The sequence below is a fragment of the Marinomonas sp. AWM4_232 genome (assembly GCF_056158325.1).
On record NZ_JBSWTA010000001.1, the window covers coordinates 462,501 to 923,873 of the forward strand.

Here is a 461,373-nt window from a genome sequence, read left to right on the forward strand (position 1 = left end):
AATCTGTTTACTTATCAACCAGAAACACACACCAATCGATCAATAATCAACCAAAACCTTTGTAAAATAAGCCTTCTCCCCATAAAACCAAGGCCCTGAAAGCAAAAAGCCCGCTACTTAGTTAAGTAGAGGGCTTTTGAATCTCAAACCGTTTGTTATCGAAGCTGCTTAATGAAAATCCCTAGCAACCCCCATAAACCATAAGCACAGAATACGCCAGCGAGAACAAGCGCAGGCTCAAGTGCAATAAGAACTAATACAAGCACAGCTATTAGTAGAACAACAAAAGGAACACGCCCTTTAATGTTCAAATCCTTGAAGCTTCGGTATTTCACATTGCTCACCATTAATAGACCTGTTACAGGTACTAGCAACGTCATCAGTGTCGCCATATCAGCGCCTGAGATGCCTGCACTTTCAGAGGCCCAAATAACACCAGCAACTATCGCCGCAGCAGAAGGGCTAGGCATTCCAGTGAAATAACGTTTGTCTTGACTACCAATCATGGTATTAAAACGAGCCAAACGTAATGCAGCACCTACCGCATATATAAATGCTGCAATCCAACCCACTTTACCCAAAGGCGCAAGCGCCCAAGTAAACGCAATTAATGCAGGAGCAATACCAAACGAAACCATATCGGCTAGCGAATCATATTCGGCACCAAAAGCACTTTGAGTACGAGTTAAACGAGCAATTCGACCATCCAAACCATCAAGCACCATAGAAATAAAGATCGCGACAGATGCTTGAATAAAATTACCATTCATGGCTGCAATAATGGCATAGAAGCCAGAAAATAAAGCCGCGGTGGTAAATAAATTTGGCAACAAGTAAACGCCTCTACGCGGTCGTTTCTCTGTTGCGGTTGCGCTGCCTTCGTCCACTCCATCCTTAGGAAGGTCTTTTTCAGTTTCTTCGACAGGCATATCATCCACCTTCATTAAGGTTCTCCAATGATTAAACTAATTTCGCTAGCGCGCGCTTTGCCGCAGCAACAGTGTAGGCAATGTCTTCATCGTTGTGAGCCTGTGATGTAAAACCAGCCTCAAATGCAGACGGAGCAAGATACACCCCCTCTTCTAGAAGGTGATGGAAGAATACCTTAAATTTCTCCGTGTCACACTTTTGCACATCTGCAAATGTAGTTACGCGCTCTTGCTCTGTGAAGAATAGACCAAACATACCGCCCCCTGCACAAACCGTAACAAGCGGCACGTTTAACTCATCTGCAGCGGCTTGAATACCTTCCATCAGCGCTACGGTTTTCGCTTCCAATGTCTTATGAAACTCTGGCTCACTGATCTTATTCAAAACAGCAAGGCCTGCCACCATCGCAACAGGGTTACCTGACAACGTACCGGCTTGATAAACAGGGCCAAGCGGCGCAATGTATTCCATAATCTCACGCTTACCGCCAAAGGCACCTACTGGCATACCAGCACCAATGACTTTACCCAATGTCGTTAGGTCAGGCTTGATGTTGAACTTCTCTTGTGCACCACCCAAGGCAACGCGAAAACCTGTCATCACCTCATCAAAAATAAGCACTGCGCCAGATTGATCACAAACTTCTCGCAACGTTTCTAAGAAGCCTGCAACGGGAGGAATACAGTTCATATTGCCGGCAACAGGTTCAACGATGATACAAGCAATCTGATCACCAATGTCTGCAAAGCAGGCTTTTACTTCTTCAATGTCGTTAAACTGCAACGTGATTGTATGCTGCGCAAGATCCGCTGGTACGCCTGGAGAGTTCGGTACGCCAAGAGTCAAAGCACCAGAGCCTGCTTTCACTAATAAAGAATCTGAGTGACCGTGGTAACAGCCTTCAAATTTAACGATCTTATCTCGGCCAGTATAGCCCCGAGCTAGACGAATCGCGCTCATCGTTGCTTCGGTGCCAGAATTCACCATGCGCACCATGTCCATTGATGGCACAAGCTCGCATACTTTATCAGCCATAGTGATTTCTACTTCCGTAGGGGCACCAAAACTCAAACCATAATCCAATTGTTTACGCACAGCACTCATAACATCTGGGTGCGAGTGCCCCAAAATCATTGGTCCCCATGAACCAACATAATCGATGTAGCGCTTGCCATCTTCATCGTATACATAAGCACCCTCTCCTTTTTGAAAGAAAACAGGCGATCCCCCCACACCATTAAATGCTCGAACTGGTGAGTTAACGCCACCAGGAATGTGTTTTTGGGCACGAGAATATAATTCTTCTGAACGACTCATAATGTGATCCATAAATTCGGTAAATTAAAATGGTCTAACTACGACGAGAATACAAACGCCGATGAGAATTAGAACGGGAAATTCGTTAAACCAACGGTAAAACTTGTGACTGCGTGTATTTTGATCATTCGCAAACTTTTTCAGCATACGACCGCAGGCATGGTGATAGCCTAGCAGCAAAGCAACGAGCAGCATTTTTGCATGAAACCAACCGGAACTAAAATAGTACTCAGTATTGTAAGAAACCACCCAAAAGCCTAATACAACGGTCGCGATCGCCGATGGTGTCATGATGCCACGATAGAGCTTACGCTCCATAATTTTAAAACGCTCTATGCTCTCATGATCTTTTGCATCAGCATGGTAAACAAACAATCGTGGCAAATAAAACAGTGCTGCAAACCAACAAACTACTGAAATAATATGAAATGCTTTAACCCAAAGCATGCTTACCCCTTTAATAACATTTGATCGAGTTGTTGTGATGTTACCAACCAAAGCTCTTCTTGCTGCGAGAAATTGACCAACACTTGATGCTGCTCATTCTGATGCAGCCAACTTAACAACTCAGCCAAAGAGAGTGATGAGTCCAATGCGTGAAGTTGTGTGCTGTTAACAGCCTGCAGTACAGACATAGCAATACGATTTTGATCTTCAATTAACCAAGGCTGAGGGCCAAAATCTAACGTCTGTACAGCTTCTACTAACGAAGTCACTGACACAACAAAGTAATGCCCACCTTTTTCGATGGCCACATAGTCTATCATACCTGACGCTAAGTCTCGGACTCGTTCAAAATGCAGCAATTCAGGAAAGATATCAACTTTGGTCGCGACACTACGCACATCATGTTGTCTAAGTAAACGTTGCACAGGACTCCATTCAGAAACCATACCCAGTGAATGCATCCTCTCAACGAAAATAGAATCCTGCTTAAACACCAAACGGACGGTGATACAAGATAAGACAATAACAAAGATAGCGGGAGGGATGGCAACAGAAGTATGAGTCATTTCAACCATGGCAACAATGGCCGTCAGTGGTGCTTGGAACACTGTGCCCATCATAGCCGCCATTCCGAGTAACACAAATAACCCCAGTTCCTCTGATATTGGAATAGGCGTATCAAACCAAAAGGCAATTTGAGCTCCCAACAACCCGCCAATAACAAACGTTGGCCCAATCATACCGCCAGGAATACCTAAGCCAATCGACATAGATGTTAATAATACTTTAGCCAAGATCAGACCAAATAAAGAGACTGCGAGCACTTCACCCGTGAGAAGAAGGTCTAGCGTGTCATAACCACTGCCTAGGACTTGAGGGTAGAACAGACCAACCACCCCAGTTAACACACCTACTGCAAGAAAACGTGCCCATACTGGAATGTAGGCAACACTCCATAAAATACGCTGAACTTGATAGAAGAGCCCAGCGGCTAAAATGACACCAATAGACAGCACAGCATAAGCCGCGAGCATCTCTAAATCGTACAGAGGCATGAAAACTGCCTGCAATTCAAAGATTTCAATACGTCCCAATATCCATTGACTAATAGCCGTTGCCACGATGGCTGACAATAAAACAGGCAATACAAGTCGCAACCGGTATTCGTGAAAGATTACTTCGTAAGCAAACAAGACACCTGCTAGAGGAGTCTGAAAAGCGGCTGCAATAGCACCTGCCACACCACAAGCAACTAACGTATCCACACCAATGTAAGACAGTCGAAAGCGCTGAGCAAGACGACTACCAAAAGTCGCACCAATGTGGACAGCTGGCCCCTCCTTGCCAATTGAGAGACCACCAAAGAGACCAATAAATGCGCCGAAGAATTGCACAATAGCATTTAACCAGCGCAAATTTCCTTGATGATAATTCAATCGTTCTACGACGTAAGGAATCCCAACCTTCAAACCTCTTTCTGGCACCAAATACCAAAACACCGTCAAAATAAGACATGCGGCAACCGGTAGGATGAAACGAAAATTGGGCGATAAGTCTTCATAGTTTTCACTATGGGATGGCAATACAGCAGATGACAACCAATACAGGAGCTCGATCATACCGGTCATTGTTAAGCTACTTAAGACTCCACATCCAATAGCCAGCAAAGATAACAACAGTAAATCGTCCGCTGCGATATCTCGATTACGCCAACGTGTGATGAAGTCTAAGCCTTTCAGAACAGCACTCTCCCTGACATATAGATGATTGTGTTTACATAAATACTAAAACAAGTAGACACAAGCCAATTAAGCTAAGCGCAACCAGTGTACTACAAACGATCCAGTCGTGTAGCCAAACACATATGCGTCATGACCTTATCGATATTTGGCCAACTGTCCATTTCCAATCGTATTTCATGCAAACGCTTCATAGACGGTACTTGCACGAGAATCATCAGATCAATATCACCGCTAATAGAATGTGCCAGCTTTACTTCTGGAATTTTGTCGATATATGGCTGCACTTGTTCGCAAGATAAGGGCCTAAAGGTTAACGCCAAATAAGCCGAAATAAGATCTTGGTCCATTTTTGACACATGGGCATGATAGCCTGTAATCACCCCCCCTTCCTCTAACCGCTTTATACGTTCAGAAACAGCAGAGCGAGAAAGATTCACCTGGCGGCTAATATCGGATACAGACAAACGAGCATCTTGCACCAGTAATGCAAGCACCTTTTCGTCATAGCGATCTAGAGTCATCTAACAACCTTATTGTTATCACCGTCACTTTGCTGGCAAAACCGACACATTGTCATCAAATGGGCGCAAAGTGACTCAAGCATTCTTATCGCACTCATTTTATCCTGTACAAGATAAATTCAAAGCACTTTCATTAGGAATGAAGCATGCAATACCAACGTACTCTAGGCCCAATACAAGGCATCGCAATGACCGTGACCACATTCGTCGGTACCGGGTTGATGATTTTACCTGCTATGTCTGTTGCACAAGCAGGAAGCTTTGCATTTTATGCTTGGCTTGTAACGGCGTTAGTCATTGTCCCCGTGGCATTTGTTTTTTCCTTATTAGGGAGCCGTTTTCCTTCCGCTGGCGGTGCTTCTCACTATATTGGCAAGGTACTTGGGCAAAAAGCAGAAAGAGCCGTTGGTTGGCTATTCTTAAGCATCTTGCTAGTTGGCCCAGCTGTTGCGATTAAAGTGGCTGCCGCATACCTTGCAATCGTACTAGATGTTTCCGAAAGTAGCCTTTTCCTATTAAGTAGTATCACTTTGGTAGGAATGTTGTTGTTCTCCATAGCTGGCATGAAAAACTCGGCTAACTTTCAAACGGGCGTGGTCGTCTGTCTCATTGGTACAGTGTTAGGACTTTTTATTCTAAGCGATGTATCCATCAGTCACCTGACAGTCCAGCAACCTACGAATTGGGGAGAATGGGAAAGCACCTTGCTCGCAACTGGGACGATCTTTTGGTGCTTCCTCGGTATCGAGGTCATGGCCCACATGGGTTCAGAGTTTAAAAACCCGAGCCGAGACTTTCCAATTGCGCTACTGGGCGGAATTGCATTAGTTGTACTGCTCTACTTAGCCACCGTGTTAATGATTGCTCACTATCAAGTCTACGGTGATGAACTGACCAACAGCCAATCCCTTGCTCTGTTAGTCGGTGCTTTACTGGGTGAAGAGGCTCGCAGATGGTTTGCCTTAGGCGCCTATGTTATTGCGTTTTCTAATGTTGGTGCTTACATCTTGGGTTTTGCAAGGATGGTTCAATCTATGGCCAGTCAACAAGCACTGCCAAGCTACTTTGCTTCCCTATCAAAGCAAGGTACACCAATACGAGCCGTTACCTTTGTTGGAGTGATGTGTTTACTATCCTTGCTATACATTGAGTTTTTCAGTGCTCAAATGGAATGGCTCATAGAAATGACCAACGGCGCATTTTTACTGATCTACTTACTAACCTGCGCAACTGCGTTGAAATCACTTGGTCAAAAGCGCCGATGGCTCTCTGCCCTGGCGACGATTAGTTGCCTGATCATGGCATTATTTGTAGGTCAAAATATGTGGTTTGCTGGTTTTGTCTTCGCTCTTGCACTGGCATGGGAACATGTAAAAACTCGCAATCCCCCCATGATGGAAGACAAAATTCATGTACAATAGCGGACATAAACAATCACCTCGCCCGCTGCTTGGCGAGAGCATAGGAGAGAATTCAAATGCCACTATTAGACAGCTTTCGGGTAGATCACACTCGTATGTATGCGCCTGCCGTGCGCGTTGCAAAAACTATGGAAACCCCAAAGGGCGACACCATCACGGTATTTGATTTGCGCTTTTGCATCCCGAATGAAGAAATCCTTTCTGAGAAAGGCATTCATACTCTAGAGCATCTGTTTGCAGGCTTTATGCGTGACCACTTAAACGGTGACAGCGTTGAAATTATTGACATCTCGCCAATGGGTTGCCGAACTGGCTTCTACATGAGCCTTATCGGCACGCCAAGTGAAGAAACCGTTGCTCAAAGCTGGAAAGATGCCATGGAAGACGTGCTGAACGTTGCTGCGAAAGAAGATATCCCTGAGCTAAACGAATACCAGTGTGGCACTTACACTATGCATTCTTTAGAAGAAGCTAAGCAAATCGCGAAAAACATTCTAAGTCGTGACGTAAAAGTAAACAGCAATCAAGAGCTGTACTTGTCTGAAGAGTTTCTTGCAGAACACTCTTAATGAATCGGCCTTGATAGCAAAGAGGGAGCCATTGGCTCCCTCTTTTCATTTTAACTGCTTTAACTTTGCTTCTACACTCTGGAAGCCGTTGCTAAAAAGGCGCTGGCCAGAACAAATATCCCTCCCATCCCTCGATTTAGATTGGTCATGCCTTTAGGGCTACGAATCAGTCGACGCAACTGACGTCCACCTAACGCATAGAAAAACGCCGCAATAAACTCTGTCGCCATAAACGTTACGCCCATCACCAAAAACTGCTGTGTAACAGGCTCCGAAAGATCCAGCATCTGAGGGAAAATGGCAGTAAAAATCAAGATGGCTTTTGGGTTACTGATCGCAATCATAAACTCTTGGCGTATACGGCTCATGTGAGAGCTAGGTACGACTACGCCCCCCTCTTCCATGTCTGACAAGCTATTGGAAGCATTTACCCAAGCTTTAACACCAATATAAAACAAATAGATCACACCTAGCCATTTCACGACATTAAACCAAAATGCCGACGAAACAATGACCGCGCCTAGCCCTAATGCTGAAACCAGCATCAACAGACCAAAGGCAATATTTCTGCCTACAACAGCTACCACAGCAGAACCCGCACCAACACGAATACCGTTATACATTGCTGTAAAGTTATTGGGACCAGGCCCAAAAGAAAGTAGTAATAAAATAGGCGCTACCGCTAGCCAAAGTTCAAGTGCCATCTATTGTTTCTTTTACCTCTTAAATTGACGCTTTCGTTTTCAAAGCAAACACTGTTAAAAAACTTGAAAAGGCAGGGAATGAGCTTTGTTTTCGAAGGTTTCACACTGTTTCGAATGCCTCCCACCACCTTAAAATGGACGGCAACTCTACTCATAAAAGACGAGGTTGTCATGTCTATTTCGCACTTATTTTTATGGCTTACCGCCTGCATTTGGGGATTTGCATTTGTTGCACAAAGTACCGCTATGGATGTCATTGGTCCGCATACATTTAATGCCGTTCGGTTCCTACTCGCCACCCTCTCTTTAATCCCACTCCTATTTGTTTTTAAGGTAAAAACACCTTACTCCAAATCAGCTCTATTTAAAGGAGGCGCGGCAGCAGGAACCTTGTTGTTCTTTGGCTTTACATTTCAACAAACCGGACTGCTCTACACCACTGCGGGTAACGCTGGTTTCATTACTAGTATGTATATTGTGATGGTGCCATTGGTGGGACTGCTGTTTAAGTATACGGTAGACCGTTTGACCTGGGCTGGTCTCGCTGTGGCACTGGTTGGTTTTTACATTCTCACTATCGGACCAAACCTTAGTATCAACAAAGGCGATGCACTTGAGTTTGCTGGTACATTATTTTGGACCGGACACGTACTCTTAATAAGTTACTTATCTCGTTTTCTTCCGGCATTACCATTGTCAATTATGCAATTCGCTGTCGCCACAGTCTGGGCAACGCTAACGGCTTTTACCTTAGAAAACCCAACTCTTAGCTCTATCGAACTGGCTTGGTGGCCACTGGTTTATGCAGGAGTGGCGTCATCAGGTATCGCATTCACACTGCAGACACTTGGACAACGTAACGTCAGCCCCAGCAGTACTGCTTTGATTCTATCTATGGAAGCAGTCTTTGCCGTACTGGGCGGTTGGCTACTAATGGGAGAGGTATTAAGTGATCGAGCGCTGTTCGGCTGTGCCTTAATATTCGCTGGAATGATTGCGAGTCAGTGGCCACGCAGGACCGTTAAACTGGAACCCACTAAGGAAGTGAGCTTGTAACACTTTCAATATTGAACGGCATCTCACGATCAACAGGCTGTGACATAATCATCATGGTCTTGGTGTCGCTCAAATCAATCAACCGCTCTAGCAAAACATCCAAACGAGACATGGAAGATACCGCAACACGTAGGATAAAGGCCGATGGTCCAGTGATGTTATAGCAATCCACCACTTCATCAAGGCTGAGAACTAGCTCCTTAAAGGCTCGTTCTCGCGTACGGTAAACCTCGCACTCAACCAATGCAGTGATGGGAATACCCGCTTTTTCAAGGTTAATGGTTGCTCGATAGCCTGTAATAACTCCATGCTCTTCCAGTTTTTTAATGCGCTCAGCAACAGCGGGAGCAGATAAATGAACTAACTTAGCAAGCTCTGAATAACTCAAGCGAGCATTCTCTTCTAAAGCCTTCAACAACTTCCAATTAATCTTATCCACTTGTGAACCTTACATTTTGAAACTCACAGCACGATAGCATGGAAAAGTCTTTTTATAAAAGCACTACTATTCAATGCAAAATGGCCACCTAAAAGGTGGCCATTCAAAACACAAACACTTTCTAGGTTATGACTCGTTTAGTCCTAACTTATCTTTCAATGCCGCGACTGAGTCTTGGTAAGTGTCGGTAATTTCTTCCATCGTCTCGTCGTACGTTTCTTCAGCCTCAGCTAGTGCTTTATCTGTTTCAGCCTTATCTTTAGCATCTTCATAGACATCTTTAGCATTGTCTACTTGTTCCTCGAACTCATCATGAAGGTCTGCCATACCTTCTTGGAAGTCATCCTTAATTTCTTCCCAGTTTTCATCTGTGTCGTTAGAGGTTATGTGTTTATCAATAAAGCACTCGGTTTTGGCAGCAGCTAGCTCGGCTTCAGTCGTAAAAATTTCGCTCCAATCCTCTTGCGCTTTCGCGATCTCAACAGCGGCTTCGTTCCCCGCAACCCGAGCACAGGCAAGATCATCTGCATAGGCAGAATTCCCAACTAAAGTGGTTGCCGCAATCGCCGTTGCAAGAGCGCCTTTTTTAACCATTGATGCTGTGTTTTTAAATGCTGTTGAAGTGTTCATAGTATCGTCCTGTTTCAATGAATGTGTATTTCATTGTGGCTACTTATCGAAAAAAATAAACCAAGGAACAGACGGTTACGCTTTTACTCCTAGTAAGCACTGAATATTGTCAGGCCTGACAATTCATTGAACAATTGTCAGCGCTATGCCAAGAGATATCAGTAATATGTTGAAACTCTGGGCAAAATTGGACGCATAAAAAACGCGCCATGGGCGCGTTTCAGACTGCTGATAAAGTCCTCGCCTTCGTGCGGGGACTTTTTATAATAACCTCATGCTAAAAGAACGCCCCCAAACCCAATCGACTCTAGAGTTTGTCTCCATTGATGAACTCGTTCCAAGTGATCATCTTCTTCGTAAGATTGATCGAACTATCGACTTTACCTTCCTACATGACTTAGTGAAGGAATTTTACTGTGCAGACAACGGTCGTCCTGCCCTTGATCCCACACTTATGTTCAAGTTGTTGTTCATCGGCTACCTCTTTGGAATACGTAGTGAGCGTCAGCTCATTCGTGACGTTCAAGTCAATGTAGCTTATCGTTGGTTCCTTGGTTTAGGTCTAACGGACAAAGTACCCGATGCTTCAACCCTGAGTGCCAATCGAACTCGGCGTTTTAAAGAGTCTGATATCTACCAAAAGATCTTTGATGAGATCGTTCTTCAAGCCATGAAAGAAAAACTCGTCAGTGGTCATACCTTCTACACCGACTCCACACACCTAAAAGCTAATGCCAACAAAAAACATTTTCAAAAAGTGTTGGTTGAGCAATCTCGTCAGGCGTATATGGATGAATTGGATCAAGCGGTTGAGGAGGACCGAATTGCTCATGGAAAAAAGCCTTTACCCCCAGAAAAGGCAAAAGATAAAACACGAGAGATAAAGCAGAGTACGACCGATCCTGAAAGTGGCTACATGGTACGTGATACTAAGCCGAAAGGGTTCTTCTATCTTGATCATCGAACCGTTGATGCGCGTTGCAACATCATTACCGATGTCCATGTCACAGCAGGCAATGTGCATGATGCCGTACCATATTTAGAACGGCTGGATCGAATGAAAGATCGCTTTAAGTTCTTCATCACATCGGTTGGTCTAGATGCAGGCTACTTTACTGCGGCAGTTTGCCATGGGCTCGAAGAGAGACACATTTATGCGGTGATGGGCTATCGACGGCCCACTCATAAAAAGGGCTTCTTCTATAAGCGAGAGTATCAATACGATGCTACGAATGATGTATATATCTGTCCACAAAGCCAGTCACTGATTTACAAAACCACATCGCGAGAAGGCTATCGTCATTACGGCTCAGACAGCAAAATCTGTCAGGGCTGCCCAGAGAAGAAGCGCTGCACAACCAATAAAGACTCCGTGAAAACCGTCACCCGGCATGTCTGGGAAGACAGCAAAGAGCGAGTGAATGCACACCGTTTAACACCTGCAGGAAAGATTATTTATGCAAGGCGAAAGGAAACAGTAGAACGAAGTTTTGCGGACGCGAAAGAACTACACGGGTATCGCTATGCGAGATTTAGAGGAATAGACAAGGTCTCTTCGCAGTGTCTACTGACAGCGGCTGCTCAGAATATGAAAAAGATCGCCCTAATGCTTAGTTAAGGGTCTATCTTGCTTAAAAAGCCGTTTGAAATGGACTTTAAGTGCTCCGACACCTCTCAGAGATGGATTAGAAGAGACACAGACTAAATCCAGCGATCAAGTGCTCGCTTTTAAAATTCAATGCCATAAAAACAAAACCCCAGCAAAAAACTGGGGTTTATCGATACTCTGAAACGCGCCATGGGCGCGTTTTTAAAAAGGTAATTACAGGTAAACCTTATAGAGACAAGGTTTTCTCACCACGAGCGATACCAGAAACCCCCGTACGAACCACTTCAAGAATGTGCATACCACCAAGAGCCTGCAAAAAGCCATCAAGCTTATCTGATTCACCCACAATCTGTACTGTGTAGATCGAAGGTGTCATATCGATGATGTTGCCGCGGAAAATATCCACTGTACGCTTCACTTCCGCACGCTGAGCACCAGATGCACGAATTTTTACTAGCATCATTTCACGCTCGATGTGTTGACCTTCGGTCAAGTCCACCAACTTAACTACGTCAATCAGCTTATTAAGCTGTTTAGTAATTTGCTCAACCACTTGATCAGAACCAAATGTTGTTAGCGTTAGTCGAGACAATGTTGGATCATCTGTCGGCGCTACGTTCAATGATTCGATGTTGAAGTTACGCTGAGAGAACAGGCCAACAACACGCGACAAAGCACCCGGTTCGTTTTCCATTAAAACTGAGATAATGTGTCGCATATTAAGTTCGCTCCGTTTTGCTTAGGAACATATCACGCATAGAACCGCGTGGTACTTGCATTGGGTATACGTGTTCCTCAGGGTCTACATAACAGTTGATGAATACAAGCTGATCTTTCATCGCGAACGCTTCTTCCATCTTCGCATCAAGCTCGTCTTTCGTACGAATTTCTACGTACTTGTGACGATAAGCGTCCATCAGTGTCTTAAATTCAGGCAATGAATCTAGGTACGAGTTTGAGTGACGGCCTTCGTAGTTCATGTCTTGCCATTGGCGAACCATTCCTAGGTAACCGTTGTTCAAACAAAGAATTTTCACTGGTAAACCGTATTGCAGACACGTTGATAGCTCCTGGATGTTCATCTGGATACTACCTTCACCTGTTACACACACTACAGTCTCTTCAGGGAAGTTCATCTTGACACCCATTGCTGCTGGCAGACCGAAGCCCATCGTGCCTAGACCTCCAGAATTAATCCAACGGTACGGCTTAGCGAACTTATAATACTGTGCTGTGAACATCTGATGCTGACCAACGTCAGACGCAACAAACGCATCACCATTGGTTGCTCTCCAGCAAGCTTCAACGGCTGCTTGAGGCTTAATCTTATCACTGGACGTATCGTAGCGACCGCCATGAACTTGGCGCCATTCATTGATCTGCTTCCACCAGTTATTGATCGCTTCTTTATTGGAACGTGCTGGCGCGTCATCAATTAACGACAACATCTCTTCAAGTACCTGAATAACAGGACCAACAATCGGTACATCCGCACGGATCGTTTTTGAAATAGATGCTGGATCAATATCAATATGAATGATTTTCGCACTTGGACAGAACTTGTCAGGATCGTTGGTTACACGGTCATCAAAACGTGCACCGATCGCAAGAATCAAATCACTGTGATGCATTGCTTGGTTGGCTTCATAGGAGCCGTGCATTCCAAGCATACCGACAAATTGATCGTCCGTTGCAGGGTAACCACCTAACCCCATCAGGGTATTGGTAACTGGGTACTCAAGCTGTTGCGCCAATTTGGTCAATAATTCAGAGCCTCCACCCATGATCACACCACCACCGGCATAAATCATTGGTCGCTTTGCGGCTAGTAACAAGTCAACGGCTTTTTTAATTTGCCCACTATGACCTTTTGCTGGCGGAGTGTAAGAGCGAAGCGATACAGACTCTGGGTAGTTGTATTCAAACTTCTCATTCGGCATGGTCATATCTTTTGGAATATCAACAACCACTGGGCCAGGACGACCGGAACTCGCAATGTAGAAAGCTTTCTTCAATACACCTGGAATTTCAGACGGGTGCTTAACACTGAAGCTATGCTTTACGATTGGACGAGAAACACCAATCATGTCTGTTTCTTGGAACGCATCTTCACCAATCAAGTAGCTCATTACCTGACCACAGATGACCACCATAGGGATGGAGTCCATGAATGCTGTCGCAATACCTGTCACAGTATTGGTCGCGCCAGGACCAGAGGTGACGAGGACGACCCCAGGTTTACCAGTCGCACGTGCGTAACCGTCAGCCATGTGTGTCGCAGCTTGCTCGTGACGAACGAGGACATGCTTGACATCAGATTGGCGATGCAATGCATCATAAATGTGCAGGGCTGCACCACCTGGATAACCATATATGTATTCTACTCCCTCATCTTTGAGAAAGCGGGCGATCATTTCACCACCGGATAATAACTCCACCTTGTTAACCTCTATAGTGTTCATCAATCTGCTATTTTGGTGCAGCTATTGTAACCGCATACCAAGCTCAGATAAAAGTTGATAAAACGAAGTTTGCAAAACAAATGAGATGCCTGAAATCAAGGAACACTCAAACGCAAGAAATCGCAGTTTTGACACTGCCCGCGTCTTTTCGCGAGGGAAGCGCTGCTTGTAAAAATTCTACTCACAACACTTTGTGTAACGACTATACTCTAGTCGTATAGAAAGGGGCTGTTGGCCACCATCAGAAGAGATGTCAGCGGGGTATTGCTGACGTATTACTCCATTTTGTCAGGCGTACCATAATGTGTCAATGAAAAAGCACCACAAAACGCCATTCTTCTTGCTCTACAGCGGCTTTCATGGTGTCATACTTACATTGTAAATTAAGGAGTTACCACTATGGCTTCACAACTGAATCAACAACGTATTATTGATGAGTTTCTACGTTGCTTCCGTAAAATTCTTATGGAACCGGAATTGGCAGGAGAATTGGTTCGTATTGCCAAAGAGCATATCAATGAACCTAATGCTTACCAAGTCATCGCAGAAGCAGTTTCAAGTCAGACGACACTGAAAATCCCTGAAGAGCATTCAGACGCTGATCGTTTATTCATTAAATTACTGATGGATACGGTTAAGAGCGATAGCAACCTTTACTAAGTACTCCAGCTTGCAGGGGCGCGCCCCTGCCCAGCTTCACACCACCGCACTATTTTTGTGCAAAATCGACATTCAATAAATCGTGCCTTCTCTCTCAGAACTTGAATTACAGCAACTCGCTCAAGACATTAAATCATGGGCTTTGGAATTCGGCTTTAGCGAATGCCGTATCGTCGACCCCGAACTTGAGCAATATCGAGAAGGTTTTCAAGCTTGGCTCGATGAAGGTTATCACGGAGAGATGGAATATCTCGCCAACCACACTGATTTACGCTTCTCACCAGCCAGCTTGCATAGTGGCACACAACGTGTCATCAGCTTAAACATGGCTTACTTGCCTGAGTCTGTTGAAACGGTAAAACGCCTACAAACCAAAGACAAAGGTTATGTTGCACGCTACGCACTAGGCCGCGATTATCATAAATTAATTCGTAAACGCCTAACCCAATTGGCTAAGAAAATTGAGCTAGCAGTAGGGGAACATGGATACAGAGCATTTGTTGACAGTGCGCCTATTTTAGAGCGCCAAATAGCAGAGCAGGCAGGCATGGGCTGGATCGGTAAAAACACCTTATTACTGTCACCCAAAGCTGGTAGCTGGTTCTTACTGGGAGAGGTGTTCACCAACCTCCCACTTCCAGTTGATAAACCGACTGCAAAACGTCACTGCGGTAGTTGTAGCGCTTGCCTTGATAAATGCCCTACCAACGCATTTGTTGAACCTTGGGTTCTGGATGCAAGCAAATGCATTTCATACCTAACCATTGAATACGATGGGATCATTCCCGAAGAATTGCGTTCAAAGATGGGCAACCGCATTTTTGGCTGCGATGACTGTCAGCTGGTGTGTCCGTGGACAAAGTTTGCTAAACACAGTCAAGAGCAAGATTTCCAACCTCGACACAACTTAGATAACGAAGATCTACTCACATTGTTCAAATGGGATGAGGATACCTTTCTTAAAAACACGGAAGGCTCGCCCATCAGACGAACTGGTTATGAAAACTGGCGTAGGAATATTGCAGTCGCGCTAGGAAACGCTCCCACACGGATCGATATTATTGAAGCATTAGAAGATGCTAAGTTGACAGCTTCTGAGAAGCTTCGAATTCATCTGGATTGGGCTCTGTCTCAACATCAAACACCTCAACAAACTCCCCCTCTTTGAGCGCAATGATTTCAAGTTGGGTGTGACTGTTTTCTAAATAAGCAATGATAACTCGATTACGACCACTGCCTTTCGCATCATATAACGCATCATCAGCACGTTTAAGCAACTGTGCGGCGGTTTCTTGTTGGCTCAATTGTGCAACCCCAATGCTCGCTGTGACTTGAATAGATTGCGCCTCAAAGTGGGTGGCAGCCATCACTGAACGGAGTTGTTCAGCTTTCTTTTCAGCCATCATGATATCGAAGTAAGGTAGCAACACCGCGAACTCCTCCCCTCCCCAGCGAGCCACGACACCTTCTTCAGAAACAACCTCTTGAATGATCCGAGCGGCATGCTTTAGCACATGATCCCCCACTTGGTGGCCATAGTGATCATTCACTTTCTTAAAATCATCTAAATCGACTAATAGAAGTGCCAAAGGTGTGTTGCGCCTACTGGCAACTGCAACATGCTCACTGAATAATGTATCAAAGCGAGTTCGATTGTAGACCTGAGTGAGTGCATCCGTGTTAGCAATAACAGACAACTGCTTATTGAGTTCAACCAGCTCTAGGTTTCTCTCTTCAAGTGCAGCCGTTTTGGAATGAATACGAGACTCCAACACTTGGTTAATATCCGACAGTTCTTCACGAGACTTTGCCAACGATAGAATCACGCGATTTACTCCAGCAAGCATCTGACGGTATTCAGCAAACTGGCCTAAAAATGCATCCGCTTGTAGTGGTTCTGGATGGCGTAAATTAATCAGACTTAACTCCCTCATAAAGCCACTAAAGACGCCGTCTAAACTTCGGTTTATAAGGATCTTTAAGGTCAGTAACAAAAGCGCTAGCTGAAAGAATAGAAGCCCAATGATAGGGAAGAAGTGATGGATAACAAATCCAGAAAAAGAGGCATCAGAGAACCTTACGAATAGCTGGTAAATTTCGCCTGAAGCAGATTGGAAAGTATAGGAAGGCTGATTCGACTCTTCTAAGGTGACGTGACTAGGCCAATGAATCAGCTCCTTGCCCCCTGCATCAAATAACGAAACAGATTCAATCGGAACACCATTTTCCTTCGAAAACCGCAAGCCCAACGCAAGACTTTTCGTGACCTCACTGAAATCCTTATTGGATTGCTCGATGATGTCTATAAAACCGCTCTGAAGTTGCTCAATAACCGTTTGATGTCGCTGCTCTAGCTGTTGGTGTGACCATAAAAAAAAACCAGCCAAGGCTATGCCTGCCACAAAAAGGTAACAGGCAAATAGCTTGCTTAGAACAAAATGCGAGACATTTCTCCGAGGTACCACGCTAAACCCTTTTATATCCTTATGAGAGCGAGAAGCCTTACCGATTTATAGACTTGTCGAAATATTTATTTTAGTTAAATAAACAATCGATCAAAGTTAACACAACCACAACACTCCAAATAGAATTGTTACACTTTGTTACAATTTATTTTTGCATCAATCGAATTAAGCCTTCTTGTGCCGTTGAAGCAACGAGGTTACCTTCTCTGTCAAAGATTTTCCCACGTACAAAGCCCCGAGCTCCGGATGCAGATGGACTGTCGGCCACATACAACAACCAGTCATCTAGTCGAAATGGTCGATGGAACCAAATGGAGTGGTCCAAACTTGCAATTTGAAGACCTGGGTTGCCGATGGAAATACCATGGGGCTGAAGTGCGGTCTCCAAAAAGCCATAATCCGTGGTATAGGCCAGCATTGACTGATGCACTAGCTCGTTATCAGGTAATGGCGACACACTTCGAATCCACATATGTCGCGCAGGTAAGCCTGGGCGCGGGCGAAATGGGTTTTGATTTTCGACAATACGGTATTCGATTGGTCTTTCCGCCGTTAATAGACTTCGAATACGTTCAGGGATTTCCTCAGCATGCCTTTGGAAAAGGCTCAACTCTGATTTGAAGTTTTCAGGCCCCGGCACATTCGGCATAGCTTCTTGATGTGATAGACCATCTTCAAACTTTTGAAAGGATGCAGTCATAACTAGGATCGTGTCACCATTCTGACGTGCAATCACACGTCGAACACTGAAACTGCCCCCATCACGAACGGTTTCTACGTCATAATCAATTGTTTGCTTTGCGTCGCCTGGACGAATAAAGTAACTATGTAATGAGTGAGGGAAGCGATCTTCAGGAACAGTTTGTGCTGCGGCACTTAGCGACTGCCCCACAACCTGACCTCCAAACACCTTGGGAAAGCCTAAATCTTGACTCTTACCGACAAATTGTGTGTCAGACACACGATTCAAAGTGAGTAACTCAATTAAATTATGTATAACACTATGCACTGCGATTCCCCTATTTCAGTAATTGGCGTTAATGAGCGATGCATGGCACGCTATGCGCATCACGTCAGCCGCAGTTAGAACAGAGAACTTTGCCTCTGTGAACAAATTTTGCTTCTATTAGAAAGTTGTAGCGAGGCTAATTCAAGTGTCAGATTCCATGCTCATAGATCCATTCGGTCGAAATATCGACTATTTGCGCATATCGGTTACCGATCGATGTGACTTTCGTTGCACCTATTGCATGGATGAGAATGCAACATTCCTACCTCGCAAGGACATATTATCGCTTGAGGAAATTGTTCAAGTCGCTAAAGCTTTTGTTGCATTAGGCGCACGAAAAATTCGCATTACAGGCGGCGAGCCTTTGGTGAGAAAAGATATCTTATGGGCCTTAGAGCAGATTGCCGTGCTACCAGGTTTAGAGGAGCTGACAATCACCACCAATGGCTCTCAACTTAAAAAAATGGGCCAGCAGTTATTCGACTTAGGCGTATCGCGCATTAATATCAGTTTAGATACGCTTAAGCGTGATCGCTTTGAAAAACTCACGCGAAGAGACAAATTAGAGCAAGTCTTACGCGGCATAGATACTGTAACAGCCTTTCCCTTTAAGCAGCTAAAACTCAACGCAGTGATTCTTGGTGGTCATAACGATGACGAAGTAGAGACATTGGTTGATTACGCCCTGCAACGCAATATGGACATCAGCTTTATCGAAGAGATGCCTCTTGGCGCTATATCAGATCATGATCGTGCTGAAGTTTATGTCTCTAGTGACACCATACTCAAGCGACTACAGACTCGCTGGCAGCTCACTCCTAGCCCGCATAAAACTGGCGGTCCATCGCGTTATTTTCAAATCGCAGGAGAGCGTTCTAAAGTTGGCTTTATTTCTCCACATAGTCATAACTTTTGCAGCACCTGCAACCGTGTACGTATGACGGTTGAAGGTCGTTTACTGTTATGTCTTGGTAATGAGCATTCCAAAGATTTAAAAAGTGTTCTCAGAACACACCCCAATGACCTAAAGCCATTGCAGGATCAAATCGTGAAAGCGTTGGCTCTAAAACCTGAAAAACACCATTTTAACTTAGATGAAGAGCCGCAGATCCTTCGCTTTATGAGTGCAACTGGCGGCTAAATATAAGGATGTCACCATGGCTAAAGTGCCTTCTCCATTTCGTCCCTTAAATATAAATGTACTAACCGTATCCGATACACGCTCTTTAGCAGAAGATACTTCAGGCAATGCGTTAATCCATGCATTAACCGAAGCAGGCCACACCCTTGGCGAGCGGTCCATTGTCAAAGATGATATTTATGCGATGCGTGCCGTCGTATCACAGTGGATCGCAGATAACTCAGTGAACGTTGTATTAATTACAGGCGGTACAGGGTTTTACTCTCGCGACAGCACCCCTGAGGCCATCACACCGCTTCTCGATAAGCAGGTAGATGGTTTTGGCGAACTGTTTAGACAAATCTCCTACGATGAAATCGGCACATCTACGATTCAATCTCGTGCTCTAGCGGGGCTTGCCAATAACACCCTTATCTTTTGTTTACCTGGTTCAACAGGGGCCTGTAAAACGGCTTGGCATGGCATTATCAAAGAGCAGCTTGATGCTCGCCACAAGCCATGTAACTTTGTCACTATGCTGCTAGGCCCTTACCAGCCACCAGTGCATGAGGTATAACAATGTCATCTCTTATGCCTCTGCAAGAAGCACTCGAACACATCACACATACGTTAGATGTGATCACGTCTACTGAAAGCATTCCATTACTGGAAGCACTAGGACGTGTTCTTGCTTGCGACATAGAATCACCAATAAATGTTCCTCCAGCGGCCAACAGCGCCATGGACGGTTATGCCGTTCGCTGTAGCGATCTAGCATCCCAAGCAGATCTAATCGTTTCTCAGCGCATTGCTGCTGGACAACCCCCTTCCCCTTTAGCAGAAAACTCCTGTGCACGCATTTTTACTGGAGCTGAAATACCAGCCGGTGCGGATGCCGTTGTGATGCAAGAAAATACAGAGATTCAGGGAGATAGAATCCACTTTCTTGAGACGGTCGAGACGCACCAAAACATTCGTCCCGCAGGACAAGATATCGCCAAAGGCATGAAAGTTCTGAGCCAAGGCAAACGTCTGAATGCCATTGATATTGGCGTTTTAGCCAGTATTGGTGTAGCTGATGTTAGGGTTTATTGTCCCTTGAAGGTAGGTATTTTAACCACCGGTGACGAACTTCAATCGCCTGGTGCAGCACTGCAACCGGGGCAGATTTATAACTCCAATGGCCCGCTCATGACATCTCTTGTGCAAAGCGCTGGCCACCAAGCTGTCAAAGTTATGCATGCCAATGATTCAGTAGCCGATACAGAACAAGCTTTGCAAACACTAAGCGAACAATGTGACATTATTTTATCCTCCGGTGGTGTGTCGGTTGGCGAAGAAGATCACGTCAAACATACCATTGAGCGCAATGGCACCCTGCACCTTTGGAAAATCGCCATTAAACCCGGTAAACCACTTGTGTTTGCAAACGTGTTTAATACACCGTTTATTGGCCTTCCTGGCAACCCAAGCTCTACTCTTGTCACGTTTCATCTATTCGCTCGTCTAGCGCTTGCTAAAGCGGCAGGAGAACAGTTGACTCTTCCTCCCCCCTATCCAGTGAAGTGTCATTTTTCTCGCAAAGGTAATCAATCACGAGATGAGTTTTTAAGAGTGCACGTACAAAATGGTATTGCCACTCCTCATGTACAACAAAGCTCGGGGGCCTTGTTGGCAGCCAGCCAAACGGATGGCTATCTGCATGTGCCAGCAAAACATGACGTAACACCGGATAGTGAGTTCAACTTTTACCCATTTGCCTGCTTCTAAACTACACTAAAGAAAAATTCTTGTTGTAACTAGGAGTTAGGCAGTGAGAGATAAAGCTTGGGAACAATCGTTGTACGAACATCAGCATGCCATGATCAAGCGCTTAGATGTTCACCGAAAGAAAGAGCGCAGTGCTCCATTAACCACTGACGAAGTAATGGCTGTCGAGCATACCTTCCAATTGCTGGTTGCCTCAATGCTCGACTTAGCTATCTATCTTTTGCGCCATCACTATGAAGTGGACGTCGATAGCCGTGATCAAGTATTGGATGCCCTTCTAGAACACAAGGATGTTACTTACGAACAGGGGGAGCAAATACGAGTATTGATTGAGCTAAGGCAAAAGATTTTATTTGATTATCTAGATGAAAACTTTGAAGAGCTGTCATCTGCTCTATCACTTAGACGATATGGGCTGGTAGAAATTCTTACCAAAGAATGGACCGCTCGACTGGACAGTACTACGTAAAATTCATAAAAATTATGGCATCGGAATTCGCTAACCTCGATGCCATATATTTCATTAACCTACAATCGTGGTTATTTCATCCGAACTTAGGCCAAGCAAGTACAAAATGCCATTTAGCCCAGTATGGCTCAGCGGACAGGGTGCTTGTTGACGAACAATGGGTTTCGCGTGCAATGCTACACCTAGTGCCGCATCATTCAACATAAGAAGATCGTTTGCGCCATCACCACAAGCAATGGTTTGCGCAAACGGAACCTCGTACTTCTCACTCAACTCTTTCAGCAAGAGCTGCTTACGTTTAGCGTCAACAATAGGACCAAGATGTTTACCAGTTAACGTGCCACTTTCGATTTCTAGGACATTCGCATGGACTTCAGTGAAGTCATAATCCTGCTGCACACGTTCCGCAAAATACGTAAAACCACCTGACAGAATGGCTGTTTTCCAACCAAAATGATTCAGCACCTTCATGAGTACAGCGATACCATCCATCGGCTGAATTCGCTGATATACGGAATCCATCACATCGCTACTCAAACCATTAAGCAAAGATAGTCGCTGAACAAAGCTCTGTGTAAAATCAATTTCGCCACGCATGGCGCTGGCTGTAACGGCAGATATTTGTTCGCCTATCCCCATTTCAACAGCCAACTCATCCATTACTTCAGCCTTGATAAGAGTCGAGTCCATATCAAATACTGCCAAACCAGGCTGAGACAAAAGCGGTTGAGAGGTTTGCAGAATATGATCAATCTTAGTGTCATCAGCCAATGCCAAAAGCGCCAAACGCAAGCTGTCATATTTACCATCTTCTATGGGAGTGCTAAGGTCATAGCGCCACACATCGAAGGTATCTTGCTGGTTTGAAAGAACAGTATGTGTAGCATCCAATGCTTGTGTTGTTAGCCAAGCTTGGAAATTCGGTTGATATTGAGCAAGATTGTCGCCAATAAGTGTGATCGAAGCAGTCATGTTAACTCCTGATAATGGGGACGCTAACTATATCAAATCCCTGACCTGACGCTAACTGTCAAGCAGAACTAAAGAATACGTTATTTGAACCGAAAACACTGGTAGGCCATATCGAATTTTCGGTTAAATCAATAAGATACCCGTTTCTCAAATATACTAGGACGTCGATGGACATCGTGAAAAAACTCTCATCTGGGTACCATAGTTTATTAAAAAAGTGTTCATCAGCGAGCCTTTTACTCACAACATACCTAGGACTTATCCTAGTCACACTCTTTGTGATTTGGTTTTCCGTAACCTCTGCCGTCGATAGGCACCTCGACCAGCAGACGGACATTTTAGGCAGCAGCCTAGCAACACAAGCCGCTTTTAACGCAACGCAGTCTATTTTGACCAATGACTTACTAAGCTTAAACGTACTACTCAATCGTCTCGTCGCAAGCGATAGCATCTTAGGCGCTAGAGTCTACAACAAAAAGGACGAGCTACTCGCAGAAGCCAACCGCAATGGCAGCCAAGGTAATAGTGAGCGAGAAATACGCCCAACGGATACACACCTAGTGTTTAGCTCCCCTATCCGTTTTCGTGATGACGTTGTTGGCCATGTCATGATTGCTTTAGATAAAAGCTCAGCGCAGAGTACTCTTACCCATATCAGCAACTTAATGATTGGCTTAGGAATTTTTCTTGCAGCGGTCACTAGTGTGTTTTTGCTCCTGATTGTCAGACGCATGTTTATGCCCATCGCAAGGGTGACAGATGCCATTGAAGCATTTACTAATGGAACCAATAATGCCCCAATGCCTGAGCACTCATATAAAGAAGCCCTTGAGCTGATCGATCATGTTCGTCAATTGCAACAGCTTGAATTAGTTGAACCTGTTAAGCCCGAAATTGAAACGCAAGACAGTAAAGCAGAACCTATCGACGAGGAAGGGCAGTTTGAAATTAACTTCGAGCAAATTATCAAGGAAAGCGAACGTGAGTCCTGTGCGCTAGTCATTCAGTTTAAACACCTCGCCGAGTGGCGAGATGAGCTTCCCCCATTACAAGTCGCTAACTTACTGACCCCTCTTTACCGCACCATCTTCCTAGCTAGCGAGTACTACAACGGGCAAGTTCATCAATATGATAAAGACTGTGTGTTGATGTTGTTTCAGGCAAAGAAATGCGATGAGAACCTATACATGAATGCTGCATGCTGTGCGGAACTCATTCAACAGCTCTTACAGCAACTTATGGAAACCAGCCTTTATACAGATGTCCCAAATGTTCAGTACCATATGGGTTTACATAAAGGCACTGAAGCCCTATCTAGTATGTTTGAAGCGAATCATATTGAAACAGAACAGTTAGAGGAACTAATAAAAGCCGCTGATTCTCTTTCTCTATCTGAGTCACAGAATACGCTTATCTTAAGTGAAGAGGTTATCACTGTTCCTGAAATTCAAAATCGAATTATTCTAAGCTTACCCGAAATCATTGAACGAGGTAATGAGGAGGTGCTTGCTTACACCGTAAAAGGGTTGTCTGACAAATATCGAAATAGGGTTCAAGAACAACTTGAATCCATAGAACTCCCCTCTATAAATGCTTAACCATAGTGGCTGTCAGGAGCCTAAACGTAAGCGTCCGGCCATTCACACCTTAATCTAGCACCTTAGATCCGACATAGTCATGACTTTTGGAGTAATGACTGTGTTCAATACAAGCGATTCCCTCCCTGTTATTCTGATTTGTGGTCCAACCGATATGCGTAAGTCCATTGATGGCTTAACCGCTATCGTTGCGTACGACTTAGAACAAGAGCCATGCTCTGATCGTTTATTCGTCTTTTGCGGTCGAACCCGTAATCGTCTCAAAATCCTGCAATGGTCTAGGAATGGTTTTTGGCTGCATTACAAACGCTTGGAAAAAGGTGTGTTTCAATGGCCGGGCATCGAAGATGAGCAATTGTCTTTGCAAGTATCACCAAGGCAGCTCAATTGGCTACTGGATGGTTTACCGCTTAGTCTTGATCAGGCCCACCCAAAAATTACCTACCGTTATCATGAAAATTAGCGCTCTAATCTGTAGATGGCTGGTATAATCCATGCCATGAAAAAGACTCTGAATGACCTACCTGACGATATTGATTTGCTTAAGAAACTCTTGCTTGAGCAGGCGGAGCAGTTGTCAGAAAAAGATGAACAAATTGATCATTGGAAGGCGGGCTATGAACGCCTGCTACAGCAATGGCGTTTGGCCCAACATCGCCAGTTTGGCAAAAGCTCTGAGAAGAGTCCAGGTCAAGGTGAACTGTTTGATGAGGCTGAAGCAGTGGTCGCAGAAGAAGAGACTTCAAACGAAGCCGATTCGTCGTCAGAAAAGAACGATGCATCAATGCGTCATCGCCCTAAGCGTAAAGTCTTGCCCAAAGACCTTCCTCGCACTGTCATTGAGCTGGATGTCGCCAATGTAGAAAAAGTCTGTGCGTGTTGCCAAGGTGCATTACATCGTATTGGCGAAGATCGTTCGGAGCGCTTAGAGTTTATTCCTGCTAAAATCACGGTGATTGAAACGGTTCGTCCTAAGTATGGCTGTCGCCATTGTGAGCAGAATGAAACGCATGTCACGATCAAACAAGCACCACCAGCACCCAGTCTTATCCCAAAAGGCATCGCAACACCAAGTTTGCTAAGCCAGATCATCACCAGTAAATACCAATTTGCTTTACCTCTGTATCGACAAGAGGCGCTGTTCAAGCAATTAGGCATTGAGCTGAGCCGCAGAACCATGTCGGACTGGGTGCTCAAAAGTGCCGATGCATTAAGACCGCTTTACCAGAGACTGAAAGACATTTTAGTCCAGCAGCCTGCGCTTCATGCGGACGAAACACCGCTCAATGTGGTGAAAGAAGATCGAGATAAATGCTACATGTGGGTCTATTGCAGTGGTACAGATGGTCCAGACACGCCTCATCCTATGTATAAAACGCCATTAATCCCCATTGTTTTATACGAGTTCCAAAAAACGCGCCAAGCGACCCACCCCAAGACCTTTTTGAATGATTACTCAGGGTATCTACACGCCGATGGGTATGCTGGATACGAACAAACCGACACACAGCTCGTTGGATGCTGGGCCCACGCACGCCGTAAATTTATGGACATTGCCAAAAGTTTAGGAAAGAACAAGACGGGCACACATACCGTGGCACTGAACTGGATACAAAAGCTCTATGCCATTGAAAGTAGAGCTGCACAGTGCGAGACAACGGAAAAGGCCTTCGCTTATCGCCGTGAACAGGCGATACCGGTGCTAAACGACTTTAAGAAGTGGCTAGAAAAAACAGTGAAAAACAAGCCGCCAAAAGACAAGCTCACCAGTGCTTTAAATTACTGTCTCAACCAATGGGATAAGCTTATTCGCTATGTTGACGATCCACACCTCAACATCGACAACAACCGTGCCGAGCGAGCCATCAAGCCGTTCGTGATTGGGCGAAAGAACTGGCTCTTCTCAAATACGGAAAATGGTGCCGAGGCCAGTGCGATGCTCTACAGCATGATCGAAACTGCTAAAGCCAATGGCTTGATCACTTACGACTACCTTGTGAAAGTGTTTGAAGAACTACCAAAACGCAAAACAGGTGCAGACATCGATGACTTGCTGCCTTGGAATGTGACGTTAACGTCTTAGAAGAAACTGTTCTCTGCTGCATCCGTGCAGCTTCATGGTCATCCTGAAGAAAGGCAGAGCTCCCATCCTAGGAGCTTAAACTATCCATAGCTCTCTGCCTCAAACGTACATTAAAGAGATCACAGCCTGTTTGCACCTTTTAAATGTCTCAAAAGTGTTATAGATCAAAAAACATCCTCAAGGTGTGAATGGCCGGACGCTTACGCCTAAACAAAAAAGCTCTAGTATCAACTAGAGCTTCATTTATTCAAACTCAATTTATTTTAATTATCTAGGTCGATTACATCGGTTAAAGATAATCCCCTATTTTGCAACATAATCCGAAGCTTCCTTAAAGCCTCTACTTGTATTTGGCGAACTCGTTCTCGAGTGAGTCCAATTTCAGCTCCCACATCCTCTAACGTGCTCGGTTCATAACCACGAAGTCCAAAGCGCCGCGCAATTACTTCTCGCTGCTTATCATTTAACTCATCTAAAAGCTGTTCAATATTGTGCTGAACATCCCCTTCTTGACGATCACCCTCAGGGCCAGAATGCTGAGTATCGGCCAACACTTCAACCAAGCTTTTATCGCTATCTGAGCCACCCAAAGGAGAATCAATAGAGCTAACACGCTCATTTAAACTGAGCATCTTCTGCACATCTTCTACTGGTCGATCTAACATTTGTGCAATTTCTTCAGGGGTCGGCTCATGATCTAACTTCTGGGTCAGCTCGCGCGCCGCCCGAAGATAGATATTAAGTTCTTTAACTACATGTATAGGCAGGCGAATAGTTCGGGTTTGGTTCATAATGGCACGCTCAATCGTCTGACGTATCCACCACGTTGCGTAGGTGGAAAAACGAAAGCCTCGCTCTGGATCAAACTTTTCCACTGCACGAATGAGCCCCAAATTACCTTCTTCAATCAAATCTAGTAATGTCAGTCCTCGGTTTAAATATCTGCGTGATATCTTCACCACTAAGCGTAAATTACTCTCAATCATACGCTTTCGAGCTGCTTCATCTCCTTTCAGTGCAAGACGAGAGAAATAAACCTCTTCCTCAGCCGTTAGCAAAGGAGAATAACCAATCTCACTCAAATAAAGCTGAGTGACATCGAGGGATTTTGTGTCACTATCGGCATAACGCGCATTGACAGCTGACTCAAACTCATCATTTGATTCCTCTTGCAACTCAACCATTGCCTCGAAATCCAAATCTTCCGTATTTTGAATTAGTTCTTCAGCTGTTTTATCCATCTCTACTGGTTTCATATAGCCCTCCTCAATTCCCAAATTATAATTATTATTGTTTGGGTAAAACTTTTAGTGGATCAATTGGCTGGCCATCCCGCCTTACTTCAAAATGCAGTAAAGGTCTTTCAGAACCTTTACCACCAATGATGGCAAGGGAGTCACCCGCTCGAACACTTTGTTTTTCCTTGACTAGGATACGATCATTGTATGCATATGCACTTAGATAGACATCGTTGTGTTTCACAATAACCAAATTGCCATAACCAATTAAGCCATTGCCTGCGTACACTACAACACCATCTGCCGCTGCTTTAACATGTTCAGAATCCTTCCCTCTTATGTCTATACCTTTACTACTTACGCCTGCATTTGAAAAGCTTTTTGTGACAGATCCAGCAATTGGCCAGCGCCAAGCAGATACTTTTTGATCAGGTATATTTACAGTCGACACAGATCTTGAAGAAGAGTTCACTTTTTCTGTGGAGTTTTTTGTTACAGGCTTAACAGGAGTTGATGCAGATGCGCTGGCCCTGGTAGAGGAGACAATTTTAGTACTCTTAGGAGTCCCCCTTAGACGTATTTTCTGATTTGGGTAAATAACGTATGGGGAATCAATACCATTAATATTTGCTACATTTCGATAATCTAAACCATAAGAAAACGCTATAGAAAACAATGTGTCTCCTGATCGTACTCGATGAATTCCTGAGCTTGGAATGGATTTCGTTTTAGGAGAAGGTGATGTGCTTCGGGTATTTCCTGTGCTGCCATAATGGAAACTGTCAGACGCACAGCCAGTGACAAGCAGGCAAACCAAAATGACACCACTGAATTGCTGCGTCACCGTAAAAAACGTGTTGATAAAAATTCTCAGCACTTTGGTTTCCTGCATAAAACGTATCACTTTTTACACAACTACGACGATTTTGCGTAAGTGTTAATTTTTTGTAAGGAGATGTAATGTACCCCGTAAACCAACGCGGCGCCCAGAATCATTAGAGCGATTGGAATTATCATAGTATCCACTACATTGAATGCTGACATGTGCCAAGGTAATAGTAACTGTTCTTCACTTGGTAAACGCTTACTACCTACCTCAATGAATGCTGTTACTTGCTTCCACGGCCAAACCTTCACCAAGGCCCCTAACATGATGCCTGTAAGCAGAGCTAAAGTCATAGATTTTGCATTCTCTAACAACCAATTTAGCACTTTTGAAAAACTCAACAGCCCTAATAAAGCACCGACCGCAAAAATGCCAATTACCATCAGATCCAATTGCTTAATGGCAGTCATCACAAAACCATACATACCCAGCATTAATAGAATAAAACTACCTGAAATGCCTGGTAGAATCATCGCACATATTGCAATCATGCCAGACAAGAAAATCATTAGAGGGCCAATGTCTACTTGAGTTGGGGCCAACAATGAAAGAGAAGCTCCTACAGCAATGCCAACCACCATGACCAAAAAATGTCGTTTTGAAAAGCTAGGTATCTCATGCAATAGCACATACGCAGAGGCAAGAATCAAACCAAAGAAAAAGCTCCACAGCCATACTGGATAAGAGGCCAACAACGAAGTAATCACACTGGCAATGCCAAAAATACTGGTTGCTACTCCGAACAAAAGCACCACTAGAAAACTACCATCAAAATGACGCCATAACCCTTTAAAGTCACCTTTGAATAACAGCGCAATACTGGCCTTATTTACACCACTTAAGGCATGAATTAAGCGATCATAGATCCCTACAATAAAAGCTATGGTGCCACCTGATACACCAGGAACCACATCAGCGGCCCCCATTAACACACCACTTAAATACGTTTTAAGCCACTTAGGCATCCACTTTCCCTTCGAGTAATGGAACAAATTGTGCTGGGGTAGATTCTAAACGTTTCCACTTATTCCCCATACGCTGCCAGCAACCAATGCTGGGTACTTCATCTGCGATGGGCATAATTAAAATGCCATCTTCTTTTAACATATCAGTCAAGGCTACCGGCACCTTACTTGCCATAGCTGTAACAATGATGGCATCCATCTGAACTTTCTGAGGCCACCCTAAGTGACCATCCCCATGTAAAAATTCAACGTTATTGAAGCCCATGCTGCGGATACGAGCTTGAGCTTGGAGGTAAAGACTTTTTTGTCTTTCAATGGTGTGCACTTTGTTAAAAAAGTGCGCTAATAAACATGTTTGATAACCAGAGCCCGTTCCCACTTCTAAAACACGACCTAAACGTGCGTAAGTCAACAGCCACAAGGTCATTTTAGCAACAGTCAATGGCTGGCTAATCGTCTGACTACGACCAATTGGAAGCGGAGTTGGGCTGTATGCTAAATGAGAAAAAGCCGGCTCAACAAATTCATGACGCGGTAAGCGTCCCATAAGTTCCAGCAATTCTGTGTGCTCAACCCCTTCACACATTAAGTGCTCTAGCATCTGACTAGATCGAGGTTGAGACCGTTTTAACAACTCATCCAATGCTATGCTCATGGTGCTAAATCGTTCACCCATTGGTGCAATTGATTGATCGAAGAATGACAAGTCATGTCTGTATGAATAGGAGTAATCGAGACATAGCCATTCGAAACAGCATAGAAATCCGTGTCATCCGCTGCATCATTGGGTTCTGCCAACATACCAATCCAATAGCACTCAATCCCCTTAGGGTGATTCGCTGGAATAGCTGGGTGCGCTTGATGACGATAACCTAAGCGTGTCACTCTAATCCCTTTCAATTCTTCATAAGGAACGTCTGGCACGTTTACATTGAGCAGAACCTTTGGAGGTAATGCCAATGCGTGTGTGTCCTGCAAAAGCATATCAATGACTTTGGCAGCGGTATCAAAATGATGTTTCCCTACCAACGAAACGGCAATCGCTGGCCGCCCGAGGTGACGGGCTTCCATCGCAGCGGCGACGGTTCCGGAATAAAGCACATCATCCCCTAGGTTTGGTCCGTGGTTTATGCCTGAAATCACAGCATCAAAACGGCCATCAATCACTTCAGAGATCGCTAAATTAACACAATCCGTTGGTGTGCCATCGACTTTGTATTGGTTCTCACGAACGTTAGTCGGACGCAATGGACGAGTTAACGTTAATGAATTGCTAGCACCACTTCGGTCTCGATCAGGTGCGACTAAAGTGATGTCATATCGACTTTTTAGCTGTTTTGCTAAGGTTTGAATACCCAGAGCATCCAACCCATCATCATTCGAAAGAAGTAGTCTCATTATGCTTGTCTTGAGATCGGTCGTTAATAGTAAAAAGCTCTCTTAGAACACTCGTTGCAAAAGCGCCTTTCGGAAGCTCAAATTGCAACACCAGTTGGTCTGCTTCCTTTGCATTAGATAGCAATTCCCAGGCCATATTCGTTGGGACGATTCGTGTCGCGCGGCTATCTCTAGAAAAGTCGAAGCTGATCAACCCCTCTAACAAATCACTCTGCTCAGCATATAGTTCAGTCATCGCCTTAGCTCGCTCTGGGTTAGTGCCCATCGGCCAACCATCACTGATCAAAGGCAGAACTGGCGAAATGTCGCCATTACGATGGCGCACTAGGTTTTCTAACGAATGCTCTTTTATACGAAAGGATTGTGAACCATCTCTCGGTTGGGCAATATCACCAACACTTAACGTATCCCAACTGCCCTGCTCTACAAATTGCGATAACGCTTCATTGAAGAACCATGAGCGGATTGCTGATAACCAAAACGACTGCGTTTTGTTCAGCTTGTGAGTACCTTTTCGTCCTGGCAGAACGAACTTGTAACCATTGACTAGGTTATTACCTTGAATACCAAAACGCTGTTCACCGTAATAGTTCGGGACACCAAAACGCTCAATTAGACTTAAACGCTGCTCAATCTCTGAACGCTCTCCCTGTATATTGCGTAGGCGTAATACAAAGCGATTCCCTTGAAGACCACCTGTTTTTAGCTTCTTCGAGTGACGTGTCTGCAATAGTACACGAACCATTTCGGGCTCACGAAACACTTGCTCGATTACGCTAAGATCCGGCGCTTGCCCAGTCATGTGCAAACAAAACCACTGGCGCGTACAAGCGTGTCGATCTTTAACCCCCGCATACGTCACTCTATTAGGAGAAATATCGGCAGCTTGGGCTAAACGTTTGGCTAAGTAATCAGTGTTAACACCCTGCTTCTCAACCCATAAATAAACGAACTCGCCTTTGCCTTCTGGTTCAAACCCTAGGATTTCTTCAACAAGAAAATCGCTGGCAAAGGTTTTTAAATCTGCGCGCGCATGGGGCGCTGTCCACGCGTAATGCCAATCTGTGTTCATGCATTCTCTCGGTACAATAGAGCCACGGCTTCGACAGCAATGCCTTCTTTACGCCCAGTGAATCCCAACTTCTCCGTTGTCGTTGCTTTGACGTTCGAAGCTGACATATCGATTTGAAGATCCGCGGCTATGTTGGCGCGCATATCATCAATATGCGGACGCATTTTAGGTGCTTGCGCGATAATGGTTACATCAACGTTAGCAACAGACCAGCCGAGCTTTTGAATCTCTGAATAAGCCTGACGCAACAACACTCTGCTATCAGCACCTTCAAATTCAGCTTCCGTATCAGGAAAGTGTTTACCTATATCCCCTAATGCTGCCGCGCCAAGCAAAGCATCCGTCAAAGCATGCAGCGCAACATCACCGTCGGAGTGCGCTATCAACCCCTTATCATAGGGAATGGAGACACCACCGATAATAATATGGTCACCTTCTCCAAATTTATGGACATCAAAGCCGTGACCAATACGAAATGGAAACATGTTGTTCTCCTATTATTTAGCGGTTTGCTGGATGCTAAGCAAAGCTTGGGCAATCACAAGATCTTCCGGCACAGTAATTTTAAGATTACTGGATTCACCTTCTACCAAATCAGGCTGCCAGCCGATCAACTCCATGGCCGAGCTTTCGTCAGTAATCGCAATGCCCTCTTCCAGCGCAGATACAAGGCCCTGATACAAAGCCATTAGCGGGAATTTTTGTGGGGTTTGTGCTTGCCAGATCACACTACGGTCTACCGTCGCAGTAGAACGCTGTTCTTCAGCTAATTTCAACGTGTCTTTGCACGGTATCGCTAACAGCGCACCTTGATCACCTGTATGTGCCATGATGCGAGTTAAGGCCGCTTCGGTTACTAACGGGCGCGCGGCATCATGCACTAAGACGGATTCGTCATCCGACACACCGATTGCCATTAATACTTGTAAACCATTCAGTACGGTTTCAGACCGTTCTTGACCACCATCGAAGCGAACCACTTGCGGATTACCGGCCCACTCTGATTGTTGCCAATATTCGTCATCGGGACTGACACCGACAGCAATACCTGTGATCTGTGGATGCTCTAAAAACTTTTCTATTGTGGTATCCAGAATGGTTTTGCCATTCAGCATTAAATATTGCTTAGGCTGTTCGCTGGCCATACGTTTACCAACACCAGCCGCTGGAATAATCACCCAAAACTGTGTCATTACTTTTCTACTATTCGATAAAAGACTTCACCGTCTTTAATGTATTGAAGTTCGGTACGAACATGCTCTTCGATCGCATCTTCTCCGCGTTTGAGATCGCCAATCTGAGCCCGCAGAGCATCGTTCCTGACTTTTAAACGTTTATTAATCTGTTCTTGGTATTCGATCTGCTTAGCAAGTTCTTCATCGCGTTTAACCCCTTGCTCTCCCCAATAAATTTGAAAAGCAAAGTATGAAGAAGCTGATAGAAAGATGGCTAAAAAAATGCGCAACATCATGTTGAATGATTCAGGCCCTGGACAAATGAATGCCCATTATTTCGCGAATTGAGTGAAAAAAAAATAAAAAAGGGAGAACGAATGTTCTCCCTTTGATAAAAAGACCGTAAATTATGCTTGGCCTTTGATCTCAGAGCGACCCTTGTAAGGTGCTTTACCGCCCAATTGCTCTTCAATACGTAGCAATTGGTTGTACTTAGACACACGGTCAGAACGACATAGAGAGCCAGTTTTGATTTGGCCAGCGGCTGTACCCACTGCAAGGTCAGCGATCGTCGCATCTTCTGTTTCACCTGAACGGTGAGAGATCACAGCAGTATAGCCAGCGTCTTTCGCCATCTTGATTGCTTCAAGTGTTTCAGTTAGAGAACCGATTTGGTTGAACTTGATCAAGATAGAGTTAGCGATACCTTCATCGATACCACGCTTCAGGATCTTAGTATTGGTTACGAACAAGTCATCACCAACAAGCTGGATCTTGTCGCCAAGGATCTTAGTTTGGTAAGCAAAACCTTCCCAGTCAGATTCGTCTTGGCCATCTTCGATCGAAACGATTGGATACTCTTCACATAGCTCAGCTAGGTAATCAGAGAACTCTTCTGACGTGAAGACTTTACCTTCACCTTTCATGTTGTACTTGCCATCTTCGTAGAATTCTGAAGAAGCACAGTCCATCGCGAGTGTGATGTCTTTGCCTAGCTCGTAACCCGCCGCGGCAACCGCTTCTTTGATTACCGCAAGTGCTTCAGCATTAGAAGCAAGGTCAGGTGCGAAACCACCCTCATCACCTACCGCAGTATTCAAACCACGCGCACTAAGAACTTTCTTCAATGCGTGGAAAATTTCGGCACCGTAACGTAGCGCTTCACGGAAGTTAGGCGCGCCAACTGGCTGAATCATGAACTCTTGGATATCCACATTGTTATCCGCGTGCTCACCACCGTTGATAATGTTCATCATCGGAACTGGCATTGAGTAAACGCCTGGCGTGCCGTTGATGTCAGCGATGTGTGCGTACAGAGGCACCTTCTTAGAAACAGCCGCAGCTTTCGCTGCAGCCAAAGAAACCGCTAGGATAGCGTTCGCACCAAATTGAGATTTGTTCTCTGTACCATCAAGATCGATCATGATCTTATCTAGCTCAGCTTGCGCTGTTGCGTCTTTACCTAGTAGCGCTTCACGGATTGGACCGTTTACCGCTGCGACAGCTTTCAATACGCCTTTACCTAGGTAACGGCTCTTGTCACCATCACGTAGTTCCAAAGCTTCACGAGAACCGGTAGAGGCACCAGAAGGTGCACACGCTGTACCAAACGAGCCATCCGTTAGGATTACGTCAGCTTCCACAGTTGGGTTACCACGTGAATCCAGAACTTCTCTGGCTTTGATATCAACGATTTGACTCATAACAAACCCCTTTTAGTAGATGAAAAATTCACAAACATCTGTCTGCTAAAATTATTTTTCTTTTCCTGCATTTTTCAGTGCCGCATGAACGAATGCACTGAACAGGCCGTGACCATATCGAGGTGTTGAAGTAAATTCAGGGTGGAATTGACACGCAACAAACCAAGGATGGTCAGCGATTTCCACCATTTCTACTAAAGAGTTATCAGCTGACAAACCAGAGATCGTTAGGCCTGCTTCTTTAAGCGCTGGTACATAGTAGTTGTTTACTTCGTAACGGTGACGATGACGTTCACTGATCACATCTTGACCGTACGCAGCATGGGCTTTCGTACCTTCAATCAGGTTACAGTTCTGAGCGCCAAGGCGCATCGTTCCACCAAGATCGGATTCCTCTGACCGGATTTCTTTGGAACCTTCAGAGTTGACCCATTCAGTGATGAGGCCAACCACAGGGTTCTCTGTTTTTAAGTTAAACTCAGTGCTGTGCGCACCGGTTAGATTTGCTACGTTACGAGCAAATTCGATGACCGCTACTTGCATACCTAGACAGATACCCAAGTAAGGGATTTTGTTTTCACGAGCGTATTGCGCTGTACGGATCTTGCCTTCTACACCACGCTCGCCGAAGCCGCCAGGTACTAGGATTGCATCCATACCTTCCAGAACTGACGTGCCTTCTTCTTCCACTTTTTCAGAGTCAATGTAATGCAGTTTGACTTTGGTACGGGCGTGAATACCAGCGTGATCCATCGCTTCGATCAAAGACTTGTAGGCGTCCAACAACTCCATGTATTTACCAACCATAGCGATGTTCACTTGTTTCTCTGGGTTTAGTTTCGCTTGCGCTACTTTGTTCCAGATTTCCAAGTCAGCAATGTTGCAGTCTAAGTTAAAGCGTTGCACGATCAAGCTATCAAGACCTTGATCCGCTAGCATCTGTGGAATTTTGTAGATCGTGTCAGCGTCTGGTAGAGAGATAACCGCACGTTCATCAACGTTTGTGAACAAGGCAATTTTCTTACGCTCTGGTGCTTCGATGGATACTTCAGAACGACATACAAGGATATCAGGTTGAATACCGATAGAACGAAGCTCTTTCACAGAGTGTTGTGTCGGTTTTGTTTTCGTTTCACCTGCCGTACGGATGTAAGGAACCAGTGTCAAATGCATGAACAATGCACGGTGTGAGCCAAGCTCAACTTTTAACTGACGCACCGCCTCTAGGAATGGCTGCGATTCGATATCACCAACCGTGCCACCGATCTCAACTAAGGCAACGTCTGCGCCTTCAGCACCTTTAAGAACACGGCGTTTAATTTCATCAGTGATGTGTGGGATTACCTGAACTGTGCCACCTAGGTAGTCACCACGACGCTCTTTTTGTAGAACGTGCTGGTAAACGCGACCAGAAGTGAAGTTGTTAAGCTTTGTCATCTTAGTATCGATGAAACGCTCATAGTGACCTAAGTCTAGGTCAGTCTCAGCACCGTCTTCGGTGACATACACTTCGCCGTGCTGAAATGGGCTCATTGTGCCTGGATCAACGTTAATGTATGGATCCAGTTTAAGCATGGTGACTTTTAGACCACGGGATTCTAGGATCGCCGCAAGAGATGCTGAAGCCAATCCTTTACCAAGTGATGAAACCACGCCGCCTGTGACGAAAATATATCGTGTCGCCATGAGTGTTAAGCCCGCCTTAAATTTGTATGATCGAAATGAGAAAAGGCACTTAAAAAAGCACCTTTAGGACGGGAGCAAATAATAGCATCAGAGCGGGATTCACTCAACGTAAAAGCTTAGAAGTTTTGCGTCTTTTATGAACAAACAACACTAGGAAGTGCTTAGATCGAAACAGTTCCTAGATATCGAGAACGAGGACATCACTGCGAGAACGAGAACAACACGGCATTATCAAGCTATTTTGAGTGTGCTCCTGTGGGGATAAAAACGTATCTCTGTGGTCAGGTACCCCATCAATCACTCGAGTCATACATGTGCCGCACCAACCTTCTTCACAGGAGATTGGAATATCAATACCATTCATCTCTAGTGCTTCCGTAATACTCACACCAGGAGGCACATCAATCATTTGCCCTGAGCTGGCAATTTTGACCTGAAACATCTCGCGCGGAGCCTGATCCATCAAAGGGGATTTTGCCCCTGTAAAGAACTCTTTATGTAATCTCTCTTCTGGCCAGCCAAACACTTTCGCGCAGTTCATTACTTCTTCTATATACTGACTAGGTCCACATATATACAAGTCCGGATGGCTAGTAAAACCCCTTAAAAGCGATTCAATATCTAACCGTGAATTTGAATTACTAAAATGCCAGTGCACTTTATCGGCAAAAACAGACGTACTAAGTTGATCATAAAATGCCGCAGAAGATGGCGACTTAGCTGAATAATGTAGAGCAAAATCAACGCCTGTTTTAGAGAGCATCTGCGCCATGGGAATCAGCGGTGTAATGCCAATACCAGCACCCAGTAAAATAGCCGCCTTGCGCGGATTTTTTAGCAAAAAGTGATTTTGAGGATAGCTGACCTGAAGACGATCTCCAACCTTCATTTGATGCAAAAATACAGACCCACCTCGGGAATTAGGGTCTTTTAACACCGCTATTTCATAAGACATTCCTGTTGTAGGCAAGCGACATAACGAATATTGCCGCATTAACCCATTCGGTAGTTTTAACTCAATATGAGCACCGGCTTGGTACAGCGGCAAGGCGCTGCCATCTTGTGAAACCAACTCAATTCGAATAACACGACTGGTTTCTTTTACGATACGACTAATTTCTAGATCCAGTACTGCTTTCACAATCCTACCCTACTGCTTGTTCGTCATAACTGAATATAGACAACAGTTCGTAAATATGTAGCCAAATGTAGATGTAATTATTTAAGTGGGTCACCAATTGGTACTTCTAACATATTCCCTTGACCTATAGGCTGGCCGACCATCTCATCGTAAGCACTTTGATGACACAGTACCATCGCACCAACGTGTTTATCGCTAAATAGAGACTGTAGATCCAATTTATTATTGCTCTTTAGAAAGCCCCCCTTTGAATCATGTATGTAGTACTCTTCACCGGAAATCACTACTGACAATTGATATAAGTTTGACTCTAGGGAGTGTATACATACTTTGTCAATCAAAGCGATTTTAGCTAGCTCTGTCACGGTCATTTCGATACCCTCTTTTTTTGCTCAATTCTCTATATACGACGTAATCATTAACTTGGATGAACTCAATGAACTCTGACCTGTACCGCAAGCTTGACCAATCACAGATTTATCAGGACGCCTTATTGAGAGTGCAACATTGCCTAGACACAGGTCATTCTCGTTACATTATTGGTATTGCAGGCCTCCCAGGCTCGGGAAAATCAACTCTCGGGGACTACATCGCCTTTAAATTCGATCAAACTCACCCAAATCAAGTGGTCAGCGTGAGTATGGACGGCTTTCATCTGAGCAAAGCACAACTTAATACTTTCCCCGATGTTGAAGCAGCCTATGCTCGACGAGGGGCGCCTTGGACATTTGACAGCCAGCGTTTTTATCAACATTTAGTCGCTTACAAACAACCTGATCCAAAGCCTTTAACATGGCCAAGCTTTGATCACATACAAGGGGACCCGGTCGAAGACAGCATCAGCATAGCCAGTGAAGCTCGAATTCTGATTGTCGAAGGCCTATACGTACTTCATAACCAGCATGGGTTTGAGCATGTTCAGACACTTCTCGATGAAAAATGGTTTATAGACCTGCCTATCGAGGCTGCTATGAAGCAGCTTGCAAAGAGGCACCAACAGGCTTGGGGTATTAGCTCAGACGAAGCACAGCAAAGAATTGCATCAAACGATGCCTTAAATGCACAAATAGTGGAACAAACAAAACACTGTGCAGACTACTTTTTGTCAGTAAAATGAACGAAAATGACACAAATAACGCAACAAAATTACATGGAAACTCTTACTAGATGGGACTATGTTCTATTTAGCAATATAAACTGTGGCGTGGGGCGCCAAAGTTCATAGTCTGTCCAATAATAAAAAAAGGAAACCTATTTTATGAACGTGTCTTTCCCGTACAAACGAACGCTGATCGCATCAGCTCTTGCTCTTTCTGCTGTGCACATCCACGCTGCAGGATTTCAGTTAAATGCCCAGTCTGCAACAGGCCTTGGTCGAGCTTTCGCCGGTGACGCAGTCATTGGCGATAACGCATCTGTCATTGCCCGTAACCCTGCGGCAATGTCTCTTTTTGACCGCCCAGCTCTTTCTGTTGGTTTCGAAACTATATCAACGGATATCAAAGTAAAAAATGGATCTTATACCAATAATTTAACTGCAAGCAGTGCTGATGCTAACTCTGACAGTATCGGGGACACATCCATTGCCCCAAACTTTTATTACATCCGCCCAGTTAATGAGAAATTTGCTTGGGGTGTGAATGCTTACTCTAACTTTGGCACTAAAACTGAATTCGAAGATGGCTACGCAGGTTACGAATACGGTGGTAAAACCGACGTTGTAAGTGCCAATTTCGGTCTCGTTGGCTCTTACAAAGCCACTGAACAACTTACTTTGGGTGCAGGAATTGACGCTGTATACGGCAAAGGTACGTTCGTTCGCCCAGCGAACCCCGTTGTCGCTGCAAATTTCAGCACAGAGAATCTACTTGAGATAGAAGCCGATGGTTGGGGATTTGGGTACAACTTAGGCCTAATGTTTGAGGTTGATGAAAACAACCGTTTTGGTTTTGACTATCATTTCAGCCCAGATATCGAAGCTGACGGCGATGTTTATCGTTTTGGAGCAACAGCTGCTAAACAATCGGACACTGTTACTATGCCACTGCCTGATATGGCAGAATTTTCTGGTTACCACCGTATTGCTCCAGAGTACGCCGTTCATTACAGCATTCAATTTATCCGCTGGTCTGAGTTTAAAACATTGGAAGCTAAAAATGCTGGAACAGTTAACACCTATAACTGGCAAGACGCTATGCATTACTCAATTGGTGGCACCTACTACATGAATGATGCTTGGGAGTTCCGCGCGGGCTACATGTATGATACCAGCGCTCAGGATCAAATACGCTCAATATCCGTACCTGATTCAGATCGCCAATGGTTCTCTGCAGGGGTTACCTACAAGCCTGATGACGTGAGCAGCATTGATTTTGGCGCTACCTACCTTTTAGGCGAAGATGTTGATGTTGCAGAAAATAATGCTCTTTCAAGCATTACAGGCACAACCCATGCTAATGCTATCTTGCTAGGTTTGCAGTACAGCCGCTCGTTCTAATATCACTTTAAGAACGTTAGATAACCAAATGCCCAGCAAATTGCTGGGCATTTTTTATGATTGGCTAGGCCACAACAACTGCCCATTAGGCTCCCATTTCACATTCCCTTGCCAGTAAGGCGCTTGCCATAAGTCTGCGATCGCGACGAGTTCATCATCAACATAAATATAGGGGATCTGCTCGCGCCACCAATTTGGTATATTTTTATCTTGTAACCATTTCTTTAGTGGTCGTGTCTTACCATTTTTTAAATGCAGCAACACATTATCAGGGCGAGGTTTGATCACAACCTCTTGATCGCAGTAGACTCGATCAAATGCTCGAATTAGCCACTGCCCTGCAGCTATGTTTTGCTCAACAACAGGCAAAGCTTTTGGCAGCACATGCAGTACATTTTTATAACGAACAATACGATGCCTGCGGTGCAGAAATTCAGGCTGGCTCTGATGATGACTATAAAACATTTCCACCAGAGCATCTTGTTGTTGCTGAGTAATCGCGATGCCTCGATCACTCAAATACGACGACAACCAAAAGCCTCTTTCCTGCTCTGGTAGCATGTTTAATTGCAAACCGTCATTTTGATCAACAAAACGCTCTAGCGCTTCCCCTAAAAGCCGCTTAATCACACGCCCTTCTGCTTGAATTCGATCCACACTTTGGGCGATATGTTTGGCAATATTTGGTTGCCCCTCTTGCCAAGGTGCTAGCACTTTGTGACGTAAAAAGTTGCGGCGATAACGCGTATCTTTATTAGACTCATCTTCTACCCAGGTTAGTTGATGCTGACAAGCATACGCTTCAATTTCAACGCGAGGTGTTTTTAGTAATGGTCGGTATATGTTAGCCACTCCAAGGGAACGCGCCTCGGGAATTCCTTGTATGCCACGCCAACCACAACCACGCTCTAGACGAAATAAAATCGTCTCAGCTTGATCATTTGCATGATGACCCTGAAGTAAGATATCGCCTTCTCGTAAAACCTTATCAAACGCACGATATCTTTCTTTACGCGCTTGCTCTTCAATAGAACCCCTACCATCTAAAGCGACTCTTTCAAAACAAAAATCCACTTTGAGGTTAGAACACAGCGTCTGACAGAACCCCAGCCAAGTGTCAGCGTTTTCGCTCAAACCATGATGGACATGAATCGCCGCCACACGGTCGCGAAGCTCGGATGGAGCATCCCTGACCAAGAGATGCAATAAAACAACAGAGTCCACACCGCCACTCAGAGCAAGCCAAATCTTGCCTTGCTCACCCAGCAATAATTGGAGTCTCAGCCAGTCAATAGTGATCATTCTTTCCATCTCTTAAATCATGCCATGACAAAAACAGAAAAGGCGCCGAAGCGCCTTTAGAAGAATAAACCGAATGGTTTACAGAGCAAACAAGTGGTGTTTTTTCTTACCTAGCTTCACTAGGAAATACTTATCGTAGTAACCATTCTCTGCTTTAAAGATATCCGCTGCCGCCATGTTATCTTCCATGCCTTTTGCAACACCGTTCACAAAGACAGAGTTACGCTGAAGTGCATCTTTTACTTGCTTACCACTTGCAGCAAGACCCGCGTCTGCTAACAGTGAAGTCAGTGGTGTTTCAGCAAGGTTGATACCTTCTAGAGAGCTGCTTGGTAATCCATCTAATTGAATTTGCTCAAGGTCTTGCTCACTTAGTTTGTCTGTTTCACCGCTGAACAACGCTTGCGTGATACGTTCTGCAGCCGCTAGACCTTCTTCACCGTGCACTAGGCGCGTTGCTTCACGAGCAAGAATGGCTTGCGCTTGTGGCTTGCCACCGTTTTCTTGGTCCGCTTTCTCAATCGCTTCAATTTCTTCGATAGACAAGAACGTGAAGTACTTAAGGAACTTGTACACGTCCGCGTCTGCAGTACCCAACCAGAATTGGTAGAAAGAGTACTGGCTGGTTTTCTTAGGATCCAACCATACCGCACCGGATTCTGTTTTACCGAATTTAGTACCGTCAGATTTCGTAACTAGAGGAACGGTTAGACCAAATACTTGCGCTTGGTTCTGGCGACGAGAAAGATCAATACCACCAACGATGTTACCCCATTGGTCACTACCACCTACTTGAAGCGTACAGTCGTACAGGCGGTTAAGTTCCGCGAAGTCCATACCTTGTAGTAAAGCGTATGAGAACTCAGTGAATGAGATACCAGAGCCTTCACGGTTTAGACGCTGCTGCACAGACTCTTTATTGATCATAGCATTAACAGAGAAGTGCTTACCGATTTCACGCAAGAAATCGATCACATTCATGTTGCCTGTCCAATCTAGGTTGTTTACCACGCGTGCAGGGTTATCAACACCTTCGAAAGAAATAAATTGGCTCACTTGGCCTTTGATCTTGTCTGCCCAGCTTGCGACCACATCAGATGTGTTCAACGAGCGTTCTGCTGCTTTGAAGCTTGGATCGCCGATCATACCTGTAGCGCCACCCACTAGGGCAATTGGATTGTGACCCGCATCTTGGCAACGCTTAAGCACGAGCAGAGGTACAAGGTGACCTAGGTGTAGGCTGTCCGCGGTTGGATCGAAGCCACAATACAAAGTACGGCGACCAGATGACAAGTGAGCACGAAGCTCCTCTTCTGCTGTCATTTGAGCGATAAGCCCACGAGCTTGTAAGTCCGCTAATAGGTCGGTGTGTTGCTGTGTCATTTTACGATCCAAATCCTAATTGAGTGATATTTAATTGGCGTTCAATTATAGCCACTTAGTTGGTAGGATGACATGGCTTTCTACGGAAAAATGGAACACAAACTTGGACAAATCATTGCTTACCAAAAGCCTTATCGGCGTTTCTTCAATTCTTTTGATTGCGGGCGCAGCGACGCTTTATTGGGCTCTCAACAGCTCCACCCACCAAGCGACACAAAGTAATGAGTCGCAATCACGACACTCAGCAGGCCCAGTGCCTGAAAAAGCAATGATCGCCTCCCCTCTCGATCAGGTGAAAACAGAGCAAACTCTTGAGACAACAAAGGTGATTTTAAAAGCAGGCGACTCCCTTTCTCGTACCCTCAATCGACTTGGTATTACAGATAGGCAAATCGCACAGCTACTTCAAGCCGATTCATCGAAGGTACTCACTTCTCTACAGCCTGGGCAAAAGTTAACAATCCAACGATGGCTTCCCAAACAACAGTTAGAAAGCTTAACGCTTTCCTCCACCCCAGAGAAAGCCTATGTATTCCAGCATAACCCAGAGCAAAACCTTTTTTCGTTTACGGAACAAGTAGCACCTATAGAAACGCGCTTGCGCTACCAAGAAGTCATGATTGATAACTCTCTTTTTCTAGATGGATCCCGTGCTGGGCTGAATGACAAACTATTGCTGTCACTAACAGACATCTTTCGTTGGGATATAGATTTTGCTTTGGACATCCGTCCAGGTGATCGCTTTGCGGTGTTATTTGAGGAGCGCTTCATCAATGGAGACCGACTAGACTCAGGCAATATCATTGCCGCGCAATTTATTAACAATGGGCGAATTTATGAGGCAATTCGCTATCAAATAAACAATGGCGCGAACTACTTTACTCGCGACGGCTTATCACTAAGAAAAGCCTTCATCCGATCTCCAGTGAACTTTACCCATGTCTCATCACAATTTAACCCCAATCGTTTACATCCCATTTTTAAGACGACGCGACCTCATCAAGGGGTTGATTATGCGGCACCGGAAGGCACACCAGTCTATAGCTCAGGACATGGCACGATTTCATTTGTAGGAGAAATGAAAGGGTATGGCAACACCGTCATCATTGACCACGGCAAGGGCTACAGCACGCTTTATGCGCACTTAAGCGAGTTTCAAGAGGGCCTTTATACAGGGCAAGAGATACAGCAAGGTAACGAAATTGCCAAGGTTGGTCAGACAGGATGGGCGACAGGGCCACACCTTCATTACGAATTTCGCATTCAAGGGCAGCACAAAAACCCTGAAACCGTCGACATTCCTTATGACAGTCCAATGAGTAAAGATGAATTAGTGAATTTCTTACCTTATGCTCAGCAGGTCATTACACGCTTACAACAATCACAGTCCAGTGATTATTCACAATATCTCAGCCAACTTTCTAGAAGATAAAACGAAAAAAGGCTGCGCAAGCAGCCTTTTAGAAAACGTGTTAGCGAGCGATTATAGCGCGCCTTCAACGAACTCAATTAGTTGAGATTTTGAAACAGCGCCCACTTTCGTTGCCGCCACTTCACCACCTTTGATAACTAGCAGTGTTGGGATACCACGAACGTTGTACTTAGGTGCAGTTTCTGTGTTGTCATCAACGTTGATTTTGACAACTTTAACGCGACCTGCGTATTCGTTAGCAACATCTTCTAAAACTGGCGCAATCATTTTACAAGGACCACACCATGGCGCCCAGAAGTCAACAATAACAGGAAGATCCGCTTTTAAAACTTCTTCTTCGAATTGAGCATCCGTTACGTTAAAAATATTTTCGCTCATTGCAAATTCCTTAAATCGGTTAGTGATTAATGAGGCTAGTGTACCACTATTAAAGCTCAGGCAAAATCAGATTACTTAACTGAGATGATAGCAAATCGCTATAAGTTCATATTCTCAATTAAGGTCACCAGTTCAGACAACGAGTGAACCTCAAACTCAGGCGTTACACGCCACTCATCTCGCCAACGCCTTGCTCCGTGACGATTAAACCAGACCGCTCGAACGCCAGCATTAATGGCGCCTTGCACATCGTCAATCGGGTGATCACCAACATGGATAATTCGTTCCATAGGCGTGTTTGAACGCTCCGCCAATCGCTCAAAAATCTCAACGTCAGGCTTTGCGATCCCCTCTTTGTCCGCGCGAATCACAGTGCCAAAGTATTGAGCTAAATCGATGTGTGGATGAAAGACATCAGCATTACCATTGGTCAGAGCAGCTAATGAAAAACGATTGGATAGAGACGTTAAAGCATTTAACGCATCAGGGTATAAATCTACCCGCTGACGCCAGTCATAAAAGACATTAAACGCCTGAGTTGCTCGCTGTTCGGCTTCTTCTCGGGGTAACCCATAACGCTGTAAAGCAGTGCGATATTGCGCTAAACGAACTTTGGTAACATCGTGCTTAATTTCTGGATACAGCTCATAGATTTCATGCTTAAGCGGATCCATATTCGGCACAAAAAACTGATCTGCAAAGCCAGGAAAGTTGTCTTCAAACCATTTTTCCATGGCATGTTCCGCCCGCACCAAAGTCGGATCCACATCCCATAAGGTGTTATCTAGATCGAAAGAAACGAGAATACTCATGGCAACAGCCTCAATAGCAGTGCACTCAACAAGTCAGAAAGGTAATCTAAAAACAGAGCCCCTTTCTCTTTGTCAAAATGATTTAGCCTGCTTGACCCAAGAGCGAGCACACCGTGGTACACCACCTTCCCACCCTCTAAGGACACCAGCGGCAAAATCGCAGACGACATCACAGCGTCACTTTGACCTTCAAATAGAAACTCAGACTCTGCGACCGACAACACACCGCAATAGCAGCCAGATTGAACCAGCATTTCTTTTAAGATCGGTTCAGCAGCTTCCCAAGAAGCAGTGCGTATCGAGGTATCGAGTGCTTGATCAGCAAACAACACCATCGATTGATACTGAATAGAAAAGTCTTCACGCATGACCTCTTCTACAATGCCAGCAAAGTCATCGAGGGATTCACAGCTTAGACATTTCAATATTAAACGTCGGCTCTTTTTCATGATGGCTTCGTTTTCACGAGCGATTGCAACCAAACGCTCAAACTCGCCACGATAATCCGACGTCGATTTGCGTAATAAAGCGACTTGTCGCTCTAATAGAGAAATTGCCCCTCCATGAACCGGATGAGGGATTGTTAATGTTTCTAATAACGCTGGGTGGCGTTCAAAAAAACCCGGCGTCTCTTGCAGATACTGAACAACGTCCTCTTCCGTCATGGATACTTCACCTATAGATAAATTTGACCTTCAAAGACCTTTTCCGCAGGACCAGTCATTTGAATAGAATGCCCTGGACCTTGCCAAGCAATACGTAAATCGCCACCAGGCAAGTGCACTAATACTTCTGGCGCTAACCAGCCTTGCTTGATGCCAGCTACCACCGCCGCGCAAGCTCCCGTACCGCAAGCTTGTGTTTCGCCCACACCACGTTCATACACTCGCAAATTCACTTCATCTGATGACAGCACTTGCATAAAGCCGACATTGACGTTGTTGGGGAAACGTTCGTGATCCTCAACCAATGGTCCAACATGCTCAACCATGGCGTCGCTTAATTCTTCTACACGAATCACAGCATGAGGGTTACCAACTGATACTGGGGTCAACTCAAAAATGTCGCCCGCAACGTCAATGGGGTAAAGATCCGCAAGTCCGTCCGCGACAAACGGCAGATCCGCTGGCACAAAACTTGGCTCCCCCATATCCACACACACTTGGCCATCGTCTTGCACTCTTAGCTGGATTTGGCCACGCTTGGTTTCTACGTCAATCACACGTTTATGGGTCAATTCACGGTCGAGAACAAACTTCGCAAAACAGCGCGCACCATTGCCACAATGCTCCACTTCTGAACCATCACAGTTATAGATGCGGTAGCGAAAATCCATATCAGGGTTGGATGGTGGTTCAACCACTAATAACTGGTCGAAGCCAATACCACGGTTACGATCACCAAGGCGCTCAATCTGAGCCTTGTTAAAGTACACTTTACGTGACACCGCATCGACAACGACAAAGTCGTTGCCAAGGCCATGCATCTTAGTAAATTTTAACAGCATGACTTTCTCCTTAAGCGGGTAGTAATTGCTCACCAGCTAGCTGATGATCAATGTCTTCACGCTCACGGATCAAATAGGCTTTATCGCCATCCACCATCACTTCTGCGGCACGACCACGGCTGTTGTAGTTCGACGCCATAGTAAAGCCATAAGCGCCAGCTGAACGAAGTGCCAACAAATCGCCGGGCTGAATATCCAGCTCACGCTCTTTACCTAGGAAATCACCTGTTTCACAGATTGGTCCAACTAGGTCATATACACGCTTGCCTTCTGGCGTCGGCTCTAAATTAACAGGCACGATATCCATCCAAGCACCGTATAGAGATGGACGAATCATATCGTTCATGGCACCGTCAATGATGGCAAAGTTCTTATGCGCAGTGCATTTTAGGAACTCAACTTTGGTCATTAATACACCGGCGTTAGCGGCAATTGAACGACCTGGCTCAAATGCTAAAGACAAGTTACGGCCTTTGACTTTCTCTAAAACAAGTGCAGCGTAATCTTTTGGCTCAGGCGGTACTTCATCACGGTAACGAACCCCTAGACCACCACCTAAATCAAGGTGTTTAATCTCAATGCCTTGTTCAGCCAGCTTATCAATGAGGTCTGTTAGGCGGTCAAATGTGTCCAAGAAAGGTTGCAGCTCGGTTAATTGCGAACCGATATGGCAATCAACTCCCATTACATTCAGGTTCTCAAGAGAGTGCGCAACACCATAGATACGTACCGCATCCTTGATATCAATACCAAACTTGTTGTCTTTTAGACCCGTGGAAATGTATGGGTGTGTTTTAGCGTCCACGTCTGGATTAACACGTAGAGAAACAGGAGCGACTTTACCCATCTCGCCAGCTACTTTGTTTAAACGGTGAAGTTCCGACTCTGATTCCACGTTGAAGCAATGAATACCAACTTCAAGTGCACGGCGCATCTCATGCTCTTGTTTCGCCACACCAGAGAACATGACTTTACTTGGATCGCCACCTGCGCGAAGAACACGCTCTAGTTCACCAATCGAAACGATATCAAAACCAGAGCCAAGACGTGCAAGCACGTTCAGAATAGCAATGTTTGAACACGCCTTAACGGCATAACAAATCAAGGTAGGGTGAGAAGCAAACGCATCTGCATACGCTTTGTAATGACGCTCAAATGTCGCACGCGAGTAGACATACGTTGGCGTGCCATGCTGTGCAGCAATATCTGCTAGCGCCACATTTTCAGCGTGCAGCTGATGATTTGAGTAATTAAAAAAGTCCAAGGGGTATTCCTCAATCTTTGACAGTTGCGGTGACCATATCGTTCGGCAAAGCTTGTTGAGGCAAGTACAAGGCACCTTTGTTGCCACACCCAGTTAAAATCAGTGTGGTAATCAACAACAAAATAGGCTTAGACACAGTTACAACCATCCATTAATACAATTTGTTGACAGTATACTGATCCCCTATTTTATTCACACCCCCACTGACTATTTTGCTGGAAAATCTTTACTTTTCAGATGTGTTCAAAACCAAGCGATTTGCTATAGTTACGCCTTTGAAAACACATTGTTTTCAAAGGTTAATGTTGATCAAAGCTTTGGACCTAATAATGAAACGCCTGCTCAAACCATGGGTACTTGCATTGCTTGCAGCATTAGGCTTGCATGCAGTTGTGTTTGTATGGTTAGAAGATGAACCTTGGCATCAAGCTCTACCGAAGCTAACACCAGCTCATTACCTAGAAGTTTCTTTGTTGCCATCGGATGAATCCGCCCCTCCGCCTTCTGAGACAGACTCAGACGAGCAAGTGGCTACGTCTCAAGAAGCAACACAAACCCAAACTAACGCTCCCATTACCCTCGCTGAAGAGACACAAGCTGCAACCGATAAGATAGAGCAACCAAACACGGCAATATCACCTACCGAGGTGGGCATCGATAACACTCAGGAAATCTCTAGTGCAGAGCAAGAAAGCCCAATCGCAGCACAGCCGATTACGCTTAAAGATATCTATGATGTCACTGAATCGGAACGTTACTCTGAACAAAACTGGAAAAACAAAAGTCTTCTTGATATCGGCCCTTTAGAAGCCAGTCGCCCCAAAGTCGACCCAAGTAAAGACGCTTTTTCGCCAAAGTTTCGACAAGCCGTTCGCCAAGCTAAACGCGTACAAGAGGAATACTCAAAAGGTATCGTCGAAGAAACAGAATATCCGATCACAGAAGATGCAGACGGTACTAAATACGTCAATATAAAGGGGCTATGCTGGAAAATGCCTGAACCTGGCAGCATGGACGCATGGCAGATTGTGCTATCGGGGTGTTCGGGACAGAAAGAGGTCTTTCGATTTGAGCTCAACATCACGACAGACATTCTGCGCAGTGATGTGTTTCAAGGCCTACCCTTTGGCCCTGCTGAATAAACTCTCACTTATATTAAGAGCTAATAAAAAAGCCCCTGAGAATGCTAGGGGCTTTCGAAGCATTACAAACGGCTGATTATTATTTCAATCTCTCAGCCAGTTCTGCTTTAGCACGTTCAATCGCTGCTTTTACTTGTGCTGGCGCTGTACCGCCAATGTGATCACGGGCTGCTACCGAACCTTCCAGTGTTAGCACTTCAAACACATCTTGTTCGATCATATCACCGAAGCCCTGTAACTCTTCTAAAGTCATTTCAGACAAGTCACGGCCTTCCTTCACACCAAAACCAACGGCTTTACCCACGATTTCATGAGCATCACGGAAGGCAACACCTTTACGCACAAGGTAATCCGCTAAGTCAGTCGCAGTACTGAAACCACGACGCGCCGCTTCGTACATGTATTCGCCTCGAGCTTCAATCGCAGGAATCATGTCTGCAAAAGAGCGCAGAGAACCACGTAGCGTATCTACCGTGTCAAACAGTGGTTCTTTGTCTTCTTGGTTGTCTTTGTTGTAAGCCAAACATTGAGACTTCATCAGGGTCAGAAGGCCTATTAGGTGACCGTATACACGACCTGTTTTACCACGCACTAGTTCTGGTACGTCTGGGTTTTTCTTCTGCGGCATAATCGAAGAGCCAGTACAGAAGCGATCAGGTAGGAAAATGAAGTTAAATTGCGCCGAAGCCCACATTACTAGCTCTTCTGCCCAACGTGACAGGTGCATCATGGTGATCGATGCCGCTGATGTGAATTCAATCGCGAAGTCACGGTCACTAACAGAGTCTAAAGAGTTGTAAGTTGGACGCTCAAAACCTAGTAGATCCGCGGTCATGTTACGATCAATTGGGTAAGTCGTACCGGCTAGCGCCGCAGCACCTAGCGGTAAGATGTTGACACGCTTACGACAGTCAGCAAGGCGCTCGTAATCACGTTGCGCCATTTCGTACCACGCCATCAGATGATGACCAAAGGTCACTGGCTGCGCTGTTTGCAAGTGCGTGAAGCCCGGCATGATAGTGTCTGTGTTACGTTCCGCTAGAGACAAGATGCCTTGTTGTAGGCGTGTCACTTCTTCTAACAGGAAGTCGATTTCGTCACGCATGTAAAGACGGATATCAGTTGCTACTTGGTCGTTACGTGAACGGCCGGTGTGCAGTTTCTTACCTGTGATACCGATTTTCTGTGTTAGACGAGCTTCGATGTTCATGTGCACATCTTCTAGCTCAACTGACCATTCAAACTCACCACGAGCGATCTCTTGCTCGATTTCCGTTAAGCCTTGGATGATCTGGTCGCGTTCTTCGTCTGTCAATACGCCCACTTTCGCAAGCATCGTTGCGTGTGCGATCGAACCTTGAATGTCCTGTTTCGCCATACGCTGGTCAAATTCAACCGATGCGGTAAAACGTGCGACAAACGCATCAACAGGCTCAGAAAAACGGCCACCCCATTGCTGGTTAGTGGTTTTGTTGGTATCAGTCATTTCTTCATTTCCCAGTGTGAGATCAATGTTGCGGCAAGATTACCTGATGACGCGTCCTTTATAAAGGGCTCTGGGATGACGCTTAACAAGCAAGGGAGTATGATATAGCGAAATTTTATCGTTATTTTTGTGCTTGATGTCACTCTAGGAGAGAATGTGAGAAACAAAATCGTCATTGCAACCCGTGAAAGCCAACTGGCCCTTTGGCAAGCCAACAATGTAAAAGCCTCACTGGAATCGCTCTACCCTGAGATCAACGTTGAGCTGCTTGGAATGACCACAAAAGGCGATCAAATTCTCGACTCCCCCCTTTCTAAAATTGGCGGCAAAGGCCTGTTCGTTAAAGAGCTTGAAAAAGCACTGCTAGACGGTGACGCAGACATTGCAGTTCACTCAATGAAAGACGTGCCAATGGAGTTCCCTGAGGGTCTAGGATTAAGCGTTATCTGTGAACGAGAAGACCCAACTGATGCTTTTGTGTGCAACACCTACAACAGCATCGAAGAACTGCCACAGGGCGCGGTAGTTGGCACATCAAGCCTACGCCGTTCTTGTCAGCTGCAAATGCATCGTCCAGACATCGTTATTAAGAACCTGCGCGGCAACGTCAACACTAGACTACGTAAGTTAGATGATGGCGAATACGATGCCATCATTCTTGCAACAGCTGGATTGGTTCGATTAGAAATGGAAGACCGAATCAAAGCCCGTATCAGCGATACCTTCTCACTACCAGCAGGTGGTCAAGGTGCCATGGGCATCGAATGCCGTAGCGATGATGCAGAGTTAATTAAACTACTTGCACCATTACAACACCAAGAAACGGCTTACAGAGTGATCGCGGAGCGTGCGGTAAACAAGCGCCTAAACGGCGGCTGCCAAGCACCGATCGCTTGTTTCGCCCTACTGGAAGGCGATGAGCTCTTTATTCGAGGCTTAGTTGGTAGTACGGATGGTAAACGTATGGTACGTGGCGAGATTCGTGGCAATAAAGCCAACGCGGAAGCATTAGGCATTCAATTAGCTGAGCAACTGCTCGCGGATGGTGCTCAAGTTTTATTGGACGAAGTATACCAACCTAACTCTTAAGCTAATTGGGTGACTCCATCATGCAAGGCGTAAAAGTATTGGTCACACGACCAGAACCTGAAAATGCTTTGACCTGCCAAGCGCTCACAGCGCTTGGCGCCATACCAATCTCTTTGCCTATGCTAGAGATTCGACCTCTTTCTAGCGATGCAGAACTGTCCGCATTGCGCTCTCAGCTTTATAACCTCGATCTATATCAGTTCGTTATATTCGTTAGCAAAAATGCAGCAAGATTGGCAGCAGAGTTGATTGATGAATGCTGGCCAATGCTACCGGTTGGTATGCACTGGTTAGGTATTGGTCAAGGCACCACACAGACACTCAAAGAGCTGAACATTCCAGCTTTGAGTAACCCCGGTAATAATACCGAGGCAATGCTCGAATGGCTTAAACCTGCCAAAATGCGTGATCAACGGGTTTTAATAGTAAGAGGCGCTGGCGGGAGGCCAGATTTGGCAAAAGGGTTAGTGGAACGTGGCGCCATAGTCGACCATCTAGAGCTCTATAAGCGACATACACCAGAATATACCGCACAAACTTTTTTATTCTTAGATCATCCTGACGTAATATGGACAACAAGCGGTGAAAGCTTGGCAAACCTGAACAGTTATGCTGAAAGGTTTGCACCAGAATTCAAAGAGATAGCGTTATTTGTGCCAAGTGAACGCGTTTTAGAACAAGCAAGAGCGTTAGGTTGGCAACAAGCGATTTATGCAACAGGTGCGGACGATCATAGTTTAATGGCCGCCACGATACGGCATTTAGGACGATAATATGACTGATAAAAACGAGAAGGCGTTAACGGAAAATACGGAGAACAGTGCAGATAAATCTTCTTTGAACTCACACAAAGAGGACACGTCAAACGCTATCCAATCCGCACCTCAAGATGAGAACAAAGCCTCTAACACCCTGCCGGCTGCTGCATTGTTCGTCGGCATCGTCGCGATTGGTCTAAGTGGCTGGCAGTATTATCAAAGTCACATTGTAAATAATCATCAAAACACCATTACAGCAACAGAAAACAAAGTTGCTGCCCTAGAACAGCAACTAAGCCGCATTGATCGTAATGTGGAAAGCAACACTCAACTTACCCGTCGAATCTCAGACATTAACCACAGCGTCACAGAGACTCAAGAAGAAGCTAAAGCACTTCAATCCTACACAGAACAAGCTTTGACTGACATCTCTAGTAAGATCAACAAACTTGGCAATGCAGATAAAAACGACTGGTTACTCGCAGAAGCCGAATACTTAATTCGTCTAGCCAATCAGCGTCTTTTACTTGATAAAGACACCCGCAGCGCAATTTCTTTACTCAGTAACGCCGACACTATCTTAGCTAGCCTTGAAGACCCTCTTATGTTCGCTACTCGTAAAGCGGTCGCGCAAGATATTCAAGCCTTAAAATCAGTGACTTCATTTGATTTAGAAGGCCGCTACCTGCAACTGTCTGCACTATATGATCAAGTCGCTAAACTACCACAGCGTGAACCATCAAAAGACTGGTTAGCACAACAAAGCGCTGAAGTAGAATTAACCCAAGAAAATGACGCTGCTTTAAAACAGCTGCTACAAGAAGTATGGCAGGGTATCAAATCCCTTGTGGTCATCAACTACGATCAAAAGCCAATTAAGCCATTACTTCCACCAGCAGAGTATCAAGAACTGGTGACTGGCATTCAGTTGCAACTAGACGTTGCTCAAGTTGCGCTGCTAAAAGGTGAACCCGTGATCTATGAAAAGTCTTTGGAGCGCATCGCTAAAGCCGTTAACCAACACTTTGACACCTCGGCTCAGTCTACCATTGCTTTCATGACCACATTAACGTCGCTGCAACAAGTGAACCCTAATCCAGATATACCAATGCCGCGCGCGTCGCTACAAGCCATGAAATCCTTAATGCAAAACTGGCAGCGCTCAGATAATGAGCCCACAGTACCTGCCAAGCAAGATCAAGAAGATAAAACATCAGATGCGGCAGCAACTAGTGCAACAGAGGATGCTTCATTATGAGAAAAGCACTGATTTCAATCATCATTGTTCTACTCATTGGTGGCACGCTAGGACTGATTATGAAACAAGATCCTGGCTACGTCATGATTTCCTTTAAAAGCGTCACCATCGAAATGAGCCTATGGGTCATGTTATTGCTAATAGTGCTTGGTTATTTAGTCATAATCATGACAGTAAAATTTGTCTGGATTTTGCTGCATCCTAATTCCTCCATGTCGAAATTAACAGGCTCTTTGTCTCATAAAAGGGCACTAAAATCGACGATAAAAGGGATGCTAGAGCTTGCCGGTGGTAACTGGGGAAAAGCCGAAAAACTACTAACGACTTCCGCCAACAAAGTGTCATACCCACTTTTAAACTACATTGGTGCAGCCTATGCAGCCAGTGAACAAGAGGAACATGAACGCTCAAAAGAGCTCTTGCGTAAAGCGCATCTAACATCTCCCGATGCAGAATTCGCTATTAGTTTTGTACAGAGCCAATTACTGCTGAAACAAGGTCACTACGAGGGCGCATTAGCCTCACTTAAACGCCTACACAACATGAAACCAAAACATCGCCAAACGCTTAAGATGCTGGTATCCGTGTACACCAAGCTTAAAGATTGGGAGGCCCTGCAGGAGCTAACGCCTATTCTTAAGAAACAAGGCATTTTTGATGAATCCAATTTAAGAGAACTTGAGGTGAACGCCTTTTTAGCGCAACTTGAGAAACTGCGCTTTCGCCAAAAAATGGGGCAAGACCCTCACTCTCTGCTGGATGAGTTGCAAAAAATTTGGAAAAAGCTCGATAGTGTTGCCAAGGATGACCCTATGCAAGTTTTATACGCCACAACCTTAATTGAGTTTGGCGATGAAACGAAAGCCGAGAGTTTTATCAGAACTTCCCTAAACAATCACTGGTCTGATGCATTAGCTGCCGTTTATGGCCAGCTGACTAATGTATCAATGCAGAAGTCTCTCGCTAATGCTGAAACTTGGATACGACGTCATCCAGAAAGCGCGCCACTCTACCTGGCTAGTGGTCGTATTTGTCAGCGCCTGCAACTATGGGGAAAAGCCCGCGATTACTACGAAAAAGCCTTACAATATGATGCTTCCTCAGAAGCTCTCATTGAGCTAAGCGCGCTACTAGAGGCCATGGGAGACGTGGACATTGCTCAGTCACTCATTATAAAACGCATTCAAAATGATAGTTTATCGGTGAAAGCTTTGCCTTTACCAAAGTAAGGAGCGATTGCTTTAAAAATGAAAAGAGGGCTTAATCCATGCCCTCTTTTCATTTGTATCAATTCTTACTTAAACCGCACAACCAGCTCGTGCATGTCCGAAGCGACGCCTCGAAGTGTTACCATACTTTGCATTGCTTCTTCAGCTTCATCCTTACTCGACGAAGCTAAATTAGAGATTCGGACAAGCTGTTGATTTATATCTTCTGAGACATGAGCCTGCTCTTCCACCGCTGCCGCCATTTGCGTAGCCATATCTGATATATTCGCCACCGATGACACAATCGTTGTTAACGATTGCTGCGCCTCAGACATTTTCAGAAGCCCTTGGTTAGCACTTTCACGACCATCACTTGCTACACTCACAGCATCTTGAGCCCCGCTTCGTAAGCGCTCAATGATGGCATGTATTTCTTTTGTAGAACCCTGCGTCCGCTGCGCCAGTTGACGAACCTCATCAGCCACAACCGCAAAGCCTCGACCATGTTCACCAGCTCGGGCCGCCTCAATTGCAGCATTTAGAGCCAATAAGTTCGTTTGCTCAGCAATCTGATCAATCATTACCGCGACATCTGCAATGCTCTCAGATTGCTTAGATAAATGGCTCACCGACGAACTAATTTGCTCAACCAAATCCGCCAATGATTGAATAGCTTGCGTCGTTTCTCCAAGGGTTTGATTTCCTTGCGCTGCCAACTCTTTCGTCGATTCGGCGCTGTTAGCGGTTTCTTGGACATGCTGTGACACATCAGACACCGTGGTCGTCATTTCCTGCATGGCCGCAGCGACCTCTTGAGTTTCATGCTGTTGACGCTCTATCTTCTCGGTCGCACTTTGCGTTTGCTTCAAACCATATTCTGACTTATTAAAGACAGACTTAGACTCTGTTTCGATACGCGTTAAAACGGTATCCAAGTGCATCCTCTGACTCTTCACCGCGACCTCTAGCTTAGCAAGGTCAGCATTGTGATCAGAGTAAGTTTGCGCCGCAAGTGGATGGGAAAATGCATTACTGAGAGATTTCTCAAGACTTCTGCGCATATGGCGTTGTTGACCGATACTGTAGACCACCATAACGACTGATGAAAGCAAAGCCGGAAATTCTGCGTATGGATTACTCATAAAAAACATGGCAATGGAGACAACCCACGCCATGATAACTGTAGCAGCAACAACGCCCCCAGTTGGTACTGATATCGATTTACGGCCAGCGCGTATGTTCGCATAAAGCTTTTCAGTCCTAGCAACCGCTTTTCTATCAGGCGTTGAACGAACAGATTCGTAGCCAATAACCTGACCATTTTCAGTGATCGGTGTCACGTAAGCATCCACCCAATAGTAGTCACCGTTCTTACTTCGGTTTTTAACCAATCCCATCCATGGCTTACCAGCCTTCAAATGTGACCACATCACCTCAAAGGCTTGAGGGGGCATATCCGGATGACGGACTAGATTATGCGGTGAACCAAGTAACTCTGAATATTCAAAACCACTGATTTCCACAAAGGCATCATTACAGTAAGTAATTTTCCCCTTTAAATCTGTCGTCGATATAAGGCGAGCGCCATCAGGCACCAGTCTTTCTACATCGGTAACAGGTAAATTTTTTCTCATAATTCCCTCATGCACATCCAAAGGTTTAATTATCTTAGTTTATGAAACTAACTTTCATGGCTCTTTTACTGCACATTTTCTAATAAAAGCGTAGCCAAAGGTAAGATGTTTTGCATATAGACACTGAAATTAACGGGAATTTAGATACTTCGCTAAGTGCCTAGTGATAACAGGCAAGAGATAGGTTGGCACTTGCATTGCCCCTGCTAGAGGTAGAAAAGCGGGCCCCAATAACATTCCAGCAATGGAGTAGGTCAACAATACATTTCGATTGCCCGATGTAATGGCCGCGGTTAGAGATATATCGACCCCTAGATGTCGATAGCAGAAAAAAGTAACAACAAAGAAGAAGGAGACAAGCCCTACCGCTACCCCCAAAAACATCAATGCTTCACTAATGTTCTGGTCCCATAGCAGGCGGTAACTTCCGACCAGACCAAACGGAAAGGCGAAGACCAATAGAATGGTATACGGTGATATTTTAAGTAACAGCCGCTGTAATTTCTCTTGCGGCAGGCAACGATGTAACAGATAAGAAATCAGGATAGGCCCTGCGATAAATACCAACAACCTAATTCCGTAGGTCACAAAGTCCAAACTTCCTGAAGCGTATGGAAAGAAATGTATCGGAATAAACAGAGCCAGTGGCAGCAGCAATGTTGTAGCAATTGTCATCGCCATGGCTTCAAGGGCATCAAAGCCCAACGCGCGAACAATAGCTGGGGTGGCAAACAAAGAGCCTGTCGCCCCCACACCAAGTACTGCCAGCGTCAGCTCCTTTGAAGCACCAAGCAACCAACATAGAGCGAAAAATACCGCCATATAAAAAGCACTGTGGAGCAGCGCATACAGCCATATCCCTGTTTGGCATAAACGTTGAATCAGTCGAGACATTGGCATACCCGCCAGCGTCAACAACATCAAAGTGAACAATACATAGGGAAGGAATGGAAACAAGCCATTAGATAAATCGGGAAGAAGAAAACCCAACAGTGCGCAGGCAAACATGCCCACTAAAGAATGCCTTACCAGAAAAGCCAACACAGCTTCGTCCTTGATCTATTATTATTTTTACTTACGAGCGAGCGCGCACTTACGATTTTGTTCAGGTAACTCGGAAAGCTCAAGAGGCCACTGTTTCCTTGCTTCATCAAATGCATTTCGCAGAGCATCTAATTGCTGTTCTGACGTGTTTCGAACATCTGTCTCCTTAGTGCATTCTTCAGAATTCACTAACTTAGGAAACGGAATAATATTGTTCTTCATACACTGTCTCTATCAAGTCGATTAGTGGATATGTCCCTACACTCTATGGATAATCTTATGAAAACGCAATGACATGCCAAGGTAAGATTATGAAATATTTAATATCACCAGCCAAAACACTGGACCTAGATAGCGCTCTACCTACGACTAATAAATCAGAACCAACATTTTTAGATCAAGCACAAACGCTTATTGAAACCATTCGCCCATATTCACCAGCGGACATTGCTTCTTTGATGAAACTTAGCGACAAGCTTGCCACACTCAACGTTGAACGCTACCAAGCTTGGCAGAAGAGCCATAATTCAGAAAATAGCAGACCGGCCATGTTTACCTTTATGGGAGATGTTTATACGGGGCTAGACGCATACTCTTTGAGCTCTGAGCAAATTGACTATGCACAATCCCACTTGCGTATTCTGAGTGGGCTGTATGGACTACTTAAACCACTCGACTTAATGCAACCTTATCGTTTAGAAATGGGCACCAAATTATCAAACCCTGAAGGCGATAACTTGTACCACTTTTGGAAAGACACGATCGCACCAGCCCTCAATGCGGAACTTGAAGAAGGTGAGCTACTGGTGAACTTAGCTTCCACAGAATATTTCAAAGCGGTGGATAAAAAAGCGATCAAGAATACGATTGTCACTCCGAACTTCTTAGATGAGAAAAACGGTCAGTATAAAGTGATCAGTTTCTACGCGAAGAAAGCGCGTGGCTTGATGGTACGCTACTTAATTGAAAGCGGTGCTGAATCCATTGATGATATCAAAGGATTTAACTTGGCTGGCTACCGCTACGACGCGGATCGCTCTAAGCCTCTAGAGCCTGTTTTCATCCGCCCCGAGAGTGCTCAGTAACGCTCTACTCAGCCAAGCGACCTATTGTCACGCGATCGTTGCCACCTAAGTCTTGATAGGTGGCAATCTCTACGAAACCATGCTCATTAAACAACTTTCTGACCGACTCACCCTGGTCGTAGCCATGCTCAAACATCAGCCAACCTAAGGCGGAAAGACGGGCAACAGCCTGCTTAATGATATGTCGGATATCGGCTAAACCATGATCCTCTGCAATCAAAGCGGTTAATGGCTCAAACCGCACATCCCCTTGGGAAAGATGCTCATCCTCAGGATCGATGTATGGAGGGTTTGAAACAATCAGATCAAATGGCGCTTCATCAATTAATGCAGAGAACCAATCACTTTGTCGAAACTCCGCATTGCTAATCGAATTTCGCTGAGCATTGCGTTCAGCCAATTGTACGGCTTCCACTTGATAATCCACACCAATGACTTGAGACGCAGGCCACTCTTTCGCAAGCGCTAAAGCAATCGCGCCGGTCCCGGTTCCTAAGTCGACGACTCTACTTGCGCCAGAGGGCAACAGCTCCAGTGCCACCTCAACCAAGCGCTCTGTATCAGCACGCGGAATCAAAGTACTCGGCGAGGTTTCAAGTGACAAACTCCAGAAATCTTGTTCACCCAGAATGTAGGCAATTGGTTCACCTTTTTCACGACGCTTTAACAGGCCTTCAAACGCCTGACGAGACGCTTCACTGACCTCTTTTTCAGGCCAAGTAAAAAAGTAAGTGGGAGACACATCCAATGTATGCGCCAACAGCAGCTGGGCATCTAGCTGTGCGGTTTCAGATAGGCCAGACAACCGTCCATAAGCCTGTGTTAATAGCGTTTCGATGGTCATGAACGGTGTCTATTATGCAGAAAACAAGAAAAGCTTAGTTATCGCCACTTAGTGCTGCAAGCTGCTCAGCTTGGTACTCGTTAACAAGTGGGTTGATCAATACATCAAGATCGCCCTGTACAATCTCATCTAGCTTGTACAAAGTTAGGTTGATACGGTGATCTGTCACACGCCCTTGCGGGTAGTTATAAGTACGAATACGCTCAGAGCGGTCACCACTACCCACCAAAGAGCGGCGTGCTTCAGATTGCTCAGAAGCTGCTTTTTCTTCTTCTGCTGCTTGCAGTCGAGAGGCCAATAGCGCCATCGCTTTAGCACGGTTCTTATGTTGCGAACGCTCGTCCTGACACTCAACAACTACACCAGTTGGAATGTGCAGAATACGTATTGCTGAGTCGGTTTTGTTGACGTGCTGACCACCTGCACCCGATGCACGGAACGTATCGATACGAAGATCCGCTTTATTGATATTCACCGCCTCAACTTCGTCCATTTCTGGAAGAATCGCTACGGTACAAGCAGACGTGTGGATACGGCCTTGAGATTCTGTCGCTGGCACACGCTGAACACGATGCGCACCAGATTCGAATTTCAATTTAGAGTAAGCACCATCGCCGACGATACGAGCGATAACCTCTTTGTAGCCCCCATGTTCACCTTCACTGGCGCTGACGATTTCAACTTTCCAACGCTGGGTTTCAGCGTAACGAGAGTACATACGGAATAAATCACCAGAGAAAATAGAAGCTTCATCGCCACCTGTACCTGCACGCACTTCTAAGAATACGTTCTTAGAGTCATTTGGGTCTTTTGGTAGCAATAGCTTTTGCAGATCAAGCAGCAGCTCTTCTTTCTGTTCGTTACCTGCTTTCAGTTCTTCTTGACCCATTTCTTTAATATCTGGGTCTGAGTCACTTAGCATCAACTCTGCTTCTTCAATGTTCTCAAGTACTTGCTGGTATTCTTCGAAACACTTCACGACTGGCTCTAGCTCAGCGTATTCTTTGCTGTAATTACGGAACAAATCTTGATCCATAATGACATCCGCATCACTTAATAGTGCCGCAAGCTCTTCATAGCGTTCAGCTAAGCTTTCTAACTTAAATTTAATCGATTCTTTCATTCTACTGTTCTTTCGTATCGGTTATTCCCAACACTTCAGCCGCCTGCTGTAGCGCTGCTTGGTCTGCTTCTGAACCCGCTTGGCGCAAATACTGTGTTGGGGAATGGATTAACTTATTCATTAACCCATGTGCTAATTTTGCCACCACCTGCTCGGGCGATTGACCGGATTCGAGACTTTTGAGCGCTCGCTCTAGCTCGGACTGCTTAACTTCTTCAGCTTGGGCGCGGTAGCTTACAATTAGATCAGCAACTTTGCGAGACTCTTGTTTACGTTTGAACTCTTCAATGCCCAGTTCGATGATCTTTTCAGCCGCTTCAGCCGCTTCTTGGCGAGCTCGCACATTCTCCTCAATAACAGAGTGAAGATCATCCACTGTGTAGAGGTAAGCATCCTCCACTTCTTGCACTTCTGGCTCAATATCTCGTGGAACAGCAATGTCTACCAATAGCATTGGCTTGTGACGTCGTTTGTTCGTTGCGCGCTCAACCATTCCTTTACCGATAATCGGTAATTGACTGGCGGTAGATGAAATAACGATATCTGCCTCGTGCAAATAATCCGTTATATCACCCAATAAGATTGCCTCTGCGCCCAGCTCGTTTGCCAGTATCTGGGCGCGCTCTAACGTTCGGTTCGCGACAATAATGCGCTTAATGCCTGCTTCTTTTAGATGTCTTGCCACCAGTTCAATAGTTTGGCCGGCACCGATCAACAATGCCGTACTACGTTTGACGTCAGCAAAGATTCGCTGTGCCAAGCTAACGGCTGCAAAAGCAATCGAAACAGGGTTCTCACCAATAGCCGTGTCTGTGCGAACTTTTTTGGCAACCGAGAAAGTCTGTTGAAACAAGCTTTGTAGCTCAGAGCCAATGCACTTTCCTTCTTGAGACACAGCATAAGCCGACTTAACTTGCCCCAAAATCTGTGGCTCGCCAAGGATGAGAGAGTCTAATCCTGCCGCAACACGCATCACATGTCGTACGCTGTCGTCGCCTTTATGGGCGTAGCAAAAGCGCTCAAGCTCTTCTGCTGATACCTGATGGTATTCACCAAGCCATTGAATAATATGCTTTTCGCCAACTTCCTCAGCGACAGCACAGTACAACTCGGTGCGGTTACAAGTCGAGACGATAACGGCTTCTGACGCCTGAGCGCCAGACACAAGGGAATTAAGCGCCTCAACCATTTTCTCAGGAGCGAACGAAATTTTTTCTCGAATAGATACTGGTGCAGTTTTGTGGTTTACGCCCACAGCAATTAGCGGCATTCAGGAACTCTTCTCACGACTTGAGATCGAACAGTTGGTTTTAGAAACACATCTGCTTGGCAGATACAGCATTAAATACCCCTATTATAAGTGGAATTTTTAGCTCTTCGCACCCCACTAAATCAATAAATGTACTGTTTCCTTACAGTCACCCACGGTTTATAAGGCTGACAAGACAGTAAACTCAAGGCTAACATAATAGGTGGGACATACATTTGGTCACCCTAGGCAGGTCTTTATGCAATCTATGCACTACCGAGTTTCGCTAAAAAATACATTAATCATTTTGGCTCTTGCATCCATTACCAGTGCTTGTTCGACCCGACAACCTTCTAAGCCGTTGAATATTGATCCAACATGGGCTCCCATTGCGAACTCTTCCCACAGTGCCCAACTCACGCAACTGTTAACAGCAGAGTTCACTTTGCAACGTCAGGGCAGCGAGTTTGCCAGCCCCTTGTATCTAGAGGCTGCACAACAAAGCGACCAAGCAGCTGTTGCAAAGCGTGCCACGTCCTCAGCCATTATGAGTGATGACAACGATGCAGTACTCAAAGCGAGTGCTCGATGGCTAGAGCTTGATCCTAATGATGCCAATATTTACCCGATACGATTGCAAGCACTTTTAGTTGAAGGAGATACCAAGAGTGCCGCAGAGCTACTTCAGCAAGCACTCGACAGCCAAGTATCACTCGCTTTTCTACCCAACTTCGTAGATCAAAATATTAGACAGACTGACATTACCGAACAGCTGGAAGCTGTTCTTAGTCAAGAAGCCTTGCGCCAGAGCATCTACGTTGAAATCGCTCAATACCATTTGCTGTTTATCAAAGGTGGTTATCCATTCATTGTCGAAAACATTGATGACCTAATGTCTCGATCCCCCAAGACAGAACTAGAAGGCTTAATCATCATCAAGGCCTTTAGTGAGGAGCAGCTAGGCTTTTCGAAAAAAGCACTGCGAACCCTAGAAAAGGGGTTAGTACAATTTCCAGACAGTCAGCGCATCACCGCGAACCTGTTGGAAACGTTGATAAAGACCGATCAATACAAACGCGCTTTAGAAGCCTTCTACACAGCCGATTTTTCGCCCTTTACTGCTCAACAAGTGGGCCTTGCCATGGGGCAACTGCTGCTGCAAAAAGGGCAGACTCTTTCAGCCATCGAGCTGTTAAGCTCGCTACCTAAGCAAGGAGCATTGAAAGACCAGCTACTCTTCATTCTGGCCAATGCGCAATATCAAGCAGGTCAGACAGACAGCGCCATCAGCAACCTATTACATGTTTATGGTCAGCTTAGCTGGAATGCATCAGAACTGTTAGTCACTTGGCTATACGATGAAAAGCAAGAGCAGCTAATCAACCCACTGATTTTACAACGCGCACAGCAAGATCAAGAAGCAGGGTATGTATCAGGCGTGGCGGACCTCCACCTTGAGCGCAACCAACCAGAACTTGCTATTGATTTACTCTCTCGCTCCATAAAAGTATTTCCTGAGATTGATGGCTTACGCTACAAACGCGCCATCACCTACGACACTCTTGAACAGTGGCCTCAAGCCTTAGCGGACTTACAATGGTTGCTAGACAAACACCCAGATGACTCTGCTTACATGAACGCCTTGGGTTATACTATGTTGGTTCGATCACCAAAAGATTTTAATCAAGCCTTCACATTAATTAAGCAAGCTTACCAGTTAGACAGCGATGACCCCGCTATCCTTGACAGCATGGGGTGGGCCTATTTTAAAAAAGGGGACCTAGATGAAGCTGTCGATTTTTTACAGCAGGCGTGGACACAAATGCAGGACGCCGAAATTGGTGCTCATTATGGTGAAGTACTTTGGCAATTAGCCAACTCAGACAAAGCAATAGAAATCTGGCAAGAAGCCCTGCAAGACAACCCCAATTTGCCCATATTACGCAAGACTATTAAGCAATATGCTCCAGAGCTACTTACTGAGCATAAGGAAAATACATGAACATTAAACACATCATTGCTGGTGTCGTCACATCAGCAATCTTGGCTGGTTGTAGCATGAGCCCCAAAATGCCTACAGCCCCAACTCCAGACTCCGTTGAAGACATTCAAGCATGGCAAACCGAAGGTCGTGTTGGCATTCGCACAGACTCAGATGCAATCTCAGGCAATTTTAATTGGTCGCATACTAAAGAATTTTATGAGCTCAATATTTATGGTCCTTTTGGACAAGGTGCCACACGCTTGGAGGGTACACCTGGCAGCGAGGCAACACTTAGCTACGAGGATAAAGTTCAAGTTGGCCCCAGTGCCGAAGCACTTCTATACCATGAACTTGGTTGGCACTTTCCAGTCACTAACGTTCAATATTGGATACGCGGCCTAGCTGCCCCAAACACTGCAGCTGAAATCGAATATCGAGAAGACGGTACGCCAGAGCAAATCATTCAAGATGGTTGGACGATCAGCTATAAAGAGTTCACCAGTGTGGATACGTTAAAACTGCCACAACGGATGCAAGTCACGCATACGCCATACCGTGTTAACCTAATTATCACAGATTGGACAGTACAATGACGTCGCTAGCCTTACCCTCCCCTGCAAAACTGAACTTATTTTTGCACATCACAGGGCAAAGAGAGGATGGTTACCACGAATTGCAGACGGTGTTTCAGTTCATTGACGTTGCTGATCACATGCACTTTTCTGCGACAGACAGCGATAACTTGATCAGTTTATACCCTGAAATTCCTGGCGTACCTTTTGAAAACAATCTAATTGTTAAGGCAGCTCGTCTACTCGAACCTTATCGCTCGAGTAACACCGGCATTAACATCGAAATCGACAAATGCCTTCCTATGGGAGGTGGTATTGGCGGTGGTAGTAGCAACGCTGCCACAACACTACTCGCCTTGAACCAGCTGTGGCAATGCCACTTATCTTTAGAGACACTCGCCGCATTGGGTAAGCAACTTGGCGCGGACGTTCCTATCTTTGTTTTTGGGCATTCAGCATTCGCAGAAGGAATTGGTGAGAAACTCTCTAAAGTTGAGCCTGAGACCCCGTTTTACCTGCTTTTAAAGCCAAATTGCGAAGTACCAACTGGTCAAATTTTTACCGATAAATATTTGACAAGAGACACCCCTGCCATCAGAATATCGCACGCCTTGAAACTGGAGGGGCATAACGATTGCCTCGAAGTCGTTAGAAGACTTTATTCTGAAGTGGATGAAGCGTTTCTTTGGCTACAACAATTTGGTGACGCAAAGCTAACTGGCACAGGTGCCTGTTTGTTTTTAGCGTTCGACTCAATTGATGAAGCGAACCGAGTGAAAGCCGCTGTACCAGATAAATGGCAGGCTTGGGTTTGTCGAGGTTGTAACACCTCGCCCACTCACAACGCACTGAACCAGTGGATTGCATCTCAGCATACAGCGTGCTGATTAAAACGCCAGTCTCTTTTTCATCGCTATAAATACAAAGGGTATACACAGTGTCCAAGTTGATGGTTTTTACCGGTAATGCCAACCCGGAACTTGCTCGTCGAGTTGTTCGTCGCCTAGGGCTTCCTATCGGTAACGCAACGGTTGGGAAATTCAGTGACGGTGAGATCACAGTTGAAATCAACGAAAACGTTCGTGGTAAAGACGTTTTCATCATCCAATCAACCTGTGCTCCAAGCAACGACAACCTAATGGAACTGATTGTAATGGCTGATGCGCTGCGTCGTGCGTCGGCCACCCGAGTTACAGCGGTGATTCCGTACTTTGGTTATGCACGCCAAGACCGTCGCGTACGTTCGGCTCGTGTACCGATTACTGCAAAAGTAGTGGCGGATATGATTTCTGCTGTAGGCATCAACCGTGTACTCACCGTTGACCTGCATGCTGACCAGATCCAAGGTTTCTTTGATATTCCAGTAGACAACGTTTACGCGACACCATTGTTGCTAGACGATCTACAACGCCAGGGTCATGAGAACATTACCGTTGTATCACCTGATGTAGGTGGTGTGGTTCGTGCTCGTGCCTTTGCAAAGTTATTAGATGACGCTGACCTCGCGATCATCGATAAGCGTCGTCCACGCGCTAACGAAGCACAAATCATGCACCTAATCGGTGATGTTGAAGGTAAAACTTGTGTGCTGGTAGATGATATGTGTGACACAGGCGGTACCTTATGTGCTGCCGCGAAAGCACTAAAAGAACACGGTGCATCGAAAGTTTTGGCTTACTGTACTCACCCGGTACTGTCTGGCAAAGCGATTGAGAATATTAGCAATTCTGTACTGGATGAATTGGTTGTGACGGATACGATTCCGTTATCACAAGCCGCACAGAATTGCCCACAAATCCGCCAACTGTCAATGTCTGACATTATGGCTGAGGCTGTTCGTCGCGTATGCAACGAAGAGTCAATTAGTGCCATGTTTGGGGCCTAAGCCAAACATTAACGCTCGGAACGGGTCGCAGTTCTGGGCAAAATTTAATTTATTTTAGGATATTCAAAATGTCTTTAGTACTAAACGCTTCTGTACGTAACGAAGAAGGTAAAGGTGCGAGCCGCCGCCTTCGTCACGCAGGTCTTGTTCCAGCTGTAGTATACGGTGGCAACACTGACGCGGCTTCTGTAACGTTCAAAGGCAACGAAGTAGCGAAAGCAGTTCAAGACACTGCTTTTCTAACTAGCGTAGTTAAAGTTTCAATCGATGGCGCAGAGCAAGAAGTAATTGTTAAGTCTCTACAACGTCACCCAGCGTCTGGCGATGTAATGCACATCGACCTATTGCGCGTTGACTCTGAAACTAAACTAGTTACTCGCGTTCCTCTAAACTTCGTAAACGCTGCGAAGTCTGAGGGTGTTAAGTCTCAAGGTGGTCGTCTACAAGTTGAAGCGAAACTTGCTGAAGTTCGTTGTCTTCCAAAAGACCTACCAGCAGCACTAGAAGTTGACGTTATCAAAGGTCAACTAGGTGACATCTTCCACCTTTCTGACGCTCAACTACCAGAAGGCGTTGAATTGGTTGCTCTTCTTAAAGGCGAAGACCACAACCAACCTATCGCTCGTATCGGTAAAGCTAAGCGTTAATCATTGAGGCAAGTCTGTGGCAGGTTTTAGATTACTCGTTGGCTTGGGTAACCCAGGTTCTGAATATGAAAACACCCGCCACAATGCTGGCGCACAATGGATAGAAGCACTGGCTCGCATGAGCCAGTGTTCTCTTCGCACCGAAAAGAAATTTTTCGGTGAATTCGGTAAAGTTTTTATAGGTGGGCAGGAATGTTACCTCCTGATTCCTACGACCTATATGAATTTAAGTGGCAAAGCCGTTCAGGCTGTTTGCCAATTCTATAAGATCTCTCCCCAAGAAGTTCTAGTCGTCCACGATGAGCTGGATATCGTACCTGGCACAGTAAAACTTAAGAAAAGCGGTGGCCACGGCGGCCATAATGGCCTAAAAGATATCATCAGCAAACTCGGTAATAACCGAGATTTCGGTCGTGTACGCATTGGTATTGGTCACCCAGGGCATGCAAGCCAAGTAGCAAGCTATGTACTAAAAAAAGCTCCAAGCGATGAATACCAAAAAATCGAACAAACCATTGATGAGTCATTGCGCTATCACGAAGACATTGTCACGGACAATTGGAATAGTGTCATGAACCATCTTCATAGTTTCAAAGCATAAAACTACCAGCTTTAGGAAATCTTTATGGGCTTTAATTGCGGTATCGTCGGCTTACCAAACGTCGGCAAATCAACTCTGTTCAATGCGCTAACCAAAGCCGGTATCGGCGCTGAAAACTTCCCTTTCTGTACTATTGAGCCAAACGCTGGTGTAGTGGCCATGCCTGACCCACGTCTAGACGCTCTAGCAGAAATCGTAAAACCAGAACGCGTATTAGCGACGACAATGGAATTCGTTGATATCGCAGGTCTTGTTGAAGGCGCGTCGAAAGGTGAAGGGCTAGGAAACAAATTCCTTGCCAATATCCGCGAAACAGATGCGATTGCACACGTTGTACGTTGTTTCGAAGATGACAACGTTATCCACGTTGCCAATCAAGTAAACCCAAAAGCGGACATCGAGGTCATCAACCTTGAGCTGATCTTTGCAGACATCGAATCCATTGATAAGCAGATTCTGCGTACTGCCAAGAACGCTAAGAGCGGCAATAAAGAAGCCATTGCGCATAAAGAGTTTCTAGAAAGCATCAAAGCACATCTAGAAGATGGCCTACCAGTTCGCTCGATGGATCTCACAGACGATCAAAAGAAAGCGGTTAAGCAACTTCACCTGCTAACCACTAAGCCAACCATGTACATTGCCAACGTTTCCGAAGACGGCTTTGAAAACAACCCTCACCTAGACGTTGTGCGCGAGATCGCCGAAGCAGAAGGCGCTATGGTGGTACCGATCTGTAACCAGCTTGAAGCTGAAATTTCTGAGCTTGATGCCGAAGAAATGCAAGAGTTCCTAGACGAAATGGGCATGGAAGAACCAGGCCTTGATCGCGTCATCCGTGCAGGCTACGAGCTACTAGGCCTTCAGACTTACTTCACAGCAGGCGTTAAAGAAGTCCGCGCATGGACAGTTAAACAAGGCGCTACAGGCCCTCAGGCCGCTGGCGTGATCCATACAGACTTTGAGAAAGGTTTTATCCGTGCCGAAGTCGTTGCCTACAACGATTTTATTCAATACAAAGGCGAGAACGGTGCGAAAGAAGCAGGCAAATGGCGTCTAGAAGGTAAGGACTACATCGTGAAAGATGGCGATGTTATGCACTTCCGTTTTAATGTTTAACTTTTTTCAAAAAAAACCTTGACCCATGAATGGGTTATATGAATAATATCGCGCCACAGACACAGCGAAGCATTGTTTCAAAACTGTCTGTGTTGCGAGATTGTTGGGGTATAGCCAAGCGGTAAGGCAACGGGTTTTGATCCCGTCATGCGTTGGTTCGAATCCAGCTACCCCAGCCACTCTCTTGCAAAGGCTATGTAGCTCAGTTGGTTAGAGCACATCACTCATAATGATGGGGTCACTAGTTCGAATCTAGTCATAGCCACCAATTTTGATGAATTGGGGTATAGCCAAGCGGTAAGGCAACGGGTTTTGATCCCGTCATGCGTTGGTTCGAATCCAGCTACCCCAGCCATCAAAATACATTTCAGCACAAGGCTATGTAGCTCAGTTGGTTAGAGCACATCACTCATAATGATGGGGTCACTAGTTCGAATCTAGTCATAGCCACCAGCTTTTTGATAAGTTGGGGTATAGCCAAGCGGTAAGGCAACGGGTTTTGATCCCGTCATGCGTTGGTTCGAATCCAGCTACCCCAGCCATCAAAAATATTCTGACTTTCTTCCCTCTTCCCTTAGTTTTTAATTCACACTTAGTTATAATCCGTGAAAATCAAACTCACTATAGGGACTACTTTCATGAAGAAAGCTTTGATTGCCTCTACTCTACTTTTTGCAGGCGCTGCCCAAGCAGATATTCTCGGTCTTACTGCAGAGGTAGGACAATTTTCTCCTGATGCCTCGTTTGATGGCCGCATCGACAACACCACGCGTAATGTTGATTTCGACGGCGAAGACAACACTTACTACGGTATTGCTTTCGAACACCCTGTACCAGTGATCCCTAACGTTCGCCTTCAAGGCTCGACACTGGAAGGTTATAGCGCTGACGCTGATATCAAAATCGACAGTACTGACTACACCCTTTACTACGAGATCCTTGATGGCCTTGCATGGCTTGATCTTGATGTAGGTATCTCTCTACGCGACCTAGATATTGATGCTCGTGTAGGCAACTCTGCAGCATCTGAAAGTGCTGTACTACCGACTGGATACCTATCCGCTTACTTTACGATTCCTACTCTGCCTCTCCAAATTGGCGGTGAAATCAAAACCTTAGCAGTGGGAGACTCAAGCATTAACGACACCACGTTCAAGATTAAATATCAGTCTCCATTTATCGTGGGTGTAGAAGGCGGTTACCGCACAGCTAACTTCGACATTGATGAAGGCAGTATCGACTCTGAGATCGAGTTTGACGGTTTCTTCGTAGGTGTTTTTGCTGACTTCTAAACTAGACAGCTATTAGATACAAAAAAGCCTGCTTACTTAAGCAGGCTTTTTTGCAGTTGTACTTTCAGGTCAATCGCTTACGATGCTTGCAAAGTTTCCTGTAACGCTTCGAAGGTCATTCCTTCCTCGTTAACATCCACTTTAATCAAGTCGCCTGCAACAAACCTACCACCTAAAAGCTCGTTCGCCAATGGGTTTTCAATCCATTGCTGGATAGCACGCTTCAAAGGACGCGCACCATAGATTGGGTCATAGCCCACTTCAGCCAAGCGCTCCATAGCCGCATCACTTAAATTCATCGTCATTCCCATTTCAGCCAAACGATCATTAAGATGCGCCAACTGAATCTTAGCAATGCCTTTGATCTGCGATTGCATCAATGGGTGGAACACCACCGTTTCGTCGATACGGTTAATAAACTCTGGACGGAAATGCGTGCCTACCACTTCCATCACCTTGCTCTTAATGGCTTCGTATTCGTCGTTACTACGATATTCTTGAATCATGTCAGAGCCTAGGTTAGAGGTCATCACCACAACCGTGTTGCGGAAGTCGACCGTACGCCCCTGACCATCCGTTAAACGACCATCATCCAACACCTGCAAAAGAATGTTAAACACATCCGGATGCGCTTTCTCCACTTCATCCAGTAGTAACACTGAATATGGACGACGACGCACCGCTTCTGTTAAGTAACCACCTTCTTCGTAACCAACATAACCTGGAGGCGCACCAATCAAACGTGCAACAGAGTGCTTCTCCATAAACTCAGACATATCGACACGCACCATTGCCTGCTCGGTATCAAACAAGAACTTCGCCAACGATTTACACAACTCAGTCTTACCCACACCAGTCGGGCCTAAGAATAAGAAAGAACCATTGGGACGATTTGGATCTGCCAAACCTGAGCGCGAGCGACGCACCGCATTGGAAACCGCATTCACCGCTTCATCCTGCCCAATCACCGATTCATGTAACGCGTCTTCCATACGTAGCAGTTTATCGCGCTCACCTTCAAGCATTTTATCCACTGGAATACCTGTCCAGCGAGAGACTACTGTGGCGATCTCTTCTTCTGTCACGCGGTTTTTCAGCAGCTGAGTTTCTGCCTCATGCTCTTCGTCTTGCGTTGCCTTTTCGATTTCTGCCTCTAACATCGGAATGACACCGTATTGCAACTCAGACATTTTTGCCAAGTTACCTTGTCGACGTGCCTCTTCCATTTCTTGGCGCACACCTTCCAACTCTTCTTTAAGCTTTTGTGCACCTTGAACGGCTGCCTTCTCAGCATTCCAAATTTCTTCCAGATCTGAGAATTGCTTTTCCAAACCATCGATATCATCTTCAAGCTCAGCTAAACGCTGTTTTGAGGCTTTATCTTTTTCTTTCTTAAGAGCTTCTTGTTCAATCTTAAGCTGAATCAAACGACGCTCTAGACGATCCATTTCCTCTGGTTTAGAGTCCATCTCCATGCGAATGCGGCTGGCCGCTTCATCAATCAGGTCAATCGCCTTATCTGGCAGTTGGCGATCCGTGATATAACGCTGAGACAGCTTCGCAGCAGCAATGATTGCCGAGTCGGTAATATCAACACCGTGGTGCACTTCATAGCGCTCTTTTAAGCCACGCAAAATAGCGATGGAATCCAACACATTTGGCTCTTCAACCAACACCTTCTGGAAACGACGCTCAAGCGCTGCATCTTTCTCAATAAACTGGCGATACTCATCCAATGTGGTTGCACCCACACAATGAAGCTCACCACGAGCTAGAGCAGGCTTTAACATGTTGCCTGCATCCATAGAGCCTTCTGATTTACCAGCTCCTACCATGGTATGGATTTCATCAATAAACAGAATGATCTGGCCCTCTTGCTTCGCCAATTCATTCAAAACGCCTTTCAAACGCTCTTCAAATTCACCACGGTATTTTGCCCCCGCGATCAAGGCCCCCATGTCTAGGGACAAGACACGCTTATTCTTGAGACCTTCGGGCACCTCTCCATTAATGATGCGCTGCGCCAAACCTTCAACAATGGCAGTTTTACCCACCCCGGGCTCACCAATCAGTACAGGGTTGTTTTTGCGACGACGCTGCAATACTTGGATCGTACGACGGATCTCATCGTCACGACCAATCACAGGATCTAAACGACCTTCTGAAGCGCGAGCAGTTAAGTCCACAGTAAACTTGTCTAACGACTGACGGTTCTCCTCAGCATTAGGGTCGTTGACTGCATCACCGCCACGAATGGAATCGATGACCGAAGCGATATCGGCTTTGGTAACGCCCGTTGCTTTGAGCGCCTTAGCCACATCATCTTTACCATCAAACATTGCCAGCAGGATCAGCTCTGATGAAATATATTGGTCCTTACGCTTTTGCGCTTCTTTATCGGCTAAGTTAAGCAACCGCCCCAACTCTGGTGACATTTGTACGTTGCCATCATGGTTAGAGACTTTCGGCATACGCTCTAGAATCTTATTTAACTCTTCACGAAACTTCGTTATCTGCACGCCAGACTGTTGCAGAATAGGTCGTACGCCACCACCCTGCTGATCAAGCAACGCTATCAACAAATGCACGGCTTCAATGTAATTGTGATCCTGCCCTAGCGCCACAGACTGAGCATCTGATAGAGCAATTTGCAACTTACTGGTTAATCGATCAATTCGCATAATGACCTCCGAAATCGATAACAAAACTGTCTTCTACTAGCTTTATAAGATCACTATTTTGCTTTTCAATGGATGAGTGTCATTTTTTTGACAGTCATCATTTTTCTATCCAAATAAGTGTCGCCATTCGACCGGTTACTCCATCACGACGGTAGGAGTAAAAGCGTTCTTTGTCTGTCACAGTACACAAGTCACCACCAAACACTTGCTGACAACCTAATTTGGCCAAGCGCTGTTTAGCGATTAGATACAAATCACCAAGCCACTTACCTTGATTCGGTGAAGACTTAAAAGCGCTTTCAGCCTCAGGGTCCACATCCATAAATGCTTGACGCACTTCTGCTCCCACTTCAAAGCAATCTGGACCGATAGCTGGCCCGAGCCAAACCAACACGTCACTAGGCTCATCAAATTGCTTCAGAGTCGATTCCAACACTCCATCACACAACCCACGCCACCCAGCGTGCGCTGCTGCCACTTGGGTACCTTCTTTATTGGTGAAGATTGCCGGCAAACAATCTGCCGTTAAGACTGCGCAAACCGTATTATCCTGCTTAGTAAAAGACGCATCGGCAGTTCGCTCATCAGCCTCTGTTGGCAACTCGATGGCGATATTTGAGTGCACTTGGTTGAGCCATTGAATCGTATTAGGGTAATTCGTAAGGCGCTTCAACTCAGCTCGGTTTGCTTCAACTTGGTCTGGAGCATCACCAACATGACCCCCTAAGTTCATCCCCTGATAGACGCCCTTACTCATTCCACCTAATCGAGTTGAAACACAGGCCTTTACCATACGAGGAGCAGGCCACTCAGGCACAACTAGCTCTTTCATTTTATCCATTTCAATCACCATCAAATTCACAGGCAAATAAAAAGGCAGCCGCAGCTGCCTTTTTGAAACATATCACATTACATATATTGGTTTTGTCCGCCGTTATCCAAATCTGTCTCAAGAATTTGAATCAACCCCAACATATCTTCTGGTAAATCCACTTCCCACTCCATCCACTCACCTGTAGCAGGGTGAGAAAGCTCTAACTTCTTCGCATGCAACGCTTGGCGACGGAAGCCACGCAAACCTTCTTGAAGCTCCGGAGAGCATCCCTTCGGCATTTTTAAACGACCTGCGTATTGCGGATCACCAACCAGTGGGTACTGGATATGCGCCATGTGCACACGAATCTGGTGCGTACGACCCGTTTCCAGCTTTAGGCGAATATGGGTATGGTTATTGTAACGCTTAATCAATCGGTAATGAGTGATCGCTTCTTTTCCGTGTATAGGCTCAACAGCCATTTTCTGACGGCTGTGTGGGTGACGACCAATGGGCTCATCCACTACGCCGCCACCGGTCATTGCACCGATGGCAATAGCCTCATATTCACGCCCCATACTGCGATCTTGAAGTTGAGCAACCAGATCCGTCTGCGCTTGCAGCGTCTTAGCCACCACCATTAAGCCTGTCGTTTCTTTATCCAAACGATGCACAATGCCAGCTCGTGGCACCATGGCTGTTTCAGGGGCATGATGCAAAATAGCATTAAGCAAAGTCCCATCGCTGTGTCCAGCTGCTGGATGAACGACTAGGCCCGCAGGCTTGTTGATAACTAAAATGTCTTCATCTTCGTAGACAATCTCAAGCGGTATCTCTTGAGCGTCATGAACGGCCTGCTCTTCTAACTCAACATCTAAGGTGATCGTCTCACCACCAAACAACTTTTCTTTAGGTTTGGTTTGCTTACCATCAACAAGCAAGACACCTTCTTTGATCCAGCTTTGGATTCTTGAACGTGAATAATCTGAAAATAATTCGGTAGCAATTTGATCAAATCGCTGACCGGAGAAATCCAACGTAACTTGGGCTTCTTTTACTATGCGCTCTGCCATACAATAAACTTTCTATGCTCGATGCTGCGTCCTCTCGACGCGAAATATGCTAACCGCATAGCCATGATTGCAGGCTATGCCTCGTTTACTAGGGTTGTATTATACATGGGATTTAATAAGACATTGTCACGATTTCTGACAATTGCGAGCTTTTACGCTGTTTTAACAGCCTGTTCAAGCAACCAACCGAACGTAAAACCTGACTTGCCCGAAAAAGAGTATTTTCGTCTTGCTCAAGAAGCGCTGGACAATAACCTTCCCACGACCGCAGCGGAACATCTTAAAGAACTTGAAACACGCTATCCATTTGGCGAATACTCCATTCCAGCTCGCTTAGATCTAATCTACGCTCAATTTGAAGCAGGCAACTATGCTGCAGCACATGCAACAGCTGAACGCTTCATTAAAAATTATCCAGATAACAACGCTCTGGATTACGCATACTACATGCGCGGCCTGTCTACTTACAAAGGTGCGGAAACCTTTTTGGGACGTTATTTAGATCTTAATCCAGCGGAAAGAGACACCAGTGAATTTGATAAAGCATTTAGTGAATTTGCTGACTTCCTACGTCGCTTCCCAAGCAGTGAGTATGCGCCGGATGCAAAATCGAGAATGGTGTACTTGCGTAACTTGATTGCAGAACAAGAGCTGGCCATTGCCCATTATTACTTCAAGCGTAAAGCACCACTGTCTGCTCTGCGTAGAGGTCAAGAAGTCATCCAACACTACCCTTCAACCCCTTCTGTTGAAGAAGCACTAGCTGTCACAATTCAAGCATATATGGACTTAGGGTTATACGAAGAAGCGAAACAGAACTTGAGCATCTTAGTAGACAGCTTCCCGAAAAGCCGATACTTAAATGAAGACCAGAAGTTCATTCCATTCGAATTACCACGTGAAGCGGATCCAGATCTGCTTTACTGGGTAAGCCTAGGAATGATCGAGTAATGAGATAAACAGGCACAAAAAAGCCAAGCAAATTGCTTGGCTTTTTACTTTCTATGTCAGATCAAACAATCGTGACATTCTCAGCTTGAGGACCTTTTTGACCTTGAGTTACCTCAAACGTGACTTTTTGACCTTCCTGCAAGGTACGGCGACCAGTACCATTAATAGCGCGGAAATGAACAAAAACATCCGAACCGCCATCACGTTCAATAAAACCAAATCCTTTCTCGTCGTTAAACCATTTAACGATACCGGATACCAATTGATCTGACATAACAACCTCTTTTACGCTTACTACCCTCATCGGTAGCTTGTTAAACTGTTCATCCCGCCAATCCAGCGAGATAGTGTTCCTTTGTGCTGCCTAAATCCCTTTTACATTTGAGTTATTTTTAAACAGCTACCAATCGATAATATGTCGACTACAAAAAAATAGAAACCCCAAAATTACACAAAGGGTGCACAGTACATTCTATTTATTGTCAGACACCATATCCTCTTCAAGTATAAGCCTCCAAAGTGACACTTTATTGACAACCTAAACCAAAAGCACCAAGACAAATCACTCGATAGCACTAAAAACAAACATTGGCACCAAAAAAGAACAATAAAGGCGCATTTATTGCTTATTCAGACTCACGCCGAGGAATGGACACCTCAATTACGCAATTTATGAATCAAAAAAAAGCATAAAGACAACAAAAACACCAAAACGGTGCAAAAATACATTAACAGGAGAAGACGTGGATCACATTAATAGTGCAGTTGAGACATTAGTCTCAAGTTCAAATACCTTATTTATTCTACTCGGCGCGATAATGGTCTTCGCTATGCATGCAGGCTTTGCATTCTTGGAAGTCGGCACCGTTCGACACAAGAATCAAGTCAACGCTCTAGTAAAAATCATGACAGACTTCGCAGTCTCGGCGCTCGTATACTTTTTCGTCGGTTATCAAATCGCCTACGGCGTTACTTTCTTTGATAGCGCTGAGGTGCTATCTGCGAATAACGGCTATGAGCTGGTGAAGTTTTTCTTCCTGATGACTTTTGCCGCAGCGATCCCTGCCATTATTTCTGGTGGTGTTGCAGAACGTGCGAAATTTTATCCTATGCTCATCTCAGCTGCTGTTATCGTTGGCTTAGTTTACCCATTTTTTGAAGGTATTATTTGGAATGGTAATTATGGTTTCCAAGACTGGCTAGAAGCGAACTACGGCGCAAGCTTCCACGACTTTGCTGGATCAGTTGTAGTACATGGTGTTGGCGGCTGGGTTGCCTTAGCAGCCATTCTTTTGCTTGGCACTCGTAACGGCCGCTTTCGTCAAGGCAAACTGGTTGCTTTTGCTCCCTCTAACATTCCATTCCTAGCACTGGGAGCGTGGATCCTTTGTATTGGCTGGTTTGGCTTTAACGTTATGTCAGCGCAAACACTTGATGGTGTCAGCGGCCTTGTTGCTGTCAACTCTTTGATGGCCATGGTGGGCGGCGTATTGACCGCCATGCTGATTGGTAAAAACGACCCAGGCTTTATTCATAATGGTCCCTTAGCAGGTTTAGTCGCGGTCTGTGCAGGGTCTGATGTCATGCATCCAATCGGCGCATTAATCACTGGTGGCATTGCAGGCATCTTATTCACCGTACTATTCACATGGATCCAACAAAAATTGCACTCTGTTGATGACGTGCTAGGCGTTTGGCCACTTCACGGCATTTGTGGTGCTTGGGGTGGCATTGCTGCAGGCATTTTTGGCAGCTCAACTCTAGGTGGACTTGGTGGCGTAAGCTTCACCGCCCAGCTAATTGGCACACTTGCAGGGGTTGGCGTTGCATTATTAGGTGGCTTTGTCGTTTATGGAGCTGTCAAAGCAATTTCTGGACTACGCCTAACAGAAGAAGAAGAGTTTAACGGTGCGGATTTAAGCATCCACAAAATCGGTTCTATCGGTAAAGAATAGCCTTTTAGAAAAGTGGAGAGGACACTAAACCCTCCCCTCCACTTTTTGCTATGATGAACTGATACTCATCACCGCACTGCGTTATAGAACTTCCTCATGCATATCTGGCTACTGACTCACTCCGAAGAGCTTAAAAAACCTAACGGCACAGGCCAAATCGTTAAGGCTCAATTCCCTCAAGCATGCACTGTCGTTGTATGGAAAAGAACAGAGCCCGATGAGCAACTCGCAAGCTTACCGTTAGACAAAACATTACTCATTTACCCAACAGCAGAGCCTAAGCATTTTGATTCACTCTCAGAACCTTTAACGGTTAGCCAAGCCGAGCATGTCATCCTTCTAGATGGTACTTGGCAGCAAGCGCGTAAAATATATAACAGGACAGAGTATCTAAAAAGGTTCCAGCACTACGCAATCCCTAACCAACAATCGAGCTTTCAAAGACGTCGCAACCAACTCGATGGTGGCTTGTGTACTGCTGAAACTGCAGCTTATCTACTCCATGAAAAAGGACTCACTAAACAGGCAGAGTCACTTAATACTGCATTTCTAGCCTTCAACAACTTACAAAGCTAATTTTAGCGTACTTGAACCACAATCTTGCCAACACCTTCCACGGAGGCTTCCATTATATCTCCCGCTTGAACTGCCCCTACGTTCTCAGGGGTACCTGTCATAATCAGATCTCCCGGGCGTAATTCAAATTGCTCAGATAGCTTCACAACCACCTCAGCCAAATCCCAGGTTAAATGAGAGAGATTGCTGTGCTGCATAAGCTTTCCGTTCACACTTAGCGCAATATCACCTTGATTAAGTATTGCTTCGCCATTTCTAGGAACAATCGATGACATAGGAGCACTGTGATCGAAAGCTTTACCAGACTCCCAAGGTCGCCCTTTCTGCTTAGCTTGAGACTGTAAGTCTCGACGAGTCATATCAAGACCAACACTATAGCCCCAAATCGCCCCATCAGCCTCAGCTAACGTTAGATTCTTCCCCCCTTTTGTCAACGCAACAACTAGTTCAACTTCATATTCAAGCTGCTTTGTTGCCTGAGGATAGGGTATAAAATTATCCTCACCAGGAGCTACCCACTGTACACAGGTCTTATCTTTACAAAAGAAAAATGGCAAATCTCTAGAAGGGTCATCGCCCATCTCACGAGCATGAGCAGCGTAGTTTCGCCCCACACAATAAACGCGACGCACAGGGAACCTTTCTGGCATCCCTTCGATAGGTAAAGAGACTTCTGCTTCAGGGGAGATAATATACTGGCTCATAATGTTCCTTGGTTAAAAATGACCTTGCTTTACCCACAAGATGCTTTGTTCTGAGATAGAGAATATATGCCAGTCTAGCACGGGTAAACGCAACCAACTTAGCGACGGATATGAATGTTCGCCATAACGGATAGAGCCACTTACCACCAGCAATTCAACAGCACCATCATCAATCGGCAGCAAGGATTTAAGTGCCCGCTCATCCCCTACATCCAGCCGAATAAAACCGACCCTTTCCGTTTCATATTCATGTAGAGCAACATAGTGACGGAGCGGCAGTTCATGAAACGCCTGAGCCTTAGAAACCACTTGTTGAGTATCTAAAGGCTGAAATTGATGTAGCTTGACGAATAATATACACCCCTTTGAGCTGAAAGGAGCATGACTTGATCCTGGAGGGTTTCGAAAATAGGTTCCCTGTGGAAAGCACCCCGTCTCATCACAAAATTCCCCCGACAGCACCAAAATCTCTTCTCCAAGAGGATGAGGGTGAGGACGAAAGATAGAACCGGGTGCATAGCGAACAATACTGGTTGCATGACCACGCTCCATGTCTTCTCTAGCTAGAGGTTTTCTGTCCACTCCAGGCATTGGGCTAGGCACCCATTCCAACTGCTCTGCATTCAAGAGTACAGGTACTGAGAAATTCATATTTAACATGAACGACAACCTGATCAAATAATAGACGACTAAGTCTATTAATATTTGAAAGCAATAGGCAACAATTCATATAAAAAAAGGCACTAGGTCAACGACCTAATGCCTAAATGTTCCAGTCAGTCTATCTCCGAACGAAAAAGGACGTATGGAACCTTGAATGATCACATTTAACATAAGGCTCCCAATTGGGAGCCTTAGAGTAAACATAATCCACTTAGAGGTAAGGGATTAGAATAGGTATGTAGCACCAATTGCAGTTGTTTTGTCGTCATCTGCTGTCATTACGTCATCATCGTTAAAAGATGCATTCTGACCGTATTCAGCGTATACATACATGTTAGAAGCTAAGTCGTAAGTTACACCTACACCGTAAACATCGTAATCATCAACTCCGAAGCTGTTTACATCATCAAGATCAACTTTCTGAAGTGTTGCGTATACATCACCAGAACCGTAGTTAAAGCGAGCCGCTAGACCAAATGCTTTAGAGTAGTCTTCTACTTCTTCGTACTGAGCACCTAGAGAAAACGCTGGAGTTACTTGGTAAGTTAAATTTAGACCTGTTGTGCTTGACTCGCCGTCACCTGTGTTTTCACCATCATCATAACCAACAGCAACCGTTAGAGCATCTAAAGAGTACTTAAGAACTAAGTTCATAGCAGTACCGTCTTCAGACTCAGCAGCATTGTCTTCAGCAGAATCTTTAAGCGCTGCAGATGCTTGAACCTCAAAGCCACCAAAAGATGGAGAGTAGTATGCAATTGTATCTCCTTCTTTAACTGTTTGAGCAGTGTGAACTCCTAGGGCCTCAAACTGATCATAAACATCTTGAATTGCATTGTTGTAAATAGTGTCAAAAGAACCGACTTGGACTTTACCGAAAGAGCCCTGCAAACCAACGTATGCTTGGTCTAGGTTTACATCAATATCACTAGTTTTTTCATCTGCATCCGCTTCAAGTTCATACTTGAAGAAACCTGTCATGTCATCACTGATCGCTGTGCTACCTTGGAAGCCAAATGTAGAGCCGTTATCTTTAATTTCACCAGTATCAGACTTATCTGAATCGATGTAAGCAAGCTGAATGTTACCATATACATCGAAGTTAACTGTGTCGTCAGCTGCGAATGTAGACATTGAAGTCAATGCGGCACTTGAAACTGCGATAGCAACAAGAGTCTTTTTCATAAAACGGTTTCCTTTCTGTTGATTCACTTATTATGTACAGCGCTCGAACTGTGCAAGCCACTTACAGACAATGTAATATTCGTTCACATTTAATCAATACTACGCATCTTATTTGCACTCTGAATTCACCCTATCTACATTTTTTATACTTATTTAATCAATTCTCATATCACACTTTTTACAAACAAAAGAAAATACTTATAAATCAGATAGTTATATAAAAACTAAGGAGGCATCGATTTTTTAACATTACAATTAGCACGCTTAACGCAAATAAGTTGGTAAAAAAACGCAAGACCTACCATAAAAATCATATACACATAAACGAAAACAAAAATATGCGAATTCATTACACACTTATTTTCAATATCATTATTTTTCTGTATTTGGCTCGTTTTACTTTTGCATGCCTTGTGAGCCAATTGCGATACACTCTTAAAACCAAGAAACTTAATAAAAATATGGAGAAAGGGTTTTGGAGCTAGACTCAACGTATATTGTACTTTTGATAATTACCGGCTTTTTTGCCGGAATTATTAATACCCTAGCTGGGGGTGGTTCAAACCTAACGCTTCCAGCTTTAATGGTTATGGGCATGCCAGCAGACATTGCTAACGCAACCAATCGAGTAGCTGTATTCATGCAAGGACTCGTAGGAGTAAAAGGCTTTCATAAAGCAGGGAAAGTAAAACGCTCAGACATTATTCCAGTACTTGCTCCCACCCTTCTTGGAGGGCTGATCGGTGGCATTATGGCTTCTTATTCTCCTGAAGCCTATCTTAAGCCATTGTTGTTAATTGCCATGATCAGTATGACTCTCGTTATGCTAATTAAGCCAAGCGTAGTGATTGTTCCAGAGGGTACTCAACCTTATACCGTCTCAGAGAAACCAAGTGCTTGGTATGCATTATTTCTGGCTGGAGTTTATGGTGGCTTCGTACAAGCTGGTGTCGGCTTCGTGCTAATTGCGGCGCTTGCTGGAACATTGCGATATGACCTTGTCACAACGAATGCTTTAAAAATGGTATGCACCCTATCTTTCACGCTTCTAGCACTGATCGTATTTATCTGGAACGACCAGGTGTGGTGGCAGCAAGGGCTTATTCTTGCGATAGGCACGATGACAGGTTCAATGGTTGCTGTTCGCTTTGCCATTAATGCCAATCCAGCCCACTTAAAATGGTTTTTATTCGTTATGACGCTTGTCGGCAGTGCCGCAGCGATATTTTCGTAGCCCTAAGCAAGGCAGAAAACACAAAAAGAGGAAGTAAAGGAGAGCGAGGAAACAAAAAAGGCAGCTGAATCAGCTGCCTTTCGAGAAACGATACCGTCTAAAATTATAGAGGTTTAACGTTTTGAGCTTCTGGGCCTTTTTTACCTTGAGCTACTTGAAACTCAACTTTTTGACCTTCTGCAAGAGTTTTGAAGCCAGCTACGTCGATCGCAGAGAAGTGAACGAATACGTCTGGACCAGACTCTTGAGTGATGAAACCAAAACCTTTAGTTTCGTTGAAAAATTTAACTGTACCAGTAACTACGTCTGACATAATGATATTCCTGTTTGAAATAAGTTTTATTAATGTTGTATTGCTACAACGGGCATTGCTTAAAGAACTCGGTATTACTTATGACAAAACAGGACAATCCGTATTTGGCCGCAAGGGACACTGTACATAAATAGCGCCAATTATTTAAACATCTCGATTGTAAGGTTGTTTAGAGGACTAGGTCAATGGCTTAATCGTTTTTTTTGTAACTTTATAAAACTAGAATTTTCATAGGCATGAGCTTGAATTTGAGATAGATCAAAGAGCTGGTCATTGCAGCTCACTATGCGCCGCTTTGCACTCTATATTACACATAATACTTGCTCTTTGGAGGACCCCATGAAAGTTGCTGTTTTCTCTTGTAAACCTTATGACAGACGCACCCTAGAGGCCGCATCGAAAGATGCGACAAATCTAGAGCTTGTGTTTTTTGAAAGCCGCCTCAGTATCGAAACAGTGTCCCTCGTACAGAGCTATGATGCCGTATCCTGCTTTGTAAATGATGACTTAAGTCGAGAAGTTTTAGAGCAGTTATCGGCTAGAGGTATCAAGGCCATCGCTTTACGCTGCGCAGGCTACAATAACGTTGATTTGTATTGTGCTAAAGCGTTATCGATTCCAGTATTCCACGTCCCAGACTATAGCCCAACCTCTGTTGCGGAACATGCCGTCGCACTAATTTTGACGCTAAACCGTAAAATACATCGCGCTTACCATAGAGTAAAAGAAGGCAATTTTGCTCTTGAGGGGCTAATGGGCTTCAACCTAGAAGGGAAAACCGTCGGCTGCATTGGAACTGGCCGCATTGGCGAGGCCTTCTGCCGAATTATGATGGGATTTGGCTGTCGCGTAATTTGCTACGATTTAGCACAAAACCAACGACTCATAGAGCTTGGCGCCGAATACTTAGATCTTGAATCTCTCTATGCGCAAAGCGATGTCATCAGCCTTCATTGCCCTTTAAACGCCTCAACACACCACTTAATTAGCAAAAACAGCCTTGAGAAAATGAAAGATGGCGTGATGATCATCAATACCAGTCGTGGTGCTTTAGTAAATGCACAAGAAGCCATTGATGGGCTCTACAGTGGAAAAATAGGATATTTAGGGCTTGATGTGTATGAACAAGAAGGTAAATTCTTCTTCGAAGACATGTCCGATCACATTATTTATGACAGCGTCTTCCAACTCCTTCTTACTTTCCCAAATGTCGTTGTAACTGGTCATCAAGGCTATTTTACTGATATTGCACTAAGGCACATCGCAGACACCACACTGGAAAACTTGAAGCAATTACAATCCCCTAACCATACGTTCCAACGAGAACTAACAATTAAACAGTAATTCACAAGCCTCGCTTTCTTTCTTCTCCTAATAAGCGGGGCTGATTTTGCATTCTTAGTTTACACACGCAAAAAACTTGTACTTTCTTTTGTGAGCAATACAATTATTCTCATCTAGTTATTACACTTATAGCGCACATAAGAAGCATGAATATAAATAAGATCGACCTCAATTTGCTCATTTACTTGGATGTTTTACTTCGAGAGTGCAATGTCACGCGTTCTGCAAACAAATTAAATATTACTCAACCCGCCATGAGTAATGGCTTAAAAAGACTAAGAGATCTTCTGAATGATCCATTGCTAGTGCGCACGAGCGAAGGCATGAAGCCAACAGAAAAGGCTATACGCTTACAACCAATTGTCAGAAAGGTACTATTGGAGCTCGAAGAAGCACTCCAGCCTGAAGCCGACTTCAATGAGAAAACATCTACCAGAGTTTTCCGAATCATGGCGAGTGACTATGCCGCCTCCACGGTCATACCAAGGCTACTTAACCGATTACGTGAGAACGCTCCCGGTATTACCATCGATATCATGACGCCAAGTGATGTCACTTTCCATGACGTGGAAGCAGGAAAGATTGATATGGCGATTAACCGCTTCGAAGAGTTACCACAATCCTTTCACGAGAAAAGTGTTTGGCTAGACACATTTGTCTGCATGATGGCCGCCGATAACCCCATTGCTCAAAACTTTACTTTAGAAACATACCTTGAAGCGCAACATATTTGGGTAAGTAAAACAGGTTTTGGTGTAGGGGTTGGCATGGACCCAACAGATGTCCAGAAACTTGGATGGGTTGACGAGGCTCTGCAAAGGCAAGGACGCAAGCGAAGCATTCGTGTGTTTACCCGTAGTTACCACACGGCCATGCACTTAGCTCTTGAACAAGATCTGATTGCAACGTTGCCGAGAAAGGTTGCCTTGATCAACCGTAACAACCCAGATTTCGTTATCTTGGACCCTCCATTTGCCATTCCACCTATTGAGCTGAAAATGATTTGGAGCCCTTTATTGCATCATGATGCCAGTCACATCTGGTTCAGAAAGCAAGTCATTGAACTTGCCAATGAACTAAAAACCCAAAGTTATGGGCAATAGAAATGATGAGCTTTTCGGTTAGTGGTGTGCACCATATTGCAATTATTTGCTCAGATTATCAGCGTTCGAAAACCTTCTACCATCAGCTGCTGGGTTTTAAAGTGCTTCGCGAGACATATCGAAAGGAGCGTGATTCGTACAAATTAGACTTGGGGGTCGATGACCATACACAAATTGAGCTGTTTTCGTTTCCAGGCGCTCCTGAAAGACCTTCTTTCCCTGAAGCCCAAGGGCTAAGGCACCTTGCTTTTAAAACAACGAAACTAGATGAGACTGTCGATTATTTAATGGAACAGAACATCCCTGTAGAAGACATCCGCCTAGATGAAATAACGGGCAAGCGCTTCACATTTTTCCAAGACCCCGACGGTCTGCCCTTAGAACTTTATGAAGAATGAAAACAAAAACACCTCATAAAGAAGACTTCATGAGGTATTTTTTAAACACTTAGAGCGCTCGGTATAAACCAAGCAAGAATACTTACTCGCCTTCTTGCTCTTCAGCAGCTTCAGTAATCAGTGTTTGTAACTCGCCATTTTGAGCCATCTCAACAACAATATCACATCCGCCAATCAACTCGCCTTTCACCCAAAGTTGTGGGAAGGTTGGCCAGTTAGCGTATTTAGGCAATTCAGCACGAATATCTGGGTTTTCTAAAATATTTACGAAAGCAAAGCGTTCGCCACAAGCCATCAGTGCTTGAACAGTTTGTGCAGAAAATCCACACTGAGGCATGCGCGGTGTGCCTTTCATGTAAAGCAAAATAGGGTTGTTATTAATCTGCTCTTTGATTGTATCAATAGTGTTGCTCACGATCGGTAAACCTCATAATTCGGTCGCTCGTCAACGAACGACGTGAAGGGTGTATTTTTAGAGAAGTATGGGGATGTTAATTTTTTTTACAACCCTCCCCTTATCAAAACACGTGATGAATGCCCGTATTTCACCTAAAGCTTCTTTAATACAGACGACCTCCTCTTTACTACAGGCGACCTGTGTATTAAATTGGCTGATTCTTTATATTATTGGTTGAATTTTGACAGGAGCAATATCGTGTCGCCGAGACATTTTTTGACTCTGAAAGACCTATCGTCTGACGAGCTAAAGCAACTACTTTCACGTGCCACTGAACTTAAAAAAATGCACCGTGAAGGCACGCTATACGAACCAATGAAGAACAAAGTTCTTGCGATGATTTTCGAGAAGTCATCCACACGAACCCGAGTATCTTTTGAAGCAGGTATGGCGCAATTTGGTGGACACGCTCTATTCCTATCACCTCGTGACACACAACTAGGCCGCGGTGAACCTGTTGAAGACAGCGCTCGTGTCATTTCAAGTATGGTGGATGCTGTCATGATTCGTACCTTTGATCATGGCATGGTAGAAACGTTTGCAGCCAACTCTAGTGTTCCGGTCATTAACGCATTAACGGATGATTATCATCCATGCCAATTGCTTGCGGATATGCAAACTTACCTTGAGCACCGCGGATCGATTGAAGGCCAAAAAGTCGTTTGGGTGGGTGATGGTAACAACATGTGCCACTCATACATGAATGCAGCAGATATGCTTGGCTTCAACCTTGTGGTTGCTTGCCCGAAAGGCTATGAGCCAAATGGGCAAATTCTTTCAGAGAACCAACACTGCGTGACAGTAACGCACAACGTCCAGGAAGCCGTCACAGGGGCAAACCTTGTAGTAACGGATGTATTCGCCTCTATGGGGCAAGAAGACGAGCAAGAGCAGCGTCTACGTGACTTCGACGGTTTCCAAGTAAACCAAGAGTTGATGGCGCTTGCGGCAGCTGACGCATTATTTATGCACTGCTTACCAGCACACCGCGGCGAAGAAGTGACCAGTGAAGTCATCGACCATCCTGACTCTGTTGTCTGGGACGAAGCAGAAAACCGCTTGCACGCTCAGAAAGCTTTACTTGAATTTTTGATCTGTAACTAAGACAATCTCGTAAGGCTCGTAGTTAGAGGTATCTGGCACGAGCCTTTTTTATACGTTATGAGCTGAATAAAACTCAAAAACTCGAGATTATTATGAGCATTATTGAAGTTAGGCATCTTAAGACCCTTACCGCACTGAGAGACACAGGAAGCCTAGTTGAGGCGGCTGAGCGAGTACATCTAACCCAGTCTGCACTGTCACACCAACTTAAAGACCTAGAAGAAAAGCTAGGTTGCCCTCTTTTTATTCGAAAAACGAAACCCGTTCGCTTCACCAGCGCAGGTCTGCGCTTACTGCAGCTCGCTGATGATGTTTTAATGGCGTTTCGTTCAGCACAGCGAGATATTCAGCGCTATGCAGAAGGTGAAAGTGGCCGCCTACACATTGCGATAGAGTGCCACAGTTGCTTTGAGTGGCTCATGCCAACTATTGATCATTTCCGAGAGCATTGGCCTGATGTCGAACTCGATCTATCTACCGCATTTAGCTTTATGCCACTACCCGCATTGGCGCGCGGAGATTTGGATCTAGTGGTCACTTCTGACCCTCAAGATTTACCAAATATCGAGTACATACCGCTATTTCAATACGAATCTCAGGTGGCCTTATCGCGACACCATCCGCTCGCTAAAAAAGACTATCTCGTTCCTGAAGACTTCAAGAATGAGACCCTTATCACCTATCCGGTTGAATCAGAGCGCTTAGACATTTTTAAACACTTCTTAAGTCCTGCTGGTATCGCTCCTGCAAAAATTCGCCACAGCGAGCTGACGCTAATGATGATGCAACTAGTTGCCAGTGGTCGAGGAATTTGTTGTCTGCCGAATTGGGCTTTAACAGAGTACACCAATCGCCAATACGCGATCACAAAATCACTGGGCGAAGAAGGCGTATGGTGTAAATTGTATTTGGCAATTCGCAAGGATCAGCGTGAAAACGCCTACATGGATGATCTGATCAGCACAGCTTCAAAAACATGCTTTAAGAACCTACGTGGCATACTGTCTCCAGACCTCTAGCACCGTTTTATGCCAGCACCACACATGGGGGCAAAGAATTAAAACGTTAACTTTGTCCCCCTACAGACCGCATCATTAGGCGGTCATTTTTTGATCAAAAATCAATTCGACTGTTAATTTTCTCTAGCAAGCTCATTGCACCGTAGATAATTTTTACTTGCACTGAATTTAAATTAAACCGTTAACTATTTAAAGTTAAATAGTGAGAATTTAAATCAATCAATTCTACACACATATCTCAACTATTCGATTCTCTCCAGTAGTTAACGTTTCTAGCTTAACATAGCCTTTTTCAGACATTGAATTTATAAATTTCATGAAAGTTTTAAATTCAGTTTTATTCACTTTAAAGCTTGGATCTAATGCAGTCATCTTATCATTAGCTACTGAAACGTTAGTTGGCAACTTGGCTTGATTCATATTTCTAACTGCACGAATGAACAATCTATCTAAATCTGAAACTTCTTGCACATCTTGTTTAGATTGAAAATCTTCAAAGAATAATAAATTATCAAATGACTTAGCTATTATTGCTCTTCCTTTATCCTCTTTTTTGCATACTAGCCACACCTCTCTTCCGAACTTCCTTAACTTGTCAGCTATAACAGTAAAATCAGAATCTGTTGTCATAAAGCAATATCTATCAACTCTTGGATTATCTAAATATAGACTTTCAAAAGCATCTAAGCTCAAGAGCAAATCAGCTCTATTTTTCTCCTTTCCTATTTTTGGAGTATCAATAATATTGAAATTGTGTTCCAATATTTGACTTTTTAAAGTTTTCTTAGCTGTCGCTTGATTTCCGTATGCGGCCTTTATTGTAAAAACACAATTATACTCATCATCTGCGCTTAAAAATGAGTTCATTACTTCTTCAAGGTTAAATTCTGCCGAAGCAATATTTTCCATATCTACATAAACAGCTATATTAAAATTCTTCTTTCTCATTTTCTTATTCCTTTAAATATAAAGTGCAGTGACTAAAGCCACCACAATAATATTGTGCATTAAGCTAATTCATAACAAAGCCTAAAACCTGTTTTAACTCCCTTGTATTTTCCTGTTGAGTCTTTGGGCCCACAGGAACGCATGATATTTTTATCCTTATAGAAAGAAGAAAGACTTACTGATCTAATCTGAACACCTTCCATTAGCCATTCACAGAAACAGTCAGAATCAATAAAATTAAAACCTTCCACATTAAAATACTGGATTGAATTCTTAAACCTTAAGTGAAGTTTATCAAATTCAGCCTCTTCCATGTAAGGTGGGTGACCTTCAAACATACCTCCCTTACTATCGAAGAAGTTCATATCACTACCAGTAACTTTATTACGAGTAGAGTAACCACTTTTTCTCAAAGAATGGTATTCTGAAACCGATAAGGGACGAATTGGAATACCTTTTTTCTCTTCAAACCATTTTATATAAGCTAGAACATCATAGTATGTACATGATGCAGGAAGACTAGAATCTCTTTCACTATTAACCGGCAAAAGAGACTCTCCCTTACGGTAACTATAGTAGTCAGGATTCTCATTTATAAATTCGATCAACTCATCAATTGATACTAACTGAGAAACCATTAGTTGTTTCCCATCAATGAGTCTAGGATAAAACCCTTCTATCTTTGTACTTGAAGACCTTTTATCTAACTTATACTGACCAGTGGCTTGAAAGTAATCTTGCAATATATCATTAGTAATTGGATAGTTAGAAAGACTTCCCTCCCCTTCGTAGTAATACTTTTCAGCCTTGTGCCTTTCTAACTCTCTATTACCCTCATACTCGAAGTAAAACCAACGTTTATACTGGTAATCGTGATTAAATTTAGGAATATCAGATCTTTTTAGATTCTCGCCATAAATCTGATGATCGAAAATTTTATTACGCTGATTTCGTATCAGAAAATCATAATTACCAAACCCATCTTTAAGGAAAATGATATTTTCATTATAGGGGAGCACATTAACCCACCCTTCATTACTTACCCTTACTCTCATACTAATTAATTTCTGCAAGAATGTATAAAGATTTAGCTCATCTATAGCTTCATCACTATCCATATCTTTAGGAAAGTAAATCTTCATTACTGGTTCTTCATTAGTGTCTGTAAGAAGCCCACCCAATAAATTATAAAGAGGTCGCATATGATATCTATAGTTAAGAATAAGCAAGTCTATAATCTTAATTGAGATATCTTTATATTTTTTTTCGACTTTTTGATTTGGATTCTTCAAATAATCAAAAAAGCTTGGAAGATTTGACTTATCTTGTATAGAAAAAACTATTTCCGATAGAACATCTAATTCTAGAAGATGCTTTTGCTTTTCATTCAAATCAGATGTATCAGTTAAAAGTTCTGTCTCTTTCTTCAAATGAAGAGAATCAAATATTACTTTCTCTAAATCTTTATTTTGTTTGAGCAAATCATAAAGATCTTGGCTATGCCAACTTATTGGTCCAGAAAAATCGAAATCATAACCCGTAAAAATTTTAGTTGGTGTTTCACCCTCAGAATAAAACAGTCTTTCTGACACTTCTTGTCGATCAAATGGAAAAAATAAGTTGTATTCGCCATCTTTAGAGTGAGATAAAAGATTTTTTCGTTTTACAAGACCATGAGTTGCCATGAAAGGAAGAATTTTTTCATTATACTCTTCTTCATAGCTAGCAAATCCACCATATATGCCAAGCTTTTTAGCTATAGCATTAAGTTTGGTGTTATGAGAGATTTTCTCACGATCGTGACTAGTTTTTTTGGCAGCTTTCTTTAAATTTTCTGGAGAAAGATCAACCATAGGTACAATATGGAAGTTCTTTAAAGGAAGGTATGTTATTGGTGATGTATTTTGATTCATCCTAAAACCTATTAATTTATAGTCCTACCCTTTTATAGATAGCGTACTTCTGACTAAATAAGGTCAAAGAATGATGTTTGGATCGGAAATAGAAAAATACTTTTACGATTTGAGTGCTTTGTTTTGTAAGAAGTACATTACAAACCGCAGGTAAGCCTCAGCCCTTATTTGGTGATATTAATTTTTTAATTCCAAATAGTCAATAGATTAACTCTACATCGATAATGCAATCTAAAAAGATCGACACTTCTTAGTGACTAACTCACTCAATAGCTAACTTGCATAGCACTCCCTCTTGGAGAGTGAAGTGAATCGACCAGACTTCGCCAGACAATGTGGCTAGCTAGAATACGCTGCTTGCATCCGTAAATGATGTGAATAGCATCATTATTCGCATCACGACTTGATTTGAATAGATGATATGAGCTGCCGAAGCATTACCAAAAAGTGTGAAGACGTATTGATCTGGCATATCAATACTTAGGTAGCACTTAAACTCTTACTGTTCTTTAAAGTTACGCATAATTGTAATGATACTTCATGAAAAAATCTAAATGACAAGCTCGCCCAGCCGCTATTTCTTCGATCTGCTTCCACAAAGTCGGCAAATAGACCTTGATAGCTTCTGCATCAGATTGATGATTTTCATCGACACAGTCACCATCCGCTGCTTTGACCCAATCTGATGGACTTAAAAGACTCAGGTCTTGAAGAAAGAATGCTGGGATAGCTTCTCGAATCGATTCTTCACTACCAGAAGCCACGTAAATAGTGACACCTTCTCCCGTAGCAAAATAGCGGCAGACACCTACGTAAAACATATTTACTCCTCCAACTATAGATTCATTTAGAGCATTCAACTCAGTTGACACTGTAGACAGGCTCTTAGTTTTGCACCAAATTCGTCAAGAATTGGATCTATCCGCTCTTTAGGACAACCTGAGATGAGCTGTGTTTGTGGAACTGATGTCGCGGGATCAAGCTCAATGTGAAGTATTTCGAGTATATGAGGCTGTTCGCAAAGCTTGTGTAGCATAGCAAGGTAGGTAAAAGAGAACTGATCTGGGATATCAATGCACGGATAAAACTTAAAATCATCTCGTGTTGCTATCAGTGCTGTCACTACAGAATGATCTAGCCACATCGTCACTCACCCTCTTTTAAAACCCCTAGCTTTAAAAGTAGCAGCTTTGTTTTTGGCAGTTTATCCATAGAGCGCTTCAATACTCCATTGTCATTGATCAAATATCCGATTCTTGAAATTGCCATCTTCTCAGCGCCATCTATACCCATGATTGCATCATGCAGTCTGACATCATCTTCCTCCCATTTTTTATTGACGTAACCACCGACTCTTTTCTGCTTCTCTGGAAGTAGCTCTTCTAAGCGCTCACGATCATGCACATATAGATAGTAGTACTCTTTACTGTTGGATTCTTGAATAAGCTTTCTAGACCAATCTGGGTGCTCTGCAACAGCAAATTTGATCCTAGCAGTGGCAAGCTCAACCCTACGCATCCTTTCCAAGTTTTTGCGCCATAGTACTAACCCCGACACATTACTGATTTCAGCTTCGACTTTGTGAAGTCTTAGGTTTAGCTTATTCGCGATTTCTTGACGGTGTCTGCCAAGCAGAGCCAACACTAAAAAATACTGATACCAACTCGGTCTAGGTTCTGTTAAACACCCAATTTTCAGGTCATTAATACTCGCAACACGTTCTATCACAGAGGTAGCGCAATTAAGCTCCTGTCTAATTTCTCGAATCGAACACCCTTCTTTGATTTTTAAGAGAATCTGATCATCTATATTTCGTTTAGATAGAGACTCAGAGGCATGGTTGATCAAACGAGCATCTGTGTTAGATGCCATATGATCGAGCCATGTTTGAAAGAGAACGTGATGTAAAGGATGCTGATTTACACGAGATTTTAGCCGAAGCATTGGCCCTAGGAATCGAAACTGTAGCAGGTATTCCAAGCCTGAAATGGGCTGGTAGTCTTGATAAAAGCTTTCGATGGATTCCTTCAAGCTTTTACTTCTTATGCGGCCATTTGAAGTAATAAACCCTAATGCTTCTAAAGCTGAGCGATAGTCAGGTGCACAATCATGTGTGATAGAAAATGAGATCGTTGAAGTATGTTCTATTAACCTTAGTGCAGTTGAAGCAACCACAATGTTTTTTGGTGCGGCTTTCACAATGTCAGATAGGTTGCGGGCAGGCATAACCAAGTGCCGATCTACTCCAAAATCGGTGTTATCAGTGTAAAGCAACTTAATGCCATGTTTTGGGCAACTATCAATGCCTGGCAATTGGCTTTGAATATTGTAAATTCTTAGCCCTGTCTGTAACTCCTCTTCCTGTACACACCTTATGCAATAAAAGTGACCGGAGGCGCAAGGTAGCCCAAATGTCGTAATCAAGTTCTGAATAGAAACTGTTTTTCCGTGCTTCAGTCGATCAAGATACCGAGCATTTTGATCTGCTCCGAAGTAACGAAAGAGTGGATATAACGTGTGGTGTTGGACCAAATCATTAAGAAGTTCATCTGATGCGATATGCTCCAAATAACTGGGTAGAAATGGGTGGATTCTAATTCTAGGTGAGCCAAACAAAAGCTCTTTAGTCTCTCGGACCCTGTAGTTACCGAAACGAAGATGGTAACGAGTCGCCCAACTAAAAATGGTTTCAGTTGGGCGAAGAGGTAATCGATTAATGTACTTGGAGTTCCCAATCATAATTGATTACCTTTTTAAGGCTAGGAATCTCATGACGAAGCCAAAAGATAGTCACAAGCCAATAGATGGGGGATTTGACCCCGAAAGGAGAGGCGAAGTCTGAGATCGCGAGCCATAAAGCATTTGCACCATATTTATGTTTTTGCGCACAACGGCCTATCATACTGACAAAAAAGCTTTCACCTAAATCCTGATACATCTGCTTAAAAAGCTCATTAAAACGTTTCTTATCAAAGCTATAAGTCAGTTGACGCTCTACTTGTAAGAGATTTAAAACATCATTCTTAACTTTGTTGGCTAGGGTTGAGTCAGATTTGAGAGCATCAGAAAACTGATATATGAATGGCTGCCATTGACACTGCCAGTCATACTCTAGAACCATGGACTTTGATGATCTCAACCACTGATGAGGCAAACTGTAATCATGTATTTTCAAGCCGTCATGAGTACATAGAGGCACTTTATGGATAGAGCAAGTCATTGCGCCGAAGAAGTGGTGCGAGGCATGCCAATACGAATAACCGTAAACTTCACGTTCTTCTTTCAAACATTTAGGGCAGAATCGCCAGCCTCGATGTCCGGCAAAGGACTTTAACTCACTCGTTTTTCTCCCTTTTGATTGAATCTTCAAAAGGTCCTCAAGAGAGTCATTAACTAACAGCCAAGAAGGTACAGTTGTATGATCAAGAAACAACTCTGTTTCCGTTTTATCACCATCGTAGTTTTTATAGCGGCTGATAATCTCAAAGCTCTGCTCGCTAAGAGGCGTTTGAGAGAAGAGTTTTTGCTTTGATAATCCCGTATATTCTTGCCAGCGCCTCTCACTCATAACTCGTTTTGCATTCATGAGTCGAGACCGAGTCCAGCCACTGAAAATATGTTCATCTTGATTAAGGGTTTCAAGATTCATTCTCAAACTCCCCATCTAATGTCTGAGAGCCGATTTGCTTGCCTTGCGCAACAAGTAGTTGGCTCTTAATCTCATTTAGAACATGCTTTTCTTCTTCGCTGAATACAAATCTAGTTTCCAAATCAAGAACTCGATCCAGCGTCCTTTTAGCAGCTTGCCCATGCGGCACCTGCTTACGCATAAAGGTCTCAAGCTGAACCAATTCTTCATGCTTTTCAGACTGATAAATTTCATCAACAGTCATAAAATCTACTGAGCGAGCAATATTTTTTTCTCGAAGCTCCTTCAGAGCAGGTATCTGATTTGCAAAGCCTTTCTTCATAGTTTCGCAAATCAACTCTGGAGTAAGCATTTTGTTGCGAGGAATAACGGCTCTCATACAAGAGCGAAATAAATCCATGAAAATTGCAGGTATTCCTGCACTCTGAACCCAAAACTCGTTGATTACTGCATCAAGAGAAGAAACTGATACAGCTTTCTCAAGACCCGTAAAGAACTCTTCGTTAAATGCCCTAATTTCTTCTTGATCAGTTATGCGGGTCAGCTCAATTATTTCTCCAAGCCTTCGTTGATGACGCATGCGATCAGCGAATAACAAAACTGCGTTAGGCGTGCCGATTTTAATATGGGGGATTTTCAAGCTGTTGCTTAAATCATCAAATAACTGAATCATAAGTTTACGATCCGAATCTCTAACCGAATCGAGGTTCTGGACTTCATCGATGATAAACAAACCAACATGATGTCTTGTGAGAACAGTTCTCAAAGCCTCAACCATTTCAGCAATCGGAATGCGCTTGCCTTTTTGCGTTAGTACTGACTGCGCATAACCGGTATCTGGATACCCTGCTTTCTTCAGAACAATGTCAACTTGCTGAAGTAAACGATAAATCAGCTCAGGTCGTGCTGCGTTATGAGGCATATCAACTTTGATATAAGTAATCTGATAGTCGTCAAAATCATCGGTCTTATGTCTTACCACCTGCGGAAAACATGTACTCATGATCCAATCGATAGAAAGTGTTTTGCCGTTGCCTGTAGTGCTAATCAGTGCGGCAGTATCAGCTGTTGTTTTACCAATAGGGACTTCTATTTTCTCACCTGAAGCAATGGCATATTGATAGCTTATATATTGAGGAGAGGCTGGGTTAATCCCTTTGTAGCCTCGTCGGATCATTTGATAAACTTTCTCATACAATTCATAGTGCTCACTTCTGATAAAACGAAACTGATCAACTCGGTCAAGAAGTTCATCTAGTAATTCATAACGCTCATCAAAACTTTCTGCACATGGATATTCCATCAAATTCGAGGTTCGTTGATAAAAGGCCTTACCTTTCATTTTGAGAGGCATTGCATTGTACAAATAGTTTTTGTTGTCAGCATGTGTGTGCTGATATTCAGCATCGATGATTGCATATTTCATTACGCTTACTCCTCATCCCTAAAGGATGTTTTAGCAGTAGGTTTTTTATTATTGTTATGTCCACTATCCAAAACGGATTGAGGAAGATCTGGTTGCGGAGCCTGCGCTAAAGGAGCCACTGTCTTTTCTTGTTCTAACTTTCTGTTTTCACGTATTTTCTGAGCACCAGCATTAGGGCTATCTATATTTTTCGCATTTTCTTTGGCTTCTTTTACAATGCGCTTCGTTTTATGGTACTGCGTTGCTCTTGCATTCAGCTCTTGTTGACGGACATTAGCTTTATTTAATCGTTCTAGCTTATCTAGAGCTTCGCGCTCTTGCGCAACGAGCCCTTCGTAGCGACTTAATTTCTGATCCAATATAGCTTCGTATTCTTGACCATCGATATATATCCAAATCTTGCTGACATCATGTGAGTTATAACGACACTCAAAGCGATGAGACTGCTTTTCCCCTTTAAAAGGTAGATCTTGTAGTCCAAGTTGAAGAATTTTCGAACAAGTGTAGAAAAGCTTCCCAGACTGCCCCAAAAGCTGAATTGAATTCTGCTGTACAGAGACAGTTCCTTGAGAAAGTAACGCACAGCGCAACTCCTTATCATCAAGTGTTGGCTGCATGAATGAATTACCATTTTCAATGGACCAACGAACTAGATCTCGTGCTCTAGGTGCTATACCGTCTTCAATTGCTTCTTTGGGTAACTCTTTTTTAGCTCTGACTTTATAGTTGTTATGGTATACACAAATCTCCATAAGAATTCGATTAAGATCATTAACAGTTAAACTAGCGTGTTTCCTTGCTGAGTTGGTTCTTTGACCATTATGACTAATCGGCATATGCGCTTTTGATAAACTAGGAAGATCTCCTTTAGTTCGACTAAAAAGACTTTCAATGAAAGGTTTGTCATTACCACAGCCAGGTTTTCCGAACTCAATTTTCATATTGAGCCCTTTGACTACAGACTCAGAAAGAGTGTTGTTAAATTCTGCATTATCAACAACTAAAGTCTGCGGAGGGCCGAGCACTTCCCACTCGTTTAAGTAATCTAAACATCCGATAGACTCTAACCAATCATGCCGATTCCTAAGGCACTGATATAAAGCATTACTGACCTCCACAACTGATGGGGCCCCAAAGGTGAAATAGAAGCCTACGATATAGTCTGTATATGTATCTACCAACATATACAAAGTCGCTTTGCCTAGCTTTTGACCAGGGAAGAGCTTCGATACTAACTCTTCATCATAAGGCGTTTCATCTAGCTCATAGCGCTGACCGAGGCCAATGATGTTTGCATAAGCATCGCCTCTACGCCCCGCGAAATCTTTAAGAATTTCGGCAGAAGGTAATACAGCGTTTCTAAATGCTACATGCTTGAAGCCATTTCTCTTTCTTAACCATCTATAAAATTGACCAAATGAAGGGCACTCTACATCACCTTTTATTATCACTTCATCAGAGCTTTTTTTATCATTTGCTGTTTTATTATCATGAAGTATTACGCTTTCTGCATAGCGCTCGTAAAGCATTATGCGGTAGCACTCCTTAATATTTTTAGCTGAAATATCACCGCTCGAACCATATAGGTTTGCAGACCATTCAAAATTCAAATAATCAATTTCATTCAGAATCTTGCGAGTCTCTTCACCTGTATCAAGAGTATGTTGACTTGGTCTTCCGAGGGGCTTTGTGACAACTCTTTCCTTAGGTGTGTGGTTCACATACTGTCCGACGCCAAATGCTAACGCCGATACTTTTCTGTTAGCATATAAGTAAGACCAGAGATATTTGTATATCGTGACAGAAGTAACCCCATGCTTTTCGGCAGTACTTTTTACAAGATTTTGTCCATAACAACCGTAAAACAGAGCTTCTAAGTCGTTAGCAATTTCTTCGATCATTGCAAACCGTTTAGATGCAGTACTCTTTTGCTTCTCAGTTAGCAGTGAATAAGGGAAAGCCGCCTGATGTGGTATGAACCTGTCTGTCAACTTCACTCGATATTCTTGTATTGCAGCTTGTAATTGATCGAGCTCGTACCGCTTAGGCCGTTTGATTGTACCTCTTATATTCATTAAGAATACGTGATTTCTTTCAGTGTTGAGATAAACAACAACCGAGTCTTCTTTCAAGTCAAGATCACCGATAGCAACACACCTTCCATCAGGCACTTTTATGCCATCAAATAGAGATATCTGACTTGAGGCCAATGTTGTTGATTGAACAGAGGCTTGTGTTGCTGGATTTGAAGATATACCGTTCATAGAACAATCACCCCCAAACGCTTAGGTGTTAGTTCCATGCGTAAGCGCACCTCCCAATCCATTGCAATATCTTTCACCCAAAGTGCGTGTCGAAAAAAATACTGGGAGAGCTCTGGAGTGATACCTACTGAATTTGCAACATTTTTTATGACCTTATGCATGCGTTCATCTGAGCTGAACAACAGCTCTCCACTCAGAATATTCAGCCAGTCCTTATAGAAAGTCTCTGTAAATGGAGTGAGTGCTCGGTTGTGATATATCAGTCCAAGTGTTTCACTTTTGACTCCTCGTAATTGATCACTATCCATCACAAGAAACTCAATATCATTCAACATTGCATAGCTCTCTTGTAGCTTTAATCGCTCTTGTACACGGCGATCAAATAGCTGATCTGTAGGCTTTACAGCAATCGCCATCCACTCTTTGTCGCGGTCCTCTGAAGGGCTAAGCTTGATAAGGAAATCAAACGATTCATAGCCAAGACGACTTCGATTTTTTCCTCGCGGATGATTTATACCAAGCTCTTCACAAATAGGTAATGTATCTTCAATCGGAAGCGCAAATTGCTCATAAACTTCTTCCACGGAGTGGTTATGAAGAACAAATAAGTAAGCACACAGCTCATTATGAGACATGAAATGTAGTAAGCGATTGAGATCACGAAAATGTACTAATTTTGATCGTGTTCCAGAAGAACGTGTGAAATTCATTGTTTTAAGAAAAGGTACATAAGGGACATTAGCATCTTCAAATGACTCTCGATGCTTATCGAATCGTCTTTTTTGTTCTTCATCAATGATCAGTGTTTTTTTGTTTTTCATGGGATTCACTTTTAGGATTTCAATAAAGTGAAACATATCCGAAAATCTTTTTTATTCAAGAAGAAACAATATTATCAAATGCCAATATATAGAACCTGTAATTATTGATTAAAAACCTATTTATTATATAATAAGTATATTTTTTCAGGAAAGATAAAATCCTTTAGAATCAACATATTAAAAATTCATTTAAATAAAAAACTCAAGAAATCTAAAAAAATATACATTATATGAAATAAAGATTTCGATTCGAAAAATAGAAATTCACACTTCAAAATTAGCTTTATTGAAAACATAAAATTACACATTTAATGCACATTTAAAGTCATAAAATAGCACTTCCCTCATCTTTTAATAGAAGAAATCCAACCAAATTTTGTTCGATCAAAAGCTGTCTGAGGGCATGCATAGCATCCAAAACCGGCAGTTTTAAGGGGTGAAGTGGTGGCTGAATGACTGAAAAGAGAGGAAGGGCATAGCTCTTGTAAATAAAGCCTAAAACAAGAGTCTAAGATGCAGTTTGGGTCATCGCATTTGGAGGTCTAACGACGTATTAATGCGACATTGCAAGTTATGTTATCAGCACAACCGGCAGCGACATTCGATACCTGACCCACATGATAGTGAATAGACCTGAAATCAAAGTGCCTACTCCTGGAAGAATCCCAGCCAAATTGAAGTAGCGACTTCCCATGTTTGACAGCAACATAATGATGGCAATGATTCCAGCAACCACAACAAGCCATCCAATAAACTCTATGCCGTTTGCTACAAGGCGTGCTGTACCATATCGAGTTCGACTCGTTTCGAAGTATAAACTATTTGGATGCACTGATTGCTTTGAGGCACTACCTATAGATACAAGCGATTCAACAAGCTTATTGAATTGACTATGTTTTATAGCGCAGCTTTAGTTTCTTCGGTAATCCCCCCGAAAAATAACAGCAGCCAAAAGTAGAATTTTCTCGTACTCTAAACGCAGGAGGTTCTGCATGAAAAAATCACGTTATACCGATAGCCAAATCATGGCCATACTAAAGCAAGCAGAGGCAGGCACACCCATTCCTGAGCTATGTCGAGAGCATGGTATGAGCTCGGCAACATTTTACAAATGGCGGTCCAAATATGGTGATATGGATGCCTCTTTAATGGCTCGTATGAAAGAACTTGAGGAAGAAAACCGTCGTCTTAAAAAGATGTATGCAGAAGAACGGTTAAAGGCGGAGATCATACAGGAAGCCATGGCAAAGAAGTGGTGAAGCCATCCCTTCGACGAGAGATGGCACTTCATGCTGTAGCGAATAAGGCGGTGAGCATTCGTTTGGCCTGCTCTGCTTTTATGATCAGTGAAACCTGTTATCGTTACAAGAGCCTTTTGAATGATGACAATGCTTTGATCGCTAAACTTTTAGTTGACCTAGCAGAGACTCAAACGGATTGGGGGTTTGGGCAATGCTTCTTTTATCTAAGAAACGTAAAAGGCCACACTTGGAATCATAAACGTGTCTATCGAATCTATTGCGAGTTGGCGTTGAATCTACGAATCCGCCCAAGAAGACGCTTAAAGCGGAACGTACCTGAACCCTTGAAGGAGCCAACCAAACGAGATCAGGTTTGGTCTATGGACTTTATGCATGACCAACTTATCGATGGTCGCCACTATCGTCTATTTAACGTAATCGATGACTTCAAGCGCGAAGGACTAGCGATGGAAGCAGGCTTTTCCTTACCGACCTTGAGGGTGATACGCACGCTTGAGCAATTGCTTGAATGGCGAGATAAACCACAGATACTGCGTTGTGATAACGGGCCGGAATTTGTGAGTCATGAGTTTACTCGTTGGGCTAAAAAGAAAGGCATTAGAGTTGAATACATCCAACCTGGCAATCCACAACAAAATGCTTATATTGAACGATATAATCGAACAGCTAGATATGGATGGGTAAGCAAGCATCTTTTTGAAACACTTGAGGAAGTGCAAGACTATGCAACGAAATGGTTGTGGTTTTACAATCACGAAAGACCACATACAGCTAACGGAGGCAAGCCACCTCTAATGGCTGCTTAACCTCTACTTTTGAGCTAAGTTAAAAAAGGGAGGATTACCCTTCTAGGTTTGTACCGCATGAACCACATTGGTACGCCCCTTAGACATTGATCATTCCACAACTTGGGCACTGCTTTCCTTTCTTCATAAAATGCCCTATTAAGAGTGGCAACAGAGATACCATTATCTTATATAGACAGCTAACGCCCGTTTAAGTGGTGAGCAACGCTACCACAACACTTAGTTATTACACAGTAAACACGTAAGCCGATTCAAACCAAAACTGTCACACGTTGCAAATCCGTCTTAAAACGTTTGTTATGTGCGTACTAAAGTTGTGCTTACAATCTCAGCATGTCTTTGTGCTGGATAGCACTTTCATAGATTGGCTCTGGATAATTCAGCAAAAAGTAATCTTTGACGATTGAGTCAACCCTAAAGCCAAGACGTTGATAATAAGTCAGTTTATAGCCAAAGGTGCCTGTACCCAGTTCAACACGTAAGATTCCCTTACTTGATAACTGAGACAGAACCTACTTAAGCAATTTAGAGCCAACACCTTGACCTTGTAACTTTGGATATACAGAGACGTTGAATATCTCAGCAAGGCTATTGGTTTGTGGCTTCACTATACAAGATACTAAAACACGCCCATTATCTAGTGTAGCAAAACACCATGAATCAGAGAAATATGAAGAAATACTCGCTTCAGAAGCGATCGGCTTCAAGCAGCAAATCTAGCGGAATCTGGCTACTTTTGACTTCGATATATTGCATTTTCCACAAGCACATAATGCTGCCTGCTAGTGACAAAAAACATAGCGAAGAGGCGTTTTTTGTTCCCTCTAGCTAGCCTTGTTAAAAGTTGCTACCAAGTTGCGACCAGTTTTTTGAAAAGTATGTTTCAATGCCTTTACCTGGGTTATATCTTGGGTAGAGTTTTTCAAACTCTGACCTAGCCACTTCATATGATGTATCAGGAATAGCGGAAATACTTTTTGCCAAAAATAGCATTGCTAGCGAAGGTGCTCTCGACTCTCCTTGGTTGCAGTGAATTAGCAGTTTTCTGCCTTCAGCCCAGTGTTTATTAGCAAATGCTAAAAATTCTGTAAATAGTGGAGGCATAAACAACGGAACAGGTGGATCAATGATATTGAGAAATAAGTCATTATCCTGCTCTAACACCAAGTAGTTGGGGTGTGTACTTGGTAGCTTTCCTCGGTAACCTAGTGCACTTTGGTGGCAGGGACTCTTACAGGCGTGAACAACAGCCATTTCTTCATTACCTCTAGTGCACGATAGATCATTTGTTACGATTACCCTTTCATGGATTTCTTGCACAACAGCTCCTTGTGACTTTTAACGCCCAAAAACAGGCTAAGTAATGTGTGTAGCGAAGCGAAACGTAGCCAACTGTTACGTGTCCTTGTTAATTTGCTTATTAGAACTCTTTTCCTCTCTCCAATCTTTGATGTATAAAACACTTTGATTAGACAGTTTAACTACTTTTTTATTTTCAAGCTTTTCTTTAGTTTCTTCTCCGTATTTTCCTATTTCATCAATTGCTATAAAAGATTGCTTATCGTGCTTCAAGTATAAATCAATAAAATTAGAGACAGCATCATTCTCTATATTTTTATATAGCAACGAATCGTGGATTAATATAGGTAATTTTGTTGTTTCAAATATCGCAATATCTAGAAGCAATAAGTTTGAGTAAGCAGTGCCTGTTCCTGTGTTATCAATTATCTTGTATTGATAGCTCTTTTCATTTAAAACTAGTTCTGGGCTTTTATGATTTTCACTATATGTCAAATTAACTAAACTTTTAATCTTTTCGTTAATTAAATCCTCAATAAATTTTAATATATTTTCTTTTTCATTTTTCAGGTCGGATTTAAACCCTTTTACAGACTCTTTTAAAACCTCTTCAGTTTCAAAATAACCATTTTGAGATTTTTTTTCTTTATGTTGATTAGAAAGGTTATAAACTCGATCAACTATTATTTCTGGATCATCAAATTTTAATATGTTTTTGCCAATTCTTTCATCGATCTTTGATATTTCGTTTGTAATTGAATCAAGCTCTTTTTGAAGGTCGCGTTCACTTGCTCTTAATTCTAACTTAAGTATCCTAGTAATATCGCAGTGAAATTCTTCAATCTCAGAAATTTTCCTTTCATTTACATCAGGAAAAAAATCTTTAAGACTAGAAAAGTGCTTGCTTTTTATATATTTACTTTGGCTTAAGTTGCTTCTAACTCTCGACAACCTGCTAGTAATAGAGGCCTTCCCATTTACTAAAAGGTCTTTCTGTTCTTTAAGCTCTAATACCTCTTTGCTTGCAATTTCACTTAGGTTAATTGCATACTTTGCAAGATTTGATTTTATATCCTCAATTTCAGCTTTAATCCCATCAATTTCTTTTAGATTCTTCTTATATTGAGTCTTTGATATTTTGGGTATGATTTTTTTATTAAAAGCAACAAAAAGAGCTTGTTTCTCAGCATTCTTTTCTTTTAGCTTTTCTGATAGATCTTTAATAGTTGAATACCTTTCAAAAAGCTTAATTAACTTTTCTATACATTCACCTCCATTATTAGATGGATGGTCGTGTAAAGGCTTCTTAACCTCTAAATTCTCTCTTCCCCATATTCTTGAAAATAAAGAAATAATTGCCCTAAAAGATAAATCAAAGGAGTCCAAATTATATTGAGATTTAAGAAATGATTTATAATTTTCTATTGGGATAGGTTCTTGATCTTTATAATCACTCGAGCAGACATATACCAAATCAGGCTTAAAAGTCCCTCTTCTAAATATGAATTTTTCGCCACAAAATTCATGTGTTATAAAATATGAGTGATGCCCCAATTTCTCAACAGCTCCGCCATCATTTGATATAAATGACTCACCGCCAAATGAAAAATCCACTAACATCAAAAGTGTAGATTTACCAATTGAATTGGTTGCTACAGAGTCACCCAATACGACATTTAAGCCTTCATGGAATTTTATAGCTTTTTCTCTAAATACATCTGATCGAATTTCAACTAACATTGATTATTTCCCCATTGTCTTTATTTACCTCAATTCGACCAAGAACATAGAGAACATCAATACATGCAATAAACTCACTTACATCTTCAAAGTGTTTTTCTACTTCTTTATATAGTTCAGATAGCCCGTTAACAACGGCTAAGGCTTCCAGAATCTTAGGTAGTTTTCTTAAAGATGACTGATCAAATGACGTAAACTTATTCGGTGTGATCATTCGAATATCTCACAATTTTGGATAAAAAATGAAGCCAATATTTCTGATGCATCATTGGAGTTTGGTTTTGTCTTAGAGTTTATCCAAGCCACTATATTCTCGAATATAACCTGTTGATCATAGCCAAATCTTTTTTGCTTTAAGTAGAATACCTTAATCTGATTGGATATCATGTCAGATAAGTCAGGATTATTTTTATCAAGCAAGGTTAGTTTAGATTTAATAAAAACATAGTAATCTCTTACATTATTTTTGATCTTTCTTTTTGTAGGCTTTGTTATTGTGTCGTTTAATTTATCATCAATCTTTTTAGGGGAATATGAAATCTCACAATTGTCATCAAAATTATCTTCATCATACAAGGAATCAATGATTTCACTTATTTCATCTTCTATGGCGTAAGTCTTCCACAAAGACTCTTGCCCAGACCTTTGGATTAGCTTTTTCTTGATATCTACAATCTTTCGATATTCTTCTACAGTCCTAGGCTTATCAAACTTACCATGACAAACTTCACATAAAGGGATTACATTATCTTCATGATTAATATCTTCGCTTAAACGTACTTCACCTTTTAGTAATTCAACTTCATCACTAGTGGGGTTTAGCGGATAGATATGGGCAATTTCATAGTTTTTATAGCTCTTACCACTTTTCTGATAGAAAAGTGGCTCATCACATAATGGGCAAACACTGCCTACCTGAGTAACAAGAGCAATATTCTGTGCTGGTGAATACTGATGTCGTTTATTTCCCATTAATCAAATTACCCTTATTTTAGCACATATGTTAAACGAGAGTTCTAACGCCCGCATTTGCGGCTGGTTTGTAGCGCAACGGAAAACCAGTCAGACAACATTCGCTTATCAAGCACTTATGATGCCCGCTATTGTTCCATTTTGATTAGATAACGATTCTTAAACTCGTTAAGTGTTATCCCGTCAATGTGATTTTGAATTACTTCCAAAGCAGACTCTTCTTCGCAATCTGCAAGATAATCCATAACTTTTTCCTTAAGCGAAGTATATGGTGTAAATTTCGCTTCGACTACTTCACTTGATCTCCAGGCGCCATGCCTAGCTGCACTGATAATTTCAACAATAAGAGCCAAACACTGCCTTCCTGATAAGATATCTACCGCAGCAACTTCAACGTCGTAAAATCTATCTACGAAATTATTTGCCACGTCAAAAGTGTATGAACCGGCTTGATTGCACAAAATACTGAAATAGTGTGTTTTCAGATCTTCTGACTGAGAGGTAACTAAGTTAACAAGCCCCTCACGAAATGGTATCTTCTCAATCAAGCTCTTAATATGGTCACGAAACTCGTGATCTACATATTCGAAGCCAAGCTTATCCAGAATTCGTTTCATTATTACGCTTGGAAAGACAAGTTTGGTAGATACCGAGTTAGTATCCATCTCTTCTATCTTATCGGATAAAAGGGATTTAAATCGTGTCTTTGGAACATCATCAATAAGGTCAATCAATTTTGGGTTAGCAGAGATGATAGAAAGACATTTTTGAGATAACTCAACATCTCCCAATGTTGGGTTTAGCACTCGCTTAGCCAATTCTGAATTGATAAGGCTATCATCAAGACATGCGAGCCCATCCAAGAAAAATGAAGCATTGTGTTTAATTATATCTGAGTTTTCTTTGTAGGCTTTAAATAATTGAACTACAAGGTAAGGGTGTGCTTCTGGATGAATTTTTTCTATTTCATACCTTACCGTATCTTCTATATCCGATAGCGAAGTAGAGATGAAGAATTTTGTGTTATGAAATTTTGAGATTATCTCATCAACGACATGCTTAGTTCCTAGTGTTTCCTTTGACAAAAACTTGTCAATCACTTCAGAAAATATGTATCTTGCTTCTTCTGCTGAAGGGTGATGACCTGATGGATGCGCGGCTTTATTTCGTCGATCTCTTATAAGATCAACGGTAGAACTATCTAAGTCAGAAATCAGCTGTTTAGATGCTATCTGTGTTAGCAAGTAGCTCTCGAAGACATCCTGACTATTTCTCCTTTTTTCTACCTCTAAATATATTGATCTCGCGTCGGAATTTACTTCTTTTATCGCTTTAAGTTTATCCACTAGGTCATCGAAAAGAGCGATATAGCTCATCACAATGCAACCACGGTATGCCCCAGTGTGATAGCAGCTCATTGCTTCTTTCATATAATCTTTCATTAAAGGATTATGTATAAGAGCAATTAGTTCTTCAAAATCGGTAAGACTGGCCATAAATGTATGTTATTTCCTTGCTTATCTGCTTAACATTTTAATAGTGCGCATGCGCGTTATATCTTTTGTCCACTACACGTTATTCTAGCTGTGGCGTTTTTTAGTTATTGATCTTAGAACACTTTTGTAGTCGCTTCTATGACAATGCGAGAAACTGAATAACATTCAGATCATAAAAACAGGCATCCAGTTTGCGAACATAAAAATAGGCTAAATATTTGCACAGATAACAGAAATATACCCAAAAGGAATGTGTGATATATCCCAGCCCTTTTATGAATCACCTTCGAAGTGAGTTGCATATACGTAGCTACAGTATGAAAACGAATAAATCCTACTTATACTAAATTCATTATTTCATCCGTTTTCATAATTCGACCAGCGCACCGCATTAGTGCAAATCTCAAAAACTAACACTCCAAATCCATTTTTGGCGGAATTTTGCTCGAAAACACTGAAAGCCCCAGTGCATCTTGCATTAAGGCTATTTAAGGAGAATTTTGGTTGAAAGTTAACGGTACTATTAAAACCAGAACAATCAAAAGTTAACGGACAATTAAATTGTTAACAGTTTAATTTCTTGCTCCCACACACCTAACTTAGGCTGTTTTGGTGCTGGCTTCGAGACCAAATGAAGCTAAACTTAGCTCCCCCAAGCTCACTCCCCTCGATCAATACCGCACCACCGTGCCAAAAAGCGATACGTTGAACAATGGCCAAGCCTAAACCGTAACCACCTGAGGCTCGAGTGCGGGAATTATCCAATCTCTGAAACGGTATAAACACCTTATCTCGATCTTCTTCAGGGATACCACGACCATCGTCTTCTATGTCAACCTGCCAACGCTCTTCATCTTCGGTGAAAGTAATCGCTATAGTTGAATTTGCATACTTCGAAGCATTCAAAATAAGATTCTGCAGCGCTCTATGCAGATGATGGGCATCAGCGTTCACCCACTCATCGCCATTTACGGTGACTTGTACATCGTATTTCTGCAGTAAGGCGTGATTGTGCTCGACAATCCCTTCTAGGATTTGCCGAATACTCGCTCGCTCGAAGTTCAACGCTAAGGAGCCTTCTTCTAGCTTGCCATATGTGAGAACTTCGTCGACCAGTGTATTCAGCTCTTCCACATCATATTCAAGCGCAGTAATAGAAGGCTCAAGCTCTTCTGTGACATCATCCTTTAATACTTCTAGTCCAAATCGCAAACGTGCAATGGGAGTTCTTAGTTCGTGAGAGATGGCGTTAATCATTTCACGCTGCACTTTCAGCAAACGCTGGATATGAGTGGACATAGAATCAAAAGAATAAGCCAGTTCTTTCAACGTATCAGAACTGTCTACCACACCTTGCGGCAAAGTCCCTCTACCACGAGCAATCTGACGTGTGACCGTTTCAAAATGAAGCCGTTTGCGGTCGAGTCTCATAAACTCAATCCAAACTAGAACTAGTAACGCTGAAATGGATAACACGATGAATAATAAGACCGTCACCCCGATAGAGAGGGAAGGCTTTTGCAGCACTTCTATTCGCCAAGCTTTGTCCGAAGCATCAGGCTGCCAGATAAACGCGGCATCTTGATCTGGTGCTTGAGAATAACTAACTTCTCCTGCCCGCCACTCAGACGCTTGAATTTGTGTAACAACGATATTTGAGAGCCCATTCAATAGCTCTAACTTTTCATCAAATGATAAGTCAGATAACAAAAGCCGCTGTAGTAACGGCTGGACACTTTGCAGCCTCTGCCATTGAAGCTCACCAGCTAAAATTAAAGAGTCGCCATCATAAACCGAAGCATAACCAACCCCTTCCTCTAATGTTTGCTCAAATCTAAGGTTAGGGCTATCAGAGACAGAACCGAGTGGCTTCCAAGTGTAAAATGATGCAGTGCTTAGGGCAGGCAAAATCGAGTTGTTCATCCGATACAACTGGGTCGTAAGTTCGACATCAGCAAGTAGTTGCTGAGAAAGATGACGTTGATGGTAGTTTTTCTGCAGCCATTCTATGACGGCAAAGCACACAAGCGATATGAGCACGCCCCCAATCAAAACATGCCGATAGAGGCGCCACATATCACTTCGCATGGAGACTATACCTCTTTTACAAACAGGTAGCCTTTACTACGAATCGTCTTGATTCGGCGAGGATGAATCGGATCATCGCCAATTTTTGAACGAATTCTAGAAATACGTACGTCAACCGAGCGGTCTTGACCATCGTATTCAATACCACGCAGTTCACTGAAAATCTCTTCTCGGCTAAGGATACGGCCAGAGTTGCTAGCAAGTAACCACAATAGATCAAACTCAGCACTGGTTAGCTCGATTTCTTCTCCTTCACGCCATGCTTCACGGCGAGAGTTGTCGATCACTAAACTACCAAACTCAAGGGTTTGATCTGCTTCTGCTGGCGCAGCCGCCAAATCAACATCTTGCGTACTGCGGCGCAACAATGACTGGACCCTCGCTAGTAAGACGCGCGGCTTAGCGGGTTTGGATACATAATCATCTGCACCAATTTCTAAACCAAGGATCTGATCTACATCATCACTGCGAGCAGTTAGCATTAGAATTGGTCCACGATAGTCATTTCGCACACTACGACATACCGTAAAGCCATCTGCACCTGGCAGCATCAAATCAAGAATAACCAATGACGGCTGCTCATCTACTATTCGAGAAATCGCATTACGCCCGTCTGGCTCAATATCAACATTGAAACCATTTTTTTGTAAGTATTCTTGGGTCAACGTGGCGAGGCGCTCATCGTCTTCGACAATCAGGATTGATTGGTTTTCATTCGCGCTCATATTGTATCCTCGTCCATTTGATAATTAAGAAAGCCTTCAGGATCAATCTACTAGAAGATCTCGAATTTGTCTAACGCGCTCCCGATTCACATTGAGATCATCATAACCAACTCTAGAAGCAGATCGCACATGCATCACACTGTCTGCTTCAGGGAAGTAAATCTCTAAATCATCTTTAAAGCCAAAGAAATCACTAGAAATCTCGAAGTGTGTGTAGCCTAAGCGACTACTTATAATCCGAGCATTTCCAGCATTAAGCAGTGCCTGTTCAACATTTAACTGCGCTTGCTTGACACTTCTTCGGTAAATGATCGGTTCTACGTAATGCTGTTCATCTTCGAGTGAAGCCTGAGAAGATACACAATTAGGCATATCAGGGCATGGCGCCAACAGTCCATCATTCACACCTAGGTGTTCTGGTACCCCATTGTTCATGTCTACATAGACAAAAAATCCAATTAGCATTGCAATGACAACTACTAATATCCATCGCACCATGCTCATAGCCTAAAATCCTCTTCTATCTAAATGAACGACGTCCTGGACGGCGTGGTTTGAATTCTTGCTGCTTTTCAGAAGCCTGCCAATCAAACCCTTTGTCGCGTCGTTTTGTTTTTGCCACACTGCCAGATACTCGGGCACCACTTTGGCGACGTCGATCGTGTTTCTCTTGCTGACTCTTTGGACCCGATACTTTATGTTCCAATCCGACAACTTCACACAAGGACTGCACATCCGTATCGTCCATTTCTACCCAACGGCCAACCTTTGCTTTCGAAGGTAAGAACACCGGTCCAAAACGAACACGTTTCAAGCGGTTTACTTTAACCCCTTGAGATTCCCACAGTCGACGCACCTCACGGTTACGGCCTTCCATCAGGCACACGTAGAACCAATGGTTGATACCCTCACCACCACCATCAACGATGTCGGTGAACTGAGCCATGCCATCTTCTAACAGCACGCCTTTTTTTAAGTTCTCAACATGCTCTTCCGTTACATTACCCATTACACGCACCAGATACTCTCGATCTATCTCTGTAGATGGGTGCATTAAACGGTTTGCTAGCTCACCATCAGTGGTAAACAACAACAGACCGGAAGTATTAATATCCAAACGGCCTACGGCAATCCAACGACTGCCTCTAAGTTTTGGTAAACGATCAAAAACTGTTGGTCGACCCTCTGGGTCTTTACGAGTACAAACTTCACCCTCAGGCTTGTTGTAGATAATCACTCGACGCTCAACTTCACTAGAAGCTGTGGTTTTTACTTCAATGCCATCAAGTTCGATCAGATCATCAGGGCGCACTCGATCGCCAAGCGTAGCAACGTTACCATTGACTACAACACGACCTTCACGAATACGGTTTTCCATCTCACGACGAGATCCCACACCTGCTCTCGCCAACACTTTCTGTAATTTTTCGTCCATTACGACCTCTTTCGGGAATGCTTCGCAGCAACCCAGTTATGTTAAATATCTAAATTAAAACCAGATACACTAACCTGGTTAACTGTGCCGCATTATAGTCGGATCATAAACCAGTTGATAGCATACCTTACGCAGTTTTTACTCGAAGGGGCTTGGGTCACCTGCTCCAACGCGAAGTACTTCAATGGAGTCTGAATCCATCGCAATGACGGTCGTTGGCTGCATACCACAAAAACCACCATCAATGACTAAATCTAATTGATGCTGCAACGTATCACGAATATCGTAAGGGTCCATCATGGGGTCGGTTTCACCTGGCAAGATCAATGAAGAACTCATGATTGGTTCACCCAACTCTTCGAGTAAGGCCTGCACGATTTTATTATCTGGAATACGAATTCCAATAGTTTTACGTTTTGGGTGCATCAATCGACGCGGCACCTCTGATGTACCATTAAAAATGAAGGTATAAGGCCCAGGTGTATGATGTTTCAGCAAACGATAAATCGCATTATCATAACGCGCGTAAGTTGAAATCTCAGACAGATCTCGACATACCAACGTAAAATTATGCTTATCATCTAAGCGGCGAATAGCACGTATTTTTTCCAATGCCGCTTTATCACCGATATGACACCCTAGCGAATAACCACAATCCGTAGGGTAAGCAATCACCGCCCCTTCGCGGATCATTTGTGCTGCCTGCTTAATTAAGCGTACTTGGGGGTTTTCTGGATGTATCTGAAAAAACTGGCTCAATTTTTTTCTCCATAGCGCCTCAAAAAGAGGTAAATTCATCAAACTTACGGCGGCTCTGGCTAAACCTGCCATTGATACCAAATAGGGGAAATCTCTTGTTCATGCACTTGAGTAAAACGTCCAACTTGCGTCCACGGACCAAAGGGCCCATGAAAATCACTGCCAGCAGAGGCTTTGAATTCGAAGTCCCGAGATAATCGCTCTAAAAAGCGAACATAATCAGGCCTTTCGTTTCCTGAAGCCACCTCTATAGCATCGCCGCCTAGCGCTTTGAAATCTTGCATAATCGCTTTAAGTTTAGTCACTGTTAGCGGATATCGCTTCGGATGCGCTAAAACAAGCTCACAATTCGCGGCCGCCAGCTCTGGCATAATCTCTTCTAGCTGGGGCCAAACATCACGAATTTGCCCAAGTTTTTTATTGCCAAGGTAATGATCGAAAGCTTTGTTCATATCTTTTACGATCCCTTCACCTATCATGACTTTTGCAAAGTGAGGCCTACCTAGCTGACTTGCACCAGCCTCTTCCACGGCTTTATCAAACAAATCAGGCAACCCTTTCTTTTTTAGCAAGTCTGCTATCTGACGGCCTCTTTCAAGCCTAACGGTTTGATTATGCTGGGTCCATTTCGCCATAACCGAGCAGTCGTCATCAAAACCTAACGCCACCATGTGTAAGGGAATTTTCTTCCATGCGACCGATAACTCACATCCATTCACCAGTGCCATACCTAAAGACGTCGCGACACCTTTAGCCTCATTTAGACCTGCTGTCGTATCATGATCAGTTAGAGCAAGCATTTGTACTTCTTGTTGATGTGCCAACTGGACAAGTTCTGTGGGAGATAACTTACCATCAGAGGCAGTTGAATGGGTGTGTAAATCGATTCGCTGGTATCGGGTATCAGACATCAAAGGGGTATTTTTTCCGGCTATTGCTAGGTATGATCTTTCGAGCATACATAAACTGGCTTAACTATGAAATTACTATTCGACTTTTTACCCATTCTTGTATTTTTCTTGGTCTACAAAACAACTGGCGACATCATTATCGCGACGGCAGTTCTGATACCTGCCACCCTTCTACAAGTAGGCTACACATGGCTTAAATTCCGAGCTATTGAAAAGATGCATATTGTATCGCTCGTACTGGTTGTATTACTGGGTGGTGCCACGGTTCTAATGGGCGACGGCGACTTTATCAAATGGAAGCCAACCATTGTTAACTGGTTATTTGCCGTGGCGTTCTTTGGCAGTCAGTTCATTGGCCATAAAAACATCATCGAGCGCATGATGGGGGATAAGATTGAGCTGCCCCATAATACATGGCGTACCCTTAACCTTGCATGGGTTGGCTTTTTTATTTTATCGGGGGCGGTCAACTTATACGTAGCGTTTAACTTCAGTGAAGATGTATGGGTAGACTTCAAACTGTTCGGCCTATTGGGCATGACCATTGTATTTATTATTCTGCAAGGCATTTACTTGTCTTCGCAAATGCAAAACAAGGACTAAACGATGCTTTATTCAATTGTTGGACAAGACGTAGAAAATAGCTTGGCAAATCGATTAGCTGCTCGACCTGCTCATCTTGAACGCCTGCAAGCCTTACGTGATCAGGGACGCCTTGTCTTAGCCGGCCCTAACCCAGCTATCGACTCCAATGATCCTGGCGAAGCTGGATTTACTGGCAGCGTAGTCATTGCAGAGTTCAACTCCCTTGAAGATGCTAAAGCTTGGGCAGAGGCCGATCCGTATGTGGCAGCGGGTGTATATGCCAAAGTTGACGTCAAACCATTCAAACAAGTCTTTTAAATCGTCCTACTGAGCACGAAAAATTCGACACATACAAATAAGCGGCTACCTTAAGCCGCTTATTTGTTTAGCAGAAGCAAATACTATTCAGAAGTCTTAACATCTGAGTGGCCTAAATCTCGTTCAGGATCGATGACATCACGCATGCGTTGTTTTAGAACTTTCGCTTCAGGGAAGCCTCCTTCCGACTTACGGCACCAAATCTCTTCGCCATTGACTCGGACTTTAAAGATCCCACCTTGGGTTGGGATCAAGGTCACACTTTTAATATCATCATCAAATGTCATCAGCAGTTCTTGAGACAACCAAGCCGCTCGCAGCATCCAACGACATAATGTGCAATATTCAATTTCAACCACTGCGGTTCTCATGTTTAGACCTCTTAAATCAATTTCATCTTGGCGTTCTTTAATGAACCCCCTAATATTATGTGCGCATAGCTTATAAGGAAAATCTTAATGAAAAAAAGTTTACTCACTTGTCTAGTACTGTCAGCGCTGAGCTTGCCAAGCTTCGCAACAGAGGTCGATATTCAAACAAGTTTAGGTAACATTCGTGTCAACCTAAATGAGCAAGCAGCTCCAAACACAGTTAAGAACTTCCTTCAATATGTTGACGAGGGGTTCTATGAAGGGGTTATTTTCCATCGTGTTATCAAAGGCTTCATGGTGCAAGGCGGTGGTTTTACAAAAGATCTAGGTCGCAAACAGACCCACAAAGCGATTGCGTACGAGGGCAACAATGGCCTCTACAATCTACGCGGCACTCTAGCTATGGCTCGCACTAGTGACCCTAACAGTGCCACCTCGCAGTTCTTTATCAACCAAGTGGATAACGGATTTTTGAACCATGGTGCACGTGGTGGTGCGGGTTACACCGTTTTCGGACGCGTAGTATCAGGCATGAATGTAGTCGACCAAATTGCTAATGTCCCAACACGCACAATGGGCCCTTATCAAAATGTTCCAAGCACACCGATTACCATCGAGAAAATCACCCGTGTTAACTAGTTATCAACTTGAGTTACCCGCTCTGGATTTTGGTGACGATGGTGTGCCAAGGTCCAGTGCATTCGATGATGTCTATTTTGATAAAGATGCTGGTTTAGATGAAACACGCTATGTGTTTTTAGAACATAACCAGCTCGCTGATCGCTTTTCAAGTCTACGCCCGAACGAGCGCTTCACCATTGCGGAAACAGGCTTTGGTACAGGATTGAATTTCTTGTGCGCCTGGCAACTGTTCTTAGACAAGGCCCCTTCTAACAGTTGGCTGCATTTTATCTCAGTGGAAAAGTTTCCCCTTAATAAGGAAAAGCTCACCCAGTCACTCGCGATGTGGCCTTCTCTTGAGGGGCTCGCTAAGCCTCTTATTGAGAGCTACCCTACTTTATGTCATGGCTTGCACACGCTTTTCTTCCCTCAGCATAGAACCACATTAACCCTGTGGTTTGGCGAAGCCAGCGACGGCTTTAAGGCACTCGATGGAAGCGTAAATGCATGGTTTTTAGATGGCTTTGCCCCAAGCAAAAACCCTGAAATGTGGAGTGAAGAACTGTTTCAGAACATTCAACGCTTGAGCGATCACACCACAACCTTTGCAACGTTCACCGCAGCAGGCATCGTTCGTAGGGGCTTGCAGGCCCATGGATTTGATGTGCAGAAGGTCAAAGGGTTTGGCCACAAGCGTGAAATGATGGTTGGCACATTCTCAAGTCACCAAGAAAGCGAACAGCACCCTGCCTCAATCCCAACATCTAGGCTGCCATGGTTCCAAGCGAAACAGCCCAAAGCAGTCACCAAAGTACTGGTTATTGGCAGTGGCATTGCCGGCGCAACAACCGCCCAAGCGCTGGCTAATAAAGGTGTTGAGGTTGAAGTATGGGAACAAGGAAAGCAAATTGCAGGCGGCGCCTCGGGTAACGCACAAGGTATGCTCTATCCCAAACTTGGCGCGTCAGATACACCGATAAACCGCTTCTATTTGAGTGCTTATCTATTCGCAAACCGCTTTTACCAGTCCCTACCTTTAGATCAAAAGCTGTGGCAACAATGTGGTTTGTTGCAATTCCCTAAAGATAATAATGAGCAAGCAAAGTTTGCGAAAACTCTCGCCAGCCAGCTCTACCCAGATAGCATTGTTAAAGCCCACCCCAAAGGGCTGGAATTACCACTCTCGGGCTGGATCAAACCGCAAGCGGTGTGTGAGCACTTACTGCAACACCAAAACATACAGGTTTCACTAAACACTTCGCTTACTCGCCTAGAACAACAAGGCGACGATTGGTTGGCGTTCAATCAGAACGAAAGCCACTCGTACTCACATATTGTACTTTGTACCGCTAATGAACAATCATTCCTTAAAGAGTGGCAAGATTGGCCAACCAAGCCCATACGAGGTCAGGTGACACAGATCGCTACTAGACACCTAACAGCGGCTGACCAGCAACAAATTAGCGAGGTGAAAAGTGTCTTGTGTGCCGAAGGCTATCTGTCCCCTGAACTGGAGGGGCATATTAACTTCGGCGCCACTTACGACTTAGGCAATAATAGCCTAGCCGTTTCAGAGCAAAGTCATATCGATAACTTAGAAAAGCTACAAGGCTTATTAACGATTGATAAAGAGGCCATTTCTTTAGCTGACTGCAAAGGGCGAGTCGCTATGCGCTGTACCGTTGCAGATTACGCTCCCATTGTCGGTCCTCTAAGTGATCAGGACACGCTCATTAATCGATACGCGCCGCTTAGACAAAATGCAAAATGGCAAACTTTGGATGACTGCGAGCTGATCCCTGGACTGTATGTCAATCTAGGTCATGGTTCTCGCGGACTAGTCAGCGCCCCATTAAGTGGGTTCTATTTGAGCAGCTTGATTCTAGATGAGCTAGCACCATTTGAACAAAGCGTTATCGAGGCCTTGCACCCTAACCGCTTTACTATTCGACAACTAAAGAGAGGGGAGGTTTAACCTCACCTCTCTAGCCTGCAACTTAGATTTCAAATAAGTCGCAAGCGCTCGGAATCAAATCATCAAGCCGTTTGAATGTTTTAGGTCGATATACAATACTGGCCATCTGCGGGTGCATAGCTCGGAGCTTATCACTTAATTGAGCGACTCCCAGATTTATCGGCTCGTAAGGATATATATGATCTTGCATGCTAAGTTTATGCAATTCATCTAATTCATCCTGTAACATCGACTTCATTGAGAAAAATAAATCTTTGTTGTTAATGTCATTTGTTTCCCAATATGCATCAGACAAAGCGCTATTAAGTTCGTAAAATATATGTAACGCATCAGATACGGTTTTTTGACTCATAGTGTCTCCATAAAGCGAGCATTCTGTTTACATTCAACCTTGTATTGGTAGATGCTACCCCCATAACCACACTCTAGCCACGAAAACATGTAGGTAAATTGATTTTGAGTAACACAATCCAATCTGACGTGACCTTTGACAACTTGTGGCCATCGTTGCAAGCTGAAGCTGAAAAACTAGCACAAGATGAACCCATTTTGGCAAGTTATTTCAACACAACCATTCTTCGACATGACTCACTAAGCTCTGCCCTAAGCTTCCTATTAGCCAGTAAACTGGACAGCATTTCCATTCCAGCTATGGTACTACGAGAAGTCTTTCAAGAAGCTATGGCGGATCCTAAATCAAAGATTGTCGAATGCATGGCGCAGGACATTTTATCCATCAAAGAGCGTGACGCAGCCTGCGATTGCCTGACAACACCGTTACTATTCTTCAAAGGATTCCATGCCTTACAAACCTACCGTGTGGCGAACTGGTTGTGGAAAGAAGGACGTGAAAGTTTAGCCCTTTATTTGCAGGGCCAAATGTCGATGACCTTTGGTGTCGATATTCATCCAGCGGCAAAGATTGGCTGCGGCGTGATGCTGGACCATGCGTCAGGGCTCGTTGTCGGTGAGACCTGCGTGATTGAAGACAATGTTTCTATCCTTCAATCCGTGACCTTAGGGGGTACCGGTAAAGAAACCGGCGATCGCCATCCAAAAATTCGCTCAGGTGTGCTAATCGGTGCTGGGGCCAAAATTCTTGGCAATATTGAAGTTGGCGAAGGAGCTAAAGTCGGCGCAAACAGTGTTGTACTAGAGCCTGTCGCGCCGCATACCACTGTCGCTGGTGTGCCAGCCAAAGTGGTTGGTCGCAACAAAGAAATGGAGCCATCACGAGAAATGGATCACACTATCCGAAGCTGCATTCGAGAGTGATTACTTACTACGCTGGTTATTAAAACAGAAATGGGCTTCCTAGAAGCCCATTTTTATTAGCTGTCTAACATGACTCTTAATCGTAACGTTGCTGCAGCGCACTTTTAGACACCAACTGTATGGTTTCACTTTCCGTATCAAACAATAGCACGGCATCGCCAGACTTTAAGGCTCGTAGCGCCTGCTCTCGTTTCTGATCAAGGGACAGATCGTAATCGCCATAATCAGTACCATCCCGTGAAACAATGTCACTTAACACATTGTCTAGGGTTTCTGGTGCTAACGACTCAAAAGGAATAAGAGTGTCCAACTTAAACTGCTCCCAAATCTAGCAACATTTGATGCAGCGCTTCTTCATCCATAACAGGCACATCAAGAGACCGTGCTTTTGCCAGCTTAGATCCAGCTTTCTCACCGGCGACAAGGCAATCCGTTTTCCCTGAAACAGAGCCGCTCACTTTAGCACCCAGTTTGATCAGTGTATCTTTCACCTCATCCCGTGAATATCGGCTGAGAGTGCCGGTTACAACATAGGTTTTTCCTGCAAGCGGTTGCTCGTCTGCATCGGCATCGGCTTTTTGCGCCACTTGCCAAGTAATACCCTGTGCCAGTAAACCTTTGACGGTGGCAACGTTATCTTCTTGATCGAAGAACATACGAATATGCTGGGCTACAATCGGCCCAACATCCTCCACTTCAATCAAATCCGCTTCCGTAGCGACCATCAATTTGTCTAATTCACCGAAGTATTGTGTCAAAGTACGTGCCGTCGCTTCCCCGACTTCACGAATACCCAGCGCGTATACGAAACGGTTAAACAAGGTTTGCTTAGACTGCTCAATGGCATTCAGCAATTTCTCAACAGACTTGTCGCCCATTCGTTCCATCGCAAGCAAACGCGCTGGTTTGTCTTTCAATAGGTAGATATCGACTGGCGTCGTGACCAGCTTGGCATCCACCAATTGTTCAATCAACTTATCCCCAAGACCATCGATATCCATCGCTTTACGCGACACGAAGTGCTTCAGACGTTCTTTTAATTGAGCACCACAGACCAAGCCTCCCGTACAGCGCTGCACAGCTTCCCCCTCAACACGCTCAACATCAGAGTCACAAACAGGACATTGGGTTGGGAAGGATACTTCCTGAGCATCGTCTGGACGACGCTCTTCAAGGACTTGTACTACCTGTGGGATAACATCTCCGGCACGACGAATCACGACCCAGTCATTAATTTTGACTCCTAGACGCTCGATTTCATCCTGATTATGGAGCGTTGCATTAGAGACGGTAACACCGCCTACGAAGGTAGGCTGCAAACGTGCGACCGGTGTTATAGCCCCCGTTCGACCAACTTGAAAATCTACTCCCAAGATTTGCGTTACTTCTTCTTGTGCTGGAAATTTACGAGCAATGGCCCAGCGAGGCGCTCGCGCCACGAAACCAAGCTGTTTCTGCTGTGCAATACTGTCGACTTTATACACAATGCCATCAATATCGTAACTTAGCTCGTCTCTCTGCGAGGCCAACTTAGTGTAGTAATCAAGGCAACCTTGCACGCCCTCCACTCGAGCCATCAGACTGTTAGTCTTAAAGCCCCATTCGGCCAGTTGCAACAAACCTTCATAATGGCTTTCAGGTTGCTGCCAACCTTCCGCATAACCAATACTGTAGGCACATAACACCAATGGTCGAGAAGCGGTAACTTTAGGGTCTAGCTGACGCAAGCTGCCTGCCGCCGCATTACGTGGGTTTACAAAGGTCTTCTCGCCTTTTTCCGCGGCATTCTGGTTAAGCTTTTCAAAACCTGCTTTGGGCATGTAGATTTCGCCACGCACTTCAAGTACTGGCGGGGGATTATCGGTACGCAGCTTAAGCGGCACAGAGTAAATGGTTTTTATGTTTGAAGTAATGTCTTCTCCGGTCAAACCATCGCCTCGCGTCACACCTCTGACCAGTTGTCCATCTTCGTATCGAATACTAATCGCTAGACCGTCCAATTTAGGTTCGCAACAGTAAGTGATCTGAGCAGCGTTAGCCAACTTACGCACTCGCTCATCGAAGTCCACCATACTGTCGTCATCAAAGGCATTATCAAGTGACAACATTGGTACAGTGTGCTCCACGGAGGCAAAGCCATTGTCAGGCTTTTCACCGACACGTTGGGTTGGCGAATCCTGTTGTACCCATTCAGGATGAAGCGCTTCCATTTTTTGCAATTCCTGATAACAACGATCGTACTCAGCATCAGGCACCATGGGTGCATCTTGAACATGGTAGGCGTAACTGTAGTCGTTTAGTGTTTTGGTTAACGCTTGAATGTCTTCCAAGGAGAAGGCTTGCTTGTCGCTCATAGTGCTCTCGAACAAATACAGATAAAAGAATCAAGGCTCCGAAAGGAGCCTTGTCTAGCAGATAGGTTAGGATTGACGTGCTTTTTTAGTGAGCTGCCTACGCTCGAAATCTTTGATACGCTGACGACAATGAGCAATGGTTTGCTCAGTCATCGGAGCTCGGCGTTCATCACGAAGCTCGCCACCTAAGTTACGAACCAACGCTTGGGCTGTTTCCAACATGAAATCAAACGCCTTCATGCTGTTCTTAGGTCCCGGTAAACCCATGAAGAAGCTGACTCCAGGACAATCTGTTTCACCCATAGTATCCAGATCAAAAGTGCCTGGTTCGATCGCATTCGCCATGGAGAATTGTATTTTTCCTTTATCAAAACCTTCTTCATGACGATGGAAGATATCCATCTCACCGTAGCGCATACCACAGTTAAGCACTAACTGCAGTAACTCCATGCCAGCAAATGAGTGATCTTGGGGTGAAAACACATTGATAACTATCACCTCTTCAATTTCTGCCTCTTCATCTTCAGCAATAGGTTCATCTGAAACAGGGGACATCTGAGAGGCCTGGTCTAAGTCGACACTTGAATAACTACGCTCTAAATCAACTTCTTCTAATTCTTGCTCAGAAGAATTTCCTTGAGCATCGTAGCCAACGTCTAGCTCATCGTAACCGCTGTAAAGCACATCATCGTAATCTTTATCTGCCTTGATAGATGAAGCTTCTTCAGGGCTATCAAAACGCTCAGGTACAAGAGACACTAATTCATCTAACTCAAACTGATCATTACGGTCTAACTCTGGACCCGAATCAACTTTATGAGGTAAATCTGTTAGTGGCGCACGCGCAGTTTTTCTAGCATTTTCAAAGGCATTCTTAACTGGATCTACTGACTCAACTGGTCTAGCACCACCATTTGGCAACTCTCTTTTGAGCAATGCTTCTCGACGGCGCTGTTCAGGGTCATCATAATTTTCATCATCAGGTATCGCCACTGATTGAGATTTTCGATAACGGCGATAGCCATCAATTAATATGCCAATAATAATGATAATACCAATTAAAATTAGCCACTCACGCAAGCTAAAATCCATTATAAAAAGTCCGCTTTAGATCAATAAATTACCCGTATTATCAGTCGAAGCGAGATTGGTTTCAATTATAAGGACACTTTGACCTTAAAAATCTTATCGCTACGGCTAGGAACGGACAGCAATTGACCAACTATTTCACCTTGGCTTAAGTCTTGAACTGACTTAGAAGCACGCTTAACAACGATATCCACGCTAGAAACATCCGCAAGCGTTTTACCTGGCATTAAATTATCAATATTGGTTAACACTAGCGGTGCATCAAACTCTTGGGCTGAGATGCGTTGAATAGCAACAGGCATCGCTTGATCTTGAGCTCTAGCGTAAACCAGATAGACATCTTCAGGGCTTACTACACCTTGGACAACATCTAATTTCAACTGTAACCGATGAGTGATCAGAACAGGAACCTGCTCCTCAGTAATTCCACCTTGTTTACGGGCTGCCGCTATTCCTGACAATAAGTCGAAACGTTCCTGTCGATCCGTGCCAAGCCGTATCGCTTTTTGCCAAGTCAGGATAGCATCACGATAATGCCCTCCATCGAAATCAATAATGCCCTGTAAACCCAAGGCTTTCACATTATTAGGAGCGCTGACTAACACCTCCGCCACCACTTCTCGCATCGGTTGAGAGACCGTATTATGATTGGCATAGAACATAGCCTGAGCCAGTTCCACCTGAACATTAATACGATCGGCTGAAGCCTCATCCAACTTTTGCAGTACCATTCGGTAAGAAGCTATCGCGGCGGGATAATCTTGAGCCAACACTTGCTCACTGGCTAGATAATACCAATCCTCAGCTCGGTCATAACGCGCTACTCGATAGTTTAGAAATGTAGAGATATCCTCATCGTTAGCACTTTGATTCAGCATTTTTTGAGTAAAGCGTACATCAGGAGCAAATCCCAAACGCTCGTACAGGGTAAAAGCACCCACGATAATAATCGCAACCATGGCAGCCAGCAGTACACGCGCCCAACGCACTTTTCTATTCAAAGCTAGCGCGCCATGTTCTTGGATGTATTCCGCCTCACTTATTACATCTTGCTGAAGCTGAGCTGCTTCATGGGCGGTCAAGCGTCCAGAAGCTAGCTCTTCGTCGACCTCTTGTTGACGAATTTTTAAGAAACTCTGCCCTGCATCGTCTTTTGGATCATCTTGACGCTGACGCAAAATTGTACGAAAAACATAGAGCAAGCACAGTACAGTGACTGCGATCATTATGATCCAAGCAGGCGTCATAATTAAGAATCCTTATTAATTCGACGTTGGTTTTTCACCATCACTAACACAAAAATAACCGCTCCTATCAACAGCAACGCAAATGGGCCATACCATAAAATCGCAGTACTTTGATCATGTACTGGGCGATAGAGAACAAATTCACCGTACCGGGCCACCATGTACTCAACGATCTCTTCGCTGGTTTGACCCTCATTGATCATGGTGTAAATCTGATTTCTCAGGTCAATAGCAATACCAGCATTAGAGTCTTCCAAGTTTTGGTTTTGACACTTAGGACAACGAAGCTCTTCGGTTAACAGACGAAACCGCTGCTGATCTTCTGTGGATTTAAATTCCAATACTTCCGTCGCATAGGATGTGCTGACACACAGCCCTATCAAGGTTATGAGTCCCAGCCAAAAACATCGTGTCATTGCATATACTCTTTTAAGGTCTGCCAAACTTCAGGATCAACAACACCTTGGTGTCGATATAAAACAGTGCCTTCTGCACTGACGACAAATGTTTCAGGAGCACCAGTGATCCCCATATCCACACCAAAATGCCCCATTTCATCCAGCAATACTAAGGAGTATGGGTTTCCTTTTTCAGCCAACCATTTCTTGGCCGCAGGAGTCTCGTCTTTGTAATCCACCCCAACAATATTGACTCCTTGCTGGGCAAGTTCCCCTAGATAAGCGTGCTCAGCACTGCATGAAGGACACCATGTTGCCCAGAAATTCAATAAATAAGGTTCACTTGGCATTGCTGTATTATCCACAACAGCGTCCGTGTCCATATTGATCAGCTTAAATTCCGGCATTGGCTTACCAATCAAAGCAGAAGGCATGTACTGCGTGTCTTTTCCCAACTGTTGATAAAACACGACACCTAAGGCGACAAAGGCAATAAATGGAATAAAAAAAAGTAGTTTCTTCACGTTAATCTCCTGTCTTGCGGCGGTAACGTTTGTCCCAAGCGGCTAACAAGCCGCCGGCCATCATCAGTAGACCACCTAGCCAAATCCAGCGAACAAAGGATTTGACGTAAATTCGAACTCCCCAAGCACCGTCTTCTAATCGCTCACCGAGAGAAATATAGAGATCACGAGTAAAGCCTGGGTTCAGTGCTGCTTCTGTCATCATCTGCTGACGAGCTTGGTATAAGCGTTTCTGCGGCAGCATTTGTGCTATGTTTTTTCCATCCTTAAAGACGTTGATCACTCCCGTATCAGCCGTATAGTTGGGACCTTCGACATGGCGAGTCCCTAAAAATTCAAAATCGTAGTCAGCGACGGTCACCCGATCACCAGGCACCATACGGACAATCGTTTCAGTGCTATTCATGCTAACAAAGATGACACCAATAAGACTGACAGCCACACCAATATGGGCAAGCTGCATACCATAATAGTGTCGCGGCAATTTACATGCCCGTTGCCATAATGATTGGCGAGCAGTGATCACTTTGTCTAACCAATCTCTTACACACATCAAAACTAGCCACAATGCAATGGCAAAGCTGAGCCACAAAAAGGCATCAAACTCATGGAACGTAAACACCAAAGCGGATAAAGCAATCGCTAATAATGCAGGCAGCCAAGCCATACGCCATAACAAAGCACCCTTTGTGTTATGCCATTTCGATAGTGGTGCAATCCCCATAAACACAATCAACAACAACGCAATCGGACTAAACACGGCATTGAAATAAGGTGCGCCGACAGAAATTTTCCCAAGATTAAAAGCATCGAAGATAAGTGGGTATAGCGTTCCTAATAGAACCGTTAGCGTTAAAATAGTGAGCAATATGTTATTGATCAAAAGCCATGATTCACGGCCAGTCACGCCAAAGCTCACTTTTGACTTCACCTGAGAGGCTCTTAAGGCGTACAGGAGTAAACTACTCCCGATAATGACCACCAACAGAGCAAGGATAAAAACACCGCGAGTTGGATCTGAGGCAAACGCATGCACCGATGTTAGAACACCAGAACGAACAAGGAATGTACCCAGCAGCGATAGACTAAAGGTGAAAATAGCCAAAAGCACGGTCCAGCTTTTGAACACGCCGCGCTTTTCAGTCACCGCTAAAGAGTGGATCAATGCGGTGCCAGCCAGCCATGGCATCAACGAAGCGTTTTCTACTGGATCCCAGAACCACCAACCTCCCCAACCAAGCTCGTAATACGCCCACCAACTGCCCAGAGCAATCCCGAGGGTTAAGAAAGCCCATGATACATTCGTCCAAGGACGTGCCCAACGAGCCCAAGAAGCATTCAAATTGCCTGTAATCAGCGCGGCAATTGCAAACGCAAACGCAACAGAAAAACCAACGTAGCCCATGTAAAGCATCGGTGGATGGATAATCAGACCGATATCTTGCAGTAAAGGATTTAGATCGACACCATCCATTGGCTGATCAGGCAACAATCGGATGAAAGGTGAGGAGGTAAACAAAATAAAGGCCAAGAACCCTGTTGCTACAACCCCCAGGACACTCAGCACCACAGGCCCTGTGCTATTTGGCAGGGAGTCACTTTTTACGGCTAGCCACGACGCCCACAAAGTCAGAATGGTTATCCAAAGTAATAGAGAGCCTTCGTGCCCCCCCCATACTGCGCTAATTTTGTACCAAACTGGTAATAGACTGTTTGAGTGCTGGCTGACGTATAAAACTGAAAAATCATCTTGGGCAAAGGCGATCGCCAAGATCACAAAGCTGGCACAGGTCAGAGCGGTCATCACATATGTCAGAGGCTTGGCGCTCGCAAGTAAAATCGCATTGCGCATAGCGTAGCCCGACATTGGTAAAACAGCTAAGCCCAACGCAAACATCATGGCAAGAATCAAAAAGTAATGCCCAATTTCAGGAAGCATGATCATAATGAATCCTTACTCTGCTTTGGCTTTTTCTAGGGCATCGGTCACTTCGGGAGGCATGTATTCCTCATCGTGTTTTGCCAAGACTTCACTTGCAATTAAAACGCCACGCTCATCTAATTTACCTTGCGCAACGATTCCCTGCCCTTCACGGAATAAGTCAGGCAGAATGCCCGTGTATTCAATCAGCACACTGTGCTTGTAATCCGTCACCATAAAGGCAACGTCTAAGCTTGAGCTATCGCGCTTCACACTGCCGTCGACCACCATACCGCCAGCTCGGATCGTGACATTGAGAGGTGCTTCCCCTGCTGCAATCTGCGAAGGGGAATAAAATAAATTGATATTCTGAGACAAAGCGTACATGACTAAGCCAATTGCAGCAGACAATACAACTAAGATGACAGATATAGTAATCACGCGCTTTTTTCGAACTGGATGCATTTAACGGCTCTGCTCCCTTTGAATTCGTTTCTTTAATTGCTTACGTAGCTGCTTCCTATGGAGGCGAGTTGTCACCAGCAACCCGACTAACAAAAGCATACTGATGCCATACGTAGACCAGACATAAAGTCCATGCTTGCCCATTTCCCAAAAGTCAGACCAAGACTCAAACGCCATGATTCAACACCTCTTTCTTCACCCAGTTCGCTTTTCGCTCTCGAAGCAACACTTCGTTTTGCATGCGCCACATAGCCACGCCCGCAGCAAAAAAATAGAGGCCTAATGCCGAGAACAAGAGTGGTAGCCACATTTCCATTGGCATAGAAGGTTTTTCCGTCAACTTAAAGGTGGCTGGCTGATGCAATGTATTCCACCACTCTACTGAATACTTGATGATCGGGAGGTTGATGACCCCCACTAAGCTCACTACGGCAACCGCTTTATCTGCAAAAGCTGGGTCATCTAATGCGTTCTGAATGGCGATGACGCCCATATACAACAAGAACAAAACCAGAACAGAGGTCAAGCGCGCGTCCCACACCCACCAAGTCCCCCACGTAGGTTTGCCCCAAATAGCACCAGATAATAAAGCGATAAACGCCATCACTGCCCCAACGGGTGCGACAGCCTTAATGAACACTGGAGCCAGCTTCATTTGCCACACCAATGCCACAAATCCCGCTATACCCATTCCCAGGTAGCAACTTTGCGCCAAAACTGCGACCGGGACATGAATGTAAATAATTCTAAAACTGTTGCCTTGCTGGTAATCAGCCGGAGCAAACATTAGCCCCCAAATGATACCTATGGCCATAAGGGCAAGCCCAAGGTATACACAGCGCCCTCCCCAGTTCGATGCCCATTGGTAAAACCATTTAGGTGAGCCAAGCTTATGAAACCATGTCCAATTCATTAATTAACACTCGCTCTAATTGAAATCGCTGCCATTATGGGTGACAGTGCCAACGCAACCAGTGATATGGCCGCAAGAATGGCTAATTGACCGCTGTAATTCATATCTAATTGAGCAGCACGCACCGCTCCTGTTGCAAAAATAATGACCGGAATATAAAGCGGCAATATCAGCAACAACATCAACACAGCACCGCGGCGTAAAGAAACGGTTAAGGCTGCGCCAATAGAACCAATAAAAAATAACGCTGGCGTACCTAATAGTATTGACGCCATCACCACCCACAACGCGCTGAAAGGCAAGAACAGCATTTGCGCCAGCAAGGGTAAAACAATCAATAAAGGCACAATGACCATTAACCATTGCACTAACACTTTTAAGAACACTAAATAGGTAATAGAAAGACCACTGGTTAACCATTGCTCTAGTGAGCCATCGTTAAAGTCCTCTTTGTACATACCTTCTACTGCCATCAACACAGATAATGCCGTTGCGCACCAAATAATGCCGCCAGCGGCTGGCGCTAAAAACTCGGAGCTTGGATCAACGCCCAAAGGAAACAAAATAATCACCATGACAAAAAACAGTAAGGCATTTAGCGTATCCTGCTTCCGTCGTAATAATGACAGCCACTCGGCTTTAAAAAACGATCGGTAATTCATAGTGTTAACTCAACCGTCTTCGGTGATAGATGCAACAATGGCTGATGAGTGGTAATGACAATTGCACCACCATTTTTTAAATGTGTTCCCATACACAGCTCTAATGCTTCCACCCCTTTCACATCTAAGGCGGTAAAAGGTTCATCGAGAAACCACAACGCTTTATCGGTTAGCCAAAGTCTGGCTAAGGCAATCCGTCGTTTCTGCCCAGCAGAGAGCTGCGCGGCGGGCGTATCTGCAAACGCCTGCAACTGAACATGAGCAAGTGCTTGCTCTAATGCCACCTCACTCGCCTCAGGGCAGTACAGCTTTAAATTCTCTAATGCTGTAAACACTGACTTAATGCCCGGAGTATGACCTAGGTAAAGCTGGTTCTGTAACAATACATCTCTATGCAAAGTTACATCTTCACCATTAAACTCTAACTCCCCCTCTTCGAGCCTAACCCAACCAAGAATCGCTTTAATCAAAGAACTTTTGCCAGCGCCATTCTCTCCAGCAATACGCACTAACTCGCCGCTTCGGACTGAAAAAGACAAATCACGACATAGGTCTCGCTCACCACGCTCGATCCAGAGATTAGTCACTTGCAAATTCACTGATTTCTGCAAAAGAAATACTCGCATTGGCCGTTAAAAGAGTTAGAGCAAGGCTCTAAATTGGCGCCTATTATAAAATATATTTCTAGCTTTTCAGAAAGAAAGGGTGGTGAAAGCATGATCACGGACATAAATTCGCTTGTTTCTGGTCAAGGAAAAGCCTCAACGGAACAATCTTCCTCGACGGCAAGCCTTGGCAACTTGGCAAAACTGAGTAGCGAATTAAAGTTGATTAATGGTTTAAACTCCATTCAGATCACATCCGTACGTAATGCACAAACGCCAAATGGTACACAGCAACTTATTGGGGTTTCTAGTCCAAACAGCCAACAACAGTTCACCCTTGTTAACAACCAACCAAGCCCTGCGTTTCAAGCGGGTGACAAAGGCACATTGTCGGTATCAGCCAACCAAGCCACTCTCACCGTACCAACACCGCAATCATCTACTTCAACGTCAGCACAAACAGTTAGCAATAACCGTGTCGGCTATAACACTGGTCAACAAGCGACACTAAGCTTGAATCAAAGCTCAGCCCAAACTGCACAGACCTCCTCTGCTAACGTTCATTCGAGTAACACAACACTGATAAGTTCCAGTAGCACTCAAGCAACAACCAACAACGCTTCTTCAGCCAGCCAAGGAGCTGTGAGTCAAAATACATCAGTACAGCAAGCTCAAACCATTGCACAAGTGGCTATAGCAAGTCGTCCGATTACACTAACGGTGATTAGTAGTGACGCCATCACTCTGCCACAACAGGGAACTTCCAATAACAATACGGCTTCGGCTAAAACGATTAATGCTCCATCTTCAATTAGTCAACCAGTCGCTACCGCAAACACTACTGTGACACCATCTCGACAAGATGGGGCTAGTAACACTCAACAAAGCAATGTACAGCCAACGCCTTCCGTCGCCGCTACAAAACCAAATACACCAAACAATTTACCCAACGCATCAGTCATACCAGCCACACCGTCAAATACGACTAATAACGCTATCACAGCGCCAACGGCACAACCCGCAGCGGCAAACTTTAGTGCCATTGTTTCTGATGGAAATGAACAATTTAAGTTAACAACTCAACACCCCTTAACGCCGGGGGAAAAGCTGACGGTTGTGGTTGATAAGCAAGGGCAAATGCAATTTCTTCCTCCTGAGAAAACAAACGCTCCCCCTGTTACGCTTAGCGATGGTTTGAGGCAAAGCATGCCGAAACAAATTACGGCACAGGAGTTGGTTTCGATGGTGCGACAACTGCACACACTTTCCCAGAGCGGTGCCGCGCTACCTGAGAAAGTGGCGACAGCCCTTGATCAACTCGTAAAGCAGCTGCCGAATTTACAAACACTGACGCAGACAAGTGAAGGCGTTAAGCAAGCTATTCTAAGCTCTGGTCTATTTAGTGAGAGCAACCTAGCGAAAAGCACGAATCTCACAACGGACTTCAAGTTAAATTTATCTCGCTTAGAAGGTGCGTCGGTAGAGGCCTCCAAGCAAGCTGCTCCCTCAGTCGGAACAACAACCAGTTCACAACAAGCCATGCAACTGGTAACAGGAGCTATTGAGAGAATCACGACAAGTCAGGTCCGCCATCTAATTGAGAACGCCCAACAAGATGGCTCAGTACTTCCATTAAGTGTTGAAATACCAATTAAAGACGGGCGCACTACCTCTATTGTGAATTTAAAAATCGATCAAGATAAATCAGATAAAGACAACAATATTGAGCCACACAAAAGACGCTGGCTTGTGCAATTAAAGTTTGATTTTGAAGAAACAGGGCGCTTCGAGGCAAGAGCCAGTGTGCAAGATAAAAAAGTAGGTGTTATTTTCGCAGTAGAAGACCCAAGTACTGAAAAAATCATTCGTGAGCGGCTTGACGAATTGCGCACTAACCTTAGAAATAAACATGTCGAAATCGAAACCCTCGACTGCTTCCGCGCAACATTACAGGATAAACCAAACCAGTATAAAGAAGACAAGCCTCAGCGCTTAATTGATGTGAGAACTTAAATGACCAAACCTTCAACACAAAAGGCTGTTGCCTTGAAATACGACTTTCAGAGCGCGCCAAAAGTAACGGCCAAAGGTACTGGGTATTTGGCCGAACAAATCATGCGTGTTGCCGAAGAAAACGATGTTTTATTACACAAGAGCCCAGAATTGGTTGAAGTACTCTCTACCTTAGAACTCGGAGATGAAATTCCAGAAACCTTGTATTTGGCGGTTGCTGAGATTATTGCCTTTTCACATTCGCTAAAAGGCAATAATGACCTGACACAACCTTAATAAGGCTGACTGGAATTAGGGTTTCGACGGGACTCTTTTTTCAGCAAGCTGATTAATTCTGCCTCGGCACGAATCAGACCACACTTTGACACCAAGTCATCGACGGTCGCACCCATCTCAAGCAACTCCATTGCTCGATTATAGGAAACACTACTCCCATCTTTAGAGATCAGCTCAGACTGTCGTTCAACGGCAATATTCAATCGCTTCTCGATCGCAACAAGACGACGCCCCATGCCAATCGAGCCTGAAGCCAAGACTTGAACCTGTTTTTTTTGAGCTTGCTCTGCTTCATGAACTGAGCGTTCAAACTTTTTCAATTTTCTTGATAGACGAAATGCCCAAAACGCTAATGCTAAAAGCAATATAAACTGTAGCACTAACAATAAATTAAAAATCCATTGAGATTCCATCAATCGCCTTCTGACACATTATCAAATTTATAAGGAACCAATTTCGCTCCACTCGTCTTCTGATAACATTTTATCTAAATCCACTAAAATCAACAAAGTATCATTCTTATGACAAACACCTTGAATAAACTTAGAAGACTCATCGTTACCAACACTTGGTGACACTTCAATTTCAGACTGTCTTAAGTACACGACTTCTGATACGGCATCCACCAAAATACCTATCACATGTCCTTCAACTTCAACAATCATAATGCGTGTTGAATCAGTTATCTCACCTGACATCAGACCAAAGCGCTGACAGGTATCGATTACGGTTACAACGGTCCCACGCAAATGGATAATGCCTAATACAAAGGTAGGAGCTCCTGGTACCGGCGCAATTTCAGAATAACGTAGAACCTCTTTCACTTGCATAACATTGATGCCGTAAATTTCATTCTCAAGGCGGAATGTTACCCACTGCAGCATTGGATCATCGTTTTCTTTTACTTCTTTTTTCAAAGCAACACTTGTCGACATCGCAACCTCCGCAAGTCTAATCTTTTAAATGTTTACGAAAACCATTCTCAGGATCTTCGAGTAATTCAATAAATCCCTGTACATCTAATATAGCGCACATATGATCAATTACTGTACCTGCCAACCATGGACGTCGACTTCTATCTGAGCGCCACTTTACTTGAGAAGGTTCTAAAGAAATCGCTTCCGCCACTTTTTCACAGGCAAGACCCCAGTCAGAGCGATCTAACTGGATAACAAATTTGAAATGGTCTTTAAGCTCACCTTCATAGTGGTCTGGCATAACCCATCTAGCTGTATCCACAGTACGAAGATTACCCTCTCCGACGTTAGCCATCCCCATAAACCATTTTGGTTGGCCAAATATTTCAGTCAACTTATCTTCGTGTGATTGATAGATCCCACCTAACTCAACTAACGGAACCGCCATTTTTAAGCCCCCCACATAAAATAGAAGACATTCAAAACGACTTTTGGCCCATGGCAATGGCTCTGTCTTAGAAACATATTTCGAGGGCTGAGGCTCCTCTGCAGCCGTCACAAGAGCACTATCTGTTAGTTCTGGTTCTGGTTCTGGTTCTGGTTCTGGTTCTGCTAAGGCTGCCTCCTCTAAATCAATTAAAGAAGCCTCATTCACCTTAATATCCTGTTCTGCCTGAGCTTCATGTTCTGCTACTTCAGCAAAGGCCTTTTCAAGGTCAAACTCTTCCTCAGTCTCAGTCTCAGTCTCAGTCTCAGTCTCAGTCTCAGTCTCAGTCTCAGTCTCAGTCTCAGTCTCAGTCTCAGTCTCAGTCTCAGTCTCAGTCTCAGTCTCAGTCTCAGTCTCAGTCTCAGTCTCAGAGGATTCTGGCTGTTCTTCTATCGACGCAAGATTTGCTTCAATGTCCCAGGTATTTAAAGTCGGTGAAGACGCTACAGTTGGCTCATACTCAGCCTGAAGTGTTTGAATGGCTGTTTCAAAATCAGCGAAGGAAGCATCCAACGCAGAATAGTCCAACTCATCATTAGTCGTTGCCTCGATGTTGTAGGACGTCTCATCAAAAGCCTCACTAGAAGTTAATGGTTGTTCTACCAACTCTTCTTGGTCACTTTCATCAACAGCATCAATATTGAGAATTTCAGCCTCAATTTCCAGCTCAACATCTGCTACTTCAGTCTTTTCTAAACTTGCAGCTTCAAGCTCAGCACTCTCCTGTTCAGCACCTACAGCCGAGGAAGACTCTGTGGGAAATGTAGTCTCCTGAAGGAGCTCATTCAGATAACTTTGAAGAGCCTGCTGAGGTCCATTCAATGTCTGGTCTTTGGTTTTCGTATCTTTCATCATGATTAACCGGATGGATTTAGCAATGTATCCATCAAACTGGAGTACGCCTTAACACCACGTGCATTAGCATCGAGAGCAGAAGGAGCCACTCCGGCAGTACTTGCATCGCGAAGTTTGGTGTCCACAGGAATCACTGAGTGCCACACAGCTTCTTCATACAGTTCCTTCAAATTCCGCAAACTTTTGTTAGACGCTTGAGTTCGACGATCATATAACGTCGGTACAATCGTGTAAGGAACAGGTCGCTTACGAGCTCTGTTAATCATAGTCAGAGTTCTAATCATTCGCTCCAAACCTTTGATAGCAAGAAACTCCGTTTGCACGGGTATAACAAGCTGCTGACAAGCTGCCAGCGCATTAATCATTAACACCCCTAATACTGGCGGGCTATCGATCAGAACATAATCGTAGTCATCCCAAAGAATAGCCAAGGTTTTCGAGATGACTAATCCCATACCACCTTGGGCCTGTGCATGCCTCTCAAGCGTAGCGAGTGCTGTCGATGCAGGCATAAGTGAAAGGTTTGGATGGCCGGTCTCTAGGATTAAAGAGCGCGGCAACTCTTCGGGGATTTTTCCCGCAACTTGGAATAGATCGTAAGCACTGTGTTCAATCGAGTCAGGATCAAAGCGAAAATAGCTAGTTAAGGAGCCATGTGGATCCAAATCTATCATCAGTACACGATGGCCAGCATCTGCTAATAACCCAGATAAACTCACCACGGTTGTGGTTTTACCCACGCCCCCTTTTTGATTCGCCACCGCCCAAATGTGCACACCGACCCCTTAGTTGCCATGCAAGAAATTTACTTATTTATCTACGCTTTAATCATATACATTTACGGACTAGTTAAACAAGTAATCGTAAAGGTTATCACCTCTGCGTTTACTGATTTTTAACGTTACGCGACGGTTTTGTTCTCGTGCAAAATCATTCGTATTTCTGACTTGAGGATTTTCACTGGAAAACCCTACGGGTGCTAACAACTTAGGATCAATGCCTCGATAAACCAATTCATCCACTACCGAAGCGGCTCGCAAACTAGACAAATGCCAGTTAGAGGGGATTCGAGATGAGTTAATTGGCATGTCATCAGTATTACCCAGTACCATAATTGGAGCAGGATAAGAACGTAAAATATTAGACACTACGATTAATAAAGCAACCGCTTCATTGGTTAGCTCAAAATCACCTTTGCCAAACACTAAGGCTGCTTTCATATCTAAGGTAATCCAATTGACATCTTCAGTAATAGACACCTGCCCATCAGATTGCAAGGTAGGAAACTGCGTATTGATAGACTGACTCAACGCATCATATAGTGGGCTCCTGCCCTCTACTTCCCCAGGCTGATTATCTGCTTCCGACTCGTCTTGAGGAACCACTTCTAGTAAACGCTCACTTTCAGGTTGCCCAAGCACAGGCTCCCCTACATTTATCGGTTTAATGGATTTTTGTACTGCATCAAAAACACCGTTCAGCGTTTCACTAAGCACTTTCTCATCCCCCGCATCCTTTAAAGTGATAGAGTATAACGCTACAAAGAAAGCAAATAAGAGAGTAATGAAATCCGCATAAGATAGAACCCAACGGTCATGATGAGGTGCTTCCTGGTCTCTACCTCTTCGCTTCGAACGACGTCTACGAGACCTTTCACTCATAGCCGCTTAGCTCCAAATCTAAACGTTGTGGGTGCTTTCCTGTAGCTATTCCGTGAATACCATCAATAAACATCTGGTTATTTAAAAGTTCTTGGTCTGCATAGCGGTATAACTTCCTAGAAATCGGGAACACAACTAAGTTCGCAAAACCTTGTCCGTACAATGTCGAAACAAACGCTACAGCAATACCATGACCTAATGCCTCTGGGCTGTCTAGATTCGCCATTGCTTGTATCAACCCTAGAACGGACCCCATAATACCAAGAGTAGGGGCATAGCCTCCAATCGATTCTAGGAAGGCAATACAATGACCACGCTTCTCACGAATCCTTTCAGCTTCATCATGAAGTCGTTCATAAAGAAGCTCAGGATCAGCACCGTCCACAGCCATTTGCAAAGCACGTATAGCGAAGTCATTATTTAACGCTTTAACATCATTTTCGAGAGCAATGACTGAAAATCTCCTGGCTTTATGAGCAAGAAGATTGATGGTTTGACGATTACCGGATAAATCAAATATGGGAGGAAGAATAGACCATTTTAATAGCCTTAGCGCAGCTATCGACTCAGTTAGAGTACTCTGAGCCAGTGTAGCTCCGAGACTTCCAACAATGACAATAATTGCCGAAGGAAGGTTAATGAGCAGGACTATCTCCCCTCCGCCAAGCCAATTAGCAAGAAAAACTGAAGCAAAAGCAACCACCAAACCTGCCAGCGTCAGCAAATCCACTAACCCACCTCTTTAACGATACGCTCACCAATATGATCAAGATGAATCACATCATCAGCCAAGTCTGCTTTTTCTACTGCTTGCGGCATACCATAAATAACACAGGAATCTTCACTCTGAATCCATACTCTTGAACCAGAATTTTTTAACATGCGAGCACCTTCTCGACCGTCAGCTCCCATTCCTGTCATAACAATCGATAATACTTTTCCAGGGTAGCACTTAGACGCAGAACCAAAGGTGACATCAACAGATGGTTTATAGTTTAAACGCTCATCACCTTCCAGGATTCGAACGCAACCCCCATTACGAGGATCAACCATCATTTGCTTTCCACCAGGAGCCAGTAAAGCCACACCAGGAATAAGCTTATCGCCATCCTCAGCTTCTTTAACCTTTATATGACAAATATTATTCAGTCGATCAGCAAAAGCATGAGTAAAAGCAGCAGGCATATGCTGCACCAGCACGAGGGGGACAGGGAAATTTTTAGGCAGTTTTGATAACACTGCTTGCAATGCCATTGGACCTCCAGTTGAGGTACCTATTGCAACGAGGCTCACTTTCTTACGAGCTCTAGGAATAATGACACCACGATCATTGTCCACTACTATAGGGCGCGGAGCGACCTTTGTTGCAGCCCGAGCGACAGGTTTAGCATTCCCCCCTAATCGAGTACGTGCAACCGTAAGCACTCGATCAACTAATGCATGCTTTACCACCGCAGAATCTCGAGAGATGTCCTCAAAGTTCTTCGGCATAAAGTCGACAGCACCCGCCTCTAGCGCATCTAACGTTACCCTCGCCCCTTCATGGGTCAGAGAAGAGAACATCAAAACAGGCGTGGGTTTGCGCTTCATGATCTCTGATACAGCAGAAATGCCATCTAGAACAGGCATTTCATAGTCCATCGTCACCACATCAGGAGATAATGCAGCCACTTTATCAACTGCTTCTTTACCATTGTTAGCCGTACCAACCACTTGTAGTCTTGGGTCGGCACTGAAAATCTCAACCAATCGACGGCGGAAGAACCCCGAATCATCAACGACCAGCACCTTCACTGGCATAATAAAACTCCTGTAACCAGACTAGCGCGAAGCATACGATTTAAGCATGCTTGGTACATCAAGGATGATGGCAATTCGTCCATCGCCGGTAATTGTGGCGCCCGCCATACCCGGGGTACCTTGCAGCATCCGACCAAGCGGCTTGATCACCACCTCTTCTTGACCCACAAGCTGATCAACGACAAAACCAACCTCATTCATGCCAACCTGTACGACAACAACATGGGCTTCAGCTGGCTTCTCATCAAATGCTGCACCTTTGATCAACCAGTTCTTAAGATGGAATATCGGTAAAGTCTTACCGCGTATTACGACCACTTGCTGCCCATCAACGACATTTGTTTTCTTAAGGTTTAAGTGGAAAATTTCATTCACACTCACTAAGGGGAAAGCAAATGCTTGGTCGTTAAGCATGACCATAAGCGTCGGCATAATAGCTAGGGTTAGCGGAACTTTGATACTAAAACGCGAGCCTTGCCCTAACACTGACTTAATATCGAGGGTACCATTGAGTTGTGAAATTTTAGTTTTCACAACATCCATACCTACACCACGTCCTGACACATCAGTAATCTCTACTTTTGTAGAGAAACCCGGTGCAAAGATTAAATTAAACGCTTCTTCATCAGATAAACGCTCGGCAGTATCCGTATCCATCAAGCCTTTTTCAACGGCCTTACGACGCAAGACATCAGCATCCATACCGGCACCATCGTCATCAATAGACAATAGAATATGATCGCCTTCTTGCTCGGCTGATAGGATGACGTGACCTACACGAGGTTTGCCTTTTGCTTCACGCACATCGGGTGCTTCGATACCATGGTCAACTGAGTTTCGCACTAAGTGAACCAATGGATCGGCAAGGGCTTCAACCAAGTTTTTATCCAAGTCGGTATCTTCACCGCGGAGCTCAAGGTTCACTTCTTTTTTCAAGTTACGAGCAAGGTCTCGTACAACACGAGGGAAACGACCAAATACTTTTTTGATCGGTTGCATGCGTGTCTTCATTACAGCATTTTGCAAATCCCCCGTCACAACATCCAAGTTTGCAACAGCTTTCCCCATTGACTCATCATCACTTTGTAAGCCAAGTCGAACTAAACGGTTTCTCACTAGAACCAACTCACCCACCATGTTCATGATGTCATCAAGTCGTTTAGTGTCTACACGAACTGTAGTTTCTTGTACTACGGGGGCATTCTGAGACTTTTCTTTGCTTTCCGGTTCTGAATCCGGTTTAGGTTTAGGCGCAGCTGGTTTTTTGGGCGCTGGCTTAGCTTTCGGCTTCGGCTTAGAAGCTTTCTTCTCCGGCTGCTCAGCTTTCGCAGCAGGTTCTGGCTTAGCTTGCTCTTTTACAGGCTCTTGCTCCTCATTTGCGTTGTTAGGCCCTTGGCCTTTACCATGCAAACTATCAAGCAGTTGCTCAAACTCATCTTCCGTAATTAAGTCAGACTCTGCTGAACTAGGCTCTTGAGGCGTTTCAGCTTTGTCATCAGCTTTGACTGATTCATCTTTTGAAGGTTCTTCATCGCTAACACCAGGTGCAGCACTACCATGAAGCTGATCAAGCAATGCCTCGAATTCATCTTCTGTGATATCATCTGATTCAGGTTCACTTGAAGACACAGGAGCAGGCTCTTTATCGGCAGATGAGCCCTTTTCCATTCCTGGAGCGCTACTGCCATGCAACTGATCTAACAGGGCGTCAAACTCATCTTCGGTAATATCATCCGAATCAGGCTCTGAACTATTAGCTTCAGCTTCTTTGTCTGCTCCATCAGAGGAACCTAATGCGCTTAGGAGAGATTCAAACTCATCATCTGAAATGTCATCATGTGATTCTGAAGCATTTTCTGGAGATGCCTGAGATTCTATCTCAGGGCCGCTTGCTGCAACAGTTTCCTCTTCGATAGACTCTTGCTCAGTCTCATCTTCTTCATCATACTCTTCTTCACCTTCTTCATCATCGGAAGGTGGCTTAGCATAATAACTAAGAGATTCAATAATTTGAGGATCTGCAGGCTCTGGTTCACCACCAGCTCTGACGGTTTCGAACATTTCATTCACAGCATCTAGCGCTTGCAGCACTACATCCATTAACTCAGAGTCAACTTTTCGCTGGTGATTGCGCAGAATATCGAATACGTTTTCTGCATAGTGACAGCAATCAACTAGGGCTGTCAGTTGAAGGAAGCCCGCTCCACCTTTAACTGTGTGGAAGCCACGAAAGATAGCGTTAAGTAATGCCGTATCTTCTGGGTTCTGCTCCAAATCTACCAATTGCTCTGAGAGCTGTTCCAGGATTTCTCCAGCTTCTACTAAAAAATCCTGTAGAATTTCTTCATCGACTTCGAAACTCATCCGCCGCAGCTCCTCTTAAAAACCAAGACTCGATAGAAGGTCATCAACTTCATCTTGGTTATTCAGTACTTCAGGGTTATCATTTTTATTGATTGCTGGCCCGTGACCACGGTCGTCATCACGCTCTTTAGTTTCTGACTCGTGTTCCATACCAGAAATACTGTCTACGCGACCCGCTACCGATACAAGATGAACTAATCGCTCCTCTACGTCACGTATCAGTTCGTTAACTCGTGTAATAACTTGTCCAGTTAGGTCTTGATAACCCTGTTCAAGTAAAATTGTGTTTAGATTAGTATGTAAGGTTGTTGCACTTTCATCCGTATACTTCAAAAACACATCAATCCGCTTATATAAATCACGGAACTCTTGAGGTGTTAAATCTCGTTTTATTAAACGATTCCAATCTTTATGTAATTCTCTTGCTTGCATTTGCAGCTCGCTGGCTACAGGAACACTACTATCGACCATATCCATAGTTTTGTTAGCGGCCGAACTGGTCATTTCGATAACATAGTTCAATCTATCAGAAGCATCAGTTATTCGCGAACTAGCATCTTCCTCGGAGACTCCACCCTGGATCATCATATCCATTGAGTCGATCTGAAAATCTCGAATCGCATCATGCAAACTGCGGGTCAAATAACCCACCTCGTTATAAAAGCTTTTGTGGCGAGCCTCACTTAATTCTTGGATGATCTTTATTGCACCACTAAAGTCTCCAACTTCGAGCTTATTTAGCAGATCAACAGCGCCGTCTTTCACAACCGTCTCGAACTCACCCATTTTTGACTCGTTTTCAATAGACATTTACAACCTCTACTTTGCAGAATCAATTCGTTCGAATATCTTCTCGATTTTTTCCTTTAGAGCAACCGCAGTAAATGGTTTAACCACATAACCATTTACACCTGCTTGCGCTGCGGCAATAATCTGATCGCGTTTCGCCTCAGCTGTTACCATCAACACAGGAATCGTTTTAAGCTTTTCATCTGCCCGAACAGCACGAAGTAACTCAATACCAGTCATACCAGGCATATTCCAATCAGTCACAAGAAAGTCAATTGTGCCAGTTTGCAGAATAGGTAGCGCAGTCGTTCCATCATCTGCTTCGACTGTATTGGTAAACCCTAAATCCCTGAGAAGATTTTTGATGATTCGTCTCATCGTCGAGAAATCATCAACAATCAGGATTTTCATATTTTTATCCAATGCAACCTCCACAACCCTTAGGTAAAGTCATTTCTATTATTCAAAATTAATTCTGCCAGTCACTTAATCGAGAACGAAGCCGAATAGCCGCTTGACTGTGTATCTGACTGACTCTTGATTCACTCACGCCTAGTACAGCGCCTATCTCTTTTAAGTTTAGCTCGTCATTATAGTAAAGAGAAAGCACCAGCTTTTCTCTCTCTGGAAGCTTATCAATTTCTTGAGCTAAATGAGCTTGGAAACCAACTTCTTCAACCATCTGATCTGGCTGACCAGTCTCTCCTTCTACTTTAATATCAAGCTCGTGGCTGCCATGCTCACTTTCTAACATCTCTTCGTAGCTAAACAACTGGGTAGACATCGACGAATGTAGGATTTCATGATACTCGTCAATACTTATACCCATATGAGCCGCAACTTCTATATCTGTTGCTTCACGGCCACTTTCTGCTTCCACTTCTCTGATAGCAGTGGTAACAGCTCTACTGTTTCTTCTCACAGATCGGGGAGCCCAGTCGCTCTTTCGGACTTCATCCATCATAGCACCACGAATTCGGATACCAGCGTAAGTCTCGAATGATGCTCCCTTAGTTGATTCAAATCTTTTGTACGCTTCTATCAGCCCCATCATGCCAGCTTGAATCAAATCATCTATATCAACGCTGCTTGGTAAACGGGCTAATAAATGATAGGCAATTTTTTTCACTAAAAAGTCATATTTCAGCACAATCGCATCTATCGATAACGTCGCCTTTTTTGTGTACATGCTACATCCATCTATGCGTTGCTATACGCTAAAAGAGTTTTATCGTAGGCGGTATATAAGCACCTTGATCCTAAATGTACTATATAGTTAATCTCAACGCTCTGCCAAATAACATAATTTTACTAACTCCCATATTTCAGTGCCCCGTACAACTGGCCAAACTGCTCCGCTGTATACACAGCTCGACTGATTAAGTTATGCGCTCGAGCAGGTTCAATATCATCCGGTATTCTCTGTCCATCAGCAACATACATAACTGGCAAGCCTTCTTCAATAACGACACTAATCGCCTCACCTAATGAAGCAGACTCATCAAGCTTACTTAATACACAACCATCTAGTTGAATTTTTGAATAGACATCTACAACAGTTTTCAGTACTTGTCTTTGGCTAGTGCAAGGCAAAACTAGTAATTTCTTGAGGTAGCCTCGAGCACGCCTCATCATAGCCAGTTGTCTGTCTAAATTACGGTCTCTAGGATTCATTCCTGCCGTATCAACCAATACCAAAGAGTAATCAGCATATTTGTCCAATACTTCATTCAAGTCGGTGAACTCGTTTACAACTTCGACAGGGACGTTAAGAATTCTCCCAAATGTTCTAAGCTGTTCATGGGCCGCAATTCGATACGTGTCTGTGGTAACTAAAACGACACGATCAGAGCCATATTTAAGAACATATTGAGCGGCGATTTTGCCTATTGTCGTCGTCTTACCTACACCGGTCGGCCCCATAAAAGCAATGCAACCTTGAAAAGCGTCTCCACTTGAACGAATCGGAATACTGTCCGCCAGATGTGATAATGCTCTCTTCCAATCCTCTTCTCGTCCTGTCAACGACAGGTCTGAAATTATTTTTTCAATAACGTTGTCAGACAGCCCCAAGGTAGCAAGTTGACGTTGCAACCTATGATCCGGTGACACTCTATTAGGCTCTGAAGAAGCCTTAATTTCTTGAGATTGTTCAAGTAGCCGTCTTACTTGCTCGAGTTCTTTTTCCATCGAGCGAAGCTTCTCTTCATCTGGAGAGGGCCTATCATCCATGCGGCTTTTTATAGATAAATTTTCTTGAATGGGTTGTTCTACGTCTTCACGCGCATATCCATCTTCCATATCTATATATGGGTTTTTCGATACCTGCGTTTTAGGCTCCTCAATGACCTCGTAGGCTTCTCCTTTTTTTGGAGAAGTTCCCATGTTACGAGCCTGCTCTATTCGTTCTTGATAAGAAGCACTCGGTTCTCCGGGGGGGGCATATTTAGCGGAATCTGAAGAATGCTTTGACTTTTGGGGTTGCGTCGGAGTCAAGGAGCCATCGTAGTCAATTGCAATAACTATCTCGACTTCTCCGCTAGGAAGTCTTTTGTTAGACATAATGACAGCATCAGGCCCTACAGCGTCACGAATCTTACGTATCGCCTTTTGCATATCAGGAGCTCGAAACCGCCTATACTGCATTGAATACCAGTCCTTTAAGTCTATTTATGCATACAAATCCATAGCTTACCCGAAAGGTTTTGATAAATATAGCTCGAAAATCAACGACTTTCCTTTTTTACTGACCAATCACAGCTACCACTGTCACGCGCTTATTGTCAGGCACTTCTTGGTAGGATAGAACAGACATACCCACACCACCATAACGCATAAACCGAGCTAACATTGGGCGAATCGGAGCTGAAACAATAAGAATCGGCGCATTCCCCATAGCTTCCTGTTGCTCTGCATGATCACGAAACGATTTTTGCAATTGCTCAGCCATTTGCGGCTCTAGAATTAAAGCTTCTTCATTCTTAATCCCTGACTGCTGACTTTGCTGAACGGTCTGCATCAACATCTTTTCTAACTGAGGATCCAAGGTCATCACAGGCACTTCATCCACTCCTTCAGCTAAAGACTGCATGATCATACGCGCTAATGACGTCCTGACAGCCGTCGTCAATATCATCGGATCTTGAGTTTTAGGTTGAACCCCCATAATCGCTTCAGCAATAGTTCGCATGTCGCGCAGAGGCACATTCTCCTGCAATAAGTTTTGCAGCACTTTCAGAAGAACATTTAGAGGAACCGTATTTGGTACAAGCTCTTCAGCCAACTTCGGATTGTATTGTTTTAATAAGCCAAGTAATTGCTGCACCTCATCATGACCAATGAGTTCATAAGCATGCTTTTGCATCACTTGATTAATATGCGTAGCCACAACAGTACTAACATCCACTACCGTGTAGCCATAAGTCTGCGCTTGATCTCGCTTTTTCTTGTCTATCCAAACTGCATCAAGACCAAATGAAGGGTCTTTACCTGGAATGCCATCAATTTTGCCAAACACCTGTCCAGGATCGATTGCCAGCTCTTTATCTGGGTGTACTTCAGCTTCAGCAAGACTCACTCCCATCAACGTAATCCGATACGCATTTGGCATGAGATCCAAGTTATCCCTTATGTGCACACTTGGCACGAGAAAGCCTAGCTCTTGAGAAAGCTTACGACGCACTCCTTTAATACGCGCCAGCAACTCTCCTCCTTGGCTTTTATCCACCAGTGGAATTAAGCGATAACCAACTTCTAACCCCAACATATCAACTGGGGCCACATCATCCCAACTAAGATCCTTGCTTTCCGCTGGCGGTTGAGCAGCACCCTGCTCACCCTTTTTAGCCCCTTTTGCGGCAGTTTTAGCCTTGGCCTGATTCTTCTTACGATATTCAAGGAAGTATGCCAAACCTGCAATCGCTGCTGCTAAAGAAAGGAACGAGAAGTGCGGCATACCAGGGACGATACCCATAACCGTAAGAATGGCTGCAGCAATATACAAAGCCTTACTAGAGCCAAACATTTGACCGTAAATCTGCTGCCCCATGTCGCCTGACTCATTTACTCGAGTCACCATGATAGCAGCGGCGGTCGACAGCATAAGTGATGGGATTTGAGCAACCAAGCCATCACCAATGGTTAACAATGAGTAAACTTGTACAGCCTCAACAAATGACAAACCATGCTGAGCCATACCAATGGCAAGACCACCAATGATGTTAATACCAAGAATCATAAGCCCGGCAATGGCATCACCTTTCACAAATTTGGATGCACCATCCATAGAGCCGTAGAACTCGGCCTCGGCAGCAATCTCTTCACGTCGTTGCTTAGCTTGGTCCGCATCAATCATCCCAGCATTCAAGTCTGCGTCGATGGCCATTTGTTTACCTGGCATAGCATCCAAAGTAAATCGAGCACTCACTTCAGAGATACGACCCGCACCTTTCGTTACAACGGCGAAGTTGATGATCATTAAGATGGCAAAGACAACAAAACCTACAACATAATCACCACCGATCACCACTTCACCGAAGGCTTGAATCACCTTACCAGCGGCATCACCACCTTCATGGCCATTGAGCAATACAACACGGGTTGAAGCAACGTTGAGCGCCAAACGCATTAAGGTTGAGATCAATAGAATGGTCGGGAATACGGCGAAATCCAACGGGCGCATGGAGTAAACCGCCACCAAAAGAACCACGATGGCCAAGGCAATGTTGAACGTAAACAGGACATCCAGCAAAAAAGCAGGGAGCGGCAACACCATCATGGCCAATAGAGCCAATAAGATAAATGGCACACCTAAATTGCCACTTAGTATTCCTCTGGTTTGACCTAGTATTCTCTGACGATCAAATTCCACTTATACCTCGACACATTCGAGAATCATTCTCCGTTCCATTGAAACTCTTCAGGCACATCAAAAACAGGCATTTGCTCTGGAGGTTTCTGCCCTGTTCGAGCTGAGCGCAACTGATATACATAAGCGAGCAATTGCGCAATTACTTTAAACAAACCTTCAGGGACTTCTTCGCCAATCTCCGTATGTTTGTAAACCGCCCTTGTTAGCGACGGGGATTGTATCACAGGGATATCATAGTAATTGCCAATCTCTCGTATCTTTAGAGCAATGAAGTCACTGCCTTTCGCTACCATAATTGGCGCTTTACCTTTTTCTTGATCGTATTTTAAGGCTACAGAGAAGTGAGTCGGGTTAGTGATAATAACGTCCGCTTGTGGCACATCAGACATCATTCGCCGCATGGCCGCCTGACGTTGTAACTGACGAATACGCCCCTTTACCTGAGGATCACCTTCAGATTGCTTGTATTCATCTTTTACTTCTTGCTTAGTCATCTTTAATTTATCTTTGTGCTGCCATGCTTGAAAAGGCACATCAATCGCAGCAATAATAATCAAAGAAGAGGAAACCAATATAAACGCCCATATAAGGATTTCTAACGTGTGTTTAAGCGCTGTGCCAGTAGTTTCAAACGTTAACCCTGTCAAACTCGGCAAGTAATTCATCAATACAGCGGTTGCAGCAGCTCCGACTAATGCCACCTTCAGAATAGACTTTACCAACTCCACCAAAGACTGCACTGAAAACATTCGCTTCAACCCTGCAATGGGATTCATTTTTGAAAGTTTTGGAGCAACCGCTTGCCAAGAAAAGTTAAAACCGCCTAAAGCGACACTTCCGACAATGCCAGCAATTGAGACAATCGTCATAAATACCGTCAACGAGTCAACCATTGCCATCACCGAGACATATAAATGATGAATCATTAGGGCAACATCAAAAAGGTCTTCACGTGCGATTGAAAAGTTAAATGCATACAGACGCATCAAATCTTCAACGATAAGCATGCCGACCATGTACATCGCAACGGCAGCAACAACAAGTAAAACTGCGCTACTCAAGTCACGGGATCTGGGAACATTACCTTTCTCACGCGCCTCTTGTAGCTTTTTGGAACTGGCGTCTTCGGTTTTTTCTGTGCCGTCTTCGTTCTCAGCCATCCACCCGAATCCCCCATGTATCCTGAAGCCAAGTGGTCATTTCTTGGAAAAATAAGCGATAAATATCCAGAAAGTCTTGTAGCATAATCCAGATAAAAAGGAGCGAAAACATCATTATAATTGGGAAACCTAGAGCAAAAACGTTTAATTGAGCAGAAGCCTTAGCGACCACGCCAAACGATAGGTTCATGATCAAAGTCGCAACCGCCAGCGGCAATACCACCAACAATGCCTTCTCAAATAGCCAACCACCTAACTGCAATATATCCCAATAGCGCTGACTATCAAACCCACTTCCTATTGGCCAATATTCAAAGCTTTCTGCAAGGTACTCAATCATAACCAAATGCCCATTTGTACCAAGAAAGGCAATCCCAGCCATGGTCATATAGTATTGACCGATAGTTGCCACTGAAACTCCATTAGCAGGGTCATTCGACATCGCAAAACCAAGACCCGCTTTCATCGCCGCAAGCTGTCCAGCCAGAGAAAAGATTTGAAACAGCACTGTCACCACAAACCCTAGCACAATACCGATGATCAACTGCTCTGCGATCAGTAGCACAAAAGCCGGCGAAAACGGATCATACTGTGGCATAGGCACTAAAGGAGTGATGATAATGGCAAGCACAAATGCAAACAGCAGTCGCACTCTGGTACTGACCAACTGACTACCAAAAAGCGGTAGGGCCATCAGAAAAGCACCGATTCTAAAGAAAGGAAGTAGGAAGCTTATCGTCAGAGCCATCAGCTCGTCCGTATTAAAAGCCAACATTAACCAATCAACATCGGGATATCGACGAACAGTTGATTAAAGAAGTCCGTCAGAGTTGTAAGAAGCCAAGGACCTAAGTGCATTATGGCAAAGATAGTAACGATTAAACGCGGTAGAAAAGACAGCGTCTGCTCGTTAATTTGCGTGGCGGCTTGAAAGATACTGACAATCAAACCAACCACAAGACTTGGGACCATAACAGCGGACACCATCACAACGATCAAGTAAAAGCCTTGCCCATATAAACCAAGAACTACTTGAGGGTCCATTATTAAATCCCGAAACTAGCAGCTAATGTCCCCATGATCATAGACCAACCGTCCACCATCACAAACAACATTATTTTGAAAGGTAATGAAATGATAATAGGAGAAAGCATCATCATACCCATTGCCATTAAGACACTGGCCACCACCATATCCACAATCAAGAAAGGTATAAACAGCATAAAACCGATTTGAAATGCGGTTTTCAATTCACTGGTAACAAATGCAGGCATTAAAATTGTGAATGGCAACGTTTCCAGTGAATCAATTTGACCTTCTTTTCCAGCCAGCTTTACATATAAAGCCACATCGTCTTCACGAGTCTGAGCCAACATAAACTCTCTAACCGGTTGTGCCGCCGCTTCAACAGCCTGCAGAGAGGTCATTTCATTATTAAGATAAGGCTGTAACGCCAGTTCATTTACCTTATCAAGAGTTGGCGTCATGATAAAAAGTGTTAGAAACAAAGCCATACCAAGCAGAATCTGATTGGAAGGGGATTGCTGCAAACCAATTGCTTGGCGCAGTATCGACAACACGATAATAATACGTGTGAACGATGTCATCATGATGAGTGCCGCTGGAAGCAGCGTCAGCGCCGTCATCATGAAAAGGATCTGTAACGTCACCGTGTATTCCTGACTGCCATCAGGATTTGTTGTCACAGTCACTGCTGGCAAACCTGGCTCAGCACTTACAATGGCTGGCAAGCAACTGAATATCAGAAAAAAGAAAGAAAAAACTAGACGCTTATTTATCATCGGATAACTGTTCACTCATCAATTCTGCGAATTGATCGCCTCGATTATCAAACTCCCTTAAACAAGTAATCGAGTTCGATGTTGCGCCTATCAATAAACGCTTTCCTTGCACTTCAATTAACAACAATCGTTCTTTAGTTCCGATGGATTGAGAAGCAATAACTTGAATTTCGGACTTAGAAAATTTGTGCTGTAGCCCTTGCAGCCTTTTAAGACCAAATATAACCAAGGGAATCAGCACAATCAGAAATGCCAAAGCAAAGAACAAACGCCAGATTGATGAAGCATCTGCCATTTGCAAGCCGCCCTCATAGGGAGATGCGGCACTGTGCAATGAAATAATACTGCCGCTGATCAGGAGAAATAATTGAAGCATCGCTCTCTCTATTTCAAGCGCTTTATACGTTCACTAGGGCTAACCACATCGGTTAAACGGATGCCGTATTTATCGTTTACGACAACCACCTCACCATGAGCGATCAAGGTGCCATTTACAAGCACATCAAGCGGTTCACCAGCAAAACGGTCCAGTTCAACTACGGAGCCCTGTGTCAGCTGCAAAAGGTTACGAATAGCGATTTCTGTATTACCAAGCTCCATGGATAAGGTCACAGGTATATCCATAATCAAGTCCATATCTGAACTCAAAACACCACCTGTAGAGGAGCCCAACTGGTCTAATTCAACAGGCTTAACGTCCTGCTCAGACATAGCAGCCGCCCACTCATCATCCAATCCTTCACCGGACTCTCCAGACTCGCTTTCCCCTGCTTCGGACATAGCCGCAGCCCACTCGTCCGCTAAATCTTCATCCATGCCTTCTGCATCTGGATTTGTTTCTTCTGCCATACTTCTGACCTAACTCTTTGTAGTTTTACAACTTTCTATCATTTCAACTGCATACCGGCCATTGCTGACCCCCAACTTGCCTTTGAATGTTGGCACATTGTTGGCTCTTACTGTTACCAGCTCAGGCATTTCAATAGGTAAAATATCACCAGCCTTGAACTTCATAACATCACCAAGGCGCACTTTCTTGTTCAACACATTGACTTGCAGCTTTACGTCTAGTTCACGAACATCTTGCTCTAGAGATTTCCCCCAACGCTCGTCCTTCTCGTCCACATCACTTTGCACCCCCGCATCGAGCAACTCTCGCACAGGCTCGATCATGGAATATGGCAAGGTAATATGAAGCTCTCCACCACCACCATCTAGTTCAATGTGGAATGTCGACACTACTACAACTTCGCTAGGGCTTACGATATTAGCCATTGCGGGGTTTACTTCAGAGCTGATGTACTCCAGATCGACTTTAAGCACAGGCGCCCAAGCTTCTGTTAAGTCGACGAAAACTTGCTCAAGCATCAACTGCACTATACGAATTTCTGTAGGTGTAAATTCACGTCCCTCAATCTTGGCGTGACGACCGTCACCACCAAAGAAGTTATCCACCAACTTAAATACTAATTTCGCATCCAAAATGAACAAAGCAGTGCTTCGCAAAGGACGAAATTTGACTAAGTTAAGGCTGGTTGGAACATATAGGGTATGAACGTACTCCCCGAATTTCATTATCTGAAGTCCGCCGGAGGAAACATCTGCGGTACGTCGCAGCAAATTAAAGAGACTAATTCGCGTATAACGAGCAAAACGCTCATTAATCATTTCCAACGTGGGCATTCGCCCACGCACAATCCTTTCTTGGCTGGTAATATCATACGAAGAAATGCCACCTGCGTCGGCATTATCGTCCGCATCTGGCTTATCATCGGCCCCATGCAAGAGTGCATCAATTTCGTCCTGAGATAAGAGATCTTGTGCAGCCATATGAACAACCTTTTACTGCATCACAAAGTTAGTAAACAACACATCTTCAATGCCACCTAATCCGGTTTCTTGAGTCAATATATTATTCACCGTCTCAACTGCTGCAAGCTTCAGGGCCTGTTTACCTTCAATCGTCTGCAATTCATCAAAAGATTGGCTTGAGAACAGAAGAACTAGACTATTACGAATCAAAGGCATATGAATTTTCACTGCGTCAATTTGCCCTTGATCACGAGACTTTAGTGTCATATTTAATTGCAAATAACGCTGCTTACCAGACACCATAAAATCAACAACAAATGCTTGGTCTAAATCTAGATAAATGGCAGGACCTTCCGTTTGCACCATTTCTTCAACAGCAACATCTTCACCCTCTGCAGCTTCAGAGTCATCACCGCCCATTAAAAAGAAGAAAGCCGCTGCACCACCACCGCCCAACACCAACAATGCAAGCACAATGATGATGATAAGTTTTTTCTTGCCGCCTTTTTTCCCTTCTTCTGCGCCAACTTCTAATTCATCGTCTGCCATATACAACCCTTGTAAAAACTCACTCAATCATTATATCTACTTCACTATTCTACAAAGATTATAAGGAATCACCATGGTTTTCTATGCGTAATAATCAATACCTTGCTCTGCTGGTGTCACATAAGCCAAATTTTCTAACTCGTCATCCACTCCATCAGCTTCACCAATATTACCCATAGAGTCTCCCCCTCCCTCTTGAGTATTGGAATTATTAGAACCTAAGGACTGATCATTCCCCTGAGACACCTCAACATCAACTGAGTCCAGTTCCAGACCTTGCTGCTGTAACATATCCCTTAGCCTCTGCATCTGCCCTTCTAAAGCATCCTTAGCCTGGGCTGAGCTAGCAACAAAACTGACGTGGGTATTTGAATCTTGATCTACACTTACTTTGACCGTTAAACTACCTAACTCTGGCGGATCCAATTGAATATGAGCAGTTTTAAAACCCTCTTTTGCAACCCAAGAAACCTTAGTAGCCATTTCATTAGGGAAAAACTGGCTATTAGGGAGCGACTGCATGGTAAGCTGTGCCGGCATGGAGTCACTACGAACAGTTCCGTTTGACGCTTGCCCACTTGCCACTGCAGATGTGGCTACACTCTGTTGAGAAGCCCCTAGATTAGTAAAAAGTTGTTCGACAGCCTTCTTATTAGCAACCAACTCTTCACCATTCTTAGAAAACAACTGATCTTGGCTTTTTATCTCGACTAACTCGCCGTCCAACTGTAACGACGCTCCCTCTTCTAATACAAAATCTGATGATACGGATTTTTGGTCAACAGTATTACTTGCTGTGTTTTGACTGGATACGGACATTTGCTCCAAGACCCAGCGTAGGTTGTCTACTTTGGATTTGCTGCCCTCCTGCCCGTCTGAAATAGTGGCTTTGGCAAGCTGAACACTATCAGCAGATTGTTCAGTCAACAATTCTTTATCAACCGCAGCTTGCCCAGATTGACTTGAAAGTGTGACCGCAACATTGGCAACTAACGGCTCGGCCTCTACTTGTCCATCACCTGACGACAACTCAAGAGCTCCCTCTTTCTCTGGCTGAGCTGTCAATATAATTTCATCCGAGGAAACGTCTTGAGAAGGAGAATTGCTCGCTACATTTGCACTTTGAACAACGTTACTCGCTATTACTTCATCTTGAACAACGCTACTCGATATTACTTCATCTTGAACAACGCTACTCGATATTACTTCATCTTGAACAACGCTACTCGATATTACTTCATCTTGAGCCATTATGACTTGTTCGGTCACATCACCAGCAGCTGAAGAGGCATCACTTGTTGACCCTAATACTGATTTATCTTGCCCAGCGTCTTCAGTCTTTACTCCTTTGAGCAAAGAACTTTCTATGCCAGGCTCAACTTCATTGTCAGCACTTTGCTCTGTGACAGCTTGGTTTGAATCAGCTAAGACTTGGTTTTCGTTTAATAAAACATCATCAACCAACAGAGCATTTTGCTCTTCGCTAGAAACTGACTCCTCAGCACTAGAGCTTTCGCTCTTAACTGCAAGCTCTTGCCACTCACTGGGATAGTCCTTGCCATCTAGTAACAAGTGCTGATCACTCTCTGCAATTACCTCTTCCCCTGATTCTTCTATAGGAGGTACTGTTAATTCCCCCTCATCAGAGCTCGCTGTTACCTGCGTTTCTTTTTCAGTCGAAAGGTTATGCGAAGCATTCTTTGGAGAAATGCTTGTCTGATCGGTACTCGCCCCAGAAGAGATAGGCTCCTCATTGGTTGAGGAAGCCTTTTCATTAGTAACACTATTTACTTTTTCCATTACTGAGGTGAAGTGCGTGTCGGTTTGACTATTAAGAGAGGCCGACTTAGCACTCTTTGCTGGCATTGATAAAGTTGTTACTGAAGAATTGGTAATCATAGATAGCCTCCACTAATCAAATTAATGACTGCAAAGAAGAGGCCAAATCTACCAAGAATATTTTACGGATATTTGAGTGCCATTTTCAGACAGAGTCATTTCATCACACATTTGGTGGATTAGACTCAGCCCTCGGTTAAAAGGCCTTGAATGATCAAAGTCAGCAAGGTTCATATTAGAGACATCAAAACCATTACCACTATCCGTCATAGTTAGCATTAAGCAACCATGCTGATCTGATGCTGAAACATTGATATCAATTTTTAACCGCCCTTCTGTTAACTGAAGCAATCTAGACTCTCGGGAGGCATAGTACTCAGCAAATCCTTCAACCGTATTTTTTAAACTTGAGTCTAACTTTAAAATACCGTGCTCCAAAGCATTCGAGTACATCTCGGACAGGATCATAAAGACTTCGCTTGAACGTTTATTTAGCTCAGGGACCGTAGTTAGAATCTGTAGAAGATAGGGCAATGGATCCGTGTTTTTTAAAGAGTCTGCGTTCAATTCATAATTAAGAGCAAAATTAGCAGGGGCCTTTAAACTCACAACCTCAGAAGCAGTTTTGGACTTCACTACACTTTCTTGAGCAAGAGAAAGGTCAATCCCTAAAACAGATATATCATCATGAGGATTATCGATAATCCCTTCGCTCTTCAACATGGATTCTAGCCATATATAAGGATTACCTTGAACCTTCCCAGCATATAACGGGTCTAGAGCGCTGTTATATTGGATTTTTCCATCTGGTGTTCTCGCTTCATAAACACCATCCGTAAATGCTAAGAGGTAATCCCCAGCTTCGTAGGTCAGCAGTTCAATGTTAGCGTCAAATTCTTGCTCATTCAGAATTCCAAGTGGAAGTGAATCTGATTGTATTCTTCTAGGTGACGCGTCAGTACCAGAAAAGTAAAGCAGATCGGGAAGACCCGCATTCCACACAGCAATCGTGCCATTATGAGAATTAATGTCGATAAAAGTCGCAGCACAAAACATATTCGGAGGAAGGACGTTGTGAAGTCTTTTGTTAATTTCGGGAAGAATTTGCCGCATCACAAATCCTTTTTGGGTCCATTCAAAGAAAATATCCGCAAGTGGTAATGCTCCAATTGCAGCAGACAGACCATGCCCAGTAAAATCTCCTAATAAAAGGTGCATCCCCCCGTTAGGCTTGTAAGCAGCCAAAATAACATCACCATTAAAAATATGGCTACCGTGATGAAGCGTACATAATGCAGGGTCAGAGAGACAATTTGAGTGCGTAATTCGCTCATATACGAGCTTCGCAACTTCTTGGTCATGAACCATTTGCTGGTTTAAAAAAGAGAGTTTATCTCGTTGCTCTGACAACATATTTTGCATAACTAAGAGTCGTGCAATGGCATTTAATTTTGCTGATACGAGGGCTGGGCTGTACGGTTTTGAAATAAAATCTGTCGCTCCAACATCAAGGCATTTTTGCAATACCTCAGGATCCGAAACTCCTGAAAGAAATACAATAGGAATAAATTTTTCTTTAGCAATGCATAAAATTTCTAGAGCCGCTTCCCAGCCATCTTTTCGCGGCATCTTAATGTCTAAACATACTAGCTGTATAGTTTCAGGATCAAACTTATCAACTGCATCTTGACCATCTACAGCAGTTTCAACTTCGTGATTCAATTGATTCAACATAGTTTCTAGAAGCATTCGATCCGAAGGGTTATCGTCCGCTACAAGAATTTTAAGGTTCGAATCCTTCATAGTTCTAGCCAAGTCTCATGTGAATGTGAATAACCTTTCAAAACGAGCCATTTTTAAAGCACTACTAACAAAGTCGGAAGCCCCCTTGATTACAACTTTACCGCCATCGCCACCCGCATGATCCCTCAGAAGCAAAAGCATGCCTAATGCCGAACTATCAATATAGCTGACCTCACTCAGATCAATGACAAAAGCAATACCTTTGGGGTGCTGCCCAAAGCAGTCTCTAAATTCCTGTTGGCAAGAGTAGTCAAACCGCCCTTTTATAGTTAAGGTAGCGGTGGCCTTGTTGTCGTCAAACTGACTTATAATCATATAAATTGCCTCACTAATCTTTAAAACTACTTATCAACATTAAGCGGGTCTGATTTTTCCAGTAGCTCCCGGTTAACTGTTTTAGACAGGACATCTAATCGAGTTTGGACATTATTTAAGTGACGCATTAAATCCGATTCGCTACTTTTGATATGCTCTAAACGTAGCTCTTTAGGTAAAGGCTTTGAGTCCACAATCGAAGCTAAAACCGTATCGATATCATGTGTTAGATCTATAACACTGTGTTCAATGACACTAGTACTAGTCGGCTCAGTGTGCGAAATGCTCAGTAAGTTTAATATCGCTTCTTTAGCATCCATTAATCCATGATTAACTGTGGCTACCCATGTGCTCTGAGATGCCTGCCACTCTAGTAACTGCTGCAAATAAGCCTCATACAGCTCAAAACGATACTCGATTTGCTCTCTAACCTTGAGAAATTCAACTTTGCTATGTTTAACTTCTTGGTGGAGTTGATCTCGATAACTTAATGATGCTGTAACCTCAAACTCAACATGTTTTAGCTTATCATCCATCCAATCAGACAACTGTTGCAGTTTAGTAATCTTGCTATATTCTTTGTCACTAACTTTTACGAACTGATTGCTATGGTTAATAAATTCTAAGATTTGTTGGCGTATAGACTCTAGTTTATTAGAAAAGCTAAAATAGGGTGATCGATTATCCAAAATGCGGATAGGAGCATCCCAAACGTCTTGGAGCATTAAGTTCAATGAGGCTTCTAGTACTCTAAGCTCAGCATTGGATGTAAAAGGAGAGAACTCAATTAGATGCCCATTATCATGGTCAAGACTAATTTCAACAGTCCGAACTTGAAATGCTTGTCCAGCCAGCATCAGTGGCGCATCATAGCACTTACTAAGCACCTCCTTTGACAATACCTCCCCATCCAATTTTGAAATGAGAAGGTCTAGGCCAAGTAGTTCTGATATAGACTCTGTCTCTATATCCCACAACTTACGAAAGCCTTCACTTACCATTAGAATCTCTCGATCAGAATTTATGACTAACTTTGGGGTAAGCGATAGAGAAGAAGCCTCTTTATGCAAACGCACAAGATCATTTAAATTCTGTACTTGTGCTTCATAAACGTGAAGGTGACTATTGAGGTAGCGAGAAAACTCCCCAAATTCATCGTTTCGCACTGTTGAGAGGGTAAGAAAACCACCTGCTTGAGCACGATCAACTTGGGCGTGAAAAAACTGAATTGCTGTTTTTCGATCTAAATAGACTCTTCTCCACCCCCAAATCAAATAGAAAAGAATTAATGACCATGCCGATAAAAGGCCAATCATCTGCAGGTCAGAGAGTAAGCCACCGCGAGTAAGACCAGCCTTTGTTGCCAACGCAATTTGCGTTATTTGTTTTAAGCGATTTTCAGCCAAATCAATCTGCTCTTCCAAAGAAAACTTTGACATAGTGATCGGCGCAGAAGGTAGACCAACAACATCAGGTAATTGCTCAATAAACTGCTGTGCTATGGCAGATTCTTGATTAAGTAAGTTTACAACTTCACTAACCGAATCATTTGGCTTTACTTTTAACCTTTGCCAATCAACTCTTAATTGAGAACTTGAAAGAACAATTTCATTGAGCTCATTTATCTTAACTAGCACCTTTTCATGCTGTTGATTAAAAAAATAATACGAGCCAAACAAAAGGCTAAAAAATAGTAATGTAAATACTATGGCATACTGAACAATCCAATCAGAAAACCGAATTCTTCGCCGATCAAATGCATTAAAAACTGAGTGATTTGTTTGCATCCTATTCCATCACCTTTAATAACTGCTCTTGAAGCAAATAAGTATGTTTTTGATCCAGCAAAAACCATCCACTGCTGGATATCCTTATCTGTTTATCGCGACCATCTTGCCGCAATGAAAACCTAGTATCATCTGCGTAATCATTCGACTTAACCTTATCAATACGGTAGCGCCCTCGAAATGCCAAATACACTCCTCTTGAGCAGACAATGATGACCATATCATCAAGGTGACAAAAACAGCTTTCAGGTTCAATTAAAGGCACAACATTTCCAGCGTAATACATCAAACAAGACATTAATCTTGTGATGGATTGATAAGGCACAATACCAATAACCATATCCGAATAGAGATCAATGCCTCCTTCTGGTTTTAATTCGAAAGAAATGGCTTTTCGAACCTGAGAGTAAAGTCGACGCGGTTCGTACAAGTGTCGCTGCAAGATACTAGGGGCAACCTCATTATTTGGTAAAGTGGGCTCTAAAATAAACCCCTCTCTTATCCGCCAAACATTCTGAATTTTAGTAGGTAGACAAGTACACCTTTGGGCGACACCGTAATCACGCTCAACCGTATCAAACAGTATTCGTAAACACTCCCCTCCCTGCTTTACTTGAACAGACTGTTTGTCGCCACCATCATCAACAAACTGCCATTCTCCCTTATCATAGACCCAACCTGAATTATCACTTGAAGCTAAATCACTCAAACCATGAATCACCCTGAAAGCAGGAAGAACAAATGCCTCTCCACCAGAAACAAAACAATAAATAGCGATAACCGATTCTGATAAAGGCATCGCCTTTTTTTCATGTTGATGCTCTTGTGCATATAGAATATGTCCACAGTAGAGATCGAAGCTCGAGATTCGCATATCATTTTCACAAGGAAGTAAAACACGGAGACCCGTTTTTGACGTCTGCTCTAATACTCCATCCAGTGAACAAGAGAATTGTGAATTTACTTGCTCTTGTAAAGATTGATAGAAACGCAAGAAAGATGAGCTAGAACGCCAAACCTCCCTCTCTGAAGCCAACAAATGCAACCAATCGACCCAGTAATTTTCAGCAGTGGTAGGTAAAACAAGAGATGTGCCATTGGTAGGCTCTACCTTATCCCAGAGCCAATTTTCTGCCCTGGAGCGCAATACTGCTAGGGACATATCTGTCGTTAAGGTGATACGTAAATATAGCTTACCTTGATAAAAATTTGGGGGAAGGTTATTGCCTGCTTGATCAATTGACCAATAGCCTAAATCAGAAAGTTGACTAAGAGCATGCATCCCCTCCTCCAGATCCCCCTCATATGAGCCGATGAACGCTTGCAGCGACTGCTTTGGCGATTGCTCTAATTCAAATATGTTATCGTGCAGGCTTGTCAGTAAAGCAATATCTATTTCTTCTTGAAACTTATCATGTTTTACCCACTGAGAACGCAATTCTGTCAACCAAGCCATGAGTAATTGGCATTGCAAATCATTCAAAAAACGCCCTTGCTCTAATTTGCTGTGAACAAGGGCCTTTATCTCAGCAAAGAATCGAGCAAGATCAGCAGGAATTGAGAAGTCGATTAGATATGTAAAGAGCTTCTCTAGCTCATGATGAGACTTTAATGGATGCAGATATACATCCATTAAAATCATCTCTAAATCAAAGATAATTTTACTCGCTGAAGATGCTTTACTTTGAACAATTGATGACATCAAGAGCGCATCCGTTCAAAAAAAGCTCGATTAGCGAATTCATCAATTTGCTTCTGCTCTTGTTTACTTTCGATATTAAGCTCTTCACGAACACTTTTATCTTTCAGCCAATCCATCCCTTTAGTTTTGGCTCGAGCATTATGCCAACGCTTCATAGACATAGAGACTTGCTGCTGGGAACGCTTGACTTGTTGATCCTGTTGCTGAATAGCTTGCTGTAACCGGCTAACAAAATGCTGGTAGTTGGTCGTTAGATAAGGGGAGAGACCGAGCAAATTACGCTCTTGATCATATTGGGCTGCATAATCCTTAAGTTCCTGAAGCTTTTGTTGGTCATGCTGTAAACGAGCTTGATCCTTCGCCAATGCCTTGGCAACTTCATCTTCTTTGCGTTGGGAAAGATTAACCAATACTTGCATGCGCTCAGATTTTTTCATGCGAATCCCTCAGAGTTCACTTGATATTAGCGGCTTAACAATAGGCCGTCTACTTTGCCGGCACTGAAGTCATTGCCTTTACTAGCGCCTCAAGACTTTGATCAAGGGTAAAACTTTCTGTTAAGGACTGACGCAAAAAATCATTGATTGCAGGAATCAGCGCAATGGCTTGATCTAATTCTGGATCAGTGCCTTTTGTATAGGCTCCCACCGCAATCAAATCTCTATTCTGCTGGTAACGAGAATAAAGCTGCTTAACACGCATCGCCCCCTGTAAATGCGGCTCCGTTACTATGTGTGGCATAGCCCTAGAAATAGAGGCTTCCACATCAATCGCAGGATAATGCCCCTCTTCGGCTAATCGTCTCGAGAGAACAATATGGCCATCAAGGATGGCACGAGAAGCGTCCGCAATAGGGTCTTGCTGATCATCGCCTTCCGTCAACACTGTATAAAACGCTGTCACAGAGCCGCCTCCTTCCTTGCCATTCCCAGCTCGCTCTACAAGCCAAGGTAACTTAGAAAACACTGAAGGCGGATAACCTTTGGTTGCAGGCGGCTCTCCCACTGACAACGCTATCTCACGTTGTGCTTGAGCATATCGCGTTAGAGAATCCATTAGCAGCAACACGTTCTTACCTTGATCGCGATAGTATTCCGCAATTCGCGACGTTAATACCGCGGCACGCAGACGCATTAACGCTGAGTCATCAGCCGGTGACGCAATAACTACCGAGCGAGCTAGACCTTCTTCGCCTAAAATTTGCTCAATAAACTCTTTTACCTCTCGTCCCCGCTCACCGATCAGGCCGACAATAGTAATGTCTGCTTCAGTAAAGCGGGTCATCATCCCCAGCAGCATACTCTTACCGACACCACTACCAGCAAACAAGCCTAGTCGCTGTCCTTTACCGACGGTTAATAAAGCATTAATAGCCTTAATACCAACGTCCAATGTTTCACTGATTGGTTTGCGCTGCAGAGGGTTAATAATATCCCCCTGAAGGCTGACGGATTCCTCTGCTTTAATTGGCCCTTTACCATCAAGCGGTCTGCCCAAGCCATTTACAACACGACCTAGTAAACCTGGACCAACTGGCATTTGACTGTCTTCTTTGAGTGGGCGGACTCGTGCGCCAGGTGAAATACCATCAATGGCTTCGGTTGGCATTAGATAAGTTAAATCGCCTGTAAAACCAACTACTTCGGACTCTACCCAACGGTTTTTGCCCACCTGCACCGCACAACGGTCTCCTAGCGCTGCCACACAACCTACAGCCTCCATCGTTAGACCCACCATACGCGTCACCTTACCCTCAATATTTATAGAGTATTGCGGCAAAGGCTGACTTTGAAGGCGGCTCAGACGATCTAAAAGAGTTGACATAACAGCACTTTATTAGGAAGGATCTAGTGATTTAAGCACATCACTCAAGCGTGACTCAATGGTGCCATCAACATAAAATGCGTGGGAATCTAAGATAAAGCCACCCTCTATAAGAGAAGGGTCGGGCTTTATTTTTAAGGTTAATCTCTGATCTAGCGCAAGCGCTTGTGCTGCTTCAACGCTGTCGGGATGCACTTTCAATACTGCTCTACCCTCTTGTTCACCAAGGGTATTTAATACTTTCTCAAGCTCACTTGTCAGCAAAGCATCACTGGATTCGCTAAGCTCTCGCTTAATAACATGTTCAACAATGCGTTTCGTGGCGGACTGTAGCAAATGCTCAAGTTGATCTCTTGAACTCTCTAGGGGATGCTCAAATTCATTTAGAGCACTGGTAAGGAGTTGTTCTATATCACCCAATCGAGACTCAGCTAACGCGATGCCTTCTTGTAAGGCCTTCTCTGTTCCTTCTACAACACCCTGTTCTAGTCCTTGTTGAAAACCTTCTTCATGGCCTTTAAGAGAACCCTCTTCGTGCCCGGCTTTTAGGCCTTCTTCATGCCCTTGAGCAAAGCCCTCTTCATAGGCGGCTGAGCGTATCTCTTCTAGCTGCTGCGCAGTTAAAGGCTCATAGACCAATGAGTCTTCATCGATTTCCTCACTGACTTCAACCGCATCTTCTGTTTTAACCGCAAGCGCCTGAGAACTTCGCTTTGCATTTGTAGCAGATTCTAAATGGGGCAACTCCCAACGCTCATAAGCGGTAAGCTTTTTCTCATTATCAGACATTTACTAAACCATTGCCTCACCGCCACCGCCAAGCACAATTTCACCGTTGTCAGCTAAACGTCGAGCAATAGATAAAATTTCTTTCTGTGCGACTTCCACTTCACTCACCCTAACAGGGCCTTTTGCTTCTAAGTCGTCTTTAAGCATATCAGCCGCACGAGAAGACATATTTTTATAAACTTTTTCCTGCATATCAGGATCAGCACCCTTGAGAGCCAAAATAAGCGTCTCTGATTCAACTTCACGAAGAATCGCTTGGATACCACGGTCGTCCACTTCCATAAGATTGTCAAACACAAACATTAGATCTTGGATGCTACCAGCCAAATCTTCGTCTACATCGCGGATAGATTCCATTAGTTCCGCTTCCACGGAACTATCAATAAAGTTCATAATGTTCGCAGCTGTGCGAACCCCGCCAATAGAGGTGGATTTAGTAGAATTATTACCGGAGAACTGACGCTCAAGAATATTGTTAAGCTCTTGCAACGCCGCAGGCTGAACTGTTTCAAGGGAAGCCACTCGCAAAACGATGTCTAAGCGAACCCGCTCGTCAAAGTTAGATAAGATATCTGCAGCCTGGTCTGGATCAAGATAAGAAATAACAATAGCTTGAATCTGAGGGTGCTCATAGCGGATAACATCGGCAACGGCTCTTGGTTCCATCCACTTTAGCGTATCCAAGCCTGTCGTGTTACCGCCTAACAAGATGCGGTCAATCAGGCTTCCTGCTTTCTCTTCACCTAACGCTTCCTTCAGCATATTGCGAATGTAGCCATCGGCTCCAAGTCCAAGACCTGTCTGGTCCCCCACTAGAATCAAAAATTCATCGAGTACTTTCTCAACTTGGTGACGCTGTACATTAGCCAGTTGTGCCATTGCTTGGCCGATGCGCTGCACCTCTTTAGGCCCCATATGCTTAAGAATTTGAGCGGCATCGGACTCACCTAAAGACATAAGCAAAACCGCTGCTTTTTGTATGGAGCTCATGTCCCCAGCTGCTGCTTCACTCATCTTAACCTTCCATTACCCATTGTTTAACAACCTGAGCCACACGTTCTGGCTCTTCAGCAATCAGACCTCGAATCGCGTTTAATTGACGCTCAATTTTCTCTGGAGATCCTGGTACCGACACATCCTCAGCACTCACCAAAGAAACTTGGTCATCTGAAATCTCATCGGTTTCATCGGCAAAAATAGCGGCTTCGGTGTCCTCGGCCACAGCAATTTTGTTCTGCTCACCCAACGTTTTAAGAATAGGCCTTACAACCATTAATAGCAGCAGTAGAATAAACATACCCACCAACACTGGCTGCAAAAGATCTAAGAACCAACTTTGTTGGTAGAACGGTACAGGTTCTATTTCTTCCGGTGGCTCCGGTGCTGCGAAAGGCGAGTTTATAACGCTAACACTGTCTCCTCGAGATGGATCATAACCCACCGCATCACGAACCAATAATGTTAAACGGCTGAGCTCTTCATCACTCCAAGGGGTTCTTACGATGGCTGCAGACTCAGGATCAATAGAAGCGATATCATCCACCACGACCGCTACCGATAAGCGGCGAACCGTTCCTTGTTGACGTTTGGTATAACTAATACTTCTATCTAGTTCAAAGTTTCGAGTGGTCTCTTCTCTTGATTGGCCATTATTCCCATTGGCATTGTTGCTGCCAATGGGTGCACCATTCTCATCAACCGCTTCGGGAATTGTCACCGCACCAGGAGGTTGATTGGTTAAAGAGCCAGGAACGCCACTATTGGCTGCGTTCGCTGAACGGCGCTCACGAAGAGTCTGTTCACTTCTTAGAGCAAGCAAATCCGGATTATATTGTTCATCAGTTTGCTCTACTGCGGTGAAATCAATATCCGCAGAAACCTCTGCTTTGAATCGCCCACCACCAACCACAGGAGACAATATATTATTAACGCGACTTAGTAGCACATCTTCTACACGTCTTGTGTATTCAAACTGCTTACCAGCAATTGATAACTCAGAGTTCGTATCTTTCTCTGTTAATAGAGTACCACGCTGGTCGACAACGGTTACTTCTTTATCACTTAACTGGGAAATGCTGGATGCGACAAGATTCACGATTGCATCGACTTGGCTTCGATCTAGCCTACGGCCAGGATATAGCTCCAAGAAAACCGATGCACTCGGCTTTCGAGTATCCCTGACAAATACGGATTCTTTAGGAATGGCTAAATGTACTCGAGCAGATTTCACACTCTGCAAACTGGTGATGGTGCGACTTAACTCGCCTTCTAAACCACGACGGTATCGGGTCGTTTCGACAAATTGAGAAGTACCTAGGGACTGCTCCTGATCCATGATTTCAAGGCCAACAATATTGTCGGAAACAATACCAGAACCTGCTAGTTTGAGCCTTGCTTGGTGATAAAACTCTCCTTCGACCAGCAACGCACCAGTATTTTCATCGAGCTTGAAAGGAATGTTGTTAACATTAAGAATTTCAACAATCTGATCGGCATTGTAATCTGTAATGCTACTTAATACAGGTTTGTAGTCTGGTCCAGAACTCCATAAGACAGCAGCCAAAGCAATAGCAATAGACGCAGCCAGACCGACCATCAGAGCAAGCTGACGAATCACCGTCAACTTATTGAAGCCAGTCAATAAATCTAAATAGAGCTTTTGCTCTGATCGTTCTGCTGGGACATTATCCATTCAGTACTGCCGCGTCTAACCCAATTATATGGGCATATTCATAATTTTCTCGTAAGCGTCCACCAGCTTGTTACGCACTTGGGTCATCGCTTCAAAAGACACACTGGACTTTTGTAATCCAATCATCACTTGTGGCAAATCTACTCCTTCTTCTCCACGCTCATAGGCTTGAGCAAGAGAAGTGGCTTCTTTTTGCACGGAATTGACGTTATCGACAGCAGTTTTCAGCATATCGGCAAAATCAGGTCGTTCTACTTCTTGGGTGGATTGCACAGAAGATCGATCAAGCCCAGCCGAGGTATTGGCACTAGGAGATTGAACTTGACTTCGCAAGTCTCGCATTTGAGAAAGTACCTGATTAATATCCGGTCTATCGGTCACCATCTTAATTGCACCCAAAAAAATCATTAATTTGTAGTAGCTTAGCACACTGACATTAAAAACTAGACTTAAAAATCAATCAACTTCTATGCCACTCTCTCGCATTTTTGCGATTTTGTAACGTAAGGTTCGTGGACTGATACCTAGTTTTTCAGCAACTTCTTTACGTTTACCTTTGGCATCAATCAAAGCTTGCGCAATAATTCTAAATTCATGCTGCTGAACACCTCGTCCTAATATAGATGCCGCCTCAACTGCGTCATCCTCTGATGGTTCATCCACTTTGGGAGCAGAGATCATATCAAAAACAATATGATCTTCACTGATCCTGCCCTGTCCACACAATATTAACGCACGCTGTATGACATTCTCTAATTCCCGTACGTTTCCAGGCCAGCCATGGGCTTCCAATTTACTGAGAGCAGAAGGCGATAAGCTTGCTGAGTCGATACGCATTTTCTGAGCATGCCTTAACAATAATGCTTCCGCCAAAGGTTGTATATCGCCTTTACGCTCACGGATTGGCGTCCAACGCAGAGGAAAAACATTTAAGCGATAATACAAGTCCTCTCGGAAACCACCTTCTCGCACATATTCAGACAACTCTCGGTTCGTGGTTGCAATGATCCTAACATCTAGCTTGATGGCCTTTTTACCACCTAAGCGCTCCACTTCTTGCTCTTGCAGAACACGCAGCAACTTAGCCTGCAAGCCCACATCCATCTCGGTGACTTCATCTAACAACAGAGTGCCGCCATTCGCCTGCTCAAACTTACCTGCCTGCGATGCCACAGCGCCAGTGTAGGCCCCTTTCTCATAACCAAACAACATGGCTTCCAGCATGTTTTCAGGAATCGCAGCGCAGTTAATCGCCACAAACGGCTGACTAGACCGGTTAGATACTGAGTGAATGTATTGTGCCAATACTTCCTTACCAGTACCGCTCTCACCACAAATTAAAACAGTTGAATCCGTGACAGCCACCCGTTTTGCCAATTCAAGCAAAGCAACACTTGAAGGGTCCTTGGCGATCGGTGCATTACTCTTTACTTTTGCCACTCGTGAGGTGTGTTTTGCAATGACATCTAATAGTTCATCTTCTTTAAACGGCTTTAACAAATAATCCACAGCACCGTTTCGCATCGCTTCAACAGCATGGCTGATATCACCATAGGCAGTCATCAACATGATGGGCAGTTCAGGAAACTGCTCAACAACATGCTGCAGTAAGCCATAGCCATCCATGCCAGGTAGGTTCACATCTGAGACAACCATATCAAAGTTCTGACGCTTTAACGCTAAAATTGCCTCTTCAGAACTCTCAACCATGGCACACTGATAACCAGCCAACAGCAAAGTATCTTCCAGCGCCTCCGCCAGCCCTCGATCGTCTTCAACGACTAACAAACTCACATCAGACATGTTAACTCCCTAAAATTGGCAATTTGATCGTCGCCTTTGTACCAACACCTGGCTGGCTTTCAATATTAAACGTTCCATGGTGGGCTCTCATAATGGCTTTTACCACCATCAATCCAAGACCTGTGCCATGTTGCTTAGTGGTCACAAAGCCTTCTTGTACTTTGCGTAGCTGTTCTTCATCCATCCCTCGACCACTGTCTTTGATTGTAATACTCAAAAGAGCATCTTGAGACAACGCGACAATTTCTACTGAAGCACCTCGCTCTGAGGCTTCAATAGCATTATTAATTAAATTTAACACCGCACCGATCAGCACTTCTTGATGACATTGAATCAAGCCATCATTCGAAACACATAGATCTTTTTTTAACAACGCATGATTTTGATCTGCCTGCTCTTGGGCACGCTCTGCTATTTTATTGAGCAGCTCGCTCACTGACACTTTTTCATCCAATTTAATATCAGACTTTGAAAAAATCAGCATGTCACGAATCTGCCGCTCAATATTATTTAATCGATCCGATAACTTACCCGAAAATCGCTGCCTCATATCCTCAGACAATGATTCCTTCCGCAAGTGCCCAGCATATAACATCGCAGATGATAGCGGGGTTCGTATCTGATGGGCTAACGCTGCCACCATTTTCCCCATGGTAGACAACCGCTCATGGTGCGCCAATTGTCGCTGCAGGGAGTGAGTCTCAGTCAAATCTACCAAAATGATAAGTTGCCCCGGAACATCACCCAGAGATGAGGTTTCGACCCGAACCCGCCTCCCCGTTACCATGGTAATTTCATGGCCATCATCTTTTTGTGGTCGAAAGCTTTTAGGAACAATATCGGCCCATTGACCACCTAAAATGGATTCACCAAACAGGCGATCGACGATCGGGTTTGTCATCACAACTCGACCTTCTGGATTAAGCAACATCACGCCAACTGGCATGGACTGAAACAACTGCTGGAACTGCTTCAGAAGCACTTTATTCTTTGATTCCTCTTCCCGCTTCGCCTGCTCAGCCCGCTCAAGCTTGGCAGTTAGCTGTCGAACCTGCATTTGCAAATCGTCATAAGAAGCCTGTAATGAGCGGGAAGTTTCTTCAAAAAGCACGAACGCTTCTTTTAAGCGGGCGATTTCCTGATCCTTATCCACTTAAAACTCCGACTTATCAATGCGATAACGGCGCATTTTTTCAATCAATGTTGTACGTTGAATCTGCAATAAGCTCGCAGCCTTTGATACCACGCCATTTGTAGACGTTAATGCATGGCGTATTAGCAGAGACTCTAAGTGCCTTACGTAAACATTTAAATTGACAGCTTGGGTACGTGGCATATTTGCTGAGTCAGCAAGACGACTGAGAAACGGCGTTATGTGCTCTTGGCGCCATGGTATTGGGCTACTGATAACGCCCTGATCAAGGTCCTCCTCAGAGCGTCGCAACCAAATAGCAGGTAGGGGAAGAGAGAGCTTAGTAATTTCGAGCAGACTGCCCACCACAAAAAAGTCCACCAACTCTCCCTGCTCTAGATCCTGTACGATATCGATATCTAGGAAGTGCAAAACAGGAGCAACTGCTTGCAACTCCTCTTGGCTAACACCAATTAAACAGGCTTTCATCATCTTCAATCACCAACCTAATTGATTCTAAACTTTAGCACAGAGTCAACCAAGACACAGGCTACCAGAGCAAGAAAATGAGAATAATTTCTTTATAGGGCAATAAGTTAACTATTTAGATTAGAAAATAGTTGATCAAATTCCTGTTCCGCAGTGAGGTCATCCTGATGCCAAGACAAACTGCCTAACAGCGGTGCAGAAATCATATTGTTTAGTGTGGCTAAATTTTCCTCATAAAACGGCATGTCGTGCTGCCCACCATTTGCGATCCATCCCGCAATAGGTAAGCCATCACGTCGAATCGCCTCCATCGTTAAAAACGCATGATTCAGACACCCTAAGCGCATATTCACCACAACGATAACCGGTAATTCTAGACGCTTCGCCAAATCTGATAGCAACTCTCGATCATTCAAAGGAACACGCCAGCCCCCCGCTCCCTCTACGATAGAAAAATCATGGGGAGTAAGTAAAGTGCCGCGCACAAATCCCTCTAATCGAGAAACCGTAACCAGTTTGTTTTCTTTCGCGGCTGCGATATGAGGTGCGATTGCTGGCTCAAACACAATGGGATTCACCTGCTCATATCGAAGCGCCACAGAGCCTGCCGCTTGAATTTGCAGAGCATCATCGTTACAGAGTTTGTCATTTACCATCTCAGCACCTGCTGAGATCGGCTTTACCCCCATTGTGCGCAACCCTTGTCGCGCTGCTGCCTTGAGCATTCCTACACTGACGTAGGTTTTACCTGCATCGGTATCCGTTCCAGTAATAAAAAACTGCTGTTTAGCCATGATCAACCTTTGTTAATTGAATAAATGCCACTTCATAGGAAAGGGGAATACCACGATCAGTTGTCTGCTGCTGGTAAGCAGACTCAAACGCTTTCCATCTTGAGGGAGACACCACATCTGTGCTTTCTGTTACTAAGGAGGCACCCACTTTTTTCAAGGAGTACACCGCCTCCTTTACACTGTCAAAATACACAGTGAGCGCTTTTTGCTCCGCACCAGCCACTTTAAAGCCAGCGTCACAGCAATGATTGAGAAGGGTTTCTAACTCTGGATATTGGTTGTGGTGTAAGCGACCATCGACCTGCTGCCAAGCTTCACCAAGTTCCGGCATTGAACCTTCCACTAGGGTAGCTACTAGCACCTGACCTTGTTCATTTAGTACCCTATACCACTCCTTAAATAGATGGTCAGGGTGTAGACACCATTGAATCGCTAGACTGGAAAAAATGCCGTCAAATGCGACATCTTTAAAAGGCAGCGATTCTGCATCGGCGCACACCAAACTTACGCCGGCCGCACGTTGCTGTGCTTGACGCAACATATCAAAAGACAGATCCAGAGCAACACAGGAAAGTTGCGGCTGCACAGAATGCATCGCCTCTAAAGCTCGCCCCGTCCCTGTGCCAATGTCCACCCAGAAATCATTAGGATTAGGCGCAAACCGAGTCATTAGCTCAGATAAAACCAACTCTTGAAACACAGCATATTGATCGTAGCTTTCAGCGGCACGGGAGAAGCGCATAGCGACTTTCTGTTTGTAACTGGTAATCGCTTCAGTGGAACGTATTGTCATGAATGTATTGGGTCATTAACGCCACAAATTGGGACGGATCTTCTAGAAATGGCTGATGAGCTAGCTCCGGCAGAGTCAACACGGTTTGCAAAGGGTTACTCGGAAATGCTTGTACAACATTTGGCGTTTCGACAAGCGCATCTTGAGCACCAAACACATGCAAGTTTGGTCGGTCTAGTAAGGCAATCTCACGGCGCACATCCAAGGTTTCTAGTAATGCCAAACCTCGCACTAATGCCTCAGGGTCAATGAGCTCTTTCGGCTGCAATTCAAGCAAATGCTTCGCTAAACCTTTGGGGTCTTTGGCACCTTGAGCTTGCAACGATAGAAAACGACGAAAACCTTTCTCTGGAAATGCCTTCACTAAGCCAAAAAACTGACTATACGCGTCTTCGGACATTCCCATTGGCCAATCGTCTGAGGCAACAAACTTTGGCGCACTCGCCACACTAATCACACCATTAGCGCAACTTGAGCGGCGGGCTGCGATGTAATTTGCCACCATTCCACCAAGTGACCAGCCAAGCCACCAACAAGGTTTAGGCGCCGCTCTAATCAACTGTTCTGCCAAGGCATCAATATCGTAATTAGGCCCAAAACGGTTGCGTTTATGCCAATTCGGATCAACCGAGACACCCGGCAAATTCGCCAGTACAACGTAAAAGTTTTCACTAAGCAAACGTGCCACGCCATGAAAGACTTCTTTCGGCATGGCCCAACCAGGGACCATAAAAATCGCAGGAGATGTTGGATCACCGAAGGCTTCTGTTTCAATAGGAGTACGCATAATTCATCACTTAGAGTCATCGTTAAAGATGCTATCTAGAGTATCACACAAATACTCAACATCCTTATGACTATGGTCGGCACTCAAGGTCAATCGCAAACGAGCCGTATTAGGAGGAACGGTTGGCGGTCGAATCGCCTTACAAAGAATGCCCCGCTGCATCAACTTATCACTGATGGCTAGAGCTGTTTCACTTGAGCCAATCAATAAAGGCTGAATAGCACTGTCAGAATCCATTATTTCACAAGGCCAAGACTCAGCTCGCTGACTCAAGTACTGCACATGACTGGATAGCATTTGACGCCTTTGCTGACCTTCCGCTGAGCGAATCAAACCAAGGCTTGCCAACACGGTTGCGGCAACCGCTGGTGGCATCGCAGTGGTATAAATATAAGGGCGAGCAAACTGGGTTAAGTAGTCGGCCATATCATTGGAGCAAGCAACAAAGGCTCCTGCCACACCAAATGCCTTACCAAAGGTCCCCATTAGAAAAGGCACCTGCTCTGCAGTTAAGCCATCTAACTCTAGACAACCTTTACCATGCTGACCTAAGCAACCTAGACCATGGGCATCGTCCACCACCAGTAACCAATCTTGCTGTTGAGCCAAATCTGCCAGTTCTACAAGTGGGGCTTTATCGCCATCCATACTAAAGATGCCATCGGTGGCTAACACACCCGGCATCTCAAGACGTTGCATATGCTTTTTCGCACTATCAGTGTCGTTATGCAGATAGCGCTTAAAAACAGCCTCGCTAAGGCGCGCACCATCTATTAGGGAAGCATGATTGAGCTTATCCATCAGGACAGGCCGTTGCTTACTAGCCAACGCCGAGATCACAGCCAAGTTGGCCATGTAGCCGGCACTAAATAGCAATACGCGTTCATAACCTAACCACTCACACAGCTCATGTTCAAGGGCATCGTGAATATCCAAGTGACCACAAACCAAATGCGAAGCACCACTGCCGACGCCATATTCTAGCGCCGCATCAGACATGGCTTGCTTAAGCACAGGGTGATTCGCTAGCCCTAAATAATCATTGGAGCAAAATGCCAAATATTCTTGACTATTTTGCGTTAGACGGGTTGTTTGCGGGCTGGCAACCACATGTGTAGAGCGAAACAAATGCTGCTCACGGCGCTCAGCTAGCGCAGTGAGCATCCACTCAGGCGTTTTAAACCGTGGCATCGTAGAAGAACTTAGCTTCTTCTTGGGCCTGCGCTTGCGCGGCAATCGCTTCCTCGACCGCCTCATCTGACACATCGTGACGCTGCTCTGGCATGATGCCCAGCTTATTAAATAGCATACGATCTTTATCGGCCTCTGGGTTACCGGTTGTCAGCAGCTTTTCACCATAGAAAATAGAATTAGCACCCGCCATAAAGCACAATGCTTGCGTTTGCTCACTCATACCTTGACGACCAGCAGACAAACGCACATGAGAGGTTGGCATGAGGATACGTGCTACTGCGATGGTACGGATAAATTCGAATTCGTCTAAATCGTCGACATTCTCAAGAGGTGTGCCTTCTACTTTCACTAGCATATTAATTGGCACACTTTCTGGGTGTGGAGTCATTTGAGACAGCTGACGCAATAAACCAACACGATCTTTCTGCTCTTCGCCCAAGCCCATAATGCCGCCACAGCAAAGTTTCACACCGTTATCGCGCACACGTGACAACGTGTCCAAGCGCTCTTGGTAAGAACGGGTTGTAATGATGCTGTCGTAAAACTCAGGAGACGTATCTAGGTTGTGGTTGTAGTAATCCAAACCGACTTCAGCAAGCTGCTTCGCTTGATCGTCGTTCAACGTTCCGAGCGTTACACAGGATTCAAGGCCAAGTTGCTTAACGCCTTTAATCATTTCCAACACATAGGGGAAATCTTTTTGCGAAGGATGTTTCCAGGCCGCACCCATGCAAAAGCGAGTCGCACCTTTTTCCTTCGCCAGTTGCGCTTCTTGCAACACTTTTTGGACTTCCATCAGTTTTTCTTTTTCCAGCTCTGTATTGTAGTGCCCACTTTGCGGACAATACTTACAGTCTTCTGGACAGGCACCTGTTTTGATCGACAGCAGTGTACTGACTTGAACTTGATTTGGTGCGAAATTAGCACGGTGAATGGTTTGCGCATGGAAGAGCAAATCCATAAAAGGCATATCGAACAGTGCTTGAACTTCCTGGCTAGTCCAATCGTATCGAGGTTGAGTCGCAATATTCACCGTAAGGCTCCATTATTTTATTGTTGCAAGGAACGCAATACTAATGACACTCAAAAATCTGTCAACTAGATTAACCACACTGGTTTACAAGCGAATACTAAAGAATCAATGCTGTGTTTGTGAAATCACAAACGAAGGCTCTCTGTGCGAGACCTGCCGCCAACTATTAGCCTACAATCAATGCCACTGCCAGCGCTGCGCAAGACCAGCGCAAACAATGCTAACCCTCTGTGGTGAATGCCAAACGTCTACAATCCACCTAGATCGTATAATTGCCCCACTAAGATATGAAGGCTTATGCCGTGGCCTTATTCGAAAAGCTAAATTTGAGCAGCAACCTCACCTTCTCTATCCATTGATTGAACTGCTTGTCGAACACATTTTACAACAAGACATTGAGCTGCCCACACATTGGTGCCTCATTCCCACCAGCGATGAATCCTTGAAAACACGGGGATTTTGTCAAACCACTCTCATTTATCGACAGCTGAAACGACAACTCGCCGAACATATCACCTCACCGATTAAACTATTCCCACTGGTTCGAACCAGCTCGATTTCAGCACAACATACGCGCTCAAAACAGGAGCGTCACAAGTTATCACACCGCCATTTCAGTACAAATAACACTGCTGCACCAAAACACATCGTGTTAATCGACGACATCGTAACCACAGGCAGCACTCTTAATGCCTGTGCTGAGACGCTACTGCGCTCGGGCGCAGAACGAGTGACGGCACTCACTTTGGCTCGAACACCAGAATAATCATCGGCCAATTTGGACACGTGACATCCTACTTGTTTATTCGTTAGTATCTCGGCTCTTTAGCCAATTGACCGTCAGGGCATAGCGACATGAACCAAGAAGAACGCGACGTTCTCATCGAACTCGATAAACAACTTTTATGGCATCCATACACGTCCATGAGCCATCCAACACCTCACTTTTTGGTGGAGAAAGCATCAGGCTGTCAAATACAGCTCGCCGATGGACGCAGCCTTATTGATGGCATGTCCTCTTGGTGGAGTGTGATCCATGGCTATAATCACCCAGCTATCAATCAAGCCCTACACACCCAGATCGATCAATTTTCTCATGTGATGTTTGGCGGCTTAACTCACCAGCCGGCGATTAGCTTGGGGCAGAAACTGGTCGACATGAGTCCGCCAACGCTGACTAGAGTTTTCTTTTCTGACTCGGGCTCGGTTTCTGTTGAAGTTGCACTTAAGATGGCGATCCAATATTGGAATACTCAAGAGCACCCCGAAAAGCAGCACTTTATCACCCCGCGCTCTGGCTATCATGGCGACACTTTCGCAGCCATGTCAGTATGTGATCCGGTTAATGGAATGCACGGGGTATTTCAGAAAGCACTGACATCACAGTTCTTTGTACCGCCGCCTCCAATAGGACTTACGCAACCCATTGACGCTGACTACCTAGCGGATGTTCGCGCTACCTTTGAGCAACACCACGAACAACTCGCAGGCTTTATCATTGAACCAGTTGTACAGAATGCTGGTGGCATGCGCTTTTACAATCCGGCTTACCTTGATGCTTTCAAAGCTCTTTGTGAGGAATTTAAGGTACTACTGATTTTTGATGAGATTGCCACGGGGTTTGGCCGAACAGGTAAGCTGTTTGCCGCAGAACATTGCACAATCGAACCTGACATTATGTGTGTCGGCAAGGCTCTAACAGGTGGCTACATAACACTTGCCGCCACGCTTACCAGCGACAAGGTTGCACTGGGCATTAGCCAAGAAGATGGCGTCTTTATGCATGGCCCAACATTTATGGGCAACGCGCTAGCGTGTAGTGCAGCCAATGCCAGTTTAGAACTCATCCAACAGAGCAATATAGAAGAAACAGTAACCAATATAGAGCAATGGCTTAAAGCTGCCCTTGCTCCCTGTGAATCTCTTGATATGGTTCAAAATGTTCGCTGCTTAGGTGCTATTGGCGTAGTCGAGCTTAAGCAAGCGGTGGACCTTCATCAGATTCAACCACTGTTTGTTGAGCAAGGGGTTTGGATTCGCCCATTTGGCAAATTAATTTACCTCATGCCGCCGTACATCATCCAAGAGGATGAAGTTAAAAAACTTGGACAAGCAATCTATACCGTTATCAATCAGCATTTCCAGTAAACTTTCCAGTCGACTGGCCCAACCAAAAAGACCGAGCTTAGCTCGGTCTTTTTTTAAATTACTTCCAATCCTACTGCTTCATCCGCTCAGCAAGGTTGCCTTGTTCGTACGCTTCTTCTTCGATGTGGGCAATGTTTGTCACAATATGCTCAGCCCGCTCGATACTCTCAATACTCAACTGATCTACATCCATCATTTGCTGATTCAACGAGTTCGCAACATCCGCCTGCTCCGCCGTCGCAAGGTTGATTTGCGCAGTCATATCAACAATGTGTCGGATCGCTTCTTCAATCGCATTCATACTATCGGCAACTTCCGTTACCCCCTGAACACCTTCATTTGCAACCGAAGCCCCTTTATCAATGGCTTCTAACACAGCTTGAGTATTTCGCTTCAACTCTTCTGTTGTTTCATGGATGCTTTGCGTTGCATCTTGAGTCCTGATGGCAAGCGCACGCACTTCATCTGCTACGACCGCAAAACCACGTCCTGCTTCACCTGCTCGGGCTGACTCAATGGCCGCATTCAAGGCAAGCAAGTTCGTCTGCTCGGCGATATCACTGATGGAGTTAACGAGATGGTTAATTTGATCACTCTGTTTCGCCAGATCAACCACCACATCTTTCGCTGCGTTCACTTCCGCATACACCCTCTGCATGGTGTCACCAGTGTGCTTAGCCATGTCACGGCTTGCTTTCGCCTTCTCTTCAACCGATGCCGTATCTTCTGCAGCAACACGCACATTGTCCGCTATTTGGTTAACGCTGGCCTGAAGTTGGGTGCTGGCTGACACAACTGTTCTGAAGCTATCTCGCTGCTTATTGAAATTCGCCAAGTTCGAAGTAACGCTTTCTTTGGCTAATTCTGCTCGCTGCTGCAATTGTTTTGAGCCGACCATCAAGCGATATCTAAACGTAAATGCCGCCGCCGTTTTGTGCAGTTGAGAAAAACTTAAAGCGACATTGGGACCGACTGCTTTAAAATATAAATACTGACCTATAGCGTTGTGTGCTTCTTGAGGAAGCTTGGCAATGGTCGAGCGTAAAGCATGACGCTGCGTCAGATTAAACGTCGCCCCTAAAATCGCTAAAATTGGGGATAAGATTTGCCACCATAACCAAGGGGAAAATAACCCCATGATTCCAAACACAACAAAAAAGATGGCATTTAGCCATGTCTGTCGCCACATCCAGCCTTTTAGGCGCGGAATATTTGGCACGGGATGCTTGCCACTGTTAACACGCTCATACACCATTTGCGCATGAGCTTTTTGCTCATTAGTCACCTTCTGGCGCACCGACTCGTAACCAATGACTTTACCATTATCAATCAATGGGCTTACATGAGCGCTGACCCAGTAATGATCACCACTTTTACATCGGTTTTTAACAATCCCCATCCAGCTACGACCCGCTTTTAAGTTTTCCCACATATCGGCAAACACTGCTGGTGGAACATCTGGATGACGAATTAGATTATGAGGCTGACCTATTAGCTCTTCACGCTCATAGCCTGCCACCTTACAAAAGTCATCGTTTACAAACGTTATACGTCCCTTTACGTCGGTACTGGAAACAAGGGTATAGTGCGCAGGGAAGTCATTCTCCCTGTTTGTAACAGACATCTTACGCATAGGTTCTCTCGATAAATCTAATTAATTATTAATCCTAACCTTAAGATTTACGTAGACTTTTCGCAACCAAAAGGCCGAAAAAATACTACTCGTCGTCAAAGTCACGGTAGGCATCAGGCGCCAAATCTTCAAAGCGGGTGAACTTACCAATAAAGGCTAAACGGCAAGTACCAATGGGGCCATTACGTTGCTTACCTATGATAATTTCGGCAATACCTTTATGTGGGGTATCTTCATGGTATACCTCATCGCGGTATACAAAGGAAATGACATCAGCATCCTGCTCAATCGCCCCTGATTCACGCAAATCCGAGTTTACCGGACGCTTATTGGGACGTTGCTCCAAGCTTCGGTTAAGCTGGGAAAGCGCAATAACAGGACAATTCATCTCTTTTGCAATGGCTTTCAAGGATCGAGAAATTTCCGAGATTTCGTTTGTTCGCCCTTCGCTGTAGCCTGGGATTTGCATCAACTGCAAATAGTCGACCATGATGAGGGCAACACCACCGTGCTCTCGGGCAATCTTACGGGTACGGGAGCGCATCTCTGTCGGACTAATCCCCGCCGTATCATCAATAAAAAGCTTACGGTCTTTCAGCATTTTGACCGCAGACATCAGTTTATCCCAATCTTCTTGGATAAGCTGACCTGAACGCATGCGTGTCTGGTCAATTCGACCCAAAGACGACAACATACGCATCATCAACTGCTCAGAGGGCATCTCTAAACTGAAAACGATGACGGGTAATTCGCTGATCATGGTGGCATTCTCCACCAAGTTCATCGCAAACGTCGTTTTACCCATGGATGGACGACCCGCCACAATGATTAAATCTGACGGCTGAAGACCTGATGTCATGCCATCTAGATCGGTAAAACCGGTACTAAGGCCAGTAATGGATCCTTCCTGATGATACAACTCATCAATTTTATCCACGGTCTTACTCAGAATGTCTGCAACCGCTCGTGGGCCACCTTTCTTTTCACCATCGCCGTTTAACTGAAAGATACGACGCTCAGCCTCTTCTAAAATATCTGAAGCTGACATTCCTTCTGGGTGGTAAGCACGATGATTAATATCATTGGCCGTGCTAATCAGGCGGCGCAATATGGCACGCTCACGTACAATCTCAGCGTACGAAGCAATGTTCGAGGCACTCGGTGTGGCTTCCACTACCTCGATAAGATAAGCAATACCACCAATCTCCTCTAACTCACCACGCTTATCTAAACGTTCACTGATGGTGACAACATCTGCTGGCTCCGTGTCATCTGCTAGTCGAGCGATTACAGCAAAGATTGCTCTGTGTTCAGGGCGATAAAAATCATCAGCGACCACCAACTCAGAAATTTTTTCCCAAGCCTCAGGATCTAGCATCAAACCACCGATGACAGAACGTTCTGCTTCGATGGAATATGGGGGCAATTTAATGGAGGATACTTCTGAATCTTCTACTTGCACGTAACACTCTCACGTAGATGGGGATTGAAAAAGGCTTTAAAGCTTATCACTCTGCTTTAAAAACACCAGACTGATTCACTAAAAATCTAGACACAAAAAAAGGCACTCCGCCAAAAGCGGAATGCCTCTCTTTGAAGCAATAATTTCGTTAGAAATTACTGAGCTACAACGTCTAGAGTAACTGCAACAGTCACTTCAGAGTGTAGTTGAACGTCAACTTCGTAAGTACCTACGTTACGTAGAGCACCTTCTGGAAGACGTACTTCAGATTTAGCAACTTCAACGCCACCTGCAACGATCGCATCAGCGATGTCACGAGTACCGATAGAGCCGAATAGCTTACCTTCATCACCAGCGTTAGCTGTGATAGTGAACGTTTTGCCTTCTAGAGTTGCTGCACGAGCTTGTGCTGCTGCAACGCGCTCAGCTGCTTGAGCTTCTAGCTCAGCACGGCGCTCTTCGAAAGAAGCCAAGTTCGCTTTGTTAGCCATTACAGCTTTTTTGTTTGGAATCAAAAAGTTACGCGCAAAACCTGGTTTAACAGTAACTACGTCACCGATACCGCCTAGTTTGCCTACTTTGTCGAGTAGAATCACATTCATCTCGATCACCTCTAAAATAAATTAACTAGCTTTTAATTGATGTCGGAAGGGGTTGATTGCAAGCGCCCTCGAATGTCTACAAAGCTATCGACCACCGCAAGGAAGATCAGAATATTCGCAAAATACACACTCAGAACTAACAAACCAATCAGATAAAAAAGTACCAATCCGACCATCCCAATTTTTTTCAATGCCAGAATACCATGCACCAAGGCCAAACCCGGGATCACAAGGGCAGGGATAGCAGCTCGAGACAACACCTCAAAACCACCACCTAGGCTTTCACCAACCAGCACCATTGCGCCGAGAATCAATGCCACGACAAGCGGCAATCTAAATTGGTGAAATTCTTTCTTTAAACCGCCTGGGTTGTATAACTTCGCTTGCCAACGACGCGCTAAAAATAGCACCGCCACAGCAATGTAAGCTTGTACAACTGACATAGCGATCACCGCCTGCTGAATGATCACTTCCTTGGAAGGAAGGTCGCCATCCACCTCATTGCTTAATATGTGCTGGATCAGTTCTGCAACCATATCCAACAAACTTGCCATGAGTAGCGGCTGAATCAGGGATGATAGAACAGCCAGTATACTGGCTCCTAACATCACCCAAGCCCACGACACTTTCTCTCTTAACACATAGGCTAAAATGAATGTGTCAATCAGCACCATCAGTGCTGTTGCATCTCCTTGGATCGTCCACAGCACAATGGCTGGTAGTCCGCCCCAAGCGATGACAGGTATTCCGTCTTTTACACCTTTTCGAAGTACCACCAGTCCGAGGACTGCTGCGCCCAGCCAAAACATCATTGGAATGATACTAGACAATGCAACCACAAGGATGGCATTGTTGCGTTTAATCATTACCCAGTTAGCTAAACCGCCCATAGTAATACTTCTTACGTCACTTATTAGTTGAAGTGACCGTCAGTGTAAGGAAGCAAAGCAATGTAGCGAGCGCGTTTGATAGCAGTCGCTAGCTGACGCTGGTAACGTGCACGTGTGCCAGTGATACGGCTTGGTACAATTTTACCAGTTTCAGTGATGTAACCTTTTAGAGTGTCTAGATCTTTGTAATCGATCTCTTTAACGCCTTCTGCAGTGAAGCGGCAGAATTTACGACGACGGAAAAAACGAGCCATAATGTATCTCCTAATTAATCAATTATTCAGCAGAGTCATCTGCAGCTTTATCAGCAGCAGCTTCTGTTGGTTTTTGCTCTTCACGCTGTGGAGCAGAACGGCGCTCTTCACGGCTTTCAGAAGCTTTGATCGGAGACACTTCAGTCACCGCTTCTTTACGACGGATAACTAGGTTACGGATGATCGCATCGTTGTAACGGAAAGTGTCATTTAGCTCAGCCATCACACCTTCAGACGCTTCAATGTTCATAAGAACATAGTGCGCTTTGTGGATTTTGTTGATTGGGTAAGCTAGTTGACGACGGCCCCAGTCTTCAAGACGGTGTACTTGACCGCCATCTTCAGTGATCAAGTTAGTGTAACGCTCGATCATTGCTGGAACTTGTTCGCTTTGATCTGGGTGTACCAGAAACACGATTTCATAATGACGCATGATTGCTCCTTATGGGTTCTTAGTCTCCACGCTTCCCCCGTTAAAAAGCTGTGAGACAAGGAGTAGTGATTTACGGGGATGCGAATTATATACCGACTAAGCAAATTTAAAAAGACTTTATGAGTATTATTTAACCGCCACAGAGCATACTTTCGGCGCAAGCAATCAAAGTAACTTCATCATTGAGATCTCGACATCGAAACGGTAACTCGTTATGTTGAGCATCGACTGTCTTTCGTAACACAGACACGCACCTTTAAAATTGATGTTTGAAAGGATTCATGATGCCTGCTTTTGTCTATTTATTACTGCCAATCCTATTTTGGTCTGGAAATTATGTTCTAGGGCGACTAACTGTATCTGGCGGCATTGACCCTTACACCATTTCGTTCTTTCGTTGGAGCTTTGCTTGTTTACTTATTCTGCCGTTCGCTTACGGAAAAATCCGCCAAGATTGGCCTCTTGTAAAACAGCATTGGGCAATGCTGGTTTTCTTTGCATGGCTGGGTATCTGTAACTACAACCTGTTTCTCTATATCGGCTTAACATCGACCACTGTCACCAACGCTGTACTGCTGAATTCCATCATGCCAGTCATGATCTTAATTACAGCAAGAATATTGCTTGGCAATAAAACTAACTTCTTACAAAATGCGGGGATTTTAATTTCCACTCTGGGAGCGATTGTCATCGTCAGTCGAGGCAGCCTCGATACATTTCTCCATCTGACCATATCAAAAGGTGATCTGTGGATAGTTACTGCGGCGGTGAGCTGGGCCATTTACTCGGTACTGCTCGTTAAACGCCCTCCAATGCATCTACTGAGCTTTTTTGCGGTGACGGCCATCATTGGGACCGCCATACAGTTCCCCATTTATTTATTCTTCTCAAGCACCAACATTGCTACGCTCACAACAGCCCATTGGGGGGCCATTGTTTACATGGCGATTTTTGCCTCCATTGGTGCATTTATTTGCTGGAATACCGGCATCCAAAAACTCGGAGCCGCGACTGCAGGTCACTTCATCCACCTACTCCCAGTGTTTAGCATTTTCTTATCCGTATTGTTTTTGAATGAGGCCATTCAAGGCTTCCACGGCATCGGCATCTGTTTGATCTTTTCAGGCATAGCCATCGCTACCATTGTTAGTCAACGCCTTCAGCGTCAGGCGATTAACACTTAAGCTTTCTTTTTACTTAAGCGAGCACTGAGCAAAATACTCACGAAGATCAACATTGTCCCAGAAATGGCCAGCCAATCTGGGACATGCCCCCAGATGGCCCATCCCCAAAACCCAGCAAAGACAATACCAATATAACTCACTGGAGAAACCACACTTGCAGGGGCGTAAGTATAAGCTTTCGTATAAAGGAACATTCCCACATACAAAGTGACCGACACCAACAACACCCACAGCCAGGTATCAGCAGGTAGCGCTAGGCTCTCCCCTTGCACCAATGCTAACGGCAATGACAAGAGTGCAGAAAAGCCAAAGTAGACAATCATGTTTTCCTGACCAGAAACATGACTACTGAGCAATCGCGTGGTCACCATCGAGAAAGCCAAGCCAACGGCGGATAAAAAGCCAATAATATGCCATGGATTGAAATGATCAGGTGTGGGGTTAATCACCAAGGCCACACCAATAAAACCAATAAACAAAGGCAACCATCGCGCTTTAGGAATCATAACTCGATGCATCGCCAACACTACAAATGGCACACATAGAGGAGCACAAGAACGTAACAAAGACGCTTCCACCAGTGGGATATGATTTAGCGCCCAATAATAGAAAAGGAAACCAGATAAGCCACCGAGACTTCGTAAGAAATGCGCCTTCACCACATGCAGCGGACGGCGCTCCCACTTCCCCCACATCTGTGGCAAGAGTACCAGCACACAAAACAAGCTCTGCCAAAACACCAACACCGGAACCGCGATCTGTGTTTGCACTTGCTTCGCGGCCACAGCAGTGATGGACATAATAAATGCATAAGCAACCGTTGCATAAATGCCTTTCTTAACTAAGTAGACATCACTCAATTTAGCGTCCTTAACTGGATTTAAGCTGGATGAAGGGAGAGCATCTATGATGAACGGATTAAGGCGCTGATGAAATACTTAAATAGTCGCAAAATGGTGATTCTGGAGCAGAGTCGTACAATTTTTTCGCATCAGTTTGTGCAACAATTTGACCATTCTCGATGAGCAATATTTGCCCACCTAACAACACAGCATCCGCAGGGCTGTGTGTCACCATCACAGTGGTCCACTGATACGTTTGCGTTAATCGACCAATTAACGCCAGCATATCCGAGCGCAACTTGGGATCCAGCGCACTAAAGGGCTCATCCAGAAGCAAAATAGGCTTATCTCTCACCAACACACGAGCAATGGCCACTCGCTGCGCCTGCCCCCCTGACAACTGATCTGGGTATTTGGCATGACAGTCAGAGAGCTGGACTTGCTCTAGAGCCCAGATGACTGTCTCTTTCTGTGCGCTGGATAGCGAGCGAGAAGCACAAATACCAATCGCAACATTATCCCAGACAGAAAGTTGCGGAAATAAGTTATCACTCTGAAAAAGAGTGGTAATAGGACGCTCAAACGGAGGTTTCAGAGACAGATCTTGACCAGCAAAGCCAATACTTCCTTGTCCCACAACGTAACCACCTAAAAGAGACAACAGTGTGCTTTTCCCACATCCACTTGCCCCCAAAATAGAGGTCGCACCAACGGCCAGCTGCCCCTGATAATGCGCCTCAAAGCTTTGCCACTGATATTGCACATCAAACGACAGCACGACGACCTCCTAGCAGACGCGTAATTCCATAAAAAAGCACTAAGCACAAACCAATCAATACGACCGCCACACATGCCCCTTGTTCAACTCGATATGAACCGATCAGCTGATACAGATACATAGGCAGAGTTTCCAACCCTTTCGAGCCAAACAGCGCAACTACGCCCAGATCACCCAAACTCAGTAACACCGCATAAGCCAAGCCTTGAGCCAAAGCCGAACGAATCGTCTGCCATTCAAGACGCAATCGAGACCAGCCAACGATATTCATTTGCCAGTACAACTGACGAAAGCGCTTCTCCTGCTGGTACATCATCGGCATGATCGACCTCAACACAAAAGGGAGAGCCATCACCGCATTGACCCAGACAACAATCCAATAAGCATGTTTAATACTCACCCCTAAATGGCGAAACAGCAAAAACAACCCCGTTGCTAACACAAGGCTTGGCACCATCAAAACAAGATTACCTGACTGCTCCAGTCGTACCGCCCAACGATTTCGACGCGGGTGCCAGCGCCACGCTCGTGCAATGGCCGCAATACTCAACCCCATTAACAGCGCCAGCACGCCAGAAGGCAAAGCAATGCGTACTGAGTGCCAAAGCCCCCACCATAACTGAGAGTCCAATAAACTCAGCCAAAATAACTCACTAAAAATGGGTGACAGAATGGCAACAAACGGCGGCAGCACCCAAAGCAACACCAGCGCGAGGACGCCATAGTCTAGGCAACTCGCCCATTTACTGGACCGCAAAGGTAAACGTCCCCCTTGATACAAACTCACATCTTGACGAACTGGCGGTGCAAATCGGTACACTGCCACAGCCACTACGGAGCAAATCACCACCTGAAGCAAAGACAAATAGCTGGCTTTGTTTAAGTCAAACTCAAAACGCAACGCCTGATAAATCGCCACTTCTAAGGTGCTTGAGCGAGGCCCTCCGCCAAGACTCAACACGACGGCAAAGCCAGAAAAGCACAGCATAAAAATCAGCAAAAACACCCCAGGAAGGTTTTTCTTCAGGTAATGCCATTCCACTAGCTGAAACACTCGCCAGCGCGATAACCCCAACTGACTGGCGAGACGCCATTGAGCATCAGGAATCAGGTCATAGGCCTGTAAAATAACTCGAACCGCCAACGGCATATTAAAGAAAACATGCGCAATTAAAATGCCACCCAGTCCATACAAAGGAAAAGGCTGACCAAACAAAGCGGTAAACCAGCCATTACGGCCATAAACAACCACAATACCGAGGATGGCCACAATCGTCGGCACAACCATTGAAATAGCAAACAGAGAAAGTAGCGTTTGTCGTCCCCAAAAGCGTCGATGAAATAAGCAAGACGCCATCGGGATGGCCAACAATATGCTCAGTAAGGCACTGAGGCTGGCCTGCATAAAAGAAAAGCGCACCACACGCCAAGTGTAAGGATCAGAAAAGAAACTCCCCCAAGAACTTGGCGAAGCATAACTGAGCAGCGCCACCAGCGCTGCCAGAGCAATCACAGAATATAATGAAACGCCCAGCCAAGCTGGGCGTAAATGCGCATTAGAAAACAATGTTTAACGAGTCGTCGCCTCCAACCACTCATTCACCCAAGCCTGACGGTTTTGCGCCACTTTCTCAGCGTCTAACGTCAGCACCTTGGTTGGCTGTGGTTGTGATGTAAATGCTTCTGGCAGAGGGTCAACATTCTCCATCACTGGATACATCCAGTTACCAGTCGCCACAACATTTTGGAAGCCTGGCTCAAGGATAAACTGCATGAACTGCTCAGCTAGCCCTTTGTTTGGAGCGTTTTCTAACATCGCTGCCACTTCGATCTGAGGGTAAAATCCTTCGCTTGCTTCGGCCGCTTTGTACTTATGCTCCCCTTCAGCAACAATGTGGTAAGCAGGAGAAGTGGTATAACTTAGCACCACATCCGCTTCACCTTTTAAGAATAAGCTATAACCGTCGTACCAGCCCTTAGTAACCGTCACAGTGTGATCTGCAAGTTTCGCCCAAGCATCCGCCGCTTGATCACCGTAGACCGACTTCATCCAAAGCAGCAAACCTAATCCCGGTGTTGACGTACGTGGGTCTTGGTAAATCACTGTTAGGTCTTGGTTCTCAACTACGTCTTTTAAGGACGCTGGTGGGGTTTCCAGTTTTTCACTGTCATAAATAAAAGCAAAATAGCCTTGGTCGAATGGTACAAAGTATGAATCATCCCAGCCGCCAGGCGTGGTCACAGCAGAAGTGTCAACGCTGTGCTTAGCCAATAAACCTGACTTCTTAGCCGCCTCCATTACATTGAGATCAAGCCCCAGTAAAACATCGGCTTCAGACGCGTCACCTTCAAGCTGTACACGGGACAAAATGCCGACCGATGAGTCCAACGTAACAAAGTTCAGCTCACAGCCACACTCTGCTTCAAAGTTGGCTTTGATCCTCGGACCTGGGCCCCACTCAGAGGCAAAAGAATCGTAGGTGTAAACATTCAGCGTTTGGGCCGATACCAAGCTACAAGACAACAAAGCTGTCGCAGAAAGCGCAAAAGATTTAAAGGACATAGTCGCTCCATAAATGAGCGGCGTATAACTGGATTGGCAAGATGTGAAGGGCTTGCTATCTCAATTCCTACGCCAGCATGATCTGGTTCAGGTTCAATGGGTTAGCCATCAATGGCTTCTCAGCGGCAAACGCCACACCCCATGAGATACAGGTGTTTTAAAACGGGGTTATTCTAGCAGATACACAGTAAGTTTAGACATAGCAACCTAGATCTAAAAAAACCAGTGTTAAATTTTCCTAGCAACCCTAATCGCACGCTGATACCGAATGTAACGATTGATTGACGCAATCGATATTCGATCAACAAAAACCAAATGCCATAAAGAAGGTAGCCATGGATTACAGATGCGCTCTACTTCACGCAATGTGGAACGAAGCAATTCACCACGTAATGAGCGAATCTCTCTGGCTAGCTGGCAAAGTGTACGAATTTTCAATTCAAGATAAGCTGAGCGTTGTTGTTTCGTCTTAACAAAGGAACCAATCTCTATGATGCATTTTAACCAGCTTTTATAGGCGCCCGTTTTATACTTACCGCCTGTCGCGCCAGCAGTGTGTATACGATAGTGATAGACAACATCTGGAATTATTAACAAAGACTTGGCTTTGCTAAACACTTCTGCGCAATACAGTAGATCTTGAGCCATGTTGAAACCTGGAGTAAAACGCTCATCCTTAAAAGAAGACGCGCGAAAGATCTTACCCCAAGGGTGCCCACGTAACTTATCATGTTGTAAAAGCGTCGTTAAACAGTCCTCGCCATAAATTGTCTCTTCACGAGAGATGTTCTCTTTAACTTTATTATTTCCAAAAGAAATATTAGACCCTTTTACAATGTCCGCACCACTACGCTCAATTGCTTGATACAAGGTTTCAATTGCAGTAGTAGGCAAAATGTCATCAGGGTCGACATACATCAAATACTTACCCCGAGCTTTTTCTAAACCAGAATTTCGAGCAACTGCACTACCACCATTCTGCTGATGTTCGATCAGATCAATATTGGTATATTCAGCCGCATACTGACGACAAATTGCGGCGCAATTATCAGGAGACTGATCTTCTATTAAAATGATTTGCAAACGACCAGCAAAAGTCTGTTTGAGTAAGGAGTCAATACAAGTGGCAATATATTGCTCAACGTTATAAACCGGTACAATTACAGATACATCAAACATTAGCTAATATCAATCCCATAATGCCCAGCAATTGCCAGCCACTGCTTACAATTATCGTTATCCCCAATATTACTTTTCATCAACGAGTATTTTTGCGTCAACAAGATAGGTAGCGGCTCAGGGTTAGGACAACTGGATTTATAAACTTTCGTCCCTTGTAAATGAGCCATCGCCTTAAACCAAAAATCATCTGCTTTAGGGGCAAGCTTCATATATAATTCTTCATTAAGTACATCTTTATAAAGGCAACCTGGGGGATATAGAACGCCTCCCCACCCCACAGCTAAGGTTCGATCAGAACTATGCCCCAGCTGTTCCGAAGACCATTTTTTATAAGGCATCAAGCCTTGTTCGTTAAACCCAAACGCTCGGCACATATGCGCTACCACAGCATCAGGGTGCTTAGCATGTTCCTGCAACAAACGTTCCAACCAGTCTCGTGGATACATTAAGTCGTCATCGCACGTCACTATGTATTCATCTGGGTGAATTTTTAGCGTTTCAATCAATTTACGATGGGAAGAAGTGCTGTCACTAAAACGTATTTCGAAGCGCTCTGACTCCAAGTCTAGAAGGGATGCAGGCAACTTAGGCTGTAGATCATGATGTACCCAAAGCACTATTTTTTTAAACGAGACGCTCTGACACAAGAGGCTACGAATCACATAATGCAGCCTTGGTAAGCGATACTCGATTGTTGTCAGGGAGATCAGTACCTGAGGCTTACCAACACTTACCGCCCTAGGCTCAGTTGAGTCCATGTATCTCAACTTAATCATTCCCATAATTGACTTAAAAAAAACGATCGCTTTCATTGCACAACACTCAACCTAGAATTACTCAACTTATCACAAAAACTTTAGTACAATCATTCACCTAGACAGGTTGAGTTAATGACCTACCCTCGTTCTCAAACAATCAAAAATAGTACACCTAATGGCAATTATATTACCAGCGCTTTCCAAAGTGTTACGCCGCCAGACCATCGAACATCAACCTAAGCTCGTTTCTGTAATAGGCTTTATCACACTGCTGGTATTTGCATTCAGCCGCTCTAGCTCATACGACATTGGCAAAACAGCATTAGAAATCACTGGCTGTTTAGGACTACTATGCCTTTATAAGTATGGAAAAGCCGTTAAGAGCGCTCCTCTTTTTATTCTTGTCCTATTGTCGGTTTTCGTTCAATCGATACCTTGGGCCTTGTCACATGTGACTCACCCTGAATGGGCTGTAAAGAATTTAGAAGTAGACTATCTCACTCGTTGGCTTATTTTTATTCCACTCACTTGGTGGGTCGCACAGTATAAGCATGGCATCTGGTTACTCTATCTCACTGCCGCGGCCGCCATTCTGTTATCACCTTGGCTCGCAGGCTATGGCACACAGGAAATTATCGATGGGCTACAAGGCAAAAGGGTCGACTTCAATCTCGAAAATGCGCAACACACTTCGCTCTTTTTTGGTATTGTCGCTTTAGGACTGATTTGTTTCACCCCGCGAATATATCGTACAAAAAAATACCTAGTACTTTTCAGCACCAGCGCCATTGCGTTGAGTTTGTGTGCCGTATTAATTAGCGCATCTAGACAATCCTGGCTAGCACTGCTGGTAACATTTGCAGTATTCGCCGTATTCTTCATTATCAAAGTATACAAGTCCTCCCAGCGCTCAAACACTGCCAGAATAATCGTATTACTTCTTACCTTAAGTGCCGGTCTCGTGTACACAGTTGCGACAAGTGACTATGTGCTAAACAGGGTAATGACTGAGAAAACAGCCATATCCAAGATACTGTCTGCAGACTTTGAAAATGTTCCATACTCAAGCTTTGGCATACGACTACACAGTTGGGTTGCGGCAAAGGATTTTATTGAGGAAAAGCCAACATTTGGCTGGGGCAGCAACGGCATGACCTTAGTGATTAAGAAGACTGAATGGCTGCCTGATTTTGTCAGAAAACAATTTGGTCACTTGCATAATTCCTATATTGAAATACTGGTTAACTTTGGGATTATAGGGTTGATATTTTATCTATCTGCTTGGGTTTATTTGACCAAAAAGGTACTGCAACATATACGAAATAAAGAACTGCCAGCGGATATTGGCTATTTCTATTTTAGCTTTATATGTTTTTGGAGCGTGATGATTTGTTTTGAGGCTTATCAAAACTATTGGACGGGGACGCTCTGCCTTCAGATCATCCTAGCAGGAGTGTTTGGCAAAATATGGCATGAAAAGCTGAATATCTCCTCCAACAACTACCCTAAGTAACAGAGAACCCGCTTAAGCGCTCCTTGATTAGCTTGCGCGTTGCGTAGCGCTTTTTGCCCCATAACTTGTCGCTGATCGGCGTTTTGCAATAAGAGAAGCTGTTCCGCCAACTCCCCCGCTGATGATACGCGGACAGCACCACCATCGTGTATCAGTGATTCTGTAATGTCAGCAAAATTAAAGGTGTGCGCACCCACAATAACAGGTTTGGATAAGATCGCGGGCTCAATCGGGTTGTGCCCTCCTCGCTCGATCATACTGCCGGCAACAAAGGCCACATCAGAAATGGCAAAATAGCGCATCATTTCACCCATGCTATCACCGAGCAGCACTTCTGCATGCGCCCAAGTATCCAGCTGATCAGCCGAGCGCCGTACAGTATGAAAGCCTTGCTGTTGGCTGAGTTCATAGACAGCCTCAAAGCGCTCAGGATGGCGAGGGACTAAGATCAATTTTGCTTGTGGTATTTGTTTTCTAAGAGTTTGGTGCGCCTCTAAAAACTGCACATCTTCGCCCTCATGGGTACTGGCAGCAATCCAAACAAACTCATGATTGGGCGCGAGCGCTTCACGCCAAATAGGCACTTCACTGTCATCCGGAGCAGTAATATCAAATTTGATATTACCCACCACTGAAACGTCTTTTGCGCCCAAAGATTGAAAGCGTTTTGCATCGGCTACAGCGTGGGCCAAGAAACGATCCGGCAGAGCCATCAGAGGTTTTGAAAAACAGCCAAACTTTTCATATCGCTTGGCTGAGCGCTCACTCAAACGGGCATTAATAATCTGTATGATCATGCCCTTTGCTTTCGCCGTTTGAAGCAAATTGGGCCAAAGCTCGGTTTCAATAATAGCGAGTTGAGGGCAGTTGAGATCACCTAAAGCACGCTGCACACAAACCTTATGATCTAAAGGCAAATAACGATGCTGAACACGGTCTGCGAACCACTTTTGCACTTGTTCTTCACCAGTCGGTGTCACTGTGGTGATCAGCAGTTGCTTGCCTGGGTTTGCTTCAAACCATCGAGCAATCAATGGTTTGGCAGCTAGCACTTCGCCAACAGACGCGCAGTGTAACCAAAGATCGGCTTGCACAGCCCCCCAATTACCGAACGTTTCTTGCACTCGATAATTGGCGTAGCGTTTATGAAAGCGCCAAATACGTCGCGCAATAAATGGCGACACTAAGGCCAGCAGCACACGATAGAGCCACATAAATCTGAGTTACTCTTCGTTAAATTGTTTTTGGTGAAGTTGAGCGTAGGCGCCATTTTGCGCCAATAACTCATTATGGGAACCAACTTCAATGATCGAGCCATGATCCACCACCGCAATGATGTCTGCATTTTCAATAGTCGAAAGTCGATGAGCAATGGCAATCGTAGTGCGGTTTTTCATTAGACTGTCCAACGCCTGTTGAATCGCTCGTTCCGACTCAGTATCCAAGGCAGACGTCGCTTCGTCCAAAATCAAAATAGGCGCATTCTTTAAAATAGCGCGAGCGATGGCAATACGTTGACGCTGACCGCCAGAGAGCAGCACACCATTCTCACCTACCATGGTGTCTAGCCCTTGGTCCAAGCCTTGGATGAATTCCCAAGCGTTCGCTGCTTTGGCAGCAGCAATCACATCTTCTTCGGAAGCACCACGCAAATAGCCGTAAGCAATATTTTCGCGAATGGAGCCATTGAATAACACCACATTCTGATTCACCAAGGCAATCTGGCTACGTAGACTTTTCAGGCTATATTCACGACTGTCAGCACCATCAATTAACAGCTCACCACTGGTCACATCATATAAACGCGGCACAAGGTTCGCCAAAGTAGACTTACCACCACCCGAGCGACCAACTAGTGCCAACGTCTTGCCTGCGGGCAGCTTTAGATTAATTTTATTTAAGATAAGACGATCGCTACTCGGATATTGAAAACACAAATTGCGCCATTCAATATCCCCTTTGGCATTCGCTAGGTGCTTGGAACCATTGTCCTCTTCTTCTGCCATATCGATGAAATCAAAGATACTTTGGGCCGCGGCAATGCCTTTTTGCAAGGTACTGTTTACATCTGTCAACTGGCGAGCAGGTTTACTGAGCATCCCCGCAGCCGAAATAAACGATACAAAGTCTCCGGCAGACATGTGCTGACTAAGATTTGGATCTAAAGCCAGCCAAATCAGAATCGCTAATGAAATCGCCACTAGAAATTGCACGACCGGAATATTAAGAGCTTTAGTCAGCTCCATTTTTAGCTGAGAGCGTCGGTTATCACCAGCCGCTTGGCGAAAGCGATCACGCTCGTATTCAAAGCCACCAAAGATCTTAACCACTTCATGACCTTTAATAGATTCAGATGCGACATCAGAGACGCCCCCCATAGCATTTTGAATCCGTTTACTTAGCTTACGAAAGCGCTTTGACGCATAAGATACAACAAAACCAATGATAGGGATGATTAACAAAAATAGAATCGAAAGCTTCCAGTTTACATACAACATATAACCCAATAAACCGACGACGGTTAAACCCTCGCGAAGCAAGGTTTTAACGGCCGATGTCACGGCACCGATCACTTGCTCCGTATCATAGGTCAGCTTGGATAGCAGGCGGCCTGAAGGCATTTCACTATAATAACTGGTAGGCAGTAGTACTAATTTATCGAACATAGTTGTCCGCAAATCGTAAACAACCTTATTGGCTATCTTTGCCATAAAGTAGCTACCGAAAAACGTACCAATACCACGTAAAAAGATAATCGATAAAATGATGACAGGGATCATCAAGCGATTTTCTTCAATAGCGCCATTTGAGACAACGTCGACGATATACTTCAACTGATATGCTAGGGCAGGCTCCATGGCACCATAGAGCATATAGCCCATCACACTAATCAGGAAAATCAGCCATTGAGATTTGATATATCCAAGCAGGCGAAGGTAAATCTTAACCCCTGACTTTTTAGCCGAGGTTTGTGGGTCAGAAGCTGCCATTAACTGTTCGCCTTTTCAATAATTTTGGTCGTAGAGTAACCGTCTACAAAGGTCAGCACTTTCACTTCACCGCCATGCTCCAAAACATGTCCGGCCCCGACTATTGATTCAATCGTGTAGTCTCCGCCTTTAACCAGGATATCTGGAGTCAACTGTTGAATAATGTCCAAAGGGGTATCTTCATCAAACCACGTCACCCAATCAATCGCACCGACCCCCTCTAAGACAGCCATGCGATGAGTTAGATCATTAATAGGACGTGACTCTCCTTTTAGACGCCTAACTGATGCGTCGGTATTAACTGCCACTACCAGGCGATCGCCTAGCGCCTTGGCTTGCTTAATATAGGTTACATGACCTGGGTGAAGGATATCGAAACAGCCATTGGTAAACACAATTTTCTCACCATTTAACTGTGCTAATTTAATTTGTTCCTTGAGCGCTTCAGGTGATAACACACCAAAATTAGTCGAATGCGAACGAGCAAACATGATGGCCTCAAGCGTTTCTGCCGAAATGGATGCGGTTCCCAGTTTCCCTACCACATAACCTGCCGCCAGGTTGGCATAATCCACTGCATCCGCAAAGCGCTTACTTGTGGTGTAAACAGCAGTCAAAACAGCAATGACAGTATCGCCAGCTCCTGTTACATCGAACACTTCTTTCGCTGCGGTTGCCAAAAGCAAAGGAGACTTGCTCTTTTCAAACAGCACCAGACCATGCTCTCCACGTGTCACAAGTAAAGCTTGGCAATTCAGTTCATGCCTAAGCTTTTCACCTTTAGCAAAAAAATCAGCCTCGTTAACACAGGCGCCAACTATGACCTCAAACTCAGCCAAATTTGGTTTCACCAAGGTCGCGTTCTTATAAATTGAAAAATCATTGCCTTTGGGATCGACTAAGGAAGCCACTTGGGATTCATTGGCCAAGTCGATTAACTTGGATACCTCAGTTAATGCCCCTTTTGCGTAGTCTGAAAAAATGACTGCATCGGCATTTGGTATACTCTGCTTACATAAATTCTCTAAAGCATGTAAGTCGTCTAAATTGACATGAACATCTTCAAAATCTAATCGAATAAGCTGTTGGTGACGGCTCAGAATACGAAGTTTGGTGATGGTGGCATAATTGGGTGAAACGCAGAACTTACACTCAACCCCCGCCGACTCTAACAAATGCGTCAATATACGGCCATTTTCGTCATCGCCCACAATACCAATTAAGGTCACAGCGACACCAAGTTTAGCCAACCCAATAGCAACATTGGCTGCCCCACCTGGTTTATCCTCAATTTCCGAAACTTTTACTACAGGCACTGGCGCTTCAGGAGAAATTCGAGAGGTCCCACCCTGCCAATATCTATCCACCATCAAATCACCAATAACAACGACTTTTTTGTTGGCGAGATTTAAATACGAAGAGGTCATAAACACTTATCAATCGATTTTTGAGGGCAATCATCTTATCATAGACAGGCTATAAGTTGGATACACCAACGTTCTATTCGCCAAAAGTGACCAAGACCTAATGCAAGATCCAATCATTCGCCAATCCAAAGCGTATCTCTATGATCAACTGCTTCCCAAGTGGCTTAACTTTGGGATTGAATCGACGAATCATTTAAGCTATGAAAGACTTCAACTTGATTGGCAGCCTCTCCGTACTGGTCAAAGAAGGTTACTATCACAGTGCCGTCAACTTTATACATTTAGCCATGCCTACCAACAGACTTCTCGTCAAGATTTCTTAGAGCCGTTAGCCCCGCTATTTGACTCCATTTTGGAACACTACTTCGTTGATGATCATTGGTGCTTCGCAGTCAATGACAAACTAGTCATTTCAGACCATCGCACAGACACCTATACCCTAGCTTTCGTTATACTATCGTTCAGCCACTACTTTACTGTCACGCATGACGTTAGAGCAGAACAACATGTTGAAACAGTACATCGATTACTATCCGAAACGTTACGCGCTGACAGCGGTGGTTTTCATGAAAGCTACCCCATTGAAACGCATGAAATCCGTCGCCAAAATCCGCATATGCATCTGTTAGAGGGCTATCTGGCAGCTTATGAGGTCTTTAAGCGTGCCGACTATAGAGCAATGATCGAAGAATTAGCCGACCTTGCTCTGCAGAAGTTTTACCACCCTGAATCCAATACCTTAAGAGAGTTCTTCGACTACGATTGGCAACTTGATACGACAAAAGGACATATTGTCGAGCCTGGTCATTTCTTTGAGTGGGTTTGGCTATTACATGAAACCTATGACGTAACTAAGCAACAGCCCCTAATCCATTTGGCAGATCAGCTCTGGGAAAGCGCCCAGCGTATTGGCTTATCCTCAAATGGAGGGATTTTCAACCAAGTAGATGGCAATACAGGTCGAGCACTTGATAGAAATAAACGTATTTGGCCTATCACAGAATACTTGAAGGCTATCACTAAAGCCCCAATTTCTGAGTTAGATAAGCGATTTTACCTTCAAGATACCCTTGAGTTTATGCATAGATACTATTTCCACAGTAACGGGGGGTGGAACGAATATCTTGATGAGCAAAACCAAGCAGTAAAAGACGCGAACTTACCAGCGACCACTACTTATCATATTTTTTTAGGTTTAAGTGAAGCCTTTAAACACCTAGAAACAAGCAAACTTGAACCCAACCAATCATTCAACAAGATCGAACAACAGCCATGAAAACCAGTGTCATTTTCACTACCTATAACTCTCCAAAATGGCTTGAAAAAGTGCTTTGGGGTTTTTTTCAACAAACAGTCAAAGATTTTGAAATCGTTATCGCCGATGATGGTTCAAAAGATGAAACTCGACAGTTAATAGAGCGTATTCGCCAAGAAACAAACATTCCTATTCAACATGTTTGGCAAGAGGATGACGGCTTTCAGAAATGCCGCATCATGAACAAAGCCGTTTTGGCTGCCAAAGGTGAATATATTATTTTCACTGATGGGGATTGCATCCCAAGAAAAGACTTTATCGAGCAGCACCTTAGCCTTTCAGAGCCAAACACATACTTGTCTGGCGGGTACTTTAAACTCCCCATGGATATCAGCGAAGCCATTACAAAACAAGATATCGAACAACAAAAGCCATTTGATATCGACTGGCTGATCAGTATGGGGATGAAGAAGACTCATAAAATGATGAAGCTTACGGCCGAAGGGAACTGGGCAAAATTCCTAAATAAAGTCAGCCCAGCACGCGCCACGTGGAATGGTCACAGCGCTTCATGCTACAAGAAGCATATTCTGGCAGTTGATGGCTTTGAAGAAGAAATGCAATACGGCGGACAGGACTGTGAGTTTGGCGATCGCCTAGTCAATCACGGCCTTAAAGCAAAACGCATCCGCTATTCTGCGGTGTGTGTACACCTTGACCATAAACGAGGCTATGTTACGCCGGAAATGCTTGCCCATAGTAAAAAAATTCGCACTCAAACTAAGCAAGAAAGACTCATTAAAGCTCGTAAAGGCATAAGCACTCATTTACAAAGCAATGGATCAGAACATGAAGCTTAAAGAGTTTTTTAAATCGGTAAAGCAGAGCTTCCTTTTAAAAAGAATACCAACAGAGCAGATTAAAAAGCCGAGAAATGTAGCGCCGGATATTGTGGTCAGCCTGACCTCAATCCCTTCACGAATTAACAGTATCGATCTTACTATTCGTAGTATTCTGGCCCAGTCTGTACAGCCAAGCAAGATCACGCTTTGGCTGCACTCAGACCTCGAACAACAGATTCCAGATAAGCTAAATGAACTACAAGGTGTAATTTTCTCGATACACTTTACGAATGATTTAACCTGCTCCCACCGAAAGCTTATCTATAGTCTTGAGCAATTCCCAAACAAAAACATTGTTACTTGTGATGATGACTTGCTATACGCTAACGACTGGCTAAATGCTTTACTCACAGAACACCAAAAACACCCAAATAATGTAATCGCCAATGAGTGTCGAATGATCACCTACCAAAACGGTGAACCATTACCTTACAAACAATGGCAAACCCTTACTGAGCACGGAAGAACGGGCTTTGATTTATTGCCAATTGGGTACGGCGGCGTTCTCTATCCAGTCAATGCGCTTTACCATGAAGTCACAGACAGTGAATTATTCCTAAGTCTAGCCCCAAAGGCCGATGACCTTTGGTTTAAAGTCATGTCTTTATTGAATGGAACGGAAGTCACTAGACCGTCTTCCCCTCCTAAGAAACCAACCCCTATCATTGGCTCACAAAAGGTTTCTTTGAAGAAAACAAACGTTAATGCGGACGGCAATCGCCAGCAATGGATACAAATTTGTAAGCATTACAAATTAACAGAGCAGCACTTATACCGATGAAGACGCATAAATAGATTTTAAGGCACTTTAGACAGTCTCAAGTGCCTTAAAAAATTGCCAGAATCACTAATCTGCTACCAACTCAATAACAGCTAGCCTAACGACTGATCTGCAGATCAAAATATTTCTTGGCCACCATTAGAGAAAGTAACTTCTCTTGCTTAGCGTCAAAAAATGCTTGTACATAATTCTGCGCATTAGCAATGATTGATTGGGCCTCTTCTAAATGTTCAGGTTGATTAAAATATGTGATTTTTTCCTCTAAGTCAGAAAAGTCATCTTTTAACTCAATATAGTGAACCCCAGCCTCCAAACGCCCCTCCATAAACCAAGTTTCATAGCGAGGTTTACGCATCATAACCAGAGAATTTGAAGCCATCGCCCACTTCAAGTTCGTGGCCACATCATAGCCTTCTACGCTTAATATGTAGCGATATTTAAGCTGCTCTTCTACCGGCATAAAGCCTTTAAAGCCTTTGACGCTGTTCGCACGCTTTAGATCATTATGACCGATATCAGCAAAGTCACTGTTGTGAAAGCGCTCAACCAGCTCTCTTCTATGGGCTTGATGAACAACGCCACGCCAAACAGCAGATTTAATCTTTTCATTAAAAGATAAATTATCTTCAAAGAACTGGTAGTGGCGAATAGCATTTAGCTTTAGCAAAACAGAGTTTCGGTTATCACCAGAAATCGGCCGACTTTTGACGAAAGCAGGCGTATTGGGGACTTCTGTCACATCACCGAACACGAAATCAAATCGTTTTTCTTTAGAAAAATGGCGCACCACTTTTTTGGTATCTGCAAAATAGACGAAGCTCTTGCTACGCTTAAAAGAGCCAACAGTCACCGCATCATTGGATACCGAATAAGGCTGATCAAGCTTACAATAATAATCTACTCGATCTTTTAAATGCTTCGATGCGTTTCTCTCAGGAAGAAACGTACCGACAGGTTTGCAAGGTAAAGATAAAACTATCGTTTCTTTCAAATAGTAAGCCAGCCGCGCCAGCCTTTTCTTAAAATATGCGAGATCTCTTTTCGCCACTTACGAGTCTCCACCGAACAAGTCTCGTGTGTACACTTTATCAATACAGTCTTGAATTTCGTCGGTGATACGATTTGCGATGATGACATCTGCTTGCTCTTTGAAAGCGCCTAGATCAGAGAATACTTTTGAGTTAAAAAAAGTATCCTCTTCCAGGACAGGCTCGTAAACAATAACCTCTATGCCTTTCGCCTTAATTCTTTTCATCACCCCTTGAATAGCAGAAGCGCGGAAATTATCGGAGCCCGCTTTCATCACTAATCGATAAATACCAACCACTTTAGGCGAACGCTTGATCACTTCATCGGCAATAAAGTCTTTTCGTGTCACATTAGCATCAACGATGGCACGAATTAAGTTGTTAGGGACTTGATCGTAATTTGCCAGTAACTGCTTGGTATCTTTGGGCAGGCAGTAGCCACCATAGCCAAAAGATGGATTATTGTAGTGACTACCAATACGCGGGTCCAAAGACACCCCTTGAATAATTTGCTTAGTATCTAAGCCATGGGTCGCTGCGTAAGTATCCAATTCATTAAAATAGGCAACTCGCATAGCAAGGTAGGTATTAGCAAACAGCTTAATGGCCTCAGCTTCTGTCGAATCTGTTAACAGAATATTTATGTCTTTCTTTTGTGCTCCTTGAGCCAATAACTCAGCAAACACCTGTGCACGCGCTGAACGTTCCCCAACGATAATACGAGAAGGATATAAATTGTCGTATAAGGCTTTACCTTCCCTTAAGAATTCGGGAGAAAAAATCAGATTGCTCGTACTAAAACGCTTGGAAGCACTTTCAGTAAAGCCAACAGGGACAGTCGACTTAACAACCATCGTCGCTTTAGGGTTCAGTGCTACAACATCTTTTATTACAGACTCAACATGTTGAGTATTAAAATAGTTACTATCTGGATCGTAGTCAGTTGGCGTTGCAATGATCACAAACTCAGCATCAAGATAAGCTTCCTTAGGGTCTAGTGTAGCCCGGAAATTGAGCTTCTCACTGGCTAGGCAGTCTTCCACTTCCTTATCTAGGATAGGCGAACGTCCTGCATTCAGCATTTCTACTTTTTCGGGAATCACATCTAAGGCAATCACTTCGTTATTCTTTGCCAGCAATAAGGCATTTGAGATACCTACATAGCCTGTACCAACAACCGCAATCTTCATCGAGCATCCTTAAATAATAACAACTGTAATTTTGGCGGGCATTTTAACTCGCATTGATCTACAATCCTATGACTTAAACGCGCGCTTCCTTCATTTGACGTAACATGCGCTTTGCCCATTGACTCCAGGAGCCAATAAAGACGTGCTTTGCTTCTAATCCAGCATAATTCATCGCTAGAACATTGTGACATGCCGTCACACCGGAGCCGCAATAGTAAACAATTGGCTTTTCAATATGCTGCAACAACTCCTCCCACTCGCTCTGCAACTGCTCTGGCGATTTCATCAATCCTTCAGCATTAAGATTGTCCATAAACGGTCGGTTTATCGCACCAGGTATATGACCTGCAACTGGATCCATGGTTTCATTTATACCATTAAAACGATCTTCGGCCCGTGCATCTAGCAACTGAAAACGATCGGCTTCAAAATTAGCCACTACATCCTCTTCAGTGACTAACCATGGATAGCTTACCTTGATACAACACTCAGTAGGCGCTGACTGGTTGGCGCCCGCTTCAACAGGCAGCCCTTGCTTTTGCCAAGCACCAAAACCACCATTTAAGACATACACTTCAATACCTTGCTGAACTAACATCCACCAGGCCCTTGCGGCCATCGCGCCACCCATATCATCGTACACCACGACCTGCGAATTATTATTGATGCCTAAGCTTGCTAACGTCTGCGCTAACACATCTGGCTCTGGTAATGGATGACGCCCCGTGAGTGCCGTTTCCGTTCCCGCTAATTGATGGTGAAGATCGACAAAAAGCGCTCTAGGAATATGGCCTTGCTGATAGACATTGCGACTTTTCTCCAAGTCGTTCAGATAAAAGCGACTATCAAGCACCACTAGATCATCTTGTTCTAATAAAGTATGCAATTGTGCGGTAGAAACCATCGTTGGCAAAGCCATTGAAGCGCCTCCTAAAACGGCAAAATGACGAATAATGGACAATAGCCTACTGCGATTCATTTGCTTTTGCTATGATGCGCCCGCACTGAATTAAGAAATCAAGATCATGAAACGTATCGACCAATTACTCACCGAAAAGCAACTTTGTAAATCCCGCTCTCAAGCGCAAACCTTTATTAGCCAAGGCAAAGTATTTATCTTTGATAAAGGGATCTGGGTAGCGGTTGCAAAGCCAAGTCTTAAAGTTAGTGAGGACGTTGAAATCAAACTGGAGTTGGATGATGACGACCGCTACGTCTCACGTGGCGCCCTAAAGTTAGCTGGAGCCTTGTCAGCCTCTAACCTAAACATTCAAGGTTACACAGTACTTGATGTGGGGCAGTCTACAGGCGGCTTCACCGACTGTGCTCTGCAACATGGCGCTGCCAAAGTAGTGGGGGTTGAAGTTGGGCATGATCAACTCGACCGCCGTTTGCGTGAACGAGACGACGTAGTGTGTTTAGAGGGGCTAAATGCTCGTCACCTAAATAAACAGGATCTAGGTGAGCACTACCCAGAAAAGGGTTTTGATGCGGCCGTAATGGACGTTTCCTTTATTTCTCAAACTAAAATACTGCCACAGCTGCCTAGCTTAATTCGTTCAGGCGGCTATTTAATCACTCTCGTCAAACCACAATTTGAGTTAGGTAAAGAAGCCATTGGCAAGGGCGGCATTGTCAAAGACCAGCATAAAGTCCAGCAGCTTGAAGAGGACATGAAGCAGTTAATTGAGCAGCTAGGCTTTAGCGTCATCAGCTATGAAAAAAGTGTGATCAAAGGCGGTGATGGCAACCAAGAGTTCGTCTTGTTTGCCCAGCGAACATAACTAGCTATTAGGGCAGATATCCTGCTGTACCGACGCATCAGATTGAAAAGTCATCACTTCTCGTCGTTCTAACTCATGCAAGTAACGGCGAGCCATCACAAAACCAATACAGCCAAAAATGACCGACCCAATTGCTTGTCCAAAGATAATACCCTCGGCCCCCATCAGCCAACCAAAGAAAGCGATCAGCGGCAAAGTACCTAATGTCGCTCGCCCAAAGTTTAACAAAGTGCTGTTTAGTGGTTTTCCTAAATTGTTAAACACCGCTATAGCAATGAACAGTAAACTCTGAAAAAAGAAACTAAAGGAACCGTATGTTGCGAAGAATTGAATCAAACGAGCCGTTTCGTCGGACGCATTGAAAATAGACACTAAAAAGTCTTGGGCCAAATACAGAGCAGAACATAGCACTAGGCAGTACCCTAACGCATATACCACGGCGCTGGTGATTGCGTTATGCATTCTATGGAAATGCCGAGCACCATAATTCTGAGCCAGAATCGGCCCAACAGCCCCTGATAAAGCAAACAGCCCACCGAATACAACCGGTATGACTCGCCCAACAATGGCAATCCCCGCAACAGCATGATCACCAAACCCAGCCGCGAACTCCATGACAATAGCATTTGCAAGCGGTGATGACATATTCGTTAGCATGGCTGGTATGGCAATGACAGCGATGGGCTTCAAGTCTTTAAAACTTTCAACCAAATCAAATTCTCCGAGCATTCGGTGAATCGACACCACGCCATAATAGCTCACGGCCACCATGGATAGCCGTGCCAACAATGAAGCAATCGCAGCTCCTTCAATCCCTAGACCAAATAGGAAAATAAGAATCGGGTCGAGTACGGCATTGACGATACTACAGGCTAGCGTCGCATACATTGCTCGTCGAGCATCCCCCAACGCACGCATAATACCTGATGCAATCATCCCAATCATGACCGCAGGCATGCCCAGCATAAGAATCTGCAGGTAACTGGTCGCCATGTCTAAGGTTTTGAAATTAGCACCTAAAAACACCAGCATATCGGGAATACGCGGCCATAAGAACCAGACCACCATACTCGAAAAAATAACACCCATGCCTAATACATTGGTAGCACGGCGCTTAGCTAGCTCAAAGTTGCCTTCACCGATCGCCCTTGCGACAAGGGCTGTCGCAGAAATAGAGACAGCAATACTAATCGATACGGTAAAGAACATGATGGTGCTGGCGAATCCTACCGCCGCGACGGCTTCTCGTTCATCGAGCATCGATAGGAAAAGCATATCGACCAAATCCACCAAAAACATCGCCATCAAACCTAATGCACCGGTAAATGACATAATGGAGACGTGTTTAAAGGTTGAACCTTTTGTCAATGTTGCCTGTTTCGGCATGCCTATCCTCGAAAAAGTACATCGCGCTCTGCGCAGATAAGAAAAAGCCGAACCCAAATAGGATTCGGCAAAGTCATTATCTCACCTTTTAATAGGCGATAGAACGAAGGAATGTGGAGTTTTTAGTGAATACCGCGGTCCGATTTCGCAAAAACCACCTTTTCCACATCAGCAAAGCGCTCAGCAAAATGCACGGTCATGTCCGCTTTGACCGACTCAGGCAACTCTTCAAAGTCTCGTCGATTGGCTTCTGGTAAGATAACTTCATTCACTTTGCTGCGTTTAGCAGCAATGATCTTTTCTCGAATTCCTCCCACAGGAAGCACCTGCCCTGTCAGAGTTAGCTCCCCTGTCATGGCCAGTGGACGTTGGACAGGTTCACCTTTAGCCAACGACATCAATGCTGTCGCCATGGTAATGCCTGCACTAGGTCCATCTTTTGGCGTAGCACCTTCTGGCACATGTAAATGAATCATGCACTTATCGAAGAATTCCGCATTCTTCTGATAACTCTTGGTATGAGATAAGACGTATGAATAAGCGATCTCAGCCGACTCTTTCATGACTTCGCCCAGCTTACCTGTCAGCTTCAAACCACGGCTAAGCTCATGAACCTTATTCGCTTCCACAGGAAGTGTCGCACCGCCCATTGAGGTCCAAGCAAGACCCGTCACAACGCCGACACCACGTAAGGTTTTCTCACTGCGGAAATATGGCATGCCAAGGAAGGTTTCCACGTCCTTCACACCGACATTGATGCTGTCTTTCTCTCCAGTCATCAGTTGCACAACACATTTACGTAAAATCTTCTGCAGCAGTTTATCCAGTCCACGAACACCTGCTTCACGAGCATAGGATTCGATAATGTACTTCAACGCCGCATCTGTAATGTTTAACTGTTTTTTCAAAAGCTTGTTTTTCTTCAGCAACTTAGGCCATAGATGCTGTTTTGCAATCGCCAATTTTTCTTCCGCGATGTAACCCGATAATCGAATCACATCCATACGGTCAAGTAATGGCGCTGGAATGGTATCCAACTGATTAGCAGTACAAACAAATAAGGCTTTTGATAGATCCACTCGCATGTCTAAGTAGTGGTCCAGAAATTCTACATTTTGCTCAGGGTCCAACGCTTCAAGCAACGCTGAGGCTGGATCCCCTTGGAAAGAAGAGCCAATCTTGTCGATTTCATCCAGCATGATGACAGGGTTTTCAACTTCTACATCTTTTAAAGCTTGAACAAATTTACCTGGCAAGGCGCCAATGTAAGTACGACGATGACCTTTAATCTCAGACTCGTCGCGCATCCCGCCCAAACTAAAACGGTAAAATTGGCGATTCAATGCTTCAGCAATGGATTTACCAATAGATGTTTTACCTACCCCAGGTGGGCCAACCAATAGCATAATGGAGCCGCCCATTTCTTGGCGGTGAGCACCTAACGCCAAAAACTCAACAATGCGGTCTTTTACATCCCCAAGGCCAGCGTGATGCTGCTCTAGCACCTCTCGAGCTTTATTAATATCAAGGTTATCTTTTGAATGAACACCCCATGGAATAGATGTTGCCCAATCAAGATAATTACGTGTTACGCCGTATTCAGGTGAGCCCGATTCAAGAATGCTTAATTTATGCAGCTCTTCTTCAATCTTTTTCATGGCCGCTTCGGGCACCGTTTTATTTAACAGGCGCTCTTCAAACATCTCTACATCAGATGTTCGATCATCTTTAGAGATGCCCAGCTCTTTTTGAATGACTTTTAGCTGCTCTTTTAAGAAGAACTCGCGCTGATGCTTGCTAATCTTTTGATTTACTTCTTCGCTGATTTCATTTTGCAATCGCGCAATCTCTAGCTCTTTACGAAGTAAGGTCAGAGACGCATGCAAACGAGCAGTAATCGGCAGCGTGGCAAGAATGTCGTATAACTCTTGAGGCTCTGCAGAAGTAATGGAAGCCGCAAAATCTGCCAGCAAACCAGGTTCATTAAATGAGAATCGTCCTAAGTACTGACGTAGATCTTCACTGAAAAGCGGGTTTAATCGAATCAGTTCTTTGATCGCGTCAAGAATCGCGATGGAGTACGCTTTTGACTCATCATCACGTACTTTAGAGTCGCTGATGTAGCGTACTCGCGCTAGATATGGCGCTTCGGTACTGAGCCACTCAACCACTTCTATACGCTTAATGCCTTGCGCTAGGAAGGTAATCTTGTCGTCTGTTTTTTCTGCTCTGTGGGTTCGAGCTACACAGCCGATTTCAGAAAAGGTATCTACTTTGGGGGCACCTGCACCCGTCCTTTCTGCATACACAAGCCCAACCACCGATTGCGGCTGCTCAGCAATGTGCTCAAGGGTGTCTTCCCAAGGTTCGGCATCCACCATAACGGGCTGCACTTGAGCTGGGAAAAAAGGTCTGCTGGAGACCGGCAGGATGTACAGCGTGTCAGGTAACACATCATCCGGTAAAGCGAGTGAGCGTGGGTCACTAATGGACACTTCATCCGTTTCAACAACATCGCCTTCAGATGGATCTAAATACTTTTCGTCGTCACTCATAAGTCTCTTTCTCTATCAACGCTGATTCTAAAAATCAGTTTAGGAACAATAAAACTTATGTAGTGACGTTTGTGAAAAATACAATCCGATATAAGTGTCTGCGCAATTCATCCATAAATATTGCAGCCTTAAAATTTAGCCTCGTAACGCTAAAAACGCGCCGGCTCCCGCCATAATACCGCCCGCACCTTGATTCACACGCTTCATCGCTCGTTCGGATTTCATTAGGCGACGCGCTTGGGCGGCCGAGTACGAGATAAGGGTGAGGCCTAACATGAGCGCGAAAAATGCTAAGACAGAGGCTAAGACGATATCTCCACCATCAAGCACCGTCACATCCATAAACGTCGGTAAAAATGCAATATAAAACAGCACAACTTTAGGGTTTGAAGAAGAAATAAGGAACCCTTGCAATGCCGCAGACCAGCCATTTTTTCTAGCGCCAATACTTGAATTATCAACGTCTAAATCAATCGGCGACGTCCACATTTTCCAACCTAAATAGAGAAGGTATGCCGCTCCCACGTAACGGATCACTAGAAATAGCACTTCCCACTGCTGAGCAATGGCTGCTAAACCAAAACATGCCATGACCAGGTAAAGAATATCACCGCACACCATCCCAGCAGATAGAGGCAATGTCTTGATGACACCTTGCGTTAGGCTTTTTGCTAAAATCGCGAAGACACCAGGCCCTGGCGTGATACTAAAAATAAAAATGGCGACAAAAAACGTCATTGCACTTTCTAAACTCATCTTAAACTTCCTCTATGCCGCAACTGAGTAATATCATTCGCGTAATAAACTGTTTAGCGTCGTCAAAATCCGACTCTTCAAGCTGCTCTTTCTGCAACAAAATCTTCACCTGCCCATCAAAATCCGCATACGTCTGGGTCATAGCCCAAATCGTGATGAACAAGTGCTCAACTGGAACCGGCTTCATTAACCCTTGTTCCACCCAACGATCTAATGTTTGCTTCTCCTTTTGCAATTCGTCCACAAAGAATCGGCGTAAGAACTCCAATACAAATGGCTCTTCACCAATGAGCGCCATGGCGAATACTTTAGAAGCACTTGGATTAAGACGTGATTGGTCGAGCTTCTCACTGATATAACGCGTCAAGTTATGACGAGGCCCAAGCTCCTCTGAAAACTGACTCACAGAGTCTAGCCATAACTGCAGAATACGCTCAAGCACGGCTTCTAACAGATCTTTTTTAGAGCGGTAGTAATAATGAATATTCGCCTTGGGTAAGCCAGCTTCGTCTGCAATCATCTGTGTCGTGGTTTTGGCTAGCCCTTGACGCGCAAAAATACGCTCAGCCGTTTCGAGAATGAGTGCTTGATTCTGGGCACGGATATGAGTTTTCAGCTGGTTTTTCGAACGTTTGGGAGATTCAGACACAGTTGCCTCAGTCATTTGGCTAATTACAGACAGGTGTGTGAATTATAAAGGGAATCAGGCGAGATAACATTAAAAATGGGGAGCAAAGCTCCCCGTTCCCCTCACAACAGTTCGGTGTTAGGCGTACACCTTTAGTGCTGTTGTACCACGTTGGCTCAGTTTACAACTCACCAATATTGGCGCGTTTGTAATCTGGACTTGCTACAAGAGATGCAGCAAAAACTTGAACATCCGGTCAGAATACAGACACAAAAAAAGAAGTGCAAGAAAAATCTGACCATTTGTTTAAGTTTTTAATCCGCGGCAACCATCAAGCGATTTCTTCCTTTGCGCTTAGCTTGATAAAGGGCCTGATCCGCACGCTTAATCACATCACTTGGCGCCTCTTCAGCGGTCGAATAAGCTAAGCCTAAGCTAGCAGTCACCGATATTTCTTTTGTTTTTGTGTCCGTAGAGACATCCAGACGTTGCGCTTGGATCTCTTCCCTGACCTGTTCGAGTACTTCTTCAGCTTGCTCTACATTTCGCCCCTTAAATAGAAGCGTGAACTCTTCACCGCCGTAGCGAAAAACGGATGCAGAGCTGCCATAACGCAGCATGACCCGCCCTACGATGCGCAACACATCATCCCCTTTATCGTGTCCATAGGAATCGTTAAACTTTTTAAAATGATCCACATCCAACATGGCGATTGCATAATGTCTCGGTAACGCCAGCATCGCCTCATTCAAAGCCCTACGACTTGGCAGTTGAGTTAATTCATCTCGGTACGCCATGCGGTGGCTTTCCGCAATAACAAACCAAACCCAAACCAGAATTTGCGCACTGCGAATCGCCGCATCTTGATTTGCAGAAAAATTCTGACATTCGATCAACAATAAAGTTGCTAGGCTTACTAGCACGGCGGTAGAGAAACCATCAGCTTTTCGCCACCAGTACAACAAACTTAATAAACTAGTAATCGAAATCGCCATCCAGCACAACAAACTAGAAAACGTAACGCCTAATAGCGGGACATTAATCGCGAGAAAGTCGAAATTAATCGTGCCTTTTTCATAGGCCACACTCCATGCCAGTAACATGACAAGAAATAAAATACGATTAAAAACGAAACGATTGAAGAAACCTCGCTCTCGTAATACTAGCAACAACCCTAAACCAATTGCCGCTACAGTTGTTGAGCTGCTTGGAAAACTCTCCATGGCAATGTATGGATAAAAAGCAGGCAAAAGAATCAGCCCACCCGCCAGTAACACTTTACCTCGGTTAAAGTGCCAAGCTAAAAAAACCATCACACTTGCCAGCACATAGGGCAACCAAGGCAGCAACTCAAGCGCCAGCGTAGGCAAGACTTGAATATAGATACTAGCTATTAAACCAGCTAAAAGAATAAAAAGAGGCACTAACAGAGAGCCCGTTCTTTGCGGCATGAAGCAACCTATCGAATCTATCGATCAAAACAAATCAATATCTTGCCCCGAAAACGTAACGATTTCATTAATAATTAGATAAAACAATGCGCAAGAGAATATTATGGGATTACTTATAGACGGCAAATGGCACGACCAGTGGTATGACACAAAAGCGACTCAAGGCAAGTTTGTACGCTCTCAGTCACAGTTTCGAAACTGGCTGGTTTCTCCTAACGACTTCGATGCTAACGATGCAACACACTTTTTAGCCGAATCGGGTCGGTATCACCTATATGTTTCCTTGGCCTGCCCATGGGCTCATCGCACGCTAATCTTTCGGCATCTAAAACAATTGGAGGAACACATTAGTGTCAGCTGTGTTCATCCTCATATGCTTGAGCATGGTTGGACCTTTGCAGAAGATGCAAACTTTAACGATCAACATATTCCTTTAGGGGACCCTCTCCATGAGTTTCAATTTGCCCATCAGTTGTACACTCATGCTCAACCAGATTACTCGGGACGAGTCACCGTCCCCATTCTTTGGGACAAACACACGCACACCATTGTCTCGAATGAATCTGCTGACATTATTAGAATGTTTAACTTCGCATTCAATTATCTTACCAATAATCATGACGACTATTACCCTGATGAACTTCAGCACGACATAGATCAGATCAACTCAAAAATCTATGACACGGTCAACAATGGAGTTTATAAGACAGGCTTCGCAACCACTCAGGCAGCCTATGAAGACGCGTTATTCCCACTGTTTGACACCTTGCAACAACTAGAAGAAACGTTAAGCCATCAGCCTTATTTATGCGGCACTCAAGTCACTGAAGCGGATTGGCGCTTATTTACGACATTGATTCGTTTCGACGCGGTTTACTATGGTCACTTCAAGTGCAACCTCCAACGTATTATCGATTTACCAAATCTAAACCGATATTTAGAAGGCTTGTACCGTACTCAAAACGTCGCAGATACCGTGAACTTTGAGCACATCAAACAGCATTATTACTATAGCCACGACACCATCAATCCAACCCGTGTCGTCCCCAAGGGACCTAAAAAGATTTTCATCTCAGCACTTTAAGGACAAATTTAGAGAAAGTTGAGTACTTTTTGACAATATTCAAACTATCAACTATCAAATTATTTGTTTTTTTCGGATAATGTTGTTCATATATTGAACTTCCAAAACGAGCATCAGGCGATCCTGCTGCTCGTTTTGTATATAAACGCTCTTAATAATGATGGTTAGATATGGAACGTAAGTTACTTTGGGTAATCTCGAGTATCGTGATTTTAATTTTGTGGTTGAAAATTGAACCGCAAGGTACTCTCCAAGATGGAGCGGAAAAGGTTTTCGATGAACCTGCGCCAAAAAGTGAGCAAGTAACGCCTAAGCTTGAGAACTCACGAGAGGCTTCCGTAACAGTAGAAGAACAAGAGTATTTTAAAAGTCACCCAATAGATAATAGCAAACCAGACTTTTCAGCTATCGAAGACGTACAGCAACGCAAAGCTGCATTCTTTGATTTTTTACTGCCTTTTGTACAAGAAAAAAATGCCTTATTGCTTGAAGACAGAGCTCGAATACAAGAGATTTTAGACAGCCCTGAACCACCATCAAGAGAAGATAAAACATGGATTGCTGCGCTTCGCAACATTCATAAACTCCGAAAACTAGGTGTATATACCCATGAAGACATTGCCGTACTATTAAAATATGTCGACATCATTCCTGCTTCACTGGTATTGGCTCAAGCAGCGAATGAATCCGCATGGGGAACATCGCGTTTTGCAGTAGAAGGCAACAACTACTTTGGACAATGGTGCTTTACCCGTGGTTGCGGACTCATCCCCAATGCCCGTGGTGAAGATCAGGACCATGAAGTGCGTAAATTTGCCGATGCGCGAGAGTCTGTCTTTGCATATATAGATAATTTAAATAGTAACTCGGCTTACAAAGAGTTACGCAATATTCGCGCTGAGCTTCGTGATAACAAACAGACTATTACAGGTTTGGCTCTAGTACATGGTCTGGAACACTACTCCGAACGAGGCCAAGACTATATTGACGAGATTGGCAGTTTAATCGACTACAACGAACTCTGGCGTTTTAATGTGCACACGGATGAAGCAACTTTCAACAGTGAATAAGTGTCATATTTAGAGCTTTTACCTATAACCTGTAGGTATTCCTCTGTTTTTGCAATAAAATTCGCTGCTTCTAGGGTGGCGGCGAATCACCCCCATCCTTTACAATATCGCTAATTAATACTGAAAATTATAAATCGAGGACATTCCTTTGGCCCGTTTACCTGTTATTGTTGGCTTTGGCGGAATCAATTCGGCTGGACGTACATCCTTCCATCAAGCGTATCGTCGAATCATTCTTGACTTACTTCCCCAAGCCATTCAGCAGGAAGTCCTGCTCGATCTTGCGACAATCACAAATATTGCAGAATACCAAAATGGTGCTTGGCTCACTCATGATGGTGAAGCCCTTGACACAGAAACGCTCATCGATACATTTGGTGAAGAGATTTTAGCGCGCACCCTGATTCGCCGCATTCATCCAAGTCTCTTTGACGTTGATAACGTTGTTATTCACAAAAGCTCGGCTCTAACACCTGTTGCAGAAGGTGAGAAACTTAGTTTTAGCGTTAAAACACGCTCTCTTCCGGATAACATCCCGGCCAATTGGCAAGTGAAAGAGCTGTCCAAAACCCATAGCGAAATCACCGTAGACGGCACATTAGAAACCTTTATTAAAGACTCTAAGTCGCTCAGTGTAAAAGCAGCTGGCCAGCTTCCTACAGGATTCGACCCTTCAAAATTGTATCAGAGCCGCAACCACCCCCGCGGTCTCCAGATGACCGTTTATGGGGCTTCAGATGCGATCCTTAGTAGCGGCTTAGATTGGGATAAAGTTCGAAATGTTGTCGCGCCAGATCAAGTAGCGGTTTATGCAGCCAACTCGATCGGTCAAATGGACGATCTTGGCTTTGGCGGCATGCTGAAATCAGCCTTAATGGGCAAGCGTACAACATCTAAGCACCTACCTCTTGGCTACGCGCAAATGCCAGCGGATTTCGTTAACGCCTATATTTTAGGGTCTGTTGGTAACGTTGGCACCTCAATCGGTGCCTGTGCTACCTACTTCTTTAATCTAGAGCGTGCTATTGAGCAAATCAAAGCCGGTAAAGTTCGTGTGGCAATGGTTGGTGGCAGCGATGCTCCCATCACCCCGGAGATCATCGAAGGCTTCAGAACCATGGGTGCACTCGCAGAAGACACCGCACTGCTTGCCTTAGACCAACTGGAAAATCAGAAAGAGCCAGATCACACTCGCAGCTGCCGCCCATTCGCCCAGAACTGTGGCTTTACCATTGGCGAGTCAAGCCAGTGGACTCTGTTGATGGATGATGAGTTAGCGATTGAATTGGGGGCTACCATTCATGCTGCAATTCCTGCGGTATACGCTTATGCCGATGGTTACAAGAAGTCGATTTCCGCACCAGGCGTTGGTAACTATTTAACCCTTAGTAAAGCCATGGCTTACTTGAAGAATATCATTGGCTCCGAAGGCCTAACGGATAGAACATTTATCCAAGCTCATGGAACAAGTACTCCGCAAAACCGTGTCACAGAGTCCCATGTACTTAGCCAAGCAGCGACCAGCTTCGGCGCCACAGACATGCCCGTGACAGCCATGAAAGCCTACCTTGGTCACTCTCAAGGTACTGCAGGCGGTGACCAACTACACCTATCATTAGGTGTTTGGGAACATGGCATTCTTCCAGGTATTATCACATCAAATGCTGTCGCGGATGATGTTTATACCGACGGCCTTAAATTCCAATTGAAGCACGAAGAATACGGCAAAGATCATTTTGAAGCGGCTTTGCTTAACTCCAAAGGCTTCGGTGGCAACAATGCTACAGCCGTTCTTTTATCACCAAATAAAGCTATGTCCATGCTCCGAAAGCGCTACAGTGATGAGCAGCTGGCTGCTTACCAAGATAAAAACAAGGCTATACAAGAAGCTGCCGAAGCATACAACCAAGCCATGATTCGAGGTGAAATTGAACCTATCTACCGCTTTGGTTTTAATGTGCTCGGTGGTGAGGAATTAGATATAACAGATAAGAAAATCCAATTACCTGGCTACCAAATGCCAGTCGATCTAAACGTAGAGAATGAGTTCGACGATCTCGTTTAATAGGATCATACTGTGCAGGTACTAAAGTGCCTGCACAGTATCCAGCCAACACTTTATTACTGCAGCTTTTCCATTAAGAAATCTATCAAAAGCCGAACCTTTTTAGGTTGCAGCTTTCTCTCTGCATACACAGCGTAAAACTGCCCTGTAAATGTCTCATATTCATCAAATAGTGAAACCAGCTTGCCACTTGCAATGTAATCGTCGACCAAGAAATCAGGCTGCATGATGACACCAGCTCCAGCAACCGCTAAACGAGTCAATGCACCGCCATTATTGCCCATTAAATTGCCATTAACCTGCACATAAAAAGTGTCCTTTGACTCTTTCTTGAAGGACCAGCGCCCAGCATACGGCGCATTAGTGTAAACCAAGCAATTGTGATTCATTAATTCATTCGGATGACTTGGCTTACCAAACTTCTCCAAATAGTCAGGCGACGCGCACACATACCCTCTCATAGAGCACAAAGGCCTCGCGATAAATTGATCGCCGCCTAAATCACCACCACGCACAGCCAGATCAATACCCGACTCTGTTAAATCGACACGCTTATCACTGAAATCTATTTCAAGAGTAATATCTGGATACAGAGCCGAAAACTCACTCAAGATAGGCACCATATGTGATAAACCAAAATCCATTGGCACGCTGACACGGATACGGCCTTTAGGCTGGTGGGTTAAGTCCGTAAGCTCTCCTTCCGCTTCATCTATGGCCTCTAGAATCGTCACACAATGTTGATAGTATTGGTGTCCTGCATGGGTCACACTAATATTGCGCGTATTACGGTGCAGCAGCTTGGCTCCTAGTGACTCTTCAAGGGCATTAATATAGCGTGTCACCATCGGTCGTGAGATATCCAATGACTCGCTCGCCACTTTAAAGCTCTCTGCCTCATAGACACGACAGAACACTTTCATAGCCTGTAATTTATCCATCTGGATTCTCCCTTAGAGAAAAAGTTCCATCAAAATTATTTCATTTAAAGAAACAGTGAATTGTATTGTCGTGTAATTATGTATTCTTAGAACATGATTATACTAGCACTATATTCATTAAACACTCTTGGAGAGAGCCATGAAAACCCTATTAGCAGCAACCGCAGCACTACTAACCACATCAGCTTTTGCAGCAGACTACCAAGTCGATGCTGCGCACTCGTTCGTGACATTTGAAGTAGGTCATTTAGGTGTAAGCACAACGGTTGGTCGATTCAACGAGCTTGAAGGCTCTTTCACTCTTGATGACAGTGGTAAATCAGGTAGTGCCGAACTGACTATTCAATCTGCAAGTGTCGATACCAACCACGAAGCGCGCGACAAGCACTTACGCAGCCCGGATTTCTTAGACGTTAAACAATTCCCAACCATCACATTCAAGAGCACCTCTTTCGATGGTGAAACACTGACTGGTGACCTAACCATCCACGGTGTTACTAAAGCAGTCAGCTTTGACGTTGAAAAAGTAGGCGAAGGCAAAGATCCATGGGGCGGTTACCGTGCAGGCTTTGAAGCAAGCACAACCATTCAGCGTAGTGACTTCGGTGTCTCTTACTTCATCCCTGGCGTAACCGATGAAACGGAACTTGAAGTATTCATCGAAGGCATTCGCCAGTAATTAGGAGCCATCATGTACGAGGAAGCAGGTAACTCAAACCTTCTTATGTTACTCAATACTGCTGTCTACCCTTTTCTAGCGGCCGCTATTATTACTCTTTTAGGAAAAGTTAAGCCAAACCTAAGCCTATTTGGTTTAGGTGCAGGCTTCCTCGTTGCTTTAAGCCTGATCCACTCAGGCTTAAATTTCCCTCCGAGCAAAGCCCTAGACTTCTTAGTGACAGCAGTAATTTTGGGGTGGCTGGCGACTTTAATCAGTCAGTTGAAAATCAGCAAAAATGCTCAACTAGCGGTTCAATTAGCCCTATTTGGACTTGGCTTTTATTGGCTACTCAATCCTGTACTGCAGCATCAATCCCAGGCTACCAGTCTGATCTGGGCAATAGTGAGCGCTGCCGCAGTAGTATTGAGCACGCAACTACAATTGCTTACGTCTTCAAAGGAGCACTCTCATGCTCCTATGGCCTCACTGGCTATTGCGGCAGGCGCCACAGCTCCAGTTGTCGCTATCGGCGGCAGTCTTTTGATTGGACAATTGTTAGGTGGGTTTGCAGCCAGCGTCGTTGGTTTCATACTGATTCAGCGCTTTGTCATCAAATCCAGTAGCATTAATGGGTTACTACTCGGCAACATGATATTGGCAGGCTTGCTTGCGCAAGCTCACGTATTAGCAGATTTGCCTATATGGACAATGCTTATTGCCTTCCTAGCCGTTCAAGCGACCAGCTTTAGTCAAAAAGCTTTCGCAGAAGATGGAACAGTGATGCGCACAATTATTACTCTAACCCCTCAAGTGGTGATCAGCGCTCTCATCGCAGGCATATCACTATGGAGCGTATGGCCAGAAAGCAGCCTATACTAGCCCCATCAAACCACCGATATTCAAGGGCTGAATTCAGCCTTTGAATATTGATCTGCTCGCTCTCCAAAACGGTAATATTAACGCCGAAATCAAACAGCTTATAAAGCCAAATGACAGCAAGTACCCAACGCTCATATGGCTGAAATCAACAAACAAAGCCATAAAGAAGATGTTTGGTAGCACTGTGAATAACCAGATACTGAGAGTCAGTACCAAACGCTCAAAGCTTGAACGCAGATTGGTTTTCGCCAATAGCCAGCTACTAAAATAAGTGTACAAAAATAAAGCGATACCAAAACCAATTAAACTTGCAGTTGAAGCACCTCCTAAGGAGCCTCTCCCTATCTGCTGCGTGACATTTGCCGGCGCCGCAGAATACCAAATCACTCCAGCAAGCAACTGTAAAACATACACTAATGCGATTGCTTTATAATTCACCTTTTAACCGCCTTGTTTATTCTCTCCCACATTAAGTGGCTGGAACTAAATAAATATCTTTGATAAGCATTCTTAGTACAGGCCGCCATGAGCGCTGCTTAATACCGTAATGGCCAAAAATCTTTCGGCAAGACAAGGATTGACGCTTAATATCCGTCGCCATTTCAAGGGCACTTGCCGTATCCCCCATATTCTCCAAGACCGACTGAGCTTTTTGATCAAACTGGCTCGCTGTCGTTAAGACAGCTTCCACCAACCCCATCCAGCTGATTTCTTCAGAACAACAGTAATGATAAATACCCGTATTTGTTGCGCCATAATGTCTTTGCTTCACAACTGAGAGCAAAACTCGCGCTACATCAGAAACAGGTGTTGGGCAACCTATTGCTGTATCATGAAATTCAAGCGAAGCTCCAGCTTTGACAAGATTAATTGTATTGGCAATAAAATCATCTTGAGCGCCACTGAACAACCAGCCCGTCCTCAATACAATGTTGCGTTCAGAAGCCAATACTTTGGACTCAGCCATCATTAAGCGTTTAGCAAAGCGACTACGCGCATCGGGTTCATCGGTTTCCAAGTAGGAAGCTTCCTTTTCTCCAAGGAATACTTGAACACCACTTAACATATAAAACAGTGGGCAATTTGGTTTACTTAATAGTTGCCCCAGTGCTTCCAGGTAGCGTTCATAATCATTTTGCAGCGCACTACGTAAAGAAAAAGCATCGATAACCGCGTCGCAATATTGCTGGTCTAGAACTGACGAAGACACTTTATCTAGCACGTTCTGACAAGGGACTTCCAACCAGTCAAAGTCAAACTCGTTATCATAATATTGTCGAATGGCACGTCCCAGTTCCGTATCACTGCCAAGTAAAACAACACGCATGGGAGCGTTTATATTCATTTGAACTGTCAATTCTTTATACCTTATGCCAATTTGGTAACACTCTTTTTAAGTTCGCACCTGTATACTGCGCGACAAGGCTAACAGGCTGCTCTCTTAATATTGAAACCTGTTGAGCAACATCTAGCACTCTTAAGGGCGAGTTTGGTTGCCCTTGATGACCGCATAAAGGCATATCCGGCGCATCCGTCTCTAAAACAAAATCCTGGTCCGTTAATGACTTAAGCACACGCCTCGCTTTCTGTGCTCTAGGATACGTAATCGTCCCCCCTATCCCCAAAACAAAACCTTGATCTATAAAACGCTTTGCCTGCTCATAGCTGCCATTAAACGCATGAACCACACCTCCATACTCAAAGTTCACTATCCGAAGTGCTTTAAGCAAATCATCCTCACTCTTTCGAGCATGAAAAATAACAGGAAGCTTCCATTTCTTAGCCAGCTTTAGCTGCTCAACCAATACTTCATACTGTAGTGAGTAGTCTGGCATGCCTGGCCACTTATCCAACCCAATCTCACCCACAGCAACAACGGAAACCTCCATCAGATGACATTCAAGCTGCTCAAGACATAAATCGAGCGATAATTTGTCATCCAAAAAATAAGGATGCAGCCCTAACGCAATCCGAATCTGTGGGTACAGTTTCGCCAACTGAATAATTCGATACCAGCTTTCTTCAGTCGTACCAGGCACCAAGAAACCTGTCACGCCAGCCTCTAGACACGAGTCTAACAAGTTAGGCAGATGCTCAAACTGAGGAAAATCAAGGTGGCAATGACTATCGATAAACATGTGTAAAGATTACATTAAGAAGCCATAAGTCTCTAGCGGGTAAAAAGGTAAGAATGTAAAAAAGCCGCACATATAGCGCGGCCTTTTTGTAAAGCTTGATCGAAGCGATATTAAAGCTTTGGACCCGCCTTAATAATGTCTTCTGAGACTGTTTCAAACTTCTTAAAGTTTTCAACAAATTGAGCGATCAGGCCTTTCGCTTGCTCGTCGTAAGCAGCCTTATCTTCCCAAGTATCGCGAGGATTTAGCAATACTGAGTCAACACCTTCCACTTGAGTAGGAACATCAACGTTCAGTTGATCAAGATGAACCGTCTCAGCATCAACCAATGCACCAGATTGAATCGCTGCAATCACAGCACGAGTTGTTGGGATGCTGAAGCGCTTACCGCCTTTACCGTGTGCTCCGCCAGTCCAGCCAGTGTTAACAAGGTAAACTTTGCTACCAAACTCTTCAATACGCTTCATAAGCAGGTCAGCGTAAACGTCCGCAGAACGAGGGAAGAACGGAGCACCGAAACAAGTCGAGAAAGTAGACTTGATACCGCTACCTGCACCCATTTCAGTAGAACCTACCAATGCAGTGTAGCCACTTAGGAAGTGGTAAGCGGCAGCTTCTTTGCTAAGGATTGATACTGGAGGCAATACACCCGTCAAGTCACAAGTCAAAAAGATAACCGCTTTCGGTTCACCGGCACGGTTTTCTTCAGCGCGCTTATCGATATGAAGACGAGGGTAACCAGCACGACCATTCTGAGTAAGAGATGTATCTGTGTAGTCTGCTGTACGAGCATCATCTAATACAACGTTCTCAAGAATGGTTCCGAATTTGATCGCTTTCCAAATAACGGGCTCGTTTTTCTCAGAAAGATCGATTGTTTTCGCGTAACAACCACCTTCAATATTGAATACAGTGCCTGTTCCCCAACCGTGCTCATCATCGCCGATCAGGAAACGAGACTCGTCCGCAGACAGTGTCGTTTTACCAGTACCAGATAGACCGAAGAACAGGGTTACATCACCTTCAGAGCCTACATTAGCTGCACAGTGCATTGGCAGCACGTCATATGCTGGCAATAGGTAGTTTTGTACAGAGAACATAGCTTTCTTCATTTCGCCAGCGTAACGCATACCAGCAATCAATACTTTACGCTCTTTGAAGTTAAGAATAACGCAACCGTCAGAGTTGGTGCCATCACGCTCAGGCTGACACTCAAACGTTGGCACATTCAAGATCTTCCACTCATCTTTTGAAGATGGGTTGTACTGCTCAGGGTTAATGAACAGATTGCGGCCAAACAAGTGTTGCCAAGCTGTTTCCGTACGCATCTGAACAGGGATGTAATAATCGTCGCCAGCACCAACATGAACATCTGATAGATACGATTTTTTTGCATCCAAGTAGGCTTCTACACGATCCCACAATGGCGCAAATTTTTCCTCAGGGAAAGGACGGTTAACCGGTCCCCAGTGGATTGTGTCTTTTGTTGTATCTTCTTCTACGATAAAACGATCCATCGGAGAACGACCTGTACGGGCACCAGTCTCTACGACTAGAGCGCCGGAATCTGCCAGAACACCTTCACCATCAATCAGCGCATTTTCAACTAACTGGGCGGTATTCAAGTTTCGCAGAATGATTTGGTCATCAGTTCTGTTGCTCATGTTGCTTTAGTCCTCTGAACAAAACGGTTACAAAAATGTTTTGATATTTTTATTTGGGGGAAACCTATAGTAACAAATCAATCTAAAAAAAAATATTGATATAACAAAGTGTTATTTTATTTCATTAAGGTAAGTTGTCTAAAAACCTTAAACAATTGACTTATTTAACTTTTTTATAAAAATCTCAGCCCATCTCGATACTTCATGCATTGAAAGCCGCTTAAATTTATGTAAAAAAACTACATATCAGTATTTATATTACAGTTAAATATGTGAATACGTTACTTTGGCAGAGCCATATATTTTTTTGGGATCTAGCTACAATTTCAGGAAAATCACTCGAAATTGCTCTAACTCTCGACTAAAATCCGCGCTGACTCTAGGAACTTCCACAATAATTCAACTTTTAGCCCCCCCTTAACTCAGGCTTGAGATGCGAATTTCATGGTAGGATTCTTTCTAACCTCCCCCCGTTCGAAACAAAGGTAGACCTAACGCTATGCAAAATCTGAATCAGAGCTGCAACATTGGATTTGTAGGACTAGGAGTCATGGGTAAAAACCTTGCCCTTAACCTAGCCGATCACGGTTATCGTGTTGCAGGTTTTGATCTCGACAAAGAAAAAGTACAGGATGTTTTAGATACAGAAGCAAAAGAGCGCCCTGATACAGTCGATCAAGCGAGAATCATTGGTTGCGATAACATGAAGCAAATGCTGGACATGTTAGTAAGCCCACGCGTTATCGTCGTGTTGGTGCCAGCAGGCAACCCAGTAGATGCCGTTTGCCAAAGCTTAATTGAAGCAGGGTTAGACTCCCAAGACATCGTTGTTGATTGTGGTAACAGCCAATGGACGGACACTATTCGCCGAGAAAGCGAATACAAAGAGAAGTTTAAATTCTTTGGAACCGCTGTATCGGGCGGGGAAGTAGGTGCTCGCTTTGGTCCTTCCCTGATGCCAGGCGGCGACGCAGATTCTTGGAAATACCTACAACCAATGTGGGAAGCCGTTGCAGCGAAAGTAGATGCGGACGGAAAACCAATCGAAACGCGCACACCTGGTCAACCAGTTAAAGAAGGTGAACCTTGTACCGCTTATCTTGGCCCTAACGGCGCTGGCCACTACGTTAAGATGGTACATAATGGTATCGAATACGCAGACATGCAGCTTATTTGTGAAGCCTACCACCTACTACGCTCACTACTTGGCTACGAGCCAGCTGAAATTGGCAAGCTGTTTGAAAAATGGAACCAAGGCATTCTGAACAGCTACTTAGTAGAAATCTCCGCCGATATTCTCCAGCAATACGATGAAAAGACAGGCGCTCCTCTAGTAGACATGATCTTAGACAGTGCTGGCCAAAAAGGCACAGGCCGCTGGACATCCATCAGCGCAACGCAAATGGGCGTTCCTGCTGGCATTATTAGTGAATCCGTTTACGCTCGTGCTTTGTCTACACTGACAGCAGAGCGAGAGAAAGCGTCTAGCTTCTTAACAGCTGATATTGATATTTCTGAAATCGATGCGGAAGCCGTTGAGCAAGCTATCGAAAACGCACTTTACTGCGCGAAGATCTGTGCTTACGCACAGGGCTTCCAATTGATGCGCGCAGCACAAGCTGAGTACGACTGGCAACTAAACTTCATTGGTATCGCAAAGATCTGGCGTGGCGGCTGTATCATCCGAGCATCGTTCCTACAGAAAATTGCTGACGCGTTTGAAAACAATCACGATCTAGAGAACCTACTGCTAGATGAGTACTTCGCGAATGCAATGGCAGAAAAACAGAAAGGTCTTCGTGATGCCGTGGTACTGGCTGCTCAGTCAGGTATCCCAACACCGTCTTTCTACTCTGCTCTTGCGTACTTCGACGGCTACCGTTCAGAAGTTCTGCCAGCAAACCTACTGCAAGCTCAACGTGATTACTTCGGTGCACACACTTACGAGCGTGTTGATGCAGAACCTGGTGAGAAATTCCACACGCATTGGCAAGAAGCTGGCCGTCCAGAAACAAAAGTAAAATAAACTTTTTTACCGTGATGCTTATACAAAAAAGCCCGTTTAGAGCGATCTAAACGGGCTTTTTGTTAGCAGAAAAATAATCGTTAGATCATTAGCCTTTCGGTTGCTGCTTTTCAATAGCGGTTAACATACCACGCAGCATTCCGACTTCTTGCTGATCCAACTGCGAGCGCTGGAACAATCGGCGGAAGCGGGTCATGACTTGGCGCGGTGCTTTCGGGTCCAGGAACTCGATATCACCCAACACTTTCTCTAAATGGCCTAGCATGTAATCTAATTGCTCAGATGTCGCGGCAGGAACATCCCACTTACTTTTCACAATTGGGCCATCTTGCAAGCTTAGCTCTTGCATGCGCAGCTCGTAAGCAATCACCTGAACAGCCGCGGCAAGGTTCAAAGAACTAAAACCTTCCACTGACGGGATATGAACATGGTAATGACAACGCTGCAGTTCTTCATTTGTCAAACCACGGTCTTCACGACCAAATACAAACGCCGTTTTTAACTGCTCTTTGAAAACCAAATCCGCCGCTTGGCGAGGGTCAACCAATGGCCATGGAATATGGCGCTCGCGAGCACTGGTGCCGATCGCCAATTGGCAGTCCGCTATCGCTTCTTCAAGGGTCGCGACAATTTTCGCATTATCCAGAATATCCGTCGCTCCAGACGCTCGGCTGACAGCTTCATCATGGGGAAAGAGCTTTGGATCAACCAATACTAATTCACTTAATCCCATGTTTTTCATCGCGCGTGCTGCGCCACCAATATTGCCGGGATGAGAGGTATTCACCAGCACGATTTTAATGTTTTGTTGCATATAGAAACTCATACCAAATGTCTGTGAAGCATTACAAGAACCATGGTATCAGAGAATTGAGAATAACCTAGCTTTTGAACATAATTTAACCAACTTTAAGCTAGATTAGTTTAGGGTTTTGGGCTAGAATTCGCGCCCACTATATTGACACATAGAAGGTCGATGCCCTGACTGCTTTATCGCGTCGACAACGCTCTTTAACACTTTAACCGCAACGTACTGTCCAAAAGACAGTAGCTGCCCTATTGATTCAAAAATGGTATCCCATGCAACCACGAATTAATGTCGCTATGAAAGCGGCTCGCGCTGCCGCAGACTTCATCATCCACGCGCAAGAGAAAATGCTGTTTGATAAAGAAGCAGGTCAAAATGCCGCTGAAGTTTATCAAAACGTATGCACTGGCGCTGAACGCAGTATCGTTTACAGCCTAGAAAAAGCTTACCCTGCAGATAAAATCACAACACGCCTACAAGGTACTGTTCAAGAAGGTTCTGAAGGCGAATGGATCATCGATGCCATCCAAGGTCAGCATTTGTTTACACGTGGTCTATCTGGTTTCGCGATCACAATTAGCTACCTCGTTGCGGGTAAAGTAGAGCACGCCCTATTGGTAAACCCATCCACTCGCGATGAGTTTTACGCAAGCAAAGGTCGTGGCGCATACCTAAACAACTCTCGCATCCGCACTGGCGGCGCTCGTTCTCTAGAGAACACAACCCTTGCTACACAATTTCCTGGTACAGAAGACACCATCGCTTACGCATCTGGCCAATTCAAAGTATTAGAAGAAGTTGCTAACAAAGGCGCACGCGTTGTCATGCAAGATGCACCAGCTGTAATGCTTGCAAACGTTGCTGCGGGCCGTCTAGACGCTGCATGGGGTCTAGAGCTTCGTGAATGGGAAGTGCAAGCTCCTCTATTTATCGCAAAAGAAGCAGGCTGCCTATTTGCTGGTTTTGACGGTGCACCGAACTACCAAACAGGTAACGTTCTATGTGCCAACCCTCGCCTATTCAAATACCTACTGCCAACATTAAACAAGCAGCTTGGTGTATAAGCGAATCTTAAAATGCTTGTAATAAAAAATCCCAGCACAGGTAACTGAGCTGGGATTTTTTCTAGAACCTAGAAAGCAAAATCTAAAAAGCAATTAGCTTTTGTAGATGTTCTCGTAGCAGTAATTGGTTGCTTCGACGAAGCCATCCACACTACCACAGTCAAAGCGACGGCCTTTAAATTTGTATGCAATAACGCAACCTTCTTGGGCCTGACGCAAGATGGCATCGGTAATCTGAACTTCACCGTTTGCCCCTGGTGGCGTCTCACGAATCTTTTCAAAAATATCCGGCGTCAAAATGTAACGACCGATGATGGCCAAGTTCGACGGCGCATCTTCTTTCTTAGGCTTCTCCACCATGTTCGTGACACGGAAGATGTCATCACTGATCGACTCTCCTGCAATCACACCATATTTATGTACTTCGTCTTCAGGAACTTCTTGAATGGCAACAATGGTACAGCGGAATTGCTTAAACAGCTTAACCATCTGCGCCATAACACCATCGTATTCACCACCGATACAAAGGTCGTCGGCCAATACCACGCCGAACGCTTCATCACCAATCAAAGGCTCGCCCGTCAAAATTGCATGACCAAGACCCTTCATCTCATGTTGACGCGTAAACGAAAAGTTCACTTTATCGATAATACTGCGAATACCTGTAAGATATTCTTCTTTAGCTGTGCCAGCAATCTGGTGTTCCAGCTCATAGCTAATATCAAAATGATCCGCAATCGCACGCTTACCACGCCCTGTTACGAAGGTAATGTTATTAAGGCCTGCTTCTACGGCTTCTTCTACGCCGTATTGAACGAGCGGCTTATTCACAACTGGCAACATTTCTTTTGGCATCGACTTAGTCGCAGGCAAGAAACGTGTACCATAGCCGGCAACGGGAAATAAACATTTACGTATCATAATCATTCCTTATTAAAAACGAAGGCAGCCAATACATCTCCGGCATCCCCTATCAACACACCTAATTTGAAAAACAGTCGCACAAATCCTAACTCTTCGGAACCTTCGTTCCTCGTATTCATCTTCATGGATTCTATGCACCTCAAATTAAGGCGAACTAAACTTCTCTTTTAAAATATTTGTACACTAAGTATCAAGCATAGAGTATGCCAATTACAGCGCTATTAACTCCACTGGTGGCCATTCTAGCAAACATTCGTGACAACTATATTCTATTTCGACATTCATCATCTTATACAAACCGTCGCTCAAGAACAGTGCTCTCTAACAAGCTTCCTTGAGCTTTACAACAGATTGACCTAAGTGACCTATAGAGCCTTATAGCTTGATTTCCACTTCATTGATGTCACTGGCACTCGGAGTATTAGGATCCGCTTCTGCTAACATCTCAGCAGCAACAACTGGGGTGACCGTCAAACCAACGTGTACGTGATCCCCTTGCTCTTCCACCACCATTGGCGCTTTCACACGCATACGATGAATAGCGAACACCGCAACAGATAGGTTCATTAGAGCAATAAAGATAAATAGAGCATTGATATGCACCAAGTCCATAATCACAGATGCCACAAGCGGGCCGATGACGCCACCAGCACCGTTCAAAAGGATCAGCCCACTACTGGCAGACAAAACTTGCTCAGGTCGTAACTGATCATTCATATGTGAAGAAGACAAAGCGTACATCGGGAAGGTAAATGCTCCTAGGAGGAACATACCAAACATCATGATAGAGATATTCGACACGCTATGACCAAATGGCACCACTAATGCCGTCACAGCCCCCACTAAACCAACCAATAAAATGGTTAAACGTCGATCCTGACGATCTGATAATTTGCCAATAGGCCACTGCAACACCATGCCACCTAAGTAGCTGGCACCGATAAATAATGAGATATCAACAACGTCTAAGCCAATGGCTTTAGCGTACAGTGCTCCAAGACCTAAGATCGCCCCTGACGTGATGCCTGCGACAAACGCACCGGTAGCGCCAAGCGGGGCCGTCTTAATAAGCCCCAAAATATTAAGCTTTTCAGGGACCTCGATAGTTGGCGAAGGTGTTCTAACAAGCAGTAAAGGCACCACTGCCATCGAAATCAACACGGACGTTAAAATGAACAAGTCATAACCACTTGGAGACGCCGCGTTCAACAAGAACTGCCCCAATGTTTGGCTTGCCCAAATCTCGATAATGTAAATCGAAAACAATCGACCTCGAGTATTATTGGTAGCAATTGCATTTAACCAACTTTCGGTAACAATAAACAAGCCGGCATAACACAACCCTGTACCCATACGCATCAACATCCAGAACCATTGATCTACGATCACCGACTGCATCAAAATGGTAACTGATGCCAATGAGGCAACGGCAGCAAACACTCGAATATGGCCAACATTCTTAACCCATACTGGCACTAAAAGTGAGCCTAGGATGAAGCCAATGTAGTAGGACGACATGATTAAACCCGTCGCCGTCGTATTGAACGACTCAATCGATGCACGAATACCGATCAAAGAACTTTGCAAAGCGCTGGCCATCGTAATAATTGCCACGCCAAATAAAAGGCTCCAAATGGGTAATAAGGTCTGCTTAAACATGAATCACTACTCCACGGATTCAGGAAAGGTTCTTGACGCTCATCTTTCTATGCTTGAGCGTGCCGTCAGCAATAAACACAGCACAGTCATGCTTAAATAGATGAGCAAAATCAAAAGTAGTATGGGAGCGTGTAATCTTGATTACACAGTGATCAAAACAGGAAGTTTTTCAGGGCGAATAATGAAGCAAAAGAGCTTAAATTGCATCAAAAAAATGGCTTCATTGAAGCCATTTTTTGTGGAAATAATGATCAAGTTTAAATAATTAAACAGGATTACTTTTGATCTACTTTTTCGTGATGACGGCGCTTACCATCTTTGTCTTTCTTTTTCGCTTTGCAATCATCGCCTGCAGTTTTCTGAAGCTCTAAGAACTGCTCTTTTTGAGCGGCAGTCAAAACACTGAACATCTCATGTTCCGCTTCCATTTTCATAACAATACGCTCAGCACGTTTACTTGCCATGTTCCCTGCAAACTGTTTTGCTGCAGCAGTATCAAACTTATCCGCCATTACAATTTTCTGCATAGTCGCGTGAGCTTGTTCGCGATCTGCTCGTTTTTGTTCAATATCTTTTTCGGCATTAGCCTTGGCTTGTGCATGGCGTACAGAGCGCAACTCTTTCAACTGTTCTTTTTGTGCGCCACTTAGATCAAGCTTGTAAATCAGCCCTGCAGTACCTGAGCACACTTGATGTTCACCGTGTCCACGACCGCCTTTTCCGCCACGCTCATGCTGATCCCCTGCGGCAAATGACGATGCTGTGCCAAATACTAGTGGAAGAGCCAACGTTACCATCATTAGTTTTTTGCTTAGATTCATAATCTCAACCTCATCGTTGATAGAAAAACATGTTCGAAAGCTGTGTCACAGCACTTGGAGATAGAATATAAGCTGCAAGGTAAAGTGGCGTTTGGAGTGAGTAAAGTATCGTAAAGACATGACGATGACGATCATTTGTCAGTAAACTACCTACATATAAAGCAACACAACTTAATGAAAGAGTCTGTCCATGGCCCACATTCTTCTTATTGATGACGATACTGAATTAACTGAATTACTGTGCGAACTACTAAAGTTTGAGAACTTTACCGTGTCAGTGGCTCATGATGGAGAGGCTGGACTCAATATGATGAGCCCTGATGTAGACATGATCCTACTCGATGTCATGATGCCCAAGCTCAATGGCATCGAGACCCTAAGACGTTTACGTGAAAACTCTAATACCCCTGTCCTGATGCTCACCGCCAAAGGGGAAGAAATTGACAGAGTGGTTGGCCTAGAACTGGGAGCTGATGACTACTTAGCGAAACCATTTAGCGAGCGCGAATTGCTGGCCCGCATTCGAGCAATCCTACGACGCGCTCAAACCCACCAACAAGAGCCTCAAAGCGACTGTCTTGAGTATTTTGATATCAAACTCTATCCTGGCAAATTAGAAGCCTACTGCAGTAGTGCGTTACTGGAGCTGACCAGCACCGAGTTTGCTCTGTTACAACATTTCCTATCTCACCCGGGACAAGTCGTCACAAAAGAGACTCTAAGCTTAGATGTACTGGGTAAACGCTTAGCACCTTTCGACCGAGCCATAGACATGCATGTTTCTAACTTGCGTAAGAAACTGCCTGACTGGGAGAACGGTAAACCAAGAATTAAGACTCTTCGTGGCCGTGGATACCTGCTCACTCAAGGAGATGAGTAAACGTGCGCTTTCCCAAAATCACCAGTCTCTATGGTCGTATTTTTGCGATCTTCTGGTTCACCATGTTTTTGGTCTTGATGGCCGTTCTGTCATTACAACACTTTGATCCGCGCAAAGTGACCGATATCCCTGAACCTCATTATGATCGCTTACTATCAGCGCGAAATAAGATTCAAAGTCACTTTGCAGGACATAAGGACATTCAATCTATCATTGCCGATTTATATCGTAGTGCCAGCAGCCAAGAGCGTAGGGGCGATCATCGAGGTGGAGACAATGATGTTGAGATCTTTATCACAGACCAAGATGGCAACCTGATTACGGCACACGACAAGCGCTATTCAAACGTTAGGGCTTTGAGGAACTTCGTTACTAATATCGATAACACCGACACCCCGAAACAGCGTCTATACGGCAAGTTCATGTTTGCTGGGCCAGTGCCTATCCGCCTTGCTGGCAATGACTATCTATTTTACTTGAGTGTTAAATGGAACCGACCACCCAGCTTTTTGATACAACTATTCGATCACCCTTTTCAGTTACTGCTGGCCACTATGTTGATCAGTACACCATTACTGTTATGGCTAGCTTGGGCTCTCAGTCAACCCGCTCGACGTCTTGAAAAAGCAGCACAACGGGTAGCTCGTGGTGAGTTCTCGATTGATCCGGAACTGGAAAAAGGAACCAGTGAATTTAGCCAAGCCGGTGCAAGCTTTAACCAGATGGTAGAGGCTGTAAACCAAATGATTCTGCGCCAGCAGCGTTTACTGTCCGATATCTCTCACGAACTGCGCTCACCATTGACACGTTTAGGTATGGCAAACTCACTAGCGCAACGTAAACAAGGCAAAAGTCCGGAGCTCATTCGTATAGAAACCGAAACTCAGCGCCTAGAAGCAATGATTAGCAACTTGTTAGATTTGTCTCGCATGCAGGTAGACAGCCACAACAAGCGTGAAATACAGCCTTTGCAAAGCCTCTGGGAAACCTTATTACAAGACACACAATACGAAGCAGAACAAGTAGGCAAACAACTGTCTTTTTCGGATATTCCTAATCGTTCACTGTCTTGCTACCCGCCACTGCTAATGAGCGCATTGGAAAATATTGTTCGCAATGCCATCTATTACGGGCACTCATGCATCGAAGTGTCTATGAAAGAGGAAGCAAACCAAATCAGTATTCGAGTAGAAGATGATGGTGAAGGAGTACCGGAAGACGAACTGGAAGCCATTTTCCGCCCGTTTTATCGTGTTTCCACAGCACGTGATTCTCACAGTGGCGGCACCGGACTAGGATTATCCATCACCGAAAGCGCAATTCGCCAACACAGCGGCTCTATTCGCGCTGGCAAAAGCTCTCTTGGAGGGCTAATGATTGAAATTCACCTACCACTTCAAGCAAAGCACTAAAAGTGGGCAAAACCAGGTAAAATATGATGCGTCGACGCTCTATTATCGGGCGTTGGCGAGGACTTTAATCAAAACAGCTTGCCCTGTTAGCCAGCTAAGATCGAAATTCTCAGAGCTATCCAACTTAAGCATGACGCCCGCCTCAAGAGTTTGTTCGGTATTAGTCATCAAGCAGCGGAACGAACATTGACTCACCGCATAAATGCCAACATAGGTAATGTTCTCTGAAGTCTGCCAGTGATGTTCGCTAAAAGGCAACAGGGCACTGACTTCCGCGAGGAAGTCATCTTCACGAACCATGATATTTAAGTCTTCAATGGCACCGTGATGAAGCTTGGCTTGGGTCACCTCACCACCAGCAAACTTGGTCATATCTAATAGGCGAACAAGTTCATGTTGCTCGCTATCAGAGTGCGTCAATGTCATCCCCGCACCCGATATCAATACCAGAGTTCGATGTAAACCGGAGAAATCCGAGAACTCGCCGTCCTCGACAACGGCCGCTTGGCTGATGCGAAAGGCTAAACCTTTAGCATCGTCAAAGCGCTCAATCTCTAATGTTTCTCCTAAGCCATTTTTCCATGGCATGCGTTTGAAAGTATCGGATGACTTAATCTGCGTAAATCGATTCATAGGGTCCCTACTTAATTAAGTGTATAAGTGATTAAACACTTTAAACTCATAGTTGTATATACAAGAAAGGAATTGAGCATTAAAAAGCCCCTAGCAAATCTATGCTAGAGGCTTTAATAGAAGAAATGCTATTTTCTTATGAAGCGCGACTGAAGTGCTTACCAAGCAATGCATGATAAAAATCGTGGTCCGATAACACGCCAACACACTTGCCGTTTTCTTCTAACAGAATCGACAACTTCGTCTGGTAGCGGATTTCCACTGCATCACGCATGGAAATGTCCACTGGCGCCACAACGACAGAGTTTTCCGGTAGATCAGCGATGTCCATACCATGCTCCCAACGGGCAATGGCTACTGGCTCGCCATGTAACTTGGCACTTTCTAATTTACCATCTTGTAGGTCCGCCCAAAGATGATCTGTCAGCTTGTACAGGTTATCCATTTTGCCCAATTGAGCCACAGGGGTCATCAAAGCGTTACCACGTAATACGTTAAGCGGATTCGTATGTGCAACAAACTTTTCCACGTATTCTGTGGCTGGGTTCAAAACGATTTGCTCTGGCACGTCTTCTTGGATAATGCGTGCAGACTCCATGATGGCAATTTTAGAGCCGATCTTGAGTGCTTCATCCAAGTCATGACTTACGAACACAATTGTTTTCTTCAAAGATTTTTGCAACTCAATTAACTCATCCTGTAGCTGAGAACGAATCAACGGGTCCAGTGCGGAGAACGGCTCATCCATCAGCAGAATATCTGAATCCATCACGAATGCACGAGCAAGACCCACACGTTGGCGCATACCACCAGACAGCTCGTCTGGTTTTTTGTCACGCCAATCATAAAGACCTACCATTTTAAGTTGCTTAATTGCGCGCTCTTCACGCTCTTTCTTACCTACGCCTTGCATTTCAAGACCAAAGGCAACGTTCTCAAGCACCGTCATCCATGGCATTAAAGCAAAACTTTGGAATACCATTGAAACTCGGTTTGTTCTCATATGGCGTAGCGTATCTTCGTCACACTTCGCCATGTCCACCATGCGATCGCCATCTTTTACCAAGCAGCGACCTCGGGCAACTTTGTTGAGTCCATTGATAGCACGTAGCAGTGTTGACTTACCTGAGCCTGACAATCCCATCAGAACACAGATTTCGCCTTCTTCAATGGAGATGGTGGCATCTTGGACACCCACAACATCACCGGTACGGGCCAGAATCTCTGGACGGCTCATGCCTTTATCCAATAAACGTAATGACTCCAGCTTTTGGTTACCAAAGACAATGTCTAGATTTTCAATTTGAACCATTGGCATGGATTAACCCTCCGCTTTTGAGTTTGGCGTTTTACAAATACGATCTAGCATGATGGCTACCAAGACAATGGCAACACCCGCTTCGAAGCCTTGGGAAATGTTTACCGTATTCAGTGCACGCACTACTGGTTTACCAAGACCGTCCGCACCTACCAGTGCGGCGATTACCACCATAGACAAAGACAGCATGATACATTGTGTCACACCCGCCATGATACTTGGCATGGCGGCAGGCAGCTCAACTTTGTAAAGCAGTTTCGATTTCGTACAGCCAAAAGCCAGACCCGCTTCACGAAGCTCATTCGGAACTTTGCTGATACCTAGATAAGTTAGACGAATCGGTGCAGCAATGGCAAAGATAATGGTCGAGATCAATCCAGGTACATAACCTAGACCAAATAGAATCAATGTTGGGATAAGGTACACAAACGTAGGGATCGTTTGCATTAAGTCTAAAATCGGGCGCAATACGGTGTACAACCATGGACGATGGGCTGCAGCAATACCGATTGGCACACCGATCAAGACACTGATCATGGTCGCCGTCACAACCAAAACTAGCGTTTGGACCGTTTCTTGCCAGTAACCAAGGTTCATGATCAATAGAAAAGAAGCTGCCACAAACAGCATCATACCGACACTTCGATGCAACCACCAAACAAAGGCTAACACCAGTGCCACGACCGCGAATGGGTTCATCCATTCTAGGCCATCCACCATGGCAAAAATTAGGGTTTCAAGAGTGATAGAAATAAAATCAAAGAAAAAAGCTGCGACGTCAATTAACCAATTGACAAAGGTTTCCATGGTGTCGCCAAGTGGAATTTTGTGCTCTGTTAGCCAGTTCATATAAGGGTCTCCAAATAACTCATATCGTCATAAACACGCTGCTTAGTAGCAGCGTGTTTTTGTTTCATCATCATGACAATTGATTACAGACCCAAAGAGCCTTTTACTGCGCTCAAGCCTTCTGCTCCAGAAGTACTTTTCACGCCGTCAAGCCATTTTGTTAGCACGGCTGGGTTGGCTTTCAGCCATTTTTGAGCCGCGACTTCTGGCTTCTCACCATCATCTAGAATTGCGCCCATTACTTCGTTCTCCATCTGTAGAGAGAACGTTAAGTTAGTCAACAGTTTACCTACGTTAGGACATTCTTGGATGTAGCCTTTGCGAACGTTAGTGTGAACGTTAGCGCCACCGTAATTTGGACCAAAGAAGTCATCGCCGCCTTCTAGGTAGGCCATATCAAAGTTCGCGTTCATTGGGTGTGGTTCCCACCCCAAGAAAACAATCCACTTATCACGACGAGCATTACGGCTTACTTGTGACAACATGCCCGCTTCACTTGACTCAACTAACTGGAAATCACCTAGGCCAAATGCGTTTTGGTCAATCATGTCTTGAATTAGTCGGTTGCCGTCGTTGCCAGGCTCGATACCGTAAATACGACCATTGAACTCACGGGCATACTTGGCTATATCAGCAAAACTCTTCACTCCGCCATCAAAAGCAGCTTGGCTCACAGCTAAAGTATACTTAGCTCCAGTTAGGTTTGGACCAAGATCTTCTACCGTACCAGCTTGTAGGTAAGGTGCGATATCCGCTTCCATAGTTGGCATCCAGTTGCCTAAGAATACATCGATATCGTTGTTCGCTAGTGAAGTGTATGTCACTGGTACAGAAAGCAATTGAGTTTTTGTGCTGTAACCCAGACCTTCTAATACAGTTGAGGTAATAGCAGTTGTTGCGGTGATATCCGTCCAACCTACATCTGAAAAGCGAACCGTCGAACAGTCAGCCGCCGCCATCGATGAGGCGCCAGCGATGCACATAGCAAGTGTAGCGTGTTTCAATTTCAACATGGTCTATTTCTCCTGTGGATACAATGGTCAGAATTAATGGTAACTCATCTCAAAAATTAATCTTTTGTCACATTAAAATTACATTTAATAAGTTACATTCAGTAAGTGATTATTGAGTCAGCACCAATGAAATATAATCATTAATACGATCCGCAGCATGATGGTTATCAATACCTCCTGCCAAGGATCCTCTTAGCCACATACCATCAATCATAGCAGCGACGGTATAAGCTATCTCGCGCGCACGCTCTTTTTCAAAGCGTTCGCGGAACACCACAACCAAGCAACTCTGTAATCGGCGTGAGTAAACGTTCTGTAATCTAAATAGCGCTGGCTTGTGCATGGCCGAAGCCCAAAACCCCATCCACGCCTTAACCACTTGGGGACGTGTTTGAGATTGGCTAATACTGGCCTTCACAATCGCCATTGCTCTATCAAAAGTGTCACCGGAGCGTGCCAACTGCAGCTCGACGTGTAACACTTCAAAAAATTCCTTTATCAGGCTGCGCATCGTTTCTTCGAGTAGCCCATCCTTGCCACCAAAATAGTGGTTAATGATGGCGGGTGAGACACCTGCTCGTTTGCTGATAACGCTGACCGTTGCCCCCGGAAAACCGAGTTCATCTATTGCTGAAATGGTTGCATCAATAAGTTGCGGCTTTCTAATTTCCGGCATTCCAACTTTCGGCATTTGGATTCCTTTTTAATTAAACAACCATTTAATAAAAACTATAGTAGACAGAATGTCAGGGAGTGGTCAACCCTTAATAGCTCTAAATAGTTGTCGTCTAACGGTTAGATTACGGTGAAGGCTTGATGACTAAAGCGTTACAGTGAAAAAATTAATTTTGAAATTTTTCCTTGATCCCAATCAGGGGTAACATCAAATTTGCACATAAAACACACAATTTATCCAAAAGCGTCATATTGAATATTTTTTGTGTCATCAATTTCACAATGTATGGCAATATCAATATTGCTCTGCTTTAGCGTATTGATCTGCCTCCTTAGGAGTGTATATGAGTCAGGCATGGGATTTCGATAAAATCATCGATAGAAGTCATCAAAACAGTGATAAGTGGGGAAAATACCCTAGCGATGTCATCCCTATGTGGGTGGCAGATATGGATTTCGACTCCCCACAGTGCATTAAAGACGCTTTGGCCCAACGTATCGACGAAGGCGTGTTTGGTTACACCTACGCATCGAAGTCACTAGTAAGCTCTATTCAAGGTCATTGCCAGGCTCGTTATGATTGGATGCCATCTGCTGCACATTTTGTCCATTTGCCAGGTTTAGTATGTGCCCTGCATTTGGCTGTCAGAGCCCTTACTGAAGCACAAGATCGAATCATTGTGCCCAGTCCTGTGTATTACCATCTAACAAAAGCACCAGAGATGTCTGATCGAAAGTTGGACAGAATTCCTTTTGTACTCAAAGGAAATAGATGGTCTGTAGATCTCAAAACATTTGAAGAGTCATGTAATAAAGCGGATGCAAAGATGATTCTGCTTTGTAATCCACATAACCCTGGCGCCACGGTTTATACCCAACAAGAACTGTCAGCCATCCAAGCCATTGCAAAACGTTATGATCTTTTAGTGGTGTCAGATGAGATCCACTGCGACTTAATTCTTAACGTCGCTCGGCACATTCCATTTGCTAGCCTGAATGAAGACGCTGCCCAGCGCACCATCACCTTGATGGCCCCCTCTAAAACCTTCAATATCGCTGGCTTAGGTTATGCATTCGCCATTATTGCCAATAGCAAGTTGCGACAGCGCTTTAATCAAGCAAGGGAAGCCCTTATACCCGCCCCTAACTTATTGGCGCTAGTGGCTGCAGAAGCCGCCTATCGGAGTGGCCAAAGCTGGCACGAGTCATTGTTAGAGTATTTACGAGGCAACCTCCACTACATCCAAGAACGTATTGCAGGCACATCTATGCAGATGGCTGAGCATGAAGCAACGTATCTCGCGTGGCTCGACGTTCGAGCATATCGGCTTGAAAATCCCCACGACTTTTTTGTCAAAGCGGGTGTCGGTATTTCTGATGGCGCAGGATTTGGCGCACCTGGATTTATTCGCCTAAACTTTGGTTGTTCACGTTCGCAGTTAGAACAAGCCATGAATCGTATATTGATTGCTTTGGAATCCGAGTCTTAGCCCCTGCAAAAAGTCGTCAACATACGCCATGTAACATTTTCAGAGGTGTTTATGTTGACGACCTTAAAAGAAGTGGCATTACAAGGACTAAGCCCAAGTCCTGAGCAAGATGTCACAACCGATATTGCGACCTTAAAAGAACTTATCTTTGCTATCGCCCCCACCGCTCAAATCATTCCCGAAAAAGGAGTGAACGTGTTTTATCTCTTAGAAGATTGGGCATTTGCATTGGTACCTCACAAACAAAATTTGAGTCTATATCATGCAAGCGACTTGGATATTTCAAGCTTCTATGATCGCCTAAAGAACGTTCACTTGGGGGATCATTGCATACTGATCGACAGCCTCGATCGTGTAAACCTAAATGTACTGGTGGAACTTTTAGCCTTACTAAAAGTCGATATGGTAAGAAAACATCAGCTAGATCAAGCACTCCACTAATAAAAGTAGTGTAGACTAGCGTCATCCTTCGCAAAAATGGATCGGCATGATCGACTACCAACTGCGTCTACTATTGTTCTTATTTTTTGTTGTCGTGTTACTTAGTTGGCAACACCTGTCACCACGACAACCACTCCACTCGTGGCGTCTAAGATGGCGCCATAATATTGGCTTACTCTTAATTGATGCCTTAGTCGTTCGCATTGTACAACCGATTATCTTGGTCTGCGTCGCCTTACTACCCGCCGCCCCCTTTGCACCGCTTACCGTGTTGCCACCCACATTGGCTTTGGTCACGTCGTTAATTTTATTAGACCTACTTGTTTACTGGCAGCATCGATTATTTCACACCATCCCATGGTTCTGGAGACTGCATCGTGTCCATCACAGTGACCCAGAATTAGATACCACCTCAGCAGTACGCTTTCATCCACTCGAAATACTACTTTCACTGCTGATCAAAGCACTGGCGGTTTGGTTATTTGGGATCTCTGCAGCGGCTATTTTAGTCTTTGATATTTTGCTAAATGGCATGGCTATGTTTAATCACACTAATGTTCGTCTACCTTCTCGAATCGACGCCGCACTGCGCTACATAATCGTTACGCCAGCAATGCATCGTATCCATCACTCGCGCTTCAATTATGAGGCCAATAGTAACTTCGGCTTTTGCTTAAGCGTGTGGGACCGTCTTTTCACAAGCTATCGAAAACAGGCGCAATTAGGGGATGACCAGATCAACATTGGCATGCCGCAAGCACAGCACTATGCCCCTGAACGCTTTCAAGAACTGCTCAACATGCCTTTTAGATTCCCCCTCAAACGTAAAAGGCACTCGAAATAGGAGAAATAAATGTCGTATTACACATTAACAGCCATGGAAGCACGAGTAATAGGTTGCCTGATTGAAAAATCTATCGTGACACCGGATCACTATCCATTAAGCGTCAACGCACTGACCAATGCTTGCAATCAAAAATCGAGTCGCGACCCGGTGGTGAATTATAGTGAAGTCGATGTACAGGACACCTTAGATCAATTGGTTGCGCGTAGCCTAGTAACTGAGGAGTTCTACTCTGGAAGCCGCGTACCAAAATACCAACACCGTTTCTGTAATACGGAATTTTCTGATTTGCAGTTTAACTCTGGCGAAACCGCCATCGTTTGTATGCTGCTACTAAGGGGACCACAAACCCCCGGTGAGCTAAGATCTCGGAGTGGTCGCTTAAACGCTTTTGCAAGCATCGGTGAAGTAGAACAAGACCTAGAGTCCCTAAAGCAAAAAACAGGTGGGCCGTTTGTGGAACAATTACCAAGAGAACCAGGTAAACGTGAGGCGCGTTACCAAGAACTGTTTTGTACAGAGAGTAACCTAGACAGCGAAGAAATCTCTAATAATGCCCAAGTAAACCATGACAGTGCCGTCTCCCTCGAATCAAGAATTGCCGATTTAGAGCAAACCGTTGCAGACTTAACACAGCGACTAGCTGCCCTAGAGGGCCAGGCTGAACTATAATAGCGACATAACACTCACCTTCTTCCACTTAGGAGACTCCCATGAATGAAGTACGCTGGGGAATCATTGGTACAGGTACCATCGCTCAAGCCTTTGCTGCAGATTTTGCGCACGCTAAAACAGGCACTTTACGAGCCGTGGCTTCACGCAGTAAAGAAGCAGCAGATGCCTTTGCAGAGCGCTACGACATTGAGCTGTCGATGGTTGACTATTACTCATTGATTAACAGTCATGAAGTGGATGTTATCTACGTTGCTGTCCCCCATAGTCTGCACTTTGAGCTAACCAAAGCCTGCATTAAAGCCGGTAAGCACGTGCTGTGTGAAAAACCGCTTACACTTAACGAAGCACAAGCTCAGGAGCTCTTCGAGCTTGCTGCACAGCATGAAGTTTTCGTTATGGAGGCCATGTGGACACGCTTTAATCCCGCATTGGAGCAAGCGATCGAATGGGTCGAAGAAGGTGAGATTGGTCTACTGCAAAGCGTTCAAGCAAGTTTCTGCTTTAATGCAACAAGCCAGTCAGAAGGCCGTTTGTTTAATAAAGATCTCGGCGGTGGTGCATTACTCGATGTGGGGATCTACCCGATCTTTTTAGCACAACTGTTCTTCGGCAAACCGGATTTTATTCAGAATCAGGCCGTCGTTGGAGATACTGATGTGGATGTATTCGAGCAACTACTATTAGGTTGGGAAAGCGGTCAGCTAGCCAGCCTAGAAGCCTCCATTATTTCACAACAACCTAATAGAGCGGTTCTGTCTGGCAGTGACGGTTACATTGAGTTTGGACAAGAATGGTATCAAACCAAAACCTTAACCTTGGTTAAAAATGGCGGTGCCGAGCATGCCATTGAATTCGACTTCCCAGGACTTGGCTATCAATTCGAAGTGGAAGAAGTGAATCGCTGTTTGCAAGAAGGTCTACTGCAAAGCCCAAATCACAGTTGGGAAGACACGCTTAACTTGTTAGCAACGATGGATGAAGTTCGCCAAGATATCGGTGTCTACTACCCAGGAGAACCTGAGCCCTGCGGACACGACTGTGATATCGAACATCACCATCATGAGCATGGCCATCACAAGCACTAACTTTTCAGCCAATTAGACTGAACACACTAAATTAGCCAATGAATCTCAAAAACGAATCATTGGCTAATTTAACACCTACTCTAAATATCCCTATCCTAACCAGGACTGTGCTAATGCAATACTAAATGGCACGGTCACGAGTGACATTGCCGTTTGTAAAGTGATGAATGCTGCCATATTGTCCGCATCGCCCCCCAATTGCTTTGCTAACGCATAAGCAGACGTTGCTGTGGGTACCACACCAAACAACAACGCGACGTATACGGCTAAGCCTTGGATTTCCAGCAGCCAGCAAACCAATAATACCGAACATGGGAACACAGCAAACCGCCCCATTGCAGACCACCAAAACGAAGCGCCGACAGCGCGAATAGCGGTGAGCTTTACTCCCGCGCCAACCGCTAAAAGCACCAACGGCAGTGTTGCCTGAGCAAGCATTTGTGTCATATCAGAAACAATTGGTATAGGCGTCAAATTGGCTGCGTTTAACCCCAACCCTAGAGCAATCGCTAAAATTAAAGGGTTTCTCAATAACTCTTTAACAATCAGACGCCCCAAGGATTGTTGTTTTTTCCCATGCATCGTAACCATGGTCACCACCAGAAAGATATTCACTGATGGTATCAACACGGCTGCGCCCAACGCGGCAAATACAAGTCCTTCGGTACCATACAAACGATCTGCCAAGGCCAGAGTGATAAAGGTATTAAAACGCACAGCACCTTGTAGCATAGATGTAGTGGTCGGGGCAGGCACATGGATTAATCGCGCAGCAATGTAGGTAAAAATAGCCGTGATCAACAATGCACTGATTAATACTATGCCATAGCGCCCTAACATAGGATTGGTGAAATCAATGACACTGGTTTTGGAGAACAGTAGCGCCGGAAACAGACACCAATACACCAGTTTATCCACGCCCTGCCAAAAGCCTTCAAAAGGGAAACGCCAACGTTGTAACAAAGCCCCCATAATCAACAGTAGAAATACTGGAAGAATGGCAATGAACAATGACATGGTAATTCCCTTTATAAAGATCAGATAAACTGATTAAAAACTGCTAAATATTGCGTTTTTAATTTACTTTTTCGATATATAAACTCATCTCATACACTCGATACGAGTCTCAATTAGGAGTTTATGATGATTACTATACGACCTGCAGAAGAACGAGGCCATGCAAATTTTGGTTGGTTAGACAGCCACCACACTTTTTCATTTGGTCATTATTATGATCCCAAACATATGGGATTTTCTTCGTTACGCGTCATTAACGATGATACGGTATCTCCAAGCATGGGCTTTGAAACCCATGGACATAAAGACATGGAGATCATCAGCTTGGTAACACAAGGCACGATTGCTCACAAGGACAGTGCTGGTAATGTACGCGAACTGCCAGCTGGAGAATATCAACTAATGTCTGCCGGTAAAGGCATATTCCACAGCGAGTTCAATGCATCGAGAACTGATACGTTGAAGTTTCTACAAATTTGGATTCAACCAAACAGCGTTGGTGGTTCGCCTGGTTATCAGCAGAAAAGCTTTGGTGAATCAGAAGGCTTCACTTCCATCATTACACCAGATGGTCGCGATGGCACCTTGCAAATAAAACAGGACATGTCTCTGACACAGCTAATATTAAAGCAACAAGATAGTGCTAAATGGTCTATTCAAAAGGACCGTCGCTATTATGTTCACATTGTCGAGGGCCAATTGACACTGAACGATGATATCGAGCTTGGTCAAGGTGACGGAGCAAAGATCGAACAATTGGAATTACTGAAATTTGCCAAGCAGTCTGAGCAAGTCAAAGCGCTACTGTTCGACTTGATTTAGACACTGAAACACTGCATTTATTTTTCCATCATTTGTGACGCTAGTAATGCTTCAGCGTCTTCAACGGGTAAGGGCTTAGCAAACAAGTAACCTTGCCCTAATTAAGGTTGGCTGTATCAGGCCAAACATTTCTTGTGCCTGATAAGCCAAATAGTCTCGTTCATGATTGCTATCATAGTTAGACATCAACCACTGTATGACCACCTCGGGATGTTTCATAGCATAGTCCCAGCCTTAAAGGCAGCAACTCTACCTGTAAACCAACCTCTTAATAATAGCCCAGCTGCTGCGCGGCATAATAACCAGCAAACTCAAAACTATGCTGTCGCGTTAGCTGCAAACGAACTGTGTCTGTGGCGGCTTGAGTCACCAACGAAGTCAACAACAAGCCCAACCAAAGCCCTATTTTAAACACTCATACACCTCAGAATACGGTAAAGGTCGTTCCTTTGCCCACTGAAAGTGCATCCGCTGCTAATTTATTATGTGTATAAGATTAGAGAGCTTCTTCGAGAACCTCTACTAAGGAATGTAAAAAATAGTTGTTATTAACTATTTAATTCGTACATGCCTTCCTTTTGGCATTCACCAGACAATTGCCACATCATGCGTTCATCGGTGATTTGTCGAAGATTATCGGAATTGCAGTTTTCAAGGTTTGCCTCAAAGGCATTATCGGAATCTGGAGTGATAAGAACGAAAAGAGCGACAGCTAAAACGCCAGCCATGTATAGGTATTTCATGATGATAGGTTCCTTCGCATACAGCTATTTTGATAAGCAGTTCGGGCGGCGATGACATTGCCTCAAACAGGTGCTGTTTATAGCAACATAATGCGCCCGTTTTGATGCGAAAGCAATGGATGATAATGACTTTTATTTGAGCTGACTCAAAATTTACTAATCAGCGCTAAAACACTTACTCAACATCAATGTTTTAGGCTCTAAGATTAGCAGTTATCAGTATATTTCTGGGAGTGATCGCTTTATTACAAAACGTAGTTATCAAGGTTTGATAACCTGCCTCTTCCAATCTTAATGCTCGGTCTAATACCAACCAAAGCTCAAGTGAACGACGAAAATACTGCATGACACTCTCCACTTTCTGCACCTGCATCACTCGTTGGTACCCTATGCTTTCAAATTCTTGCAAAGCTTCAGAGGACAACTTAAAAGAGAGGTGCTTTTGTTGAGAGGCCCAATCGACAAATGCAGCAAATCCATCGTTTAACAAAGCTTTGCCACAAGATGGCACCGGTAAATATGAATCCTGCTGTAAAACATGTCGCTGCAAAGCATCAAAACCTAAGCGGTACGCTAGCTCTACATCTTTTAAACGCTGTTCACGCGCCCCCGCCGTCACGACCTCTTTAACAGCCAGTTTTAAATTGTCTTGAGAAAGATGTGTACAGGCAGCTTGAGCAACTTGTGAGAGAGGACGATAGTTTGAAGACTTGGTTAAGTGGTAACAGCATGGAGAGATAGCCAAATACTGCACACTCGCTTCAATGGCTTGCTCAATCAAGGTGCTATGTAAATCACCACAGGCATGTAACGCCACCGCACTGCTTGCATCACACAACGCTGATTTGCCCTCACCTTTTAAAACATCGGTATGACTAAAACGCTGCGAGATTTGTCGCTTGCTTGCTTCCGCTTGCCCCGCTTCACATAAGCTGGCTTGCCACTCTAAACTATGCACAGAACAGTGATGTTGAAACGCAATCAGCTTACCCAGGTGTCCTTTCCCTGCGCACCACTCAACGACTTCGGATATTGGCTGAATTGATCGGCTAAATGCTTCGATTTGCGACCATTTGCGCCCTTTTATACCGGCTTTGAAATGGCTAGAAGGTTCGACAAGGACATCTGGCTGTGTAAAATCCCCCCAATTCCATTGCATAGGCGCAAAAGAGGGTAGAAACCGCAACAAGGCAGCTTCTACTTGATCAGAACTAGGAATACCCTCATGACAAGACAACCACTGACAAAGCTCTGGATCTGTCTGCAACCAAGGCAGCTCTAATGAGTGAAATGCCTGTACATCCCACAGGCGTTTATGCTCAAACAACCATGCATCTAATTGCCTAAATAGGTTTTGATAACCCTCTTCTGAGAGCAAGTATTTTGTAGTGTTCAATTTTTTGTACAGTTTATTAAAAGTTCGTAATTATTCACGTTTGATTGAATTGTATTTTAGCGTCAAACGGGCAGAATAAGAGAACCTTTTGGCCACTTAATACGTGAACTGAACCCAAACCCGTAAGGAAAACTCCCACTATGTTTAAACACTTGAAAGCCGTTCCTGGCGATCCTTTGTTAGCCCTAATCGTTGCCCACCAACAAGATCCGAATCCAAAGAAAATTGATTTAGGTGTGGGTGTTTATAAAGATGATTTAGGTCGCACGCCAATTCTAGAGTCCGTTAAAAAAGCGGAAGCTATAATGGTTGAAAACGAAGCAACCAAGGCGTATTTGGGAGTGTACGGTGCGGCAGAATTTGCACCACTTATTCAGAACCTATTGCTTGGCTCCAACAGTGACGTCATCCAACAAGGCCGTATCCAATCAACGCAAACACCGGGTGGTACAGGTGCTCTTAAGGTAGCTGCGGACTTTATTAGTGCTAACCTAAAAGGCGCACGTTTGTTTGTGAGCGATCCGACTTGGGGTAACCACACTTCTATCTTCAACTCTGCAGGCGTTGAGGTAATTGAATACCCTTACTACGATCCAGCAACCAACGATGTTCGCTTTGACGACATGATGAGTTTCCTGCAAGCAGAGCTAAAGGAAGGCGACGTTTTACTTCTACACGCTTGCTGCCACAACCCAACTGGCGTCGATCTAAAAATCGAACATTGGCATGCACTGACAGATTTGGTTAACGAGCGTAACGTACTGCCTCTAGTGGATGCTGCTTACCAAGGTTTTGGTGACGGTCTTGAAGAAGATATGGCAGGTCTACGTTACATGGCCGAACGCGTATCAAGCATGTTGATTGCTAATTCCTTCTCGAAAAACTTCGGTATCTACCGTGACCGTTGTGGTGGTTTAAGCGTCATTGCTGAAACGGCAGAAGAAGCGAAAAGTGCTTTCTCGATCATCGGTCAAGCTATTCGAGCGAACTACTCTATGCCACCAGCACACGGCGCAACCGTGGTCTACACGATTATGAACAACCCTGAGTTGTACGCTATGTGGGAACAAGAAGTGACGCAAATGCGTGATCGCATCAATGGCCTGCGTAGCAAGTTAGTGGAAAAACTAACGGCTTCTGGTGTGAGCAAAGATTTCAGCTTTATCGAGAAACAGCGCGGTATGTTCTCTTACTCTGGCCTAACACTAGAGCAAGTTCGCACATTGCGTTCTGATTATTCCATCTACATTGCAGACACTGGTCGCATGAGTGTAGCAGGTGTCAGCGATAGCAACATTGATTACCTATGCGAGTCCATTGCAAAGGTAGTTGGCTAATAAAGCGCACTACATATAGACAAAGGGGCTCATTTGAAGCCCCTTTTTTGACTAATGTAAGGTCGGTGACGAGCCTTCTGCACCAGAATCTATCTGAATTTCTGGGTGATTAAACTGAGCTAAACGCACAACTGAGGACTCCAAACTTTCTTGCCAGAACGTTAATTCCGCATCGCTCATTGCTTCCAGTTTCTTCCATCCGGCAGGGGTGCCAAAAAGTCGAACACTGGCTAGCACATCATCACGAAACTCTCGATCGCCAGCTTGATTTAGACCCGTCAGCCTCGCTCCACGCATAAACCCAACACACCAATCCTCAACAATGACCGTCACATGACCTGCTTGATCATCATGCTCAAGATAAATGGGGTTAAGGTTGCCGTTGATTAAACCATCAACCGCTTCCAAATGAAGTAACATCACCAAACCGTAAAACTCGTCTTCTTCCTCTTTACCACCCCATGTAGGCTGATCCTCGCTCGTTCCCCAAATTGCTGGAAACCAGTCATTTGGCGCAAGCAGATCTTTACTGCAACCGATAGCCGTCACAAAACCATCAAGCTCGGAAACACTCATTATAGAGCGCTCACTGCCATAGTTATGTAGGTAGTAATCGAGGCGTTCGTACATAGCCTCAATCGGCAAAGCATCGTCTTGCATGGTACATCTCTATTATTTGTTGAAAGTAGACACTAAGTGTAAACGGTTTTGTGGGATTTCGCAGGGGGGATTGTTCCGCGCTTACTCACTGAATGAGTCAACGCGGAACAAAGAGAGACTAATTAGCTTTTGGATAAATGCTGATTTCTACACGACGATTACATTTACGGCCTTGGCTGCTTGAGTTATCACAGATAGGTGATGTTTCTCCCATACCCATGGTCGATAACCGATTTGTAGCCACTCGCTGTCCAGCTAAATAACTACTAACAGACTCTGCACGCTTTAACGACAGCGTCTGATTGTAAGACTCACTTCCTGTACTGTCAGTGTGGCCAGTAATCATCAACACGGTATCAGGGTATTCGACAAGTACTCGCGCCACACCATTCAATGTGCTGTAAATAGAGGAATCCAACATGTATGAATCAGACTCAAAGCCAATGCCGTTTTCCATCACTAACACAAGTTGATCCTGTCCTACACGACGAACTTGGACACCTGAGTTTTGCAATTCCTCACGCAACTCAGCTTCTTGCCTGTCGAAATAGTTACCAACACCAGCACCCACTGCACCGCCAGCAATGGCACCAGCAAGCGCACGATTGCGTCTCTCTTTGGCGTTGTCACCAGTTCCTAAGCCTATGAGAATCCCAGAAACTGCACCAACTATCGCCCCTTTGGAAGTTGAATTCGTTTCAGTTTCTCCAGTCGTTGCGTTTTGACGTTGCATTGACTGACAACCACTTAGTAATACGGCCAAGGCTGCGACTGCAGCAACACTTTTGAGTCTAAACATCCTTCAATTCACCTTATTATCAATTTCAGTCGCTTTAGATTGTCACAGTATAGGTTTAAAACAAAATCACCACACTGTCAGTAAAGCACTCTTCACCTATTCTTATTAAAACTTCGTAAAACCTTTACGAATAGGCATAAAAATTCCTCACAAGAATCAATCAACCACGGCAAGGTTTCCATAGGTTTCTAGCCATGTTTTACGATCATTTGCACGCTTTTTAGACAGTAACTTGTCTAACACTTCACCAGTTGACAAGGGATCTTCCATCGTCAATTGAATGAGGCGGCGCGTGTCCGGTGCCATGGTGGTTTCACGCAGTTGAGCAGGGTTCATTTCACCCAAGCCCTTAAAGCGTTGTACGTTTGGTGTACCACGTTTGTTTTCCGCCTCAAGCTTATGCAAGATAATGTCTTTTTCTTCATCATCTAAGGCGTAATGAACTTCTTTACCCATATCAATACGGTAAAGTGGCGGCATGGCCACAAAGACATGACCATCTCTCACTAACGCCGGGAAATGACGTACAAATAAAGCGCACAACAATGTCGCGATGTGCAGACCATCAGAGTCAGCATCGGCCAAGATACACACTTTGCCATAGCGCAAACCAGATAAATCCTCGTCAGCAGGATCAACGCCCAGTGCGACAGAGATATCATGAATCTCTTGGGAACCCAGCACTTGAGTCGAATCTACTTCCCAAGAGTTTAGAATCTTACCACGAAGAGGCATGATAGCTTGGAAGTCCTTGTCCCGAGCTTGTTTGGCAGAGCCTCCAGCCGAGTCACCTTCCACCAAGAACAGTTCACTGGTACGACTATCTTGTCCTGCACAATCCGCCAACTTACCAGGCAGAGCTGGCCCTTGGGTGACTTTTTTACGCACCACTTTTTTACTCGCACGCAGGCGTTTTTGGGCGCTGCTAATAATCAGCTCGGCAATTTTCTTACCGTCTTCAACGTGCTTGTTAAGCCATAGGCTGAATGCGTCTTTTACCGTCGCAGAGATAAACGCAACGATTTGACGAGACGATAAACGCTCTTTGGTTTGTCCAGAAAACTGTGGCTCTTGGAGCTTCGCCGACAGAACGTAGCTACAACGGTCCCAAACGTCTTCAGCGGTCAGCTTTACACCACGTGGCAACAAGCTATGGAAGTCACAGAACTCTCGAATCCCCTCTAACAAGCCTGTACGAAGACCATTAACGTGGGTACCGCCTTGCGCAGTTGGAATAAGGTTGACGTAGCTTTCAGTGATCAACTCGCCACCTTCTGGTAACCACTGCACCGCCCAATCTACACCTTGGGTAATCTCAGTTACGCCACCAATAAACGGCTCATCAGGCAATAGTTCAAAGCCTTCGTTTGCTTTAAGTAGATAGTCTTTAAGGCCGTCTTCGTAGAACCATTCTTCACGCTCTTCAGCGGATCCACTTTGGTCAACAAACACCACATGTAAGCCTGAACACAATACCGCTTTGGCTTTTAGTAAGTGCTTTAAGCGCGTTAGCGAAAATTTACCACTGTCGAAGTATTTAGGGTCGGCTTTGAATTTAACCGTCGTACCCGTATTTTTCTTACCAACCGTTCCGACTTCAGCAAGCTCAGAGACTTTATGACCGTCTGCAAAGCCAATGTGATACTGTACTCCACCACGCTTAACCCACACTTCTAAAGAAGTAGACAGTGCATTGACGACGCTGACGCCAACCCCGTGCAAACCGCCTGAGAACTGATAGTTATCTCCAGAAAATTTACCGCCCGCATGCAGCTTGGTCAGGATTAACTCAACACCTGACACTCCTTCTTCTGGGTGGATATCAACGGGCATGCCGCGACCGTTATCTTCCACACTTAGGGAATTGTCTTTGTGTAATGTGACAATGATGCGATCAGCATGACCGGCTAAGGCTTCATCGACTGAGTTATCGATCACTTCTTGGGCAAGGTGGTTAGGACGTGTCGTTTCCGTATACATCCCAGGGCGTTTCTGTACAGGCTCTAGCCCGCTGAGAACTTCAATGGATCCAGCATTATATTCTTTTGCAGACATGGTATTTCCAAGGTTCGGGGCGAAGGTTCGCCAAATAAAGCAATATTGAGGAGAGTCTATAACGGGCTATTGGCAGAGGCAAATGCCATCAAAACAATAGGTTAATTATTCAACGAAAATCCTGCGAAGCTAAGCAATTCATCAAGATAGCGCTCGAAGCCTACAAAACTGTGGTCGCCATTTGGTTCGCAAATCAGTCGTGCCACAGTGGGATAGCATTGCAATGCTGCGCGGTAATCAAGCACTTCATCTCCTTCTTGCAGCATTAACCATAGGTTGTTGGGCTGACATTTTGGATTGGCTAACGCTTCTAACTCGTTAATGTGCTCTGTCGTCAGTACATATTCTTCTTGTGTATAAGGATTTACTTGCTTGCCAAGATAGTCTTGAAGCAATGTAGGGGCTTGCACTGCGGGGTTAACGAGTACCGCTTTCAGATCGTACTTTGCACTTAAATAAGCCGCGTAAAAACCACCTAGAGAACTGCCTACAAGCACGACGTCTTGGCCGTTGGATCGATAGGTTTCAATCATCGATTCTAAGCACTGAATGGCCTTGGATGGCTGCCATGGAAGCCTAGGGCAAACAAACTGTTCAGCAAAGCCAAGGGAGTGTAAACGCTCTAATACTTGCTGAGATTTGTACGACAGTTCGGAGCTATTAAAACCGTGAACGTAAATAAGCTGTGGCATCGTCATAGTTATTTAAATCAATCTTTAGTGCGGGTGAATAGGTTACGCGAATTGAAAATCCGGAAGGTCATACAGACGGTGGCCATGCTTTAAACACAGTTCAAGCAGATCGGACAACTGTTGATTGAGGCGAAACTTTTCATCTCGATGATGCATATCATCGTTTGGATAAGGGTAAGCGCCTTGGTAATGGCGGTGTCCATCTGTAATCTCAGCAATCCCCACGTCATGATACAGACGCACGGTCATTGTCAACTCACTGCTGAAAGGCAATTTAATACTGATTTCAGGGGCAAAGGTTAGCTTTACCTGAGCGGTAAAGCGGCTCTCTTCCATCAACTCCAAAGATAAGCGACTTTGTTGCCCCATGGTATGAATCGTAAAGTGCCAAGAGTCGTCTTCTTCATAGCCACGCACAAGCTTCCCAAGTCGGCGATAGTTCAACTCACCGAGCATTTGTAACTCTACTAGATTGGGAATGTATGGATGGGCCATGATATTTCTCTCATTTTTACGGTTCTCTAATTTTGTAGACTATTTCCCTTCTTAATTGGTCCATTTTGCTGAAATTCAAGCTTAGAACACTGCTGTTGATCCGTCACTATATTGCTGTCTTTGTCTTGCCAATAACCATTAAGCCAATCGTAGAACGCCGCCTTATCGGTTTTAGAATCGATACACTGGTAGGCCTTTGGTAACGCTATATGGCGCACTTTGACATAAGCCCCACTTACCCTCCCACAAAGCAAATCCCAAAATGTGGGGACTTCACCTGAGTAAATAATATTTAAGTCAGTGATTCGATCAAAACGCTTAGGCATTGCTTGCAGCACCATCCACAACCCACCGGCTTTGGGTTTAAGCAAGTATTGATACGGTGAGCCTTGCTGTGCATGCTTGATTGGACTAAAACGCGTTCCTTCCGCAAACGTCATCACACTGCTTGGTGTTTGCATCAGGTCTGCACAAGCTTTTCGGGTAATCATTCGATCCCGCTCAGCCAGTGTCGGATTGGAAGCTAATTTCGCTTTGCTATAACGCTTTACTTGTGGAAACCCCATCAGCTTGGTTGCTGTGCCCACTAATGGAAGCCAAACGAGTGTATCTTTCATAAAGATTCGTGGCATGGGGATACGCCCCTGTACTTGCAATAACACAATAAACGCATCGACCCAGGATTGATGATTGGCCACGACTAGATGGTTCTTATCAAGCTGAACCTTCATACCCTCATCAAAACGCCAATGAATGCCTAATACGTATTGAAACCAGTAACCGCAGCCTTGGCACCAGGCTTGATAGCAACGATCCATGTGTGCTCGACGCCACGGATCCGAGCATTTACAGACCAGCGCTATGAAAGCGATACCATGTATCGCTACGCCGCAAACAAGTATGTTCACACAGATAAAAATAAAAGACATTATGCCGATCAACGGCCGCATAAATGCCCAAGGTAATAGCTTCGTTAACACGTATCTGGTTTCCGTTCTCTGACTATTCAGCCAACAACATTAGTCGTCACTGTTTAACCATTTCTGTTTCAGTTTGTATGCATTCAGTGCGAACCATTGCAGCGCCATAATGGCACTGGCATTGACGATTTCTTGCTCGAGCAATGGCATCACATCTTCGACGTCAAACAAATGCAGCTTGATGTCTTCATTTTCTTCGTCCAATCCTTGTGTCGCACTCAAGTCGACTGTCGACGCATCAATTTCGCCGGCATACATACGCAAATGCTCCACCAATCCACCAGGAGATGGTACAAAGCGGAACATATACTCTAAGCGCTTGATCTCAACCCCCGCCTCTTCTAAAGCTTCACGGCGGGCCACTTCCTCATCTGATTCTCCCTCTTCGACCATACCTGCGACAACTTCAAGCAACCATGGGGACTCGTGTTCGGGCAAGCAGGGACGAAACTGCTCGATGAGTAATAGTTTATCAAGATTAGGGTCAAACAGCAGAACACAAATGGCATCCGAACGGACCATCATTTCACGCGTCATATACTCAGACCACTCACCATTAAACTTACGATGGCGAAGCTCACGTTTATGCATTTTGAAGAAGCCGTCATAGACCACTTCATCTTTTTTTACTTCTACATCGGATTGTTGATAAGTCGGCTTAAATTTCACGAGTCTTTATCCTTGTCATACCACTCTTTTGGCGGGCGATAACGGCTGTCATCGTCTTCCTCTGGCGCTTCTGTTTGATCTAGATCGAGAGAGGGTTCAATGTGTTCGTCAAGAATCATTTCGCGATCTACGCACTTGAAATAACGCTCTTCGTTAAAGGCCACCACCACTTGAGGGTGTAAAATTGTCGTTGCGGAGATAAACATACCATTCACAACGGCCTCTGGAAAAACAAATATGGGCAGATAGCCCAAGTATTCATCAATATTAAGCTTCAACTTCATTTCACCGAAGAAAGAAAGACTCAGCACAGCCAACACAAGAGTAACGGTGGTGCTTAACACGCAGCCAAAGAAGCCTGTCCCCAAGATAAATACAAATGGGTTACTAGGCTTTAATTGCTCTATTCTGACGTATAGCCACCATGACACCATAACGGGGACTAACACATTGTAGAGATAGTTGAGGCCAAAAGACGGCCATTGCAGCCAATTCAAAAAGAGATCGACCAGCTGTGCGATAAAACCTGCTAGCAACGCTAAAGGCCAACCAAAAAACAGCGTTAGCGTCGTCATGCCCATAAAATGAATCACGACACCAATGTTTAAGTTCACGCTCATCTGCCATAGGAAGGCCAACACTACCGCACAACCTAAAAAGCGATTTTGTAGAGGTGAATCACCCAATATGCTACGCCAAGGAACTGCCAGCATCCCTATCACAAGACTTAGTACAGTAGTTATCCAGCCAAACCACTCAAACCCTGAGTAAAAAAGCCCTTGGGCGAAGTTCATTTGCACTCCCTCTCATTTGGTAATAGAGTCTCATCTAACGAAAAAAGGTGAATAAAATCATGGCAGAACTGCGTTGCGACTGGTGTCTGAGCTCACCAGAATACATTGCTTACCACGACAATGAGTGGGGCAAACCGGTCACCGATGACCAGACCTTATTTGAGTTCATTGTACTGGAAAGCGCACAGGCGGGATTAAGCTGGATCACGATATTGCGAAAACGTGAAGGCTATCGCAATGCTTTCCATCAATTCGACCCCACTAAAGTTGCGAGCATGACGGCCGATGATATAGATAGGCTGTCACAAGATCCCAGTATCGTGCGCCACCGCGGAAAAATCGCCGCCACCATCAGCAACGCCCAGTGTTTTTTACGCATCGCTGAAGAGTTTGGTTCGTTTGCAAATTACTACTGGGCATTCAGTGACAATAAAGTGATTACTAACCGTCCAAAAACCTTGGCTGACGTACCTGCCGTGACACCTCTGGCGGAGACAATTTCAAAGGATATGAAAAAACGCGGCTTTAAGTTTTTCGGCCCGACCATTTGCTATGCCTTTATGCAAGCAACGGGCATGGTAGATGATCATTTGCTTGGATGTGTGGCGAAAGAAGATTCCAAATAGGACAACACATGGGACAAAATTCAGGCTCAATTTTTTGGTTCACCGGACTCAGTGGTTCTGGAAAAACGACTCTCGCTACAGCCGTTGCAAAACAATTAGAGAGCGTTGACATCAAAACATATTTACTTGACGGGGATATTCTCCGCACAGGCCTTTGCCATGATTTACACTATAGTGATCAGGACAGAAAAGAGAACATTCGCCGTGCTGGAGAAGTGGCAAAGCTGTTTATGAATGAAGGATACGTTGTGTTGTGTACTTTCATTTCACCCTTTGCATCTGATCGCAATATGGTCAGACAAAATTGCCCCGATGGTTCCTTTTATGAAGTTTACATCAGCACACCTCTCAATAAGTGTGAAGAACGGGATCCTAAAGGCCTTTATAAAAAAGCCAGAGAAGGCTTAATAAGCTCTTTTACGGGTATAGATTCTCCTTATGAAAAACCGCAGCAGCCTGAGCTTGAGATAAATACCTACCAATACTCTATCAGCGATGCACAACAATACGTTTTCGGTTTTATAATGGAATCACTAAGCAGACATAACACTTTGCCCCGCAATCAGCTAAACAAAGAGAAGAATCGCTATGTTTGACAACAAAAGTATTTTAATCACAGGTGGCACTGGCTCTTTCGGCAAAAAGTATGTTGAAACCTTACTAAAACGCTACAATCCTGCTCGGTTGATCATTTATTCCCGTGACGAATTAAAGCAATACGAAATGCAGCAAGAGTTCGATGCGCCTTGTATGCGTTACTTTATTGGTGATGTCCGTGACAAAGACCGATTAACGCAAGCCATGCGTGATGTGGATTATGTGATTCATGCGGCCGCACTTAAACAGGTCCCGGCAGCCGAATACAACCCAATGGAATGCATCAAAACCAATATTCATGGTGCTGAAAACGTTATCTCTGCAGCCATTGCAAACAATGTTAAAAAGGTCATCGCTCTCTCCACTGATAAGGCAGCCGCGCCTATTAATTTATACGGAGCGACCAAACTCGCTTCAGACAAACTCTTTGTTGCAGCGAACAATACCGTTGGTAAAGGCCCTACACGTTTTTCTGTTGTTCGATATGGAAATGTGGTAGGATCCCGTGGTTCAGTTGTCCCGCTGTTTCAAAAGAAGGTTGTCGAGGGGGCGAAGACGATCCCTATTACTCACCCGGATATGACTCGATTTTGGATCACCTTGCAAATGGGTGTTGATTTTGTTCTCAAGAATTTCGAACGTATGCACGGCGGTGAAATCTTCGTCCCAAAAATTCCATCAGTGCGTATTACTGATTTAGCTGAAGCCTATGCCCCAGGCATTCCAACAGAAGATATTGGCATTCGTCCGGGTGAAAAGTTACATGAAGTCATGTGTCCAGCAGACGATTCTTACCATACCTTCGAATATCATGATCATTTTGTGATTGCGCCAAGCATCAAATTTTATCGTGATGACCTTAAATACGATGAAAACCGCTTGGGTGAAAAAGCAGTATTAGTTGCGCCAGGTTTTGAATATCAATCAGGCAGTAATCCAGACTTTTTGACTGTTTCACAGATTATCGAGTTTGAACGTGGCTAACTTCATTCCTTATGGCCGCCAGTCTATCTCTGTAGCTGATGTAGAAGCGGTCTGCGACGCATTAACCTCTGATTTTCTGACGCAAGGGCCTATTGTTGGCCAATTTGAGCAGGCCATTGCCGAACTGAGCCACTGTAAGTTTGGTGTTGCCGCCAATAGCGCTACTTCAGCCCTGCATGTTGCCTGCCTTGCTCTCGGTGTATCTGAAGGAGACTGGGTCTGGACCACACCTAATACTTTTATTGCAAGTGCGAATTGCGCACTTTATTGCGAAGCAAAAATAGACTTTGTCGATATCGATCCGCAAACCTATAATTTGTGCCCCATAAAACTAGCTGAAAAGCTGGCTTCGGCAGCCCAAAATGACACACTTCCTAAGGTGGTTATCCCTGTACATTTTGGAGGCCACCCATGTGATATGCGTGCGATTTATGAGCTATCCCAGCAATATGGTTTTGCCATAATAGAAGACGCATCACATGCAATTGGGGCAAAGTTCAAAGGTACGCCAGTCGGCAGTCGTTACTCTGATATTTGTATTTTCAGTTTCCACCCAGTAAAAGTCATGACCTCCGCAGAGGGAGGTATGGCGGTCACCAATCAAGAGTCTCTTGCTGAAAAAATGCGTTTATTGGTCAACCAAGGGGTGACTAAAGACAAGCGTGAGTTTGAGACACGCTCGCCGGGTGATTGGCACTACGAGCAACACACCCTTGGCTTTAATTATCGCATGACGGAGTTACAAGCGGCATTAGGCTTGTCGCAATTCAAACGTCTTCAGAGCTTTATCGAACGCCGTCGAGAGTTAGTGCAACGTTATTATCAACTATTACGCGGTTTGCCTATCCAGTTACCAGGTGAAGCTGACTACGCATACTCCAGTTGGCACCTTTTCCCTATTCTGTTAAACGAAGCGTTATCAGAGCATAGAGCGACGATCTTCAAGTACTTACGCGATCATAATGTTGGCACCCAAGTACATTATATTCCGGTGCATACTCAACCTTATTACCAAAGACTAGGGTTTAGCTGGGGGCAATTTCCGATTGCAGAAGACTACTACAACAGAACCCTAAGTCTGCCCTTGTTCCCGGACCTAACCGATCAAGAGCAAGAAGTAGTTGTACAAGTATTACGAGATGCAATCGATCAGGCATTTATCTTATGACAGGTATTAATGTTGCTGTTATTCCTGCACGGGGTGGCTCTCAGCGAATCTCGAGAAAGAATATTAAACTGCTAAATGGCAAGCCCTTAATCGCCTATTCCATTCAAACCGCCTTGGCATCAGGTCTTTTCGATAAAGTCATTGTGTCGACAGATGACCAAGAAATTGCCAAGATCGCAAGAGATTGGGGAGCAGAAACACCATTCACTCGCCCAGATGAGCTAGCGGATCACTTCACTGGCACCACGCCCGTTATGCAACATGCATTAAACGAGTTGAAAGGCCAAGGCTGGCAAGTAGACAATGCCTGCCTTATTTATGCTACGTGCCCCTTACTCACGCCAGAAGACCTTCAACGAGGCTTTCAAGCTTTAGCCAAAACACCATTAAGCTTTGCCGCGACCACGTTTGATTTCCCAATTCAGAGAGCGCTGTGTATTCGTGATGGCAAGCTACAACCAATGCATCCAGAGCATATCAGCAAACGCTCACAAGATTTAGAAGAAGCGATCCATGATGCAGGGCAATTCTATTGGGGAGTCACAGAGCAATGGCTGACCAATCCAGCCATGTTCTCAGAGCTCGCGACACCTATCATGCTACCAAGGCATCGCGTTCAGGATTTGGATACAGAGGAAGATTGGCAGCGTTTGCAGCAGTTATTCTCCACTCGTTAACTACGTTAAGGCGATATTAGGTTATGACGACTATTTTAGTGACAGGTGGTGCAGGCTTTATCGGCAGTCATACTTGCATCGTTTTACTGGAGGCAGGGTTTGAGGTCATTGTTGTCGATAACTTTAGTAATTCAAGTAAAGAGTCACTTAATCGGATTCAAGTCATCACAGGCAAATCCGTCACTTGGTATGAAGTCGATATTTGCTTATCTATCGACCTCAGAAAGGTGTTCGAAAAGCATAATATTGATGCGGTCATCCATTTTGCTGGGCTAAAAGCAGTTGGTGAATCCTGCCGAAAACCGCTTCTATACTATGCTAACAACGTGCAGAGCAGCATCGTACTTTTACAAGAAATGGCCAATGCAAATGTCCACAACCTGATTTTCAGCTCCTCAGCAACCGTCTACGATAGCCGTACTCCAGCGCCTTATCAGGAACACTATCCAGTCACGGGAAATGCTCCTTATGGGCAAACCAAACTATTAATCGAACAAATGTTATCCGACCTTGCCCAATCTGATGGAAATTGGAATATTTCTATTTTACGGTACTTTAATCCTGCTGGTGCCCACCCTAGTGGTAACATTGGTGAGGACCCAAGGAATACACCAAATAACCTGATGCCTTTTATCACTCAAGTTGCAGTGGGGATACAATCCTCTCTACAAGTATTTGGTAACGATTATCCCACGCCTGACGGCACAGGTATTCGTGACTATATTCACGTAATGGACCTTGCTCAAGGCCACCTTTTAGCTCTAAATGAAATACTCCGACAAGCTGGAAGTTTTTTTGAAATCTATAACCTAGGTTCAGGCAGAGGTTACAGCGTGCTAGAAATCATTAAAGCCTTTGAAGATACTAATCACATAACCATTCCATATACTATCGTTGAGCGACGCAGTGGCGACGTCGCTATTTCATATGCCAATACCACCAAAATAGAACAGCGACTAGGCTGGCGGGGTTGTAATACTTTAGAAGATATTTGTCGAAATGCTTGGAATTGGCAACAGAAAAACCCATCTGGGTATTAAACGAAAAAAGCACTCCAATCGGAGCGCTCTTCAAACCGGATTAGCAATCTATTCATTAAAAGAATATGCGCTCTACTTTAGTTGAATAGAGCCTTGCCTCTGCATAGATTGCTTCATAATGGTTCACTGCCGAAATTAGAATCGAGTCAACCTCATACTCTCCAATTTGGCTAGATGGAATAATTGGCACCCCGTTAAAGCTAACCTCTCCTTTGGCATACAAACCATTATCAACAATAGCTACAGGAGTAGGGATAAGGTCATAAACAATTTTCCCTACCGTTCCTAGCCCCCATAAAATGCGTTTCTCTATTGGGAGTTTCTTAACTCGCTCACAAAATTCCGCAAGAGAGAAATACTGATTCAATTCAGCTTGATCTAATGCCAAAGGCACCTCAATATCGCAAGAAGCACTCGTATGGTCATCAATATCTAGCTCCTTAGTTACAACAAAAAAGCCCGAGTCATCTTCTTGAACGGAGACACCATGTCGTCCATTTCTGCCCAAAATACTTTCAAAAGTGCTTCTATCCATGTTCTGTTCTGGTAGCAAAAGCATCATGCCAGCCGGAGATAAGCGCTGAATCAAACAATTAACGTCTATTAGGTCATTCGGTAAGTCGCGCACAACGATCATATCAAAACAGCTCAAGTCATCACTTATTGCACTAAAATAGCTGTCTAAACTATCTTGAGTCACGCCACTTAGCACACTCAAGTAGCCTTTATGGCCGATATAATGCGAACCCAATACTTTAGCAAATTCATGCGGTCCAGAACGGTCGTCAATGCGTTCCCAGTTCGTTGCACTATAGATTTCACCCCAAGGGTAAAGCACAGCAAAGAAAAATGAACTTAAGCCGTGGATGCTATTCACATCCAACAATGTGGCATTTTTTCTAGACTGATTAGCAAAGGCTGACAGATAAGTAAGCGCCTTCTTTTCTCTATTTGAAACAGCGCACCAATTAATATGCTTTTGATAATCCATCAAAAACTGCGTCACACGATAAACACTCTCCTGATCCACATTCATTTTAAGTCGAACGAAGGGTTCATGAGACAAAACCAGATCTGGTTGATACTGGCTGGCCTGCTCTTCCGTAGCATACGCTACCTGTCCCCATTCTTCATTTTCACAAATGGTGGTAGCAATGTAGTGAGGCGGTTTTTGTTTTACGGCTTGCACTCGCCCCCCATCAATCGGGCTGTGCTCCATGTCATACAGTAGAAAGCCTTCGTGGGCTAAATCATGCCACTGGTATTTATGCAATAACCTAACTGTCAGGTCGATATCATTCCATCCCCAGCCACTATTGAAGAGTTCATTAAGACCTTTAGCCTCGGCAATCATATTTCTATGGAATAACAGAAAACCAGCATTGCCGTATAAAAAACCGCCATAAGCTTGTTGCTTTTCAAGCTGCCAAGAATTTAGGCGAAGAAACCTTTCCCAGCCAGCAACCGAAGGTTGGCTCTCAACGACTTGATGCGGAAGAACATGTCTTCCACAGTTAAAGTATTTTAGATGTGGATCCTGTATCGAGGTTTTGCCGTCAATGACGCGAAAAATAGCGTCAAATGAAGCACTGGGAATTAAGGCATCGGCGCCACAGAAGGAAACATATTCTGCCTTGGCATTCTTCACCACTAGATTGAAAGCAGAGCAAAGAGGAATCTTACCAGCTGGCTCTGCAGCCACATATATAAATCGAGTGATCCGCTTTGCTTCAAATGATAAATCAATGACTTTTGATAACGGGACTTCACTTCCCCAATCTAGTACCACAACCTCAACATCATCTAGCTTCTCCACTCTTTTCAACGAAGCAGCAATGAAGTTGATTGTGACGGTCATCCGATAAATAAAATCAGGCATGTAATCATCATTTCTACCAAATAGACAAATCGCTAATTTATTCATAACTGATTTCTTTGGTTGAAAATGATGTGGGAGCCTTTATCTTCAAATGCAAAAGGAACATATAGAAGATCAGACAACGCATTTTTAATTGCTGGCTGGTAGTGAGGATGAGCGAATATCATTAAAAAACCACCCGCACCCGCACCGCACAATTTGCCACCTATCGCTCCCGCCAGTCGTGCTTTTTCATAAAAAGCATCTATTTCAGGGTTGGATATTCTAGAAGTGAGCGTTTTTTTAATCATCCATGACTCGTGTAGCATTTCGCCAAACTGCGCAATAGGTCGATCACTTAGCAACAGATCTAACGAGTCAGATACCATTTTACGCATTGAGATTAATTCGACTTGTTTATTAGGCGTTTCTTTAATCTGCTCTTTAGCAATATCCGATGAAATTCTAGAAAAGCCTGTAAAAAACAACATCAAGTGTGATTCAAGCTCTTTCCGGCGATGCCTTGGTAAGGACACAGGAGACACTAAGGGGGCTTGATCCTTCTGAAACTGTATGTGGTTTAAACCGCCATGAGCGGCCACAGTCTGATCCTGACAGCCAACATTCTCTTTAAGTACAGTCTGCTCTATATGTAATGCTTCCATACACAACTCAGACTTAGTCATGTCCGTTCCCTTTAGAGTATAAAGAGCATTCAAAAGTCCCACGGTAAAAGACGAACTCGAACCGATACCTGACATGGCAGGAATGTCACTGGTATGGAGGATTTCTACACCATAGGGTAAATCAACATGATGAAGACAAGCGCGAACCGAAGGGTGATCAATCTCATCAATGGTGTTTGCTTCTTCTCGCTGTGTGTAGCGCACCCGATACTTATGATCAAAGAACGGAGGTAAGTATCGAGCCGTTATGTAGCAATACTTATCAATCGAAGTATTCAGGACAGCTCCACCAAACTCATCAAAGAAAACAGGAAAGTCTGTCCCTCCACCAAAAAAGGACACACGAAATGGAGTCCTAGTGATGACCATGTGTACTCCGGTACCAATCAAGGGTTTTCTGCAAACCTTCTGACATACTGGTTTCAGCTGTGAAGCCCAGCTCCTGCTGTGCCTTCGTCACATCAATTAAACGAATTGGGATCATGGTCGGCTTGGTTGCATCAAACTCCAGCTTGGCATCTTTGTAACCATCGATGTCAACTAACGTCTTAAGGATGTCTTTTAAGCAGTAGCCCTGCCCGCCAGCGATGTTATAGACATTGTAACCAGTACATTGCTCAAGCACCGTTGACACCCCTCGAGCGACATCTTCTACATAGATGAAATCTTTGATGTCTTCGCCATTGCCCCAGACCGCAATCGGATCATGGCGTTCGATCACACGGCGAATGAAAGCGGGTAGGACGTGAGAACTCTCCCATTCAAAATCATCGTATGGACCGTACATGTTACCTGGTCGAACAACAGTGACATCCATTGGGCTCTTCACATGCTTCGCGTACATTTCACAAATCTGCTCAGAAAAGTGTTTCATCGAAGCAACGATGTGATATTTGTGGAAATATTCGCCAGTATGATCATCTTCTGTCATAGCCTGATCCGAGACTGGGTACACCGTATTACTACTGATAAAGACCACTTTCTTAATACCAGACTCGTATGCAGCTTCCATAAGCACAGTATTTAGGATTAAGTTAGGCGTCAGTAATGCCAATGGTGTCTTCTCAATCACCATGGCACCAGCAGTGTAAGCTGCCGTGATGACTAGGGCATCCATACCTTCGCAGGCTTTTAAACAATCGGCCTTCTGAGTCAGATCCGCTTGCACCCAATCCACTTGTTCAGCGTCAATTTGAGCTGGCGTTTTATGCAAGGTTGCGCGTACTTGGGCGCCATCAGCAAGTAAACGTTTGATTAAGTTTGTGCCTAAAAAACCTGCACCACCAGCTACTAGCACTTTGCTATTTTGCAAATTCATTATACTCGCTTCCCTAAATCATCACGTTGCGAAAGGATCGGATTTTTGACTGGCCACCAGATATTGAAACGAGGGTCATCAAATCGATAAGTGAACTGGCCATGCGGGTTGTAGTAAGTACTTTGCTTATAATGAAAGATGGCTTGGTCAGACAGAACAAGATGAGCATTACCATACTTTGGTGGAATCAACACTTGGCGGTAATTGGTCTCAGATAAGTCAAACGCTTCCCACTTTCCAAACCACTCGCTATCTGGATCACAATTCACCACGACTAAACGAAACGAACCGTAAATGCAGCTAACTAGCTTCCAAGTTTCTTGATCTCCGTGGATACCTCGAAGTACGTGTTTTCGAGACATCGAGAAGTCATCTTGTACAAAGTCAATATCGATGCCCTGCTTAACATAATCTTCTTTGTTGAAAGATTCGATGTAAGTGCCACGAAAGTCTTCAAATCGATCTACTTCGATCAACTTTACACCCGGTAAACTGGTTTCTTTAACTTGCATTAGTTGACTCCATCGACAAAGTAGTTCTTCTTGTTCTTGTACTCGTCACGATTCTGTTGGAACCATTGCCAAGTTTCCTGTAGACCTTGCTTGAGTGTTGTCGTGTGTTCATAACCCACCAATTCTTTTGCCAACGACACGTCCATCACACGCTTAGGGAAACCACTTGGTTTAGAGGTGTCAAACTGGTAATTGAACTCAATAAAGGATGCCAGCGTTTCGACTAGTTCTTTAATGGTGTAACCAATACCGCTACCTAAGTTAATAAATGGATGATCGCCAGTACCTTTCAGAGCTGTTTGCAAAATGCCAATCGCTACATCACGACTGTAAGCAAAATCTCGCACTGCTGAGCCATCCCCCCACACAACGACAGGGTCTTCACCATTGGCAATACGATGCATCAACGTGGGGATCACCATGGCATTTTCAGGGTCAAAGTTATCTCCGGGGCCATACACATTACATGGACGTACCACAGAGTAATTCATTAAGCCGTATTGCTCTTTGTAGGCTTGGATTTGTAACTCAGCCATACGCTTTGCGTGGCCAGGATACATATCCATTGGCTCCCCCAAATTACCCTCTGACTCTTTGAAGACTTCAGCACTGGAGTAGGCACCAATAGAGCTGGTGTAAACAAGGTTTTGAACCCCGTTACGACGGGATGCTTCAAGCACATTGGTATTGAACATCAAAAACGGCACTAAGAAGTTAGAAGGGTACTTCTTGGTCACTTCGATGGAGCCTTTAATACCTGCTAAGTGCAGGACGTAATCACGCTCTTGTGTTTGCTGCAGACACTGCTGGAAATCAGTCAAATCACAGTAAACATGTTCCGCGCGCTCATCAACAATGACACGATCAAGAGAAGCGATGGTGACCTTAGCACCGGCATCGCACAACAAGCTCACAACTTGGCGGCCAATCAAACCGGTTCCACCGGTGACTAGTACGTTTTTATTTGAAAATTTTGAAAAATCAGGAATAACCATAAAATCACTCACTTTGAAGGAGGAGTTGCCAAGGTGTTAAACACATCATGGTAATCACAGGCTTCACGCCTTTGATCAATAAAACGTCCAATCAATGCATTGGCAAAATCAGGATTCGCTTTTACTTCGCTCAGTAGCTGTTCAAGTTTCTGTATTTCAGTCTCTGGGTCTTTAACAGACAAGCTTCTGATCAACTCGTAAAGCCGCTCTCTTTCCTCGGTACACATTTCACCTGTTAGAAAGGTTTGTTCCGCCAATTCCAGTGCAAAATCGTAATAGCCTAACAAGACTGCACATATATAGAGAGCATGCGCATTACGTTCAGAGAAACTGCTTAGAACGGTAGGATTTTCAAGAGGATCTTTGAAAAAGATCGCATCAGCATAAAAGGCCCGCTCTTTTGATGGGTGTTTTGTTTTATCAAGAAGATGCTGCGAACGGTTAAACATGCCACTGAAGCCATAAAACTGGAAACCAAACAGCCTTAACAGTGCTTCTATTTCTGAAAAGAGCTTTTGCCCTTTATAAAGTTCAGCAAAAGAGACTTCTGCCACTACCGCTACGACAGAGGATGATAGCGATTTCGCTGCGGAGGATAGAATCTCAAACTCGGTCCCCTGTGTGTCAATTTTTATAAACTCTGGCTCCGGCAAACGTCCAGCGTCTTGCTCTGCATCCAGAGTAGAGCATGGTACTTTCGTCTTACCAAGTTCAACCCACTTAACCATATTATATCGCGCAGTTAAATGGGTATTTGGTGCTCTCAACGAATGATTAGTCGGAGCGGATAAGAGATGCAAATCCTGCTCACCAATTTGGTCTGATAACGCAACTGGGAGCAACGTAAAATTTGCCCAAGGGTCCGTAACGGTAGACAGCTCGGATAGTCTTTGACATTCTTGCTTATCCGGCTCAAAAGCGACTACCGACGTTAACTCCGCAAATGCCTCAACGACTTCATGAGCCCCCCCTCTAGCGCCAATATCCACAAAGGATAGCGGCTTCTTATGAAATACCTCATAAAGTGAAGAGCTTTTAAACAGCTCATGATTAGCAATTTGGTTCACGTACACCGCCTAAATTTCGATTTCAACTCGTTTTGCATCCCGGCCAGCTCTAAAAGGCTCACCCTTTCTAAGATAGGTGTTGAGTAATACCTTTCTTGTTGAGCCTTCTAGGGTATTGTCGTGTGAAGCATGTACCACACAACCATGAATAAATAATACAGCGCCTTGAGGAATGGATAGAGAAATTGGCTCATAGTTATCAGGAATAACTACCTCCATACGATAGGCATTGGGATCCTGCGCGCTATCATTTAAAATATTGGTTTCACGCACCTCAAGCAACCCTTTCTCATGAGACTTAGGGTATGCGATCAATCCCCCGTTTTCAGGGCTGGTATCTTCTAACGCTAACCAAGCAGAAGCAAACGCATCGTTTTTAGACTGCACAAAATAGTTGTCCTGATGAGCGGTAAAGCCTCTAGTACCATACCCAGATGTAAAGTACTGACTTTGAAGTCCAGATATTTCACCCTTTAAAAAAGCAGCCATAATGGTTTTTATCTTAGGGTTCGCCATCACAGTTAAAAACCGAGGATCTTCACGATGGGGCATCATTACAGGGCTGTAAATACCAGCTTTAATAGCAGATAGCTCCTCTGCATAGGATTGTATAACTTGACACTCTTCAGAACTATATACATCTGGCTCTATGTGATAACCATTTTCAAAGTAATATAACATCACCTTTTCTTGATCTTCAAAGAAAGACGTGCAAGACACCATCCACAAGCTCCTTAAATAAAAATCTAATTATTTACCGTGCGGCCGTAACCGGAATGGTTGTACCTGAGACATAAGCTGCTTTCTCAGATACCAGCCATGACACCACATTAGCTATATCTTCAGTCGTTGCAAGCCTGTTTGCAGGGATCTCATTTAGCAATGACTGAACTTTGTCAGCCGTCAATTTATTGCTTTCGATCACCCCTGGAGAAACGTTATTAAGTCTAATGTTGTCTTTCATTAACTGCTTTGCGGTTCCGATAGAGTGTCCAACTAACGCAGCTTTGGAGGCAGCATAATGAGACAGGTGATATCCGCCAAAAGTCGCAACCTGAGAGGTTATATTTACAATCGCTCCAGATATAGATTTTTTTCTCATTATTTCAGAGGCAAACTTGATACACTCTACCGGTGAGAAATAGTTTATCGACATTACTTTACGCTGAGTCTCTAGCGAAGTATTAAATAGATCATATCTCCCACCATCGACTCCCGCATTATTAACTAAAACATCGACTCTCTTAAAAGAAGTTAAGATATCTTTAAACATATCACCAACGCTTTCTGGAGAAGAAAAATCACACTTAAAAAGTGAACATTTCCCGCCTATAGATTCTATATCGAACTTAACCGATTGAGCAATTTCCTCATTAGATGAATAATGCAGGGCGATAAAAAATCCATCTTGTGCAAGTTTCAAACAAATAGCACTTCCTATCAAGCCAGAACCACCAGTAACTAGAGCTACTTTTTTCATACAGCTACCCTAAAAAAGAAAGGTCGTATCCCATTTCAGAATAAAATTTATCAAGATTTTTCCTTTTCACAACTTCTTTTAATAAGTGCTTTTTCCAAGGTTCCCATCTCGAAACTTTCTCATAGCTAGAACCTATTGTCCTTTTATCAACGACCTCAGAGTCATAAAAAAAACTCATCAAATAATTATTAAATGAAGCATCACCATTACAAACATAATTAAAGAAATAAATAAAATATTCGATATCAGAGGTTAAACGTTCAAACTGAAACACAACTCCATTATCAATCACATAATCGGACTTATCATGTTGAATAAGCTTGATAGCATTCAAGAAGAACAGATAATTTTCTGGAAGTGAGAAGTCAACATTATATTTTGATAGAATTGAATTAAAAATCTCTCCTTTAGACTCTACATTAAAACTTTCATAAAGCGCACCAGCAGATTTCTTATTAAAACCCATTTCATAGAGATTTCTTGCCACTAAAGATTCTATCCGATTTACAGGATGTCTTGTTATACTGGCTACTTTTATACACCCAACCTTAGAATCAGCTGACTTTATAGCTTTAAACCCGTGTATATTACCAAACACCTTACTTTCTGGGCTCGACATCTTCAACTCTTGAAAATATCTATCTATATCAAAATCATCGTAGAAGCTATTCATTCCTTCATGAATAGAAATATTTTCCTTCTTCAATTCCTCTGCTGATAGTTTATTTCCTTTATAGGCATATGCAGTTGGACCATGGGCAACACAACAGTCTCCATGCGCACTAAAAGCAGATGCTATCCATTGAGTTGCAGTACGCCCCAAAGACTCAACGATAAAATAAGACATAATCCTCCAAAACCCATCAGCCAGAAGTGAAAAGTAGAAAATAAATAAGCTATAGCTTCACTTTAAAACCAAATATAAACACCAAAAAACAACATCAACGCTTTATAAAATTTCCCATACCACTAAGCTATAGGCTTCGTGATATCGATTACCAAATCCTAACCGCCTTATTCTATGAATTTTTAAAGCGCCTTCTTTTTCTAACTTTTCTAGAGATTTCAAATAGGAATTTAAATAGTTACGTTTAATATGGTATTTTTCTGCCACGATATCAAATTGACTATCATCATATAGCTCTATAAAAGGCTCCATATGAACAAATCTCTTTGCACCAGATCGAACAAGATAAGTTAATATACTTTCAATATTCGACCCAAGCTGTTCAAGTGCATGAAATGAAAACACCAGACCATCACTGAGCTTAACGCTATCAGCCCCGTTTAGATCAAGCATATTGAACTTTTGAAAGGCAAGCTCATATCCAAATCTATTTAATCGTTCAACAATCTTTCCTGAAGCTTCTGCCCAATCCAGCCCTGTAAGAGAAGATTTAGGGTACATTTTTCTAAGCATCAATAGACTATTCGCAGTACCACAACCTAGCTCAAAAATGCTTTCATTCTTATTTAAATAAAGAAGAAAGACAGATTTACGAATAACTTTATCTAGCAAAAATTCAAAGTTTGTCTGAACGGGTTCAATATAGTTACCTTGAAACCTGATTTCCTTATACTTTCCAAAGTATTGTGGCGAAACAATATCCTCAACATCATAAACTTCCCCATCTAGTCGATTGAGTATTTCCCCCCAGCCTTTCTCCCAAACCTCATTACAATTACTGCCAGATACTCGAAATTTATTCTCTTTGAGCTCTGACTCAATCTCAGAAATAATGGCTTGTTGTCGTTCAGGTGAGCATTCCTTGTAGGATAAGTAAGGCATCTCAATATGCATCTTTAGCTGCTCACGCTCTTGATCGTTAGCATCGAGCATATCCGCCAGCATATCAACGGTAAGGACCTTTTCAGCCTGTTCTAACATCAGAATGGCCCTCTAAATTTCTTATACACATCTGCCATCGACTTTTCATCGGGCAGCTGAATAGAGGACGAAGACTCTCCCAATACTTCGAGGATATCGCTAACCAGAGTCTGCAGGTTCGGGTAATAGAGGTCTTCAAGGGCTTTGGCCGTTGGACAAGGTGTTGACACCATACCGACAGACTTCATTGGCGCTTTCAAACGGTGTGGAATGTTTTCACACACCAGTCGCGCCACTTCAGCACAGGTACCAAATTTTAACCAGCTGGTGTCTGCGACCAATAATCGACCTGTTTTCTCAACACTGGCTAATACCACTTCTTCCGTAATATCAGAGGTGCAATGCAGGTCAATAACTTCACACTGTATACCAAAGGCTTCTAAATGTTTCGCAGCGCGTAAGGCTTCTAGCACCATGATTGAAGTAGCAACAATGGTAATATCCGAACCTTGACGAGCAACATAACTCTGGAGGCTCTGCTCACCTTTACGCAATGCTGCTCGATCAACATCAAAATTCAGGTCATACATCAAACGATGCTCTAGGGACACCACAGGTGAGTGATAGTCGTTTAGCAAGTAATCATAACTTTCTAAAATCGACTGTGAGCTGGATGGCATGATCACCTTAAGCCCAGGAAAGTGACTGAGCAGCGACTGCGGGCTTTGTGAATGCTGTGCCCCCTGCCCCCAACTGCGGCCAACGACTGCACGAATAAAAATTGGCACTTCATGATGCCCACCAAACATATATTTGTATTTGGCAGCCATGTTCAGCACTTGGTTTAAAGCAAGAAACAGAAAATCAGCACGGATATGCACATGAATAGGACGTAAGCCATTCATCGCTGCGCCCATACAAATACCGGTAATGCCTTCTTCAATAATCGGCACATCTTGCACACGCTGGGCACCAAACTTTTCTGCTAAGCCTAAGGTTGTGCCAAAAGTGCCTTTAAAATCATCCACACCTTGGCCAAAAATCACACTGTTATCGTTACGTTCCAGTGCGTTGTGCATACTTTCAGCAAGCGCTTCACGATAGGTTACTACTTCAGTCATGTTCGCACTCCTTTAGTATACGTCTTGGTATAGGTCGGTGATGGTTGGAAATGGGCTGGCTTCAGCAAACGCAACGCTGTCTTCAATCAACTGATTGACAGCCGGCAATAACGTCTCATAGGTTTGTAGGTCCGTTAGCAATGGGTCGTTAGCACGCCACTCTGCTTGCTCGCTTTCGTCGCGGTAACCTCCATAAAAGTCTTCACCGGGCCCCACGTGCTCCATGTAACGACAGGTGTCAATTTCAATAAAGAGCGGGCGTGGGTTTTCTCGGTAGCTTTCCAGTATCTGGGCAAACTGCGTTTGCACTGCACAGAAATCATAACCTTCCTTGATGTGGAAAGTATCAATGCCATAACTCTGCACATGTTCGCGGATGGCATAGCTTTGACGTGCTTGCAGGCGCGTATGCACGGCAAACTGATTGTTTTCACAGATAAAGATGATCGGCAGCTGATGTAGGGAGGCAAAGTTCAACGACTCATGATAAACCCCCTCTTCTGTTGCACCATCCCCAAACACACTCAGCGTCAGATCTGATTTGCCCAGTATTTTATTCGCATAAGCGTTGCCAACCGCATTAGGAATACCACTGGCCACCACCGCAGATGTCCCCATAAAGCCAACTTGAGGATAAGCAAGGTGCATTGAGCCCCCTTTACCACCACAGCTGCCATCAATCTTGCCAAACAACTCGGCCATCATGGCATTCAGATCACCACCTTTCGCTAAGTAGAATGCATGGGATCGATAGGTGGCAAACATTCGATCTTCTGGCTTCAGTAGGGAGCACAGGCCGACGGCAACCGCCTCCTGACCAATGGAAAGATGCACTGGGCTTTGCACTTTATCACTCGGATACAGGCGAATAATTTCTTCTTCGACTCGACGAATTAACAGAGCTTGGCGATACAGCGCTTCGTAGTTGTTGGAGTTAGTCATAATCGTCTCTTCGTTTAACGTTGTAGTACGCCTGCGCCAGAAGCAATTCGAGCGCGCCAATAATTCAATAGGTCTTCCATGGTTTTCTCAAACGGTATTTCTGGACGCCAACCTGTATGGGCTTGGAATTTAGCCGTATTTGGCAGTTGTAAATCTGCATCTAATGGTCGTAATCTTGCGGCTTCCTGCTCTACCTGAATGTCCTTGCAAGTTGATAAGGAAATAAGGTGATGCAGCATGTCCTCAACAGAACATGAGAAGCTACCGCCGATGTTGTAATACTCACCGGGGATGGGGTTTTCCGTCACCAACATAAAGTAGGCGCGTACCGCATCGCGCACATCAGACCATGTTCTGAGAGATTGCAAATTACCTGTTTTAACGACCGGAGCCATTAAACCGGCCTCGATCATGGCAATCTGCTTTGCAAAACTAGACTCAGCAAACACATCGCCACGTCTTGGCCCGGTGTGGGTAAACATGCGTGTCGACATACATTTTTGACCGTATGCTTCCGCATGAAAGCGAGCAATCAAATCTGTGCCGATCTTTGAGATGGAATAAGGGGACGCAGGGTGGAAAGAGCATTCTTCATCAATCGGCAGCTTTTCTTTTGGCACGCGACCAAACACTTCAGATGAGGAGCAAATATGAATGACAGGATCGTAATCACTTAAACGTAGCGCTTCAAGCAGTCTCTCCGTACCCAAAATATTGACATCCATGGTTTGAATTGGTGACGTAAAACTTGTGCTAGGGTAACTTTGCGCCGCCAAATGGAATACATAATCGGGTTTTGCCTGATTGACGACATGCACTAACGAAATGTAATCAGTTAGGTCACCATCCAGAAAGAAAAGTCGATCTTTACGATTTACCCGTTCAAGCAAATGCGACACATTGTCGAGCGGGCTGCGCCAACGGCACATGCCATAAATATCCCAATCTGTATTCTCAAGCAGGTAATCGGCCAAGTGTGAGCCAACCATTCCGGTGATACCTGTAATAAGCACTCGTTTTTTATTCACGAATCAACCACTTATAAATTAATGTTGTTTAAAACGATGATAATCATCAGGGGTACCAATATCAATAAAGGGCTCTTTTCCTAGATAAGCCACCAACTGATCGCCGGTAATGTTGGGGAATACATCCTGCTCCAACGAACACGCTTTTAAAGGTGGCAGCTCATCAAAAAGCTCTTTGTTCAGCATGTAAGCACCAGCATTAACCCAACCCGCAGTAGAACAGCCCTTTTCTTTAAAAGCTTCAATAACACATTTTTGATCAGCTAAATTTAACGTACCGAACCTAGACGCTTCGTCTACATACGTCGCATAAATGGTCGCAGTTGCATTATTTTGTCTATGTGTTTCTCTTAACTCATTCAGCTGATAGCGACAAAATGAGTCACCATTAATGGCAATAAACGATTCCCCTTTTATCAAAGGCAAAGCATGCTTGATTGCTCCTGCCGTCCCCAGAGGAAATGGTTCAACCACCACCTGAATTTCTGCTTCAAAAGGTTGGCTTGCAAAGTAAGCTTGAATGTATTCGCCCATGTAGCCGGCACAAAGTACGATACGTCGAACACCTTGACTGACAAGATGAGTTATTAAGTTTTCTAGAAATGGCTTTCCTTTAATATCAGCCATTGGCTTCGGTCGATCACTCACCACCGAACGCAGACGAGTACCGAGCCCACCACATAGGATTACCACATCAGGAGGGCTTTGCATGGCTCTCATTTGGACTGGTGCCAATTCGAAACACAGGGGATCTTAGAGGTATCGCATCGCTCAGCAAATTTACCGGCGATATCCATTACCTCTTCCATTAGACCTGCCTGAAGCGTTGTTGGGCTCAGACCATCGTTGAGGAAGCAATCGTTCATAACATGCAGATCGTTTTCATCGGCCTCAAATCTTGGATTCTTCACAAAGTCTATTTCTGAATCCGTCATCTCAGCGATCATTTTCGCCAGATCGCGTACACGGTGGGTTTCCGTCATCTGATTGTAGATTTTGACTGGTTCACCTTTCTCAGGTGGATTATTAATCGCAATTTCAATACAACGGACGGTGTCCTGAATATGGATAAAAGCACGTGTTTGACCACCAGTGCCATGAACCGTTAAAGGGTAACCAATCGCGGCTTGCATCAAAAAACGGTTCAAAACCGTGCCATAGTCACCATCGTAATCAAAACGATTGATTAACTCTGGGGCCAGCTTGGTTTCTTTGGTTTGGGTCCCCCAGACAATGCCTTGATGTAGATCCGTAATTCGAATGGCATCGTTTTTGTTGTAATAGAAGAAAAACAGCTGATCCTGAGTTTTGGTCATGTGATAAACGCTACCAGGATTCGCAGGGTAGAGAATCTTCAGCTTTTGCTGTGTTCCAGCATCGGTCTCGACATTGACATCTAAATAGCCTTCTGGAATTTTCATACCCGCCGTACCGTAGCCGTATACACCCATGGTACCAAGATGCACTAAATGGGTATCCAGACCACTTTCTACAATCGCACAGCAAATATTGTGAGTAGCATTTAGGTTGTTACTGACGGTGTAGCGTTTATGCTTAGACGACTTCATCGAATAGGGTGCAGCACGCTGCTCAGCAAAATGCACAATGACATCTGGCTTATAGTCTTCCAGTGTCGCCAATAAGCGATCGTAATCCACAGCAACATCTAACTCGCAAAAGTCGATGTGTTTACCCGATACTCTTTTCCAAGCCTCAATTCGCTCAGACAAACTCGCAATAGGGGTTAAAGAAGCAGCCGTCAATTCTTCATCAATGCGTCGACGTGAAAAATTGTCCACGATGAGAATGTCATGTCCGCAATTAGATAAATGAAGCGCCGTAGGCCATCCACAAAACCCATCACCACCTAATATTATTATTTTCTTACTCATACCTAACCTACTGCGTTGAATTTCAAGGGCATTTCTTACTTCCTAAATAGACAATCATGCACAAAGCTCATTCCCATGTTGCGCCCAGATATGAGTCTTTTAAAGCCTGCAAAGCGCAGATAAAGGAATAAACCTTTTACAGCGTATCGTCTGGATATCCCTTTGTATCGGATATCTATAGCAAAACTTAATGATTTTTTCGCTCGTAGCTGACTTTGCTCAATATCTTTCAATAGCAAATGAGCAAACATCCCCACGCTCTTGAGCATCCTAGGATCCAATGTATCCGCATACAGGTGCGGCCAAATCAATACTTTTAAGGCTTCTCTGTCATAGGAAAAACCAAGAATTTGATACTCTCTAGCCAATATCCGTAAATGCGCATCTTGCTGACGCGCAAAGTTATCGCTGCTTTCTTGCTGGGAATGGATGCGATATTGAACCAACTTCCTCTGAATACATCCCACTCTGGTTTTGCCAAGCAATCGTAGCCAGCAATCGTAGTCCGCCGCCCCTCGGAAGTTAGTATCCACCTTAAGCTCACTTAAAGCAGCCTTCTCTGTATCCACTACGACACCAGGGTTCAATATGACATTATAAAGAAGCATAAGCGCATGAATATCTTCATGTTTTTCCGGTGGAAAAAAGTCAAATTCACGATCGCCGAACGCATGATAGGCGCAACTCACCATCCCTAAGTCATGATTTTTCAGGTAAGCTAATTGCGCTTCAATACGCTCAGGCTCAAATAAATCATCCGCATCGGCTAGCGCAATAAAGCGAGCATTAGCTAACTCAAATAGCCTATTTCTAGAAAAAAGAATCCCTTGATTGCTTTCATTTCTATAAAGAGACAGACGAGGATCGCGTTTAGCCATCTCGACGAGTATGTCGTACGTATCATCACTGGAGGCATCGTCTAGCACTAACACCTCGAGATTTTTATGCGTTTGATTTAACAGGCTTAATATTGTTTCTTTCACAAATCGAGAAGCATTGTAGACAGGAAGGCATACTTGGACTTTATCTGCTGCATTATCCATTAGCGGCTTTCTCGTTCAACCAGTTGAACTTCTTATGCCACTCTTCAGCTTCGTCGATACCAAGCTTTTGTAAGGCAGTCTGGATCTGAAGCATATACTGCTTGAATAAACCAAGTTTTTGAGTTTCAAATGGCTGCCCATAAGCAACTCCTCGGATAAACTGATCTATTTCAGATTCATCTACCTGACCAATCAAAGGCGCCAAGATTTCCTGCACAATGTAAGCTCTATGCTTCATTTGCAGGGCATCATTCTGAGCAGACACACTGGTGAAATGAACACGTACGTGAAGCAGAATTTCAGGTATAGCGTAAATTTTCTTACCCGCTAGCAACGCTCTAGCGAACAAATCCATATCTTCCATGTGCAAGTAAGTATCACGATAACCTAGCTCCCGCATCAGCTCTGTTCTAGCCATGATTGAACAATGACAAAGAGGGGTTTTACCCATGAGCAATAATGTTGCGGTATCCTCAAAAGTACGGCGATAGTGCCAAACATCTTCTCTTTCACCAAAGACGTTTACCCAAGAACCTAGAATTGCACATTCAGGATGTTGTTCAAGGTGTTCAATCTGCTTTTCAAAACGGGAAGACTCTGAAATATCATCGCCATCCATTCGAGCGAAATACTTGCCCTTGGCCACACTAATCAGTTGATTCAGTCCTGCTACAAAACCATGGCTATCAGCTCGAATTAAGCGGACTCTTGAATCTAAGTTTTCATAATGCTGAATAATCTCTCTGGTCTGATCTTGTGAATGATCATCAAGTACTAGTAGCTCGAAATCTCGATAAGTCTGATTCAGGATACTTTCTAAGGCTTGGGACAAAAAAGCCTCACCATTTTTTACAGGCATGGCAACGGTAATCATAGGCATCATGAAAACTCCCATCTCTTAAATAAAGTGAGTGCATTAGCTACAGCATCATCCATATCAAAGTACTGATACTGAGCGAGGCGTCCAACCAATGTTAAGTTTGGCACTTGTTCAGCCTGCGCTTTCAACTGTTTAAATATGGTTTGTGAGTACTCATCAAACACGGGGTAGTAAGGCACGCTGGCAGCGGGATCATTAGGATCGTAATCAATCGGAAACTCTTTGACGATAACCGTCTGCTCCGAGTTCTGACTACTATTAGGGATGTGCTTAAACTCAGTAATGCGTGTCATGCTTGGATGCTGAGGATAGTTCACGGTGGTCCCCTGTTGGAAGGTCTTCAATTCGAGTGTTTCAAACTCAAAACGCAGAGACCGATACGGCAATGCCTCATGATCCAACTGAAGCAGGTCTAGATTAGCGCTGTAGATCACCTCCCCATTGAATGGCAGCCCATCTAACTCAATGCTTTTCGCCATCAAATCGATGTTTAAGCGCTCTCGAAAATCGGTTTCCAATTGCACATCAATCAAAGGGCTGGCAAGCATATTGCTCACCATAGCTGAGTAGCCATTTCTGGGCACGCATTGATAAGGATCGGAAAAATAACCATCCTCTTCAGAACAGACAATTGGCACTCGCGCCGTCACCGCAGGATCAATCTGTTCTGGCGTTTTGCCCCACTGTTTGGTGGTGTAGTTGATGAATACCTGCTGGTAAACCAAGTCGGCTAACTTAATCAGCTCTTCATCTTGCTCTTGGCGTAGTGCCAATATCGAGACTCGAGCACCTTCGCCAAAGCGAGTGCGTAACTTGCTGATTAGCAGTTCTGCGTACTCATTAGGGAAACAGGCGCGAATGCTCGTGAAATTAAAGGGTAAAGGAACCTGCACTTCCTGACCCGCGAGCGTTAAATTTGCCGTCACCCTATGACGGTAATCCACCCAGTCAGTGAAGTGTGATAAATACTGATAAACCGATTCATTATCGGTGTGGAATAAATGCGGACCATACTGATGCACTAAGATGCCAGTCGCTGCATCCACATAGTCAAAGCAATTCCCTGCGATGTGGGCACGCTTTTCAAGGACGAGGACGGTTTTGTTTAGCTGGTTGGCAAAACGTTCAGCTATTACCGCACCAGATAATCCTGCGCCAACGATCACGACATCGTACACAATTAGCTCCTAACAATTTCTTGTAATACGTCAACACTCTTATCACGCTGCTCATACAGGCGCTTATGGCGATCATCGAAATAACAGCCTTCATAAGGAGCAATATAAGACTCAAACAGTTCTCTATATCCCATATTTAAAAGGTTTAACGCTGCACAAAAGCGATGATGCGCAATACCTTGGTCTACGATGAGTTGCGAGATGCCGAAGGTACTTGCCTCTTTAACGGCTGCGATTTGATCTTCTAAACAGCGAATACGTCGCTCAGGGGAGTTTTTGGTACGACCAATAAAGCTCGCTGAATGAATCCGATAACGCCCTAATACCTGGTCAATGAAACCAATCGAGCCTTTCGTATACAGAGCATTCATTATGTGTAACGGATAATCCAAGATAATTTGGCAGTTTTTGTTCACAACATTGGCAAGGTTTTCATGGGCGCGAAATGCAACCGAACTGGCATTGATATAATTACCGTAACGAATCAAATCGGAGACATCAGTAATTGGCGTCAAGTATTTAGCATTATAGAAATCTCGGGTGTACATACCCAACGACGCGCCAGTCTCATCATCAAATTTTTCGGCTTCATGAAAGGCAATTGAACACTCTGGATGAGCGTCTAGGTAATTGACTAAGGCCTGTAGTTTCCCAGGTAAGGCCACATCATCGCCATCCATATAAGCAATAATATCGCCTGTGGCAAGTTCAAATAAACGACGTTGTGTGCCTGCTAATCCTAAGTTTTGCGAATTCTGATAGATCGCTAAACTTGGATACTGTCGTGCAAACTCACACATTACCTGCCAGGTCCCATCGCTCGACGCATCATCAATACAAATGACTTCATACTTGAAATCAACCTGCTGCTGCAGCACGCCTTCAAGACATTCTGCAATATAGCGCTCTAGGTTATACGCTGGGATTACCACACTAAGACGCACAGACGATTCCTTTTTATAAATAGTTAGAAGCGAACTTGACGAGCTAAAATAAGAAATAAGTTAGCGCCGTCCCAAATTGAGTCAAAGTTCAATGCTTGGCCCAGTGGACTAAATTGTCGAACTTGGCAACAACCGGCAATCAGAGCTCTCTGCTCTCTTGCTAAACCATAACACGCTACAGATTGAATATTTTCAGGTAAGAGATTTGAACATTTATTCAAAGCATCGAGACAGGTCTGCCCTACCACACCGACTAAGCGCTGCTCACTACCTAATAGACTCGCTGCGTCAATAACATGAATATGGCCGCGATGTACTTCTGCCCCACCCAAAGCACACAAATACTGGCTGGCCGCCAGTCGCTCATTATTTGGGAAGGCATTCGCTAAATATGTATCCACGACCTGCCAGAACTGCTGCTGTAAGGCTGCATCGGTTTGGTACCAAAACACCCATTTAGGTGACGCACAGGCTTGCTGTTGGTAAGTACTCACATCGCGTGCAAACCCCTCTGCCAATTTGGGCAGTTTCGGGATATCTGCTTCCGTTAAATGGAGCACACTAACTGAATAGCGATCTGGAAAGACCCATTCTTGTGCTTGAGCGGGCAGTACAATTTGACGAATGGTTTCAATGCTTTGATCACTGCCCCACAGCATCCGCAGCTGACACCATTGAGTAAATTGTTGCGTCAAATCAGAACGCTTATCGTAGCTGATAAAAGCCTGTTCAGATAACCCATGGGTTTGTTTGTCCAATGAGTCTAGGAGCGCAAACAATGCTTGCTGATCGTCGGTCAGCTGCTCGCTCACACGCACTACAGTTTGGTTGCCCATTATGTAGGATAATGCCCAACTGTAGGCAAATAGACCTTCCACATTGGACGGCGACACAATAAATACACGCCCCACTGGGGCTAATATCACTTTGTCATCGTTGACGTATTCTTGTTGCCATTGACGCAGTTGCGACTCTCGTAACCAAAAACCCAATGCTTTTAATGCAGCACTGAAATCCTCAGAGAGTAGCTTCTGTGACAGAGCAGAGAGAAACGCGATGCGCTCATTGGAAAACGCCGCAACCTGAGTGCGTGTCCAGCTTAGAAAATCAGAATTGCCAGCCCATAGTCGAATATTAGAAGACATCACTGCAGCCTCGCACTTCGGTTTTCGGTAAACGCCCTAGCACTTCAAAATAACGGCCCTTACGACCACAGGGGCAGTTATCTTCCCCTAAAAGGCGGCCAAGGTCTTCGGTCAAGATCGAGTGTCCTGGGTAACTCGTTGGGATAAAGGACAATACCTGAATTAAGCCAATCTCACCGACGTCCTGCTCGGCTAGCGTTTCCTGATCACGAATAATCACATCGGCGTAACTTGGCGCGTGCAAATGCCCATGCTCACATTCTACAAACACACTGCCAATTTGTTCGACCATACCGTAGAAATTATGGATTGCCACCTGTTCACCAAGGGCTTGGCGCACCGTGACTTTGAAGGTGTCGTTGGACACCGCTTGATCTTGCAGTTTTTTCCAGCCACCAGAGTGAAACAGCAAGGCTTGAGGCAGCTGATTCGATCGACCTGACACGATTAAGGGCTGAATGAAATGCTGCCATACCATAAAGGTAAAACCAAAAACCAAAACAGGCTCATCGGCGTATTTTTCAATGAATTCATCAATGGCTGGCCAGTTCGGTGTCATATCCGCGTTTAGCGCATAAGTATGATCTCGACCTAAAAAAGAAAGCCCCTGCACCCCCGCACCACGGGCGGAAAAGCCAGCTTTATCGCCAGTTAAGCCATCGTGATCGATAATCAACATTGGGCGACGAGCTTTACCCGTAAAAGAGGATAACAGGGAAACCAACACCTTAGATTGCAATGCCGCCGTATCGCGATCCAAGACGATTTGTGACTTTACTTGTGAGGTTGTGCCAGAGGATGTCAGTGTCTTAAACACATTGTCTGGTAAGGTGCTGCTTAGGCGCAGCATTTTAAATAACCGTGCAGCCACAAATGGCACAGCGTCTAACGACTCAGCAACGCCCGCTTGCTGATTTTGGCCAGCAAGCAAATTCGCGTACGGCTGACAGTTAACTTGATGAAGCTGTGTCAGGCGGTTTAGCTCGCCCAGTAACCAAACCTGCTTTTCTGCTTTGGCAAGACCAAATATCTCAAGGGACCTCCAATCGCTCATACTTCTATCACTCATAAGCCCACCTGCTGTTTTAAAGTCGGGTAATCCACCTTGCCATTGTTGGTATGTGGAATCTGTTCGAGCAGTAGTAGCTGATAAAACATTGGATGAATATTGAGCTCTTTCAGATAGTGCTCAATCGTAGTTTGTTGCTGCGCATCCGTATAGGCGATAACCAGTTTATCTTCTTGCCCTAAGCAGGCATTCTCTGTCACGCCACGCTGCTTTAATGTTTCTTCAAGATGGGCAAGGCTTAAACGCTTGCCTTGCATCTTGATAAAGCGGCTTTTACGGCCAGTGATGAAGAGGTAACCATCTACGTCACGCTTGGCAAGATCACCTGTGTAGAGAATCGCCGCGCCCTGCCCTAATGTAAGGTCATCTCGGTTTGCGGCATAACCCATCATGACATTTTCGCCTTGATAGACCAGCTCCCCTTCTTGATCAGGTTCAGTGATTTCAGAACCATTTTCATCCACCAAAGATAGCTTCCCACCTGGAACGGAGATACCGATGGAGCCGAGCTTTTCTAATAAATGCTCAGAGGGTAAATAGGAAATACGCGGCGCCGCTTCGGTCTGTCCGTACATCACATAAAAACGTTGCTGGTTGGCTTGGCAGTGCTCAGCAAATGCTTGCAATATTTCATTACTAAGCTTGCCACCTGCTTGAGTGAAAACCTTAAGCGCTGGCAAGGACATATTAAAGAAGCGCAAGCGCTGTAAGGTTTCAAAATGAAACGGCACCCCGGAGAGAGAGGTCACCGCATGCTCTTTCATCAACCCCCAAAATGTTTTATCCGTAATGCTTGTATCGGTAACGACTAGGCTGGCCCCTGACCATAGATAGGAATTCAGAATAGACAAACCAAACGAATAGGTTAATGGTAGCAAGGTAATAGAACGTGCTGTGCTATCAAGCTCCAAATACTCGACAATGGCAGCAGTATTAGCATCTAGATTCTGAGCTGAAAGGCGCACCATTTTCGGTGAGCCAGTACTGCCAGAGGTAGACAGTAACAGACGCAAATCGTCGTGTGCTTTCTGCCCCACAGTCAATGGCGCGAGCACTGAGATCCGATTACTGTGTAGCAGGAAATTAGGCTGGTACTTAGTGTACTGCTCAAGCTCAGCGGCATCGCTTAACAAGATCATCGGCGCACGCGCCACCAAACAAGCGAGGTAATCGACAATGGAGGCAATATTATTCTCCATCACTAAAGCGACCACTTGATTAGCGGCTAACTGGCTCGCCACCCGCTCGACTTGCTGCACCAATTGCCCATAAGACACGGTTTGCTGAGTATCGATCAGGACAATACCAGTGTGTTGTTTGATTCGTTCAATAAGCTGCATGATGAGTCCTTAGGGCAACTGTAAGCCGCCATCAACAGAAAGCACTTGGCCTGTCATAAAAGCAGATTGATCGCTCAGTAAAAAAGCCAATACCTGCGCAATGTCTTGAGGCTGGCCTAAGCGTTTAAGTACCGTCGACTTCTGTATAGCGCTGCGTTGCTCATCACTTAATTCAGCGATTAAAGGTGTATCAATCACACCAGGGGCCACCGCATTAACACGAATGCCGTACCGACCTAACTCCTTGGCAAGGGACTTGGTCATGCCCTCAATGGCGGCTTTGGCGGAAGCATAAGCTACTTGGCCAATACTGCCCTGCTGGACCACCACAGAGGACAGTAAAGTAATCGCCCCCTGCTGCTCACGCATCATTAATTTGGACGACCACTGACTGAGTAAAAATGCCCCAGCCACATGCTCGTTCAACATCTGCTGCAACGCCGCCGCGTTGGTAAAGTGAAACGGTTGAGTAATCATAGAACCGGCACAATGAGCCAATCCGTATAGGGTCAACTCATTGTCACGCAAATAGCCATTTAATGTTTTAAAGGCCGCTTTTAACGCCGCTTCATTGGTCACATCAAAGGGCAATGCAAAACCACCAATGGACTCTGCAAGGGCTACACAATCCGCTTCACTGCGACTGTTAACCACCACCCCATAGCCTTGTTCGGCAAGCGTTTTCGCCAAGGCTAAACCTATGCCACTGGTAGCACCAGTGATCAGTACGGTTCGTCTAGTTGGCTGTGATAAGCTTTGATCGAGTGGGCGCATTGCGAGAGCCTTTTATCCGTTTTTAGAATACAACGTCGTGCTTTGCGAGAATCTCTTTGGCGATTTTCACCGAACTCATTTCGATAATGTCGTCCATATCCAGCATGACATCAAATTCTTTTTCTAACGCCGCTACCAACACCATATGCGCGACAGAGTCCCACTGAGGAATGGTGTTGTACTCTAGCTCATCCACCACTTGGCTCGCTTCAATGTTTAAACTGCTGGCAAAGGCTGTAACCAAACGCTCGTTATTTGTCATAGTAATCGGTACCTACTCTTCAAACGTTTCGTTTAAGAAGACTGTATGTTTAGGAGAAACGCGATAAAAGCGGTAGTAAGCGCTCTCTCGCTTGCTCAAATTCTGGTTGTGTTTTACTGAGAAAGACCCAGTTGTCATTTTGCTCGCCCACTCGATAACCCAAGCTTTCATTAAAACGTAACGCCGCTTGGTTATGGGGCGCTACTTGGGCGCTAATGCATGTGATCGGCAGTTGCTCAAAACACCATTCACTTAAGCCGACCCCAACGCAGATAGCGAGCATACTGCCACGGTATTTTTCATGGCCTATGTACAGCCCAGTGCTTGCGCACTCCGACTCATCGAAAGAGGCATTAGCGTAACCAATTAATTGATCACGGAACCACAGGGCAAAATGGTGGCGATTTTTGTGTTCACCTAAACGCTCAAACCAAGCCTGTTGTTGAAGTGGAGATATCTCACTCTGGTCTACCATCATCAAGCGAATATCGTCACGATTGCGCCATTGGCGTAATTGCTCGATATCGCCTTGCTCAATGGCTCTAAACTCAATTTGGTAACGCTTAAATATGACTGCCATACTCCCCCACAAGGGCTAAATTATGTTACCAAGCGAGTAGTCAACACTGTTTTGACCACACGTTCAGCCCCTAATCCATCAACACATTCACGTGCCAAGTGTGAGCGTTCAGCCAAGTCTGTTTGCCAAACGCTTAGAACATGATTAACCACTTGATCCACTAAGCCCAAGCGCTCATTCGGCACGCAGCTGATAAAGTCCGTCGCCGAACACCAACCGAGCGCAGTGTGTTCTTCAAGGGCATCTTTCTGATTGTCTGCCACCTGAATAAAGTGCGTCGGTACACCCATACACGCTAGCTCAAATAAAGTGCCGCCTGCCGCAGAAATGGCAAAACGACTTCGAGCCATCAACCCAGATACCTGAGTCACACCTATTTGGCATTCGATACAATGTTGTCGGCAGTAGGCTTCTATTTCTTTAGCGTTTTGCACACCAGAGCCTACCATAACCAGCATAGAACTCGAAGGAAAGCCTTTCCCAAACAACGACTTAATAAAGGGTAAGGTTAACTTTAAAGGATCGGTCCCACCAAATGTAAGCAGGAGTTTCTGTCGGTCTGAGTGTTGCAAGACCTGCTGAAAATGAAATTGAGGACGCAGTAGAGCGAACCAACCTCCCGTTAAAGGGAATTGCACACTTTGCGTATAAGAAAGGGAGAGAGGGTTGAGCAGCCAACGACAGTAAAAAGCACCACGATTGTTATTATCGTCTAACACGAGAAGGTTAGGGTTGAGCTTAAACAGCTCGTTTATTGCATCAGCATCGTATCCATAATGATCCAATACTAGAATATCAGCTTGGCGGGCTAGCTCATGCCACTCAAATTCATCTTGAAACAGGAAATCTTCTGTTTTAGTGAAATCAGAACAGGAACCATGAACGACAAATCGAACATTAGCTCCATGCTTAATAAAAGCTTCAGCAAGCACTTCACTGCGCACTCGATGCCCCATACCGATTGACACGGAAGCATCGGCACGAATAACAACTTTTAGTTGAGAAGATCCCATGATAGTGGCTGACCTAACTGGACATCAGTATTCAAGGTACGACCAATGACTTCATTCCAGTGCTTGGGCGCTAAACCTAAAGAAGGGCGAATGATCTTAATATGCTCCGGTTGAACAAGCGTGCCTGCTGGCAAATCTTGGGCAATATATATCGAACGTCGATATTTCTTTGCCTTTTGCTCAGCCTCAGAACCACCATATTTGACTGTACCAATCGCCGCATAAGCCTGCTGGCAATTTTCAACAAGCGCCGCCATTTCCGCCGGCTCCATCGAAAACTCAGCATCCACCCCTCCAGCAGAGCGATCCATCACAAAGTGCTTTTCAATTACACTTGCCCCCAAGGCAATCGATGCCACAGCCGCCCCAATACCACGAGTATGGTCGGATAACCCTACTCGGCAGCCGAATCGTTGCGCTAAATCTGGAATGGTGGCAAGGTTAGAGTCTTCCATCTTTGCAGGGTACGTACTGGTGCATTTGAGCAATACCAGCTCCGCCCCACTGATATGACGAAAAGCCGCAACGGCCTCCTCAATCTCCTCAATGGACGCCATCCCAGTAGACATAATGGTCGGCTTACCCGTGGCAGCAATCTTTTGAATCAGAGGGATATCCGTCAATTCAAATGACGCCACTTTATACAGTGGCACATTGAGGCTTTCGAGAAACTCTACGGCAGAGGCATCGAATGGCGAGCTAAAGGCCACTAGACCAAGCGAGTTTGCATACTCAAACAACGGCTGATGCCATTCCCAAGGGGTACAGGCCTTGCCGTATAAATCGTACAGATTCTGCCCTTGCCACAGACTGTCCGCTTCACCGATCATAAACTCTTCGTTGCGCACGTTCAGCGTCATGGTATCAGCGGTGTAGGTTTGCAGTTTGATCGCATCCACACCGGCATCCGCCGCCGCCTTGATCATCGCTTTAGCCGTGTCAAAGTCTTGATCGTGGTTGCCGGAGAGCTCAGCAATGATAAAAGGAGACGTCAACACAAAAACACCTCTAGCCGTTATAGTTACGAATTAAGTGATCATCACCTTTATCGATAAAGTCCGAAGCCTGCTCAAGCATTACGGGCATTTCATCAAGGAACTCACACCAAATATCATAAACATCTTTCGCCTTGGCAACAGCGACTTGATCTTCTTCTATTTGATACATAACAGAAATTATTAAGAATGCTGCCGAGGTAAAAGACCCTTTAAGCAGATCATAAATATAACGACCACCTGTCGCCTTCATCAAATACAGTGTGCGGTGATACTGCCATAGCAAATGAATCACTTGCGCTTTAGAATCAAAGTCCCTCCAACCTGACTTCAGCATATTCACCACCTCTTTAAACTCATTAATGCGCAACACCTTTTCAGGAGCTAAGCCAATCAAGCTTTGGGGGGCTTTACGCGTAAACAGCTGATATAGACTTCCAATCAATACTTCTTTGTCAAAAGGCTGATCAAAAATCATGACATCTTCAATATGTAGCGGCTCAGCACCATTAATTTTGGCGCCATTGGATAGGTTATAGCAATTAATACCTTTCACCTCGCGCATACGGTTTAGCAGAGCCCCCAACTGAATACGGGACATATTCATAAAATTGGTAGAGCGAACTTCTCCACCAAAATTACCCGGCACAGGAACCGTTCGAACTGTGGCAAAACTCTGAAATCCAGATTCTTTACCATCTTTATAATAACCACTGTGCTTAGAATGATGGTTTTCGTGACTTACATAGCCATTATCAACACCTAAAAAATAGATATTCTTAAAACCAAAGTAATCACAATAAGAAAGGGCCAGATTCGCCACGAAAGGGGCGGAATGATTCATCGGCATATAAGACTGCCCTTCAGCAGCAATCGCAGCGCCAATCAAGGTCACAATCGCTTCACCGGGCTTACCACCGGTGATAGTACGATCAAAGTAGTCATAAAAGTCAGGATGCATCACATCGACCGTCAAGCCAACAACCCCTTCCAATTCACTTTTCTCAAAGAAAGTGAATTTATCGACGGTTTGCTTCATTCGCTCAACATCAACATGGAAATCTGGTTTGATACCAACTTTGCGCAAAGTATTAATGGTAGAACCACAAGAAATAATGAGCACTCGGTCTTTTATTTCTTTTAGCAGCTCAATGCCATCATCTAAAGACGGGCCATTACCGACAATAAAGACTGGAATATCTTGCTGCCAGCGGGGAAGCTTTGTATCGGCATCATAAAGGCACAAATTCATTTTAGGTAACGCTTTTAAGCCATGGGCCACACCAATCAAGGCATCATCAAAAAAGCCCCACCCCATTGCTTGTCTCGGATAATTTTCACGAAACTCATTTAAAGAGTTCTCGAGATCTGGGCTTTTATATCCTTTATATAGATACGTTTCAGGGGCCCAGAAAAAACCATTTTCTTCTAATTGAGTCAGGTATTTATCTGTAATATCCTTAGCCTGAACACCTAACAAAAAGTTTATAGTGTGTCCATCTCGGTTGAAGTGCTCTAATATTGGATTCCAATCAATAGAAAAAAGTGAATAATAGAAATAATCTAATTCTTTCTCATAAATATAAAGATGCTTAATTTCTCTAAGCTCGACAATTTTTTCAAGCTGATAACCAAGTTCTAAGCCGAAGATAACTAATGCTGGTACAAATTCAGGTAACGTAACAGGTCGAGTGTAGACAGCCTCTACCTCTCGCAAGTACTTAATCATTCTATTGCCGTACTGAACATGTCTACTAGGATGGGCAAGCTGCCTCACTAGACCTAAATGTGTCTTCAGTGGTTGGGCAACAAATTCATTAACTTTTACCAACGCGCTTTCACGAGGACGCTCAGAGAAAAGAGAAGCATTTAGCTCTTTGACGTATAGATTCAAATCGCCACATTCTTCTAGATAGATAGCACGATTTTTAGGTTTATAATCTTTAAACTCCTCATAAATATGAGGCATAACGGCAGCAAACAAGTTCATATTGTCACGATATCTTTCAGAGAATTCTTTGTCTTTCTCTTTTAATCGCTTTTGGCCTTCTTCTACTTTCTGAACCAATGACTGAATTTTGGAAATAGACTGCTGAAGATTACTATCTAGCACGATTGGAAGCCTTGTTATATTGCTTTAGGCCTTTCTTAGCCTTGTTAAATTTCTTAAGATTTTGCGTGGCAAACTCACGCTCTTGTTGGCAGTGAGTTTGAATGGACAAATAAAGCTCAATAAAAGATTTCAATGCTGTATTGAAATCATTATCGGATGACGCAGATAAATGGGAAATGGCGTTCTGGTTACCAACAACCAACTTATTCAATAAGCCATAATCATGGGCTTCAAAAGCCTCTTTCATATCGTTGGTTAACTGCTCAAGCTGTTCCAACGTCATACTAAGCTGTACCCAGTCTCTGCTGCGACTGCATAGCATAAGCCTCTTGCTTATCTGCTTCCCCTATTTGATCCCAGGCACCTTTAATCTGTAACAAAAGAGCCATTACACTATCTATTTTCTCAATATCCATATTTAGACTTGCTTCGTGGATCTGGGCAATCATAAATTCGTATAAAGAATCAAGGTTATCAACTAACTCAGGATTTGCATCTCTCTCCAATGAGTCGCGCAAAGCATTAATAATCTCTACCACTCGCGTCAACGTACTTGATTTAGCTTCCATGTCACGTCGTTCGATAAACCCTTTGCTTAAAGCAAGTCGCTCTAACGCCCCTTGCATTAGAAGCTGTATCACACGATGTGGGTCTGCAGATGCTAAATCCGATTTTAACGAACCTTTTTTATATTCGTTAATGCCTTTATTACCGTACATATAAACCTCTTTAGCGATTAGCTGCTACTACTCAAGCTACTTAACTGAGTTAATAAGTAGTCCCCATTTGAAGACATGCTCGCAAGTAACGTATCAAGCGTTGTGAAACGCTCTCTTAGCTGCTCTTCATACAGCTCCATTCGGTACTCGTAATTTTCAAGCTGCGTCTCTGTTTTATCTACTGACTCTTGGGATGCATCAATCATGTCTTTAAGAAGACCGCCAGAGCCAGTAAAGTTATCTAGATAGTCAGACATAATATTCGCTAAGCCGTTTTCAGATGAAAACAGAGTCACAACATCATCGTAACTCTCATCCATAGCTTCGCTGAACTTAGCAGAGTCGAGAGACAAGTAATTATTGTCGTCCATTTCGATACCAAGGTCGAAGATAGAACTCAAAGCACCAGCGTCATCAAACACTGTCATAAGGTCTGAATTCAAAGAAGATTCAAGTCCTCGTATCAAGCTACTTCCATTTAACACTGCACCGGTAGCAGTATAGGTATCAAATTTGGTCAACAGTGAATTGTAAGCTTTCACAAACGACTCTAGTGTTTCTTTAACTGTATCAGTGTCGTAATTAACAGCTGCGGTTGCAGCCTCTAAGTTACCACTACCATCATATTCTGACTCTGCCAGCGCTTTGATGGTCAGTCCTGACACTGCACCCTCAAATGTATTGGTATCACTATTGATAGTAATGCCATCAACGGAAATGATTGCATCTTGAGCGCCATCACCAGCGGCAATACTCAGACCAGCCGTACCAGTACCTGTCGCAACAGAAGATACATTGTCCAATGACTCATCAGTATTCGTCACTACCAAATCATTACCGTCGCCTGATACATCAGAATTCAATGTTAAGTAAACATTCCCATTGCCATCGTCAACTAGGTTAGCAGACACACCAAAATTGTCTGACGCATCATTAATTTGCTCACGCAATTCGGACAATGTCGTATTCGCAGCAACTGAGATAGTGAAGGTATCATCACCTGCAGTGAACGTTAGGTCACCACCTGTCGCAGAAACAACATCATCGCCGGATGAAAATAAACCGGCCGCAGAAACACTACGTGAACCTTGAGCTAACTGGGAAACAGAAATGTTGTAGGAGCCGTTTGAGGCGTCACTGTCTGCAGTCACAGAAACAATATCACCTGAGGAAGGTTGTGTTGTCGTCGCCGTACGACCAGTAAAAAGACTTTCATCACTTAGATCTTCAACTGCGTCTTCAAACGCTTCAAGAGCGGATTTAATCGCACCGTAAGCGGATACTTCCGATTCAAAATCACTGATCTTATCTTCGTAAGCAGCCACCCTAGTGTCCCGCTGAACACTAACCATGTTAGTAACGAGCGTTTCTAGGTCCAAACCTGAACCTACACCTAACGATGTAACCGACATAATTCCTCTCTTTCAGCTGTTAGGCTGATATTACACTTCGCTATTGATCAAGTTTCCTTTTAAATCTGTCAGCTCGCCAAAAATACTATCGAGGCGTTTTGACATTTCAAGAAACTCTTCAGATGGGATTTGTCTCACCAAATCACCCGTTTCTTGATCAACAACTTTTACAATATTGTCAGATCCGTCTTCAGTCATTTCAAACGACAGCCCCACACTGAGCTGGCGCATCTTGATATTGACTTCTTCCATTTTCACTTCATCAACAACTTCTTGGTTGGATGAGCCATTAGAAGAAGCAAGATCATTGCCACTTTTGGAATCTTCTGACGTATTACTTATATCGGCAGATTGTTTAATCACTTGAGACTCTTTTTGCTTTGCGTCGACAAATTCTTGCTCACTAACTTGAGTTTGCTGACCTGTTTGCAAAGGCGACAAAGAGTTTCTTGAAAAATCAGAACTAATAGACATGGGCTCTCTCCCAAAAACAAAAAAGCTGGAGTAATACTCCAGCTTTTAGATATTACTCTATTAACCTAATAAGGATAGCGCAGTTTGAGGACGCTGGTTAGCCTGAGCAAGAATAGATGAACTTGCTTGCTGTAGGATTTGCGCACTTGTCAATGAAGCAGTCTCTGTTGCGAAGTCTGTATCACGGATACGAGAACGCGCAGCGGAAACGTTTTCAGAGATGTTACTCAAGTTACTGATAGTAGATGAGAAACGGTTTTGCACCGCACCCAGCTCAGCTCGTTTTGAGTCAACCGCAGCAATCATACTATCAATCGCAGCAATCATACTTTGAGCATTGGCTGCAGATGAAATAGAGATAGTTGAAGCTGTTAAAGACTGCATTGCTGTAGAAGAGGCTGTCTGCATCAAATTCTCAACAGTGAAACCACCACTGGTCATATCAACAGAGTTGCTAGCTCCAACATAGCCCATAGAGAAACTAATGGTTTGGTTTGCGTCTGCGCCCACTTGGAAAGTACCGTCATAAGTACCGTCCAAAAGATTCTGACCACCAAAAGTAGTAGTACTTGCTACACGGTCGATCTCCTCACCAAGTGCCGCCATCTCTTGTTGAAGCGCAAGGCGGTCTTTGTCAGTGTTTGAACCGTTGGCAGACTGAACCGCAAGCGTACGCATACGCTGAAGCATGTTAGTAGTCTCATCCATTGCACCCTCTGCAGTTTGCGCTAGAGAGATACCATCGTTCGCGTTACGAACTGCTTGGTTCAGACCATTGATTTGAGAAGTCAGACGGTTAGAAATCTGTAGGCCTGCCGCGTCATCAGAAGCACTATTGATTCGCAAGCCAGAAGACAAACGTTGATAAGCTGTATCAAGCGTATTGCCAGATTTCATCAACTGGTTCTGAGCATTCAGAGATGAAGTATTAGTATTTACATATAAAGCCATAATAGCCTCCTAGTTTCGCCATGCGGCTTGCTGCCAAGCAAACCTTTAATTGGTGAAAAGATCGCCAAATCTAAATTCACCTAAAACCTCTTGTTTACGTTAACGGCGAAGCTAAAAGGAACTTTAACGTTTTTTTGATATTTTTTTCCGCTCATGGCAAAAAAACACCGCCAAAGTCGGCAATACTTTGTTTTTTATGGTTTTTTCCTCAATAAGTTTTTTCTTAAATCGCTAAAAAAATATTTAAAATCAGTTATTAGAACTATTTCTATGTCTTGGCATGCTGCTTGCTGTATTAAAGTCATGGGAGCACGCCAATGCCCCCATAAAAAAAGCCAAGTGCGCTAACACTTGGCTCAAAAATCACTTCTAGGAGTAAGAAGCGAGAAAGGTTTCGAATGTCTTCGCCAAACCTCTTGCCTCCGGCATTCGAAATAAGCTTCAAGATATGAGCGGCCTGATCAGCCGCTCTTTTTTTATGTATTAGCCCCCTAGCAATGAAAGTGCTGTCTGAGGACGTTGGTTCGCCTGCGCAAGAATAGTTGAACTTGCTTGCTGTAAAATTTGCGCACTTGTTAGAGTCGCAGTCTCTTCGGCAAAGTCAGCATCACGAATACGTGAACGTGCTGCCGATACGTTTTCAGAAATATTACTCAAGTTACTGATAGTCGATGAAAATCGGTTTTGAACAGCACCCAATTCAGCACGCTTTGAGTCCACGGCAGCAATCATGCTATCAATTGCAGCAATCATACTTTGAGCGTTAGCTGCTGAAGAAATTGAAATCGTACTTGCCGTCAAAGACTGAACACCTGTAGAAGAGGCTGTTTGAATAAGTCCCTCAACACTAAAACCTTGCGGTGTGGTTGTAGTCAAATCAACACTATTGTTAGCTCCGATATACTGCATAGAGAAACTTATGGTTTGGTTAGCGTCAGCACCAACCTGGAAAACACCACTGTATGTACCATCAAGCAAGTTTTGCCCACCAAAAGTCGTCGTTTCAGCTACACGGTTAATCTCTTCAGCTAGCTGTCCCATTTCTTGCTGTAGGGCTACACGATCTTTATCAGTGTTTGAGCCGTTAGCAGATTGAATTGCCAATGTACGCATACGCTGCAACATGTTAGTTGTTTCGTCCATCGCGCCTTCTGCTGTTTGCGCTAGGGAGATACCATCGTTGGCATTTCGAACGGCTTGGTTTAGACCGTTAACCTGAGAAGTCAGACGGTTTGAGATTTGCAGACCCGCTGCATCGTCAGCAGCACTGTTAATACGCAAACCTGAAGACAAGCGCTGGTAAGCTGTATCAAGCGTGTTACCTGAGCTCATCAATTGACGTTGTGCATTAAGCGATGATGTATTGGTATTTACGTACAAAGCCATGATTAAGTTCTCCTAGAAATGTAAATTCTTTATCGCAACCTTTTGATTTAATTGATTATTTGGCTGCATCTTGCATATTTAAGTTATCGTCACATCCAGAAAAATCTTTAATATTTTTTTAAATTTTTTTCTTTCGCTTCGTAAACAATAATTATGCGTCGCTGTACTTACATTTACGGTCAGTGGTTGGAGATCTTTAATACTTTTTTAAGAAATATGATCAATAAAGCGAAGATCAAAGTCGCCAGGTAATACAACCTTCGACACCTTCACATCATCGTTTTTATCAAGAGAGATATCTGATGGAGAAATAAACGCTTTAGTAGTAATGCTATACACCTGCCTCACTAAAGACGGAGAAAGTGCATCACTAAGCGTAAGAACAAAACCGAGTCTGCCATTTGACAAGGCGACACAAGACCCTACAGGGATTGGGCCTAAGCTCTTTATAAAAAGAGTTAAGATGTTTTTATCGAAGGCTACCCCAGCTTCTTTTTTCATCTTTCTGAGCGCCTCTGCTGGAGTTAAAGCTGCCCGATGAGCCTGCTCTGATGTAAGGGAGTCGTATGCATCAACTATAGAACCTATTTTCCCATAAGCACTGATCTCATCGTCAAACTTTCCTTGAGGATAGCCAGAACCATCAAGTCGCTCGTGATGCTCCCAAAGCATTTGGTAGACGACTTTAGGTATCTCCGACGAGCCAGACAAAAGTACCTCCCCAAAGCTTAAATGCTTTCTAGTAAGCTGAAACTCCGCCTCTGTCAGTTTTCCTGTTTTTTTGGCAATAGCATCCGGCAATTTAAAGCGCCCTATATCAAATAACAGCGCTCCAAGCACAATGACTTCTATAAAGCGGGGAGTTAGCTGAAGAGATTTGGATAAGTGACAAGCCAAAATTGCACAGGCAATTGAATGCTGTGCAATATAATCTTCTGAGTTTTGTATGTGCCGCGCGACAAGAAGTGAGTATGGATTACGGTCATAAGACTCCATCAGCTTTTTACATAAACCAGAAAGCTTAGCTACACTCAGCGGTTCTCCAGAAATTGTCAGCTTTGCTTCTTCCTGCAATAGCTGAACACCCCGCATCATTAGAGAAGTCGCGCGTTCAATTTCCTTATGAAATGGCACTGTCGCAGTATTATGCCTGCGAGCAATCATAAGCTGTTGATCTGATTCAGCTTGAGGAGGCCTACCTTCAGTCTCCTTTCCATTTTCTTCAGATTCAATCGCGCTCGCCAGTAAGCCATTTGATTCTATTCTCCCTTCTTTGTAAGCCAACACATAGTCACGAGTATTATCATTTAAGATGGAGCGAAAATAGTCATACAAACTCTTCCCTTTTGAATGGAACTCCCTAAGAGTTTTTGATAGTCCCTCCCCTTTCAAACGCCTAACGCTCGTTACAGACTTACTTAGAGAAATAGAATAACATAACATTATAAGCTTCTCTTCAGCTTCATAACGCCGCTCATAGTCTGTACTGGTGATATGAACATCTCGAAAGGGGGAATGAAATGGTAGCAGCTCTTTATTAAGAGTAGCTTTTAACTCAGACAAGAGCACTTGTCGAATGGCAATGCTCACAATATGATGCTTTTCGCCATGTTTTTTTATTAGGTTGGCTACACGCTCTGTTTCAAGAATGTGCCGGCTGATTCCCAACACTTCGAGCAACTCAAATAAATCGAAATAGGCAAAGTCAATATTTACGCCAAATAAGCTTATTACATCAAACTTTGCCATACCATGCCTTTAAACTAAATCGAGTTAAACAAAGAGAGAGAACTTATTCGTTGAAATAACAGCTGTGTAGCAGATAAAGCCGACTCACTTAACTCAAGCTCTGTCGTTGCCTTATAAATATCCAGCCCCCCAATATTCTCTTGGGCTTGTTTGTTATAGATCTGCTTCGCAGAGCCATATTCAGTTCGATTGTCTATCGTATTGATTCGCGCACCGACAGAGGAGGATGCCGTAGCAATATTAACCTGAGTATTCTCAATGCTGGTAGTTGCGTTAAGACGGTAATACTCCCTTTCTTTGTTCGTCAAAGTAGGGTCTCGTAAAGCATTAATCGCATCCATCACTTGATTTAAAACGTTATCTCGGATCGGCTGATCTAACGTAATATCGACCGTGCTGCCTGCTGCGCCATCTAAAGTAAACTCCATACCGTTGAAAGTAATCGCTTCACCTGACACATAATCTCCAGAAGCTAAAACAGCACCGGTACTATCTGTAATAGAAAACTGGTCTGGAGATCCCGCAGTAGTCGTCAATGTGAAATCATTTAACGCAGCATTGACTGCGCTGTAATTATTGTCAACAAAAGTGTCATAAGCATCTTGGTCTGATATTGAGTAGGATAAAGTAGCTGTCCCCACTGAAGAGGTAGCCGTTACCGTATTACGAGTCCAAGCATCTTGAAACACTGTTTTTCCAGAGTCATTTGTCGCTATAGAAATGGTATCGCCTATCTGAGACATCTGCTGAGCTTCGTTGCCAGCATAGACGTACTTCCCACTTGTGTCTTTGATAAAAGCAGGTGAGCTCGAATTTGTGCCTGAGAAAATATATTGCCCATTTGAATTTTTAGAATTCATTAAGTCGGCAACTGAAGCCAACAAAGACTCCATTTCACCCGCTAATGTATCTAAGTCGTCTTGAGAGTTTGCTCCATTCACTGTTTGGATCAAGCGCACATTAATTTCATCTAATGTACTATTCAGGCTCTCTAACGCAACTGACTCGTATTCAATGGAGTTTCTTGCTAGGGTCATATTCTGATCATACTGCTCTAGCAGCTTAGTATCGGCGTCATAGCGCAATAACTGACCAGCACCATTAGGGTCATCACTTGGCCTTACAATATCAGACTGCTCAGCAATCTTTTCCTGAACTTTTAAATAGCGCTCATTCGCCTTTTGCATCGATAGTGAAGACTGATTGAAAATTAAGTTCGTTGTAACACGCATATATCACCTACCCTAACGCACCAATCAGCGTTGCAAATGTACTTTGAGCAGCAGACAAGACCTGAGCTGACGCTGTATACGACTGCTGGTATCGCAACAAGTTAACTGCCTCTTCATCCAAGCTAACAGCAGAGACTTGATCTCGAGCAGCAATCGATTTATTCATTATTGTCTCACTCGCGTCCATATTGGTGGATAACGTTGCCGTTAAACTACCGACCTCTGTCACCAATGATGAAAACGCTTCTGTAAAAGACCGACTTCCTTCTACAGTATTCTCACTCTGCAAGTTCGCTAACTTTAAGCCATTGTAGTTATCAGACTCACCATCAGAGTTAAAAGCAATAGTAAAAGTATCACCAGCATCTGGTGGACCATCTAAGCTAATATCATAACCTGCATCTTCAGCAAGCCCAGCTTGCTCTAATAAGTTTGAGTAATCCGTAATGCCTGTCAAAGTTGCCAATGCTGTACCGCTACCGTCTCTTATCTCGACCGCATCACTAGCAGTAAAGTACAAGGTCTGAGGCGCCGCACTATATAGCCCACCAGAAGCAGTAAATGCCGAATCCGTAAAGTCTGTATTAGTAATAGACGAGATTGAAATAGTCACATCCGAAAGGTTAGTACTAGCACTTGATACAGCAATTGGTGCCGAAAGAGCTAAATAATCACCTGAGCGAGCCGTCATTTTAATAGACTCCGCAGCATTTTTAGTTGGAGCAAACTGGTAACGATCTCCTTCCGTGTAGTTTGGCAATGAGTCAAATGAAATCTCTACCCCAAAACCATCGACTTGGAAATAGCCGCTAGAAGTAGGAGTTGCAGTGGAAGTGTCCACTATACTCGATTCGCGCTTAATTCTTCCGTCCAAATCATAAGTAACTAGTTTAAATGTAGTTGGAGACATCATCTCGACTTCATACGTATCTGTAGTTATCTCACTAGATGCTCCATCCGTTACACGCACATCAATACCGAAGTTTTCGTCACTGTTTTCAGTATTTGCAGTAACCTCTATCTCTGAAGTTGAAAAAAGGTTGATACCGTAGTCACCATTAGCATCCAAACCAAGTTGATTTTGCTGATTCATCACATCGGCAAATACCAATGCTTGCTGACCAAGCATACGTTCTGCAGTCGTGATAAATTCATTACGAAATTCAACCAGGCCACCAATTGCCCCGCCCAATTCATCTGTCGGAATATTTAATTCATACTTACCAAAATCGAGCTCAATGCCCAATTCACCATCAGGGTTGCTGGTATCGGATGTCAAGCGCAGCTCATTATTGCTACTTTGAAGAACTAAAGGCTGACCCGAGGCGAGATTAACTGTCATCAGTTCACTATCATCATAACTAACTTTTATATCTAAATATTCTGATAACTCTTTGACTAATTGCTCTTGCTGATCTCGCAATTCGTTGGCAGCGCTTCCTGTCGTAGATTCAAGTTTAAATATCTGCGCATTTAAGTTACCTATCTGATCAGTCAAGTTGTTAATAGACAACACATTACTCTCAAGCTCCTCATTAGCGAGCGTTCTTTGGTCTGAGATGTAATTTGCTAGATCGTTATATTGTGAGGCTAATTGCTTAAAGTTTGAGTAAGCATTGGAACGGGCGGCAGTATCCGTTGGATCCGCATTCGCTGTTTGCAATGCACTGAAAGCATTATCTAAGTAATCACTAATAGACACACTGTCTTCACCGATAACCGAATCAAAAGACGTCATCATAGAATGATAGCTTTCATAAAAATTGTAATTAGAGGTGTCAGACCAAACTTGCTGATTGATGTACTGATTCACAATACGATCAGTATCTTGGATTAAAACGCCACCGCCTGATTGACTCACTGTTGCAGTGGTTTGACGGCTGTAGCCTTCCGTATCTACGTTGGCTGTGTTTTGACCAGTCGTGGTAATTCGAGCCGTACTCGACTGCAACCCAGATAAACCTATGGAATAAAGACTCGCCATGTTATTAACCTCTCAGACACGAAACGCTAGCGCGCATATTTCTATATCGACTTGAGATGCAATAACTTTACCAAAACTAGAGGAGAGAGCTGAAAACTCACACAAGATGTTGTTATAGAAGGGTTTTAAACCACTTACTCGACAGAATATTAGTAATCTTATCAGCGTAGTTAGGGTCTGTGGCATAGCCACCTTTTTGCAGGTAAGCGGCAAACATTGCCGCATTATCGCCAGCCTCTAATGCTTCTTGATATCGTTCACTGTTTTTCAAGAAATCAGCATAGTCGTCAAAGCTTTGCGAAAAAGAGTCATATGCACGAAATGCTGCCTTCTCCCTTTGAGCTACCCCATCCTTGAACTCCAATGTGCTCACCAGAGCCTTATCTCCAGACCAGCGATGATCGGCTTTGATACCAAACAAATTATAACTGGGACTGCCATCGGTTTTTGCAATCGGGTATTTTCCCCAGCCCGTTTCCAAAGCGGCTTGGGCCAAGATAGCTTTGGGATCAACTCCTAGCTGCTCCCCTGCTTTTTGCGCATGAGGCCATAGCGTTTGCACAAAGCTATCTGGAGAATCAAACGCAACATCTGTTGCTTTTAACTTGGCTGCATCCACTACTTGTTGCGCAGACTCGGTATAGTCTTGTGCAGCCCGCTTCGCCACGGCACGGACTCTTTCCGCATCGAGAGTCGACAAATTACGTAGAAAGTTTGCCTCTGAACCCAGCTCATTACCCTCATTCGAAGACAAACTTTTCCCATTACCCTGAAGTTGTCTAATCAGTGATTCAGCCAGACCTATACCACCAGCGTTAGCCAATGACTGGGCCAATTGCGAATCCATCATTTCGGTGTATTGTTTTGTTTGAGCGCTATCAAACAATCCTCCACCAATATTTTCATTGGCAGATCGCATATTCTTAAACATCATATTGATGAAGATCGACTCAAACTCTTGAGCCACTTTTTTTAATGCTGCATCAGGGTCTTGCTGGGCTTGCGCTTTAAGACTTACCAGAGAGTTAAAGTCTGCAAAAAAAGCATTGTTATCGATTCGGCTCATGATTCCTCCGCGCTCATAGTCTAAATAACGACTAAATCGGCATTTAACGCACCCGCTTGCTTCAATCCCTCGAGGATAGCCATCACATCACCCGGTGCCGCCCCAACTTGGTTAACAGCTCGAACGATATCATTTAAAGATGCCCCCTGATTAAAAACAAACATATGGCCACTACCTTCGTCTGTTTCAAGTCCCTGACGAGGTGCCAACGCTTGGCCCGCGCCAGGAAAATCACCTTCCGGGTTAGCATTAATCGTCACAGTAAGGCTGCCATGCGTCACTGCCGCAGGCGATACGGTGACATCCTGACCAATAATAATGGTGCCTGTACGTGAATTGACAACAATCTTCGCCCTTTCACGACCTAATTCAACATCTAAGTTTTCAAGAATCGACAGAAAGGTCACCCGTTGCGAGGGATCTCGCGGCGCCGTTACACGAATTGATGTAGCATCAAGAGACTGAGCGACACCTGGACCCAGCAAACTATTAATCTTATCCGCTACTTGTTTTGCAGTCGTAAAGTCTGGTCGATTAAGGTTGAAGGTAAGAGTATCACCACGGTTGAAGCTGTTCGCTACCGCCTTTTCCACACTCGCACCATTTGGAATTCTTGCCACAGTTGGCGTAGCAATTGATTGGCGGGAACCATCAACACCAGCAGTCCCCAAACCACCTATAACAAGATTACCTTGAGCAATGGCATACACTTGCCCGTCCGCCCCTTTTAAAGCTGACAGCAGCAGTGTACCACCTTGAAGACTACTCGCATTCCCCAAAGAGGAAACGGTTACATCAATAGTCTGGCCTGGTTTCGAAAATGGCGGAAGCGTAGCCGTTAATGATACCGCCGCCACATTATCTGAATCCGTATCCGCCCCATCTGGTAAATTAATGCCGAACTGGTTCAGCATACTGATGAAACTTTGATTGGTGAAATCCGTATCATCCCCCGTTCCATTCAAACCTATAACTAGACCGTAGCCAAAAAGTTGGTTATCACGCACACCTTCTACGCTTGCAATATCTTTAAGGCGCTCCGCCGAAGCAAGCCCTCCCCATAAAAGCAAAGAGAGTGTTAAGATCAGGGTTTTCATACACTAGAATCCACGTAGTAATTAAAATGGCCACCAACTAGTATTCAACGCTCTTGTTAACCAGCCTTGTTCGCTTCCTGACGCTAGTTCACCAGTTCCAGAGTAGGCAATTCTTGCATCTGCAAGACGCGTTGATTCAACTGTATTATCAGAGCTGATATCCGCTTCACGAACCAAGCCTGACAAACGGATGTACTCTTGACCACGATTCAATGTTATCCACTTTTCACCCCGAACGGCCAGCAGCCCATTTGGGTAAACATCATAAACGGTTACGGTAATACTACCAGATAAGCTGTTACTTTGATTAGCGTTCGCATTACCTGAAAAGTCACTATTCATGCCCGGTAAGCTAGTATCCAACCCTACAGGAATACCTAAAATGGTAGGGTTTTGAATTGTGGCCGAGGAAGACTTGGACACTGAAGCAGCGTTCGACTTGGTAGAACTTGTACTTTCGGACAGGGTAACGGTCAGAATATCACCGATCTGACGCGCTTTCTTGTCACCAAAAAACACATCTCCCATTCCCGTTTGATAAATTCCACCATCACTGTTTTGACTATATTGAACAGATGGTTGAATTACTGGCGCGTAGTATGGATCGTCAGAAACCGGAGCGGGTTCGACCGCAGCACAACCAACTAAAACAACTGGGATAAAAGCAAATAATAAACGCATAAATGGCTCTTTATAATTGCTGGTTAACGAAGCTCAACATACCATCAGCAGCCGAAATCACCTTAGAGTTCATCTCATAGGCACGCTGTGTGGTAATCATATTCACTAACTCTTCTATAGAGTTCACATTTGAAGACTCCAACATACCTTGGCTCAGATAACCTCGACCATCAGTCCCTGGCTCACCAACTACAGGGGCTCCGCTTGCGGTTGTTTCTTGATACAGGTTGCTACCTAAATAATTCAAACCAGAAGCATTAATGAAAGTGGCAATATTTATCACCCCTATCTGTTCAGTATCTGTCGCACCTCCCCTAAGAACAGAGACAACGCCATCCTCGCCAATGGTAATTTCAACGACATCTTGATCTACCGTAATGCCAGGATCTAAGACCAAGCCAGTGGAATCCACTATAGTACCTTCGCTATTGAGCTGAAATTGACCATCACGCGTGTAAGCAATAGTACCGTCAGGTTGCTGTACTTGAAAAAAACCACCGCCTTGAATCGCTACATCCAATTGTCGATCCGTAATATTGTAGTCGCCTTCTTCAAAATTCTTTTGAGTTCCTGTTACTCGGACACCAGCCCCTAACTGCAGCCCTGACGGCAATTCGGTATTCTGTGAAGACAAACCACCTGGCGCACGCAGTGTTTTATACAGCAGGTTTTCAAATACCGCCCGGTCTTTTTTAAATGCTGTGGTCGATACGTTAGCCAAGTTATTCGAAATAACGGCCAATTGTTTGTCCATCGCAGACAAACCTGTTTTAGCAACCCATAGAGCTGAATGCATATCGTACTCCTTATCTCTGAATCACGTAGCTGTATTAACTACGTTCAAGAATTCGCGCCGATGCGTTTTCATTTTCACGCACCGTATTCATAACTTTAATGTTCATTTCAAATCGTCGAGACAACTCCATAATGCTGGTCATTTCTTCAACCGCATTAACATTACTGCCTTCTAGATACCCTGAAACCACTTGAACTGAATTATCCTGTTGTAATTGCTCACCACTTTTTGTTCGAATCAAGCCATCATCACCTTTTACTAAAGCTTCAGGTTCAGCGGACACAAGTTTAATTCTGTTCAAAGCGGTTATCTGAGTGCCGTCGCCACCTTGGGGAATTATGGAAATGGTCCCATCTTCACTGATATCAAGATCATCTAAAGGAGGGAGAAAAATGGGTCCCGCAGCCCCCATGACAGGCAAGCCCGTACCTGTCACCAACTGACCAGAAAGTGTCAACTGAAGATCTCCAGCACGGGTATAGGTTTCTTGCCCACTACCATCCAGCACGGCAATAAAACCATTGTTTTGAATAGCAACATCCATTGAGCGTCCGGTATTTTGTAGAGGCCCCATTTCAAAGTTAGTACCAGGATTCTCCGTCATGGCATAGACACGTGAAGGATAAAAATCACCGTTGACCTGCATAGATCGAGCTTGTTCAAAATCAGATCGAAAACCTGTGGTCGAAACATTGGCAAGGTTATTTGCATGAATAGTTTGGGCATTCATGACTTGCGTACCACCACTCATTGCTAAATACAGCGCTCTATCCATATTTCATACCCACGATTAAAAACGGATTTAAAACAAATAATAAATAGTGTGTAACAAATAGTGTGCCAAGTCTGAAAATTGCGTTTTTCAGGCATAAAAAAACCCAGCATATGCTGGGCTTTTTAATCGCTAATAATGATTAACGTAGGTTTATAATCGTCTGAGTGACAGTATTTTCAGTCTCTAAGGTCTTAGAGTTAGCCTGATAGTTACGCTGAGCTTCAATCAATGCCACTAGTTCTTCAGTAATATCCACATTGGATTCCTCAAGAGCGCCGCCTTGAATGCTACCAAATGTACCAGTATTCGGCTTGCCGACATTTGCCGCCCCTGAGTCAGAGCTTGCCACCCATGCAGTTTTTCCGGCAGGAGTAAGGCCATCTTGATTATCGAACACAGCCAATGCAATTTGCCCTAGCACAGCCGTTTGCTGGTTTGTATAGCTAGCCACTAACATTCCATCCTCATCAAAACTAACACCTTGCAATTCTCCCGCAGCGAAGCCGTCTTGAGAAAAACGATCCGAGCTGGTCAGTGCATATTGGGTACTGTTAGAAAAATCGATGGCCAACTCCGCCTGAGCGTTTGTTGGGTCCCAGCCGACAATACTTAATTGAGTCGGGCTCGCGGTTGCAAATGGGAAAAAACCATTGTATGCGCCCACTAGATTGCCTTCGTTATCGAATTTCACAACGGTATCGTCAGCTAAATAAGGCACCGTTTCAAACAGTAAATTCCCGGCTGCATCCGTTGCCTGATTACCAGTTGCAGGATCAATAACGGGCTGCTCAACAGGGTTATTCACTTCACCATCTACGGTTACTTTCACTTCCCAAGTATTGTCTTCGCCCTGTTTAATAAAGTAGTAGCCGATCGTATGCTTCTCTCCCAACGCATCATAAATAGTGTTGGTATTTCCGTAGGTGTACGTCTCAGGGTCCGCCGGATCAAATGCTTCTCGAGCAACATTTTCAGGTTCAAGATAGTTTTCATTTCCGCCAGTATAATCAAACGTTACACCAGCCACAGTAATAGCATTGACCGTTGTTGGATCGACTAGGTCAGACGTTGCAGTCGGTTCAGTTCCTCCGACATATAACGGAGCATAAGGAGTAGCAGTGCCCGTGATGGCTTCGGAGTAAGTACCTTCGGCATCATCAAATGTGACATAGGTATCTGCCAAGTAAGCTGTTCCGGTTGCTGGGTCTACTTGCTCACCGTCTACCGTAGCGTATACCTGATAAGTATTAGGCAATTCAGATTTAGCATAATACAGTGTGACAGCCTGAGGTGTAGCCCCCCCTGTATTGGCCGTTTGCGTATAGGTATAAGTATCCGGATCGCCCGGATCAAATGTCGACCCAATGTATGCAGGCACGTCTTCAGATTCAGAGTTTAGGTTTAGCTCGACCCCAACTTCTGTTGAGGCTTCTGGCGCAATACGTTCTGTTGGAACCTGAAGGTCACTTAAAGCCCCAGCAATAATCCCATCGACAGCATTGTAGCCTTGAACCACACCACCATCATTTGTCACTAGATAGCCTTCAGAATCAAGCTTAAAGTCGCCAGCCCGTGTATATGTTTGAGTCCCGCCCTGATCAACAACAAAGAAGCCTGAACCATCTATGGCTAAGTCCAAATTATTATCCGTATTTGAAATATTACCTGCTGAGAATTCCTGAGCAATGTTGTTGACACTGACGCCACTACCAATCGTATTACTACTGCCAGCCCCGACTACACTTGTATTATATAAATCACCAAATTCTATCCGAGACTTCTTGAAGCCAGTTGTATCAGAGTTAGCAATATTATTACCAGTCACGCTTAAATAGTCAGCGGACGCTTTGATACCTGACAGTGCTGTATTAAAACCCATAATTATTTCCTCCGCTAACTGACGATTTCAATCTCGTCACTAAGTGCTAAACTGCCGTAATTTTGAACATTCAAAGTTGTTCCGTCTGAACCATTAATAGTGACACTATTTATTCTAGCCGGAACTTGAGTGCTTAACTCTGTCACCTCACCATCAGCGTTGCGTGACGTCACACTAAACGTATATTCACCGTTCTCTACAACATTACCGTCATTATCCGTACCATCCCATGTATAATTCTCATCAGTAAGTGTGGCCGATTTAACAACTTCACCACTGGCATCTAAGATGTTTAGAGTCGTTGTTTGGGCATCATCTGGAAATGACGTTTTAATGGATACTGAGCTACCATCTGTTACCGTCGCCGTGTCGCTATCAACGTATACTGATTTTCCTACCAATGTTGAAGCAGTTAATGCTTGGTTAGACATCAGAGCTTCCGTCATATTAGACATCTCTGAGGCCATATTTGTGAGACGCTCCAATGAACTAAATTCAGCCATTTGCGAAACCATGTCACCTGTATCTTGCGGTTCAGTTGGATCTTGATTTTTAAGCTGCTCAATATAGAGCTGCAAAAACACATCCTGATTGGCTAAACCATCAGCACTCTCAGTACTGGTTGTCGCTGTTATTCCAGATTTTGCCTTTGCTTCATCGGTCCCGTATTGGGATATCAAGCTAGATAATGCAGAGTTTGTGTTGATATCAGACATCATTCACCCCCTTAGGACTGACCTAAGGTCAACATTCTCTGCATCATACTTTTAGCAGAGTTCATTATTTCAACGTTTGTTTGAAACGAACGCGAAGCAGACATCATGTCGGCCATCTCTTCGACCGGATTCACATTCGGATAAAAAACATAACCTTCTTCGTTTGCCATCGGGCTATTTGGCTCATAACGGGGCTCTAACGGCTCATCCGATTCAACAATTCCGGCCACCTGAACACCCATGCCAGACGCTCCAGAAGTAATATCATCCGATGCATTCCAACCACGTTCACGCAAAGCATCAGTCATCATCTGCTGAAACACAGGTTTGCGAGCACGATAGGTTTGATCGGCAGAGCTGGCCACACTATCAGCGTTGGCAATGTTACTGGCAACCGTATTTAAGCGGACAGTTTGAGCACTCATCGCTGAACCGGAAATGGCAAAAATATTACTTAACGACATTATTGTCCTCCAGTCAGCGCTTTCTTCATGCCGCTGATTTTTCTATCCAAAAACATAAAGCTGGTGTCAAATTGCAATGAGTTTTGCGCAAACTCTGCTTGCTCTCGCTGCATGTCAACTGTGTTTCCATCCAAAGAAGGCTGACTACCATTTCGATAAAGCAAGTCATCATCTTTAGCAAATGAGCTCTCTCCAGCAATATGCTGATCATCATCACCAGCTAGCTGAATACGATCTCGTTCCGCTGACAACATTGATTCGAACGAGATATCACGTGCCTTATAGTTAGGCGTATCTGCGTTGGCAATGTTGTTTGCTAGCACAGAGGCACGTGCAGTACGAAACAGCAACATCTGATCGTGTCCCGCAAATGCATCTTGGAAAGAAATCGACATAAACACCTCATTTCGACAGCAACAACTTATTTGAGCTTAATAAAGCAAAATAAGTGCCAGAAATAAAAAACATTAAATATCAACACCTTAGAAAACAACAGACTCAAAACTGGCAATAGGCGGCAAACAAAAAACGGCAACTTAAAAGTAAGTTGCCGTTTTTAAAGATAGCAAAAAATATCGTGTAAGCTATTTCGCTTTATAAACAATACCGGGGTGACATTGAACGATGTCAAACATAGAAGACAACCCACTTAGCGCTTCAGATCCGCCTAAGAATAAATAACCACCAGGATTTAAAGATGCATGCATTCGTTTAAGAATATCTAGCTTAGTTTCAGCAGTGAAGTAGATCAGTACGTTACGACAGAAAATAACATCAAACTTTCCAAGCGTTGTGAACGAATCAATCAAATTTAGATGTTTAAACTCCACCCTTGAAGAGATATGAGGCTTCACTTTCCATACAGCATCATTAATCTTATCGAAATAGCGATTTTGATTCTCTGGACTCAATCCTCTGGCAATAGCTAAGCTGTCATACTCGGCTTGTTTGGCATGTTGAAGAATATTTGTACAAATGTCCGTTGCAACGATCCGTTCACCTGCTTTTAACATCCCTGGTTTGGATTGCTTAAACTCTTCAAGAATCATACTAATCGAATAAGGCTCTTGTCCTGTAGAGGACGCTGCAGACCAAATTCTAACTGGACGCTTATCCATTTGCGGAAGAATCACATCTTTCAAAATTTTAAAAGGATGACTATCCCTGAACCACAACGTTTCATTTGTCGTCATGGCATTAATCACTTCTTCACGAAGCTTGGAGACTCGTCCGCTTCGTTCGAGTGCGGCAACCAACTCTTCAATTTTCGTGAACTTCTCTCGCTCTAACAGTTTGCCTAAGCGACTTGCGACAAGATATTGCTTATTATCGCTTAAGGAAATACCACTCTCTTTCTCAAGATACTTTCGAAAGCGGTCATAACCTTGAGGAGAGATCGAACCTGAACTACTTAGCATGCACACTCCTTACTGCGGATCACTGACATAAGAAACCTTACGCTTCTTCGGTTGCCGCAACCGTTTCAATAGCGATCCTAGCAAGTTCGTCAGGTTGGAATTTAGCTAGGAAGCCGTCCGCTCCTACTTTTTTCACCATCGCTTCGTTAAACACACCACTTAAAGAGGTATGCAACAAGATAAATAGGTCTTGAAGACGGCTATCATTGCGAATAGCTGTCGTCAATGTGTAACCATCCATCTCTGGCATCTCAATATCTGAAATAACCATAGAAAAATGCTCGGTTACATCAACTCCATCTGCGACCAAATTTTGTAGATAAGTTAACGCTTCTTTGCCATCACACAAAACAGTTGTAGCAAAGCCTACATCTTCCATACAACGCTTAATCTGCTTACGTGCTACAGAAGAGTCATCAACAATCAGAATATGATGCTGTTTCGCATTTTCCTGAATATCATCTGTCACGATACCCGTAGAAATATTTTGACGCGTTGGAGCAACCTCAGAAAGGATTTGCTCTACATCAATAATTTCAACCATTTCTTTTTCAACCTGACAGACAGCAGTCAAATAGTTATCGTTAGATAAACCTTTTGGTGGCGGCTGAATATCACTCCAATTCATGTTCACAATGCGCTCAACACCGCGAACCAAAAAACCTTGAATACGGCGGTTGTATTCGGTAATGATCACAAAGCAGTGTTCAATGTTTTCAATTGGACTGGCGCCAGTGGCCAGCCCCAAATCCAGAATGGGGATGGTGCCACCACGAATATGCGCAACGCCTCGTACAACAGGACTGCTATGGGGCATGCTAGTCAATTTGGGGCACTGCAACACTTCTTTAACTTTAAAAACGTTGATGCCATAAATCTGCTTGCCGTTTAAGCGGAAAAGCAATAATTCAAGACGGTTTTCTCCGACGAGTTGGGTACGCTGGTTTACGCTCTCGAGAACTCCGGCCATAAAAGCCTCCTAAAATTTGCGCTCTGTTATACAGGGAGAAACCCTATTGTTATGAAAATCTCTCATCAAATGATAGAGTGATTTTGTTATTTTTACTAACCCAAGTCGATATCCTTGGAGATTACCGATGGGTCACAATAAGCCTATAGCCATATTACTCTTTTTTTTATCCAGTTGGAGTAGTGCGTCACAAATAGAAACCCAAATCGAACAATTTATTAAACAGGTTGAATACAAAAGATTACAATCAATCTACCCGAATGCTCGAATCAATATTTATATTCAGAACAAAGTGGCATTGAATTACCTACCAGACTGCCAACAACCTATTAGCATAGAAAATCAACGTCCCGAAGCAACATCAAGAACATCATATGGCATCAGTTGCTCTTCACCAACATGGAAATCGTATGTTCCTGTTACTCAAGAAATCTTCGTGAAAGGAATCAAAGCCATTACCCCTATTCCAAGAGGTAGCACCATCAACCAAAAAAACACCGTCATTGGTGAAACAAACCTCAATAACATCAGAGGGCACCTTTATACTATTGCCAATCCTCCTTATGGATTGATAGCCGCACGCAACATACGGATTAATACATTCTTAACAGATCAATTAACCGAGCTGCCAAATCTAGTTAAAAAGGGAAGTCGTGTCCTGATCGTTGCTCAAAGCGACAACATTTCAGTAAGAATGAACGGCACAGCCCTAGAGGATGGCGTAGAAGGGCAGCAAATACGTGTCAAAAACACAAGTTCTGGTCGAATTGTGTACGGAAAAGTTGTCAGCGACTCAGAGGTTTTAGTAAACTACTAACAAATCAAGACTTGCTATCTTCAGTTAAAAATAGCTTAACTTTTTATTAAAGTTTAGGCTTGTAAGACCGATAACTGAATTAGCGGACTAATTCTGGAGGCAAGTAACATGGCTATTAATATTTCTGGTGTAGGTACTCAGCCTACCCTATCAACAAACAAAAACGATAGAGTTCAAAAAGATGAAGCAAATAACGCTTCACAGTCGAACTCAGTAAACAGCAAAGAATCCTTAGCAGAAGATACTGTTCAGTTGAGCAGCGTTGCGCAATCGCTGCAAGTAAAAGGTTCAGATAATGAATCTGAGGTTGATATGGATAAAGTTGAACAAATCAAACAAGCCATTGCTGCAGGTGAATACAAGATTGACACCGAAAAGTTAGCAAGCAGCATGCTTTCGATCGATGAGTTGTTTGCCTAACTCAATTAGGATCTTCTCATGATTCCGCTTGCCCCGCTGTTTATTCAAATCAAAGAGAACCTCGAACATTTGTCCGAGGTTCTCCTGCGTGAGCGCAGCGCTCTAGCCACTGCCACACCTGACGATATACTTCAACTAGCTTCAGAAAAAAAATCGTTGCTTGATGCAATCGATAGTGCCAACGCTAAACGTCAAAGCATGCTAATAAAGTTTGGAGTTTTACACCCCAAGCAACCTAGTGATAAACAGTTCTTTGATTGGCTTGATCAGCAAAACAACATGGAAGACGTTAAATTACTCATCGCAGAATGCGACGAGTTATTGAAGGTGTGCAAACAAGCTAACCAAACCAACGCTCGGGTTTTGTCTACATTACAAAAACGCAACAAAACGTTGTTCGAAATGCTTCAGGGCCATAACCGTAAAAATAAAGTCTATACCTCTAGCGGTAACACCAGACCAGTCAGTAGCAAACATACCATTGGCCGTGCCTAGGTCTCTCTTTTCCATAAATTCCTTTATAGAACAGCCAGCTATAGAACTTTGGCTTGCCTGATAACATATCGCTGATATAATCCTTGTGGCGTGTCTCCATAGGTAAACGGGATATACCTGCCGCCTCCTAAGCGGCTATTCCAGGTTCGAGTCCTGGTGGAGACGCCACTCTTTAAATTTACACAGCTATGGGCGCATCGCTTCCACCATTTGCACAAATTGCTCAACCCCTTGGCTGACCTCTTCCAAACCTTTGGAAACATTGCTAATACTTTCTTCCCCATGCATGGCAATACCTGATACTGCAGTCAATGCCGTATCAATCTGCTTAATCAGCTCATGGTTAAAGTCCACAACTTTTGTAATTTCTGCGGTCGCGTCAGACGTATTACTCGCAAGCTGTCGTACCTCATCAGCCACCACGGAAAAGCCTCGTCCAGCATCCCCTGCCCTAGCCGCTTCGATGGCTGCATTTAGCGCTAACAAATTGGTTTGATCCGCAATTGAGCGGATAGTCACAACAATGTCGGCGATACTTTTAAACTGCTCCATAAGCTGCTCACCAACACGTGTCGCCTCAGAAACCTGCTCTGCAATATTATGTGACGTATCAACTGCTTCACTAAGAACTTGCACAGCATTTGAGGTGATTTGGCTCGTCTGTTCCGATGTTGCAGCGGCCATGTCTACAGCGCTCATTGCTAGACTCACTCGCTCGGTGATATCCGATGCAAATTTAATCACCTTATGAACTCGACCTTTGTCATCATAGATCGGGTTATAAGTTGCTTGGAGCCACAGCACGTTGCCACTTTTATCGATACGTTTAAAACGCCCATGAGATAGCTCGCCATTAGCTAACTTTGACCAAAAGTCAGGATTCTGACGATAAAACTCATCATCACAAAACATTCTATGGTGTTGACCAACTACTTCCTCATGGCTGTATCCAACTACATTAAGGAAGTTCTGATTAGCGTCTAGAATGGTTCCATCGGGTTCAAAGCTGATGACCGCTTGCGATCGGTCTAGAGCTTCAAGTATGGCATTTTTATTACTCAAATCCTGCTTGGTTTTAGTGACGTCGTTACAAATCTTAATAACTTCTGTCACCGTTCCTTGTTCATTTTTGACAGGAAAATAATTCGCTTCAAGGAATAAGATATCGCCGTTTTTGTTGAGTCTCTCATAGGTCCCGCCAAAGGCATGGCCACTAGCAAGGTCGGACCAGAAGTTCCGATACTCATTTGACTCAACATATTCCGGCTTACAAAACATTCGATGGTGCTTACCAACGATTTCTTCTAAGGTATAACCTACTGCGGCTAAGAAAATTCCATTCGCGTTGAGTATGTTTCCATTTGGATCAAATCGTATGAAGGCAGTATGAGACCGTATTGCATCCAACTCACTTTTTAGTATCGTTAATTCCTCTAGATCTGCCGATTTAGATGCTTGTTGGTTCTTTTTATTTCCAATCGAGAACATAACTACCCCCGCTCAAATAAGTCCCTTTTGTCATCAATAAATTTGTTTGCACTAGTAGTCATTAATATTAATTAGAAGCCGCCCAGAAATTGTTATTTTTAGTACAAACTTGGTAATTTTAAAGTAGCTGTTCTTTAAGTTTTGACAAGGCGAACTTGATTTTAAAACTAGCAGTTTAAGCACAATTCGCTATCATTCCGCCTAATTAAAAAGTGAAGGTGAGCAAGTGAAGAAAGTAATGGTAATAGGTGCTGGCCCAGCAGGTTTGATGGCGGCAGAAGTCATACGATCAGCTGGCTTTTCGGTTGAAGTGTTTGATGCCAAGCCAAGTGCGTGCCGCAAGTTTTTGTTAGCGGGCGTTGGAGGCATGAACATCACCCATGCTGAACCTTATGATGACTTTCTCACACGCTATTACGACAAATCCGCTTGGCTTGAGCCTTCGATAAAAGCATTCACACCGACCGACCTTCGTCAGTGGATTCACGAGCTTGGTATTGAAACCTTCGTCGGTACCTCTGGGCGGGTCTTTCCCGAACAGATGAAAGCCGCTCCGTTGCTACGTAATTGGTTAAAACGCCTCAGAGAATCTGGAGTGACTTTTCATATGCGTCACCGACTAGTGGGGTTAGAGGAACGGACGGCAACTTTTGAGCACCTTGGTGAAACCTCCATGGTCCAAGCGGACGCAATCGTGCTCGCTCTTGGCGGAGCAAGCTGGCCTAAGTTAGGCTCTGATGGAAAGTGGGTTCCATTACTGGAGCAAAACAAAGTAGACGTCGCGCCCCTCGAGAGTACTAACTGTGGCTTCTACAGTAATTGGAGTGACCATCTTAAACAGCAATGCGCTGGAGCACCGTTAAAAGGCGTTGAGTTTAGTTTCACTCTTCCTGCTGGAGAAGCCGTCTCTCGAAAAGGCGAATGCATTGTCACAGCAGATGGCATGGAAGGCAGTTTGATTTATGCCTACTCAAAATATCTAAGAGATGAGATTAATAGCAGCGAGAAAGCCACTTTACGTATCAACTTAACCCCAGATCTAAGCCGTGATCAGCTGATTCAAAAACTCACCAAAACCAAGGCGAAAGAGTCTTTCTCCAAATACCTTAAGCGTACACTAAAGCTTGATGCCGCCAAGATCGCATTACTTTATGAACATTACTCAAAGCATGAGTTTGACACGCCTGAGAAGTTAGCTCATTGCTTACAAAATACCCCTGTGTGTTTCTATAAAGCGAAGCCCATCGAAGAGGTCATTTCTAGCGCTGGCGGCGTCTTAGAAAACAGTGTTGATGACTTCTTTATGTTGAACCGCCTTCCAGGGGTGTTCTGTGCGGGTGAAATGTTAGATTGGGAAGCGCCAACAGGTGGCTACTTGCTCACAGCCTGTTTTGCCACAGGCCATCGTGTAGGGCACGGAGTTGTAAATTGGCTTAAAAAGCAGAGTCTTTAAGCGCTTGCCAAACATCGTTTAACTTAGGGTTAGCATTGGTTCGTGCTCGATAAACACGGATTTCCAACGGCACGTTCCAGTTCACAGCACCCGCCAAAGCTAACGACCCGTAGCTTAACGAATCCTGCACTAAACGCTTTGGCAACCAACCCACGCCGAAGCCCTCTTTGACCATGGCTTTAATGCTTGCCGCATGAATGTTACTGGCTAAGATTTGCAACTGCGGCACTTCATGCTGACGTTGTAGGTGATGTTGCACGGCTGGCGCTAAAAAGGTCACATCATCGTAAGCAATGTAAGGAATCGGCTGCTTCCGGCTACCAGGTAATTCATAGATAGGCTTTTGTTGTTCATCCACCGCCACACAAGGAACGAGTATTTCACGGCCAATAGTGATGCTCTCAAAATTCTCTTCATCCAACTCTTTCAAGAAGCCGATAGCGGGGTGCCAGAAGCACAACATCAAGTCCGCCTCATTAGCCGTCATGGCATTAATAAAGTCAGCCCCCGCCCACGAACTCGACTTCATATTTACATCGATCTTAATGTCCAATTGATCACAAAGCGGCGCCACTAATTCTCGGTAATAGCCCAAAAATAACGACTGCGTTGTAACGAAGCGAATCTGCGACTGCTCCTGCTCTTTGATCTCTAGACACCGAGCCTTAGTGTCTCGCAGCTGTCGTGTAATCAGCTCAGCACTTTGCAGAAAGATCTCGCCCGCTGGCGTTAATGACAGGGGCAACGTATTACGGTCGATCAACGTGACCTTCATTTCTTCTTCCAGTAGTTTAATACGACGACTGAAAGTCGGCTGCGTCACATTCTGCTCATCCGCAGCACGAGAAAAGTGTCGCGTCTTCGCCAAAGCAATAAAGTCTTCTAGCCACCTTATTTCCATGTGCGCCCCTCCTCCACTGCATGGCATGCCACTTGGCTACCATCAGATTGAGTGACCAGCATTGGAGTCTGTTCATAACAACGCTGATTAGCGAGTGGACAGCGGTTACAGAAGCTGCACCCCATCGGCTTTTCTAAAGGCGTCGGTACTTCACCGGTAAGATGAATCGGTTCCAGATCTAAGTTATCCAAACGCGGGATAGATGACAGTAATGCTTGGGTATAAGGATGTTTTGGCGCATCAAACAATGTCGCACGATCAGCCACTTCACACACACGACCCAAATACATCACAGCGACTCGCGTTGCAAAATGCTCCACCACAGCCAAATCATGGGTAATAAACAAATAGGTTAAGCCAAGCTCCTTTTGCTTATCCATCATCAAGTTCAGTACTTGCGCCTGCACTGATACATCAAGCGCGGCCAATGGCTCATCCGCAATGATTAACTCGGGCTCTACTGACAATGCACGGGCTAGAGAGATGCGCTGACGCTGACCTCCAGAAAACTCATGGGGATAACGGTCTTCTGCGTCTTTGGTTAATCCCACAGATAGCAACAGCTCTTCAATAAACTGATCCACTTGCGTACGCGACCAGCCTGCATGATGCAGTCGAATGGCTTCGCGCAGGATTTGATACACTGTCATTCGAGGGTTGAGCGAGGCATAGGGGTTTTGAAACACCATCTGTATTTTCTTACGAAATGGCATTCTTTGGCTATCACTTAACTGATCAATGCGTTGATCATCAAAGTACACCGCACCCTCATCAGGACGCTCAAGCCCAACGAGTAGCCTCGCTAAAGTAGACTTACCACAACCCGTTTCCCCTACCACACATAAGGTTTCACCACGATGAATGCTGAGATCAATACCATTTAAAGCAAACACTTTCGGATGACGACTTTGCTTACGCGGCCAGCGCAACGGCCAACGCCATTCAGAACGAGTACGAAACACTTTTTCCAAACGATGGAACGTCACCAACGGCTTACTCATAAGAGTCGTCTCCATCGTACTGGGAAAATTCAGACAACATATCTTCCACCACGTAACACGCTACGGTAGACACGCCACTGTACACAAAGCCCGGTGGATTCTGTCGACAACGCTCTTCCGCATAAGGGCAACGTGGATGAAAGGCACATCCGCTTGGTTGATCGTTCAAAGGCGGCATATTGCCTTTAATTTGGTTGAGGCGTTGACCTGGTAACGCCATTTGCGGCAATGCATTTAACAAACCTTGGGTGTAAGGATGCTGCGGATCATTAATAATCTCTAACGTCGGCCCCTGCTCCACAATACGCCCCGCGTACATCACAAAGGTTCGTTCAGCAATCCGCGATACCACCCCAAAATCATGGGTAATCAAAATCAGCGCCACACCATTGTCAGCACAGATTTGTTTTAGCAACTGCAATATCTCAGCCTGAATGGTCACATCCAGCGCCGTAGTAGGTTCATCGGCAATGATGATTTCAGGATTTAACAACAAAGCGATGGCAATGATTACCCGCTGTCGCATACCGCCCGACAGCTCATGAGGGTATTGATCGAAACGCTGACTAGGCGCTGAGATACGCACGTGTGCGAGCTTTTCAATCGCAAGCTTTCGAGCGTCTTTATAAGCAATGCGAGTATGACTACGGATCGCTTCAATCATCTGCGCGCCAATGGTCAACACTGGGTTAAGCGTCACCATAGGATCTTGGAAGATCATCGCGATTTTCTTGCCCCGGATTCCTTGCCATTGCTTAGGGCTTAGCTTGGTTAACTCGCGACCATCAAACTGCACGGACCCAGCATCAATGTAACCAGGCTTCATCAATAGATTGACCAAGGCATAGCCCAAAACAGACTTACCCGCTCCCGACTCCCCGACAATGGCAATTCTCTCACCGCGGTCCAAACTAAAACTGACATCGTGCAAAGCCACCAAATCCTGATGGCGCTGTCGGAACTTTACGCTCAAACCATTGACCGATAACAAGCTCATAGTCAGCCCCTGATCTCTTGCGGATTTAAGTGATCACGTAGCCAGTCGCCTAATAAATTCATCACAAAGATCAGCAAAATCAAGGTGACACTTGGGAACACACTGATCCACCAGGCACCAGAAAAAAGGTAGTTAAAGCCCGATGAAATCAAAGCCCCAAGTGATGGCTGTGACGGCGGCATCCCTAGCCCAAGGAATGACAATGCCGCTTCAGCAACAATGGCATTGGCAATTTGAATGGTTAGGATGACCAAAATGGGCGACACAGTATTAGGTAAAATATGGCGCAGCATAATATGGAGCTTGCTTACCCCCAAAATGCGCGCCGCATCAACGTATTCTTTCTCTTTCTCGGCAAATACGCAGGCTCGTACCGTCCGAGCAAAAATCGGCCACTCTGCTATGCCTAACACTAAAATCAGCATTAACATCGCCAACTGCTGATACGCCGCATTACCAAACATCGTTTGAAAAATCGCTAACACTACAATGGCAACCATCATGGTCGAAAAGGACAGTTGTATGTCCGCAACACGCATCAAGAACGCATCCAAACGTCCGCCAATATAGCCAGATAAAAGGCCTATACTGACCCCAAGTAGCACTTGAATCAGCACCGCACACACGCCAATCGTCAGAGACAAACGCGTGCCATACAGAATCACCGACAATAGATCACGTCCTTGGGTATCGGTCCCGAGCAAAAAGCGACTGTCCCCCGTCTGCCAATAGGGCGCTAGCTCAGCATTTTCGAGATCCATAAAATCGGTGCTGTTCACGTCATAAGGTGACAACAAAGGTGCTAGTAAAGCGACCAAGCAGTAAAAGACAAAAATCAGCAGAGCAAACAGTGCTAGTTTATCGCCACGAATGGCCATCAACAGGTGACGTACACGGGTAACGTGCTCAGGGGAAACGTGGGGACGATGCAACAAACTCATGCGCTGTAGCCCGGAATTCTAACTCTAGGGTTGACCATACTGTACACCACATCGACTAAGGTATTGGTCACTACAAAAATCACCCCAACCACCATTAAATAAGCGGATATTAATGGCACATCCACTCGTGTTACGGCTTCCATGAACAATAGCCCCATACCCGGCCACTGGAAAATACTCTCGGTTAGGATGGTATAAGCGACGAGTGTTCCCGCCTGAATCCCACCTACCGTGATGACAGGTAGCATGGTGTTTTTTAACGCATGTAGAAAGTAAATACGCGATGCTGAAATGCCTTTTGACCATGCATAGCGGATGAAATCACTTTGCAGCACATCTTGCATTTCCGCTCGGATTAAGCGAATAAAAATAGGGGTTAAAACAAATGCTAAAGAAAAACTTGGCAGTAAAAGGTGTCGCAGTCCATCTTGATTAAACAACCCTGTTTGCCAAAGCCCTAGAAAAGAAGTGGTTTCCCCGCGACCAAAGCTTGGTAACACGCGCCACTCAATGGCGAAGAAGTACATCAGGAAAACAGCGACAATGAAGATCGGGATCGATAGCCCCAATGTACTAATAAATAGAACCGCTCTGGATAATAGGCTTTTGGGGTGAATGGCGGCAATAACACCAAGTGGCGTCGCTAAAATGATCACCAACAGCAAAGCGCAAAACGATAACTCGAGCGTTGCAGGCAAGCGATTTACAATCACATCCAAGGTAGGCTGCTTATAGTAATATGACATGCCTAAGTCACCTTGCAGTGCTCCCATCAAAAAACGACCATACTGCTGCAATAAAGGGTCATTTAAGCCCAGCTCTTGTTGTAAGGCCGCCCGCTCCTGCAAGGACACAGATTGGCCGACCATCTGCCGAACGGGGTCACCCAGGTTATCTTGAATAACAAAGCTGACCACACTGATAATCAGCAGCACAAACAGCGCCTGACAAAGCCTGCGCCCAATAAAGCTAACCATGGATTCCTTCGCTTACTTCTAAATCGCCCCAGTATGGGAAATTCAAAAAGTTTAACACGCCTTCTAATCGAACCGAGCGCTTCGTCGCCCAAATAATCGGTTGCCAGTACAACGGAATCACCAGTGCTTCCTGTGCAGTGTGATGTTCAATCCCCTGCAAGATACGTTCGCGCTGTTTAGGTTGCATTTCACGATTAGCTAAGCGAACACCTTGCTCAATCAAAGGGTCACAAAACTCTCCGGCGTTATAAGTGCCCAAACCTGTTTTAAGGTCTCGACACGCCAACGTGAACTCAAAAATATTATTGGAATCAAAGGTGTCCGACTGCCAACCCAGCATCATGACATCCGCCGCCCGTTGATCAAACAACTGGAAGTATTGGGCTTTAGGAAAGGTTTTAAGGTCTACTTTAATGTTGATTTTTTCTAACATCGCCGCAGCGGCCTGAGCCACTTTTTCATCACTCATGTAGCGGTTATTCGGCGCCATCATGGTGATACGAAAGCCCTCTTTATAGCCAGCTTCAGCCATCAATTGTTTGGCTTGTTCAATATCGTATTGGGGCATCAAATCACTGATATGACCGGCAAACGCCGTTGCACTGAGTTGCCCCGCCGCTTCACCATAGCCTCTAAGGATTTTCTCTACGATTAGGCTTTGATTGATGGCAAGACTCATCGCTTGACGAACTTTAGGATGTTGCAATTCTTTTCTGCGGGATTGGTTGAGCTGTAACATCACGATGCGCGTTCCCGTCATTGACAGCAGCTGAATATCAGGGGTGCGTTGCACACGGGCAATGTCGATTGGCGCAACCGGTGAGATGGCGTCAACGTCGCCTGTTAATAGCGCCGCTAAACGAGTCGAATCGGAGCGAATCGGCAACCATTCCATACGCTGTACATTCCCGGAGGAAGTTTGATCCCAGTAGTTTGGATTACGCTCAAGTACTAAACGCTGCCCAGCAATACGCTCTTTGACTTGAAACGGTCCTGAACCTGATACGTTGCTCGAAGCAAACGTTTGCCCAAATTTTACGATCTCAGCCTGACCTTCATAGAAACCTTTGTCCATCACAAACACATACGCCAGTATGTTTAATAGCAAGGGGGAAGTATGAGTGGTGTGGATATCGACGGTATAATCGTCGATTTTGTCCACATTTTGCACAACATTGAACAGTGCTTTGAAATCCACAGAGCCTTTTAATCGTTCCACTGTGAATAAGACATCGTCTGCAGTCATGCGGTTGCCTGAATGAAATTGCACGTCATTGCGTAACTGAACACGCATAGTGTTGGCGTCGAGCATTTGCCAAGATTGGGCTAAACGCGGTTCAAGCGTACCGTTTTGGCGCCATCGAACTAAAGGGTCAAAGACCGCGTGAGAATACTGAATGCCTGCTTCGGACAGCTGTTCATGAGGGTCAAGAGAGATTGGATCAGCATCAACCGCTATACGGATATCCGCCGCCAAGCACGAGAACGCACTAAAACCCATTCCAAGTAGAATGAGAAGACATCTTAACATTTGGGTTCCTTATACGGGCTGATTCCGCTTTATGACTGGGGGTTGCAGATCTAGCCTCTTGTTGTACTGGCCAATAACTTGACCATTTGGTTATACCCTACAGTATAGAAAATCAACAGTTGTTCGCCTAGTAAAGAATGAAGCGAAGCACTGACTTCGCTTCATTTTCTTTCACTATGCCGCGCCAGAAACCTCCGTTAAACGGTTTTCTTCAACGGCATGACAGGCAATCAAGTGGGCCTCATCGGTAGTACGAAGTACAGGCCCTTCAGTACGACAACGATCGTTCGCATACTGACAACGTCCATGGAAAGCACAACCACTTGGTGGATTCAGTGGTGATGGCAACTCCCCTTTTAGCTTAATGCGCTGACGGCGTTTATCACTCGATAGCTGTGGAGTACTGGAGAGCAACGCTTGAGTATAAGGATGTTTCGGGTTAGTGAAGACTTCCTCACAAGTACCGTGCTCAACCACTTTACCGAGGTACATCACCATCACTTCATCGGCGATGTGCTCTACCACAGATAAATCATGAGAAATAAACACATAGCTCAAGCCAAACTCTTGTTGTAGATCCATCATCAGGTTGAGAACCTGCGCTTGCACTGACACATCCAGAGCTGACACCGGCTCATCAGCCACTATCACTTCAGGATCTAACATCAAACCACGGGCAATGGCGATACGCTGACGCTGACCACCTGAGAACATATGCGGATAACGATCATAGTGCTCTGGCTTCAAGCCTACCTTGGACATCATTTCCATGGCTTTGGCCTTGCGCTCCGCTTTGCTCAGATTGGTATTAATTACCAACGGCTCTTCTAAGATCGAGCCGATTTTCTTACGAGGGTTTAAAGAGCCATAAGGGTTTTGGAAAATGATTTGGATTTTCTGGCGCAACTCTTTTTGCTGCTCTTTCGATAAAGCCAATAAATCCTCACCAAGGAAATTCAACTGACCATCGGTCGGTGTTTCGATCATGGTCAGCATTCGACCTAGTGTCGATTTACCACAACCTGATTCCCCCACTACCGCTAAGGTTTTGCCTTTCTCAAGGGCGAAGCTTACTCCGTCCACCGCTTTCACTATCGCATCAGGCTTTAAAAAGCCTTGCTTCACTTCATAATGCTGCTTCAGGTTATGGGCGTTTAAAACAAGTTCTTGGCTCATGCGGCTGGCCTCCCCTGTGCGTTCAGTGGTGTATGACATTTCACTTGGCGTTCTAACGGCCCTTGGCTAGCAGGCTCCACATTACGACAATGATCCGTTGCATAAGGACAACGGGGACTTAGCAGGCATCCCTTTGGTCGATCGTATTGACCAGGCACCACACCAGGCAGCGCTTCTAAACGTGCTTTACCAGCTGCGGATTCAGGCAATGACGCCAGCAAAGCTTGTGTGTAAGGGTGTTGCGGTGCGCTAAACACTTCATTCGCTGGACCACTTTCAACGATTTGACCGGCGTACATCACGATCACCCGATGGGCCACTTCGGCCACCAGCGCTAAATCGTGGGTAATCAATACCAAGCCCATTTGCTTTTGTTCTTGTAGGTCAATCAGCAGATCAATAATCTGAGCTTGAATGGTCACATCCAAAGCCGTTGTCGGCTCATCGGCAATCAAGAGTTTAGGATTACAAGCGATCGCGATCGCGATCATCACCCGCTGACTCATACCACCTGACAGTTGATGCGGATAAGCGCTTAAACGCGTTTCAGGCGCAGGAATACCAACCAGAGTTAACAACTCAATAGCGCGGTTTTTCAGCTCTTTTTTAGTACCACCTTGGTGGGTTTTGAGCGCTTCAATGATCTGATAACCCACTGTAAAACACGGATTTAGACTGGTCATTGGATCTTGGAAGATCATCGCAATATCAGAACCTGTGATTTTGCGGCGTTGCACTTCAGGCATGGACAACAGATCCTGATCCATAAAGGTCAGTTCATCGGCACTGACTTTTCCAGGGTAATCAATTAAGCCCATTAACGACAATGAGCTGACACTTTTACCTGAGCCTGACTCGCCCACGATGCCTAACACTTCCCCTTCGTTGACGCTGTAGCTGATTTGATCCACAGCGCGGAAATTACCAAAGGTAACGGATAGATTTTCTAGCTTAAGTAATGACATATTGCGCTCCTACTGCTTCAACTTCGGATCCAGTGCATCACGTAAGCCGTCACCCATTAGGTTAAACGCCAATACGGTCAACAAGATCATCAGACCTGGGAAGGTTACCACCCACCACGCGCGCTGAACGAACTGCAATGCGTCCGCCAACATGCTGCCCCATTCAGGGGTTGGAGGTTGTGCACCTAAGCCAAGGAAGCCCAGCGCGGCCATGTCTAAGATGGCAGTTGAAAAGCCTAAGGTCGCTTGTACGATCAGTGGTGCGACACAGTTAGGCAGAATACAAATAAACATCAAGCGTAGCGGACTTGCGCCAATCACTCGGGAAGAAGTTACGTAATCTCGAGACATTTCCGCCATAGTCGCCGCACGGGTTAAACGCACATAATGTGGCAGTGAGACAATCGAGATCGCTAACGCGGCGTTAACGATACTGGGGCCCAAGATCGCTACGATCGCAATCGCCAACAACAAACTTGGCATCGCGAGCATAATGTCCACCACACGCATGATGATGGTATCCACCACACCTTTGCAGTAGCCCGCCACAAGGCCAAGCAAAATGCCCATTAATAAAGAAGCGGTTACCGCGACCAAACCAACGGACAGAGACAAACGAGCGCCGTGAATAATACGCGACAGAATGTCTCGACCCACATCGTCAGTACCTAAGACATAGGCCCAGTTGCCCCCTTCCATCCATGCAGGAGGAAGTAGTAATGCATCACGAGCTTGATCGGATGGCGAATGAGGAGCAACCACATCCGCGAACAAAGCCATCAAACAGATGATAATGATGAACACCAAACCGCTGACCGCGCCTTTGTTGCCCTTAAAGTAGTGCCAGAATTCTTGTAACGGTGTACGTTGTGCTGGCGCTTGTAATGTTTCAGTCGTCATAGCGCCTCCTTAACGGCTGTGTCGAATACGTGGGTTAACAATGCCGTAGGCAATGTCCACCAATAGGTTGACCACAATGATGATCGTGGCCACGATCAAGATCCCCCCTTGCACGACTGGGTAATCACGTCGACCAATGGATTCAATCAACCATTTACCAATTCCCGGCCAAGCAAATACGGTTTCCGTCAGGATCGCACCGGAGAGCAAAATACCCACCTGCAGACCAATGACCGTGATCACAGGAATCAAAGCATTGCGTAACGCATGGATAATGATCACTCGCCATGGCGCAATGCCTTTAGCACGAGCGGTACGAATGTAATCCTCGCTTAGCACTTCCAACATGGACGAGCGCGTCATACGTGCAATCACCGCCATAGGAATGGTGCCTAGAACAATACTTGGCAAGATAAGGTGCGCTATTGCAGAAGAAAATGCCCCTTCTTCACCGGACAGAATCGAATCAATCAACATAAAGCCCGTGACATCATCGATCCAATACACTACATCGATGCGTCCCGAAACTGGCGTCCAACCGAGATTCACAGAGAAGATCAACATGAGCAATAACGCCCACCAGAAGATCGGCATGGAATAGCCCGTTAAAGAAAAGGTCATCACCGAGTGATCAAACAAGGTGCCGCGCTTCACCGCGGCAATCATACCTGCCGGTAAGCCAATCAGAATGGCAAAAATCGCCGCACAAAATGCCAACTCGATTGTGGCTGGAAACAAGGTTAAGAACTCGCTTAATACAGGCTCTTTCGTTACTAATGAATTACCTAAGTCACCCTGTAATACACCGGTGACGTAGTGAAAATATTGCACATATAAGGGCTGATCAAAGCCAAGTTGCGCGCTGAGTTCGGCGTGACGCTCTGCACTGACACCGCGTTCACCAGCCATTACCTCAATCGGGTCACCTGGGATCAAACGGATAAGCGTGAACGTCAGCAAGGTAATTCCGATAAACGTCGGAATGACTAAACTTAATCGACGAAAAATAAATTGGAACATAGATGACTAGCTCTCTTAATGGGGAGAACCAAACAGGCGCTTAGCCCGCTTGATTTAGCAGAGATAAGCGGCTTCCACGGCCGCCTAACTCTGTAGTGCTCGCGGCTTCAATGATGCTCATCGACGCCGCGCTTTTGATTACTTCTCTAGACTTACGTTGTAGAAGTAGTGACCACCTAGTGGGTCAATTTTGTAGCCTTTCACTTCCTTACGGATTGGCTCGTATACCACTGAGTGGGCAACGGTAATCCAAGGAGCTTCACGCTTGAAGACTTGCTGAGCTTCTTCGTAGAACTTAGTACGCTCCGCTTTTACAGACGTTTTCTTCGCATCCAGCAGCAAGTTGTTGAACTCTTCGTTACACCATTGCGCGCGGTTAGAACCACCTACGCCGTCACAGCCAAGAAGAACATACATGAAGTTATCTGGGTCACCGTTATCACCCGTCCAACCTAGCAATACAGTATCGTGTTCACCTTTCTTAGAACGGTTTAGGTATTCACCCCATTCGTAAGAAACGATCTCAGCATCGACACCCACTTTTTTCCAATCTTCTTGGATGATCTCAGCCATACGGCGAGCATTCGGGTTGTAAGGACGCTGAACTGGCATCGCCCAGATGTTGGTTTTGAAACCGTTCTCGTAGCCAGCTTCTTTGAGTAGCTCTTTCGCTTTCACAGGATCGTACGAGTAGTCTTTCACGTCATTGTTGTAAGACCACATAGTCGGTGGAATCGGGTTTTTCGCCACTTTACCCGCACCTTGGAACACCGCATCAATGATGGCGTTTTTATTGGTCGCGTAGTTTAGCGCTTGGCGAACTTTGGTATCAGTAAACGGTGCTTTCTGCGTATTGAATGCTAAGTAACCCACGTTTAGACCTTCTTGGCTCATCAAGTTGATATCGCTATCTGCTTGCATTTGCTCAAGGTCAGCAGGGTTTGGATAAGGCATCACATGACACTCACCCGCTTTTAGCTTAGCGTAACGAACCGAAGCATCTGGCGTGATAGAGAAGACTAGGCGATCGATGTCCGCTTTACCTTTCCAGTATTCTTTAAACGCTGTGTAGCGAATCAAAGAGTCTTTTTGGTACTGAACCTTTTGGAATGGACCTGTGCCAACTGGGTTGATATCCAGCTGTTCTGGTGTGCCTTTCTTCATTAGGTAATCCGCTTGTTCTGCGGAAAAAATCGATGCGAAGTCCATGGCTAAGTTTGCCACGAACGGTGCTTCAGGCTGGTTCAGAACAAACTTAACCGTGTAATCATCTACTTTAACGATGTCTTTGATTAAGTCTTGCATGCCCATACCGTTGAAGTATTCGTATGAGCCACCTGAAACGGTGTGGTAAGGGTGATTTTTATCCCACTGACGAGCGAAGGTAAAGATGACATCGTCTGCGTTGAAATCACGGCTTGGTTTAAAGTCCTTGGTGCTATGGAACTTGACGCCTTTGCGTAAATGGAAAGTGTATTCAAGACCGTCAGCCGACACATCGTAGCTTTCTGCTAGACCTGCTTCTGTTTCGGTTGTTCCTAGTTTGAACTCAACTAGGCGGTTGAACATGTTTTTTGAGCTGGCATCGAATGTTGTACCCGATGTGTAGAACGCTGGGTTAAAGCCTTCTGGGCTACCTTCTGAACAGTAGACCAACGTTGAAGCAGCCTGAGCAGACATTGACATGGCACCTGCAGCCATCAACGCAAGTGGTAAAGCGGCTAACCGTTTTTTCATCTTAACTCTCCATTTCGCATAATTATTTTCAAGTTCTGTTAAAACTCGCGACATCGGCTCAGGCATTTAGCCAAGCCAATGAAAGTGTTCTTTTGTGATGTCGTTGAATTCGGAGAACGAACTGAGATGTGTTAAAAGCGGCCTCACTCTAACGAGTCGTTGAGTGAGGCGGCTATTCCTCTTCCTTGAGGCCCCCTACACGTTTTCGCGAATCCTGTAAAAAGTTCGCAAAAATAGCGTATTTGAAGAGTACTGAAGCGATTTGGAATAACCAATCGAAATAACGATATGCTCTATACGCAATGCGTATAGAGATCTTGAATAGAAAAAATTTTATTTAAAAATCAGCAAGTTAATTTTTAGAAAGACGTGTTATTTTTTAATCAGCTAGCTTTCATAGCTAAATCAAACCCTGTTCAATCGCATATTTTGTGAGTCCTGCAAGCGTATGGATATCCAGCTTATTCTTTAGGTTTTGACGGTGAGTTTCCACTGTTCGCACACTGATATTCAACCGTCTAGCCACCTCTTTATTTGCATGGCCAGAAGTTAACGCAATCAATACATCGAGTTCCCGACGGGTGAGAGATTCATTGGCTGCCGGTGCAGGATCAAGAGACTTATCCGGCATCGTAAAAAGCGACTGAGAAGCGCCTGCACTGAAATACGTGCCTCCCTGAAACACGGTGTCTATGGCCATGATCAGTTCATTAACTGACACATCTTTGAGCACGTAACCACTTGCTCCCGATTGCACGAGAGGTAAGATGTATTCTCGATCATGGTGCATACTCAGCATCAGCACTTTTATTCGCGGTAGTTCCTCGCGAAAGCGTTTAGCCGCTTCAATCCCCCCAAGAACCGGCATAGAGACATCCATCAACACCACATCTGGTGCCAATTGCTGCGCTTTTTGCAACGCTTCTTCACCATTCTTAGCGGTGCCCATAATTTCAATATGTGACTCCAGCTGTAAACGTGCGACCAAACCATCGAGCACTAACACATGGTCATCCACTAATAAAACCTTGATATTAGGTCGGCTCATTTTGACCTCCAGATATGGCTATTTCACTGGGCACAAGAGCCCTAACGGTAGTGCCTAATTCCGCTTCACTATGGATAGAAAATTCCCCTTCAATTAACGCCAAACGTTCGCGCATGTTGAATACTCCTATGCCACTGGCATGATCACGAGGGTTAAAGCCGCAGCCATCGTCTCTACATTCAAAGTGTAACGCATCTTTTTGCAACCAAATTTTTAACGAAACGTTCTGAGCATTGGCGTGCTTTTCAATGTTGGTTAAGCACTCTTGTGATAAGCGATACAGGGTAATTTCTACCTCCTCAGCTAACTCATCGAGATTTGGGATGAGCTGATATTGGACGCGAGCCTGTGTTCTCTCTGCGAACTGCTCTAACAAGCCAATCAACGCCGCTTCAAGACCTAAATCATCCAATAAAGTCGGTCGCAAGTTATGGGAGATTTGCCGTACTTCTTGAATCGTTTGCTCAATCACATGCTCAGCCTGCTGCAAATCCGCTTCAATCGTGTCATGTTGCACGCCTTTACGAAGCTTATTTCCCACCAGCTCAATGCGAAACTTACTTGAGACCAGCAATTGATTGATACCATCGTGAAGCTCACGGGAGAACTTTCGACGCTCACTGATCTGTAAGCGAATGAAGCGCTTAATTAACTTCTTTAACCGAACATCAGCTAAACGATGTTCTCGTAAGTTAATAAATAATCCCAACAACAAAACCACGACAACCGTTAGACCTAATACAAACAGCACGGTAAATAAGCTGTTGGAGATGTTTTTGTTCATCGCATTTTGTGCAGCCTCAAGATCCCGATATATATCATCAAGATACATACCCGTCCCCATCATCCATCCCCAAGGCTCGATTAATACAACATAACTAAGCTTATCTTCTTGGATCAGTTGCGGTGGTTTTTCCCAAATATAGCGATGAAACCCACCTCCCAATTTAGCAGCCTGAATTAAGTTCTTAATAAGAAAGTCCCCCTCCTTATCCTGAAACTCTAATAAGTTTTGTCCGACAAAATCAGGCTGCGTTGGGTGCACTAAATTCACACCATCTAAGGTGTACGCAAAGAAATAGCCATCTTCGTTGTAAGTTAATCCGGTAAGTAAACGACGCACTTTCAGCTTCGCCTGTTCAGTGGTCAGGGTAGGATCATTTAGGATAGGACGAATGGCCGACATGGCAATGGCCACATTGTCTTTTAGAGCTTGCTTGCGGGTTTCGATCATGCGCTGCTCATAGAGCGCCAGCTCTTGCTGCGTCAATGACTTAGCATGAGTCACCCCGAGATAAGTAATGATTGCCGTTGCCAAAAGCAAAGGGATCACTGTCAGCAAAATGATTTTGCTTTTAAGTGTCATAGCAGGACCTAGTTATTGTTGTTTCCTGATCGTTATATGTCTTTCAGGCACACTAACATGCACCTTGGCTAGAAAGATTGAAGGGAGGCCAAGCCTCCCTTTTTTGTAAATGTATCGCCTTCTTTGATAGAAAGCTATTAGCCATTAGTCCATGCCATATAAGCCTGGCAATACTAATATACTCACTAGCACGGCTATCTGAATTAGGATGAACGGTATCACACCACGATAGATATCGAACGTTTTCACCGACCTAGGTGCGACCCCTTTTAAATAGAAGAGACTGAACCCAAATGGCGGCGTTAAGAATGACGTCTGTAAGTTCATCGCGATCAAAATAGCAAACCACACCATATTGATCCCTAATGCTTCTGCAACAGGCGCTAAGATCGGTACGATAATGAAAGCAATCTCAACGAAATCGATAAAGAAGCCCAAGATCAAAATAGCGACCATTGCCAAGATAATGAAGCCCCATTTTTCACCAGGCAGGTTCAACAACGCTTCTTCAACAATGTAGTCACCACCGGTATAGCTGAACGCCATAGAGAATGCCGTCGCACCCATTAGGATAGCAAACACCATGGCCGTGACTTTAACGGTCTCTAGCGCACTATCAAACAGCATTTTCCAACTAAACTGTCGGTAAATCAGAGACAGAATCACAGCCCCCACACCGCCTAACGCTGACGACTCTGTTGGGGTAGCAATGCCGGAAAAGATCGAGCCCAGCACAATCAAGACAAGCGCCAAAGGAGGAATGATTGCTTTTAGCGCATCACGAATCTGCTCTGAGCGAGTGCCAAGAGACTCATCGTATGGGATCGCAGGCGCCAATTCAGGCTTAAGCCATGTAATCACCACAATGTATAAGATATAACACCCGATCAAGACCACTCCGGGACCAAGCGCTGCTTGGAATAGGTCTCCTACTGGAATCCCTAGTACATCCCCCAAGATGATCAAGATAATGGATGGCGGAATGATTTGCCCCAAGGTACCGGACGCACAGATGGTGCCGCAGGCCAAAGACTTACTGTAATGATATTTCATCATAACCGGCAAAGAGATCAATCCCATTGCCACCACACTTGCACCAACGACACCAGTAGAAGCCGCAAGCAATGAACCCACCAAAATGGTGGAGATAGCCAGGCCACCACGGACACTGCCAAATAGCTTACCCATGGCCTCAAGTAGCTGTTCTGCCAATCGAGTTTTCTGTAACACAATGCCCATGAAGATAAACAAAGGCACAGCCATCATCACCGTATTTTCCATATAGCTTTGGATACGGAACGGCATGAAAGCGAACATATCCCAACCTTCAGCAAACACACCGAAAATCAGCGCCACCCCGCCAAAGGTAAATGCCACTGGGAAGCCAAATAACAGCATCACCAGCGCCACGAAAAACATAATAATACCAATCATATAAACACCTATTGAGCGGCTAGTGTTGAATAGGTTCGTGATCGAACCCCTCGTTAGAAACGCCTCGGATGGCATTGATCGAGCGTAAAATCATGCCTAAACCACCAATCGCCATAGAGAAGAACGCGACCGGAATCGCCGACTTAATGATCCAACGAGCTGGTAAACCGCCTGGGTCACCACTGGTTTCACCTAACGCATACGCTTCCTTTGCGAAGTCCACACCGAACCAGCCCACAAGTAACGTGAAAGGAATCAGAAAAAGAATACAACCGGCCAAATCAATCCATGCTTTACCGCGCACACTCAAGCGCTCATAGATCAAATCCACACGAACATGACCACCGGTTTGTAGACCGAACGGAATACCCAGTAGGAAAATGGCCGAATACAAGTGCCACTCAAGCTCTTGCATACCAATTGAGACAGTATTGAAGGCGTAACGCATCAAGACGTTATAGAACACGTTGCAGAGCAACAAAATCAGCAGCAAGGCAGACAATTTACCCAGCCAAAGGGAGTAACGTCCAAGCGCCTTTTCAAGAGAAACCAGAAACATAAGAAGAGTCCCAGGGAAAACAAATTCATCAAAAAAGGCAGGACATGAAGTCGTCCTGCCTTTTAGGGGTTAGTCAGCTAAATTATCTAAGCTGTCTAGGTAAGCACGATCCGAGATATTGGTCCAAACACGTGCTTTGGCCATGTACTCAGCTTGAGAATCCAGGATCTCTTTCGCCAATGGATCAGCCGCTGCTTTTTCCGCTAGCAATTCTTCGTTGGCTTTGTACATTGCTTTCATCACGTCTTCAGGGAACGACTTAACTTCGATATTTGGGAACTCTTTCTTCATCGTTGCCCAGTTTTCAGCACTTTCGTGGTAAGACTGAATGTACATATCGTAAGCCGATAGCTTCATAGCACTCTTCAAGATCGTTTGTAGATCCGCTGGTAAACGCTTGAAAGAACGCTCATTAACTAGGAATTGCAACTCTGTTGCAGGCTCATGCCAGCCTGTGTAGTAGTAAGGTGCAATTTTGTGGAAGCCCATACGTAGGTCTAGTGATGGTCCCACCCACTCCAAGGCATCAATCGTACGACGCTCAAGAGCCGTGAATAATTCACCAGAAGGAATATTGGTTGGGCTAGCACCCAGTTTTGCCATGACCTCACCGGCAAAGCCAGGGATACGCATCTTCAGACCTTGTAGGTCCTCTACTGAGTTGATTTCTTTCTGGAACCAACCGCCCATTTGGTTACCTGTGTTACCACCAGGGAAAGAACGTAGACCAAATTGGCTGTACACTTTGTCTGATAGCGCTTGACCACCGCCGTAGTAGAACCAACCGTATTGCTCCGGTGTTGTCATACCAAATGGCATCGTTGTGAAGTACAACGTATTCGGCACTTTACCTTTCCAGTAGTAAGACGCAGAGTGTCCTAGGTCGTATTGACCTGAGCGCACCATATCAAACACACCGAAAGGCGCTTTGTGCTTGTTTGCAGAGTCGATGGTGATTTTTAGGCGACCGTCTGACATTTCTTCTGCCAGTCTTGCCATTTCACGTGGCGCATCGCCAAAGATAGGGAAATTCGCATTCCAAGTCTCCGCCATTTTAAGACGGTACACTTTGCCATCTGCGGCTACAGAATAGGAAGCAGCGAATGTAGAAACAGTTAACGTTGCGACGGCAACGAGCTTAGAGAGTTTTTGCAATGTCATTATTTTTATCCTGCCTATGGTTATTTTTATGGCACATGCCGAAGCACTGCCCTCATAATGGCGGAAAAACAGACAATGACTCTATTCGTAAGATTACCGAAAACACCCCGTAGTTTTACCCACACAGAACTACGTATAAATACGTAGTTCCAGGATCATTTAGCCAAAAGCAATGTCGTGTTTCTTTGACCTAGAGCGGTGTTTGTCCAAATTTCGTGCAAAGTTGGTTTCGACCCTATAAGCGTCTCGTTATACTCCGACCACTTAATTGTTAAACAGCCTAATTTGGATCGAGGAAAAACATAGTGAGTTCGCTGATCAACCTTTTCCGTCGCAAGCTTATTGCTCTTATTGGAGTGGTTGGCTTTACAGCCATGATGAGTTCAACCGTCAGCGCTATTGGCCAAAGCCCTGAAGAAATCACTGCACGCATTGCCCCTGTAGGCAAGGTTTGTATCGTAGGTGAAGAATGTGAAGTCGCGTCTGCTGCAGCCGTTGCTTCCAGTGATGGCCCTCGATCAGGCGAAGCGGTTTACAACCAATTCTGTACTGCTTGTCACTCTATCGGCGTGGCCGGCGCTCCGAAGCTTGGCGACGCGGGTGCATGGGCACCACGTGTAGCAAAAGGCTTCGACTCATTGATGAGTAATGCCATCAACGGTCTCAATGCGATGCCTCCACGCGGTACATGTACTACGTGTAGCGACGAAGAGATCCAAGGTGCGATTGAATACATGACAGAAAACAGTCAGTAATATCCACCCACTCTAGCGTCTAGCGCAGATCAAAACCAAAGAAGGAGGCACTTGCCTCCTTCTTTGGTTTAAGCGAATGTTATTCACAACGCCTTCAAGTCATTAGGAATTCAGCATGGCTTTAAGGGCGGACAAAGAGGCTTTACCTTGCTCTTTCTTTTGCGCTTCACTTTCATCGCCACGCCCTTCCCAGACCAAGTCTTCCTCTGGTAACTCATCTAAAAAGCGACTCGGCAAGCAATCAATTTCTTCGCCAAACTGACGTCGTTTCGCCGCCATAGTGATACAAAGTGTGCGTTTCGCACGGGTAATCCCCACATAGGCGAGTCGTCGCTCTTCTTCAATGTCATCGTTTTCAATGCTGTTTCGATGTGGCAACAACTCTTCTTCACAGCCAATCAGAAAGACATGGGGATACTCCAGACCTTTGGAGGCATGCAGTGTCAGTAACTGAACCTTATCCTCGTCCTCTTCTTCCTCTTGCCGTTCTAACATGTCGATTAATAATAGCTTAGAAATCGCATGGTCGAGGCCAGCATCAGCGTCGTCTTCCCAAGCACTTTCCATCATGCGTTGAATCGACTCAATCAAGAAACGAACGTTTTCTATGCGACGCTCAGCTGCTTTTGGCGAGCTAGCCTGCTCTTGAAGCCAACCAAAGTAATCCATGTCATGAATCATTTGCTCAATAACAGGAATTGGCGAGCCTTTTTGCAAGCGCTGACGTAAGTTTTGAATCCATGACTCGAACTCTCGTAAACGTACTAATGGCTTACCTGTGACGGTTTCATCTAGCGCTTTATCACCGGAAGCTTCAAACAAGCTGACATGTAATTGGGCGGCAAGGTTGCCCACTTTTTCGAGGGTTGCCGGGCCAATTTCTCGGCGCGGCAAGTTAATCACTCGTAGGAAGGCATTGTCGTCATCTGGGTTCACCAACAGTCGAAGATACCCCATCAGATCTTTGATTTCAGCACGCGAGAAGAACGACGAACCACCGTTCATTTTATAAGGGATACGGTAAGCTTGTAGCTTAATCTCCAACAATCGCGCCTGATGATTACCACGATATAAGATGGCAAAATCTTGATATGGAATGTTGTGGCGCAAATGACGGCTTTGAATCTCCGCGGCAACACGCTCTGCTTCGGCATCCTCATTACGGGTGACCATGACACGAATGGGGTCACCAATTCCCAGATCAGACCACAAGGCTTTATCGTAAACGTGGGGGTTATTAGCAATCAGCGTGTTCGCTGCTTTCAGAATAGTCCTGGTAGAACGGTAATTCTGCTCAAGCTTCACCAACTTAAGATTAGGGTAATCAACCGACAAGCGTTCGAGGTTTTCAGGGCGTGCACCACGCCAAGCATAGATCGACTGGTCATCGTCCCCTACTAAGGTAAAGCAGCGACGATCCCCCGCTAAAATACGGATCAGTTCATACTGACTGGCATTGGTATCCTGACACTCGTCTACCAACAAATAACGCACTTTACGTTGCCACTTTTCTCGTAACAGTTGATCGGAGATCAGTAAGCTCACCGGCAATAGAATCAGGTCGTCAAAATCCACTGCATTGTACGCACGAATGTAACGTTGATACTGCCCATAAACCTGTGCCGCCAGCTGCAGTTCTTCGGTATCAGCTTGAGTGATGGCTTCCTGCGGTGGAATCAGGTCATTTTTCCAGTTAGAAATAGTGTGCTGACAAAACCCCGCAGCGTCCATTTGCCCATTGAACTCTTTGTCTAAGATCTCTTTTACCAGTGCTAAACCATCTTGCGAATCGAATAACGTGAAGCCTTCTTTGAGCCCAGCTTTGCGGTATTCCTTGCGAAGAATATTCAACCCTAAAGTATGGAAAGTTGAGATGCTCAGACCGCGACTTTCCTCTTTACTCAACATGCCAACCACACGCTCTTTCATCTCACGTGCCGCTTTATTGGTAAAGGTTACCGCAACAATGTTGTTGGCCTTAAAGCCACAGGTCTGGATCAAGTACGCGATCTTGGTCGTGATTACACTGGTTTTACCGGATCCAGCACCTGCTAATACAAGTAATGGCCCATCAATTTGCTTCACCGCTTCGAGCTGTCGCTCGTTTAGGCTACGCATACGTTGGGCAATGGAGGGTACTGACTGGCTCATAGACACGACACCGAAATTTCTAAATGGTGGGCTCATTCTACACCAGTCAGTGCAATTGGTTTATGCCTTTAGGGAAATATCAAAGCAAGATTCGGCGTCTTTTCTTGATTGCTTTCTTGGCAATCAAAAAGCTGCCTACCTGATGACGCTTTAAAGTCTGCACTACAATTAAGCTTCTGCTGCTGAATAAATGTTTTTACTTCATCGGTTTGACCAATCAAATGAAAGTGCGGCAAACCATTGATCGTATCAGGGCTTTCTATCACCTTAGCTTGGCCGTGGCTGTAAAACTGACCAGAGAAAGGACGACTATTAATGTAAAAAGCAGGCGCATCGTCTTTTATTTTCGAAAAGATCACTCGATCACTACGGCTGTCCGCTTTGCCCATATTCAACACCAGCATCATAATCATCAGAAGTAGTGGCAACACCATTGATACGCCAGACAGCCAATTGATATCACGCTTCTCAAATAGCATAGCAATCAGCACACCTAACGCAGGAATACCAGGCAAAACGTAGGCCGGTAATATATTGCCTGCCATGGTGAACAACAGCATAGGCGACACCAGCCACAAGAGTAAAAAGCTAAATAGACCATTCTCATGCTTGATCCATTGAGCCAGCTTTAAGCGGCGCAACAACACTAAGATGGGCAAAACAAACGACCATGGAAATGCCGCCTGTAACCAAAACCACCAGATCATACCGCGAGGTTCATCGTGTGCTGAGCCATACAAGTCACCTTGCCAACCACTCACAACAAAGCGCTTAAAATGCTCACCAACGAGGAAATAGTCCAAAAAGCCTGGTGTTGCTTGTTCTGCCAGTAAGTACCATGGCAACGCAACGGCCAGCATTAGCCCAATACCACTAATCAAAGGAAAGCGCTGCCACAACACTTTGAATGCACCAATAAAGCCATGCTGTAACCATAGCCATGGCCCTACCGCGAGCCCCATTAGCACTAACACTAATGGCCCCTTAGCCAGTAAACCGCAAGCCAAACCAAAGAAGCCTAGATAACCCCATAAACGCTGTTTTTCACCTCCCAACCAAGCGAAATAAAAGCCCATCATGGCCATTGTCAAAGATAATGTCAGAGCCATGTCGGTCATCACTGCACCGGCTGAAATCGAGAAAATACCGCACGTAGCCAACACAACCGCGGTAATCAGAGGGTTAAACCCTACACGCTTCGTCATCCATGCCATCAGCAAAATGGTTAAGACGCCCGCCAGCCAGTGGGGAGCACGCACTGCGAATTCACTTAAACCAAACGTTTCTATGCCTAAGGCACTCATCCAAGTAAACAGCGGCGGTTTACCCCAAAAAGGTATGCCGTAATCAAACTGTGGCGTTAGCCAGTTACCTGTCTCGACCATCAGACGAGCCATTTCACCATAGCGAGCTTCGGTGGTGTCCATGAGTGGGTAGGTCGTCAACGACACTAAGCGCAGTAGCAAGGCAAACATCAAAATCATCCAAAGATGGCTTTCACGGAAAGTCATTTTCATGATGCACTCTCCACTGCCCAAGATGAGCTTCCTTTTGTTTGCTTAAGTGATGGTGCTTGCTCCGTCATAGACTCAACCAAATACACGGGGCGCTGCTTCACTTCTATAAAGATACGACCGATGTATTCTCCTAGTAGCCCGACAGCCAACAACTGAACTCCTGCCAACGCCAACATTGCCACCATCATTGATGGATACCCTGAAACGGGATCGCCATAAGCCAGTGTCTTAAACACAATCCAAGCGCCATAAATAAATGCCATGGTTGCCGTGAGTGCACCAGCACAGGTAGCCAAGCGCAGTGGACGAATGGAGAAGGAGGTTAAGCCATCCATTGCTAGGCCTAACAGTTTGAAGAAATTCCACTTTGTTTCACCGCAAAAGCGTGCATCTCTTTCAAATGTTAGCGTCACTTGGTGATAACCAGGCCAACTAAAGAGCCCTTTCATATAACGGTTTCGTTCTGGCAACTGATTAAGCTTTTCCACCACTCGGGCGCTTAGCAACCTGAAGTCACCAACGTTCTCTGGAATATCCAGTGCCGCCAATCGGTTTAATAATTTATAAAACAGAGCGGCGGAAGTGCGCTTAAACCAGCTTTCCCCTATACGTGAGGAGCGTTTCATATTGACAACGTCCGCTCCCGCACGCCATGCAGCAATCATCTCAGGGATACACTCAGGAGGATCTTGTAGGTCAGCATCGATCAAGATCACCGCTGCGCCCCTTGCATACTCAAGGCCAGCACTCATCGCACACTCTTTGCCAAAATTTCGGCTCAATGCGATACAACTCACATGACTATTCGGTGAACTAAACTGTTTCACTAAACTGAGGGATTGATCCGAACTTCCATCATCCACATAAATGATCTCGCTGCTGTCAGGCATTGTGTTCAGCACCGCTGTTAATCGGCGATGAAATTCTGGCAACACCTCTTGTTCATTAAAAAACGGTACAATCACGGATAAGGTAATGGCTAACGGACGGCTGGACACAGGGGCTATTTTGCCCCTCTTAATTTGTGCACTGTAATGAGATGACATGGCTGAGTCGGCTCCTGATGGAATCAAAGTTCACTCAGTCTAAAAAAGGTGCTGTGAATAACTTGTTATTGACGTTTTTTTCACGCTTTTCTGGCCATAATTAACTCAGCCACGCCAGTATTTGGAGAATGATTGTGCCGCGGGTTTTACTCATCGAAGACAACCGAGAAATAGCCGGTATGCTATTTGATTTTTTTGAATACAATGGCTTGGAGCTGGATTACGCAGACAATGGTGAACTAGGCCTGAAACTCGCATTAGAGAACACATTTGATCTTATCTTGCTGGATTTGATGCTGCCCCGTATCGACGGTATTACCCTATGCCAGCGCTTACGTGAGACAGGAGATAGCACCCCGATATTGATGTTGACCGCCATGGACAGCCAAAAGGACGAAATCCAAGGATTGAACGTCGGTGCAGACGATTATCTGACCAAGCCTTTCGACCTAGAAATTTTACAAGCTCGCATGCAAGCCCTGATCCGCCGCCATTCAGGTGCTGTGGCGGCCAGCGAATTACGCTATCAAGATATCACCTTGCACCTCAAAACAGGTAAGGCCTACCGTCAAGGAAAGCTGCTCGTTTTAACGCCAACTACTTTTACCCTGCTAAAAATGCTGGTATCAGCCGCACCAAATTTAGTCACTAAGGAAGAAATGGCTTATCAGCTTTGGGGAGAAGACAAGCCCAGCCAAGACGTTTTACGCAGCCATATTTATCAGCTTCGTAGTCAATTGGACAAACCCTTTGAGAGCCAAATTTTAAAAACTCGACCTAAAATTGGTTTTTACCTAGAGGGCGACCAGTAATGCCATCCTTCTTTCAAAACACCAAAAGTATGACTGGTAGGCTGGCGGTGTTTTTTACCCTAGTCGCCATTGTAGTGGGTATTTTTTGTGTCGCACTGATCAGCTTAGTTCTGACCTGGTCAGAAGATCGCGTCGGTGAACGACGTATTATGATTGATAAACAGCAGGCCATTCAGTACTTCTTGGCCCACCCAAAGGAAACCTCCGTCCAACTCGACACCCTAACCTCCGCTTTTCATGGTTGGCAGGATGTACCCGTAGCATTGCAAACTGAGCTAAAGGATCAGGGCGAGTTTTTAGGAGAAACAGGGGAAGGTGAAGATTCTAGGATGATTCTAAGTACCTCATTCACTTTACGTGGTGCTGAACAGCAACTGATCTTAGTATCTCGCATTGAAGAAATAGAAATCGCACAACAAGAATTCATTAATGTTATCGCCATTGTCCTTGGCTTAGTCGTACTTTTGATTGGCGCGTTTACCGCTATTTTAACGCGCATTTCTAAAAGCTTGATCCGTCCCGTAAACGATTTGTGTGAACAGCTTGAACAACACCAAGGTAATATTCACCATGCCTTCCAAGTCCCAAGTGGCGCTGCCCAAGAGTTCCAAACGCTGACTCAAACGCTAAACCAATACCGCACAGAGATGGATCAACTTATTAAACGGGAACAAGCCTTCGCCCGTTACGCCAGTCATGAGTTAAGGACCCCTCTTACGGTCATGAAAGGCTCTAGTAGTTTGTTGGCAAAAGAAACCAGCAGCCCATTCGCCAAGCGCCAACTAGGTAGGATCCAGCATGCCACCGAGCAAATGCTGACCATGGTGGATGCTTTACTTGGCCTGGTACGCTATGAGAAAAGTCAAACAAATGCCCCTCTGCGCACGATCGAGGCAAACGAAATACTCAACATAGTGCAAAAGAATCAAGCCCAAGCCGACGCTAAAAAATTGCAACTAAGATCCGACATTCATGGCTCACCTATGACGCAAGCGACACCAGCGGTATTGGAAATGGTACTCGGTAATTTATTACGCAATAGCATCGCCGCTTCAAGCTCAGGCGACATCACCGTCAGCATGACGGATACCAGTATCACTGTAACGGATGAAGGTGAAGGATATGCCCCGTCCGAAAACAGTACAGGCCATGGCTTAGGTCTACTGATTGTTCAGGACTTATGTCAACGATACGGCTGGGGATTTTCTATTAGAAACCGCACGGAGGGTGGCTGTGAAGCCACCCTCCGCTTACCGGTCATAGCACTTGAATAAGCGTTAACTGAAAACTAAGTATTACAGGCTTTCGGCAGCGGTTTGTGGTTGCTCCGGTTGCTCTTGAGTTGGCTTTTTACTCCAGTAACTTGCAATCAGAGAGCCTGAAATATTGTGCCAAACACTGAAAATTGATCCAGGTAGCGCCGCAGCCGGTGTAAAGAATTTAACCGCCAAGGCGGAAGCCAAGCCAGAGTTCTGTAGGCCAACTTCAAACGCAATGGTGCGACACACTTTCTTATCAAAACCAAGTGCATAAGTTACCCAGTAACCTAATGTCAGGCCGATACCGTTATGCAAGATCACAGCTACAGCCACCAAAGCGCCCACAGCGGCAATTTTCTCCGAACTTAGCGCCACCACAATAGCGATAATAAACACAATAGCAAACATGGAGACGTAGGGTAAAACAAACTCAGCTTTGCGCACTAATTGGTGAGCGAACGTATTAATCAACACCCCTAACGCCACTGGGATCAATACAATTTTCACCAAGCTGATCAACATAGATTGAACGGGGACGTCGACACTCGTACCAATCATCAGTGAAACCAATAGAGGTGTTAGCACTACTCCTAGCAAGGTCGAGATAGCTGTCATAGAGATAGACAAAGCGGTGTCCCCCTTTGCGAGGTAGCACATCACGTTTGAAGATGTGCCGCCGGCCACACTGCCGACCAACAACATCCCTACGGTCAATTCACTATCAAAACCAAACATGGTGGCAATCAACAATGCGGTAATTGGCATGACTAAAAACTGCAGTAGAACACCGACGGCAACGGCTTTGCCATTTTTACCGACACGCTTAAAGTCACTGGCACTTAGGGTCAAGCCCATCGCCAGCATAATGATCATCAGTAAAGGTAAAATATACCCTTTAAAATCAATAAAAAAACTTGGTTGAATCATAGCTAAAGCGGACAACAAAACCGCCCAAACTGGAAACAGTTGGATAATCATGAAGGGGTCTCCCAATCGTTATTATTAGAATCCAAGCAGCACCTTGGCAAAATGCCCACAGCAGTGCTACTAAGGCCCGCTAGTTTACATATTGTTACATTGCATCAACATTCTTCGGGCTATGTCTTCCCTGTTTTATCCTTAGTTCACCCAGCTAATGGCTAGTGCTTAGCTCCAAGACGTATTTTCTTTGCAAGCACAAATTCACCGAGCCCCTGTCTTTAACACGCCGATGTGTGTGGTGGAAGTCTGATTCCACATTGCAATGTACTGCAGTCCGTTAAAAGATTATGGAACCTTGTACGATCTCTAAATCGATCCACAAAAAAGTGTGTGGTCTATGCCACACACTTTGCTTGTTTTAACGCTTATCCACCGCCTACCACAGTTGCGAGGGTTTTCTCCATTTTGCGATAGCTTAGTGACTCCATTAAATGCTTACGCTCAACGGTTTTACCTTCTAAATCAGCTAACGTTAATGCCACCCGCAGTACTCGATGATAGGCCCTTGCTGAGAGTTTTAAGCGCTCTAATGCTTGCTGCATAAATTTCTTATCGTCATCACTCAAAGCACAAATTCGCTCTAAATCACGACCATTTAAATGGGCATTTTGTACGCCCTGTCGCGTGCGCTGACGGGTCACTGCAGCCTCGACTCGCTCACGCACGGCGGCACTGGGTTCACCCACTTCAGTTTGATTCACCAATACATCCGTAGGCAAAGGCGGCACCTCTACATGCAGGTCGATACGATCCAAAAACGGTGCCGAGAGTTTACGTAGGTATTTTTGGCTAGCACTGGACTGATAGTAATCCGCACCGCCACTGTAAGCCTCATTGCTTGCATTCATGGCAGCGACAAGCTGAAACCTCGCAGGATAAGACATCTGCCCTCTGGCTCTAGAAAGGTGCACCTCGCCATTTTCAAGGGGCTCTCTCAGTACTTCTAAGACCTTACGGTCAAACTCAGGTAACTCATCTAAAAAAAGTACGCCACAATGACTAAGGGAGGCTTCCCCTGGTTTGGGCATAGAGCCGCCCCCTACTAAAGCCACTGCGGAGCTAGAATGGTGCGGGCTACGAAAGGGGCGTTCAGACCAATGCCAGTCCACCCCCATTTTACGCCCAGATACAGATTGAACCGCCGCTACTTCAAGGGCTTCCGACTCGGTCATCCTTGGCATAATGCCTGGTAATCGAGAAGCTAACATGGTTTTCCCTGTTCCCGGCGGGCCGATAAACAATAAATTATGTGACCCCGCCGCGGCTACTTCTAATGCCCGTCTTGCTTGATATTGCCCCTTAACATCTGCCATGTCTTTTAAGGTATTGACCGTTCTTGTTTGTGATACATCAACGGAGCAGCGCTGTAGCGTAGCACTTTTGATCAATGCAGCTGTCACCTGGGTTAGGTGATTCGCAAAATAGACTTCGTGATCCACGAGTCCCGCTTCATTACAATTATCAGCTGGCACAATGGCTTTTCTTTGTGCTTCTTTTGCTGCCATCACCGATGGCAATACCCCTGTTACGCCCCTTAGATCACCAGACAAAGCAAGCTCACCAATGAATTCCGTGTCGCGCAGTTGGATCTCCCCTAACTGACCCGAGGCCAATAAAATACTGATCGCAATGGCCAAATCATAGCGCCCCCCTTCTTTGGGTAAATCCGCCGGAGCGAGGTTGATCGTTATGCGTCGTAAAGGAAATTCGAAGTGACTATTGATGATGGCACTGCGAACGCGATCTTTCGATTCACGTACAGCTGCTTCAGGCAAACCCACTATGTTTAAAGAAGGTAAACCATTAGAAATATGTGTTTCCACCGTGACCAATGGGGCAGACACCCCGACTCGGGCACGACTGTAGATCGTTGCTAGGCTCATAATCTCTCCTTGATGATTCGCCAACGCATCCAACTTTTAATCCTGCACGTATCCTTACGCAAGCATCCCCGATGCAATCGGGTCGTACGACGAGCAGCTATTCACTACTACCAAAAAACAGAAGTAATCATGACCAAAAAGTTGAATCCAAATAAATTATTGCTCTCTAAGTGGACAGCGACTCGCCCAAAGAACAAAGAGAAGCATTTTATCGTCACCGAATTGATTCGTGACGAGGATGAGCAAGTAACCGATATTATTCTTGAAGCAGTTTACACGAAGAATGCTTACCAACTGTCGTGGCAGACACTGCTTGATGATCTCTGGCAACAAGGCTGGAAGTAGCCCATCGAATCAGAATCAGTTACTTCGAATCAGTGTCTTCAAGTTCAGCCAGTCTCGCTTCAAGTTGAGCCAGTTTTTCACGGTACTTTTGCAACATAGCAGCTTGCACTTCGAACTCTTCTCGCGTGACCAGGTCCATCTTAGTTAGCGTGTCTTTTGCAACTTGCTGAAGCTGAGTTTGAATCTCTTCAGCAGGCAGTTTACCTAATGTATTGGCAGCCTGCTCTAGGCCTGTCCCCAATTGCTTAATAAATTGATCGATCATAGTTTCCTCATCGTTAATGTTGGTATAACGCTAAGTATAATGACTCTTTAGCCCCGCGTCTTTACACATTTCCACATTGAACATTGGCTGATCACTGCGTCGTTTTTGTGCACTAGCGCACTACCCTGAACTTAAAAAGCTCGCCCAATCTATAAAATCGCACACCATTAGGGCAGTTAATTATCCTGTAAAACCAGCTAAAACAATAAAATAGTTTCGCTCGCCCTTAAATATTCGATACATGACACTAAATCGCACCATTTTAAAGCGAACGCACCAGCATAATGTGTGCACTACTTAATGAAGAAAATGCGTAAAAAATGTCACTTATTCTTTACAACCCTTACCAGACAAGGGCTAGACAGTTTTTCAACGGTCTCAACATGAAGCTGGCACACATATTGAATATAGCTTGATACCTGCGATACGACATAAGACAGACTTAACATTAAGGAGACTGTGGGTATGAAGCTGATCACTGCCATCATCAAGCCATTCAAACTGGATGATGTTCGCGAAGCACTTTCTGAAATCGGTGTACAAGGTATTACCGTAACAGAAGTTAAAGGTTTCGGACGTCAAAAAGGACACACTGAACTGTACCGCGGTGCAGAGTATGTTGTGGACTTCCTGCCAAAAGTAAAAATTGAGCTAGCTATTTCTGACGACATGGCTGACCAAGTAGTAGAGGCCATCTCGAACGCTGCCAACACAGGCAAAATCGGTGACGGTAAAATCTTCATTGTTAATCTTGAGCAAGCGGTTCGTATTCGTACCGGCGAGACTGGCGAAGACGCAGTTTAATTGTTGCTCGTATTAATTAGCCTTTAGGGGGGCGAAACATGCAAGATCAAATTTTTCACCTACAGTATGCGATGGACACCTTCTACTTCTTGGTGTGCGGTGCATTAGTAATGTGGATGGCGGCGGGCTTTGCAATGCTAGAAGCAGGCCTTGTACGCGCTAAGAACACAACTGAAATTCTAACTAAGAACGTCGCGCTGTTCGCGATCTCTTGTATCATGTACTTAGTCTGCGGTTACGCAATCATGTACGGCGGCACTTGGTTCCTATCTGGTATCCAAGACGTAGACGTTGCTTCAACTCTTACTGACTTCGCTGGCCGTGAAGGTGGCTTCGAAGGCGGTTCTATCTACTCTGGCGCTTCTGACTTCTTCTTCCAAGTGGTATTCGTTGCAACAGCAATGTCTATCGTATCGGGTGCAGTCGCTGAGCGTATGAAACTATGGGCTTTCCTAACATTCGCAGTGGTAATGACAGGTGTTATCTACCCACTTGAAGGTTCTTGGACTTGGGGCGGTGCAGACGTATTTGGTATGTACAACCTAGGCGACATGGGCTTCTCTGATTTCGCGGGTTCAGGCATCGTACACATGGCAGGTGCTGCAGCTGCACTGGCAGGTGTTCTAGTACTTGGCGCTCGTAAAGGCAAATACGGTCCTAACGGTGAAGTACGTGCGATCCCTGGTGCTAACCTTCCTCTAGCAACGCTAGGTACATTCATCCTATGGATGGGTTGGTTCGGCTTCAACGGTGGCTCTGTTCTTAAACTAGGCGATATCGCAAACGCTAACTCTGTTGCTATGGTGTTCCTAAACACTAACGCTGCAGCAGCAGGCGGTGCGGTAGGTGCACTAGTACTTGCTCGTATCCTATTCGGTAAAGCTGATCTAACAATGCTTCTAAACGGTGCGCTAGCAGGTCTTGTTGCCATCACTGCTGAGCCTTCTACGCCTTCTGCCCTTGGCGCTACGCTAATCGGTGTTGTCGGTGGTCTGATCGTTGTTCTGTCTATCCTTACTCTAGACAAGCTAAAAATCGACGATCCAGTGGGTGCCATCTCGGTACACGGTGTTGTAGGTCTTTGGGGTCTTCTAGCAGTACCTCTAACTAACGACGGTGCATCATTCGGCGGTCAAATCGCTGGTGCTCTAACCATCTTCGTATGGGTATTCGCAGCAAGCCTTGTTGTTTGGTTAGCAATCAAAGCAATCATGGGTGTGCGTGTCTCTGAAGAAGAAGAATACGAAGGTGTTGATATCTCTGAATGTGGTATGGAAGCATACCCAGAGTTCAAAAAATAATCTTAACCTGATTATTTAACCTTTCTGAAGAACCCTCGCCATGGCGAGGGTTTTTTCATATTTGCGCCACAACAATTGTGCAAAACCTGTCCGTAAATACGCTATAGTGGCACTAACTTTTTTCACCTTTATGGAGACGGTATGTTGGAAGATCTACATTTAAAGATCCGCAACCTTACACTGGATGACTACCCACAAGTAAAAGCCTTGATGGATCGTGTTTACCACGACATTGGTGGCTCTTGGCCGAAACACACCATCCGCAAGCTGATCAAAGACCTTCCTGATGGGCAAATTTGTTTGGTTGACCACGACCAAATCGTTGGTATCGCCCTGTCTGTTAAAGTGAACTACCAGCGTTTTAGCAACCCTCATACATACGATGATCTTGTTGATCAGCGTGAGCGCATTTTCCACGATGAAAATGGGGATGCTTTATACGGACTGGATGTACTGATCGATCCCGATTATCGCGGTTACCGCCTAGGCCGTCGCCTTTACGAAGCCCGTAAAGAGCTTTGTCGCCAAGAGAACTTAATTGCGATTCTGGCAGGTGGGCGCATTCCAAACTATTACCAGCATGCGGACAGCATGAGCCCAGCAGAATACTTGGAAGCAGTCGATAAACGCAAAATTTACGATCCTATTTTGACGTTCCAGCTGTCTAACGACTTCCAGGTAACCCGACTGCTTTCTAAGTACCTTCCTGAAGATGAGAAGTCTCGCGGCTACGCGACATTGCTTGAGTGGAAAAACATCTTCTACGAGCCTGAAACGACTGTTTTAGAGTATCGTAAAACACAAGTTCGAATCGGTGCCGTGCAATGGCAGATGCGTGAAGTCGACAGCGTTGAGGAGCTACTTAAGCAAGTTGAGTACTTTATTGATGCACTCTCAAGTTATAAGAGTGACTTTGCACTCTTCCCCGAGTTCTTTAATGCACCATTGATGGGACTTGCACCGGATCAAACCAACCAAACGGAAGCCATTCGCTTCTTAGCTTCGTTCACTGAGCGTTTTGTCAGCGAGATGTCGCAACTTGCCGTAAGTTACAACATCAACGTTATTACTGGCTCGATGCCAGTGGTTGAAGACGACATCATGTACAACGTCAGCTACTTATGTCGCCGTGACGGCACCATCGAGGAGCAACGTAAGATTCATATTACGCCACATGAACGTCGTGATTGGGTCATTGAAGGTGGCCACGAAGTCCGAGTGTGGGACACCGACGCGGGACGTATTGGTATTTTGATCTGTTACGATGTGGAATTCCCAGAACTGGCTCGCCACCTCGCATCGCAAGATATGGACATTCTATTTGTACCGTTCTGGACTGACACAAAGAATGGTTACCTACGTGTGCGCAGCTGTGCCCAAGCCCGTGCCATTGAAAACGAATGTTACGTGGTGATTTGTGGTAGTTGTGGCAACTTGCCACAGGTGGAAAATTTGGATGTTCAATACTCTCAAGGGGCGGTATTCTCACCTTCTGACTTTTCATTCCCTCACGATGCAGTGATGGCAGAAACCACACCGAATACAGAAATGCTGATGTTCTCAGACCTTGATTTGGACAAGCTTAAATTTGTTCGTAGCGAAGGTTCGGTGAACAACTTGAAAGACCGTCGTTTGGACCTTTACAGCATCGATTGGAAAACCACGCCTTCCGCTTAGTGTGTTACTATCTTTGTCATAAGATCGTTCACTTCAACGGCCGAGATATTCATCTCGGCCGTTTTGTCTGAATAGGATAACAACTCATGGCTAAAGCAAAATCCGCTTTTGTTTGTAACGAGTGTGGTGCCGACTACGCGAAATGGCAGGGACAATGCCAAGCTTGTGGTGCTTGGAACAGCCTCCAAGAATTCAAAGTCAGTTCATCTAAAACCTCTGCTCGAGTCGCCGCGACCAGCGACACCCGTCGCCAAGGCTATGCAGGTGCGACGACTGGTATCCAAGATTTATCGGAAGTCGATTTAGGGGATGTACCGCGCTTTAGTTCAGGGGCCAGTGAGTTTGACCGAGTATTAGGCGGTGGCCTTGTACCTGGTGGCGTGGTGTTGATCGGCGGCCACCCTGGTGCCGGGAAAAGTACTCTGCTCCTACAAACCATGTGTTGGTTAGCACAACAGCAAAGCGCCATGTATGTCACTGGTGAGGAATCCCTACAGCAAGTGGCGATGCGAGCACAACGCTTAGGCTTACCTACAAAAAACCTAAAAATGCTTTCTGAAACCAATGTAGAAAGCATCATGGCGGTGGCGGATCAGGTCAAACCGAAAGTCATGGTCATCGACTCGATCCAAGTCATGCATTTGGATGGCATTGAATCCGCACCAGGCAGCGTGTCTCAGGTGCGTGAAAGTGCTGCAGTACTGACACGTTTTGCCAAGCAAACCCAAACCACTGTACTACTTGTTGGCCACGTAACCAAAGATGGCACCTTAGCTGGACCAAAAGTGCTAGAACATATGGTCGACTGTTCTGTGCTATTAGAAGGCTCAGAAGATTCACGTTTTCGTACTCTTCGCGGTATGAAAAACCGCTTCGGCGCAGTCAATGAGCTAGGCGTCTTTGCCATGTTAGAAAATGGTTTAAGAGAAGTTAAAAACCCAAGCTCGATCTTCTTAAATCGTTCAAAACATCCTGCCGCAGGCAGCCTTGTCATGGTGGTCTGGGAAGGTACTCGCCCGCTATTGGTCGAGCTGCAAGCACTGGTGGATGACTCAGCGTTTGGTAACCCACGTCGTGTCACCGTAGGCTTTGACCATAACCGCTTAGCGATGCTATTAGCGGTACTTCACAAGCATGGTGGCTTGCTCACCTCTGATCAAGACGTTTATCTGAACGTCGTCGGTGGCGTCAAAGTCTTAGAAACATCAGCCGATCTTGCTGCCATTGCTGCGGTTGTTTCAAGCTTTAGGGATCAAGTTTTACCCCACGATTTAGTGGTCTTGGGAGAAGTTGGTTTATCTGGAGAAATTCGCCCGGTCCCATCTGGGCAAGAACGTATCAGTGAAGCGGCTAAACATGGTTTCAAACGAGCAGTGGTACCCAAATCAAACTGCCCTAAAAAGCCAATTGAAGGCATGGAAGTGGTAGGGGTCGAACGCTTATCGGAGGCTTTAGAGGCGATCTTTGGCTAGTTAGTAACAGGAGTACTGAACAAGTCAGGCAAATCCTCCTTTTGCATGCCATAAGGGAGGTCTTTGTCTGCGACTTGCTCTTGCTCAGACAAGCGATCTTGCCGAGCTTTCAGAATGCGCTGCCAGCGACTTCGGCAAAGTTGGATGACGTGGCGTTTTTGAACCTCGTTCATCTCATGCCAATGAAATCGTTCTTCTCGGCTACGCAAACAGCCTTTGCAATAGCCTTTATGGCTGTTTTCACATACACCGCGACATGGACTTTCGATGCTAAATAGTTCGATCTGTTCCATGTCTGCCCTCCGCTTAGTTTAATCGGTAACCAATTGATAATCGTATATTTCTTCGGGTGATAAGAAGTATACTCGCTCCGCTGGCGCCGCATCTAATGTGAACCAATAGAAGCGTTCAGGTACGCCCATTTCAAGATAGAAATTCACATAACTGGCATGAACTGGGTCATTGAGCTTGATGTCATCTCCCCAGTCTTGGATATCACGCCAAGAGTGAACCCCTACTCCAGCTCCTGCACCAATCGTGCGTTCCACCCCTCCGAGAAATAAGTCTACCCCGCCTGATAGCACGTAACCCGTTTGCGCAATATGAGTCTTCATCTCTAGATAGCGTAGCATACGTGCTGCTTCCATAACGGCTAATTGATCTGTTGAACCAGGCACATCCACTAAAACAACAGCCGTCACATTAGGATGTTCAGTCAAAACAGATTTAAGCTGTGAGGGTAGTTGGGAGGTCAGTACACCCGAGAGGTACAAGGTGTCCTCCTCAACAAACAGAGACAATGTATCTTTATCCATATTTGCTGGCGGAAGCTTTCCTTGGGAAGGGTTTGCACTGCATCCCACCAATATCGCCATGCATACTCCCAATCCAAGAATACAACGCATAGGGCTTGCTGATATCAATGGCTTAACTCCTTAATCCAGAAGTGGTAAGTGTCTCGTAGTCTACTCACCACAGCTATTTGAATATGACGTTCTAAAGTAGAGAACAACAAACGCTATTTTATTCGCTTTTCAACTTAGCACTGTCAGCAGTGTGCCAAGTTTGAATAGATATGTGTAAGGTTACTGCAATCATCAAGCTAACCATCCACTTGACCAATTGAGTAGACCCCATAGACATACCAAAAAGAGGTTTAGCTATCGCTAGTAGCAGTATTATAACATTTGCAATGGTTAGCCCACCGCTCTTTATAAGATAACAAAAGCAGAAGCTTTGTTATATCAAGCCAAAAGCAGTGACAGCTTAAGATTAAAAGTTAAAAGTCAAAACTCAATGCTGAAACGCATTTATAACTAAAAATATAGGTATTTTATTTCAAGATATAACTAAATAGAATATCTTGCATAGCGTTAATAAAATTCATAGCTGTAAAGAATAGATATAAAATGAAGTTATTCTTATTCAATTACCTCACTTTTCCATGGAGGATTCATGGTTCGCCCATTCCTAGGCCTAAAGCCAATCGTGCTTGCTTTGACAAGTGCATTTCTGTTGACTGCTTGCGGTTCAGAAGACGCACCGCAACAGACAGAAGCGGTCATTCGCCCTGTAAAGCTATTCACGGTGGATGCAACTGACTTAGTCAGCATTCGACACTTCCCTGCTGAATTAAAAGCCAGCGATGAAGCGGACCTAGCCTTCCGTGTTGGCGGGCAAGTCACCAAATTAGATGTAAAAGAAGGTCAGCGTGTCAAACGCGGGCAAGTACTCGCTTCTCTGGATCCAACCGATTACCAGTTGCAAGTGGAACTATCCGAAGCCAATTATAAACTGGCCAAAGCGCAGTTCGATCGCATCAAGACAATGCTCTCTCGCAAAGCGACCACCCAAGCACAATTCGATGAAGCGAAAGCCACTTTAGACCAAACGGCAAATGCCCTTGAAAGCGCGAAAAACCAATTAAATTACAGTGTATTACGCGCTCCTTATGATGGTGTCATTGCATCGTTAAGCATTGAAAACTATGAGTATGTCGGCGCTACACAAACTATTTTGCACATTCAAAACATTGAACAAATGGATGTTGAGTTCCAAATTCCTGAGCGTTTAGTGGCAAATATCCAAAAGGTTGCTTTGCAATACCACCCAACGGTTTCTATCGATGCTGTTCCATCGCAAACTTTTGAAGGCGTCTACAAAGAGCATCGCACCACACCAGATAGCACAACGAAATCTTATGACGCCACGATCTCACTACTGAATACCGATAAAGCTAACATCAACCTATTACCCGGCATGACAGCAACAGTTGATTTAGATATTAGCAAAATCAGTGGTAAGCCCAGCCACATGACTGTGCCAATTGAGGCTGTGATGCGACAACAAAATAGCAATGGAGACAATGAAAGTGTTGTCTGGGTTTATAACGAGCAACAAGGCATCGTTACCCCACGTCCAGTTACTCTTGGCAACATGACCGAAAACAGTATTGAAATCCTTTCCGGTATCCAACCTGGCGAGCAAGTTGTCGCAGCAGGTGTATATGGCTTAACTGAAGATCAGAAAGTACGTCCATGGAAGCGCGAGCGAGGAATCTAAGTTGAACATTGCCGGCTATTTTATTGAACGAAAAGTCACTAGTTGGCTCGTCACATTGATTTTATTAATCGGTGGAGCCATTGCCTTTACCAACTTGGGGCAATTAGAAGACCCAGAATTTACCATTAAAGATGCTTTGGTTATTACGCAATACCCAGGTGCAAGCCCAGAGCAGGTGGAAGAGGAAGTTACCTATCCGATTGAACTAGCATTACAAAACCTGCCTTATGTAGATGAAATAAAGTCCACATCTAAAGCCGGTTATTCGAAAGTTCAAATTACTATAAAAGACACTTATCGAGCGCAACAGCTTAAGCAGATTTGGGATGAAGTTCGTAAGAAAATCCGTGATATGCAAGGCAGTTTTCCTAGTGGCGTATCCACACCCATGGTCGTTGATGACTTCGGTGATGTGTATGGCATTATGCTCGCCGTGCATGGTGAAGGATACCCTTATAAAGACCTAGAGAACTACGTTGATTACGTAAAACGTGAATTAGTGCTGGTCGACGGTGTCGCCAAAGTCGAGGTGGCGGCGGAACAAGCCGAGCAAGTGACCATTGAAATTTCGCGCTCCAAACTAGCGACCATGGGCGTATCGCCAAGTCAGTTGCAATCATTACTAGCAAACCAGAACGTGGTATCTAACGCCGGTAAAGTACAGGTAGGTACGGACTACATCCGCATCAGCCCGACCGGTGAATTCAACGATATTTCAGAGCTGGAAAACTTGATTGTTGGCTCACCTGGACAGGGCAACCTGATACGCTTAAGTGACGTTGCCTCGGTTAAACGAGAATACAAAGATCCACAAACGCACATGGTCAACTTCAATGGTGCCAGCTCGTTACTGCTCGGGATTTCTTTTAGTAACAACGTTAACGTAGTGGATGTCGGCAAGCACATTGAAGCACGTCTTAATGAATTAGAATACCAACAACCAGTTGGCATCAGTATGGACACGGTATACTTCCAATCGAAGGAAGTTGAAAAATCTGTGACCAACTTTTTGTCGAACCTTGCTGCAGCGGTTGGCATTGTTATCTTGGTCTTGCTGGTATTTATGGGCGTACGCTCAGGCATCTTGATTGGTTTAATCCTGCTGCTCACCATCCTTGGCACCTTTATTGTCATGGAATACTTCAGCATTAACCTGCAACGTATCTCCTTAGGGGGACTCATCATTGCCTTGGGGATGTTGGTGGATAACGCCATTGTCGTTACGGAAGGGATTTTGATCGGACTGCATCGAGGTCAATCGAAGTTTGAAGCCGCCTCGAGTGTGGTCAAACAGACTAAGTGGCCTCTACTCGGTGCCACTGTCATTGCTGTGACTGCATTCGCGCCTATTGGTCTATCACCTGACTCTGTCGGTGAGTTTGTTGGTTCGCTCTTTTATGTACTGTTGATTTCACTGCTATTGAGCTGGATAACCGCCATCACACTGACACCTTTCTTTTGTGATCTATTTTTTAAAGAGAACAAAGAAGCCATGGCGGCAGAGGAAGAGCAAGATCCTTACAAAGGCTTTTTATTCGTCGGCTATAAATGGCTACTCGACAAAGCTATGCATTTCCGTTGGTTAACCGTGCTTAGCTTAGTCGGTGCGCTATTGGTTTCAGGCTGGGCATTCCAGTTTGTTAAGCAGGCTTTCTTCCCGCCATCCACAACGCCAATGTTCTACCTTGATATCAATATGCCTGAAGGAACGCACATCAATGCGACCTACGATAAGGTCAATGAAATTGAGGCGGATTTACTTGGGGATGAGCGCATCGAGTTCATTACCAGCACGACGGGGCAAGGCGCTCTGCGTTTCATGCTGACCTATGAAGCGGAACAAACGGATACCAGTTATGCCCAATTTATTGTCCGAGCTAAAACCGGTGATGACATCCCGCCATTGATGGAAGACATCTATCAGCGTATGTCCGCGAACTATCCTGATATTGAATTTAAGCTTCAGCGTTTGCAATTAGGCCCCTCAACAGGCGCTAAGATTGAAGCTCGATTCAGTGGCCCTGATCCAGACGTGTTGCGTCAGCTCAGTGCTCAAGTGCAGGATATTTACCGTGCTGATGGTGGTCTTGAGAACATCAAAGATGATTGGCGTCAGCCAGTGAAAGTACTTCGTCCTATCTTTAATGATGCGCAAGCGCGACGCTTGGGAATTAATAAGAGCGATCTTGATGAAGTTCTGCTGACCAACTTTACTGGCTCCCAGATCGGCACCTACCGTGATGGCACAGATTTATTGCCGATCATTCAAACCGTGCCTGAAAACGAGCGTGTGTCGATTGATCTCGTTCGAGACTTGCAAATCTATAGCCCAACCACAGGTGCTTATGTATCGGTCTCTAACCTAGTCGACGGTTTTGAAACCGTTTGGGAAGATCCGATTATCGAGCGTCGTGACCGTAAACGTACCATTACCGTCAAAGCTGACCCGCTGATTTTAGGGGATGAAACAGCAATGGCCGTGTTTGGTCGTATTCGTGCAGAAGTCGAAAATATTCCTTTATCTCCAGGATATAGCATGGAATGGGGGGGAGAATATGAAAGTAGTACGGATGCGCAAGCAAACATCTTCACGTCGCTTCCCATGGGCTACTTGTTCATGTTTATCATAACGATATTGTTGTTTAACTCTGTGCGCGTTCCACTCGTCATTTGGTTCTGTGTTCCGCTAGCCTTAATCGGTGTGTCGTCCGGATTACTTATTATGAATGCTGCGTTTAGCTTTATGGCGCTGCTTGGCTTCTTAAGTTTGTCTGGGATGATTGTGAAAAACGGCATCGTTTTGGCAGATCAAATTAACTATGAGCTCGCACAAGGCACGGAAACCTACGAAGCGATCTTCAAATCCGCAGTCAGTCGTGTACGACCTGTCTGCATGGCAGCGATTACCACCATTCTTGGCATGGTACCGTTGTTATACGATGCATTTTTCGAAGGCATGGCCGTGGTCATTGCGTTTGGTTTGGGCTTTGCGACCATCCTAACGCTGATTGCAGTACCAGTTTTCTACGTAATCTTGCATCGAGTGAAGTATCGAAAAATGAGCGATTTTAACGGTTAATCGCCCGCCTACCTCGGCCTATTAGGCCGAGGTAATTTGGATAGAACGATGCAAATAGATGATTTACTAAAACTCGACATCAAACTCTTGGTGTCATTCGAAGTGATATTGGAAGAATGCAGTGTGTCACGTGCTGCAGAACGATTAGGGGTGACTCAACCTGCTCTCAGTAAGTCTTTACAACGACTACGAGAATTGTTCAAAGACCCACTCTTTACTCGACAAGCCTACGGCCTAAGCCCGACGTCTCGAGCTTATGAATTGCATGAGCAAATCACCCCCATTTTAGGCTCAATGTCTAGCCTGTTACAGCCAGCTCATTTTGATCAGGCGACTTTAAAGCGCCGCTTTAGCATCAAAGCGGATGAAGAGCTACTGCTGACGTTTATTGAACCGCTTTTGGCCATGCTTCACTACCAAGCACCTAATATTCGCCTAATGACCAGTAACTGGAGCGACGATGGCTTCGATGACCTGCTCAACGGGGCCGATGTCGGTATCATTAATGCCGAATCTACGCCAAATAATATTCGCAGCAAACTGGTTGGAGTGATGGATGCCTGTGTCGTTTTGAGTGAAGCTCATCCGCTTTATTATCAAGAGGATGCTGTTCTGTTAAAAGATTTACTTGAACATAAAATGGTGGTTTTTAATATTCGAAACTTCCACAGTGCCACCACCAGTGTCACCATTGAGAAACTAGAAAAGATTGGCTATACCATTGAACCAAAAATCGAGACTGACAGCATTGCCGTGGCCATTGAAGCAGTCAAACGCGGCATGGCCTTAATCGGCTCTGCGCAGCTAGGCACCTTATTCTCAAATATCTCAGCCTGCAGAGAAGGCTTCTCTAATGTCAAAATCTTGCCGTTGCCGGCAGACGCGATTGAAGCAGATCCTTACAATGGTCGTCATCCGATTCAGTTGTGCTGGCATGAACGCTTTGACAAAGATCCTGCCCACCGTTGGTTCAGGGAACAAATTGTGTCTTTTATGCATTCTTCAGCATGGATTTTTAACAACGAGTGACACCAGATTGATGCGTTTCACTCTCCTAAAGGGCTTCTTCGGAAGCTCTTTTTTTATGGTTTGGATTAGTATTCAACCAAAAAGTCAGTTTTTTATAACTTTTCTCGACTTCTCTGAAAAACCTTTGATAATGCGACCAAAAATAACGTTTTCTGTCCGTATTACTTGAAATAAATTGCCATCCAAACTTCGAAAGTTAGTATTGCTCACCGAAAATAAATAAAAAGAAATCTTTAGGAAAAGGACCACAAGATGCCGAATAAAGTCAGCGCCTCTTACGAGGACGCCAGTACAAATCGCACCAGCATTTGGATGTTTATCATCCCCTCCCTGCTAGGTCTACTCTTGTTTATGACCCCCATCGCCTACCAAGACGGTGTCACCATTCCCATTGCTATCCTAGCAAGCGAATTTAAAGCATTATTAGGTACGTTTGCGCCAAGTGTGGTAACAGGCCTAATCTGTATCGCTGCCGTCCTGTCTGTCATCACTACTGTTTTTAAGCCATTGCACGATAAAGCGTTATTGAGCACTTTATTTCTCACCAGTTACCCATGGCTGATCTTAAGAGTGCTAGGGGCTGTTTTTGCAGTGATGACCGTGAATGGTGTCGGTCCAGAATTGATTTGGCATGAATACACCGGCGGGCTGGTATTAAAAGAGCTCATGCCAACGCTATTATCCGTATTCTTATTTGCAGGCTTACTACTGCCGTTACTACTCGACTTCGGCCTGTTAGAACTAACTGGCAGTCTCATGAGTAAAGTTATGCGCCCGCTGTTTAACTTGCCTGGTCGCTCATCCATTGACTGCATTACCTCATGGCTTGGCGATGGTACGGTCGGCATCATGCTCACCAACCAGCAATACGAACAAAACATGTATACCAAGCGAGAAGCCGCGGTAATCGCCACCACCTTTTCAGCCGTATCCATCAGCTTTGCCCTAGTTGTCGTGTCGCAAGTTGAGCTAGAGCATTTATTTCTGCCCTTCTACTTTGCCGTTTCATTAGCAGGCTTTATTGCTGCCTTGATCATTCCAAGACTTCCTCCTTTGCGCTGGAAAGCCAATGCCTACTTAAATGGTGAGCAAGCCGAAACCTGTGAATTAGCAAGCAAGTCCATAAAAGAGTTGTGGAGCTTGGGTATTCAAGGAGCCATTGCACGGGCAGAACAAAGTCGTGGCGCCAAAGCAGTGTTAGTCGATGGTGCTAAGAACGCAGCAGAAATGGTCTTTTGTGTACTGCCTGTGGTCATGGCCATTGGCACATTGGCGTTAATCGTTGCCGAAAACACGAGCGTATTCAGCATTCTTGGACAGCCATTTGTGCCACTACTGGAACTGCTATCGATCCCTGAAGCTGTCAAAGCCTCTGAGACGCTAGTAGTTGGTTTTGCTGACATGTTTATTCCTTCGATCATGGCAGCCTCTATCGAAAGCGAGATGACACGCTTTGTCATCGCGGCGGTGTCCATCACCCAGTTGATTTATTTGTCTGAAGTCGGTGCTTTGATTCTGGGTAGCCGAATCCCAATCAACTTACTGGAAATGTTTATCATCTTTATCTTACGCACCTTGATCACACTGCCTGTGATCGCCGGTGTCGCACATCTGGTGTTCTAAACCACTAAAATAAGCAAGGGCTCCCTATGGAGCCCTTGCTTGTCTAAACTATTTATTTGGATGACGTGTCAAGCTCGGCTCGAATCCAGTCAAATCGAGGGATTGTTTCCCCCTCAATCTCCACACTTTCCAAAAACATGCCCTTAGGTCGTACCCACCAGCTGTAATCCCCGTACAGTGCTTGATATACCACTAGCTCTTCTTCTGTTTCACTGTGTTTTGCCACACGTTCGACCCAATATTCCGCCCCTTTGTAATGACGGTACACACCTGGCTTTAACGTTGTTTTTTTCATAATTTACCTAAATTCGACGTGAAATGTCTCGGTTTTTGAACGCTAGGTCGCAATTACGAAACTTCATACCTATCCCAATCACAGACCATTAACGATAATAGTTCTATTGTCCGCTTATACAAAAGGAGCGTCTAGGTGTATTTAGTTCGACCCGCTGATTTCCCTGATTTACCCGCATTAGAGCGCTTAGCTCGTCATGCAGGGATCGGTATTACTAACTTCCCTGCCAACCGTGAGCGCTTAAATGACAAGATCGCTACCTCGCGCCAATCGCTCTTGAGCGATGTGGTTCAGCCTGGCCAAGAGTCTTATGTGTTTGTCATGGTGGAACAGAAAACCCAAGAGATCGTGGGTACCTGTTCCATCGATGCCATGGTGGGAATCGATACGCCGTTCTACAGTTATCGTATTGATGATGTGGTGCACGCTTCTCCTCAGCTACAGATTCATAACCGCATTCCAGCGCTGTTTCTATGCCAAGATTACAGTGGCACGAGCCGTTTAAATGCCATGGTCTTGGATAAGGCGCATCAAACACACGAAGCCTTATCTCTACTGTCCCGCGCACGCTTACTGTTTATTGCACGCCACCCAGATCGTTTCACCCCCAAAATCTTTGCTGAGATCCGTGGCGAAAGCGATCACAAGGGGTATTCAGCGTTCTGGGAAGCCTTAGGCCGACACTTCTTTAGCATGGATTTCAAGAAAGCCGATTACCTGTCTGGCATTAGCAATAAGCATTTCATTGCTGAGCTCATGCCACGCTACCCCATTTATGTGCCAACGTTGCCTGAAGACGCCCAAGAATGCATCGGTGTGATTCACCAAGACTCAGAGCAAGTGGCAAATATTCTGCTCGAGGAAGGCTTTGTGTTCCGAGACTACATCGACCCATTCGATGCAGGCCCTACTATTGAAGCCAAAATCGATGACTTGAAAACCGTCTCCGAGCAACGCCAAGGTAAGGCATTTGTTGACCCGAATTTTAGCAGCGAAGAGTCCTACCTGGTTGCGGCGGGACATTTATCCGATTTTCGCGTTACTTGCGCCCAAGCAGAGCCTCAAGTGGCAGGTTTGGTAATGAATGAAGACATACAAGAGCGTTTGAGTATCCACTCAGGCAGCCTTATCCAATGGTCTAAACTTTAATGTTAGAAGGTGCTGTAGCGCCCTTTAAGTTGTATCAAGAGGAACACCACTATGATGGTCATACGTTCAATCCGTGAAGACGATTTAGACGAACTTTATCGTTTGGCCGCACTCACAGGCGTCGGTTTTACATCACTGGTCGCCGATGAAGAGATTCTAAAACGTAAAATTGCGTTGTCACAAAACTCATTCAACAAAGAAACCATTGCCGAACCAACTGATGAGTCGTACCTATTCGTGTTAGAAGATACGGAAACAGGCACCATTGTTGGTACATCTGGCTTACTAGCAACGGTTGGTCTAGATGAGCCGTTTTACAGCTACCACCTGGGTACTATCACTCACTCTTCTCGTGAGCTGGGCATTCATAACATTCACCCAACATTGATTCTGAACAATGACTTTACTGGCGTCAGTGAAGTCTGCACCCTGTTCTTACAAGAGGACTACCGCCACTCTCGTAACGGACAATTGCTGTCGAAATGTCGCTTTATGTTCCTTGCGCAGTTCCCAGAGCGATTCACGGAAAAAATCTTCGCAGAAATGCGTGGCGTGTGCGACGAGCAAGGGGTATCCCCGCTATGGGAAAGCCTAGGTCGCCAGTTCTTTTCCATTGACTTTGAAAGAGCGGATGAACTGACTGCACAAGGCAACAAGCAATTCATCGCCGAACTGATGCCAAACAACCCAGTTTACGTGAACTTACTACCTCAAGAAGCGCGCGATGTGCTCGGCAAAGTTCATAAAAACACTGAGCCCGCTCGTCGTTTATTGGAGCAAGAAGGCTTCCGTTTTGAAAACTACGTCGACATTTTCGATGGCGGCCCTACCCTTGAAGCACGTATTGAAGATATTCGTGCCGTACGCGATAGCCGTCTGGTCTTAGCGACGATTGGCCAGCCTAAAAATACAGGTGAAGGCCTCTACTATCTAGTGTCCAACGCCAAGCTGAATGACTTCCGTTGTATTTTGATCCAGCGAACAACAGCACCTGGCAGCGGCCTCGTGCTGGCAAAAGAAGAAGCCGACGCCCTCATGGTTCAGCACAAAGAGCCAATCCGAATCGTTGAACTACTGTCCCACACTCGCCATTAAACGAGCGCCAAGATAAGGAGTTAGCATGAAACAACAACATTATATCAACCAACAATGGGTTCAAGGTAACGGCCCAGCGTTTATCTCTACTGATCCAGCGGATGGCAGCCAAGTATGGCAAGGCAATGGCGCATCGGCAGAACAAGTCGACCATGCGATTACTAGTGCTCGCCAAGCTTTCCCAGCGTGGGCTAACCGCCCAATGGAAGAGCGTCTTAGCATCATTGATCGCTTTGCCGAACTGGTGAAAGAGCACACAGAAGCCATCGCGACACTGATCAGTCGTGAAACCGGCAAACCAATCTGGGAAACCCGTACCGAAGTGGCAGCCATGATTGGCAAAGTTGGGATTTCAAAGCAGGCCTACAACGAGCGTACTGGAACAAAATCCAGCGACATGCCGGGAGCCACCGCTGTATTACGTCACCGTCCACATGGTGTTGTCGCTGTTTTTGGACCTTATAACTTCCCTGCGCACTTACCCAATGGACACATTGTGCCGGCGTTAATCGCTGGTAATACCATTGTTTTTAAACCAAGTGAGTTAACGCCAGCCGTGTCAGACCTAGTCTTACAGTTGTGGCACCAAGCAGGGATTCCTGCGGGCGTTTTGAACATGGTTCAAGGGGAGCGTGAAACAGGGATTGCACTAGCCAATCATGATGACATTGACGGCCTTTTCTTCACAGGTAGCCCTGAAGTCGGTCATGTGTTGCATAAACAGTTCTCAGGTCATCCGGGCAAAATCCTCGCCCTTGAAATGGGCGGCAACAACCCTCTGCTTGTTTCTGAAAAGACACAAGATATCCGTGCTGTGGTCTATGAAATCATTCAGTCAGCCTTTTTATCTGCTGGTCAACGCTGCACCTGCGCCCGTCGTCTGCTGCTACCAAAGGGGGCTCATGGTGATGCGATTCTTGCTCAATTAGCCACTGCCACTAAAGCTCTGAACGTTGACAGATTCGACGCTGAACCACAGCCATTTATGGGGCCAGTAGTCTCTGCTAAAGCAGCCGATGCGTTACTAGAAAACTACCTCAAACTTGTGACGCTAGGCGCCGAACCTGTCGTGCCTATGAACCGTGGTGATGCGAATACTGGCTTTGTCACACCAGGCATTGTGGATGCCACCAGCATCCTGTCCGAGCTGCCAGATTTAGAATACTTTGGCCCACTGCTCACTGTGATTCGCTATGACTCCATGGAACAGGCAATGGACATTGCGAACCGTACTCGCTTTGGTTTATCGGCGGGCATTTTGTCCGATGAACGCAGTGAATACGAATGGTTCTTGCAACATTCACGAGCAGGCATCATTAACTGGAACCGTCAGACGACAGGTGCGTCGAGCGCTGCTCCTTTCGGAGGTACTGGTGCCAGCGGTAACCATAGAGCAAGTGCTTACTACGCGGCTGACTACTGTGCATACCCAGTAGCAAGCATCGAAGTAGAGGCATTGAACGTTCCCGATACTTTACCCAATGGCTTAACTCTGTAGTCGTATCATCAATCTTAGAGGTAATTATGAAACCAGCAATCGAAGCCAACTTTGATGGTTTAGTGGGACCCACCCACAACTACAGCGGCTTATCCTACGGTAACGTGGCATCATCCCTGAACTCTGCCAAACCATCCAACCCTAAAGCCGCTGCGCTGCAAGGGTTGACCAAAATGAAAGCTCTGGCAGACATGGGATTTGTACAAGGGGTCTTGGCTCCTCATGAACGCCCACACATTCCAACCTTACGAGCATTAGGCTTTACTGGGACAGATCAGCAAGTCCTCGCTGAAGCGGTTAGCAAAGCGCCAAAGCTTTTGGCGGCGGTAAGCTCGGCTTCCTGTATGTGGACGGCCAATGCGGCTACTGTATCGCCAAGTGCCGACACAAAAGATGGCCGTGTGCACTTTACGCCAGCCAACCTTGTGAACAAATTTCACCGTTCCATTGAGCACACTGTGACAGGGCGTATTTTACAAGCCACCTTCCCGGATCGAGCGCATTTTGCGCACCACCCAGCTTTGCCAAGCGTCGATCACTTTGGTGATGAAGGGGCGGCTAACCATACTCGTTTCTGTTCAGACTATGGCAAACCTGGTGTCGAATTATTTGTCTATGGCATGTCTGCGTTTAATACCGTCATGGCGCGCCCACAACGTTTCCCTGCGCGCCACACTCTAGAAGCTTCTCAGGCGGTAGCAAGGAATCATGGCCTATCAGATCATGGAGCGGTATTCGTTCAGCAACATCCAGATGTGATTGATGCGGGTGTCTTCCACAACGATGTGATCGCTGTTGGTAATGGCAACGTGCACTTTTATCATGAGAAAGCCTTCCTCGATACGGCGCAAATGCAAGCTGACTTACGTCAAGCTTGGGGCGATCAAGAGAAGACGCTTTACTTTGTAGAAGTACCTAATGATGAAGTTTCGGTAGAAGACTGTGTGCAATCTTACCTTTTCAATAGCCAACTATTGAGCAAAGCAGATGGCACCATGACACTGATCGTACCAGGTGAAGTGCAGCAAAATGAGCGCGTGTGGAGCTACTTACAGAAGCTTATCCAGCAAGATACGCCAATCAAAGAAGTCCAAGTGTTCGACTTGAAACAGAGTATGAGTAATGGTGGTGGTCCTGCATGTTTGCGTCTTCGAGTGGCCATGACAGCGGAAGAAGTTGCAGCCGTAAACCCAGCGACCTTGATGAATGATGCTCTATACAACACACTAACGTCTTGGGTAGAGAAACATTACCGAGATCGTTTGGTGGAAGCAGACTTGGCAGATCCAAGCCTACTAATGGAATCACGCCAAGCACTGGACGAACTCACGCAAATCCTACAGTTAGGCAGCGTTTACGAGTTCCAACAAGCGTAATGTTGTAACCGCAGGAGCAACGTTTTTGATTGCGATGCTGCTCCTGCTTTTGTACGACCACGGTCTCCGCGGGAACGACATTTGGGATTACGATGACGTTTCAGCAATTGTAGGACCGCGGTTTCCGCGGGAACGGCATATGGGATTACGATGATGGTTCAGCAATTGTAGGACCGCGGTTTCCGCGGGAACAGCATATGGGATTACGATGCTGGTTCAGCAATTGTAGGACCGCGGTCTCCGCGGGAACGGCATATGGGGTTACGATGACGTTTCAGCAATTGTAGGACCGCGGTCTCCGCGGGAACGACATATGGGATTACGATGACGTTTCAGCAATTGTAGGACCGCGGTTTCCGCGGGAACGGCATATGGGATTACGATGCTGGTTCAGCAATTGTAGGACCGCGGTTTCCGCGGGAACGACATTTGGGATTATAAGATCGTTCCCTCGCGCAGCGAGGTCCAACAAAAGCAAATCACTTAAAAATGTTCGCCATTTTCGTAATAATCACGCCCTTGGATATCATGAAACAGGGTAGTGATATCTTGTCCGGCTTCAATCATAGGACGCAGCAGATCATCAATAGCTTGCGCCACTTTAGTTTTCACTTCAGCACCACGATCAAACCATAAAATTTCGATAAATGGGTAAGCGGGAGAAGCACCGCCCACCGCGAGGAAAATAGAAGACTGATACTCTAAGGTGAAATGCGAGTTAGGGGTATCGGTAAGTTCTGCTAACGTTTCCACTAACGTATCAGACACAGATTCTAAATCTTCAAATGGCAAACCACGAACGCGAATATGAGGCATCAGAGTAGACCTTTTATTAGTAAACGTTGCTGCAGTTTACCATTCATCAACATAGTCAAACGAGCGAGTTTCGAGCACTTCGCCATCTTTAACAATATCGACCGACCATTTGCCATCGAAGCCTGGCATTAGGCGTTTACTCGACCAAACACGCCACCGATCACCACCAATATCAAAGGGAATTTCAGCTTCGATGACACCGTCTAATTTCCAGACATGTGTTACTTGGCCACCTTCCATATCACGCAGATCGGTAAAAAAGTAAACCCGTTGAATTTCACCGTATTCCACTTTGATCACATCCCCCAGCTCATCGATGGGTTCACGATCTAACACTTCCGAGGCAAATAGAGCACGCGCAACCGTTCCTTCCGCCATAGCAAATGGCACAGATAAGGTTGCAATACACAGCAGAATGGAGCGGATAAACATGTGGTACATAGGAATTCCTACTCAGTCTATTAGATAAAATACCCTAACTCTGTGAGAGTATCGCTTCAAGCTCTATTAAGTTAGCCTAAATTCCGCAGGACCACGCGTTTTTTATGTAGCAATATGCAATGTCCGAGCGAGGGCGCAAGTTTATCGAAGTGCGCCCCTATAACTCAAAGACTTTTACACATCTTAGCCTTTCTGGCGATCAGCAAGGGGAGTTGAGAAAGTGTATTCCATATCCCATGGGAAGCGGATCCAAGTATCTTGGCTCACTTCAGTAATAAAGGTGTCCACCAATGGCTTACCTGCAGGTTTCGCGTAAATCGTTGCGAAATGCGCTTTTGGCAGCATCTTACGGATTTCACGAGCCGTTTTACCCGTATCCACTAGGTCATCGATCAGGATGTAACCTTCGCCGTCACCTTCCACTCCTTTAAGGATACGTAGGTCGCCCTGTACATTAGCGGCACCGCCCTCTTCTGAAGAGTCATAGCTCACCACACAGATCGTATCGATCAAGCGAATATCCATCTCACGACATAAAATAGCAGCAGGAACAAGACCGCCTCGAGTAATCGCAATAATGCCTTTCCAAGGCCCTTGCTCAAGTAAGCGCCAAGACAAAGCGCGAGCGTCGCGATGTAATTCATGCCACGAGACAGGGAAATCTTTTGAGTAGGGGGTCATGGTGTGCTCCTCAGCTATCTAGTCAGCTCACTTTATGAGCAAAAATAATGCCCAAAAAGCAGTCAAGATCGGTTAAGCGGCGTATTTTAGACCAATCGGTTAAAGTTTTTCCATATAAAAACTACTGAAATCTGTGTAAATGATAGAAATCTTGATATTTACGACTTCAGCACCATCGGCAACCCAGCTGTCACCAAGGTTACTTGATCGCAACAAGCCGCTAATCGTTGATTGAGAACCCCTATTTCATCACCAAAGCGCCGTGCTAGAGCATTCATCGGCATGATGCCTAATCCGACTTCTGCACTGACCAACACGATAGGCGACTCTACCGACTGAAGCGTTTCAAATAATGCTTCGCGCTCCGCCTTAAATTGCGCTTCGTTTTCAGCACACAACAAATTAGTCATCCAAAGGGAGCAGCACTCAACAATAATACCGGCCTCAGGATGCTCATTAACGGCCGAGTTAATCGTCTGCGCTAACAGAATTGGCTCCTCAATGGTGCACCAATGAGTAGGTCGATAGGACTGATGCTTTGCCACTCGCTCAGCCATGCCTTCGTCCCAGACCTGTGAGGTTGCAATGTAAACCACCTGATCACGTTGTGCCGCGATCCAACGTTCAGCAAACTGACTTTTGCCGCTTCGAACACCGCCCAATACTAAATGCTTCATCCCAACTCCTTGAGTTGATGACCTTGTAATAGTCTTACTAAACCATGATTTAAGCGTTGCATCTCATGACCTGCAGGCAGCGATAACCTCACCCAGCCTTGCCCAAGGCGAATATGAATACCCACACTATGCAGCGCTTGAACGGCCTTTAACGCCTGATCCTGTTCTAGTTGCCAAGTGTAAAATAAAGGCGTGTGCATCATGGCCTGAGAGTCAAATAAGGTGTTCAACTTAGGAACCATATTTGCCTCAAAATAGGCATGACGTTCAGCTAGCGATGCAAGCGCTTCTGCTTGCCAATCTTTATCTTTGAGCGCTTGGGTGACTAAGTGCAGCGCGGGCGTCGCCACTGGCCAAGGGCCAACTAAGGACTTTGTTGACGCTTCAAACGCTTGATCGCCAAACATAAAACCAACACGAGCACCGGCCAATCCGAAAAACTTACCCACTGAGCGCAGCACAAAGCAACCTCGCGGCAGAGGCCAATTCAGCCAGCTCGCATCAGGTGTCGCATCCAAAAAGGCCTCATCCAACACCAAATAACGCTCAGAGCTTTCTAGTAGCACTTTTAACTGCTCAGATTGTGCTGATGTTAAATATTGCCCCGAGGGGTTATTCGGTGAAATAACCACCGCAATATCCCACTCGTTAATCAAAAGCTCACTAACGTCTTGGTATTCACGTACGTCATAACCCCATTTGCGCCAGCTAAAGCCATGCTCTTGATAGCCAACGGCTGGCACCCACACCTTTTTGCTTTTGGCGTGTTCAATCAGCAGCGCGGGCAATATTTCAATAAACTGCTGCGTGCCCGCGCCAATGGCAAGTGGGGCTAAGCAGAAGTAGTCGTTCGCCGCCTGCTGTAAAGCAAATGCATCCGGTAATTCATACCAAAGCTTGGCACTGTTTTCTAAGAAAGACTCAGGAATCGGCCAAGGTTCACGATTACAGGCCGAAGATAAATCTAACCAACGGTCAGCACTATTCGGATCAAGGTTTTCACTGCGTAGGAAAGCTTCTAAATCACCACCATGCTTAGGTGGCTCTAATTCAAAATTCATAAATTATATTAATACCAAAATTAACAACGCCCAAAGGTAGACACCTTTATCCACCAGCTCTACCGCCCGATCCAAGTCCCCTGCTTTAGGGGCTGGCCCTTCCCCTAAGGTAGGGCGCTGCTGGGCTTCGCCAAAATAGATCGCTGTGCCGCCAAGAGAGACTTGCAAGGCACCAGCGCCCGCGGCCATCACCGGCCCAGCATTGGGACTTTTCCAACCACGACCTTGGTACCAAGCACAATGCAAAGCACGTTTGCCGCGCCCAAACAAAGCATAGGTCAGCACCACCAAACGAGCGGGGATAAAGTTCAGCACATCGTCCATTCGCGCCGCACACCAACCAAAGTGCAACAGATCAGGCTTTTTATAACCCCACATTGCATCCAGTGTGTTGGACAAACGATACAAAATGGCACCAAAAGGCCCCAACACCAAGAACCAAAAAATTGGCGCAAATACCGCATCACTGCCGTTTTCCAGCACGGATTCCATGCTCGCCTTAGCAATCTGCGTTTCGTCAAGCTCTGATGTATCACGACTAACAATACGCCCTACCGCTTCACGTGCAGTCGTTAAATCTTGATCATGTAGGGGCTTCGCAATGGCAATGGCATGTTCGCGCAAGCTTTGCCAACCGATGGTGAAATACAACACCACTGTGCCCAGCAACCATTCGAGCCAACTCGGTAGCATCCACAAGATCAGAGTCAGCACCATGGCACAAGGTAATACCGCCAAACTCCATGCCATGACGCCATTCAAGCGTTGTAACGCTGGACTGGCCGATAGGGACACTTGCCAAGTTCGACGACAATAATTCGCCCAATTGCCAAACCAAATCAAAGGGTGCCATGACTGCGGTTCCCCAAGCCAGCGATCTAAAATCAACGCCCCAAGCAAGGCCAACGCAGTGCTTGAGCTAAACTCAAAAAGAAAATCCATCAGCTTGTCCGCAGTATCATTCAATTAACATTCGTTTTATTAATCCGTACGCTAATGCGCTAGAATTTCGCCTTATTGTAAACAATCGAACGGACAAACCCACATGCGTTTTTTTAATCTTATGGTGCAAGGTACTACTTCAGATGCGGGAAAGAGCACCTTGGTAACGGCTTTATGCCGCTTGATAAAAGAACGCGGACTGAATGTGGCACCGTTTAAACCGCAAAATATGGCGTTAAACAGCGCTGTCACTGCCGATGGCAAAGAAATCGGCCGTGCTCAAGCGGTGCAGGCCTATGCCGCAGGCCTTGAGCCAGATGTGCATATGAACCCTATTTTGCTTAAGCCCAATACAGACATCGGCGCTCAAGTGATTATTCAAGGCCACTCAGCGGGCAATATGAATGCGGTGGGTTATCACGAATACAAAACCATTGCGAAAAACGCTGCGCTGGACTCCTATCAGCACCTTGCCGACCAATATGACTGTGTACTGATTGAAGGCGCAGGCAGCCCCGCCGAAATTAATCTTCGTGCCCGTGATATCGCCAATATGGGCTTTGCCGAAAGCATCGATTGCCCGGTGATCATTATCGCCGATATCGACAAGGGCGGCGTCTTTGCGCACTTAGTCGGCACTTTAGAACTGCTTTCACAGAGCGAGCAAGATCGCGTCATTGGTTTTGTGATTAACCGCTTCCGTGGTGATATTGCTTTGTTGCAATCAGGTCTTGATTGGCTTGAGGAACGAACCGGTAAACCGGTTCTTGGGGTGTTACCTTACTTGATGGGCTTCCATTTGGAATCCGAAGATGCCGTCGCCGCCAGCCCAACCAAACAAGACTCAGAGACTAAATTGCACGTAGTGATTCCGGTGTTGCCACGCACCAGCAACCATACAGATTGGGACGCTTTACGCTTACACCCTAACGTACAAGTTACCTTGGTGCGTAAAAATGAGGTCATTCCTCCTGCTGATTTAGTGATCCTGCCTGGAAGCAAAAGCGTGCAAAGCGATTTGGCTTTCCTACGTGAACTGGGCTGGGAAGACTACATTGCCCGCCACCTTCGTTACGGTGGCAAAGTGTTGGGTATTTGTGGTGGCTTCCAAATGCTCGGCGAATACCTAGACGACCCGCTTGGCATGGAAAACGCCGAACCATCCAGCGCCAAAGGCCTTGGTTATATTCCAATGCGCACCGAGCTAAAGGACGGCAAGCAACTGAAACAACGCACTGGCGTCATTTCATCCCTTGGAGATGCTGATATCAAAGGCTATGAAATCCACAGCGGCGTCTCAGAGTTTCACCAGAGTGTGCAACACTTTGCCACCCTTGAAAACGGCGAGTTAGAAGGCTACCTATCCGAAGATAAACAAATTATAGGTACTTATCTGCACGGTTTATTCGATGATAAACAGGCTTTAAAAGCCCTACTTAACTGGGCCGGAGCCGTAGACAGTAAGGACTTCGACTACGAAGCCTACCGCGAACAAGAAGTCGCCCGCCTCGCGCAAAGCTGCGACAAGCATATGGATATCGATGGGCTGATAGAACAATGTCGAGTCTTTCAGGAAAAGCGGTTGTAGAACCGTTTTTGTACGACCTCACTTCGCGAGGGAAAAACCTTGCATTCCCATATTCCGTTCGCGAGGGAACAACCTTGCATTCCCATATTCCGTTCCCGCGGGAACAGAGCCCTGTACGACCTCGCTGCGCGAGGGAACAACCTTGCATTCCCATATTCCGTTCCCGCGGGAACCGCGGTCCTACAATTACCGAAACATCATCGCATACCCGTATATCGTTTCGCGATACCAAGCTTTGTAGGACCTCGCTTTGCGAGGGAACAGACTCGCATTCCCGCATGCCGTTCCCGCGGGAACCGCGGTCCTACAATTACTGAAACAGCATCGTATTCCCGCATGCCGTTCCTGCAGTCCTACGCAACTTCCTCTGGATGAGGCAGTTTCTTATTACGGAATTTTTTTAGCGTCATTCGATAACGCGCCAACAAGATCATTGCCAAAATGGTTAAGCCAACCCCTAAACCAACATATAAGCCGCGCACATTTAACGTATCTGACCATGGGCTTAAGTGAGCCAACCAATAGCCTAAAGGAATGCTTAAACCAAATAACGAGACTGCCATGGCAATCATGCTGGAGCGAGTATCTCTAAAGCCACGCAACGCCCCAGTAAAGACGGTTTGTACCATGTCAGGGAATTGGTAGATTGAGGAGATCAGTAGTATTCCCGCAGCCATGGCCGCGACGACTTCATTCGAGCTGAATAAGAATGGAATACGATCATGTAAACCTTGTGTGACGATAAAGCACATCGACACGTAGCCAAGCCCTAGCGCAAGGATAATGCGTACCTTTTGTTGCACTGCTTCTATGCCATCGGTCGCCATGGCTTTTGCCACCACAATCGCGGTCACTGCGCTCATGGCCATTAAGGGAGTGAACAAGATAGTTGAGTAGGACATGACAATTTGCCCTGCGCCTAATGCAAGATCGCCAAACGCTGAGATCAACCACGTTAACGATGAGAACAAACCAATTTCAAAGGAGAATGCAAAACCTGCAGGCAAGCCAACACCAAAAAGGATGCCAGGGTTGCGCACATAGTACCAGTCAATACGGCTGAACAAGGTATCCCCGTTTATCCGCAGGTCATAGAAAACAAACACCAACAACGATAACCATACAGATGCTGCTGAGGCAATCGCTGCCCCACTTGCTCCCATTTCTGGAAAGCCAAAGTTTCCGTAAATCAGCAGGTAGTTAAAAATGATATTGAGGATCAAACTTAACGTGGCTACTAGCAATGGAATACGTGGCTTACCCGCCGCCTCAAACAAGTTTTTATAAGATGTCATCAAGGCCAACGCCATAAACGTTGGCGAAAAAAGGTATAAATACTGCGCTGTCACACGCTGCGTTTCCGCTTCGCTGGCCATCATCTGAGCTGCCATAGGGAGCAACGTGACGCTTAAAATAGCGCCAATTGCGCCCAATATAAGTGACAAACCAAATGCTTGGGACATGTATAGATTTACAAGCTTACGTTGACGCCCATGAAGATGACGAGTGATTAAAGGTGTGAGCCCAAAGGTTACACCGATCATAAAACAGGCAACTGGGCTCCAGAGGCTTGAAGCCAAACCAACTGCCGCCAGATGCAACGAATCGTAATGTCCGAGCATCATTGTATCCACAATGCTAATGGACAATTCTAACGTCATCGTAAGAATCATCGGAAAGAGCAAATGCAGGATTTCACTCAAGGAAGGGTAACGTTTTGCAAACTGTGAAAGCATGGTAGCGAGTAGACTTATTTAGGGGTAACGTTCAGATGCGGCGAATTTATCACCAACCGGTCAACTTTGCACGGCTCCCCAGTGAACTTGCACCAATTGTGTGCTTTTCAAGGTCAAAATAAGTGATATTATCTTGCCCGAGCACATCGTAACTCCTCACTTAAAAGCCGAAAAACAAAACAGGATCAATGGATTATGACCATTTTATCGACATTAGGCCCTCTCCTTGCTGCACTGCTTGTCGGTTATTGGGTTCCCGTTAAAACGTTGACACCTGAGCGCGTTGCTCGCGGCTTGAGTCAGCTCACTTATGTCATATTAGGCTTGATTGGTTACAGCATTGGCGCGTTGGATAATTTGTCTTCAAAGATCGTCATCGCAGGCTATCAAGCTGTCATTTTATTTATCGCTATCACAATAATTCCACTGTGTGCTTTGTGGATAAGCGGCAAAGTTTTCCACGCTGGGGCGAGCAAAGTGCAGCATGTGGATAACCAACAGTCCACTCGCCACGCTTTAATCGATGCAGCAAAAACGCTAGGCTGGGTTTTAGCGGGCGTAGTATTAGGATGGCTCTTAAAAAGCTGGATTCCGAGTGTTGATGAACTCGTTACATGGCTACTTTACTTACTGCTGTTCTTAGTGGGCTGCCAACTTCGCCAAGGTAACTTCCGCTTGCGTAAACTGTTCCTAAACACCCAAGGTATGGCAATCGCCATCACCACAGTTTTAGCGACCTTACTCGCTGGCCTGATTGCAGGGTCATTTTTGGGGCTGGATTGGAATAAAAGTCTGGCCGTGGTCTCAGGCTTTGGTTGGTACAGCTTATCAGGCATCCTTATCACAGGGTTGGGTGATCCAGTGCTCGGCACCACTGCCTTTCTACTGGACCTAGGCCGCGAGATCATCGCTTTAATGTTAATACCCGCGTTCGCCAGAATTAACAGCCACCTATCCGTTGGCTATTCCGGTGCCACCGCCATGGACTTCACTTTGCCCTTATTAGGCAAAGTCCATGGCGCTGAAATCGTCCCAGTTTGTATCGCCAGCGGCTTTATTATGAGCTTCTTAGTACCCGTATTAATTCCGCTGTTTATGGGGATGTAAACCCTTTGTAGGACCTCGCTTCGCGAGGGAAAAGCCTTGCATGCCCGTATGCCGGACTGTGGTCGTACGAGCGGGTTGTACCCGCGATAAATAACCTTATCATCCCCGATAGAATCGGGTCGTACGAGCGGGTTGTACCCGCGATTGAAAGCTGTGAAGCTAATAAATCGGCTGCCCAACACGTTGAATATGATCAATTAAAGTATCATTTTCTATTTGAGAAAATATTGATAGATCAATTTGATACGGCAACATTAGATCATCTAACTCAGCCTCTATACGATTAAATAACGACCAGTCAATATCGTCCATTATTGTCATATCAATATCGGATGATAGGCGATAGTTACCTTTCACTCGCGAGCCATACACCAGAACTTGCGTAACGTCAGGAAACCGCTCAAATACAGAGCAGATTTTCTCAATTTCCGAGGCAGTCAAACCAAATTGATCTGACATTAAAAGCCTACCTGTTCATCATCTGCTTTCTGTTGAAATGTCACAACAAACTCGGCGAACAACTGTGCATACTGAGTACGAAGGTGCTCGATAATTTGATTCGCTGTCGCTTCATTATAGGTATGCACTGTACGGTTGCGATCTTGCAACATCGCCAACCAAGCATGACCATCTGAAATGAGCTCTCGTTTAAAGCCTTCACGAATTGCATCACGAGAGCCTGCGACGGACTCAATGCCCTGCCAGATCAAATAATCACGTAGCACATTCCAAGCTAACTCATAGGTGAATTCAAACGCCTGAATGGAGCCTTGCTTCTCGATATTGCTCAGTTCGCGCTCAGACATGAGCTGCAATGCTTCTTGAAGCTGTGCATACGCTTTTTTGAAGTGATCAAAGCGCTGTAACCAACGAATATCCTCGGACATAACAAAACTCTTATTTAGAAGTTAAATTGAGCTTAGCGAATAATGTGCTGCCATTCGAGCTACATTTAATAGGGTTTCGCTTCGCGTGGGGACAGCATCGCATGCCCGTATGCCTTTCCCGCGGGGACCGCGGTCGTACGAGCGGGTTGTACCCGCGATAAATACTCTTACCATCCCCGATGGAATCGGGTCGTACGAGCGGATTGTACCCGCGATTCAAAGCTATTGTGCCACTTGCTTCCAAAGCCCTAAGATCGCGTCTTGGTCTTTGTCAGTCACACCCTCTGCCGCTAACGTCGCTTTAAGTTCTGTTTCAAAGTAGGCATCGAACTCCTGTGCTCCCTCACCTTCAGCAGCGCTATGCAAGCCAAGTAGCCCCAGTAAGTAGGCGCAATAAAACAGTTGATCGCCGTCATCGGCTTGATGCTCTAGTTCTCTTAGTTGTTCTGACAAGGCATCGGAACGTTCTGCGAATGTGATCATAATTTCCTCTCTGGCAATAGAAGAAAAGCCGAGTTCACGTCAGTGAACTCGGCTTTAGTAAGATAATGCGCGTAAGCTTAAGGTTTAAGCTTCAATGTCTCAAGTGTACGTGCACGAACCTCAAGTAATAGGTCCGTGTTGTCTACGAGAGACTGACCGTAGGAAGGCACCATTTCTTTCATCCTCGCTTGCCACTCGTCTGACTCCATTCGGTCAGCAAAGCTGCGCTCTAGGATGTTGATCATGGTGTTCACTGTCGTTGATGCACCTGGCGATGCCCCCAGTAAAGCAGCAATAGAGCCGTCTTCCGACACGATCGCTTCTGTACCAAACTCAAGTTTACCAGCACCATCTGGGCCTTTTTTAATGATCTGCACACGCTGCCCCGCGTACGCCAACGACCAATCTTTATCTTGAGCATCTGGGAAGAAGTTACGCAATGAATCACAACGATCTTTGTGTGACTGGCGCACTTCACTAATCAAGTACTTGGTTAGATCCATATTGTTTTTGCCAACACTCAGCATGTTACCAAGGTTGTCAGAACGAACACTTTTCACTAGGTCAAATACTGAACCCTTTTTCAAAAACTTAGTCGTGAAGCCAGCAAATGGGCCAAACAGAATCGCTTTTTTACCATCGATGATACGTGTGTCCAAATGCGGTACCGACATCGGTGGTGCACCAATGGGTGCGGCACCATAAACTTTAGCGTGATGCTGCTCAACCAACTCTGGCTTTTCACACACCAGCCACTGGCCACTCACAGGGAAGCCGCCATAGCCTTTTCCTTCTTTGATACCGGATTTCTGTAGCAATGGCAAAGCACCGCCACCCGCACCCAAGAAAACAAACTTGGCTTGGAACTCACGTCGCTGGCCTTTTTGGTCAACAACTACTTTCCAAGAGCCATCTGCCTGCTGCTTTAGCTCTTCAACCTCGGCATTTAGCTCGATGTTCACCGCATCTTGTGATTCAAGGAATGACGCCATATTACGTGCAATCGCACCAAAGTTAACATCTGAACCGTGCTCAATGCGTGTCGCCGCCAACGGCTCATCGCCAGTGCGGTTTTGCATAATCAATGGCATCCACTCAGCCATCGTTGCTTTGTCTTCGGTGTACTGCATCTCGCGAAAAGCAGGGTGTGCACTCATTGCTTCAAAACGAGACTTCAGTTTTTTCACGTTATCCTCACCCCAAACAAAGCTTTGGTGTGGTACGCGATTAATGAATTCTTCTGGGGCTGGTAACAGACCTTTTTCGACTAGGTAAGACCAGAATTGCAAGCTAACTTCGAACGCGGCATTAATGTTAACGGCCTTATCGATGTTAGTCGAACCGTCTGCATTAGGGGAAGTGTAATTCAGTTCACAGTAGGCTGCATGTCCAGTACCAGCATTGTTCCAACCGTCCGTACTTTCTTGTGCAATTTTGTCTAGACGCTCAACCATAGTAATGGATAGTGAAGGGTCAAGCTGTTTCAGTAACATGCCAAGGGTGGTGCTCATGGCACCGCCGCCAACGAGTAGTACATCTACAATATTTGAGGTCATATGAGTTCGCCGTGTCATAGCCAGTTGTAGTTTGAGAGTAATCAGGAAAAGGGCTGTTAACCATCTATAAGGGAAGGTGCGAATACGAACCAATACAGACGCATTCGGACTGTCCCTCTGCAATCTGGGTAAAGATCATTGCATTTCCTCATTACTCCCCTAACGAACGCGGTTCAAAACAGAAATACGCCGCTTTGAACGAAAGCGATCAACCTTGCAAGGGTTTTGAGCAGGTGTGTCGCAGATTATACGGATTTTGACGCTAATGTCTTGATACCTTGGTATTAGATTAGCAATCTTTGACAGCACAAGGAGGATTTTCTAAGGAATTCTCCTCTAACCATAAACCATTGTTTAAAATATATTTTTTTCGTAGCCAGCATAGAAAAAGGGACAAAAACACAGTTTTTGCCCCTTGGCTTTATAAACTTACGAAATACCCGCTATTAATAGACCGATCGCGACATTTAGACTTGAATAAGCGGTTTAACTAAAGGTGAAGGTATATCCTGCTGCACTTAGGTAATCCGCTTCACTTTGCAAGTTAGCCGTGGTTAACGGCCTAGCGTATAGCCAGCCCGGCAAAAACTCTGCATGCAAGGACTTGTCACTGGCTTTCAACGTAAAGATTGGCATATCGCCCTCTTTACGATCAATGTGCAATAAGATTGCCAAACGCAATAGAATCGCTAAGCGATCTAGGTCTTGTTGGTCACTTTTAGTAAAGCGATATTCTAGCGACTGAGTAAATTTACGACGGTGGCGCAACACCAAGTTCGCCAGAGCTTGCTGCTCTTGTTGGGAGAAGCCAGGCATATCCGATTCACTAATGATGTAGGCGCCATGCTTATGATAACGGCTATGGGAAATCCCCAAACCACACTCATGTAGCAAACTTGCCCAACGCAAAATATCTTCACTGGAGAGTGATGCCACCCCCCAATCCGATCGCACTTGCTCAAGCATTGACAAAGAAGTATGCGTCACTAACTTAGCTTGCTCGGTATCAATATGATATTGATTCAGCATGTAATTGACGGTGCGCTCACGAATGTCACTGTCAGCGTAACGCCCCATGATATCGTACAACACACCTTCACGTAGTGCGCCGCTAGAGAAATCCATTTGCTTAATGCCAAAACACTCAAACACAGCGGTTAAAATGGCAATACCTGCTGCGATGGTGGTTTTTCGCTCAGGCTTCAAGCCCAGTAGATTGATATTGTCCGCGTGGCCCGCATCAAATAACGCTTTTTGGATCTGCTTGAGGACTTTTGGCGTGATGCCCTTTTTGCTCCAGCCCATCTCTAGGGCTATATTATAAGCTGCCTTAATGGTACCTGATGAGCCTATGGCGACATCCCAGCCCTCATCTAAGTAGTCGTCTTGAATACTCAATAGCTCTAGGCGTGCTGCAGTCACCGCTTTTTGAAAATTAGATTTGGTGATGGTGCCATCAGCAAAAAAGCGTTGTCGATAGCTGACACAACCCATGTGCAGGCTTTCCGTTAAAATCGGTTCGAGCTGGTGACCAATGATAAATTCCGTGGAGCCACCACCGATATCGACTACGATACGTTTTTGCTCACCATGATCCATGGTACGCGCCACACCAACATATATTAAACGGGCCTCTTCACGGCCTGCGATGATTTCAACGGGGTGACTGATCACATCCATGGCTTTGGATATAAAATCATAGCGATTTTTGGCGGCACGCAATGCGTTGGTTCCGACAATTCGCACAGAACCTAACGGAAAATCATCAATCACTTGCGCAAACTGAGCAATGCAATCAATGCCACGTTGTTGCGCGGCTTCGTCAAGCGTGTCATCTTCCTGTAAACCAGCCGCCAGCTGTACTTTGTCACCATATTGACCTGTTATACGCAGTTGGCCATGCGTTACCTGCGCAACTACCATATGGAAACTGTTTGAACCAAGGTCTATTGCTGCAATTTTGTCAAACGGGAAGTCATGGGATTGTTGCACTAACAGTGATTGCATCCATTATCGCCTTTTTGAGATTTCTGTTAATGAGCGGAAGATTAACTGGTTTAGCCGCATCTGTCATGAGTAAATTCTGAGACCTTTTTTGAGTTTTAGCCCCATCTGAAGCAAAACTTTTACGAAAAACGATCAAAAAATTAACAAAAAAGGCGTTTTTAGGCCTTTCAGACTATAGACCTAAGGAAATTGTCGCACTATAGTTAACCAGTCTTATGGATGTCAGAGACATTAGGTCTTTGTATCAATGACTCCAATCAGGTAATACACGCTGTTCGACTTCGCCCATTGCGAAAAATGAGAACTCCAGTCATGGTTATTTCCATCGTCGGTATTCGGTGTCGAAAAGCATTTACATTTAATACTTCCGACATTGATCATTACTGCTGTGTTATTACATTCAGATGGTCCCGTCTTTTCTCAATATGAGCTAACTACAAACATTCGTTTATGAACCTTACCGAACTAAAAAAGAAATCAGTCCCAGAACTATTAGATATCGCAGCGGAAATGGGGTTAGATAACCTTGCCCGCTCCCGAAAACAAGATGTTATCTTCGCAATTCTAAAACGCCATGCTAAAAGTGGTGAAGATATCTACGGCGATGGCATCCTTGAGATTCTACAAGACGGCTTTGGCTTCTTACGCTCTCCTGATAGCTCATACTTAGCTGGTCCTGACGACATTTATGTCTCGCCTAGCCAAATTCGCCGTTTTAACTTGCGCACAGGCGACACCATTGCCGGCAAGATCCGTCCACCGAAAGATGGCGAACGTTACTTCGCACTATTAAAAGTCAACGAAATAAACTTCGACAAACCTGACAGCGTTCGTAACAAAATCCTATTTGAAAACCTTACGCCTCTGTTTGCCGACGAGCGTCTAGTGATGGAAGCGGGTAACGGTTCAACTGAAGACGTTACATCGCGCATCATCGACCTGGTTGCACCGATGGGTAAAGGTCAGCGTGCTCTTGTGGTATCGCCACCAAAAGCTGGTAAAACATTTATGTTGCAGAACATCGCTAACGCGATCACTCGCAACAACCCAGAATGTCACATGATCGTACTTCTAATCGACGAACGTCCTGAGGAAGTAACTGAGATGTCACGTACCGTTCGCGGTGAAGTGGTAGCGTCTACCTTCGATGAACCACCAGCGCGACACGTACAAGTAGCAGAAATGGTGATCGAAAAGGCAAAACGTCTTGTTGAGCACAAAAAAGACGTGGTTATCTTACTTGACTCGATCACACGTCTAGCTCGTGCTTACAACACCGTTATCCCATCCTCTGGTAAAGTTCTTACCGGTGGTGTGGATGCGAACGCGCTTGAGCGTCCTAAGCGTTTCTTCGGTGCGGCACGTAACGTTGAAGAAGGCGGTAGCTTGACCATCATCGCTACAGCGCTTGTAGACACAGGCTCTAAAATGGACGAAGTTATTTTCGAAGAATTTAAAGGTACCGGTAACTCTGAGTTACACCTTGACCGTAAGATTGCTGAAAAGCGCACATTCCCTGCGATCAACATTCGTCGTTCTGGTACTCGTCGTGAAGACCTTCTTACAACAGAAGACGAACTACAGCGTATGTGGATCCTGCGTAAACTTCTGAACCCGATGGAAGACATCGCTGCGACTGAGTTCTTAATTGACCGTCTAAAAGTGACGAAGACTAACGATGACTTCTTCGAATCTATGAAGGGCAAAAATAAGTAATCGTTTCGCGTCCAAGTGATACAGAAGCCACTTCCACACTTCATTGGTGAAAGTGGCTTTTTTTTGCAAGTCACAACGATATAATATCGCAAATAGAAATCATTCTTATAAAATCATTGAGAGCTGCCCAAGCAGTTTCCAGAGAACACAACGGAGTTATCTAGGTGAAAGACGTTAACGCTAAGGTCATTCGAGTCGAATCACTCAATGAGACAGTGTACAAAGTAGATTTAGAAATCAAAGACAGCCCGTTTATCGCTGGGCAATACTTGATGATAGCTTTGCCGACTGGCGAGAAAGTCCCTTATTCCATTGGCAGCGCGCCACATGAACTGCCTAACTTGAGTTTGTACATCTTAGTATCTGACCAAGAATCCCTAGCTTTTAAAGTGGTTGAACACTTGAAGCACAGCCCAAGCGTAGATCTAGTACTACCTGGTGGGGATGCGCACATTGAAAAAGCACCTGCAGAGCTGAGCTCCCCACTGCTTCTCATTGCCGGCGGCACAGGCTTCGCACAAATGAAAAGCATCTTTGATGACCTTGTACATAAAGGTTACCAAGGTCCAGTTCACTTTTACTGGGGGCTACGCACCGCTGCAGACACCTTTGTGATGGACTGGATTAAAGATCATCAGTCGCCAGAAAACTTTCATATCCACGTGGTTGTTAATGAAAAGAGTGATGACTGGGATGGTCGCACTGGCTGGCTTTACGAAGCCATCCTAGAAGATCACCTTGAGCTCACTGACAGCCATGCTTTCATCAGTGGTTCAGTCGGTATGGTTTATGGCACGCTTGATCAACTAGAAGCCAAAGGCATTCAGGAAGCAAACTGCCATTCAGATGTGTTTGCCTACGCACCACGTCCGAAAAAGTAACAGAAGCGCCAAGTGCTATATGGCGCTTGGCTTATTTTTAAGCTATAAACTCACTGGTATCAGAGTATTGAATTGTCTCTATCCCAACGAGTGTTGCCGCAAAATTGTCGGCAATAATATGATAACCGTCATCATCAAGATAACGCGATACGCTGTCGTATTCGACGTCTAAAACAACGGTATCCAAACCTTCACCACCATCAAGTTGATCGTACCCTCCCGCGCCAAGGTAAATCGTATCATCTCCAAGACCTGTGAAAATTAGGTTGTTCACAGAGTTGTCGTTAACAAAATCGTCTCCTTGCCCAGTAACAACGTTTTCGATCACTACGCCATATGCAATACCTAGATTATTCTGGTTCAAAAAAGCTTCTTCACCTAACGATTCGATAAATTCTTCTATGTAACTGACGACCCCAGATCCAGATAAACCAGCCGCCCTCCCTACTTCAAGCGCCTCTTCATAAGCCGTTCTTTGCGAAACTGAAGACACCGAGTAATCATCTAGATTAATCATACTGCCATACGTTGCATCACTTACATCAATTGTATCAGTACCACCTGCGTCCCAAATGGTCATGTAATAGCCCGCAGCATCTTCGAACATACGTGTGTTTTCATCGTAGATATAGACATTATCTTCTGTATTCGTCTCTAAATCTGCACCATAAATTGCTTGCAGAGCGGCCACATCGAAAATCCCCAAATCACTACGATATGACCCTAAGGTGTAAGCACTGTAACCACGCCCTGAGGCTTCGACCTCAACCTCATAGCCACCGTATAAGGTATAGCTCATAGCACTGTAAAAAAGATTATCCAGATCGTTTTCTAATACTGTACCTTCAAACGTATGATCCAATCCCATAGCATGCCCAAGCTCATGTACCATTGTGTAAAGCCCATAACCACCGACCAAGTAATAATTCGAGTCATCGTCTGAGCCATAGGCATTCAAGAAAATATCACCGCCGATACCATCGGCTGGAAAATAGGCAAATGCTTCCGCATCCGTTTGTGCTACCGCTGCAATCTGAATATCTGCCTGATAGTTAGACTGAGTTTCAACTAAATCCACTGCAATAAATTCATTTTGACGAGCGATGACGTTATTAAATGCTTCTTGTTCCTCACTGGTTAAAGAACGCCATCCTACTGACGTCTCACGCCCCTCTAGAAAATGACTTGAAGGAATGGAAGTCGGAAAACTGTATAGAATACGATTACCAGTCCAACTTTCACCACTGATTAACGCATCGACATAAGGTGTTTCCTCAGTTGTAATACTCGAAACTGATACGTCCTCTACACTAAATGCAGCTAATTTAGTCGGTAAAGAAAGATTAACTAGAGGCTGAGGCGTTGAAATATCCAAGTCATGGCTTGAGAAAAACGCTTTAACTTGAGTCTCGGTGACATCTTGACCATACAGTTCGGCAAGCATTCCGAAGGTAATGTCATAAGTTGCAGCAGCATCATAAATGACTTTAGGAAAGCCAATATTATCGTACACAAAGCTTTTGGCATCATCGAAAGAAATACCATATAAGGCCAGTTGTTCATATACGTCACTCATAAACTCTCCCCAGATAGAACTTCAAACGCTGATTCACTCTTTAAATCATAAGCGAGGAAGCTATATTAGCAACTGCAATCACAAAAAAATGGCTAGACGTGTCTTCAACACGCCTAGCCATTGATAACAGCTTTAATCAAATTTCATATTAACGAGCATTGTCCGCCAAGTCATTGAGTAAAGCGCGTTGTGCGCTGCGGTACTCGCCTTTACGAGGCTTAGACAACTGATACGAGCCGTCGCTTTGCAGCAACCAACTTTGAGTATTGTCTTTTAGGTAATATTCCAGCTCTTTCTTCACTCGACGAGCTAGCTTGTAATCTTGGATCGGGAACGCCACTTCAATACGGTTATTCAAGTTACGATCCATACCGTCAGCACTGGATAAATATACCAGAGGCGTTCGGTTGTTGTAGAAGTAGTAAACGCGCGTATGCTCTAGGAAACGACCAATGATACTGCGTACTCGGATGTTCGACGACACCCCTTTGATCCCTGGGCGTAACGTACAAATACCACGCACGATCAGGTCAATCTTCACACCCGCTTGAGAGGCTTTGTATAGCGCCTGCACTAAGCGCTGCTCAGTTAACGAGTTCACTTTAATAATGATACGCGCAGGCTCGCCGTTTTTGGCATTTTCAGCTTCATTGGCAATCATATCTAATAAACGATCACGCAATGTAAACGGCGCATGCAAAAGCTTCTTCACTTTCAGCTCTTTACTCATGCCGGTTAGCTGCTGGAACACGCGGTGAACATCATCACCGATTTCTTTATCACAGGTTAGGAAGCTGTAATCGGTGTATAAACGTGCATTACCAGCATGATAGTTACCCGTACCTAGGTGGACGTAGCGGGTTAATTCCGCCCCTTCACGACGAACGATTAGGATCATTTTCGCGTGCGTTTTATGACGCACCACGCCGTATACCACAATCGCCCCAGCATCTTGTAAGCGGCTTGCCAAGGCCAAGTTTTCCGCTTCATCAAAACGTGCACGTAGCTCGATAACAACGGTGACTTCTTTACCATTTCGCGCAGCTTCCACCAGAGCGTTGGCAATCGGCGAACGCGCTCCAGTACGATACAGGGTCTGACGAATCGCAATCACGTTAGGATCTTTTGCGGCTTCGCTTAACATATCAATGACCGGAGAAAAGGTCTCAAAGGGGTGCATCAGCAGGTAATCACGCTGACGAATTGCTTCAAAGATATTACTCGATTTCGCTAGTTTATTCGGCAAACCCGGTGAAAACGGCGCGTACATCAAGTCTGGGCGCTTGACCAGCTCCAACACTGCCAATAAACGGCTTAAGTTCACTGGGCCATCAATGCGGTATAAATCTTTATCGCTCAACTCAAACTGCGCCAACAGCGAATCGACGATATGCGGTGGACAGTTATCGGCAATCTCCAGACGTACAGAACTACCGTAATGACGGCTCTGTAGCTCGGTTCGAAGCGCACCCGCCAAGTCCAAGCCGATGTCATCAGAGTCGACTTCTAAGTCTGCGTTACGGGTTAAGCGGAACTGGAAACAACCTTTTACGGTCATGCCAGGGAACAGCTGATCAGCGTGGGCGTGAATAATAGAAGACAAGAACACCATGTTATCCCCGCCTTCACACACATCATCAGGCAATTTTACCAAACGCGGCAAGGAACTCGGAGCAGGCACGATGGCAAGGCCATTTTCACGGCCAAAGGCATCACGACCTTCGAGCTCCACGACAAAGTTAAACGTCTTGTTTGCCAAGCGTGGGAATGGGTGTGCAGGGTCTAGACCCACAGGACTAATGATCGGCAACACGTTGTCACGGAAATAACGTTTAACCCAAGCCGCTTGTTTTTCAGTCCATAGCGTTCGGCGAATAAAGTGAATATTCTCTTCCGCTAACTTTGGGAAAATGATGTCATTTAAAATGCGGTACTGACGACGTACCAATTGATGGGCATGTTCACTGATTAAATCCAACACCTTCGCAGGGTGCATCCCATCAGGACCATTCTTCTCACGGCTGTACTCGATTTGGCTCTTAAGACCTGCCACACGAATCTCGAAGAACTCATCCATGTTAGAACTAAAAATACACAGAAACATCAATCGATTTAGAACCGGATGATTTTCATCCATGGCTTGCTCAAGCACACGTGCATTGAACTGAAGATGACTGAGTTCACGGTTAAAATAGAGTTCAGGATCCGACAGATCAATGTCTTCTGGTAAGCGCTCCTCAATCGCCAAACGTGTAGGCTCAATTGGTTGTTCAGGAATAGGCTCCAGAACCAGTTCTTCGGTCGCTTCTGCAATTTGCTTTTGCAGATCTTGAGACGATTTTGCATCACCAGCAGATGCTGTGTTTTGAGACCCTTTTTTTTCGTTTACAGGCTGTTCAGACATTTCGAGTCAGCTCCAATAGCGTGCCATCATGAGTTCCATGTTGCTTCTCACAAACAGTAAGAAGCAACTTTAAAATTTATACCAACGTTACCGCTGGGTCACGACTTCTGAGCTGAATTTTCGTTATCTGAACATAAAATTAGACAGATCGTGATGTATTTTGCAAAAGTAAGGCCGCATCTTTAGCGAAATAGGTCAAAATACCGTCGGCGCCAGCTCGTTTGAACGCTAACAAAGATTCCATCATCACTTGATCTTTGTCTAGCCAGCCATTTTCAAACGCAGCCATTTGCATCGCGTATTCACCACTGACTTGGTAGGCATAAGTTGGCACCCCCAGTTCAGACTTCACGCGACGCACCACATCCAAATACGGCATACCCGGCTTCACCATCACCATATCCGCACCCTCTTCAATATCGAGCAAGACTTCCCGGATCGCTTCATCGGTATTCGCAGGGTCCATTTGGTAAGTGAACTTATTGCCTTTGCCCAAATTACCAGAAGAGCCCACGGCATCACGGAAAGGACCGTAATAAGCCGAAGCATATTTGGCTGAGTAGGCCATGATGCGAGTGTTAATAAACCCTTCTAGCTCCAAAGCTTCGCGGATCGCACCGATGCGTCCGTCCATCATATCCGATGGAGCAACGACCTGTGCCCCGGCTGCGGCATGAGACAAGGCTTGCTTAACCAACACCTCAGTAGTGATGTCGTTTAGCACATAACCGTCATCGTCAATAATGCCGTCTTGACCGTGTGTTGTGAATGGGTCCAATGCCACATCCGTCATCACACCCAACTCAGGAAAATGCTGGCGAAGTGCGCGAATAGCACGTTGCGCTAAACCATCTGGATTGTAAGCTTCCTCGGCCTGCAGTGACTTTTTACCTTCCCCAACAACAGGGAAAAGCGCCACCATCGGAATGCCCAATGCCACCAGTTCTTCTGCTTCTTTTAACAGCACATCAATCGTGACACGCTCAACCCCAGGCATTGATGGCACCGCTTCACGGGTATTCTGCCCTTCAATGACAAACATTGGGTAAATCAGATCGTCTGCACTCAAGCGATGCTCACGCATTAAACGGCGAGAGAAATCATCTTTACGCATACGGCGCATACGAACAAATGGAAAGGTCATGACCAGCTCCTTACATTACGGGTCGTAAACTATAAACAAATTATGACAATTAGATTACAGCCAGAGAAATTATCCAATAAAACAAGGGAAAGCACGTTAGCAACGGCTTTCCTCAACTGTCGATCGAATCATTCTAGAGCAAAAGAAAGAAGAATATCTTGATGTTATTCAGGAAATTTATAGAAAGTGATTTAAATCGTTGCTTTGTACGACCTCGCTGCGCGAGGGAATAACCTCGCATTCCCAAACACCGCTCCCGCGGGAACCGCGGTCCTACAATTGCCGAGAACAAGCTTGGATTCCCAAAAGCCATTCCCGCGAGAACCGCGGTCCTACAACTTATCGTTTCTGTGGTGATAAAACCCGGTAGGACCTCGCTGCGCGAGGGAACAAGCTCGCATTCCCAAACACCGCTCCCGCGGGAACCGCGGTCCTACATTTTTGGTTTAAAGCGCGGCTTCGGCCTGTTCTAATTCATCTTGCGCTTCAAACCAAGCTTCTTCCGCTTCTTCAAGGGACTTTTTCCATTTGGCTTCGTCTGACAGCAGAGCTTGAAGTTTGTCTTTATTCGCCGCTTCGTACAGGCTGTTATCAGACATCGCTTCACTGATGGTGTCTAAATGGGATTGTGCGGTTTGCATGGTTTTCTCGTGCTTCTCGATAGCCTTACGCAGTGGACGAAGCTTTTCACGCAGCTCTGCGGCTTTACGGCGCTCTTCTTTACGATCCACTTTATCCGCTTTTGCTTCATTCGCTACCGCACGTTCTGCTTGGTTCGCTTGTTGCTGACGAGCTTGGAGCCATTGATGGTAAGAATGCAAATCCCCATCAAAGGCTTCGATTTTATGATCCGCCACTAAAAAGAACTCATCCACAGTACTATTTAATAAGTGACGATCGTGGGATACCACTAAGATGGCACCATTAAACTCTTGTAGCGCTTCCGTCAGGGCTTGACGCATTTCGATGTCCAAGTGGTTAGTTGGCTCATCGAGAACCAACAGGTTTGGCTTACGCCACGCAATCAAAGACAACGCCAGACGCGCCTTTTCGCCACCGGAAAAGCCTTTTACCGCACGAAGTGCATCGTCGCCGATAAAACCAAAGCCACCCAAGTATTTACGCACATCCGCTTCCAATGCCGTTGGTGTGATACGTTGAATATGCAATACCGGCGAGGCTTCTAAATCCAACGCACTCAACTGATGCTGAGAGAAGTAGCCGATCTTAGTATTTTCACCGAAGACACGCTCGCCATTGAGCAAGTTTAACTCTTGCACTAATGACTTAATCAGCGTTGATTTACCGGCACCGTTTGGCCCAAGTAAGCCAATACGTTGGCCATCACGGATCGAAAAATTTGATTGCGGCAATTGTACCTTATGCGAGCCATCTTCCAGCACATAACCTAGATCCGCTTGAATCAGGCTAACCAGCTGCGCAGATGTTTTCTCAGCCATTGGGATTGAGAATTCAAACTGAGAATCGATGTGCGCAGGCCCAATCTGCTCCATTTTTTCCAGCATTTTCAAACGGCTTTGCGCTTGCTTGGCTTTCGTCGCTTTGTAACGGAAACGATCTACGTATTCTTGCAAATGGGCGCGCTTGCGTTGCTGTTGCTCAAACATCGATTGCTGTTGTGCTAAATGTTCAGCACGCTGGCGTTCGTAATCGCTGTAGTTACCTTTGTAGAGGTTCAGTTTTTTCTGATACAGATGAACGATGTGGCTACAAATGCCATCAAGGAAATCACGGTCGTGGGAAATCAGTAGCAATGTACCAGGGTAATTACGCAGCCAGTTCTCAAGCCACATCACCGCATCCAAATCCAAGTGGTTGGTCGGCTCGTCCAATAGCAGAATGTCGGATGGGCACATCAAAGCACGAGCAAGGTTTAATCGGATACGCCAACCACCAGAGAAGTCGGCTACCTTTTTCTGCATATCGGCCATTTTAAAACCTAAGCCTTGTAGCAAGGTTTCACCACGGGCTTGCGCCGTGTAGCCATGAGCATTTTCGTATTCGCTTAACCAATGGGCGTGTCCGTGATCATCACCTTTGGCTTGAGACTCTTCGATCTTTGCCTCGATCATACGTAAGCGATCATCGCCGTCTAGACAGTATTCCAAAGCGGTACGATCCACATCTTCTACTTCCTGCGCCATAAACGAAATACGACGCTGACCCGGTAAGATCACTTCACCCGTGTCCGCGTGTAATTGACCGCGCACCAAAGCAAACAGAGACGACTTACCCGCGCCGTTCGCACCGATCAAACCCACCTTTTGACCTTCGAAAATGGTCATATCGGCCTGTTCAAGCAAAAACTGCGTGCCACGTTGCAAACTGACTTCGGAAAACTGGATCATGAAAACGTCTCTGATTGTGAAGATAGATAAAGCGAAAGGCGCATTTTAGAGGATATTGCAGGCAGCTAACAGAGGGGAATTCCAAGCAATTGTAGGACCGCGGTTCCCGCGGGAACAGCATATGGGTATGCGAGGTTGTTTCAGACAATTGTAGGACCGCAGTCCCCGCGGGAACGACATATGGGCATGCAAAGTTGTTTCAGACAATTGTAGGACCGCGGTCCCCGCGGGAACGAAATATGGGCATGCAAAGTTGTTTCAGACAATTGTAGGACCGCGGTCCCCGCGGGAACGACATATGGGCATGCGAGGTTGCTCCCGAAATTGTAGGACCGCGGTCCCCGCGGGAACGACATATGGGCATGCGAGGTTGCTCCCGAAATTGTAGGACCGCGGTCCCCGCGGGAACGACATATGGACATGAGAGGTTGCTCCCTCGCGCAGCGAGGTCCTACAAAAACGTAGCCCTTAAAGCTTTTGCTATCACGTTTTGCAAAACCTAGATGCAAAACGAGCGTTCAGGTTTTAAAATAAGCACATATTTAATTTAACGGTGATCCTTGTGAACAACATCAATGAAATCCAACGTTTCTCCTTCGACAACACCAATGTCCGAGGTGAACGTGTCCTACTTAGTGACGCTTACCAAAACATCATTTCACGTAAGAACTACCCTGAATCTCTAGAGAAGTTACTGGGCGAGTTCGTGGCAGCCATTGCGCTATTGCGTGACATCGTTAAGGTCGATGGCGTGCTATCCCTTCAGTGTAAAGGTGAAGGCCCGCTTAAAACTCTGATGGCAGAGTGTGACGAGCGCCAAAACTTGCGTGCCATTGCTCAATGGAACGAGGAACAATCGTTCCCAGAAGAAGTATCGCTCAAAGAATTGCTTGCTGGCGGCTACCTAGTCATCACTATTTCGCCGCGCCAAGGCAATCGTTACCAAGGTATCGTAGAAATCGCTGGCGATTCTTTAGCCGCTTGCCTAGAACAGTACTTCTTACAGTCTGAGCAGCTACCAAGCCGAGTGTGGCTGGCCGCTGACGGCTCCCAAGCAGCAGGTCTGTTCCTACAGCGTCTACCTGCAGAACAAGCGAAAGAAGGTGATGAAGACGCTTGGGAACGTTTTGTACACTTAGCTGCAACGGTAAAAGACGAAGAGCTACTTGGCCTTGAAACTGAAGTGCTACTGCACCGTCTATACCATGAAGAAGAGCTACGATTGTACGATGTGAAAGGTATGCAGTTCGGCTGTTCTTGTAATCGCCAACGCTTCTACGACGCCATTGTATCAATGGGCGCAGAAGAAATTCGTGAAATCATCAGCGAACAAGGCAGCGTCAAAGCAGAATGCCAGTTCTGCGCCGAGCAATATGAGTTCTTTAAAGAAGACCTAGACAGCGACTTAGGCGATCAAGCTCAAACGCACTAACTCTCTAGACAAACGTCCCACAAAAGCCCTTCATGGGCTTTTGTTTTATCCATACTTCACAAAAACCGTCAAGTAATCGTAAAGCCACTTGTCGACACCTATTCGCAGTCATACATTCAGTGCTCGCCTTGTGCTTGGCATATCACTCCAAGACTTAACAAGGTGTGCAGGTGAAGGGGTCACTTTGGTAAAGTGTCAAACATGGGATTAGCACTGGATAGCTATCTTATGGTAGAACGATACCTTGGATCGATTTGCGAGGCACAAGGCGTATCTCATCTCTTTTAGGCCATAAGCTTGAATTTTGCCAATCGCCCCCCAGTTCATATAGAGAACCACAACTAATAACGGAACATGTTCACATGAAAAAAACATTAGTCGCAGCACTGGTTATGTCTTCCATTTCTATGGCACAGGCTGCAGAAGTAGAGCTTGAGAGTAAAGAGCAAAAGCTTGGCTACTCTATCGGTACAATGTTCGGTAGCCGTATGGCCAATGACTTCGAGGGTATGGACCTAGAGGCATTCAAAGCAGGTTTTGAAGATGCCTTTAACGGAGAAGACCCTCAAATGTCGATGGAAGATGTTCAAGCGACCGTACAAGCTTTCCAGCAAGAGCAAATGGAAAAAGCACAACGTGAACAAGCTAAGCTAGCAGAAGAAGCACAAGCAAAATCACAAGCTTGGTTAGATGAAAAAGCGAAAGAAGACGGTGTAATCACGACTGACTCAGGTCTAATGTACAAAGTCATCACTAAAGGCGATGGCAAAATGCCAGCTGAAACTGACACAGTAAAAGTGAACTACGAAGGTAAACTGGTTGACGGTACTGTATTCGACAGCTCATACGAGCGTGGCGAGCCAATCTCTTTCCCACTTAACCAAGTGATTCCTGGTTGGACGGAAGGCGTACAACTCATGCCAGTTGGCTCTACTTACGAATTCTACATTCCTTCTGACCTTGCTTACGGCCCGGGCGGAACAGGCCCTATCCCACCTCATGCAGCACTACAATTCAAAGTTGAATTGTTGGATATCGAAGCCGCAGAGTAATGACCTAGTAGCATTTCATTGCTTAAAACGCCCTCTCAATGAGGGTGTTTTTGTTTATGCTATACTCGACGTTTTCCAAGAAATACCCTTATGATCGTTCCCCTTATCCTAGCTGGTGGAATAGGTTCACGCCTAAAGCCTATCTCTACATCTGAACGGCCCAAACCATTTCACGACTTTCTCGGCGACGGCAGGACACTCTTTGAAGCAACCGTGATTCGTGCGCAACAGGTATCACCAGTCACGCCAATTGTGGTGGTATCCAAACACCATTTAAACTGGGTGAAAGCCGCCCTTGAGAAACTGTCTATTACAGCGCATATTTTGCTCGAGCCCTGCGGACGTAATACCGCACCAGCTATTACCTGCGCAGCTTTGTTGGCACGAGAGCTTTATGGTGAAGCCCCTGCATTGTTGCCGTTAGCGGCGGATCATCATATAGGTGAGATTGATTACTTTGCCCGTAAAATCTGTGAAGCTCATTCACAAGAGCAAAACAAAAAGCTGACCCTCTTTGGCGTTCAGCCAACATACCCTGAAACAGGGTATGGCTACATTCAAACAGATGAAAGTAATCATGTTGTTGCCTTTCATGAAAAGCCAGATCCTCGCACAGCACAAAGCTATCTGGATTCAGGTGATTATCTATGGAACAGCGGCTTCTTTTTGTTTCCCATTTCGACGTTGCTGTATGAATTACAACACTACGCACCAGAGCTAATGAAAGTTTGCATGTCCTCTTACACCGCTCGCCGGCAAATTTCCATGCACATTCAAATGCTTGCACACTCATTTCAAGACGCGGCTAACATTTCGATTGATCATGCACTACTGGAACGCAGTAAAAATCTAACCATTTGTCGCTATCAAGGTATCTGGAGCGATCTTGGTACATGGAAAAGTCTTTATCATTTATGGCCGAAAAAAAGTAATGGCAACGCGATAAACAACGCTCTCAACCTAGAAATCATCCCATGCAACAAAAGCTTTAAACTACTGAAGAATGGGAGCTTTATCGCTGATGTACCAGGATAAAACACCGTTATCTCTGTGCCAAAACAGTCAAGTAAAGTTCGGCACCAGTGGGGTTCGAGGCCCCGTTAGCGAACTCACTCAAGAACGCTGCTGTGCTTTTGTCGAAGCCTTTTTAAGAAAGCTTTGCCAAGCGTCAAACATAGTGTGTATTGGTCAGGACCTACGCCCGAGCAGCCCGATGATCAAGCAGTGGATTAGCGAATGCGCCCGACAACTAGGCTATACCGTGTGGGATTGTGGATCACTGGCCACCCCTAGCCTCGCCCACTATTCAATGGCACATCAAGTACCAGCCATTATGGTTACTGGCAGCCATATTCCATATGACAGAAATGGGATCAAATTTTATTTACCTAGCGGAGAAATCAGTAAAGAGGATGAACTTAGTATTCTAAACACCCAATTAAACACGTTCTCTAAAGTTAGTTCTGATACAACCATTGAGGATCATCATGATCTTGCACTGGCCTTTTACAGACAGCGCTATCAAAATGCTTTTAAAGCACTTGATCTATCAGGAAAACGGGTTGGTGTGTACCAGCACAGTAGCGTTATTCGTGATCAGTTAACCAAGATCCTCAATGCTTTCGGAGCCGAGACCATTCACCTAGGGAGAACCGATGCATTTGTCGCTTTGGATACCGAAGCAGTTTCAAAAGAGGATCAAATACAAGCAAATCAATGGTCTAGAGAATACAACTTAGATGCCATCGTCAGCACGGATGGTGATGGAGACCGTCCTCTGATAGCTGATGAAAAAGGACAATGGTTACGTGGTGACCAAGTAGGAATGATTTGCTGTCAATACCTAAAGGCAACTCGCATCGCCACCCCGATCAATAGTAATACAGGGGTGGAAGCACTATTACCCAAGACAACTGTCATAAGAACGAAGATTGGCTCCCCCTATGTACTGGCAGCAATGAAGACGATGAAACCTTCGGAAATCAGTGTCGGGTATGAAGCAAACGGAGGTGTGTTACTTGGTAGTCATGCTGAGGGGTTAACAGCCTTACCGACTCGCGATGCCGTATTACCTATACTCATAATCCTAGCAAACCTCTCACATCAGCCACTCAGCTCGGTCATTCGCGCGCTCCCAAAACGATACACCAGCAGCGAGCGACTGCAGGATATAACCGTATCAGAAAGCCAATCTGCCATTAGCTATTTGTCCGATGCCCAACACTGGCCCCCACTTTTAACAAAAATATATACCCATCAAACAGTTTCTATTTCAACGTTAGATATTCAAGATGGAGCAAGGGTACGGTTGTCAAATAATGACATTATACATATTAGGGCATCCGGTAATGCCAACGAGCTACGTATTTATGTCGAATCAAATGACCCAACATATTCGGAAATTTTATGCGCTCATACCAAGCAAGCCATTTCATCCTTATTTATTGATACATGACAGTAAAATGACACGACATCGGTGCATTATTAACCATCTCTCGATATAGTGGTTTCAAGACAAGGGGCAAGGATAGCTTACCTTCTAGGACGGAAGGCTTGTCTTAAGATCGCACATCAAGGATGGTGTTTGTTTCAGGAGAAACGCGATTTAGATTGAAACAGAAAACTAGGATGGTTTGTAGACTCATGAAGAGTCTCTGTTTCACCTAAACAAGATAGGAAGTCATAGACGACTTTTGCTCCCAAGGATGGGAGCCCTATCTTACTTCAGGATGAAAAAAGAGCTGCAAGGATGCAGCGGAAATGGCCAGCCTCAAAGACTCACCACACAACACCTCTTCCAGTTACACGATTCCTACCAACGCAATCCTCAATGTCCCTGTCTACCTAACACGACCACCACTGTTCGTAAAATCGTCTCCAGTTCCAACCAAACACTCCAGTGTTTAATGTAATACAAGTCATACATTAACTTTTGACGGGCATCTTCGAGGTTTGCACCATAAGGATAGCAGACCTGCGCCCATCCTGAGATCCCCGGGCGAACTAAATGTCGTTCATGATAGTACGGTATTTCTTTTTCATAGCCCTCAACCAAAATATCCCATTCTGTTCGCGGACCAATTAGATGCATTTCACCACGGGCAACATTCCAAAGCTGAGGTAACTCATCGATACGAAACTTTCGCATGGTATTCCCGAACGGAAAAATGCGCGGATCTTCTTTTTGAGTGTATGGATTAAAGTGTGCATCCTCATGCATGCTTCGAAACTTGAGCGCAACAAAGTTCTCACCTCTTAGCCCTACTCGACACTGACGAAATAAGGCACTTCCTGGGGACTGCTGGCGTATTTTAAACACTGACAGCAAAATCAGCGGCGAACAAACTACCCCTATACCTATCACTGCCGCCCAATCGATGGCACGCTTTAGAAGATAATTTTTCAATGAGTACGAGCGGATTTTTTCAAGGTAGCTTAGATCCTCACCGTCGTAAGGAATGTAACACTTCCGTAGAAACGCTTCCATAAATCGATGCAGCACAATGAGTCGAATACCCTTCAAATCGAGGTGGGTCAACTCCTTGATTAGCTGGCTTGTAGCGGGTGCTTCCAAGTTAAGCAATAGGTAATCAGGCGCCATTTTAAGGATATTTTCTTCAATATCCACGCTATCGCTGAGACTAAAATAAGTAAGTTCTACGCCTTGAAATTCAAGCATTGCGTATTCCAACTCATTAAATTCATAATGGCGACCAAGTACCGCCACTTGAATTTTTGCTTGAGCAAAACCACGCGAATAACGCTGAATCATCACTTTTGTGAACATAACCGCAAACGGTGTAATAACTACCCAAACAGATACAATCCAGCGTTCAAACTTCAAACTTGATAGATAAAAGAACAGTATAACCAGTAAGAAAAAAACATTTAAAAACCACGTTTTAAATGTTACCTCAAGCTTCTTGGCAAAAGCACGTTCATTATAGCGGCTATATCCACCTTGGATGCCAATACAAGTAGCAAAGAAAATCCCACTTAAAGCTGTCATCCATTGATATTCTCCATCCCAAGAGCCGGAGCCAAACAAACCATGCAAAAGAGATAAAATAATCCCAGGTAGAAAAAGATCGACAAAAGCATAAGAAAAAGGAACACGACGATCTTGATAGCGCTTTATTGAACTTTTTCTCACCAAAGAACTTAGCAAATAATCACCTATCAACATCAGATCAGTAGATACACAATAAAAACATAATAAGCAGAGCAAAGCGATCTCGTAAGCGTCTTCTACACTGTAAAGCATGAGTCAAACGAAATCGATAGCTGGTCATTTTACCAAGCAAGTCTGGAGAGAGAATGTGAGTAATAGTCTCCACTTGATAACGATAGGACTTACTCATAATTTGCTTCAATCGTTTTAAGAAGGCAGTAAAACCTTGATTTACACCCAGTTGATTAGTTTCATGTTGTCGATACAGTAAAGTTGATCGCTCATCAATATACCAAGGAATAGCTTGCTCACGACAAAAGGCATATGTAAACCAATCATGGATTTCAATATGCCCAAGTACAGATTTATGCTCTCGCACAAAATCTTGTAAGCGCTGTGCTGCGTTTATATGAAGCACATAAGTACACCCCGGTCCAGCAGCTTCAAAGTAGTGATCATAACGTTGCTGCGGATAGGACTTGCGCACTAGCAATTCCCGGCCATCAGGCCAAAAGGCCGTCACATTTGATGAATAGGCCAAATACGTTCCTGACGAGATTTTCTGCCAAGCACAGCTCAGCTTATCCTCAAACCATATGTCATCTTGATCCGCATACGCGACCGCATCAAAGTCGGAGAAATCAACATCCATTAGTAAACGAAAGAAGTTTGCTCCAGCACCGCCAAAGCGTTCCCCGTAAGGCAGCAGGTATACATTATCCGATCTTTCAGACAGTTTTTTACACCAATCAAAAGTACCATCTTCTTTCACGGAGCCTGTACAAGCATCGACACTAATAAAGATGGAAACTTGTACACCAGATTGAGATAAAATACTGTCAACCTGCTCCTCAATCCAACGCCTTCCTTGATATGCCGCTAGCAAGATGGCAAAACGAGGCAAACTATTCACCTTGTAGATCTCTACTGATACTATTTAATACAAGATCTAGTGAAGACAGCCATGGAGATGGCTTCAAGGATAAATGACTAAGTGTTGCTGAACTCAACACGGAGTATTCTGGACGTTTAGCGGGTGTCGGATACTGTGCTGTGCTGATCGCTGTTAAAGTTGGAATCGAGTCAAGTAATCCGAGCGCATAGGCTTTAGCAAATATAGTTCTCGCAAAACCATGCCAACTCGTTGGCAGATCCCCGGCATAGTGATGCACCCCCCAAGCCAGCTCTCCTGTCGCCTGAAACTCATCACACAAACAAACGATCGCCTTTGCCAAATCGCCTGCGTAGGTTGGACAACCATATTGATCCGAAACAACACTTAAAACATCACGCTCTTGCCCGAGACGGAGCATAGTTTTTACAAAGTTCTGACCGTACTCACTAAACACCCATGCCGTTCTGAGTACCAAATATTGGACACAATGCTCAGCCAAAGCTTTCTCACCGGCCAGCTTTGAGGCACCATAAACCGTTTGAGGAAAGGTCTCGGCACTTGGAGTATATGGCTCAACAGCACTGCCATCGAACACGTAATCGGTCGACACATGTATCACCGGAATACCAAGTGTTTGCGCCGCAAGCGCTAAATTTTCGACTCCAAGATGATTAACAGCGAAAGCCATCTCTGGAGCGGATTCGGCTGCATCCACTGCAGTATAAGCTGATGCGTTAACGATTATATCGGGCTTTTCTAATACAACAATATCCGCGACTTTCTGTCTGTTTGTCACATCCAACTGTTGCGAATCAAACGCCACGAGATGATGCTGAGATCTGTTTATCGCATCTTGCAAACAACGCCCGAGTTGACCATTTTTCCCTGTAAGCAATATACGCATACACTATTCTCCCAATTGTGCTAACGTCAAACCAAGTTGATCCTTACTAGACAATTGTGGTTCAAAATCGATCGGCCAGTCTATTCCTACCTCAGGATCATTCCAAACTAAACAACCTTCATCGGAAGGGTCATAATAATCCGTACATTTATACTCAAAGTCAGCCACATCAGACAACACAACAAAACCATGCGCAAGGCCTGGGGGTACCCAGAACTGACGCTTACTTTCTTCATTTAAAAGAACGCCTGCCCATTGACCATATGTTGGTGAGCCTTTACGGATATCGACCGCCACATCAAATACCTCACCACGTACAACGCGAACTAACTTTCCTTGCGGCTTTGACTTCTGAAAATGTAACCCTCGTAGTACGCCTTTTGAGGAGCGCGAATGGTTGTCTTGGACAAACGTAAAATCGATACCGGCTAATGTTTTATAACGTTCAGCTTGAAAAGTTTCCAAGAAAAAGCCGCGTTCATCACCAAACACTTTTGGTTCAATGATTACAGCATCAGCGATGTTGGTTTTGATGACATTCATGCAAATCTATTCCTATTGATAACCGTCAGCTACCTTTAATAAATATTGGCCATAGCCTGTTTTCTTTAATGTGTTGCCAGCGGACAGCAATTGCTCACGATCAATCCAGTTTTGTCGATAGGCAATCTCTTCCAAGCAGGCAATTTTAAGGCCTTGTCGGTGCTCGACGGTTTGTACAAACTGCCCTGCTTCCAATAATGAGTCATGCGTTCCAGTATCGAGCCAAGCAAAGCCACGCCCTAAAAGGGCCGTATGCAAATCACCACGTTCCAAGTAGGCCAGATTAATATCCGTGATCTCCAACTCACCTCGTGGTGAGGGCGAGATTTTCTTAGCAATATTCACCACATCGTTATCATAAAAGTACAGCCCAGTGACAGCGAAGTTAGAACGTGGTGCTTTTGGTTTCTCTTCAATGCTGATCGCTTTACCATGATCATCGAACTCGACCACACCAAAGCGCTCTGGGTCTGTGACATGGTAGCCAAATACCGTTGCACCCGAGGTTTGTTCTGCTGCTTGTTTTAACTTTTCGGAGAAATGCTGGCCAAAGAAAATATTATCGCCAAGCACCAAAGCAACATTATCCTCACCAATAAACTCTTCCCCGATGATAAAAGCTTGAGCTAATCCATCTGGTGAGGGTTGTACTGCATAGGATAGCTCAACTCCGAATGAGCTACCGTCGCCTAACAGTTTTTGGAAACTTTCCTGATCTTCTGGCGTAGTAATGATCAATACTTCTCGAATGCCGGCTAACATAAGAACCGACAAGGGATAGTAAATCATCGGCTTATCGTAAATTGGCATTAACTGCTTCGAGCAGCCAAGTGTCAACGGGTGAAGTCGAGTCCCACTACCGCCTGCTAAGATAATCCCTTTACGTTTTTTCACTGAATTCTGCTCTATAAAAAATCAATCTAGCCTCCTTGTAGGGCCGCGGTTTCCGCGGGATCTTTTCCCTCGCACAGCGAGGTCCTACAATAGGGAAGCCCCTCTCAACCACTCGTATGCCCCAGCTCCGTCCGGGAAAGCAACTTCGCACTCCCCCGTACTACGAGGTTCCTACGCGCCTAGGCGATCCAACTGGTAGTCACCGCTTAACACACGCTGCCACCAGTTTTGGTTTGACAAGTACCACTCCACGGTTTTACGCATACCAGAAACAAATGTCTCCTCTGGCGTCCAGCCCAATTCATCAGCTATCTTGCCTGAGTCAATGGCATAACGCACATCATGCCCCGGACGATCCTTCACAAACGTAATCAGGTCTCGGTAAGACTGCACACCTTCAGGTTTGGTTGGCACAAGCTCTTCCAACAAGTCACACAATGTATGCACAACCTCTAGATTGCGTTTTTCGTTATGACCGCCAATATTATAGGTTTCTCCTACTTCACCTTCGCATACCACTTTTACTAATGCGCGAGCATGGTCTTCAACGTACAACCAATCGCGAATTTGCGACCCATCACCATACACTGGCAATGCTTTCCCCGCTAACGCATTCAAAATCATGTGTGGAATGAGCTTTTCAGGGAAATGATAAGGGCCATAGTTGTTTGAGCAATTCGTTACAATGGTGGGTAAACCGTAAGTACGACGCCAAGCACGAACTAAATGGTCAGAGCTTGCTTTACTTGCAGAATAGGGAGAGCTCGGCGCATAAGACGTGGTTTCGGTGAATAAAGGCAAAGCCTCACCTTCAGCAACCTCATCAGGGTGCGGTAAATCGCCATATACTTCATCGGTTGAAATATGATGAAAACGGAACGCCGTTTTCTTATTGTCCGATAGCGGCTGCCAGTAGCCTCTAGCCGCTTCAAGAAGCGTGTAAGTACCGACTATATTTGTTTGAATAAAGTCACCAGGACCATCTATAGAGCGGTCAACATGGCTTTCCGCCGCCAAATGCATCACTGCATCAGGTTGATGCTGCTCGAAGACACGCTTCAGCTCAGCCATATCACAGATATCGACTTGTTCAAATACATAACGGGAATCAATCAAATTTTCAGGGATCGACTCCAAATTCCCAGCATACGTCAGCTTATCTAAATTCACTACCTCATGCGTTGTGTCTTGCAACACATGACGTACCACGGCACTGCCAATAAACCCTGCGCCACCTGTAATTAATAATTTCATACTCTATCCAATACAAAGAGATTGCTGATACCATTTATGCATTCAGAGTGTTTCATTAAAAATGGGCTAATGTAACGATGCACCCACACTAGAGGACGCATTTTGCTCGGGCAACAGCCAGTCAGGAATCTCTTTTGGCCATTCAGACGCCTGCAAACATCTAGTTTGAGCAAGTAAAAACTGTCGCAGTTGCTGATAAGACATTTGCACATCCAGTCGCAATGTCTCATTAACACCAAACATCATCATTGTTAGCGAATTCTTTTTGAAAGCGAACTCAACTTTTGCACAAAGCATTGGCTCAGAAAATTGCGTATCAATGGTCGTCTGCAGACTTTCTTCAGCATCTGAAGACAAAGTCTTCTCTTTTTGGGCACGATTTGTCTCTTTCATAAGGACTTCATCTGCCTTTTGTTGCGCTAAATTTTGATAAAATTCAGTCGCAGCAGCACTAGAAGTAACGACTTGTTTTTCCAAGCATTGAACTAATACAGGAAAAGCTCGTTGCCAAAGCCTAAGGGTCCACCATGTCGGGTAAATGCCCTCATCAGACTGACAGCGCAAGAGTAAACGGTCCTCTTCAGGAGAATAACGCAAGGTGACGCTTTTAATTGATACGCAAGTAGCCATGTTCAGTTTTACTACTATTTAGCAGCATCTTTAGAACGAGTAGAAGTTTTTGCAGCGGTAGTACGTTTCGCAGCAGGCTTAGCGGCAGATTTCGCAGTCGTGGAGCGCTTACGTGTCGTTGTCTTTTTGGCAGGAGTTTTTTCTTCACTTGGAAGCGCTTTCACTAATTCTGAAACATAGAAAGCACGTGCTGCACGAGCCATCATCAGCTCTTGCTCAAGCTGTTTAATTTTCGTGTCTGTAAAAGTGATGGCATTTGCATTTGCTTTAGCCTCAACCGATAAAGAATCTAGATCGTATTGCTTTCCTTCCACTGTTAGTGTTGCCATTGTTACCCCTTATTATGGATCATTTAAAAAGTTGTCAAAATGTAACACATATCCACACCTAAAACAGGCTCTTTACTGCGGATTGTGTACAAAAGGTGGTAGTCTACTGCACACGAAGTTACACAGAAGTGCGTGTGGTCACATTCTTGAGGGGACTCTCTGCTAGAATGCGCCATCAAAATTTTTTAGTTACGCCGCAGGATTGGAGTATTAGCATGGCATACGTTTTAATTAAACGCTCAGAACATGGAGCATCTGGCTACAAACCCACGCAAAATTTATTGTTTGCACAAAACTTGCCTGTTGCCAATATTGTTTGGGAAGAAATCCCAAACATTTCTCAACACCTCCCCGTTGCATTTAGACTTGGTGAATCACAAGGTAAGAAATTCCTTGACCTTGTTGCCATTCAGTCACTGGATAACGATCGCAACTTAATGGTGCTTCCAAACGGCCGATGGCTAGGAGGCTACATGCCCGCCATCTACCGCAGCGAACCGTTCGCCATTCTACCCGACCCAGCTGAGCCTCAAAAACTACAACTTAACATTCGTGAAGAGCACATAGTTGATGCTTCTGAAGACGGTGCAATTCCTTTCTTTGACGAAAAAGGGGAACTCGGTAAACAGCTGAATACTGCTTTACACTTTCTTGGCGAATTAACCAAGGGCCACCGTAAAACGCAAACCATGATTATGAAATTGCAAAAATACGGTGTACTTGAACACTGGAACCTTGCTAAAGAGCTTAAGCTGGATAAAGATACCCCTTTCACGAATCTCCCTCAGAACCTTTTTAGAGCCAATCTAAATAAAATCAATCAGCTCAAGGATGAGGAAATTGCAGACTTGCAGCGTTCAGGGGCCCTACATTTGGCCAGTTTGCAATACAGCTCTCAGTTTAGATTGAAAGGTTTAATGTCATTGACTCGTATTTACGATGAAATGCTAGAGCAGGTAAACACCTCTCAAGAACAACCTAATATTGATGAACTATTCGGTGAAGGTGACGACGTTTTCTCATTTTAGTAACGTCAAAACTACTATGGATGGGGTTGTAATATTATGTTACGGCCTCATAACCCTGAAACATTCCTGTGACCACACAGCAATACAACTAACACAGAGACAGTTTTCCTAATGAAAAATTCACAAGCCGCAGACGACTTATCCAGCGCAATTAAGGCGAGTAAAAAGGGTTTTATGGCTGCTGGATTCTTTAGTTTGTTCATCAACATTCTAATGCTGACAGCCCCTTTCTACATGCTTCAAGTGTACGATCGAGTCGTCACTTCGAGAAGTCTAGAAACTCTTTTATTCCTTACCATAATCATGATATTTCTTTTCGGTGTACTCGGGGTTTTGGAATGGGTTCGTTCACGCATTTTGGTTCGTGTTTCGAATCAGATCGACCAATTCCTAAGCCACCGCGTTTACACTTCTATGTTTAAAGCAGGTGTGAAAATTCCCGGGCGCCGCACGGCTCAGCCACTAAACGATTTAACAAGTATTCGTCAGTTTATGACGGGCAATGGCCTCTTTGCGTTCTTTGACGCGCCATGGTTCCCAATTTACATTGGACTGCTGTTCTTGTTCCACCCAGCCTTTGGTTGGTTTGCTTTGGGCGCTGGCGCTATCCTACTTTGCATTGCCATTTTCAATGAGAAATTCACTAAGAAAATGTTGATGGAAGCCAACGGTGAAAACATCAAAGCTCAAAACTTAGCAACTAGTAACCTACGCAACGCAGAGGTGCTTCATGCAATGGGCATGTTGCCAAACATCATGGGGCGCTGGAAAGATCAACATAAAGCGTTTCTTGCAAAACAAACCGACGCAAGTGATCGCGCAGGTGTATTCGCTAACTTAAGTAAAGTTCTACGCATGATTTTCCAATCTTCCATCTTAGGTTTGGGTGCCTACTTCGTTGTACAAAACGAAATGTCACCGGGCATGATGATCGCAGGCTCGATTCTTCTTGGACGCGCTTTGGCTCCTCTAGATTTGTTAATCAATAGTTGGTCAGGCTTTAACAACGCTCGTGCTGCGCGCGGTCGATTAGATGAACTATTAGCAGAGTTTCCACAAGAAGATCGCAACATGACGCTGCCAAAACCTGCCGGTGAAGTGCAAGCAGAAAACCTGTTCGTTGCGCCTCCAGGCTCTAAAACTGCAACCGTCAAGTCCATGTCCTTTAAAGTCCAACCAGGCGAATCAGTGGGCATCATTGGCCCAAGTGCTGCAGGTAAATCAACCCTTGCAAAAGCAATCCTTGGGATTTGGCCCACATTGAACGGCTCTCTTCGTATTGATGGCGCGGAAGTACAACACTACAACCGAGATGAGATTGGCCCACATATTGGTTATCTGCCACAAGATATTGAGTTGTTTAACGGTACAGTCAGTGAAAACATTGCCCGCTTTACCAATGTCGACCCAGACAAAGTGGTAGCCGCGGCTAAAAAAGCAGGTGTACATGAGCTTATTCTGCAGCTACCGGATGCCTACGACACTAAGATCGGTGTTGATTCCGGTGCACTATCAGGCGGCCAACGTCAACGGATTGGTCTAGCCCGCGCACTGTATGACAACCCACAAATTGTTGTATTGGATGAGCCGAACTCAAACCTTGATGAACAAGGCGAGTTTGCACTGAGCCTAACCATAAACATCTTGAAACAAGAGAAAATCACCACATTTGTCATCAGTCATCGAACTTCGATCTTGAAAAGCATCGACAAACTTATGGTCTTACGCGAAGGCCAACTTCAACTATTTGGCCCTAAAGACGAAGTGATGCAGAAGCTTGTAAGTCAAAAGGCGGCGGAAGACAACGCCAAACGCGCTTAGCCACACCATTAACGACTGACAAAATTGAGTAATTGAGCATGACAAAACATGACAGTAAAAGTGGCGATCCAAAACAAACGCCACAATCTGCACCAGCAGAAAAAGCACAAGCAAAACCTGCAACAAACAATGCCAGCACTGAAAAAAGCAGTGCAGCTGAGAATAAGCCAAAATCTGCTTCAAGCCAGCAGACAGGAAACAAACAAGCGCTAGCGGCCATTACGCCAGTCAAGAAGCCTGCGTCGGAGGCTAAGCCAGGAACGCCTGCAGGCAACTCAAAAGAGAAACCGTCTGCGCCGCAAATGGCAGCACCCGCACCGGAAGTGCCAACCAACGATAAGCGCTATATTCGGTTTGGTATTCTGTTCCTATTGCTGACCCTAGGTACCTTTACAGCATGGGGTACCCTAGCACCGCTAAGCAGTGCTTTGATCGCTCCGGGCGAAGTGATGGTAGACAGCTACCGCAAGACCATACAGCACTTTGAAGGTGGCATTGTTCAAGAAATCTTCGTGCGTAACGGTGATTTAGTTGAAAAAGGCCAACCCCTTATTCAGCTGGACAATGCGCAGTTCCAAGCACAGCTTGATAACAGCTTCACCCGTATGCAAATTTTCAAAGCAGAACTTGAGCGTTTAACCGCGGAACAATCTTTCTCTGACTCGGTTACCTTCTCGCAAGATTTATTGGAATCAGCGAAAACGGATAAAGACATCGCAAATGCTCTTCAGCAGCAAAACGCCCTGCTTTCAGCTCGTATGTCTGCTTACCAGCAAGAAAGTGAAGCGCTACAAACCCGTCTAGAGCAAACCGATGCACAAGTCCAAGGTATCAATGCTCAAATCTCGGGACTTGAAAAGCAATTAGCGTTACTGGCGGAAGAAGAGAAAGCATACACCACGTTGTATAACGAGGGCTTAGGGGACAATAAGCGCGCACGCGAGTTAAACCGCTCTATTATTTCCACTCAGAATGAAATCAACTCTTCGCAAGCGGAGGTGGCGCGTTTAAAAATTCAGAATACTGAAACTCAATTGCAAATCGCAACGCGCAAGCAAGATTACTTGAAGGATGTCGGTGAACGATTAAAACAAACACAAGGCAACTACTTTGATATCCTAGAAAAATATCAAGTGGCGAAAGATCGTGTAGAGCGCTCTATTATCCGCGCACCTGAAGACGGCACTATCGTCGATATGAAAATTCACACGGTTGGTAGTGTGGCAAACCCAGGCCAACCTTTGATGGATCTAGTACCCTCTGACGATAGCTTCGTCGTTGAAAGTAAAGTGTCACCCCGTGACATCAACGATTTGTACATCGGACAAAAAGCTGATATTCGCTTCTCCGCATTCGATGCACGCACCACTAAAATCATCGAAGGCGTAGTCGTCAACGTTTCAGCCGATCGTCTGTTGGAGCAACAAGACCAAGCTCCTTACTACCTAGCGCGAATTCAAGTTACCGAACAGGGGCGCTCTGACATGTCTGAAGACATGAAGCTAAAAGCTGGTATGCCTGCAGAAGTCATGATCCAACGTGGCGAACGAACACTATTTAATTACCTATTGAAACCTCTAGAAGATAGCTTCGCACGCAGTCTTAAGGAGAAATAAATGCCGTTTCCTTTCAAAGCACAGTTTATTGCTCTAATCGTCAGTACATCACTCTCCTCAGCGACTTTTGCTGAGGAGAGCAGCGAGCCTCTGACGATGGGTTTTGCTCAAGCACTAGAATTTGCTAAGCAAAATGACCCCGAGTTGAAATACGCATTTTACTCATACAAAGCGGACCAAGAGGCAGATGATCAAAGTCTTTCACAGCTACTGCCTCAAATCAGCGCTAGTTCCAGTTATCGTTACTCTCTAGTAGATGACTACTATACCGAGTTTAAAGACCAGGGCACCAACCCAGAGCAAGTAGAGACAAACCCTGCTCGCTACGATGAAGAACAAGATGACTACAGTTTTCAGCTAAGATTACAGCAAAGCTTGGTCAATGTGGCGGCCTGGAAAAGCTATAGCAGTAGTAAAGAGTCCGTTAAAAGTGCTGAGTTCACTTACTCAAGAGCGGAACAAGAGCTGATATACAGACTAAGCCAAGCTTACCTTCAAGCACTACTGGCTGGACAACAGGTTTACATTAATCAAGAGAAACTTGAGGCACTGCAACTTAAACTAGAACAAACCCAGCGCATGGATGAACTCGGTGTAGGCGACCGACTCAGTGTTCTTAAAGTTGCATCCAGTCGAGACATTGCTAAAAGCGATTTGTTACAAGCGAAAAGTGAATATGAGGATGCTCAAGCGCAGCTGGATATTATTACTGGCACACATGTGGAGCTACCTAAAAGCTGGTTAGAGCAGGGCCAACAAGTTATCCCGAACCTGCAAAAAGGCAGTCAGAGCGACTGGATGAATAAGGTGCTAGACAATACTCAGATACTCGCTGAAATGGCAAACGTTCGCAGTCAAGAGTTATTAGCAGCATCACGTAGCGCCCAGCACCTACCAACGTTAGATTTCACACTGACAGCCATTGATCGTCATGCGGAAGATATTTACGAAGACAGTACCAACTATGTTGCTTCGGTTGATCTGACTATTCCGATTTACAGTGGCGGCCAAACCTCCTCTAGAGCACGTCAAGCAGAAGCCTCCTATAACGCTGCCCAAGCTCGTTATGAAAAAACGTTGTCTGACGTTAAACAGACCGTCAAACTGGCTTATGCGCAGTTAAACTCTTATCGTGGACGTTTACTTGCACTAGATGAATCGCGTAAATCTAGCCAAGCCTTTTTAGAAGCCGCAGAACGTCAAGCAGATTTGAGCCTTAGTAGCCAAGTTGATGTATTAGAGGCCCGAACTGAGCTCTACGATGTACGCTTAAAATTCGCTCAAACTTTAGCTGACTACTTGTTATCTGACCTTAACTTACTGCTTGAGACAGGTCAGCTGACGGAGCACACTCTCGAACAATACGACGAGCTGTTCAGCAAAACCACGCTTTAATCCCTCAGCTTTAGTACACTTAAAGGCCAACATTTGTTGGTCTTTTTTTTTGTGCAAAAACTTCGCAAGCTCACCTATTTATTCTAAACTTCCTTTGCCTACAAAACCCATTCAAGGAGTAAGAATCCATGCCTGCCGAACAGCATTTAGCAAAATTTGGTGTCACCGTTGACCAAGCCCGCCAGTTTATCCAAAGTAACCTTGATTCACCCGAGACCATCTACCAAGTTGCAGCGCAATACGAAGTGACTTTTGACATGTTGGCTGAAATCTACAGTGACGACATTGATGGCAACATTGTTAAAAGCTTTTTTAACAATTTAGGCATGGTTACTACAGACGATGCACCAGTATGGGATGATGATTATGAAGATGGTGATTTTGATGCCATGTATGGACGTCTTGATTTAGATCTTGACGATGTGTTGGACCTAGAAGTTGAAGACATTGCGTCTAGTGATTGGGACAGCTTGTTTGAGGACTATTTAGAAGCGCTTAGCAACTTCGACTGGGACGTATGGGGAGACAGCATTGTCGACGCACTAGCTGACTTCGACTGGTCATCTTGGTCGACCCAGATGACCAATTTAGCGAACACTTATGCATCAGATAACAGTTGGCTAACCACTCTCGACAACCTGACCGACTCATGGGTCGACTTTGATTTTAACTCATTGTTTGACGACATGGATTGGAGCTGGGATGACTGGGAAGTCGATTCCGATGATGAAGACGATGACGACTTTGATTTTAGCTTCGACTACTCAGAGTACCTGGTAGCGTTTGGCATTACTGAAGATTACATCAGCACATTACTCAGCAGTGTGGATTGGGATTCATATATCGAACAAATAACGCTTATGCTACAAAATCTGGATCTTAGCAGTCTGGGCATTGACAGCATTGATTTCGATGAAATCTATGCGGACCTTGAAGCACTCGCCGAGAACTACAATAGCGGAGCTTTCTCAGCACAAGTTGCACCTGAGCTACCTAGTGCAGAGATTATTGGCGTTGAACAAGGGGTCGACTTTGCCTAAGTAGGCCTAGTCCCTTACAAAAACGCTTTACGCCTAGTGAAGCGTTTTAACATCAATATGCCATGAATTACGATTTGCTATGAAACTCGACACGCATATCCTGCCATGTACGATTCACTTGCAAAGCCTGTCGAATGGCTCGGTCACGTTGAGATGAGTCGTTATGCATCCCGATGTCACGAGCCTGCTGACAATATTTAAGTGCCAACTGTTTTGCTTCACTGACAGTAATAGGCACTTTCGCGGACGCCAAACCATTGTCCCGAAAGGTGTGCAATAACGGTTCTGGAAAAGAAAGCCCTAAGAGCGCCTCTTCGCTAAGACGAAAACCGCTTTGTCTTGTCAGTGCGATCATATAATCAAACAAACCTTGCAACTGCGGCCCAGCATTAGGCTGCAACACAATCAGTGGAAAATGATGGGCTAACTCAGGGACCACAATATTTGGTAAACACACCGCCTGCCAGTAGCGTTTTGCAATCACAGTAAAATGGGCAAAGTTTTGAATCGGACGCATACCAGATTCGTTTAACGGCAGGATTTCAACCGGTGGTTTATTGGGATTGACGGTATCGTTAGCCACATCCACATACCAGCTCCCTAGTATGAAAGCGTTCTGAAAGTACTCACCACGCAAATCCCCCCAGACTTGTCGAAACTCTCCTCCTGCCACCAGAAAAGCTTGGATAGTTTGAAACGCTGTCACATGCTCAGGAGTACTCAATGTTGAGGCATTAAGTTCCTTCAACGCACATTCAAACACTTGAGAAATCTCCAAGCACTGCCCGAGGGGGTAAGGTTTACCCAGTTTAACGGGCTGCTTAGCTTGCAGTGACTCGTCTAATTGTTTGCGTAAGGCAGTAAACAGGCAAAACAACTGTTCAGCGTTTGGCACTAAAAAACGTTGCGTCAGTAACGCTTGTTGCTCTGTATTAATGATCCTAGGTTCATTAGGGAGATTGATCAGAGTCATATTTACACCTCATACATAAACAGTATCTCCGCATTCTTTACCAATATTAGACAATCTATGGCTATTTTTTATACTTATCTTAACGTACATATTCAATCATTCTTCCTGTTCATAAGGACATGCTATGCCCGTTCGCGTCGCAACACTTGGAGACTTGGAAGCTATCGCTGATTTAGTCGAATTCCACGCCTACCCTGAGCTTGCATGGCAGCACGTCACTCTAAGCCGACGTGCCATCAAAGCCACTGCGAAGCAATTTATATTATCGCCTGAGAATGAAGTTTTTTTGGCAATTAAGAATAACGATATTGTTGGGTATGCTTTCTGCCTGATCTCCAGATACTTCTTTTCGGAGCAACTATATGGGGCGGACTATACGTTCTATGTCAAACCCGAAGCACGAGGTGGTTTTTTAGGAGCAAGCTTAATACGAAAAATGAAAAAATTCGCAAAAGATAAGGGTGCAATCGAGTTTTTCCTAACGATTAATAGTGGAGTTGACCAAGACAAGACTGTTGAACTTATCAAAGGTCTTGGCGCAGCCAATATAGGGAAGATGCTCAGCATAAATCTTATGAGAGGAATTAATTAAATGTGTTTTACTTTAATACAGCTTTCGTCAGTTTCTGATAACGGGAAAAGCAGCACCGATGGCATTACCACCTTAAATAACAACTTATACTTTGATGTAAGAACTCATAGCTCTTCCGATCAGTATCTGAGAACTGTATGGCTTGATATGGATAACAACGCCCAATACAACGCTGGTACAGATATAACTCTAGCGATGGACAGGCAATCTGGAAGCTTTTCTTCATCCTATAAATATTATGGCGCTCCCTTAAGTGTAGGGACATATAAATTCTATGTTCATTATCAAAATGCAATCCGTTATGATATAGTGAGTGTTGTATTTAGCTCTACCATTACACCACAGACTCAACCTGCTAATACTACATCAGTTGACTATACTGTAATCTTTACTTCTGCCGCTTCGAATGTTTCTCTTGATGATTTTGAATTAACTACAACTGGTACAGCCACTGGCTCGATTAGCAGTATTTCTGGAAGTGGTACTACCTATACTGTGACAGTAGACTCGTTAGGAGGTGAAGGTACGGCACGTTTAGATATTAAATCGTCTACTGATATTATTGACAATCAGAATAATGCTTTTACTGGTTTTAATGGTGGCACAGTCCACACAGTCGACACTATTTTACCGACTGTCACTTCTATTACTCGTTACTCACCTACTGACGCCCAGACAGAAGCCGACTCATTAGTCTTTGAAGTGGCATTTTCGGAAACGGTGAGCAATGTCTCGACTGATGATTTCGATATTTCCGGTACCACAGCAACGATCACAAATTTATCTGCGGTCAATGGTTCAACTTTTCTTTTGACTGTATCTGGCGGCGACCTTGCCGACCTGAATGGAACGGTCGCTATTAGTCTTTCTGACAGCCATAACATTAGCGATGCGAATAGTAACGCTTTAGTAAATGTTACACCTACAGGTTCGAATGAATCCTATACAGTTGGCACCCCTGACAGCACTCCACCTGAGATTGAATCGGTCAGCATCCCTAATAGCCCAATGAAAATTGACGATACGGTTATAGTAACCATTACAGTTGCGGATGATGGTGGTGATACATATAACGGTCTTATAGGCTCGATCGGCGGCTTTACTCTCAGTAATTTAAGTCGCACTAATAACGTTACCTATACTGCAGAGTTTACCGTAACAGGTGGTGGTACAGATGTATTAGCTAGCAACAACATTCCCGTTAGTTTGACACTGCAAGACAGTGCTGGCAACATATCTAGTGCATACACGACCTCAATTAGCCAAGCGAACGATGCCATTGATGCCAACTCTCCAGTCAGCTCTGCGCCAAACTTAGCAGCTGCTTCTGACAGCGGCATCAGCAACATTGATAACATTACCAGCAATATTACGCCGTCCGTTAATGGCACAGCCGAAGCCAATGCCAGCGTGTCCGTGCGCGTGGCAGGTAACGAAGTGGATACGACTAGTGCCGATAGTAATGGAGATTGGTCATTTACTTTTGCTGAGACAGTGCTGAATGAAGGTAGCAATGACATCACCGTTGTCATCACTGATATGGCCGGTAACAGCAGTGCTGAGTCTGCTGCGTTGACCTTAACACTTGATACAACGGCTCCAACGCTAAATGACGATACAGCTGACGTCAGCGAAGATGCTGGTAACGCCCTACTTACATTCAATGGTGCCAACCTAACCATTCAAGCTAATGACATCGGTGCGAGCAGTACTCACCCAGTCACAGCTGTAAATGGAGAAGCATCCAATGTCGGTCAATCAGTAACAGGTAGCAACGGTGGTCTCTTTACCATTAACGCAGATGGCACACTGAGTTTTGATCCAAATGGAGAGTTTGAAAGCTTAGTTTCAGGTTCAGCCGAGACCACGAATGCAAGCATTACAGTACAAGATGATGCAGGTAACACGGCTGACTCAACCTTTACGGTAACTGTGAATGGCACTAACGACACTCCAACGGATATTAGCTTATCCGGCACGACGGTCGCTCAAAGTGCTGGTGTAAACGGTTCCGTTGGCACACTTTCCTCGACAGATGTGGACTCCAGCAGCTTCACTTACTCTCTGGTATCTGGCGATGGCGATACTAATAACTCGTCCTTTAATATCAGTGGCAGCTCACTACAGGTAACCGATGCCAGCACCCTAAACGAAGGCAGCTATAGCATACGCGTGCAAACCAGCGATGGCAGCGATACGTATGAAGAAGCCTTCACGATCACAGTGAGCGATGACATTGCGCCAATAGTTAGCGCGGCAAATATCAGTGTCTCTGGTGGCTCAGGAACAGATGGAGCCTTTATAATCGGCGATACGGTCACCGCGACTTGGGACAATAGCGCAACTGGTGACAATAACAGTGACACTATTTCCTCTGTCACTGTTGATTTCTCTGAATTTGGCGGAGGCAGTGCTGTGGCCGCTAGCAATAGCAGCGACACATGGACGGCAACCTATATCATTGCTTCTGGCAGCATTAATTCAAACAGCGCCAATGTCTCAGTCACAGTGATCGACAATGCCAGCAATCCAACCACTACGACAGGTACTGATAATGTCACAGTGGATAACCAAGCACCCAATGCGCCAGTAACTCTAGATCTGGCAACCGCCAACGATTCTGGCGACTCCACTTCCGACGATCTGACCAACGCAACCACCCCTGTGATCAGCGGTACCGCGGAAGCGGGTAGCACTATGACGCTGTACGATACCGACGGTACCACCGTATTGGGCACCGCCACAGCAGATGGCTCTGGCGATTGGTCGATTACCACCTCTGCTCTGGCGGATGGTGTTCATACCCTGACCGCTAAAGCGACCGATGCAGCGGGCAATATCTCAACAGCATCGTCTTCGTTGATGGTGACAGTGGACACAACTGCGCCGAATATTCAGTCCGTCTTAATACCTAATAGCACTATGAAAGTAGGCGATACGGTGACAGTTACCATTACCGTAGCTGACGATGGTGGAGTTGAATACAGCAACCTCTCAGGTACGATTGGCGGTTTTGCATTGACCAATCTAAGTCGAACTGACAGCACCACTTACACAGCTCAGTTTACTGTTACGGAAGGCGGCACCGATATAGCGGCAAGCGGTGATATCCCTGTAAATCTGACACTGCAAGACAGTGCTGGCAACATATCTAGTGCATACACGACCGCAATCAGCCAAGTAAACGATGTCATCGATGCCAACTCTCCAGTCAGCTCTGCGCCAAACTTAGCAGCTGCTTCTGACAGCGGCATCAGCAACATTGATAACATTACCAGCAATATTACGCCGTCCGTTAATGGCACAGCCGAAGCCAATGCCAGCGTGTCCTTGCGCGTGGCAGGTAACGAAGTGGATACGACTAGTGCCGATAGTAATGGAGATTGGTCATTTACTTTTGCTGAGACAGTGCTGAATGAAGGTAGCAATGACATCACCATTGTCATCACTGATATGGCCGGTAACAGCAGTGCTGAGTCTGCTGCGTTGACCTTAGCACTTGATACAACGGCTCCAACGCTAAATGACGATACAGCTAACGTCAGCGAAGATGCTGGTAACGCCCTACTAACATTCAATGGTGCCAACCTAACCATTCAAGCTAATGACATCGGTGCGAGCAGTACTCACCCAGTCACAGCTGTAAATGGAGAAGCATCCAATGTCGGTCAATCAGTAACAGGTAGCAACGGTGGTCTCTTTACCATTAACGCAGATGGCACACTGAGTTTTGATCCAAATGGAGAGTTTGAAAGCTTAGTTTCAGGTTCAGCCGAGACCACGAATGCAAGCATTACAGTACAAGATGATGCAGGTAATACGGCTGACTCAACCTTTACGGTAACTGTGAATGGCACTAACGACGCTCCTACTTCTTTAGATACCACCGAGTCTGTGTCCTACAATGGCACTTACACTTTCCAAGAAGCGGACTTTGGCTTTAGTGATGTGGACAGTGGCGATACGTTAGACCATATCACCATCGTAAGTTTACCAACGGATGGCGTGCTTCAATATCAAGGGCAAGATGTTAATGCCAATGATCAGATTGATGCCTTAAACATTGGTGACCTGACTTTTACTCCTGATAGCGGCGGCACCGGAGTAGGCTATGCATCGTTTACCTTTACCGTCAGTGATGGTACGGATGACTCCGCTCTAGCATACACTGTAACGATGGATGTTGGCGCACGCCCTTCAACACCCTCTGCTCCGACAACACCGACAACCTCTTCTGAACAAGTCGACGGTGCGGATGTGACGACGTCTGAGGAACAGGACGAAGACGGCAATACTATTCAAACAGTGACGGTTACGCCCGTTTCATCAACACGGGAAGATTCTGATACCACCACGAATAATGCTGACGTGCCGTTGCATTTTGCCAACAATGACAGCAATCAGGTAGTAACAACAGTGAGCCTGCCAACGGGTGTCGGGGTGACGACTCGCTCAAATACCACAGCCAGCACGCAGAATAAACTGGACAATTTGATCACTCTGATCAATGACAGCGCGGAAGACGAAGAAGATTTGAACGAGATGGAAAACTCGGGAAACACCTTCCTCGAAGCGCTCGAAAGCACCGAGAACCTTTGGGTGAATCAGATCGAACTGACCAGCGATGGTTCTTCTTCAACGTCGGAAGCGATTAAGATCACAGGCTCATCGGACAGCACCTATCAAGAAGCGCTGGTCATTGACACGCGTAACCTGCCAACGGGTACGGTGTTGGACCTTAATGACATCGAGTTTGCGGTCATTGTCGGTACCAACGTGACGATTCGAGGCGGTGAAGGGGCCAATATTGTCTACGCCGGTGCCAATGCGCAAAACATTGTACTGGGTGCTGAAGACGACGAACTCCACGGCGGCGCAGGTGACGATGTGGTCGGCTCCAAAGGAGGCGATGACTTACTCTTCGGTGACAGCGGTAATGATACCGTGATCGGCGGCGTCGGCAACGACACTCTAAGTGGCGGTACTGGCGATGATTTAATCCAAGGCTCACAGCAAGACAATGGTCAATTGGTGTTTAGCTTGAACAGTGATGGCATTATCACCACTCTGTACACGCCTGACGAGCTGGACTTGTCGGATTCCATTGCGAACGTCGTTGAATTCACGGGAGACTGGTACAGCCAAGCTTCGTTTGTCTTCGACGGCCAAGTTATTGCACGAGACATGTCCTCTGCTCCTGACAGTCTGTTGCAAGCCAATGATGACTTTGCCTTTTTAAGTGTCGACAGCACACGCTTGAAAACCTTGGCCATTTTGCAAAAGGTGTTTAATGGTGAACTCTACACAGTAGAGGCATTAAACGAGGCAGCAACATCAGACACATCGCTATCAACTTACGCGGCACAAGCGGTCATCGACTGGCGCAAGCAAGCGAATATCAGTGCCACAGACGATACAGAAGAACAGGTATTGTCTTTGCTGGATACCTTCTGGCGTTACATCAGCATTACCCGAGAAGACATCGATGAAGGCGTCAGCTTTATTGAAAACGGTGGCTCTTGGGAAACCCTGCTACTGGATATAGTCGCCGATAGCAACAGTAACCAACTACTGTACGGTGGCACAGGGGTGATGCAACTGGCACAAGCAACGGATGTAGCCAACTCTGGTCTGCAAGAAGACATTGGCGATGACGATCTCGCGGGTGGCGCGGGCAATGACACGCTAGTGGGCGGTCATGGTAGCGACCGTTTAGATGGAGGCGATGGCGATGACATTGCTATCCAGTCTCGTAGCAGTGAGGACTATCAGTTCACACTCACCAGCGACGGCGAACTAGCACTGGTGTATCAAGACGGCGCTTATATTGAAACCGACACGCTGATTGATATAGAGCAGGTCGAGTTTAGCAACAGCACACTCGACTTCTTTGCGTCCAATTTATCCAGCAGTGCTTTATTGCAACTGGGAACATTAGGGCAATTGATGACAGGCAATGCGCCTAGCCTTGAGCAGTTAAACGCCTACCAAAGCGATCAACTCAGCCTGACTGGGTTGGCCAGTGCTCTGATGCAAACCGAGGCCTACCAAGAACAATGGCAAGACCTAGACGATGCCAGCTTTATTGCTGCATTGGCTAGCCAAGTCGTTGATGAACCGTTCACACAAAACGACATCACTTACTGGGTAGCGCGTTTGGACACAGACCTAAATCGTGAAGATGTCTTCATCCTCGCAGCAGGGGTTGGAAGCTATCAAACCGAAGCACTAGAAAATGGGCTTGTCTTGATGTAAGACCTTTCATCAAAACTTCCCATTGGTACTTCCCTCCAAATAAAGCTCCGTTTGCTCAGCAAGCGGAGCTTTTTTGCTCATGAAAGCTACCTTGCTTTCTATCACACAACCGATAATGCAGCCAGTGCTGCATTATCGCAGGGAAATACAGACTTTATTATTGGTTAAGTGTTCACGTGGAAGCCGTAATAACGGCTTCCATTACTCCCTCGAAATTTGTCTTACACCCTATCTACCAGACTGTTAGAATCTCACGCAAACGGATTTAAGTGAGGCCCCCCTTGGTTATTTTATTTATTCATCAAAACTTCCCCGCGCAGTTTCGCCATATTGCCGAATGGATCGGGGCGAACACCAACCATAAAGTGATTGGGTTAGGTGATGTAAAAAACATTCCCAAGGGTTACTCACCAAAAGGTGTGACCGTTTTGGGTTATGCCACCCCCAACGGTGCAGGGGAAAACACGCACCATTACATTAAAGGGCACGAAGAAGACATTCGTCGTGGCCAACAGGTTGTCAGGGCAGCTCAAAACTTACAAAAGAAAGGCATTCGACCAGATGTGGTAGTGGCTCATTCAGGTTGGGGGGAAGCACTGTTTCTCAAGCCGATTTTCCCGAATGCCAAACACCTACATTACTGTGAGTTTTATTATCACGCGACCCATTCCGATGTAGACTTTGATGCAGAGTTCCCGCCTCATCCAGACAGTCCGTTTCGTACTTTATGCCGCAACACCACACAATTACTCAGCCTTACTCAAGCAGACACAGCCATCTCCCCAACACAATGGCAAAAGTCCCTCTACCCTACTGAGTTTCATAACAAGATTCAGGTCTTGCACGAAGGCGTCAACACGCAGTTGATGCGGCCCAACCCTCAAGCAAGTTTTACATGGCAAGAAAAAACCTATACCCGACAAGATAAAGTGCTAACCTACGTCTCGCGCAATTTAGAGCCTTACCGAGGTTTCCACAGCTTTATACGTAGCTTACCGGCGATCCAGGCTCGCCATCCGGATACCGCTATCTTCGTTGTCGGTGGTGATGAGGTCAGCTATGGCTCTCGGTTAGCGAACGGAGAGAAGTTCCGCGAACGCTATATCAAAGAGCTGGGAGATAGAGTGAATTGGGATAATGTTCATTTCACTGGCAAACTGCCTTATGGTCAGTATCGAAGCGTGTTACAGATCTCTTCTGCACATGTCTACCTCACCTACCCGTTTGTACTCAGCTGGTCACTCATTGAAGCCATGTCGGTAGGCTGTACATTAATTACCTCTAACACCGCGCCTTTACAAGAAGTCATCGAAGACAACGTAAATGGCTTAATGGTGGGCTTTTTTGACACCGACAACATCGCCAACACCGTCAGTCGAGTACTGGGTGCGCCAGAACAATTTCAGCACCTTGGCCAAGCGGCTAGAACCAAAACGGTCGCGCAATTTGATCTAGAAAGCGTGACATTACCCAAATGGGTTGAAGCCGTACTGGGCTAATTCTAACTGAGTCAGAAAAGTGTAAACACCTCTCATTCTCTATCTTCTCCATGACCTTATGGGATAGACTCATTGCCACGGTCCAATAGGCCGTGTATGGATAGATATCGGCTTTTTACATTGGATTAAAAAAGCCTAGGAAGAAATACTTATGGAGAGAACGATGACTCAGTCTGATACCCACCTGTTCAAACTCACCACCTTACTTTTTAATGCCGCGTTAGGCGAGACCTACTACCGCCAAAGCAGCCAAGCTTTAGCAAACAATGATATCGCAACCCTGGCGGCAAACTGGGGACAAAGCGACTTAGTGCTTACCTATCTAGGTACCACTAGCGAAGAGCAAGCGCGCAACCTAACCCTCAACCTCGGCCTGAATCCAGACAACGACGACATTGACAGTGCCGATTCAATCGCGTATCAGTATTTTTTAAGCAATTTGGAGGCTGGCATGGATGTTGGCACCCTAGCCTTAACAGCGATTGAGTATTTAGAACAAGACGATATTCTGGACGCACTTCAAACCACACGTTCTTACCTTGCCAATCGTGCTGAAGCCGCTTATCAATACTCAACTCAACTGGGCTTAGGTCATACAGATATCAGTACACTTCAGTCTGTACTGGAAGGTGTCGACGCAGACGAAGAGTCGATCTCAGAAGCCCTCGCACAAGCCAGCCAAACAACACTAATGGATATAGAAAGTACTACCACGCTACTCACCTACACCAGTGCTAGTGAAAGCATCACTGGCTCAGATGATAGCAGTAACGTCATCGAAGCTGGGCTTGGTGATGACACCATTATCGGTGGCAGTCAGTCGGATATTCTGTCTGGCGGCTTAGGCGCTGACAAGATCTATGGTGGGAAAGGACAAGACTCCATTGACGGTGGCGGCGGTTCAGACTATATCGAGGCTGGTTTCTACCTTGAACAAGATGACTCAGGTAATACGACAGTTGATGCGTTCTACGAGATTATCAATGGTGGTAACGGTAACGATAAAATATATGGTGGCCTAGGCAGCGACAGTATCAGCGGTGGCGATGGCATGGATTATCTATATGGCGAAGACAGCGAACTAACCAGCAGTCAACGAGAAGGTATTGATGCCGATCTGATTGAGGTGATCATGAATGATACGATCGATGGCGGTGCCGGTTCTGATTTCATCCAAGCAGGTGAAGGCGATGACCTAGTCTACGGTGGTGCGAGTAACGACACCATCAGTACAGGCAGCGGCAATGACATTGCTTACGGTGGCACTGGCCACGATGTCATGCTACTCAGTACCGGAGATGACTACGCTGATGGTGGTGAAGGCAATGATAGAATCATTTTATATAAGGGCAATGACACAGCTTTTGGTGGCGCGGGCGACGACACCATTTCGGCTACAGGCAATGACCAAATTGATGCCGGCGATGGTAATGACACTGTTACCCTAGTCCTATCAGACAACAGCGACGACTCAGCAGTCATTACCGCAGGAGAAGGCAAAGACAGTATCACCTTACAAACTTACGGTGCCGAAGAGGTCTTTTCAGCTCTCACCATCAATCTAGGGGAAACACGAGCATCACAAGATACCGTCATCTTCAATTCAGTGGATGCAATGAACAACCCGGTGATCATTGAAGGATTCGATCTTGTCATCGATCAGCTTGACCTAAATGAGTACTTGTACTTATACGGTGACAGCAGCTTTCAGCTCAATCAAGGAATGAAGATCTACTCAGAGTTAGGTGAGGTTTTGCAAGATCGAGTTCAAATTGTCAGCTCAACAGAAACCGAATGGCAGTCAGCCAATACGCAAGCCAGCAATACTGATGAGTTCGGTAAGACTTACTTCGTGATTCAAGGTGACAGTGCAGAAAGCGGCAGTGTCGAAGACGTTGCCGCTTTCTTAGATGACTACGGCAATAATGCCACCTATGAATATGAGAACATGGTGTTCATCGTCAATATTAACGAGTCGGATATGGGGGTTTACTTATTTAACCACCCTGATGAATCTGATACAAACATCAGTGCAGAAGACCTTACAGCCGTCGCGATTTTGACAGGCTTAAACACGGACATGATTACGCAATCTAACGCAGATTTCATTATTGGTTAACCTCTTCCATCTACGGGCCACTTTCGCAACATCTTAGATCACAGAGGCATGATCTAAGTTGCGAAAGTGGCCTTATAAATTATGCATCAGGTACGACAATAATGAGCAACCGTTAGCGTATACTTTGCCTTTCTTTTCCTGAATTTGCCAATATTTTTTTCCAAATATTTAAAATAATAATGGCCGAAGTAAAAATAAAAAACAGATATAAAACGATATACAACACTTGTAAAACTGGTGTAGATCGCTCACTAACATGCCACCCTAATAACTTAAAAATAATGACAGAGAAGACATTTAATACGACAATATGACTTAAGAAAAGCGTAAAAGAATAAGGAGAAATAAACTTTAGGATCCGTCCACCTATCGAATCACCAAATAAAACTAACGTATTAATAAAGACTGGTAAACAAGCCACAAATGCTAAACTGAATAGTAAACGAAGGTTAACAAAATCATAATTAGATGGAGACACACCAGACAGATACATACTTAAAAATAGGCCAATCACAGACATAAGAATAGAGATTGCCACAATACTATAACGACTCAATTTTGGTATTTTAAAACCCTGGCTCGCGAAAAAATAGCCAATCAAAAAAAACAGAAGCATATCCGTTCTATATAAGACATGCGTTGAAAACACATCACTAATAAATAAAACTGAGTGACTTAACCAAGAGTATAAAAGCCAAATAGTTGAAAAAACAATAAAGACAATTTTCTTTTGGCATATAATATGAATTAAAGGAATAAATAGCATAATGAGAAATAAATCTCGAATAAAATATACCGGAAGATTAATTGGCATTTGCAGTCCTACACCTAAAAGAGCATTTATATAGCTCCCAAAACCGTCTAATCGCCCAAAGCCAAGAAAATTAAAGCCCCATAGTTTAAATACCACCATACAAAAGGCCAGCGCAATCACATTCCAAACCAAGAAAGGAACAAGCAAGCTTTTTACTTTCTTAATAATCAGGCGAAAGTAAGGCACTTTTTGATAAGAGGAGTAAGCAAGATAACCAGATATTACAGTCAGTATCGGCACGCCACCACGGGCAAGAAAATCCTTCAGATATACCGAGAACAGAGTGCTAAGTTGATCATATTGGTCATAATCAGAATGATAGCCCCGAATACCTGGAACATGGGCTATACAGATGCAGAGTATCAAAAGAGGTCTAATTAGCCGAATCCCTTCGAATAATTCATTTTTAGTTAACGTCACCAAACTACTTCCATAACGATTATTTAAGGCCAGCTATGGTAACAGCTTTTCTATCGCTAAACGTGATAAGACTCACATGTCATAAAGTTTGCTCTTATCAGGCTATTTCTCCACTAGCACGCCGATGCATTTCAAATGGTTTAGTCAGTTGCCATGGAGTTGGCTTAAGTAAGCAACGAGCGAGAGGACGATAATCTGAGTGATAACGCTGACGCATCCATACTGTAGAATGCCAAAGCGGCGGAGTGTCTGGACAAGGTATGCCTTGTTTTAAAACATGGCAGTGCCTCGGTGCGATCGTCAACCTTCGCCATAATGGACACCGCTGTTGATAATGCAAAACACCACTGGGGGTTGGGTTGAGCGTTAATACTTCCGCGTTAAAGGGCAATTGTATTTTGGCAGCGTTGTCATACACTGGCCGACCAAGTGTTTTGCTCAGCCAGTTCATAACGGTCTTGAGACTTATGTCAGCTAGCCCATCGTGTCGATAACCACCGCCTATGTCTGCATGCACGCCCGACAGCCAGACTTCTTCCACGCGGCCATCTTGATTCATAAGTGTCGGTCGAAAGGCTAAACGCTGTTCATCTAACGCCAGAAAATGCAGCGCTTTATTAACGCAGCGAGGTAATGTACCACCATATTCAAATACCACCTCCTGCGTGGGCCGTTGGCGTTTATCCAAATTCGGCAAACCAATCGACGCCACCGTGTCCATCACCGCTTCCACCACAATTGGGCGATCTAAAAATGCATCGATCAACGCCGCAAAGCGTCGTGCTAAGGCTGCCCCACGACTGAAACCGATTAGCACTATGGCAGAGATATTTGCATGATAATAAGTTTGAAAATCGATTAATGCGCCACGTAGGATATCCGCCACATCCCCCTGCTCCACCGCCAACCCTGCATTTAAAAAGCGCGTTAAGCTAGAGCCATAAGTACCGACACCCGAATAGTAAAAACTCACCATGCCGGACGATAAACGTGTGGTGCAGCTGTCCGCCGCCAGCCGCCCACCTAACAACAGATGAGACTTAAGCACATTGGTTATGCTCACGTCTTGATCATGATAACGCTCCGCATCTTCAGGATCGTTACAGGTACCGTCGAAGTGAAAAAATAGAATCGTCATACCACCTCCTTGTTCGCAACCAACCACCTCCTGTGGTTGGAATTAACATAACAAAGTGCCGGTCGACTTACCCTGAGCTAACTCAAAACTTGTAGATGAATCAAACCACCATTGTGGGAACCCGCTTTGCGGATGAACCTGTTTCCTTGTCGCTCGCACAGCAAGCTCCTACAAAACATCCATCATTGCGAAATATTGATGTGCAGGTTAAGCAAACCAACCATTGTGGGAACCTGCTTTGCGGGTGAACAAAACCAGCCATTGTAGGAACCCGCTGTGCGGGTGAACCTGTTTCCTTGTCGCTCGCGCAGCAAGCTCCTGCAAAACACCCATCATTGCGAAATATTGATGTGAGGGTGAACAAACCAACATTGTAGGAACCCGCTGTGCGGGTGAGCCAAACCAGCCATTGTAGGAACCCGCTGTGCGGGTGAACCTGCTTCCTTGTCGCTCGCGCAGCAAGCGCCTATAAAACAAAGCTCCTATACTTTATGCCAATATTTCTGCGACGCTCATTTCACCAAAGTCATAGCTTCCAATTAAGTTCGCTTTAGAAAAGTCGCTTTCGCCGACATCAGCAAGTAACTGGAAGGCTTTAAATTCATTGGAATCGCTGTTTTCTACAATCAGCAGGTATTCACGGTTAGCGTCATCATAATTCCCTGTACTTTGGCTGCTCAGGTCAGCTTCAGTCACAGAGGCATCAAGCGATTGATCGGACAACTCACCGATTTCCGTTAGACCATTGAATACTTCGATCAAACTGGTTTCGGTTAATAACTCATACACCTCGCTATCTACGTCAAACGATACAATACTGTTAGCTGCAATCTCATTTTCTCCACTCGCCTCTAGCTCAGCATAAGACGAAGCTAGGGCAGTTCGATCCGCGTCATCTGTTTGATAGGTCGTCAAGTAAGCAGAAAAATCCAGCTCAATTTGATCTGCAGCCACACCGGTTAAATACAGTTTGCCTAAATCAAACGCCTGTCCAGCTAAGCTTGTGACCGTTAAGGTTCCGGCAAAGTCATCGGCAAACCAGACTTTATCATTACCTTGTTGAGTATCGATGATCCAATGCAGATCTTCATCTTGCTGTAACGCTTCATCTAGATAAATGTATAACCTATCATTGCCATTAGACATTTGATAAGTAAAGTCTGTTTCAGCTATCGTGTATTTATCTAAACTCGCCTCAGTTAAGCTGGCCGTCATAAATGTATAATCAACACCACCGCTAACCGTAAATGAAGCAATATCTTCGAGGCCATTTAGCGTTAACCTAGCAGAGCTTTCACTGGTAACGGAAACTGAGTTCAAAGCATCGTTTGTAGAAGCAATATTTTCGAGACGGTTTATCCCAATTAGGTCTAGGTTTAGCTGGTTAATGCCTGCGATATCTTGTTCATTGTCTTCGACTCCGACTAGTATATCGACACTTTCACCATTGGCTCCTACCTGGTTGAGCGTTAGGTTGGCTATCGCTTGTCCATCTAATTCAGGCTGGTAAATCGCCGTATGAATATTGCCCCAAGGTAAGATTTCATCTGCCAGCCACTGTGGGTTTAAAAGCTCGCCTGATGTGCTGGTTAGAATAATCTCAGGCGCGACATACGTTTCACCATTGTCACTTGAGATCTTTGAAAACTGTGAGCCGAAACTTACCTTAAGCTGCTCTTCTAACCCTTGCTCTTGAATAGCACTTTGTAAAATCTGCAAAAGCTCGGCATGACTTTGAAACGGCGCATCGCCCACAAGCTCATAAGTGACGCCATTTAACGAGATGGCTAAACCCATGTAGCCATTGTTGAGCCATTGCCCGGTTGGGCTATCAAAATCAAGCACTTCTATGACTAGCGCTGATCCGGTTTGCACTGACGCAGCAATGCCATGCTGCTGTGTGATCGCACTGCTGTCGAAGGTAATCTCTACGCTTTCTTGGGTCAACTCTGCGGTCAGCTGCAACTCAGATGAAGGTGTCATCAAGTTGGCTACCGATAGTGCCCCAACACTCGCTAAAGTCAATGATTCCAATGTTGTGTCAATCGTTGTGGCATCAAACGCAATCTCTTCGCCAGATGCGTTAACCAGTGAAATGTGCTCTAAGCCATCACTACTAAACGCAACAGGCGAATCGCTTAGTTCAATGAGTAGCTCGTCCGTCCCCTCACCCGCTTCTATTGTTAAGTTATTGTTTAACTCGGTCGCGTTAGCTAGCACAATAGAAAAGGCATCATTGGCGTCCGTACCGTAAATCACGTCTTGCTCGTTTATTTCTGCGGTGATGTTGGACTCGCCATCGAGAGAACGCGAAGTAATAATTTGTCGCAGCTGCTGTAGGCTCGGATTATCAATAGGACTGGTGCGGGCAAACGTATCGGCTAAGGCCACACTGTCATCGAAATACAGCTTTAATGCCCCCCAAACAGGGTCTGTGTCGGAGAAGCTTATTAGGTTTTCAATCACACTGTAAACCACTTCTGCTCGACTGGCGCCCTGCTCAAGTTGAGCCACCATATACTCTATCCCTAGTGGGAGCAGATCTTCCCTTAGGGATAAAGGTAACTGCGCAGTCAGAAATGCCGAAGCAAATTGTGCATGGCTAAGTGTATCTGGGTAGAAGATATCAAACTCTGAAGTGGCCACCAGCTCGGTAGTTAAGTCACTCAGTGATTGGCCATTTTCAACTTGGGCGATAAAGCGCTCTAGAAGAGAAGCAGTGGGGGCGCCAGAGAAAGTTCCGACGATAATCGAAAGTACATCATTGCGAGTCGACATGTCACATCCTTATTAATAATGATTCCTAATAGATTCAATTATATAAGGCTTATTTTGAGATGGAACAGTTTGGTAGGCGTTGAGAGTGTAAAGTTTGAGCAACATGTGGAGTTGAATAAGGTGTAGCAAGAAAAAAGCCCCCATCATTACGAAATATAGATGCATGGGGAGCCAAACCAGTCATTGTAGGAAATGAGATGGACCCGCCCTCCTAACTATGTGCCATGCTTAATGTGCAAACCAAGCAAACCGGCATCTAAGTTAAAAGGAGCGAGTCCTATGAAAAATATTAGCATCCTAGGCATTGATTTGGCGAAACATGTTTTCCAATTACATGGTGTTAATAAAAGCGGTAAAGCTGTTCTAAAAAAACGCTTAAACAGATCAGAGCTAAAAGAGTTCATTGCTAAACTACCAGCGTGTTTGATCGCAATGGAAGCCTGCAGTGGCTCACATGCTTGGGCTCGAATGTTCGAAAGGATGGGGCATAAAGTCAAAGTTATCTCTCCCCAGTACGTGAAGCCTTTTGTTCAGGTTCACAAGAATGACATGCGGGATGCCGCAGCGATTGCCATGGCAGCATCACACCAAGGTGTTCCCTCAGTCATGGTTAAAAGTGAAGAGCAGCTTGATCTACAGGCGATTCATCGAGTGCGGGAACGCTTAGTACGTGAGAAAACAGCCATTGGTAATGAACTTAGAGGCATATTAGCTGACATGGGCGTCATTATCCCAACAGGTCATGCCAGTATTCGAGTGCTGCTACCTAGCATTCTAGAAGATGCAGAGCAGCCAATTACTTACCAAGGTAGACAGTTGCTATCTGATCTGAGAGAGCAGTGGTTGGAAACGGAAGCGCATATACACCGTTATGACGCCATGCTTCAAACCTATGTGAAAGAGAATGAGGACTGCAAAAAGCTATTAGAGATTCCAGGGATCGGGCCAATCAATGCTTCGTTGCTTCTAAGTTATGCAGGAGACGCAAAGCGTTTTGCCAGCGCCAGACATTTTGCTGCCTCACTAGGCTTAGTCCCAAGGCAGGCTTCTAGTGGCGGTAAAAACCGATTGCTAGGCATTAGTAAACGAGGAAATAAACATGTACGAAAACAACTAGTGCATAGAGCAAGATCGGCTTATCGGGTTCTGTTAAAAGAAGAGTCCAGTGGACGTTTAAGTGATTGGGCAAAGCGCATGAAAGACAGCGGCAAACACGTTAATAAGATAGTTGTAGCTCTAGCGAACAAAATGGCTCGTATCGTTTGGTGCTTAATGATGAAAGAAACGAATTATCAGCGCTAAAAGCTAAAACAGTACAACAATAGACAACCCAAAGAAGTTAAACAGGCACACCCAAAGCGTTGCGCAGACTATTAAGACAAAACAGATAAAATCGACTCATTTATCCTAGAAAGCGAGGTGGCTCTTAGAAGCCGAGTAGGAAGTTAGGAAAATGGGAGCACATCTCTTTATGGCCGAGCAGATATGCTCAATAAAAGTAGGCCGAATATAAGCGTGCAACTTTACTCTGTCTTATCGAAATAGCTTGCAACAGTCGGGCGGGTCCATATAAACCCGCTTTGCGGGTGAACCTGTTTCCTTGTCGCTCGCGCAGCAAGCTCCTACAAATACAACATCCATTGTAGGAACCCGTTGTGCGGGTGATACAAAACCACCATATCCGTTTGTTGACAATCCACGAGAAAACCAACCCAAAGGCCTGCCCTTTAAACTTGAAGACTACCTAGAACTTGTGGATCTCACTGGCCGAATTGTACGGCAAGGTAAACGTGGCAGCATCGATCTCTCCTTCGCTCCGATTCTACAACGCCTCAACATCCCATCGGAACACTGGATTACCATCGCCACGCAGTTTGAGCAACACACCCACGCCGCCGTGGGCACAGAACGGATCCTTTCTAATTACTACCAAAACACTGGCTACAAACGAAGGCCAAAAATCAGCAAAGCCAAACAGCTACTGGCCTAGTTAATTCCTCTAGTCTGCTTTTGCCATTACCTTACTGGTAAGGCATTCGCTCGCCCTCAACTCGACAAAACAGCACAGATACGGCTATTTCTGCGACTCACAGGCTTAAAAAACTAATTTTGAATGAAACTAGCTAGCTGCTTGATGCAGATTAGAACTGAATTGCGAGTCAGTTTTTAAAGTGGGTGTCCTGATAACTTCTAGATTAGAACTAAATTGCGAGCCAGTTTTTAAAGTGGGTGTCCTGATTAACTTCACTTCCTATCGCTTCCTTCAGACCCTGCCGTTGGCCAGCAACGCCCTTGCGATTCGGATTCTCTTCCCCTCAGTCGGGGTGAGACAGGTTTCTTTCAACCTAACGGGTTTGCCAGCTTCGCTGGGCAAAAAAAAACCCCCATCCGAGGATGGGGGTTTTCGTTTAACTGACTAACAGCTAATTAACTTTCGCTAATTAATTAGTTAGTGAAGTTAGCGTCAGACATGTTGTCTAGAGTGTTACCGAAGTCAACAGTACCTACTAGAACTGCATCAGTGAAGTCACCGTCGTTTTCAGCAGTTAACTGGTAAACTTTGTATTCACCGTCGTTCAAGTCGTTTTCAACCATTACGATGTGCTCGAATGAATCACCAACTAGGTTAGCAACATTCGCAACATCTAGGTCAGACTCATCGATAGAACCGTAAGATTCAGAACCTTCATCGTTCAATGCTGCCAATAGGTCATCAGCTGTTAGAGCAGACCAAGTTTCACCTTCGTTTGCATCTTGAGCGAAGCTGTTAATGATTGTTACTTCGTTGATGCTAGCAACGTTGTTCACGTTTAGCGTTACATCAGCTGTGATAGCAGACGCTGCAGAACCTGATACAGAAGTTTGTGCATCTAGGTAAGCAGTGAAGTCTAGCATATCCATTGCATCACCAGCCTGTGTGAAGTTCACCACAGTGTCGTGACCGTTTTGTGTACCAGTGTAAACCAATGTGTCGTTAGACTCATCATCTGTACCTAGAACAACAACGTCTTCACCAGTACCTAGCGTAATAGTGTTGTCACTTACGTTAGTACTTTCGTTACCTGCAAGCAGGTTACCAGAACCATCGTGCGCCATATCTAGTGCATCTAGGTTACCGTTAGTCGCGTACTCTTCAACCGCAGCATCAAGACGTGCTTGAAGCTCTGCATCCGTGTAAGTTGCATCAGAGTTGTTGTCCACATCACGTAGTGTTGTGATCAACGAGTTCTTCTGAGCTGTTGTTAGAGTATCAACGTCAACTGCTTCGATAGAGATCTGAAGATCTGCTTCGTTGAATTGACCGTCGATCTTAGATTCGATAACCACTGTGTTCGCAGGGCCGTCTTGTACAGACACTAGATCTGCAATGCGGTTACCTTCGGCATCAGTTTCACCCAAGATCGCAGCTTTGATTGCTTGGTTGATGTTCTGAGCGTTACCTAGGTTGTTAGTTGTACCGATTGTAACAGTCGATTCAAAACCGTTCTCAAACGCTACAGCTGCACCGTCAGTTACACCAGATGCACCCGCTGTTGTTGCACCAGAAACCGTAACAGTTAGTTTCGCACCGAATAGCAACTCATTAGAGCCTTGACCTAGACTATCTAGATCTGTGATATCGTGCTCGCCGTTTGCATCTGCTTCAGTGTTTACCACCCAAGTCGCTGCACCAACTACCGCATCTAGGTTACCTTTTACAGTTTCAGCAACAGAAGCAGATTTAACAGCGCCGTCAATCATAGTGATTGCAAGCTCGTTAACATTGTTCGTACCAGCAGCTGCCGCACCAGAGAATGATACATCCACTTGGTCATTGTTCGTGCCATTAACCGCAGCAGTCAGACCTGTTACAGCATTCAATGCCGTTGCTACTTGAGAAGCTACACCAGCAGCGTTATCAGCTGTTAGTGAAACTTCGAAAGTTTCATCTGCTGCAATAACGCCATCAGCATCAACATCGATGTCAAAGAATACAGAACCCGCTTGGTCTGCACCCGTCAGTGTGATTGACTGAACTTCAGCAGTACCCGCTGTAACAGCAATTGCATCGGCGCCAGCTGCAGTAACAATTGGGTTGCCCGCATCTTCAACAGTAACAGGAGTACCATCAGCAGTGTAAGACGTTACAACAACACCATCAACAGCTACTAGATTTGCTGCATCACCAGCCGTTGTAGCTTGTACCGCTAGTAGACCTAGAGATGGGTTAGACTCTACAACAGAGTAACCGTAAGCAGATAGGTTAAGGGCTGCAACTTGTTGAGTAATCTCAAACGCAGTTACTGTACCGTTACCGTCTGTGTCATTAACAGCTACCACAGTACCTGCAGATCCATCTGCTGGATTCAAGGTAATGTTAGTAGTGGCACCCGCAACGTCAACAAACTCGATTACCGCCACTTCTGTTACAGCATCAGAAGCAGGTGTACCAGCCGTACCAGCAGATGCAGAAACGATAGTAGCTGTTACGTCTGTAGAGATCGGAGATACTTGTGCAGATGGCACATCACCGTTGTCAGCAATGAAAGTGTTAGTGTAAGCATCAGTGTAAGTCAGTACAACTTGATCACCAACTGCTACAGCAGATTCAAGTGATGAATCAAGAGCTACGTTAAGCTGAGCAGCAACTTTAGTAGCAACTTGAGCTGCTGATTCACCCGCTGCGATAGTATTACCTAGAGCTGTAGTATACGTATTACCATTTGGAAGCGTTACCGTCACTTGAGAAATGGTTGCTTGGTCAGCAGCATCACCGAAAGTGATGGTTTGCACTTCTTTAACTGCACCACTAGCTGTATCGTTACCAGAGTTATCAGTGTAAACCGTGTCATCGCCATCACCAGCATTGATCGTTGCATCGCCTGCACCGATAGTGCTGATTACGTCGTTACCTGCACCACCGTCAACTACGATGTTAGCGTTCTCTTTCTGGTTTTCGTACCAGTTAGTGCCTTCAGATGTGCCGGCAGCTAGAGCGAAGGCGTTTACAGAGTTAGTCGTTGTACCGACACGTACAGTGATGTTGTCATCACCTTGGTTACCAGAAACAACTACTTCCATATCTTCACGAGTTGCTGTACCAGCATTCGCTAGGTTCGCTACATCTAGATCTAGAAGGATAGTGTCGTTGCCTTGGCCTAGGTCGTAGTCGAATTCTACGTTGTCAGCACCAGCGTTTGTTGCTGTGTCTGTTACATCTAGGTATTTGTCAACAATGCCTTCTTCAAGAACTGCTGTTAGGTCAACAGAGCCAGTCATAGCTGATGCGTCGAATACGCGAACGTTTTCGATACCGTAGTAAGCACCACTGTTTGCACGGATCGTTAGGTCGCCGTTTTCAGTCATGTCTTTCAGCTCATCGCTGTTTACAACGTAAACTTCTTCTAACCAGTCGTTAGTTGTAGTTAGCGAGCGAATCCAGCTGTCATCGTGTACCGTTACGTTAAACTGTTGGATACCTTGTGAACCAGACTCACCTGTAGACATGTTTCCGGCACGGAAATCACCAGACTGTGAACCACGACCAACGTTGTCAAGCTCGATGTCTACTTGAGTTAGAGATGTCGTTGTCACTGGGTCAACACTAGCGATCTTAGTGTGTACGTTTGTATCGGCTGGTACATCACCATTTACAACCCAACCTAGACCAGTAAGCTCTTCAGAGCCAGTGTTCGTCAGTACGATGGTTGTACCTGCGTACTGAACACCGTTATCAGAGTTGTAACGCTGGAATTCAGAACCTAGCGTCGCAGTGATAGTATCTAGACCGTTTGCTTCAAGACCCGCGTTGATTTCAGCAACCAAGGCTTCGTAAGAAGAAGTGACAGCGCTATCACCAACGATTTCGTAAGTTGTATCACCAACAGAAATCTTGATACCTACGTATGGGTTGTTAGTCAATGGACCCGTGCCATTTGCCATACCTTCTAGGTCAAGGATCTCTAGGTAAAGCTGAGAATCAGCAGTCGTTGCGCCTGGTGCTGTAATGTGCTGATCATCGAAGTAAACAGCGTAATCAACATCACCAGAATCCGTGTTCTGCATTACCAGTGTTGTTTCGTGAGAGTTGTTACGTACATCTTCGATAACCAAGTCAGCACGAGAATCCGTTGACCAGAACTCTTCTGTTCCAACCATGTTTTGTGCGTCTACAGCAGATGCACCAGTTGCAAACCAGCCAAGGTCGTTATGAACAACGTAATCGTAGTTATCGTCGCCTTGCTCGTTAGTCGCAGGGGTGTCACTTGGAATTTCGTTATCCGTCGTATCTTTTACGATTGCTTGCGTTTGAAACTTAGCGATTTCAACAGAATCTGTAAAAGCGTTGATAGCGAAATCAGCCGAGTTACCGATACGTGCAAACAGAGTGTCTGTACCTGCGCCACCAGAAATCTCGTCACCAGACTGTAGAGTGTTCTGGTTGTCGAAGTAAGTCGCATTAAATAGGTCGTCTAGTGACGTGCCTTTAATGAAGTCTTGATCTGTCGTTAGACGCTGCTGAGTTTCGCTTTCAGCATCAAGGATACCAGCAGAAATCAGCATTAGCTTATCTGTTTTAGACTGTTCAGTAGCGTCTACATCAGCAGTAACAGACTGAAGCTGTTCCATTGATAGACCAGAGAAGTCAGTCGTAATGGCAAATGTTGTTGCTACTTCAACTTTATTGTTAAGTTGTTTAACAGCATCACCCCAAGTCGGATCATCTTCAGATGCCGTACGTAGAAGATTGATTGCTTTGTAAGCAGCTAGACCAAAAGAATCGCCAGCGTTGATTTCACCAGTTACGTAATCAGCCGCCAATTCTTTAGCGTCAGCAGTAACATTGTCGCCTAACAAAGAAGAAACGAACTTCGTAGCGAACTGTTCAGATGTTAGGAAGTTACCGTATTCACCTTTGAACTCTGTTGTTGCACTTAGCTCGTCAGCCAATTGAGCAACAGTTGCACCTTCATTTAGACGATCAGCTAGATCGCTAAGAATATCAAAAGTTGGTGCACCATCAAAAATACCCACAATCGTGGACATTAGATCCTGTTGCATTTCTAAAGAAATTGCCATTTATAAAACTCCTTGATCAAGGTTAGTTACTAAACTTCGCGCTCGGTCTGAATACTTCATAATGACCTCACTTGAATTAGTTTTAGTGTTTACTTGCGCATCCGCGCCAGTACTGTTTGCTTTAAGTGCTGTAAAAGCCGCTTGCACGGTTAAGTGTGTGCAACATTGTGCGTACTTTTTGTGACACTTTGGTGAAGTCATCCGATCCTCACCTAGCATGTTTACGAGAATAATCGAGTCTCCGTCAAATTGGTGTGACGGGCATCACACGAGGTGAACTTTTCTCTTATCGCTCGCGTCTCGTTTTTCTTGAGATAAAAATCGCAACAAAAACAAAGATATTAATGTCCCGTAGAGTCTCATAAACGGCAGAGTGAGTTCAATGGGTTTATTTCGTTCGTGCGCATTTTTTGAGTTTTTTACAAAAAATTTTGACTGAACATAAAAGTGAACATAAATTCATTTGAATTTAATCGATTTGTTCACCCGCAGAAGGGATTTTGTTCACCCGCGCAGCGGGGTTATATGGACCCGCCCGACTGTTGCAAGCTATTTCGATAAGACAGAGTAAAGTTGCACGCTTATATTCGGCCTACTTTTTTGAGCATATCTGCCCGGCCATAAAGAGATGTGCTCCCATTTTCCTAACTTCCTACTCGGCTTCTAAGAGCCACCTCGCTTTCTAGGGTAAATGAGTCGATTTTATCTGTTTTGTCTTAATAGTCTGCGCAACGCTTTGGGTGTGCCTGTTTAACTTCTTTGGGTTGTCTATTGTTGTACGGTTTTAGCTTTTAGCGTTGATAATTCGTTTCTTTCATCATTAAGCACCAAACGATACGAGCCATTTTGTTCGCTAGAGCTACAACTATCTTATTAACGTGTTTGCCGCTGTCTTTCATGCGCTTTGCCCAATCACTTAAACGTCCACTGGTCTCTTCTTTTAACAGAACCCGATAAGCCGATCTTGCTCCATGCACTAGTTGTTTTCGTACATGTTTATTTCCTCGTTTACTAATGCCTAGCAATCGGTTTTTACCGCCACTAGAAGCCTGCCTTGGGACTAAGCCTAGTGAGGCAGCAAAATGTCTGGCGCTGGCAAAACGCTTTGCGTCTCCTGCATAACTTAGAAGCAACGAAGCATTGATTGGCCCGATCCCTGGAATCTCTAATAGCTTTTTGCAGTCCTCATTCTCTTTCACATAGGTTTGAAGCATGACGTCATAACGGTGTATATGCGCTTCCGTTTCCAACCACTGCTCTCTCAGATCAGATAGCAACTGTCTACCTTGGTAAGTAATCGGCTGCTCTGCATCTTCTAGAATGCTAGGTAGCAGCACTCGAATACTGGCATGACCTGTTGGGATAATGACGCCCATGTCAGCTAATATGCCTCTAAGTTCATTACCAATGGCTGTTTTCTCACGTACTAAGCGTTCTCGCACTCGATGAATCGCCTGTAGATCAAGCTGCTCTTCACTTTTAACCATGACTGAGGGAACACCTTGGTGTGATGCAGCCATGGCAATCGCTGCGGCATCCCGCATGTCATTCTTGTGAACCTGAACAAAAGGCTTCACGTACTGGGGAGAGATAACTTTGACTTTATGCCCCATCCTTTCGAACATTCGAGCCCAAGCATGAGAGCCACTGCAGGCTTCCATTGCGATCAAACACGCTGGTAGTTTAGCAATGAACTCTTTTAGCTCTGATCTGTTTAAGCGTTTTTTTAGAACAGCTTTACCGCTTTTATTAACACCATGTAATTGGAAAACATGTTTCGCCAAATCAATGCCTAGGATGCTAATATTTTTCATAGGACTCGCTCCTTTTAACTTAGATGCCGGTTTGCTTGGTTTGCACATTAAGCATGGCACATAGTTAGGAGGGCGGGTCCATCTCATTTCCTACAATGGTGGTTTGGGTGATTCATCTACATGACGGCTTTTGTTCACCCGCGCAGCGGGTTCCTACATGGGTGGTTTGGGTGGTTCATCCATATGACGGCTTTTGTTCACCCGCAGAAGGGATTTTGTAGGAGCTTGCTGTGCGAGCGATGGGTGGTTCATCTACATAACGGTTTTTGTTCACCCGCGCAGCGGGGTCTTACAGTTTGCTGCGTAGCCAGCGTAGTGGTCGGGTGATGCGCCAAGATAAGGTTTGGTGTGTTTGGTGGAGCATGTGTTCCAGCTCATGTATGCGCTGTTGCATTTGTTCTGTTTGTTGCTGCTGCTGTTGTGTCTGCTTTTCAGCGTGCATGAGCGTTAGGGTGGTTTGATCTGGTTGTTGCTGTTGGGCAAATGCGTCCAGCTCATCTTTATCTAGAATGTAGAAGGCTTCGGCAAAGTGAACATCTAACCCTAGGGTATAGGAGCGGAAGGTATTTAAGCCGCGCATTTGCTCTGCGTAATGCTGTCCAGTCAGTTGCGAAGGGAAGTCCTGCATGGCTTGCCATTTTCGGTTTTGGTAAGCGGTGATGTCTTCTAGGCAGTTTGGGGTTAGGGGAACGCCGACTTCGTAAAAGGCTAATCTTTCTAAAGTTGGCAGTTGTTTCGCCAAAGATAACCCTAGCTGTGCGGTCGCTCGGTGGTCTCGATGCATTTCCCATATAGAAGGCACCACCAACGTTGTTGGCTGCCAGGCGGTCAAGCGCTCAAGTAGCGCAGCTTCGATGGTTTGGTCATCTAATAATGCCGCATCCTGCCGCTTAAAGAACTCCGGTTCTGGTAGCTCGAGCGTTTTAGCCGCGGCACGAGACTCGTCTGCGCGTAGTTGGGCTTTTTCCGCGCGTTTGATTTCCGCTTCGGGGGTATCACCAAATTCTCCAGAGACTACCCCTGAGGTGATGATAAAGGCTCGAACCAGTTTACCCTGCTCGGCCCATTTGCAGGCACTGCCACCGCAACCGAATACTTCATCATCTGGGTGAGGGGCTAAAATGGCGATACGATCACCGCTTACGGCAGAGGTTGTGTGATATGGGGTGAAGTATCGTTCAAGCACAAGCAATCATCCTGACAAGTAAACCCGTTATTTTGGCGGGAGAGCGGTGATAGAACAAGCCCCAATTTAGGGTTTGTTCACCTGCGCAGCGGGTTTTCATAGGAGGTTTTGTAGGAGCTTGCTGTGCGAGCGAACAATATTCATCACACAACGGATGAGTTGGTTCACCCGCGCAGCGGGTTCCTACAATGGCGATTTGGGTGGTTCAATCGCGCAGCGGGTTCCTACAGGAAGATGCAATCCCAGTGTGGGTAATCGGTAACGCTTGTGACGAGCCCTGCTCTTTTGGGGTTTGCGATGATGTAACGAGCGATTTCTATGCTCTCCTGTTCACTGCGCATGGCGCGGTCATAAAAGCCTTTTTGCCAGTGTACTCGGAGCTTTTTTCTAGATCGTTCTTTGACTATTCGAACTAGCTCTGAAATGTTTTTATTTTTCGGTTGCAGTAACCAGTGGATATGGTCAGGCATTACAACAAAGGCGATGGTTTTGGACCAATTTTGTAAATCACAATATTGCATGTAGGTGATGATTTTCCGAGCCGTGCGGAAGTTTGCAAAGTAAATTACCCGTTTATCCGTTGCGAAGGTTAGGTGGTAAACAATGTCTGGGGCGGATGAGCGCCCTTTGCGAAGTTGTGAGTATCCTTTCATTTAAACCGTCCTTGGTTTGTGGTTTTGTTCACCCGCGCAGCGGGTTCCTACATGGGGTTATCGGAAGTCGCTGTCGCCCCCCATTAGCCACCAGTTGCCTTTGGATTCGGCGAGGTGCTCTGGGTTATCTAGGGCGTTGCCTGGGACAAAGACTTCAGTTGGTTCGACGCTGGCTTCGTCGGTTTCCAGCCATGCATAGACGTTACCCGATAGCCAAGACTGTATGCGCTGGCGTCCGTTTTGTTCCGCCAGTTGCTGAGCTGCGACCAGCAGTTGATGGCTGTGTTGCGGTGTTCCAATGAAATCTAATAATTCCATGTGTTCCGATTCGGGGTGGTCTTTTAAGACAACTAAACCGATGGGAGTTTGCGGCTGATCCGGTTGAGCGACAAACCAGATTTGATACTGATCCATTGGCTTTTCAAGGAAGCGGAAGCGAATCCACTCTTTATCTCGTACACCCACTAGGTAGTCACCTAGGTGCGGCATCATCTGTTGCCACAGTTGATCAATCAGCGGCCCCTGTTGTTCATCTCCTGCCCAAGCGGTTAGCAGCATATCTCCTGCTTTGGCAGGCCATTGGGCTTCTAGAATGCGGTCCGTGGCAGCATAAAGGTTCTGACGCTCCCCCACTCGTAGATGTCGACGGTTAGGAAAGCCAAAGCCGTAAGGAAAGTCGCGTCCTTGACCAATTTTTTCGGTTAGGAAGCCATAAACACTGCGGTAAAACGGGCCGGTTTTGGTTAATACGCCTCGTTGACGTCGATCAACCATAACATCCCCTAATTGAGCCAAGGTTGCTGGCGTACCTTTTACTAAACCTCGTCTCGGTGCACCACCACAGAAACCAACCACTTCATCGCCTTCGGATACCATGTAACCGGGACTGCTGGCATAACGGTATTTCCAGTGCCAAACATCTTCGTGGAGCGGTTGTTTAAAGGTGTCTTGGAACAGACGTTTGATGTTTTCAAAGTCTGCCACGGCATCGGCTTCTCGGACGGTCCAACGGTCACTTGGCTTTCTGTCGGTGACGATCGCGTCTTCTTTCAGGCGTTTTGCAGGTCCCGGTTGCTGCCACGTATGAGGCAGCATGACTAAGCCACGCTCTTGGTTAGACTGTGCCACCTGTAGCGTGACTACAGGGTCTGCTTCATCATGCAAAAATAAGCCACGCTCGCAGAATAATAAGACGCCAATGTAATAAGTGCCTTTTAGCAGTGGCATTTTCGGAAAGGTCACGGAGATGCGACCAATGCCCTCGGCATCCACACTAGGCTGCACACCGGCTACCCAAGCACCACAACTGGTGATCAATTGTCCAGCTGAGTTATGGACCACCAATGCCACTTGCGGGATTTCGTCTTTTAGAGTGGTTTTGAAGCGGATATCAAGGGTGACATCGGTTTGACCACTCATCACATTGAGCAGCTCGCCCTTTTCCGTATCGGTATGTGCTTCGACTTTTTGAATTCGGGCATATTGCCCTTGCGGCGGCACATTGCCAGAAGGCGCGGATGTGTCTGCGCTCGCCTCTGCCTTTTCTATAGCCGTATCACTTGTCGTGGCACTCTGCTCGTCCTGCTCGTCGGATGCCATGTTAGATGGCACCACTCGCGTTTGAACGTCTGCAGGCGTTGCTTCTGGGTTTTCTGCTAAACAATCGAGGAAAGCTTGGTATTCTGGCACTATGTCCGCAGGCGTTCCCTGTTTGACCAATTGACCTTTTTCGATCCAAATGGCTTTTGAACACAGGACTTCGATTTGATACAGAGAATGCGAACAAAACAAGATGGTCGCACCGCGCTCTTTCATGGCCATGATGCGCTCAAAGGAGCGTCGAGCAAAGTCGCCATCTCCTACTGACAGTGCTTCATCAATAATCAGGATATCCGGCTCAACACTGGTGGCAACCGAAAAGGCAAGACGCACATACATGCCACTTGAATAGGTTGAAACAGGTTGGTCGATAAAGTTGCGCACACCGGCAAAATCAATAATTTCTTCGACTTTACTGTCTATTTCTTGTCGAGAGATGCCCATGATCGAAGCTGATAGGTAAATGTTCTCACGACCAGTAAACTGGGGATTGAAGCCTGCACCAAGCTCCAATAGTGCGGCAATGCGCCCGTTCACATTGACGTGTCCAGTGGTCGGCGTCAGGGTGCCACAGATCAACTGCAGGAGGGTGGATTTACCCGCACCATTTCTACCCACAACACCTAATACTTCGCCTTTTGGCAAAAAGAACGATACGGGCTGTAGAGCTTGATACTCGCGGAAAAATTGCTTGCGGCCGCGAAATAGCATCTGCTTTAAGCGGTCTTTCGGGGTATCGTATAAATGGTAAGTTTTCGATACTCTATCAATATGCAAGGCAATATCAGAGGACATCTGCAAACCCCTTTTTTAATTTATGAAAGCCTGCTGCTCCCAATCCCATAATACTTCCAGCCACCAACAAATAGACAAATAAAGCCATGCCTTGCTGGGGCCATTGACCTTGCATCACCGCATCTCGCAATAGTTCAATCGGAATCACCAATGGATTTACCACCATAAAACTTTGCACAAATTCTGGCAACGCAGCAGTCGGATAGAATATAGGCGATAAGAACATCAATGGCGTCAGCACTAGGGTAATAATTTGCGTCAAATCCCTTAAATACACACCCAACGCCGACAATCCCCAACTAAGCCCAAGCAATAAAGGCAGCAATAAAATCAGTAATAAAGGTGTCGCTAACACATGAACACTGAGTTCACCTCGCATAAACCAAGCGCCAACTAATAATACCAAGAAGCTGACCAGAGCGAAAAACAAGGCTGACAGTACGTTTACCCAAGCCAAAATAGGCAGTGGAAAGATGACTTTTTTGACCATATTGGGTTGCTCTGTCACTAAGCTGGCAGCACGACTAAGCACTTCGGCAAATAGGTTAAAGATCAACAAGCCAGAGAAAATTTGCAGCGCGAATTCGATGTTATTGGCGTCTTCATTACCCGGCCATTTTGCTTTGAGTACCGATTTAAAGACGAAGGTATATACCGCCAACATTAGGATGGGAGTGATAAACACCCATGCAGCCCCCAGCATAGAGCCTTTAAAGCGTTGCTGTATTTGGCGCTTGGTCAGCTGCATGATCAGCTGCCACTGAGAAACAGGTAAAGCGTATTGCAGAAACCAAAGAATGGGGATCATGAAAAGCCTTATTGTGTGACCATAAAAATGGCGGCTAAGATAACACCATCGCTATTTGTTCGCAAAGAAGTGCACACCTTTTTGGGTGACCTACCATTTTTCGCCCTGATTAAATCAAAGGGACCACAAACAGTATCTGGGCAGCATTGCAAAGCATGGATATAACCAATCGTTTAAGGTATGGTTCTCTATCGCCTTTTTCATTGGTATTGGTCCCTCTTATAATATATGTCGTATTCGTCATCTTTAACGATCGAGCATCTTGTATCGGTCATCGTCCGCACTAAAGACCGTCCTGATATGCTGCAAGAGTCCATTCACTCTGTCATTCAACAGCAGCATCGTCCTATCGAAATCGTGCTCATTAATGACGGTGGAGAGGAAGTCGCTGAGATAGCAGATGCTCTGATCAAGACAACCAAAGATGTTTCGTTGCAATATATTTCTAATAAGATAGCGATGGGGCGTTCTGGTGCGGCAAACCTTGGCTTAAATGCAGCCACCGGAAAATTCAGTTTATTTTTAGATGACGACGATTTGCTGGAACCTACTCATCTGAGCTCCTTACTAAAAGCTCATCAAGACACATTCAGAAGCGATCAATTAGGCGCTACTCATAATGTCACTAAAGCGATGATATTGGATGAGCAAAAATCTTGGAAACTTCTTTCTAGGCAAGGAAGCCCAGCAACGACTGAGCAGCTTTTGTATCAAAACTGCTTACCTATCATGACGGTACTTTTCAACACGCGCTTACGAGATTACGCTCAGTTTGATGCTCAGTTTGATTTATTTGAGGACTGGGACTTTTGGCTACAGATCCAGCAACACTGTGCATTTCACTTTATCAATGAAAGTCACAGCATTTATCGAATGCATGCCAACGCATCCAGTGTGCGTGCGGAGCAGGCCGCAAAAAAAGCCTATGAGCAAATTTATAAGAAGTGGCTTCCCACTCAGTCTTCTGAGACTCTGAGTGGTGTTTTACAGCATTCGCACAGTTTACATGCCAAAACCATTTCAGATTTACAAGCCCTCAATCAAGCAGAGCTTAATCGTATCGGTCAGCTTCACGAACATGCTTTGGCGGTCATACAGCAAAAGGATGAAGCGTTAAAACATTTAGAGTCAGATTATCGGCATGCGATTGATGTCATTGCACAAAAAGACGCTGATATCGAGAAATTAACAGCTTTGCATCAGCAGGCACTTGATGTCATTGCCAAAAAAGACGAAGATGTTGCGCATTTGTCGACCCTGCACTCAGAAGCGTTAGCTGTCATTGCACAGAAGGATCGCGATACGGCTAAACTCGCTGATTCATATAACGAAGCCGCAGAGTATATTAAGACACTTGAGCAGACCCTAAGTAACGAAAGACCCGAGATGGACAAGCTGCGCTCAAACTTTTCTTTATTGCAGGCGTCCTTGCAGCAAGTTGAGCAGGATAATAAGCACAAGCACGAATTATTACTTAAGCCTTGGTACTGGCACCTGTATCAGGGACTAAAGCGTAAAAAACATTGAGAATTTACATGAATCGCCCGATTGACATTATCATTCCTGTATACCGCGGACTGAAGGACGTACAGGATTGCCTTAATAGTGTATACGAAGCTAAACAGCAAACGCCTTATGAACTGATTGTTATTGATGACTGCTCACCTGAGCCAGAAGTAAGTGCCTACCTCAAGGAAGAAGCTAAAAAAGGTTTATTTACGCTACTGATCAACGAAGTCAACCTTGGCTTTGTTGCCACCGTCAATCGCGGCATGCAGCTGCATGAAGAGCGTGATGTTTTATTATTGAATAGCGATACGATTGTTGCCAATGATTGGGTTGATCGCATCTATGCTGCCGCTTACGCTGACGAAAAAATTGGCACTGTTACCCCTTTTTCTAATAATGCCACCATTTGCAGCTACCCAACTTTTTGCCAAGACAACCAGCTCCCCAGCAATACGTCACTTGCGCATTTAGACACTTTGTTTGCAGCCAGCAACCACGGTCAAGCCGTCGATATTCCAACTGGCGTTGGCTTCTGCATGTACATTACACGAGGCTGTTTAGAAGAAGTAGGCTACTTTGATGTGGAAACCTTTGGCAAAGGCTATGGCGAAGAAAATGATTTCTGCCAACGGGCGATCAAAGCAGGCTGGAAAAATCGCTTTGCGCTGGATACATTCGTGCAACATACTGGCAACGTTAGCTTTGGCGATGAGCACAATGAACTTAAACATGGTGCCTTAGGCAAGCTGGCAAAAAGACATCCGCACTATGAACGAGATGTACATCGACACATTGCCGAAGATCCAGCTAAAAGCGCTCGCGTTGCTACCTGGCTGGCTTCGTTACTGCATAGCGAACAACCTATTGTCATTCATGTTACTCATAACCGTGGTGGCGGCACATTGCGCTTTGTTGAAGAGCTAAGCAAAGAAATTAAACATAATGCTTATTCTCTAATGCTGATGCCTAGTTCACAAAAGCCAGGCTATTTAGCACTTACCCCTGTACGAGTCAGTAACGAAGGCCTGACTCCTGTCGAGTCTGAATACTCTCTCTATTTTGAAGCACAAAACCAACAGCGTTTATTATTAAGTATCTTAAAGCAGTTACCACTTGCCTCTTTCCACTTCCATCACATGTTAGGGTTACCTGATTGGCTGATGGATGTACCCAAACAGCTTGACCTACCTTGGTTTGTTGCACTACATGATTTCTATTTTGCCTGCAACTCTATCTCATTGACCGATCATGATGATAAATTCAAAGGTCAAAGCACAGAAGCGGTCTTACTGGAAAGCGGCGCGGCTCTAGACGACACCCCTGACCGTCAACAATGGCGTCAACGTTTTACAGCGCTTCTAGATGGTGCAACTCGATGTTTTGCCCCAAGCCGAGATGCAGCTTGCCGTCTACAGTACTATTTCCCTAAAGCCAATATTGTTACCCAATATCATCAGCAAGCTCGTCATTTTAGCTCTGAGTTCTACCCATCTCCGCTTCTGGCAAAGCAAGAAAACGACACACTGAATGTGATCGTTGTTGGTGCACTCAGCCGCATAAAGGGCGCCGATTTACTGGAGAAAACAGCTCTGCTTTGCAAGCAGAACAATATCAATGTTGATTTTGAGTTGATTGGTTATGGCTACAGGGACCTGATAACTAAAGGCAGAAGTAATTTACATGTTCACGGTCGCTATCAAGAGTCTGAGTTACTGAGCCTACTCGAAAGCCGCAAAGCCGAAGGTAGAGCTGATTTAGTATGGTTTACGGCATTGTGGCCTGAAACGTACAGCTATACATTGAGTAGCGCGATCGAAGCAAAACTACCAGTCCTTGCTCCGAATGTAGGGGCATTTTCTGAGCGACTTTATGGACGCCCCGAAAGTTGGATTATCCCTTGGACATGGCAAGCAGACGAAGTGACTGAGCTGCTTAAGAACCTCAGTAAAGAAGGCTCAACATTCGATCAGTTGAATACACTGAAAAGTTCTATCGAACCGGCCAAACAGGACTTTTCTTACCAATCCGATTATTTAGCACTCTGCAAAAAGCCCGACATCCGTCCTATCGCACCGCAGAAGCTGGCCAATTGGCTACAGAAAACCCACCCTCTCTTAAATGGCAAACCAACATTTAAACAAGCCTTGCGTACGCATTTATTAAATACGCTTTATTACCTACGAAGCACCCCTATCCTTCGTCCTATTGCGCGCTGTATCCCACAGCAATTGCAACGTCGAGTGAAAGACCGCCTTTCAAAATAATTGATCACCCACGCAGCAGGTTCCTACATGGGGCATCGTTTTTTTGTAAGAGCTTGCTGTGCGAGCGATATGGAGGTTAACCGCATGGCGACTTTTATTCACCCGCGCAGCGGGTTCCTACATGGGGCATCTGTTTTTTGTAGGAGCTTGCTGTGCGAGCGATATGGCAGTTTTGTTCACCCGCGCAGCGGGTTCCTACATGGAGCATCTGTTTTTTTGTAGCATGGCGGGTTCCTACATGGGGCATCTGTTCTTTTTGTAGGAGCTTGCTGTGCGAGCGATATGGCAGTTTTGTTCACCCGCACAGCGGGTTCCTACATGGAGCATCGGTTTTTTTTGTAGGAGCTTGCTGTACGAGCGATCAGCTGACTACAGAGTGAGCGCTTTAGGTGATTCTTTATGAATCACCGGCTTCAAATTGTTGCTTCAACACAGATTCGTTCAAGATGAGCAATTTGCTGGTGCCATCACGTCGGACAATCTCTCGCGACTGAAGCGTTTGAAAAACACGGGTAACGGTTTCGCGACTCAAATTGAGCATAATCCCAAGCTCTTGATGGGTTGGCGGGTTGAGTATCACACCTTCTTTTCTATTGATTGGCTCTTGATCCTGTAACATCATCCATAGTTGACCACAAACTCGAGCTGAAGTACTGGACAGTCCCAGCAATGTCCTTTGCGCGGATAAGCGCCTTACACGTGTTGCCATGCGCGTAAATAAACGCTCAACCAACAAGTGACTGTGTTGCATGACATTTCTGAGGGCTATGGCAGGAATCATTACTACCTGAGATTTAGATAAAGCAATGACACTTTCAGGCTGTCCTTCCCCATCAAATAAGCCTAACTCACCACAAAAGCCGCCAGGCTCGACAAAGTATAAACCAACCTCTCGACCATCCAGCGTAAAATCAACCCCTTGCAAGCGCCCTTCAAACAAGAAACAAAGGTTATCCGTTGGATAACCTCCATTAATTAATACGGCTCGACGACTCGCCAATTTTAGTGAGGACTGTGAAGCAAGTTGCTCTAAGCTTTCATCTGGCAAAGACGCCAGCACATCAAAACGCTTAAGCAGCTCTTTTGTTACAGCCATAACTGTTTCCAATACATTCTGATCGCGCTATTCCAAGAGGTATCTGTGTTCAATTAATACGGCAAAACCTTGCCCCAAAAGCGACACTGAATCACTTAATTGGCATTAATTTTCCCAGCAAATCGTGCAGAGGACAAATCATGGTAGCCAAATCCTCTACCTTTAAATACTCTAAATACGATGAATTCAAGTTTTTTTAAGAGATGTGATCACAATCACCTTGTTAAAGACTCAGCTGTTTATTATTAGTTTCCTATATATTTTAAATTTCTTTTGGACTTTCTGAGCCGGAAGGGTCCAAGGCAGAGAAAAATGAATACAACTTTTATGAGTTATACACATCGCCAATGCTCCATCAAGAAGCGTGCCACCTGCACTATCTTATTAGCGAAATTGCTAGCTAGTATGGGGGCCGCTATTGCGTTGCTGTCTTTTGTGAGCACTAATGCTTATGCTGGTCATCATGCAGCAGGAATCGTTTCGATGACAATTGGTAAGGCTTATTTAAATGGGGACACCCTCATCAAAGTCGGCACTGAATTAAATGAAGGCGATATCATTGAAACTTTGTCTAATGGACATGTTTATATTCAGTTTGTTGACAATGGTTTGGTTAGCGTAAGACCCGACAGCAAGCTTCTTATTGAGCATTATCAGTATAATTCAGACAAGCCCTCCGACTCAGTTATTAAGTTTGACTTAAGTGAAGGTGTGATGCGCTCTATCTCGGGCGCAGGTGCGAAAGCCGCACGAGATAAGTTTCGATTAAATACACCTATTGCAGCCATTGGTGTTCGCGGTACCGACTTTGTTGTAAAAGCGTCTTCCAGCTTGATTCAGGCTGTTGTTAACGAAGGCGCCATTGTCGTCGCACCTTTTTCTGATGCCTGTGCTGCCGATTCATTTGGGCCTTGTTCTGAGAATTCAGTCGAGCTTACAGGCCAAGCCAAACAGCTTTTAGAGCTCAGCGCACTAACGTCGACTCCGCGATTGATCCCATTATCAGAAACCTTTGCCACTGAGCTTAAGAACAGTTTGTCTGATGCTGATGCTGATGCTGATGCTGATGCTGATGCTGATGCTGATGCTGATGCTGATGCTGATGCTGATGCTGATGCTGATGCTGATGCTGATGCTGATCAGGATTCTCAATCTGAAACAGAAGAAGCACAAGAAAACACCAGCTCAACGATTTCAGAAAGCAATACTAATGCAACTATTTCTGGCTCTGAGTCATCTTCTGATACAGACAGTTTAGCTAATTCTGTGTCTCTTGCTGGTATAAATACAACAGAGCCAAACAACGGCGTCGATCAGGAACTGAAAACCACACCAAATGATCGAGATGAAGTTGAGTCTTTGGTTTCTGCTTATGTTTCTGATAATAATCTTGCTACGGCAGACAATCGCGTTCCCCCTGATAATTACGTTCCTACAGAGGCACTAAACGCGACGTCTTTATCGGAAAGAAAACTAACATGGGGACGATGGGGTAATACTCTAGATACAGATCGAATAATCACTACTGCAGGTTTAGCTCGCTCAGGAAAGAGCATTGCTATTACTGATATTAACAGTGAAACGGGTGATATTTCATTGCTTTATAGGCAAACCTCTAGCCTAAACGAACTTGATCCAACTCTTGCTGGTAGCCTGTCTTTCCATTTAGTTGATGCTCAGGCGACTTTAACAACTGTTGATGGCGATCGATCATTAATGGAAGTAACAAATGGCTCACTTGAGATTGATTTTTCTAGAGGTACTTTTGGCACTACTCTTACAACAAATCATGAGTTGTTAAGTTCAGAACTGCAACTTTCAGCTGAAGGCACTCTTGATAGCAAGGGTATAATGACAAGCTCATCCTCAGACGGATATTTGAAGGGTGCTACAACGTTCGAGGGCGATGCAGCCTCTTATATTTTACATAGGGATATTGATCTAGGCTCCATTGATGCCGCCGCGTACTTTGATAGGTAAGCAAGTACTATGTCTTTGCTATCACGCACTACAACACCCAACAGCCCGATAAGAGCAAATTCAGATGCTCCAACTTTTGTACGCTTTAAGACGGCCTTAATAGTCTTTGCTCTGTTATTCACCGTGTTATTCAGCACGATTTTTGACGCTCTCAAGGTTCGTACGGAAGACTCATTAGGCAGTTTATTTTGGACTCTTTTGAGTGACAGCACGCCAGAAGAACGCATTACCATTGTCGCCATTGATGAAGAAAGCTTAGAACAAGTTGGCGCTTGGCCTTGGCCAAGAAGCACTATGGCCCAACTATCTGATAAGCTTGCTGCCTATGGTGTCAATATGCAGCTCTTTGATATTGTCTTTCCTGAACCTAAGGCTGGCGATGATATTTTAAGCCGTCGCTTATTGAGTAATAATGCGATCATTGCACAGATCCCCGTTCTTGATAGCCAATATGCGGTAAAAACAGGTTTTTTGTCTGGCGCTTTAGAAAAAGCTCGCTGCCAATTGCCGATCCCAAGTACACCAAACTACCTGGCAAATGCAGCTCCTTTTTCAGCTATCCCCAAGGGACATATAACACCGATTATTGATCAGGACGGCCACATTCGAAAACAGCCCCCCGTCATATGCATTAATGGTGAGGTGTATCCATCTTTAGCGTTACAAGGTTTGTTAAATGGCCTTCAACAGGGATCAGATAAATCCCTAGTAAATGTTTCAATTGAGCCTGGGCAAAACTTATTGGCTGCTTCATGGAGATTGAGCATTGGTTCTTACTTTGGCCTCCATATTCCACTAGACCAAGACGGTAATATGCGCGTCTCTTATCGTCAAAGTCCCGAAGCATTTCAGGTAGTTTCTGCCGCCAAAGTGTTAGACGGCTCTGCGCCAAAAGCTCTATTGGAAGGAACATGGGCATTGGTTGGCGCGACAGCATTCGGTCTAGGAGACGTTGTTCCAACACCATACAGCGGTATGACCCCTGGCGTTGAAATTCAAGCACGCTTGATCAGTGGTTTAATTGACGGGGAAACCCCCTACACCCCTAACATAGCTAACTATGTTTTGGTCTTTGAGGGGCTGTTATCAACTCTTATCTTATTTGGCTTGGGTTATCGCAGCAATCGTATGACCGCATACTCCCTTCCAATAGCGACTGTATTATTGCCAGTTTCGATCATTGCCTTACACGCTTATTTATTGTCTCATGCTCTATGGATTGGTTGGTTTAGTACAGCAGTTTATGCGCTGACCCTTGGTTTATTGTTTACTTTGTTTGAGCACGCCATTATTAGAGATGAAAGACATCGAATTTTAGGGCATTTAAGTAGCTATCTTCCTAAATCTGTTGCTCAACGATTAATGCGTTCGGTTCCATCAGGCGCTATTGAGGCCCACCGTAGCGACCTAGTGGTCATGTCTGCAGATTTACGCAATTTTTCAGCTTATGAGGAGAGTCGTTCTCCAGAGGAAGCAGCAGCACTACTGCATTGCTTCTTTGTTAAAGCTACTGAAATAGTTGAGTCACATGGCGGTCAAATCGAGGAATATACTGGAGATGCTATTTTATCTAGTTGGTCAAGCCAAGAATCAAACCTCGCTACAACCAAAGCAGTTGAGGCAGCAAAAGAATTGCAACTTGCTATGTACGACATATTACCTGCTCGCGCTCCTAAAGGTTTGGAGCCTTTAGCTCTTGGCATTGGCATTGAACGTGGCCCTACGCTCGTTGGCTCAATTGGTCCTGCACACCGAAGAACTCATACTTTATTAGGCGATACAGTTACTATCGCCCTAAGAGTTCAAGAAATGACACAAGACCTAGCGCAGCCGATTCTGATCGGTGAATGCGCTGCCCGAGACCTCAGTGGGAACGTTTTGACCTCTCAAGGTTCATTCTTACTTGATGGCTTACGTACTCCTCATGTATTATTCGCCCTCAATATGAACTATGTCGAAAGTGAGCATCCAGCCCATACAGAACACTCTAATACGATTAGAATTGTTAAAACGGGTTGATAGTGATTCTTGTAATGCATCTTGAATCAAGGATTTCATTCTAGCCAAACATTTAGGAACGGCGCTGTAAGACGACGATGAAGTACAATTTATTCCTTGCCGTTGCGTTGTACTTATCCCACATTAGTATTTCAGCAGCTGAGACCACAACTGAGTGTATTGTTCCACACGACATACCCACTTCTCCAAATATAAATGAGTGGTCGAGACTTCGACTTCAGTTAGCCCCCCAACTGCAAAGCTGTTTAAATAACTCAGGTTATTTTGCATTATATGGGGCATCACTATTAAATACGGGAGAAATTAATGATGCATTGGAAATGTTGGAAAGGTCGCTGTTAATTGACCCGATGAATGGTTCTGCTCAAATTGATTATGCGCAAGCCTTATTTCAAAATGGACAGCTGATTGCTGCATTGCAAGTCAATCAGTCCATTCTAGATCGTAAAGATTTACCAAATGGCTTGCGTGATTTTTTATTCTCTCGCCAAGAAGCTTGGGATGAATTTCGATTCCAAAATCGTTATCACATATCTTTTACTCAAGGTTATAGTAGTAATTTAAATAATGCGACCTTAACTAGGGAGCAGAAAAATACTGCCGCAATACTTTCTCTAAGTGACGAAGACCTGGCTCAATCTGGCCAATATTCTAATTTAGGTGTAAGTGCACGCCTTTACGAATTGAACGATCAAGGTACTGATGCCATTAAGCTTGATTTAAAAAGTCGAATAAGTCGCCTAAGTGACTTTGATACAGACGAACTCAATATCGTCTTTGAAAGAGAACTTGAAGATCGCTCTTATCGAGATACATGGGAGCTGTCTGCAGAGCACGTTCAACTAGGCGATAGAGCTTTATACTCAAGCGTAGAAGCTAATTACGAGCGCTATTGGACAGATTTCGCCGTCACTCCCTACCTTAACTCCGACATTCGGTATGCAGATTTTCACACTAATAGTCGGCTCGATGAAACGTCAATAGGTATTGTATCTGGCATTGTGCTTGGCAACGTGGAAAACCGAATCGGCTTTGAAACAGAGATGATTTTTAATTATGCTCTGGACAATCGATATGGTGGCGATAAAACCACTTTAGAAGGCCAAATCTACTGGGATACAGCCTTTTTAGATGGCCGTTTAGTGAGTCGAATGAGCTATTTAGACACTAATGATCATGATGAGCACCCTCTACTTGCCAACGGCTCTAAACGAATTCTGTACACCAAAAGCCTAAACATTCAGTACTTTTACCCAATCAACAAGCAGTTTATCATTTATGCGGGATACAATTATAAGGAACAAAAAAGTAATCTGAACATTTTTGATATTGAAACTGAAAATGTAGATTTGGGCCTTACCTATAGGTTCTGAGTACTATGATTTATTCTGTTCATATTTTACGCGGCTTATGCGCTTGGATGGTGGTCATTCATCATTTCAGTTTTAGTTATTTTCAAGGAATACAAAACCCGCTTCCTAACGCTCTACAGGAATTTACTTTCATTTTGGGGATTGGTGTAGACGTATTTTTTATTATTAGTGGCTTTGTTATGTCTTTGCTACTAGAAAAACACTCCCAACAGCCCATACCTGCTTCTCAATTTCTCAAGCAACGTTTATTGCGTATTATACCGAGTTGGTGGTTTTACCTAGGCTTATTTGCACTGCTCTCCCTGACAATAGAGGGACTACCTTATACGATAGAGTGGGATTGGCAAACACTCTTAAAGTCCGCCTTACTACTCCCCCATAGCAACCTTAATAGTTCCGGCTATTACCCTATTTTGTATGTGGGCTGGTCTTTAACATTCGAGCTGTTTTTCTATGGTTTGATTTTTTTATTCATCGCTCTACGCGTCAAACACTTACCATTTATGATTGCTATGGTGCTGTTTTCGTTGGCGATAATTTTCCCAGGTCAAGAGACTTTGGGGCATACAAACTTCTTTTTTATGGAGTTTTTGATCGGCTTCCTATTCAGAAGAAAGTCGGAATTTGTCGGGGCTCTATTTTTGTGGTCCGCTTTCTCTATCTGGGCATTATATGGCCAATTTGAAGCAGCACGTTTCGCTCTCGCTAGTACGATTTTCGTTCTTGCCACGAGCATCAATATCACGAAACAAAGCATATTGAATAAATGGCTAGGATCTTCAGGAGACTATTCGTATTCAATTTATTTGAGTCATTTGATTTCGATCGGACTAGTTCATGTAGCCCTACCGCCAAGTGAGTATGCATTGAAGAATATGGCTGCTTTTTTCGCTGTGCTTTTGACAACTTATTGGATATCAAAACAATCGTTCAAATGGGTGGAGCAAACGTTTCAGAGATTAAGAAAACCTACTGTTTAATATCTACACGTCGATTTGAGTATCGTCCATCTTCTGTACTATTATCCGCCACAGGCGCAGTCTCACCTTTAGACACTTTAATGAGATTGTATGGTGTGTTCGGGTGCTGCGACATGTAATCAGCAATAGCAACCGCTCGATTCGCACCTAGGGTGAAGTTATAAGACTTTTCACCAACATTATCTGTGTGCCCCTCCACTACTATTTTATTAGAGTACTTCAAGCCACTTAACATCTTATCCAAAATATATCTAGATCGATCAGATAACTCACTACTGTCAAATGAAAAGTTTACTCGTGCAATAGTTCCATCTATCGCAGCAACACGCCCCCCCTTTAACATCACAAACTCCGCGCACTCAGACGACACACCAGCTTCATACATAAGCTGTTTTTCGATAAAGTTTTGCGAAATTTCTGTTACCAGAGCAGAAAAAGCATAGGGCCGATCATCCTGATTTAGAACTACACGGACCCCAGCTCCGATACGAGTAGTTTGCTGATACTCAAGGCTGCCATCTCCACAGTACAGTTCAAGCTGATTTACGCTATTATCTGCAAATAATGATGGACTAAGAAAAAGACATATAGCCCAAGCTGCTTTAACACCGAATAGTTTCATTAATAAAATCCTTATATAGCTTTAGCGAACTAAGCTACCAACTTCTTCAGTTATCAAACTAAGAATTTGCTTTTTGATTGACTCTTTGTCATAGCCTTCGAAAACACGCCCATCTCCAACACACTTTCTCATACGAGCGTAATTTATCTCATAACCAAATCCAATAGCAGCTAACTCAGCTCGTATTTTCTTCCCTTTGGAGGTTGTACCTGAACTAAGCGACGAAACAATTTTTTCACATAGATTCTCGCTTAAAGAATCGGCCAAAAGCGCATTAGTAACTGCGGGATAAGAGTCTTCTCCATCCGACAAAATGATGATAAGCCTACGGGGGTTATCCCCTTTACTAGCCAACTGCGCCCCTCTAATTATCCCCATATAAGAAGCTGTCGTACCGCTGGGGCGAAATGTAGAAACATTTAAGTCAATACCATCAAAATCATCTGTCAGCGGAACACCATAAAAGTTATAGTATGAAGATTTGTCCATATATCCAACAGATTCATTCAAAACATTAGCTATTGTCCCCGGAACATCTATGTATTCAGGTCTGTAATTAAGCCAGCGCTGATAGGGTCCAATATACTTATACCTCTTCCTCCATCCCCTCTGTTCATATTCTTCTGCATCCCAATAACAGTCTTCACCCAAATTGCCTATTGCATATCGAGTTCGTTTAGAATTTGTATATAGCATTACCTCACTTGGAATACATTGTAGGTGATGGTACATAGCTTTTGAATTCAAGTTGTATGTGAATGAGCTAAACCCTACAACTGATAACTTACTGATATCAGAGCTATCACTCATCTCATCGTTAAACTTCTCAAGCTCATCTCCTATTTCACTTATAATGCCTCTAAGGTCTATGTATTTCACAGATCCTGTCGACCATTTCTCCTTCATAGAACCAGAATAGTCTGCAACTAAAACAACATCAACCGGCTCAGCAAGTCCCTTTCTCGCTGAAGCTGAACGTTTCAGAGAGAACGAATCACCATAATTAGAGATCAGTTGAGAATCTCCACCAAAAATGGTGTCACGCGTTATAGTAACCGTGAGAGAGTATTCAAAATAGCGTTGCTCATCAGCCCCCCCCACGTTGACTGTTTCATATGACTTGCTTGAGGTTACAGTGATATTATTTTCATCCTCAATATCAGAGAAGTAACTGCCAATAAAACGTTTTGCTACAGCTTCACGCTCAGAGTTATCATCCGATGCGCCTGCTGCTACAGCTAGTACTGCTACTTCCATCGCATCAGTCATACGAGCATCGCTTTGTAAAATGCGAGCACCATCTGTCGACCACACAAACAAGCCAAATAATGCTGGGAAGATCATTACGAACATCATGGCAGCATGACCTGACTTCTTATATTTTGAACTAAACACTCTCATTCTACGACATACTCGCTAAGAAGTTTTAAACGCTAAATCTGTATATATATTGATCTAAAAAGACCCAAAAATCCAGAATAAAGTCGAGGCGATTAGCGCCCAATCATCAATGCATCACTATGTACGACAGCTTGTTCATTACTATAAAAATACCCGAAGAAATTGGGTGCTTCGTAGCATAGTGTCACCCTATATAAAGCGGCACTACGCCCTTTAGACGTGATTACAGAAAGTCTTTGATCTAATGCTCTTGAGCTTATAGAGCATTTTATCCCGCCCAGATCTCGGGATAAGTAGGCTTTATCTTGGCTCCAAGTTTCTAATCGAATTCCATATTTTGACTCTTTAAAGTTAGATAGCACCCTAGCAAGAGAGCCCTTCACAATTGTGTCAATCTGCTGGAATTCGGCATCCGTTACAAAGAACTCATCCTCTTCAAAAAGAGTTGTTCGCTCTTTTATTAGACTCACTCCCGAGTATGCTAACCTATCCAGCTTCCCCTTAATAGAAAGGCTAATCACCGAATCACTAGCAAAAGCTAATGCAGCAGCAAAAGCTAAACCAACAATGGCAAACTCAACTGTGAAGTTTCCAGATTTTGAGCCCGGCGAAAATCGAGAAGGCAAGCTAACCATAATCCACTCTAACCTCTCTGGTATTCTTGGATAACAATCATTTCCCTAGCGAAAATATCATTGCTTGTTCCAAAAAAAGATGAAAAAATCGGTTTGTAGTCATATTCAATACGATAAATTGCTATTGGTGAGCCTAAGATTACACCACACTGGTTCCCATTTGACTTAGTCTCACAAATCCCATCAAGATTTGCGAGATCACTATAGGTTTTCACAAACTGTATGCTTGTTTTGAAGGAGCTTTCTGATACAAAGTTACTCCAGATATTATTATCTTTGTTTATAATAGTTTGAAAATCTTGGTTAAATTTTGCTTGACTATCATCATTTATCTCATCAGGGTTCAATTTTGCATAATGGCTCGCATTAGAAATCAAAACATCGCCTAATGCGGAGACATAAGAAATGTAACTCATTTCAGCCCACAATAGACACATCGCCCAAAACGCACCAAAACCCATGACAAATTCCAAAGCTGCTAGCCCTTTTTTATTACTCTTACGAATAAGCAAACGATTAATCGGTTTCACCACAACTCCTCTGCTATTGCACATCAATTAGATTACCATTTGAATCAAAAGAGACATCAAGAAGAACTCCCCTATGACGAAACTGAGCAACAGGAATTTCAGAAGCTCCATCTGGAATTAAGGAATAACTTGTTAGCTTAACAAACTCGCTTTCTTTTTCATTCAAAGAAGATTCCTTTACTTTATTTGAATTTAAAGTAACACTCTCGTTTAGCTCTAAATCTTTATACAAATCATTCGAAGGCTCTTTAGGGTCCTTTTTTTGAATGCCCTCACGAATTACCACCATTGATTTTCCACTCAAGCTTTTACCAATATTAGTTTTCAATAATAGATCTGATGGAGGCTCTTGTAGACTATATATTCTAGTCAAACCGGTAAGATCATTAAAATTTTGTCGCTCTTTTCGTAAGCGATCATCTTCAGAAAAAACTACGTTTCTAATGATTTTCTCTGAGGGTTTTACTGTTTCATTTAATGATAAAGAACTTTTCGATTTACCAACCTGATTGATAGCAGCACTAGGGCGAACAAAGCTTAAAATAGGAGTACTCTCTAAACTAGAATTACTTTCCAAATTAGGCGTTGTAGCTCGATATTGGTAATCCTTACTTTCATGTATAGATGTTTCCTTAAGTAAAAGCTCTGAATTATTCACATGCTCTTCTTTGGAACTGATCAAACCATCATCAAAAGATTTATTTTCCAAGCGCTGTTCGGAAATAGAAATGCCTTCTTTAGAAATTCGAGTAGAGGGTTCACTAGCTCGCAAGTTATGAAAAATTTCAAATAACTCAGATTCACTATACTCCTTCCCATACAAAGATTTCAATGACTCGAAGCTACCAAGCTTTGCAAGGATTATAGCAAGATTTGCCTTAACTCTTTTATTAACTTTAGAAGGATTTGAAATGTAGATAGGCATTAATCTAGAAGCAGCACTCTTATAGTTACCTTCGATCATATCTAAAAGTGCCAGATTGTTTTTAATCGTTGTATCATCGTACATTTTTTCACGCGCTTTAGTAAAAGAATCCCTCGCTAGTCTAATTTTACCTTGTTCAGCCTGAACAACTCCTAACATATTAAGCACTCTCGCGTCGTGCTTGCTTTTACTTGAAGCTATCAATAAAGAATTTTCAGATTGAGAAAGCTTACCTATACTGTATAAAGAGACTCCTTGTAAATAAAAAACCTCTGAAGAAGCATCTTGTCTATTAACAATAGGTAGTAATATAAACAAAGCTGAATCATAATCATGGGTTTCAACATAAATTCTCGCTAGGTTTAACCGACTCTCTAGATCGTCATTTATCTTTATTTTCTCTTTATAGTAGTCTATCAGCTTCGGATAGTTTTTAGACTGCTCTAAGAATTTTAAGTTTATTGAAGAGTCCACTCCCTCATTGCCAAACCTATCCTTTGTTGACATGTAGTCATTCGAAGAACATCCCGTCAAAGCCAAAACGAGAAAAAATGTAAGCGTTTTATGAACCATTCATCATCCTCATAATACCAGGCGCTGTAATTAGAATAACAACTGGAAACATGATAAACAAAATAAGAGGAATCGACATTTTAGCCGATAGTTTACCTATTTTCTCTTCAAGACCAAGCATTTGCACCTCTCTAATTTCAGAAGAGAGAGTAGTTAAGACAGCATAAATGGAAGTACCATATTGCAAGCTTTGATTTAAGGTCATGACAAAGCTTCGCATTTCATTCGTCGGAACTCTCGTATACAATTCTTCGAGTGCTTGCTCTATACCTATTATCTGAATGCGGTCGTTTGTTTTATTTAGCATATGACCTAGATCTTTATCTAGAGACATCATCTCCTTGCTAAGATATGCCATTGATGCCTCGATAGTCATACCCGTTTGGACGCAAACAGCTAACAAATCAATCATATAAGGTAGTTTTATAGAAATACTTGTTCTCAAGCTTTTGGCTTTACTAGCAAGGTAAGCATCCGGCAAAATTAAAACAGCTATCACCCAAAATGCCAAAACTAAAAAAACGTTCTTCAACTCCCAATTATCATGAATAGAAAGCCAATAGAATAAGCTCACCCCAAACACTAAAGATAAATACTTTATCGGCATGTAGTATGAAGCAAGCATTTTATTATAAAATCCAGCAGCAAGAAACTTTCTCTGAATTTCCGCTTCGCTAGTAGAAAACACTGATCTTAATGAGCTCAAAAGGCTACGAATTAAACGATGCCGCTTATTCGGGAGGCTCTGATTTCTATATGCAATAAGCCACTGCATCCCTACACTCCGCTTCTTACTACTTCCCAGAAGCAGCAGAACTAGCAGAACATAGAAAGCGATTAGTAACGTTACAAATGTAAAGTCAGAAAATAGGTCAGCGAACACTTTTCATCAACCCCCAAATTATTGCCATACCCACAGCTTCACTCGCCAGCATGTAATATAACAACAAGCGCCCTTGAGAGTCGTTCATCACATATTCGAAGTTTTCGGGACTTGTAAAACGCATCATTATCAAAAATAAAAATGGAATAGCACCAACAATTTTAGCTGACGCACGCGCTTCAGAAGTCAAAGCGTATTTCTTTTTTTCAATCGCCCTTATATTAAACATAAGACGATTTAAGCGCTGAATGATATCCTTAAGCTGCCCACCTCGCTCCATATTTGCTTGAATAGTAATAACGAAAAAGTAAAATGTTGGATATGGGAAGCGAATACAGGCCTTACGAAAAACTTCTTCAGGAGATTCACCTAACTGGAGCCTTTTTCCCATAATCCTAAACTCATCAGCCACCCTACCATCTAAAGTTTCGCCAACATAGCTTATAGCTTGAGTAATACTTTCACCAGCAGACACTGCACTAGTGAGCATATTTAATGCCACCGGAAAAACCTCTTCAAATGACTTTTGCAGCTTAGTCTGTAGCCATATGTAACCAACGAAACTTCCTATTACTGCAGTCACAGCCAAATAAACGAAATAGTTTCCCGAAACAAAAGTGTCATTAAAAACCTTAGTACCTATAGCTAAGCATGAATAGAATAAAAACAACTTTAAAATAGCCTGGCCACCAAGCAAGCCTAGAAGGTTGAGCCATTTATTTTTCAACTTATCAAGAAATGTTCTGCCTGTAAGACTTTTCAAATCCACCGCTTGTTTACTTTGCCTAGAAGATATAGGTACTTCAACACGACTGTATCTTCGCAAGTAATTAATGTGCTTAGAACGCTTAGCTTGCCTAGTTGCAAAAAAAGCCCCTAACAAACCAATTAATACTAAAATAGTGAAAAAGCCAGCCATCACTTTTTCTCCTTTTGCTCCAGACTACGAAACGCCCCAACCAATCGCTCCTCCAGCCCAAAAAACCTCGCTTTTTCAAATAAAATTGATCGTTTAATCAATCCCGCAGTTTCGAAGCTTCCCTCTAGCTTACCTGAGTCATTCTGCTTATACGTGGGCTGAAAGCGAAAAATCTCCTCTAAAATGACGCTACTACCTTCTAAACCTACCACTTCAGTTATGCTCATTACTTTGCGCGATCCATCGTGCAATCTACTTATCTGAATAATTAAATCTACAGCGCTAACTATAGTTCGACGAATTGCTTCAAGCGGAAGGTTGCTTGTTGCCATCATGACCATAGATTCAACACGCGCGAGCGCATCTCTCGGTGTGTTAGCATGCAAAGTAGACATTGAACCATCATGTCCAGTGTTCATAGCTTGCAGCATTTCAAACGCCTCAGCACCTCGACACTCACCAACAATAATGCGGTCTGGGCGCATACGCAATGAGTTTATTACCAAGTCTCGCTGCGATACCGTACCTGTATTTTCTATTCCCGCCGTCCGAGTCTCAAGACGAACAACATGTGGTTGTTGGAGCCTTAATTCAGCCGCATCCTCTATGGTTACAATCCGCTCATTTTCAGATATATATTGTGATAATGCGTTCAGCATAGTGGTCTTACCTGAGCCAGTACCACCAGATATAAGTATGTTCAAACGACAACGTGCCGCCACCATCAATACTTGCGCCATTTCCAAACTCATCGCGCCGAATTCACAAAGCTTCTCAAAGTCAATACTTTGTTTTTTGAACTTACGAATTGAAATAGACGTGCCATCAATGGCAATAGGAGGAATTACAATATTAACACGGCTTCCATCAGCCAGCCGAGCATCACAGGTGGGTGAGGAATCATCTACACGTCGCCCAACTCGTGATGCTATGCGCTTTGCTATCTCTAGGAGCTGCTTCTCATCGATGAAATCAACATGTGTTTGCTCAACTAAACCGTTACGCTCAATAAAAACATTTTCATGTCCATTAATCATAATGTCACTAATGGATTCATCTTCCATTAGGCTCTGTAAAGGACCAAGTCCTATAAGTTCATTAACTAGATTTTTTACAAAATCTTGTCTTATTGTTTTGGGAACAGATAAACCTTCTCGAATAATCAATAAGTCTATCGCGTCCGTTAATTGCTTACTTAGTTGCTCTCTATTCAAGCTAGAGATCACATCGGGGTCTAGAGCATCAAATATCTGCTTCCGCAAACCGACATATATAGCCTTCGCTCCAATCATAGAATCCCTTTAACCCTTTCCATTACCACCAAAAGAGAACAAGGAACGCTTTTGCTTTGTCTCCTCTGTGCTTTCTCCTAACACTACTGAAGCCAGCTCTTTCAACGGTTTAGAAGCTTTCAAAGAAGTTTTTGCAATTCGCCTATCATCTAAAATGCAGAAAGAAATTTGTTCACAATAGGGGATTTCAATATCTATTTTACATTTCAAAAATGCTTCTGCATCTACAGTAGAGAGGGTTTGCGCTTTTCTAGGTACACAATGATTCATAACCAAAATAAGCCGTAAAGAATCACTGTGATTAATTCTCTGTATTTTTTCCCTCATTCGCGCCGCATCACGAACAGAAGATACAGTTGGCGATATCACTAGGACAATACAGTCACATTGACCGATAAACTTATCAGATTCTATTCCAAAACCAACAGACGCAGAGCAATCTTCAAGGATGAAATTAACTTCACTAGCCAATAAATCAACCACAGCATTTGAATAGTCTAATAAAGAGGAACTCTCTAAGGAGTCTGAAGTTAATGACAAGATTGAAAGCAGGTTATTTTGACGGAACATCAGGGACTGAGCAAATGCCTCATCTAATGACGACAAATCCCCCTGCTGGACTTTTCGCCTATCGTAGTCGCGAATCCCCATCATAATATCAAGATCTCCCGTACTGTAATTTTGGTCTACTACCAAGCACGAAGATTTTTTATGGGCGCTTAGCAAATAAGAAAGCTCCGCACAAATAAATGTTGCACCAACCCCCCCCTTAGAGCCAATGACGCTGATGTACTTTGCACGACGATTTTGCCCAGGACCTCGATTGCTATTTCTCTTTCTGTTGTCATTAACGCTTCGAACGAAGTCTATTAGTTCTTGCTTCGTTATAGGCCAAAAAAGATAATAAAATCCAATAGCTTTTAAATTACGTATTGTGGAAATTGCATCTTCACTTCCTATAACGATAACTGATGCATGGTTGGGCAGCAAATGACTAATGAACTCAGCATCTTGGCTAATACTAGAGCTATTATTCAGCTCTAGTATTACAATCTCAATGTCCGATTTTCGAACGTAATCAGTAATTTCTTCTTTGTTGTTTTTTGCAACAGTGGGAGGAGCAACGCCTTCAAATCGATAAGCTTCTTCTACCAATTTCTTACATTCGTCAGTCTGGTAAAATAGAACTGTTCCAATTTTCTCTTGATCAACCTGAGTTTCGATTTTTTTACTATTTCTTAATGAGTCAACCAAATCGAACATAGCAATTACTCCTGCACAGCATTGAGTGTAGATGGAAGCATTCGATCTGGAGACACCATACTCTTCCATCGAGCATTTTCAGTAAAACAACCATCACCTGAAAAATAAAAGCTTTGAATACTCGAACGCTTGCACTCTCGATCACCCACCTTATGCTGAATAACTTTAATCCCAAAATTAAAACGGCCATTCATTTGACTACTATCTAGAATATTGGTATTAGAAACCCCTATTTTGACTAGCTCATCTCTAACGTATTTCGAGAATTTCACAGACTCTTTATCTGTTGTCTCAATCGATATTACTTGACTTAAGACAGCACCCCTGTTTTTCTCAATAAACTCACGTAGGCGCACCTTAGATTCAGGTAGATTATTCTCGTTCAGTTTAAGCAATAAACTATATTCAACTGGAAAGACTTCTAAACTAGTTCCGTTTCTACTATGTTCTACATTACTACATGCAGTTAAGAAAACATTGACAAGAACAAATAATAAGGACGATCTAATCATTGAATAAATCCACCCTCAAATAAAATATCCTCACTAATTTTTTTTGTTTCTGGATTACTGTCAAAATAAGTCGTTTCAGGCAATACTAAGAATCGCTCTAGATTACTTGTCCTTTTAAGCACAGGTAGCTGTGCATCTTCTGACGAGATCGGCTGAACCAAGTTAACTGTTGCAAGAATGAGTAACTCGGTTTTATTTCTTTCAGTCTCTGTATAACGAAACAGAGAACCTAAAATTGGGATATCCCCAATAAAAGGAATTTTACGCAGTAGCTCGCGTTCCTCACTATTAAGCAACCCCCCTAAAACAAAGCTCTGGCCATCAGCTAACTCCACCGTTGTTCTGGCGCGTCGTGTTTTGAACGCAGGTATATCATAAGTACCATCACCATACTGGGTATCTACCGAACTCACTTCTGGTTGCAATGATATTCGAATTTTGTCATCGCGCATTACCTTAGCCATAACCTCTAACCGAACCCCAAACTCCTTGTAAGTGATACTAACTCCGCCATCATAGGTGGTTGCTATAGGTAACTCGCCCCCCACAAGGAAACTTGCGGTTTCACCAGAGATAACAGATAGATTAGGCTCAGCTAGCACCTGACCTACTTCATCATCATTTATCGCTGTAATTGCTCGAATGATAGTATCACTAGAAAAACTCCCCAAGGCATTCACAAAAACACCTGAAGACTGCCCAGAGGAACCGAATTCCAAACCAAAGTTTTCCATCAGGGAATGAGATACCTCAGCCACAGAAATTTTCACATTAATCTGCTTTGTTGTAGCAACCTCGATATTGTTGACAACACCTGAAAATGTGCGTTTACGCATGAAATCCATAGTTAGCGTTTGATCATTATTTAACTTCCATTCTACATCTTGATTCTCTGACTCCTTACCCAGCAACTCACCGACAAGAATGTAAATCCCATCCTTTTCTTCCTCTGTGGCAACAACACCGCTTAGCACCACTTTATCGCCTAAGTTGTATATAGAGACATCGGAGTTAGGGTAGCGCATCTCAATATTCTGCTGTATGTGCACCATGCTTTGATTAACAATAAGCTGCCTTTGTAAAAGAGCTTTTCCATCATCATCAAAAAGTAACAAGGTAGACTTTCCAACTCCCAACCCAAAAACAACAATTTTGTTCTTATCAATCACTTGGTAATCGGCAATAGTTGGGTCTGATATAAACACCGAACCAATTTCTTGAGCTGTTGTAATTGGACGCGCATCACCTTGCGATAAATTAATCAACTCTTGTGACCACGCTAGGGAAGCCAAAAGGGAACACACTAAAATAAGCAAACTCTTTATCACGATTCGTCCCTTACTTTACGACTTGAGATCGAGCCCTATATTCTCGAACGGATTTGTAATCGGATAACACATCTCCCGCATCAGCTGAAAGCTCAGAAGCTAACACATCTCCAGTAGAAAGATGCACCTCTATTTTTGCAATGGCTTTTGCAACCGTCAATTTTGCAATTTGTTTTCGCGTAAGCTGTAATGTTAATGAAACTTGATCAGAAGCCCCTGATACACTGGGAACGATCATTTTTTCACTAGTTGTTGACGGCTTCTCTTCTGGAAGGTTGACCTGAAGCACTTTCACACCGATAAATAAAGGGGAGATAGACACGCTCTCCAAATCTAAAACTTCAGGTTGCTGGGAAAAGTTTTGAGTCGATGAACTAAGTACTAGTAGATCAACTATTGAACCATTACTTATGCCACCACCAAACACTGAACTGGAAGGCACAGTAATCATTGAAGGAATATAGCCAGGCTCAATAACAAGATTTACATAATCTGCATGGCCAGGGTACGCTATATTGTTGTGAAAGACTGGCTGCCCCTTTTGGAGATCGCGCTTTGACACCATACCTTCAATGAAATCAATCTCGATATCCTGTTTAATACCAAAGCCGTGCGCTTCAGCCTCGGACATTTTTAGAAGCTTCAGAGATTGCCTTGTTAAAACAGCCCCTTTAGGAATTTCTTCTTTTGCCACCCACACTAAAAACGAAACTTCGGGCGTAGAAACTTCAACTTCCTTATTAATTACGATGGGTTCGGGTTGATTTGAGGCTTTAATCACGAGAATCCCGATTAGACCAACCCCTAAAAAAACCAATGAAAATATCATCAAGAATCGTGATCGCATAACTACATCCTAGCTGTATTAACTTAACCGACTTAAATAAGAAAGCAATACCATCAAATATCCTGAAAGGCATATGGGCACAGCAAATGGTACCCCTTTAGCTCTAGCTTTTGATAAACTGGTTTTAATCGCAATCAAGAGATAACCAAAAGCCATCAAACCACCAAACAAAGCGATACCGTAAAGCATAAGGGAAATAAATTCCGGCCTAACTCCAAATGAAATGACTACTAGCAATTTAGTATCGCCAGCGCCAAGTACATTAAGGTAATGAAGCAAAAAACCCACTATCAACATCACCAAGCAAATCGGAAAAACCTGAATATTTGGCTGATACCACCAGGATGAAAGCAGAAGAACTGCCAAACAGAACAAATAGCGATGTTTGACAGTTCTTTTCGTAATGTCGTCAATTGATACTTTTACAAGAACAGCAAAAACAACAACTAATACTACGACACTCCAGATGATTGAAAGACTCAAAGGAGAGGCTTTATAACTTAGCCATTAAGTACCATCAGTACCACCACTAGAAGTGCCAGTGGTTACAGCAGTCTTAAGAGATGACATAGCCTGATCAAGCGCATCTTTAAAACCACCACTAGAGCCGAACACTACAGCTACTGTACCCGCGATAGCCACACCGATAATAGCATACTCAATTGCAGTTACTCCCTTCTTGCTAGTGACAAAACTAGCAAAGCTAGATGCTAGCTTGTTGCTTGACACCAACGCATCTGCCTTAGCGAATAATTTAGTTAGCATATACAACACTCCATTATAAAAAAACTTAAAAGATTGACTTAACAATCTAAGATTATCAAAAGAATATTACAAAGTAATTAATGCGGAAAAGCGCATAACTTAGATGAATACCTTTTGAAAAGTATAGTCCACTAGGCATGGATACACCAAGTCATGAAATCTATCCACCATAAGATGAAATATTCTACGCTTGCTACATATCCAAACACTACACTCTTCATGATACCTAAGTTTTGATGCAGGTCAATGTTCAAAAAACACCCACCCAAACTCTTTTGTTACACAATGTTAACAAAAAAATTAAAAATGTAACCATTAGCCACCTAGCATACAGGTAACAGAGCGTATTTGTCGTGTAGTAAATTTTTGTAACAGCAAAACTTTTCTATGCTCAAGAAAAAACAAGGCTTCAAAAGTACTGGATTTGGGGCCTAATGAAATTTACTTAAGCGAAGGAATTGAAGTGCCCCAGTAAATGATTAAGCATTTTTAGTAGGATTCTTTGTATTTATTCGGCAACTCTTAATTAGGGAGTATGCGAATAAGTTAGAAGCTTGATACGCGTAGGTAAATAATCACCTTTAATTTCAAAGAGATAAAAAAGGAAGCTCGCCATGGAAAAACATACTCGCATCCTTCGTTTATAACTCCCCATCTTTAGGTTCTAGAACTATTTAGTATAATGAACACCTAATGCGTCTAATGACTCAAAGGTCATGGCTCCAACCGCTAAACCTGAATCCCTTTGAAATTGCTTCAGTGCATTTAAGGTTTTCTCTCCAAGCATACCGTCAATCCCCCCAACTGGATACCCATAGTCATACAGTCTGCCTTGCATTGACATGATCAAGTTTGCATTCAGATCTTCATTACAAACCGCTTGGCGCATGACCATTCGAGGCTTACCGTCGTAAGCTTTTAAACGCAATTCTCTTGTTTGCGCTGGTACTTGGCGTGGATTAGCACTGGCTGGCTTCACAACTTCGTCAACCGCTACGTCCTCTAACTTAGGCGCCAAGGAGACCTCAACAACACGAGCAGGCTGATCGATAACCCATTTGGTCACTGTTTCATATTTCGCAGGCACGACCACCACTTTACTTTGTTCTGGTCGCACCAAAACCTGAACTTTGACAGTTTCGTATTTCGCTGGAATTTCTCGGGCACAGAACGCGGACCCACCAGCTGCCTGACATTGCTCTATCACTGTTCTAGCTTCTTCGATAACAACACGACGCTCTCGCTCTTCGTATTCCGCAGGCACTTTAGCAAAGCGAGTCGTTTCAGGTCGCACCAAAACTTGTTCCGTGACACGCTTGTAGGTCGCTGGCTGCAAACGGTAAGTGACCGTGCCTTCGCGGGTCACCACTTTTTTATAACCTCTTTTGATCTCAGCAGGGGTCACTTCAATGGTGGTATGTGAATCTTTAACTGTGACAGCGACGGTTTTATCCACTTCTCGCGGCATGATTTGGCCATATACCCAACACTCTCCCGGATTTACCTCTAAATCGGTTGTGGATGGTACCGGTACTGGCTGTTCGAAACCTTGCGCCTGCGCAGCGTTTTCTAAGCTTGAAGTTTGCGCATAAACATGAGGTAAATTAAGCGCTAAAGCGGTTAGCACGGAGGTTATTAACAAACGGTTTTTATTGATAGTCACGGTTGGTTTCCTACTAATCGTTCTTAGCGTCGCGCATTGTGGACAACGATTGCTAAATAAAATTCATATATCATGCGTCATGTACGCCATTATCACTAGCTCGTCATTATAACTCAAGGGGTGCTGGGAGCTTCGTAGATTTCAATTTCTACGCGGCGGTTTGGCCCTAAACAGTTAATCAGAGCCTGATCTTGCAATTCGCTTTCACATTCAACAACGGGAGCAATCTCCCCCATACCTTTTATTAATAACTGGCTCTGAGGCACACCTTTTTGCAAAAAGCGTTTACCGACTTCTCTTGCACGCCATTTAGATAGGGTCAAATTGGCCTCTGCGGACCCTATGATGTCGGTATGCCCCGTGATCGTAATCACTGGTGTGCGATAGCGAGTTAGTACTTTGTCAACAAATTGATCCAAAGCTTGAGCGCCATTGGCACTTAGTTGATATTGATTGAAGCTGAACAGTACATCACTTAATAATGAAAAGACTTCGACACGAGAGGATTGGGAGGCTTCTGGCGTCATGGCAATGCTTTGTTGATAGAGCAAATCACAAACACTTTTACGCCAATCTGCAGAACGCAGTTTGCCTTGCTGGTCAAATTCGAGACGGTACTGACAACCCATAAACGCCGTCGGAGAGGTTGGGACACTGATATTATATTCCCAACGTGCACCATCTTCTAAGTGCTCAACACTATAGGGCGTTCCTAATAGAGCATCCACATCTTGCTGCGAATCCCCTATTCGTAAGCTGGACAAAAACATGGATAAATCCTGTTGCCCCTTTGCACTTAATAATTGTTGATCAAACTGTGTCACGGACGTGATGGCATCATCATGATGTAACGATGCGCCATCAGCCCATGTTTTTGGCATAAATAACCCCGCTAACACTATAAAGGAGCACACCCTCAGCTTTTCTAACATTGAATCCCTCATAATGTGTCAGTGTATCGCACAAATTTACAAAGTTAGTTTTTTACCAAAAGCTGACATAAAAAGTAAGAGTGATTCGATTTAATATTATAAAACCGAGGGCTAAATCATCATTCCACCGTTACACTTTTAGCCAAGTTACGAGGCTGGTCGACGTCGGTACCCTTTACCACTGCGACATGGTAAGACAACAGCTGTAAAGGAATGGTATGTACGATCGGCTCAAGAATTTCGTCAACCTTTGGCACTTCTGTAAATGTGACCGAGTTTTCGCTTTGCAGTTCCGTATCGCGATCGGCAAATACAAACAGCTCACCGCCACGAGCAGCCACTTCTTGTAGGTTAGATTTTAATTTATCCAACATATCATTGTGGGGCACCATGGTGATGATTGGCATGTCTTCGTCTACCAGTGCTAGCGGGCCATGTTTTAACTCCCCGGCAGGGTAGGCTTCGGCGTGGATATAACTGATTTCTTTTAGCTTAAGCGCGCCTTCTAGGGCAATTGGAAACATTGGGCCACGACCTAGGAATAAGGCATTGTGCTTGTTGGCGAACTGCTCTGACACCACTTTGATGGCATCATCTTGCTTGATCGCAGCATCGACGTAGGCAGGCAGTGAGCGCAATGCTTGCACCAGCTCTACTTGCTTGCGATCATTTAACACGCCTTTTTCAGAAGCAATCGCGATGGAGGTGATCAATAACGCGGTTAATTGTGTAGTGAACGCTTTGGTGGATGCGACACCGATTTCTGCGCCCGCATTGGTCAACAAGGTAAGATCCGACTCACGCACCAATGTCGAAGATGGTACATTACAGATCGCCAACGTGGTTAGGTAGTTCAGCTCTTTTGCCATACGCAGAGCCGCTAAGGTATCGGCGGTTTCACCGGACTGAGACAGCGTTAGGAACAGCGTGCTTTTGGGTACGGCTACTTTGCGGTAACGGTATTCGCTCGCCACTTCTACGCTACAAGGAATGTTAGCCAAGCCTTCGATCCAGTATTTCGCCACCATGCCCGCGTGGTAACTGGTACCACACGCCACGATATGGATGTTTTCAATGTCTTTTAGAAACGCTGAATCGGCACCAAAGCAGCTGGTTAAGACACGCTCTTCGCTGATACGGCCTTCTAAGCATGCTGCGATGACTTTAGGCTGCTCGTAGATTTCTTTGAGCATGTAGTGGCGAAATTCACCTTTATCGGTCGCATCAACATTGTGGTTGAAGACACTGATTGGGCGCTCTTGCACGGTGTCGTTCGCATCAAAGATCGTTACTGCATCACGAGTCAGCTCGACCACATCCCCCTCTTCTAAGAAGATAAATTGGTCAGTAACGTGCAGTAAGGCTAGCTGATCGGACGCAACAAAGTTTTCCTCAATACCGACACCTACCACTAGTGGGCTGCCTTTACGGGCAGCAATTAGACGCTCATTTTCATCGTTTAACGTCACCGCGATGGCAAAGGCACCGTGCAGACGTTTCAAGGCATTTTTAACCGCTTGAAGAAAATCAGGCTCTGTTTTTAATGCGTTATGAATAAGGTGAACAATGACTTCGGTGTCTGTCTGGGAGCGAAACTCGTAGCCTAACTCGATCAGCTCACGACGAAGTACTTCATGGTTCTCGATGATGCCGTTGTGAACCAGCGCCAGATCATCACCCGAGAAATGTGGGTGAGCGTTTACTTCTGTTGGTTTGCCGTGGGTCGCCCAGCGAGTGTGGGCAATACCAAGCTTGCCATCAAGCGGCATGGCTTCGAATTTATCTTTAAGTGCTTGCACCTTGCCCACGGCACGGTGTGCGCGTACACCTGTTTCGTTGTTGATCGCTACACCTGAAGAGTCATAGCCACGGTATTCTAAGCGTGACAGGCCCTCTAGTAAGATTTTTGCTACGTTGCGTTGAGCAATCGCGCCGACGATTCCACACATAATAGTGTCCTTTAATATGTTGAGTAGGAGCTCCTGGGCCGGAATGTGTCATCGGCTCATTTTATTCGCTGTTTTTCGCTCGGGGACCGAGCTCCTACAAGTTGTTTGTTTTGTTCGCTTGCTTTGTTCGCTCGGGAACCGAGCTCCTACAAAAGAGTGCTTACCGTTTCGTTGGACGGGGCCATCCGTCTTTGTTGATTTGTTTAGCTCGGCCAAAGGCGAGTTGGTTCTCGGCAACGGTTTTGGTTATGGTTGAGCCCGCAGCAATGGTGGCACCTGACTGGATCTCAACAGGGGCAACAAGGGCTGAGTTAGAACCAACGAACACGCCATCGCCGATAATGGTTTGAAACTTATTCACGCCATCGTAGTTACAGGTAATAGTACCCGCACCAACGTTTACACCAGCGCCCATTTGGGTGTCACCAACATAACTTAGATGGTTCACTTTGCTGCCTTCGCCAATCAATGCTTTCTTGGTTTCAACGAAGTTCCCGATTTTGGCATGGTTCAACAGTACGGTGCCTGGGCGTAGACGTGCAAACGGCCCTAGGTCGCAGGCTGTACCCACTTCACTGTCTTCGATCATGGTGTTGGCTTTGATGACAGTGTTGTCTGCTACGGCACAATTTTTCAATACGCAGTTAGGGCCGATTTCAACGTTAGCCCCTAAGCTGACTTGACCTTCAAAAACACAGTTCACATCAATGATGCAATCTTGCCCTGTGGTCAATTCACCACGGATATCGATGCGACTTGGGTCCATTAGGGTGGCACCATTGCGCATTAACGCTTCCGCTTGCTGTTGCTGCCAAACACGTTCCAGAGCAGCCAGCTGTACTCTGTCATTCACGCCCGTCACTTCCCATTCATGATCTGGGTGAACGGTTACGATTTTGACGCCCTGCTCTGCCGCCATGGCAATGATATCCGTTAGGTAGTATTCCTGTTGCGCGTTGTCATTGGTTAACGCGCCGAGCCAGCCTTTAAGCTTGCCATTTGGCGCTAACAAGATACCGGTGTTGACTTCGTTGATCAGCAGCTGCTCAGGATTCGCATCTTTTTGCTCAACGATGGCCGTTACAGCGCCTTGCTCATTACGAACGATACGACCATAGCCTGTTGGGTTATCTAACTTAATCGTCAGTAGCACTAAAGTATTATCATTTGAAAGCGATAACATCCGCTCTAGCGTCGCACCTTGGATCAGCGGCACATCGCCGTACAGTGTTAAGGTGCTGCCTTGATCGCTCAGGGAAGGAGCTGCACGACGCAGAGCATCACCCGTACCTTGTGGGTTATTTTGCCACACAATATTGGCTGAAAAATCCTGACAAGCCTGTTCAACTTGTTCACCTTGATGACCGACGACTAAGTGTAATTGAGCGTTGTTTAATGTTGACGCTGTCGCTAGTACGCGACGAATCATCGCCATACCACCAACTTTATGTAAAACCTTCGAAAAGGCTGATTTCATTCGACTTCCCTTGCCCGCCGCAAGGATCACAATATCCTGTGCCATCATCTTTTATCCCAATCTTTATATATGATTCTAAATTATGCGGTATTAGACCTTTTGTTCAGGTTTGTCGCAATTTGTTTTGTCACAAAAAAAATGACAAGTTAATATTTTTTAGCTTATATTTCATGTCATACATCAGTCTAATGGTAGATACGCCTATGCTAGGCTTTTGCCTTTGGTAGTTGATCACATAAGGATGTGATATGTATGAGATAAAACATCATGGCGCAAAGGATGGCGTAACAGGTTCTTGTCACGAGCTGATCATCAATGATGACAACAGCGTGCTAGTAGACTGTGGTTTGTTTCAAGGAGCCGAAGCTTCTGATCGCGGCGCATCGTCAGCTCAATTAGAGATTGAATTTGATATCCGAAACGTTCAAGCGTTGATTGTGACCCATGTTCATATTGACCATGTGGGACGCATTCCTTATTTATTCGCAGCGGGGTTTAATGGGCCGATTATTTGCTCTCAACCCAGTGCCAAGTTACTGCCTCTTGTGATCGAGAATGCATTAAAAGTAGGTGTCACTCGCAATCGACAGATTGTCGATGCTTGCCTAGATCGTCTTGCTGCGCAAATTGTGCCTTTGGATTATCAAGCTTGGTTTGAACTACCGCTCTCAACACCTTCACATCGATGTCACGTCAAACTGTCTCCCGCTGGACATATATTAGGCTCGGCTTACGCGACCTTTCGTTTAGAGCCTGAGCAAACAGGCAAAAGTTGGGACGTGGTCTTTTCTGGTGATTTAGGCGCTCCGTATGCGCCTCTGCTCGCTGCGCCTAAGTCACCTTATAAAGCGGATCAATTAGTACTGGAAAGCACTTATGGAGACAAAGACCACGAGGACCGCCATCATCGTCGCCAACGGCTGCAAGCTTCTATGGAAAAGGCCTTAGCAGACGGTGGCGTGGTATTGATCCCCGCATTTTCTATCGGGCGAACCCAAGAGCTACTTTATGAAATAGAAAGCATCATCCATGACCATGCCGAGCAAACGGTAAGCCATACGGCAACCAAGCAAGCATTATCTTGGCAAGATATCGATATCATCATTGACTCCCCTCTGGCGAGCCAATTTACGGAAGTCTATCGGGATTTAAAGCCTTATTGGGACAAGGAAGCCATTAAACGAGTTAAGTGTGGTCGTCATCCATTAAATTTTGAGCAACTGACCACCATCGACAGCCATGCATTGCATGAACAAACCGTAGCTTATTTAGCGAAACAGAAACGTCCTGCCGTCGTAATCGCCGCATCAGGCATGTGTGTCGTTGGGCGGATTGTCAATTACTTAAAAGCCTTGTTAGGGGATCAACGCAATGACGTGATTTTCGTTGGCTACCAGGCTCAGGGTACGCCAGGGCGTGAGATATTGACCTATCACCAAAAGGACAATGGCTATGTGCTACTGGATGGTGAGCGCTATCCGATTCACGCACAGATTTGGCAGATCGGCGGCTACTCCGCCCATGCAGGTCAAACGGACTTAGTGCATTTCGTGTCACACATGCGTTACCCGCCAAGTAAAATCCACCTAGTCCATGGGGAATATGAAGCAAAACAAGCCTTAGCCCAGGCCCTGCAAACGCAATGCCCAGAGGTTGGTGAGATTATACGCTGAGACTGTACGAGCAGATTGCACCCACGATGCGGCGATAGCCGCTTGAGATTATCCGATAGAATTGTACGAGCGGGTTGCACCCGCGATGCAGCGATAGCTGCTTGAGATTATCCGATAGAATTGTACGAGCGGGTTGCACCCGCGATGCAGCGGTGGCCGCTTGAGATTTTCCGGTAGAATTGTACGAGCGGGTTGCACCCGCGATGCAGCGATAGCCGACTGAGATTATCCGATGGAATTGTACGAGCGGGTTGCACCCGCGATGCAGCGATAGCCGACTGAGATTATCCGATGGAATTGTACGAGCGGGTTGCACCCGCGATGCGGCGGTGGCCGCTTGAGATTATCCGATGGAATTGTACGAGCGGGTTGCACCCGCGATGCGGCGATAGCCGCTTGAGATTATCCGATGGAATTGTACGAGCGGGTTGCACCCGCGATGCGGCGGTGGCCGCTTGAGATTATCCGATGGAATTGTACGAGCGGGTTGCACCCGCGATGCGGCGATAGCCGCCTGAGATTATCCGATAGAATTGTACGAGCGGGTTGCACCCGCGATGCGGCGGTGGCCGCTTGAGATTTTCCGATGAAATTGTACGAGCGGGTTGCACCCGCGATGCGGCGGTGGCCGCTTGCACTTATACTTAGCAAGCTGCGCTTGCAGTCGGGGGGTAAAATCCCCTCGTACAGGGTATGGGCTGCGCTTGCAGTCGGGGGTACAACCCCCTCGTACAAGGTATGGGCTGCGCTTGCAGTCGGGGGTACAACCCCCTCGTACAGGGTATGAGTTGCGCTTGCAATCGGGGGTACAACCCCCTCGTACAAGGCATCAGGGAGGATGCGTTATGTTTAGTGATAAAGGCTATTCAGCACTGCGAAGAGGCCGTGTTTATGAGGTAGGTTTGTATTACCACCTTGTGTTTTCAACTCGAAACCGGGAACCGTTTTTTACCCAATTCAATGCTGCCAGGGTGGCGGTCAATGCGTTAAGGTTTTGCGATGAACATAAATGGTCTAAAACTTCGGCGTTTGTCATTATGCCTGATCATATTCATTGGCTTGTTCAAGCGATTGGTAAGACACCTGATCAACTAGTCTCTTCAGTAAAACGCCATATTATGAAAAATACAGAACCATGCGTCGCTTGGAATACTGGGTATTATGATAGGGGCTTGCGTGCTGAAGAGGAGTTGATTGATGTTGCGCGATATATTATTGCTAACCCTAAAAGAGCTGGGATAGTCAGTCATGTGGCTGACTATCCACATTGGGACTGCGAATATCTCTGATGGACATTTGCACGAGCGGGTTGCACCCGCGATGCAGCGATAGCTGCTTGTACTGATGCTTAGCAAGCTGCGCTTGCAGTCGGGGGTACAACCCCCTCGTACAGGTATGAGCTGCTCTTGCAATCGGAGGTACAACCACCTCGTACAGGGTATGGCTGCGCTTGCAGTCGGGGGGTACAACCCCCTCGTACAAGGTATGGGCTGCGCTTGCAGTCGGGGGTACAACCCCCTCGTACAGGGAATCTAGTGTTGGAGAATTTATACCGCTGCTGCGATTTTCTCTTTGGCATCGGCGAAGGCTTTTTCGCCGTCAGCACCTAGCGCTTGACCGCCTGCTACGAATGCATCTTTCACTGTCAAACCAATGAAGTTCAAGAACGTTTTAACGTACGGAAGTTGGTGGTCGTATGGTGTGTTTTCTAGGAAGCTGCCGCTTGCAGAGAATACATACGCGTCTTTGTTTAGCAAACCAACTGGGCCGGTTTCTGTGTATTTGAATGTGCGTCCTGCACGTGCAACGTAGTCAAAGTAAGACTTCAGTGTTGATGGAATGCTGAAGTTGTAGATCGGTGCGCTGATGGCTACCACATCAGCTGCCTCTAGCTCTTCGATCAATTCGTCGCCGATTGCAACGATCGCTTTTTGTTCAGCGGTACGATCTTCTTCTGGCGTGAACAATGCACCCAATGTTTCACTTGTGAAGTGTGGTAGTGGGTTAGCGTTTACATCGCGTGTCACGACTGTACCTTCTGGATTTTTCGCTAGCCACTGCGCGACAAACGCATCCGCTAGTTGACGTGATTTAGACTGTTCACCTGACGCGCTTGAATCGATTCGTAGTAATGTTGCCATGATAATGCTCCTAATATTTGCTTGAAGGGGACTTCAAATTCATTCGATGAAGCTATATTAAAACCAGATTTTTCGATAAAAAAGCGTAACTTTTCGACGATAAATATCGAATTATGTGATCAATCGAGCCATACTTAAGGCAACTTTCTAAGGATCAAGGTTTATGAAAGCTCCAAGAGTGACACTGGAACAATGGCGTGTTTTACAGGCTGTGGTAGATAAAGGTGGCTTTGCGCAAGCAGCGGAAGCCCTTCATAAAAGCCAATCATCGATCAGCTACACTGTGGCTAAGCTTCAGGAGCAGTTAGGCTACCCGTTGCTTACCATTGATGGGCGTAAAGCCAAGTTAACAGAACGTGGCGAAGTATTACTAAGGCGATCTCGGCATCTACTTCAAGAAGCCATTGATCTTGAGGAGCTAGCGCACACCCTTGGTCAAGGTTGGGAGCCTGAGATTGAGTTGGTAGTAGATGAAGCCTTCCCGACGCCAGCATTATTGCGCGCATTGAAAGCGTTTGAACCGCAAAGCCAAGGCACTTTAGTACAACTGCGCGAAGAGGTGTTAAGTGGTACTGTCGAAGTATTGGCAGAAGGCTCGCCTGACCTTGTACTTAGCGGCATCGTACCGAAAGGTTACTTAGCCGACCCGATAGTGGATGTAGAGATGATTGCGGTAGCCGCGTCGAATCATGTGCTTTGTCGTGAAGCGGGTCCGATTAGCAACGAGCGCCTTAAACAAGAGTTGCAAGTGGTTATCCGTGACTCTGGCAGCAGTTCACGGGACGAAGGTTGGCTCGGGGCCGATCGTCGTTGGACCGTTTCCAGCGTACAATCGGCCTTGGAAGTGGTTGCATCAGGGATCGGCTTCGCTTGGCTGCCGAAAGCCGATCTTATGCAGGATTTAGAAAATGGTCGCCTCAAACGTCTAACATTAGAGTCAGGCGGTGAACGTAATTTTCATATGTACGCTATTTTCGGTAAAGGCGAGCGCACAGGCCCCGCCACACGCTTGTTTGTTGAGCTATTACAACAATCCTGCGCGCAGTGCAGCGCCCATAAATAACCCGTCATTGTAGGACCGCGGTTTCCGCGGGATTTGGTTTGGGAATGCGATGCTGTTCCCTCGCGCAGCGAGGTCCTACAAGGCTGTGCTACGAAATTCGTTTTAACCCGATGCGTTTGCGTTTGGCGTCGACTTCTAGGACTTTGACTTTGACGACTTCGCCTACGCGTACTTCTTCTCGTGGGTCTTTGACGAAGCGGTCGGCGAGTTGTGAGATGTGTATTAAGCCATCTTGGTGTACGCCAATGTCGACGAATGCGCCGAAGGCTGCAACGTTGGTGACGACGCCTTCAAGGATCATGTCTGGCTGAAGGTCTTCGATCTTTTCAACGGTGTCATCAAACCGGGCATATTTGAACTCTGGTCGAGGATCGCGGCCTGGCTTAGCAAGCTCCTGTAAGATGTCTTTCACTGTAAAAGCGTTTTGTTCGGTTGCAACAGACGCAGTGCTGAGTTGACTCAAGGCAGCTGGATTGCCAATTAAAGAGGAGATCTCTTTGTTCACTTTTGCGGCTAGGCTTTTGACTAGGTCGTAGGATTCAGGGTGCACCGCCGAGGCATCTAGTGCTTCGTTACCACCACGAATTCGTAAAAAGCCGGCACATTGCTCGAACGCTTTATCACCGATACCTTTTACTTTCTTCAGCTGACTGCGGTTGGTGAAGCCTCCTAATTGCTCACGTAAAGCGATGATATTTTGCGCTAATCGCTCCGTTAAGCCCGATACATAGGTAAGAAGGGATACTGACGCTAAGTTCACATCCACGCCCACTGCGTTCACACAATCTTCAACCACTGCGCCCAGAGCTTCGCTAAGGCGATTGGCTTTAACATCATGCTGATATTGCCCTACCCCAATGGCTTGGGGGTCGATTTTAACCAGCTCCGCAAGGGGGTCTTGAAAACGACGGGCAATGGAGATCGCGCCACGAATGGTGACATCCAGATCTGGGAATTCTTGAATCGCGACAGACGATGCCGAGTACACAGAAGCGCCGGCTTCAGAAACAATGACCGAGCGACAAGCCAACTGTTGCTCTGAAATCATCTGCTTTGCCAAGGCTTCGGTTTCCCGCGAAGCGGTGCCATTGCCAATAACTAACCATTCGATCCCATGCTTTTTAATTACTTTTGATAATATGGCGATGGCTTCATTACGTTTATTTTGTGGTGCATGTGGATACACTACACCGAACTCTAATAATGCTCCCTGTTCATCAATTGCCGCCCATTTAACCCCATTACGAAAACCTGGATCTAATCCAATCGTACGCTTTGCTCCAGCCGGTGCGGCCATAAGCAAATCTTTTAGATTGGATTGAAAAACATCAATGGCTCCTACTTCGGCAAACTCTTTCAGCTCATTTAATAGATCACTTTCAATCTTAGGTAAGATTTTCTCTTGCCAAGCTTTCGCTAACCAGGCTTGCTTTTCTTTGCTGGGTGTTCGTTCTTCTAACTCTGGAAACCCAAAAGGCGTTAGATATATTGGAGCACTTAATTGATAAGGCATGCCCTCTTCAAGCTCGATAGACAGTTTTAAAATGCTTTCTTTTTTTCCACGAAAAAGCGCTAACAAACGATGAGGCGGACATTTTTTAATCGGTTCAGCAAAATCAAAGTAGTCTTGAAACTTTTCTCCCGCTTCTTTTTTTCCTCGCATAACCTTACTTAAAAGCTGCCCGTCTTTTCTGACTAAGGTTTTACCTTGCTGCAAAGTCATGACATTTCGAGCCAGCCGCTCAAGAATAATGTCGCCAGCCCCCTCTAACGCCTCAGCAAGACTCATTGCGGCTTTAAAGCCTGCCTGAAAACGCTGAAACTGTTTCTCTACCTGTGCTTGCCCTTCCTGCCATAGACATACAGCGAATGGAAACAGCCCTTTTTCTTCAGCTATATCAGCTTTGGTTTTACGTGACTTCTTAAAAGGTGCATAGAGATCTTCTAACTCACTTTTTGTGGCCGCATTCTGTAGTGCACTCAATACAGAAGGCGAAGCGTCAGGGTGACCTTTTAATGAATCGATAATGCTATGACGGCGCTTTTCCAGTTCTTCTAAATAGCGTAAACGATCATAAAAACTGCGTAATGTTTCATCTAACATTCCACCCGTTACTTCTTTTCGATAACGAGCGACGAAGGGCACCGTTGCCCCTTCTTCAAATAAGGCGACAATTTTTTGTGCAGTATTAGATGAGATTGAATACTCTTTAGATAGGGTATTTAAAATAGTACTTTCTGTTTTCATCATATTATTTACTCAAATATTTAAGAGTATTCGTGTATTAAGGATTTTTAATTAAAATTGTGATACAAGTTGCTATGAATAGCGTATTTAATGCTATCCTTACTTTAATTGGTAAGTAGGAGTTAAAGCTTACCTTTTTATATTATCAATGCAAAACACAGTTTTGGATGGACTTCTGTTCTGTGTTCGTATTTCAAATGCGTTTCAGATTAATAGGGGAAACCATGAGTTTATTAGCAGAGCTAGCTGGAAACAAAGCCAAAGCACGTGCCGCAGCCAAAGAACTTAACATTGCACAATTAGA

General features: G+C 44.8%; 430 protein-coding genes, 6 tRNA genes and 1 riboswitch (1 of these 437 cut by a window edge). Of the genes, 132 read left to right on the top strand and 304 right to left on the bottom strand.

Translation table 11 applies throughout. From position 1 onward, the window contains the following. Positions 1–155 precede the first annotated feature (155 nt). The 5 genes from pssA to ACXAC1_RS02175 all read right to left on the bottom strand — a co-directional run bounded on the left by pssA (position 156) and on the right by ACXAC1_RS02175 (position 4,957). Positions 156–944 carry a CDP-diacylglycerol--serine O-phosphatidyltransferase gene (gene pssA / locus ACXAC1_RS02155; RefSeq protein ID WP_475058259.1) on the bottom strand — a complete coding sequence of 263 codons (789 nt, stop codon included), beginning with the start codon at positions 942–944 and terminating at the stop codon, positions 156–158. Between the two features lie 16 nt (positions 945–960). Then, a complete protein-coding gene (gene hemL / locus ACXAC1_RS02160; RefSeq protein WP_228191623.1) occupies positions 961–2,247 on the bottom strand; it encodes a glutamate-1-semialdehyde 2,1-aminomutase in 1,287 nt (428 codons plus the stop codon). Positions 2,248–2,271: 24 nt separating this feature from the next. Next, a complete protein-coding gene (gene hemJ / locus ACXAC1_RS02165; protein WP_475058262.1) occupies positions 2,272–2,694 on the bottom strand; it encodes a protoporphyrinogen oxidase HemJ in 423 nt (140 codons plus the stop codon). Between the two features lie 2 nt (positions 2,695–2,696). Continuing rightward, the gene (locus tag ACXAC1_RS02170; protein ID WP_475058265.1) at positions 2,697–4,322 is read right to left on the bottom strand and encodes a chloride channel protein; all 1,626 of its coding nucleotides are present in this window, start codon (positions 4,320–4,322) and stop codon (positions 2,697–2,699) included. Between the two features lie 203 nt (positions 4,323–4,525). After that, a complete protein-coding gene (locus ACXAC1_RS02175; RefSeq protein ID WP_475058269.1) occupies positions 4,526–4,957 on the bottom strand; it encodes an Lrp/AsnC family transcriptional regulator in 432 nt (143 codons plus the stop codon). A gap of 146 nt (positions 4,958–5,103) precedes the next feature. Between ACXAC1_RS02175 and yjeH the strand changes: the two genes are divergently transcribed. Both yjeH and luxS read left to right on the top strand, forming a co-directional pair. Next, positions 5,104–6,378 carry an L-methionine/branched-chain amino acid transporter gene (gene yjeH / locus ACXAC1_RS02180; RefSeq protein WP_228191626.1) on the top strand — a complete coding sequence of 425 codons (1,275 nt, stop codon included), beginning with the start codon at positions 5,104–5,106 and terminating at the stop codon, positions 6,376–6,378. A gap of 56 nt (positions 6,379–6,434) precedes the next feature. Next, positions 6,435–6,947, top strand: coding sequence for an S-ribosylhomocysteine lyase (gene luxS, locus ACXAC1_RS02185; RefSeq protein ID WP_228191627.1), 513 nt, complete (start codon positions 6,435–6,437; stop codon positions 6,945–6,947). A gap of 71 nt (positions 6,948–7,018) precedes the next feature. Here luxS and ACXAC1_RS02190 read toward each other — a convergent pair whose 3' ends face one another. After that, positions 7,019–7,651 (bottom strand): LysE family translocator, encoded by a 633-nt coding sequence (locus ACXAC1_RS02190; RefSeq protein ID WP_475058272.1) that lies wholly within the window; start codon positions 7,649–7,651, stop codon positions 7,019–7,021. A gap of 171 nt (positions 7,652–7,822) precedes the next feature. On the opposite strand from ACXAC1_RS02190, the gene ACXAC1_RS02195 reads away from it, so the two are divergent. After that, entirely contained in the window at positions 7,823–8,707 is an 885-nt protein-coding gene (locus ACXAC1_RS02195; RefSeq protein ID WP_475058275.1) for a DMT family transporter, read from the top strand. On the opposite strand, the gene ACXAC1_RS02200 is transcribed toward ACXAC1_RS02195, so the two are convergent. Together ACXAC1_RS02200 and ACXAC1_RS02205 are read right to left on the bottom strand one after the other, a co-directional pair. Then, positions 8,688–9,146 carry an Lrp/AsnC family transcriptional regulator gene (locus ACXAC1_RS02200; protein ID WP_475058277.1) on the bottom strand — a complete coding sequence of 153 codons (459 nt, stop codon included), beginning with the start codon at positions 9,144–9,146 and terminating at the stop codon, positions 8,688–8,690. The genes ACXAC1_RS02195 and ACXAC1_RS02200 overlap by 20 nt on opposite strands. 126 nt (positions 9,147–9,272) lie before the next feature. Continuing rightward, a complete protein-coding gene (locus tag ACXAC1_RS02205; protein ID WP_475058280.1) occupies positions 9,273–9,776 on the bottom strand; it encodes a hypothetical protein in 504 nt (167 codons plus the stop codon). Positions 9,777–10,050: 274 nt separating this feature from the next. Between ACXAC1_RS02205 and ACXAC1_RS02210 the strand changes: the two genes are divergently transcribed. Further along, on the top strand, positions 10,051–11,394 hold the full coding sequence (locus tag ACXAC1_RS02210) for an IS1182 family transposase (protein ID WP_475058283.1): 1,344 nt from the start codon (positions 10,051–10,053) through the stop codon (positions 11,392–11,394). A 217-nt stretch (positions 11,395–11,611) separates the two neighbouring features. On the opposite strand, the gene ilvN is transcribed toward ACXAC1_RS02210, so the two are convergent. After that, positions 11,612–12,103 carry an acetolactate synthase small subunit gene (gene ilvN / locus ACXAC1_RS02215; RefSeq protein ID WP_475058285.1) on the bottom strand — a complete coding sequence of 164 codons (492 nt, stop codon included), beginning with the start codon at positions 12,101–12,103 and terminating at the stop codon, positions 11,612–11,614. A gap of 1 nt (position 12,104) precedes the next feature. Further along, complete coding sequence (locus ACXAC1_RS02220; protein ID WP_475063766.1) at positions 12,105–13,823, bottom strand: acetolactate synthase 3 large subunit; 1,719 nt, start codon at positions 13,821–13,823, stop codon at positions 12,105–12,107. Positions 13,824–14,246: 423 nt separating this feature from the next. On the opposite strand from ACXAC1_RS02220, the gene ACXAC1_RS02225 reads away from it, so the two are divergent. Next, positions 14,247–14,507 carry a hypothetical protein gene (locus ACXAC1_RS02225; RefSeq protein ID WP_133562813.1) on the top strand — a complete coding sequence of 87 codons (261 nt, stop codon included), beginning with the start codon at positions 14,247–14,249 and terminating at the stop codon, positions 14,505–14,507. Between the two features lie 79 nt (positions 14,508–14,586). Then, positions 14,587–15,675: a tRNA epoxyqueuosine(34) reductase QueG gene (gene queG / locus ACXAC1_RS02230; RefSeq protein ID WP_475063768.1), complete on the top strand. Its 1,089-nt coding sequence runs from the start codon at positions 14,587–14,589 to the stop codon at positions 15,673–15,675. Here queG and ACXAC1_RS02235 read toward each other — a convergent pair. Both ACXAC1_RS02235 and tesB read right to left on the bottom strand, forming a co-directional pair. Then, on the bottom strand, positions 15,587–16,894 hold the full coding sequence (locus tag ACXAC1_RS02235; protein ID WP_475058288.1) for a GGDEF domain-containing protein: 1,308 nt from the start codon (positions 16,892–16,894) through the stop codon (positions 15,587–15,589). The two genes, queG and ACXAC1_RS02235, sit on opposite strands and share 89 nt — an antisense overlap. Before the next feature lie 223 nt (positions 16,895–17,117). Then, positions 17,118–17,981: an acyl-CoA thioesterase II gene (gene tesB, locus ACXAC1_RS02240; protein ID WP_133562805.1), complete on the bottom strand. Its 864-nt coding sequence runs from the start codon at positions 17,979–17,981 to the stop codon at positions 17,118–17,120. A 145-nt stretch (positions 17,982–18,126) separates the two neighbouring features. Between tesB and moaA the strand changes: the two genes are divergently transcribed. The 4 genes from moaA to ACXAC1_RS02260 are packed head-to-tail and all read left to right on the top strand — an operon-like array spanning position 18,127 to position 21,340. Further along, complete coding sequence (gene moaA / locus ACXAC1_RS02245) at positions 18,127–19,122, top strand: GTP 3',8-cyclase MoaA (protein WP_475058290.1); 996 nt, start codon at positions 18,127–18,129, stop codon at positions 19,120–19,122. A 16-nt stretch (positions 19,123–19,138) separates the two neighbouring features. Continuing rightward, positions 19,139–19,678 carry a molybdenum cofactor biosynthesis protein B gene (gene moaB / locus ACXAC1_RS02250; RefSeq protein ID WP_475058292.1) on the top strand — a complete coding sequence of 180 codons (540 nt, stop codon included), beginning with the start codon at positions 19,139–19,141 and terminating at the stop codon, positions 19,676–19,678. Positions 19,679–19,680: 2 nt separating this feature from the next. Beyond that, positions 19,681–20,871 (top strand): molybdopterin molybdotransferase MoeA, encoded by a 1,191-nt coding sequence (locus ACXAC1_RS02255; RefSeq protein ID WP_475058295.1) that lies wholly within the window; start codon positions 19,681–19,683, stop codon positions 20,869–20,871. A gap of 43 nt (positions 20,872–20,914) precedes the next feature. Further along, positions 20,915–21,340 (top strand): hypothetical protein, encoded by a 426-nt coding sequence (locus ACXAC1_RS02260; RefSeq protein ID WP_475058297.1) that lies wholly within the window; start codon positions 20,915–20,917, stop codon positions 21,338–21,340. 54 nt (positions 21,341–21,394) lie between these two features. Here the strand turns inward: ACXAC1_RS02260 and serB are convergent, their stop codons facing one another. Then, on the bottom strand, positions 21,395–22,312 hold the full coding sequence (gene serB, locus ACXAC1_RS02265; RefSeq protein WP_475058299.1) for a phosphoserine phosphatase SerB: 918 nt from the start codon (positions 22,310–22,312) through the stop codon (positions 21,395–21,397). Positions 22,313–22,590: 278 nt separating this feature from the next. Between serB and ACXAC1_RS02270 the strand changes: the two genes are divergently transcribed. The 3 genes from ACXAC1_RS02270 to tnpC all read left to right on the top strand — a co-directional run bounded on the left by ACXAC1_RS02270 (position 22,591) and on the right by tnpC (position 25,993). Next, positions 22,591–23,910 carry an AhpA/YtjB family protein gene (locus ACXAC1_RS02270; protein ID WP_475058302.1) on the top strand — a complete coding sequence of 440 codons (1,320 nt, stop codon included), beginning with the start codon at positions 22,591–22,593 and terminating at the stop codon, positions 23,908–23,910. 100 nt (positions 23,911–24,010) lie between these two features. Continuing rightward, complete coding sequence (tnpB, locus tag ACXAC1_RS02275) at positions 24,011–24,373, top strand: IS66 family insertion sequence element accessory protein TnpB (RefSeq protein ID WP_475057608.1); 363 nt, start codon at positions 24,011–24,013, stop codon at positions 24,371–24,373. 36 nt (positions 24,374–24,409) lie between these two features. Next, positions 24,410–25,993, top strand: coding sequence for an IS66 family transposase (tnpC, locus tag ACXAC1_RS02280; RefSeq protein ID WP_475057611.1), 1,584 nt, complete (start codon positions 24,410–24,412; stop codon positions 25,991–25,993). 263 nt (positions 25,994–26,256) lie between these two features. Here tnpC and rpoS read toward each other — a convergent pair whose 3' ends face one another. The 13 genes from rpoS to ACXAC1_RS02345 form a co-directional block, all read right to left on the bottom strand. Continuing rightward, positions 26,257–27,249, bottom strand: a complete 993-nt coding sequence (gene rpoS, locus ACXAC1_RS02285) for an RNA polymerase sigma factor RpoS (protein WP_475058304.1) — start codon at positions 27,247–27,249, stop codon at positions 26,257–26,259. Between the two features lie 31 nt (positions 27,250–27,280). After that, positions 27,281–28,123 carry a peptidoglycan DD-metalloendopeptidase family protein gene (locus tag ACXAC1_RS02290; protein WP_475058307.1) on the bottom strand — a complete coding sequence of 281 codons (843 nt, stop codon included), beginning with the start codon at positions 28,121–28,123 and terminating at the stop codon, positions 27,281–27,283. Positions 28,124–28,146: 23 nt separating this feature from the next. After that, a complete protein-coding gene (locus tag ACXAC1_RS02295; RefSeq protein ID WP_475058309.1) occupies positions 28,147–29,082 on the bottom strand; it encodes a DUF368 domain-containing protein in 936 nt (311 codons plus the stop codon). Then, entirely contained in the window at positions 29,075–29,737 is a 663-nt protein-coding gene (locus tag ACXAC1_RS02300; protein ID WP_475058311.1) for a protein-L-isoaspartate(D-aspartate) O-methyltransferase, read from the bottom strand. The genes ACXAC1_RS02295 and ACXAC1_RS02300 overlap by 8 nt, the downstream gene beginning before the upstream one ends. Next, positions 29,734–30,480, bottom strand: coding sequence for a 5'/3'-nucleotidase SurE (gene surE / locus ACXAC1_RS02305; RefSeq protein ID WP_475058313.1), 747 nt, complete (start codon positions 30,478–30,480; stop codon positions 29,734–29,736). The genes ACXAC1_RS02300 and surE overlap by 4 nt, the downstream gene beginning before the upstream one ends. Next, the gene (gene truD, locus ACXAC1_RS02310) at positions 30,458–31,552 is read right to left on the bottom strand and encodes a tRNA pseudouridine(13) synthase TruD (RefSeq protein ID WP_475058315.1); all 1,095 of its coding nucleotides are present in this window, start codon (positions 31,550–31,552) and stop codon (positions 30,458–30,460) included. Before truD ends, surE begins: the two co-directional genes overlap by 23 nt. After that, positions 31,549–32,037, bottom strand: coding sequence for a 2-C-methyl-D-erythritol 2,4-cyclodiphosphate synthase (gene ispF, locus ACXAC1_RS02315; protein ID WP_475058319.1), 489 nt, complete (start codon positions 32,035–32,037; stop codon positions 31,549–31,551). Before ispF ends, truD begins: the two co-directional genes overlap by 4 nt. Before the next feature lie 12 nt (positions 32,038–32,049). Further along, entirely contained in the window at positions 32,050–32,745 is a 696-nt protein-coding gene (ispD, locus tag ACXAC1_RS02320) for a 2-C-methyl-D-erythritol 4-phosphate cytidylyltransferase (RefSeq protein ID WP_475058321.1), read from the bottom strand. Continuing rightward, a complete protein-coding gene (locus tag ACXAC1_RS02325; protein WP_228191645.1) occupies positions 32,745–33,023 on the bottom strand; it encodes a septum formation initiator family protein in 279 nt (92 codons plus the stop codon). Before ACXAC1_RS02325 ends, ispD begins: the two co-directional genes overlap by 1 nt. A 111-nt stretch (positions 33,024–33,134) precedes the next feature. Then, positions 33,135–34,430, bottom strand: a complete 1,296-nt coding sequence (gene eno / locus ACXAC1_RS02330; RefSeq protein WP_475058324.1) for a phosphopyruvate hydratase — start codon at positions 34,428–34,430, stop codon at positions 33,135–33,137. A 51-nt stretch (positions 34,431–34,481) separates the two neighbouring features. Further along, complete coding sequence (locus ACXAC1_RS02335) at positions 34,482–36,116, bottom strand: CTP synthase (protein WP_475058326.1); 1,635 nt, start codon at positions 36,114–36,116, stop codon at positions 34,482–34,484. 178 nt (positions 36,117–36,294) lie between these two features. Continuing rightward, on the bottom strand, positions 36,295–37,257 hold the full coding sequence (locus ACXAC1_RS02340; protein WP_475058328.1) for a PDR/VanB family oxidoreductase: 963 nt from the start codon (positions 37,255–37,257) through the stop codon (positions 36,295–36,297). A 77-nt stretch (positions 37,258–37,334) separates the two neighbouring features. Next, positions 37,335–37,628 carry a DUF6482 family protein gene (locus ACXAC1_RS02345; RefSeq protein WP_475058331.1) on the bottom strand — a complete coding sequence of 98 codons (294 nt, stop codon included), beginning with the start codon at positions 37,626–37,628 and terminating at the stop codon, positions 37,335–37,337. 65 nt (positions 37,629–37,693) lie between these two features. Here ACXAC1_RS02345 and ACXAC1_RS02350 point away from each other — a divergent pair, with 65 nt between their 5' ends. Beyond that, entirely contained in the window at positions 37,694–38,374 is a 681-nt protein-coding gene (locus ACXAC1_RS02350) for a nucleoside/nucleotide kinase family protein (protein WP_475058334.1), read from the top strand. A 141-nt stretch (positions 38,375–38,515) separates the two neighbouring features. Next, entirely contained in the window at positions 38,516–39,754 is a 1,239-nt protein-coding gene (locus tag ACXAC1_RS02355) for an outer membrane protein transport protein (RefSeq protein ID WP_475058336.1), read from the top strand. 54 nt (positions 39,755–39,808) lie between these two features. Here the strand turns inward: ACXAC1_RS02355 and tilS are convergent, their stop codons facing one another. Both tilS and tyrS read right to left on the bottom strand, forming a co-directional pair. After that, positions 39,809–41,056, bottom strand: coding sequence for a tRNA lysidine(34) synthetase TilS (tilS, locus tag ACXAC1_RS02360; protein ID WP_475058339.1), 1,248 nt, complete (start codon positions 41,054–41,056; stop codon positions 39,809–39,811). A 78-nt stretch (positions 41,057–41,134) separates the two neighbouring features. Continuing rightward, positions 41,135–42,439 (bottom strand): tyrosine--tRNA ligase, encoded by a 1,305-nt coding sequence (gene tyrS, locus ACXAC1_RS02365; RefSeq protein ID WP_475058342.1) that lies wholly within the window; start codon positions 42,437–42,439, stop codon positions 41,135–41,137. A gap of 103 nt (positions 42,440–42,542) precedes the next feature. Between tyrS and ACXAC1_RS02370 the strand changes: the two genes are divergently transcribed. Beyond that, positions 42,543–43,871 carry a peptidoglycan DD-metalloendopeptidase family protein gene (locus ACXAC1_RS02370; protein WP_475058344.1) on the top strand — a complete coding sequence of 443 codons (1,329 nt, stop codon included), beginning with the start codon at positions 42,543–42,545 and terminating at the stop codon, positions 43,869–43,871. Positions 43,872–43,922: 51 nt separating this feature from the next. Here the strand turns inward: ACXAC1_RS02370 and trxA are convergent, their stop codons facing one another. From trxA to lptM, 6 genes are all read right to left on the bottom strand, one after another. Beyond that, positions 43,923–44,249 (bottom strand): thioredoxin TrxA, encoded by a 327-nt coding sequence (gene trxA / locus ACXAC1_RS02375; RefSeq protein ID WP_133562756.1) that lies wholly within the window; start codon positions 44,247–44,249, stop codon positions 43,923–43,925. 98 nt (positions 44,250–44,347) lie between these two features. Further along, the gene (locus tag ACXAC1_RS02380; protein ID WP_475058346.1) at positions 44,348–45,061 is read right to left on the bottom strand and encodes an HAD family hydrolase; all 714 of its coding nucleotides are present in this window, start codon (positions 45,059–45,061) and stop codon (positions 44,348–44,350) included. Continuing rightward, the gene (locus ACXAC1_RS02385) at positions 45,058–45,726 is read right to left on the bottom strand and encodes a DUF484 family protein (RefSeq protein ID WP_133562752.1); all 669 of its coding nucleotides are present in this window, start codon (positions 45,724–45,726) and stop codon (positions 45,058–45,060) included. Before ACXAC1_RS02385 ends, ACXAC1_RS02380 begins: the two co-directional genes overlap by 4 nt. A gap of 11 nt (positions 45,727–45,737) precedes the next feature. Then, positions 45,738–46,568 carry a diaminopimelate epimerase gene (gene dapF, locus ACXAC1_RS02390; protein WP_133562750.1) on the bottom strand — a complete coding sequence of 277 codons (831 nt, stop codon included), beginning with the start codon at positions 46,566–46,568 and terminating at the stop codon, positions 45,738–45,740. 10 nt (positions 46,569–46,578) lie between these two features. Beyond that, positions 46,579–47,832, bottom strand: a complete 1,254-nt coding sequence (gene lysA, locus ACXAC1_RS02395; RefSeq protein ID WP_133562747.1) for a diaminopimelate decarboxylase — start codon at positions 47,830–47,832, stop codon at positions 46,579–46,581. 10 nt (positions 47,833–47,842) lie between these two features. After that, the gene (gene lptM, locus ACXAC1_RS02400) at positions 47,843–47,968 is read right to left on the bottom strand and encodes an LPS translocon maturation chaperone LptM (RefSeq protein WP_228191656.1); all 126 of its coding nucleotides are present in this window, start codon (positions 47,966–47,968) and stop codon (positions 47,843–47,845) included. Positions 47,969–48,161: 193 nt separating this feature from the next. Here lptM and ACXAC1_RS02405 point away from each other — a divergent pair, with 193 nt between their 5' ends. After that, entirely contained in the window at positions 48,162–48,974 is an 813-nt protein-coding gene (locus ACXAC1_RS02405; protein WP_475058349.1) for a hypothetical protein, read from the top strand. A gap of 79 nt (positions 48,975–49,053) precedes the next feature. Here the strand turns inward: ACXAC1_RS02405 and argH are convergent, their stop codons facing one another. Further along, the gene (gene argH / locus ACXAC1_RS02410; RefSeq protein WP_475058352.1) at positions 49,054–50,460 is read right to left on the bottom strand and encodes an argininosuccinate lyase; all 1,407 of its coding nucleotides are present in this window, start codon (positions 50,458–50,460) and stop codon (positions 49,054–49,056) included. Between the two features lie 156 nt (positions 50,461–50,616). On the opposite strand from argH, the gene hemC reads away from it, so the two are divergent. The 4 genes from hemC to ACXAC1_RS02430 are packed head-to-tail and all read left to right on the top strand — an operon-like array spanning position 50,617 to position 54,794. Beyond that, a complete protein-coding gene (gene hemC, locus ACXAC1_RS02415; RefSeq protein ID WP_475058354.1) occupies positions 50,617–51,549 on the top strand; it encodes a hydroxymethylbilane synthase in 933 nt (310 codons plus the stop codon). A gap of 20 nt (positions 51,550–51,569) precedes the next feature. After that, entirely contained in the window at positions 51,570–52,322 is a 753-nt protein-coding gene (locus ACXAC1_RS02420; protein WP_475058357.1) for a uroporphyrinogen-III synthase, read from the top strand. 1 nt (position 52,323) lies between these two features. Continuing rightward, positions 52,324–53,565, top strand: a complete 1,242-nt coding sequence (locus ACXAC1_RS02425) for a uroporphyrinogen-III C-methyltransferase (RefSeq protein WP_475058359.1) — start codon at positions 52,324–52,326, stop codon at positions 53,563–53,565. Next, a complete protein-coding gene (locus tag ACXAC1_RS02430) occupies positions 53,562–54,794 on the top strand; it encodes a heme biosynthesis HemY N-terminal domain-containing protein (protein ID WP_475058361.1) in 1,233 nt (410 codons plus the stop codon). The genes ACXAC1_RS02425 and ACXAC1_RS02430 overlap by 4 nt, the downstream gene beginning before the upstream one ends. Before the next feature lie 65 nt (positions 54,795–54,859). On the opposite strand, the gene ACXAC1_RS02435 is transcribed toward ACXAC1_RS02430, so the two are convergent. The 3 genes from ACXAC1_RS02435 to ACXAC1_RS02445 all read right to left on the bottom strand — a co-directional run bounded on the left by ACXAC1_RS02435 (position 54,860) and on the right by ACXAC1_RS02445 (position 57,673). Beyond that, positions 54,860–56,407: a methyl-accepting chemotaxis protein gene (locus ACXAC1_RS02435; protein ID WP_475058363.1), complete on the bottom strand. Its 1,548-nt coding sequence runs from the start codon at positions 56,405–56,407 to the stop codon at positions 54,860–54,862. 129 nt (positions 56,408–56,536) lie between these two features. Further along, on the bottom strand, positions 56,537–57,451 hold the full coding sequence (locus ACXAC1_RS02440) for a hypothetical protein (protein WP_475058365.1): 915 nt from the start codon (positions 57,449–57,451) through the stop codon (positions 56,537–56,539). A gap of 27 nt (positions 57,452–57,478) precedes the next feature. Next, on the bottom strand, positions 57,479–57,673 hold the full coding sequence (locus ACXAC1_RS02445) for a hypothetical protein (RefSeq protein ID WP_133562725.1): 195 nt from the start codon (positions 57,671–57,673) through the stop codon (positions 57,479–57,481). A gap of 89 nt (positions 57,674–57,762) precedes the next feature. Between ACXAC1_RS02445 and yaaA the strand changes: the two genes are divergently transcribed. After that, entirely contained in the window at positions 57,763–58,536 is a 774-nt protein-coding gene (gene yaaA, locus ACXAC1_RS02450; RefSeq protein WP_475058367.1) for a peroxide stress protein YaaA, read from the top strand. 4 nt (positions 58,537–58,540) lie between these two features. On the opposite strand, the gene prmC is transcribed toward yaaA, so the two are convergent. The 3 genes from prmC to hemA are packed head-to-tail and all read right to left on the bottom strand — an operon-like array spanning position 58,541 to position 61,773. Then, positions 58,541–59,380, bottom strand: coding sequence for a peptide chain release factor N(5)-glutamine methyltransferase (gene prmC, locus ACXAC1_RS02455; protein WP_475058368.1), 840 nt, complete (start codon positions 59,378–59,380; stop codon positions 58,541–58,543). Between the two features lie 34 nt (positions 59,381–59,414). Continuing rightward, a complete protein-coding gene (gene prfA, locus ACXAC1_RS02460) occupies positions 59,415–60,503 on the bottom strand; it encodes a peptide chain release factor 1 (RefSeq protein ID WP_133562719.1) in 1,089 nt (362 codons plus the stop codon). Position 60,504: 1 nt separating this feature from the next. Next, a complete protein-coding gene (gene hemA, locus ACXAC1_RS02465) occupies positions 60,505–61,773 on the bottom strand; it encodes a glutamyl-tRNA reductase (protein ID WP_133562718.1) in 1,269 nt (422 codons plus the stop codon). A gap of 238 nt (positions 61,774–62,011) precedes the next feature. Between hemA and ACXAC1_RS02470 the strand changes: the two genes are divergently transcribed. The 13 genes from ACXAC1_RS02470 to ACXAC1_RS02530 all read left to right on the top strand — a co-directional run bounded on the left by ACXAC1_RS02470 (position 62,012) and on the right by ACXAC1_RS02530 (position 69,849). Further along, complete coding sequence (locus tag ACXAC1_RS02470; protein WP_475058371.1) at positions 62,012–63,754, top strand: tetratricopeptide repeat protein; 1,743 nt, start codon at positions 62,012–62,014, stop codon at positions 63,752–63,754. Further along, complete coding sequence (lolB, locus tag ACXAC1_RS02475) at positions 63,751–64,329, top strand: lipoprotein insertase outer membrane protein LolB (RefSeq protein ID WP_475058373.1); 579 nt, start codon at positions 63,751–63,753, stop codon at positions 64,327–64,329. Before ACXAC1_RS02470 ends, lolB begins: the two co-directional genes overlap by 4 nt. Further along, positions 64,326–65,195, top strand: coding sequence for a 4-(cytidine 5'-diphospho)-2-C-methyl-D-erythritol kinase (ispE, locus tag ACXAC1_RS02480; protein WP_475058376.1), 870 nt, complete (start codon positions 64,326–64,328; stop codon positions 65,193–65,195). Before lolB ends, ispE begins: the two co-directional genes overlap by 4 nt. Positions 65,196–65,245: 50 nt before the next feature. Further along, entirely contained in the window at positions 65,246–66,193 is a 948-nt protein-coding gene (locus tag ACXAC1_RS02485; protein WP_133562710.1) for a ribose-phosphate diphosphokinase, read from the top strand. Between the two features lie 68 nt (positions 66,194–66,261). After that, complete coding sequence (locus ACXAC1_RS02490) at positions 66,262–66,840, top strand: 50S ribosomal protein L25/general stress protein Ctc (RefSeq protein WP_475058378.1); 579 nt, start codon at positions 66,262–66,264, stop codon at positions 66,838–66,840. A gap of 16 nt (positions 66,841–66,856) precedes the next feature. Next, entirely contained in the window at positions 66,857–67,441 is a 585-nt protein-coding gene (gene pth / locus ACXAC1_RS02495) for an aminoacyl-tRNA hydrolase (protein ID WP_475058380.1), read from the top strand. Positions 67,442–67,465: 24 nt separating this feature from the next. Next, the gene (ychF, locus tag ACXAC1_RS02500) at positions 67,466–68,557 is read left to right on the top strand and encodes a redox-regulated ATPase YchF (RefSeq protein WP_475058382.1); all 1,092 of its coding nucleotides are present in this window, start codon (positions 67,466–67,468) and stop codon (positions 68,555–68,557) included. A gap of 104 nt (positions 68,558–68,661) precedes the next feature. Then, positions 68,662–68,736, top strand: a tRNA-Gln gene (locus ACXAC1_RS02505). 12 nt (positions 68,737–68,748) lie between these two features. After that, positions 68,749–68,825, top strand: a tRNA-Met gene (locus ACXAC1_RS02510). 12 nt (positions 68,826–68,837) lie between these two features. After that, positions 68,838–68,912 (top strand) — tRNA-Gln (locus ACXAC1_RS02515). Positions 68,913–68,933: 21 nt separating this feature from the next. Then, positions 68,934–69,010 (top strand) — tRNA-Met (locus ACXAC1_RS02520). Positions 69,011–69,024: 14 nt separating this feature from the next. Further along, positions 69,025–69,099 (top strand) — tRNA-Gln (locus ACXAC1_RS02525). Positions 69,100–69,195: 96 nt separating this feature from the next. Beyond that, on the top strand, positions 69,196–69,849 hold the full coding sequence (locus ACXAC1_RS02530; protein ID WP_475058384.1) for a TIGR04219 family outer membrane beta-barrel protein: 654 nt from the start codon (positions 69,196–69,198) through the stop codon (positions 69,847–69,849). 77 nt (positions 69,850–69,926) lie between these two features. Here the strand turns inward: ACXAC1_RS02530 and clpB are convergent, their stop codons facing one another. The 3 genes from clpB to rluD form a co-directional block, all read right to left on the bottom strand. Continuing rightward, positions 69,927–72,530, bottom strand: coding sequence for an ATP-dependent chaperone ClpB (clpB, locus tag ACXAC1_RS02535; protein WP_475058386.1), 2,604 nt, complete (start codon positions 72,528–72,530; stop codon positions 69,927–69,929). A gap of 97 nt (positions 72,531–72,627) precedes the next feature. Continuing rightward, positions 72,628–73,371, bottom strand: a complete 744-nt coding sequence (pgeF, locus tag ACXAC1_RS02540; RefSeq protein WP_475058389.1) for a peptidoglycan editing factor PgeF — start codon at positions 73,369–73,371, stop codon at positions 72,628–72,630. A gap of 68 nt (positions 73,372–73,439) precedes the next feature. Further along, positions 73,440–74,417: a 23S rRNA pseudouridine(1911/1915/1917) synthase RluD gene (rluD, locus tag ACXAC1_RS02545; protein ID WP_475058392.1), complete on the bottom strand. Its 978-nt coding sequence runs from the start codon at positions 74,415–74,417 to the stop codon at positions 73,440–73,442. Positions 74,418–74,522: 105 nt separating this feature from the next. Here rluD and ACXAC1_RS02550 point away from each other — a divergent pair, with 105 nt between their 5' ends. After that, positions 74,523–75,368, top strand: a complete 846-nt coding sequence (locus tag ACXAC1_RS02550) for an outer membrane protein assembly factor BamD (protein ID WP_475058394.1) — start codon at positions 74,523–74,525, stop codon at positions 75,366–75,368. 61 nt (positions 75,369–75,429) lie between these two features. Here the strand turns inward: ACXAC1_RS02550 and ACXAC1_RS02555 are convergent, their stop codons facing one another. After that, complete coding sequence (locus ACXAC1_RS02555; protein ID WP_417507979.1) at positions 75,430–75,642, bottom strand: cold-shock protein; 213 nt, start codon at positions 75,640–75,642, stop codon at positions 75,430–75,432. A gap of 469 nt (positions 75,643–76,111) precedes the next feature. Between ACXAC1_RS02555 and ACXAC1_RS02560 the strand changes: the two genes are divergently transcribed. Together ACXAC1_RS02560 and ACXAC1_RS02565 are read left to right on the top strand one after the other, a co-directional pair. After that, complete coding sequence (locus tag ACXAC1_RS02560) at positions 76,112–77,323, top strand: ammonium transporter (RefSeq protein ID WP_475058397.1); 1,212 nt, start codon at positions 76,112–76,114, stop codon at positions 77,321–77,323. Positions 77,324–77,419: 96 nt separating this feature from the next. After that, positions 77,420–77,899: a tRNA-uridine aminocarboxypropyltransferase gene (locus tag ACXAC1_RS02565; protein WP_475058400.1), complete on the top strand. Its 480-nt coding sequence runs from the start codon at positions 77,420–77,422 to the stop codon at positions 77,897–77,899. Between the two features lie 2 nt (positions 77,900–77,901). On the opposite strand, the gene ACXAC1_RS02570 is transcribed toward ACXAC1_RS02565, so the two are convergent. From ACXAC1_RS02570 to ACXAC1_RS02580, 3 genes are all read right to left on the bottom strand, one after another. Further along, positions 77,902–78,603 carry a fumarylacetoacetate hydrolase family protein gene (locus ACXAC1_RS02570; RefSeq protein ID WP_475058403.1) on the bottom strand — a complete coding sequence of 234 codons (702 nt, stop codon included), beginning with the start codon at positions 78,601–78,603 and terminating at the stop codon, positions 77,902–77,904. 12 nt (positions 78,604–78,615) lie between these two features. Then, complete coding sequence (locus ACXAC1_RS02575) at positions 78,616–79,263, bottom strand: cupin domain-containing protein (RefSeq protein WP_475058406.1); 648 nt, start codon at positions 79,261–79,263, stop codon at positions 78,616–78,618. Positions 79,264–79,491: 228 nt separating this feature from the next. Next, positions 79,492–80,451, bottom strand: a complete 960-nt coding sequence (locus tag ACXAC1_RS02580) for a porin (RefSeq protein ID WP_475058409.1) — start codon at positions 80,449–80,451, stop codon at positions 79,492–79,494. A gap of 475 nt (positions 80,452–80,926) precedes the next feature. On the opposite strand from ACXAC1_RS02580, the gene ACXAC1_RS02585 reads away from it, so the two are divergent. Continuing rightward, positions 80,927–81,685, top strand: a complete 759-nt coding sequence (locus ACXAC1_RS02585) for a sulfite exporter TauE/SafE family protein (RefSeq protein WP_475058411.1) — start codon at positions 80,927–80,929, stop codon at positions 81,683–81,685. Positions 81,686–81,788: 103 nt separating this feature from the next. On the opposite strand, the gene ACXAC1_RS02590 is transcribed toward ACXAC1_RS02585, so the two are convergent. Continuing rightward, positions 81,789–81,998 (bottom strand): cold-shock protein, encoded by a 210-nt coding sequence (locus ACXAC1_RS02590; RefSeq protein WP_115468518.1) that lies wholly within the window; start codon positions 81,996–81,998, stop codon positions 81,789–81,791. A 339-nt stretch (positions 81,999–82,337) separates the two neighbouring features. On the opposite strand from ACXAC1_RS02590, the gene ACXAC1_RS02595 reads away from it, so the two are divergent. From ACXAC1_RS02595 to gloA2, 3 genes are all read left to right on the top strand, one after another. Beyond that, complete coding sequence (locus tag ACXAC1_RS02595; protein WP_475058414.1) at positions 82,338–83,342, top strand: 2-hydroxyacid dehydrogenase; 1,005 nt, start codon at positions 82,338–82,340, stop codon at positions 83,340–83,342. A 146-nt stretch (positions 83,343–83,488) separates the two neighbouring features. Next, a complete protein-coding gene (locus ACXAC1_RS02600; protein ID WP_133562679.1) occupies positions 83,489–84,445 on the top strand; it encodes a LysR family transcriptional regulator in 957 nt (318 codons plus the stop codon). Positions 84,446–84,447: 2 nt separating this feature from the next. Beyond that, positions 84,448–84,843 (top strand): SMU1112c/YaeR family gloxylase I-like metalloprotein, encoded by a 396-nt coding sequence (gene gloA2 / locus ACXAC1_RS02605; RefSeq protein ID WP_475058417.1) that lies wholly within the window; start codon positions 84,448–84,450, stop codon positions 84,841–84,843. Positions 84,844–84,925: 82 nt separating this feature from the next. On the opposite strand, the gene grxD is transcribed toward gloA2, so the two are convergent. After that, positions 84,926–85,258, bottom strand: a complete 333-nt coding sequence (grxD, locus tag ACXAC1_RS02610) for a Grx4 family monothiol glutaredoxin (protein WP_475058420.1) — start codon at positions 85,256–85,258, stop codon at positions 84,926–84,928. A gap of 240 nt (positions 85,259–85,498) precedes the next feature. On the opposite strand from grxD, the gene argF reads away from it, so the two are divergent. Both argF and ACXAC1_RS02620 read left to right on the top strand, forming a co-directional pair. Beyond that, positions 85,499–86,404 (top strand): ornithine carbamoyltransferase, encoded by a 906-nt coding sequence (gene argF / locus ACXAC1_RS02615; RefSeq protein WP_475058423.1) that lies wholly within the window; start codon positions 85,499–85,501, stop codon positions 86,402–86,404. A 92-nt stretch (positions 86,405–86,496) separates the two neighbouring features. Continuing rightward, positions 86,497–87,423, top strand: coding sequence for a LysR family transcriptional regulator (locus ACXAC1_RS02620; protein WP_266099527.1), 927 nt, complete (start codon positions 86,497–86,499; stop codon positions 87,421–87,423). Positions 87,424–87,648: 225 nt separating this feature from the next. Here ACXAC1_RS02620 and ACXAC1_RS02625 read toward each other — a convergent pair whose 3' ends face one another. The 9 genes from ACXAC1_RS02625 to ACXAC1_RS02665 form a co-directional block, all read right to left on the bottom strand. Beyond that, entirely contained in the window at positions 87,649–88,371 is a 723-nt protein-coding gene (locus tag ACXAC1_RS02625) for an NYN domain-containing protein (protein WP_475058426.1), read from the bottom strand. 59 nt (positions 88,372–88,430) lie between these two features. Continuing rightward, positions 88,431–90,284 (bottom strand): hypothetical protein, encoded by a 1,854-nt coding sequence (locus tag ACXAC1_RS02630; protein WP_475058429.1) that lies wholly within the window; start codon positions 90,282–90,284, stop codon positions 88,431–88,433. 515 nt (positions 90,285–90,799) lie between these two features. Further along, positions 90,800–91,105: a hypothetical protein gene (locus ACXAC1_RS02635; protein ID WP_475058432.1), complete on the bottom strand. Its 306-nt coding sequence runs from the start codon at positions 91,103–91,105 to the stop codon at positions 90,800–90,802. A 325-nt stretch (positions 91,106–91,430) separates the two neighbouring features. Then, positions 91,431–93,023, bottom strand: coding sequence for a TnsD family Tn7-like transposition protein (locus tag ACXAC1_RS02640; RefSeq protein WP_475058435.1), 1,593 nt, complete (start codon positions 93,021–93,023; stop codon positions 91,431–91,433). Then, entirely contained in the window at positions 92,998–93,933 is a 936-nt protein-coding gene (locus ACXAC1_RS02645) for a TniQ family protein (protein ID WP_475058437.1), read from the bottom strand. The genes ACXAC1_RS02640 and ACXAC1_RS02645 overlap by 26 nt, the downstream gene beginning before the upstream one ends. Continuing rightward, positions 93,923–95,359 (bottom strand): TniB family NTP-binding protein, encoded by a 1,437-nt coding sequence (locus ACXAC1_RS02650; RefSeq protein ID WP_475058440.1) that lies wholly within the window; start codon positions 95,357–95,359, stop codon positions 93,923–93,925. The genes ACXAC1_RS02645 and ACXAC1_RS02650 overlap by 11 nt, the downstream gene beginning before the upstream one ends. Before the next feature lie 5 nt (positions 95,360–95,364). Continuing rightward, positions 95,365–97,623, bottom strand: a complete 2,259-nt coding sequence (locus ACXAC1_RS02655) for a hypothetical protein (RefSeq protein ID WP_475058443.1) — start codon at positions 97,621–97,623, stop codon at positions 95,365–95,367. Next, positions 97,620–98,444 carry a TnsA endonuclease N-terminal domain-containing protein gene (locus tag ACXAC1_RS02660; RefSeq protein WP_475058446.1) on the bottom strand — a complete coding sequence of 275 codons (825 nt, stop codon included), beginning with the start codon at positions 98,442–98,444 and terminating at the stop codon, positions 97,620–97,622. The genes ACXAC1_RS02655 and ACXAC1_RS02660 overlap by 4 nt, the downstream gene beginning before the upstream one ends. A gap of 571 nt (positions 98,445–99,015) precedes the next feature. After that, the gene (locus ACXAC1_RS02665; protein ID WP_475058449.1) at positions 99,016–99,276 is read right to left on the bottom strand and encodes a hypothetical protein; all 261 of its coding nucleotides are present in this window, start codon (positions 99,274–99,276) and stop codon (positions 99,016–99,018) included. Between the two features lie 160 nt (positions 99,277–99,436). On the opposite strand from ACXAC1_RS02665, the gene ACXAC1_RS02670 reads away from it, so the two are divergent. Continuing rightward, positions 99,437–100,512, top strand: a protein-coding gene (locus ACXAC1_RS02670) for an IS3 family transposase (RefSeq protein ID WP_475058452.1) whose coding sequence is annotated in 2 segments (ribosomal slippage) — positions 99,437–99,698 and positions 99,698–100,512 — 1,077 coding nt in all. Because the reading frame shifts where the segments join, the coding sequence is not laid out codon by codon here. Positions 100,513–101,024: 512 nt separating this feature from the next. Here the strand turns inward: ACXAC1_RS02670 and ACXAC1_RS02675 are convergent. From ACXAC1_RS02675 to ACXAC1_RS02730, 12 genes are all read right to left on the bottom strand, one after another. Next, positions 101,025–101,120 carry a GNAT family N-acetyltransferase gene (locus ACXAC1_RS02675; protein ID WP_475063770.1) on the bottom strand — a complete coding sequence of 32 codons (96 nt, stop codon included), beginning with the start codon at positions 101,118–101,120 and terminating at the stop codon, positions 101,025–101,027. Between the two features lie 229 nt (positions 101,121–101,349). Further along, a complete protein-coding gene (locus tag ACXAC1_RS02680) occupies positions 101,350–101,832 on the bottom strand; it encodes a protein-tyrosine phosphatase family protein (protein ID WP_475058455.1) in 483 nt (160 codons plus the stop codon). A gap of 75 nt (positions 101,833–101,907) precedes the next feature. Next, positions 101,908–103,551, bottom strand: coding sequence for a DUF2326 domain-containing protein (locus tag ACXAC1_RS02685; RefSeq protein WP_475058458.1), 1,644 nt, complete (start codon positions 103,549–103,551; stop codon positions 101,908–101,910). Continuing rightward, entirely contained in the window at positions 103,541–103,765 is a 225-nt protein-coding gene (locus ACXAC1_RS02690) for an ABC-three component system middle component 7 (protein WP_475058461.1), read from the bottom strand. The genes ACXAC1_RS02685 and ACXAC1_RS02690 overlap by 11 nt, the downstream gene beginning before the upstream one ends. Continuing rightward, positions 103,762–104,523: an ABC-three component system protein gene (locus ACXAC1_RS02695; RefSeq protein ID WP_475058464.1), complete on the bottom strand. Its 762-nt coding sequence runs from the start codon at positions 104,521–104,523 to the stop codon at positions 103,762–103,764. The genes ACXAC1_RS02690 and ACXAC1_RS02695 overlap by 4 nt, the downstream gene beginning before the upstream one ends. A 128-nt stretch (positions 104,524–104,651) precedes the next feature. Beyond that, positions 104,652–106,019, bottom strand: a complete 1,368-nt coding sequence (locus tag ACXAC1_RS02700; RefSeq protein ID WP_475058467.1) for a hypothetical protein — start codon at positions 106,017–106,019, stop codon at positions 104,652–104,654. A gap of 594 nt (positions 106,020–106,613) precedes the next feature. After that, entirely contained in the window at positions 106,614–108,107 is a 1,494-nt protein-coding gene (locus ACXAC1_RS02705) for an ATP-binding protein (protein WP_475058470.1), read from the bottom strand. Positions 108,108–108,112: 5 nt separating this feature from the next. Further along, positions 108,113–108,832, bottom strand: coding sequence for a winged helix-turn-helix domain-containing protein (locus ACXAC1_RS02710; protein ID WP_475058473.1), 720 nt, complete (start codon positions 108,830–108,832; stop codon positions 108,113–108,115). Between the two features lie 42 nt (positions 108,833–108,874). After that, positions 108,875–109,336, bottom strand: a complete 462-nt coding sequence (locus ACXAC1_RS02715) for a DUF1499 domain-containing protein (protein WP_475058475.1) — start codon at positions 109,334–109,336, stop codon at positions 108,875–108,877. Between the two features lie 16 nt (positions 109,337–109,352). After that, positions 109,353–110,267 carry a 23S rRNA pseudouridine(2605) synthase RluB gene (gene rluB / locus ACXAC1_RS02720; RefSeq protein ID WP_133562672.1) on the bottom strand — a complete coding sequence of 305 codons (915 nt, stop codon included), beginning with the start codon at positions 110,265–110,267 and terminating at the stop codon, positions 109,353–109,355. A gap of 138 nt (positions 110,268–110,405) precedes the next feature. Beyond that, positions 110,406–111,026: an L-threonylcarbamoyladenylate synthase gene (locus ACXAC1_RS02725; RefSeq protein ID WP_475058478.1), complete on the bottom strand. Its 621-nt coding sequence runs from the start codon at positions 111,024–111,026 to the stop codon at positions 110,406–110,408. Between the two features lie 59 nt (positions 111,027–111,085). Then, a complete protein-coding gene (locus ACXAC1_RS02730; protein ID WP_475058480.1) occupies positions 111,086–111,937 on the bottom strand; it encodes a PHP domain-containing protein in 852 nt (283 codons plus the stop codon). 66 nt (positions 111,938–112,003) lie between these two features. Between ACXAC1_RS02730 and ACXAC1_RS02735 the strand changes: the two genes are divergently transcribed. Both ACXAC1_RS02735 and ACXAC1_RS02740 read left to right on the top strand, forming a co-directional pair. Then, a complete protein-coding gene (locus ACXAC1_RS02735) occupies positions 112,004–112,540 on the top strand; it encodes a septation protein A (RefSeq protein WP_475058483.1) in 537 nt (178 codons plus the stop codon). A gap of 3 nt (positions 112,541–112,543) precedes the next feature. Further along, positions 112,544–112,840, top strand: coding sequence for a YciI family protein (locus tag ACXAC1_RS02740; protein WP_228191872.1), 297 nt, complete (start codon positions 112,544–112,546; stop codon positions 112,838–112,840). Positions 112,841–112,923: 83 nt separating this feature from the next. On the opposite strand, the gene ACXAC1_RS02745 is transcribed toward ACXAC1_RS02740, so the two are convergent. Further along, on the bottom strand, positions 112,924–113,211 hold the full coding sequence (locus tag ACXAC1_RS02745) for an Rdx family protein (RefSeq protein ID WP_133562661.1): 288 nt from the start codon (positions 113,209–113,211) through the stop codon (positions 112,924–112,926). An 87-nt stretch (positions 113,212–113,298) separates the two neighbouring features. On the opposite strand from ACXAC1_RS02745, the gene ACXAC1_RS02750 reads away from it, so the two are divergent. Then, positions 113,299–113,850, top strand: a complete 552-nt coding sequence (locus ACXAC1_RS02750) for a peptidylprolyl isomerase (RefSeq protein ID WP_475058486.1) — start codon at positions 113,299–113,301, stop codon at positions 113,848–113,850. Further along, on the top strand, positions 113,840–115,807 hold the full coding sequence (gene mnmC / locus ACXAC1_RS02755) for a bifunctional tRNA (5-methylaminomethyl-2-thiouridine)(34)-methyltransferase MnmC2/FAD-dependent 5-carboxymethylaminomethyl-2-thiouridine(34) oxidoreductase MnmC1 (RefSeq protein ID WP_475058489.1): 1,968 nt from the start codon (positions 113,840–113,842) through the stop codon (positions 115,805–115,807). The genes ACXAC1_RS02750 and mnmC overlap by 11 nt, the downstream gene beginning before the upstream one ends. 22 nt (positions 115,808–115,829) lie before the next feature. Here the strand turns inward: mnmC and ACXAC1_RS02760 are convergent, their stop codons facing one another. Next, positions 115,830–116,159: a hypothetical protein gene (locus tag ACXAC1_RS02760; RefSeq protein WP_475058492.1), complete on the bottom strand. Its 330-nt coding sequence runs from the start codon at positions 116,157–116,159 to the stop codon at positions 115,830–115,832. A gap of 104 nt (positions 116,160–116,263) precedes the next feature. Here ACXAC1_RS02760 and cysE point away from each other — a divergent pair, with 104 nt between their 5' ends. Further along, positions 116,264–117,082 (top strand): serine O-acetyltransferase, encoded by an 819-nt coding sequence (cysE, locus tag ACXAC1_RS02765; protein WP_410174236.1) that lies wholly within the window; start codon positions 116,264–116,266, stop codon positions 117,080–117,082. Between the two features lie 76 nt (positions 117,083–117,158). Here cysE and ACXAC1_RS02770 read toward each other — a convergent pair whose 3' ends face one another. The 12 genes from ACXAC1_RS02770 to ccmA all read right to left on the bottom strand — a co-directional run bounded on the left by ACXAC1_RS02770 (position 117,159) and on the right by ccmA (position 127,254). Then, positions 117,159–117,392: a YheU family protein gene (locus tag ACXAC1_RS02770; RefSeq protein ID WP_133562656.1), complete on the bottom strand. Its 234-nt coding sequence runs from the start codon at positions 117,390–117,392 to the stop codon at positions 117,159–117,161. Position 117,393: 1 nt separating this feature from the next. After that, positions 117,394–119,436 (bottom strand): NAD-dependent DNA ligase LigA, encoded by a 2,043-nt coding sequence (gene ligA / locus ACXAC1_RS02775; protein ID WP_475058494.1) that lies wholly within the window; start codon positions 119,434–119,436, stop codon positions 117,394–117,396. 66 nt (positions 119,437–119,502) lie between these two features. Further along, positions 119,503–120,516, bottom strand: coding sequence for a cell division protein ZipA (gene zipA, locus ACXAC1_RS02780; protein ID WP_475058496.1), 1,014 nt, complete (start codon positions 120,514–120,516; stop codon positions 119,503–119,505). A gap of 77 nt (positions 120,517–120,593) precedes the next feature. After that, positions 120,594–121,772 (bottom strand): c-type cytochrome biogenesis protein CcmI, encoded by a 1,179-nt coding sequence (ccmI, locus tag ACXAC1_RS02785; RefSeq protein ID WP_475058499.1) that lies wholly within the window; start codon positions 121,770–121,772, stop codon positions 120,594–120,596. 2 nt (positions 121,773–121,774) lie between these two features. Continuing rightward, positions 121,775–122,188, bottom strand: coding sequence for a cytochrome c-type biogenesis protein (locus ACXAC1_RS02790; protein ID WP_475058502.1), 414 nt, complete (start codon positions 122,186–122,188; stop codon positions 121,775–121,777). Next, positions 122,185–122,694, bottom strand: coding sequence for a DsbE family thiol:disulfide interchange protein (locus ACXAC1_RS02795; protein WP_475058504.1), 510 nt, complete (start codon positions 122,692–122,694; stop codon positions 122,185–122,187). The genes ACXAC1_RS02790 and ACXAC1_RS02795 overlap by 4 nt, the downstream gene beginning before the upstream one ends. Before the next feature lies 1 nt (position 122,695). Continuing rightward, positions 122,696–124,633: a heme lyase CcmF/NrfE family subunit gene (locus tag ACXAC1_RS02800; protein WP_475063772.1), complete on the bottom strand. Its 1,938-nt coding sequence runs from the start codon at positions 124,631–124,633 to the stop codon at positions 122,696–122,698. A gap of 15 nt (positions 124,634–124,648) precedes the next feature. Next, on the bottom strand, positions 124,649–125,080 hold the full coding sequence (gene ccmE / locus ACXAC1_RS02805; protein ID WP_475058507.1) for a cytochrome c maturation protein CcmE: 432 nt from the start codon (positions 125,078–125,080) through the stop codon (positions 124,649–124,651). Beyond that, positions 125,081–125,257, bottom strand: a complete 177-nt coding sequence (ccmD, locus tag ACXAC1_RS02810) for a heme exporter protein CcmD (RefSeq protein ID WP_133562642.1) — start codon at positions 125,255–125,257, stop codon at positions 125,081–125,083. Beyond that, complete coding sequence (locus ACXAC1_RS02815; RefSeq protein ID WP_475058509.1) at positions 125,247–125,993, bottom strand: heme ABC transporter permease; 747 nt, start codon at positions 125,991–125,993, stop codon at positions 125,247–125,249. The genes ccmD and ACXAC1_RS02815 overlap by 11 nt, the downstream gene beginning before the upstream one ends. Then, complete coding sequence (gene ccmB, locus ACXAC1_RS02820) at positions 125,993–126,655, bottom strand: heme exporter protein CcmB (protein WP_475058512.1); 663 nt, start codon at positions 126,653–126,655, stop codon at positions 125,993–125,995. The genes ACXAC1_RS02815 and ccmB overlap by 1 nt, the downstream gene beginning before the upstream one ends. Next, positions 126,652–127,254 carry a cytochrome c biogenesis heme-transporting ATPase CcmA gene (ccmA, locus tag ACXAC1_RS02825; protein WP_475058515.1) on the bottom strand — a complete coding sequence of 201 codons (603 nt, stop codon included), beginning with the start codon at positions 127,252–127,254 and terminating at the stop codon, positions 126,652–126,654. Before ccmA ends, ccmB begins: the two co-directional genes overlap by 4 nt. 117 nt (positions 127,255–127,371) lie before the next feature. On the opposite strand from ccmA, the gene ACXAC1_RS02830 reads away from it, so the two are divergent. Together ACXAC1_RS02830 and ACXAC1_RS02835 are read left to right on the top strand one after the other, a co-directional pair. Further along, entirely contained in the window at positions 127,372–129,273 is a 1,902-nt protein-coding gene (locus ACXAC1_RS02830; protein WP_475058518.1) for a flagellar hook-length control protein FliK, read from the top strand. Continuing rightward, positions 129,274–129,549 carry an EscU/YscU/HrcU family type III secretion system export apparatus switch protein gene (locus ACXAC1_RS02835; protein ID WP_475058521.1) on the top strand — a complete coding sequence of 92 codons (276 nt, stop codon included), beginning with the start codon at positions 129,274–129,276 and terminating at the stop codon, positions 129,547–129,549. It abuts the gene before it with no gap. On the opposite strand, the gene ACXAC1_RS02840 is transcribed toward ACXAC1_RS02835, so the two are convergent. The 40 genes from ACXAC1_RS02840 to bioB all read right to left on the bottom strand — a co-directional run bounded on the left by ACXAC1_RS02840 (position 129,546) and on the right by bioB (position 169,328). Then, positions 129,546–129,962, bottom strand: coding sequence for a DUF2802 domain-containing protein (locus ACXAC1_RS02840; RefSeq protein WP_475058523.1), 417 nt, complete (start codon positions 129,960–129,962; stop codon positions 129,546–129,548). The two genes, ACXAC1_RS02835 and ACXAC1_RS02840, sit on opposite strands and share 4 nt — an antisense overlap. Positions 129,963–129,989: 27 nt before the next feature. After that, complete coding sequence (locus tag ACXAC1_RS02845) at positions 129,990–130,484, bottom strand: chemotaxis protein CheW (protein WP_475058526.1); 495 nt, start codon at positions 130,482–130,484, stop codon at positions 129,990–129,992. A gap of 16 nt (positions 130,485–130,500) precedes the next feature. Next, entirely contained in the window at positions 130,501–131,808 is a 1,308-nt protein-coding gene (locus tag ACXAC1_RS02850) for a chemotaxis protein CheW (protein ID WP_475058528.1), read from the bottom strand. Between the two features lie 2 nt (positions 131,809–131,810). Next, positions 131,811–132,584, bottom strand: coding sequence for a ParA family protein (locus ACXAC1_RS02855; protein WP_475058530.1), 774 nt, complete (start codon positions 132,582–132,584; stop codon positions 131,811–131,813). 69 nt (positions 132,585–132,653) lie between these two features. Further along, entirely contained in the window at positions 132,654–133,469 is an 816-nt protein-coding gene (locus ACXAC1_RS02860) for a flagellar motor protein MotB (protein WP_475058533.1), read from the bottom strand. Further along, a complete protein-coding gene (locus tag ACXAC1_RS02865) occupies positions 133,462–134,199 on the bottom strand; it encodes a flagellar motor protein (protein WP_475058535.1) in 738 nt (245 codons plus the stop codon). Before ACXAC1_RS02865 ends, ACXAC1_RS02860 begins: the two co-directional genes overlap by 8 nt. Further along, positions 134,199–135,269: a protein-glutamate methylesterase/protein-glutamine glutaminase gene (locus ACXAC1_RS02870; protein WP_475058537.1), complete on the bottom strand. Its 1,071-nt coding sequence runs from the start codon at positions 135,267–135,269 to the stop codon at positions 134,199–134,201. Before ACXAC1_RS02870 ends, ACXAC1_RS02865 begins: the two co-directional genes overlap by 1 nt. A gap of 21 nt (positions 135,270–135,290) precedes the next feature. Then, on the bottom strand, positions 135,291–137,633 hold the full coding sequence (locus tag ACXAC1_RS02875; protein ID WP_475058539.1) for a chemotaxis protein CheA: 2,343 nt from the start codon (positions 137,631–137,633) through the stop codon (positions 135,291–135,293). 15 nt (positions 137,634–137,648) lie between these two features. Beyond that, positions 137,649–138,443, bottom strand: a complete 795-nt coding sequence (locus tag ACXAC1_RS02880; protein ID WP_475058541.1) for a protein phosphatase CheZ — start codon at positions 138,441–138,443, stop codon at positions 137,649–137,651. Positions 138,444–138,452: 9 nt separating this feature from the next. After that, on the bottom strand, positions 138,453–138,833 hold the full coding sequence (locus ACXAC1_RS02885; RefSeq protein WP_425324508.1) for a chemotaxis response regulator CheY: 381 nt from the start codon (positions 138,831–138,833) through the stop codon (positions 138,453–138,455). A 58-nt stretch (positions 138,834–138,891) separates the two neighbouring features. Next, positions 138,892–139,611 (bottom strand): RNA polymerase sigma factor FliA, encoded by a 720-nt coding sequence (locus ACXAC1_RS02890; protein ID WP_475058543.1) that lies wholly within the window; start codon positions 139,609–139,611, stop codon positions 138,892–138,894. Between the two features lie 122 nt (positions 139,612–139,733). Beyond that, positions 139,734–141,038 carry a flagellar biosynthesis protein FlhF gene (gene flhF / locus ACXAC1_RS02895; RefSeq protein ID WP_475058546.1) on the bottom strand — a complete coding sequence of 435 codons (1,305 nt, stop codon included), beginning with the start codon at positions 141,036–141,038 and terminating at the stop codon, positions 139,734–139,736. Positions 141,039–141,165: 127 nt separating this feature from the next. Beyond that, the gene (flhA, locus tag ACXAC1_RS02900; RefSeq protein ID WP_475058549.1) at positions 141,166–143,292 is read right to left on the bottom strand and encodes a flagellar biosynthesis protein FlhA; all 2,127 of its coding nucleotides are present in this window, start codon (positions 143,290–143,292) and stop codon (positions 141,166–141,168) included. Between the two features lie 23 nt (positions 143,293–143,315). After that, positions 143,316–144,452, bottom strand: a complete 1,137-nt coding sequence (gene flhB / locus ACXAC1_RS02905; RefSeq protein WP_475058551.1) for a flagellar biosynthesis protein FlhB — start codon at positions 144,450–144,452, stop codon at positions 143,316–143,318. Then, the gene (gene fliR, locus ACXAC1_RS02910) at positions 144,445–145,200 is read right to left on the bottom strand and encodes a flagellar biosynthetic protein FliR (RefSeq protein WP_475058553.1); all 756 of its coding nucleotides are present in this window, start codon (positions 145,198–145,200) and stop codon (positions 144,445–144,447) included. The genes flhB and fliR overlap by 8 nt, the downstream gene beginning before the upstream one ends. Positions 145,201–145,226: 26 nt before the next feature. Continuing rightward, positions 145,227–145,496, bottom strand: a complete 270-nt coding sequence (gene fliQ, locus ACXAC1_RS02915; protein ID WP_133562604.1) for a flagellar biosynthesis protein FliQ — start codon at positions 145,494–145,496, stop codon at positions 145,227–145,229. A 2-nt stretch (positions 145,497–145,498) separates the two neighbouring features. Continuing rightward, positions 145,499–146,254 carry a flagellar type III secretion system pore protein FliP gene (gene fliP / locus ACXAC1_RS02920; protein ID WP_475058555.1) on the bottom strand — a complete coding sequence of 252 codons (756 nt, stop codon included), beginning with the start codon at positions 146,252–146,254 and terminating at the stop codon, positions 145,499–145,501. After that, complete coding sequence (fliO, locus tag ACXAC1_RS02925; RefSeq protein ID WP_133562602.1) at positions 146,244–146,630, bottom strand: flagellar biosynthetic protein FliO; 387 nt, start codon at positions 146,628–146,630, stop codon at positions 146,244–146,246. The genes fliP and fliO overlap by 11 nt, the downstream gene beginning before the upstream one ends. An 8-nt stretch (positions 146,631–146,638) precedes the next feature. Beyond that, complete coding sequence (fliN, locus tag ACXAC1_RS02930; RefSeq protein WP_133562600.1) at positions 146,639–147,103, bottom strand: flagellar motor switch protein FliN; 465 nt, start codon at positions 147,101–147,103, stop codon at positions 146,639–146,641. 9 nt (positions 147,104–147,112) lie between these two features. Further along, positions 147,113–148,084 carry a flagellar motor switch protein FliM gene (fliM, locus tag ACXAC1_RS02935; protein ID WP_133562598.1) on the bottom strand — a complete coding sequence of 324 codons (972 nt, stop codon included), beginning with the start codon at positions 148,082–148,084 and terminating at the stop codon, positions 147,113–147,115. Positions 148,085–148,096: 12 nt separating this feature from the next. Next, entirely contained in the window at positions 148,097–148,615 is a 519-nt protein-coding gene (locus tag ACXAC1_RS02940) for a flagellar basal body-associated FliL family protein (RefSeq protein WP_475058557.1), read from the bottom strand. A gap of 81 nt (positions 148,616–148,696) precedes the next feature. Beyond that, positions 148,697–150,514: a flagellar hook-length control protein FliK gene (locus ACXAC1_RS02945; protein ID WP_475058559.1), complete on the bottom strand. Its 1,818-nt coding sequence runs from the start codon at positions 150,512–150,514 to the stop codon at positions 148,697–148,699. A gap of 48 nt (positions 150,515–150,562) precedes the next feature. Then, positions 150,563–152,257, bottom strand: a complete 1,695-nt coding sequence (locus ACXAC1_RS02950) for a SpoIIE family protein phosphatase (protein WP_475058561.1) — start codon at positions 152,255–152,257, stop codon at positions 150,563–150,565. 15 nt (positions 152,258–152,272) lie between these two features. Further along, on the bottom strand, positions 152,273–152,572 hold the full coding sequence (locus tag ACXAC1_RS02955) for an STAS domain-containing protein (protein ID WP_475058563.1): 300 nt from the start codon (positions 152,570–152,572) through the stop codon (positions 152,273–152,275). Between the two features lie 26 nt (positions 152,573–152,598). Continuing rightward, entirely contained in the window at positions 152,599–154,209 is a 1,611-nt protein-coding gene (locus ACXAC1_RS02960) for a hypothetical protein (RefSeq protein ID WP_475058565.1), read from the bottom strand. Between the two features lie 151 nt (positions 154,210–154,360). After that, positions 154,361–156,061, bottom strand: coding sequence for a hypothetical protein (locus ACXAC1_RS02965; protein ID WP_475058568.1), 1,701 nt, complete (start codon positions 156,059–156,061; stop codon positions 154,361–154,363). Further along, entirely contained in the window at positions 156,061–156,498 is a 438-nt protein-coding gene (fliJ, locus tag ACXAC1_RS02970) for a flagellar export protein FliJ (protein ID WP_475058570.1), read from the bottom strand. The genes ACXAC1_RS02965 and fliJ overlap by 1 nt, the downstream gene beginning before the upstream one ends. 49 nt (positions 156,499–156,547) lie before the next feature. Continuing rightward, positions 156,548–157,885, bottom strand: a complete 1,338-nt coding sequence (gene fliI, locus ACXAC1_RS02975; RefSeq protein WP_475058572.1) for a flagellar protein export ATPase FliI — start codon at positions 157,883–157,885, stop codon at positions 156,548–156,550. 12 nt (positions 157,886–157,897) lie between these two features. Further along, positions 157,898–158,674, bottom strand: coding sequence for a FliH/SctL family protein (locus ACXAC1_RS02980; RefSeq protein WP_475058574.1), 777 nt, complete (start codon positions 158,672–158,674; stop codon positions 157,898–157,900). A 3-nt stretch (positions 158,675–158,677) separates the two neighbouring features. After that, the gene (fliG, locus tag ACXAC1_RS02985) at positions 158,678–159,688 is read right to left on the bottom strand and encodes a flagellar motor switch protein FliG (protein WP_475058577.1); all 1,011 of its coding nucleotides are present in this window, start codon (positions 159,686–159,688) and stop codon (positions 158,678–158,680) included. A 1-nt stretch (position 159,689) separates the two neighbouring features. Further along, positions 159,690–161,366 (bottom strand): flagellar basal-body MS-ring/collar protein FliF, encoded by a 1,677-nt coding sequence (gene fliF, locus ACXAC1_RS02990; RefSeq protein WP_475058579.1) that lies wholly within the window; start codon positions 161,364–161,366, stop codon positions 159,690–159,692. A gap of 24 nt (positions 161,367–161,390) precedes the next feature. Then, positions 161,391–161,750 carry a flagellar hook-basal body complex protein FliE gene (gene fliE / locus ACXAC1_RS02995; protein ID WP_475058581.1) on the bottom strand — a complete coding sequence of 120 codons (360 nt, stop codon included), beginning with the start codon at positions 161,748–161,750 and terminating at the stop codon, positions 161,391–161,393. Between the two features lie 72 nt (positions 161,751–161,822). Then, on the bottom strand, positions 161,823–163,169 hold the full coding sequence (locus ACXAC1_RS03000) for a sigma-54-dependent transcriptional regulator (protein WP_475058584.1): 1,347 nt from the start codon (positions 163,167–163,169) through the stop codon (positions 161,823–161,825). A 1-nt stretch (position 163,170) separates the two neighbouring features. After that, positions 163,171–164,322 carry a sensor histidine kinase gene (locus ACXAC1_RS03005; protein ID WP_475058586.1) on the bottom strand — a complete coding sequence of 384 codons (1,152 nt, stop codon included), beginning with the start codon at positions 164,320–164,322 and terminating at the stop codon, positions 163,171–163,173. Beyond that, the gene (locus ACXAC1_RS03010) at positions 164,323–164,793 is read right to left on the bottom strand and encodes a helix-turn-helix domain-containing protein (RefSeq protein WP_475058587.1); all 471 of its coding nucleotides are present in this window, start codon (positions 164,791–164,793) and stop codon (positions 164,323–164,325) included. A gap of 104 nt (positions 164,794–164,897) precedes the next feature. Continuing rightward, entirely contained in the window at positions 164,898–165,584 is a 687-nt protein-coding gene (gene bioD / locus ACXAC1_RS03015; protein WP_475058590.1) for a dethiobiotin synthase, read from the bottom strand. Beyond that, the gene (bioC, locus tag ACXAC1_RS03020) at positions 165,577–166,377 is read right to left on the bottom strand and encodes a malonyl-ACP O-methyltransferase BioC (protein WP_475058592.1); all 801 of its coding nucleotides are present in this window, start codon (positions 166,375–166,377) and stop codon (positions 165,577–165,579) included. Before bioC ends, bioD begins: the two co-directional genes overlap by 8 nt. Beyond that, the gene (locus ACXAC1_RS03025; protein ID WP_475058594.1) at positions 166,358–167,164 is read right to left on the bottom strand and encodes an alpha/beta fold hydrolase; all 807 of its coding nucleotides are present in this window, start codon (positions 167,162–167,164) and stop codon (positions 166,358–166,360) included. The genes bioC and ACXAC1_RS03025 overlap by 20 nt, the downstream gene beginning before the upstream one ends. 6 nt (positions 167,165–167,170) lie before the next feature. Further along, positions 167,171–168,355 (bottom strand): 8-amino-7-oxononanoate synthase, encoded by a 1,185-nt coding sequence (gene bioF, locus ACXAC1_RS03030; protein ID WP_475058597.1) that lies wholly within the window; start codon positions 168,353–168,355, stop codon positions 167,171–167,173. Then, positions 168,342–169,328 carry a biotin synthase BioB gene (gene bioB / locus ACXAC1_RS03035; RefSeq protein WP_133562883.1) on the bottom strand — a complete coding sequence of 329 codons (987 nt, stop codon included), beginning with the start codon at positions 169,326–169,328 and terminating at the stop codon, positions 168,342–168,344. The genes bioF and bioB overlap by 14 nt, the downstream gene beginning before the upstream one ends. Positions 169,329–169,434: 106 nt before the next feature. On the opposite strand from bioB, the gene ACXAC1_RS03040 reads away from it, so the two are divergent. Both ACXAC1_RS03040 and bioA read left to right on the top strand, forming a co-directional pair. Next, entirely contained in the window at positions 169,435–170,157 is a 723-nt protein-coding gene (locus tag ACXAC1_RS03040) for a ComF family protein (protein ID WP_475058600.1), read from the top strand. Positions 170,158–170,246: 89 nt separating this feature from the next. Beyond that, complete coding sequence (gene bioA, locus ACXAC1_RS03045) at positions 170,247–171,539, top strand: adenosylmethionine--8-amino-7-oxononanoate transaminase (protein ID WP_475058602.1); 1,293 nt, start codon at positions 170,247–170,249, stop codon at positions 171,537–171,539. Positions 171,540–171,609: 70 nt separating this feature from the next. Here bioA and ACXAC1_RS03050 read toward each other — a convergent pair whose 3' ends face one another. The 6 genes from ACXAC1_RS03050 to rpsF all read right to left on the bottom strand — a co-directional run bounded on the left by ACXAC1_RS03050 (position 171,610) and on the right by rpsF (position 176,813). Next, positions 171,610–173,172 carry a methyl-accepting chemotaxis protein gene (locus ACXAC1_RS03050; protein WP_475058605.1) on the bottom strand — a complete coding sequence of 521 codons (1,563 nt, stop codon included), beginning with the start codon at positions 173,170–173,172 and terminating at the stop codon, positions 171,610–171,612. Between the two features lie 85 nt (positions 173,173–173,257). Continuing rightward, on the bottom strand, positions 173,258–174,634 hold the full coding sequence (gene dnaB / locus ACXAC1_RS03055; RefSeq protein ID WP_228190914.1) for a replicative DNA helicase: 1,377 nt from the start codon (positions 174,632–174,634) through the stop codon (positions 173,258–173,260). Between the two features lie 155 nt (positions 174,635–174,789). Continuing rightward, the gene (rplI, locus tag ACXAC1_RS03060; RefSeq protein WP_133562552.1) at positions 174,790–175,236 is read right to left on the bottom strand and encodes a 50S ribosomal protein L9; all 447 of its coding nucleotides are present in this window, start codon (positions 175,234–175,236) and stop codon (positions 174,790–174,792) included. A gap of 32 nt (positions 175,237–175,268) precedes the next feature. Beyond that, positions 175,269–176,126, bottom strand: coding sequence for a hypothetical protein (locus ACXAC1_RS03065; RefSeq protein ID WP_475058609.1), 858 nt, complete (start codon positions 176,124–176,126; stop codon positions 175,269–175,271). Between the two features lie 23 nt (positions 176,127–176,149). Next, entirely contained in the window at positions 176,150–176,380 is a 231-nt protein-coding gene (gene rpsR, locus ACXAC1_RS03070) for a 30S ribosomal protein S18 (RefSeq protein WP_115468597.1), read from the bottom strand. A gap of 22 nt (positions 176,381–176,402) precedes the next feature. Beyond that, the gene (rpsF, locus tag ACXAC1_RS03075) at positions 176,403–176,813 is read right to left on the bottom strand and encodes a 30S ribosomal protein S6 (protein ID WP_199460157.1); all 411 of its coding nucleotides are present in this window, start codon (positions 176,811–176,813) and stop codon (positions 176,403–176,405) included. A 281-nt stretch (positions 176,814–177,094) separates the two neighbouring features. Between rpsF and ACXAC1_RS03080 the strand changes: the two genes are divergently transcribed. Continuing rightward, a complete protein-coding gene (locus ACXAC1_RS03080) occupies positions 177,095–177,997 on the top strand; it encodes a DMT family transporter (RefSeq protein ID WP_475058612.1) in 903 nt (300 codons plus the stop codon). On the opposite strand, the gene ACXAC1_RS03085 is transcribed toward ACXAC1_RS03080, so the two are convergent. From ACXAC1_RS03085 to ACXAC1_RS03110, 6 genes are all read right to left on the bottom strand, one after another. Next, a complete protein-coding gene (locus tag ACXAC1_RS03085) occupies positions 177,994–178,857 on the bottom strand; it encodes a DMT family transporter (protein WP_475058614.1) in 864 nt (287 codons plus the stop codon). The genes ACXAC1_RS03080 and ACXAC1_RS03085 overlap by 4 nt on opposite strands. A gap of 58 nt (positions 178,858–178,915) precedes the next feature. Further along, positions 178,916–179,617 carry a thiamine ABC transporter ATP-binding protein gene (locus ACXAC1_RS03090; RefSeq protein WP_475058617.1) on the bottom strand — a complete coding sequence of 234 codons (702 nt, stop codon included), beginning with the start codon at positions 179,615–179,617 and terminating at the stop codon, positions 178,916–178,918. After that, positions 179,604–181,184 carry a thiamine/thiamine pyrophosphate ABC transporter permease gene (thiP, locus tag ACXAC1_RS03095; RefSeq protein WP_475058619.1) on the bottom strand — a complete coding sequence of 527 codons (1,581 nt, stop codon included), beginning with the start codon at positions 181,182–181,184 and terminating at the stop codon, positions 179,604–179,606. Before thiP ends, ACXAC1_RS03090 begins: the two co-directional genes overlap by 14 nt. 3 nt (positions 181,185–181,187) lie before the next feature. Then, positions 181,188–182,180, bottom strand: a complete 993-nt coding sequence (thiB, locus tag ACXAC1_RS03100; RefSeq protein WP_475058620.1) for a thiamine ABC transporter substrate binding subunit — start codon at positions 182,178–182,180, stop codon at positions 181,188–181,190. Positions 182,181–182,226: 46 nt separating this feature from the next. Continuing rightward, a riboswitch (TPP riboswitch) is annotated at positions 182,227–182,332 on the bottom strand. Between the two features lie 76 nt (positions 182,333–182,408). Then, complete coding sequence (locus ACXAC1_RS03105; protein ID WP_475058622.1) at positions 182,409–183,359, bottom strand: glycosyltransferase family 2 protein; 951 nt, start codon at positions 183,357–183,359, stop codon at positions 182,409–182,411. Next, on the bottom strand, positions 183,359–184,120 hold the full coding sequence (locus ACXAC1_RS03110; protein WP_475058625.1) for a glycosyltransferase family A protein: 762 nt from the start codon (positions 184,118–184,120) through the stop codon (positions 183,359–183,361). Before ACXAC1_RS03110 ends, ACXAC1_RS03105 begins: the two co-directional genes overlap by 1 nt. Positions 184,121–184,295: 175 nt before the next feature. Between ACXAC1_RS03110 and ACXAC1_RS03115 the strand changes: the two genes are divergently transcribed. Then, positions 184,296–185,633: an O-antigen ligase family protein gene (locus ACXAC1_RS03115; RefSeq protein WP_475058627.1), complete on the top strand. Its 1,338-nt coding sequence runs from the start codon at positions 184,296–184,298 to the stop codon at positions 185,631–185,633. Here the strand turns inward: ACXAC1_RS03115 and ACXAC1_RS03120 are convergent. The 3 genes from ACXAC1_RS03120 to hldE are packed head-to-tail and all read right to left on the bottom strand — an operon-like array spanning position 185,621 to position 190,050. Further along, positions 185,621–186,847, bottom strand: coding sequence for a 3-deoxy-D-manno-octulosonic acid transferase (locus tag ACXAC1_RS03120; protein WP_475058629.1), 1,227 nt, complete (start codon positions 186,845–186,847; stop codon positions 185,621–185,623). The genes ACXAC1_RS03115 and ACXAC1_RS03120 overlap by 13 nt on opposite strands. A 9-nt stretch (positions 186,848–186,856) precedes the next feature. Continuing rightward, a complete protein-coding gene (gene msbA / locus ACXAC1_RS03125) occupies positions 186,857–188,623 on the bottom strand; it encodes a lipid A export permease/ATP-binding protein MsbA (RefSeq protein WP_475058632.1) in 1,767 nt (588 codons plus the stop codon). Next, positions 188,623–190,050, bottom strand: a complete 1,428-nt coding sequence (gene hldE, locus ACXAC1_RS03130; RefSeq protein WP_475058634.1) for a bifunctional D-glycero-beta-D-manno-heptose-7-phosphate kinase/D-glycero-beta-D-manno-heptose 1-phosphate adenylyltransferase HldE — start codon at positions 190,048–190,050, stop codon at positions 188,623–188,625. The genes msbA and hldE overlap by 1 nt, the downstream gene beginning before the upstream one ends. A gap of 100 nt (positions 190,051–190,150) precedes the next feature. Here hldE and ACXAC1_RS03135 point away from each other — a divergent pair, with 100 nt between their 5' ends. The 3 genes from ACXAC1_RS03135 to ACXAC1_RS03145 are packed head-to-tail and all read left to right on the top strand — an operon-like array spanning position 190,151 to position 192,988. Then, on the top strand, positions 190,151–191,326 hold the full coding sequence (locus ACXAC1_RS03135; protein WP_475058637.1) for an AGE family epimerase/isomerase: 1,176 nt from the start codon (positions 190,151–190,153) through the stop codon (positions 191,324–191,326). Continuing rightward, entirely contained in the window at positions 191,323–192,165 is an 843-nt protein-coding gene (locus ACXAC1_RS03140) for a glycosyltransferase family 2 protein (RefSeq protein WP_475058639.1), read from the top strand. The genes ACXAC1_RS03135 and ACXAC1_RS03140 overlap by 4 nt, the downstream gene beginning before the upstream one ends. Next, positions 192,155–192,988 (top strand): hypothetical protein, encoded by an 834-nt coding sequence (locus tag ACXAC1_RS03145; RefSeq protein WP_475058642.1) that lies wholly within the window; start codon positions 192,155–192,157, stop codon positions 192,986–192,988. The genes ACXAC1_RS03140 and ACXAC1_RS03145 overlap by 11 nt, the downstream gene beginning before the upstream one ends. A 97-nt stretch (positions 192,989–193,085) precedes the next feature. Here ACXAC1_RS03145 and ACXAC1_RS03150 read toward each other — a convergent pair whose 3' ends face one another. The 3 genes from ACXAC1_RS03150 to ACXAC1_RS03160 form a co-directional block, all read right to left on the bottom strand. Then, positions 193,086–194,036: a glycosyl transferase family 90 gene (locus ACXAC1_RS03150; RefSeq protein ID WP_475058644.1), complete on the bottom strand. Its 951-nt coding sequence runs from the start codon at positions 194,034–194,036 to the stop codon at positions 193,086–193,088. Further along, positions 194,037–195,206, bottom strand: coding sequence for a nucleotide sugar dehydrogenase (locus tag ACXAC1_RS03155; RefSeq protein ID WP_475058646.1), 1,170 nt, complete (start codon positions 195,204–195,206; stop codon positions 194,037–194,039). Between the two features lie 73 nt (positions 195,207–195,279). Continuing rightward, positions 195,280–196,125: a sulfurtransferase gene (locus ACXAC1_RS03160; RefSeq protein WP_475058648.1), complete on the bottom strand. Its 846-nt coding sequence runs from the start codon at positions 196,123–196,125 to the stop codon at positions 195,280–195,282. Between the two features lie 106 nt (positions 196,126–196,231). Here ACXAC1_RS03160 and ACXAC1_RS03165 point away from each other — a divergent pair, with 106 nt between their 5' ends. After that, a complete protein-coding gene (locus tag ACXAC1_RS03165; RefSeq protein WP_475058650.1) occupies positions 196,232–196,990 on the top strand; it encodes a TlyA family RNA methyltransferase in 759 nt (252 codons plus the stop codon). Here ACXAC1_RS03165 and ACXAC1_RS03170 read toward each other — a convergent pair whose 3' ends face one another. The 5 genes from ACXAC1_RS03170 to ACXAC1_RS03190 all read right to left on the bottom strand — a co-directional run bounded on the left by ACXAC1_RS03170 (position 196,991) and on the right by ACXAC1_RS03190 (position 203,766). Further along, positions 196,991–198,376, bottom strand: a complete 1,386-nt coding sequence (locus ACXAC1_RS03170; protein ID WP_475058652.1) for an MATE family efflux transporter — start codon at positions 198,374–198,376, stop codon at positions 196,991–196,993. Positions 198,377–198,498: 122 nt separating this feature from the next. Then, positions 198,499–200,931 carry an endopeptidase La gene (lon, locus tag ACXAC1_RS03175; RefSeq protein WP_475058655.1) on the bottom strand — a complete coding sequence of 811 codons (2,433 nt, stop codon included), beginning with the start codon at positions 200,929–200,931 and terminating at the stop codon, positions 198,499–198,501. A 135-nt stretch (positions 200,932–201,066) separates the two neighbouring features. Beyond that, positions 201,067–201,687, bottom strand: coding sequence for a LysE family translocator (locus ACXAC1_RS03180; RefSeq protein ID WP_475058658.1), 621 nt, complete (start codon positions 201,685–201,687; stop codon positions 201,067–201,069). A 1-nt stretch (position 201,688) separates the two neighbouring features. Then, positions 201,689–202,336, bottom strand: a complete 648-nt coding sequence (locus ACXAC1_RS03185; RefSeq protein WP_475058661.1) for a TetR family transcriptional regulator C-terminal domain-containing protein — start codon at positions 202,334–202,336, stop codon at positions 201,689–201,691. A gap of 293 nt (positions 202,337–202,629) precedes the next feature. Then, entirely contained in the window at positions 202,630–203,766 is a 1,137-nt protein-coding gene (locus ACXAC1_RS03190) for a GGDEF domain-containing protein (RefSeq protein WP_475058663.1), read from the bottom strand. A 103-nt stretch (positions 203,767–203,869) separates the two neighbouring features. Between ACXAC1_RS03190 and ACXAC1_RS03195 the strand changes: the two genes are divergently transcribed. The 3 genes from ACXAC1_RS03195 to ACXAC1_RS03205 all read left to right on the top strand — a co-directional run bounded on the left by ACXAC1_RS03195 (position 203,870) and on the right by ACXAC1_RS03205 (position 207,985). Beyond that, positions 203,870–204,850 carry a glutathione S-transferase family protein gene (locus ACXAC1_RS03195; protein WP_475058666.1) on the top strand — a complete coding sequence of 327 codons (981 nt, stop codon included), beginning with the start codon at positions 203,870–203,872 and terminating at the stop codon, positions 204,848–204,850. 170 nt (positions 204,851–205,020) lie between these two features. Then, on the top strand, positions 205,021–205,920 hold the full coding sequence (locus tag ACXAC1_RS03200; protein WP_475058668.1) for a glucosaminidase domain-containing protein: 900 nt from the start codon (positions 205,021–205,023) through the stop codon (positions 205,918–205,920). A 148-nt stretch (positions 205,921–206,068) separates the two neighbouring features. Continuing rightward, positions 206,069–207,985 (top strand): beta-ketoacyl synthase, encoded by a 1,917-nt coding sequence (locus ACXAC1_RS03205; protein WP_475058670.1) that lies wholly within the window; start codon positions 206,069–206,071, stop codon positions 207,983–207,985. Between the two features lie 56 nt (positions 207,986–208,041). Here ACXAC1_RS03205 and ACXAC1_RS03210 read toward each other — a convergent pair whose 3' ends face one another. Further along, positions 208,042–208,926, bottom strand: coding sequence for a LysR family transcriptional regulator (locus ACXAC1_RS03210; protein ID WP_475058673.1), 885 nt, complete (start codon positions 208,924–208,926; stop codon positions 208,042–208,044). A 139-nt stretch (positions 208,927–209,065) separates the two neighbouring features. On the opposite strand from ACXAC1_RS03210, the gene ACXAC1_RS03215 reads away from it, so the two are divergent. Further along, complete coding sequence (locus ACXAC1_RS03215; RefSeq protein ID WP_475058675.1) at positions 209,066–209,605, top strand: YceI family protein; 540 nt, start codon at positions 209,066–209,068, stop codon at positions 209,603–209,605. Between the two features lie 12 nt (positions 209,606–209,617). Beyond that, complete coding sequence (locus ACXAC1_RS03220) at positions 209,618–210,466, top strand: hypothetical protein (protein WP_475058678.1); 849 nt, start codon at positions 209,618–209,620, stop codon at positions 210,464–210,466. A gap of 33 nt (positions 210,467–210,499) precedes the next feature. Here ACXAC1_RS03220 and ACXAC1_RS03225 read toward each other — a convergent pair whose 3' ends face one another. The 4 genes from ACXAC1_RS03225 to ACXAC1_RS03240 all read right to left on the bottom strand — a co-directional run bounded on the left by ACXAC1_RS03225 (position 210,500) and on the right by ACXAC1_RS03240 (position 214,268). After that, a complete protein-coding gene (locus tag ACXAC1_RS03225) occupies positions 210,500–210,904 on the bottom strand; it encodes a hypothetical protein (protein ID WP_475058679.1) in 405 nt (134 codons plus the stop codon). Positions 210,905–210,935: 31 nt separating this feature from the next. Beyond that, entirely contained in the window at positions 210,936–211,823 is an 888-nt protein-coding gene (locus ACXAC1_RS03230; RefSeq protein ID WP_475058682.1) for a sugar nucleotide-binding protein, read from the bottom strand. Between the two features lie 4 nt (positions 211,824–211,827). Further along, positions 211,828–212,604, bottom strand: a complete 777-nt coding sequence (locus ACXAC1_RS03235) for a TatD family hydrolase (protein WP_475058684.1) — start codon at positions 212,602–212,604, stop codon at positions 211,828–211,830. A 110-nt stretch (positions 212,605–212,714) separates the two neighbouring features. Then, positions 212,715–214,268, bottom strand: coding sequence for a phosphoenolpyruvate carboxykinase (locus tag ACXAC1_RS03240; RefSeq protein WP_475058686.1), 1,554 nt, complete (start codon positions 214,266–214,268; stop codon positions 212,715–212,717). A 499-nt stretch (positions 214,269–214,767) separates the two neighbouring features. On the opposite strand from ACXAC1_RS03240, the gene gndA reads away from it, so the two are divergent. Continuing rightward, the gene (gene gndA, locus ACXAC1_RS03245) at positions 214,768–216,294 is read left to right on the top strand and encodes an NADP-dependent phosphogluconate dehydrogenase (protein ID WP_475058688.1); all 1,527 of its coding nucleotides are present in this window, start codon (positions 214,768–214,770) and stop codon (positions 216,292–216,294) included. 88 nt (positions 216,295–216,382) lie between these two features. Here the strand turns inward: gndA and ACXAC1_RS03250 are convergent, their stop codons facing one another. Next, a complete protein-coding gene (locus ACXAC1_RS03250) occupies positions 216,383–217,108 on the bottom strand; it encodes an RNA methyltransferase (protein ID WP_475058690.1) in 726 nt (241 codons plus the stop codon). A 266-nt stretch (positions 217,109–217,374) separates the two neighbouring features. On the opposite strand from ACXAC1_RS03250, the gene ACXAC1_RS03255 reads away from it, so the two are divergent. Continuing rightward, positions 217,375–218,166 carry an inositol monophosphatase family protein gene (locus ACXAC1_RS03255; RefSeq protein ID WP_475058692.1) on the top strand — a complete coding sequence of 264 codons (792 nt, stop codon included), beginning with the start codon at positions 217,375–217,377 and terminating at the stop codon, positions 218,164–218,166. 93 nt (positions 218,167–218,259) lie between these two features. On the opposite strand, the gene galU is transcribed toward ACXAC1_RS03255, so the two are convergent. From galU to ACXAC1_RS03270, 3 genes are all read right to left on the bottom strand, one after another. Continuing rightward, a complete protein-coding gene (gene galU / locus ACXAC1_RS03260) occupies positions 218,260–219,087 on the bottom strand; it encodes a UTP--glucose-1-phosphate uridylyltransferase GalU (protein WP_133562481.1) in 828 nt (275 codons plus the stop codon). Positions 219,088–219,465: 378 nt separating this feature from the next. After that, on the bottom strand, positions 219,466–220,749 hold the full coding sequence (locus ACXAC1_RS03265; RefSeq protein WP_475058695.1) for an MFS transporter: 1,284 nt from the start codon (positions 220,747–220,749) through the stop codon (positions 219,466–219,468). Positions 220,750–221,024: 275 nt separating this feature from the next. Next, positions 221,025–221,570 carry a Spy/CpxP family protein refolding chaperone gene (locus ACXAC1_RS03270; protein WP_475058697.1) on the bottom strand — a complete coding sequence of 182 codons (546 nt, stop codon included), beginning with the start codon at positions 221,568–221,570 and terminating at the stop codon, positions 221,025–221,027. A 190-nt stretch (positions 221,571–221,760) separates the two neighbouring features. On the opposite strand from ACXAC1_RS03270, the gene ACXAC1_RS03275 reads away from it, so the two are divergent. Beyond that, on the top strand, positions 221,761–222,450 hold the full coding sequence (locus tag ACXAC1_RS03275) for a response regulator (protein WP_475058699.1): 690 nt from the start codon (positions 221,761–221,763) through the stop codon (positions 222,448–222,450). A gap of 2 nt (positions 222,451–222,452) precedes the next feature. Next, positions 222,453–223,862: an envelope stress sensor histidine kinase CpxA gene (cpxA, locus tag ACXAC1_RS03280; protein WP_475058701.1), complete on the top strand. Its 1,410-nt coding sequence runs from the start codon at positions 222,453–222,455 to the stop codon at positions 223,860–223,862. Between the two features lie 42 nt (positions 223,863–223,904). Here cpxA and ACXAC1_RS03285 read toward each other — a convergent pair whose 3' ends face one another. The 5 genes from ACXAC1_RS03285 to betI form a co-directional block, all read right to left on the bottom strand. Continuing rightward, positions 223,905–224,495 (bottom strand): HutD/Ves family protein, encoded by a 591-nt coding sequence (locus ACXAC1_RS03285; protein WP_475058703.1) that lies wholly within the window; start codon positions 224,493–224,495, stop codon positions 223,905–223,907. A gap of 136 nt (positions 224,496–224,631) precedes the next feature. Further along, entirely contained in the window at positions 224,632–225,813 is a 1,182-nt protein-coding gene (gene choV / locus ACXAC1_RS03290; protein ID WP_475058705.1) for a choline ABC transporter ATP-binding protein, read from the bottom strand. Positions 225,814–225,816: 3 nt separating this feature from the next. Continuing rightward, on the bottom strand, positions 225,817–226,662 hold the full coding sequence (gene choW / locus ACXAC1_RS03295; protein WP_475058708.1) for a choline ABC transporter permease subunit: 846 nt from the start codon (positions 226,660–226,662) through the stop codon (positions 225,817–225,819). 83 nt (positions 226,663–226,745) lie between these two features. Next, entirely contained in the window at positions 226,746–227,675 is a 930-nt protein-coding gene (locus ACXAC1_RS03300; protein WP_475058710.1) for a choline ABC transporter substrate-binding protein, read from the bottom strand. A gap of 109 nt (positions 227,676–227,784) precedes the next feature. Next, positions 227,785–228,366, bottom strand: coding sequence for a transcriptional regulator BetI (betI, locus tag ACXAC1_RS03305; protein WP_475058712.1), 582 nt, complete (start codon positions 228,364–228,366; stop codon positions 227,785–227,787). Between the two features lie 328 nt (positions 228,367–228,694). Here betI and ACXAC1_RS03310 point away from each other — a divergent pair, with 328 nt between their 5' ends. Genes ACXAC1_RS03310 through ACXAC1_RS03330 form a run of 5 tightly spaced genes read left to right on the top strand, consistent with a single transcriptional unit; the run spans position 228,695 to position 232,885 of the window. Further along, positions 228,695–229,840: a MalY/PatB family protein gene (locus ACXAC1_RS03310; protein WP_475058715.1), complete on the top strand. Its 1,146-nt coding sequence runs from the start codon at positions 228,695–228,697 to the stop codon at positions 229,838–229,840. Positions 229,841–229,891: 51 nt separating this feature from the next. Beyond that, positions 229,892–230,281 carry a hypothetical protein gene (locus ACXAC1_RS03315; RefSeq protein WP_475058718.1) on the top strand — a complete coding sequence of 130 codons (390 nt, stop codon included), beginning with the start codon at positions 229,892–229,894 and terminating at the stop codon, positions 230,279–230,281. A gap of 46 nt (positions 230,282–230,327) precedes the next feature. Beyond that, positions 230,328–231,125, top strand: a complete 798-nt coding sequence (locus tag ACXAC1_RS03320; protein ID WP_475058721.1) for a sterol desaturase family protein — start codon at positions 230,328–230,330, stop codon at positions 231,123–231,125. A gap of 9 nt (positions 231,126–231,134) precedes the next feature. Further along, on the top strand, positions 231,135–231,797 hold the full coding sequence (locus ACXAC1_RS03325; protein ID WP_475058722.1) for a YceH family protein: 663 nt from the start codon (positions 231,135–231,137) through the stop codon (positions 231,795–231,797). 41 nt (positions 231,798–231,838) lie between these two features. Beyond that, positions 231,839–232,885, top strand: a complete 1,047-nt coding sequence (locus ACXAC1_RS03330) for a Gfo/Idh/MocA family protein (protein ID WP_475058725.1) — start codon at positions 231,839–231,841, stop codon at positions 232,883–232,885. Between the two features lie 90 nt (positions 232,886–232,975). Here the strand turns inward: ACXAC1_RS03330 and ACXAC1_RS03335 are convergent, their stop codons facing one another. Next, entirely contained in the window at positions 232,976–233,902 is a 927-nt protein-coding gene (locus ACXAC1_RS03335; protein ID WP_475058728.1) for an AEC family transporter, read from the bottom strand. A 123-nt stretch (positions 233,903–234,025) separates the two neighbouring features. Here ACXAC1_RS03335 and ACXAC1_RS03340 point away from each other — a divergent pair, with 123 nt between their 5' ends. Further along, positions 234,026–234,724: a pirin family protein gene (locus ACXAC1_RS03340; RefSeq protein WP_475058731.1), complete on the top strand. Its 699-nt coding sequence runs from the start codon at positions 234,026–234,028 to the stop codon at positions 234,722–234,724. Positions 234,725–234,992: 268 nt separating this feature from the next. On the opposite strand, the gene ACXAC1_RS03345 is transcribed toward ACXAC1_RS03340, so the two are convergent. The 3 genes from ACXAC1_RS03345 to ACXAC1_RS03355 all read right to left on the bottom strand — a co-directional run bounded on the left by ACXAC1_RS03345 (position 234,993) and on the right by ACXAC1_RS03355 (position 236,863). Then, positions 234,993–235,139 (bottom strand): hypothetical protein, encoded by a 147-nt coding sequence (locus ACXAC1_RS03345; RefSeq protein ID WP_475058734.1) that lies wholly within the window; start codon positions 235,137–235,139, stop codon positions 234,993–234,995. A gap of 133 nt (positions 235,140–235,272) precedes the next feature. Further along, a complete protein-coding gene (locus ACXAC1_RS03350; protein ID WP_475058737.1) occupies positions 235,273–235,467 on the bottom strand; it encodes a hypothetical protein in 195 nt (64 codons plus the stop codon). A gap of 193 nt (positions 235,468–235,660) precedes the next feature. Then, positions 235,661–236,863 carry a methyltransferase gene (locus ACXAC1_RS03355; protein ID WP_475058739.1) on the bottom strand — a complete coding sequence of 401 codons (1,203 nt, stop codon included), beginning with the start codon at positions 236,861–236,863 and terminating at the stop codon, positions 235,661–235,663. A 140-nt stretch (positions 236,864–237,003) separates the two neighbouring features. Here ACXAC1_RS03355 and ACXAC1_RS03360 point away from each other — a divergent pair, with 140 nt between their 5' ends. Continuing rightward, positions 237,004–238,200 (top strand): amino acid aminotransferase, encoded by a 1,197-nt coding sequence (locus ACXAC1_RS03360; protein WP_475058741.1) that lies wholly within the window; start codon positions 237,004–237,006, stop codon positions 238,198–238,200. Between the two features lie 51 nt (positions 238,201–238,251). Here ACXAC1_RS03360 and ACXAC1_RS03365 read toward each other — a convergent pair whose 3' ends face one another. From ACXAC1_RS03365 to ACXAC1_RS03400, 8 genes are all read right to left on the bottom strand, one after another. Then, on the bottom strand, positions 238,252–238,860 hold the full coding sequence (locus ACXAC1_RS03365) for a UPF0149 family protein (protein ID WP_475058744.1): 609 nt from the start codon (positions 238,858–238,860) through the stop codon (positions 238,252–238,254). A 118-nt stretch (positions 238,861–238,978) separates the two neighbouring features. Next, a complete protein-coding gene (locus tag ACXAC1_RS03370) occupies positions 238,979–239,659 on the bottom strand; it encodes a YiaD family glycine zipper/OmpA-like lipoprotein (protein WP_475058746.1) in 681 nt (226 codons plus the stop codon). A 156-nt stretch (positions 239,660–239,815) separates the two neighbouring features. Next, complete coding sequence (gene parE / locus ACXAC1_RS03375) at positions 239,816–241,714, bottom strand: DNA topoisomerase IV subunit B (protein WP_475058748.1); 1,899 nt, start codon at positions 241,712–241,714, stop codon at positions 239,816–239,818. Between the two features lie 101 nt (positions 241,715–241,815). Further along, a complete protein-coding gene (locus ACXAC1_RS03380; RefSeq protein WP_475058751.1) occupies positions 241,816–242,412 on the bottom strand; it encodes a YqiA/YcfP family alpha/beta fold hydrolase in 597 nt (198 codons plus the stop codon). 36 nt (positions 242,413–242,448) lie between these two features. Then, a complete protein-coding gene (locus ACXAC1_RS03385; protein ID WP_228190860.1) occupies positions 242,449–242,901 on the bottom strand; it encodes a DUF1249 domain-containing protein in 453 nt (150 codons plus the stop codon). Positions 242,902–242,927: 26 nt separating this feature from the next. Beyond that, positions 242,928–243,851 carry an acetyltransferase gene (locus tag ACXAC1_RS03390; protein ID WP_475063774.1) on the bottom strand — a complete coding sequence of 308 codons (924 nt, stop codon included), beginning with the start codon at positions 243,849–243,851 and terminating at the stop codon, positions 242,928–242,930. 69 nt (positions 243,852–243,920) lie between these two features. After that, entirely contained in the window at positions 243,921–244,550 is a 630-nt protein-coding gene (locus ACXAC1_RS03395) for an NUDIX domain-containing protein (protein ID WP_133562416.1), read from the bottom strand. Next, positions 244,547–245,344 carry an energy-coupling factor ABC transporter permease gene (locus ACXAC1_RS03400; RefSeq protein WP_475058753.1) on the bottom strand — a complete coding sequence of 266 codons (798 nt, stop codon included), beginning with the start codon at positions 245,342–245,344 and terminating at the stop codon, positions 244,547–244,549. The genes ACXAC1_RS03395 and ACXAC1_RS03400 overlap by 4 nt, the downstream gene beginning before the upstream one ends. Positions 245,345–245,403: 59 nt before the next feature. On the opposite strand from ACXAC1_RS03400, the gene ACXAC1_RS03405 reads away from it, so the two are divergent. The 6 genes from ACXAC1_RS03405 to galE are packed head-to-tail and all read left to right on the top strand — an operon-like array spanning position 245,404 to position 250,436. Beyond that, positions 245,404–245,970: a DNA-3-methyladenine glycosylase I gene (locus ACXAC1_RS03405; protein WP_475058755.1), complete on the top strand. Its 567-nt coding sequence runs from the start codon at positions 245,404–245,406 to the stop codon at positions 245,968–245,970. Positions 245,971–245,978: 8 nt separating this feature from the next. Further along, positions 245,979–246,566 (top strand): adenylyl-sulfate kinase, encoded by a 588-nt coding sequence (cysC, locus tag ACXAC1_RS03410; protein WP_475058758.1) that lies wholly within the window; start codon positions 245,979–245,981, stop codon positions 246,564–246,566. Continuing rightward, positions 246,559–247,551: a UDP-N-acetylglucosamine 4,6-dehydratase (inverting) gene (gene pseB / locus ACXAC1_RS03415; protein ID WP_475058760.1), complete on the top strand. Its 993-nt coding sequence runs from the start codon at positions 246,559–246,561 to the stop codon at positions 247,549–247,551. The genes cysC and pseB overlap by 8 nt, the downstream gene beginning before the upstream one ends. Then, positions 247,544–248,719 (top strand): UDP-4-amino-4,6-dideoxy-N-acetyl-beta-L-altrosamine transaminase, encoded by a 1,176-nt coding sequence (pseC, locus tag ACXAC1_RS03420; RefSeq protein ID WP_475058762.1) that lies wholly within the window; start codon positions 247,544–247,546, stop codon positions 248,717–248,719. Before pseB ends, pseC begins: the two co-directional genes overlap by 8 nt. Continuing rightward, complete coding sequence (gene pseF / locus ACXAC1_RS03425) at positions 248,716–249,396, top strand: pseudaminic acid cytidylyltransferase (RefSeq protein WP_475058765.1); 681 nt, start codon at positions 248,716–248,718, stop codon at positions 249,394–249,396. Before pseC ends, pseF begins: the two co-directional genes overlap by 4 nt. Positions 249,397–249,419: 23 nt before the next feature. After that, a complete protein-coding gene (gene galE / locus ACXAC1_RS03430) occupies positions 249,420–250,436 on the top strand; it encodes a UDP-glucose 4-epimerase GalE (protein WP_475058769.1) in 1,017 nt (338 codons plus the stop codon). 55 nt (positions 250,437–250,491) lie between these two features. Here the strand turns inward: galE and ACXAC1_RS03435 are convergent, their stop codons facing one another. The 48 genes from ACXAC1_RS03435 to ACXAC1_RS03670 form a co-directional block, all read right to left on the bottom strand. Beyond that, complete coding sequence (locus ACXAC1_RS03435; protein ID WP_475058772.1) at positions 250,492–252,360, bottom strand: glycosyltransferase family A protein; 1,869 nt, start codon at positions 252,358–252,360, stop codon at positions 250,492–250,494. After that, a complete protein-coding gene (locus ACXAC1_RS03440; protein ID WP_475058775.1) occupies positions 252,357–253,349 on the bottom strand; it encodes a GHMP family kinase ATP-binding protein in 993 nt (330 codons plus the stop codon). The genes ACXAC1_RS03435 and ACXAC1_RS03440 overlap by 4 nt, the downstream gene beginning before the upstream one ends. Then, on the bottom strand, positions 253,336–254,298 hold the full coding sequence (locus ACXAC1_RS03445) for an NAD-dependent epimerase/dehydratase family protein (RefSeq protein WP_475058777.1): 963 nt from the start codon (positions 254,296–254,298) through the stop codon (positions 253,336–253,338). The genes ACXAC1_RS03440 and ACXAC1_RS03445 overlap by 14 nt, the downstream gene beginning before the upstream one ends. Next, positions 254,298–254,810 carry a dTDP-4-dehydrorhamnose 3,5-epimerase family protein gene (locus ACXAC1_RS03450; RefSeq protein WP_475058779.1) on the bottom strand — a complete coding sequence of 171 codons (513 nt, stop codon included), beginning with the start codon at positions 254,808–254,810 and terminating at the stop codon, positions 254,298–254,300. The genes ACXAC1_RS03445 and ACXAC1_RS03450 overlap by 1 nt, the downstream gene beginning before the upstream one ends. Then, positions 254,810–255,805, bottom strand: a complete 996-nt coding sequence (locus tag ACXAC1_RS03455; RefSeq protein ID WP_475058782.1) for an NAD-dependent epimerase/dehydratase family protein — start codon at positions 255,803–255,805, stop codon at positions 254,810–254,812. The genes ACXAC1_RS03450 and ACXAC1_RS03455 overlap by 1 nt, the downstream gene beginning before the upstream one ends. An 8-nt stretch (positions 255,806–255,813) precedes the next feature. After that, on the bottom strand, positions 255,814–256,872 hold the full coding sequence (locus ACXAC1_RS03460; protein ID WP_475058785.1) for an FkbM family methyltransferase: 1,059 nt from the start codon (positions 256,870–256,872) through the stop codon (positions 255,814–255,816). A 9-nt stretch (positions 256,873–256,881) separates the two neighbouring features. Further along, on the bottom strand, positions 256,882–257,595 hold the full coding sequence (locus ACXAC1_RS03465) for a phytanoyl-CoA dioxygenase family protein (RefSeq protein WP_475058787.1): 714 nt from the start codon (positions 257,593–257,595) through the stop codon (positions 256,882–256,884). Positions 257,596–257,626: 31 nt separating this feature from the next. Next, positions 257,627–258,352, bottom strand: coding sequence for an SDR family NAD(P)-dependent oxidoreductase (locus tag ACXAC1_RS03470; RefSeq protein ID WP_475058789.1), 726 nt, complete (start codon positions 258,350–258,352; stop codon positions 257,627–257,629). A 4-nt stretch (positions 258,353–258,356) separates the two neighbouring features. Then, positions 258,357–259,199, bottom strand: a complete 843-nt coding sequence (locus ACXAC1_RS03475; protein ID WP_475058792.1) for a hypothetical protein — start codon at positions 259,197–259,199, stop codon at positions 258,357–258,359. Between the two features lie 102 nt (positions 259,200–259,301). After that, positions 259,302–260,240: a class I SAM-dependent methyltransferase gene (locus ACXAC1_RS03480; RefSeq protein WP_475058794.1), complete on the bottom strand. Its 939-nt coding sequence runs from the start codon at positions 260,238–260,240 to the stop codon at positions 259,302–259,304. Then, complete coding sequence (locus ACXAC1_RS03485; RefSeq protein WP_475058797.1) at positions 260,240–261,301, bottom strand: alpha-ketoacid dehydrogenase subunit beta; 1,062 nt, start codon at positions 261,299–261,301, stop codon at positions 260,240–260,242. The genes ACXAC1_RS03480 and ACXAC1_RS03485 overlap by 1 nt, the downstream gene beginning before the upstream one ends. A gap of 12 nt (positions 261,302–261,313) precedes the next feature. Further along, a complete protein-coding gene (locus tag ACXAC1_RS03490) occupies positions 261,314–262,243 on the bottom strand; it encodes a thiamine pyrophosphate-dependent dehydrogenase E1 component subunit alpha (protein WP_475058799.1) in 930 nt (309 codons plus the stop codon). A gap of 14 nt (positions 262,244–262,257) precedes the next feature. Then, positions 262,258–263,271 (bottom strand): GDP-mannose 4,6-dehydratase, encoded by a 1,014-nt coding sequence (locus ACXAC1_RS03495; protein WP_475058802.1) that lies wholly within the window; start codon positions 263,269–263,271, stop codon positions 262,258–262,260. A gap of 18 nt (positions 263,272–263,289) precedes the next feature. Next, complete coding sequence (locus ACXAC1_RS03500) at positions 263,290–263,982, bottom strand: nucleotidyltransferase family protein (RefSeq protein WP_475058804.1); 693 nt, start codon at positions 263,980–263,982, stop codon at positions 263,290–263,292. A gap of 5 nt (positions 263,983–263,987) precedes the next feature. After that, entirely contained in the window at positions 263,988–265,163 is a 1,176-nt protein-coding gene (locus ACXAC1_RS03505) for an NAD-dependent epimerase/dehydratase family protein (RefSeq protein ID WP_475058806.1), read from the bottom strand. A 35-nt stretch (positions 265,164–265,198) separates the two neighbouring features. After that, entirely contained in the window at positions 265,199–266,206 is a 1,008-nt protein-coding gene (locus ACXAC1_RS03510) for a glycosyltransferase family 2 protein (protein WP_475058808.1), read from the bottom strand. Next, positions 266,199–267,089 carry a glycosyltransferase family 2 protein gene (locus tag ACXAC1_RS03515; protein WP_475058810.1) on the bottom strand — a complete coding sequence of 297 codons (891 nt, stop codon included), beginning with the start codon at positions 267,087–267,089 and terminating at the stop codon, positions 266,199–266,201. The genes ACXAC1_RS03510 and ACXAC1_RS03515 overlap by 8 nt, the downstream gene beginning before the upstream one ends. Next, entirely contained in the window at positions 267,086–268,264 is a 1,179-nt protein-coding gene (gene glf, locus ACXAC1_RS03520; protein ID WP_475058812.1) for a UDP-galactopyranose mutase, read from the bottom strand. The genes ACXAC1_RS03515 and glf overlap by 4 nt, the downstream gene beginning before the upstream one ends. 2 nt (positions 268,265–268,266) lie before the next feature. Next, positions 268,267–269,208, bottom strand: coding sequence for a glycosyltransferase family 2 protein (locus tag ACXAC1_RS03525; protein ID WP_475058814.1), 942 nt, complete (start codon positions 269,206–269,208; stop codon positions 268,267–268,269). A gap of 23 nt (positions 269,209–269,231) precedes the next feature. Continuing rightward, positions 269,232–270,353 (bottom strand): acyl-CoA reductase, encoded by a 1,122-nt coding sequence (locus ACXAC1_RS03530; protein WP_475058816.1) that lies wholly within the window; start codon positions 270,351–270,353, stop codon positions 269,232–269,234. Further along, positions 270,343–271,422, bottom strand: coding sequence for a LuxE/PaaK family acyltransferase (locus ACXAC1_RS03535; RefSeq protein WP_475058819.1), 1,080 nt, complete (start codon positions 271,420–271,422; stop codon positions 270,343–270,345). Before ACXAC1_RS03535 ends, ACXAC1_RS03530 begins: the two co-directional genes overlap by 11 nt. Beyond that, entirely contained in the window at positions 271,419–272,762 is a 1,344-nt protein-coding gene (locus ACXAC1_RS03540; RefSeq protein ID WP_475058821.1) for an AMP-binding protein, read from the bottom strand. Before ACXAC1_RS03540 ends, ACXAC1_RS03535 begins: the two co-directional genes overlap by 4 nt. A gap of 9 nt (positions 272,763–272,771) precedes the next feature. Beyond that, on the bottom strand, positions 272,772–273,536 hold the full coding sequence (locus ACXAC1_RS03545) for an SDR family NAD(P)-dependent oxidoreductase (protein ID WP_475058824.1): 765 nt from the start codon (positions 273,534–273,536) through the stop codon (positions 272,772–272,774). 22 nt (positions 273,537–273,558) lie between these two features. After that, positions 273,559–273,798, bottom strand: a complete 240-nt coding sequence (locus ACXAC1_RS03550; protein WP_417273719.1) for an acyl carrier protein — start codon at positions 273,796–273,798, stop codon at positions 273,559–273,561. A gap of 49 nt (positions 273,799–273,847) precedes the next feature. Further along, positions 273,848–274,378: a GNAT family N-acetyltransferase gene (locus tag ACXAC1_RS03555; RefSeq protein WP_475058827.1), complete on the bottom strand. Its 531-nt coding sequence runs from the start codon at positions 274,376–274,378 to the stop codon at positions 273,848–273,850. Between the two features lie 20 nt (positions 274,379–274,398). After that, positions 274,399–275,391 (bottom strand): PseG/SpsG family protein, encoded by a 993-nt coding sequence (locus ACXAC1_RS03560; protein ID WP_475058830.1) that lies wholly within the window; start codon positions 275,389–275,391, stop codon positions 274,399–274,401. After that, positions 275,373–276,389, bottom strand: coding sequence for a pseudaminic acid synthase (gene pseI / locus ACXAC1_RS03565; RefSeq protein WP_475058833.1), 1,017 nt, complete (start codon positions 276,387–276,389; stop codon positions 275,373–275,375). Before pseI ends, ACXAC1_RS03560 begins: the two co-directional genes overlap by 19 nt. Positions 276,390–276,399: 10 nt before the next feature. Next, entirely contained in the window at positions 276,400–278,499 is a 2,100-nt protein-coding gene (locus ACXAC1_RS03570) for a motility associated factor glycosyltransferase family protein (protein WP_475058835.1), read from the bottom strand. Continuing rightward, positions 278,489–278,782: a flagellar protein FliT gene (fliT, locus tag ACXAC1_RS03575; RefSeq protein ID WP_475058838.1), complete on the bottom strand. Its 294-nt coding sequence runs from the start codon at positions 278,780–278,782 to the stop codon at positions 278,489–278,491. Before fliT ends, ACXAC1_RS03570 begins: the two co-directional genes overlap by 11 nt. A gap of 1 nt (position 278,783) precedes the next feature. Then, entirely contained in the window at positions 278,784–279,218 is a 435-nt protein-coding gene (gene fliS / locus ACXAC1_RS03580; protein ID WP_475058841.1) for a flagellar export chaperone FliS, read from the bottom strand. Positions 279,219–279,235: 17 nt separating this feature from the next. Next, complete coding sequence (fliD, locus tag ACXAC1_RS03585; RefSeq protein WP_475058844.1) at positions 279,236–280,630, bottom strand: flagellar filament capping protein FliD; 1,395 nt, start codon at positions 280,628–280,630, stop codon at positions 279,236–279,238. A gap of 30 nt (positions 280,631–280,660) precedes the next feature. Beyond that, positions 280,661–281,104: a flagellar protein FlaG gene (locus ACXAC1_RS03590; RefSeq protein ID WP_475058846.1), complete on the bottom strand. Its 444-nt coding sequence runs from the start codon at positions 281,102–281,104 to the stop codon at positions 280,661–280,663. A 60-nt stretch (positions 281,105–281,164) separates the two neighbouring features. Further along, the gene (locus ACXAC1_RS03595; protein ID WP_475058849.1) at positions 281,165–282,055 is read right to left on the bottom strand and encodes a flagellin N-terminal helical domain-containing protein; all 891 of its coding nucleotides are present in this window, start codon (positions 282,053–282,055) and stop codon (positions 281,165–281,167) included. Between the two features lie 483 nt (positions 282,056–282,538). Further along, positions 282,539–283,441 carry a flagellin N-terminal helical domain-containing protein gene (locus ACXAC1_RS03600; protein ID WP_475058852.1) on the bottom strand — a complete coding sequence of 301 codons (903 nt, stop codon included), beginning with the start codon at positions 283,439–283,441 and terminating at the stop codon, positions 282,539–282,541. A 207-nt stretch (positions 283,442–283,648) separates the two neighbouring features. Continuing rightward, complete coding sequence (locus ACXAC1_RS03605) at positions 283,649–285,190, bottom strand: HD-GYP domain-containing protein (RefSeq protein ID WP_475058854.1); 1,542 nt, start codon at positions 285,188–285,190, stop codon at positions 283,649–283,651. Positions 285,191–285,204: 14 nt separating this feature from the next. After that, positions 285,205–286,422, bottom strand: a complete 1,218-nt coding sequence (gene flgL, locus ACXAC1_RS03610) for a flagellar hook-associated protein FlgL (RefSeq protein WP_475058857.1) — start codon at positions 286,420–286,422, stop codon at positions 285,205–285,207. Between the two features lie 7 nt (positions 286,423–286,429). Next, complete coding sequence (flgK, locus tag ACXAC1_RS03615) at positions 286,430–288,406, bottom strand: flagellar hook-associated protein FlgK (RefSeq protein WP_475058860.1); 1,977 nt, start codon at positions 288,404–288,406, stop codon at positions 286,430–286,432. A gap of 112 nt (positions 288,407–288,518) precedes the next feature. Then, the gene (flgJ, locus tag ACXAC1_RS03620) at positions 288,519–289,472 is read right to left on the bottom strand and encodes a flagellar assembly peptidoglycan hydrolase FlgJ (protein ID WP_475058862.1); all 954 of its coding nucleotides are present in this window, start codon (positions 289,470–289,472) and stop codon (positions 288,519–288,521) included. Between the two features lie 20 nt (positions 289,473–289,492). Beyond that, the gene (locus tag ACXAC1_RS03625) at positions 289,493–290,569 is read right to left on the bottom strand and encodes a flagellar basal body P-ring protein FlgI (protein WP_475058865.1); all 1,077 of its coding nucleotides are present in this window, start codon (positions 290,567–290,569) and stop codon (positions 289,493–289,495) included. Positions 290,570–290,590: 21 nt separating this feature from the next. Then, positions 290,591–291,250, bottom strand: coding sequence for a flagellar basal body L-ring protein FlgH (gene flgH, locus ACXAC1_RS03630; RefSeq protein WP_475058868.1), 660 nt, complete (start codon positions 291,248–291,250; stop codon positions 290,591–290,593). A 10-nt stretch (positions 291,251–291,260) separates the two neighbouring features. Further along, positions 291,261–292,046 (bottom strand): flagellar basal-body rod protein FlgG, encoded by a 786-nt coding sequence (gene flgG, locus ACXAC1_RS03635; RefSeq protein WP_475058870.1) that lies wholly within the window; start codon positions 292,044–292,046, stop codon positions 291,261–291,263. Positions 292,047–292,080: 34 nt separating this feature from the next. Beyond that, entirely contained in the window at positions 292,081–292,821 is a 741-nt protein-coding gene (flgF, locus tag ACXAC1_RS03640) for a flagellar basal-body rod protein FlgF (protein WP_475058873.1), read from the bottom strand. 139 nt (positions 292,822–292,960) lie between these two features. Then, positions 292,961–294,700 (bottom strand): flagellar hook protein FlgE, encoded by a 1,740-nt coding sequence (locus tag ACXAC1_RS03645; protein ID WP_475058876.1) that lies wholly within the window; start codon positions 294,698–294,700, stop codon positions 292,961–292,963. A gap of 14 nt (positions 294,701–294,714) precedes the next feature. Next, positions 294,715–295,419, bottom strand: coding sequence for a flagellar hook assembly protein FlgD (locus ACXAC1_RS03650; RefSeq protein ID WP_475058879.1), 705 nt, complete (start codon positions 295,417–295,419; stop codon positions 294,715–294,717). A gap of 8 nt (positions 295,420–295,427) precedes the next feature. Continuing rightward, complete coding sequence (gene flgC / locus ACXAC1_RS03655) at positions 295,428–295,880, bottom strand: flagellar basal body rod protein FlgC (protein ID WP_475058882.1); 453 nt, start codon at positions 295,878–295,880, stop codon at positions 295,428–295,430. Continuing rightward, entirely contained in the window at positions 295,880–296,275 is a 396-nt protein-coding gene (flgB, locus tag ACXAC1_RS03660; RefSeq protein WP_475058884.1) for a flagellar basal body rod protein FlgB, read from the bottom strand. Before flgB ends, flgC begins: the two co-directional genes overlap by 1 nt. 189 nt (positions 296,276–296,464) lie before the next feature. After that, entirely contained in the window at positions 296,465–297,298 is an 834-nt protein-coding gene (locus ACXAC1_RS03665) for a CheR family methyltransferase (RefSeq protein ID WP_475058887.1), read from the bottom strand. 37 nt (positions 297,299–297,335) lie between these two features. Beyond that, entirely contained in the window at positions 297,336–298,268 is a 933-nt protein-coding gene (locus ACXAC1_RS03670; RefSeq protein WP_475058889.1) for a chemotaxis protein CheV, read from the bottom strand. 127 nt (positions 298,269–298,395) lie between these two features. Here ACXAC1_RS03670 and flgA point away from each other — a divergent pair, with 127 nt between their 5' ends. From flgA to ACXAC1_RS03690, 4 genes are all read left to right on the top strand, one after another. Continuing rightward, on the top strand, positions 298,396–299,085 hold the full coding sequence (flgA, locus tag ACXAC1_RS03675) for a flagellar basal body P-ring formation chaperone FlgA (protein WP_475058892.1): 690 nt from the start codon (positions 298,396–298,398) through the stop codon (positions 299,083–299,085). 108 nt (positions 299,086–299,193) lie between these two features. Further along, entirely contained in the window at positions 299,194–299,505 is a 312-nt protein-coding gene (gene flgM / locus ACXAC1_RS03680; protein ID WP_475058895.1) for a flagellar biosynthesis anti-sigma factor FlgM, read from the top strand. A gap of 18 nt (positions 299,506–299,523) precedes the next feature. Then, positions 299,524–300,000 (top strand): flagella synthesis protein FlgN, encoded by a 477-nt coding sequence (locus ACXAC1_RS03685; protein ID WP_475058897.1) that lies wholly within the window; start codon positions 299,524–299,526, stop codon positions 299,998–300,000. A gap of 92 nt (positions 300,001–300,092) precedes the next feature. Beyond that, positions 300,093–300,168 (top strand) — tRNA-Arg (locus ACXAC1_RS03690). An 18-nt stretch (positions 300,169–300,186) separates the two neighbouring features. Here ACXAC1_RS03690 and ACXAC1_RS03695 read toward each other — a convergent pair. Continuing rightward, complete coding sequence (locus tag ACXAC1_RS03695; RefSeq protein ID WP_475058900.1) at positions 300,187–301,488, bottom strand: methyl-accepting chemotaxis protein; 1,302 nt, start codon at positions 301,486–301,488, stop codon at positions 300,187–300,189. A gap of 226 nt (positions 301,489–301,714) precedes the next feature. Between ACXAC1_RS03695 and ACXAC1_RS03700 the strand changes: the two genes are divergently transcribed. Further along, positions 301,715–302,941: a TIGR03862 family flavoprotein gene (locus ACXAC1_RS03700; protein ID WP_475058903.1), complete on the top strand. Its 1,227-nt coding sequence runs from the start codon at positions 301,715–301,717 to the stop codon at positions 302,939–302,941. On the opposite strand, the gene ACXAC1_RS03705 is transcribed toward ACXAC1_RS03700, so the two are convergent. The 16 genes from ACXAC1_RS03705 to ACXAC1_RS03780 all read right to left on the bottom strand — a co-directional run bounded on the left by ACXAC1_RS03705 (position 302,922) and on the right by ACXAC1_RS03780 (position 320,655). After that, positions 302,922–303,842, bottom strand: a complete 921-nt coding sequence (locus ACXAC1_RS03705) for a LysR family transcriptional regulator (RefSeq protein ID WP_475058906.1) — start codon at positions 303,840–303,842, stop codon at positions 302,922–302,924. The genes ACXAC1_RS03700 and ACXAC1_RS03705 overlap by 20 nt on opposite strands. Then, positions 303,833–304,843 carry an ABC transporter ATP-binding protein gene (locus ACXAC1_RS03710; RefSeq protein WP_475058909.1) on the bottom strand — a complete coding sequence of 337 codons (1,011 nt, stop codon included), beginning with the start codon at positions 304,841–304,843 and terminating at the stop codon, positions 303,833–303,835. Before ACXAC1_RS03710 ends, ACXAC1_RS03705 begins: the two co-directional genes overlap by 10 nt. After that, positions 304,836–305,840 carry an ABC transporter ATP-binding protein gene (locus tag ACXAC1_RS03715; RefSeq protein ID WP_273107246.1) on the bottom strand — a complete coding sequence of 335 codons (1,005 nt, stop codon included), beginning with the start codon at positions 305,838–305,840 and terminating at the stop codon, positions 304,836–304,838. Before ACXAC1_RS03715 ends, ACXAC1_RS03710 begins: the two co-directional genes overlap by 8 nt. 2 nt (positions 305,841–305,842) lie before the next feature. After that, positions 305,843–306,781 carry an ABC transporter permease gene (locus tag ACXAC1_RS03720; protein WP_199459919.1) on the bottom strand — a complete coding sequence of 313 codons (939 nt, stop codon included), beginning with the start codon at positions 306,779–306,781 and terminating at the stop codon, positions 305,843–305,845. Next, positions 306,778–307,758, bottom strand: a complete 981-nt coding sequence (locus ACXAC1_RS03725) for an ABC transporter permease (protein ID WP_475058911.1) — start codon at positions 307,756–307,758, stop codon at positions 306,778–306,780. Before ACXAC1_RS03725 ends, ACXAC1_RS03720 begins: the two co-directional genes overlap by 4 nt. Beyond that, a complete protein-coding gene (locus ACXAC1_RS03730) occupies positions 307,751–309,289 on the bottom strand; it encodes an ABC transporter substrate-binding protein (RefSeq protein ID WP_475058914.1) in 1,539 nt (512 codons plus the stop codon). Before ACXAC1_RS03730 ends, ACXAC1_RS03725 begins: the two co-directional genes overlap by 8 nt. A 174-nt stretch (positions 309,290–309,463) precedes the next feature. Next, on the bottom strand, positions 309,464–310,465 hold the full coding sequence (locus ACXAC1_RS03735; protein ID WP_475058916.1) for a peptide ABC transporter ATP-binding protein: 1,002 nt from the start codon (positions 310,463–310,465) through the stop codon (positions 309,464–309,466). Next, positions 310,462–311,430, bottom strand: coding sequence for a dipeptide ABC transporter ATP-binding protein (gene dppD, locus ACXAC1_RS03740; RefSeq protein ID WP_475058919.1), 969 nt, complete (start codon positions 311,428–311,430; stop codon positions 310,462–310,464). The genes ACXAC1_RS03735 and dppD overlap by 4 nt, the downstream gene beginning before the upstream one ends. Before the next feature lie 9 nt (positions 311,431–311,439). Beyond that, complete coding sequence (gene dppC / locus ACXAC1_RS03745) at positions 311,440–312,330, bottom strand: dipeptide ABC transporter permease DppC (RefSeq protein ID WP_475058922.1); 891 nt, start codon at positions 312,328–312,330, stop codon at positions 311,440–311,442. 9 nt (positions 312,331–312,339) lie between these two features. Continuing rightward, on the bottom strand, positions 312,340–313,350 hold the full coding sequence (locus ACXAC1_RS03750) for an ABC transporter permease subunit (protein ID WP_199459906.1): 1,011 nt from the start codon (positions 313,348–313,350) through the stop codon (positions 312,340–312,342). Between the two features lie 138 nt (positions 313,351–313,488). Further along, positions 313,489–315,087: an ABC transporter substrate-binding protein gene (locus ACXAC1_RS03755; protein WP_273103288.1), complete on the bottom strand. Its 1,599-nt coding sequence runs from the start codon at positions 315,085–315,087 to the stop codon at positions 313,489–313,491. 400 nt (positions 315,088–315,487) lie between these two features. After that, entirely contained in the window at positions 315,488–316,135 is a 648-nt protein-coding gene (locus tag ACXAC1_RS03760) for a response regulator (protein WP_475058925.1), read from the bottom strand. After that, positions 316,122–317,501: a cache domain-containing protein gene (locus ACXAC1_RS03765; protein WP_475058927.1), complete on the bottom strand. Its 1,380-nt coding sequence runs from the start codon at positions 317,499–317,501 to the stop codon at positions 316,122–316,124. Before ACXAC1_RS03765 ends, ACXAC1_RS03760 begins: the two co-directional genes overlap by 14 nt. 144 nt (positions 317,502–317,645) lie before the next feature. Next, on the bottom strand, positions 317,646–318,935 hold the full coding sequence (locus ACXAC1_RS03770) for a TRAP transporter large permease (protein ID WP_475058930.1): 1,290 nt from the start codon (positions 318,933–318,935) through the stop codon (positions 317,646–317,648). Positions 318,936–318,954: 19 nt separating this feature from the next. Continuing rightward, the gene (locus ACXAC1_RS03775; protein ID WP_475058933.1) at positions 318,955–319,494 is read right to left on the bottom strand and encodes a TRAP transporter small permease subunit; all 540 of its coding nucleotides are present in this window, start codon (positions 319,492–319,494) and stop codon (positions 318,955–318,957) included. A 69-nt stretch (positions 319,495–319,563) separates the two neighbouring features. Further along, positions 319,564–320,655 (bottom strand): TRAP transporter substrate-binding protein, encoded by a 1,092-nt coding sequence (locus tag ACXAC1_RS03780; protein WP_199459896.1) that lies wholly within the window; start codon positions 320,653–320,655, stop codon positions 319,564–319,566. Positions 320,656–320,960: 305 nt separating this feature from the next. Between ACXAC1_RS03780 and ACXAC1_RS03785 the strand changes: the two genes are divergently transcribed. Then, a complete protein-coding gene (locus ACXAC1_RS03785) occupies positions 320,961–321,410 on the top strand; it encodes a c-type cytochrome (protein ID WP_228190807.1) in 450 nt (149 codons plus the stop codon). A gap of 102 nt (positions 321,411–321,512) precedes the next feature. On the opposite strand, the gene rep is transcribed toward ACXAC1_RS03785, so the two are convergent. The 3 genes from rep to ACXAC1_RS03800 all read right to left on the bottom strand — a co-directional run bounded on the left by rep (position 321,513) and on the right by ACXAC1_RS03800 (position 326,124). After that, the gene (rep, locus tag ACXAC1_RS03790) at positions 321,513–323,561 is read right to left on the bottom strand and encodes a DNA helicase Rep (protein WP_475058936.1); all 2,049 of its coding nucleotides are present in this window, start codon (positions 323,559–323,561) and stop codon (positions 321,513–321,515) included. A gap of 68 nt (positions 323,562–323,629) precedes the next feature. Continuing rightward, positions 323,630–325,078 (bottom strand): ArnT family glycosyltransferase, encoded by a 1,449-nt coding sequence (locus tag ACXAC1_RS03795; RefSeq protein WP_475058939.1) that lies wholly within the window; start codon positions 325,076–325,078, stop codon positions 323,630–323,632. Then, complete coding sequence (locus ACXAC1_RS03800) at positions 325,075–326,124, bottom strand: glycosyltransferase family 2 protein (RefSeq protein ID WP_475058941.1); 1,050 nt, start codon at positions 326,122–326,124, stop codon at positions 325,075–325,077. Before ACXAC1_RS03800 ends, ACXAC1_RS03795 begins: the two co-directional genes overlap by 4 nt. Before the next feature lie 134 nt (positions 326,125–326,258). Between ACXAC1_RS03800 and ACXAC1_RS03805 the strand changes: the two genes are divergently transcribed. Together ACXAC1_RS03805 and ACXAC1_RS03810 are read left to right on the top strand one after the other, a co-directional pair. Beyond that, positions 326,259–326,936, top strand: a complete 678-nt coding sequence (locus tag ACXAC1_RS03805) for a response regulator transcription factor (RefSeq protein ID WP_475058944.1) — start codon at positions 326,259–326,261, stop codon at positions 326,934–326,936. Then, positions 326,936–328,210, top strand: a complete 1,275-nt coding sequence (locus ACXAC1_RS03810; RefSeq protein ID WP_475058947.1) for a sensor histidine kinase — start codon at positions 326,936–326,938, stop codon at positions 328,208–328,210. Before ACXAC1_RS03805 ends, ACXAC1_RS03810 begins: the two co-directional genes overlap by 1 nt. A 21-nt stretch (positions 328,211–328,231) precedes the next feature. Here the strand turns inward: ACXAC1_RS03810 and ACXAC1_RS03815 are convergent, their stop codons facing one another. Both ACXAC1_RS03815 and ACXAC1_RS03820 read right to left on the bottom strand, forming a co-directional pair. Beyond that, entirely contained in the window at positions 328,232–329,173 is a 942-nt protein-coding gene (locus ACXAC1_RS03815; RefSeq protein ID WP_475058950.1) for a bile acid:sodium symporter family protein, read from the bottom strand. Positions 329,174–329,541: 368 nt separating this feature from the next. After that, the gene (locus ACXAC1_RS03820; RefSeq protein ID WP_475058952.1) at positions 329,542–331,059 is read right to left on the bottom strand and encodes a YifB family Mg chelatase-like AAA ATPase; all 1,518 of its coding nucleotides are present in this window, start codon (positions 331,057–331,059) and stop codon (positions 329,542–329,544) included. Between the two features lie 129 nt (positions 331,060–331,188). On the opposite strand from ACXAC1_RS03820, the gene ACXAC1_RS03825 reads away from it, so the two are divergent. Then, positions 331,189–331,404 carry a TIGR02450 family Trp-rich protein gene (locus tag ACXAC1_RS03825; RefSeq protein WP_228190797.1) on the top strand — a complete coding sequence of 72 codons (216 nt, stop codon included), beginning with the start codon at positions 331,189–331,191 and terminating at the stop codon, positions 331,402–331,404. A 19-nt stretch (positions 331,405–331,423) separates the two neighbouring features. Here the strand turns inward: ACXAC1_RS03825 and ACXAC1_RS03830 are convergent, their stop codons facing one another. Next, complete coding sequence (locus ACXAC1_RS03830; RefSeq protein ID WP_475058955.1) at positions 331,424–331,669, bottom strand: accessory factor UbiK family protein; 246 nt, start codon at positions 331,667–331,669, stop codon at positions 331,424–331,426. A gap of 465 nt (positions 331,670–332,134) precedes the next feature. Between ACXAC1_RS03830 and glnK the strand changes: the two genes are divergently transcribed. The 4 genes from glnK (at position 332,135) to radA (ending at position 336,923) form a co-directional block, all read left to right on the top strand. Further along, complete coding sequence (gene glnK / locus ACXAC1_RS03835) at positions 332,135–332,473, top strand: P-II family nitrogen regulator (protein WP_133562290.1); 339 nt, start codon at positions 332,135–332,137, stop codon at positions 332,471–332,473. A gap of 38 nt (positions 332,474–332,511) precedes the next feature. Beyond that, a complete protein-coding gene (locus ACXAC1_RS03840) occupies positions 332,512–333,774 on the top strand; it encodes an ammonium transporter (protein ID WP_475058958.1) in 1,263 nt (420 codons plus the stop codon). A gap of 141 nt (positions 333,775–333,915) precedes the next feature. Beyond that, a complete protein-coding gene (locus tag ACXAC1_RS03845) occupies positions 333,916–335,451 on the top strand; it encodes a bifunctional GNAT family N-acetyltransferase/carbon-nitrogen hydrolase family protein (RefSeq protein WP_199459866.1) in 1,536 nt (511 codons plus the stop codon). 86 nt (positions 335,452–335,537) lie between these two features. Then, positions 335,538–336,923: a DNA repair protein RadA gene (gene radA, locus ACXAC1_RS03850; protein WP_228190795.1), complete on the top strand. Its 1,386-nt coding sequence runs from the start codon at positions 335,538–335,540 to the stop codon at positions 336,921–336,923. Here radA and ACXAC1_RS03855 read toward each other — a convergent pair. Then, positions 336,920–337,216, bottom strand: a complete 297-nt coding sequence (locus tag ACXAC1_RS03855) for a DUF1289 domain-containing protein (RefSeq protein WP_475058961.1) — start codon at positions 337,214–337,216, stop codon at positions 336,920–336,922. The two genes, radA and ACXAC1_RS03855, sit on opposite strands and share 4 nt — an antisense overlap. Before the next feature lie 18 nt (positions 337,217–337,234). Further along, complete coding sequence (locus ACXAC1_RS03860) at positions 337,235–337,798, bottom strand: COG3904 family protein (RefSeq protein ID WP_475058964.1); 564 nt, start codon at positions 337,796–337,798, stop codon at positions 337,235–337,237. Positions 337,799–338,378: 580 nt separating this feature from the next. Here ACXAC1_RS03860 and ACXAC1_RS03865 point away from each other — a divergent pair. From ACXAC1_RS03865 to ACXAC1_RS03880, 4 genes are all read left to right on the top strand, one after another. After that, complete coding sequence (locus tag ACXAC1_RS03865; RefSeq protein WP_475058966.1) at positions 338,379–339,485, top strand: efflux RND transporter periplasmic adaptor subunit; 1,107 nt, start codon at positions 338,379–338,381, stop codon at positions 339,483–339,485. A gap of 1 nt (position 339,486) precedes the next feature. Beyond that, on the top strand, positions 339,487–342,564 hold the full coding sequence (locus ACXAC1_RS03870) for an efflux RND transporter permease subunit (RefSeq protein ID WP_475058968.1): 3,078 nt from the start codon (positions 339,487–339,489) through the stop codon (positions 342,562–342,564). A 48-nt stretch (positions 342,565–342,612) separates the two neighbouring features. Further along, positions 342,613–343,593 carry a LysR family transcriptional regulator gene (locus ACXAC1_RS03875; RefSeq protein WP_475058970.1) on the top strand — a complete coding sequence of 327 codons (981 nt, stop codon included), beginning with the start codon at positions 342,613–342,615 and terminating at the stop codon, positions 343,591–343,593. Positions 343,594–343,845: 252 nt separating this feature from the next. Next, on the top strand, positions 343,846–345,216 hold the full coding sequence (locus tag ACXAC1_RS03880) for a YjiH family protein (protein WP_475058972.1): 1,371 nt from the start codon (positions 343,846–343,848) through the stop codon (positions 345,214–345,216). Between the two features lie 52 nt (positions 345,217–345,268). On the opposite strand, the gene ACXAC1_RS03885 is transcribed toward ACXAC1_RS03880, so the two are convergent. Continuing rightward, positions 345,269–345,511, bottom strand: coding sequence for a DUF1653 domain-containing protein (locus ACXAC1_RS03885; protein ID WP_475058974.1), 243 nt, complete (start codon positions 345,509–345,511; stop codon positions 345,269–345,271). A 135-nt stretch (positions 345,512–345,646) separates the two neighbouring features. On the opposite strand from ACXAC1_RS03885, the gene ACXAC1_RS03890 reads away from it, so the two are divergent. The 4 genes from ACXAC1_RS03890 to astB are packed head-to-tail and all read left to right on the top strand — an operon-like array spanning position 345,647 to position 350,629. Then, entirely contained in the window at positions 345,647–346,660 is a 1,014-nt protein-coding gene (locus ACXAC1_RS03890; RefSeq protein ID WP_475058976.1) for an arginine N-succinyltransferase, read from the top strand. 51 nt (positions 346,661–346,711) lie between these two features. After that, positions 346,712–347,755 (top strand): arginine N-succinyltransferase, encoded by a 1,044-nt coding sequence (gene astA, locus ACXAC1_RS03895; RefSeq protein WP_475058979.1) that lies wholly within the window; start codon positions 346,712–346,714, stop codon positions 347,753–347,755. 25 nt (positions 347,756–347,780) lie between these two features. After that, entirely contained in the window at positions 347,781–349,253 is a 1,473-nt protein-coding gene (gene astD / locus ACXAC1_RS03900) for a succinylglutamate-semialdehyde dehydrogenase (protein ID WP_475058981.1), read from the top strand. Between the two features lie 26 nt (positions 349,254–349,279). Then, positions 349,280–350,629 carry an N-succinylarginine dihydrolase gene (astB, locus tag ACXAC1_RS03905; RefSeq protein WP_475058983.1) on the top strand — a complete coding sequence of 450 codons (1,350 nt, stop codon included), beginning with the start codon at positions 349,280–349,282 and terminating at the stop codon, positions 350,627–350,629. A gap of 483 nt (positions 350,630–351,112) precedes the next feature. Here the strand turns inward: astB and ACXAC1_RS03910 are convergent, their stop codons facing one another. From ACXAC1_RS03910 to cbiB, 6 genes are all read right to left on the bottom strand, one after another. Further along, complete coding sequence (locus ACXAC1_RS03910) at positions 351,113–351,445, bottom strand: DUF1904 family protein (protein ID WP_133562263.1); 333 nt, start codon at positions 351,443–351,445, stop codon at positions 351,113–351,115. A gap of 36 nt (positions 351,446–351,481) precedes the next feature. Then, complete coding sequence (locus tag ACXAC1_RS03915) at positions 351,482–351,886, bottom strand: DUF2914 domain-containing protein (RefSeq protein WP_475058986.1); 405 nt, start codon at positions 351,884–351,886, stop codon at positions 351,482–351,484. 183 nt (positions 351,887–352,069) lie between these two features. Beyond that, positions 352,070–352,567 (bottom strand): xanthine phosphoribosyltransferase, encoded by a 498-nt coding sequence (gene gpt / locus ACXAC1_RS03920; protein ID WP_133562259.1) that lies wholly within the window; start codon positions 352,565–352,567, stop codon positions 352,070–352,072. A gap of 158 nt (positions 352,568–352,725) precedes the next feature. Continuing rightward, positions 352,726–353,244: a bifunctional adenosylcobinamide kinase/adenosylcobinamide-phosphate guanylyltransferase gene (gene cobU / locus ACXAC1_RS03925; RefSeq protein ID WP_475058989.1), complete on the bottom strand. Its 519-nt coding sequence runs from the start codon at positions 353,242–353,244 to the stop codon at positions 352,726–352,728. Beyond that, a complete protein-coding gene (locus ACXAC1_RS03930) occupies positions 353,241–354,305 on the bottom strand; it encodes an aminotransferase class I/II-fold pyridoxal phosphate-dependent enzyme (RefSeq protein WP_475058992.1) in 1,065 nt (354 codons plus the stop codon). Before ACXAC1_RS03930 ends, cobU begins: the two co-directional genes overlap by 4 nt. Positions 354,306–354,308: 3 nt before the next feature. Then, on the bottom strand, positions 354,309–355,247 hold the full coding sequence (gene cbiB / locus ACXAC1_RS03935) for an adenosylcobinamide-phosphate synthase CbiB (protein ID WP_475058995.1): 939 nt from the start codon (positions 355,245–355,247) through the stop codon (positions 354,309–354,311). A 103-nt stretch (positions 355,248–355,350) separates the two neighbouring features. Here cbiB and ACXAC1_RS03940 point away from each other — a divergent pair, with 103 nt between their 5' ends. Continuing rightward, positions 355,351–356,835, top strand: coding sequence for a cobyric acid synthase (locus ACXAC1_RS03940; RefSeq protein WP_475058998.1), 1,485 nt, complete (start codon positions 355,351–355,353; stop codon positions 356,833–356,835). 353 nt (positions 356,836–357,188) lie between these two features. Here ACXAC1_RS03940 and ACXAC1_RS03945 read toward each other — a convergent pair whose 3' ends face one another. Beyond that, entirely contained in the window at positions 357,189–358,571 is a 1,383-nt protein-coding gene (locus ACXAC1_RS03945; RefSeq protein ID WP_475059001.1) for an MATE family efflux transporter, read from the bottom strand. Between the two features lie 195 nt (positions 358,572–358,766). Between ACXAC1_RS03945 and ACXAC1_RS03950 the strand changes: the two genes are divergently transcribed. Next, positions 358,767–359,678, top strand: a complete 912-nt coding sequence (locus ACXAC1_RS03950; protein ID WP_475059004.1) for a LysO family transporter — start codon at positions 358,767–358,769, stop codon at positions 359,676–359,678. Positions 359,679–359,837: 159 nt separating this feature from the next. Here the strand turns inward: ACXAC1_RS03950 and ACXAC1_RS03955 are convergent, their stop codons facing one another. The 5 genes from ACXAC1_RS03955 to ACXAC1_RS03975 form a co-directional block, all read right to left on the bottom strand. Then, complete coding sequence (locus ACXAC1_RS03955; protein WP_475059006.1) at positions 359,838–360,137, bottom strand: nucleotidyltransferase domain-containing protein; 300 nt, start codon at positions 360,135–360,137, stop codon at positions 359,838–359,840. After that, the gene (locus ACXAC1_RS03960) at positions 360,137–360,565 is read right to left on the bottom strand and encodes a nucleotidyltransferase substrate binding protein (RefSeq protein ID WP_475059009.1); all 429 of its coding nucleotides are present in this window, start codon (positions 360,563–360,565) and stop codon (positions 360,137–360,139) included. The genes ACXAC1_RS03955 and ACXAC1_RS03960 overlap by 1 nt, the downstream gene beginning before the upstream one ends. 222 nt (positions 360,566–360,787) lie before the next feature. Then, positions 360,788–361,048: a YfcL family protein gene (locus tag ACXAC1_RS03965; RefSeq protein WP_475059012.1), complete on the bottom strand. Its 261-nt coding sequence runs from the start codon at positions 361,046–361,048 to the stop codon at positions 360,788–360,790. Positions 361,049–361,125: 77 nt separating this feature from the next. Further along, entirely contained in the window at positions 361,126–362,646 is a 1,521-nt protein-coding gene (gene mqo / locus ACXAC1_RS03970) for a malate dehydrogenase (quinone) (RefSeq protein ID WP_475063775.1), read from the bottom strand. Positions 362,647–363,090: 444 nt separating this feature from the next. Next, positions 363,091–364,611, bottom strand: a complete 1,521-nt coding sequence (locus ACXAC1_RS03975) for a Ppx/GppA phosphatase family protein (RefSeq protein WP_475059013.1) — start codon at positions 364,609–364,611, stop codon at positions 363,091–363,093. Positions 364,612–365,061: 450 nt separating this feature from the next. On the opposite strand from ACXAC1_RS03975, the gene rho reads away from it, so the two are divergent. Together rho and ACXAC1_RS03985 are read left to right on the top strand one after the other, a co-directional pair. Further along, entirely contained in the window at positions 365,062–366,327 is a 1,266-nt protein-coding gene (rho, locus tag ACXAC1_RS03980; RefSeq protein WP_133562240.1) for a transcription termination factor Rho, read from the top strand. Between the two features lie 164 nt (positions 366,328–366,491). Beyond that, positions 366,492–367,208, top strand: a complete 717-nt coding sequence (locus ACXAC1_RS03985) for an NAD(P)H-flavin reductase (RefSeq protein ID WP_475059016.1) — start codon at positions 366,492–366,494, stop codon at positions 367,206–367,208. A gap of 37 nt (positions 367,209–367,245) precedes the next feature. On the opposite strand, the gene ACXAC1_RS03990 is transcribed toward ACXAC1_RS03985, so the two are convergent. The 4 genes from ACXAC1_RS03990 to ACXAC1_RS04005 all read right to left on the bottom strand — a co-directional run bounded on the left by ACXAC1_RS03990 (position 367,246) and on the right by ACXAC1_RS04005 (position 374,701). Next, the gene (locus ACXAC1_RS03990) at positions 367,246–368,784 is read right to left on the bottom strand and encodes a M10 family metallopeptidase C-terminal domain-containing protein (RefSeq protein WP_475059019.1); all 1,539 of its coding nucleotides are present in this window, start codon (positions 368,782–368,784) and stop codon (positions 367,246–367,248) included. A 148-nt stretch (positions 368,785–368,932) separates the two neighbouring features. Continuing rightward, a complete protein-coding gene (gene ppk1 / locus ACXAC1_RS03995) occupies positions 368,933–371,188 on the bottom strand; it encodes a polyphosphate kinase 1 (protein ID WP_475059021.1) in 2,256 nt (751 codons plus the stop codon). A 139-nt stretch (positions 371,189–371,327) separates the two neighbouring features. Continuing rightward, entirely contained in the window at positions 371,328–372,332 is a 1,005-nt protein-coding gene (gene hemB / locus ACXAC1_RS04000) for a porphobilinogen synthase (RefSeq protein WP_133562226.1), read from the bottom strand. A gap of 446 nt (positions 372,333–372,778) precedes the next feature. Next, positions 372,779–374,701, bottom strand: a complete 1,923-nt coding sequence (locus tag ACXAC1_RS04005; RefSeq protein WP_475059024.1) for an ABC-F family ATP-binding cassette domain-containing protein — start codon at positions 374,699–374,701, stop codon at positions 372,779–372,781. Positions 374,702–375,263: 562 nt separating this feature from the next. Here ACXAC1_RS04005 and hslO point away from each other — a divergent pair. From hslO to ACXAC1_RS04025, 4 genes are all read left to right on the top strand, one after another. Beyond that, on the top strand, positions 375,264–376,133 hold the full coding sequence (gene hslO / locus ACXAC1_RS04010) for an Hsp33 family molecular chaperone HslO (protein ID WP_475059026.1): 870 nt from the start codon (positions 375,264–375,266) through the stop codon (positions 376,131–376,133). Positions 376,134–376,495: 362 nt separating this feature from the next. Then, positions 376,496–377,185 (top strand): FKBP-type peptidyl-prolyl cis-trans isomerase, encoded by a 690-nt coding sequence (locus ACXAC1_RS04015; protein ID WP_475059029.1) that lies wholly within the window; start codon positions 376,496–376,498, stop codon positions 377,183–377,185. Positions 377,186–377,275: 90 nt separating this feature from the next. Beyond that, entirely contained in the window at positions 377,276–378,220 is a 945-nt protein-coding gene (locus ACXAC1_RS04020) for a mannose-1-phosphate guanylyltransferase (RefSeq protein WP_475059032.1), read from the top strand. Continuing rightward, positions 378,207–379,640, top strand: coding sequence for a phosphohexomutase domain-containing protein (locus tag ACXAC1_RS04025; protein WP_475059035.1), 1,434 nt, complete (start codon positions 378,207–378,209; stop codon positions 379,638–379,640). The genes ACXAC1_RS04020 and ACXAC1_RS04025 overlap by 14 nt, the downstream gene beginning before the upstream one ends. A gap of 372 nt (positions 379,641–380,012) precedes the next feature. On the opposite strand, the gene ACXAC1_RS04030 is transcribed toward ACXAC1_RS04025, so the two are convergent. The 8 genes from ACXAC1_RS04030 to ACXAC1_RS04065 all read right to left on the bottom strand — a co-directional run bounded on the left by ACXAC1_RS04030 (position 380,013) and on the right by ACXAC1_RS04065 (position 386,805). Next, positions 380,013–381,353, bottom strand: coding sequence for a sugar transferase (locus ACXAC1_RS04030; RefSeq protein WP_475059038.1), 1,341 nt, complete (start codon positions 381,351–381,353; stop codon positions 380,013–380,015). A 22-nt stretch (positions 381,354–381,375) separates the two neighbouring features. Beyond that, positions 381,376–382,260 carry a glycosyltransferase family protein gene (locus tag ACXAC1_RS04035; RefSeq protein ID WP_475059041.1) on the bottom strand — a complete coding sequence of 295 codons (885 nt, stop codon included), beginning with the start codon at positions 382,258–382,260 and terminating at the stop codon, positions 381,376–381,378. A 1-nt stretch (position 382,261) separates the two neighbouring features. Beyond that, the gene (rfbD, locus tag ACXAC1_RS04040) at positions 382,262–383,155 is read right to left on the bottom strand and encodes a dTDP-4-dehydrorhamnose reductase (RefSeq protein WP_475059044.1); all 894 of its coding nucleotides are present in this window, start codon (positions 383,153–383,155) and stop codon (positions 382,262–382,264) included. A 3-nt stretch (positions 383,156–383,158) separates the two neighbouring features. Then, positions 383,159–383,698 (bottom strand): dTDP-4-dehydrorhamnose 3,5-epimerase, encoded by a 540-nt coding sequence (rfbC, locus tag ACXAC1_RS04045; protein ID WP_475059047.1) that lies wholly within the window; start codon positions 383,696–383,698, stop codon positions 383,159–383,161. A gap of 12 nt (positions 383,699–383,710) precedes the next feature. Continuing rightward, positions 383,711–384,592 (bottom strand): glucose-1-phosphate thymidylyltransferase RfbA, encoded by an 882-nt coding sequence (rfbA, locus tag ACXAC1_RS04050; RefSeq protein ID WP_475059050.1) that lies wholly within the window; start codon positions 384,590–384,592, stop codon positions 383,711–383,713. Between the two features lie 171 nt (positions 384,593–384,763). After that, a complete protein-coding gene (gene rfbB, locus ACXAC1_RS04055) occupies positions 384,764–385,846 on the bottom strand; it encodes a dTDP-glucose 4,6-dehydratase (RefSeq protein ID WP_475059053.1) in 1,083 nt (360 codons plus the stop codon). A gap of 66 nt (positions 385,847–385,912) precedes the next feature. Beyond that, on the bottom strand, positions 385,913–386,476 hold the full coding sequence (locus ACXAC1_RS04060; protein ID WP_475059055.1) for a hypothetical protein: 564 nt from the start codon (positions 386,474–386,476) through the stop codon (positions 385,913–385,915). A 14-nt stretch (positions 386,477–386,490) separates the two neighbouring features. After that, positions 386,491–386,805 (bottom strand): DUF6447 family protein, encoded by a 315-nt coding sequence (locus ACXAC1_RS04065; RefSeq protein WP_475059057.1) that lies wholly within the window; start codon positions 386,803–386,805, stop codon positions 386,491–386,493. Between the two features lie 215 nt (positions 386,806–387,020). On the opposite strand from ACXAC1_RS04065, the gene ACXAC1_RS04070 reads away from it, so the two are divergent. The 5 genes from ACXAC1_RS04070 to ACXAC1_RS04090 all read left to right on the top strand — a co-directional run bounded on the left by ACXAC1_RS04070 (position 387,021) and on the right by ACXAC1_RS04090 (position 393,705). Next, the gene (locus tag ACXAC1_RS04070; RefSeq protein ID WP_475059060.1) at positions 387,021–387,833 is read left to right on the top strand and encodes a SapC family protein; all 813 of its coding nucleotides are present in this window, start codon (positions 387,021–387,023) and stop codon (positions 387,831–387,833) included. A gap of 111 nt (positions 387,834–387,944) precedes the next feature. After that, a complete protein-coding gene (locus ACXAC1_RS04075) occupies positions 387,945–389,654 on the top strand; it encodes a type I secretion system permease/ATPase (protein ID WP_475059063.1) in 1,710 nt (569 codons plus the stop codon). 38 nt (positions 389,655–389,692) lie between these two features. Continuing rightward, positions 389,693–391,270, top strand: coding sequence for an HlyD family type I secretion periplasmic adaptor subunit (locus ACXAC1_RS04080; RefSeq protein WP_475059065.1), 1,578 nt, complete (start codon positions 389,693–389,695; stop codon positions 391,268–391,270). Continuing rightward, a complete protein-coding gene (locus tag ACXAC1_RS04085; RefSeq protein WP_475059067.1) occupies positions 391,271–392,665 on the top strand; it encodes a TolC family protein in 1,395 nt (464 codons plus the stop codon). Positions 392,666–392,793: 128 nt separating this feature from the next. Next, positions 392,794–393,705: a hypothetical protein gene (locus ACXAC1_RS04090; RefSeq protein WP_475059070.1), complete on the top strand. Its 912-nt coding sequence runs from the start codon at positions 392,794–392,796 to the stop codon at positions 393,703–393,705. Positions 393,706–393,772: 67 nt separating this feature from the next. Here the strand turns inward: ACXAC1_RS04090 and ACXAC1_RS04095 are convergent, their stop codons facing one another. Then, positions 393,773–394,678 (bottom strand): hypothetical protein, encoded by a 906-nt coding sequence (locus tag ACXAC1_RS04095; protein ID WP_475059072.1) that lies wholly within the window; start codon positions 394,676–394,678, stop codon positions 393,773–393,775. A 124-nt stretch (positions 394,679–394,802) separates the two neighbouring features. On the opposite strand from ACXAC1_RS04095, the gene ACXAC1_RS04100 reads away from it, so the two are divergent. The 4 genes from ACXAC1_RS04100 (at position 394,803) to ACXAC1_RS04115 (ending at position 405,143) form a co-directional block, all read left to right on the top strand. Further along, a complete protein-coding gene (locus ACXAC1_RS04100) occupies positions 394,803–395,270 on the top strand; it encodes an N-acetyltransferase family protein (RefSeq protein ID WP_475059076.1) in 468 nt (155 codons plus the stop codon). After that, positions 395,271–401,525 carry a beta strand repeat-containing protein gene (locus tag ACXAC1_RS04105; RefSeq protein WP_475059079.1) on the top strand — a complete coding sequence of 2,085 codons (6,255 nt, stop codon included), beginning with the start codon at positions 395,271–395,273 and terminating at the stop codon, positions 401,523–401,525. It begins immediately after the preceding gene. Between the two features lie 281 nt (positions 401,526–401,806). Then, a complete protein-coding gene (locus ACXAC1_RS04110; RefSeq protein WP_475059081.1) occupies positions 401,807–403,024 on the top strand; it encodes a glycosyltransferase family 4 protein in 1,218 nt (405 codons plus the stop codon). Positions 403,025–403,187: 163 nt separating this feature from the next. Further along, positions 403,188–405,143 carry a calcium-binding protein gene (locus ACXAC1_RS04115; RefSeq protein WP_475059084.1) on the top strand — a complete coding sequence of 652 codons (1,956 nt, stop codon included), beginning with the start codon at positions 403,188–403,190 and terminating at the stop codon, positions 405,141–405,143. A gap of 112 nt (positions 405,144–405,255) precedes the next feature. On the opposite strand, the gene ACXAC1_RS04120 is transcribed toward ACXAC1_RS04115, so the two are convergent. The 3 genes from ACXAC1_RS04120 to ACXAC1_RS04130 all read right to left on the bottom strand — a co-directional run bounded on the left by ACXAC1_RS04120 (position 405,256) and on the right by ACXAC1_RS04130 (position 410,293). Continuing rightward, entirely contained in the window at positions 405,256–406,377 is a 1,122-nt protein-coding gene (locus ACXAC1_RS04120; protein ID WP_475059087.1) for an acyltransferase family protein, read from the bottom strand. A gap of 97 nt (positions 406,378–406,474) precedes the next feature. Further along, positions 406,475–407,515, bottom strand: coding sequence for a T6SS phospholipase effector Tle1-like catalytic domain-containing protein (locus tag ACXAC1_RS04125; RefSeq protein ID WP_475059091.1), 1,041 nt, complete (start codon positions 407,513–407,515; stop codon positions 406,475–406,477). Positions 407,516–408,004: 489 nt separating this feature from the next. After that, entirely contained in the window at positions 408,005–410,293 is a 2,289-nt protein-coding gene (locus ACXAC1_RS04130; protein ID WP_475059093.1) for a hypothetical protein, read from the bottom strand. 279 nt (positions 410,294–410,572) lie between these two features. On the opposite strand from ACXAC1_RS04130, the gene ACXAC1_RS04135 reads away from it, so the two are divergent. Together ACXAC1_RS04135 and ACXAC1_RS04140 are read left to right on the top strand one after the other, a co-directional pair. After that, positions 410,573–411,595 carry an IS110 family RNA-guided transposase gene (locus ACXAC1_RS04135; RefSeq protein WP_475059095.1) on the top strand — a complete coding sequence of 341 codons (1,023 nt, stop codon included), beginning with the start codon at positions 410,573–410,575 and terminating at the stop codon, positions 411,593–411,595. A 298-nt stretch (positions 411,596–411,893) separates the two neighbouring features. Then, a complete protein-coding gene (locus ACXAC1_RS04140; RefSeq protein WP_475059098.1) occupies positions 411,894–412,283 on the top strand; it encodes a hypothetical protein in 390 nt (129 codons plus the stop codon). 455 nt (positions 412,284–412,738) lie between these two features. Here the strand turns inward: ACXAC1_RS04140 and ACXAC1_RS04145 are convergent, their stop codons facing one another. The 7 genes from ACXAC1_RS04145 to ACXAC1_RS04175 all read right to left on the bottom strand — a co-directional run bounded on the left by ACXAC1_RS04145 (position 412,739) and on the right by ACXAC1_RS04175 (position 424,207). Beyond that, positions 412,739–417,352 (bottom strand): beta strand repeat-containing protein, encoded by a 4,614-nt coding sequence (locus ACXAC1_RS04145; protein WP_475059100.1) that lies wholly within the window; start codon positions 417,350–417,352, stop codon positions 412,739–412,741. Next, positions 417,353–417,553 (bottom strand): hypothetical protein, encoded by a 201-nt coding sequence (locus ACXAC1_RS04150; RefSeq protein WP_475059102.1) that lies wholly within the window; start codon positions 417,551–417,553, stop codon positions 417,353–417,355. It lies immediately after the preceding gene. Positions 417,554–418,143: 590 nt separating this feature from the next. Beyond that, complete coding sequence (locus tag ACXAC1_RS04155; RefSeq protein ID WP_475059105.1) at positions 418,144–419,166, bottom strand: IS110 family RNA-guided transposase; 1,023 nt, start codon at positions 419,164–419,166, stop codon at positions 418,144–418,146. A 289-nt stretch (positions 419,167–419,455) separates the two neighbouring features. After that, positions 419,456–420,352 (bottom strand): PIG-L deacetylase family protein, encoded by an 897-nt coding sequence (locus tag ACXAC1_RS04160; RefSeq protein ID WP_475059108.1) that lies wholly within the window; start codon positions 420,350–420,352, stop codon positions 419,456–419,458. A gap of 224 nt (positions 420,353–420,576) precedes the next feature. Then, positions 420,577–421,005, bottom strand: coding sequence for an REP-associated tyrosine transposase (locus tag ACXAC1_RS04165; RefSeq protein ID WP_475059110.1), 429 nt, complete (start codon positions 421,003–421,005; stop codon positions 420,577–420,579). A gap of 57 nt (positions 421,006–421,062) precedes the next feature. Then, positions 421,063–423,399 (bottom strand): ATP-binding cassette domain-containing protein, encoded by a 2,337-nt coding sequence (locus tag ACXAC1_RS04170; protein WP_475059113.1) that lies wholly within the window; start codon positions 423,397–423,399, stop codon positions 421,063–421,065. Continuing rightward, entirely contained in the window at positions 423,389–424,207 is an 819-nt protein-coding gene (locus ACXAC1_RS04175) for an ABC transporter permease (RefSeq protein WP_475059116.1), read from the bottom strand. Before ACXAC1_RS04175 ends, ACXAC1_RS04170 begins: the two co-directional genes overlap by 11 nt. Before the next feature lie 228 nt (positions 424,208–424,435). On the opposite strand from ACXAC1_RS04175, the gene ACXAC1_RS04180 reads away from it, so the two are divergent. Both ACXAC1_RS04180 and ACXAC1_RS04185 read left to right on the top strand, forming a co-directional pair. Further along, complete coding sequence (locus ACXAC1_RS04180) at positions 424,436–425,734, top strand: glycosyltransferase (protein ID WP_475059118.1); 1,299 nt, start codon at positions 424,436–424,438, stop codon at positions 425,732–425,734. 8 nt (positions 425,735–425,742) lie between these two features. Further along, positions 425,743–427,980, top strand: a complete 2,238-nt coding sequence (locus tag ACXAC1_RS04185) for a glycosyltransferase (RefSeq protein WP_475059121.1) — start codon at positions 425,743–425,745, stop codon at positions 427,978–427,980. Positions 427,981–428,377: 397 nt separating this feature from the next. On the opposite strand, the gene ACXAC1_RS04190 is transcribed toward ACXAC1_RS04185, so the two are convergent. Next, entirely contained in the window at positions 428,378–429,076 is a 699-nt protein-coding gene (locus ACXAC1_RS04190; RefSeq protein WP_475059123.1) for a Crp/Fnr family transcriptional regulator, read from the bottom strand. A 312-nt stretch (positions 429,077–429,388) separates the two neighbouring features. On the opposite strand from ACXAC1_RS04190, the gene ACXAC1_RS04195 reads away from it, so the two are divergent. The 4 genes from ACXAC1_RS04195 to ACXAC1_RS04210 all read left to right on the top strand — a co-directional run bounded on the left by ACXAC1_RS04195 (position 429,389) and on the right by ACXAC1_RS04210 (position 435,428). Beyond that, a complete protein-coding gene (locus ACXAC1_RS04195; RefSeq protein ID WP_475059125.1) occupies positions 429,389–431,056 on the top strand; it encodes a FecR family protein in 1,668 nt (555 codons plus the stop codon). 9 nt (positions 431,057–431,065) lie between these two features. Beyond that, positions 431,066–433,075, top strand: a complete 2,010-nt coding sequence (locus ACXAC1_RS04200) for a CHASE2 domain-containing protein (RefSeq protein WP_475059128.1) — start codon at positions 431,066–431,068, stop codon at positions 433,073–433,075. Positions 433,076–433,152: 77 nt separating this feature from the next. After that, positions 433,153–434,448, top strand: coding sequence for a tetratricopeptide repeat protein (locus ACXAC1_RS04205; protein ID WP_475059130.1), 1,296 nt, complete (start codon positions 433,153–433,155; stop codon positions 434,446–434,448). A gap of 5 nt (positions 434,449–434,453) precedes the next feature. Next, positions 434,454–435,428 carry an acyltransferase family protein gene (locus tag ACXAC1_RS04210; protein ID WP_475059133.1) on the top strand — a complete coding sequence of 325 codons (975 nt, stop codon included), beginning with the start codon at positions 434,454–434,456 and terminating at the stop codon, positions 435,426–435,428. Here ACXAC1_RS04210 and ACXAC1_RS04215 read toward each other — a convergent pair. From ACXAC1_RS04215 to glmU, 18 genes are all read right to left on the bottom strand, one after another. Continuing rightward, positions 435,418–436,050, bottom strand: a complete 633-nt coding sequence (locus ACXAC1_RS04215; RefSeq protein WP_475059135.1) for an OmpA family protein — start codon at positions 436,048–436,050, stop codon at positions 435,418–435,420. The two genes, ACXAC1_RS04210 and ACXAC1_RS04215, sit on opposite strands and share 11 nt — an antisense overlap. A gap of 21 nt (positions 436,051–436,071) precedes the next feature. After that, entirely contained in the window at positions 436,072–437,445 is a 1,374-nt protein-coding gene (locus ACXAC1_RS04220) for a hypothetical protein (RefSeq protein WP_475059138.1), read from the bottom strand. A 98-nt stretch (positions 437,446–437,543) separates the two neighbouring features. Further along, the gene (gene tadF / locus ACXAC1_RS04225) at positions 437,544–438,086 is read right to left on the bottom strand and encodes a tight adherence pilus pseudopilin TadF (RefSeq protein ID WP_475059141.1); all 543 of its coding nucleotides are present in this window, start codon (positions 438,084–438,086) and stop codon (positions 437,544–437,546) included. A gap of 8 nt (positions 438,087–438,094) precedes the next feature. After that, positions 438,095–438,616: a hypothetical protein gene (locus ACXAC1_RS04230; protein WP_475059143.1), complete on the bottom strand. Its 522-nt coding sequence runs from the start codon at positions 438,614–438,616 to the stop codon at positions 438,095–438,097. Between the two features lie 13 nt (positions 438,617–438,629). Next, on the bottom strand, positions 438,630–440,114 hold the full coding sequence (locus tag ACXAC1_RS04235; protein ID WP_475059146.1) for a tetratricopeptide repeat protein: 1,485 nt from the start codon (positions 440,112–440,114) through the stop codon (positions 438,630–438,632). Beyond that, positions 440,104–440,889 carry a type II secretion system F family protein gene (locus ACXAC1_RS04240; RefSeq protein WP_475059149.1) on the bottom strand — a complete coding sequence of 262 codons (786 nt, stop codon included), beginning with the start codon at positions 440,887–440,889 and terminating at the stop codon, positions 440,104–440,106. The genes ACXAC1_RS04235 and ACXAC1_RS04240 overlap by 11 nt, the downstream gene beginning before the upstream one ends. A 97-nt stretch (positions 440,890–440,986) precedes the next feature. Next, positions 440,987–441,916 carry a type II secretion system F family protein gene (locus tag ACXAC1_RS04245; protein ID WP_475059152.1) on the bottom strand — a complete coding sequence of 310 codons (930 nt, stop codon included), beginning with the start codon at positions 441,914–441,916 and terminating at the stop codon, positions 440,987–440,989. Next, on the bottom strand, positions 441,916–443,130 hold the full coding sequence (locus tag ACXAC1_RS04250; protein ID WP_475059154.1) for a CpaF family protein: 1,215 nt from the start codon (positions 443,128–443,130) through the stop codon (positions 441,916–441,918). The genes ACXAC1_RS04245 and ACXAC1_RS04250 overlap by 1 nt, the downstream gene beginning before the upstream one ends. An 87-nt stretch (positions 443,131–443,217) precedes the next feature. Continuing rightward, positions 443,218–444,471: a CpaE/TadZ family protein gene (locus ACXAC1_RS04255; RefSeq protein WP_475059157.1), complete on the bottom strand. Its 1,254-nt coding sequence runs from the start codon at positions 444,469–444,471 to the stop codon at positions 443,218–443,220. Positions 444,472–444,476: 5 nt separating this feature from the next. After that, positions 444,477–444,983 (bottom strand): hypothetical protein, encoded by a 507-nt coding sequence (locus ACXAC1_RS04260; RefSeq protein WP_475059159.1) that lies wholly within the window; start codon positions 444,981–444,983, stop codon positions 444,477–444,479. Then, the gene (locus ACXAC1_RS04265) at positions 444,980–446,311 is read right to left on the bottom strand and encodes a type II and III secretion system protein family protein (protein ID WP_475059161.1); all 1,332 of its coding nucleotides are present in this window, start codon (positions 446,309–446,311) and stop codon (positions 444,980–444,982) included. Before ACXAC1_RS04265 ends, ACXAC1_RS04260 begins: the two co-directional genes overlap by 4 nt. Before the next feature lie 10 nt (positions 446,312–446,321). Continuing rightward, positions 446,322–447,158 carry a Flp pilus assembly protein CpaB gene (gene cpaB, locus ACXAC1_RS04270; RefSeq protein ID WP_475059164.1) on the bottom strand — a complete coding sequence of 279 codons (837 nt, stop codon included), beginning with the start codon at positions 447,156–447,158 and terminating at the stop codon, positions 446,322–446,324. Positions 447,159–447,176: 18 nt separating this feature from the next. After that, positions 447,177–447,641 carry a prepilin peptidase gene (locus ACXAC1_RS04275; protein WP_475059167.1) on the bottom strand — a complete coding sequence of 155 codons (465 nt, stop codon included), beginning with the start codon at positions 447,639–447,641 and terminating at the stop codon, positions 447,177–447,179. A 24-nt stretch (positions 447,642–447,665) separates the two neighbouring features. Then, entirely contained in the window at positions 447,666–447,923 is a 258-nt protein-coding gene (locus ACXAC1_RS04280) for a Flp family type IVb pilin (protein ID WP_475059170.1), read from the bottom strand. A gap of 670 nt (positions 447,924–448,593) precedes the next feature. Beyond that, positions 448,594–449,586 carry a peptidoglycan-binding domain-containing protein gene (locus ACXAC1_RS04285; RefSeq protein ID WP_475059172.1) on the bottom strand — a complete coding sequence of 331 codons (993 nt, stop codon included), beginning with the start codon at positions 449,584–449,586 and terminating at the stop codon, positions 448,594–448,596. A 113-nt stretch (positions 449,587–449,699) separates the two neighbouring features. After that, a complete protein-coding gene (locus ACXAC1_RS04290) occupies positions 449,700–450,467 on the bottom strand; it encodes an OmpA family protein (protein ID WP_475059175.1) in 768 nt (255 codons plus the stop codon). 170 nt (positions 450,468–450,637) lie between these two features. Next, positions 450,638–452,467, bottom strand: a complete 1,830-nt coding sequence (glmS, locus tag ACXAC1_RS04295) for a glutamine--fructose-6-phosphate transaminase (isomerizing) (protein WP_475059177.1) — start codon at positions 452,465–452,467, stop codon at positions 450,638–450,640. 160 nt (positions 452,468–452,627) lie between these two features. Next, positions 452,628–453,989 (bottom strand): bifunctional UDP-N-acetylglucosamine diphosphorylase/glucosamine-1-phosphate N-acetyltransferase GlmU, encoded by a 1,362-nt coding sequence (glmU, locus tag ACXAC1_RS04300; RefSeq protein WP_475063776.1) that lies wholly within the window; start codon positions 453,987–453,989, stop codon positions 452,628–452,630. A gap of 203 nt (positions 453,990–454,192) precedes the next feature. Between glmU and ACXAC1_RS04305 the strand changes: the two genes are divergently transcribed. Both ACXAC1_RS04305 and ACXAC1_RS04310 read left to right on the top strand, forming a co-directional pair. After that, positions 454,193–455,617: an MBL fold metallo-hydrolase RNA specificity domain-containing protein gene (locus tag ACXAC1_RS04305; protein ID WP_475059180.1), complete on the top strand. Its 1,425-nt coding sequence runs from the start codon at positions 454,193–454,195 to the stop codon at positions 455,615–455,617. An 845-nt stretch (positions 455,618–456,462) separates the two neighbouring features. Further along, positions 456,463–456,906, top strand: coding sequence for an REP-associated tyrosine transposase (locus tag ACXAC1_RS04310; protein ID WP_475059183.1), 444 nt, complete (start codon positions 456,463–456,465; stop codon positions 456,904–456,906). Between the two features lie 258 nt (positions 456,907–457,164). On the opposite strand, the gene ACXAC1_RS04315 is transcribed toward ACXAC1_RS04310, so the two are convergent. Beyond that, the gene (locus tag ACXAC1_RS04315) at positions 457,165–457,758 is read right to left on the bottom strand and encodes an FMN-dependent NADH-azoreductase (RefSeq protein WP_475059185.1); all 594 of its coding nucleotides are present in this window, start codon (positions 457,756–457,758) and stop codon (positions 457,165–457,167) included. Between the two features lie 163 nt (positions 457,759–457,921). On the opposite strand from ACXAC1_RS04315, the gene ACXAC1_RS04320 reads away from it, so the two are divergent. Then, positions 457,922–458,821, top strand: a complete 900-nt coding sequence (locus tag ACXAC1_RS04320) for a LysR family transcriptional regulator (RefSeq protein ID WP_475059188.1) — start codon at positions 457,922–457,924, stop codon at positions 458,819–458,821. 88 nt (positions 458,822–458,909) lie between these two features. Here ACXAC1_RS04320 and ACXAC1_RS04325 read toward each other — a convergent pair whose 3' ends face one another. Next, positions 458,910–461,072 carry a Tex family protein gene (locus ACXAC1_RS04325; protein ID WP_475059191.1) on the bottom strand — a complete coding sequence of 721 codons (2,163 nt, stop codon included), beginning with the start codon at positions 461,070–461,072 and terminating at the stop codon, positions 458,910–458,912. 221 nt (positions 461,073–461,293) lie between these two features. Here ACXAC1_RS04325 and ACXAC1_RS04330 point away from each other — a divergent pair, with 221 nt between their 5' ends. Further along, positions 461,294–461,373 carry the beginning of an H-NS histone family protein gene (locus ACXAC1_RS04330; protein WP_475059193.1) on the top strand. Its footprint extends 319 nt past the window's final position, so only the first 80 of its 399 coding nucleotides appear in the window; its start codon is at positions 461,294–461,296; its stop codon lies beyond the right edge, outside the window.

What these genes read in the sequence shown, in the direction of transcription:
- pssA (WP_475058259.1), bottom strand. Translation starts at nt 944, where the DNA reads ATGAAGGTGGATGATATGCCTGTCGAAGAAACTGAAAAAGACCTTCCT.
- hemL (WP_228191623.1), bottom strand. Translation starts at nt 2,247, where the DNA reads ATGAGTCGTTCAGAAGAATTATATTCTCGTGCCCAAAAACACATTCCT.
- hemJ (WP_475058262.1), bottom strand. Translation starts at nt 2,694, where the DNA reads ATGCTTTGGGTTAAAGCATTTCATATTATTTCAGTAGTTTGTTGGTTT.
- ACXAC1_RS02170 (WP_475058265.1), bottom strand. Translation starts at nt 4,322, where the DNA reads ATGACCGGTATGATCGAGCTCCTGTATTGGTTGTCATCTGCTGTATTG.
- ACXAC1_RS02175 (WP_475058269.1), bottom strand. Translation starts at nt 4,957, where the DNA reads ATGACTCTAGATCGCTATGACGAAAAGGTGCTTGCATTACTGGTGCAA.
- yjeH (WP_228191626.1), top strand. Translation starts at nt 5,104, where the DNA reads ATGCAATACCAACGTACTCTAGGCCCAATACAAGGCATCGCAATGACC.
- luxS (WP_228191627.1), top strand. Translation starts at nt 6,435, where the DNA reads ATGCCACTATTAGACAGCTTTCGGGTAGATCACACTCGTATGTATGCG.
- ACXAC1_RS02190 (WP_475058272.1), bottom strand. Translation starts at nt 7,651, where the DNA reads ATGGCACTTGAACTTTGGCTAGCGGTAGCGCCTATTTTATTACTACTT.
- ACXAC1_RS02195 (WP_475058275.1), top strand. Translation starts at nt 7,823, where the DNA reads ATGTCTATTTCGCACTTATTTTTATGGCTTACCGCCTGCATTTGGGGA.
- ACXAC1_RS02205 (WP_475058280.1), bottom strand. Translation starts at nt 9,776, where the DNA reads ATGAACACTTCAACAGCATTTAAAAACACAGCATCAATGGTTAAAAAA.
- ACXAC1_RS02210 (WP_475058283.1), top strand. Translation starts at nt 10,051, where the DNA reads ATGCTAAAAGAACGCCCCCAAACCCAATCGACTCTAGAGTTTGTCTCC.
- ilvN (WP_475058285.1), bottom strand. Translation starts at nt 12,103, where the DNA reads ATGCGACACATTATCTCAGTTTTAATGGAAAACGAACCGGGTGCTTTG.
- ACXAC1_RS02225 (WP_133562813.1), top strand. Translation starts at nt 14,247, where the DNA reads ATGGCTTCACAACTGAATCAACAACGTATTATTGATGAGTTTCTACGT.
- moaB (WP_475058292.1), top strand. Translation starts at nt 19,139, where the DNA reads ATGGCTAAAGTGCCTTCTCCATTTCGTCCCTTAAATATAAATGTACTA.
- ACXAC1_RS02255 (WP_475058295.1), top strand. Translation starts at nt 19,681, where the DNA reads ATGTCATCTCTTATGCCTCTGCAAGAAGCACTCGAACACATCACACAT.
- serB (WP_475058299.1), bottom strand. Translation starts at nt 22,312, where the DNA reads ATGACTGCTTCGATCACACTTATTGGCGACAATCTTGCTCAATATCAA.
- tnpC (WP_475057611.1), top strand. Translation starts at nt 24,410, where the DNA reads ATGAAAAAGACTCTGAATGACCTACCTGACGATATTGATTTGCTTAAG.
- rpoS (WP_475058304.1), bottom strand. Translation starts at nt 27,249, where the DNA reads ATGAAACCAGTAGAGATGGATAAAACAGCTGAAGAACTAATTCAAAAT.
- ACXAC1_RS02290 (WP_475058307.1), bottom strand. Translation starts at nt 28,123, where the DNA reads ATGCAGGAAACCAAAGTGCTGAGAATTTTTATCAACACGTTTTTTACG.
- ACXAC1_RS02295 (WP_475058309.1), bottom strand. Translation starts at nt 29,082, where the DNA reads ATGCCTAAGTGGCTTAAAACGTATTTAAGTGGTGTGTTAATGGGGGCC.
- ACXAC1_RS02300 (WP_475058311.1), bottom strand. Translation starts at nt 29,737, where the DNA reads ATGAGCATAGCATTGGATGAGTTGTTAAAACGGTCTCAACCTCGATCT.
- surE (WP_475058313.1), bottom strand. Translation starts at nt 30,480, where the DNA reads ATGAGACTACTTCTTTCGAATGATGATGGGTTGGATGCTCTGGGTATT.
- truD (WP_475058315.1), bottom strand. Translation starts at nt 31,552, where the DNA reads ATGAACACAGATTGGCATTACGCGTGGACAGCGCCCCATGCGCGCGCA.
- ispF (WP_475058319.1), bottom strand. Translation starts at nt 32,037, where the DNA reads ATGTTTCCATTTCGTATTGGTCACGGCTTTGATGTCCATAAATTTGGA.
- ispD (WP_475058321.1), bottom strand. Translation starts at nt 32,745, where the DNA reads ATGACACAGTTTTGGGTGATTATTCCAGCGGCTGGTGTTGGTAAACGT.
- ACXAC1_RS02325 (WP_228191645.1), bottom strand. Translation starts at nt 33,023, where the DNA reads ATGATGTTGCGCATTTTTTTAGCCATCTTTCTATCAGCTTCTTCATAC.
- eno (WP_475058324.1), bottom strand. Translation starts at nt 34,430, where the DNA reads ATGAGTCAAATCGTTGATATCAAAGCCAGAGAAGTTCTGGATTCACGT.
- ACXAC1_RS02335 (WP_475058326.1), bottom strand. Translation starts at nt 36,116, where the DNA reads ATGGCGACACGATATATTTTCGTCACAGGCGGCGTGGTTTCATCACTT.
- ACXAC1_RS02345 (WP_475058331.1), bottom strand. Translation starts at nt 37,628, where the DNA reads ATGACCGTGACAGAGCTAGCTAAAATCGCTTTGATTGACAAAGTATGT.
- ACXAC1_RS02350 (WP_475058334.1), top strand. Translation starts at nt 37,694, where the DNA reads ATGAACTCTGACCTGTACCGCAAGCTTGACCAATCACAGATTTATCAG.
- ACXAC1_RS02355 (WP_475058336.1), top strand. Translation starts at nt 38,516, where the DNA reads ATGAACGTGTCTTTCCCGTACAAACGAACGCTGATCGCATCAGCTCTT.
- tilS (WP_475058339.1), bottom strand. Translation starts at nt 41,056, where the DNA reads ATGATCACTATTGACTGGCTGAGACTCCAATTATTGCTGGGTGAGCAA.
- tyrS (WP_475058342.1), bottom strand. Translation starts at nt 42,439, where the DNA reads ATGACACAGCAACACACCGACCTATTAGCGGACTTACAAGCTCGTGGG.
- trxA (WP_133562756.1), bottom strand. Translation starts at nt 44,249, where the DNA reads ATGAGCGAAAATATTTTTAACGTAACGGATGCTCAATTCGAAGAAGAA.
- ACXAC1_RS02380 (WP_475058346.1), bottom strand. Translation starts at nt 45,061, where the DNA reads ATGAGTATTCTCGTTTCTTTCGATCTAGATAACACCTTATGGGATGTG.
- ACXAC1_RS02385 (WP_133562752.1), bottom strand. Translation starts at nt 45,726, where the DNA reads ATGACGGAAGAGGACGTTGTTCAGTATCTGCAAGAGACGCCGGGTTTT.
- dapF (WP_133562750.1), bottom strand. Translation starts at nt 46,568, where the DNA reads ATGCTGTTAAAATTTACTAAGATGCATGGCCTTGGCAACGACTTTGTC.
- ACXAC1_RS02405 (WP_475058349.1), top strand. Translation starts at nt 48,162, where the DNA reads ATGAAACGCCTGCTCAAACCATGGGTACTTGCATTGCTTGCAGCATTA.
- argH (WP_475058352.1), bottom strand. Translation starts at nt 50,460, where the DNA reads ATGACTGATACCAACAAAACCACTAACCAGCAATGGGGTGGCCGTTTT.
- ACXAC1_RS02420 (WP_475058357.1), top strand. Translation starts at nt 51,570, where the DNA reads ATGCAAGGCGTAAAAGTATTGGTCACACGACCAGAACCTGAAAATGCT.
- ACXAC1_RS02425 (WP_475058359.1), top strand. Translation starts at nt 52,324, where the DNA reads ATGACTGATAAAAACGAGAAGGCGTTAACGGAAAATACGGAGAACAGT.
- ACXAC1_RS02430 (WP_475058361.1), top strand. Translation starts at nt 53,562, where the DNA reads ATGAGAAAAGCACTGATTTCAATCATCATTGTTCTACTCATTGGTGGC.
- ACXAC1_RS02435 (WP_475058363.1), bottom strand. Translation starts at nt 56,407, where the DNA reads ATGAGAAAAAATTTACCTGTTACCGATGTAGAAAGACTGGTGCCTGAT.
- ACXAC1_RS02445 (WP_133562725.1), bottom strand. Translation starts at nt 57,673, where the DNA reads ATGAAGAACAATATTATTCCGTTTCCTAAGTTAGTGAATTCTGAAGAA.
- yaaA (WP_475058367.1), top strand. Translation starts at nt 57,763, where the DNA reads ATGAAATATTTAATATCACCAGCCAAAACACTGGACCTAGATAGCGCT.
- prmC (WP_475058368.1), bottom strand. Translation starts at nt 59,380, where the DNA reads ATGACCATCGAAACGCTATTAACACAGGCTTATGGACGGTTGTCTGGC.
- prfA (WP_133562719.1), bottom strand. Translation starts at nt 60,503, where the DNA reads ATGAAAGAATCGATTAAATTTAAGTTAGAAAGCTTAGCTGAACGCTAT.
- hemA (WP_133562718.1), bottom strand. Translation starts at nt 61,773, where the DNA reads ATGCCGCTAATTGCTGTGGGCGTAAACCACAAAACTGCACCAGTATCT.
- ACXAC1_RS02470 (WP_475058371.1), top strand. Translation starts at nt 62,012, where the DNA reads ATGCAATCTATGCACTACCGAGTTTCGCTAAAAAATACATTAATCATT.
- lolB (WP_475058373.1), top strand. Translation starts at nt 63,751, where the DNA reads ATGAACATTAAACACATCATTGCTGGTGTCGTCACATCAGCAATCTTG.
- ispE (WP_475058376.1), top strand. Translation starts at nt 64,326, where the DNA reads ATGACGTCGCTAGCCTTACCCTCCCCTGCAAAACTGAACTTATTTTTG.
- ACXAC1_RS02490 (WP_475058378.1), top strand. Translation starts at nt 66,262, where the DNA reads ATGTCTTTAGTACTAAACGCTTCTGTACGTAACGAAGAAGGTAAAGGT.
- ychF (WP_475058382.1), top strand. Translation starts at nt 67,466, where the DNA reads ATGGGCTTTAATTGCGGTATCGTCGGCTTACCAAACGTCGGCAAATCA.
- ACXAC1_RS02530 (WP_475058384.1), top strand. Translation starts at nt 69,196, where the DNA reads ATGAAGAAAGCTTTGATTGCCTCTACTCTACTTTTTGCAGGCGCTGCC.
- clpB (WP_475058386.1), bottom strand. Translation starts at nt 72,530, where the DNA reads ATGCGAATTGATCGATTAACCAGTAAGTTGCAAATTGCTCTATCAGAT.
- pgeF (WP_475058389.1), bottom strand. Translation starts at nt 73,371, where the DNA reads ATGGATAAAATGAAAGAGCTAGTTGTGCCTGAGTGGCCTGCTCCTCGT.
- rluD (WP_475058392.1), bottom strand. Translation starts at nt 74,417, where the DNA reads ATGGCAGAGCGCATAGTAAAAGAAGCCCAAGTTACGTTGGATTTCTCC.
- ACXAC1_RS02550 (WP_475058394.1), top strand. Translation starts at nt 74,523, where the DNA reads ATGGGATTTAATAAGACATTGTCACGATTTCTGACAATTGCGAGCTTT.
- ACXAC1_RS02555 (WP_417507979.1), bottom strand. Translation starts at nt 75,642, where the DNA reads ATGTCAGATCAATTGGTATCCGGTATCGTTAAATGGTTTAACGACGAG.
- ACXAC1_RS02565 (WP_475058400.1), top strand. Translation starts at nt 77,420, where the DNA reads ATGCATATCTGGCTACTGACTCACTCCGAAGAGCTTAAAAAACCTAAC.
- ACXAC1_RS02570 (WP_475058403.1), bottom strand. Translation starts at nt 78,603, where the DNA reads ATGAGCCAGTATATTATCTCCCCTGAAGCAGAAGTCTCTTTACCTATC.
- ACXAC1_RS02575 (WP_475058406.1), bottom strand. Translation starts at nt 79,263, where the DNA reads ATGTTAAATATGAATTTCTCAGTACCTGTACTCTTGAATGCAGAGCAG.
- ACXAC1_RS02580 (WP_475058409.1), bottom strand. Translation starts at nt 80,451, where the DNA reads ATGAAAAAGACTCTTGTTGCTATCGCAGTTTCAAGTGCCGCATTGACT.
- ACXAC1_RS02590 (WP_115468518.1), bottom strand. Translation starts at nt 81,998, where the DNA reads ATGTCAGACGTAGTTACTGGTACAGTTAAATTTTTCAACGAAACTAAA.
- ACXAC1_RS02595 (WP_475058414.1), top strand. Translation starts at nt 82,338, where the DNA reads ATGAAAGTTGCTGTTTTCTCTTGTAAACCTTATGACAGACGCACCCTA.
- ACXAC1_RS02600 (WP_133562679.1), top strand. Translation starts at nt 83,489, where the DNA reads ATGAATATAAATAAGATCGACCTCAATTTGCTCATTTACTTGGATGTT.
- gloA2 (WP_475058417.1), top strand. Translation starts at nt 84,448, where the DNA reads ATGATGAGCTTTTCGGTTAGTGGTGTGCACCATATTGCAATTATTTGC.
- ACXAC1_RS02620 (WP_266099527.1), top strand. Translation starts at nt 86,497, where the DNA reads ATGAGCATTATTGAAGTTAGGCATCTTAAGACCCTTACCGCACTGAGA.
- ACXAC1_RS02625 (WP_475058426.1), bottom strand. Translation starts at nt 88,371, where the DNA reads ATGAGAAAGAAGAATTTTAATATAGCTGTTTATGTAGATATGGAAAAT.
- ACXAC1_RS02630 (WP_475058429.1), bottom strand. Translation starts at nt 90,284, where the DNA reads ATGAATCAAAATACATCACCAATAACATACCTTCCTTTAAAGAACTTC.
- ACXAC1_RS02635 (WP_475058432.1), bottom strand. Translation starts at nt 91,105, where the DNA reads ATGTTTTACGTAGGTGTCTGCCGCTATTTTGCTACGGGAGAAGGTGTC.
- ACXAC1_RS02640 (WP_475058435.1), bottom strand. Translation starts at nt 93,023, where the DNA reads ATGATTGGGAACTCCAAGTACATTAATCGATTACCTCTTCGCCCAACT.
- ACXAC1_RS02645 (WP_475058437.1), bottom strand. Translation starts at nt 93,933, where the DNA reads ATGAATCTTGAAACCCTTAATCAAGATGAACATATTTTCAGTGGCTGG.
- ACXAC1_RS02650 (WP_475058440.1), bottom strand. Translation starts at nt 95,359, where the DNA reads ATGAAATATGCAATCATCGATGCTGAATATCAGCACACACATGCTGAC.
- ACXAC1_RS02655 (WP_475058443.1), bottom strand. Translation starts at nt 97,623, where the DNA reads ATGAACGGTATATCTTCAAATCCAGCAACACAAGCCTCTGTTCAATCA.
- ACXAC1_RS02660 (WP_475058446.1), bottom strand. Translation starts at nt 98,444, where the DNA reads ATGAAAAACAAAAAAACACTGATCATTGATGAAGAACAAAAAAGACGA.
- ACXAC1_RS02685 (WP_475058458.1), bottom strand. Translation starts at nt 103,551, where the DNA reads ATGTTAGTTGAAATTCGATCAGATGTATTTAGAGAAAAAGCTATAAAA.
- ACXAC1_RS02690 (WP_475058461.1), bottom strand. Translation starts at nt 103,765, where the DNA reads ATGATCACACCGAATAAGTTTACGTCATTTGATCAGTCATCTTTAAGA.
- ACXAC1_RS02695 (WP_475058464.1), bottom strand. Translation starts at nt 104,523, where the DNA reads ATGGGAAATAAACGACATCAGTATTCACCAGCACAGAATATTGCTCTT.
- ACXAC1_RS02700 (WP_475058467.1), bottom strand. Translation starts at nt 106,019, where the DNA reads ATGGCCAGTCTTACCGATTTTGAAGAACTAATTGCTCTTATACATAAT.
- ACXAC1_RS02705 (WP_475058470.1), bottom strand. Translation starts at nt 108,107, where the DNA reads ATGCGAAGTGATATGTGGCGCCTCTATCGGCATGTTTTGATTGGGGGC.
- ACXAC1_RS02710 (WP_475058473.1), bottom strand. Translation starts at nt 108,832, where the DNA reads ATGAGCGCGAATGAAAACCAATCAATCCTGATTGTCGAAGACGATGAG.
- ACXAC1_RS02715 (WP_475058475.1), bottom strand. Translation starts at nt 109,336, where the DNA reads ATGAGCATGGTGCGATGGATATTAGTAGTTGTCATTGCAATGCTAATT.
- rluB (WP_133562672.1), bottom strand. Translation starts at nt 110,267, where the DNA reads ATGGACGAAAAATTACAGAAAGTGTTGGCGAGAGCAGGTGTGGGATCT.
- ACXAC1_RS02730 (WP_475058480.1), bottom strand. Translation starts at nt 111,937, where the DNA reads ATGTCTGATACCCGATACCAGCGAATCGATTTACACACCCATTCAACT.
- ACXAC1_RS02735 (WP_475058483.1), top strand. Translation starts at nt 112,004, where the DNA reads ATGAAATTACTATTCGACTTTTTACCCATTCTTGTATTTTTCTTGGTC.
- ACXAC1_RS02740 (WP_228191872.1), top strand. Translation starts at nt 112,544, where the DNA reads ATGCTTTATTCAATTGTTGGACAAGACGTAGAAAATAGCTTGGCAAAT.
- ACXAC1_RS02745 (WP_133562661.1), bottom strand. Translation starts at nt 113,211, where the DNA reads ATGAGAACCGCAGTGGTTGAAATTGAATATTGCACATTATGTCGTTGG.
- ACXAC1_RS02750 (WP_475058486.1), top strand. Translation starts at nt 113,299, where the DNA reads ATGAAAAAAAGTTTACTCACTTGTCTAGTACTGTCAGCGCTGAGCTTG.
- ACXAC1_RS02760 (WP_475058492.1), bottom strand. Translation starts at nt 116,159, where the DNA reads ATGAGTCAAAAAACCGTATCTGATGCGTTACATATATTTTACGAACTT.
- ligA (WP_475058494.1), bottom strand. Translation starts at nt 119,436, where the DNA reads ATGAGCGACAAGCAAGCCTTCTCCTTGGAAGACATTCAAGCGTTAACC.
- ccmI (WP_475058499.1), bottom strand. Translation starts at nt 121,772, where the DNA reads ATGACGCCTGCTTGGATCATAATGATCGCAGTCACTGTACTGTGCTTG.
- ACXAC1_RS02790 (WP_475058502.1), bottom strand. Translation starts at nt 122,188, where the DNA reads ATGACACGATGTTTTTGGCTGGGACTCATAACCTTGATAGGGCTGTGT.
- ACXAC1_RS02800 (WP_475063772.1), bottom strand. Translation starts at nt 124,633, where the DNA reads ATGCTTCCTGAAATTGGGCATTACTTTTTGATTCTTGCCATGATGTTT.
- ccmE (WP_475058507.1), bottom strand. Translation starts at nt 125,080, where the DNA reads ATGCATCCAGTTCGAAAAAAGCGCGTGATTACTATATCTGTCATCTTA.
- ccmD (WP_133562642.1), bottom strand. Translation starts at nt 125,257, where the DNA reads ATGGCGTTTGAGTCTTGGTCTGACTTTTGGGAAATGGGCAAGCATGGA.
- ACXAC1_RS02815 (WP_475058509.1), bottom strand. Translation starts at nt 125,993, where the DNA reads ATGAATTGGACATGGTTTCATAAGCTTGGCTCACCTAAATGGTTTTAC.
- ccmB (WP_475058512.1), bottom strand. Translation starts at nt 126,655, where the DNA reads ATGAATTACCGATCGTTTTTTAAAGCCGAGTGGCTGTCATTATTACGA.
- ACXAC1_RS02830 (WP_475058518.1), top strand. Translation starts at nt 127,372, where the DNA reads ATGATCACGGACATAAATTCGCTTGTTTCTGGTCAAGGAAAAGCCTCA.
- ACXAC1_RS02835 (WP_475058521.1), top strand. Translation starts at nt 129,274, where the DNA reads ATGACCAAACCTTCAACACAAAAGGCTGTTGCCTTGAAATACGACTTT.
- ACXAC1_RS02840 (WP_475058523.1), bottom strand. Translation starts at nt 129,962, where the DNA reads ATGGAATCTCAATGGATTTTTAATTTATTGTTAGTGCTACAGTTTATA.
- ACXAC1_RS02845 (WP_475058526.1), bottom strand. Translation starts at nt 130,484, where the DNA reads ATGTCGACAAGTGTTGCTTTGAAAAAAGAAGTAAAAGAAAACGATGAT.
- ACXAC1_RS02850 (WP_475058528.1), bottom strand. Translation starts at nt 131,808, where the DNA reads ATGATGAAAGATACGAAAACCAAAGACCAGACATTGAATGGACCTCAG.
- ACXAC1_RS02860 (WP_475058533.1), bottom strand. Translation starts at nt 133,469, where the DNA reads ATGAGTGAAAGGTCTCGTAGACGTCGTTCGAAGCGAAGAGGTAGAGAC.
- ACXAC1_RS02870 (WP_475058537.1), bottom strand. Translation starts at nt 135,269, where the DNA reads ATGCCAGTGAAGGTGCTGGTCGTTGATGATTCGGGGTTCTTCCGCCGT.
- ACXAC1_RS02875 (WP_475058539.1), bottom strand. Translation starts at nt 137,633, where the DNA reads ATGAGTTTCGAAGTCGATGAAGAAATTCTACAGGATTTTTTAGTAGAA.
- ACXAC1_RS02880 (WP_475058541.1), bottom strand. Translation starts at nt 138,443, where the DNA reads ATGTCTATTGAAAACGAGTCAAAAATGGGTGAGTTCGAGACGGTTGTG.
- ACXAC1_RS02885 (WP_425324508.1), bottom strand. Translation starts at nt 138,833, where the DNA reads ATGAAAATCCTGATTGTTGATGATTTCTCGACGATGAGACGAATCATC.
- ACXAC1_RS02890 (WP_475058543.1), bottom strand. Translation starts at nt 139,611, where the DNA reads ATGTACACAAAAAAGGCGACGTTATCGATAGATGCGATTGTGCTGAAA.
- flhF (WP_475058546.1), bottom strand. Translation starts at nt 141,038, where the DNA reads ATGCAAAAGGCGATACGTAAGATTCGTGACGCTGTAGGGCCTGATGCT.
- flhB (WP_475058551.1), bottom strand. Translation starts at nt 144,452, where the DNA reads ATGGCTGAGAACGAAGACGGCACAGAAAAAACCGAAGACGCCAGTTCC.
- fliR (WP_475058553.1), bottom strand. Translation starts at nt 145,200, where the DNA reads ATGGCTCTGACGATAAGCTTCCTACTTCCTTTCTTTAGAATCGGTGCT.
- fliQ (WP_133562604.1), bottom strand. Translation starts at nt 145,496, where the DNA reads ATGGACCCTCAAGTAGTTCTTGGTTTATATGGGCAAGGCTTTTACTTG.
- fliP (WP_475058555.1), bottom strand. Translation starts at nt 146,254, where the DNA reads ATGATAAATAAGCGTCTAGTTTTTTCTTTCTTTTTTCTGATATTCAGT.
- fliO (WP_133562602.1), bottom strand. Translation starts at nt 146,630, where the DNA reads ATGCTTCAATTATTTCTCCTGATCAGCGGCAGTATTATTTCATTGCAC.
- fliN (WP_133562600.1), bottom strand. Translation starts at nt 147,103, where the DNA reads ATGGCAGAAGAAACAAATCCAGATGCAGAAGGCATGGATGAAGATTTA.
- fliM (WP_133562598.1), bottom strand. Translation starts at nt 148,084, where the DNA reads ATGGCTGCACAAGATCTCTTATCTCAGGACGAAATTGATGCACTCTTG.
- ACXAC1_RS02940 (WP_475058557.1), bottom strand. Translation starts at nt 148,615, where the DNA reads ATGGCAGACGATGAATTAGAAGTTGGCGCAGAAGAAGGGAAAAAAGGC.
- ACXAC1_RS02945 (WP_475058559.1), bottom strand. Translation starts at nt 150,514, where the DNA reads ATGATTACCAATTCTTCAGTAACAACTTTATCAATGCCAGCAAAGAGT.
- ACXAC1_RS02950 (WP_475058561.1), bottom strand. Translation starts at nt 152,257, where the DNA reads ATGAAGGATTCGAACCTTAAAATTCTTGTAGCGGACGATAACCCTTCG.
- ACXAC1_RS02955 (WP_475058563.1), bottom strand. Translation starts at nt 152,572, where the DNA reads ATGATTATAAGTCAGTTTGACGACAACAAGGCCACCGCTACCTTAACT.
- ACXAC1_RS02965 (WP_475058568.1), bottom strand. Translation starts at nt 156,061, where the DNA reads ATGTCATCAATTGTTCAAAGTAAAGCATCTTCAGCGAGTAAAATTATC.
- fliJ (WP_475058570.1), bottom strand. Translation starts at nt 156,498, where the DNA reads ATGAAAAAATCTGAGCGCATGCAAGTATTGGTTAATCTTTCCCAACGC.
- fliI (WP_475058572.1), bottom strand. Translation starts at nt 157,885, where the DNA reads ATGTCAACTCTTTTAGATCGTCTGAGCCGCCTTCAAAGTCAGCCTTTG.
- ACXAC1_RS02980 (WP_475058574.1), bottom strand. Translation starts at nt 158,674, where the DNA reads ATGTCTGATAATGAGAAAAAGCTTACCGCTTATGAGCGTTGGGAGTTG.
- fliG (WP_475058577.1), bottom strand. Translation starts at nt 159,688, where the DNA reads ATGAGTGAAGCAGCAGCTGGGGACATGAGCTCCATACAAAAAGCAGCG.
- fliF (WP_475058579.1), bottom strand. Translation starts at nt 161,366, where the DNA reads ATGGATAATGTCCCAGCAGAACGATCAGAGCAAAAGCTCTATTTAGAT.
- fliE (WP_475058581.1), bottom strand. Translation starts at nt 161,750, where the DNA reads ATGGTGACCGATAGACCGGATATTAATCAGGTACTTTCTCAAATGCGA.
- ACXAC1_RS03000 (WP_475058584.1), bottom strand. Translation starts at nt 163,169, where the DNA reads ATGTCTGATGTGAGTTTGTTAGTCGTTGAAGACGATCGAGGGCTGGCG.
- ACXAC1_RS03010 (WP_475058587.1), bottom strand. Translation starts at nt 164,793, where the DNA reads ATGATGAAAGCCTGTTTAATTGGTGTTAGCCAAGAGGAGTTGCAAGCA.
- bioD (WP_475058590.1), bottom strand. Translation starts at nt 165,584, where the DNA reads ATGGCTAAACAGCAGTTTTTTATTACTGGAACGGATACCGATGCAGGT.
- bioC (WP_475058592.1), bottom strand. Translation starts at nt 166,377, where the DNA reads ATGACAATACGTTCCACTGAAGCGATTACCAGTTACAAACAGAAAGTC.
- ACXAC1_RS03025 (WP_475058594.1), bottom strand. Translation starts at nt 167,164, where the DNA reads ATGCGTACTCCTATTGAAACAGAAGCCTTCGGTGATCCAACATCTCCT.
- bioF (WP_475058597.1), bottom strand. Translation starts at nt 168,355, where the DNA reads ATGCCACGGTTTAAAACGCCTGAGTGGATGCTCACTGCGCTAGCTGAG.
- bioB (WP_133562883.1), bottom strand. Translation starts at nt 169,328, where the DNA reads ATGCCTTTTATGGATTTGCTCTTCCATGCGCAAACCATTCACCGTGCT.
- ACXAC1_RS03040 (WP_475058600.1), top strand. Translation starts at nt 169,435, where the DNA reads ATGACACTCAAAAATCTGTCAACTAGATTAACCACACTGGTTTACAAG.
- bioA (WP_475058602.1), top strand. Translation starts at nt 170,247, where the DNA reads ATGAACCAAGAAGAACGCGACGTTCTCATCGAACTCGATAAACAACTT.
- ACXAC1_RS03050 (WP_475058605.1), bottom strand. Translation starts at nt 173,172, where the DNA reads ATGCGTAAGATGTCTGTTACAAACAGGGAGAATGACTTCCCTGCGCAC.
- rplI (WP_133562552.1), bottom strand. Translation starts at nt 175,236, where the DNA reads ATGAATGTGATTCTACTCGACAAAGTAGGCAAACTAGGCGGTATCGGT.
- ACXAC1_RS03065 (WP_475058609.1), bottom strand. Translation starts at nt 176,126, where the DNA reads ATGGGCGGTTTAGCTAACTGGGTAATGATTAAACGCAACAATGCCATC.
- rpsR (WP_115468597.1), bottom strand. Translation starts at nt 176,380, where the DNA reads ATGGCTCGTTTTTTCCGTCGTCGTAAATTCTGCCGCTTCACTGCAGAA.
- rpsF (WP_199460157.1), bottom strand. Translation starts at nt 176,813, where the DNA reads ATGCGTCATTATGAAATCGTGTTTCTGGTACACCCAGATCAAAGCGAA.
- ACXAC1_RS03080 (WP_475058612.1), top strand. Translation starts at nt 177,095, where the DNA reads ATGATGCCTGCTTTTGTCTATTTATTACTGCCAATCCTATTTTGGTCT.
- thiB (WP_475058620.1), bottom strand. Translation starts at nt 182,180, where the DNA reads ATGTCCTTTAAATCTTTTGCGCTTTCTGCGACAGCTTTGTTGTCTTGT.
- ACXAC1_RS03105 (WP_475058622.1), bottom strand. Translation starts at nt 183,359, where the DNA reads ATGTTTGATGTATCTGTAATTGTACCGGTTTATAACGTTGAGCAATAT.
- ACXAC1_RS03110 (WP_475058625.1), bottom strand. Translation starts at nt 184,120, where the DNA reads ATGGACTCAACTGAGCCTAGGGCGGTAAGTGTTGGTAAGCCTCAGGTA.
- ACXAC1_RS03115 (WP_475058627.1), top strand. Translation starts at nt 184,296, where the DNA reads ATGGCAATTATATTACCAGCGCTTTCCAAAGTGTTACGCCGCCAGACC.
- ACXAC1_RS03120 (WP_475058629.1), bottom strand. Translation starts at nt 186,847, where the DNA reads ATGTGGCTCTATCGTGTGCTGCTGGCCTTAGTGTCGCCATTTATTGCG.
- msbA (WP_475058632.1), bottom strand. Translation starts at nt 188,623, where the DNA reads ATGGCAGCTTCTGACCCACAAACCTCGGCTAAAAAGTCAGGGGTTAAG.
- hldE (WP_475058634.1), bottom strand. Translation starts at nt 190,050, where the DNA reads ATGACCTCTTCGTATTTAAATCTCGCCAACAAAAAAGTCGTTGTTATT.
- ACXAC1_RS03135 (WP_475058637.1), top strand. Translation starts at nt 190,151, where the DNA reads ATGCAAGATCCAATCATTCGCCAATCCAAAGCGTATCTCTATGATCAA.
- ACXAC1_RS03140 (WP_475058639.1), top strand. Translation starts at nt 191,323, where the DNA reads ATGAAAACCAGTGTCATTTTCACTACCTATAACTCTCCAAAATGGCTT.
- ACXAC1_RS03145 (WP_475058642.1), top strand. Translation starts at nt 192,155, where the DNA reads ATGAAGCTTAAAGAGTTTTTTAAATCGGTAAAGCAGAGCTTCCTTTTA.
- ACXAC1_RS03155 (WP_475058646.1), bottom strand. Translation starts at nt 195,206, where the DNA reads ATGAAGATTGCGGTTGTTGGTACAGGCTATGTAGGTATCTCAAATGCC.
- ACXAC1_RS03160 (WP_475058648.1), bottom strand. Translation starts at nt 196,125, where the DNA reads ATGGCTTTGCCAACGATGGTTTCTACCGCACAATTGCATACTTTATTA.
- ACXAC1_RS03165 (WP_475058650.1), top strand. Translation starts at nt 196,232, where the DNA reads ATGAAACGTATCGACCAATTACTCACCGAAAAGCAACTTTGTAAATCC.
- ACXAC1_RS03170 (WP_475058652.1), bottom strand. Translation starts at nt 198,376, where the DNA reads ATGCCGAAACAGGCAACATTGACAAAAGGTTCAACCTTTAAACACGTC.
- lon (WP_475058655.1), bottom strand. Translation starts at nt 200,931, where the DNA reads ATGAGTGACGACGAAAAGTATTTAGATCCATCTGAAGGCGATGTTGTT.
- ACXAC1_RS03180 (WP_475058658.1), bottom strand. Translation starts at nt 201,687, where the DNA reads ATGAGTTTAGAAAGTGCAATGACGTTTTTTGTCGCCATTTTTATTTTT.
- ACXAC1_RS03190 (WP_475058663.1), bottom strand. Translation starts at nt 203,766, where the DNA reads ATGCCGCAAAGAACGGGCTCTCTGTTAGTGCCTCTTTTTATTCTTTTA.
- ACXAC1_RS03195 (WP_475058666.1), top strand. Translation starts at nt 203,870, where the DNA reads ATGGGATTACTTATAGACGGCAAATGGCACGACCAGTGGTATGACACA.
- ACXAC1_RS03200 (WP_475058668.1), top strand. Translation starts at nt 205,021, where the DNA reads ATGGAACGTAAGTTACTTTGGGTAATCTCGAGTATCGTGATTTTAATT.
- ACXAC1_RS03210 (WP_475058673.1), bottom strand. Translation starts at nt 208,926, where the DNA reads ATGGATAAATTACAGGCTATGAAAGTGTTCTGTCGTGTCTATGAGGCA.
- ACXAC1_RS03215 (WP_475058675.1), top strand. Translation starts at nt 209,066, where the DNA reads ATGAAAACCCTATTAGCAGCAACCGCAGCACTACTAACCACATCAGCT.
- ACXAC1_RS03220 (WP_475058678.1), top strand. Translation starts at nt 209,618, where the DNA reads ATGTACGAGGAAGCAGGTAACTCAAACCTTCTTATGTTACTCAATACT.
- ACXAC1_RS03235 (WP_475058684.1), bottom strand. Translation starts at nt 212,604, where the DNA reads ATGTTTATCGATAGTCATTGCCACCTTGATTTTCCTCAGTTTGAGCAT.
- ACXAC1_RS03240 (WP_475058686.1), bottom strand. Translation starts at nt 214,268, where the DNA reads ATGAGCAACAGAACTGATGACCAAATCATTCTGCGAAACTTGAATACC.
- gndA (WP_475058688.1), top strand. Translation starts at nt 214,768, where the DNA reads ATGCAAAATCTGAATCAGAGCTGCAACATTGGATTTGTAGGACTAGGA.
- ACXAC1_RS03250 (WP_475058690.1), bottom strand. Translation starts at nt 217,108, where the DNA reads ATGCAACAAAACATTAAAATCGTGCTGGTGAATACCTCTCATCCCGGC.
- ACXAC1_RS03255 (WP_475058692.1), top strand. Translation starts at nt 217,375, where the DNA reads ATGCAACCACGAATTAATGTCGCTATGAAAGCGGCTCGCGCTGCCGCA.
- galU (WP_133562481.1), bottom strand. Translation starts at nt 219,087, where the DNA reads ATGATACGTAAATGTTTATTTCCCGTTGCCGGCTATGGTACACGTTTC.
- ACXAC1_RS03265 (WP_475058695.1), bottom strand. Translation starts at nt 220,749, where the DNA reads ATGTTTAAGCAGACCTTATTACCCATTTGGAGCCTTTTATTTGGCGTG.
- ACXAC1_RS03270 (WP_475058697.1), bottom strand. Translation starts at nt 221,570, where the DNA reads ATGAATCTAAGCAAAAAACTAATGATGGTAACGTTGGCTCTTCCACTA.
- ACXAC1_RS03275 (WP_475058699.1), top strand. Translation starts at nt 221,761, where the DNA reads ATGGCCCACATTCTTCTTATTGATGACGATACTGAATTAACTGAATTA.
- ACXAC1_RS03285 (WP_475058703.1), bottom strand. Translation starts at nt 224,495, where the DNA reads ATGAATCGATTTACGCAGATTAAGTCATCCGATACTTTCAAACGCATG.
- choV (WP_475058705.1), bottom strand. Translation starts at nt 225,813, where the DNA reads ATGCCAATGGTTCAAATTGAAAATCTAGACATTGTCTTTGGTAACCAA.
- choW (WP_475058708.1), bottom strand. Translation starts at nt 226,662, where the DNA reads ATGAACTGGCTAACAGAGCACAAAATTCCACTTGGCGACACCATGGAA.
- ACXAC1_RS03300 (WP_475058710.1), bottom strand. Translation starts at nt 227,675, where the DNA reads ATGTTGAAATTGAAACACGCTACACTTGCTATGTGCATCGCTGGCGCC.
- betI (WP_475058712.1), bottom strand. Translation starts at nt 228,366, where the DNA reads ATGCCGAAAGTTGGAATGCCGGAAATTAGAAAGCCGCAACTTATTGAT.
- ACXAC1_RS03310 (WP_475058715.1), top strand. Translation starts at nt 228,695, where the DNA reads ATGAGTCAGGCATGGGATTTCGATAAAATCATCGATAGAAGTCATCAA.
- ACXAC1_RS03315 (WP_475058718.1), top strand. Translation starts at nt 229,892, where the DNA reads ATGTTGACGACCTTAAAAGAAGTGGCATTACAAGGACTAAGCCCAAGT.
- ACXAC1_RS03320 (WP_475058721.1), top strand. Translation starts at nt 230,328, where the DNA reads ATGATCGACTACCAACTGCGTCTACTATTGTTCTTATTTTTTGTTGTC.
- ACXAC1_RS03325 (WP_475058722.1), top strand. Translation starts at nt 231,135, where the DNA reads ATGTCGTATTACACATTAACAGCCATGGAAGCACGAGTAATAGGTTGC.
- ACXAC1_RS03330 (WP_475058725.1), top strand. Translation starts at nt 231,839, where the DNA reads ATGAATGAAGTACGCTGGGGAATCATTGGTACAGGTACCATCGCTCAA.
- ACXAC1_RS03335 (WP_475058728.1), bottom strand. Translation starts at nt 233,902, where the DNA reads ATGTCATTGTTCATTGCCATTCTTCCAGTATTTCTACTGTTGATTATG.
- ACXAC1_RS03340 (WP_475058731.1), top strand. Translation starts at nt 234,026, where the DNA reads ATGATGATTACTATACGACCTGCAGAAGAACGAGGCCATGCAAATTTT.
- ACXAC1_RS03350 (WP_475058737.1), bottom strand. Translation starts at nt 235,467, where the DNA reads ATGAAATACCTATACATGGCTGGCGTTTTAGCTGTCGCTCTTTTCGTT.
- ACXAC1_RS03360 (WP_475058741.1), top strand. Translation starts at nt 237,004, where the DNA reads ATGTTTAAACACTTGAAAGCCGTTCCTGGCGATCCTTTGTTAGCCCTA.
- ACXAC1_RS03365 (WP_475058744.1), bottom strand. Translation starts at nt 238,860, where the DNA reads ATGCAAGACGATGCTTTGCCGATTGAGGCTATGTACGAACGCCTCGAT.
- ACXAC1_RS03370 (WP_475058746.1), bottom strand. Translation starts at nt 239,659, where the DNA reads ATGTTTAGACTCAAAAGTGTTGCTGCAGTCGCAGCCTTGGCCGTATTA.
- parE (WP_475058748.1), bottom strand. Translation starts at nt 241,714, where the DNA reads ATGTCTGCAAAAGAATATAATGCTGGATCCATTGAAGTTCTCAGCGGG.
- ACXAC1_RS03380 (WP_475058751.1), bottom strand. Translation starts at nt 242,412, where the DNA reads ATGACGATGCCACAGCTTATTTACGTTCACGGTTTTAATAGCTCCGAA.
- ACXAC1_RS03385 (WP_228190860.1), bottom strand. Translation starts at nt 242,901, where the DNA reads ATGGCCCATCCATACATTCCCAATCTAGTAGAGTTACAAATGCTCGGT.
- ACXAC1_RS03390 (WP_475063774.1), bottom strand. Translation starts at nt 243,851, where the DNA reads ATGCGGCCGTTGATCGGCATAATGTCTTTTATTTTTATCTGTGTGAAC.
- ACXAC1_RS03400 (WP_475058753.1), bottom strand. Translation starts at nt 245,344, where the DNA reads ATGAACTTCGCCCAAGGGCTTTTTTACTCAGGGTTTGAGTGGTTTGGC.
- ACXAC1_RS03405 (WP_475058755.1), top strand. Translation starts at nt 245,404, where the DNA reads ATGGCAGAACTGCGTTGCGACTGGTGTCTGAGCTCACCAGAATACATT.
- cysC (WP_475058758.1), top strand. Translation starts at nt 245,979, where the DNA reads ATGGGACAAAATTCAGGCTCAATTTTTTGGTTCACCGGACTCAGTGGT.
- pseB (WP_475058760.1), top strand. Translation starts at nt 246,559, where the DNA reads ATGTTTGACAACAAAAGTATTTTAATCACAGGTGGCACTGGCTCTTTC.
- pseF (WP_475058765.1), top strand. Translation starts at nt 248,716, where the DNA reads ATGACAGGTATTAATGTTGCTGTTATTCCTGCACGGGGTGGCTCTCAG.
- galE (WP_475058769.1), top strand. Translation starts at nt 249,420, where the DNA reads ATGACGACTATTTTAGTGACAGGTGGTGCAGGCTTTATCGGCAGTCAT.
- ACXAC1_RS03435 (WP_475058772.1), bottom strand. Translation starts at nt 252,360, where the DNA reads ATGAATAAATTAGCGATTTGTCTATTTGGTAGAAATGATGATTACATG.
- ACXAC1_RS03440 (WP_475058775.1), bottom strand. Translation starts at nt 253,349, where the DNA reads ATGGTCATCACTAGGACTCCATTTCGTGTGTCCTTTTTTGGTGGAGGG.
- ACXAC1_RS03445 (WP_475058777.1), bottom strand. Translation starts at nt 254,298, where the DNA reads ATGAATTTGCAAAATAGCAAAGTGCTAGTAGCTGGTGGTGCAGGTTTT.
- ACXAC1_RS03450 (WP_475058779.1), bottom strand. Translation starts at nt 254,810, where the DNA reads ATGCAAGTTAAAGAAACCAGTTTACCGGGTGTAAAGTTGATCGAAGTA.
- ACXAC1_RS03455 (WP_475058782.1), bottom strand. Translation starts at nt 255,805, where the DNA reads ATGGTTATTCCTGATTTTTCAAAATTTTCAAATAAAAACGTACTAGTC.
- ACXAC1_RS03465 (WP_475058787.1), bottom strand. Translation starts at nt 257,595, where the DNA reads ATGGTGTCTTGCACGTCTTTCTTTGAAGATCAAGAAAAGGTGATGTTA.
- ACXAC1_RS03470 (WP_475058789.1), bottom strand. Translation starts at nt 258,352, where the DNA reads ATGAAAAAAGTAGCTCTAGTTACTGGTGGTTCTGGCTTGATAGGAAGT.
- ACXAC1_RS03475 (WP_475058792.1), bottom strand. Translation starts at nt 259,199, where the DNA reads ATGTCTTATTTTATCGTTGAGTCTTTGGGGCGTACTGCAACTCAATGG.
- ACXAC1_RS03480 (WP_475058794.1), bottom strand. Translation starts at nt 260,240, where the DNA reads ATGTTAGAACAGGCTGAAAAGGTCCTTACCGTTGATATGCTGGCGGAT.
- ACXAC1_RS03485 (WP_475058797.1), bottom strand. Translation starts at nt 261,301, where the DNA reads ATGACTGAAGTAGTAACCTATCGTGAAGCGCTTGCTGAAAGTATGCAC.
- ACXAC1_RS03490 (WP_475058799.1), bottom strand. Translation starts at nt 262,243, where the DNA reads ATGACTAACTCCAACAACTACGAAGCGCTGTATCGCCAAGCTCTGTTA.
- ACXAC1_RS03500 (WP_475058804.1), bottom strand. Translation starts at nt 263,982, where the DNA reads ATGCAAAGCCCTCCTGATGTGGTAATCCTATGTGGTGGGCTCGGTACT.
- ACXAC1_RS03505 (WP_475058806.1), bottom strand. Translation starts at nt 265,163, where the DNA reads ATGAGTAAGAAAATAATAATATTAGGTGGTGATGGGTTTTGTGGATGG.
- ACXAC1_RS03510 (WP_475058808.1), bottom strand. Translation starts at nt 266,206, where the DNA reads ATGGATAATGCAGCAGATAAAGTCCAAGTATGCCTTCCTGTCTACAAT.
- ACXAC1_RS03515 (WP_475058810.1), bottom strand. Translation starts at nt 267,089, where the DNA reads ATGATGCCTATGATTACCGTTGCCATGCCTGTAAAAAATGGTGAGGCT.
- ACXAC1_RS03530 (WP_475058816.1), bottom strand. Translation starts at nt 270,353, where the DNA reads ATGTCTTCTAATATTCGACTATGGGCTGGCAATTCTGATTTTCTAAGC.
- ACXAC1_RS03535 (WP_475058819.1), bottom strand. Translation starts at nt 271,422, where the DNA reads ATGAGTGATAGAAGTATGAGCGATTGGAGGTCCCTTGAGATATTTGGT.
- ACXAC1_RS03540 (WP_475058821.1), bottom strand. Translation starts at nt 272,762, where the DNA reads ATGCAGCTTATTGAACGAATCAAACAACACACTGGTATTGTCCTGATC.
- ACXAC1_RS03545 (WP_475058824.1), bottom strand. Translation starts at nt 273,536, where the DNA reads ATGCGCCCACTCGATCAAAGCTTATCACAGCCAACTAGACGAACCGTA.
- ACXAC1_RS03550 (WP_417273719.1), bottom strand. Translation starts at nt 273,798, where the DNA reads ATGACAAATAACGAGCGTTTGGTTACAGCCTTTGCCAGCAGTTTAAAC.
- ACXAC1_RS03555 (WP_475058827.1), bottom strand. Translation starts at nt 274,378, where the DNA reads ATGGCAGTCATATTTAAGCGTTACCAAATTGAGTTTAGAGCCATTGAG.
- ACXAC1_RS03560 (WP_475058830.1), bottom strand. Translation starts at nt 275,391, where the DNA reads ATGGGATCTTCTCAACTAAAAGTTGTTATTCGTGCCGATGCTTCCGTG.
- fliT (WP_475058838.1), bottom strand. Translation starts at nt 278,782, where the DNA reads ATGACGTTGGAACAGCTTGAGCAGTTAACCAACGATATGAAAGAGGCT.
- fliS (WP_475058841.1), bottom strand. Translation starts at nt 279,218, where the DNA reads ATGTACGGTAATAAAGGCATTAACGAATATAAAAAAGGTTCGTTAAAA.
- fliD (WP_475058844.1), bottom strand. Translation starts at nt 280,630, where the DNA reads ATGTCGGTTACATCGTTAGGTGTAGGTTCAGGTTTGGACCTAGAAACG.
- ACXAC1_RS03590 (WP_475058846.1), bottom strand. Translation starts at nt 281,104, where the DNA reads ATGTCTATTAGTTCTGATTTTTCAAGAAACTCTTTGTCGCCTTTGCAA.
- ACXAC1_RS03595 (WP_475058849.1), bottom strand. Translation starts at nt 282,055, where the DNA reads ATGGCTTTATATGTAAATACTAATACTTCATCTCTGAATGCTCAGAAC.
- ACXAC1_RS03600 (WP_475058852.1), bottom strand. Translation starts at nt 283,441, where the DNA reads ATGGCTTTGTACGTAAATACCAATACATCATCGCTTAATGCACAACGT.
- ACXAC1_RS03605 (WP_475058854.1), bottom strand. Translation starts at nt 285,190, where the DNA reads ATGGCAAAGTTTGATGTAATAAGCTTATTTGGCGTAAATATTGACTTT.
- flgL (WP_475058857.1), bottom strand. Translation starts at nt 286,422, where the DNA reads ATGCGTGTTACAACGAACTTAATTTTCAATCAGTCTTCACTATCGATG.
- flgK (WP_475058860.1), bottom strand. Translation starts at nt 288,406, where the DNA reads ATGGCGAGTCTTTATTCCATAGGTTTATCTGGGTTGCAGTCGAGTACG.
- flgJ (WP_475058862.1), bottom strand. Translation starts at nt 289,472, where the DNA reads ATGAGCCGAATCGATAACAATGCTTTTTTTGCAGACTTTAACTCTCTG.
- ACXAC1_RS03625 (WP_475058865.1), bottom strand. Translation starts at nt 290,569, where the DNA reads ATGAAAACCCTGATCTTAACACTCTCTTTGCTTTTATGGGGAGGGCTT.
- flgH (WP_475058868.1), bottom strand. Translation starts at nt 291,250, where the DNA reads ATGCGTTTATTATTTGCTTTTATCCCAGTTGTTTTAGTTGGTTGTGCT.
- flgG (WP_475058870.1), bottom strand. Translation starts at nt 292,046, where the DNA reads ATGCATTCAGCTCTATGGGTTGCTAAAACAGGTTTGTCTGCGATGGAC.
- flgF (WP_475058873.1), bottom strand. Translation starts at nt 292,821, where the DNA reads ATGGATAGAGCGCTGTATTTAGCAATGAGTGGTGGTACGCAAGTCATG.
- ACXAC1_RS03645 (WP_475058876.1), bottom strand. Translation starts at nt 294,700, where the DNA reads ATGGGTTTTAATACAGCACTGTCAGGTATCAAAGCGTCCGCTGACTAT.
- ACXAC1_RS03650 (WP_475058879.1), bottom strand. Translation starts at nt 295,419, where the DNA reads ATGATGTCTGATATCAACACAAACTCTGCATTATCTAGCTTGATATCC.
- flgC (WP_475058882.1), bottom strand. Translation starts at nt 295,880, where the DNA reads ATGTCGTTAAGTAATATTTTTGCCATTTCCGGTTCAGCGATGAGTGCT.
- flgB (WP_475058884.1), bottom strand. Translation starts at nt 296,275, where the DNA reads ATGTCGATTTCTTTCCAAGATGCATTTGCGGGACACGATCAGATGTTG.
- ACXAC1_RS03665 (WP_475058887.1), bottom strand. Translation starts at nt 297,298, where the DNA reads ATGCTAAGTAGTTCAGGTTCGATCTCTCCTCAAGGTTATGACCGCTTT.
- ACXAC1_RS03670 (WP_475058889.1), bottom strand. Translation starts at nt 298,268, where the DNA reads ATGGCCGGAGTTCTCGAGAGCGTAAACCAGCGTACCCAACTCGTCGGA.
- flgA (WP_475058892.1), top strand. Translation starts at nt 298,396, where the DNA reads ATGGGTCACAATAAGCCTATAGCCATATTACTCTTTTTTTTATCCAGT.
- flgM (WP_475058895.1), top strand. Translation starts at nt 299,194, where the DNA reads ATGGCTATTAATATTTCTGGTGTAGGTACTCAGCCTACCCTATCAACA.
- ACXAC1_RS03685 (WP_475058897.1), top strand. Translation starts at nt 299,524, where the DNA reads ATGATTCCGCTTGCCCCGCTGTTTATTCAAATCAAAGAGAACCTCGAA.
- ACXAC1_RS03695 (WP_475058900.1), bottom strand. Translation starts at nt 301,488, where the DNA reads ATGTTCTCGATTGGAAATAAAAAGAACCAACAAGCATCTAAATCGGCA.
- ACXAC1_RS03705 (WP_475058906.1), bottom strand. Translation starts at nt 303,842, where the DNA reads ATGGAAATAAGGTGGCTAGAAGACTTTATTGCTTTGGCGAAGACGCGA.
- ACXAC1_RS03710 (WP_475058909.1), bottom strand. Translation starts at nt 304,843, where the DNA reads ATGAGTAAGCCGTTGGTGACGTTCCATCGTTTGGAAAAAGTGTTTCGT.
- ACXAC1_RS03715 (WP_273107246.1), bottom strand. Translation starts at nt 305,840, where the DNA reads ATGAGCTTGTTATCGGTCAATGGTTTGAGCGTAAAGTTCCGACAGCGC.
- ACXAC1_RS03720 (WP_199459919.1), bottom strand. Translation starts at nt 306,781, where the DNA reads ATGAGTTTGTTGCATCGTCCCCACGTTTCCCCTGAGCACGTTACCCGT.
- ACXAC1_RS03725 (WP_475058911.1), bottom strand. Translation starts at nt 307,758, where the DNA reads ATGGTTAGCTTTATTGGGCGCAGGCTTTGTCAGGCGCTGTTTGTGCTG.
- ACXAC1_RS03730 (WP_475058914.1), bottom strand. Translation starts at nt 309,289, where the DNA reads ATGTTAAGATGTCTTCTCATTCTACTTGGAATGGGTTTTAGTGCGTTC.
- ACXAC1_RS03735 (WP_475058916.1), bottom strand. Translation starts at nt 310,465, where the DNA reads ATGAGCCAAGAACTTGTTTTAAACGCCCATAACCTGAAGCAGCATTAT.
- dppD (WP_475058919.1), bottom strand. Translation starts at nt 311,430, where the DNA reads ATGTCATTACTTAAGCTAGAAAATCTATCCGTTACCTTTGGTAATTTC.
- dppC (WP_475058922.1), bottom strand. Translation starts at nt 312,330, where the DNA reads ATGACGACTGAAACATTACAAGCGCCAGCACAACGTACACCGTTACAA.
- ACXAC1_RS03750 (WP_199459906.1), bottom strand. Translation starts at nt 313,350, where the DNA reads ATGTTCCAATTTATTTTTCGTCGATTAAGTTTAGTCATTCCGACGTTT.
- ACXAC1_RS03755 (WP_273103288.1), bottom strand. Translation starts at nt 315,087, where the DNA reads ATGAAAAAACGGTTAGCCGCTTTACCACTTGCGTTGATGGCTGCAGGT.
- ACXAC1_RS03760 (WP_475058925.1), bottom strand. Translation starts at nt 316,135, where the DNA reads ATGAGCCGACCTAATATCAAGGTTTTATTAGTGGATGACCATGTGTTA.
- ACXAC1_RS03765 (WP_475058927.1), bottom strand. Translation starts at nt 317,501, where the DNA reads ATGACACTTAAAAGCAAAATCATTTTGCTGACAGTGATCCCTTTGCTT.
- ACXAC1_RS03770 (WP_475058930.1), bottom strand. Translation starts at nt 318,935, where the DNA reads ATGATTGGTATTATTATGTTTTTCGTGGCGCTGGTGATGCTGTTATTT.
- ACXAC1_RS03775 (WP_475058933.1), bottom strand. Translation starts at nt 319,494, where the DNA reads ATGTTTCTGGTTTCTCTTGAAAAGGCGCTTGGACGTTACTCCCTTTGG.
- ACXAC1_RS03780 (WP_199459896.1), bottom strand. Translation starts at nt 320,655, where the DNA reads ATGACATTGCAAAAACTCTCTAAGCTCGTTGCCGTCGCAACGTTAACT.
- rep (WP_475058936.1), bottom strand. Translation starts at nt 323,561, where the DNA reads ATGAGCCAGTCAGTACCCTCCATTGCCCAACGTATGCGTAGCCTAAAC.
- ACXAC1_RS03795 (WP_475058939.1), bottom strand. Translation starts at nt 325,078, where the DNA reads ATGAAAATGACTTTCCGTGAAAGCCATCTTTGGATGATTTTGATGTTT.
- ACXAC1_RS03800 (WP_475058941.1), bottom strand. Translation starts at nt 326,124, where the DNA reads ATGTCATCTCATTACAGTGCACAAATTAAGAGGGGCAAAATAGCCCCT.
- ACXAC1_RS03810 (WP_475058947.1), top strand. Translation starts at nt 326,936, where the DNA reads ATGCCATCCTTCTTTCAAAACACCAAAAGTATGACTGGTAGGCTGGCG.
- ACXAC1_RS03815 (WP_475058950.1), bottom strand. Translation starts at nt 329,173, where the DNA reads ATGATTATCCAACTGTTTCCAGTTTGGGCGGTTTTGTTGTCCGCTTTA.
- ACXAC1_RS03820 (WP_475058952.1), bottom strand. Translation starts at nt 331,059, where the DNA reads ATGAGCCTAGCAACGATCTACAGTCGTGCCCGAGTCGGGGTGTCTGCC.
- ACXAC1_RS03825 (WP_228190797.1), top strand. Translation starts at nt 331,189, where the DNA reads ATGACCAAAAAGTTGAATCCAAATAAATTATTGCTCTCTAAGTGGACA.
- ACXAC1_RS03830 (WP_475058955.1), bottom strand. Translation starts at nt 331,669, where the DNA reads ATGATCGATCAATTTATTAAGCAATTGGGGACAGGCCTAGAGCAGGCT.
- glnK (WP_133562290.1), top strand. Translation starts at nt 332,135, where the DNA reads ATGAAGCTGATCACTGCCATCATCAAGCCATTCAAACTGGATGATGTT.
- ACXAC1_RS03840 (WP_475058958.1), top strand. Translation starts at nt 332,512, where the DNA reads ATGCAAGATCAAATTTTTCACCTACAGTATGCGATGGACACCTTCTAC.
- ACXAC1_RS03845 (WP_199459866.1), top strand. Translation starts at nt 333,916, where the DNA reads ATGTTGGAAGATCTACATTTAAAGATCCGCAACCTTACACTGGATGAC.
- radA (WP_228190795.1), top strand. Translation starts at nt 335,538, where the DNA reads ATGGCTAAAGCAAAATCCGCTTTTGTTTGTAACGAGTGTGGTGCCGAC.
- ACXAC1_RS03855 (WP_475058961.1), bottom strand. Translation starts at nt 337,216, where the DNA reads ATGGAACAGATCGAACTATTTAGCATCGAAAGTCCATGTCGCGGTGTA.
- ACXAC1_RS03860 (WP_475058964.1), bottom strand. Translation starts at nt 337,798, where the DNA reads ATGGCGATATTGGTGGGATGCAGTGCAAACCCTTCCCAAGGAAAGCTT.
- ACXAC1_RS03865 (WP_475058966.1), top strand. Translation starts at nt 338,379, where the DNA reads ATGGTTCGCCCATTCCTAGGCCTAAAGCCAATCGTGCTTGCTTTGACA.
- ACXAC1_RS03875 (WP_475058970.1), top strand. Translation starts at nt 342,613, where the DNA reads ATGCAAATAGATGATTTACTAAAACTCGACATCAAACTCTTGGTGTCA.
- ACXAC1_RS03880 (WP_475058972.1), top strand. Translation starts at nt 343,846, where the DNA reads ATGCCGAATAAAGTCAGCGCCTCTTACGAGGACGCCAGTACAAATCGC.
- ACXAC1_RS03885 (WP_475058974.1), bottom strand. Translation starts at nt 345,511, where the DNA reads ATGAAAAAAACAACGTTAAAGCCAGGTGTGTACCGTCATTACAAAGGG.
- astA (WP_475058979.1), top strand. Translation starts at nt 346,712, where the DNA reads ATGATGGTCATACGTTCAATCCGTGAAGACGATTTAGACGAACTTTAT.
- astD (WP_475058981.1), top strand. Translation starts at nt 347,781, where the DNA reads ATGAAACAACAACATTATATCAACCAACAATGGGTTCAAGGTAACGGC.
- astB (WP_475058983.1), top strand. Translation starts at nt 349,280, where the DNA reads ATGAAACCAGCAATCGAAGCCAACTTTGATGGTTTAGTGGGACCCACC.
- ACXAC1_RS03910 (WP_133562263.1), bottom strand. Translation starts at nt 351,445, where the DNA reads ATGCCTCATATTCGCGTTCGTGGTTTGCCATTTGAAGATTTAGAATCT.
- ACXAC1_RS03915 (WP_475058986.1), bottom strand. Translation starts at nt 351,886, where the DNA reads ATGTACCACATGTTTATCCGCTCCATTCTGCTGTGTATTGCAACCTTA.
- gpt (WP_133562259.1), bottom strand. Translation starts at nt 352,567, where the DNA reads ATGACCCCCTACTCAAAAGATTTCCCTGTCTCGTGGCATGAATTACAT.
- cobU (WP_475058989.1), bottom strand. Translation starts at nt 353,244, where the DNA reads ATGAAGCATTTAGTATTGGGCGGTGTTCGAAGCGGCAAAAGTCAGTTT.
- ACXAC1_RS03930 (WP_475058992.1), bottom strand. Translation starts at nt 354,305, where the DNA reads ATGAATTTTGAATTAGAGCCACCTAAGCATGGTGGTGATTTAGAAGCT.
- cbiB (WP_475058995.1), bottom strand. Translation starts at nt 355,247, where the DNA reads ATGGATTTTCTTTTTGAGTTTAGCTCAAGCACTGCGTTGGCCTTGCTT.
- ACXAC1_RS03940 (WP_475058998.1), top strand. Translation starts at nt 355,351, where the DNA reads ATGCGTTTTTTTAATCTTATGGTGCAAGGTACTACTTCAGATGCGGGA.
- ACXAC1_RS03945 (WP_475059001.1), bottom strand. Translation starts at nt 358,571, where the DNA reads ATGCTTTCACAGTTTGCAAAACGTTACCCTTCCTTGAGTGAAATCCTG.
- ACXAC1_RS03950 (WP_475059004.1), top strand. Translation starts at nt 358,767, where the DNA reads ATGACCATTTTATCGACATTAGGCCCTCTCCTTGCTGCACTGCTTGTC.
- ACXAC1_RS03955 (WP_475059006.1), bottom strand. Translation starts at nt 360,137, where the DNA reads ATGTCAGATCAATTTGGTTTGACTGCCTCGGAAATTGAGAAAATCTGC.
- ACXAC1_RS03960 (WP_475059009.1), bottom strand. Translation starts at nt 360,565, where the DNA reads ATGTCCGAGGATATTCGTTGGTTACAGCGCTTTGATCACTTCAAAAAA.
- ACXAC1_RS03965 (WP_475059012.1), bottom strand. Translation starts at nt 361,048, where the DNA reads ATGATCACATTCGCAGAACGTTCCGATGCCTTGTCAGAACAACTAAGA.
- ACXAC1_RS03975 (WP_475059013.1), bottom strand. Translation starts at nt 364,611, where the DNA reads ATGCAATCACTGTTAGTGCAACAATCCCATGACTTCCCGTTTGACAAA.
- rho (WP_133562240.1), top strand. Translation starts at nt 365,062, where the DNA reads ATGAACCTTACCGAACTAAAAAAGAAATCAGTCCCAGAACTATTAGAT.
- ACXAC1_RS03990 (WP_475059019.1), bottom strand. Translation starts at nt 368,784, where the DNA reads ATGAGTGACGTATATGAACAACTGGCCTTATATGGTATTTCTTTCGAT.
- ppk1 (WP_475059021.1), bottom strand. Translation starts at nt 371,188, where the DNA reads ATGTCTGAACAGCCTGTAAACGAAAAAAAAGGGTCTCAAAACACAGCA.
- hemB (WP_133562226.1), bottom strand. Translation starts at nt 372,332, where the DNA reads ATGACCTTTCCATTTGTTCGTATGCGCCGTATGCGTAAAGATGATTTC.
- ACXAC1_RS04005 (WP_475059024.1), bottom strand. Translation starts at nt 374,701, where the DNA reads ATGATCCAGTTTTCCGAAGTCAGTTTGCAACGTGGCACGCAGTTTTTG.
- ACXAC1_RS04015 (WP_475059029.1), top strand. Translation starts at nt 376,496, where the DNA reads ATGAAAAAAACATTAGTCGCAGCACTGGTTATGTCTTCCATTTCTATG.
- ACXAC1_RS04020 (WP_475059032.1), top strand. Translation starts at nt 377,276, where the DNA reads ATGATCGTTCCCCTTATCCTAGCTGGTGGAATAGGTTCACGCCTAAAG.
- ACXAC1_RS04025 (WP_475059035.1), top strand. Translation starts at nt 378,207, where the DNA reads ATGTACCAGGATAAAACACCGTTATCTCTGTGCCAAAACAGTCAAGTA.
- rfbD (WP_475059044.1), bottom strand. Translation starts at nt 383,155, where the DNA reads ATGCGTATATTGCTTACAGGGAAAAATGGTCAACTCGGGCGTTGTTTG.
- rfbC (WP_475059047.1), bottom strand. Translation starts at nt 383,698, where the DNA reads ATGAATGTCATCAAAACCAACATCGCTGATGCTGTAATCATTGAACCA.
- rfbB (WP_475059053.1), bottom strand. Translation starts at nt 385,846, where the DNA reads ATGAAATTATTAATTACAGGTGGCGCAGGGTTTATTGGCAGTGCCGTG.
- ACXAC1_RS04060 (WP_475059055.1), bottom strand. Translation starts at nt 386,476, where the DNA reads ATGGCTACTTGCGTATCAATTAAAAGCGTCACCTTGCGTTATTCTCCT.
- ACXAC1_RS04065 (WP_475059057.1), bottom strand. Translation starts at nt 386,805, where the DNA reads ATGGCAACACTAACAGTGGAAGGAAAGCAATACGATCTAGATTCTTTA.
- ACXAC1_RS04070 (WP_475059060.1), top strand. Translation starts at nt 387,021, where the DNA reads ATGGCATACGTTTTAATTAAACGCTCAGAACATGGAGCATCTGGCTAC.
- ACXAC1_RS04075 (WP_475059063.1), top strand. Translation starts at nt 387,945, where the DNA reads ATGAAAAATTCACAAGCCGCAGACGACTTATCCAGCGCAATTAAGGCG.
- ACXAC1_RS04080 (WP_475059065.1), top strand. Translation starts at nt 389,693, where the DNA reads ATGACAAAACATGACAGTAAAAGTGGCGATCCAAAACAAACGCCACAA.
- ACXAC1_RS04085 (WP_475059067.1), top strand. Translation starts at nt 391,271, where the DNA reads ATGCCGTTTCCTTTCAAAGCACAGTTTATTGCTCTAATCGTCAGTACA.
- ACXAC1_RS04090 (WP_475059070.1), top strand. Translation starts at nt 392,794, where the DNA reads ATGCCTGCCGAACAGCATTTAGCAAAATTTGGTGTCACCGTTGACCAA.
- ACXAC1_RS04095 (WP_475059072.1), bottom strand. Translation starts at nt 394,678, where the DNA reads ATGACTCTGATCAATCTCCCTAATGAACCTAGGATCATTAATACAGAG.
- ACXAC1_RS04100 (WP_475059076.1), top strand. Translation starts at nt 394,803, where the DNA reads ATGCCCGTTCGCGTCGCAACACTTGGAGACTTGGAAGCTATCGCTGAT.
- ACXAC1_RS04105 (WP_475059079.1), top strand. Translation starts at nt 395,271, where the DNA reads ATGTGTTTTACTTTAATACAGCTTTCGTCAGTTTCTGATAACGGGAAA.
- ACXAC1_RS04115 (WP_475059084.1), top strand. Translation starts at nt 403,188, where the DNA reads ATGACTCAGTCTGATACCCACCTGTTCAAACTCACCACCTTACTTTTT.
- ACXAC1_RS04125 (WP_475059091.1), bottom strand. Translation starts at nt 407,515, where the DNA reads ATGACGATTCTATTTTTTCACTTCGACGGTACCTGTAACGATCCTGAA.
- ACXAC1_RS04130 (WP_475059093.1), bottom strand. Translation starts at nt 410,293, where the DNA reads ATGTCGACTCGCAATGATGTACTTTCGATTATCGTCGGAACTTTCTCT.
- ACXAC1_RS04135 (WP_475059095.1), top strand. Translation starts at nt 410,573, where the DNA reads ATGAAAAATATTAGCATCCTAGGCATTGATTTGGCGAAACATGTTTTC.
- ACXAC1_RS04145 (WP_475059100.1), bottom strand. Translation starts at nt 417,352, where the DNA reads ATGGCAATTTCTTTAGAAATGCAACAGGATCTAATGTCCACGATTGTG.
- ACXAC1_RS04150 (WP_475059102.1), bottom strand. Translation starts at nt 417,553, where the DNA reads ATGACTTCACCAAAGTGTCACAAAAAGTACGCACAATGTTGCACACAC.
- ACXAC1_RS04155 (WP_475059105.1), bottom strand. Translation starts at nt 419,166, where the DNA reads ATGAAAAATATTAGCATCCTAGGCATTGATTTGGCGAAACATGTTTTC.
- ACXAC1_RS04165 (WP_475059110.1), bottom strand. Translation starts at nt 421,005, where the DNA reads ATGAAAGGATACTCACAACTTCGCAAAGGGCGCTCATCCGCCCCAGAC.
- ACXAC1_RS04170 (WP_475059113.1), bottom strand. Translation starts at nt 423,399, where the DNA reads ATGTCCTCTGATATTGCCTTGCATATTGATAGAGTATCGAAAACTTAC.
- ACXAC1_RS04175 (WP_475059116.1), bottom strand. Translation starts at nt 424,207, where the DNA reads ATGATCCCCATTCTTTGGTTTCTGCAATACGCTTTACCTGTTTCTCAG.
- ACXAC1_RS04180 (WP_475059118.1), top strand. Translation starts at nt 424,436, where the DNA reads ATGTCGTATTCGTCATCTTTAACGATCGAGCATCTTGTATCGGTCATC.
- ACXAC1_RS04185 (WP_475059121.1), top strand. Translation starts at nt 425,743, where the DNA reads ATGAATCGCCCGATTGACATTATCATTCCTGTATACCGCGGACTGAAG.
- ACXAC1_RS04190 (WP_475059123.1), bottom strand. Translation starts at nt 429,076, where the DNA reads ATGGCTGTAACAAAAGAGCTGCTTAAGCGTTTTGATGTGCTGGCGTCT.
- ACXAC1_RS04195 (WP_475059125.1), top strand. Translation starts at nt 429,389, where the DNA reads ATGAATACAACTTTTATGAGTTATACACATCGCCAATGCTCCATCAAG.
- ACXAC1_RS04200 (WP_475059128.1), top strand. Translation starts at nt 431,066, where the DNA reads ATGTCTTTGCTATCACGCACTACAACACCCAACAGCCCGATAAGAGCA.
- ACXAC1_RS04205 (WP_475059130.1), top strand. Translation starts at nt 433,153, where the DNA reads ATGAAGTACAATTTATTCCTTGCCGTTGCGTTGTACTTATCCCACATT.
- ACXAC1_RS04210 (WP_475059133.1), top strand. Translation starts at nt 434,454, where the DNA reads ATGATTTATTCTGTTCATATTTTACGCGGCTTATGCGCTTGGATGGTG.
- ACXAC1_RS04215 (WP_475059135.1), bottom strand. Translation starts at nt 436,050, where the DNA reads ATGAAACTATTCGGTGTTAAAGCAGCTTGGGCTATATGTCTTTTTCTT.
- tadF (WP_475059141.1), bottom strand. Translation starts at nt 438,086, where the DNA reads ATGGTTAGCTTGCCTTCTCGATTTTCGCCGGGCTCAAAATCTGGAAAC.
- ACXAC1_RS04235 (WP_475059146.1), bottom strand. Translation starts at nt 440,114, where the DNA reads ATGGTTCATAAAACGCTTACATTTTTTCTCGTTTTGGCTTTGACGGGA.
- ACXAC1_RS04240 (WP_475059149.1), bottom strand. Translation starts at nt 440,889, where the DNA reads ATGCAGTGGCTTATTGCATATAGAAATCAGAGCCTCCCGAATAAGCGG.
- ACXAC1_RS04245 (WP_475059152.1), bottom strand. Translation starts at nt 441,916, where the DNA reads ATGGCTGGCTTTTTCACTATTTTAGTATTAATTGGTTTGTTAGGGGCT.
- ACXAC1_RS04255 (WP_475059157.1), bottom strand. Translation starts at nt 444,471, where the DNA reads ATGTTCGATTTGGTTGACTCATTAAGAAATAGTAAAAAAATCGAAACT.
- ACXAC1_RS04260 (WP_475059159.1), bottom strand. Translation starts at nt 444,983, where the DNA reads ATGATTAGATCGTCCTTATTATTTGTTCTTGTCAATGTTTTCTTAACT.
- cpaB (WP_475059164.1), bottom strand. Translation starts at nt 447,158, where the DNA reads ATGCGATCACGATTCTTGATGATATTTTCATTGGTTTTTTTAGGGGTT.
- ACXAC1_RS04280 (WP_475059170.1), bottom strand. Translation starts at nt 447,923, where the DNA reads ATGCTAACTAAATTATTCGCTAAGGCAGATGCGTTGGTGTCAAGCAAC.
- ACXAC1_RS04290 (WP_475059175.1), bottom strand. Translation starts at nt 450,467, where the DNA reads ATGCCAAAAACATGGGCTGATGGCGCATCGTTACATCATGATGATGCC.
- glmS (WP_475059177.1), bottom strand. Translation starts at nt 452,467, where the DNA reads ATGTGTGGAATCGTCGGCGCGATTGCTCAACGCAACGTAGCAAAAATC.
- glmU (WP_475063776.1), bottom strand. Translation starts at nt 453,989, where the DNA reads ATGGCACAGGATATTGTGATCCTTGCGGCGGGCAAGGGAAGTCGAATG.
- ACXAC1_RS04305 (WP_475059180.1), top strand. Translation starts at nt 454,193, where the DNA reads ATGTATGAGATAAAACATCATGGCGCAAAGGATGGCGTAACAGGTTCT.
- ACXAC1_RS04310 (WP_475059183.1), top strand. Translation starts at nt 456,463, where the DNA reads ATGTTTAGTGATAAAGGCTATTCAGCACTGCGAAGAGGCCGTGTTTAT.
- ACXAC1_RS04315 (WP_475059185.1), bottom strand. Translation starts at nt 457,758, where the DNA reads ATGGCAACATTACTACGAATCGATTCAAGCGCGTCAGGTGAACAGTCT.
- ACXAC1_RS04320 (WP_475059188.1), top strand. Translation starts at nt 457,922, where the DNA reads ATGAAAGCTCCAAGAGTGACACTGGAACAATGGCGTGTTTTACAGGCT.
- ACXAC1_RS04325 (WP_475059191.1), bottom strand. Translation starts at nt 461,072, where the DNA reads ATGATGAAAACAGAAAGTACTATTTTAAATACCCTATCTAAAGAGTAT.